The sequence below is a fragment of the Mycobacterium sp. NPDC049093 genome, from assembly GCF_040704635.1.
Classification (GTDB): Bacteria; Actinomycetota; Actinomycetes; order Mycobacteriales; family Mycobacteriaceae; genus Mycobacterium.
Window position 1 is genome coordinate 516,483 of the sequence record NZ_JBEZJS010000001.1, and the last position, 451,785, is coordinate 968,267.

Here is a 451,785-nt window from a genome sequence, read left to right on the forward strand (position 1 = left end):
AACGGGTCTGGTCGTGGAGGAGCCGGTGGGCAAGCATCGATGGCGTGGACATCGAGGACGTGCTTCGGCAGCAGTCGGGGGTGATCTCGCGTCGGCAGGCCCTGGATGCGGGGCTGCAGCAGCACGACATTCGACGGTTGCTCCGGCGCAATGAGTGGGCGCGGGTCCACGACGGCGTCTACGTCGATCACACCGGACCTTTGTCCTGGCTGCAACGAGCCTGGGCCGCAGTGCTTTACGCAGCTCCGGCGGCGTTGTGCCTGGAATCGGCGTTGACCGGCGAGGGTGCGGTGATCCATGTCGCAGTCTCCCGTGACCGGGGCGTGCTGGCCGAACCACCCGGAGTGCGCATCCACCATCTGACCCACCTGCAGGAGCGGGTGCTCTGGCATGTCGGTCCGCCACGGCTGCGTTTCGAAGAAGCGGCCCTTGACGTCGCATGTCAGGCCGTATCCGAGTTCGATGCGATTGCGGTGCTGGCCGACGCTTGCCAATCGCGGCGCACTACGGCGCGACGTCTGCTGCGAGCCCTCGACGCCCGTCGGCGGGTTCGCAGACGACGCTGGCTGCGGGCGGTGATCGTCGACATCGCCGAGGGCAGCTGCTCGGTCCTGGAGCACAGGTACCTCAACCGCGTGGAACGGGCGCACGGATTGCCCCGGGCCGCTCGTCAGAAGCGTTGGACGTCATCGGTGAAGGTGAGCTACCGCGATGCCGAGTACGACCGACGGCTCGTGGTCGAACTCGACGGCCTCCTGTTCCACAACACTGCATCGGCACGAAACAAGGATGTCGAGCGTGATCTCGACGCCGCGGTCGACGGCCGCTCAACCGTCCGACTGTCCTACCGTCAGGTTTTCGACCGACCGTGCCGGACCGCCGCGAAGATCGCCCAGGTGATGCGGCGACAGGGAATCGCAGTGAGTGGCCACGCCTGCGGTCCGGACTGCGAGTTCACCCGCGTCGAGCTGGCGGCCTGACTAGATAACGCTGAAGATTGTGGCTACCTGATGGCCGCAATCTTCAGCACTGACTCCACGAAAACGATCAGGGCTGGGTGCCCGAGGAACGCACGCCCAACAGCACGTCCTCCCAGGCCGGAACCGTCGCACGGGCCTTGCGGCTGCGCTTGGGCGCCGGGGGAGCCGGCGCGGGCATAGGTTCGGCCGGCCGGCTGAACTGCTCGGGTGCCGCCGCCGGGACGTCGTGGGTCTCGGCCTCGTGGTTGTCGAACAGATGCGGGACCGCAGCGACCGGGCGCAGCGGCCTGTCGAAATCGGGGTTGATCAGCTGGCGGGCCGCGTCGTCCGACGCCGAGACGGTGCCGCCGTGGGCCCCGGGGGAATAGCGGAAGTGCGCGACGTTGTCCGACCGACCGGCCTTCCAGGCCAGCTGCACGGTCCAGCGGCTGTCTTCATTACGCCAGGCGTCCCAGGCGATCGAATCGGGATCGAGGCCCCGCGCCACGATGGCCTGCGTCACGGTTTCGAGCAGTGTCAGCACGGCGGGTCCGTCGGCCAGTACCGGATGCGCTGCGGTGGCCAACTCGGCCGCCCGCGCGCGCTCCAGCAATACCGGATGGGCAAATCGCTCGACCCGTTCGATCGGCACTCCGGCTGCTGCGGCCAACTGCTCGACCGATGCGCCGGCGCGGATCTTTGCCTGAATCTCCTTGGGTCGCAGCACGTTCTGCACCTCTACATCGATCTCGGGCTGATTCGAGGTGACCTTGTCGCCGCGCATCGCGGCGCGCAACCGGTCGTCGACACGCAAGCTGAACGTCTCTTTGGAGTCGTCGTCTTCGCAGATGATGCGTCTGCCGTCTACGTTCAATCCAACGACTCTGAGTTCTCGCATACCGACCTGACCTCCTGCGCGAACCCTACTGCGTTATCAGCCCGTTACCGGGCTGACACGCTGGCGGAGGGCTACCGGGATCGAAGGATTGCTCAGAGCTGGCCGACGACCCAGTCGACGCAGGCGGTCAGGGCGCTCACGTCGTCGGGCTCCACGGCCGGGAACATGCCGATCCGCAGCTGGTTACGCCCGAGCTTGCGGTAGGGCTCGGTATCCACGATCCCGTTGGCGCGCAGCACCTTGGCGACTGCGGCGGCATCCACCGAATCGCTGAAGTCGATCGTGCCGACGACCTGCGAGCGCAGGGCCGGATCGGTGACGAACGGGGTGGCGAACGACGTGCCCTCGGCCCACGAGTACAGCCGCTGCGAGGAGTCTGCGGTGCGCTTGACGGCCCAGTCCAGCCCGCCGTTGCCGTTGAGCCAGTCGATCTGCTCGGCCAGCAGGATCAGCGTGGCGATAGCCGGGGTGTTGTACGTCTGGTTCTTGAGGCTGTTCTCGACCGCGATGGGCAGCGACAGGAAATCGGGCACCCAGCGGTCCGATGCGCCGATGGCCTCGATGCGGGCCAGTGCCGCGGGGCTGACGATGGCCAGCCACAGGCCGCCGTCGCCGGCGAAATTCTTCTGCGGCGCAAAGTAATACGCGTCGGTGTCGGCGATGTCGACGGGCAGGCCGCCGGCGGCCGAGGTGGCGTCGATCAGCACCAGCGCATCACCGGCCGGGCGCTGCACCGGCACCGAGACGCCGGTCGAGGTTTCGTTGTGGGCCCAGGCGACGGCGTCGACCGACGGGTCGGACTGCGGCTGCGGTGCGGTGCCCGGATCGGTCTTGACGATGATCGGGTCGCCGATGAACGGGTTCTTGGCCACGCACGAGGCGAACTTCGAGCTGAACTCCCCGTAGGTGAGGTGCAGCGATTTCTTGTCGATCAGACCGAACGCCGCGGCATCCCAGAATGCGGTCGAGCCGCCGTTGCCGAGGATCACCTCGTAGCCATCGGGAACCGAGAACAGCTCGCGCAGCCCGTCGCGGACGCGGCCGACGAGATTCTTGATCGGTGCCTGCCGGTGGGACGTGCCGAACAGATCCCCGGCAGCGGCCAGCGCGGTCAGTTGCTCCGGGCGGACCTTGGAGGGTCCACATCCGAAACGGCCATCGCGGGGCTTGATATCGGCGGGGATGATCAGTTCAGCCATGGGACCAGCCTAAAGTCGGCCGCTACCGCGTCAAAATTCGGGCACCGTCGGTGGTGAGCGCCACAGTGTGTTCGCTGTGCGCGGCGCGGGCTCCGGTGGCGCTGCGGAGTGTCCAGCCGTCGGGGTCGTGGACGTAGCCCGTGGTGCCGTCGGCGATCAGCATCGGCTCGATCGCGATCACCAGTCCGGGCTGCAATGTCATGCCTTGGCCGGGCCGTCCCGAGTTGGGGACGTGTGGCGCCTCGTGCATGGTGCGCCCGATCCCGTGGCCGCCGTGGTTGGCCAGCAGCCCGTAGCCGGCCTCGCGGGCCACCGAGGCGATGGCGTGTCCGACGTCACCGAGGGTGTTGCCGGGCCGTACCGCGGCGATCCCCGCGGCCAGGGCTGCGTCCGTCGCCTCGATCAGCGCGGTGTCGGCCGCTGCTGCGGTGCCCACGACGAAGCTGCGGGCGGAGTCTCCGCACCAGCCGTCGAGGATTGCTCCGAAGTCCACCGACACCAGGTCGCCGTCGGCCAGGACGGTGTCGTCGGGGATGCCGTGCACCACGGCGTCGTTGACGCTCACGCACAGCACCGCGGGGAAGGGTTTGGGCGCCCACCGCGGGTGGTAGTTCAGGAACGGCGAGGAGGCGTGATGCGCGGCGAGGATATCGGCGGCGATTCGGTCCAAATCGGCCGTGGTATGGCCCGGAGCGGCCTGACTGGCAATTGTTTGCAGTGTGTCGGCTACCACAGCTCCGGCCGCCGCCATCGCCTCGACCTGGTCTTCGGTCTTCAGATCGACCACGTGCGGTCACCTATCGGCAAACAATTCAAATCAGGCATGGACTTTTACTCGATACCTGCGGTACCGTTTGTACAACAGGTGGGTAGATGTAAACCTCAGACAAGTATAGAGAGGTCTGCAACATGGCTCGGACCAAGATGGTCAGGCGCTGGCGCAAGAACATGGACGTCAGCGACGACGTTCAGTACACCGACATGCTCGCGACGCTGTCCGAGGGCTCGGTGCGACGCAATTTCAACCCGTACAAGGACATCGACTGGGATTCTCCGGAATTTGCCGTCATCCCCAACGATCCGCGCTGGATCCTGCCCGGGACCGACCCGATGGGCGGTCACCCGTGGTACCAGGCGCAGCCGGTCGAGCGGCAGATCGAGATCGGCATGTGGCGCCAGGCCAACGTCGCCAAGGTCGGCCTGCACTTCGAGAACATCCTGATTCGCGGCCTGATGGAGTACTCGTTCTGGGTGCCCAACGGCTCGCCGGAATACCGGTACTGCCTGCACGAATCGGTTGAGGAGTGCAACCACACCCTGATGTTCCAGGAGATGGTCAACCGCATCGGCATGGACGTGCCGGGCATGCCGCGGCTGCTCAAGTGGCTGCAGCCGCTCATCCCGCTGGCTGCGGGCCCGCTGCCGATCCCGTTCTTCTTCGGCGTGCTCGCCGGCGAGGAGCCCATCGACCACACGCAGAAGAACGTGCTGCGCGAGGGCAAGGCACTGCACCCGATCATGGAACGGGTGATGGCGATCCACGTCGCCGAGGAGGCGCGGCACATCTCGTTCGCGCACCAGTACCTGCACAAGCGGGTGCCGAACCTGCGCCGTCGTCAGCGCTGGATCCTGTCGCTGTTCGTGCCGCTGACCATGCGCATCCTGTGCTCGGCGATCATCGTGCCGCCGCGCACGTTCTGGAAGGAATTCGACATCCCGCGCTCGGTGCGCAAGGAGTTGTTCTTCCGTTCGCCGGAGTCGCGCAAGATGCTGCGGGACATGTTCGGTGATGTCCGCATGCTGTGCCACGACACCGGTCTGATGAACCCGATCGCCAAGCTGATCTGGCGGATCTGCAAGATCGACGGGGCGCCGAGCCGCTACCGTAGCGAGCCACAGCGCGAGCACCTGGTCTCGGTCGCCTGAAGCTCGTCCGGAAAGCGCAAGGTCTGCAGAGGTTCTAGATGCCCCACGTGATCACCCAGTCGTGTTGTAGCGACGGGTCCTGTGTCTACGCGTGCCCGGTGAACTGCATCCATCCCTCACCGGATGAGCCGGGCTTCGCGACGGCCGAGATGCTCTACATCGACCCCGAGGCGTGTGTGGACTGCGGCGCGTGCGTGAGCGCCTGCCCGGTCGGCGCCATCGCGGCCGATACCAAGCTCACGGACAAGCAGCTGCCGTTCATCGAGTTGAACGCCGCCTTCTACCCGAAGCGGGAAGGCAAGCTGCCGCCGACGTCGAAGCTGGCGCCGGTGATCGCGGCACCGCATGTGGCGGCGCGGCCAGGCGGTCCGTTGACGGTGGCCATCGTGGGCTCCGGCCCGGCCGCCATGTACGCGGCCGATGAACTGCTGACGCAGCGTGGCGTGCGCGTCAATGTGTTCGAGAAGCTGCCGACGCCCTACGGGCTGGTGCGTGCCGGTGTGGCACCGGACCATCAGAGCACCAAGCGGGTGACGACGCTGTTCGACACCATCGGCAGGCAGCCCGGTTTCCGGTTCTACCTCAACGTCGAGGTCGGTAAGCACCTGTCGCACGCCGACCTGCTGGAGCACCATCACGCCGTGCTGTACGCGGTGGGTGCGCCCAACGACCGACGGCTCGACATCGACGGCATGAATCTGCCCGGCACGGGCACCGCCACCGAGATGGTGGCCTGGATCAACGGGCACCCGGAGTTCACCGATCTGCCGGTGGACCTGAGCCACGAGCGGGTGGTCATCGTCGGCAACGGGAACGTCGCATTCGACGTCGCCCGAGTGCTCACCACCGATCCGGATATGTTGGCCCGCACCGACATCTCCGATCACGCGTTGGCGGCCCTGCGCAACTCGAAGGTCTCCGAGGTGGTCATCGCGGCCCGCCGCGGCCCCGCCGAATCGGCCTTCACCCTGCCTGAGCTGATCGGCCTGACCGCGACCTGTGACGTGGTGCTCGACGAGGCCGATCACCAGCTGGTGGTCGCAGATCTGGCCCGCGAGACCGATCCGCTGACCCGCAACAAGCTGGAGATCCTGACCAAGCTGGGCAATGCGTCCGCACCGCTGACCCGGCCGCGGATCCGGTTGGCCTACCGTCTCACCCCGCAGCGTGTGCTCGGCGAGGACCGGGTGGCCGGCATCGAATTCGGTCTCACCGGAACCGATCAGGTGCGTGAGCTGGAGGCCGGCCTGGTGCTGACCTCGATCGGCTACCGCGGCAAGGCAATTGCCGATCTTCCGTTTGACGACGATGCCGCCGTAGTGCCCAACGACGCCGGACGCGTGCGCGGTGCGTCGGGCGCCTACGTGGCCGGCTGGATCAAGCGCGGGCCCACCGGCTTCATCGGCACCAACAAGTCATGCGCGGCGCAGACCGTGCACCAGCTGGTCGACGATTACAACGCCGGCGCGCTGACCGATCCGGTGCACAAGGCGGCCGCCCTGGACAAGCTGGTGCGTACCCGCCAGCCCGCCATGGTCGACGCCGCCGGGTGGCGGGCGATCGACGCCGCCGAGATCGCCCGCGGTGGCGAGGACCGTCCACGGGACAAGTTCACCTCGGTCGACGAGATGGTCGCGGTCGCCGCGACGGCACCGAAACCGACTGTGCGGCAGCGACTCACCGCGAGCCTGCAGGCACACTGAGTTGCCGGGGCCCGCTCGGGATTACTCGAAGCCGGGCCCGTGCAACGGCTCCCCGAAGCGCATCGAAAGCTCCACCAGCGGTTCGACGGTGCGTAGCGCCAACTCGACACGGTCGGACAGCGAGCCCGTCAACAGCACCCAGGAGTGCCCGGCCGCGGTCAGAGCGTCGGCGAACCAACCGGTCATCGCCGCCCGCATATCCAGGTCTCCCTCCCGCATGCCGTCGTCGTGCCACGGCACGTCTGTGTGGTCGGTGAGCAGATACACCGCACGGCGCGGCACCCGGGTCCAGGGCTGACCGCTGCGTGCGGCCGTCCCGAGATAGCGGCGTTCCCAGACCGCGGTGGCGAACGCGTCGGTGTCACACACCAGGATCGGTGAGCCGTCGCGAGCGGCGGCTTCCTCCCGGCGGTTCTGCTCGGCCCCGATGTAATCGAAATCGGTGTGATCCCACACCAATTCGTCGATGGCGCGGTCGGGTTGGCGTTCCCAGAGCCGGGCTGTGTGCTCGCGACCGTACTCCTCGACGTTGCGCGTCGTGGCCCACACTCCGCCGCGTGCCGCATAGTGCTGCTGCAGTTGCGCAGCGACCGTCGTCGTCCCCGTCGACTCGGCACCGAGCACGACGACCCGGGTCGTCAGCCCCGCGCGCGTGGCCGGGGCCAGTTCGAGCCACCGGCCGGCCAGGTCGCGGCGGACGGCCGAGGCGCTGACCGGGCTCCGGGTGATCCGCACACTCGCGGCGTCGAACCAGCGTGCCAGCTCGTCACCGTAGTCGTCGCCGCAGAACACCGCGTCGACTTCGGCCGGGCAGCCTGCCGCCCGCAACCCGGCCCGCATGGCAGCCACCTGCGCTGCCCACACGCGCTGGTCGGTGACGTCCAGCGGTGCATCGCAAGGGATTCCGGCGACGGTCACGTTCGTCTGCGCCGAGTGTGTCTCTCGGAGCCAGTCCACCCGATCGGTCAGCGGCACAGTCTCCGGTGCGGCCGCCATCACCAGCGCGCTCACCCGGCCGCACCGGTTCGCCGCGTCCGTGATGGCGGCGTGGTGTCCGCGATGGGGCGGATAGAACTTGCCGATGAACAGGCCGTGACCGAACTCGCTCATGGCACCCGCACCTTCCGCCAGGACTGCAGCCCCGACAGACACAGCACCAGGAACACCGCGTAGATCGCCGCGGTCAGGTTCAGGTCCCGGCTCACGTACAGCGGGATGTAGACGCAGTCGGCGGCAATCCAGAAGTACCAGGTCTGGACGTACTTCCCGTTCAGCAGCCACTGCGCGACCAGTGACAGGCTCGTGGTGAGCGCGTCGAGAAACGGCGCCGCGTCGTGGGCGGCGCGCAGGATGACCGTCAGCAGAGCCGTGCCGGCTACGACAACGCCAACGCACCAACCGATTTGGTCCGGTCGGGCCCGGGTGACCATCAGCGGGGTGCGACCGGCGTTGCCGTACCGCCACTGCCACCACCCGGCGAAACCCAGTGCGATATAGAGCACCTGAAGACCGGCGTCGGCCCACAGCCGGGCCGAGGTGAACAGCACCAGGAAAAACAGGCAGTTGGCGATACCCACCGGGAAGTTGGCGATGTGCCTGCGCACGGTCAGCGCCACGCACAGCCCGCCGGTGAGGAAGCCCAGCAGCTCGGCCCAGCTGACCGCGTCGCCGCCCAACACGAACAGCGTGGTGTTGAGCGGCTGCACGAGCTGCGCCAGCCAGTCCAGCATCGACTCTCCCCTCCGGTTGTTCCGCGTCGACCCTAACCGGGAGCGGTGAATTCGAACCTGCCTGCGGTCAGCACCGCGATCAGATCGGCGCACGCCCTGGGGTGGAACCGCGCGATGAACTCGTCCTCCTGGGCGGCCCACCGGTCCCAGTACGGCCGGTAGGTCTCGCCGTCGCGGTCCAGTGCCCGGCGCTTGCGCTCGGTGTCGTCGGCGTCGACCCAGATACCCAGATCGGCCAGCGCCCGGCCGGCCGGGGTGAGCGCCCCGATGCCTTCGACGATCAGCCGTTGCCCGGGTTCGACCTCGTGGTGCCCACTCGGAGCGGCGGTGGCCCAATCCCATTGCCGCCAGTGTCCGTTATGCCCGGCCGCCCGTGGCTCGAGCAGCGAATGCTGCACATGCTCTGCGGCCCACGCCAATCCGTCCCATCCCGGGTAGATGTCGTCAAGGCGGACCACGACGGAATCGGCCCAGCTCTCGTGCAGTTGTGCCGCCAGCGTCGACTTGCCCGACCCGGAACGGCCGTCGATCAGCACGGTCGTCGCGGCGGGGCCGAGCCGGCCCAGGATCTCATCGAGCGCCAATGAAGTTCCAGGCTCCGGAGGAAACCGAGACGCCGATGGCGACTGCGGCGATGGCGAATCCCGCCGCGATCAAGGCGAATTCGCGAACACCGAACGGCGACGGCCGGGCCCAGGTGCGCGTGGGGTAGGCGCCGAACCCGCGGGCTTCCATCGCGGTGGCAAGCTTCGACCCGCGCCGCACGGCAAACACCAGCAGGGCGAACGTCTGCCCCGCGATCCGGCGCACTCTCGCATGGTCGGCCACCCCGCGGGCCCGCCTGGCATAGCCGAGATACTGCCAGTCCTGTCCGAGCAGCCCGACCAGTCGCAGGCCGGCCAGGGCGCCGATCACGAACCGGGCCGGCAGTCGCAGCACCTGACCCAAACCGTCTGCTAATTCGGTCGATTCGACGTCGATGAACAGGATGACCGACGGCAGTGCGATGGCCAGGACCCGGAGGAAGGTGGCGGCGGCCAGGGCGATGGATCCGTCACTGATTGTGACGAGGAAGAAGTGCCAGTACACCGTTCCGCTGACCTGCCCGTAGAGCAGGATGGTGATCGCGGTGAGCGTGGCCGCGAGGGCGACCACCGCACCTCGGGTCAGCGCCGCCCGCAGTCGCACACCGACCACGACGAACAACACGATCTCCCCGGCCAGTGCGGTCAGCGCCGAGACCCAGTCGACCGACAGCACCAGGGCACCCGCGATGACCAGCGCGGTGAGCAGTCGTGCGACCGGGTTGATCGTGCGCGCGGTCATGGTGCGGTCTCCGCGGTGGGCTCCCAGTCGGGCAGCACGATCCGGGCGTCGGCGAGCACGTCGGCAAAATCGAGATCGTGGGTTGCGGCGACGACCGCCGTACCGCCATCGGCGATTTCGGCCAGCAACCGGGTCAACTCCTCCCACGTGCGGCGGTCCTGGCCGAAGGTCGGCTCGTCGAGGATGATCACCTTGGGCGCGGTCGCCAGCATCGTTGCCACCGAAAGGCGGCGCTTCTCGCCACCCGACAGCGTGTACGGGTTCACCGTGGCGAGGTGTGTCAGATGCAGGCGTTCGAGGAGTTCGTCGGTGCGGGCGGTGATCTCGGCGGTGGGGAGTTTGATGGCCTTGGGCCCCAACGAGAGTTCGTCGCGCACCGTGGCGGTGAGGAACTGATGCTCAGGATCCTGGAACACGCTGCCGATCCGGGTGAGCAGTTCTTTCGACCGCCATTTGACGGGCTTGCGGCGGGACGGGGAAGGGGCGAAATCGGGGTGTGCCTCGAGACGTCCGGTGGGCACGGGCAACAGGCCGCCGAGAGTGAGCGCCAGCGTCGACTTACCCGCCCCGTTCGGACCGGTGATCACCGTGGTCCGTCCGGCCTCGATCTCGAAGTTCAACCCGACGTGCATCGGCGGATCCCCCGGGTGGGCCAGTGCGAGATCCGTGGCATGCAGCAGTGATTCGCGGGCTGCGGACCGGTGGCGGGTGATCTCGGGCAGCGGGGTCTCCGGCACCCACACACCCGATCGGACCAGGTAGTCGTGATTGCGCCGGATGGTCGCATCCGGTGTTCCGTCGGCGATCACCTGACCGTCGGCGCCGAGCACGACGACGCGGTCGATGACGGGCATCCACACATCGGTGCGGTGCTCGATGACGATGAGTGTCGCGCCGGTCCGGGCGGCCGAGGCGGCAACCGCATCCCGCACTTCGAGGACACCGGCAGGGTCGAGGTTCGCCGTCGGTTCGTCGAGCAGGATGAGGCCGGGATCCATCGCGATCACCCCGGCCAGTGCGAGCCGCTGTTTCTGTCCGCCGGACAGTTCCGAGGTGGATTGGGACAGAGCCAGTTTCAGGCCGACGGCGTCGAGGGCCGTTCGGACCCGGGGCCAGATCTGTTCGCGCGGAACGCCGAGGTTCTCCATGCCGAAGGCGACGTCGTCACCGACCCGGGACAGGATCACCTGGGCGTCGGGATCCTGCAGCACCATCCCGATCCGGTGACGCTGTTCGCTCGGCGCGGCACCATCGACCCGCAGTGTTCCCGCCTGCCTGCCCTCTTCGGCACCGCCGAGTAATCCCGCAATGCCATGCAGCAGAGTCGATTTCCCGGCGCCGGACGGTCCCAGCAGCAACACCCGCTCGCCGGGCTCGATCCGCAGATCGAGATCCCGCACGGCCCAGGCGGCGCGTCCGGCATGGCACCAACCCCAGGTGTGCGCCGTGACGGTGGCACCGGCGCCGTGCGGTGAGCTCATCGAGCCTCGGGGCCGATCCGCCCCGAGGCGAACCGGCTCAGCGCGCCGGTCTTCGCCAGACCCCTGACCGCGAACCAGGACAGGAGCCCGGCGACGAGTGCGCCGGACACGATCGCCGAAACCGTGTAGATCGCGGCGAACGTGTTGGCCGAACCGGGATACCAGAGGATGAGGTCGTTGATCGCCAGGGCGAGCCCGGCGACGGCCCCGGCGATCAGCGCGACCGGCAATCCCCAGCGGCGGTAGAGGAACACCGCGAAAACCAGTTCCGCGCCGAGCCCCTGCACCAGTCCGGATTCGAGCGTGAGCACACCCCACTGGTTGCCGACCAACGCCGACACCGTGGCCGCGACGAGCTCGCCGTACAGGGCCGCGCCGGGCTTGCGGATCACCAGGGCGGTGAGCACACCGGCGAACAACCAGCCGCCGGCGAGCAATGCCTGTAGACCCGGAAGCGCCGCCGTCAATGGTGCGCCGATCGGGTTGGACGCGATGTTCCACACGACGAACACCAGCCCGGCCGCCGTTGCGAGGACGCTGGCGACGACGATGTCCACGACCCGCCAGCGCAGGGCGCGGGCAGCCGGCGTGGTGTCGGTGGGCTGGGTGTTCATCGATCTCCTTCGTGGCAGGAGATCAGTATGGACTGCGCGCGACGGCGGGGGAGTGGGCTACTGCCCGGACTGCATGGCCTGTGCGATCTCCTCGGGACTGACCTCGCGCACCGGCTGCCCGAGTGACCACTGGTGGCCGAACGGGTCGCGCACCATGCCGTAGCGGTCACCCCAGAACTGGTCCTCCAGCGGCATGATGACCTCTGCGCCGGCGTCGACCGCCTTGGCGAAACTGGCCTCGACATCGGTCACGGTGAGGTGGATGGTCACCGGGGTGCCGCCCAGCGCCTTGGGGGTCGTCGACTTGCCGTCGTTGTACTCGGGAAAGTCGTCGTTGAGCATGACCGTGGACCCGTTGATGCCGAGCGCGGCGTGGATCAGTCTGCGGCCGTCGGGGCCGGGCACCCGGCCCAGCTCCGTGGCACCGAATGCCTTGACGTAGAAGTCAATTGCCGCGGCGGCGTCGTCGACAACCAGATGCGGCAGGACTGCGGGTGTTACTTCGATCGCCATGATCTTCTCCTGGTGTGGGTGAGCGGTTTCAATGCAGACCCGCGCGGCAGGCGGATCTCATCGGCGGACAGGTCCCATGGAACCACTGCCCTCTGACACCCGCACGAACCGCGAAACTACGCTTTGTGACGGAAATGGCCCTGAACTCGTCAGAACCCGTAGTTTCGGCGCAAGAAGCGGGCACCGCTCACGACGTGGCGATCTTGTCCCATCCGGTGACCGACTGCACGCTGCGCGGTTCGGGGCCGACGTAGATGGCGGCCGGACGGACCAGCTTGCCCAGCCGTTTCTGTTCCATGATGTGCGCGCACCAGCCGGCGGTCCGGCCACAGGTGAACATCGCGGGCATCATCGAGGCGGGCACCTCGGCGAAGTCCAGGATCACCGCCGCCCAGAACTCGACATTGGTCTCGATGGCCCGGTCCGGGCGCCGTTCGCGAAGCTCCGCCAGCGCGGCCTGCTCCAGGGCTGCGGCCACCTCGTAACGGGGCGCCTCAAGGCGTTTCGCCGTGGCCCGCAGTACCCGGGCCCGTGGATCCTCGGCCCGGTACACGCGGTGCCCGAAGCCCATCAGCTTGTCGCCGCGGTCCAGGATGGATTTCACCACCGCGCGGGCGTCACCGGACTTCTCGACCTCTTCGATCATCGGCAGCACCCGGGCCGGGGCACCGCCGTGCAGCGGCCCGCTCATCGCGCCCACCGCGCCGGAGAGGGAGGCCGCGACATCGGCGCCTGTGGAGGCGATCACCCGGGCCGTGAACGTCGACGCGTTCATCCCGTGTTCGGCGGCGGTGACCCAGTAGGCGTCGATCGCCTCGACGTGCCTGGGATCCGGGTCGCCCTGCCAGCGCGTCATGAAACGTGCTGTGACCGTGTCACATTCGTCGATCCGGCGTTGCGGTACGGCGGGCTGGTAAATGCCGCGGGCGGACTGGGCGACGTAGGACAGCGCCATGACCGAGGCCCGGGCCAACTGGTCACGTGCGGTGGTGTCGTCGATGTCCAACAGCGGCGCGTAGCCCCAGATCGGTGCGAGCATCGCCAGTCCGGCCTGGACGTCGACGCGGACGTCGCCGCTGTGTATGGGCAGCGGGAACGGCTCGGCCGGGGGCAGGCCCGTGCCGAAACTGCCGTCGACCAGCAGTCCCCACACGTCGCCGAAGGTGACCCGGCGGTCCACGAGTTCCTCGATGTCCACGCCCCGGTAGCGCAGCGCGCCGCCGTCCTTGTCCGGCTCGGCGATCTCGGTGGTGAAGGCGACGACGCCTTCGAGGCCGGCAACGAAGTCTTCCGGTACAGCTGGCATGGCCAGATTGTTGCACCAAGTCCAGGCGTAGCGTTACCGCGGTGGCCATACCTTCCGGACCAGCGCCTGAACACGACCAACACGACCTGGCTGCCATGCGCGTGGATTACGTGGAGAAGGACGGCTGCGGCGACCTGGACGTCGATTGGCTGGGCGAGGACCCGGCAACCGGTTGGCTGACGCTGTTGCGGACCTGGCTGGCCGATGCGTTCCGCGCCGGGGTGGCCGAGGCCAATGCCATGGTCGTGGCCACCACCGACGGCGAGGGAAGACCCGTCACCCGAACCGTGTTGTGCAAGAGCATGGACGAGACAGGCATCACGTTCTACACCAACTATGACTCCGCCAAAGGGTCACAGCTGGCTGCGCATCCGTACGCGTCGGCGACCTTCCCCTGGTACCGGCTGGGGCGCCAGGTCCATGTGCGCGGACCGGTGACGAAGGTGAGCCGTGAGGCCACCCAGGAGTACTGGTCGAAGCGCCCCCGGGGTTCGCAGCTCGGTGCGTGGGCGTCGCAGCAGTCGAGCCCGATCGCGTCGCGCCCGGCGCTGCTCGACCAGCTCGCCGAGGTGACGGCGCGGTTCGCCGATCTCGAAACGGTTCCGGTGCCGCCGAACTGGGGCGGCTACCTGATCGCGCCGGAGAGCGTGGAGTTCTGGCAGGGCCGGGAGAACCGGGTACACAACCGAATTCGCGTGATCGGCAATCAAGCCGAACGCCTCCAGCCCTAGTGCGTAGGTTCTTCGCCGACACCACACCCCTGCGCACCCCGGACTTCCGGCGGCTGTGGGTGGCTGGTATCCCCACGGTGATCGGCGCCAACCTGACCATCTTCGCGGTGCCGGTGCAGCTGTACGTGCTCACCGAGAACTCCGCCTATGTCGGGTTGTCCGGCCTGTTCGCGCTCGTCCCACTGGTGGTCTTCGGCCTGTGGGGCGGTGCCTGGGCCGACGCGATGGACCGCAGGCTGCTGCTGATCATCGCCTCGATCGGCCTGGCCGTGTCGTCGGTGCTGTTGTGGCTGCAGGCCGCGCTGTCGCTGAACAACGTCTGGGTGGTGCTGTGTCTGCTGTCGGTGCAGCAGGCGTTCTTCGCGATCAACAGCCCGACCCGGTCGGCGGCGATCCCACGGATGCTGCCGGGCGAGCAGTTGCCCGCGGCGAACGCGCTGAACATGACGGTCTTCCAGTTCGGTGCGATCGTCGGACCGCTGCTGGCCGGGGTGATGTTGCACTGGGTGGATCTGTCGACGCTCTATCTCATCGACGCCATCTGCTGCCTGGTGCCGATCTGGGCCACGTTCCGGCTGGCGCCGATGCCGCCGGTCAGCACCGAGGACGGCGGTTCGCGATGGGGCCTGACGGCGGTGCTGGACGGTTTCCGCTACCTCGCCGGTAACCGGGTGGTGTTGATGTCGTTCGTCGTCGACCTGGTGGCGATGATCTTCGGGATGCCTCGCGCGCTCTTCCCCCAGATGGCACACGAGAGCTTCGGCGGTCCGGTGGAGGGCGGCACGGCCATGGCATTGCTGGCGGCAGCGATGTCGGTGGGTGCGGTGGCCGGTGGCGTCTTCTCGGGCTGGCTGCCGCGGATCCGCAGGCAGGGACTGGCCGTGGTCGTGGCCATCGTGGTGTGGGGCGTGGCGATGGCCGGGTTCGGTGTCGCGGGCGGGGCGGCAGGCGGCAGCGCCGGGCTGGTGTTGTGGATTGCGTTGGCGTTCTTGGCCGTTGGTGGTGCGGCCGATATGGTGTCGGCCGCGTTCCGGTCGACGATCCTGCAGCAGGCGGCCTCTGACGAACTGCGCGGCCGGCTACAGGGCGTCTTCACGGTCGTGGTCGCCGGCGGCCCGCGACTGGCGGACACATTGCACGGCGCGGCAGCGGCAGCGGTGGGCACCACGGTCGCCGCGGCGGGCGGCGGGGCGCTGGTGATCGTCGGTGTGCTGATCGCCGCGCTCGCGGTGCCGGCGTTCGTGCGCTATCGGGTGGGCGCGGACGGCGCACAGACGACCGTCCCGCAGGAACAGTCCGAGGCTGACAAAGTATGACCACCGGCGAATGGCACTCAACGCCACATAGTTGCCGAAATGGACCGAAAAGCAGGCCTTTGAGGGCTAACATCCGATCTCGTGGTTGACGGGATGCGCCAGGCCGAGACCGGATTGCGTGAACGCAAGAAGCAACGCACCCGAGCGATGCTGATCGAGGCCGCGATCGACCTGTGCGACCGCCACGGATTCGAGAGCACCACCGTCGAGCAGATCGCGGCGGTCGCAGATGTCTCGCCCCGCACCTTCAGCCGCTACTTCGCCACCAAGGATGCGGTGGTGCTGGCGTTCGTCGACGAGGTGATCGAGAGCGTGGCGGTCGAGTTGACGGCGCAACCGGACGACATCGGCCATCTCGAGGCGGTGTACCGCGCTCACGTGCAGGCCTTCCTCAAGACCAAGACCGCGCCGCCGACCCAGCTCACGGCCGATCGGCTGTTGGCCTCGGCGCGCATCGTCACCTCGTCGCCGGCGTTGATGCACACCGCGTCGCAGTTCCGGGCGGATGCGGTCAACGTCGCGCTGTCCCGGCGGATGGGCGTGCCCGGCGACGATCGCCGGCTCAAGCTGACGGCCGTGGTGTGGGGTTCGATCATCATGACGGCCATCGCTGAGCTGGGGTCCCGGGCCGATTGGGCTTCGGTGAGCGTGGACGACATCGTCGACAAGATCAAGGCGACGTACGCCGATTTCCTGGCGGTCGTCGAGGGTGCGGGATAGCTCGCGGGAGCTCCACATCCGGGAAATCTTGGCGCACAGCCGACCCCGCAGATGCGGTTAGGCTCAATCGGCCGCGTGAATGCGAAGTATCGGCAGTATTCGTCGGGTTCCGCGCAGTTCAGCGAACGCCGCTGCGCACGGAGGCGCCGGGCCCGATTACCATCGAATCTTCGGATCGTCGTCGGTTGGCGATCGCTGTTCGGCGGGGTCAACGAGCAATGGGTGGGGAAAAGCAGATGACAGACGGCTGGCACGGGGACGGCCCGGCTGATCCATTCGGCAACAACCCATTCGGCGGCCCACGACGGGCGATGGCTTCGGCCAACCATGGGGTCGCCGTGCAGCCTGCTTCGATAGCATCACGTGGTGCGGTTCGGGGGACTGGCTTCGTGTTCAGCGGTGGGCATCCCACGCTGCGCCGACCTGGCTCGACCGAGAACTGAAGACGGAAGGATTGGTGGCGTTTGAGCACCCCGAGTCCATTCGATTTCAGCGACTTCGGTCCCCCGGCCCGGACCGGACCCTCCGGCCCGCCTCCCGGCCCCGGCGGGCGTCCCGCACCAGGGCCGGGTGGGCCCTCGTCGGGTTTCGACCCGTGGGCCGGCGCACCTCAGTCCCAGCCTCAGCCTCAGCGAGCCTCGCACGAGGTCTTCGGGGGGCCGCCTGCCGGCCAGCCCATGGGGGCGCAGGACGCGTTCGGCCAGCCCATCACGGTCGGGCCGGGAGCGGCCGCGCTGCGGACCACCGGACCACCGTTGATCTGGTTTGCGGTGGCGCTCGCACTGGCCCTGGCCGGAGTGATCGTCGCGGTGATCGGCGCGGTCATGGGGCCGATGATCCTCACGGCGGTCGCGGGCTGGTTGTTGGCCGGACCGGTGGCCATCGGCGCGCTGGCGGTCTACACACGGGTCGACACCCGGCGCCGCACGGATGCCATCTACTCGGCGCCGAACTGGACCTCGACGCTGTACTGGGCGGTGCTGGCGGTGTGCCTGGTGGGTATCGCCGTAGGGGCCTGGCAGATCGCCCTGTGGGCGGGCAGGCTCTAGAGCGATGACGAGGGGATTGCACAGGGGATTTGTGCGCGTCGTCGCCACGATGGTGCTGGTCGTGTTGACCGGGCTGGCGACCGTGCTGGTCGGTTTGACCCTCCCGACCGCGTCGGCACAGGAATCGGCCGGCGGCGCCCAGCGCTTCGGTGCGTGTCTGGCCGCGCAGAAGACCGGTGACCTGTTGCTGTTGTTCGACGAGTCGAGCAGCTTGCAGCAAAGCGATCCACAGGGCGCGCGGGTGCAGGCCGCCCGCTACCTGCTGCAGACCCTGGGGCGCTATGTCGGACGGGTGGATGCGGACCTTGAGGTGGCGTCGGCCGGCTTCTCCGACACGTACACCCCGGAACACGACTGGACCCGCCTCACTGATGCCAACGCCGGTGAACTGGCGCAGCAACTGGGCAGCCTGGAGTCCAAGAACACCGGCATCGACACCGACTACTGGGTAGCTCTGGACGGGGCACGTCAGGCGTTGGCGGCCCGCGCGAAGAACACCGAGGGCGGTCAACGCTGCCAGGCGATCGCGTGGTTCTCCGATGGCAAGATCGACTTCACCGCACGCGAGGTGGCCAAGCCGTACGCCGACGGCGTCGATCTGAGCAGCCAGGACGGGGTCGATCAGGCCCGGCAGCGCGCGATCGACTCGATCTGCCGGTCCGGCGGCGTGGCCGATCAGGTGCGGTCGTCGGGGATCGTCATGCTCGGCATCGGCCTGGGTGCCACCACGGCGCCGGCGGACTTCGACGTGATGAGCGCGATCAGCACTGGGAAGGGTCTCGCGGGCAAGACCTGTGGGGACAAGACCGATCCGGTGCCGGGCGACTTCTATTCGGTCGCCGACATCGACGACATGCTGTTCGCATTCGACGCACTCAATCCGGACCCGGGTATCGAGAGCCAGGGCGCGGTGTGTCAGCTGCAGGTGTGCCCGGAGGCCAAGCACAACTTCGTGCTGGACCGCTCGATCAAGTCGGTGACCATCCTCGGCTCCGGCGACGTGCCCGGCGTGGTGCCCTATCTGGTGTCACCGTCGGGGCAGACCGTCGAGTTGCCACGCAAAGACGGCGCGACCGACATCGACGTCGCGGGCGTCAAGGTGACGTACGAGTGGCTGTCCGAGACCGGGCAGAACATCGTCATGCAGAACACCGGCGGCGGTGAGTGGATCGGCCAGTGGGGCATCGTCTACGTCGATACCGCCGGTAAGCACCCCGACGCGGTGTCGAAGGTCAGCATCCACATCTCCACCGACATCTTCCCTGCCCTGATCAGCAGTGACGGTAAGCAAGGGCCTGCAGTCACGTGGCACAGCGGCCAAACCCTGGACGGGGTGACCTTCGGCCTCGTCGACGGGCAGAACAAGCCTCTGACGCCCACCGACCTGGTTGGTTCGGCCACGCTGTCGGCACAGCTGGTGCCTGCCGGGGCCGCGCCCATCAACCTGCTCGCCAATGTCCCGAAGGAGGACATCGGCAAACCGGTGAAGGTCGATCTGAGCCAGGTCGAGCCCGGCCCGGCCACGTTGAAGATGTCATTGGTCGTCACCACCGCGCCGGCAGTGGACCTGACGGGTGTGCAGGTAGCGCCCGGTACCCAGTTGTCGCCGCAGAACGTCGACGTCAACCTGCAGATCCTGCCCAAGCTCGGCCTGCCGTCGCCGGGCGAGCGGATCGACTTCGGCAGCGTCCAGGCCGCAGAGGGAGCGACAGCGTCGCTGAACGTCACCGGCCCGGGTTGCGTATGGATCGCCGATTCCGACGCCGTCACGGTAGAAGCCGGCCCGGAGGGCATCGGTACACCGAAGGTGACTTCGGCGGCGAACTCGCCGGGCAACTGCCTGAAGCTGCAGGAGGGGCAGACCGGGAAGCTGGACGTCACCCTCCGCACCGAGCAGGACGGGCACGGCGGCCTCAACGGCACGGTCCCGCTGCACGTCGCCGCGCTGGAAAACCCCGATGACTCGCAGACGGTCCAGGTGCCGTTCACCGCATCGTTGATCAAGCCGTTGAGCACCGTCAACTTCGTGCTGGTGCTCATCGCCGCGCTCCTGCTCGGCCCGGGCATCCCGCTGGGGTTGCTGTACCTGTCGAAGTGGTGGGTGAGCAAGATCCCCGACATCCCGCTGTTGGCCGAACGGATCCGGGCCGAGGTGCGTTCGGACATCGCGCTGCGGGACGGCGAACCGTTCGCGATGGTCGACACCGATCTGGTCAACCCGGTACCCGGGCTGGCCGGCGGTACGCGTCGGCTCTCGGTGCTGGGAACGACGCTGACCGTGGTGTTGGGCCGCAGCCCGTTCGGCGCGGGCCACGTCAGCGTCGACGCCGGCCACCTGGTCACCACCGGTTCCGAATTGCCGGCCACCGATGCCACGGGCCTGCACGCGGTGCTGCCGCTGGCGGTGCACAACACCTGGGTGGTGTTGCACGATCCGCGTGGGCCGTCCACCGAGGCCGAAGTGTTGTTGCTGGTCAGCGGCAACACGGACATCGCGGCGCGGGAAAAGCTCTACGAAGAGGTGGCGCGCCGGCTGCCCGAGGTTCTCAACGGCCTTCGGTTGCGGGCCGTCCAGGCCGGGCTGGCGTCACCGCACGACGATGCCGGGCCGGGGGCGTCCCCGTTCGGTGATACCGCCGTGGGAGCGCCGGTCGGCTACGACCCGTTCGCCGATGGTGCACAACCGTCGGGACCGCCGCCGATGGGTCCCCCGCCGTCGGGGCCCGGTCCCGGTCGGCCCGGGCCGGCCCAACCACAGCGGTATGACAGCGATCCGTTCAATCCGTTTGGAGAAGGAGCCTGATGCGACGATTCCTGGTAGTGGGATGCGGCGGTTCGGGTGGCGCCACGTTGGCGTTCATGATGGACCAGCTTCGCTCCGAACTGCACGCCGCCGGCGTCGACAAGGTGCTGTCGGGTTGGCAGTTCGTGCACATCGACGTGCCCAGCGCCGCCGAATCGGGGCCCGAGGGTCTCGCCAACGTGCCCGCGCAGGGCGGCAGCTACATCGGTTGTGGCCCGCAGGGCAGCAGCTACGCGATCCTCGACGGCGCGCTGTCGCAGCGGCTGGCCGCCGACGGTGCGCTGGACGCCATCGCCACCTGGGCGCCGCGCAATCCGCAAGAGGTGACCAACCCGATCTCGGCAGGTGCGGGGCAGTACCGCGCCATCGGCCGGATGATCACGCTGAGCAAGGCCAGCGAGATCCATGCCCGGCTGCAGGCGGCCTGGGATGCCTTGTTCCGGGTCGAGACCATCTCGGAGATGTCGACGGTCAGCGTGCCCGGCATGGGCCGATTCGACCCCAACGAGCCGCCGCTGGTGCTCGTGGTGTCGTCGATGGCCGGCGGTGCGGGCGCCTCGATGGCGCTGGACATCTGCCGGCTGCTGACCCTGGTCACCGGCCTGGACCCGAAGCTGATGGGCGTCTTCATGGTGACCCCCGACATCTTCGAGTCGCTGCCGGAGAGCGCGCGGATCGGTGTCCGGGCCAACGCGCTGGCCATGCTGGGCGAGATCGTCGCCAGCCAGACCGGCGCGGCCCGCGAACACGACGTGCGCATCCTGCGCGCGTTGGGCCAGCATCACGGTGACGGCGAGCCGATCCCGTTCGCCCGCGTCTTCCCGGTGGGCCGCTACATCGGCGCCGACCGCACCCTGTTCGGCGACGGCTCCCAGTACGCCGTGTACCGCGGTCTGGCCCGCGGGCTGGCCGGCCTGATGATGAGCGGTAAGGCCAGCGACCAGTTCGTGTCCTACGACCTCGGCAACACCGCGTCGCCGACCGGCGACCGTGACGTGCTCGGCTGGGGTATCTCGTCGTGGGATGTGTTGCCGTGGGGCACCTATGGTTTCTCCAGCCTGAGCATGGGACGGGACCGCTACGCGGAGTACGCCGCGCAGCGCCTGGCCCGCAGCTGTGCCGACAAGCTGTCGTTCGGGCACCTGCAGGCCGGCAATCCGGCGTCCAGCAATGAACAGCTGGACACGTTGCTGAGCAGCCAGTGGCAGGCGCACTGCAACGAGCTGCGGATGCCGGCCGCGGCCGGCGACGAGCAGGCACGCGTCGGCATCCTGGGCAACTGGATCGCCAACGGCGCCTTCCCGCCCGAGGCGGTGTCCTCCACCGTCAACGGGCTGATCGAGCGGCAACTACGCGGCTACCTGCCCAACCCCCAGGGCATGTCCGCCGAGCAGTGGGTGCCGGTGTTCCGTCAGGCCGTGATGAACCGCCGCGCCGACCTGGCCCGGGCCTGCTCCGAGACCGCGTACGCGATGGTGTTCTCCTGGCATCGGGAGTTCGCCGACCAGGTCGAGCAGATGGTCGGTACCGCGGCCGCTTCGCTCGGCCTGCCCTATGCCCGCGAGCTGATCGACCGGCTACGCCTGCACCTCGACAGCGTCCTGGCGCCCGGCATCGCGCAACTCGGCGCCATGGGCCCGCCCGATATCGTCGCGATCCCTCCGCAGGTCGACGCCGCCCTGCGGTCCCTGCGAGGCGTGATGACCAACGCCGACCAGGTGCTGGGCATCGCACTGGACGGTTTCCGGTCGACGGTGCGCCGCCAGCTCTATGCCGACGCCGCGGCCCGGATGGCCGATGTGCTGCGGGTGATGGGCGCCGAATTGCTGGCGCCGCTGCGCGATGCGCTGGGCGAGGCGATGATCCTGCTGGAGAAGGCCCGGTCCGAGCCGCCGTCAGACGTCGGCCTGGCCCGCCTGTCCACCGACCAGTACGTGGCATGGCCGTCCGACGCCGACGAGCTGGTGCCCTCACGGTTCGCCGAAGCCAACAACGAGGTGCTGCTGATCAGCTCCTCGGCGTTCAAGCAGCGCTACGAAACCGACCTGCCCAAAGCGGTGGGCGGTTCGAACGCGATGATCCCGCTGCGCACCGCCGTCGACGACGCCACCACCCGGGTGATCCTCGGCCTGTGGCAGACCACCGGCGGCACGGCAGCGCCGGGCGGGCTCGTCGAGCGCACCGCGACGTGGGTGACCCGGGCGCTGGGCACCGATCCGGAGAACGGGCGGCCGCGAGTGCCTTCGATGGCGCAGTTCGACGTGCACACCCGGCCCGCCGAACTGCTGGCGCGGGCCCGGCTCTACGTGGGACGGCCCGGCGAGTCGTTCGAGGAGTTCTGCAAGGTCTCGTTGCGGGACTACGTGCAGGGCGCGGGCGCCTCGGAATCGGAGCTGGTCAACCGGCGTCGTGACATCGACACCAAGTTCGCCGAGGCCCTGTCGCTGGCCCGGCCGCTGGCCAGTGTCAACGATCAGGCGTTGCAGCGGGTGCACCCCGGCCAGCAGGTCGAGTACCGGTACAAGTTCTCCGAGATCCCGTTCGCGGGCCAGCCCGTGGCCGACACGTTGGCCGAGGTGCTGCGCGCCAACCCGCGCATCGACCAGGCCACCAAGGACAACTACGGCCGGTCGCTGTCCGACGAGGACAGCGTCACCCGCATCGACATCTTCGGGTCCTACCCGAACTACTCACCGCTGGTGTTCGATTCGGTGCTCAAGCCGGCCGCGCAGCAGTGGGCGCAGACCGCCGGTCCGGGCCGGGGGGCGTTCTGGCGGTACCGCCGTTCGCGGCCGTTGTCGGCGTCACTGCCGATGACCGACGCCGAACGGCGCACCATGACCGCGGGTTGGTTCCTCGGTCAGATGCTCGGACGGATCCAGATCCCGGCGTCGCCGTTCACCGATCCGGTGCGCATCTACGACGGGGACGACAACCAGTGGCTGGGCTTCCCGAATCCGCTGCTGACCCCTCCGTCGGCGTTCACCGCGTCCTACGACTGGCTGCCCGCGGTGCTGGAGTCGAGCCTGCTGGCCATCGCCACCTCCCATGAGCCGCCGGTGATGCGGTCGCTGCGGCCGTACACGGTGCTGCGTGCGCTCTATGACTCGCACAGCCAGGACCCGGCCAGCGGCATCGTCGAGCTGTCGGCGGCGGCACTGGTGCGGGAGTTCCTCAAGACCGGAACCTCCGGCCCGGGGATCACTTCCCGGGTCGGGCCGATCGCGGCCGCGCAGACCGCAGAGGAGAGGCAGGCGGCCGCCGAAACGTGGTTGGGCAACGTCCGTGACGTCGCGGCCCAGTACCTGCCGGCCGACACCCCCGGGGCCACCCCCGATGGTGCGTTCACGACCGTCGCCACCCGGTCCAAGGCCGCCAAGACGCCGATTTTCCGTGACGTGGCGCCCGATGTGTTCTGGGCGACCGAGGCGCTGATCAAGCTGTTGCAGCGCGAGGGTGCGGCGTTGGCTCAGGGTGAGACGGCCGGTGCGGGCGCGTTCTTCGATGACGGCGGCTCGGTCGTCATCCCCGATGGCGGGACGTTCTGACGATGGCGCTTCCCGGGACAACTCCGACCGCCGCGCCGCAGCGGGCGTTGACGGTGCTGCTGGCGCCCCGCCCACAGACCGAGGAGATCCTGTCCGTCCTGGTGGATTACTCCGCGGTCGGTCTGATCGGGTCGTTCGTGTGGGTCGACGCCGCCGAAGTCGGCGACAGCTCGACGCACGGAACGCTGGTTCGCGACGGACAGTGCGAGCCGGTGGTGCTGCAGCAGATGCTGACCGGTGAACGCTATGACCGGATCCGGATCGCGGTGCTCGTCCCGGTCGACGTCTCGCCGACCGATCGGGTCCCGCTGGCGGTCGAGCAGGCAGTGGAGCAAACCGTCCGCAGCAGTTCGATGGGTGCGCCGATCAACCTGCTGCGGCTGTTGTTCACCCGCGGTGACGCGGTCCCCACCACTCCCGATCTGGCGCTGGTGCTCGAGGGCTGGCACAACCTGTTGATCGCGCCGGAAGATTCGGCGGCGCCCGGTCTGGGTGCGGTGGCCTGGGGCCGGCTCACCGATCCGTTGGATGTGGCGCAGTTCGCCGCTCCGGTGGTGGCCGGCGTGACGGGGTTGTGGGCCGGGGTGGACCAGGGTCCCTTCGACACGTTGGAAATCCTGCCGGGGCAGACGGTACGCGCGGTGCGGGCGTTCTATCGGTGGCTCGATACCGACGGCGTGGAGGAAGGGCTTCGGGCGCACCTGTTCGACCCGACGGGCCGGCTGCCGCTGCCCCGCGGTGGGCAGGTGCCGGTGGTCTACGTCGAGGATGTCCCGACCGCCGCCCAGTCGATGGCGCGCGCGTTGTGGACGAAACACCGGGACGTGCTGCGCGGTCCGAGGATCGCGGCGACCGCAGGCCCGGAGCAGGCCATCTCGATCTGGGCCGCGATGAAGATGTTCCTCAAGTTCATGGGTGCGGCTGTCCGCAGCGCACCCGCGGCGTGGTGGTCGGCAGTGATGGGGACCGTCACCTCGGCGGTGGTCACCACGGTGCAGAGCACCGTCTTCGGCCGCACCGACTCGGCGTTCGCCGTGGTCGCCGACACCACCCAGTCCGACTGGCAGGACCTGGGCCGCAGCGCGGAAACCCTGAGTAACGCCCTGGGCGGGCAGCCGGAACATTTCGCCCAGCAGGACATGAGCGGGTTGTGGACCGACTTCGTCAACGGCGCACTGACTTTGGCCGACGGAGGCCGGCGCGCCGGCGGGCTGGAGCCCGTCCAGGTCGGCGCGGCCATCGGGGTGGTCTACAACGCCGCCGACGTGGTGCCGAGTGCGTCCGAGCGCTTCCAGGGCATTCCGACGTCGCTGGCGGCGGTGATCGGCGTCAGCTCGGTCGAGGGCGCCGATGTGCTCGGTGCGGCCAACCTGCGGGATCGGCTGCAGCGCGCGTACTCCGACCCGGCGGCCGGCGTAGAGGCCCGCAACACCGGGACCGAGCTCGATCGCTGGCAGGCGTCCGTCACGAAAAGCTATGCCTGGCAGGTCAGCTCGATCCTGGCCGATTTCATGCACCGGGGCCGCGCCGAGGTGGCGGATCTGGTGTCCCAGATTCAGACGCTGGCGAACCGCGGTGCGGTCGACGAGCGGCTGAAGGCACGGCAGCAGGCCATCAGCACCATCCTCAAGACGTTCACCTGGGCGCTGCTGGCCGTGCTGGTGATCCTGATCGGTGTGGCCGCCTTGGACTGGGTGCGGTGGAAGTTCGCCCTGTCCACCGGCGGAGCCCTGATCGGCCTGTACATCATCGTGTCGATGGCATTGTTCCTGCTCGGTCAGCGAGACCTGTTCGCCGAGATGAACATGCGCAAATCGCAGGCCGCCGAACTGGACGCGTTGCAGGCGAACTTACGTACCGCAGTGCAGGACGTGGGCCGGTTGTCGACGGCCTACGGCCAGCTGCTGGCCTGGTGCAGGACCCTGGGCACCGTGCTGCGGGCACCCTTCGGTGCGGCACCGCCGGCACGTCCGCCGGTCGGTCAACTCGTCGCAGGGCTGCCGCGGTCCACCCAGGTCGGGGTGGCGATGGCGTCGACGGAGCAGGCCGACAACGCCATTCACGGCATCCAGAGCCGGCTCTATGCCCTGGGTTGGCTGAGCAAACCGTGGGAGGACATGGTCGGCGAGGCGGCCGCGCGGTTGCGTGAGGAGCCGACGGCGTTGTTCAAGCAGCCCGGTGTGGGCTCGTCCTCGGGGCTCGACCAATGGTCTCAGGCGGTGATCGGCGGCCGGGTGAAACCCACCGGTGCCGACGCGCTGTGGGCCCGGGTGGAGCACATGTTCAACGAGGACAGCGGGACCGGGGTCAGCGACACGCTGACCCGAAACGTCCTGGTGCCCACCATCGGTCGGCAGGTGCCCGCCCAGCAGTTCAGCGCCGGAATCACCGATCACCGACCCGGCCATGCCGCCCCGTTCGACGCGTCGCTGTTCACCCATGCCGCCGTGACGGCGGGCCGTTCGGCGGTCGCCGTGGACAAGGTGACCGTCAACCGTCGGGGGCTGGGCTACCGGGCGGTCGTGGTGCAGGCCAGCGACGGTCTGCCGCCGTATGACTTCGCGTTGTTCGAGACTCCGGTGGCGGTCACGCCCGGGTTCGAGGACGAGCCGACAACGATGATCAGCCGGGCCGACCTTGGTGTGCCGCCCGGGGAGGACATGGTGTTCTAGCGATGAATGATCCACGTCCCGCCCCCGACAACGAGGACGATCCGCGGTTGGCGCCGCTGCTGGCCTGGCGTCAGCAGTTGCTCGACTCCGGGGTCGTGGCTGCCCGCAGCTTCAAGGAAGCCCACGTGCGCCTGGTGTTGCGGTCGGGTTGCACCGACGTCGAACGGATCCGGGCGATGCTGCCGGGCTCGGTGGCCGAGCATGCCGAGGACATGGCCCGGGTGCTGGCCGAGTTGGGCGACGCAGGACCTGGGCCCGACGCCCCCTCGGGGCGGCACCGCTCCGGCGAATCCGTCACCGAGTCCGTGACCGAAACCGTCGAGACGCCGGGCCCGCCGGTCTCTCCTGCGCCGGCTCTGCCGGCCGAAGCGGCGCCGCCGCCGCCTGCGCCGGCCGAAACACCGTTGAGCGCAGCCGATTTCGCGCCGTTCGCGTTCGGTGCCCAGCAGCCGCCGAGTCACAACATCGCGCTGCGGCGACGCCCGGACGGTGCCACGCTGGACCTGAGCTGGCCGCCGTACGAGTCGGCTGAACCGGTGGTGCTCTACCGCCTGGTCAGCGCCGAGGGTGACGCGCCGTACGCGCCGGACCGGGCTGACCTGGTGGCCGCCACCGCAAACTCGTACGCCGAGGACGCCCGGCCCGCCACATCTGCGGCCCGGCACTTCCAGGTGTGGGTGAACGTCGGGTCGTCGCGTGCCGACGCGCTCGCTGCCCAACCGGTGCTGTACGCCGCCGGGGTGCTGGTCAGCCCGCTCACCGCGTTCGACATCCGGGAGGATTCCGGACGGGTCATCGGACAGTGGGCGGTGCCGACCGGGGTGAGCGCGGTGTTCGTCTACCGCATCCCGGCCGAGGACGCCGGCCGCGACGGCCCTCAGTACCGGATCCTGGCCGACAGCGCCAACCTTTCCGGGTTCATCGACACCGACACCGTTCGCGGGCAGCGCTATCTGTACCGGGCCCGGTGCGCGGCCACCGTGGACGGCGTGCTGCGACTGTCCGAGGCGGTCGAGGCTGATGTCGCGGTGTCTGCGGTGTTGGAGCCGGTCACCGACCTGGCGGTGGTGGCCGGTGGTGACGGCTCGGTGTTCGACCTGACCTGGACGCCTCCGCCCGCCGGGCGCGTGGTGATCTACCGCAGCGAGAACGGGCCCAACGCCGGCGCCGATTCCGCCGAACTGGCCGAGGACGCCCTCGAACAGGTAGGACTCACGCCCGAGTTGCAGCTGACCCAGCCGGTGGTCACGCGGCACACACCGGACGGCAGGCCGGAGTCGGTGTTGGTCGCGGTGTCGTGGCCGGCCGATTGGAGCCGTGCCTACCTGACTCCGGTGACGCTGCTCGGCGGGCGCGCCCTGTTGGGCAAGACCTTGTCGTCGGTGCGAACCGGCACGATCACCGACATCGAACTGGCCGAGTACTGCAACAAGCAGGTGCTGACGTTCGACTGGCCGGACGGCGCCGCCGGCGTCGTGATGTACCTGGCCCCGAAGGGACACGATCCGCGTGACGGGCTCACCGGCAAGTCGTTCGAGATCTCGCTGCAGGAGTACGAGAAATACGGCGGCATGCAGTTGACCGGGCAACTCCCCGTGGGCGGCTGCTCGCTGCACCTGGCACCGGTGGCGTTCTCCGGCGGACGGCGCGTCACCGGCACGGTCACCAGCACCGAGTACGCCGGGCTACTACGGCTGCAGTACGCCGTGCAGGTTGCCCGTGACCCCAACGGTTTTCCGGTTTCCGCCACGATCGCGATGCGCTCCGAACACGACCTGCCGGGGTCTCCGGCTTTCGTGTTGGTCAACAATCCACAGCGAATTCCGCTCGGCGTGCATGACGGTCAGGCCGTCGATGTGGCGCCGCTCACCGAGCAGGGCCAGATCGGTGACCGGCCCTCGAAGGAGTTGCGCTGGGCGGCTCTCACCACGACCGGCACGGGCGAGCTGTGGGCCGCTGATGTGCGTGGCTTGCAAGGATGGATCAGGTTGTTCGTGAACACCCCCACACCCGCGCGGCTCCGGGTCATCGCTCTGCTCGACCCGCCGGTGGAGACCCTGCGACTCACCCCGCCGGCGCGATGACCACTCGCTACGGGCAGTTGGCCTACACGTCGTTCGACAAGGTCGGGTCTGCCGGCGGCTGGCAGGTCAAAGAGTCCACCGGAGGGTTGACTGCCGACGAGACACAGCAGTTGATCGCCGGTGTGCGCACGGTCTTCCATCCGGTGGAGCCGCTACCCGCCTACCCGACACCCGAACAGTTGGAGAGCGGCCCGCGCCGCCTGGCCTACTGCCCGCTCGACAGTGGTGCGGCTGGTTACTGGCATTCGATTCCGGCCGGGTCCGACAGCACCGGGCGGCCGGGCAACGTGTTCGCCCACGTGGTGCTGGACCGGCAGCCCGATGCCGCGCGCCGGCCGATCGAATGGTGGCGGTCGGCCGAATGGCTGCGGCCGTACGGGCCTGTGGCGGTTTCCCGCGCGGCCCTGCCGCCGCGCGCCCCGGAGCCGGGTGCGGTGGTGACGAAGGACAGCGTGATCGCGTTCGCGCTCGATCCCGCCACGTGGCGCCTGACCACCTTGTTCGGGCTGCTGGATGCTGTCGTCGCCGCGCTCGCCGGTGGTCCGTCGGTGGTGTTCGGGGCTGAATCACCCGAATCGGCCGCGCAGTGGATCGGGTTGGTCAGCTTCCTGATGTCGTCCGGGACCGCAGCGGACTTGGGTTTCTCGACCTTCGACCGCGCCGATCAGCTGGCCCTGGCGCTGCAGAGCGGCCAGCACCTGACGGCAGTGCCGATCGGGGACCTGGGCGCGGTTCCGCCGGGAGTCGTCGGTATCGGGGAGACGGAGCTGATCTCGCTCGGCGAACTGGGCGGGGAGCCCCACCGCACCGCGGCTGGGCAGGCCATCGAGGTCACCGCGTGGTCGGCCATGGCGCAGGTCGTGTTGCTGGATCCGGTGTCGGCGCGCGCCGTGCTCGACGACATCGACCGGTTCGCCGCGGAGGTGTCCGATGCCGGATTGCATCCGGCGTGGCCGATGGCGATGGCGGTGACGGCCAACGCGGAGTTCGCCGACGCGATCGACGAGGCGCACGAGGTCATCACCACGTACTCGCCGCCGGGGGTGCCGGCGGGATCTGCCGCAGCCCAGACCATTGCAGGTGTTCTGGGTGAGGTGGTGGGCACCACCACCGCCGAGGCCTGGCAGGCGGTGCAGAACCTGCCCCACGGCGCAGCCGCCGACTTCGCCGATGTCAGCTATCTGTGCCGGGCGCTCGGTGACGACGCCTGGCTGGCGCAGCGAGGTCTGATTCCGCTGGGGCCGAGGGGTTTTCACGGAAAGGCGACGCCGGTCGAGGTGCAGGCGGCGATCGGACCGGCGCTCCAGCGGGCCCGCGACACCGGACCCGAGCGGGTGCTGAAAGTGGTTGACCTGCTGCTGCGGGCCGGCGTGCGGGACGACCGGCTGGTGGCGGCGTTGCGTGGTGACGTGGTGGCGCAGCTCGATGATCCGTCACGCGCCGCCGAGCTGGCCCGACGCCTCGGCGCCGAGGGCAGGCTGACATTGGCCGCGGCGCTGCTCCGCACTTCAGGCGGCGACGTGGCGGCCGGGGCCATCGGCGACGGCCTGCTGGACTGGCTGGTCGACGGGGTCGACTTTCCCACCGCCGCAGAGCTTTCCCGGGCGCAGCCGTGGGATTCCGGCTGGACCCGGGCGGCGGTGCGCGGAGTACGCGCGGTGCGGCGTGGCCCGTCCGTCCCGGGCGATCGCGTGGCCGAGCTCTGGTGGCTGGGTGTATCCGGCTCGCCCCGGTTCGTCCAGGTGGCGGGCGACACCGTGTGGGACCCGGCCGATCTACTGGCCGTCGTGGGTGACGGCGCACTGCCCGGCGCCGCAGCGGTCCGCACACTGCTGGGTGCCCCCGATTCTTCCGAGCTGGATCGGTTGGCCGCCAAGGTGATCGACGGCAATGACGACAGTGCGGCCGTCGCGCATGCCGCGGTCCGGCACATCACGCCTCAGCAGTGGATGCAGCAGCGCTATGTGGATACCCATCAGCGGGCCTACCTCCCGTTCTGGGAGCAGGCACTGACCTCGGCCCGGCCGGGCGAGGTTCACCGTGATTTCCTGGCCGGTCTGCTGACCTTCGCGGTGTTGGGAACCATTGCCGGCCAGCCCTTCCCGGACAGCTGCCATACGCTGGCTGCCGATCCGGAACTCGCCGCCGACGCGGTACACCGGGTGCTCCCGCTGGTGGACGGATACGAGATCGCGCCACACGTGGTGCTGGCCGTCAGCCTGCTGCACACCGTGGCGGCCGAGGACACCGAGATTCCGGTCAGCGGCGTCGAGGCAGTGCTGGCGCAACTGGCCGAGCAGGTGGCAGCACCGCTGCAGAATGACGACCACGAGGTCGAAGGGGTGGCCGCGCTGATGGCGCAGATGTCCGGAGACATGTCCGACGGCGCGCTGCGCCGATACCGAAAAATGGTGAGCAGGCTGTTGACGCGCCGCGCTGATGTACAACCGTCGCTGGCAGCCCGACTGCGGGGGAGCCGCTGATGCCGATCTATGTAGTGGGTGCGCGCAACCAGCGTGTCCAGATTCCGAATCAGGCACTGACAGTGTCGATTACCGGCGCGGTCGGAGGTGCCGCACTGGAAGTGCAGGGTGGGCCTGACCAGCCGGTGGTGCGTTCGACAGCACACCAGGCGGTGCTGCCGAGCCTGACCGGACCGGTCACGATCGTGGTGCGCCCGGTCGGCGCGGACCGGTTCAATTCCGGCACGCTCATCCACCTGGCGATCGCTCACGACAACCCCGGTGATGTCGACCCGGTGCAGGTGATGTTCGATCCCGTCGACGTCGGCGGCGACACCGTCGTCACCTTCGCCGCACTCACCCCGAACGGCACCCAGATCGAGGTGGCCGTCAGCGCGGTAGCCGATACGCCCATGGGCCCGTTGGCATCCGCCGCCCGGACGTCTGCGCGCAAGGTGACCGGCCGTGGCCCGGGGAACTCCGGCGGCTCGGTGGTGCTGGCGCTCGACACGTCGGCGTCGATGCGGCGATGGTTCGCCGACGGCAGTACGTTCGCGGCGGCCGACATCGTGGTCGGGGTGGCCGATGCGCTCGGTGTGCGAGACGTATCGGCGGTGTTGGTCGGCGCCGAGGTCACCCCGGTACCGGCCGGCGACGCCGCCGCCCTGGTGGAGGCGCTGCGCCAGGCCGAACCCCGGTGGTCGGCGGGCGCCAGGTGGTCGCGGTTGCCGGCCGGTCCGGCGCGCACCGTCATCTGCTCCGACTTTCCCACTCTGGCTGTGCGGCAGCAGTTTCCGGTGCTGGCACTGTCCAACGACCGGCGCCTCGACGCGGATGGTGCGCGGTTGCCGTCGCCCCGTCCGGGCAACGAGGCCGGGGCTGAGCTGCTGGCACATCCGCCGGTGCTGGACCGGGTCACGGCGGCGTTGGTGCGGGCGCTGACGTGACGAAGTGCCCGCGCTGCTTCTCGGTGCTGAATCCCAATCATTTCCTGTGGACGTTGATTCCGCAGCCGGGCGCACCTCGCTACCGTGACGACGTGGCGACGGCCTTTCTCGGCGCGCCTGCCGAGTGCGGTCCGCTCTACACCTGGACCAATCCCGGCCACGGCGGTCCGCCACCGACCACGGCGCACGCCAGCCGTGCACTGCAGGGGCCGGCGGTCGAGATCTGCACGGTGTGCCACTACACGCTGCCCGAGGGATGGCGGCACGGGCATGCGATCTGCATCGCGATGGCAGGCGCCCGCGCCACCGGCAAGAGCCTCTATATCGCCGTTCTGGTCAAGCAACTGGAGCTGTTGTGCGAACGGCTCGGGGTGTCAATGGAACCCGTCACCCGAGCCACCGCGCAGGCCTACGAGGCGAATTACGAGACCCCGCTCTTCGTGCAGCGCGGGCTGATCCCTCCGACGCCGACGATGCACACCCAGGCATCGAGTCAGCGGGAGCCGCTGGTGTTCTCCATCGGCGGCTGGCACGGGATTCGGCGGTTCCTGGTGCTGCGCGATGTGGCCGGGGAGGACATGGAATCCGGCGACCTGCATACGCCGCCGTTCCGGTTCTTCGCCAACGCCGACGCCGTGTTCTTCATGTTCGATCCCCTGCGGGTCCAGACGATCCGTGACCAGTTGCGAGACCTGTTGCCGGCCCAGCAGTTCAGCGGCGGTGATCCCCGGTCGGTGCTGAACAACCTGTTGATGGCGGTGGGGCAGGGACAGCCGAAGCTCGCGGTGATCCTGTCGAAGTTCGATGCGCTGCGGACATTGCGGAATGTCGAGGGCTCCGAGTGGAGCATGATCATGTCCAACACCGGCGCGGCGTATCTTCGCGATACCTCCGACGCGCCGCGCTATGACGAACTCGGCGGGCAACTGCTGCATGAAGAGGTGCGCAGCCTGCTGACCCGGCTGCATGGCGGCGCGATCGTGGCCGCGGTGGAGAATCCATCGACCGGAATAGTGTTGCCGCACCGCTATTTCGTCGTGTCCGCGCTTGGGCAGCCGCCCAGCGGCAACAAGCTGCATTCCCGGGGGATCGCCCCGTTCCGGTGCGCCGACCCGATCCGGTGGGTCACCTCGAGCTTCGGGGTGTTGTAGGTGACCACTCAAGATCCGTTCGGGGGCAACCCGTTCGGACAATATCCGACGGGGCAGCCGCCATATGGTGGGCCGCCGACGGTTCCGGGTCCACCGCAACCGCCGGGGCCGCCGCCGAATGACGAGGTGAACTCGTTGGCGACGTTGTCGGTGGTGTTCGCGTTCTTGTTCGCGCCGGCGGGCGCGGTGTTGGGGCATCTGGGCCTGTCGCAGATCAAACGCACCGGGCAGCGGGGCCGCGACCGGGCACTGGTGGGGTTGGCGCTGTCCTACGCGGTCATCGTGCTGGTTGTGGTGGCGCTGGTCGTGTGGGCCGTCATCAGTGCCAAAAGTGTCGATTCGAAACCGGTTACGTCGCAGACGAGTTCACCGTCCGTGTCGCCCACGAGCACCAGTTCGCTGCCAGCGGAGCCCACCGTGACGGCCAAAGACCTACCCAGCCTGGTGCCCAACCTGGCTGAGATGCGGGACATTCTGAACGACGACACCGTGACCAACTCACAAACCCAGACCCGGGTCCAGGACCAGCCGCCTGAGATATTCACGTTCGACCCGGCCGAGTGCGCGGCCTCGTTCATGGGTCTGTTGCCCCAGGGGTATGCGGGTAGTGACTACCGCGAGGCATACGCGACCACCCATGTGGGCGCCGACAACGTCGTCACGGCCGAGGGCGTTGTCAGGTTCCCCGATGCAGCCGCAGCCGAGCAGGCGCTGGCGGGTTATCAGGATGTCTGGCGCCGGTGTACGGGGCGGGTGCTGAAAGTGACCTCGGGATCGACGGGTAGAGCAATGGAGTTCAATCTCGGTGCACCCGAGAACGATGGCGGTGTCACTTCGCTGGTCAGCGTCAGCCCGGGTACCCCGGAAGTGGTGATGAGCCGCGCGATTGCGGTCAAGGCGAACGTGTTGGTGGATGCCCAGGTCTGGGCGCAGCGGCACGGGCGTGAGCACGTCATCATCGCCAATCACATTCTCGACAAGATTCCGGGTTGATATGACACAAGGTGGTTTCGGGGGTCCACAGGATCCCTTCGGTGGTTCTCCGTTTGGCAGTATGCCTTTCGGGCAGTATCAATCGGGGCAGCAGCCGCCGTATGCGGGGCCGCCGATGGCTCCAGGGTCACCGCCTCCGCAGCCACCGCATGATGAGGCCAATACGTTGGCGACGTTGTCGGTGGTGTTCGCGTTCGTGTTCGCGCCTGCGGGCGCGGTGTTGGGGCATCTGGGTCTGTCCCAGATCAAGCGCACCGGGCAGCGGGGCCGGGATCGTGCCCTTGTGGGGTTGAGTCTGTCGTACGCGTTGATCGTGGTTGCCGTTGCGGCGCTGGTGATCTGGGCGGTGATCCCGAGTTCTTCGACTACCACGACCGCCGAGACAGGAACCAGGACCACGGCTCCCGTCACGACGACGACAACGACTACCACCCCAGCGCCACCGCCGCTCGTCACCGAGGCTCAGTTGGCGGGCTTGCTCCCGAGTCCGGCCGAGATGCAGGAGATCACGAAGAACCCGGAGTTGGTCGCCGAGGAGAAGAACATGGATGTCGGCCTGCCTGCCACCCATACGTACAGTCCGGTCGAATGCGCCAGTTCATTCAGCATGTTCACACCACTGCCGTTCGAGAACAGCGGTTACGTCAAGACCGCGGGAGTCGCACAGTTCGACGGCGTAGATATGGAGGCGTACGAAGGCGTGGCGATGTTCGCTGATGGCGCGGCGGCGCAACGCGCGCTCGCCCACTACGTCGAACTGTGGCGTGGGTGCGCCGGCAAGGCCTTGAAGTGGACGATCGAAGACGGCCGTTCCACGAACTTCGTGCTGGGTGGCCCGGAGGACAAGAAAGACGGAATCATCACCTTGCGGAGCAGCAATCAGGGCTCGGAAGTGTGGATGCTGCGTGCGATCGGCGTCAAGGCCAACGTTCTCGTGGATTTGCACATCATGGGGCTAGGACTGACCGACGAGGCGGTCACCGTGGTCAAACGAATCTTCGACAGAATTCCGGGTTGATATGACGCAGGGTGGTTTTGGGGGTCCGCAGGATCCGTTCGGCGGTTCGCCTTTTGGTGACACCCCGTTTGGGCAGTATCCGTCGGGTCAGCAGTTCTCGTCGGGCCAGCCGCCGTATCTGGCGCCGCCGGTCGTCCCGGCAGGTCCGCCGCCATCGCCGCCAAATGATGAGGCGAATACGTTGGCGACGCTGTCGGTGGTGTTCGCGTTCCTGTTCGCGCCGGTGGGTGCGGTGCTGGGCCATCTGGGTCTGTCGCAGATCAAGCGCACCGGGCAGCGGGGTCGGGATCGTGCTCTGGTGGGGCTGAGCCTGTCGTACACCTTGATCGTGGTTGCCGTTGCGGCGCTGGTGATCTGGGCGGTGATCCCGAGTTCTTCGAGCTCTACGGCGACGGAGGCGAAGTCAACTGCGCCGACGGCGACACCCAGTCCCGTGACCACGACAACGACCACGACAACGACGCCGGAGCCCCCGCCGCTGCCCCTGGTCACCGAAGCGCAGCTGCCCGGCTTGCTGCTCAATCTCGACGATTCCATCCGGCTCGTCGGTTTGAACGACGGATACAGCACGTTCGACTTGACCGCATTGAGAACTGCTGCCGAATCGATATCCGCACCACCGCAATGTTTCCCGGTCATAGCCTCCGGAAGTCCCGATATTTTCGCGAACAGCGGTTACACCGCGACACACGATCGATCTTTCGGCAGCGTGGATGTGAAGACGATGTTGATACGGGGCATCCTCGATGAACGAGCGACGCTGTACGCCGATGCGTCCGCGGCGAGTCGACAGGTCGACGCGATCGAGAAGGTGTGGCAGGGATGTCGCGGAACTGTCACGCACACAACGCCGGCCGGGCCGGTCGTCTACGACGTCGGTACGGTGACCCGTTCGGCGACCAACTCGTCGATCGTGCTGGTGAGCAGCGCGGTGATGGAAGGGCAGCTGGTAGGTCAGCACGCTGCGCGTGCTGTGGTGGCCAAGTCGAACGTCGTGATCGACGTGGTGTTCATGAGCCCGGACCCGGGCGGCCGCGCGGAAGCGGTCACCGCTGAGATCCTCTCGCGGGTACCGGGATAACCGGTCCTAGGCCGGGTCTGGCAAATCGGGCAGCCCCACGACGGCGGCCATGTGTGGGTTCGCCGGTTGGGGCTGTTACGAGCCGACACTGTGGCGGATGTGCAGATTGTTGCCGCATTTTGCGCAGCGATTTCACGACCGAAAGCTGCCCGTTCGCCACAGCGTGTAGCAGGGCCGCTGGTCCAGACGCAGCTACTTCAACCCTCGAGATAGTTACGCCGAGGATTACAGCCATCAGGTAGCTGGAAATCTACACTTAGAGACTGTCTAACTGATGTGAATGGTGTTGCGGCCCACGGGAAGGCTTGACTTGCCGCCGACAAGTCCTATTCGCGCGGAGTCGACACGGGTGCAGTGCCGCGCCGGTAAATAGCAGACACGACCTAGTCGATCCGGCGCAGTGTTCCCACGATCTGGTCGATGACGCCCGGATCGGCCGCGCCGTCAGCGCCCTGCTCCAGGTCGATGATGAAGTTCACGGTCCCGGACTGACCCGGCACGGTGGTGGACACCACCGAATAGAGCGCCGAGCTGCCGGCGCAGTTGTCTTGGATACCGGTCACGGTCGCGACGACCTGAGCTGCGGGCGCTCCGGAGACGGTGAGGTTGCGTGGTGCTCCGAGTGAGACCGACGGCACCGCACCCTTGTCCGAGGTGAAGATCTTGGTCGCCAGCTTTGCTTCCAGCGTTGCGGATTCGTTGACGTCCGTGAGATCCGAGATCACCGTGGTTCCGCTGATGGCACTGCTGCTTTTCGGGCACGCCCTGCTGGGCATGGTGGCCGCGCCTTTCAGGAGCCGCACCGGGCAGTAGCCGAACGGTCCATCGGGGCAAGGTTTTTCCCAGCCGACTGTGGTGCTGCATTCCTCGACCGTCCAGTCCGCGGGCACGTCGTAGGCGAGTCCCCGAGTGGTGGTCACCGTCGACCATCCGGCGGGGGTCTGGGGGCCGGGAGGCGCGGTGCGGCCGTCACAGCTTGCGGGTGCCGCTTTCGGCGGTGCGGCCGGTGCGGTCGAGGTGGGAGCCGCCGTGGTGCTCGGCGGGGCCTTGGTAACCGACGAGCTAGTGGTGGAATCGGCGGTGTTCTTGGTGTCGTTCTTGTCGCCGTAGTTCAGCTTCCACAGCAGACCACCGAGCAGGAGCGCGACAATGACCACTCCCGCGATCGTGCCGAGGATCCAACCGGTGTTGTTCCGATTGGGTGGCTGAAAGTCGCTGGGCGGTGCCTCTCCGTACCCCGACCACGTCGGCGGCTGCTGGCCGTAATTCGGCCACTGCGGGGTCTGTCCGAACGGCTGGTTGGAGCCAAATGGATTGCCCGACGGCTGGTTCCACTCCGGCGGTGGCTGTGGTGGGTATGTCATCGATGTCCTCCGCGCTCGTTCAGGTCTTTAGTTCCAGGTCAGCTTGGGTGGGCTTGTCGACAGGTCCGCGGTCCCGGATGTCGGAACCGTTACGGTGTTCGGCACCATGGCTCCGTTGATGTTCTGAAGGGTGATGGTCGCGGTGAGCGTGCCGATCAGCGAGGCCGTCATCGCACTGGTCAGCGGAATTATCTTGAACGTGTCGGCGCCTTCGATCGGGCCCCAGGTGGCTGTGCCGTCAACGTAGTTCGTCGCCGTGATCCGGACGGGACAGCCCGGCGGCCTGATCAGGTTGGAACTGGTGCACGGTGAGAACGAGTCCGGTATCGCGGCGCGGATCGCCTGCTCGCCGGCGTCGCTGAGCTTGAAACTCATCGACATGATTGACACTCCGGCGGCCAATTCCTGCAGCAGCATCGGTTTCGAGGTGACGCTGAGGTACGGGCTGCTGCTGCCGACGTCGACAAAGCCGGGAAACACGTAGCGGGGTTGGTCGACGGGTTGGCCGAACACCGTGAGGGTCTCGGCGTCCTTCTGCCCGATCTGGGTCTTGTCGATCTTGATGAAAGCGTTCGTGAGCTTCCAGCCGCCGTGTTTCTCCACCAGCAGCCTGGTCTCGGAGACCTCGTTGCCGAACTTTGCCGTGACATGCACCTGGGATACGACGCTGTTGTCGGTGGTGTCGAGGACGCGGATGTCGGTGATCGGCCACTTCGCGATCTGGCGACCGAGGATCTCGTCGGTCAGCAGGTCTGCGGATACCGGCTGGGACTTGCTGTACGACAGGGCGGTGGCCGCATCACCGCGGGCCAGTGCTTCCAGGTATGCCACCACCGCGGCTTGCGCGCTTTCGCCACCTGCGCCGCTGCCGCCCGAATCCGACCGGGTGATCACGACGGTCAGCGCCGCCAGTACCGCGAGCACCGTCACCACCGCAGCTACCACCAGTCCGATGACCATGCCTTTGCGGCGTTTGGGCGGGGGAGCCCCTGGCGGTGCACCGAAGACCGGTGGCGGTGTCGCCAGCGGGTAGTCGGGGAAATGGGGCGGCGGAGCGGACGAAAAACTGGGATTCGTCGTCGGCCAACCTGGCGTGGGCGACTGCCCGCCGACGCCGAACTGGCCCCCGGACCAATCGGCCACGGCCCCCTCCTTGCCTGTGTGCGGCACCACGTCGGTATCGCGCACGGGGTTGCCGTGAGCAGTATAAGTGGGCGGCCACGGGCGTCGGTGCGCCAATCTGGAACGGTCGCTGAGCTGGGATCTCAGGAAAATCGGGGCGGTCCGGGCCAGGCCCGTGACGAGGCGCGGGGCAGTTGGTGGTGACCCGTTGGTAACCCCCCGCGGGCAGCGCCGATCGATTGCGACTACCTTTTGTAGAGCAGTTAGTTGGTTCCCAACGACTTCCTAACGAGGATGAAGGGATTCCCGTGGCCGAAAACCCGTCGAGGGGGCAGGAGCTTGCCACCCTCAAGTACCCCGGTGGCGAGATTGACCTGGACATTGTCCATGCCACCGAGGGCAGTGACGGCATCGCGCTTGGTCCGTTGCTGTCCAAGACCGGCTACACCACGTTCGATGGTGGCTTCGTCAACACCGCTTCGACCAAATCTGCGATCACCTACATCGATGGTGATGCCGGAATCCTGCGCTACCGGGGTATCCCGATCGAGCAGTTGGCCGAGAACTCCACGTTCATCGAGGTCAGCTACCTGCTGATCTACGGTGAGTTGCCGACGGCCGAGCAGCTGGAGTCGTTCACCACCCAGATTCAGCGGCACACCCTGCTGCACGAGGATCTGAAGCGGTTCTTCGACGGTTTCCCGCGCAACGCGCATCCGATGCCGGTGCTGTCCAGTGCGGTGAACGCGCTGAGCGCCTACTACCAGGATTCGCTGGATCCGCTGGACAAGAAGCAGGTCGAGCTGTCGACGATCCGCTTGCTGGCGAAGTTGCCGACCATCGCCGCCTATGCCTACAAGAAGTCCGAGGGGCAGCCGTTCCTGTACCCGGACAACTCGTTGACCCTGGTGGAGAACTTCCTGCGGATGACGTTCGGCTTCCCGGCCGAGCCGTATGAGGTCGATCCCGAGATCGTGCGGGCGCTGGACATGCTGTTGATCCTGCACGCCGATCACGAGCAGAACTGTTCGACCTCGACGGTGCGCCTGGTGGGCTCGTCGCAGGCCAACCTGTTCACGTCGATCTCCGGTGGCATCAACGCGCTGTGGGGCCCGCTGCACGGTGGCGCCAACCAGGCCGTGCTGGAGATGCTGGAGAAGATCCGCACCGGCGACGACGATGTGCAGACCTTCGTCAAGAAGGTCAAGAACCGCGAAGACGGTGTGAAGCTGATGGGCTTCGGTCACCGGGTCTACAAGAACTACGATCCGCGGGCCCGCATCGTCAAGGAGCAGGCCGACAAGATCCTGGGCAAGCTCGGCGGCGACGATGAGCTGCTCGACATCGCCAAGCAGCTCGAAGAGATCGCGTTGACCGATGACTTCTTCATCGAGCGCAAGCTCTACCCGAACGTCGACTACTACACCGGCGTGATCTACCGGGCGATGGGTTTCCCGACCCGCATGTTCACGGTGCTGTTCGCGCTGGGCCGGCTGCCGGGCTGGATCGCGCACTGGCGTGAGATGCACTCGGAGCCCAACAAGATCGGCCGTCCGCGCCAGATCTACACCGGCTACACCGAGCGCAATTACCTGGACATCAACAAGCGCTGACATCAACTGGCGAAAGCCCGGGGGCGTTGCTCCCGGGCTTTTGCCATGTCGGATCAGCGCACCGCGAGCGCGACGCCGCCGGTGAGAGCCAGTAGTTGTGCGTAGGTCAGCGGCATCACCGAATCGGCGGTGCCTGCCGCGGTCCAGATGACCGGGTAGGACTCCAGTGTCTGGTCGACGACGGTGCGCAGCGGTTCGGGGTGCCCGACGGGCGCGACCCCGCCGATGACCTGTCCGGTTGCGTTGCGGACGAGCTTCGGGTCGGCCTTGTGGATGTCGTTGGCGCCGAGATGATTTGCGACGACGTCGGTGTCGACGCGGGCGGAACCACTGGCCATCACCAGCAGCGGCTCGCCGTCGCATTCGAAGACCAGGCTGTTGGCGATCGCCCCGACTTCGCATCCCAGCTGTTCGGCTGCAGCAGCGGCGGTCTTGGCGTCGGCGTCGAGGATTCTGATGGCCGGTTCGATTCCGGCGGCGGCCACAGCGTCGGCGACGCGGGAGTTCCGTTCGTTCATTTCTCGTACCGTACAACGCCGTTCATCATCGTCAGCGTGACGTTCGCCTGGTGGATCTCCGAGTGTGGGATCGGCGGCTGTGACGCGGTGGAGCGATTTCGATTTGCCTGACAGATAGTTGTAGTTTCACAATGGTTGTGTGAATACAACCGTCGCATCGCTCACCGCGCGGCGCAAGGCGATCATCCTCGTCTCGTGCTGCCTGAGCCTGCTGATCGTGTCGATGGACGCCACCATCGTCAACGTCGCGCTCCCGAGCATCCGCGACGATCTGGGCGCTTCGCCGTCGCAGCTGCAGTGGATCGTCGACGTCTACACGCTGGTGCTGGCCTCACTGCTGTTGCTGTCGGGCGCCACCGGAGACCGGTTCGGCCGCAGGCGGACATTCCAACTGGGCCTGACGATCTTCGCGGTGGCCTCGCTGTTGTGCAGCCTCGCGCCCAACATCGAAACCCTCATCGCGGCCCGCTTCCTGCAGGCCATCGGCGGTTCGATGCTCAACCCGGTGGCGATGTCGATCATCACCCAGGTGTTCACCGGCCGGGTCGAGCGCGCTCGGGCCATCGGCGTCTGGGGCGGGGTGGTCGGCATCTCGATGGCACTCGGCCCGATCGTGGGCGGTGCGCTGATCCAGTACGTCGACTGGCGCGCGGTCTTTTGGATCAACCTGCCGATCTGCGCGCTGGCCGTCCTGCTCACCGCGATCTTCGTGCCGGAGTCGAAGTCGGCGACTATGCGGGACCTCGACCCGGTCGGCCAGGCTCTCGGGGTGGCGTTCCTGTTCGGCGTCGTCTTCGTGCTCATCGAGGGGCCCGGGTTCGGCTGGACCGACCCACGCACGCTGGCCGTCGCGGCGATCGCGTTACTGGCGCTGGTGGCGTTCCTGCGCTACGAGTCGCGCCGCCGGGACCCGTTCATCGATCTGCGGTTCTTCCGCAGCGTGCCGTTCGCCTCGGCCACACTGATCGCGGTCTGTGCGTTCGCGGCCTACGGTGCGTTCCTGTTCATGATGTCGCTGTACCTGCAGACGGACCGGGGCTACTCCGCGATGCACACCGGCCTGATCTATCTGCCGGTCGCCATCGGCGCGCTGATCTTCTCGCCGCTGTCGGGTCGTCTGGTCGGCCGGTACGGCAGCCGGCCCTCGCTGCTGGTGGCCGGAGCCACGATCACCCTGGCGACCCTCCTGTTGACCCGGCTGACCGGTGACACCCCGGTATGGCAGCTGCTGGTCATGTTCGCGGTGTTCGGCATCGGCTTCTCGATGGTCAACGCGCCGATCACCACCACAGCGGTCAGCGGGATGCCGTTGGACCGTGCCGGTGCAGCCTCGGCGGTGGCCTCCACCAGCCGTCAGGTCGGTGTGAGTGTCGGTGTGGCGCTGTGTGGTTCGGTGGCCGGCGCGGCGCTGGCGGAAACGGGGGTGGATTTCGCTGCGGCTGCCCGCCCGCTGTGGTTCGTCTGTGCCGCACTCGGATTGGTGATCTTCGCCCTCGGCGTCGTCTCCACCACTCCGTGGGCGCTGCGGTCGGCGCAGAAGCTGGCGCCCCTGATCGGTCAGCACCACGCCCCGGAGGTGAGTCATGTCCGGTGATCGGCAGGCAGAGTTGGCCGACGAGGTGTGGCGGGGTCTGACCGCGTTGGTGTTCGATCACCGCGACCGCTGGAGGCGGGCGGTGATCGAACAGACCGGCCTGCCGTTCAGCCGCGTGCGGGTCCTGAAGCGGCTGGCGCGCCAACCGTTGACCGTCAAGCAGCTGGCCTACGCCGCCACCGTCGACGCCCCGGCTGCCACGGTCGCGGTCAACGATCTTGAGGAGCGCGGCCTCGTCGTGCGTGAGATCGACCCCGCCAACCGGCGATCCAAGCTGGTCTCGTTGACCGAGGCCGGGCGGGCGCTGCTGGCGCGCATCGACCGCGTCGAGGACCCGGCGCCGGACGCGCTGGCCGCGCTCGATGCCGACGACCTCGAAGCCGTGCGGGCAATTCTGCGCAAGATCAGCGGGTCGTAGCCGCGACTGGCGTGCGTCAGCCTTCGAGGACTGCCATCGCGGCGTTGTGCCCGCCGATCCCCGAGACTGCACCGCCGCGCACCGATCCCGAACCGCACAACAGAATCCGCTCGTGACCCGTGTCCACACCCCAGCGTTGCGCCGGCGTCTCCAACGGGGCCTCGTCCTCGGCGAAAGGCCAGCGCAGCGCTCCGTGGAAGATGTTGCCCGCGGTCATTCCCAGGGCCTGTTCCAGGTCGGCGGTCGTCTTGGCCTCGATGCACAGCCGGCCGGCTGCGTCCTCCATCAGGACGTCCTGGATCGGTTCGGCCAGAACCGAATTGAGCGAGTTGAGCACCGCCGAGGTCAGTCGATCCCGCGCCCGGTCGGGATCTTTCAGTGTCAGTGAGTGCGGGGTGTGCAGGCCGAAGACCGTCAGCGTGTGTGCACCGGAGGCCCGCAGGTCCTCGGACAGGATGCTGGGATCGGTCAGGGAATGGCAGTAGATCTCGCACGGCAGGGGGTCGGGAACGCGTCCGGTGGCGGCGGTTGCATAGGCCCCGGCCAGTTGGCTGAAGGTCTCGTTGATGTGGAACGTACCGCCGAATGCCTGCTCGGGCGTGACGTGTTCGTCACGGAGCCGGGGGAGCCGGCGCAGCATCAGGTTGACCTTCACCTGCGCGCCCGGGGCGGTTTCCGGTACCGGCTCGCCGAGCAGCTCGGCCAGCACTGTCGGAGTGACATTGGCCAGCACCCGCTCGGCGTGCACGCGTCGCGCTGATCCACCCTGCCGGTAGCACACCTCGCCATCCAGGGTGACCGCGTAAACGTCTGCACCGGTGATGATTTCGGCACCGTGTCCGGCCGCGGCGGCGGCCAGGGCCCCGGTGACCGCGCCCATCCCGCCGACCGGTACATCCCAGTCGCCGGTGCCGCCGCCGATCAGGTGGTAGAGGAAGCACACGTTCTGCATCAGCGACGGATCGTCGATGCCGGCGAAGGTGCCGATCAGGGCGTCGGTGGCCATTACTCCACGCACCAGATCATGCGATACCGCGGTGCTGATCGCCTCGCCGATGGGCTGTTCGATCAGCGATTCCCAGGCGGCGGCGGTTTCGGTGTCCGGTGCGCTGAGCACATCCCCGCGCATCTGCGACCGGGTGCGCAGCGGCTGCAGCAGCGTCGGCCAGATTCGCTCGGTCACCAGCCGGCAGCGACGGTAGAACTCGCCGAACCCGGCCGCGTCGTCGCCTGCACCGATCGCGTCGAACGTCGACTGCGGGCCGATCAGCAGGCCGGTATCACCGCCCGTGACCGGATCCGGTGTGTAGGAGGAATATCGGCGCCGTGACAGCCGGATCCGGGCGCCCAGGTCGGTGATGATCCGCTGCGGCAGCAGGCTGACCAGATACGAGTACCGCGACAGCCGCGCATCCACGCCGTCGAAGGCATGCGCCGAAACCGCCGCCCCGCCCACATGGTCGCTGCGTTCGAGTACCTGTACCCGGCGTCCGGCGCGAGCCAGGTAGGCAGCAGCCACCAAGCCGTTGTGCCCGCCGCCCACGATGACGGCGTCCAACGTGCCTTCTGTCACGTCATACCCGTCCGGTCAGCCCTTGTAACCTTCGACCTCGTCGGCCCCACGGGGGTGGGCCAGTCCGGGGTCCTGTCCGGTCTCGCGGAGCGCGCGGCGCTGCCGCAGCAGGTCCCAACACTGGTCGAGGGCGACTTCCAGCGATCTCAGTCGTTGTTGCTCTTCGGATTCGTCTATTTCCCGGCGCTGCAGTTTCGACCGGAGCTCCTGCTCTTCGGCAACGAGCCGGTGAACTTCGGCGAGGATGTCCTGATCTTTGGCCACACGACCAGTCTGCCCGACTACCGTTGATCGGGTGAGTACAAAACCTGAGATCGAGTTTCCGGACGGACCTGCCCCTACCGAATTGGTGATCAAGGATCTGGTGGTCGGCGACGGCGCCGAGGCAGTGCCCGGTGGCACTGTCGAGGTGCACTATGTGGGCGTCGAATACGACTCCGGTGAGGAGTTCGACAGCTCATGGAATCGTGGCGAATCCATTGAGTTTCCGTTGCGGGGCCTAATTCAGGGCTGGCAGGACGGAATTCCCGGGATGCGGGTGGGCGGTCGTCGCCAGCTAGTCATTCCGCCGGCCCAGGCCTACGGTCCGGCGGGATCAGGGCATCGGCTTTCGGGGAAGACGCTGATCTTCGTCATCGATCTGCTCGCCACTCGCTGACGTCGCGGTGGGTTCGGTCAGTATTAGCCGAACCTAACCATCAAATTCCATTTGCTGCTAACGTCAACCTGTTTCGTTGTTATCGATAACTGTTCGTCGACTTCAGGAGTGCCCAAATGTCGGGTTCGGACGAATCTCGGACAATCACAGGCTGGCAAACAGCCTCCAAGTTATATCGGCGACCACCCGGATTGGGTTGGTTGCTGGCGCTGGCGGCAGTTCCATTGTTGCTGGGGCTGATCGGATGGGGTGGGCTCGATCGCTCACACAAGAACTCCGATCTCAGTCTTCCCGATGTCAATCCCACGGCGACAATGACGGCCCCGGACGTCAATGCCCCGGACGTGAACGCGCCCAACGTCAATTTGCCCAACCTTTCGTTCGCACCGTTGTCGATCGCCCGTAACGGCAACGATTTCACCCTCACCGGTGATCTGCCCGATGCGAATGCCAAGGCCTCGCTGATGGACTGGCTGCGCGGAAAGTTCGGTGCGGACGTCAATCTGATCGACAACCTGAATCTGCGTCCGGGTGTGAGTACCCCCGATGTCGCGGCGCTGGGCAAGGTGTTCGACGCCGCCGCCGAGGGCATTCCGGATTTCAATTTCAGTGTCGACGGTGACACGTTGACGCTGACCGGTACCGCGCCGTCGGCGCAGGTGCGCGACGCGGTGGAGGCGGCCGCCAAGGCGGCATGGCCGAACATCAAGCTCGTCAACAACATTCAGGTCGCCGCAGCGCCGGCCGCCCCAGCACCTCCGGCGCCTGCAGCTCCGGGTGCACCGGGAACTCAGGGTGGTACGCCCGGACCCTGCGCGGTCCTGCAGGGCGATGTGAGTGCACTGCTGCGTACCCCGATCAACTTCAGCACCGACGGGTTCGTCGTGGCCTCGTCGTCGCAGCAGTTGTTGTCGCAGGTGGCCGACAAGCTCAAGTCGTGCGAAGGCGCGAAGGTGGCTGTCACCGGCTACACCGACAGCTCGGGCAATGACGCGATCAACATCCCGCTGAGCGGCAACCGCGCCAAAGCTGTTGCCGATTATCTGGTTTCGCAGGGTCTGGCGGCCGATCACGTGACGTCGTCCGGCGCGGGTTCGGCGAATCCGATCGCCAGTAATGACACCCCCGAAGGCAAGGCGCAGAACCGCCGTGTCGAGATCACGGTCAATTAGGGAGATTCGACATGGACTTCGTAATCCAGTGGTTGTGGTATCTGCTCGCATTCGTGGTGGGGTCGCTGGTGGCCTGGCTGATCTCAGTGGTGACCGTCAAGCCCACCAGTGAGGAAGAGGCGTTCGCCGAACTGCCCGGCTCGCGTGAGATTGGAGCACGACGATGAGCGATGTGAACTGGTGGTTGATGGCCCTGGCCTTCGTGCTCGGGCTGGTATTGACGCTGGCACTGACCCTGCGTCGGGTGAAGCGGGAGGTGCCGGTGTACGGCGCCCTGGGCCGGCGTCCCGAAGCCGGGGCCACCGGTGGCGGTACCGCTGCCAAGGCTGCGGCAACCGGTGGAACTGCCGCTGGTGCAACGGCTGTCGCCGATGACGCGACGACCAAGCTGCCCAAGGTCGGTTCGGGAGACGAGCCCACCACGAAGCTGCCCAGGGTCACCAGCGCCGGTGCCGCGGCGGCGGGTGCGGCGGCAGCCGGTGCGGCAGGTGCGGCCAAGTTCGCCTCCGGTGGCGGCGCTCACGAGGCCGATGAGGACGCGGCGGCCGGTGATGACGTCAAGGTCGTCGAGGCGACGCCGTACGGCGCGGGTTCGGTCCGGGTTTCGGGTGCAGGAACGCCCACGGGCTACCTGATCAAGGGCAACGAGGATTCGATGCTCTATCACTCGCCGGAGAGCCCGTCCTACTCGGTGACCATCGCCGAGATCTGGTTCGCCGACGTGGAATCTGCCGAGAAGGCCGGCTTCAACCGGTGGGACAGCGGTAAGTCCCAGCGCGAGAAGAAGTAACACGAACGCAGATCGCCCGCCTCCACGACCGGAGGCGGGCGATTCTGCGTCTGGGAACCCCTTCTAGTGCGGGCCGGGCAGGCGTAACAACAGTCGTGCCCCGCCCAGTGGGCTCGATTCCAGAGTGGCGGTGCCGCCGTGTAATTCGGCCTGTTGAGCCACCAGCGCCAGTCCGAGACCGGAACCCAACCGCGATGCCGTCGACCCTCGGGAGAAACGGTCGAACACCATTTCGCGTTCCTCCTCGGGCACCCCGACGCCGTCGTCGTCGACCGCGATCTCCACGCCCTCCCGTGAGCTCACCGCCGACAGCTGCACCCGGGTGGCGCCACCGTGCTTGACGGCGTTGGCGATCGCGTTGTCCACGGCCAGCCGCAGCCCGGTCGGCAGCCCGATGATGATGACGGTGGGCGACGGTGCCAGCGACACCTCGAGGTCGGGATAGACCCGCATGGCGTCGTGGGCGGCGCGGTCGAGCAGTTCGGTGATATCGACGGTGACGTGATCGTCGGTGGTGGTCAGCTCGCCCTGCGCGAGCCGCTCCAGGGCGCCGAGGGTGGCCTCGATCCGTGACTGGGTGCGGATGACGTCGCTGACCACTTCCTTGCGCTGGTCGTCGGCCAGGTCGAGGGTCGACAGGACCTCCAGGTTGGTGCGCATCGCGGTGAGCGGGGTGCGCAGCTCGTGGGCGGACACCGAGGCGAAGTCGCGGGCCGAGGTCAGCGCGGCCTTGGTGCGGTCTTGCTCCTTCCAGATGCGTTGCAGCATGCCGTTGACGGCGTCGGCGATCTCGACGGCCTCGCTGGCGCCGCGGACCTCGACGTCGGGGGCCTCGTCGCTCGCCTCGATCTCGCGGGTCTGTTCGGCCAGCCGTTTGAGCGGTCGGACCGCGAATGCGGCCAGCACCCAGCCCAGCACGGTGGCGGCGCCGACGGCGAACACACAGATGATGAGCACCCGGCGGTGCAGGTTGTTGGTGTCGGCGATGGTGGCGTCGTAGGTCGCGCCGACGGCCACCCACATGGGGCCGGGGGCGGGGATCTGCACGGTGCGGACCCGCCAGCGCACGCCGTCGATGTAGGTGTCGGCGTAGCCGTCGGGCAGCTCGGGCAGGACCACGTTCGAGTTCGACGAGACGTTTCCGGCCTGGCGCACGGTGATGACCGCGTCCTGATCGCTGGGGGAGCGGGGGATCTCGCCGAGGCCGCGGGGCAGGAACGGGATGGCGAAGCCGGCGGCCTCGTCGAGACGCCGGTCCAGCCGTTCCTTGCGGTCGTTGGTGATGCCGACCCAGACGATGGTTCCGACGATGACGACGACGATGGCCGCGCCGATGGCGGTGGCGAACGCGACCCGGGTCCGCAGCGAGGGGGTGCGGCGGAAGATCCGGGTCAGCGGTCTCATGTCGCTATTGCGTCCTGAGCACGAATCCGACGCCGCGGACGGTGTGCAGCAGCCGGGGCGCGCCCCCGGCTTCGAGTTTGCGGCGTAGGTAGCCGATGAACACGTCGACGACGTTGGTGTCGGCCGCGAAGTCGTAGCCCCAGACCAGTTCCAGCAACTGGGCCCGCGACAGCACCGCGGTCTTGTGCTCGGCCAGGACGGCCAGCAGGTCGAACTCGCGTTTGGTCAGGTCCACGTCCACACCGTTGACCCGGGCGCGCCGGCCCGGGATGTCGACCTCGAGCGGGCCGACCTGGATGGTCTCGGACGAGAAGGTGGCCGAGGCGCCGCGCCGGCGCAGCAGGGCCTTGACCCGGGCGACCAGTTCTTGCAGCACGAACGGTTTGACCAGGTAGTCGTCGGCGCCGGCTTCGAGGCCGGCGACGCGGTCGTCGACGCTGCTGCGGGCCGACAGGACACAGACGGGCACGTCGTTGTCCATCGCGCGCAGTGCGGTCACCACGCTCACGCCGTCGAGCACGGGCATGTTGATGTCGAGCACGATCGCGTCGGGTCGGGTCTCGGTGGCGCTGCGCAGCGCCTCGGCCCCGTCCACGGCCGTCGATACGGTGAACCCGGACAGCCGCAGCCCGCGTTCCAGCGAGGCGAGCACGTCGGGGTCGTCGTCTACGACGAGGACCCGGGGCGAAGCTGTGCCACCGGTAGCGCTATCCATGCCCGCCATCTTGCCCGATGAAGTACGACCGATCGCGCAGGCTCCCAGGGAAGTCCCCGGGATGTTTTTGACCTCAACAATTGTTCAGGTTTTACGGTGATGCCCATGAGTATGGAAACAGTGGCCAGACAGGCGCTGTATCGGCAGACGCATGCCCGCGACGGTGACCTGCGCGCACTGGCCGACCGGAGGTTGTTGTCCCGGATCTGGCGGTTCGCTGCGCGCCACCACCGCAGGCTGGGCTGGTTCGTCGCGATCAGCGTGGTCAGTGCGCTGCTGACGGTGACGACGCCGGTGTTGGCCGGCCGCGTGGTGGACGTGATCACGCAGGGCGGACCGGCGTCCACGGTCGTGCTGCTGGCCGGCACGATCGCGGCGATCGCCGTCGCCGAGGCCGCGGTGGCCCTGTTGACCAGGTGGTTGTCGTCGAACATCGGCGAGGGTCTGATCCTGGATCTGCGTACCGCGGTGTTCGACCATGTGCAGCGGATGCCGGTGGCGTTCTTCACCCGCACCCGCACCGGAGCCCTGGTGAGCCGGTTGGGCAACGACGTGATCGGGGCGCAGCGCGCGTTCTCCGACACGCTCTCGGGCATCGTCGCGAACCTGGTCACCCTGACGCTGACGCTGGTGGTGATGCTCAGCATCTCGTGGCAGATCACGCTGTTGTCGTTGGCCCTGCTGCCGTTGTTCGTGCTGCCCGCCCGTCGGATCGGCACCCGGATGGCCGGGCTGTCCCGTGAGGCGGCCACCCACAACGCCACGATGAACACCCAGATGACCGAGCGGTTCTCCGCCCCGGGCGCCACCCTGGTCAAGCTGTTCGGCAGCCCCGAACGTGAGTCCGACGAGTTCGCGGTGCGCGCCGACCGGGTGCGTGACATCGGGGTCCGCACGGCGATGCTGCAGTCGACGTTCATGAACTCGCTGACCCTGATGTCGGCGCTGGCGCTCGCCCTGGTCTACGGGCTGGGCGGGGTGCTGGCGATCGGCGGGCAGCTGCAGGCCGGTGCGGTCGTGTCGCTGGCGCTGCTGCTGACCCGGCTGTATGCGCCGCTGACCGCGCTGGCCAATGCGCGGGTCGAGATCGCCAGTGCGCTGGTGTCGTTCGAGCGGGTCTTCGAGGTGCTCGACCTGGTGCCGTTGATCGCCGAGAAACCCGATGCTGTTGGAGTGCCGGCCGGACCTGTTGATATCGAATTCCACGACGTCCGGTTCTCTTATCCGTCGGCCGACAAGGTGTCGCTGGCCTCCCTGGAGGAGGTGGCTGCCCTGGACGACCGTGGTGGGGACGAGGTGCTGCACGGCATCTCGTTCGCGGCGCAGCCCGGGCAGATGGTGGCGCTGGTCGGTTCGTCTGGCGCGGGCAAGTCGACCATCGCGTCACTGCTTGCCCGGCTCTACGACGTCGACTCCGGATCCATCACGCTGAACGGCACCGACGTGCGCGACGTAACGTTTGCGTCGCTCAAGGACACCGTGGGCATGGTGACCCAGGACGGGCACCTGTTCCACGAGTCGATCCGGTCGAACCTGCTGCTGGCCGCGCCGTCCGCCGGCGAGGACGAAATCTGGGAGGCGCTGAGCCGGGCCCGGCTCGACGACGTGGTCGCGGCGATGCCCGACGGCCTGGACACGGTTGTCGGTGAGCGCGGATACCGTCTGTCCGGAGGGCAGCGGCAGCGGTTGACCATCGCGCGGCTGCTGTTGGGACGATCCCGGGTGGTGGTGCTCGATGAGGCGACGGCGTCGCTGGACTCGGCCTCGGAGGCCGCCGTGCAGCAGGCACTGGCCGAGGCGCTGGATGGGCGGACGTCCATCGTCATCGCCCACCGGTTGTCCACGGTCCGGGCCGCCGATCTCATCCTGGTCATCGAGGACGGGCGCATCGTCGAACGCGGCACCCACCGCGATCTGCTGGCCCGCGCCGGCCGGTACGCCGAGCTGTACGACACGCAGTTCTCCGAGGAGGTTCCCGCGGCGTGAGGTTATTCGTTTGCCCGTGATGGGAAGATTGATTCAGTGAGCCAACCCGCGATCGCCCCATCTCCGAAGCGGATCCGGACCAGTTCAGATCTGTGGCGGCTGTTGCCTTACCTGCTGCCGTACCGGGCCCGCTGGATCGTGATGGTCGTGACCGCGATGGTCAGCCTGGCTGCCACCGTGGCGATTCCGCTGATGACCAAGGCCGTGATCGACGGTCCGGTCCGTCACCAGGATCAGCACGGGTTGTGGGTGCTCGGTTCGGCCGCTGTCGCGGTCGGCATCTCCGAGGCGGTGCTGTGGTTCATCCGACGCTGGATGGTCGCCCGCGCGACCATGGGCGTCGAGGCCGACATCCGCAAGGATCTCTACGCCCGGCTGCAGATCCTGCCGATGAGTTTCCACGGCCGCTGGCAGTCGGGGCAGCTGCTGTCGCGGGTGATGAACGACCTGTCCACGATCCGCCGGTTCCTGTCCTTCGGGCTGGTGTTCCTGATCCTCAACGCCCTGCAGATCGTGGTGGTCACGTCGATCCTGCTGGCCATGTACTGGCCGCTCGGTGTGGTGGTGTTGGTGTCCATCGTGCCGATCACGCTGACCGTGCTGCATTTCGAGCGGGAGTACACCCGGTTGTCGCGGCTGGCGCAGGACCAGACCGGCCACGTGGCGACCCATGTCGAGGAGGCCGCGCTCGGGCTGCGGGTGGTCAAGGCGTTCGGCCGTGAGGATTATGTGTTCGACCGGTTCGACGAGCAGGCCACGCAGTTGTACGACACCCAGTTCGCGAGGGTGACGGTGTCGGCGAAGTTCTGGACACTGCTGGAGGTCATCCCCAACCTCACCCTGATCGTGGTGCTGGGTTTCGGTGCGTACGCAGCGGGCCACGGCCACGTCACCATGGGCACCCTGGTCGCGTTCATCACGATGATGCTGTCGTTGGTGTGGCCCATCGCCTCGCTCGGCTTTCTGTTGTCGATGACGCAGGAGTCGTTCACCGCGGCCAACCGGATCGCCGAGATCTTCGATGCCCCGGTGGACATCGCCGACGGCCCGGTGTCGCAGCCGCCGCGGGGTGGCCGGCTGGAGCTGCGTGACGTCGGGTTCAGATTCCCTGACAGCGAAGACGAGTGGGCCTTACGCCATGTCGATGCCGTGGTCGAGCCGGGGCAGACATTGGCGCTCGTCGGCGCGACCGGCTCGGGCAAATCGGTACTGGCCGCGTTGTTCTCGCGGCTCTATGACGTGACCGAAGGTCAGATCCTGATCGACGGCCGCGATATCCGCGAGCTGAGCCTGCAGGCGCTGCGGCAGACGGTGGCCACGGCCTTCGAGGATCCGACGCTGTTCTCGATGTCGGTGGCCGAGAACTTACGGCTCGGCCGCGCAGATGCCACCGACGAGCAGATGGAGCAGGCCATCGAGATCGCGGCGGCGCAGTTCGTCTACGACCTGCCGTTCGGCCTGGACACCCGGATCGGCGAGCAGGGTATGAGCCTGTCGGGTGGTCAGCGCCAACGTCTTTCGCTGGCCCGCGCCATCCTGGCCGCACCCAAGATCCTGGTGCTCGACGACACATTGTCGGCCCTGGACGTGCACACCGAGGCCGTGGTCACCGAGGCGCTGGGCCGGGTCCTGCGCGGGGTGACGGGCATCATCGTCGCGCACCGCGCATCGACCGTGCTGCTGGCCGACAAGGTGGCGCTGCTGCAGGAGGGCACCATCACCCACATCGGCACCCACGCCCAATTGCTCGCGCAGGTACCGCAATACCGTTACCTGCTGGCTGCCGATGACCAGCTCGACGACGCATGTGAGCGCAGCTGCGACTGGGAGGACGAGGAGGAGTTGGGCCGGTTGCAGCGCGGGCACGATGAACGCACGGCCATCGACGAAGTGGGCGAGCCTCCACGTTTCGGTGCGGAGGTGCAGCGCCGATGACGACCACCGAGTGGCGCGGACAGGTCACCGATGACGATGATCAAGCCGGCAGCTCCGGCACGTCCAACCTCCCGATCGACGAAAGCGTGCCCCGGCGCCGTGAGGCCCGTGAGCTCCTCCTGTCACTGCTGCGGCCCTACCGTTGGACGGTCGCAGTGCTGGCCCTGGTGGTCATCGTGGAAAACGCTGCCCGGCTTTCGGTTCCGATCCTGGTGCAGCGCGGCATCGACCGCGGCATCCCGCCGATCCTTGAGGGCGGCCCGGCCCGCGAGCTGATGCTCATCGTCGGCACTCTGTGCGTGGTGGTGATCGTGCAGGCGGTCAGCCGGATGTTCTTCCTGCGGCGCTCCGGCCGGATCGGCCAGCGGGTGCTGCTGGAGTTGCGCCGCCGGGTGTTTCGTCATTTCGGCAGGCTCGATGTGGCGTTCCACGATCGCTACACCTCGGGCCGGGTGGTCAGCCGGTCCACCAACGACGTCGAGGCCATCCAGGACATGCTGGAAACGGGCTTCGACAGCCTGATCACCGCGGTGCTGACACTGTTCGGCACCGCGGTCCTGCTGGTGGCCCTCGATTGGCGCCTTGGCCTGATGTGCCTGGCGGCGTTCCCGATCCTGGTCGCCCTGGTGTGGTGGTTCCGCAACGAGTCGGGCAAGACCTATCGGCTGGTGCGTGAGAGCGCGGCGCTGGTGATCGTGCAGTTCGTCGAGACCATGACGGGTATCAAGGCCGTGCAGGCCTATCGGCGCGAGCCGCGCAACCAGGAGATCTTCGACGACGTCGCCGACGAGTACCGGGCCATCAACGAGAAGACCTTCAAGCTGCTGGCCGTCTTCATGCCCGGGGTCAAGCTCGTCGGCAACCTGACCACCGGTGTGGTGCTGCTCTACGGCGGCTACCGGGTGCTGCACGGTGAGATGACCATCGGCACGCTGACCGCGTTCCTCCTGTACCTGCGGATGTTCTTCGAGCCGATGCAGGAGATCTCGCAGTTCTTCAATACCTTCCAGTCGGCGTCCTCGGCGTTGGAGAAGCTGGCCGGGGTGCTGGCGCAGCAGCCGGCCATCGCGGATCCGGCGCGGCCTGTGGACCTGCCGGAGCCCAAGGGCGACATCGGTTTTCACGATGTGCAGTTCGAGTACGCGTCCGGCCGGCCGGTGTTGCCCGGGCTTGAGCTCGCGGTGCCTGCCGGGCAGACCGTGGCGCTGGTGGGGACCACCGGCGCGGGTAAGACCACCATCGCCAAGTTGATCGCCCGGTTCTACGACCCGACGGCCGGGTCGGTGACGCTCGACGGTGTAGACCTGCGTGAGCTGGCCCAGTCGGACCTGCGTCGCCATGTCGTGATGGTCACCCAGGAGAACTTCATGTTCTCCGGGACGGTCGCCGACAACATCCGGTTCGGGCGGCCCGAGGCCACCGACGCGCAGGTTCGGGAGGCGGCCGCGGCGGTCGGTGCGGACCGCTTCATCGACGCCCTGCCCGACGGGTATGACACCGATGTCGCCAAGCGTGGTGGCCGGCTCTCGGCCGGGCAGCGTCAGCTGGTGGCCTTCGCCCGGGCGTTTCTGGCCGACCCGGCGGTGCTGATCCTGGACGAGGCGACGTCCTCACTCGACATCCCGAGCGAGCGAATGGTGCAGCGCGCGTTGGAAACCGTACTGGCCGACCGCACCGCGCTGGTGATCGCGCACCGGCTCTCCACGGTGCAGATCGCCGATCGGGTCCTGGTACTCGAGCATGGTCGCATCATCGAGGACGGTGCACCGGCGGATCTGATCGGCCGGGCCGACGGGGCGTATGCGGCGCTGCACCGCGCCTGGGTGGATTCCCTGGCCTGAGCCGCCTGGCCTATCGCGTGGCGGTGACCCGCAGGACGGCGTCGTAGCTCTGTGCGCCTGCGCCGATGCGGACCGTGATGTCCCACCGTCCGGGCGTGGACAGGTCGATGACGCCGCGGTAATCGTCTCTACCTATGGGCGTGGCCTCGACGGCCGGCGCGCTCAGGCCGATCTGCGGCATGCGTGGTTCGAACCGCACTGAATCCGGGGTCGGGGTTTCGCCTGCGCTGCCGAGGATTTCGATGGTCAGCGGGCCGACCCCGACTTTCGGCGGATCGTCTTTCAAGCGCACCAGGTACGGGCCTGCGGTGGCTTCGGCGACGATGGGTGGCCGTGGTTGCGGCCACAACAGCCACAGCATGCCGGCGCCCACCGCGACGACGATCACAGCGATCCCCAGCCAGCGCAGGCGGTTCACGGGAGCGGCTACAGCTTCTCGATGTCGGGAAGCGCCCAGGTCTTGTCGAACAACGCGGGTTTCGGACCGTAGAACCGGAACAACACCTCGAACTGGCCGTCCGGGGTTGTAGGGATCCAGTTTGTTTCCCGGCCTTCTGGGGCGACCGGGCCGAAATACACGTCGACGGAACCGTCCGGGTTGACGCCGAGGTCGGGTCGGTGCGAGGAGCGGCTCCCGTACGGCAGGTCGCGGATCAGCGCGTGGGTAGCGCGGTCGTACACCGTCGCCGACCAGTAGAGCGAGACCGGCGGATCGGCGGGCACCCGCAGCCGGTAGGTGGCTGCGCCGTCGAAGGCCTCGCCATCGGCGTCGGCAATGGTCATCACGTAGAACTGGCCCTGGCCAAGGTGTTTGGCGCTGAAGTAGATGAACGAGTACAGCAGACCGCGATCGTCGACGGGATAGCTGGTCGGGTCGGCGAAACCGGTCTGCATGCCCTGCACCACCTCGGGTGAGGCGGGCACAGCCCAGTGGGTCCCCTCGAAGTACGCCGGGGTGAAGAACTTCGGATAGTTGGCGTCGAGCCAGTCGTGCGCTTCGGCGGCCGCGGCTTCAAGCACCGACTTCAACTCGGCGTTCGGTTCGAAGAGCTTGCCTTGCTCGATACCGATCGAGGCGAGGACCGAGATCATCACCCGGTCCCGCTGCAGCCACGGCTCCCGTTGCACGAACTGATCGAGCAGCTCGAAGAAGCGGACCCCGTAGGGAATCGTGCTGTCGTACAGCCCACCCGATGCGTCGAAGAAGGCGGTCGGTTCGGGCTGCGCCAGCGGGTAGCACTTGATGCGCTTGCCGTATTCGGCAGCCGCGGCGACGTCGGCGTCGGCGCTGGACGCGATGTTCGCGCGCAGCGCCCCGAACCCCGTGTAGGTCGCCGACTGCAGCACGATGTAGCCGTCGGGGATCTCGCCGTCGAATCCGGGCGGCAGGATCAGGTACTTGCCGCCCTGTCCCTTGTCGACCCCGGCGGGTCCGACGTCTTCGAGCGCCTCCTGCCAGCCGTTGTCCACCGATCCGGTGATCGAACCCCCCTCTGCGGGTGGGATTTCCAGTATCACCGGGCCGCCCTGCGTGTTGTAGAACGGGAAGAAGTACAGGGTGTCGGGGTTGGGCGTGAGCGTCTGGTTCTTCCAGTCCAGCAGTTTCGACCAGAACACCACCTGGTTGTCGCCCGCGCCGACTCCGACCGCCGCCTGACGCAACAGTTCGAAGTTGACGGCGGGCATACCCCAGATGACGGCTTGCACGGCACGGGCATGTACCAACGGGTCCATGCCCTGACGCTAGTACCTCAGCGCACCGTGTCGAAGAAGGTCTTCACATCCTCGACGAACAGCTCCGGCTGCTCGAACGCCGCGAAGTGTCCGCCGCGAGGCATCGTGGTGAAGTGCGTGACGTTGTATCCCGTCTCGCACCAGCTACGCGGAGCGCGCAGGATCTCCATGGGGAACGACGCGATCCCGGTCGGCAGGCTGACGTATTCGCCTCCGCCCCACGTGTTGTGGCTCTCCCAGTACAGCCGTGCCGACGACGCTGCCGACGCGGTCACCCAGTAGAGCATCACGTTGTCGAGCATCTCGTCTTTGGACACCACGCTCTCGGGGTTCCCGTTGCAGTCCATCCAGGACCAGAACTTCTCCACGATCCAGGCCAGCTGGCCAACCGGGGAATCGACCAGGCCGTATCCGAGCGTCTGCGGCCGGGTGGACTGCTGCTTCATGTAGCCCGAATCCCATTTGCGGTAATAGTCGATGCGGGCCAGCGCCTTCTGCAGGTCCTCGGTCATCTCGCCGATGCCCTCGGCGGGCGGCTGGGCGATCGGCATGTTGACGTGAATGCCCACGCACGAGCCGACGTTGCGGCCGATCTGCGTCGTCACCGCCGCACCCCAGTCACCGCCCTGGGCGCCGTAGCGGGCGTAACCCAACCGCGTCATCAGGGTGTCCCAGGCCTGCGCGGTCTTCTCGATGCCCCAGCCCGCCGTAGTCGGCTTGCCGGAGAAGCCGTAGCCGGGCAGCGATGGGCACACCACGTCGAATCCGGCCTCGGTCAGCGGCTCGATCACCTTGTGGAATTCCACGATGGATCCCGGCCAGCCGTGGGTGATCAGCAGCGGGAACGCGTCCTCGCGTCCAGATCGCTGGTGGATGAAATGGATGTCCAGTCCGTCGATCTCGGTGGTGAAGTGGTCGAACCGGTTCAGTGCGGCCTCGCGGGCGCGCCAGTCGTACTCGTTGGCCCAGTAGGCCGCCAGTTCCTTCGTGTACTCCAGCGGAATCCCCTGGGTCCAGTCTTCGACAGGCTCGGCCTCGGGCCAGCGGGTCCGGTTCAGTCTCTGTTTGAGGTCGTCGAGGTCGGCGTCGGGAATGGCGATGCGGAACGGCTTGATCAACGGGTCGCTCGGGGTCATGTAGGCCATCCTCTCAGCGCGAGGCGGCGCACTGTGCTGAGTTTTGCGCTGAAGATCGCGGCTACCTGGTGACCGCAATCTTCAGCGCAACTGTTTCGTCAGGGGATCTGCCGTAGGCGACGCGCCTTGGACACCGCCTCGTGGCGGTTACGCGCCCCGAGTTTGGCCGCCGCGCTGCGCAGATAACTCTTCACCGTTTCCGGCTTGAGGGAAAGCCGCTGGGCAGCTTCGGCATTGGTGCAGCCCAGCGCGACCTGGGCCAGCACGTCGATCTCGCGGACCGTCAGGGGAGCACTGGTAGGCGGGTCGCCGCGCAGTGCCACTGCCAGCCGGTCGGCGAGCTCGCGCAACGGCCCGGCCAGGTCAGGGGTGTCGGCGGCGAGCCGGCGCAGGTCGGCGTGCACCTCGCGGATCTGCTCGGTGTCGGCCGGCCGGTCGGCGAAGGTGGTCAGGGCCGCCTCGCGCATCCGCATCCGCCGGTCCACCTCGTCGCGCACCCGTAGTTCCTCGCTCAATCGCTGCGCCGAGGCCACCATCGCGGCGGCGGTGCGGCCGCCGATCGGGGCGCTGGTGCGGTGCGCGCCGTAGAGCACGGCCCGCGTCTGGCTGTCGACGACCACGGGCACCGCCAGGATCGAGCGGATGCCCTCGGACAACACCGGCTCGTCGTAGTCGTGGGTGATGCTCGAGGCGCGTCGGTAGTCGGGCACCGAGATGGGACGACGCGACACCACACTCGCCCCGCCCAGTCCGGCGCGGGGCAGCACCGCAAGCCCGCGCATCGCCCCGGTGCGGGTGCCGAAGAACTCGCTGAGCAGCAGGGTGTCCTCGTGTACCTGCCCGCCGAAGGCCAGCGGGAGACCGGTGTCGGCGGCCATTCGGCGCAGCTCGGCGCGCACCGCGTCGGCGTCACGAGGACGCAGCAGCGAGGAGCGCATTGCAGGTACCCACTTTCAGGGGTAGCGGTGGGGTGAGTGTGACGTAGAGCATAACTGTCATGAATGTCGCTGCGAGCAACACCAGTCGCTACCGCGATGCCCGTGACCAGCTGGTTGCCACCCTCGGGGACTACGGCCGGGCCGTCGAGGAATTCGCCTGGCCGCAGATCACCGGCACTTTCAACTGGGCGATCGACTGGTTCGACGTCATCGCCAGGGACAACGACCGCACGGCGCTGTGGATCGTCGAGGAAGACGGCTCCGAGCAGCAGGTCACGTTTGCCGAGATGGCGCAGCGGTCCGACAGGGTCGCGGGCTGGCTGCACGGGCTCGGGGTGGGCAAGGGTGACCGGGTCCTGTTGATGCTCGGCAATCAGGTCGAGTTGTGGGAGTCCATGCTGGCGATCGCCAAGCTGGGCGCGGTCATCATGCCGACCACCGGGGCGCTGGGCCCGGCGGATCTGGCCGACCGCATCTCCCGCGGCGGCGCCCGGTTCGTCATCGCCAATCCCGCCGACACCGCCAAGTTCGCCGAGGTACCCGGTGACTATGTGCGGATCGCGGTGGGTGCCCCGGTGCCCGGCTGGCACCGCTACGCCGACGCGTACGACGCGCCACCGCGCCGCTTCGACGCCTGCACCACGGTCGACGACCCGATGCTCATCTACTTCACCTCCGGCACCACGAGCAAGCCGAAGCTGGTCGAGCATTCCCAGGTCTCCTACCCGGTCGGGCATCTGACCACGATGGCCTGGATCGGGGTCAGGCCCGGCGATGTGCACCTGGCGATCAGCTCGCCGGGCTGGGCCAAGCACGCCTGGAGTTGTTTCTTCGCTCCGTGGATCGCCGAGGCGACGATCTTCGTCTACAACTACGCCCGCTTCGATGCGGCGGCGCTGCTGGACCAGTTGCGCCGGGCCGGGGTCAACACGTTCTGTGCCCCGCCGACGGTGTGGCGCATGTTGATCCAGGCTGATCTGGGCGAGCGTCCCGAGGGGCTGCGCGAGATCCTCGGCGCCGGTGAGCCGTTGAACCCGGACGTGATCACCCAGGTCGAGAAGGCCTGGGGGTTGACGATCCGCGACGGGTTCGGCCAGACCGAGACCACTCTGCAGGTCGGCAACACCCCGGGGCAGCCGGTGAAACCCGGCTCGATGGGCCGCCCGATGCCCGGCGTTCCGGTGGTGCTGGTGGACCCGATCACCGGGACGCCTGCCGAGGAGGGGGAGATCTGTCTGGACCTGGCACAGCATCCGCGCAACCTGATGACGGGTTATCTCGGTGACTCGCAACGCAATGAGGCCGTGATGGCCGGCGGCTACTACCACACCGGCGACGTCGCCGGCCGAGACGCTGACGGCTACATCACCTACATCGGCCGCACCGACGACGTGTTCAAGTCCAGCGACTACAAGGTGTCGCCATTCGAGCTGGAAAGCGTGCTGATCGAGCATCCGGCCGTGGTCGAGGCCGCGGTGGTGCCGCAACCGGACAACACCCGGTTGGCGGTGCCCAAGGCCTATGTCGCGCTGGCCGAGGGTTGGGAAGCCAACGCGCAGACCGCAAAAGATGTGATGGCTTATGCCCGGGATCACCTTGCGCCGTATCTCAAGGTGCGCCGGGTCGAGTTCCTCGACCTGCCCAAGACTGTTTCGGGCAAGATCCGCCGCGTCGAGTTGCGCAAGCGGGAAGATGCGGCTCACGAAGCGGGCCAATCGATTTCCACCGAATACCGATACGAGGATTTACTGGGATGAAATCTTACGACGCCGGCCCTACCGATGTGCCCGTGCTCGAAGAGACCATCGGGGCGAACTTCGAGCGCATGGTGGCGGCCGGGCCGGATGCCGACGCGCTGGTCGAGGTGTCCACCGGACGGCGCTGGACCTATGCGGAACTCGACGCCGAGGTCGACGCGGTGGCCCGGGGGCTGATGGCGCTGGGGGTGGCCAAAAGCGATCGCGTCGGGATCTGGGCGCCCAACTGCGCCGAGTGGGTGATGCTACAGCTCGCGACGGCAAAGATCGGGGCGATCCTGGTCAACATCAACCCGGCCTACCGCACCCACGAACTGGCCTACGTACTCAAGCAATCCGGCATTCGGACCCTGGTGTCGGCCACCGCGTTCAAGTCCTCGGACTATGTGACGATGGTGGCCGAGGTACAGGCCGACTGTCCGTCGCTCAAGGACATCATCTTTCTGGGCACTCTGGATTGGGACCAGCTGCATACCGAGCAGGTCGGCGAGGGGCAGCTGCGTGCCCGGATGGCCGAGCTGTCCAACACGGATCCAATCAACATCCAATACACCTCGGGGACAACGGGTTTCCCTAAGGGCGCGACGCTGAGCCATCGCAACATCCTCAACAACGGGTTCTTCGTCGGCGGGTTGATCAACTTCGGCGCCGGTGACCGGGTGTGCATCCCGGTGCCGTTCTATCACTGCTTCGGCATGGTGATGGGCAATCTCGGGGCGCTGACCCATGGTGCGGCGATCGTGATCCCGGCACCGGGATTCGATCCCGGGATCACGCTGGCCACAGTCGAATCCGAGCGGTGCACCGCGCTGTACGGGGTGCCGACGATGTTCATCGCGATGCTCGGCCATCCCGACTTCGCCGGCTTCGACCTGTCCTCGCTGCGCACCGGCATCATGGCCGGTTCGGTGTGCCCGGTCGAGGTGATGAAGCGGGTGGTGGCCGACATGCACATGGCCGAGGTGGCCATCTGTTACGGCATGACCGAGACCTCGCCGGTGTCGTGTCAGACCCTGGTCGACGACGATCTGGAGCGTCGCACCGCGACCATCGGGCGGGCCCATCCGCACCTCGAGGTCAAGATCGTGGACCCCGATTCCGGTGAGACCGTCGAGCGCGGGCAGTCCGGGGAGTTCTGCACCCGTGGGTATTCGGTGATGCTGGGTTACTGGAATGAGGAGGCCAAGACCGCCGAAGCCATTGATTCCGACGGGTGGATGCACACCGGGGATCTGGCGGTGATGCGTGCGGACGGCTACTGCACGGTGGTCGGCCGGATCAAGGACATGGTGATCCGCGGCGGGGAGAACGTGTACCCGCGGGAGATCGAGGAGTTCCTCTACACCCACCCCGACATCGACGATGCGCAGGTGATCGGGGTCCCGGACGCGAAGTACGGGGAAGAGATCTGCGCGTGGATCCGGATGAAGCCGGGCCGCGCGCCGTTGGATGCCGAGGCGGTGCGGGCATTCGCGTCGGGCAAGCTGGCGCACTACAAGATCCCGCGTTATGTGCATGTGGTGGAAGAGTTCCCGATGACGGTCACCGGCAAGATCCGCAAGGTCGACATGCGCGACGAGAGCGTCAAGCTGCTGGGGCTCGACCCCGGACAACCGGGATAACTCAGCCCCAGCGCTTGATCACCTCGGCCACCGGCTTCCCGGTCGCCAGTGCCGCCATGATCAGCACCCGCGCCTGGCTCGGCCGAAGATGGGGGACCATGACCGCGCCGGCCTTCACCATGTCGTCGCCGGGACCGTATTCGGCGATGACGTCCCCGGTCGGGACACGGCTGGAGATTCCGAAGGACACCCCGGCCGGCGCGTGGCGGCGTACGGCGTCGACCACGCCGTCGCCCGCGTTGCCGGATCCCAGTGCCTCCACGATGATTCCGCGCGCTCCCGTGGCCACCGCGGCATCGATGGGGCCGGGTCCGTCGCCGGGATAGGCCGCGACGACGTTGACGCGCGGTGCACTGACCGCAGGCACCTCACCGAGGAACGGCCGCTGCGCGGGGTGGTCCAGGGTGAAGGCGTTGTCGGCGACGGACCCGATCGGTGGGGTGCCGCCGAACGCGTGGAGATCCTGGGTGTTCACCTTGTGGGTCCCCAGGGCCTGGAAGACGTCCCCGGCGAACATGATCATCACGCCCTGATCGCGGGCGGCGGGACTGGAGGCGACAGTCAGCGCGTCCCGCAGGTTTGTCGGGCCGTCGGCGTCCGGGGCGTCGGAGCTGCGCTGCGCCCCGGTCAGCACTATCGGCGCCGGCCCGTTGTAGGTGACGTCCAGCCACATCGCGGTGTCTTCCATCGTGTCGGTGCCGTGGGTGATGACCACGCCGGACGCCCCGTCGGCCACCGCCTTCTTGGCCGCCGCCCCGATCACGTCCCAGTCAGCCGGGGTGAGCTGTGAACTGTCCTTCTTCATCACATCCATGACCTCGACGTTCAGGCCCGCCGCCAGGTCGGAGCCACTGACCGTCGGGCGGCGCACGCCGTTGGCATCGGTGCTCGTCGCGATGGTCCCGCCGGTGGTGATCACCACGACGCGCCCCGGTGCCGATTCGCCCTTGGCGCTGTCCGGGTTTGTCGTCGCTTCGGTCGAGTTGGTGTTCGTCGAACATGCCGTCAGCGCGATGGCGAGAAAAAGCGTGCCGATCGCCAGTCGCGACCGGGCGGGGCGGGCTGCGAAGTTCGTCATGAGGCAGACGCTACGGCGGCAGGCAGATACGCACCGGTGTTTTGGCAGCTCACCCGGGTTTCGGCAGCGGTGGACTGCAATTGCTGCGACGATGGTGGTCATGTCGGCTGCACAAGCCTGCAGTGTTCTCGGGCGGCGCACGTGTGCGCTGCTGGCCGTGAGTTCGGCAGGGCTGCATGTGGCGATGCTCGGCGCCACCTCCAATCCGGTGGCCGCTGCAGTGCTCGCGGCGATGATCGTCGGTTGCCTGTACTGCGCCGGTCATCTGTGGCGGCGTGGCACGTCCGGTGTCTGGTGCACGATCGCGTTGATGAGCCTGGCGATGATCGCCCTGCACACCCCGATGCCCATGCATCACCACGGTGTGGTGGCCCCCGTCCAGACGTCGACGATGATGACGACGGCGACGCTGCTGGCTCTGCTCGAGGTGATCATCGCCGCAGCGGTGCTGGCCTACACCACCAGGCACCGCTCGGTGATCAGCCCGTCGGCGGGATGAACTGGCTCAGGACCAGCCGGGCGCCTTGAGGGTCCTGAATCAGGGCGGTGTTCGTCCACTCATTGTCCTCGCTGGAAACCACGGCGGCGCCGAGCTTTTCGGCCAGTGTCGCGGATTCGTCGCGGTCGGCCACCGCGAATGCCACCTGCCAGTGTTCAGGCTGCTGTTCGTCCGCCAGCTGTCCGATCCAGCCGATCGCGTCGGAGAATCCGGGCGGGGTGCCGGTCGCGGCATGCCGTTCCCTGATACCGGGGTCGACTGTGGCGGCGAGGTGGTCGGCGTAACCCGGACGACGAATCATCGTCGCGAAGCCCGCGTTGTCGAATTCCCAGCCGAACAGCGGTCCGTAGAAGGTCGCGGCGGCCTGCGGATCGGTTGCCTGCAGGTCGCTGAAATTCCAGGCGCCGGGAACGTTGACCAGCTGGGCGCCGAGGCGCCGCCGTGGCTGCCACAGCTTGAAGTGTGCACCGTGCGGATCGGCGCAACCGGCTTGCCGCCCACCGGGCCCCGCGTCGATGGGACCACTTGTCACGGTCCCGCCTGCGGCCGTCACCGCCTCGGCCGACGTATCCGCATCGGTTACCGCGACGTAGGTGTTCCAGGTGATCTCGTCACCGGTGTGTGCAGACGCGATCGCCGCCACGTCGTGACCGTTCAGGGTGGCGATCAGGTAGGTCTCCTCGGCCTCCTCCGGCAGCACGTTCTCGAACGTCCAGCCGAACAGCCGGCCGTAAAAGTCCTGGGCGGCAGCCACATCCTGCTGGTCGGTGTCCACCCAGCAGGGGACACCGGGTGGATAGGTCCTTGGCTCGGTCATCTGTCCATGGTCGCATCTCATATGTTCAGAACCATTGACCGAACCTGCGGATGTAGATGGTCTTGACGGTCTGCGCGACGACGCAGTAGGACACCAGCGTCGCGGCGAGCCATCCGAAGTACGCCCACGGCAGCGGCTGCAATCCGACGGCCGCCCCCAGCGGCGAGAACGGGATGAGGATCCCGAGGACGCAGACCGTCCCGGTCGCCAGCAGCACCGGCAACGCTGCCGTGCTCTGGATGAACGGGATCTTCTGGGTTCGCAGCATGTGGACGACCAGCGTCTGCGACAGCAGGCTTTCGATGAACCAACCCGACTGGAACAGCGATTGCATCGCGGGTGAGTTGGCGGCGAAGACGTACCACATCACCGCGAACGTGGTGATGTCGAAGATCGAGGACGTCGGCCCCATCCAGATCATGAACCGGCCGATGTTCCTGGCGTCCCACTTGCGCGGCTTGAGCAGGAACTCCTTGTCCATGCGGTCCCACGGCAGTGCCAGCTGGGAGATGTCGTACAGCAGGTTCTGGATCAACAGGTGGATCGCCAGCATGGGCAGGAACGGGATGAAGGCGCTCGCCACCAGTACCGAGAACACGTTGCCGAAGTTCGAACTGGCGGTCATGTTCAGGTATTTGATGATGTTGCCGAAGGTCTCGCGGCCCTTGACCACGCCCTCTTCGAGCACCATCAGGCTCTTCTCGAGCAGGATGATGTCCGCCGATTCCTTGGCGATATCGGTGCCGGTGTCCACCGAGATGCCCACATCCGCATCGCGCAGGGCCGGTGCGTCGTTGATGCCGTCGCCAAGGAAACCGACCGTGTGCCCGTTGGCCTGCAGGGCTCGCAGCACCCGGGACTTCTGCAGCGGCGTCAGCTTCGCGAAAACGGTTGTCGCATCGACGATCCGTCGGAGCGCGTCGTCGTCGAGGGCGTCGATCTGGGGTCCGAGAATCGGCCGGCCGGGATCGAGTCCCACCTCTCGACAGATCTTGGCGCTGACGACTTCGTTGTCGCCGGTGAGGACCTTCACGGTCACGCCGTGTTCGGCCAGGGCCGTGATGGCCGGGGCGGCCGCGTCCTTCGGCGGATCGAGGAAGGTGAGAAAACCGTGGACGACGAGGTCCTTCTCGTCTTCGATGCGGTATCGGTGGGTGCGCTCGATGCGCGGGATCTCCCGGGTGGCCACCAGCAGCACCCGGAACCCATCGCGGTTGTAGTCGCGCGCTGTTTCGGCCAGCGCCTCGCGGTCGGCCTCTTCGAGCGGGCGACTGGCCGTGCCGTCCCACACCTGGGTGGACACCGTCAGCATCTCCTCGACGGCACCTTTGCAGACCAGCAGGTGATTGCGTTCGACGTCCTGGACGACGACGGACAGTCGGCGTCGTTCGAAGTCGAACGGAAGCTCGTCGACCTTGCGGTATGCCGAGGCGGCGAGTAGCGCTTCGGGTGTCCCGTCGGCGAAGTGCAGCACGGCGCGGTCCATCAGATTCTTGACGCCGCTCTGGTGAAAGCTGTTGAGCCAGGCCAGGGCCAGCACGTTGTCGTCGCGATCGCCCCGGATGTCCGCGTGATGCTCGAGGATGATCCGGTCCTGGGTGAGCGTGCCGGTTTTGTCGGTGCACAGCACGTCCATGGCGCCGAAGTTCTGGATGGCGTTGAGCCGCTTGACCACGACCTTGCGGCGTGACAACGCGACCGCGCCCTTGGCCAGATTGGACGACACGATCATCGGCAGCATCTCCGGGGTCAGCCCGACCGCGACGGCCAGCGCGAACAGGAACGCCTCGGGCCAGTCGCCCTTGGTGAAACCGTTGATGAACAACACGATCGGCACCATCACCGACATGAACCGGATCAGCAGCCAGCTGACGCTGTTGACGCCGCGGTCGAAGGCTGTCTCGGCGCGAGAGCCCACGACCGCCTTGGCCAGCGAACCGAAATAGGTGTGTACGCTGGTTGATACGACGACCGCGGTGGCCGTGCCGCTGACCACATTGGTGCCCATGAAGCAGATACTGGACAGGTCGAGTGGGTCGGCCTCGTCGTCGGCGCCGCAGGTGTCGTACTTCTCGACCGGCAGGGCCTCGCCCGTCAGCGCTGCCTGGCTGACGAACAGATCGCGAGAATCGATCAGGCGGAGGTCGGCCGGAATCATGTCGCCGGCTGACAGTTGGACGATGTCACCGGTGACGATCTGCGCCATCGGGATTTCGGTGAGTTCGGGTGTGGCATCTGGGCTGGCCCGGCGCCGGACTGTCGCGGTGGTCCGCACCATCGCCTTGAGTGTCTCCGCTGCCTTGCCCGAGCGGTACTCCTGCCAGAACCGCAGCAGCGCGCTGAGCGCGACCATGGTCACGATGATCAGCACGCCGGTGTAGTCCGGCGCCTGCCCGTCGCGCATCGGAAGGTAGATGTCGGTCACCGAGCTGATCGCGGCCAGCACCATGAGCACCGCGATGAACGGATTCTTGAAGGCCTCCAGAAACTGGAGTATCGCGGGAGGTGCCTTGTCGTGGGCGACCTCGTTGGGGCCCTCGCCGGCAAGGCGTTCGGCGGCATCCTCGGACGTCAAGCCGTCGAGGTGGCCTCTGACGTTCGCCAGCGTGACCTCCACATCGTTGTGCGCTTCAGCGGCTGCGCGCAGGGACAGTCGGCGGTCGTCGAGGTTGGCGGGTGTCAGGGCGGTCTGCTCGAAGGCGGTGTTCATCGGCTGCTCCGGTCGGTGGTGCGCGCGCACCACAAGTCACACCGAATCGCATGGAGGAGGATCGATTCGGTGGACTTGAGGTGGCGCGCGGAATGAAAGGTGTTCGGATCGAATTGATTTGGGCTACCCGCTCACCGAGCGGTGTGCGAGCCACCGCCCAGGGACGCGGTCAGGACCGCCACCGGGGTGCTGTTCATCCTCAGGTTGTGCCGCTCCTGCGGGGTCAGCGACGCACGCGTGTGGATCCACGCGAGGGGGCCCTTGACCGCGCTGTGGGCATGACGGAGAAAGGTGTTGCGCTGCATCGGATCATCTCCAGTTCAATCGGAGCTCTCCGCGTCGATACGCATGCGGCAGCCGGCCACCGCGGGTCTCTCGGGTGGCGGCCCTAGCCGGTCATCGACAACGGAAAGGTGTTTATGGACAGACGTTTTCGAATCGGACTGGGATACGGACTGTCACTCGACGTCATGTCGTCGTCACCTCCTCGCTGTCGGGCGCGCGGCGCGCCGCTGGTCTTGACGCAATCGTCAGATGCAAACACGCTGAAGAGGAAGTTTGGGCACACGGCCGAACGCGCCAACTGACGCGAGCACTTCCTCATCAGAGCTTTGGCACTACACGACGTGTCCCACCAGGGGTGGGAAGCCACTTCGGGTCATCCCTTAAGCCGGGAAGACCTGTCCTAATCCTGGGCGTCTCTCGAAGTCGTCGGATCAGTGGCCTGTGTTCGTGTAGGAGCCTCACCTAACGAAGCGCGGTTTTCATTAGAGACCTTACACGAGCCGATTGTCAACACGGTTCGCCGTCGGATTTGCGCTCCCAAATAGGTTGTGTCAGTTGGGCAGTGACACAACGCGTCGTTTTGGTGACGGCCGTCACGGGAAGTCTCCGAGCGGTTCCACAGCATTCACCCAAGAATCGGCAGGGCAACGGCCTTTGCGGTTGCCTGTGCGCACCCGCCGGATGTGTTGTGATGTGCCTATGCCTGAGCAAAGTCTCGAGCCTGACGCCGGCGAGGACGAGCAAAAGCCACCGGCCATCACTGCGCGCGGAATCATGATGCACGGACCGTGGGGCCCGGTGTACGGACCCATCGACCTCGACATCGATGAAGGCGGGGTCACGGTGCTGGTGGCCCCGTCGGGCACCGGGCGCACCGCACTGCTGATGACGCTGGCCGGGCGGATGAGAACAGCACGCGGGAAGCTGACCGTGTTCGGGCGTACCCGGGCACCCGACATCTTCCGCTGCGCGGCGCTGGCCGGGATCGACGAGCTCGACACCGTGTCGGAGTCGGTGACGGTGCGCGACCTCGTGACGGAGCAGCGTCGGTGGGACGCGCCCTGGTACACGCTGGTGGGCCGGGCCGACGAAGACGCGCTGACCGCCATGTGCGCGCCGGTGTTCGGTGAGCTGCCGCTGCCGTCGCTGACGTCGTACTTCGACGGCCTCACCGAGCTCGACCAGATCCTGCTGCGCATCGCGCTGGCCAACACCGCGACCCCGCCGCTGCTGGTGGTCGGCAACCTCGACCACCTCACCGACGACCGCAACCGCGACATCCTGCTGGGGCGGCTGTTCGCGCTGGGGGAGAAGCAGACCGTGATCACCGCGACGGTCAACGGAGTGCCCGGCCATCTGGTCTCGGCCGTGCGAGCGCAGGTGTCAGTACCCAACACGACGCTGGCCGAGCTGGCCGGTTCGCAGAAAGGTGGCGAGTAACTGTGCTAGCCGGAATGTCGTTGGGCACTGACCTCAAACGATTCTCGCGCGGCACGATGCCGCGGATCGCGCTCGTGACGGTCATCCTGCTGCCGCTGTTGTACGGCGCGATGTACCTGTGGGCGTTCTGGAATCCGTTCGGGGAGGTGAACAAGGTTCCGGTGGCGCTGGTGAACGAAGACCAGGGCGCCGTCGCTGAGGGGCAGCAGATCAAGGCCGGGGACGAGGTCTCCGATGCCCTGATCGATTCGGGTCAGCTTCAGCTGCACCGGGTTTCGGCACAGGAGGCTGCCGACGGTGTGGCCGACGGCAGGTACTACTTCTCGATCACGCTGCCGCAGGATTTCAGCACCAGCATCACTTCTCCGTCGGGTGGGTCGCCTCACCAGGCCAATGTGCGCTTCACGTTCAACGACGCGAACAACTACCTGGGCTCGATCATCGGCCAGAATGCCGCCCGTGAGGTGATCAACCAGATCAACGCGAAGATCGGCGAACGCACCCTCGGCACCGTGCTGACCGGACTGACGGATGCCGGAACAGGACTGATGAAGGCGGCCGACGGCGCGCAGCAGCTGGCCACCGGCAGCGCGGCGGCCAATGACGGCGCGCACCGGTTGTCCACCGGCGCCAACGCCTTGACAGCGGGCCTGGTCACCGCGCGCGACGGGTCAGCGCAGCTGGCCGCGGGCACCAGACAGCTGTCGACGGCGGTCGACACCGCGACCGATCCGCTGCTCACGGTGCTGGACCGGGTCAGCGGGCTCGGCCTGGACCCCAACGAGGTCGGCATGGCTGCGCAGCGGCTGTCGGGGGCGGTGCGCTCGACCACCGATCGGATCGCGGCGCTCAACATCGATCAGGCGCAGGCTGCGGCCATCGTCGATCAGGCGGTCGGCTTCTTGCGTAACAGCCCCGACCCCGCAGTGCGCGACACCGGGGAGTTCCTGGCCGGTGCGCAACGGCTGCTGCAGGCGCGAGGGCTCGACCCCACCACCGACGAGGGTCTGATCCGGTTGCGGGACAACGCCACCCAGTTGGAGAACGAGCTGGGCGACCCGAACAGCAAACTGCGAGTGTTCCTCACCAAGGCAGTCACCGGAGGTTTGCGCTCCGACGTCGTCAAATTGCGCGACGGTGCGCACCAACTCGACAGCGGCGCGCAGCGGCTCAACGGCGGTCTGGTGCAGCTGACCAACGGCGGGCGCCAACTGTCCAGTGGGGCGGGCGAACTGGCCGCCGGTACGGAGAAGCTGCAGGCCGGCAATCAGCAATTGGCGACCGCGCTCAAGGAAGGGTCGACCCAGGTGCCGTCGTGGACCCCGCAGCAGCGGACCGACGTCGCGCGGACCCTTGCCGCACCGGTGGCGCTGGACATCCAGACGCACAACCCGGCCGCCACGTTCGGCACCGGTTTCGCACCGTTCTTCCTGCCGCTGGCCCTGTTCATCGGCGCGCTCATCATCTGGATGTTGTTGAAGCCGTTGCAGTCCCGTCCGGTGGTCAACGGGCTGGGGGCGCTGCGTGTGGTGCTGGCCTCCTACTGGCCTGCCCTGCTGATCGTGTTCTGCCAGGTCGTCGTGATGTATGTGGTGGTGCATTTCGGGGTGGGCCTGCAGGCCAAGTACCCGCTGTCCACCGTGGCGTTCCTGCTGTTGGTGGCGGGCACGTTCCTGGCGCTGATCCAGGCGTTCAACGCCTTGTTCGGGGTGTCCGTGGGTCGGGTGGTGACGCTGGCCTTCCTGATGCTGCAACTGGTCTCGGCCGGCGGTATCTATCCGGTGGAGACCACCGCGAAACCGTTCCAGATACTGCACCCGGTCGACCCGATGACCTACGCCGTCAACGGACTGCGCCAGTTGATCGTGGGCGGGATCGATTCCCGGCTGTGGATCGCGATCGCGGTGCTGCTCGGTGTGCTGGTGGCGTCGCTGGCCGCCAGTTCGTGGGCCGCGCGAAGAGACCGGCAATACACCATGGACCGATTGCACCCGCCCATCGAAGTGTGAGCCTGGTGATTTCGGTGCGTTTGGTAACGCTGACCGTTACCAAACGCACCCAAATCACCCGAGCCCGATGCGCCGGTAACGGTCCAGCCGGGTCTGCAACCGCTGCTCACCGGGCACCGCACGCAACTGGGAAAGCTCGCTGCCGATCGCGGTCGACAGCCGCTGGGTGAACGCCCGTGGCTCGTCCGCGGCGTCGGGATGTTCGGGCACGATCACATCGACGATGCCGGCCCGCAGCAGATCAGTCGACCGAACCCCTTGCGCGGCAGCCAGTTCCGGGGCATGAGCGGTATCGCGGAAGACGATCGCGCTGGCCCCCTCGGGCGGCAGGGGCGCCAGCCAGCCGTTGGCCGCGGCCAGCACCCGGTCGGCGGGCACCATCGCCAGGGCGGGCCCGCCGCTGCCCTGGCCCATCAGTACCGACACCGTCGGGGTGTCCAGCGTGACCAATTCGGCCAGGCAGCGGGCGATCTCACCGGCCAGCCCGCCCTGCTCGGCTTCGATCGATAAGGCCGGGCCCGGGGTGTCGATCACCAGGACCAGCGGCAGCTGCAGTCCGGCAGCCAACGCCATGCCACGGCGGGCCTCACGCAGCGCGCCGGGCCCGACCAGCCCACCCTCACTGCGGCGCTGGCCGAGCACCACAGCGGGCTGCCCGCCGAAGCGGGCCAGGGCCAGCAGCATCGTCGCGGCCTCGCCGCGTTCGGTCCCGGAGAGCAGCACCCGGTCCGTGGCTCCGTGCCGCAACAGGTACCCCACTCCGGGGCGGTCGGGCCGCCGGGAGGCGAGCACCGATTCCCAGGCGGGTACGTCGGGCAGTGGTTCAGGGGCCGGTGCGGGAGGAAGGGGTGCTGGAGCATCCAAGACCACCCGCAGCGTGCGGTCCAGGGTGTCGCGCAGCAGGGCGAGCGGCACCACCCCGTCGATCACGCCGTGGGCGTGCAGGTTCTCGGCGGTCTGCACGCCGGAGGGAAACGGTTCGCCGTACAGGTGCTCATACACCCTGGGCCCGAGGAAGCCGATCAGCGCGCCGGGCTCGGCGGCGGTGACGTGCCCGAGTGAACCCCAGGAGGCGAACACCCCGCCGGTGGTGGGATGCCGCAGGTAGACGAGGTAGGGCAGGTGGGCCTGCTTGTGCAGTTCGACGGCCGCGGCGATCTTGACCATCTGCAGAAAGGCAACGGTGCCTTCCTGCATCCGCGTCCCGCCGGAGCTCGGGGAGGCCAGGATCGGCAGCCGCTCGGCTGTGGCTCTCGTCACCGCGGCGGTGATCCGCTCGGCGGCCGCCACCCCGATCGATCCGGCCAGGAAATCGAACTCGCAGGCCACCACGGCCACGCGGCGGCCGAAGATGGTGCCTTCGCCGGTCAGGACGGATTCGTCGAGCCCGGTCTTCGCCGACGCCTCGGCCAGTTCGCGCTGGTAGTCCTCGGAACGGGCCACCTCAAGGGGCGCCGTATCCCAGCTCTGGAACGAGCCCTCGTCGAGCACTGCATCACGAAGCGCGCGGGCGCCGATCCGACTCACGGCGTCAGCCTATATAGGCTGACCACATGATTGGTGTGACCAGAGACGGCAGTGTCCTGACCCTGGAACTGCAACGCGAGGAGCGGCGCAACGCGCTGAACTGCGAGCTTGTCGACAGTCTGCGGGAAGCGGTCGAGCATGCCGCTGAGCAGGACATCCGGGCCATCGTGCTGACGGGCGCGGGGCCGGTGTTCAGCTCGGGCGCGGACCTGACCGATGCCGCGGGCATGGCCGAGAAGCTGCCCGACAAGGCGCTGGCGCTGAACCTGGCGATCGACAAGGCACCGGTGCCGGTCATCGGCGCGATCAACGGCCCGGCGATCGGTGCGGGCGTCATCTTGTCGATGATCTGCGATCTGCGGGTCGTCGCCCCCGAGGCCTACTTCCAGTTCCCGGTCGCGAAGTACGGCCTGGCCTTGGACAACTGGAGCATCCGCCGGCTGACCTCGCTGGTGGGTTACGGCAGGGCACGCGGCATGCTGCTCGGCGCCGAGAGGCTCACCGCGGAGACCGCGCTGCAGACCGGTATGGCCAACCGCATCGGCACGCTGGCCGACGCCCAGAAGTGGGCCGCCGAGCTCGCCGGGTTCGCCCCGCTGGCGCTGCAGCACGCCAAGCGGGTGCTCAACGACGACGGCGCCTACGAGGAGTCGTGGCCCGCCCACAAGGAGCTGTTCGACAAGGCGTGGGGCAGCCAGGACGTCATCGAAGCCCAGGTGGCCCGGATCGAGAAGCGGCCGCCGAACTTCAACGGGGCCTGACATGCTGGGCGCTGCGCTGCGGTTGGGTGCCAGGTCGGCTTCACTGCTGGCCGGCGGGTGGTTGGTGCGTGCGCTGAACGGAACCTACGCCTCCGTGGGGGCCTTGCCCCGCGACATCCGCCCGGTGGCGCAGCGGTCCCTGCAGTACGCCGACGGTGTGTTCGTCAACATCGAGCCGGCCTCACCCGGTGTCACCATGAGCCGGGAAGAGTGGCGCATGCTGATCAGCGAGATGCTCAGCTCGCGTTCGTCCAGCCGGCCGCCGGGGCCGATCCCGCTCGCCGAAACGTCCGACGGGGAAGCCGCCGCCTGTGCGGTGTCCTGGTACGGGCACTCCACCGCTCTGGTCGAGATCGACGGGTACCGGGTGCTGACCGATCCGGTGTGGAGCCGTCGCTGTTCGCCATCGCGCGTGGTGGGCCCGCAGCGGCTACATGAGCCGCCGCTGCCGCTGGAGGCCCTGCCTGCCGTGGACGCCGTGGTGATCAGCCACGATCACTACGACCATCTCGATATCGAGACGATCCTGGGGTTGGTCCGGACCCAGCGGGCGCCGTTCGTGGTGCCGCTGGGCATCGGGGCGCATCTGCGCAAGTGGCGGATACCCGAAGAGCGGATCATCGAGCTGGACTGGAACGAGAGCCACCGGATCGGCGAGCTGACCCTGGTGTGCACGCCGGCCCGGCACTTCTCCGGGCGGCTGTTCCAGCGCAACACCACGCTGTGGGCGTCGTGGGCCTTCGTCGGGCCGCAACACCGGGCGTTCTTCGGCGGGGACACCGGCTACACCAAGAGCTTCGCCGAGATCGGTTCGGAATACGGACCTTTCGATCTGACCCTGCTTCCGGTCGGGGCGTATCACCCGAGTTGGCCCGATATCCACATGAATCCCGAGGAGGCGGTGCGTGCCCATCTGGACGTCACCGATTCCGGGTTGTTGGTGCCGGTCCACTGGGCGACGTTCCGGCTGGCGCCGCACCCGTGGGCCGAGCCGGTGCGCCGATTGCTGACCGCGGCCGACCCGGCCGGAGTGCAGATCGCGGTGCCGCGTCCGGGGCAGCGGGTGGACGCCGCGTCCGCGGCACTCGACCCATGGTGGGAGTTCTGACCGGTTTCCGATGGCAAACTGACGTCTTGAGCTCCACGACACCGACGGGACGAGGACTTTTCGCGGATGACGACGATCAATGTCATTGGTCTCACCGATGCCGAGGTGGCCCAGCGGGTAGCCGAGGGTAAGAGCAACGACGTCCCGACGCGTGCGGCGCGCAGCATCTCCGAGATCATCCGCGGCAACGTGTTCACTCGGATCAACGCGATCCTGGGTGTGCTGTTTCTGATCGTGCTGTCCACCGGTTCGTTGATCAACGGGGCGTTCGGCCTGCTGATCATCGCCAACAGCGCCATCGGCATCATCCAGGAGATCCGGGCCAAGCAGACCCTGGACAAGCTGGCCATCGTCGGACAGGCCAAGCCCACGGTGCGGAGGGAATCCGGTAGCCGCGCGGTGCTGCCCGCCGAGGTCGTGCTCGACGACATCATCGAACTCGGCCCGGGTGATCAGATCGTGGTGGACGGCGAGATCATCGAGGATTCCAACCTTGAGGTCGACGAGTCGCTGTTGACCGGCGAGGCCGATCCGATCGTCAAAGCCGTGGGTGACGCGGTGATGTCGGGCAGTTTCGTGGTCGCGGGCTCGGGCGCCTACCGGGCCACCAAGGTGGGGCACGAGGCGTACGCGGCCAAGCTCGCCGAGGAAGCCTCGAAGTTCACTCTGGTGAAATCCGAACTGCGCAACGGCATCAACAAGATCCTGCAGTTCATCACCTACCTGCTGGTGCCTGCCGGCCTGCTGACCATCTACACGCAGCTGTTCACCACCGACCCGCGGGTCCTGGAGTCGCTCAAGCGGACCTACCACGACATCGTCGCCAACGAGGGTGGTTGGCGAGAGTCGCTGGCAATCATCATGAGTCAGGTCTTCACCACCGATGCGGTGTGGCATGAACCGGTGCTGCGCATGGTGGGAGCGTTGGTTCCGATGGTGCCCGAAGGCCTGGTGCTGATGACGTCGATCGCGTTCGCGGTCGGGGTGGTGCGACTGGGTCGACGCCAGTGCCTGGTCAACGAGCTTCCTGCGATCGAGGGTCTGGCCCGCGTCGATGTGGTGTGCGCGGACAAGACCGGCACGTTGACCGAAAACGGTATGCGGGTCAGCGATCTGAAGCACTGTCACGGGGATCGCGAAAATACTGTCACCGAGGCGTTGGCGCAGTTGGCTGCCGACGACGCCCGGCCCAATCCGAGCATGCTGGCCATCGCCGAGGCTTTCGCGACGCCGCCGGGTTGGAAGGCCACTGCGACGGCCCCGTTCAAGTCCGCCACCAAATGGAGCGGTGCGTCCTACGGCGAGCATGGCAACTGGGTGATCGGTGCCCCGGATGTGCTGTTGGACTCCAACTCACCGGTGGCCGAGGAAGCCGAGCAGATCGGAGCCCAGGGGCTGCGGGTGCTGCTGGTCGGGTCGTCTGACCTGGCGGTCGACGCGCCGCAGGCCCCCGGCACGGTCACCCCGGTCGCATTGGTGGTGCTGGAGCAGCGGATCCGTCCCGATGCCGGTGACACCATCGAATACTTCGCCTCCCAGCATGTTTCGGTCAAGGTGATCTCCGGCGACAACGCGGTGTCGGTCGGTGCGGTGGCGGGCAAGCTCGGACTGCACGGCGAGACGATGGATGCCCGCCAGTTGCCGCACGACCCCGAGCAGTTGGCCGAAACCCTGGAGGAATACACGACGTTCGGCCGGGTGCGTCCGGATCAGAAACGCGCCATGGTGCACGCCCTGCAGTCACGCGGACACACGGTGGCAATGACTGGTGACGGCGTCAATGACGTGCTGGCCCTCAAAGATGCCGACATCGGCGTCGCGATGGGCTCGGGCAGTTCGGCGTCGCGGGCGGTGGCGCAGATCGTGTTGCTGGACAATAAGTTCGCCACGCTGCCCTATGTGGTCGGTGAGGGCCGGCGGGTGATCGGCAACATCGAACGCGTCTCGAATCTGTTCCTCACCAAGACCGTGTACTCGGTGTTGCTGGCGATCCTGGTTGCGCTGGCCGGATTGTCGTCCAAGTTGTTCGGCACCGACCCGCTGTTGTTCCCGTTCCAGCCGATCCACGTGACCATCGCGGCCTGGTTCACCATCGGTATCCCGGCGTTCGTTCTGTCGCTGGCGCCGAACACCGAGCGGGCCCACACCGGTTTCGTGCGTCGGGTGATGACGGCTGCACTGCCCTCGGGCCTGGTGGTCGGCACCGTCACCTTCATCTCCTACCTGGTGGCCTATCAGGGTCGGGATGCCAGCCTGACGGAGCAGACGCAGGCCTCGACGGCGGCGCTGATCACGTTGTTGGTGTCCTCACTGTGGGTGCTGTCGGTGGTGGCCCGCCCCTATGAGTGGTGGCGCGTGGCCCTGGTGACCTTTTCCGGGTTGGCGTATGTGCTGATCTTTTGTTTGCCGTTGGCTCAACGGCTGTTCATGCTGGATCCGTCGAACCTCAAGGTCACCGCGGTTGCGCTGGGCATCGGCCTGGTCGGGGCGTCGCTGGTCGAGGTGCTCTGGTGGGTTCAGGGGAGGGTGCTGGGGGAGAAGCGCCGGTTGTGGAGATAGACTGGCGCGGCGGACCCCGGTGGAATCTGCGCCAGCGTTTCCGCTGGTCACGAGAAGATAGGGTGGGCTGATGGGATTCCTGGACAAGGCCAAGAGCCTGTTGTCGCAGAACGCTGACAAGGTCGAGCAGGCCATCGACAAGGCCGGCGACATCGTCGACGAGAAGACGCAGGGCAAGTACAGCCAGCACGTCGACAAGGCGCAAGAAGCGGCGAAGAACGCCCTCAACAAGGAAGAACCGCAGCAGTAACTTATGGCCAAATTGTCTGTCTCCGTCGATGTTCCGTTGCCGCCGGAGAAGGCGTGGGAGTACGCCTCAGATCTGTCCCGTTACGACGAGTGGCTCAGCATCCACCGGGCCTGGCGCTCGAAGCTGCCCGAAACCCTGGAAAAGGGCACGGTCATCGACTCGATCGTCGAAGTCAAGGGCATGTTGAACCGCGTGAAGTGGACGCTGGTGAACTACAAGCCGCCGCAGTCCCTGACCCTCAACGGCGAGGGCCGCGGCGGGGTGAAGGTCAAGCTGATCGGAAAGATCACGCCGGCCGCCGTTGACGGCGACGACGGTGCGAAAGTTTCCTTTGACGTGCACCTCGGTGGGCCCGCCCTGTTCGGGCCGATCGGCATGGTGGTCGCCGCCGCGCTGAAGGGCGATATCCAGCAGTCGCTCAACAAGTTCAAGGCGCTGTACGCGTCGTAGTTTCTCGCGAACAGCCCCCGCGTGCGGGGGCTGTTCGGCATCAGGGGCGAAATCGCCGGCTGACCAGCTTGCTGAACTCGACCGTCGAACGCCGGACGGATTCGAACTCGAGAGACACCAGCAGCGTGTCGACCATCGCGAAGGGCAGCGTGGTCACCACCGCGCCGCGGCCATATTCGAGGTGCCAGGATCCGGGGTGGATGGTCAGGCCGCGGGCATGCCCACGTTCCAGGCAGGTGCGCTCGCCGGGGAGCAGCGTCGGCATCGGCTCGGTGTCGTCGGAATCGAGGTCGTAGGAGTCGATCTGCCCGGCGAGCAGGAACTTGTGGATGTCGACGTGCTTGTATCGGCCTGAAAAGCCCTGTGTCCCAGTGGGGGAACCGAAAAGCACCAGATACTCGCGGGGGCTGAAGTACAGGAACCTGACCTTTCCGAGGATTCCTCCGGCCTTGCTACCCACCCACCGGCCCGGACCCCCGTGGATCAGGTCGGGATACGCGTCGGCGAGTCGTTCGATTGCGTGTGCGAGGAGCGTGCCATCTGCCAATGGCAGGCCGACGACCTGCTTGGCCACGCTGTGCAGCACGTCCGGGTCGATCTTGTACGTCATCGGTCGAACTCCAGCGGAAGACTGGTCGGGCCGCTCAGACCGAGTAGTGGCTTCCAGGGAACCGATCCGGCCACCCGCGGGTTCGGAAGCCGTCGAGACAGGATCGTGAGTGCCTCGGACAGCTCGAGCCGCGCCAGGTTGGCGCCCAGGCAGTAATGCACGCCGCCACCGAAGGTCAGGATCGGCGGCGGGTCGTCGCGGGTGATATCGAAGCGGGTCGGGTCGTCGTAGACGGATTGATCACGGTTGGCCGCATAGGTGTTCACGAGGATGAAAGCCCCTGCGGGAAAACTGTAGTCGCCGATCTCGGCGTCGTCGGCGACGCTGCGCACGGTGCTGCACATCGATGGCGAATGCCGCATGGTTTCCTCGACGGCGCGCATGGCCAGCTCGGGCTGCTCCCGCAACAGCGCCCACTGGTCGGGGTGGTCGCAGAGCACCTGCATCGAGGCCGCCAGTTGGCTGCGGGTGGTGTCGGTTCCGGCGATCAGGATGGAGAACGCCAGCATCCTCAGTTCGGCGGCGTCCAGTCGGTCTCCGCCGTCTTCGATGCGGATCAGGTCGGACAGCAGATCGTCGGTCAGGTGCCGGCGCCGGTCGGCGATCATGTCGTCGATGTAATCGTCGAACTCGTCCCACGCCTTCAACACGACCGGCTCCTCCTGGGCGAGGTCGCAGTCGAAGCTGACGATCTTGAAGATGTCCTCGGCCCAGCGGGAGAACTGCTGCCAGTCCTCGCGCGGTGCGCCGAACAGGGCGCAGATGATCGGAATCGGATACGGCCGTGCGACGTCTGCCACGAACTCGCACCGGCCGGTGTCTTGAATACCGTCGAGCAGTTCGTTGACGACACTGTGGATCGCGTCGTGCATGCGCGCGGTGGCGCGCGGCGTGAAAGCCCGGGCCACCAGGCTGCGCAACCGGCGGTGTTCTTCACCCTCCATGTTCAGGATGCTGCGGGTCACCCTGTCCCACAACGGACCCGACGTGATGCCATGGGCGGACAGGTGAATGCCCTGGGGGATCCCGAACCGCGGATCGCGCAGTACGGCGCGCGCCATCTCGTAGGACAGCACTTCGGGCCCGATCGGGCCGAGCGCGATCGGCGCGACTTCCTGAGCCGCCCGGAACTGCGGATAGATCTGCTGCGGGGTGTCGGTGACGGAGTAGTCGAGGGTCGGCAGACCCGCTTCGAAAACACTCGGCTTACACATTGGTGGACAGGAATGTCAGGGGCAGCCCCAGGGCGGACACGTCGATCTCGTCGAGGTAGGAGCCTTCACCGGAGAACCCCTGACGGAACCGCGTTTCCGACCCGTACCGCTGTGTCACGTCCTCGGCCGCCGCGGCGTCCGGCACGCGGAGAACCACGGTGTAGACGCCGTCGCCGTGTTGGTCGAGGAAGTCGTTGACAGAGGCCGCGACTGACGCGGTCGAGCCGGGCAGTGGGCTGATCAGCTCGACGCCGCGGTCCCAGTCCAGGTGTACATGGACGCCGAGGTCGCTGAGTTCGGCGGCGTTGAAGGTGAATCCGAGGTCGGTGAACATCTGCACCATGTCGGCTGTCCGCTCCGCGGCGACCGCGAACACGACGTGGTGCAGTGCCGGCTGTGCGGTCATCGGCGGACGAGTCCGCGAGGCCGGATGAGCCCGAGGTCGAGGTGGTTGTGCCAGCCCGGCGGGGCATCGCAGACATCGGGGATCGCGTTGATGGCTCCCATGGCCGTCCAGTCGTAGCCGGGATGGGCCATGGTGCCGTCGGCCTGCCGGACACCTTTGAGGATCAGCTCGGTGGGCGGATCGCCCTCGATCACGATCTCGTACCGGGTCTCGCCCCAATCCCATGCCGGTTCGAGTTTGTCGGGGCCGGCGGTCACATAGATCGCGTGGAAGACGATCAGTGGCTGCCCGCCCACCCACGCGGTCCATTCGTGGCGCTGTGCGGCGACGGTGCCTTTCGGTATCGCGCCCTCGTCGTGGGGGATGTCCTCGGCGGCAGTCGCGACCTCGACCTCGGCGGCGGTCACCTCGTCGATGGTCACGCCGAGGCCGTCGGCGATCATGTGCATCGACTGGGCGAAGAACGGCAGGCCGAGACCCAGAATTGTTGGCTCGGTGAGGAATTTGTCCTTGTCCTTGCCGAACCCCATCCAGTCGATGTGGTCCGTCGGCGCGTCTTTCAGGACATCGACGACCTCGTACACATGGATGGTGTCGACCCTGCTCATCACCCGGGCCAGGGTGAGCGGCAGGATGTCCCCGGCATAACCGGGATGGATACCACCGCCGTGGAACGAGGTGCCGCCGTCGGCGCAGGCGGCCCGGATCTGCTCGGCGGGCTCGCGGAAATCCGGTGACGGATGGAAGAACCCGCTCGTGGTCACCACATTCTTGCCGGACCGTAGCAGCCGGCACACGGTGTCGACGTCCATGATGACCGGCGTGTAGAACACGCAGTCGGCGTCGAGCGCGACGATGGCGTCGACGTCGTCGGTGGCGGTCACACCGATCGGTGCGATACCCGCGATCACGCCGGCGTCCTTGCCCACCTTGTCTTGGCTGTGCACCAGGACACCGACGAGGTCGAACACCGGACTCTCGGCGAAGTGCCGCACGCCGGCCCGGCCGACGTCGCCCGTCATCCACTGGATGATCCGGTAGGTCTTGTCAGGCATGGAGTACACCTCGTGGCATCAGTAGGGGCAGGTCGTTATAGGTGGCGATGCCCGGGGGCGCGGCCACCACCGCGGGGATCGCGGTGATTGCGGGCATGGCGGTGATCGTCAGCCCGAGCATGATGAAGTCCTCGATGGTCTCGGCTACGAAGTCCGGAGGAGGTTCAAAGCTCAAGGTGCTCTTGATGGTCGGCCGGCCCTCCACGGTGACGGTGTAGCCGAACGCGGTCGACCAGGCCGGTTCCAGCGTCTGGCCTTTCGTCCAGACGCCGCGGATCTCGATCACGTCGCGCCCACCGGCCGTGCCCACCCACCGGACGTCGATGCCGGCGACGCAGCCGGCGGCGATGGTCCAGTCGCCGGGCAGAGCCAGGTCTTCGGTGGTCTGGGCGTAGGTGGCGTCGCACCGGATACCGTCGAGTTCGACGCCGAGAGCCCCCGCGACGAGCTGGACCGCTTCCCGGAAGATGCCCGATCCCTTCTCGGTGACCGCTTGCAGGTCGGGGTGGTCGATGGGATAGCCGAAGCCCATCGGGATCTCGGTGGCCGGCGAGTTGTAGATCGTGGTGTCGAACGACTCCAGGATGGAGATCCGGTCGACGCGATCGGAGATGCCTGCGGTGACGACGGCGAACAACTGGATGAAGCCCGGGTTGATGCCGCTGCCGAATATGGTTGAGCCGCCCCGTTTGCAGGCGTCGATGACGCGATCGCGGCCGTCGCCCAGGTTGTCTCCGTTGATGAACTCGGAGGTGGTGACGACGTTGATACCGGCGCCGAGGATGCGGACCAGTACGTCGACATCGGCGAACATGGGGTTGTAGACGACGCAGTCCGGCTGCAGGGCCAGGAGCGCGTCGACGTCGTCGGTGGCGGCCACGCCCAGTGGTTCGATGCCGCAGAGTTCGCCGACGTCCTTGCCCACCTTGTCGGGTGCCCAGGCGTAGCAGCCGACGAGCTCGAGATCGGTGTTCGCGACGATGGCGTGGACCGACTTGCGGCCGACGTTGCCCGTCGTCCACTGCACGACCCGATAGGTCATGTGTCCGACCGGCTGCCGGGCGTGAAAGTGACCGGGACCGAGCGGAATCCGCGGGTGACGGAGTTGCCATGAAATCGTGCGACTTCGTCTCCCGCGAGAGTGAAGTCGGGCATTCTGGACAGCACCCGCTCCAGGCCCACCTGGAATTCGAGTCGAGCCAGGTTGGACCCGAGGCAGCGGTGCACGCCGGCGCCGAAGCCGAGGTGCCGGTTCTCGCGGCGGTCGAGGATGCACCGGCCCGCGTCGGCGAACTCCTGTTCGTCGCGGTTGGCGGCGGCGTAGTTGACGATCACCGACTCGCCCGGCGAGAAGGTGCAGCCGTTCAGTTCCACCTGTTTGGCCACGGTGCGGGGAATGCCGTGGATCGACCCGGCGAACCGGATGAATTCCTCGACAGCACGGGTGAGGAGTTCGGGATCGCCGATCAGGCGGTCGCGCTCGGCCGGGTTGGTGGCGAGGTAGTGATAGGCGAAAGACATTGCACTGGCGGTGGTCTCGAGGCCGGCCTGGACCAAGAGCATGGCGTTGGACACGACGTCGCCGAACGATAGTTTCTCTCCGTCGATCTCCGCGGACAGCAGGACGTCGATCATGTCGTCACGGGGCGGCTGGTCCATTCGTGCGGTCACGGCGTCGTGCAGGTGCTGATACAGCCCGCCCCAGGCGCTCATCCGGTCCTGCTCGGTGGCGCCGTTGAGCGCCGTGTCGGTCAGTTCGACGCACAGCGGGACGTCTTCGATCGGCATGCCGAGCAGATACTTGAAGAACACGATTCCGGGCTGGCGCCAGGCGATCTGGGCCAGGTCACCGGATCCACCCTCGATGAGCTCGTCGATGAGCCGGTCGGTCTCGGTACCGATCTCGGGTCGCAGCGCCTTCATCCGCGCCGGGGAGAAGTACGGGTTCAGGACCTTGCGGAACTTCTGCTGCCGCGGCGGGTCGAGGGTGGTCACCAGATCCCCGGCGAGCTGCTCGGCGCCCTCGGGCGTCGGGTTGCTGGAGAAGTGCTCCCAGTCCTGCAGGATCTTGACGCACTCCGCGTAGCGCACCGCCACCCACGCACCCGCCGGCGTCGCGCTGAGAAATGGCTTGTCGGTGCGCGCGAACGGCGATTGCCGTCGCATCACCTCGTAGACGTCGTACAGGAAGTCGTTGTCGTTGAAATCCTGGTGGCGCAGATCCCAGTTCTGCGCGTGGCGTTCGAGTGACTCCGGCACGGGGGCTCCTACGGGCTCGGCTGTTGTTGCTGGGCTGACTCACGTGCTTCTCGTTCTTCGTGGATGCGCACCAGCTCACGGAATCCGATCCGGTGATATTTGGGTACCGGCTGGATGCCCCACTCGTCCTGCGCGGTGTCCTTGCCCTCGGCGCCCTCGGGTGGGCCGAATGCCGGGTACGGCACCTTGCATTCGAGGGTGTCGTCGGAATACCGAACCTTGAGTAGTTCACTGCAGATCTGGGTCAGGCTCAACGTGGGGTAGCCGTAGTACACCGCCATGAACGGCAGGGTGAAGGCACCCTCGACGACGAGGGCGACCAGGCACACGAGGACCGCGCGCTTGATCCACTTGTGCATGCGTGCGTAGTAGGGCGTGGTCCCGGGAGGGAGGTCCTCAGACTTCTGGTCTTCGGTGGTTTCAGGTGTGGTCGTCACAGTGTCTCTCCTAAGTGCTGCATGAATTACGTTCAGTCGGAGAAGATTTCGCGGTTCACCGTGTGCAGGTACGGGATCGCGAGGAACGGGGTGATGTAGAAGATGTCGTAGAGCCACCACCCGATGACCGGGAACACGACGCCGGCGTAACGAACGTCGGCATACATCGTCATGTTGAACACGTACAGACACCAGATGAGTACGCCCATCCAGCAGGTGATGATCATCCACTGGTGGCCCCAGCGCTTCATCTGCAGAAAGCCGATCGCTGCGGCACACCGCATCGCGAAGACGGTGAGGATCATGCCGAACACCATGGACTTCTCACCCGGCCCGGCGGCGCCGCCCATCCACAGTTCGTTGTAGTGCCAGAAGTATCCGGCGTCGAACATGGCGCCCCAGCCGACCATCAGCACCCGGTTGATCAGCGTGTGGTTGGCGACCAGGTCGAGGGCCCACCCGAGGCTGTTGAGCATGCCGTCGATCAGCACGAGATACCCGATGAGCGTGACGATCATCGGCCGGACCGAATATCCCGCGCGCAACGCCTGGCGCTGTAACCACACGCCGCGCATGAAGATGGGGAAGCCGATGAGCCCGGGTGCCCACATGCCCATCAGGGCCGCACCGACGATCATCCACTTGTCGGCCCGCCGCTGCGCCAGCCGGGACTGTTCGTGGTGCTCCTCAAGGTTGAGAGAGCCCTCTGCTGGGACCGATGCCGTGACTTTCACAGGTCCCACCAGCCTCGGGTGAACGACATGTACAGCTGGATTCCGAACATCGCCAGCAGGTATCCGTAGATGACGATCTGCAGGACGATGAGGGCTTTCTTGCGGTTACGTTCCTTCTGATCCACCATGGTGGCGATTCCTTCCTAGGCGCTTGAGGTGCCGGCGTCGGCTCCGGAGAGGCACGCGGACGCGACCTCCCGCAGCCCTTCGGTGATGGCGCCGTCGCTGGACAGCGGGGCGAGGACACAGGCCTCTGCGGCTTCGAGTTCCGTTGCACCGGCGGCAATCAGGTGTGCCGCCGTGACGAGAACCCGAGTGGAGGGCGGTTCGAAGTGGAACGCCTCGTCCGCAGTACGGATCGCGGTGGCGCACCGGACCAAGCGCTGTGCGGTGGCCAGACCGACGCCGGCCTCGGCGACGATCACCTCTGCCTCACGTTCGGGCGGCAGATACCGCATCGGCAGCGTGACGAAACGCTGCCGGAAGGATGGTTTGAGCTCTTTGAGTGAGCTGCGGTAGGCGGGGTTGTAGGAGCACACCAGCATGAAAGTTTCTGGCGCATGGACGACTTCACCCGCACGATCCAGGTAGAGCGTCCGCCTGTGGTCGGTGAGCGAGTGCAGGACGGCCAACGAATCGTGACGCGCCTCGACGACCTCGTCGAGGTAGCAGATCGCCCCGGCCTTGACAGCCCGCGTCAGGGGGCCGTCGGTCCAGACCACGTCGCCGCCGGTGACCATGAACCGTCCGACGAGGTCCGAACTGGTCAGATCGTCGTGGCAGCTGATGGTGACGACCGGACGGCTGAGCAGCAGTCCCATGTGCTCGACCAGGCGGGTCTTGCCGCATCCTGTCGGGCCGGTAAGCATCACCGGCAGGCGCTGGCGGCAGGCCTGCTCGAACAGCTGAACCTCGTTGGCGTTGGAGTAATACGTGTCGGTCATACGGATACCAGCTCCCGGTGGACGTGGGCGAGGACGCGGGGTAGTTCTTCGATGCGGCGGATGCGTTGGGACCGTTTGGGGCCGAACACTTCCGGCAGGGGGTCGACGCGCACGGGGCCGACGCCGATGTAGTACATGGAGACGCCGGCGTCGTTGGCTTCCTCCAGGGCGTGGGCGGCATCGGCCCAGGCGTAGCGGCCCTCGTAGCCCTCGTCCGAGATCAGGCCGTCACCGATGACGATGAGCAACCTGCGCTCCGAAGGCTGTGCGAGCAGGCGGCTGGTCATATGCCGCAGCGGCGCACCGAGTCTGGTGTAGCCCCCGGTCGACAGGCCCAGGCTGCCGGGCGGGACAAAACGACGGTCCGCGAAATCCTTGAGGCAGTTGACTTCCACGCGATGGCGGGTGTTCCCGGTGAACGTGAATATGCCGTGGCGTTCCCGGGCCGACGTCATCGCGCGGGACAGGGCGTCGGCGCAGGCGAGCTCCAGTTTGAAGATCCGGCCCCCGTGCACACCCAGCGACGAGCTGCCGTCGAGGAGCAGCGCGGATGTCACGTCACGGCTGGCGGGCAACAGTTCACGGAAGAGGCGCGGTTCGACCGCCTCACCGGTCGTCAGGTCGATGAAGTGGTTGACGTACTGGTCGACGTCGAGGTCGGAGCCGTCTTCCAGCCGGTTCTTCATGGCCCGGTGGGTGTTCTCCTCGAACCACTTCCGGACGTCGACGGCGACTGCACCGGGCTGCCGGTCGCAGCTGGAGCGGGTCTGCTCGAGAACCGCGACGTGGTCCGGCATGAAGCTCTTCGTCCACGCGTTCCATTCCGGGTAGGGGATTCCCGGCCGGTGGTCGGGGGTGATGTCGAGGTCGTTGTCCTGAGGCCGGCTGGGTGGGGGCAGGTTCGAGTTGCGTACTCCTCCGTCTCCGCCGGCGGGGACGGAGTGTGGTGCGGGTGAACGCTTCTGGTTGGTGGTCCACGGCAGTCGCCCGAAGGTACGGCGCAGCTTGTCGGACAGGCCCTGCGGCAGGGTGTATGCCCGCGGCAGGCTGCCGAGCAGTGGGTCGATGGAGAACTGCTGCGAGGTACGCGCAAGGGCAATGGCCCGGTTCAGCATCTCTTCGGCGTCCAAGTCCGCGCTGGCCGGTTCCAGGTGTGGCAGCGCTGCGCGCAGGTCGGCCGCCAGCCCGGGCCAGTTCTCGGCGACCCAGCCCAGCGCGACGCCGGCTTCGACGAGGGTGAGCGCGGCCAGTTCGCGGGTCGAGAGCTCGTTGAGGCGGTAGTCGAGGATGCGCTCTTTGGATGGTGAGCACTGCAGTGCCACACCGCATGTCAGCGTCCGCCGGGTCCAGTCACGACGGGGCGGATAGGGCACGTGCACGACGTCGAGCAGGGAACTCAGACCGAAGCCGCGATGTTGGCCGCTGACCAGGCGGGCCCCGGTACGGCGCTGGTCGCTCAACGCCACGGCGGTGACGGCGCAACTGCGCTCGGTCGCCATGGCGTGGGCTTCGCTGAGCTCGGGCATCTGCTGCGTCACGCTTCAGAAGGTCCCGATGTTGGAGAACATCCAGTACCAGAACCAGATGATCAAGCCGGTGCCGCCCCAGGCGGCCACGTAGCGGAGTATCTCCCAGATCCAGCCGGCCACGTCAGTTCTCCTCGCAGAAGGGATGATTCATCGGACCTCCAGTCCTCGTCGTGCGGTGATGACCAAGTTGGCCAGCATCGCGTCGCGGTGCTGACTGTTGGCGGTGGTGGTCAGGACGCCGTAGATCCCCAGGAGGAAGAATGCGGCGCTGTAGAAGGCGTCGACCTCGGGATGTACCTCGCCGTCACCGCGGGCGCGCTCGATCTCGCGGACGAGCAGAACGATCATCGGGTGGTCGCTCCATTCGTCCTTGGTGGGACGCGTCGGCGAGAAGTGCAGCGCAAGGAGCTCTTTGAACAGGAGCGGCCCGAAGCGCTGCTCCAGGCTGCCCACCAGGCGGACGAGCTCGGTCAGCGCCGTTGCGAGATCATGTGCATTCTCGAGAAAGCCGGCGAATTCGGCTGCCATGCGCGTCTCTTCGCGGCGCTCCAGTTCCAGCAGCACGTGTTCCTTGCTGGGGAAGTGGAAGAAAAAGGTTCCGTGGGCAACGCCCGCTGCACTGACGATCGCGCCGACATCCGCCCCGGCCATGCCCGACGACTGGAACTCGGCGACGGCCGCGCCGAGTATCCGTTCCCGCGTCTGTAATCGGCGCAGATCGCGCGCCGACTGCTTGATCTGTGGCGTCATGTTCCGCTCATTTCTAGCCCTATTACTGATTGCAGTCAATGAGTGAAGTCATTGAACTAATCGGAGAAGATCTCGCGGTTGACCGAATGCAGGTACGGGATCGCGAGGAATGGAGTGATGTAGAAGATGTCGTAGAGCCACCACCCGACCACCGGCAGCACGACGCCGGCGAAGCGGACATCGGCGAACATCGTCATGTTGAACACGTAGAGACACCAGATGACGATCCCCATCCAGCAGGTGATGATCATCCACTGGTGGCCCCAGCGCTTCATCTGGAGGAAACCGATGCCCGCGGCGATCCGCATGGTGAAGACGGTGAGGATCATGCCGACTTCCATGGCCTTCTCGCCGGGTCCGGCGGCCCCGCCGATCCATAGCTCGTTGTAGTGCCAGAAGTAGCCCGCATCGAACATTGCGCCCCAGCCGTTCAACAGGATTCGGGCAAGGATGGTGTGGTTGGCGGCGACGTCGAGCGCCCAGCCGACGGTGTTGATCGCGGCGTCGATGATCACCAGATAGCCGATCAGGGTGACCAGCATCGGCCGGACGGACAATCCGTCGCGCTGAGCTTTGCGAAGCAGCCAGACGCCTCGTAGGAAGAGGGGCAGGCCGAAGATTCCGAGGGCTGCGGAGCCGATCAGCAGGCTGCCGGAAATGAGCCACTTGTCGGCCTGGCGCTGCGCACGCTGGGAGGCCTCCAGGTGTTCGTCGAGCCCGCTGGCCGACGGGCGCGCCACGTCGTCCGCACTGCCGCCACGCTTCAGATTGAACGTTGGCAAGTTCATGCAGACTGACTATAGTCAATCAACCTGGGCAGTCAATCGGCTACTCCACCCGCGCCGAAATGGCATTCCAGCAGGGTTCCACTCGACATTTCCCTGCTGGAATGCCATTTCGGCAGCTGCCTCAACGGAGAGGAACGCCATGGCAATAGAGCAGTTCGGCCTGGAAGGTCAGGTCGCGATCGTCACCGGCGCCGGCAAGGGCGTCGGACAAGGCATCGCGCGAGTTCTGGCGGAGGCCGGCGCCACCGTAGTCGGCACGGCGAGAACGGAATCCGACATCGTCGGGACCATCGAAGGCATCGAGGCCGCCGGCGGTAAGGGTTTGGCGGTGGTCGCCGACGCGATGAGCCGACCTGACGGGGAGCGGGTGGTGGGCTCGGCCATGGAGCGGTTCGACCGCATCGACATCCTGATCAACAACGTCGGCGGATCCACCTACGCGCGGTTCCTCGATATCACCGACGAGGACTTCAGGCACACCTTCGATTGGTGTGTCACTTCGGCTTTCATCATGAGTCAACTTGTGGCACCGCACATGATCGCGGCCGGGCGGGGCTCGATCGTCAACATCTCCTCGGGGTCGGCCCGGTTCGGGATCCGTGCCTTGACCGCCTACTGCACGGCCAAGGGGGCTCTTGAGGCGCTCACCCGCGCGATGGCGCAGGAGTTGGCGCCCAAGATCCGGGTGAACGCCATCGCGCTGGGATCGTTCGCGACCGAAGGTTTACAAGGAAGCCTTGACTTGTTACCCGGGTCGTTGGAGAAGATGAAGGAGGCGACGCCGTTGCATCGCCTCGGCGATGTGGAGGACCTCGGGAGGTTGTGCGTGTATCTGTCCACGCGCGACTGCTACGCAACGAACGCGATCTTCCACGTCGACGGCGGTATCGACTCGAACAACTCGCCGTTGCCGATCCCCGACTACTGAGCAGGAACAGGTTTTGACGATGCGCAGAGTGGTCCAGTTCTCCACCGGCAATGTCGGCAGGCATTCGCTGGCGGCGATCATCGGCAGGCCGGATCTCAAGCTGGTCGGTGTTCATGCCTCCGGCCCGGACAAGATCGGCCGTGACGCTGCCGAATTGTGTGGAATAGGCGACCCGACGGGTGTCATCGCGACCGACGACATCGACGCGCTCATCGCCCTTGGCCCCGATTGCGTGGTCTATACGGCATTGGGTGAGACCCGGCCGATGGAGGCAATCGAGCAGATGTCGCGGTTCCTGGCGGCCGGGATCAACGTGGTCGGGACCTCGATGGTGTGGTTGGTGACCCCGCGCCAGGCCGACGACTGGTTACGGGTGCCGCTTGAGGAGGCATGTTCGGCGGGGAACTCGTCGCTGTATGTCAACGGCATCGACCCTGGGTATTCGGGGGACACCGCGGTGTACGCCGCGCTCAGCCTGGTCACCCGCGCCGAGTCGGTGACGGTCAAGGAGATCTTCGACTACGGCAACTACGACGATTACGAATACACCGGCACCGCCATGGGTTTCGGCACCACCCCGGACGACGATCTGCCGATGGCGTTCCAGCCGGGCGTGGTCACGTCGATGTTTGGTGGCCTGGTGCGCAATCTCGCCGACCGGCTGGGGGTGGAACTCGACGAGGTCGGTCAGCGTTTCGAGCCGTGGTACAGCCCCGAGCGCATCGAATGCACGATGATGACCGTCGAGCCAGGACAACTGGCCGGGGTGCGGTTCGCCGCCGAAGGTGTGCGTGGCGGCGTCCCCGTCATCACGATCGAGCACACCACGCGGCTCACCCCGGCGGCCGCGCCGGATTGGGAGTATCCGCCGGAAGGTCAGTCCGGGGTGCACAAGGTGATCGTGGAGGGCGAGCCGCGCATCGAGGTGAGCACTGAGCTGTCTCATCCGACGCTCGACGTGACCGACGCCGGATGTGTGTCCACCGCGGCGCGGGTGGTCAACGCGATCGACTGGGTGTGTGATGCTCCAGCGGGATTGATTGCCGCCGAGGACATCCCACCGACCGCACTGATCCGTGGCTTGATGTGGTGAATGGGTGATCAGTCTCGACGGCCCTCGGACGGTACTGGCCGAACATCTCACTAAGTGAAGGCCGTCGATCTCAGTCGCTTGATTCGTCCGGGTTTCAACTGATGCGCGGACCGTCATACTGACAAATGTGACGCCGAGAAAAGTGCGGGACACATCACCGAAGCGGGGATGGTTGACGCCGAAACAGCAGCGCGCCTGGGTCGCGTACATGCGGGTCCAGCTGCGGATGAACTACGAAATCAACCGCCAGCTGCAGGCCGACTCCGGATTGTCGCTGGCCGACTATGACGTGCTGGTGGCGCTCAGTGCCGACAACGCCGCGGGCATGCGGGTCAGCGATCTGGCGGCGCAGATCGGCTGGGAACGAAGCAGGCTGTCACATCAGCTGCGGCGCATGGAACAACGCGGCCTGACCGAGCGCCGCCCCAGCGCCGAAGACGGCCGCACCACCAACGTCGTGCTCACCGCGAGCGGCCGGCGGGCGATCGCCGAGGCGGCACCCGGGCATGTCGACCTGGTGCGCAGCCTGTTCTTCGACCCCCTGCCCGAGAACTTGCTCGGCCCGTTCACCGCCGCGCTGGAACACATACACGTCCACCTCAATCACAACTGCTCACTACCGCCTGCGCCGAGCTAATCTTTAGGTGATTAATCACCTAAAGATTCAGGAGCAGGACATTGAGTGAGGTCATCACCCGCCTGATGGAGGCCAATCTGCTGGCCGTGTTCGACGAGCGCGACCCGCAGCGCCGCGCCGCGGTGATCGCCGATACCTACTCGGCCGACGTGCAGTGGATCGACGACGAAGGCACCGCCACCGGTCATGATGAGTTGAACGCCAAGGCTGCTGAACTGCAGGAAAAGTTACCGGGTCTTCACTTCGTTAAAGCGGGCCCGGTGCGCCAGACTCGCGGCCTGGGTTTTCTGGCCTGGGAGGTCCGCACGCCGGACGACACGACGGTCGCCTCCGGCTTCGACGTCGCCGAGATATCCGATGAACGCATAGTTCGGATGTGGACGGTCCTAAGCTCGCCGGAATAGGTGACATATCACCTAGGTTGTAGTGGGCGAACCGCACGAACCACACGAACGGAGCTTGATCATGGGACAACTCGACGGCAAGACGGCACTGGTCACCGGTGGAACCTCGGGCATCGGTCTGGCGACGGCCAAGCGGCTCGCCGATGAAGGCGCGTATGTCTTCATCACCGGACGCGACCGCACCCGCCTCGACGAGGCTGCGGCGTCGATCGGCGCGCACGGCGTGCAGAGCGACATCAGCAAGCCGGAAGAACTCGACGCCCTCGCCGCTGAGATCGCCAAGCGCGGCCAGGGTCTCGACGTTGTCTTCGCCAACGCCGGCGGCGGCGATTTCGCCACTCTCGCCGAGGTGACGCCGCAGCACTACAGCGACAACTTCGACCGCAACGTGGCCGGCACGGTGTTCACCGTGCAGAAGACGCTCCCGCTGCTCAATGAAGGCGCCTCGGTGGTGCTGGCCGGATCCACCGCCGCCGCCAAGGGCATCCCGGCATTCGGGCTGTACGCCGCGTCGAAGGCCGCCATCCGCTCCCTGGGCCGCACCTGGGCCGCCGAACTGGCTGACCGCAAGATCCGCGTCAACACCATCGTTCCCGGCCCGGTCGAGACTCCCGGACTCACGGGCCTGGCACCCGCTGACCAGACGCAGGATCTGCTGGACGGTTGGGCGGCTCAGTTGCCGGTGAAGCGGGTGGGCCAGCCCGACGAAATCGCCGCGGCGGTGCTGTTCTTGGCCTCGGACCAGAGCAGCTTCATTACCGGGGCGGAGCTGGCTGTCGACGGTGGGCAGATTCAGGTCTGAGTTCAACGTGGGGGGACCGAAACGTCACCGTGTCAACCGATCCCGCAGTTCGCGTTTGAGCACCTTGCCGTAGCTGTTCTTCGGTAGTGCGTCGATGAACTCGTAGCGCTTGGGGCGTTTGAACCGGGCGATGCGTTCCAACAGATGAGCATCGAGATCGGCGGGGGACACCTCGCCGACGACGAACGCCACCACCACCTCGCCCCAGTCGGCATCGGGCGCACCGACTACGCCGGCCTCGACCACGCCGGGATGTTCGAGCAGCGCCTCTTCCACCTCGCGGGGATAGATGTTGCTGCCCCCGCTGATCACCACATCCTTGGACCGGTCACGCAGGGTGAGGTAGCCGCGCGCATCGAAGGAACCCATGTCGCCGGTGTGCAGCCAGCCGTCTTTGAGGGTGGCGGCGGTGGCGGTCGGGTTGTTCCAGTAGCCCGACATGACGACGTCGCCGCGGCAGACGATCTCGCCGATCTCCCCGACGGCGGCTTGCGTGCCGCCGTCGTTCAGCACGGCGACCTCGACGCCGGAGCGGGGATACCCGACCGAGCCCAGCGTCGCGTCGTCGGCGCCGACGTGATCGGCGCGGCGCAGCCCGGTGATCGTCATCGGTGCCTCGCCCTGCCCGTAGAGCTGCACGAAGATCGGGCCGTAGGCAGTCAGCGCCTTCTTCAAGCTGTCGACGTACATCGGGCCGCCGCCGTACACAACGGTTTTTAGGTTCGCCGGTCTGGACCGGCCGGTCTGGACCAGGCGTTGCACCATGGTCGGCGCCAGGAAGGCGCTGCTGTCCGGGTGGTGGCCGCACAGGTCCAGGAACTCGTCGGGCTCGAACGCCGAGGATTCCGGTATCACCTGGCGGGCGCCGCGCAGCACGTACGGCGGGATGTACAGGCCGGAACCGTGTGACATCGGAGCGCCGTGGATCAGGCTGCAGTTCTCGTCCGGATCATCGAAATCGGCCAGGTGCGCCAGTGTCATCGCCATCAGGTTGCGATGGGACAGCATGGCGCCCTTGGACTTTCCGGTGGTGCCGCTGGTGTAGAACAGCCAGGCCAGGGCGGCGGGATCGGTCGACGGCGGGGCCGCGGGCGCCGCATCGAACCGGGCCGAATAGGTCTGGTCACCGATGGTTTCGACGGGTACCCCGGCCGCCGATGCCAGGCCTTCGCCGATCTTGACCGACGCGAACACCTGCGCCGCACCGGAATCGTCGAGGATGTCGGCCATCTCACGAGGATGCAGCTTGTAGTTGATCGGCACGAACACGCATTCGGCCGCCCAGATGGCGAACATCAGCTCGACGATTTCGGGCCGGTTCTCGCTGGCGACGGCGATGCGGGTGCCGCGATCACCGAGGGCCTTCAATGAGGTGGCCAGTCGCAGTACCCGGTCGCGCAACTCCGCCCAGGTATGGACTTGACGTTCGCCCAGGAACACCGCGCCCCGGTCACAGAACCGGTCGGCGGCTTGATCGAGCACCGCGAAAACGTTCATGGAGCAATCCATTCAGAATGAAGCGCGAACTCCGAAAGGTATTTCGTCGAGCTCCAGCCACCGTCGACGACGATGGTCTGCCCGTTGATGAAGCTGCCGCCGTCGGAGCACAGGAACGCGACGGTGGACGCGATGTCCTCGACCCGGCCCAGTCGGGTGTGCGGTGTCATCTCGGTCTGCATCTTGCGGAAGCCGGGATCGTTGAGGCGTTGTTCGACCATGGGGGTGACGGTGACACCGGGGGCCACCGCGTTACAGCGGATGCCCCGGGCACCGTACTGGCAGGCGATGTGTGTGGTCAGCGCCGTCAGTCCGCCCTTGGCCGCCGAATACGCCCCGCCGCGCAGGCCGCCGACGACGGCGAACGTGGAGGTGATGTTGATGATGGCCGAACCAGGTTCCAGATGCGGGATGACGTCGCGGGCCAACCGGAATGGTGCGCGCAGCATGATGCCCAGGAAGTGGTCCAGGGTTTCGTCGTCGGTCTCGTGCAGGGGCTTGGGGCTGCCGACTCCGGCGTTGTTGATCAGAAAGTCGATGCGGCCCCAGCGGGACAGCGCGGCGTCGACGATTCGTCGTGGGGCGTCATCGGCGGTCAGGTCGACGGCCAGTGTCGCAATCCGATCCGGGGCGACCCGTTCGAGTTCGGCCAGCCGTTCCTCATCGCGTCCGGTGCCGAGCACGGTCATGCCCGCCGCCGCGAGCGTGGTGGCACAGCCGAATCCGATGCCGCTGCTGGCCCCGGTGACGATCGCAACCTGCATTAGTCGTGCCCCTTCAGCGTCGCTCGGATCTGATGCTTCAACACTTTGCCCGCGTCGTTCTTCGGCAGTTCATCCCAGATCTCGACGCGCTCGGGTGTTTTGAACCGCGCCAGCCCGTGTTCGGTCAGCACCCGACCCACGTCGGCCACGTCGGGGCGTTGCCCGTCGGCGGTCACCAGCACCGCGCAGGCGCGTTCGCCGGTGCGTTCATCGGGCAGGCCGACGACGGCTGCCTCGGTGATGCCGAGTTCACCAACCAGGATGTCTTCGACTTCCTTGGGGGAGATGTTCTCGCCGTTGCGGATGATGAGGTCTTTGGCCCGTCCGGTTATCTGCAGGTGGTTGCCGTCCACCCAACGGCCGAGGTCCCCCGTGCGGAAAAATCCGTTCTCGTCGAAGGATTCGATCTCATCCTCGGGGTGCAGGTAGCCCCTCAGCATCTGGGGACCGCGGGCCCTGATCTCGCCGGAGACGAGCCGGACCTCGGCGATCCCTGGGCGGCCGTCGGTCTCGGCGGCGTGCTCGACGCTTCCCGGGGCCAGTGAGCCGACGGTGGTGACCGGGACCTCGGTCGAACCGTACACGCGGCTGACGGCAGCCCGGTCGAAGTAGTGCGTGGCCCGCCGGATCAGTGACGGCGGTACCGAGGCGCCACCGCAGATGAACACCTTGAGATCGGGCAGCCGGGTGCCGGCCCGTTCGGCGGCTCCCAGCAGTTGTTCCAGAAACGGTGTGGCCCCGGCCATGTGGGTGCACTGATGTTCGGTCATCAGTGCCACACCGTCATCGGCATTCCAGCGGTGCATCAGTACGGCGGTGCTGCCCAGCAGCAGCGGGCATTCGAAGGCGTAGATGGAGCCGCCGATGTGCGCGATGGGGGAGGGCACCAGGAAGGTGTCCCCTGGGTCGATCATCCAGTGCTCGCGCAGCTGCATGATCAGCGCGTTGATCGAGTTGTGGCTGTGAAGTACGCCTTTGGGCCGACCTGTGGTTCCCGAGGTGTACATGATCATGCGGATGTCATCGGGGTCGAGCGCGGGAAGTTCGCGATCCGGCGCGGTTGCCAGCGCGTCGAATGCGCGGTGCGGCCCCGGATCACCGCGCAACACCACCACTTCCGGCGGGGTGTCCATCTGGCTGCACACCCGGGTCAGCATTGCCGCGTAGTCGTGTTTGCCGAACTGGGCGGGGATGAAGACCGCCCGGCTCTGCGCGTCGTCGAGGATGAAGCGCAGTTCGCGGTCCCGAAGTGACGGCAGGATCGGGTTCACCACCATGCCGGCCAGCGTGGCGCCCAGGTAGATGGTCGCGGCCTCGTGCCAATTGGGCAGCATGAACGACACCACGCTGCCGGTCGGCATCCACGCCGCCAGCTGCAGCGCCAGAGCCTGTGCCCGGCGGTGTAATTCGTGGGCGGTCAGCCTGGTTTCCCCATCGACCAGCAGCACCCGGTCGGGGTTGTCACGCGCCGCATCGGCCAGGGCGTCGGCCAGGGTGGTGGACACCCACAGCCCGCGGTCGTAGGCGTCGGCCGCGCGTTCCTCGTCCCATCGCACGGAAGTTCGCACCCGCCTCAGCCCTTGACCCGGCGCATGGTCATGGCGTGCCGGAAGCGGTCCGACGGGTGGGTGTTGACCGTGACCTGGGCGATCTCTCCGTCGGAGGTGGTGTACGTACGTTGCATCTGCAGGGCGGCGGTGCCGGCGGCGACCTTGAGGCCCGCGGCGAGTTCCGGCGAGGTGACGATCGCTGAGATCTCCTGGTGCACCTCGACGATGCTGACCCCGAACAGATCCTCGATCAGCGGGAAGATCGGCCCGGAGTGCCGTTGCAGCAGCCGGCCGACGGCGGCGAAGCTTCGGTTGATGTAGTACTCGGTCCGGCACACCGGTGCGGCATCGTCGTCGGCCTGCCGGTAGCCGCGCACCGCCAGCCACTGTTCGCCGAGCGGGAGGCCGGTGCGCTGGGCCAACTCGCCGTCGATCGTGACCATGGCATTGGACTCGATGGTGAACTGGGCGCCGGTGGCGAATGCGAGCAGGTCGTTGATCGAGACCACGTCCTGCGCATAGGTATTCGCCGCGGCGCGCGGTGCCACGGTGGTTCCGGCCCGGGGTCGTGAGGTGACCAGGTTGTCGTCACGTAGCCGCCGCAGGGCTTCGCGCACGGTGTAGCGGCTGACTTCGAAGCGCTCGCAGAGTTCATGTTCGGTGGGCAGTTGGGAGCCCACCGGGTACACCCCGTCGACGATCTCCTTGCGCAGGGTGCGTGCCACCTGCAGGTAACGGTGGTCGGCCGGCGTGACAGTCATGGTCGCGTCAGGCCCTGCGCAGCGCCAGCACGCTGCCGTCGCCGTCACCCGAGATGTAGAGCGTCCCATCGGGTCCCGCGGTGATCCCGGCGAACGGGCCCTGCGGACCGGAGAACGGGGGCATGCCCTTGAGTGGTTTGGGGGTCACCCCGGGTGGCGGGCCGACCGGCAGTCCCGCGGCGATGACGGTGCGGGCAGCGTTGTCCAGGTCGTACTCGACAACCTCTTTGCTGCCGGCGTCGACGATGTAGAGCGCGCCGTCCTGCACGAGAAGGCCGTGTGGCGTGTGTAATCCGTCGACCAGCGGCTGCGCCGTCCCACCGGTCACCCGGAGAATGGCACCGGCCACCGAAACCAACGGTGCCCCGTCCGGTCCGATCACCACACCGACCGGGGTGTCCAGCCCCGAAGCCAACACCGTCACGGAGCCGTCATGCACCGAGAGCAACCGGCCGGCGCCTTGTTCGACCACCAGCACGGACCCGTCGGGCGCCGACGCGACACCATAGGGTTGGTCGATGCCACTGGCGAGAACCTGGCTGACCTCGCCCTCGGCCCCCGCTGGGCGGAACCGTGCCACGGTGTCGGCCGCAGTGGTGACGATGAATTCGCCTGGGCCTGAGGAAATCACCCCACGCAGGAAGCCCGGGTAGCCCGGCGAGAACAGCATTGCGACCGTCTGCAGGGCGCCGTCGGGACCGACCCGGTAGAAGTAGGTGCCGTCGGCCACGTACAACGCGCCGTCGGCCCCGACGGTCAGATCCAGCGGCCAGTTCAACCCGCCCGGCAGCAGGGCATGAGTGCCGCCGCTGGACAAGATCTCGGTGATCTCACCGGTGAAGTTGGAGACGAACAACCGACCGTCGACAAAGGTGCAGTTGTCCAGGCCGGGATTCAATTGGGCCAGCAGCGTCTGTTCGCCGCTGCGGGGGTCGATGCGCAGCACCTGTCCACTGGCCACCTGGGTGGAGACGATGTGGCCGTCGGCATCGAACTTGACCGAGTCCGGTACCCCGAGCCCGCCGGCCACCACCTGGGGCTCGCCGCCGTTGGGGTCAATGCGCCAGATCTCGTTGGCGCCCATCACCGGGAAGTAGAGCAGCCCGTCGGGGCCGACCTCCATGGCGTTGGGGGAGGGCACGTCCTCCAGCAGGATCCGCGGGGCGCCGCCGGCGAGGTCGAACTCCATGAGCCGACCGCCTTCGCGGCACTCGCCCACGAACAGGCGCCCGTGATGGAAGGTGATGCCGTTGGCCGAGGGGACGTCGTCACGCAACACGCGCGTGGTGCCACCGGCCGTGCGCACGCTGACCCGGCCGTCCATCACCTCGGTGGCATAGAGGTTGCCGTCGGCGTCGAATGCCACGTCGTCGGGGGCGATGATGTCGCCGCCCTTGGCGCTCACGGTTTCCAGGCGCCCGGTACTCAGGTCGAGGGCGCTGATCTGGCTGCCGGTCACCTGGGCGACGTAGATGCGACCGTCCGGGCCCGTGCGCAGGCCGTTCGCGCCGAACAACCGGCTCGGGGCGGTGACCTGCTCCAACGCCCAGCTCCCGGCGGCTGTCGGGTTTGCGGCATATCTCGCATCAGATACCAATGGCGCGCTCATGACCTCGGACGTTAGCAACTCCTTGTAGTCCAGACAATAGTGGCCGTGGTGCTCAGATCCGCTCTTGACGGTGCATATGTGCTGGGGAATAGTGTTCTCCAATATGAAGATCACGATATGTTGTCCGGACAATTAAGCCGATAAGGGTTGCGAATGGACAGTTCCCTGAGCCTGGACGGCCGGGTCGTGGTGGTGTCGGGCGCCGGTGGTGGCGGCATCGGCACCACCGTCACGCGGATGGCGGCGGAGGCCGGGGCCACGGTCGTGGCGGTGAGCCGGTCACAGGACAACCTCGACACCCACGTGGCGCCGCTCGCGGACAAGGGTCTGAACGTGGTGACGGTGGCGGCTGACGCGTCGACGGACGAGGGCATCGCCACCGTGCTGAAGAAGGTGGGCCGGCTCCAATCTGACGGACAAGGGACGCTGTACGGGCTGGTCAATGTCGCCGGCGGCGCGGCCCCGTCCACCTGGATGCCGGCCACCCGGGTGTCACGGGCCGACTGGCGCGAATTGTTCACCGCGAATCTCGAAACCATGTTCTTCATGAGCCAGGCTGTGGCCGCCGAAATCCGGGCCCAGGGCAACCCGGGCTCGATCGTGTCGGTGTCCTCGATCAGCGGGATGAACACGGCGCCGTATCACGTCGCCTACGGCACAGCGAAGGCCGCGATCGTGGCGGCCACCCGAACCATGGCCGCAGAGCTTGCCGCCGAAGGCATCCGGGTCAACGCCGTCGCCCCCGGCGTGACCGAAACCGCCGCCTCGGCAACCTACGTCGACGCCGACCCCGAGCGTGACCAGCGGGCGATCGCGATGGGACGGCGCGGTACTCCCGAGGAACAGGCCGGGGCCATCCTGTTTCTGCTCTCCGATCTTTCGAGCTACATCACCGGCCAGACCATCCTGGTCGACGGCGGACTCAACCTGCGCTGGACCCATCTCGGCGGCGACAACACCTCGCTGTTCCTCAAAGACGAATCCTTCCGCGAAGCCATCAGGAGGATCTAATGGCCCACACCGAATCTGATCTCGACGCCGCGATGGAGGTCGACGCCGAACCGGACGACTCGACCGGAGTCATCGCCGAGGACCTGTCTGCGCCGACGACCATCCCGGTCGAGGCCTATATCTCGACGGACTACGCACGCGCGGAACGGGATCGACTGTGGCGCAAGGTGTGGCAGCAGGTCGGCCGCGTCGAGGAGATTCCCGAGGTCGGTAACTACCTGACGTACGACATCCTCGACGACTCGATCATCGTGGTACGGACCGGCGCAAATGAATTCGCCGCGCACCACAACGTCTGCATGCACCGCGGCCGCAAGCTGATCGACAACCCCGAGGGAGCCAAGAACGCCACCGGCCGGGCCCGGAAATCCTTCGTCTGCGGATTCCACGGCTGGACCTACGGTCTCGACGGAGCCTGCACCCACATCCGGGAACAGGACGACTGGCAGGGCAAGCTCACTGCGCGCAACACGCACCTGGCGCCCGTGCAGGTGGACACCTGGGGCGGGTGGCTGTTCATCAACATGGACCCGCACTGCGAGCCGTTGGTCGACTACCTGTACCCGGCAGCCAAGATCCTCGACCCGTTCGGGCTGGAGAACATGCGCTACAAGTGGCGCAAGTGGTTGTACTTCGACTGCAACTGGAAGGTCGCGATGGAGGCCTTCAACGAGACCTACCACGTGTTCACCACGCACCCGGAGTTCAACCAGTTCGGCGAGTTCAAGGGCTGGGCGAAGGCGCAGGGCAAGCACAGCAACATCGGGTACGACGCGCCGAAAGGTATGGACGAGACCAAGTCCAAGATCCGTCTGGGGACCGGTGATCCGCGCATCTCCACTGCCGAGATGCAGGTCTACACCATGGAAGAGACCAACGCGACGACGACGCAGACCCTGGTGAACGCCGCCAAGCGGCTGGTCGACGAACTGCCCGAGGGCACCCCCGCCGACGAGGTGCTGCAGCACTGGCTGGCCTCGGCCCGCCGCGATGACGAGGCGCGTGGCGTGGTCTGGCCGACCATCCCGCCGGACATCCTTGGGCAGAGCGGCACGGCGTGGCAGATCTTCCCGAACTTCCAAGTGGGCCAGGGCCTGACCAGCGCGCTGTGCTACAGCGCACGCCCTGATCCGAGCTATAACCCGGACAAGTGCATCTTCGAGGTCGCCGTCTTCGAGCTGTACCCCAAAGGTGAAGAGCCGCAGACCGAGTGGGCCTACACCCCGAAGGACTCACCGAACTGGCTGTCGGTGCTGCCGCAGGACTTCTCGAACATGGCGGCGGTGCAACAGGGGATGAAGTCGGCTGGTTTCCCGGGAACTCTGCCGAATCCCTACCGCGAACGCAGCACGGTCAACCTGCACTACCAACTTTCCAAGTACATGGGCACCGGAGAACCCCGAGACATCCAGTGATTTCGGTGCATCCAGTAACGCCCAGCGTTACCAGACGCACCCAAATCGCCGAGTAAGGAGACGCAATGAAAGTAAATTTGGGTACCGGGGCGCAGAACTCCCACGACTGGGAGCGCGTGCTCGCCGGTGACTTCAGCACCCCGCCGGCCACGCCGGACTACAAGTGCGTGCAAGCCGCGCTGGCCCTCGGTGATCTGGCCGAGCCGCTCGGCTTCGACGGGATCTGGTTCCCCGAGCACCACGGCACGCCATACGGCATGACGCCCAACCCGATCCAGGCCCTGACGTATTTCGCCGGACGCACCGAGCGGGTCAGCCTGGGCACCTTCGTGGCGGTGGTGCCGTGGTGGAACCCGATCCGGTTGGCCACCCAGATCGCCTACCTGGACATCGTGTCCAACGGTCGTTACACCACGATCGGCCTGGGCCGCGGGGTGTCGAAGGGTGAGTTCGCCGCGGTCGGTGTACCGCGTGAGGAGAGCCGCGACCGCTTCAACGAGACACTGGACATCCTCAAACTGGCGTTCTCAGGTGAGCGGTTCTCCTACGAGGGCAAGATCTTCAGCTTCCCGGAGATGTCGCTGCGGCCCGAGCCGATCAGCACCGACCTGTTCGACCGCATCTACAGCTCGTCCTCGACGGCCGAGTCGCTGGAGATCCTGTCCCGGCGTGGCATGGTTCCGTTGTTCGTCGGCAACAAGCCGATCACCGACGCGGGCGAAGAGGTGCGCAAGGTCAACACCTTCCGCGCCGAAGAAGGCCTGGGGCCCTGTCAGCCGAAGAACGTGATGTTCATGTACTGCGTGGGCTCCGAGGACGAAGTGGCCCAGACCGAGGAGTGGATCTGGACCGCCAACCGCGACGTCAACGTGCACTACGGCTTCGCCGATGCGTCGAACTTCAAGGGCGTCAAGGGCTATGAGGCCTACGCCGCCCGCGAGGCCAGCGCCACTGCTGTGCTCGCCTCGGAGGTCGGTAACCAGAAGAAGGGCGGCCCGCCCGGATACCACGCCTCCAACCTGCTGATCGGCACGCCCGAGACGGTGTTCGAGAAGCTCAAGGCCGCGCAGGAGGCCTGCTCGTTCTGCGAGGTCACCATCGTTCCGCAGTTCGGCACGATGCCGTACGAGAAGGCGATGGAGTCCACCAAGCTGTTCGCCGCCGAGGTGCTGCCCGCGGTGCACGATATGCCGGCCCCGCTGCACGCCGCCGCGCTGCCCGAGAAGGCCAACGCATGACGGAAACAACGTGTGGTCCCACCGACACTCCCGCCGATTTCGACATCGACGCGATCCGGGAGAAGTACGCGGCCGAGCGGGCCAAGCGGCTGCGGCCCGAAGGTGGTGACCAGTACCTGGAACTGGAAGGCGAGTTCGCCGAGTTCTACGAGGTAGACCCGTACACAACGGTGGCCGAACGGGATCCGGTCAGTGAGGACTCCGACGTCGTCATCCTCGGTGGCGGCTTCGCGGGCCTGCTGGCCGGGGCGTACCTGAAGAAGGCGGGCGTCGAGGGTATCCGCGTCATCGAGATGGCCGGCGACTTCGGCGGGGTCTGGTACTGGAACCGCTTCCCGGGAATCCAGTGCGACAACGACGCCTACTGCTACATCCCGCTGCTCGAAGAACTCGACTTCATGCCGAGCAAGAAGTTCGCCGACGGTGCCGAGATCTTCCAGCACTGCCGCAACATCGGCAAGCACTTCGGCCTGTACGACGGTGCCCTGTTCTCCACCCAGGTGCGCGACATGCGGTGGAACGACGCGACGCAGCGCTGGCAGATCAGCACCGACCGGGGAGACGACATCCGGGCCCGCTTCGTCGTGATGGCGCAGGGCTCCTACAACCGGCCGAAGCTCCCGGGCGTCCCCGGCATCAAGGACTTCACGGGACACGTATTCCATTCCGCACGCTGGGATTACGACTACACCGGCGGCGACGCTGACGGCGGCCTGCACAAGCTGGCCGACAAGCGCGTCGCCCTGGTCGGCACCGGTGCGACGGGCATCCAGTTGGTGCCGCACCTCGGCCGCGACGCCGAGCAGTTGTTCGTCTTCCAGCGGACCCCGTCGTCGGTCGATGCCCGCTCCAACCCGCCCACCGATCCGGCGTGGGCGGCGTCCCTGCAACCGGGCTGGCAGGAGGAGCGCAAGCGCAACTTCCACAACTGGTCGCCGTTCGTCGGTGTGGTGTTCGGCGAACCAGACCTGGTGTGCGACTTCTGGACCGAGCTCGGGCGCAACCTGACCGCCCGGATCGCGGCCAGCGAGAACCCCGCCGAAGTGACCATCGAGCAGATCATGGCCTTCCGGGAAGAGGAAGACTTCAAGATCATGGAGCGGCTGCGTCGTCTGGTCGCCGAGATCGTCGAGGATCCCGGTACTGCCGAGGCGCTCAAGCCGTACTACCGCTTCATGTGCAAGCGACCGACATCCAGTGAGCACTATCTGTCCACGTTCAACCGCCCCAACGTGACGCTCGTCGACGTCTCGGCATCCAAGGGTGTGGAACGGCTGACCGAGAAGGGCATCGTCGCCGACGGCGTCGAATACGAGGTCGACTGCGTCATTTTCGCGAGCGGCTTCGAGATCTCCACCGAGATCAGCCGCCGGTTCGCGATCGAGAGCATCGTGGGTCGCGACGGACTGTCGCTGTTCGACTACTGGCAGAACGACTACAAGACCCTGCACGGGATGACCAGCCGCGGATTCCCCAACCAGTTCTTCATGGGCTTCATCCAGGGCGGCGTGTCGGCCAACACCACGGCGATGTTTGAACAGCAAGCCAAGCACATCGCCTACATCATCGCCGAGGCGCAGAACCGGGGCGCCACCACGGTCGAGCCCAGCCAGGAGGGCCAGGACACGTGGGTCGCGACGGTCCGCGAACTGGCGATCGACAATTCGGCGTTCGAACTGTCGTGCACGCCCGGCTACTACAACAACGAGGGCCGCGGTGGAGCGGAACGCAACGGTGCCTTCCTGGGTGATTTCTACTCGCCAGGTTTCTATGCCTTCGATGAGCTGATCGCCGACTGGCGGGACAAGGGCGACCTCGAGGGATTAGAGCTCACCTCATGACCACGTCCACAGCTCTGCAGACCCGGGACATCAAGCCCCGCATCGGAACCGAGATCATTGCCGACAAGGCCACGCTGCTATCGGGTGAACATGCCGGGCGGATCCGGGAACTGCTCGAGCAGCGCGGGGTGCTGGTGTTCCCGCAGATCGGGTTCAGCGACGACGAGCAGATCGCGTTCACCGAGACTCTCGGCACGTTCGCTCCCGAGCACCAAGGCGAGAAGCTCTACAAAGTCTCCCTCGACACTGAGGTGAACAAGCAGGCCGACTACCTCAAGGGCTCGCTGTACTGGCACATCGACGGCACCATGAACGAGGTGCCGATCTTGGCCTCGCTGCTGCAGAGCGTGGCGCTCGGTAACCCGGAGGAAGGCGACACCGAGTTCTGCAACACCTATGCCGCCTACGACGACCTGTCCGACGAGGACAAGGCCGAGATCGAGGGCATGCGGGTGATGCATTCGGCGTGGAACACGCTGTTCTACTACGACCCGGAACCCACGGCAAAGACCCTGCGCCGCATGATGGCGATCGGTGACCGGGAACTGCCGTTGGTTTGGACCCATCAGTCCGGTCGCAAGTCACTGGTACTGGGTGCCACCGCACGACACATCGTCGACACCGACGGCCCGATCGACTTCCGCAAAAGCGCCGAACTGCTGGTGCGGCTGCGGGATTGGGCCACCCAACCCGACTTCACCTACCGGCACAAATGGACCGTCGGTGACCTGGTGATCTGGGACAACACCGGAACCATGCACCGGGCCACCCCTTATGACCCGACGTCAGGCCGGCTGCTGCAGCGGACCAAGCTCGAGGGCGAGGAGCCCTTCGCTTGAGCACTCTGAGATTCGACGATCGCGTCGCCGTCATCACCGGCGCCGGCCGGGGGCTGGGCCGCGAATACGCCCTGCTCCTGGCCTCGAAGGGCGCGAAGGTCGTCGTCAACGACCCCGGCGGCAGCCTCACCGGAGACGGTGCCGACACCGCACCGGCGCAGCAGGTGGCCGACGAAATCGTCTCGGCCGGTGGAGAAGCCATTGCCGTCACCGCTTCGGTGGCCACCGCTGAAGGCGGTCAGGCCATCATCGACGCGACCATCGAGCGCTTCGGCCGCATCGACATCCTGATCCACAACGCCGGCACGGTGCGCCGGGGCTCACTGAAGGAACTCACCTACGACGATTTCGAAGCCGTGCTCGACGTGCACCTGCGCGGTGCGTTCCACGTTGTGCGCCCGGCTTTTCCGCTCATGTGCCAGGCCGGGTACGGCCGCGTGGTGCTGACCTCGTCGATCGGCGGGCTGTATGGCAACCATCAGGTGGCCAACTACGCTGCGGCCAAGGCCGGGATCCTCGGGCTGTGCAACGTGGTGGCACTGGAAGGTGCCGCCGAAGGTGTGTTGTGCAATGCGATCGTTCCGGGCGCGGTGACCCGAATGGCCGAGGGCCTGGATACCTCGGCCTACCCGCCGATGGGCGCGGACCTCGTGGCCCCCGCAGTGGGCTGGCTGGCCCACGAAACGTGTTCGGTCACCGGCGAGTTCTTCGTGGCGATCGCCGGGCGGATGGCCCGGGCCGTCGTCGCCGAATCGCCGGGGGTGTACCAGCCGTCGTGGACCGTCGAGGAGGTCGGCGAGCAGATCGACCGCATCCGTGACATGGGTGAACCGGTGATCTTCCCGGTCGTTCCCGACGGGCACGCCGACCACATTCGCTACAGCTTCGGACGCGCAGCAGAGGGAGCCCGATCATGAGAACCGGTCCATTGCAAGGGGTTCGGGTCGTCGACCTCACCGCCATGGTGATGGGGCCGTACTGCACGCAGATCATGGCCGACATGGGTGCCGACGTGATCAAGGTCGAGACGCCGGCCGGCGACAACACCCGATACATCTCGGTGGGGCCGGCCCCCGGCATGAGCGGGGTGTTCGTCAACGTCAACCGTGGCAAGCGCAGTGTGGTGCTGGATCTGCGGTCGGAGCAGGGCAAGGTGGACCTGCGGGCGTTGATCGCCGACGCCGACGTGTTCATCCACTCGATGCGCGCCAAGGCCATCAGCAAGCTCGGCTTCGGCTACGACGACGTGGCCGCGATCAACCCGGGCATCGTCTACACCAACTGCTACGGGTACGGCCGCCGCGGCCCGGATGCCGACCGGCCTGCCTACGACGACACCATCCAGGCCGAATGCGGATTGCCTGCGGTGCAACAGCAATTGACCGGCGAGGCCTCCTACGTGGGCACCATCATGGCCGACAAGGTGGCCGGGTTGACCGCCTTGTATGCGACGACGATGGCGCTGTTCCACCGGGAGCGCACCGGCGAGGGCCAGGAGGTGGAGGTCAGCATGTTCGAGACCATGGCCTCCTTCATGCTGGTCGAACATGCCAACGGCGCCATGTTCGACCCTCCGCTGGGTCCTGCGGTGTACCCGCGGGCGGTCACCCCGAACCGCAGGCCGTATGAGACCAAGGACGGTCACATCGCGGCGCTGATCTACAACGACAAGCACTGGAATGCGTTCATAGAGCGGGTGCAACCGGCCTGGGACAGCCACGAGTACGCGACGCTGGAGCAGCGCGCCCGCCAGATCGACACGGTGTACGGGCTGCTGGCAGGCACTCTGAAGGAGCGCACCACCGCGGAGTGGCTGGACCTGTTCGCGGAGTTGGAGATTCCGGCGGCTCCCATGCTCACGCCGGATGAGCTCTTCGACAACGAGCATCTCAACGCGGTCGGACTGTTCGAAACCGTCGACACCCCGCACGGCCGGGTGCGCATGCCTGGTGTGCCCACGTGGTTCTCCCGTACCCCGGGACACATCGCCGGGTATGCACCGGAACTGGGCGCGGACACCGCCGAGGTGCTCGCTGAACTCGGTCCGCGATAGAAAGGCCAGGAGTGGATTTCGACTTTGGTGAGGCGACCGACGCGCTACGCGGTGAGCTGCGGGAGCTGATCGCCGACCAGGTGCCCGCCGACTTCCTCGGCGCGTTCACCGACGACCCTGCCGATCTGGCGGTGGCCCAGCAGTTCTGCCGGACGCTGGCGCAGCAGCATCTGCTGTGCATGTCGTGGCCGAAGGAGTTCGGCGGCGGCGACGCCTCGGTGTGGGAACAGACCGTGGTGCGCGAGGAGATGTGGGCGCACCACGAACCACGCGGGGCCCAGTACATGGGCGTCAACTGGGTCGGGCCGATCATCATGCGGCACGGCAGCGAAGAACAGCAGCGCAGACACCTGCCGCCGATCGCCAATGGTGAAGTGATCTGGTGCCAGGGCTTTTCCGAGCCAGAGGCCGGCTCCGATCTGGCCTCGCTGCGCACCTTCGCCCGCCGGGAGGACGACGGCTGGCGGGTCAACGGTCAGAAGATCTGGACCTCGTACGCCACCATGGCGCAGTGGATCTTCCTGCTGGCTCGCACCTCCAAGGGGGAGAAGAAGCAACAGGGCATGACGATCTTCCTGGTGCCGATGGATTCCCCGGGGATCACGGTGCGCCCGATTCGCACGATGATGGGCCCGCACCATCTGAACGAGGTGTTCTTCGATGATCTCAAGGTGACCGAGGCCGATGTGTTGGGCACCGTGGATCAGGGCTGGTCGATCGTGCAGGACGTGGTGTCCTTCGAGCGCGTCGGTATCGCCCGCTACGCGCGTTGTGAGCGGCTGCTGCAGGCCGCGCCTGAGGTGCTCGGCGACAAATGGGAACAGCTGCCCGCCGAGCTGCGGGGCCGGTGGACCCGGATGCTCACGCACTGCCGCCGGGCCCGGCTGATGGCCTACCGGGTGGTGTCGATGCAGGCGACCGGGCGGGTGAATCCCGGTGACTCCGCGGCATATCGGATCGCGGTCACCAGGCTGGATCAGGAGAGTGCCGAGGTGCTCATGGAGATAGCGGCCGCACTGCCGCGGGGTGAGGACAGCCGCATCGAATACTTCCGTGCCGAGGTCGAGGACCACTGGCGGTACTCGCAGGCATCCACGGTGTCCTCGGGCAGCATCGAGATGCAGCGCATCCTGCTGTCGCGCACCATGCTGGCCGGAAAGGCGTGACGGCGATGATTCTCGATCTCAGTGATGACGCCAAAGAATATGGCCGCCAGGCTCTCAAGGCATTCGAAGCCGCCGGCGGCGATCAGCTGCTGGCCCAGGCCGACGCCAAACCCGATACCCGCGCCGACCTGACCACCCCCGTGCTGGAAAGCCTCGGCGCTTTCGAGTTGGAGCCGCGCAGCGATGCGGACTCGTTGGAGGCCGCGGCTGCCTTGTGCCGCAGTGCGGGCTATTGGGCGCTGCCGTATCCGGTGGCCGAGCGGCTTTCGCGCCCGGCAAACCTCGACGTCGACGGCCTGGTCATCGTCGATCCCGACGCGCCCGAGGCGGCGTTGCAGGGCTTGGACAACCGTTGGGCCACTGTCACATTGGATGGTCGGCGCAGCACCGTGACCAAGACAGGTGCGTCAGGTCCGTCGTTCGCCACCGCACTGGAACTGTCGGCGCTGGACGACGCGGGCACCACAGATGTCGCCCTGGCCCTGGTGCTGCCGTCGTGGACGCTACTCGGCATGCTGGATCGGGCCATCGACCTGACCATCGCGCATGTCAGTCTGCGCAAGCAGTTCGGTCAGCCGCTTTCGGCCTTCCAAAGTGTGCAGTTCCAGCTGACCGACGCCGAAGTGGAGCGCAGCGGTGCCGACATGCTGGCCAAACACGCACTGTGGAGCCTGGGCATCCACCCCGCAGACGAGGCCATCAACGACGCACTGGCTCTGCGACTGGCCACGATCGAGGCGGCCGAGGTGGTGTTCCGGGTATGCCACCAACTGCACGGAGCCGTCGGCTTCTGCGACGAGACCGTACTGTCCTGGCTGTCGCGCTACAGTCAGCCGTTGCGCCGCTTGCCATTCGGGGTCTCCAAGACCCGCGATACCCTCACCGCCCGGCTCGGCCGGCGCGGACTCACCGGGTTGTTCTCGTCATGACCGACCTCGATGATTTCCGCGCCACAGTAAAGGACTGGTGCGCACTCCACGTCCCGAAGGACTGGCGCCCCAACCAGACCGGCGTCGGCGACGACGAATTCGTGTCCTTCCAGAAATCCTGGTTCGCCGAGCTGCACACCGCCGGATACGCTGTGCCGCACTGGCCTGCCGAATGGGGCGGCGGTATGTCCGTGCCTCAACAGATCGTGCTGTACCAGGAACTGGCCGCCCACGATGCGCCCCGCCTGGTGCTGGCGTTCGTCGGCATCCACCACGCCGCTTCCACACTGCTGGCCGCGGGCACCGACGCGCAGCGCAGGAGGCACCTGCCTGCCATTCTCGACGGCGAGATCTGGGTTCAGGGTTTCTCCGAGCCGGAAGCCGGATCCGATCTCGCGGCGTTACGCACCACGGCCAGAGCTGATGGCGACAACTTCATCGTCAACGGCCAGAAGCTTTGGGCCAGTGGCGCGATGCACGCCGACTGGTGCCTGCTGCTGGCCCGCACCGATCCGGACGCACCCAAGCGGCACGGCATCTCCTACTTCCTGATGGACATGACCACACCCGGCATCGATGTGCGGCCGATTCGAAATGCCGTGGGGGATTCGCATTTCTGCGAGATCTTCCTCAACGACGTGGCCGTGCCCGCGGCCAATCTGATCGGCCCGGTGAACAAGGGTTGGCAGGTGGCCCAGGCCACGCTCGGTGCCGAGCGCGGTATGACCATGCTCGAGCTGTCCGAACGGCTGGGCAATGCGGGCTTCAACTGGCTGCTCGAAGCTGCCCCTGTCGACGATCCGGTGGTGGCAGATCGGCTGGCGCAGTTCGAGATCGAGCTCTCCGGCTTGCGCGGGCTGTGCCGGGATCTGGTGGAGCGCACCGAAGCAGGGAAGGCCGGACCGGCCGACGCCTCGATCGTGAAGCTCTACTACAGCGAATTGTTGCAGCGGATGACGGGTTTCGGTGCGGAGATCGGCGGCCTGGCCGCCCACACCGTGCTGACCAAACCGGCTTCCAGCGGGTGGGAGTCGGGATCCTGGATGCTCGATTTCATCGGATCGTGGGAATGGACCATCCCCGGCGGCGCCAGCGAGATCCAGCGCACCATCATCGGTGAGCGCGGTCTGGGCCTGCCTCGAGAACCGAGTGCGGTGTGATGAGCGAATTTTCTGAGATCCATGACGAGCTGCGTTCGGTAGCAGCCGATCTGCTGGCCAAGGACACCATCGACTGGCCGCTGCTGGTCTCGGCGGGCTGGGTCGGGCTGGATACGCCGGAGGATGCCGGTGGTGCGGGCGCCACGTTCGCCGAGGTCGCGGTGATCTGCGAGGAGCTCGGTCGGGCCGCCGCGGCCACCGGTTACCTGGGCGGTGCCGTGCTGGCCATCGGTGCCCTGAATGCGTTGCACCCCAATGAATCGCGCGATGCACTGCTCAAGGCGGTGGTGTCCGGAAGTATCCGGGCCGCGATCGCGCTGCCCGGAGCAGGCGATTCGGCGCCCTTCGAATTGGCCACCACCCGGCTGGGCTGGCGCATCCACGGCAGTGCCGCGTTTGTGCCGGACGCTGCCGGAGCCCAGCGGCTGCTTCTGCCTGCCCGTGACGCCGATGGCGTTGCGGTGCTCGTCGACGTCGCCGCAGACTCACCCGGGCTGACGGTCACCGAGCAACCGGTGCTCGACGAGACCCACAGGCTTGTTACCGTGACGGCCGAGGGTGTCGAGGTCGACGAGGACGCGGTCTGGCATTTCGATGGTGATCCCGACGCCGGCTTGGACGCACTCACCGACCGGGCCGCGCTCGCGGTCGCCTGCGACAGTCTCGGTGTCGCGGAGGCCATGCTCGAAACCACGGTGTCCTACACCGGGGTTCGCCAACAGTTCGGTCGTCCGATCGGCTCGTTCCAGGCCGTCAAACACGCCTGCGCCGACATGCTGGTGCAGATCTCGGTGGCCCGACAACTCGTCGGGTCCGCCATCGCATCACCCGATCCCCGCGCGGTTTCCATGGCCAAGGCGTACACGACCGAGGCCGCTGTCGAGGTGGCCGGCAAGGCCATGCAGTTGCACGGCGGCATCGGCTACACCTGGGAGAGCGGGGTGCACGTCTACCTCAAGCGGGCAGCGCTCAACCGTTCGCTCTACGGCTCGCCCGCCGAGCACCGCGCCAAGGTCGCGCAGCGTTATCGGTGAGCTGCGTACAGTAGCTGCGTGCGGGTAGGCGCGGGGTTATCAGCGATTGTCGGCGTATTCTTCTGCGGTCTGGTCGCTTCCGGGTTTCTGCTGATCGACTACTACCGGCTGCGTCCGTTTCTGCTCCACCCGGTGATCTTCGGCGTCGCAGGTTGCGCGGCCCTGGCGATTGCCTGGGGGCTGGGAATTCGTCAGCCGGTGCTCAAATGGCTGGGCGTGGTGCTGATCGTTGTGATCGGAGTGGTGTGGGGCGGCATGGCGTGGTTTGCGATGTTGCTTGCCGGCGGCGCACGTGGGGAAGAGAGCCAACGGCTCCCGTCACCGAACGGTGACATGGAGTTGGTCGTGTTCAGCGGCGGCGGGATCACGATCGACCCGATCACGTCGGTGAAGGTGCACACCCACAACGGTCTGCTGTCGCGGGAGAATTATCTGGGTTGCGTCAACGGCGACCGTGACGGGCTCAAAGAAGTCGAGTGGACGGGTCCGAGGACGGTGCGGGTCGAGCTGTTGCGGGGTGGGCCGACCACCATCACGCTGGACGACCGAGGTCGGCCGGATCAGACGATCAGCTGTTGAACCGGCGATGAGTTTTCCGCGCGGCAGTGGTCAGACCTAGCGACTGTCCATTCCGTGAAGGAGAAATATCGTGGTTACCCGTCAGAGCGCCCCGCTGGGCGCCCCCAATTGGATCGACCTGGCCACGTCCGACCTTGAGCGTGCCCAGCAGTTCTACGGTGCGGTGTTCGGGTGGACGTTCGAAACCGGCGGCCCCGAGTACGGCGGCTATGTCACCGCGGCGGTCGACGGTCAGGTGGTCGCCGGGCTGATGCGCAACGATCCGCAGTGGAACGCACCCGATGCCTGGACCACCTATCTGCACACCGCCGATGCCGATGCCACGGTGGCGGCGACGATCGCTGCGGGCGGGAGCAATTGCGGTGGCGTGATGGACATTCCGGCCAAGGGTCGGATGGCGATGATGACCGATACCGCGAACGGGTTTTTCGGCATCTGGCAGCCTGCCGGGCACGACGGCTTCGCCCTGTTCAACGAGGCCGGCGCACCGGTGTATCACCAGCTGACCACCAGCGACTACGCCAAGGCGCTGGACTTCTACCGGACGGTGTTCGGCTGGACCACCCAGGTCGTGTCGGATACCGATGAGTTCCGTTACAGCACGGCATCATTCGATGGTGAGGAGTTGGTCGGTGTGATGGACGGTTCCGCGTTCATTCCCGAAGGCGCGCCGTCGGCGTGGACCACGTTCTTCGGATCCGACGACGTGGACAAGACGATCGAGCTGGTAATCGCCAACGGTGGTTCAGTGGTGCGCGCAGCCGAGGACACCCCATACGGGCGGCTGGCCGCGGTGGCCGATCCGACCGGGGCCGGCTTCAATCTGTCGTCGCTGCAGGGCTGAGCGCGAAGTCGGCGAAGTCGAAGCCCGGCACCACCACGCAACTGACCAGGGCGGGCTCGTCGTCGCGGGGCTTTGCGCGCTGCCAGTGGCCGGGCGGCACCAGCAGTTGCGGGTGCTGCCCGGCTTCGATGTCCGGACCCAGCAGGCGCGTGCCCGCCGCGTTCCGGTCCGCACCGATCTCGAGGATCAGCGGGCTGCCCCGATGGTGGAACCACAGCTCGGCGCTGCGGACGGTGTGCCAGGCCGACTGTTGGCCGGGCATCAGCAGGAACAGGATCGCAGTGCCGGCGCTGCGGGGCCCGGAGTAGCCCGGCGGCAGCGAGGACTGGCTCACCGTCAGTTCGCTGCGCCACGTTTCTCGGTACCACCCGCCCTCGGGGTGCGGGGCGAGGTCGAGCCGTCTGGCCCAATCGGGAAGTTCGGTCACAACCGATAGTCTCGTCGTCATGGTTCGTCTGCGTCCAGGGTGGCGCATTGCCCCTGGGTGGCTGATCGCCCTCTGTGCTGCGGTCCTGGTGGTGGTCGCCTGGTTGCCGTGGCTGACCACCAGCGCCAACGGCGGCGGCCGGGCCAATGCGATCGGCGGGGCAGTGGGAAGCATCGTGCCGCCCAGCAGTTTCGGCGCCGGGCAGCTGATCGTTCTGTTGGGCGCCGGATTGATCGTGGCGGGGGCTATGGCCGGGCGAGGCCTGTCGCAGCGGTGGGCTTCGGCTGTGGGGCTGCTGATTTCGGTGGCTCTGGTGGCGTTGACGGTGTGGTACTACACGCTCAACGTCAAAGGCCTGGTGGCCGCGGGTTACGGGCTGTACGTCGGCGGTGCGATGGCGGTGCTTGCGGGGTTGTGTTCGGTGTGGTCCTTCCTGTCGACGTTAGGTGACCAGTGATGGGTGAATTCGTCACGCCGGTGGAGTTGACCGGGCAACGGTGGGTGACGTTGGAACCGTTGACGACCGAGCATGTCCCTGAGATCGACGCCGCGGCTGCGGACGGTGAGTTGGGTTCGCTCTGGTACACGATGACGCCGAAGCCCGGCGGTGCCGCCGAGTGGGTGCAGCGCATGTTCGAGTTGCGCGCTGCCGATCACGGCGTGACCTTCGTGGTCCGCAACTTCGACGGCGAGTTGGTGGGGTCTTCCAGCTACCTGCATGTCGACGGACCGAACCGGCGGCTGGAGATCGGGCACACCTGGTACACCGCCGCGGCCCGGCGCACCGGCATCAACGCCGAGACCAAGCTGTTGATGCTCGGGCATGCATTCGATGAGTTGAATTGTGTGGCAGTGGAATTCCGCACCCACTTCTTCAACTTCGCCAGCCGTGCGGCCATCGAACGGCTCGGTGCCAAGCTCGACGGCGTGTTGCGAAGCCAACAGCTGCTGCCGGACGGATCCCGCCGCGACACCGTGGTGTATTCGATCCTGGACATCGAATGGCCCGCTGCGCGGTCCAACCTGAAGTTCAGGCTGGACCGCCGCGGCGGGGGCAATTAGTCCGCGTCGACAGTGGTTGTTTCGATCGACTTGCGGTCGGCACCGTGGGCCACTGCGATCTTGCGGGGCCTGGCACGTTCAGCCATCGGGATGGTGACGGTGAGGACACCGTTCTCGTACGTGGCGGAGATCGCCGACGTATCGATCCCGTCGCCGAGCGACAACTGGCGTCGGAATTTGCCGAAGAACCGCTCATTGGTGAGCCACTGCGCGGATTCTTCCGAACGAGCGGTTCGATGCGCCGAGATGGTGAGTGTGCCGTTGTCGACGTTGACGTCCACCGAGCCCGGATCGACACCGGGAAGGTCGGCTGTCAGGACGTAGTGGTCGCCGATCTTGCATAGGTCCATCGGCATGAACCGGGGTGTACGCGTTGACCCTGAGTCACCTGACAGCAAACTTCTGGTCAACACATCAAGGTCGCTGAACGGATCAAAACGAAGCACAGTAATTCACCTCCCGTACCGTCTCAGAGCCCGCCACCCTGGCGGGCAACCAATCACTGTGCAGCGCCGATATTAGCACTCGATCCAGGAGAGTGCCAGAACTTTTTGGCGCGCGATTCTTCCTAGTTGATGCATTTCAGAGACGTTTATCGGCTGCGAAGCGCTCGTGATGGTGTGTACCGAGGCGAAAGGGTTGATGGTTTCGCCGTGGACTCGTCCGGAGGTGTGGCCGAGTGTTCGGGAGGCGCGAGCCGACGCCGCCCCACTGTCTGCCGCCACCGACCCTTGGCCGGTTCGGCCGAACCGGTAGCAACCTTGCCATCGGGAAACCTCGGGCCGGTGTGGGTCGCTGTTTCGCTTACCGGGGCCGCCCTGATGGTGGTGCTGGCCATCACGATTCGACGACGGACACTGCTGCGCCGGTGAGCCGTTCACTGCACTGATCGCACGTCAGCATCGGAGAAAAGGGATGCCTGTGGCCGGTGTGGGTGAGGAGCACCGCCGGGCCCTCGACGGCCGGGAACGACCGCTGCGCCCACGCCAGGGCTGTGACGAGAACGGGTAGGAAAGCGGCACCCTTCGGGGTCAGCCGGTATTGGCGGTCCTCGTCGGTGGTGGCGAGAATCCCGTTGGCCCGGAACGTCTGCAGCCGGTCAGCGAGCGACGCCGGCGACGCGGACAGCGCCCGTTGAAATTCGGAGAACCTGGTGGTGCCGGTGAAGGCGGCGACCAGGATGGCAAACGCCCAGCGGTTACCCAGCACGCTCATGGTCTGGGGGAACTGGCCGGAAGGGGAATCGCGCCGATCGCCCTCGGAGCGACGCCGCGTCGTGGCCCCCGGCAGCGACCGATCCCAGCCGCCGCTGGGCCCCCATACGGCGGTCACGTCGCCGGCAGTGGTCGGTGCATCGCAGCTGCCGCACGTCAGGACCGGGGTGAAATCGGCGCCGCACCGCAGATGCCGCATGGCAGGCAGGGATTCGCGGTGCTCGGGCACCCAGTGGCGTTCCCACTCCCAGATGGACAGCAGCACCGGCCACAGCGCCCGGCCACGGGCGGTGATCAGGTATTCGTCGCGCGGAGGCCGCTCCTGATAGCGGTGGCGTTGCAGCAGCCCGTTTTCTGTCAGAGACCCGAGGCGGCGGGTCAGCACCGAGTTGGAGATCGGCAGCCGGGTCCGGAATTCCCCGTAACGCGTGGCGCCGAGCAGGGCCTGCTGCATCACCAGCAGCGTCCATTCGTCGCCGACCAGAGCCAACATCTGCCCGACCGCGTTGGTGCCGCCGGACGGAGCGTCAGTCACGCACCAGCCATCGGCGCAGCTCGTCGCCCGGCGCCCAGGTGGAGTGGGTGCCGCTGGAAACCCGTTCCGGCAGAGCGAGTTTGCACACCGGCCCGTCGGGAACCCGGGCGGCATCGAACACCAGGCAGTAGGAGGCGTCGCCGTTCATGTCCGTGGTGATGGTGACCAGATAGCCGTCGTCCTCACCGGTGCTGCCCACCCGCGGCGCCATGGCGGTCTCGCTGCCGTACACGCCGTCGTCGAACGCATAGCGCTGTTCGGAGCCGGTGTGCAGATCGTGACGGACCAGCCCGTCGAAGAGGAACCAGCCCGGTTTCCCGGTGGCGGCGTAGGCGTAGCGGTAGTCACGCCCCGCGTGACGGGGATTGATCATGCCGAATTCGGTGATGCTGTCCGACAATTGCTCTTCGCGGGTCTGGCCGGTGACCAGATTGAACCGCCAGCGGTGCAGGCGGGTCTGCATCTTGTCCAGCGCCAGGGCCGGCGTCGCGTCGCCCTGGAAGAACCCGTCGAGCACGATCTCGTCGCCGTCCTCGTAGGCGTTGGTGAAATGCAGGACGTAGGTGGTGTCGGCCTCGAACCACTTGACGTCGCCGGCGGCGCCGCGACGGGGCAGGATCGCGAACCGGGACGGCAGGTCGCGGTGCAGCTTGGGCAGGTGCACGTTGCTCTTGAGGAACTTGGCGTCCCAGAACAACGGAAAGTCGTTGAGAATCACGTAGTTTTCGGTGAACGCCATGTCGTGGGGCAGGCGGGGTCCGGGCAGCTCGACGTCCACGTAGTGCACCAGGCGGTTGTCGGCATCCACCACGCCGTAGTGCATGTACGGCGCCTGCTTGCCATAGTTGAAGAACAGCAGTTCGCCGGTGGCGTCGTCGGCTTTGGGATGCGCCGAGACGCCCCACTCGGCGGGAAACGCCCCGCCCCAATCCTCCTTGCCCAGGGCATCGCCGGTGTACGGGTCGATGCGGTACAGGTCGCCGCACTGGTAGAAGCTGGTGAGCGCGACGCCACGGTGCACCGTCACGTCCGTGCTGGAGGCGTCCTTCATCAGCGTGCGCGCACCCCAGCCGTGGTCGCGTTTGGCCAGTTCGATCGGTTCGGCGATTCCCGGCCACAGCGGCCCGCCCGCCTCGATCTCGGCCAACAGTCCGTCGGTGGGGATGAACCTGTTGCGGTAGAACGCTTTTCCGTCCCGGAAGCCGACGATGTGCAGCATGCCGTCACCGTCGAACGGGTGGTACGTCTGTAACGCCGGATGCAGTGGGTTCTCGGTGTTGCGCAGGTAGACACCGTCGAGATCGGTCGGGATCTCACCGTCGATGACCCGCAGGTCGTCGGAATCCCATTCGGTGGTCTGTGGCCGCCACGCCCCGGTGCGGTACGGATGGTCGTCGTCCTCGGGCAGCGTGGACAGATACTTGGCCACAACCTCGGTGTTCATTGCGGGGCTCCTCCTACGACGAAGCTGACGGTGGTGGCGGTACTGCCACCGAAGTTCAAGGTGCCGAACGTCTTTGCGCCCTCGACCTGGTACGGGCCGGCGGTAGCGCTGACCTGCTTGGCGGCGTCGAGCAGCATCCGCACCCCGGACGCGCCAACCGGGTGCCCGCCGCCGATCAGCCCACCGCTGGGGTTGATCGGCAACCGCCCACCGATCTCGATCTCAGCGTTCTCGATGGCCTTCCAGGATTCGCCGGGGCCGGTCAGTCCGATGTGGTCGATGGCCAAGTACTCGCTGGGGGTGAAGCAGTCGTGCACCTCGAAACCGTCGACGTCGTCGAGTGTCACCCCGGCGCGGCCGAACGCGTCCAGCACGGCATGACGCACATGCGGCAGCAGATACGGATCTGCCGCACTGCGGTCGAGTTTCTGTTGCAGACCCAGACCGACGGTGCGGTGGCCCCAGCCCTCGATTCGGGCGATGGGGCGGACGTTCGGGTGTGCGCGCAGGTAGGCGTCGCTGACGAGTACCAGCCCTGCTCCGCCGTCGGTCATCTGACTGCAGTCGAACCGGCGCAGTCGTCCCTCCACGAGCGGATTGGTGGCGTCGTCATCCCCGACGGGATCGGGCACCGTCCAGTCCCGGGTCTGGGCGTGGGAGTTGGCCTTGGCGTTGCGGAAGTTCAGCGCGGCGATGGCGCGCAGATGTTCGGCGTTGAGGCCGTAGCGGCGGTCGTAGGCGTCGGCCACGTCGGAGAACATCGATGGCCAGACGAACCGGGCGTCCCCGGCCTCGTGGCCCGTCCATGCGGCGGCGCCGAGGTGCGCGGCGGCGGCGTCGCCGGGCACTGTCTTCTCCAGTTCCACCCCGATGACCAGGGCGCTGTCGTAGGCGCCCGAGCGCAGATCGGCAATAGCCGCCAGCGTCGCGACGCTGCCCGACGCGCACGCGGCCTCGTGTCGGGACGCCGGGGTTTCCCACAGGTCGGGGTGCACGGTCGCCGGCATGGCGCCGAGGTGGGCTTGCCCGGCGAACAGGTCGCCGAAGGCGTTTGCGACGTGGACGACGCCGATGCCGGCGGCGTCGATCCTGGCGCTGTTCAGCGTGTGATCGACAACCTCGCGGGTGAGTCCGGCGAAGTCGACCTCCTCACGGCTGAGATTGCGGGCGAAATCGCTCTGGTACCCACCGAGAATCCAGACGTCCTCCATGGCGGCGACGCTACTACAACTAAGAGAGTGACTACAGGCATTCAACGAGAAAACGCCGTGGCGGGAATCCAGGATCAGATTCCCGCCACGGCGTTACCCGTGGTTAAGTCGGCTCAGTCGTCCCAGCCGCCGTGGCCGTGTCCGTGGCCGCGGCCGTGCCAGCCCCTGTCCCAGCCGTTCCAACGGCCCCAGCCGGGACCCTCGACGCAGGCCTGCACGTAGCCGTACGGACCGGTCGCGCAGATGTCGGGACCGGCAGACGCCGGAGCGGCTGACGCCACGGCCACGCCCACCGGAATTGCCAGCGTGCCCAGCCCGATCGCCGCGACTTTCTTCAGTTTCGAACGCATCTTTCTCGCCTCCGGGTTGTTAGCTGTGTACGAGCTCAAGACCCCCGTCTGCAGATAACATTAGTGCATCTCACGATATTCCTGGGAATCGCCTGGAATGCCACGGTGCAGCCAATTTGCTCTCATCGAAGCCTTCCCGGTCAGAGCGTTGAATTCATTTGCCAAGGAAAATAGGGTTCCGTGGCGTCTTCCCGGAGTGTTGCCAGCCAACGTGTGTGACTCGCGTGCCAGGTGGTGCGACGAGCCGTGGCGACGAATTTTGCCCGTGCCGGGAACTGACCAGTCGATGATCCTGTCCGAACGGATTGAACTAGGGCGCGATGCGCCGTGACCCGGCGCCAGGCGGGAGCCGCTGCCTTCCCGCCCGGCGCCGGCGCGCGACTCAGCAGCCGCAGCTGCAGGAGGCTTGCGCTTCCGTCTTCGCCTCGCCCCCGTCCGCATCGTCAGACCCGGGGCGCCAGTCGAACGGGAAGTGCTTGCTCGAGGCGCCGGTGTGCTCGTGCGACCAGTCGAAGCCCACGGCGTGGTCTTCCTTGACCACACCCCAGGTTGCGACCTGGCCCGGGCCGACCTCGGCGCCCGGGGCGTTGGTGGTGGTCACCCGTCGGTTCGGATCGGCCGTCGGGCCGGTCAGGGCCTCCACTTTCAAGTCGACCTTGCCGGGAATCTCGGCCCGCCAGTAGGCGAGGTCGTCGGCGGCCTCGAAGCTGATCGGGGCGTATTCGATGCCGCGCAACTCCTCGATCAGGCTGCCGAACTCGGCCGGCCAACCGCCTTCCTTGCCGGTGAAGATCCGTTCGAGCGCATCTCGCTGGGCGGCGTCACCCTTCTCGTCGATGTAGAACATCAACTTCATCGTCGCGTTCGGGTCGCCGATCCACATGTTGCCGGCGAACTCGCCGAGGGCAATCACGCTGAGACCCGCCAAATCGGTGTCACCGTAATGCCCTTCGCGGACGTGCCACACCAAGGTGAACAGGCAATCGCCGTGCGTGGGCTCCTGGGCGAAGCTGCACGGGCAAGGCAACTTGCAGCTGCACACGTCGAACCATTCTCCGCGCAAATGCCAATCGACCTGCGTCGATGCAGTGGTCATCGATCCCGCTCCCTTCGTTGAATACCCCCAGGGGGTATCTGACACGGCGAACGTAGCACCGCCGAGAAGTGGAGCGCAAGTACCCCCTAGGGGTATTCTTTCGGCATGTTCGCAAGGATGTGCATCGGTGCAATCGCGGTCGTGGCTTCGGTGTCGTTGGCATCGTGTGGCTCGCCGGCCGCGGCGCCGCCGGCCGCCTCCACGGGAGCCTCGGCGGGCGTTGTGCAGCATCGACTGGTCGGCCCTGATGAATTCGCCACTGCCATAGGTGAATCCGACCGGACGACGATCAACGTCCACGTGCCTTTCGAAGGCGACATCGCCGGTACGGACCTGTCGATTCCGTTCGATCGGATCGCCGAGCAGGCTGATCAGCTGCCTACCGATCGCGGGGCACCGATCGCGATCTACTGCCGAACCGGCCCGATGAGCGCGACGGCCGCCGAAGCGCTGAAATCGCTGGGCTATACCGATGTGGTCGAACTCGAGGGCGGAATGAAGGCCTGGCAGGCCAGCGGCCGGCCATTGGTGGGAAATTGAGCTTGCTTTGGCGGCCGCCCGGACATGGGCCTTGGCCTGCAACAACGTGAGTGCCCCCGGCAGGATTCGAACCTGCGACACCGGCTTTAGGAGAGCCGTGCTCTATCCCCTGAGCTACGGGGGCTCGGGACCTACCGAGATAGGTGTTCTACAACCCTAAGGGACGACTCATCGTAGTTGGCGAAGCGTCAATCGGTGGCATCGGGCGGGCTTTGCGCAGATCACTCTCGTCGAACTCGAATCCCGACGCCATGGTCGTTGTATTCGCAGTCCCGGGCCTCGATCGTGGTATCGGAAGGATCGCGGCGCGTGGTGTTCAGAACGCCAGCCCCAGTGCGAACAGGGCCAGCGGCGCAAACGGTACAGAACCGATGAATATCAGCACGACCGGGACGGCCCTGCGGCTTGCAACGGCTGCCGCCCATGCCCCGGCCGCGGCGACGATGCTACTAACAGCTGCGGTGCGGAGGCCGGCGATGTCGGTTCCCGGCGGTGCGAATCCGTTCTCGAATCTAGACGCCATATCAGTGTCAGTGAGAACCGTGAACGTAAGCAGGTAGGCGATGACCATCGCGGCAAGAGCGGCGACAGACAACATCACGCCGCGGTCGTGTTCCTGACTCATGGCTTACATCGTCGGCGACCCGGCGGGCGACCGGATCGGTAGAACTACCTGGGTGCTGGACGGTGGAACGCAGTACACGCCGCCGCCCGTGTCTGGGCTGCCCGTCCTGCAGCCTCGGCTCCCTCCGGATGCTTCGTTCTACAGCCGCCGGACGTCGAGCGCCGTCTCGATTGCGACGCCGTCTCGCGCTTCGACGAAGTACGCCCCGGCAGTGCGGTTTTCGGCGACGGCTTCGACCAACGTGGTGCCGCGGTACAGCAGGCCGGCTCCGTCGTCGGTGGCATACGCAGCGGGCAACACTTCGTCACCGACCGGTCGATGTAGCAGCGGATCGGCCATACTGGCCCGATGGGGGGATTGGATTTCAATCGGGTGCAGTTGTCGACCGGATCACGCGGTAGCGACCGGCGTCGCCGATGAGCCAGATACTGTTCGCCGCGGGCATAGCCGTGTTGGTCGCGATTCTGCTGACCCCGGTGCTGATCCGGATGTTCACCCGGCTGGGCTTCGGTCAGGAGATCCGCGACGACGCCCCACAGACCCACCAACGCAAGCGTGGCACCCCGACAATGGGCGGTCTGGCTATCCTCACCGCGATCTGGGCAAGTTATTTGAGTACCAACCTCATTGGGCTCGCATTCGGGGGAGGCGGCCCGTCGGCATCGGGTCTGCTGGTTCTCGGACTGGCCACCGCGCTGGGCGCGGTCGGCTTCACCGACGACTACATCAAGTTGCGGCGCGCACGCAATCTCGGTCTGAACAAGAGAGCCAAGTCTGCTGGGCAATTGGTCGCGGCAGTCCTTTTTGCGGTGCTCGCGCTGCAGTTCCGTAACGCTGACGGTCTCACACCGGCAAGCGCCGAACTGTCCTACGTCCGTGAGATCGCCTCGTTCGCGCTGCCGGCCGTGGTGTTCGTCCTGTTCTGCATCATCGTGGTCTCGGCGTGGTCCAATGCCGTCAACCTCACCGACGGGCTCGACGGGCTCGCCGCGGGGACCATGGCGATGGTGAGTGCCGCCTACGTGCTCATCACCTTCTGGCAGTTCCGAAACTCATGTGCCCTTGCCCAGGAGGCTGGTTGCTACCACGTCCGCGACCCTCTCGATCTGGCACTCGTCGCCGCTGCCACCGCCGGCGCCTGCATCGGATTCCTATGGTGGAACGCCGCACCCGCCAGGATCATCATGGGTGACACGGGTTCGCTCGCCTTGGGCGGCATCATTGCCGGCTTATCGGTGGTCAGCCGCACCGAGCTCCTGGCCGTCATCCTCGGTGCCCTGTTCGTGGCCGAGGTGACCTCCGTCGTCATCCAAGTCGTGGCGTTCCGCACGACCGGACGACGGGTCTTCCGATTGACCCCGCTTCACCACCACTTCGAGCTGATGGACTGGACGGAAAGCGCACTGACGATACGGTTCTGGCTGATTGGGGCAATCGCCAGCGGCCTCGGAGTCGCGCTCTTCTACGGCGAGTGGTTGACGGCGGTCGGGGCCTGAGCGCCGGGCCAATGGCAGTAGGAAGCCAAACTATGACTGACCAACACGACATGCACGAGGTCCTCACTGCCCTCCATGAGAAATACGCCACTCACTTCCGCCCAATCATCACCAAGACGAGCGACAATCGTTGGCGCGCCCAGTATCCCGGTGTTGACTGGCACGTAGTCGCTGACTCCGAAGCAGATGCAGGCGATGAGATCTTGAACGAGGCGCTACGGCGCGCCGATGCCGGCCTGCCGGATGCTCAACCACGACCTACTCTAGTTTTGAACTAGGTTGTCTGACCGGCCAACTCGCGGGCATATTCGACTTCGTCGTAGATGGCGAGGACGTCTTGAGGGTGTGATACCGGAATCGTCGTCGTGTAGCCGAACCCGTCGCCGTGAACCACGACTTGAACAAACCCAACTTGGCGCACCTGCTTCATCATGAACAAGATAAGTAGGCCCAGCAGGCAGACCAAGGTAAACAGGATCCCGAGAACAATCGCCGCGGTGGGGAAGTGCTCTTCGGTGGTGGACATGTCCGTGACCGTCCACGTGGTGCCACGTATCGGAAATTGCCCGGCCGGGGTCGATATCCAGTACTCCGACACAGAAATATCGCCGATCGTCGCCAGCCACTGGTCAGGACCACTGGGGTCTACAGAAGGCTCATCCTGCATGGGGGCGATTAAAGCACGTGGACGTGGCGGGTGATCGGCCCGCTTGCGGTGCCTACCCGGTCGCCCTGATCGACCGGTCGCCGTGGTTCAAGGCGGCGACTCCGAGACCGGCGAACAGCGCTGCGCCGCCTCCGGCGAGGATTGCGCCGGTCCCCGAGAGTGTGCCCGCACGAACACCTCGGGCGGTGGCGACGACATCGAGCAGGTCGGTGAGTAGGCCCATCTGCAACGCGCGCTTGCGCAGCTTGGGCGAAACATCGGTGATCGCCAGTGCCAGTGTGAGTTCACGGGAGCCGAAGAGTTGGGTCGTGAATGGTTGGTCGCGGCCGGCGTTGAGTCCGATGAGGCGGCCGGTCTTGTTCGGGGCCAACCAGGCTGCGACACCGGTGGCGAATCGCAGGGCGAAGAAGGTCCGGATGAGAGGGCTGCTCTGTGTCGACGTCATACCGCCACTCTCTCGAATATGCGGTCCTCGCACCAGATCGAAATGGCCACGTCAGCGAGCACTCACGGTCCGATGCGGATCGGGCCGGGGCTCCAGAGACCGCTTCGAACGGCGGTCCCGAGCTGCAGGTGAGCTTCGGGCGCATCGACGACGGGGGTGAAGCGGCGCAACGAACCCCAGTCGCGGCCCCAGTCCCGGGACAGGTACGTGGGCATGGCATGAGCCCGCAGCATCAGGTCGGTGATACCCAACGGGCCGCCGTTGTCGCCGGACTGCCAGGTGTCCGGCATTTCGATCTTGGCGGGGTAGTCCGGTGAGATTCGATAGTTGGGGATCTGCATGACGCCGTTCGCGTGCAACATGGGCTGCTGGCATGGAAATACCAGTCCCACAGCCCAATCCAGCAGCACCGGCTGCGTGGAGCCGAGGTACTCCTGCAGCGACCGGAGCTCAGGCACCCGCGGCGGGGTGACGGCGACCCAATCACCCGGATCCAGTGAGCGGTCGTCGGCGACAATCCGGACGTAGGAGGCGTCGGCGGGGATGGCGGCGCGTGGGAACCGCAGATTTCGCCAGGCCGGTTGCGGGCCGATGTCGTAGGGGACGAGCCGTCCGCCTGGTTCTGGTGTGCCTCCGGGGCCGAGTGTGCCGTATTCCAGGGCGACGGTTTGGGCAGCGGTGTGCCCGGAGAGGACGCTGTCGCCGGTGATGGTGCCGGCCGCGGTGATCACCACGAGCGGGTGGGCGTCGTCGGCGGCCGGAAGCCGATACCACTCAGAGGTCAGCGTGCTGACCTGTTGCGGGCCGGCGGTGAAGCTTCCGGCCACCGGAACACGGGAGGGATCAAGACCGTAGGGCAACACGACGCTGGAACCATTGACCCCGGGCTGGTCCAGTGCGGTGGGCGCATCCCAGTCGTAATCGGTTCCGGATTTCGCCTGGCTCTGCCAAACAGCCTCTGCCAGTGTGTGTTCGGGCAATCCGTTCGGGTTGAAACCGATCGGATCAGCGCCGCCCAATGGGCCCAGCGGGCCGTCGGGTCCGGGCAGCGGTGCCAAGAACCCGGCGTTGGCGTCGGGTTCGACGAGAACATCGTCGGCCAGTCCGCATCCGCCGGTCAGCTCCCGTAGGTTGGCCCAGCCGTTGGAGTAGCTCGGGTACTGCTTGACCGCACCGGCCAGCATCGACCCGGTGCACACCAGCACCATCAGCCCGGCCGCCACGGGCACCGGTGCTGCGGTCAGCGCCCGGGTCAGGCGCGCCGGAGGTCGTCGCGGTGGGACGAGGTGTAGCCAGCCGGCATAGCCCGCGGCCGCGAGTGACAGCCAGAGGAACACCGCGCTCGCGGTGACCGGGCCCCAGTGCGGACTGCTGTCGTTGAACGGCACCCCGTAGCTGGAGACGTACCAGAACCCGTTGGTGGAAGCGAAACACAGGGCCAGAATCAACAGCACGATCGACACGAACGCCGCCTGATTGCGTCGTGACCGCAGCACCGTCGGACCGAAGAGCACGGTGGCGACTGCGGCCATCGCCGCGCCGGCGGCGGCGAACAGCCCGAAATGGTGGATCCACTTGGTCGGGGCGAACGTCAGCAGGAAGACGGTGGCGAAGATGACCCCCATCAATCGCCACACCGGCCCGACGGCGATTCCGGGTATTCGCTTGCGGCGCAACAACAGCAGCATGGAGGCGAACAGGCACGCGATGGTGATCAGGATCCCGAAGCGGCGGGACAAGGCAGCGTCGGTGGTCGGCAGGAACAGGTAGAAGTAGCGCAGGTTCTCGGTGTACCAGGGCTGCGCGGGCCCGATCGCGGTGCGCACCGCGGTGGCTTCGCGTACCGCTGCCAGGGTTTGATCGGCGAAGATCACCGTGAGCACCACAAACCCGGCTGCGGCCAGGGGCGCCAGCACCGGCCAGATCCCCACCGATTTCGCGCGAGTGACGATGATCCGCACGATCGGGCGCCCACCGGCCAGCAGCACCGCCACCGCGATGATCCCGGTGGGCTGAATGCCGAGGGTGAACGCGGCCACCACGATCGCCAGCCCGACCGGTGCGGCGCGGCGTGTCGCAATGGCGCGCTCGACAAGGACATAGGTGATGAGCGCGCCGGTGGCGATCTGACCTTCGGGCCGCAACCCGTTGTTGAACGGCATCCACGCTGCGATGAACACCAGCGCCGCCGTCCACACCGCGGCGCGGTTTCGCACCACCGCCCGTCCGAGCCGGGGCAGAACTTCCCGGGAGAGCAGCAGCCAACACACCAGCGCGCAGACCAAGTCCGGCAGACGTAACCAGAGACTGGCATGACTGACGTGGGTCATCGCCGCGATCAGCTCGTAGTACCAGCCGAAGGGATCTTCGGGGCTCCCGTACCAACGGAAGTAGTTGGCCATGTAGCCGGAATGACTGGAGGTGTTGGCCATGCCGAATTGGTAACCGTCATCGGAGGATCCGGCACCGGCGACAAACCAGACCACCGATACCACGATGACGGTGGCGTCCACTGCGGTGAAGGTGCGCCAACGGGTCGGAATGAGACGCTGCGCACGCCGACCGTCGAGGCGGTCGAGTCGCCACAACGCCAACAGCGCGACAATCGTGCCGAGGATGCCGGCGACCATCGCAGCAGTTTTCAGCGGCGACGGGGTGCTGGTGTACCGGGTATCGATGGTCGCGGCGAAGGACAGTCCGGCCGGAACAGGACCGCTCAGGTCGGTGAACACCCCGACGATCTGGGGCCGCAGGTTCGGATCACCGAAACCGCCGCGCAGCGGCCCGCCGGTAGCCGGATCGTTCAGTCCTTCGACTGCGGCGAAGGTACCTGCCGTCGAGGAGGACAGCGTCAGCTGCTGACACTGTGGGTCGCTCATCCGGCTGCGCGGCACGCTGAGGACCACCACATTGCGGGCGATCACATCGACCCGTTGGGTGCCGGCCGTGACGAAGAGTCCGTTGAGCATCGCCTGCTTGCCGGCCGCCGGCGCCGTGCTCAACGCCACCCCGCCGGAGGCGGGCATCTCGCGAAACACGCTGCAGGGCACCGACGCTTCCAACGACTCCGGGGCCAGCGCGATCAGCGGCGCGGTCACATTGCCGAGGTGTCCGTTCTGTGGCCACTGCAGCGACGCGGTCGTCTGCACGACCGGCAATACCGGGATCAGCGCGCTGGCCACGAAGCCCACCAGCCCCGCGATGATGGCGACCCATCGGGTCACCGGCAACGGCCGACGGCTTGGTGCTGCCGTCGTTTCGGAGAGCCCGTTTCCGGGTGCCGAGGCGACGTCCTCGACCAGGCTCACCGAGCGTCCCCTGCCCTCGTGTTCGCACGCATCGCATCATCAGTATCTGAAGCAAGTGTTACAGTCAAGTGTGCCGCGACCTTTCGACCGCGACAAACGCGAAGCGCTATTGGCCACTGCGGGTGCCATTTTGGCGCGCACCGGGGTCGTCGACACTTCGCTGCGTGAGCTCGCCTCCCAGATGGAGACCAGCGCTCGGATGCTGGTGTACTACTTCGGCACCAAAGAGCAACTCATGCTCGAAGTGCTGAACCGTCAGCAGCGTGCGGCGATACCAGAGACCGAGGATCTGGATCTGCCGGAGTCGATTGCGGCGCACCGCGAATGGTGTTTCGAAGACTGGTATGAGTGCACGCGCGGTGAGCGTCGCGACAGCTTGCGGGTGGTGCTGCAGATCTTCGGTGCAGCGTGTGGCGTCGACAGCCCCTACCGCGAATACACCTGGGACACCTTGTCGCTGTTGACGCGCAACTCCAAGGCCCGTCTTCTCGCGCTCGGGATGCCCGCCCATGTCGCCGAGACCCGTTCGCGCATCGCGCTGGCAGCCTTCCAGGGCTTCATCATCGAGTACTTCACCGCGCCTGACCCGGCCTTCGTCGACGACACGTTCGGCAGGTTCGTCGACGAATTTCTGCTCGCCCCTTTCTAGGTCGTCAACAGCTTGTCGGTTACCCGCGCCCCGAACACATCGGCGGCGGGCACTTCGGACCCTTCGGTGACGAGGGCTCCGATCGCGGTTGCTCCGAACGTTGCTGAGGAGCCTGCCGCGGGGAAGGAGCCTCGCGGGCCGGCGGTTCCTGTCGAGCGGGTGCCTCCCGCGCAGGTCGTTGCCGGGCAGGCGCCTCTTGCCGAGGTGCCTGCTGAGCGGGTTCCTGCCAGACGGGGGCCTGGCGCTCGGGAGCCTGATACCTGGGGGCCGGAGCCTCCTTGGGCGCCTCGCGCTCGGGCGCGGGCGCGGGTTCCTGCCACACCGGTGCCTCGCGAACAGGAGCCTGGGTCTCGGGGGCCGGCGCCTCGGGCTCGGGAACCTGGACCTTAGGAGCCGGATCACGCTGCGCCGGTGGTTCTTCCGGCGTATTGCGTTGCTGCGGAGGCTCCTGCTTTCTCGGTGCCTCCGGAGGCGCGGCCGGTGCCTCCGATGCCGGCGCCTGCGGATCGGGAGCGGTCTGGCGCGGCCCCGGGATCTCACGCGGACGATCGAGTGCAGGGTCGGGTGGGCTCGCCGGTTCCGCTTGGTCACCCGGCGACGTGGCCTCGGCCGGATTCGGCCGGTCGGCCCGCGGCGGTGTTGCCGGTCGCTCCGGGGAAAGTTCCAGGTCCTTTTCCGGTGCCGGTGCGGTTTCCGGCTTTTCGCGCGGTTTGTCGATCGTCGGCGGCGTGTAGGCGGGCACCGGCGACAGCTTGGGCGCAGTGAATGTGGGTGACACCTTCGACGGCGGCGCCGCCGGTGCGGGTGCTGCCAAGGCCGGTGGTGCGGCTGATTCCGGTGGTTCAGACGACGGCCGGTGGCTTTCCTTGGGCGTATCGGGTCGCTGTCCGAGTCCCGACGGCAGCTGCCACCCGACGAAGGAATTGGTCCGCGGGGTGAGGTCCCTGGCGAAGTTACGTGCGGACTTGTCTGCGAGGTCCTTCATCAGGTGCCCGGAGGTACGGGTCGCCTTGTCGTTGGAGATGAACTGTGTCAGTGAGGCATTGAGGTTCACCACCGGCGACGAGACGCGGATGTTGACTGTTGTGTTGACCCTGACAGCCGGTGGGGCCCAATCGCGGTTCCGCGGATGGTGCCAGTCTCGGTTCCGGTTCCAGTTCTGGTAAAGGTGCGGGTTGAATCCGTGGGCCCGGTCCCACTGCGCACGGCGATACACCGGGTTGTAGATCCGGAACTTCCACCCGTAGTACTGCTGGTACGGATGGTGATGGTCGTACCATCGCTGGTCACGCGGGTCGCCTGGGCGGTCGCGGTGCTGGCCCCATTCGTTGCGGCCACCGCGGTCCCAGCCGTGGCGGTCGTAGCCCGCCCAGTTGTAGCCGGCCCAGTTGTAGCCCCAGCGGTCGTATCCCCACCGGTCATAACCCCAACGGTCATATCCCCACCGGTCGAAGCCGATGAAGTCGTACCCGTACTGGTTGTAGCCACTGAGGTCGTAGTTGTACCAACCGCCGGGGTTGTAGCCGTAGAGCTGACCCCAGGACTGGTCGTAGTAGCCCAGGTTCGTGAGGTTGGGCGTCGACGGCGGATCTATGGGCTGCGGCCAATCGGCCATCGGGGAATCGGGAACGCCTGCCGGTGCCGGGACGTAGTCGTCGGACGCGCCATATCCCCAGGTCGGCGCGTTCGCGCTGGTCAGTGCCACAACGTCCTGCTGCGGGTCGGTCGGGACGGTGGCCGGGGCGGCCACCGAGGGCTCCGGAGACGGGGCGGGCAATGGCGCGAGTCGCAGTACCGAATCGGGTGTGTACTGCAGAAGTTGTTGTGTCAGTTGAAGATAGAGGTTCTGCAGACTGGTTCGCTCAGGTGACGGCGACAGGTAGTCAAGGTCCTGCTTGGCTTGATTGAGCGCGGTGCGGGCGTCGGTCAGCTGATCGGCGGTCGGCTGCTGCCCGCTGCCGAGAATATCCTGTGCCTTCTTCAGGTCGTCTACGACAGCGGTCAGGGCGACGTCTTCGGCGTGTCCAGGAAACACCGTCCGCGTGACGCCCCACAGGGCACCGCCGGGTGAGGTTCCATACGCCGTGCCGAGCAGGCCAACCACGAGCACACCGACCATTGCGGCGGCAACGGTTGCCTTGCCACGGCGTGTGCTGGGTACGAATCTTCGCCGCCTCGGCAACGGCTCGGCGAGCTCCACGACATTCTCGCGGACCGGTCGGGGCCCGAGAATTGTCATGCCGTCCTCCTCAGCTACGGCCGGTGTGGCCGTGATCGCGCCGCTCCCGACCGCGCGGATTCAGATGTCCCGGTGCTCAGCAGTTCGGCCCGGTACCTAATGCCTACCACAACTGCTAAGCGCAACTAAATTTTATTTATTCCCACCGCAGGCGTCGGCACCACGCCGGAATTCTCATCAACGCATAGCTGTCGCACAGGGATTCACAGGAAGGCGGTATATCCGGCTATTGCTCGCCGGTCTCCACGACGTCCTTGATTCTTTCGAGAGTCTTGCGCATGTCGCGGATGTTGCGGCGCCGGCGGAGCTGCCCGCCGAACATCGAGAACACGGTGGTGAAGGCTCCCGGCGGCATCCGGAAGGATTCGGTGACATCGGTCTCGGTGCCGGCCGGCTCCAGCCGGTAGTGCCAGTTGTTCGCCGCTCGGTCGCCCACCAGAACCGCGAAGCCGAACTCCCGCCCGGGATCGCAGGCCGTCACCTTGCACGTCGTCCAGTAGGTGGGCCCGATCTCGTTCCGTTTGACGTGTCCGCGGAACCGGGCGCCGAGGGCGGGACCGGTGGCGCCGCCGAGCCATTCGGCTTCCATCACCTCCGGCGAGAACTTTCCGGTGTTGCGCACGTCGGCGATGAGATTCCAGATGCGGTCCGCCGGCGCGGACATGCGTACGGTTGCTGAGCCTTCCATGGGCATGGCGTCCGCCTCCTCGGGGCAATGGTGTCGACGTAACACCGGTCCGGACCAGGACTACGGGTTTTCCGGGGTTCGTGGCGCCCGGGCGGCGTGTGATCGTCGACGCATGAGCGTTCCTCGGGCCACGCTACGCATCGGTGCCTGCGCGGGTGTCGGCGACCTCGCGCATCTGGTCGACCAATCGTCCTGCGACCTGGGCGGCGAGCCACAGCGCCATCTGGTCGTCATCCGACAAGCCCGCCAACAATTCGGCGATGCGTTGCTTGCGCAGAACGGCCCGCTCTTCCCACAGGTGCCGGCCGCCGTCGCTCACCTTGACCAGGCAGGCCCGTCCGTCGTCGGGGTCGCTGCACCGCTCCACCAGGCCTTGCTGTTCCAGGCGCTGGACCAGTTGCGTCATACCCGACTGGCTCGCCCCCTCGGCCTCCGCGAGCGCGGTGACCCGCATCGGCCCCTCGCGGTTGAGTCGGACGAGGACGAGCGTCGCGCTCGCGCTCAAGCCCTTGCGATCGGCGAGATGCCGCCACATGAGGTCGGCGCTCGCCACGAGCATCGACGAGACGGCTTCCACGTTGCTGCCGAAGGGTGCGCTGCTCACCGCTCATTTATATCAGTTATAGGAAGTAAGTGGCGGAAAGCGGTGCGGCTGGCTGCTGGTGGCGCGGACGCTGGACCGCGGCGGTCATCGGCAGATTTGTGCAGAACAGCGCGTGGTACGGCGGGCATCTCTGTGTTGTCGCCAAGCTGCCAATCTGCTGTGAATGCGCGACGGTCGTTGGTGAACGGCTTGAGAAGTGCATCCTGTGTGCGATATATCTGTCGGTCATGATCGGGGAGCAGCCCGCGGGCGGTCGCAGAACACGAAACCGAACGCTCTTGCAGAACGGATGGCTTCCGGTCGTCACGGTCATCGCAGTGGGCGTAGGTGCGTTGGGCGTCTGGAAGGTGCACCAGATGTCGGAACCCGGACCTGTGCCCACCGTCCTCGCCGCGCAGGCGCCCGAGCAGTTCACCCCCAAGCAGCTCACCTACGAGGTGTTCGGCTCCGTCGGTGACGGCGGGATGCTGAGCTACGTCGACATCGACGGGCACCCGCACAAGGTCGACGTCACCGAGCTGCCTTGGACGCACACCGAGACGACGACCCTCACCGTGGTTTCCGGCAGCATCTCCGTGCAGGTCAAAGGTGGCGAGGTCGGGTGCCGAATGTCGGTCAACGGTGTTGTGCGCGACGAACAAACGTCCACCCATGCCGAAGCCGACGTCACCTGCCGGGTGAAGTCCGCGTGAGCACGCATCGGGCGCACCGGCCCCTTGTCGCGCAGACCGTGCGCGTCCTGGCCGTGCCGATCATCGTGTTCTGGGCACTGCTCGCCGTCACCACCAACACCTTCATCCCGCAGGTCGAGCACGTCGCCGAACAGTTGGCGGGCTCGATGATCCCGAGCTACGCGCCGTCGCAGGTCGCGATGCTGCGGATCGGGGAGAAGTTCCAGGAGTCCACCTCCACGAGCCTCACCATGTTGGTGTTCGAGGCCGACCGCCCGCTCGACGACGGCGATCACCGCTACTACGACGACCTGATGAACCGGCTCAAACAGGACCCGGAGCACGTGCAGTACGTGATGGACCTGTGGGGCAAACCGATCACCGCGGCCGGAGCCCAAAGTGTGGACGGCAAGGCGACTTTCGTGCTGTTGCGGTTGGCCGGAAACATCGGCCAGCTCCAGGCGAACGAGTCGGTGAACGCGGTTCGGGACGTCATCGCCGACGACACCCCACCGCCGGGGCTCAAGGTCTACGTGAGCGGCGCCGCGCCGCTGGCGTCGGACACGCTGACCATCGCGAACTCCAGCCTCAACAACATCACCATCCTCACGATCATCCTGATCGTGATCATGCTCCTGGTGGTCTACCGATCGTTGGCCAACGTGCTGGTGCCGCTCGTGAGCGTGCTGATCGAAATGCTTGTCGCCAAAGGCGTCATCGCGACGCTCGGGCACTTCGGTGTCATCCCGTTGTCGTCGTTCGCGGTGAACATCGTGGTGGCACTGACATTGGGCGCGGGAACCGACTACGGCATCTTCCTGATGGGGCGCTATCAGGAAGCCCGCCAGGACGGCGAGAGTCGCGAAGACGCGTTCTACACTGCCTATCGCAGCGTCGCCCCCATCATCATCGGCTCGGGGCTGACGATCGCCGGGGCGTGTTACTGCCTGAGCCTGGCCCGGCTGGACTACTTCCACACGATGGGGCCTGCGGTCGCCATCAGCATGCTGTTCACCATCGCCGCGGCACTGACGCTCGCGCCGGCTCTGCTCACTTTGGGCAGCCTCTTCGGCCTGTTCGACCCGAAGCGCATGACCAAGGGACATCTGTACCGGCGGATCGCGACGAGCGTCGTGCGCTGGCCCAAACCCGTCTTCGTCGCAAGCACCGCCGTCGTGATGATCGGTGCGGTTTTCGTGCCCACCTTCAAGGTCAGCTACGACGATCGTGCCTACCAACCTGCCGATGGCGCAGCCAATCTCGGCTTCGAGGCCTCCGATCGGCACTTCTCGCAGAGCAAGCTGTTCAGCGAGATGCTGATGGTCGAAAGCGATCACGACATGCGCAACTCGGCCGACTTCATCTCCTTGGACCGGGTCGCCAAGAGCCTGATCCGGCTTCCCGGTGTCGCCATGGTGCAGAGCATCACCCGACCATTGGGCCGGCCGCTGGAGCACGCCACGATTCCCTACCTGTTCACCACCCAGGGCAGTGGCAGCGGCCAGCAGCTGCCGTTCACCGAGCGGCAGAACGAGAACACCGACAAACAGGCCGAGATCCAGGCGCGTTCAGTCGAGGTGCTGCAGAAGGTGATCGGACTGACCCAGCAGATGGCCGACGAACTGCATTCCACGGTGCTCACGTTGGAGAACCTGAAACAGGTCACCGACGACATGAACGCCGGGATCTCCAACCTCGACGACTTCCTGCGGCCCTTGAAGAGCTACTTCTATTGGGAGCCGCACTGTTTCGACATCCCGGCGTGCTGGGCGATGCGCTCGCTGTTCGACTCGCTCGACGGGATCGACAGCCTCGACGCCCAGATCGCTGACGCCGTCACGTCCTTCGAGGCCATCGACCGGCTGTTGCCGCAGATGATCTCGCAGCTGGAGCGGATGATGGCCGACAGCCGGTCGCTTCTGGGTGTCATCACCAACAACTATGGTCCGGCGCATCTGCAGTCCACCCAGACCGATCAGACCTACTACGACCTGATCAACGTGGGCAATGACTTCGACACATCCCGCAGCGACGACTTCTTCTACATCCCCCGAGAGGCGTTCGACAACGAGGACGTCAAGACCGGGATGCAACTGATGATGTCGCCGGACGGCAAGGCCGCGCGGTTCATCGTCACCCACGAGGGAAATGCCATGGGGCCGGAAGGGATCGACCATGTCGAACAGTTCCCCGACGCGATCAAGGCGGCGCTCAAAGAGACCTCGCTGGCGGGCTCCAAGATCTACATCGGCGGGGCGGGGTCGAACAACAAGGACATCAAGGCCTATGCCGCGTCAGACCTGCTCATCGTGGCGATCGCGGCGTTCGTGCTGATCTTCCTGATCATGCTGTATCTGACCCGTAGCCTGGTCGCGGCCATGGTCATTCCCGGCACGGTGGCGTTCTCGTACGCAGGTGCGTTCGGACTGTCAATCCTGGTGTGGCAGCACCTGATCGGCCTGCACCTGCACTGGCTGGTGTTGCCGTTGACCTTCATCATCCTGGTCGCGGTCGGCTCGGACTACAACCTGCTGCTGATCTCCCGGGTCAAGGAGGAGTCGGGCGCGGGGCTGAACACCGGCCTGATCCGCGCCCTGGGCAGCACCGGCGGTGTGGTGACCTCGGCGGGCCTGGTGTTCGCGTTCACCATGCTGGCGATGCTGATCAGCGATCTGCGCACCATCGGTCAGGTGGGCTCGACGGTGTGTATCGGCCTCCTGCTGGACACGCTGATCGTGCGTTCGTTCGTGGTGCCGTGTCTGCTGCGTTTCCTGGGTCCGTGGTTCTGGTGGCCGACCTTCATCCGGCAGCGACCGCTACAGCAGAGGAAACCAGTGCCACAACGGCAGCGGGCGGAGGCCTGACATGACGACGTCGACTCTGTACGGCATCCTGTCGATCATTTCCTTTGCGCTGATCTGGGTGTTCGCCGTCGTGGCCTTCGTCTTCACCAGGCGGATGAGGGGCCACACCCACGTCACCTCGAAGCTCGCCATCGGCACCCTGTCGGCCACCTTGCGCAAGGTGCGTAAACGCGAGGCGCTCTCGGACGACGAACTGGCACTCGCGCGACAGGTCCTCGCCGACCGTGGCAGCATCCTGGCGCTCGCGGTGCCGGCCACGCTGTTCTGCATCGGATGCTTCTACGTCTTCGGCAGCCTCGAACAGCTACACGGACGTACCCCGTCGGAGCGAACATTTCTCGGCGTCTTCCCGATGCTCACCTCCACCAACATGGCGATGCAGATTCTCAGGAGCGCGCGCCTGAAGCGGCGGCTCCCGTGATCGAGCCGTCCGATGCGCTCAGGCCTCCCGCCCGAGCGCATCGAGCAGGCAGTTGACGGCCAGTTTGCCCAGCGCATCGGAGGCCAGCGGGCTGTCGCCGGTGAGCAGGCGGCGGTCCTGGTGCACAGTGCCGGCCATGTCGTCGTTGACGATGGTGAGTCCCTGCTTGGCCAGCAGGTCGGCGACGAGCCACTGCAGGCGCCCCGGAAGATAGCCGATCTCGATGTTGGGGCCCTCGTCGAGCGAGTCGGGGAACACGCACACCGAGTATCCGGCGAACGGTGACCGTGCATTGCCGAGGCCGGCGGCCAGCAGGGCCGCCGGGCCGTGGCACAGGGTGATGATGAACCGGCCGTGGTCCAGAGCCCAGTTCAGTGTCCGACCTACCGCCTCGCTGCCCGGCAGTCCGACGACGGCGCCGTGCCCGCCGGGAACGAAGACCGCGAGATAGTTGGAGGACGGGTGCAGATCCGCGGCGACTTCGGACAACGTGAGGGGCTGTTTGAGCTTGGGTCTGAGGGCCTCATAGGTCGATGCCACGGCCTCGTCATCGCGGGGCATCGCCCACAGTTCCAGCTTGGCCGGATACCCGGTGACGGTCGCGACGTCGACGTCGAATCCGGTCTCCATCAGGTGGTGCAGCGGCAGCAGCATCTCCACCGGATGATTGCCGGTGGAGAACATCTTCCCGTTCTGGCACAACACATATCGCTCTTCGGCGGCGATCATGAGTATCTTCCACCGGCCCTCGGCGTAGGCACCCGCATGTTCCACGCCGGCGAAATCGGTCTTGGCCGACGTGTATTGGCTCAGCGAGTAGGGCGACGGGAAGAACGCGTTGTCCTCGGCCTGGTCAGGGGTGGGCGCCCTGCTGAGGTCGTCGGTGGCTTGTGACATTTCGTTCACCACTTCCTTTTCCCGAACTCGTGCGGTGAGGTCAGTGATACCCGGCGCCCGCCCGCCTCATGCGTGTCAGCGCAATGGCAGCTCGGCGAAGATCGGCGTGGTCGGTGAGGTCGAGCCCGTGCCCGGCTCGACGGTGAAGGCCAAGGCCGATGCATCGCCAAGGTCTGGCAGCACCGCAGTGGTCGACGGCGCGACAGCAGCGGAGTCCATGGTGCCGGCCGAGGTTGCCGCACCCTCGCGCAACAGCCACATCTGATAGACCGTGCCCGATTGTGGAGGCGTGACACCGTTCATCACCAGCACGCCGGCGTTGCGCTCGCGGGAGAACACCACGGTGGCGGTGCCGCCGGTGGGGATGTCCCCGGAGACGGTCCGGACGTCGGGGGCGGCGAAGATCTGCTCGGCGGTGGTCGGCTGGGGGCCCGGGCGCAGCGCGATACCGATACCGACGCCGGCCAGGGCGATGACGACGGCCGCCGCGGCCGCCAGGGCTGTGTTGCGCCAGCGCGCCGCAGGTCGTCGACGCAGCTCACGCACCGAGACCCCCGCGAGCACCTGCTCGCGCACATGCGGCGGTGGTTCCAGGGCGGTGGACCCCGCCAGTCGGGCCATGGTTTCCCGCACCTCCCGCACCTCTGTCGTGAACTGGGCTGCGACCTCGGGAGGAGCAGCAGCCAGGCGCTGTTCGATGTCGGTGCGCTCGCTGTCGGACACCGCGTGCAGCGCATACGGGGTCGCCAACTCGAGCAGTTCGGAGTCAAAGGGCTCGGTCATGCGGCCCCCAGACAATTGCGCAGGCCGCGGAGGGCATCGCGCATCCGGGATTTGATGGTCGCGAGGTTGGCCGCCAGCCGCTGCGAGACCTGGCTATAGGTCAGGCCGTCGTAATAGGCGAGATGGATGCACTCACGTTGGGCATCGGTCAGCGCGGACAGGCATTCGGCGACCCGCCGCTGCTCGTCCTGGGTGATCACCGCGTCGGCGACATGATCGGCGGGCGGCTCCAGGTTGGTCGTGCCGTAGCGGGACTCACGCCGGCTGGCGGCTTGTTCGGCGCGCACCCGGTCCACCGCGCGCCGGTGTGCGAGCGTCATCAGCCACGCGATGGCGGAGCCGGCTGTCGGGTCGTAGCTGTCGGCGGAGCGCCACACCTGGAGGTAGACCTCCTGGGTGGTTTCCTCGCTGTACCCCGGGTCCCGCAGGACCCGCGTGACCAGGCCGAACACCCTCGATCGCGTATGGTCGTACAGCTCGGCGAAGGCGTCGACGTCGTGTCGGGCCACCCGCCGTAGCAGCGCGTCGAGTTCGGCGGTCACCCACAGCAGCCTAGCCACCGGGGGCTGCGCCGTCATGCTTATCCAGATCTAGGTGGAGACGGTACGAAAAACGAAGTGCGCGAGCGGTATTCGTCAAAGCCTGGCCGGCCTGCCATATGCTTCTCGGCCAGTCGCGCGCCGGTCGCGTACACCAGGAAGTACGTCATCAGCATGGGGGAGAGCACCGTCGTGAGCGACAACCACTCGCAGATGGTCGCCATCCACAGTCCCCACCACACGCAGCTGTCGCCGAAATAGTTCGGATGGCGGGTCCACGCCCACAATCCGCGGTCCATGATCACGCCTCGGTGGGCCGGATCGGATTTGAACCGGCGCAGCTGATGGTCGCCGACCGCCTCGAACGTCAGTCCGACGGCCCAGATCAAGACGCCCGCAATCAGGACCGGTCGTAGGGCGGCCGGGGTGGGCCCCAAGGTCGAGGACAGCTGCACCGGCAGCGAAACGAACCACGTTGCCGCCCCCTGGATCACGAACACCTTGCGCAGCACGTGACCGGCCGAATAGTCGCCACCCAGCAGCTCCTGATAGCGCGGGTCTTCCCCCTTGCCCGCCGACTTGAGCACCATGTGCCAGGACAGTCGGCCTGCCCAGAGCGTGATCAGCACCAACAGCAGGATGCGCCGGAAGAGGTCACCGGCGCCGAGCACGGCGCTGACGGCGGCGACCACGATGAACCCGATGCCCCAGGCCACGTCGACGACGTTGTACCGCCCGAGGTTCCGGCCGATCACGAACGTCGCCCCGTGTACGACGGCGAGGGCGGCGAGCGATACCGCGGTGACGATGAGCAGATTCACCGGTGTCCTCCTGTCGGGGCGAATGTCCACTGGTATACGTCGAGATAGCCCGAGGCGAAACCCGCTTCGGAGTACGCCAGGTACAGCTCCCACATGCGGGCGAAGACCTCGTCGAAACCGAGTGCCGTCACCGCGTCACGGTGTGCGACGAAACGTTCCCGCCACAGTCGCAGGGTCTCGGCGTAGTGCGGCCGCAGTGACATCATGTCGACGGTGCGCAGCCGGGTGTGCCGTTCGGTGAGGCCGATGATCGCTTCGGTCGACGGCAGCAGCCCGCCCGGGAAGATGTACTTCTGGATCCAGGTGTGCGTGCCGCGTGAGGCCAGCATGCGATCGTGCGGCATGGTGATCGCCTGGATCGCCACGCGCCCTCCGGGGGTGACGAGCCGGTCCAGTGCCCGAAAATAGGTGGGCCAGAACTGATATCCGACGGCCTCGATCATCTCGACCGATACCACCGCGTCGTAGCAGCCCTCGATGTCGCGGTAGTCGAGCAGTTCGATAGCGACCCGGTCCGACAGGCCCGCCGCCGCCACCCGCTGGCGGGCCAGCAGTTGTTGCTCGGCCGACAGGGTGACCGAGCGCACCTGGGCGCCGCGCTCGGCGGCACGGATGCAGAGTTCTCCCCAGCCGGTGCCGATCTCCAGTACTCGGCTGCCTGGTCCGACGCCCGCGGTGTCGAGCAGTCGATCGATCTTGCGGTGCTGGGCCTCGGCCAGGCCGGCGGTCGTCCCCGGCAGTTGCGCGAACAGTGCGCTGGAGTACGTCATCGTCTCGTCGAGAAACTCCGAGAACAACTCGTTCGACAGATCGTAGTGGGCTGCGATGTTGCGCCGGGACTGCGCAGGGTTGTTGTGGGCGGAGCGCGGAGGGCGGGGCAGCGTCACACTCCGGAACCGTTGCAGCGCAGCCGGAACCAGGTCACCCATGGACCTGCCGAACTCCGTGAGCAATCCGACCAGATCGGTCGAGTGCCACTCACCGGCCATGTACGACTCGCCGAACCCGATCAGGCCGTGACGGCCGATCCGGCGGGCCAGGGCCTCCGGATGCTCGATGACCATGGTGGGCAGGGTCGGATCGGCCGCGCCGATCACGGTCCCGTCGGGAAACACCAGCCGGACCGGCAATGTCGCGGCGGCGCGTCGCAGCAGTTGATCGGCCACCGCGCCGGAGACCGCGGCGACCGGCCCGCGCGGTGGATGTGCCACGTCCGGCCAGCGGGTCTGGTCGATGGCGGGGAACGCTCCGGTCCGCGTGTTCACAGCGACCTTCCTCGGTTCTGGGTAACGCTCTCGACGACCTCGTCGGTGGGGCGGGGAACCACCGGCACCCGGCGCAGCCACAACTTGATCCCTTCGACACGGATGGCGAGGGCTCCGGCCAGGGGTGCCACCGGTGCGGTCAGTTGCAGGCGCAGGATCTCCCACGTGGTCGTAGGCCTGCGGTCGCCCCGAAGCGTGGCGACAAAGGCCGGATGTCCTTTGCGGTGCAGCGAAATCGTCACATCGAGTCGCTCCGCGGGTTCGGGAGCCAGGATCCGGTAGTGGCCCTCGACGGCGTTGAACGGTGAGACGTACATGCGCTTGGACACGCGTGCGGGTTGCCCGGCCGGGAGCAGGTAGGCATGCCGCCCGCCGTAGGTGTTGTGGACTTCGGCGACCACGCAACGCAGTGCACCTGCAGCGTCGTGGCACCAGTACAGGCTCAGCGGGTTGAACACGTATCCGAGCACGCGCGCCTGGAGTAGCGCGGTCACCCTGCCGCCGTCGAGGTCCACGTCGCGTGACACGAGGAATGCGTCCACCCGTTGGCGCAGTGTGTCTTTCGGTTCACCAGCGAAATGGTCGTCGACCTCGAATCGGGCGAAGGGGCGCAGCCATCGTGGTAATCGCGGTATCCGGTCGAGATCGACGTACCAGCTGTATCCGCGGTAGCTGAAGCGATGGTGCACGGGAGCGCGCCGAGTGTGGGTGATCCTGGTGCGGTACAGCGCGGGAGTCAGCATGCCAGCGGCTCCGCAACCGTGCCGCCGGCCCACCGGGCGCCCAGTCGCTCCGCGGCCCGCAGTCCCGACGCGGCGCCGTCCTCATGGAAACCCCAGCCGTGGTACGCCCCGGCGAAGACGACGCGGTCGTCGTTGAGCTCAGGCAGGAGTTGTTGTGCGGCCACGGATTCGGTGGTGTAGGCCGGATGCTCATAGACCATCTCGGCGATGACCTTCGACGGGTCCACCCGATGAGTGCCGCCCAGGGTCACAAGATACCGCCGGGAGCCACCCAGCCTCATCAGTCTGGTGATGTCGTAGCTGACGGTGACGGCGTGGTCTTCGGGGTCGATCAGGTAGTTCCACGAAGCGCGGGCTCTCGGCAGGCGGGGCAGTATCGACTCGTCGGTGTGCAGTTGAGCCTGGTTGAGGCTGTAGGGGATGGAGCCGAGGATGCACCGTTCGTGCTCGCTGGGGCGGTCGAGCATCAGCAGCGCCTGGCTCGGATGAGTGGCGATGACCACGGCATCGAACCGCCGCGGCGGCTGCCCGTCGACGGTGACCAGTACGCCCTCGGCGCTTCGCCGTACGGATCGCACGCGCGCGCCGGTGATCGCCTCGGGCAGCCGGGCCACAACGGCATCGACGTAGTTGACCGACCCACCGACCACCGTGCGCCACGTCGGGGAACCGAACACCGACAACATCCCATGGTGCTGCAGGAAGACGAACAGGTACCGCGCCGGGTAGCGGAGTGCCTCACCGGGCGGGCATGACCACACCGCGGCGACCAACGGGGTCATGAAACGGTCCGTGAAGTACCGGGAGAACCCGTGCCGGTGCACGAACTCCTCGACGGTTACCTCGTCTCCGGTCGCCGTCTGGCGCAGCAATTGCGTTGCCAGCCGGTGAAATCGGGTGATCTCGCCCAGCATCAGCAGATAGCGCGGCCGGCCCACGTTCGACCAGTTGGGGAACAATCCGCCCAGGCCGCGCGCCCCGGCATACTCCAGCCCGGTGCCGTCGTCGCGTACGGACATCGACATGTCGGTGTCCTGCGTACGGATCCCGAGTTCGTCGAACAACCGGCACAGGGTGGGATACGTGCGGTCGTTGTGCACCAGGAAAGCCGTATCGAGCGCGACGGTGCGGCCGTCTTCGACGACGTGCTGGGTGTGGGCATGCCCGCCGAAGCGGGCATCGGCTTCCAGCAGGGTGACGCGGTCACGTGTAGACAGGACATACGCGGCCGTGAGGCCGGCGACGCCGCTGCCGATCACCGCGACGGCACGTCCGCGAGGATGAATGTTCTCCACTCCCGGCATTCGTTGCCGGTCCGGGCGTGGATGGGAGGAACTTCTACCGGAGTTCGGCGATCACCTTCCCGAACGCCTCGGCGTGGGCGATCTGCACGATGACGTAGGTGATCCCGTACTTCTCGCGCAGACCGCGAATGTGGTCGGCCATGGCGCTGACCGAACCGGACAGCACCCCGGGGTGGCGGAGAAGTTCTTCGTCGCTGAGCCCCGGCAGGAAATGACGGGGGACATTCAGGATGGGCATCTCGCTGCCGGGTGCGGGCATGGCGGTGATCGCGATGTTGAGCTCCAGCTGATCGAAGCGGTCACCGGCGGCGTTGCGCACAAAGGAGATTCGTTCGGCCAAGGGATCCCCACCGACCTGATCACCCCCGGTGAGGCCGATGATGTCGGCGGTCTCGGCGGCCACCGTCAACAACCGGTCGCCGTTGCCCGCGATGAGGATCGGTATATCGGATGCGTGTTCTTTCAGGTACTCGGTGGTGTGGCGCAGATGATCGATGCGCTCGCGTGCGGTGGGGAACGGCAGCTCGGCGGCCTCGAACTCCTCGCGCACGTATCCGGCGCCGAGGCCGAGTTCGAACCGGCCACCGGACAGATCCCGTAGCGCGGTGGCGTCGCGCGCCAGCAGCGCCGGCTTGTAGAACCCGGCATTGAGCACGAACGTTCCGACGCGCAGCGTGCTGGTCGCCGCCGCGATCGCGGTCAGGGCTGGGAACGGGGCGGCGGCGCCGAGATGGTCGGGCACGTTGAGTACGTCGAAGCCGAGGTCTTCGGCGCGCCGGGCCTCGTCGGCGATCTGCGACTGGGACTCGGCGACGCGCAGGCTGACGCCAAAGCGGAAATCGTTGGGCATCAGCCGATCTTAAGCACGGCAGCTGCACGTTTGGGAGAGTCTGTGGCGGGCAATTCTGAGCCGTGACAAGTCACCCGACGGTGGGCGTTGAGGAAGAGTTCCTGCTCATCGACTCCCAGAGCGGCGAACCGATCGCCCGGAACAAGCAGGTCGCCGCGAGTGCCGCCGAGCACGGGGTCGACCTGCAACTGGAGCTGACCAGCTGCCAGGTCGAGACCACCACGGATGTGATGGCCACCAGCAGTGCCCTGCGTTCTGAGCTGAGCAGGTTGCGCCGGACTGCCGCGGAGGCCGCTGCGGTCAACGGTGCGCAACTGCTGGCCGTCGCACTGCCGCCGACCGTGCCGCACAAGTTCCCGGTGACACCGACTGCGCGCTACCGAAGGATCGCCCACCGGTTCGGCATGATCGCTCACGAACAGGGCATCTGTGGCTGTCACGTCCATGTCGCGGTGCCGGACCGGGACGCCGCGATTCACGTCAGCAACTGGCTGCGACCGTGGCTGCATGTGCTGTTGGCGCTGACCGCCAACTCGGCGATCTATCGGAACACCGACAGCGGCTATGCCAGCTTCCGCAGCGTGCTGTGGTCGCGGTGGCCGAGTTCGGGACCTCCGCCGCATTTCGATTCGGTCGCGCAATATGACGCTGTGGTCGCCATGCTGGAGCGGGCCGGAGCTGCGTTGGATGACGGCATGATCTATTGGGACGTCCGGCCGTCGGCGAACTTCCCGACCGTGGAGGTGCGGGTGTCCGATGTGCCTGCGACGGTGGCCGAGACGGTGTTGCTCGCCACGTTGATCCGTGCCGGGGCGATGACGGCGTTGCGCCTCTACGACGAAGGCGAATCAGTTCCGTGCCTGGCGGACAGCCAGATCCGCGCAGCGCATTGGAAGGCCGCCCACGATGGCCTGGACGGTGACGGCATCGACCTGCTGGGAGATCAGTCGACGGTCCCGGTGCGGGATCTGCTCGGTCGATTCGTCGAAACCGTGCGGCCCGCCCTGGTGGCGCTGGACGACTACGAGATGGTGCGCGGCGAGTTCGCCCGCGTCGTGGCCGAAGGCAACGGAGCGATCCGGCAGCGTCGCGCCTGGCGCAGGCGCAATGAAATTGCTGATGTGATAGGCGAATTGGCTTCTGCCGTGACCAGCGACTAGCCCGCCCAGCGGCGCAGGAATTCCACCCAGGGGTCGGGGAGCTCGTGGTGCGCCGCGCCGGCCAGGATGCGTTCCAGATATCCCGGCCGCGGCGGTCCGGGTTCGACGCGATGATCGATGTAGACCCACGCCGGTTCCGCTCCGCCGCCAGTGTGCACGGTCAGCCGGTCCCGGCGGTAGCGCACCGGCACCCCTTCGGCGGCGTCAAGCGCGGCCAGGTCGTGGTCAGTGACCTGCCACAGGACACCGTGCACCTGTGCAGTGCCGAGCGGTTCGATGGTGGCCACGCCGCGCTGGTTGATCAGCCAGCTGTGGCCGTCCAGGCGGGCCGGGGTGGGATCGACCGCACCCGGACAGCGCCGGGCCATCTGTGTCACGCACAGATTCGAGCCGTAGGCGAAGTACGGGTGAAGCATTCAGCCCTTCACGGTCAGATAGATCAGCACCACGTTGAGCACACTAATCAATCCGGCAACACCCCAGCCCAGCGCCGTCGTCAGGCGGTGGTTGACGTCCTCGCCCATCAGAGTCGCGCGACTGGTCAACCGGACCAGCGGGATGAGGGCCATCGGTATGCCGAAGGAGAGCACGACCTGCGAGAGGACCAGGGCCCGGCTGGGGTCCACGCCGATGGCCAAGACCACCAGGGCGGGGATCAGGGTGACCAGCCGGCGCAGCAGTAGCGGGTAGGAGCGACGCAGCAATCCCTGCATGATCATCGCGCCCGCGTACGCACCGACGGAGGTGGACGCCAGGCCCGAGGCCAGCAGTCCGATCGCGAACAGCAGTGCCACCGTCGGGCCCAGGGTGTCGCGGACGGCGGCGTGGGCACCCTCGATGGAGTCGGTGTCGTCGCGTCCCTGCAGGTTGGTGGCCGCGACCAGCAGCATGGCCAGGTTCACCGCGCCGGCCAGCAGCATCGCCAGCCCGACGTCGTAGCGGGTTATCCGCAGCAGGCGTCGCCGCACAGCGCCCGGTTGGAGGTGGCCGTGCCGATCGCGGGCCAGGCCGGAGTGCAGGTAGACCGCGTGTGGCATCACCGTGGCACCGAGCATCGCGGTGGCCAGCAGCAGGCTTTCGGCGCCCTGGAAGCGGGGAACCAGACCGGCGGCGACCTCGGCCGCTGGGGGTGCCTCGACGAACAGGCTGGTGAGAAATCCGATGGCGATGATCATCAGCAGTCCGGTGATGACCCGCTCGAAGACCCGTTGGCCCCGTCGGTTCTGCACACTCAGCAATAGCAGCGACACCACCCCGGTGATGATTCCGCCGAGGAGCAGCGGCAGGTCGAACAACAGGTGCAGCGCGATCGCCCCGCCGACCACCTCAGCGAGATCGGTTGCCACAGCTACCAATTCGGCCTGTATCCAGTAGGCGATCCGGGACGGGGTGCGGCTGTTGTCGGCGACCACCTCGGGCAGGGAACGACCGGTGACCAGGCCCAACTTGGCCGAGAGGTACTGCACCAGCCCGGCCATCGCGTTGGCCACGACGATCACCCAGACCAGCAGGTAGCCGAACTGCGCACCCGCGCTGACATTGGCGGCGACGTTGCCCGGATCGACGTAGGCGATCGCGGCGACGAATGCCGGTCCGAGCAGCGACCAGCTCGGGATGGTGCGCGTCTTGGTGTCCTCTAGCAACGGCCTACCTTCTATCCGGGTATGCGAATAGAAAAGTTAGGGTACCCGAAACCTCCCGCGATAATCAGCGGCGGGGGCTGGACGACGCCGTTACCAGCCGATACCGATGCCGGCGAACCCGAATACCGGCCCGTACCAGGGGCCGTAGTTGTTCAGGGCGGGCGGCGAGGTCACGATCGCAGTGCTGCCGTTGGTCTGGCACAGCGTGGTGGTCGGTGTCGTGTTGGTGCATTTCGGTGCGGCCGAGCCCGCCGGGGCCGTGAGGATCGCCAAACATGGCACCGCCAGCAACGCCGCCAGACACCGCGAGATGTTGTTCACGACGAGCTCCGATCGATGGAGCAAGTCTACGTCCGAACGGCGCCGTCAGCGCTGGTCAGAGGACAAAAAAGTCGTCATCCCAGGGGAACATCCCGTATCCGGGCTGAGGCGGCGTCGAGTCGATCTGAACGTTGCCCTCGGACGCGCACTCAGTGGTCTGCCCACCCTCGACCGAACTGCCGCCGGTCACCTCGCACTGGGGCAGCAGGCGCGGCTCGCTGGGGGCGCTGGGCTCGGCCGAGGCAAGCGGGGCCAAGGCGATCGCCGCGGAAGCACCGCCAACCATGAGACAACCGGTCAGCGTGGTGAGGCGAATCTTCATGGCGACGGTCCTTCCAAGGTGGGTCTATCCGGCAGCGTACAGACCCTTACCCGTGATCAACGGCAGATCGAGGGTGGTTCGGATACCCGGCTTGGCGTCCACCACAGCCGGGATCGCGTTGACCACCCGGGCCGCAGTGGCAACCAGGCCCGCGTGGTTGTGATCGCCGTTCGGGCTGCTCAGGCACAGGTCCAGCGTGTAGGACGGCTCGCCGGTCACCACGACCCGGTACGAGCCGCCCTCCTGCGCGGGCTGGGGCCACTCGGGGCACAGGTCGTCACGCAGTCGTGTCACGTGCTCCAGCACCACGGCAGCCTTGCCGTCGCGCATTCCGCGCACCTCGAAACGCAATGCGGCGGTGGTCCCCGCGGGGATCCGCCCGGCCGCGATGTCGAAGTCCTCCGGCGCCGGAACCCGGGTGTGCTCCTCGGTGACCGCGTCGAGTTCGATGCCGAGACCCGCGGCCAGCTGCCGGACCACCGAACCCCAGGCCAGGGTCAGCACGCCCGGTTGCAGCAGCATCGGGGTCTCGTCGATCGGCTTGCCGAAGCCCATCACGTCGAACATCACGGCCGGGCTGTCGTACGTCGCGTAGTCGACGATCTCCATGCACCGGATCTGCTCGATCTGCTGACAGGTGCCGGCAAGGGCAAGGGGCAGAAGGTCATTGGCGAAACCAGGATCGATGCCGTTCACGAAAATGCTGGCCCCGCCTGCCTCGGCAGCCGTGGCGATGGGCTCGATCAACTCGGCCGGCAGCACCTCCCAGGGGTACTGGAGAAACACCGCGGAGCTGGCGACGACATTGACCCCGGCGGACAGGATGCGCCGGTAGTCCTCAAGGGCCTCGGGCAACCGGTTGTCGGCGAGCGCGGTGTAGACCACACATTCCGGCTTGTCGGCCAGGATCGCGTCGAGGTCGTCCGTGGCCAGGACGCCCGTCGAAACATCAAGGCCGGCAAGCTCTCCGGCGTCCTTACCGGCCTTGGCTGACGAGGACACCCACACCCCGGTGAGTTCATAGTCCGGGTTGGTGACGAGCTGGGCCAGGGCATGCTTGCCGACGTTTCCGGTGCCGATCGCCGCTACGCGAATGGTCATTTCTCTCCTCAGAGGTCGGGGATGGGGAGGTCGAGGTTGGGCATGTTCAGGCCGCCGTCGACCTCGAGGATCTTGCCGGTCAGATAGCCACCGGCGGGGGAGGACAGGTACACCGCCGCGGCGGCGATGTCGGCCGGATCGCCGAGCCGGCGGAGCGGGGTGGCCTGCTCCATCGGCCCGCGCAGCGCGTCGTTGGAGGCGACGATGTCGAGGGCCGAGGTGAGGATCGAACCGGGCGCGATGGCGTTGACGCGGATGCGGGGGCTCAGGTCCAGTGCGGACAGTCGGGTGTAGTGCGCCAGCGCGGCCTTCGCGGTGCCGTAGGCGGCGAACCCGCGGCCGGCCAGGCGCCCCACCGTGGAGGTGATGTTGATGATGCTGCCGCCGCCCGAGTGCTCGAGCATCAGCGGAACCGCCGCACAGGTCAGCGCGTGCGCGGTCGACACATTGAAGGTGAAGGCGTCGCGCAGGTCCTTGGTGGAGGTGTTCATCAGGGGTGCCGGCATGGTGCCGCCGACGTTGTTGACGACGATGTCTAGTTTCCCGAACGCGTCCACCGCGGCGGCCGCGAGCTCGGCGGTGGCCTCGGGGTGGGCCAGGTCGGCGACGACCACGTGGGCCCGCCGCCCGGTCGCGGCGATCTGGGCGGCAACCTCGTCGAGTTGGGTCTGCGTACGAGCCGCGATGACCACGTCCGCACCGGCTTCCGCGAATGCCAGGGCGGTGGCAGCGCCCAATCCACGGCCGGCTCCGGTGACGATCGCAACCTTGTCGTCGAGTCGGAATCTGTCCAGAATCACGTGCACTCCAATCGCTTGCTCGGCGTCACGCTAGCAGGGGGAGCGGGCGCATGGGAGCGGTTTCTGAAACACGTTCTAGTTGTCCCGTTTTGCACGCGTCGGTGTCACGCAGTGTGCGCAAAGCCCTCCGCGGTGGCCCGGGCGGGCGCACAATTGAGGGGTCAGCTCAAGGTGGGAGCCGCGATGACCCAGCAGCGATATGACTTCTTCGGCGACCTGTTCGCGCGGTACTTCAGCCCCGCGATCGATCGGTACCCATCCACGGCGGGCACCCTTGTCCACCGCCTGCTGGCGTGTACCGACGACGTGCAGGACCGGTTGGCTCAGGCGCGCCTCGCGGCCGCGGCGTGGGGTGAGGAGGAGATGGGCCACCCCGGCCACGTGCACCCGACGTCCGAACTGTTCGTCTTCACCCAGTGCGGCCTGATGTATGGCGCGCGGTTCGCCGACGCCCGTCACGGCCTGTACTACCTGGCCACTCCGCACCTGATGTTCGACGCGTTCGTCGACCAGATCGAGCACACGTCGCTGCGCCCGGGCACGGTGGTCGCCGTCGATCGTCGCTGCAGTCACGATCTCGAATCGGCCCACCCCATGGATGCCGCGTTGCGTCGCATCCTCGATGAACACGAGGCCTTGCGCGTCGACGTGACTGTGTGACGCCGCCCCCGGCGGGTGGATGTTAACGCCGTGTTTCGGTGATGTTCGGTGCGTATTAACCCGTATGTGTTCGGTATGAGTCTGTCGGACAAGGGATTTCGTCGATTTACGGTTTAGCCCACCTCACCGAAACCGAAGGGCGGGCTGAACCCAGTGAAACGGAACTTGAAGGGCTTGTGTGTTGCCGGTGCCGCGCTGTGTGGGCTGGGAACGGTGTTGGCCGCGCCGGCTGCTGCCGCGCCCACCGAGTCGACGGCGAGCCAAACCATCAGTGACCTCGAAAGTCAGGGCTACCGGGTGATCTTGAGCAAGGTCGGCACCAAAGCCATCGACGATTGCACGGTCAGCGCGGTGCGCCAGGGCCGCTCGGTTACCGGCCCGCAGGTGCCGGCCGGAGCGGCGAGCATCACGTCGTTCAACCCGGGACAGAATCTGCAGTACACGACGGTGTACGTGGATCTGGACTGCAGGCGCTGAGCTACTTCCTGGCGGTAGCCTTCTTGGCCGCTGCTTTCTTGGCCGGTGCCTTCTTCGCGGCAGCTTTCTTCGCGGGCGCCTTCTTGGCGGGCTCTTTCGCGGCGCCGCCTCTGGCCTTCACGCTGGCCTCGAGTTTGGCCAGCAGGTCGGACACATCCTCGGTCTCGTCGAGCTCGGTCGGCTGCTCTTCGACAGAAAACGCTTCTCCGCCTTCGAGTTTGGCCTGAACCAGCTCGTGCAGCTGTTCCTGGTAGTCGTCGCGGAACTGGTCCGGCTTGAAGTCGTCCGTCATCGACTCCACGACCTGACCGGCCATCTTCAGCTCGGCCGGCTTGATCTCGACTTCCTTGTCCAGCACGGGGAAGTCGGGATCGCGGATCTCGTCGGGCCACAGCAGGGTGTGGATCATCATCACGTTGCGCTTGCTGAAGTCCTTGACCCGCAACGCGGCCAGCCGTGTCTTGTTGCGCAACGAGAAGTGCACGATGGCCACGCGTTCGGTCTCGGCGAGGGTCTTGGCCAACAGCACGTAGGACTTGGAGGACTTGGAGTCGGGCTCCAGGAAATAGCTCTTGTCGTACATCAACGGGTCGAGTTGGTCGGCCGGGATGAACTCGACCACTTCGATCTCACGGCTGCGTTCTTCGGGCAGCGTGGCGATGTCCTCGTCGGTGATCACCACCATCTGCCCGTCGTCTGATTCGAATGCCTTGTTGATGTCCCGGAACTCGACGACCTCGCCACACACTTCGCAGACCCGCTTGTAGCGGATGCGCCCGTTGTCCTTGGCGTGGACCTGGTGGAACTTGATGTCGTGGTCCTCGGTCGCGCTGTAGACCTTGACCGGCACGTTCACCAGGCCGAAGGCGATCGAACCCTTCCAGATGGATCGCATTTGCCCAGTATGTCCTGATATGGCCGTCGTTGCGAAGAACCACCAGATCGGTGCGCCGCGTCAGGTGCCTTTCACCAGGCGGAGCACGGATTCGGGTGTGCTGACGTCCGCGCCCACCCACGGCGCCGGAACCGGCTCGCCGGCCACCGTGCGTAGCGGCACCACCCCGGCCCAACTGCCGAGGTCGGCGTGCACTTCGGGACGTGGCGGCGGCGCATCCCGGATCTTGACCGTCCAACCCTCCGGCTCGATGGGCAGCGCGATCGCGAGCGTCGCAGCGAGCTCCTTCTTCGTGCTGGACCGCACCTCACTGCTGCGGCCGGGAATCAGCGAATCACTCAGCAGATCCAGGGCGTACGCCGCATCGCCCGCGTCGATGGCGGTCAGGTTGCCCCGCACCACCGCCGACCGGTAGTTGGCCGTCGAGTCGAAGAGCGTGTCCGCCACGACCATCCCGTCGAGAAGCGTGACGCACAACGCGACGGGTGCTCCGGCCGCGACATGCCGCAGCGCACCCGCGCCCGTCGAACCGTGCAGGAGGATCCGGTCACCGTCGCGGGCGTAGAGCATGGGCACGGCCCACGGGAGTCCGTCCACCACCGTCGCGAGCGTGCCGACGGACGCCGCGTCGAGCACCGAGTCAAGGGCGGCCCGGTCGGTGCGGGCAAGGTGACTTTCTCTTCTGATCTGCTTCACAGGCCCGATTCTGCGGACATTCCGGCATGGCCAGAAGATCCAGAACCTGTGGATATCTACAGACCACTATTGTGGCTCGCATGGCGCGTCACGCTCCCGAGCTGCACTTGGCGTTGCAGCTTCCTGCCGACGACTCCCCGCTGCGACAGCGCATCGCGGCGGCCGTCATCGAGCAGATCAGGCTGGGCCGGCTCGGACCCGGCGACGCGCTGCCCTCGACCCGCAGTCTGGCTGCCGAACTCGGGGTGGCCCGCTCGTCGGTGGTCGACGCGTACGACGAGCTCGCCGCGGCCGGGTACGCCACCGCCCAGCTCGGATCGGGGACGCGGATCGCTGCCGGGGCAGATGTCGCAGCCCACGCCGGTGCGGCCTCCCATGTCACCTCGAGCGGCGTCATGCCCGCAGTGCGGAGTGCCCCGCGAGAGCGGCCACCGGTGTGGGATCTCATGCCCGGCCATCCTGACCCGGGCCTGATCTCGACCAGCGACTGGCGCCGCGCCTGGCGGACTGCCGCTGTTGCGCCGATACCCTCCGCGGCCGCGGGGCCGCACGGGCATGCCGAGCTGCGCCACGCCCTGGCCGGGCATCTGCGTCGCACCCGCGGAATAGTTGCCGACCCGAGCGAGCTGATCATCGTGCCCGGCGTGGTCTCGGCGTTGCGGACCGTCACCGCGGCAGCAGGGCTGGCCGGGTGCGACATCGCGTTCGAGGAGCCCGGTTACGACGAGGCAAGGCGGGTCTTCGAGATGTCGGGCGCCCGAACGCGTCCCGTGGCGGTCGACGCTGACGGTCTCGACCCGGCATCACTGCGCGGTTCCGATGCGGCGGTGTATTGCACTCCGGCACACCAGTATCCGCTCGGGGCGCGGCTACCGGTGACGCGCCGCGCCCGGCTGGTGCAGTGGGCCGCCCGGACCGGCAGCCTGCTCATCGAGGACGACTATGACGGGGAGTTCCGCTACGACGTATCCGCGTTGCCCGCATTGCGGGGCATCGACGGCGGGCGCGATCGCGTGGCCTACGTCGGGACGGCGTCGAAGGTTCTCACACCCGCACTGCGGGTGGCCTGGCTGCTGCCGCCGCCGAGGCTGCACGATGCCATCGCCGACGCGCTGGAAGCCAGCGGTGAATCCGTCTGTACCGTAACCACTCTGGCGTTGGCCCGGTTCATCGAGTCGGGTGCGCTGACTCGGCACCTCGCCAGGGCGGCGCGCACGTACTCGGCACGGCGGTCGGCGCTCGTCAATGCGCTCCGACGGCGCTGTGCCGGCATCCGCCTGGAGGGCGTCGAGGCGGGTCTGCACCTGGTGGTGCGGCTGCCCGACGGGGCCGACGACTGCGCGGTCGCCGCAACGCTGCATGACCGGGGTGTCACGGTACCGCCCCTGTCTGGGTTCTTTTCGGGCTTCTCCGACGTTCCCGCCGCCCGCGGCCTGGTGTGCGGATACTCGCGTCTGCCCGAGACGCAGGCCGACGTCGTGGCTGAGCTCATCACGGACGCGATCCGTCGGCCGTGAGCGCGCTCAGGACTGCGCTGCGGCGTCTCGCGCCGCTCGATCCGGCAGGTCGGCGCCGGGCCGGGCCACCGTCAACGCCGCCGACAGCGCCGCGGACCTCAGGACACCCTCGAGGGCCTCGGTGCCGATCCGAGACAGGTCGCGCCGGCGGTCCGCGCCGAGCAGCCCCAACGACCACACCGCGTCGAGCAGACCCGTCATGAAGGCGTCGCCGGCCCCGACGGTGTCGACCACCTGCACCGATCGCGCCGGGACCGACACCGAGCCGGCCCGGCACACGGCGAACGCGCCACGCTCGCCCGACGTCACCGTGACGATCGACGGGCCGACCTCGAGCCAGGCCCGCGCGATCTGCTCCGGGGAGTGCCGGGGGTCCAGCCAGCGCAGATCTTCCTCGGACGTCTTGACGATGTCGACGCGTTCGACGAGCCGGTCGATACGCCCCCGCGCGATGTCGTCGTCACGGATCACCCCCGGGCGGACATTCGGATCGAAAGTGAGCGTCGCCGACATCCGATACGCATCGAGCAGTGCGGCGGTGGCGCGGCACCCCGGTTCCAGCACGGTCGCGATCGAACCGGTGTGCACCAGCAGCGGGGTCGCCACCTCGGGTGTGCCGGCCAGCTGCCAGTCGATGTCGAATTGGTAGTGGGCCGATCCTGCGGCGGTCAGCGTGGCCATTGCCGTGGGTGTCCGGCCGGCGCCGGTGCTACCCGAAACAAGTTGTACTCCAGAGCTTTCCACATACTCGACGATGCGCTTGCCGTGGTCGTCGTGGGCGATGTGGGTGAGGAAGTCGACGCCGCGGCCGAGCCGGCCGAGGCCGACGGCAACGTTGAGTGGGCTGCCGCCGACGTATTCTCCGACGACGCTGCCATCCCGTTCGACGATGTCGATCAGTGCCTCGCCGATGACCAGAGCCCGGCTCATGGCTCCATGGTAGGTGGGTTCGGCTACAGCCGTCCGGCTATGAACCCCGCCGCCTGGTCCGGGTACGGCGGAAGCTCGTATGCGCTGTGTGCCGCGCGCAGACGCCCACCCTCGACACAGATCGGATCGCCCGGGCTGCACAGGTCGATGGCCCGACCCGCGAATTGGCCGGTACCGGACAGCGGAGTGCCGAACCGGTTGCCGGGATTGCCGAACACCGCGACCGCGGCGACGCGGTCGGCGCTCTCGGGCGGCAACGCGGGAGCCGAGCCGATCGTGCCGATCCGGTCACCGATCGGCGGTACGCCCGCCAACATCGAGACGGCCGCCGCGCCTTGCGAGAATCCACCGAGCACCACCTGGGTCCCGGGACATTGGTCGGCCAGCCAGGCGATGTGTCCGGCGGCGTCGTTCGCACCGACTGCGGTGGTCAGGAAGTTGAGCCCGGCCGGATAATTCACCCCGTACACGCCCAGGCTTCGCGGCGCGATCCTCGGCCCGAGTTGGTCGACGAGCGCCTGGCCCACCCGGCCGATCCCGGGCGCCTCACCGGTGCCGCGCGCGAAGACCACCTCGACATCCGAGCACGGGTCGGCTGATGCCGCGGGTACCGGGCTGGTCAGAACGGCCGTCGCAATCGACACAGCGATGGCCGACCGGAGGACTGCGGTGTTCAGCGACATCAGCCCATGTTCACATCTTGGCGGCACCTCAGCCTGGTTCATCGCCGAACTGCTTCGAGACGCTGTCGCACAGCTTCCACGTCCCGTCCTCTTTCTGGAAGTACAGCGCGCCCTTCAGGGGAGGATCGGATCGGGTGAACTCGGCCTGCGCGACGTCCCCACGAACAGTCACGTCGGTGATGTCGATCGGCTTCTTTCTTGACGGGTCAGGGGACTGGGGGCCCAATGGGTCCCAAGTGTCGAGCTGCAGGAGCTCCTCAGCCTCCTCCGCGCACATCATGTCCAGAACCTTGCGCTGATCGTCCGTATCGACCGCCTCGGCGAAACTGATTGCTCTGGAACGGATCTCCTGTTCCGTCGAATTCGGTCCGCCTGCGAGTGTGAAGTACGCCAGCACCCCTCCGGCGACGAGCAACGTGACCACCACGGTCAAGGCGATCCACCATCCGGTGCGGGACTTCTTCACCGGCGGTTGGGCGGCCTGCATGTACGGCGGTTGCGCGTAAGGCACATTGGGCGGTTGAGATGGCGGCCATTGTGGCTGCTGAAATGGCGGCCAGGGCGGCGGTTGTGACGGAGGCGTCGTCATTGCTCGTCCCAGCGACGCATCAGGAGCTCGTCGAGTTCCGCGCCGAATTCGCCGGGCGGATCAAAATTGCCTTCATAGGCGAGGGTCACCTTCCCGGGGAGGCGGCTGTTCACGCAGTAATACAGCTGCCCTGAATCCTTCGTGAACCACATGATCTGCGAGGGTTGGGACTCGATCTCGTCGAAACTCTCGCTCGGAAACCAGTCATATCCTTCCAAACTCTCCCAGGCATCTGGGCGCTTGATTCCATAAGACTCCCGATCCTGGGCGGTAAATCCCGGATGCACCTCGCGCAGGAACGTCTGTACGGCAGCGGGAAAGCAATCGAAGAATTCTGCCATGGGCTGCCCGAGGGTGGCCGGATCCCAGCCGAGCCACAGTGCTGGAAAGCCATCTCGGGCTTGACCTGCCACATAAATGAGGACGTTTTCGACCAAACCGCCCGATTGCCGGCGAAAGACCCTGACATCCGAGAGTTCGTCCCGAAATCGTCGGGCAAAACCGGGAAGCAGGTCGCTGAAATCCGAGCCCCACAAGGACAGGGCGTGGCGACATCTTTCCGATGAAGTGTCGGCGGATGCGATCGGTCGCCAGTTCTGCGGTATGTCTGCCAGTTCCGGTGCTTGTGCCCCGACCGGGGTCCAGGTGGCCTCCCCGCCGCCGATCTCGGCGAGGATATCGCCGACTTCATATTCTGCCACTGTGACCTCCTACGTGCCCTGGCTCACCAGGAGCGCATTTATCAGGTTCTGCATGTCGGTCATCTTTTGGGTTTGCAGCGTTATCTGTTGACCGACCCAGGCGGAATCGGCTTTCGGCAGGAGCCGGAGAGGACTGCCTGAACTCTTGCCCGAATTTGGGCCGCTACCCATCCATTGCAGGTTTGCCGGAGTGGTCGCAACGATCATCATGTTGCGGGCATTCAGGTCTTTGAAGCCGGGCATCTGGATGAGGGCGGCGAGTGGAACAATGTGATCAGCCGAAACCTTTGGTGTCTTGCCGTCTGCGTGGAACCCATATGTTTGGTCCGGGTAGGCCCGATTTGTATCTGTTCCTCCCGGACGAGGCGTCCCGTTGAGGGGCATGTCGCCGATCTCTTTTGCCGAGGGTGGGTTGTCTTTACGGATTTCCCTGTGCAACCCGGAAAGTTCTTTGGGCACCAGGTGGCGCGCCCGATCCATGTCTTTGACTCCGGGCAGGGGGCCTGGGCTCCATCCGGACTGCGCGACACCTTGTCGTTGGGTTTCGACGTCTCGTAACTTTGCCGGACTGGGTGCTGCGAATGCCGGACCGCCCGGATTTGCCTCGTTGATCAGGCGGACGGCCTCGACGCATCCGCGATCGCGTTGCTGAAGCACCGCCCGCTCGGCGTTCTGCGCCTCGGCTTCAGCGTTGTAGGCGTCAACGGCCGCGTGGTCGAGAGGATTGGGCTGGTAACTGTTGTGCTGACTTCTGCGCTGATCATGGCTGTCTTCGGCAGCGAGAAGCTCCGGACAAATGTCCATCTTCGTCGTGAGGGCATACGCCGCCGGTGCCGCGATCAAGGCGTTCGCGAAGACCAGGATGGTGAGGATCAGGGCTACAACGGAACTACGTCGATTCATCTCGGCCTTCCCCCAAGGTCGCGTCCGCGCCCGAACTTCACGTCCCGCGCGGCACGTCGATCGGGATCATTGTATGGCCGTCGATATCTAGCGGTGACCGGGAAACATGTGGCCTCGGATCGGCATTTGATTCTTGATGTCCGCGTATAGGTTGGGAAGATGGAGCGCTATGAGCGGGTTCGGCTGACGAACCCCGACAAGGTGCTCTATCCCGCCACCGGCACCACCAAAGCCGAGGTGTTCGACTATTACCTGAGCATCGCCGAGGTGATGCTTCCCCACATGGCCGGCCGCCCGGTGACCCGAAAGCGTTGGCCGAACGGGGTGGCAGCGTCGTCGTTCTTCGAAAAGCAGCTGGCGTCTTCGGCGCCGAGTTGGCTGGAGCGCGGCAGCATCGCGCACAAGTCCGGCACCACGACCTATCCGATCGTCAACACCCGCGAGGGGCTGGCCTGGATCGCCCAGCAGGCTGCGCTGGAAGTGCATGTGCCGCAATGGCGGTTCGCCGCCGACGGCAGTCAGGGCCCGGCCACCCGCATCGTGTTCGACCTCGATCCGGGTGAGGGCGTCACCATGCCGCAGCTGTGCGAGGTGGCCCAGGCGGTGCGCGAACTCATGGGGGATATCGGGCTGACGACGTATCCGCTCACCAGCGGCAGCAAGGGTCTGCACCTGTATGTGCCTCTGGCCGAGCCGATCAGCTCCCGTGGCGCCTCGGTCCTGGCCAAGCGGGTGGCCCAACAACTCGAGCAGTCGATGCCGACGCTGGTCACCGCCACCATGACCCGCAGTGTGCGGACGCAGAAGATATTTCTGGACTGGAGCCAGAACAACGGGGCCAAGACCACGATCGCTCCGTACTCGCTGCGCGGGCGTGAGCACCCGACCGTTGCCGCGCCCCGCACCTGGGACGAGATCGCCAACCCTGATCTGGGCCACCTGCGATTAGACGAAGTGCTGCAACGGGTTTCCGATGACGGTGACCTGCTGGCCGGGCTCGACGAGGACGCACCCCGGATCGACAAACTCACCACCTACCGCAGCATGCGCGATGCGGGTAAGACGCCCGAGCCGGTGCCTCGGGATCTCCCGGCGACCGGAAACAACGACCGGTTCGTGATCCAGGAACACCACGCCCGGCGGTTGCATTACGACCTGCGGTTGGAACGCGATGGCGTGCTGGTGAGTTGGGCCGTGCCCAAGAATCTGCCCGACACCACCGCGGTGAATCACCTAGCCGTGCATACCGAAGACCACCCGATCGAGTACCTCACCTTCCACGGCTCGATCCCCAAGGGGGAGTACGGCGCCGGGAACATGGTCATCTGGGACACCGGCACCTACGAGGCGGAGAAGTTCAGGGTCAGCGACGATCCCGAGTCCCGCAACGGTGAGGTCATCTTCACCCTCAGCGGCAACCGCATCGACGGCCGGTACGCGCTGATCCAGACCGAGGGCAAGAACTGGCTGGCGCACCGGATGAAGGACCAGAAGTCGGCGATGCCCGAACCGAAGGACTTCGCGCCGATGCTGGCCACCGAGGGTTCAGTGGCCAAACTCAAGGCCGGCCCGTGGGCCTTCGAGGGCAAATGGGACGGCTACCGGCTGCTGGTGGACGCCGATCACGGCCGCCTGCAACTGCGTTCCCGCCGCGGACGTGACGTCACCGGCGAATACCCGCAATTGGAAGCGCTGGCCGCCGATCTCGCCGACCACCACGTGGTGCTCGACGGCGAGGTGGTGGCTCTCGACGACTCCGGGGTGCCCAGCTTCGGCGAGATGCAGAACCGGGCCCGCTCCACCCGAGTGGAATTCTGGGCCTTCGACGTCCTGTGGCTCGACGGCCGGTCCCTGCTGCGCGCCAAGTACTCCGACCGGCGAAAGGTGTTGGAGGCGTTGGCCGCCGGCGGCGGCCTGATCGTGCCCGAGCCGCTGCCCGGCGACGGTCCCGAGGCCATGGAACATGCCCGTGAGCACCGGTTCGAAGGGGTCGTTGCCAAGAAGCGGGACTCGACCTATCAGCCGGGCCGGCGGTCGGCCTCCTGGATCAAGGACAAGATCTGGAACACCCAGGAGGTGGTGATCGGTGGCTGGCGCCAGGGGGAGGGCGGTCGCAGTAGTGGAATCGGGGCGCTGCTGCTCGGCGTCCCCGGCCCTGACGGGCTGCAGTTCGCCGGCCGCGTCGGCACCGGGTTCACCGAGAAGGAACTGGCCAAGCTGAAAGGCATGTTGGCCCCGCTGCACACCGAGGACTCGCCGTTCGACAAGCCGTTGCCGAAGCTCGACGCCAGAGGAGTCACGTTCGTGCGGGCCGAGCTGGTCGGCGAGGTGCGTTACAGCGAGCGCACCAGCGACCACCGACTGCGCCAGCCCAGTTGGCGCGGGCTGCGGCCCGACAAGACGCCGGACGAGGTGGTCTGGGAATGATGCGGGAACTCTCTTGGCGTCATCGAGCCAGCGATTCGAACGCATCCGCGGTCGTGCGATCGGCCGGAAAGAGCAACTCGATGGCCAATTCGGAAATCGTGACTTCGAACGGCATGTCGAAGGTGCCGAACATGCCGAAGAACGACCACTCGCCGCCGTCTGGTGCCCGGACTCTGACCGGACCAAGGTTCTGTGCGAAGTCGGATTCGCTTGCTGCACTGTGGTCTTCGTCCGGCAGGTAGGTCTCGAACTCCTTCAGGAGTTGCACGAGCTGTTGGTCGGCGGTGACGGCGAGCTGGCGCTGAATGCGATCACGAAAGTAGACCATGACGTCGCGGGCATTGATGATCTGCGGAACCAACTCCAGGGCGATGCGGAGGACGTTGACGGGCGGGTTCAGCAGGGCTGGGTCGATGGTCGCGATGAGTGGCTGTACGGCGGCATTGGCGGCGACCAGGTTCCAATTGCGGTCGAAGACGACTGCCGGATACGGCTCGTGACTTTTCAGAATCCGCTCCAACGCCTCGCGGATCGGGGCGAGTTCAGGTGCGCCGAACGGGTGCTCGGGAAATGCCGGAGCGTGTCCCGCGGCGAGCAGCAGCCGGTTGCGTTCGCGGAACGGTAATTCCAGCCGCTCTCCGAGCCGCAGCAGCATGTCTCGCCCGGGCTTGGAGCGGCCGGTCTCGACGAAGCTCAGATGACGCGCCGACACACCCGCGTCGAGTGCCAGCGACAGCTGGGTCAGTCGACGCCGTTGCCGCCACTCCCGCAGCAGCGGCCCGACCTGAGGAGTGGGGCTGGTGGTCGCCATTCGCACCGACTGTAGCCGGATCAGGTGCGCTGCTCCATTACCTCCAGGTAATCGACAGCACGACCTCTGACCTCGACGATCACTGGAATGACGATTGGGAGGACGAAATGACCAATTTGCTTCGACGGCTGGTCTGTGGCGCGGCCGGCGCCCTGATGGTCGTCGCATTGTTGCTGCCCTGGGCCGAGGTTCAGGACGCCGATCGCATCGCGTGGGGGTTGTGGAAGCTCACTTTTCCGCTCTGTGTGGCCTTGGCTGCGTGCGCGTTGACCACCGCGATCACCGGCGGACAGATCGGCCTGAACCGGCCGGATGTTTCGATCATCGGCGCGACTGACGGTCTTGGCGTAATCACCACAGTGACGCTGGCCTGGCTGCTGTTCGGCGTCTTCCCCGCTCACGCCGGCCGCCAGCCGGCCCTCGTCCTGGCGCTGGTGTCGGCAGCCGCGGCCGCCCTTGCCGCCGCTGACTACCGCCCGCTGCGGGGAGCGCCTCTGTTTCCGCGAATGGTCGAGGAGCGCGGCAGTGACCACCGCTCCAGCAGACCTTCTGAATCTCGTCGATGAGGCATGACTTTCGGTTGACGTTGTCACATGAATGGGTCATGCTGTTCGTATGACGATGTCACATGAACGGGCGACCGATGCGCGCCTGAAGCGTCTCTTGGATCGCGAAGAGATCAGCGACGTGCAACTCAGATACGCGACCGCGGTCGACTCGCGCGATTGGGAACTGTTCCGCACCTGCTTCGCGGACGAGGTCGAGGCGGACTACAGCTCTGTCTTCGGCACTCCGCCGGCCCGGCTCGGCGCCGACGAATTCGTTGCGATGATCGCACCGGTGATGAGCACGCTGACCGCAACCCAGCACATGATCACCAACCTTGCGGTCACGGTCGAGGGTGAGAACCACGCGACCGTCGCGGCGTATGTGCGCGCCATCCACCACAACGCAGCGGCCGACGGCGGCACCGAGCAGACCGTGTACGGGTACTACACGAACACATTCGTCCGCACGGTCGATGGTTGGCGGATCTCGAAGCTGAAGCTCACTTCACGCATTCAGACCGGCAATCCCGCGGTGTTCGGCGCGCTTCCGGTTGCGGGTTGATGCGGTGTCCATGACCCGTACCGAGACGGCAGCTGCCACTCGCCGGGCCCTGCTCGACGAGGCGGCAGCACTGCTGGATGTGGGAGGGCCACCCGCAGTGACCTTGCGTGAAGTCGGCGCACGGGCGGGGGTCAGCCGTGGCGCACCCTACGGTCACTTCGCCGACAAGGAGACCCTGCTGACCGCCGTTGCTGCCGAGGGGTGGGAGTTCGTCGGCGACGAGATGCAGGCGCTGCACCACGATTCCGGGCTTTCGCCCGCGGAAACGCTGCGCGCGGCGTTACTCGTCGTAGTGACCCTCAGCCGCCGGAGGCCGTATCTCTATCAGTTGATGTTCAGTCCCGGGCTGAGCGACCCCGACGTCATTGCGCGTGCGGCGCAACGCATGTGCGACCAGTTCCTCGTCATCGTCGCGGCTGCCGTCGGAGAAGAGGACGCGAATCGTCATGCAGCCGTTCTGCTGACCGCCGCCCACGGTGCCTCCGGCCTGGAGACCAGTGGCCTGCTCCACACCGACAAGTGGCACACCACGGCCGACGAACTGATCGACAGTCTGCTCGCAACGATCCCGGGTCTTGACCGCCGTCAGTGAACCAGATCGCCCGAACCGTCGAGCGCTTCCCGAAGTCCCCGGGTCGCGAGTTCGTCGGCCAACTCGTTGTCGGCGATCCCCGAGTGGCCCTTCACCCAGAACCACTCGACCTGGTGCTGGGCGCAGGCGGCCTGCAGCCGCTGCCAGAGGTCGACGTTCTTCACCGGCTGCTTGGCGGCGGTCAGCCAGCCATTGCGTTGCCAGCCGAGCACCCACTTGGTGATGCCGTTGCGGACATAGGTGCTGTCGGTGTGCAGATGCACCACCACGGGCCTCGTGAGTGCCTCGAGCGCCATGATGGGCGCCATCAGCTCCATCCGGTTGTTGCTGGTGGTTCCGGGTTCCCCGCCGTACATTTCGCGAACATGCTCGCGGTGGCGCAGCACGGCACCCCAGCCGCCGGGGCCCGGGTTCGGCCGGCACCCGCCGTCGGTGTGGACGACAACGACGTTGTCACTCATCTGTCCGGCGTCGGTCATGCGCTGAGGATAGGTAACCGCATCGAGCGACCGGCGCCCCGACACACGTCAAGCCCGCAGAGTCGTCGAGATCACCGCGGTGTGCACCGACATGCCGAGGTCGCGGTGCCGCAGCGTGGTGATCCGGCGCCCGGGCTGGACCGCGTCCTTGACCGGCCCGGTGCGGTCGCCGAAGAACGCCGCCGTCGCGTCGATGTCGGCCACCGTGTAGGTGATTCCCCACAGCGTCGAGGGGCCGTCACTCGCTGTCTCCGGCGAACCGACGACCTCGATGATGACCTCTCCGAAGCGGAAGAAGACCTGACGCATCCGTCGTCCGCCGAGTTCGGTGTCCCGTTCCCGCCGCGGTTTTTCGCCGATGGCGGCCATGGAGGCGATCGTCCGGCCCAGGTCGGCAGTCAGCAACACGATGTGATCGATCGCGGTGACACCGTTCGTGTGGCTGCCGGCCTGAGCGGTGGCGGTGATCGACCGTGCGGTCGGGATGCCGTCGACGTCTTCGAAGGTGCCGTCTGCCGGGAGGCCTCGCAACGACCACCCGACAATGCCGGTGCCGCGGTCCCGCCCGACCAGTCGGATGCGCACCCCGCCGACCCGGCAGACCGGGCCGGCGTCTCCGCCGGGATCAACACTGAATCCCGCCTGCGTCCAGGCGCCCGGCGAGTCAGCGACTTCGAGTTCGTCGACGGTGACGGTCATGGACGTCGAATCTATCCGGCGTCCGGTCACTTGCGCGGCGGGCGTAGGGCCTTCATCGCGAGGCGCATGACGGGCTCCGGTACATGGTCCTTGGCCGACAGTGCGGCGCCGGCCGCTCGGGTCCGCAGCGGTGTGCCGCGTCCGAACCACCGGTTCAACGGGCCGCCGGACGGCTCCAGGTCGACGTGCAGTGGGGGTTTGCCGTCGGCGGCCCCGAGAGCATGCGCGATGACGATGCGCTGGATCTCGCTGGTGCCCTCGAAGATCGTGTACAGCTTGGCATCCCGGTACCACTTCTCGACGGGATGATCCGTGACGTAGCCCCAGCCGCCCATGGTCTGGATGGCCTGCTCGGTGGTGCGGACTGCCACCTCGCTCGCGGCCAGCTTCGACATCGATCCCTCACCGCGGTCGAACCGCACCCCGGTCGCGGCCATCCAGGATGCCCGCCACGTGAGCAACCGGGCGGCATCGATCTGGGTGGCCAGGTCGGCGAGTGGAAACGCAATGCCCTGGTTGTCGATGATCGGGGCGCCGAAGGCGATCCGGCGATTCGCATACTCGGTGACGTATTCCAGTGCCGCCCTGGCGATTCCGAGGGCCTGTGCGGCCACCATCGGCCGGGTCTGTTCGAAGGTCCCGAGGGTGGCCGAGCCGGAATTCGGGGCGCCTGCGACGACTTCGCGGGCCCGGGCCAGCTTGTGCTCGAGTTTGTCCTGACCGCCGAGCAGGTGGTCGGCAGGAACCCGGACACTGTTGAACTTGAGCTCGGCGGTGTGTGAGGCCCGGCAGCCGAGCTTGTCGAGTTTGCGCACCGTTTCCAACCCCGGGGTGCCACCTTCGACGATGAACAACGCCTGCCCCTTGTGGCCGAGGTCTTTGTCGACGACTGCGTTGACCACGTGCACATTGGCGATACCGCCGTTGCCGATCCACATCTTGTGGCCGTTGATGATCCAGTCCGCGTCTGCTCCGGGTCCGCTACGGACGGCGTGGGTGCGCAGGTTGCGCACATCGCTGCCGCCCTCGGGCTCTGAGATCGCCAGGGCGGCAAGCTTCAGGTCCCCCGGGGCGCCGAAGCATTCGGGAGCCCACCGCAACATCTGTTCCGGCGAGGCGGCCTGACCGATCGCCGACAGCGCGAGTGCCGGCATGACGATGGCCAGGCCGATCCCGGCGCAGCCCCAGAACAGTTCCTCCATGAACATCGGCAGGGACAGGCCGGTGGGGTCACCGATCAGATCGCGATAAAACAGCGGACTGTAGAAGCCTTGCGTGGCGGCTTCCTCGAGTACCGGCCACGGAAACTCCTGGCGCTGGTCGTACTCGGCAGCGACCGGTCGGATGACCTGTTCGGCGAACTCGTGGGTGCGTCGAGCCAGGTCATGCTGCGCCGCGGTGGGGGTGATGTCGAATGCCACAGCGGGTGGAATACCCACTGTGGCAGCTGCCGAACTTTCGGTCCGTGAAATCCGAAGCCTGCCGGCCGGTGCCGGCGAAAGTCATGCGTGGAGCGTGGTCGGCCGTCAAATATTCTTTGAGGTATGGCTCTGTGGAAATCGCGCTCGGCTGTTGGCATTCAACTGAGCCTGGCGGCACTGCTGGTTTCGTCATCGATGATGGCTTCCGGATGCGCCTCGGCAGACCCCGGGCCGTCGCAAGGGCCGCATGCGGTCGATCCGGCCTCTGCCGAGGGCAGCGCCATGCTCGAAACCGCAACGGCCGCCGCCGCCAAGGAACTCGGAAAGCGCGTCAAGCTCGCGCCGGCCAAGTTCAATGCGGAACAGGGGTGGACCTACTTGAGCGCGACGATTCAAGAGCCCGACGGCAGCAAGATCGACTTGAGTGATACCCCTCTGGGCGAGGCAGCCGCCAACGGCGGTGCGTCGAACCGATATGACGGGCTGTTCCAGACTGACGGCTCGAAACCGACGTTGATCGAGACGAGTGTCGGCGCGACCAACCCGGTGTGGGAATTCTGGCATCAGACCCATCCGTCGGTTCCGGCCGGAATCTTCCGCTAACTGCCGATGACGAGCCCGACGCTCAAGGTCGATACGGCCGCTATCCGTGCTGTTGCCACCGAGGACTCAATCGGAAGGCTGGCCTGTTTCAGCTATCCGCCGTTGCGCCTCGGCCGGTGAAATCCGAAGCCTCCGGGCCAGCACGGCGGCCGGATCGAACCGCGGCGGGGCCGCGGTCTTGGTGGCCACCATCCGGCCGAGTAGCCGTTGCTGGGCAGTCGCCAGCCGCTTCTCACCGGCGTCGAGCCGGCTCAAAACCTCGTGGAGCTCCGCGCGGGTCAGTGCATGCACCGACAGGGCGTCGATCTCTTTGCAGGCGGCGTTCAGATGTTCGAGGGCATCGCCGACGATCGTCCGCTCGATGTCCCTCTCGGAAACCAGTATCGAACTCATGTTCGGTACCGTACGCCGACGCACCGACATTGATTGTGTTCAACCGGTTCGGGTGAGGATGGTCTTGCTCGTTCGCCGCTGGTGATGACCCGCGCACTGACTGACGACCTGCTGGTTTGTCTTCGACTTGATTTGTCTCACCAGCGACGTGCAAGCAAGCACCGCCGAGGATCCGGCGGGGCGGACATGACCTAATCAGGAGCCTGGCCGTTCCTCATCAATGTCTTGTCTGCCCGCCCCACCGGGTTGTCACCCGCCGCACGGTTCATCACCACGGAGAGGACACCATCCATCGTGACATCCCCACGCCGAGTCGTCATCGGCGCCGACACCCATCTGGACACCATCCACCTCGCCGCCATCACCGACACCGGCCAACTCCTCGGCGACGCCGAATTCCGCACCAACCCCACCGGTTACTGGGCCGCGATCTGCTGGGCCCGCAGCCTTGGTGACATCGTGAGCGTTGGAGTCGAGGGCACCAGCAGCTACGGCGCTGGGCTCACACAAGCATTGCAAGCCAACGATATTCACGTCGTTGAAGTCAACCGACCCGACCGAGCAGCCAGGCGCCGGCAAGGAAAATCCGACCCGCTCGACGCCCACAGTGCGGCCCGTGCGGTGCTGGCCGGCGAGGGCCTGGCCGTACCCAAAGACCCCCACACCAATGCACTCAAAGCCCTGCTGACCGCCCGCCGCGGCGCCGTGAAAGCCCGCACCGCAGCCATCCAACAGATCAAAGACCTGCTCGTCACCGCCCCCGCCGAGCTACGCGAGCGCTACCGCCGCTACACCACCACACTGACGCTGGTGACCGCCCTATCCGGATGCCGGCCCGCCACGCACAAAGACCCCGTGGCGGTCTCGGTACTGATCGCCTGCAAAGCACTGGCCCACCGCGTCACCTTCGTGCAAGGTCAGGCCGACGAACTCACTGCTGAGCTCGATACCCTCACTGCCACCATCAATCCCGCACTCCGGGCCGCCTACGGCGTCGGCCCCGACACCGCCGCTCAACTGATCATCACTGCCGGCACCAACCCCCAGCGGCTCCGCAGCGAAGCCTCCTTCGCGATGCTCGCCGGTGTCGCTCCCATCCCGGCCTCGTCGGGGAAAACCACCCGACATCGGCTCTCCCGCGGCGGTGACCGCGCCGCCAACAACGCCCTCTACCGCATCGCCCTGGTCCGCATGTCACACGACCAACGGACCCGCGACTACGTCACCCGCCAGACCGCTGCCGGCCGGTCCAAAAAAGAGGTCCTGCGGCTGCTCAAACGCGCCATCGCCCGCGAGATGTTCACACATCTCACCGCGCCCTGCCCGATCGACGACTACAGCGACCTACGGCCGACCCGTCAAGCCCAAAACATCACCCTGACCGCCGCCGCTACCCACTTCGGCCTCTGGCCCACCCAAATCTCCCGCCTCGAACGCGGCCTCAAACGCGACGACACCCTCGTCGCCAACTACCGCCAATGGCTCAACGCCCAGCTCAACAACGCCGCTTGACTCTTACCAGAGATAGGAGCATCAAGTCCGGCGGTCGCGCAGACCTGGCCCAAAACAATCGGCCGCACAACATTGTGCGGCCGATTGCGGGGTCCGGAATTCCACAGACCGGTTAATTCCGGTTTGGCGTCTCAAACAAATGTATGCCCGGTTTTATTCCCGGCTCAGCAGGCGACGTCGACGTATGCCGTCTTTGAAATGACGGTGGTATTGATGGAACTTCCGCCCCTTGAGTCGTTGGTGGCGATGGTCTGGCCCTGGCGCACGCCGAGCACGGTGCAGTTGGCCAGCGGTGCCGCGCCGGTGCGGTTGACGATGACGTGATATCCGCTGGTCTGAAGGCTTTTCACGGTCTGTTCGGCCGACTGTGCGGTCGGGGCGGCGGCGGCGACGCCCCCGAGGAATGCTCCCGCGGCCAGCGCACCCGCGGCTAATGTGGCGATGGTATATGACTTCATTTCCCAACCCTCCGTCGTAGGCCGCACCGGAAGTCCCACTACTACCGGTTGCTGCCTAATACGTTTAATTGGGAATCGGGTTCGAAAATTCCAGAATTCTCAGCTGGATATTCGGAATTTCTCAGGATCGGGGCGGGATGCCCGACCGGTTTCGGCTCAGCTCTCCTCGACGGTGACCCGGAGTCGCGGCTTGTGCCCGGCGTCCGAGTTGTCCATGCGATCCCACACCGCATCCACCAGGGGGGCGAGCAGCATCTCGCCCATCTGGCGCACCAGGACGGCCACGATCTGCGTCGACTCGCGACGTCTGGTTGATGCGCGCCCCGACTTCCGCAGTGCGTTGACCTCCCGTGCCGTCAGGTCCACGAGGACGTCGAGCAGATGCAGATTCTCGCCCGACGGGTCCAGTAGTGCGCGGCGCACGTAATTGACCACCGGTGGGTTGGCTTCCAGCATCTTGCGCACGGCCGCATCGCGGGCGGCGGTGAGATCGGCCGGCCCGCCGGTGTCGGGAACCTCGGACAGTGCCGTGGCGAAGTAATCCACCACCAACTGGTCGACGGCATCGCGCAACCCGGCTTTGGTCTTGTAGTGGTGCTGCACCAGGCCCAGGGTGGAGCCTGCTTCGGAAGCGATGGCGCGCAGTGAAATTCGGTCCTGTCCGTACTTCGAATACAGGTCCAGTGCGGTGTTGCGGATGCGGGCCTTCGCCGTCAGGTCTTCGTTGGTGACCCGCGGGTTGACCATGCCGTACTCCTCCGGTACATCTGACTTGTCTCCAATACATCTGTATCGTAGCCGGTGACTGCGACCAAGGTGAGGTAATGACGATGTCTGAACTCTTCCCGGACTACCGGGCCTCCTGGGAGACCGACCAGCACCGTGAGCTGCGTCGGCATGCCGCCGAGTTCTTCCGTAGGGAAGCCACGCCCAACCAGGAACGCTGGGCCCGAAACCACCAGGTCGACCGCGAATTCTGGAACAAGCTCGGCGACGCCGGGTTGCTGGGTCTGGACCTGCCGGAGGAATACGGCGGTGCCGGCGGGGACTTCGGATTCTCAGCGGTCGTCGCCGAGGAACTCGCTCTCGCCCATGATTCGGCATCGGGATGGGTGGTGCATTCCCCGATCGTCGCGCACTACATCGACACCTACGCCGATGCCGAGCAGAAGCAGCGCTGGATGCCGAAGATCATCAGCGGCGAGGCTGTGCTGGCGATCGCGATGACCGAGCCCGGCACCGGATCGGATTTGCAGGCAGTGCGGACGACAGCCGTGCGTGACGGCGACGACTACGTCATCAACGGATCGAAGACGTTCATTTCCAATGGAACTCACTGTGACCTGCTGGTGATCGTCGCCAAGACCGACCCGTCGCAGGGGGCGGCGGGCATCTCCCTGATCGTGGCGGAAACCGGTGACGACCTACCGGGCTTCGAACGTGGACGCGTGCTGGAGAAGGTGGGCCAGCACGGCCAGGACACCCGTGAGCTGTTCTTCGCCGACATGCGGGTGCCGGTGCGGAATCTTCTCGGCGAACAGGAAGGGCTGGGCTTCTATCAGCTGATGGAGCAACTGGCCCGCGAACGGCTGGCCATCGCGTCGGTGTGCTCCGGGATGGCCGAAGCCGCGGTGTTGGAGGCGATCCGCTACACCAAGGATCGTGAGGCCTTCGGTAAGCCGCTGATCGGTTTCCAGCACAACAGGTTCGCTCTCGCCGAACTCAAGGCCGAGGTTCTGTCGATCAAGACCACGGTCGACTATTGCGTGCAGTCCTATATCGACGGGCGCAACGACCCGGCGACCGCGTCGATGGCCAAGCTGATCGCCGCGGACAAGGGCGTGGCCGTGGTCGACCGTTGCGTGCAGTTCTTCGGTGGTTACGGCTACATGATGGAGTACCCGATCGGGCGGGCGTATGCGGCGGCGCGGGTCAACAAGATTTATGGCGGCACAAGCGAAATCATGAAGGAGATCATCAGCCGGTCGCTGTGACGGATCTCCGACTGCGAAGAACTGCTCAGGTGGGCCCGACCTGTGCCATCGTTGAAGGATGAGTAGTGACGGGTACAGCGTCGATGACGACGACCAGTTGACTCAGGAGGACACCCTGATCGACCGGGGTGTCGACGATCTGCTCGACGAGGGTTACTCGCCGCCGGACCGTTGGCGGGAACCGCGGGACCACGAGACCCTCGATGAGCTGCTCGCCGAGGAAGAACCTGATCCCGCGATGCAGCTCGACGACTCCGAGGTCCCCGACGAGCAGGCCGGTGACGACGAGGTCGGGGGTCGCCGGTGCGGCCGGCTGGTGGCCCCTGATGCCGGCTTCGGCGAGGACGACGAGGCAGAGTTGCTCGGGACGGATGTCGGCATCGACGGCGGCGCGGCCTCTGCCGAAGAAGCCGCGGTTCACATCATCGAGGAGTAGCGCTCCGACGCTGCAGCGCGACTGATGCGGTGAACACCAGCAGGCCACCGACGGCCAGCGCCGCGCCTGCGGCCGCGGGGGCGGTGTAACCGAAGCCGGCCGCGATCACCAGACCGCCCACCCAGGCGCCCGTGGCATTGCCGATGTTGAGCGCGGAATGGTTGAGCGCGGCGGCCAGTGTCTGCGCATCGTGGGCGACGTCCATCAGCCGGGTCTGCAGGGCGGGGCCGACGGCCGAGCCGGCCACCCCGACCCCGAACAACAGCGGCAACGCGGTCCACGGGCTGTGCGACCCCAGCGAGAACGCGGCCAGCAGTACCGCCAGTGAGCCCAGTGCCAGGTACAGGGCACGGACCACCGAGATGTCGGCCAGCCGGCCGCCGATCAGGTTCCCGACCACCATGCCGAGGCCGAACACCATGAGCGCCACGGGAACCAGCGACCGTGGCAGTCCGGTGACGTCGGTCATCGTGGTGCTGATGTAGGTGTAGACCGCGAACATGCCGCCGAAGCCGATCATGCCGACGAGCACCGCGAGCCACACCTGCGGTCGGCGTAGCGCTCCGAGTTCGGTCAGCGGACTGGTGACGTGCATGGCCCGGAGTTGCTCGGGCAGCCAAGCCCACTGAGCGGCCAGCGTGACCAGGCCGGCGCCGACCACCAGACCGAACGCGCTGCGCCAGCCAAGGGCCTGGCCGAGCCAGGAGGCCAAGGGCACACCAAGCACCGTCGCGACGGTCAGCCCGCACAGCACGTAGGCCACGGCCTTGGCCCGGTTCTGCGGACCCATCAGATGCGCCGCGGCCAGCGCGGCGATCCCGAAGAAGGCGCCGTGCGGCAGACCGGTGACGAACCGGGCGGTGACCAAGGTCGCGTACGTCGGCGCCAGCATGCTGGCCACGTTGCCGAGGGTGAAGACGGTCATCAGGGTGAGCAGCAGCGCCTTGCGCGGCCACCGCGCGGTGAGCGCGGCGATGACGGGCGCGCCGACGACCACGCCCAACGCGTAGGCGGAGATGACGTGGCCCGCGGTGGGCTCGGTGATGCCGAACCCCGTCGCGATATCGGGCAGCAGGCCCATCGCGACGAATTCGGTGGTGCCGATCCCGAAGCCGCCGAGGGCCAGGGCGAACACTGCGAGCATGCGCACCGTGGGGTCGGGAGCGACGATGGAGCGCGCGCGTTCGAGGGAGGTCGTCATTCGCAGGCTTTCCGAGTCTTCTGAGTTGTTCCGGGGTGGCCGGACTGAGCTCTCGGACAGCGTTGGCGAGAACGGCGGGTGCAACGCTAACGGCGCGGTGAGTGTTCCCTCAAACCGCGGGTTCGATGGCCCCCGTTTTCCACGCCTGGGTCGTCGGACGGCGCCGGACGCGACCCAGACGTAGATAACGGCGCGAAGAAAACGCCCTAGACCTTGGCGATGACGTTCTCGGCGAACTTCTCCAGGTGGCGGATCTTGCGGTCGAGCGGCTCGGGGTCGTCGCCGTTGATGTAGGGCAGGCGGAAGCCCACGATCACATCGGTGACGCCCTTGTCCTCGAGTCGTTTGATGCCGTCGGGCGTGTATGCGTCGGCCGAGATCACGTGGACCTCAAATGGTCCGGTCTGACCTTCCTCGGCACGGATCTCGTTGAGTCGTTTGAGGAGGACATCGAGGTCGTCGGTGCCGCCGCCGTGCATCCAGCCGTCGTTGCGGGCCGCACGGCGCAGGGCCGCCTCGGCGTGCCCGCCCACGAGGATGGACACCGGCTTCGACGGTGCCGGGGTCATCTTCGTCTTGGGGATGTCGTAGAACTCGCCGTGGTACTCGAAGTAGTCGCCGCTGGTCAGTCCGCGGATGATGTCGAGGCACTCGTCCATGCGCTTGCCGCGACGCGCGAACGGCACCCCCATCAGCTCGTAATCCTCGGGCCACGGGCTGGTGCCGACCCCGAGGCCCAGCCGGTTGTCGAACAGCGCGTTCAGGGAACCGACCTGCTTGGCCACCAGGGCCGGTGGGCGGATCGGCAGCTTGAGGACGAAGAAGTTGAACTTGAGCGTGGTGGTGACCGCGCACAGGGCCGAGGCCATCACGAAGGCTTCGATGAACGGCTTGCCGTCCAGGAACTCCCGGTTGCCGTCGGGGGTGTACGGGTATTTCGAATCGGATTCGAAGGGGTAGGCGACGCTGTCGGCAATGGTCATGGCGTGATAGCCGGCCGCCTCGGCCGCCTGCGCCAGCGGGATGTAGTAGGTGGGATCGGTCATGGCTTCGGCATAGGTGAACCGCATGCCGTACACACTAGAACGTGTTCTAGTTTTGTGGGGCCGATCGGCCAGGCATGATGACCGGGTGGCTGCCTGGCTGACCCGCAACGTCCGGGTGCTGTCGGCGGTGTCCTTTCTGCAGGACGCTGCAAGCGAGCTTCTCTATCCGCTGCTGCCGATCTATTTGACGGCCGTGCTGGGTGCCCCACCCGCGGTGGTCGGTGCGGTGGAGGGCGCCGCCGAAGGCGCGGCCGCGATGACCAAGCTGGCCGCGGGACCGCTCGGTGACCGCTATTCGAAGCGCCCCTTGATCGCCACCGGTTACGGGATGGCGGCCCTGGGCAAGGTCATGGTCGCAGCGGCGAGTGCGTGGTCCGGTGTACTCGCGGGCCGCGTGGTGGACCGGCTCGGCAAGGGGATCCGCGGTGCGCCACGGGATGCCCTGCTGGTCGTCGATGTCGACGACGCTGCCCGCGGCCGGGTGTTCGGGTTCCACCGGGCCATGGACACCATGGGCGCCGTCGTCGGTCCGCTACTGGGTTTGGCCGGCTATGAACTGCTCGACCATCAGATCGCGCCACTGCTGTGGGTCGCGGTGGTGCCCGCGGTGCTCAGCGTCGCGCTGGTGTTCCTGGTCTCCGAAAAGGGGAGAAGGAAACGTACCGAGCCGCGCCCGCCGCGTCAGCCGGTGTTCGCCCGCGTGCGCGACCTGCCCGGGCGGTACTGGCGGGTGACGGCCGTGCTGGTGGCGTTCGGCCTGGTGAATTTTCCCGACGCACTGCTGTTGTTGCGGCTCAACGAGATCGGTTTCTCTGTCGTCGAGGTGATCCTGGCCTATGTCACCTACAACGCGGTGTACGCGCTTGCCAGCTTCCCGGCCGGGCTGCTGGCCGACCGGATCGGCCGGCTACCGGTGTTCGGCATCGGTCTGGTGTTCTTCGCGATCGGCTATGCCGGGCTGGGACTGACCACCGATCCGCTGCTCGCCTGGCTGCTGATCGGGGCTTACGGCTTGTTCACCGGCTGCACCGACGGGGTCAGCAAGGCATGGGTTTCCTCCCTGGTCGGCGCTGACCTCCAGGGCAGCGCACAGGGAGTTTTCCAGGGGCTCAGCGGTTTTGCCGTGCTGGGCGCCGGGGTGTGGGCCGGGCTGCTCTGGACCGTGGTTCCAGGTCAGCCCGGCCAGCTGCCACTGCTGATCTCTGGGATCTGTGGTGCGGTGTTCGCCGTCGGGTTGCTCGGTAGCTCGGCGCTTACCCGGCGGCGCTGACTCCGGCCTCGTCGGAGCCGTCCAGCTCGAAGGGCGGTTCACCCACGCCGGAAATTGAGTGCGTGCCCTGCGAGGTGCGTTCGGTGATGCGGGCATCGACCGTTCGGGTGCCGATGGTGAGCCGCACCGGCCCGGGAGCGACGGTGCTCGGGGCGTCGAGAATCGTTCCCTGCCAGTGGTAGCGGCCGTCGATCGGATCCAGATGGCCGGCCAGGCGAACGTTCACCCGGCGATCGCCGTCACCGGTGTCCAGAATGGCCAGTCCGTCGAACACCTCTTCGGTGACGCCCTCTTCGGAACCGGTGTCCGGTCCGGCCGGTCCGGTGAGGCCACGCGGGGCCTTCGCCGGCAGGAAACCCGAGCGTCGCCACATCCGGCGCCCGATGCGCCCCATCAACCCGACCTCTTCGAGGAAGGCGGCCAGCGGGGCGAATCCGGAGATCTGCACCTCACGGCGGTGTGCGCTGGCCCGGGCCATCCGGCGGGCGGCGCGGGCGTTCAGGCCCACGCGTGCGTACTGGACCTTGTTGGTGAACAGGTAGCGGAAGAAGAACCCGCCGACCCCGTTGAGGTTGGCCACCCATACCCGCTGGTACCAGTGCATCGAGGGAGTGCGCCCACGCAGACCGTCACGCGCAAACTGGATGTGCCGGGCCTCCTCGGTGACGTGAATGCGCATGAGGCGCTGCACCATCGGTTGCAACTCGGGGTCATCCATCATCTGCCGCTGCAGCGAGTCGAAGATCTCCTCGCCGATCAGCGCCGCTACCCAGAGCACCGAGCCGCGGAAGAAGAACGGCAGCGAGTTGATGATCATCCGCTGGTACAGCCGTGGCCGCACCGGCTTCGCGCCGATCTTGTCGATGGCCTTGCCGAACATCACCATGTGCCGGGTCTCGTCGCCGAGTTCGGTGAGTTCGTAGTGTGTGGAATTCGAGGTGGGATCCTGGTGCATCATCTTGCGCAGCAGCGCCTGGTTGAGGATGTTCTCGAACCAGATGCCCGCAGAGAGCGTGTTGGCCAGCTCCTCGCGTGACAGCTCGATCTGCTCTGCGCGGGACATGCTGTCCCACAACGGGGTTCCGTACAGCGACACGATCCGCGGCGGCAGGAAGAACTTGTCCGGATCGATCGGCGCCTGCCAGTCGATGTCCACCACCGGCGCGTACGACTTGCGAACCGAACCCTTGAGCAGGCGTTCGGAGAACGCGTCCCGCCGCGCAGCGTTGGCCGAGCCTCCGCCGGGTCTGACCGAAGTTGTCACCGTTGACGTTCCCTTCGTTTGTGGTCCCCCTCTTCCCGACGGTAGGTACCGACAATGCGTGATGTCAATACCCCGGGTACCGGATACTTGGGGTACCCGGTTCCGGTTCGGTTAACCTTCGACGGTGCGTCGCATCCATGTCATCGGTATCGGGGCCGGTGATCCGGACTTCGTCACCGCACAGGCCATTTCCGCGCTCAACGACACCCAGGTGTTCTTCGCGATGGACAAGGGTCCGCGCCGGGGCGCGGCCGATGATCTGGTCGCGGTGCGCAAGCTGATCTGCGACCGTTTCATCACCAACCCCGGCTACCGCTTCGTCGAGCTGGTCGACCCGCCGCGCGCCGCGGCCGGCGACGCACCGGGCTACCGCCAGGTCGTGGCGGACTGGCATGCCGAGCGGGCCCGGATCTGGGCGGCGGCCATCGAATCCGAACTCGGGCCCGACGGCACCGGGGCCTTTCTGGCCTGGGGGGATCCGTCGCTGTACGACAGCACGTTGCGGATCCTGGACAAAGTGTCCGAGTACGTGGATTTCGAGTACGACGTCATCCCGGGCATCACCGCGATCCAGGTGCTGACCGCACGGCACCGCATTCCGCTCAACGAGGTCGGCGAACCGGTGCTGATCACCACCGGACGCCAGTTGCGCGAGCATGGCCTGACCGGCAGCGCCGTGGTGATGCTCGATGCCGACTGCTCGTTCAAGCAGTGCCCGCCGCAGACCCGCATCTGGTGGGGCGCGTATCTGGGCACACCCGATGAGTTGCTGTATGCGGGAGCCGTCGGGGAGATCGGCGACGAAATCGTTGCTGCGCGTGCCGAAGCGCGAACGCGCCACGGCTGGATCATGGACACGTACCTGCTGCGCTCGGCAGACTAGACCGCCATGAGCTCATTTCTCCTGCGCGCCGCGATAACCGGATTCGCGCTCTGGGTGGTCACTCTCGTCGTGCCGGGGATCTACTTCATCGGAGGCGACTCGACCCTTGCCAGGGTCGGCATCATCTTCGTCGTCGCGGTGATCTTCGGTCTGGTCAACGCGTTCGTCAAGCCGATCGTGCAGATCCTGTCGATCCCGCTCTACATCCTCACGCTCGGACTGATCCACATCGTGATCAATGCGCTGATGCTGTGGATCACCTCGTGGATCACCGACAACACCACGGGGTGGGGTCTGCACATCGACCAGTTCTGGTGGACCGCCATCTGGGCCGCGATCGTGCTGTCGCTGGTCAGCTGGCTACTGTCCTTCGTCAAGGCTCTCGCTTAAGGCTTCGCGTAAGGCTGTGGCCTGCTCGGTCAGCGCCGCCGCGGTGTCTGCCGCCGCCTCGGCGCCGGCCTCGGTCGCGCCGTCGTGCTCGGCGCCCCAGCATGCCGCCAGCGTGCGGTATGCCAGTTGTTCGGTGGCCACCACCGTCGGCCACATACGTTCGGCCCCAACGCGTTGCGTGGCCGATCCGCCGACGCTCCCGTCGTAGGCCGGCAGCAATTCCATGGCCCGCAACTGCAGATCGCGACGATCGGTGCGGGCGGCCGGGGAGGTGGCGTCGTCCGCGGCCAGGTGGGGCAGGGTGTTGGTGATCGCATCGAGCGTGGCGGCGATCGCGGTGCGCAGGCCGGTCGGGTGGCGCAGACGCTGGGTCGCCCAGTAGACGGCCAGGGCCACCGCGCAGCCGATCAGGGTGTCGCTGCCGCGGGTGAGCAGCAGTTCACCGAGGTTGTCGACGGGTTGGCCGCCGGAGGCGATGGTGAGTGCGGCGGGCGTGATGAATACGACGGCCAGCGTGTAGTTGCGCACCACATACATCTCGATGACGAACTGCAGCGCCCCGATCACCAGGGCCAGCCACACGCCCTGCGGGTGCAGCGCCAGGATCGCACCGGCCACGCCGAGCCCGAGCCAGGTGCCCAGCGTCCGTTCGACGCCGCGGGCCACGGTGCGCTGCCAGTCGAATCCCTGATGCAGCATCAGCACCGCGGCGGCCATCGCCCAGTACGCGTGGGTCATCGTCAGGGCCTGCGAGATCAGCACGGCGATCACGCCCGAGATCGCGACCGCGACGCCGACCCGCACCGTCAGTTGCAGTGACACCGAGCCCGGCGTCAGCGCCCGGCGCAGCAGTTGCACGATGCTGGGCCTGCCGAGTGGAACTCCTTCGGCGCCATGCTCATCGGTGATCGCGTCGCCGGGCACGGTGGCCAGGTGACGGGCCAGGGCCGCGCCGTCATACGCCAGCGGCTCACCGGCTTCGGCGGCCCGCATGGCGTCGGCGAACAGCACGTGCAGCCGGCGGTTGACGACCCGCAGCCGGTACAGCGTCTGGTCCGGTTTGGGTTGTACCGGCTGATACGTGACCAGGTTGACCCACGCGGTGTGCAGCAGGAGCGCCGCGCGGTGTCGCGTGTCGGCCCAGGGGGTCTCGATGTATGCCGCGACGGCGGCGGCTGCCGCGGCCACCGCCGCCTTCTCCGGACCGCGGGGCCGGACCAGCGCGCCGGACATGTGCACCAGCCAGGCGAACGCGCCGCCGGCGAGGACCAGCGCGGCGTGATGGCCCGGGCTGAGGTGCAGTGTCGCCGGCGTTCCGGTGCCGGCTGCGCAGGCCAGCACCACCATGTAAGCCCCGGGCGGCCCGACGCTCAGGGCATGGCAGACCAGGGTGGCCACCGCGGCGATCATCGTCACGGTCAGCACGCCCAGCCACGGCGCCGACGACGCCCAGTCGCCGAGGGCCACGGCGACGGCGAAGCACACTGCGACCACACCGAGGTACGCGCCGCGATTCAGGTACGGGCGGCCGCTGCCGTACAGCGAGGTGAATCCGCCGATGGTGGCGATCAATCCGGCCGTGGTGTCGCCGGCCAGCCAGCCCACCAGAACGGGTACGGCCATGCAGATTCCGGCGCGCAGCGCGAACGGCCAGCGGCGCGGCACGCTGTTGATCACGAAGATGTGCCGCAGCGGATTGGTCGCTCGGGGAGCAGGCCGATTGGACATGTCTACAGCATGCTCGGCGTTTCGCTGACACACTGGAGCCATGCCTGAACTGCCCGAAGTCGAGGCGCTGGCCGATCATCTCCGCCGGCATGCCACGGGCCGGGTGGTCACCCGGATCGACGTGGCCGCGTTGTCGGTGCTCAAGACGTTCGACCCGCCGACGACGGCGTTGCACGGCCAGACCGTGACCGGGGCGAACCGCTGGGGCAAGTACCTCGGACTCGAAGTCGGGCCCTGGCATCTGATCACCCATCTGTCCCGGGCGGGGTGGTTGCGCTGGTCGGACAAATTGGCGACGACGCCGCTCAAACCGGGCAAGGGGCCGATCGCGCTACGCGTGCATCTGGGAGATTCGGTGGGTTTCGACCTGACCGAGGCCGGGACCCAGAAGCGGTTGGCGGTGTGGATCGTCGGCGATCCTCTCGACGTGCCGCAGATCGCCTCGCTCGGGCCTGATGCGCTGTCACTGGATTCGGCTGGGTTGGCCGGTGTGCTGGCCGGGCAGAGCGGGCGGATCAAGACGGTGATCACCGATCAGAAGGTGATCGCCGGGATCGGCAACGCCTACAGCGACGAGATCCTGCACGTGGCCAAGCTGTCGCCGTTCGCCACCGCGGGCAAGCTGACCGACGCCCAACTCGGCGCGCTGCACGACGCGATGATCTCGGTCCTCACGGATGCGGTGACGCGGTCGGTGGGGCAGCAGGCCGCGACACTCAAGGGGGAGAAGCGCTCTGGCCTGCGCGTGCACGCCCGCACCGGACTGCCGTGCCCGGTGTGCGGGGACACCGTGCGGGAGGTGTCCTTCGCCGACAAGTCGTTCCAGTACTGCCCGACCTGTCAGACCGGAGGCAAGGTGCTGGCCGACCGGCGAATGTCCAGGCTGCTCAAGTAGCGGCCGCGTTTTTGACAGTTGTCTAACTCGGTTATCCTGCAGCGATGACCCGTCAGAAGATCCTCATCACCGGTGCCAGCTCCGGACTGGGCGCGGGCATGGCCCGGCAATTCGCGGCCAAGGGCCGGGACCTGGCGCTGTGTGCCCGTCGCACCGAGCGGCTCGATGAGCTCAAGGCCGAACTGGCCGACCGGCATCCCTACGTCAAGGTGGCGGTCGCTGCGCTGGACGTCAACGACCATGAAGCCGTGCCTCGGGTGTTCGGCGAGCTGTCCGAGGAACTCGGCGGCATCGACCGCGTGATCGTCAACGCGGGGATCGGCAAGGGCTGGCCGCTTGGCGAGGGCAAGCCGTGGGCCAACAAGGCCACCATCGAAACCAACCTGATCGCCGGTCTGGTGCAGATCGAGACGGCGCTGGAGATGTTCAAGAAGTCCGGCAGCGGTCACCTGGTGTTGATCTCGTCGGTCCTGGGCAACACCGGTGTGCCCGGCGGTAAGGCGGCCTACTGCGCGTCGAAGGCCGGCATGACCTCGCTGGGCGAGTCGCTGCGCGCCGAGTACGACAAGGGTCCGATCCGCGTGACCGTGATCGAGCCCGGTTACATCGAGTCGGAGATGACCGCCAAGTCGGCGACCACGATGCTCATGGTCGACAACGAGACCGGCGTGCGCGCGATGGTCGAGGCCATCGAGAAGGAGAAGGGCCGGGCCGTGGTGCCGCGTTGGCCGTGGGCGCCGTTGACCCAGGTGATGCGCTTGCTGCCACCGAAGTACACCAAGCGCTTCGCCTGAGCTGTTCGCCCGGCGTCAGGGCACGTGCACGCAGCCGACGCCGGGAACACAGCCGCCGCCACCGCCGGGGCCGCCGCCGCCGCTCGGGCCACCGGGAATCGAGCCGCTTCCCCCGCCGGGGCCGCCGCTACCGGTCGGGCCACCGGGAATCGAGCCGCCCCCGCCTTCTGGACCGCCACCGCCAGTCGGGCCGCCGGGAATCGAGCCGCCGCCACCTTCTGGGCCGCCACCACCGGTGGCCGGAGCCGGGGGCGTCGTCATTACCGTGGTGGCCGAGACGACAGCGGGTGTCGGCGACGAGACGGCGTCTTCACCGGGACTACACCCCACGAGCATCGGCGCCGCCGCGAGCGCCATTCCCATCCCCACTGTCAGCGACCACTTCCGGATGAATGGCCAGGTACCGCTGTTGCAGGTCGTCAAGGGCTGCCGGTTGGTTGACATCTTGGCACTCCAGTTCAGTCGGGCCCGTCGTTGTGCTGGAGCGAGAGTTCCCGCTGATGTCCGGATCGAATCACTCCCCGTGACCCCAGCCACACTGACTCGACGTGAGGTTTGAGCCCGAAACGAACGTGGGTAGCCCAGACTCATGTCCACAAAGTTGATTACCTCGATGTTGTTCGCAGGCGCCGCGGCGGGTGCTGTGGCCTTCGCCCCGGTTGCTTTCGCCGAGCCCGGACCGCCCCCGCCCGCCCCGCCGGCCCCGGGTTGCTACAACCCGGATGGCACTCCGTGTACTCCGTCGGCCGGCCCGCAGGGCGCGGGCGCCGAGGTTCCCGGTGGCCCCGGGGCGCAGGCCGGCTCTGACGGCCATGTCTCCGCAGGTGTGCCGGGCGGGCCTTGGGCCGAGGCCGGGCCCGGTGGCGGCGTCGCCTGTGTTCCGGGCGGACCGTGCCGAACCATTGACCTGCCCGGCTGATCACGACCGGACCTAGGCCGAGCGCCCTCGCTCGACGCGGTAACGCCGCACCAGCGCATCGGTCGACGAGTCCGACTGCTCGCCCGGTGATTCCGATTCGGTGATCACCGGCAGCAGTGCCTTGGCCTGGGTCTTACCCAGCTCGACGCCCCACTGGTCGAAGGAGTCGATCCCCCACACCACTCCTTCGGTGAACACCTGGTGTTCGTAGAGGGCGATGAGTTGGCCCACCACCGACGGCGTCAACCTGGTTGCCAGGATTGACGTCGTCGGTCGGTTTCCGGGCATCACCTTGTGCGGCACGACAACGGACGGAGTGCCTTCTGCCGCAATGGCTTCGGCTGACTTGCCGAACGCCAGCACCTGGGTCTGGGCGAAGAAGTTGCTCATCAGCAGGTCGTGCATGCTGCCGGTGCCATCGGCGGTGGGGAGGTCGTCGGTGGGCTGGGAAAAGCCGATGAAGTCGGCGGGTACCAGCCGGGTGCCCTGGTGCAGTAGCTGATAGAAGGCGTGCTGGCCGTTGGTTCCCGGCTCACCCCAGAAGATCTCACCGGTGTCGGTGGTGGCGGCCGTGCCGTCGGCACGCACCGATTTGCCGTTGGACTCCATGGTCAACTGCTGCAGGTACGCCGCGAACCGGGACAGATCGTTCGAGTACGGCAGGACCGCACGCGATTGTGCGCCAAAGAAATTCGAGTACCACAGCCCGATCAGGCCCAGGAGTGCCGGAGCATTGCCGGCCAGCGGTGCGGAGCGGAAGTGCTCGTCGACGAGGTGAAAGCCGGACAGGAATTCGGCGAACCGCTCGCGACCGATCGCTGCCATCACCGACAGCCCGATCGCCGAGTCGACCGAGTACCGGCCGCCCACCCAGTCCCAGAACCCGAACATGTTGTCGGTGTCGATGCCGAACTCCTGTACCAGCTTCGCGTTGGTGGACACCGCCACGAAATGCTTGGCCACCGCGTCCTCGCCGAGCGCATCGACCAACCACCGGCGGGCGGCGGTGGCATTGGTCAGCGTCTCGAGGGTGGAGAACGTCTTGGAGGCCACGATGAAAAGCGTTGTGGCCGGGTCCAGATCGGCCAGCGTCGCCACCAGGTCGGCAGGGTCGACGTTGGACACGAAGCGGGCACTGATGCCGGCGTCGGCGTAGTGGCGCAGCGCGTCGTACACCATCACCGGCCCCAGGTCGGAACCCCCGATGCCGATGTTGACCACTGTCTTGATGCGCTTTCCGGTGGCACCGGCCCACTCGCCGCTGCGCAGCCGGTCGGTGAACCCGCCCATGCGATCGAGGACGTCGTGCACATCGGCCACCACGTCCTGGCCGTCAACCGTCAACGCCGCATCGGCAGGCAACCGCAGTGCGGTGTGCAGCACCGCACGGTCCTCGGAGGTGTTGATGTGCTCCCCGGCGAACATCGCCGCGCGGCGGGCCTCCAGCCCGGCGGCGCGGGCCAGGTCGGCCAGCAATTCCAAAGTGCGGCGGGTGACGCGGTGCTTGCTGTAGTCGATGTAGAGATCGCCGACCGTCAACACCAGTTCGGTTCCGCGGGCCGGATCGTCGGCGAAAAGCTCCGTCAGATGGATATCGCGGATCTCGTCGTAGTGCTTCGACAATGCCTGCCATGCGGGGGTTGCGGTGATGTCAGCACTCATTCTGCTGACCTTAGTGCGGTGCTTGATTCGAAGGTGTACATGATGGATGTATGGCCATTGAAGACTTGATTTCATCCGTGCCCACGGGTCTGTGGATCGGTGGTGACGAACGCCAGGCCGCATCGACGTTCAATGTGCTCGACCCCAGCGACGATCAGGTGTTGGCCACGGTGGCCGACGCGACCGCCGCCGATGCCGTCGCCGCGCTGGACGCCGCATGTGCGGTGCAGGCCGAGTGGGCTGCCACGGCGCCGCGCAAGCGCGGCGAGATCCTGCGTTCGGTGTTCGAGAAGATCACCGAACGCGCCGACGACATCGCCGCGCTGATGACCCTGGAGATGGGCAAGGTGGTCGCCGAGAGCAAGGGCGAGGTCGCCTACGGCGCCGAGTTCTTCCGCTGGTTCTCCGAGGAGGCGGTGCGCATCGCCGGTCGCTTTACCCCGGCGCCTGCGGGCACCGGTCGGATCCTCGTCACCAAGCAGGCCGTCGGCCCGTGTTACGCGATCACACCGTGGAACTTCCCGTTGGCCATGGGCACTCGCAAGATGGGGCCCGCGTTCGCCGCGGGCTGCACCATGATCGTCAAACCCGCGCAGGAAACCCCGCTGACGATGCTGCTGCTGGCCAAGCTGATGGATGAGGCCGGCCTGCCCAAGGGCGTGCTCTCCGTGTTGCCGACCAGCGATCCGGGCGCGGTGACCACCGCGCTGATCGACGACGGGCGGCTGCGCAAGCTCACCTTCACCGGCTCGACCGGGGTGGGCAAGGCACTGGTGAAGCAGTCCGCCGACAAGCTGCTGCGGACGTCGATGGAGTTGGGCGGCAACGCCCCGTTCATCGTGTTCGACGATGCCGACGTCGACGCCGCGGTGGACGGCGCGATCCTGGCCAAGATGCGCAACGGCGGCGAGGCCTGTACCGCCGCCAACCGTTTCCACGTCGCGAACTCCGTGCGCGAGGAGTTCACCGACAAGCTCGTCAAGCGGATGAGTGAGTTCACCCTCGGCAAGGGCATCGACCCCGCGTCCACCTTGGGCCCACTGATCAACTCCAAGCAGGTCAACACCGTCACCGAACTCGTCTCCGACGCGGTGTCGAAAGGGGCGACGGTCGCTGTCGGCGGCGTCGCCCCCGGCGGCCCGGGCAACTTCTACCCGGCCACGGTGCTGGCCGATGTGCCCGCCGATGCCCGCATCCTCAAGGAGGAGATCTTCGGCCCCGTTGCCCCGATCACGGGCTTCGACACCGAGGACGAAGGTGTGGCCGCCGCGAACAACACCCAATACGGCTTGGCTGCTTACGTTTACACGCAGTCACTGGACCGTGCGCTGCGGGTGGCCGAGGGCATCGAATCCGGCATGGTCGGCATCAACCGCGGTGTCATCTCCGATGCGGCTGCCCCGTTCGGCGGCATCAAGGAATCCGGATTCGGCCGTGAGGGCGGCATCGAGGGCATCGAGGAATACCTCGACACGAAATATATTGCGCTAACCCGTTAGCGCCTCGTCGCGCCTTCCCGATTCGGCGCCCGATGCCCCCTAAACTCTGGGGCTCGGACGCCACGACGGGAGGGCATGACGTGACTGCGGCGCCGGTCCGTGCTGCCAGTCGGCGTCGGCGTGCCTCCATCCGGCGTGACATCCCGGCACTCGACGGCATCCGCGCGATCGCGGTGGCCTTGGTGCTGGCCGGTCACGGCGGGGTGCCGGGTGTGGCCGGAGGTTTCATCGGCGTCGACGTCTTCTTCGTGCTCAGCGGATTCCTGATCACCTCACTTCTGCTCGACGAGTTCCGCCGCACCGAGCGCATCGACCTCAAAGGCTTCTGGATCCGCCGGGCCAAGCGTCTGCTGCCGGCGATGGTGTTGATGACCTTGGCCGTCGTGATCGCCCGGCCGTTGTTCCCGTCCGAAGCGGTGTCCTCGCTCCGCGAGGACGCGGTCGGGGCGTTCTTCTGGATGGCCAACTGGGTGTTCGTCGCCGCGGACACCGACTACTTCAGCCAGGGCGCCACACCCTCGCCGTTGCAGCACACCTGGTCGCTGGCGGTCGAGGAGCAGTACTACCTGCTGTGGCCATTGCTCGTGCTGGCCGCTGCGTTGCTGGTGCGTCGTCGCTCGACGGGCGCTGTCCGTGCCGTGGTCTTCGTGCTGGCGGTGCTCGGCGTGGTCGGCTCGGCCGTCGCGGCGATTCTGTTGTCCGGCGAAGTCGGCGAGCTCAACCGCGTCTACTTCGGCACCGACACCCGGGCGCAGGCGCTGCTGATCGGTGCGGCTGCCGCGGCGCTGCTGGTGCGGGACTGGTCGGCGCTGACGGTGTCGGGCACGCTGATCCGGACCCGGTGGCGGCGCTGGGTCGCCTGGACGTTGCCGGTGATCGGGATCGCGGTGCTGACGCTGGCCGCGCACCTGGCCACCGGAAGTGCCGACGAGTTCCATCACGGGCTGCTGATCGTGGTGGCCGTGGGTGCGGTGCTCGTCGTCGCCCCCGTCGCGCTGGATCAGGACGGCTACGTCGCGCGGGCGCTGGCCTGGTTCCCGCTGGTCACCCTCGGCGTCATCTCCTATGGCGTCTACCTGTGGCACTGGCCGATCTTCCTGATCCTCAACGGTGAACGCACCGGGCTTTCCGGTTGGTCGCTGCTGGCGTTGCGGTGTGCGGTGACGATCGCGGTGTCATGGGTGTCGTGGTGGGCGATCGAGCAGCCGGTCCGGCACTGGCGCCCACAGCATGTCCCGATGCTGCGGCTGGCTGCGGCGACGGTGGCCACCGCCGCGGTGGTGACGATGACGGTCGTCCCGGTGAGCATCCCGACGCGTCCCGCGGGCCCGGATGTGATGGCCGCCGCGGCGTCCGAGCAGGACATCGGTGCGGAGCGGGCGGTTCCGGTGGGGCCGCCGCCCGCGCTGCCGCCCGGTACGCGGACCGTCGCGGTCTTCGGTGACTCGGTGGCCTGGACATTGATGCGGTATCTGCCCGCCACGCCGGGTTTCCATTTCAGCGACTACACGACCATCGGTTGCGGCATCGCCCGCGGCGGCCCGTACCGGTCGGCCGGGGAGACGCTGAACCAGAAGCCGGAATGCGATTCCTGGCCCGAGCGCTGGGCCCAGCGCATCGCCCACGACCGCCCCCAGACCGTGTTGTTGATGATCGGGCGCTGGGAGGTTGTCGACCGGACGTGGCACGGGCGATGGATGCACGTCGGCAACGATGCCTACGACGCGTATCTCAAGGGAGAGCTGCAGCGGGCGTTGGACATCCTCAGCTCGACCGGGGCCCGCGTCGTGGTGACCACGGCGCCCTACAACCGGCGCGGTGAACGGTCGGACGGCACGCTGTACCCCGAGGATCAGCCGGGCCGGGTGCAGGCCTGGAACACCATGCTGCGCAGTGTGGTCGGGCAACGGCCCAACGTGTCGGTGCTGGATTTCAACGCCAAGCTCAACCCGGACGGCAAGTACACCGCGAAGATCGACGGGGTGCGGATGCGCAGCGACGGTGTGCACCCGACCTCGGAGGCCGTGCAGTGGCTGACGCCGTGGCTGCTCGACTCGCTGAAGGCGCCTGCCAAACCGGTAGGGCGCTGAGCGGGCTAGTGGCCCAGGCGGCCACGCCCGAGTTGCAGCAGCAGGATGGCCAGGTCCTTGCCCTCGGGGCCGAGCACGCTGTAGCGCTCGATGACCTGCATCTCGCGGCTGTGCACCAGGCGGGTGCCGCCGGAGGCCATCCGGGCCTTGCCGATCAGCTTGGAAACTTCGGCGCGCCGCTGGACGGCGGCAAGGATGGTGGCGTCGAGCTCATCTATCTCCCGGCGCAGGTCATCGATCTCAGGCACAGGCTGATCGTCCCAGTCGGTCCGTGCCAGCGCAAAACTGTCCCCGCTCGGCGGTAAGTTTGAACGCAAGATGACCACTTCCCCCGTCGCCTCGCCAGTTGCTGCAGATGTTGATCAACTTCTTGACGGCTTGAACCCTCAGCAGCGCCAAGCTGTGCTGCACGAGGGGTCGCCGCTGTTGATCGTCGCCGGTGCCGGTTCGGGTAAGACGGCGGTGCTGACCAGGCGTATCGCTTATCTGCTGGCGGCCCGTGAGGTCGGGGTCGGGCAGATCCTGGCGATCACGTTCACCAACAAGGCCGCCGCCGAGATGCGCGAGCGCGTGGTCCAGCTGGTGGGCCCGAGAGCCCGGAACATGTGGGTTTCGACGTTCCACTCCACCTGCGTGCGGATCCTGCGCAATCAGGCGTCACTACTGCCGGGGCTGAACTCCAACTTCTCGATCTACGACTCGGACGATTCCCGCCGCCTGCTGATGATGATCGGCAAGGACATGGGGCTGGACACCAAGCGGTACTCGCCGCGACTGCTGGCCAACGGCATCTCGAACCTGAAGAACGAGCTGATCGGACCCGAGCAGGCCGCGGCCGAGGCGTCGGAGGCGGCCGAGGAGATGGCCGGCATCATCGCGCAGGTCTACGGCGAGTACCAGCGCCGGCTGCGCGCGGCCAATGCGCTGGACTTCGACGATCTGATCGGGGAGACGGTCGGGATCCTGCAGGCCTTCCCTCAGATCGCCCAGTACTACCGGCGCCGGTTCCGCCACGTCCTGGTCGACGAGTACCAGGACACCAACCACGCGCAGTACGTGTTGGTGCGCGAGTTGGTGGGGCACCACCTCGACGAGAAGGACGGAGTGGCCCCGTCGGAACTGTGCGTGGTGGGGGACGCCGATCAGTCCATCTACGCGTTCCGCGGCGCGACGATCCGCAACATCGAGGACTTCGAGCGCGACTACCCGGACGCGACCACGATCCTGTTGGAGCAGAACTACCGCTCCACCCAGACCATCCTGAACGCGGCCAACTCGGTGATCGCCCGCAACACGGGCCGCCGCGAGAAGCGGCTGTGGACCGAGGAGGGCGAGGGTGAGCTGATCGTCGGCTACGTGGCCGACAACGAGCACGACGAGGCCCGGTTCGTGGCCGAGGAGATCGACTCGCTGGCCGACAGCGAGGGCCTGAAATATTCGGACGTCGCGGTGTTCTACCGCACCAACAACTCCTCGCGCGCGCTGGAGGAGGTGTTCATCCGCGCCGGCATCCCGTACAAGGTCGTCGGCGGCGTGCGGTTCTACGAACGCCGCGAGATCCGCGACATCGTCGCCTACCTACGGGTGCTCGACAATCCGGGTGACGCGGTGAGCATGCGTCGCATCCTCAACACCCCCCGCCGGGGCATCGGGGACCGGGCCGAGGCGTGCGTCGCGGTCTACGCCGAGAACACCGGGTCCAACTTCAACGATGCGCTGCAGGCCGCCGCCGAGGGGCGGGTGCCGATGCTGAACTCCCGTTCGGAGAAGGCCATCGCGAGCTTCGTCGAGATGCTGGACCAGTTGCGCGCCAAGCTCGATGACGAGCTGGGGGATCTGGTGGAGGCCGTGCTGGAGCGCACCGGCTACCGCCGTGAGCTCGAGGCCTCCAGCGATCCGCAGGATCTGGCCCGGTTGGACAACCTCAACGAATTGGTCAGCGTCGCACACGAGTTCAGCACGGATCTCGCCAATGCCCGGGCACTGGCCGAGCAGGGTGAGGGTGAGCCGGTCGACGAGGACATCCCGGATACCGGGGTGCTGGCCCAGTTCCTGGAGCGGGTGTCGTTGGTGGCGGACGCCGACGAGATCCCCGAAGACGGTGCGGGTGTGGTGACGATGATGACGCTGCACACGGCCAAGGGGCTGGAATTCCCGGCGGTGTTCGTCACCGGCTGGGAGGACGGCATGTTCCCGCACATGCGGGCACTCGGCGATCCCAACGAGTTGTCCGAAGAGCGTCGGTTGGCCTACGTCGGCATCACCCGGGCCCGCAAGCGGCTGTACCTCTCACGGGCCAAGGTGCGTTCGTCGTGGGGGCAGCCCATGCTGAACCCGGAATCTCGTTTCCTGCGGGAGATTCCCGAGGACCTGATCAATTGGCGACGCATCGAACAGCCATCGTCGATGAGTGCGCCGGTCGGCAACGCCGGCCGCTACGGCACCCCGCGTCCGTCCCCGTCACGGCCTGCGCCGGCGCGCAACCGTCCGATCATCACGCTGGAGCCCGGCGATCGGGTCACCCACGACAAGTACGGGTTGGGCCGCGTCGAGGAAGTCACGGGTGTAGGCGATTTGGCGATGTCTCTGATCGACTTCGGCAGCGGGGGTCGGGTCAAGCTCATGCACAATCACGCTCCGGTGCAAAAGCTCTGACGCTTCCCAACCTATTGACTCTGCGCTGACGGCGTAGGTCTGTCGTACTTGTGCGCCGTGCTCGCAGAATCAACGAGGGTTGGGTGCCGAGGGCGCCGAGCCGACCAGCAGGGCCGCCGCCGCAGCAGTGAAAACCGATGCGCTGAACGGTGTCTCGAAGCCGGCGAAGACGAACATCGAGAGGCCGAAGACCAGCAGGATCGCTGCGCTGGCAAATGACACCCACCGCAGGGCAACGCCCAGCAGTAGTCCCACGGCGAGGACGATCTCGACGATCGTTGCGCCCCACGCGACGATGTCGACCAGCACCCCGGTGAGGTAAGGCGCCAGGACATGAACGTAGGCCGTGAAAGACTCGAAGTTCCCCCAGCCGACATTGGACGTGCCCGGTGGTCCCCACAGGCCGAATCGGTCGGCGACGGCGGACAGGAATCCGGCGGCCAGCGCCACGCGGGCGAACAGGGTCGCTCCTCGGAGCAATAGTTTGTTCTCGGACGGGGTCTTCTCGTCAGCAGACGCGTCGTCAGACATGGGTAACAGGATGGCTGTCGGGTGATTGTGCCGCAACATCGCGAGATCGACATCAGGGTCGTGAATCCTGACGGTTTACGACCCTGACGTAGATCTCGGCGCCACGTCGTGACCGGGGTGATGCCAGGGACCGTCGGCCAGCACCGCCGGGGCGCTGAGCCGTGGCTCGGCCAGAGGCGGAATCGCGGTCAACACCGGATTCTGGTCCAGCCGGGACCCGGGGGAGCGACCCCGGCCCCAGCCCACCATCTCGCGGTAGCCGCCGAGCAGGCCGGCTTCTGCGACGGCGGATTCCGTCGCGTGCGGGCTGTCGGCGCCGACGGGTACCGAGACCGGCGAGACATAGAGCGCATCGGTGGGGCAGTAGGCCTCGCACATGAAGCAGGTCTGGCAATCGGACTGGCGGGCGATGACGGGCACGCCGTCGGGGCCGCGATCGAAGACGTCGGTGGGGCATACCTTCACGCAGACGTCGCATTTGATGCATGCGGTGGTGCTGACGATCTCGATCACGCCACGGCCTCCGAGGAGATGAGCTGCGGGGCAACGGGATCGGGGGCGGTCCAGACGTCGTCGAGACCGCCGACCAGGATGCGGTGCTCGAAGCGGTGATCCGATTCGGGCAGATCTTCACGCCGGTGCAGGCCGCGGGTCTCGGGCCGGGCCAGGGATGCGGCGGTGATCCAGCGCGCCGCTGCCACCATGGCGACTGCTTGGCGCTGCTTGTAGGCCGCACGTGCCGGAAGCGGGGCGAGACCGTCGGCGATGTCACGCCAGAGGGTCTCCAGTGCTCCGGCCGATTGGCGAAGCCGCTCAGCTGATTTCAGATAGCTGCGCTGTGGCGGCAGAACGTGCGACTGGGCCGCTGCTACCACCTCGTCGACGGTCGGCGCACCGGAGCGTGACCGTCCCGTGGGCGCTATCGCTGCAGCCGGTTGGGCGCGTCGGGCGCGGCTGAACTCCGCGGCGCCCCGGCCGGCGAAGGTGCCCGACGCGATTGCCCAGGAGCCGTTGCGGCTGCCACCGCCCGACAGCGAGCCGGTGATGAGCTCACGGGTCGCGGCGTCCCCTGCCGCATACAGTCCGGGCACCGTCGTCGCGCAATCCGGCCCGACCAGTCGCAGGCCACCGGTGCCACGCACCGATCCCTCGTAGACCATCCGGACCGGGTATGCCGTCGTGAACGGGTCGATACCGGCCTTGTCCAGCGGCAGGAAGTAGTTCGGCTGCGCATCGCGCATGGTCTGGCGGATGTGTTCGGGGGCGCGGTCCAGGCGGGCGAACACCCGCTCCCCACGGGTCAGCGCCCGCTGTGCGTCCTGACGGCCACTCAGCCCACGTTGGGTGGTGAAGGGCCGGCCGTGTTCGTCATAGAAGCTGCCCCACTGCAGCATTCGGCCCTTGGTGTGCACGCCCCATTCGGGCGCCAGCGCGTAGGCGGTGCAGAACTCCATACCGGACAGGTGCGCGCCGCGTTCGGCCGCCATCAGCAGACCCTCGCCGGTATCGACGTTGGTGCCGAAGGTTCCGGACAGGAAGGCGGTTCCGCCGGTGGCCAGCACGACGGCACCCGCGGTGACCTGCCACGGCCGGCCGCTGTCCTGCCGGGCGATGCCGGTGGCACCGGTGACGACGCCGTCGCGGTCGGCGGTCAGGTCGAGTGCCGGGTGATGGTCGAGGATCAGCACGCCGCTGCGGTGGGCCTTGCGGCGCATCCGGCGCATGTACTCCGGGCCCTGCAGACTGCTGCGCATCTCGCGGCCGTCGGCGCCCACCGGGAACGGATAGCCCCACTCGGAGAGCTGCTCGAGCCGGTCCCATGAGGTGGCCAGTACCCGGAACATCCACTCCGAGTCCGTGATCCGGCCGGCGGCCAGCTCACGCTCGCGTACCGAATCCTCGCGCCGCGGGCCGGGACCGATGGCCCACAGGTTGTTGCCACCGGCGGCGGTGGCTCCACTGGTGCCGCAGTAGCCCTTGTCCACCAGGATGACCCGGGCACCGGATTCGGTGGCCGAGATGGCGGCCCAGGTGGCGGCGGGGCCGCCGCCGATCACCAGGACATCGGTGACCAGCGCATCGGGGTCAGCGGGAGCGGTCATGGCCTACTTCCTCTCGGACACCGAGTTCGGCTAACAGCACGCGGCGCAGTTCGTCGAAGCCGTCGTCGCTGCGGGTGCGGGGGAAGGGCAGTCCGACACGGCGGTCGAGCGATACCCGTCCGCCCGAGAGGACCACTACCCGGTCGGCCAGCAGGATCGCCTCGTCGACGTCATGGGTGACGTGCAGGACCGCCATGTGTCTGCGCGACCACAATTCGTGCAGCAGCCCGTACATCTTGAGCCGGGTCAGCGCATCGAGCGCGCCGAACGGCTCGTCGAGCAGCAACAGGTCGGGTTCGCGGACCAGCGCGCGGGCCAATGAAACCCGTTGCGCCTCACCGCCGGACAACGAGAGCGGCCACGCCCTGGTCTTCTCCGCCAGGCCCACCTCTTCGAGCGCGGACCGGCCGCGCGCCGTCCGGCTGGGGGCGTCGGGTCCGGCGTCGGGCAGTGCGAAGGTCACATTGGCCAGGGCTCGGCGCCACGGCAGCAGCCGCGGGTTCTGGAACACCACCGCCCGGGAGCGAGGCACCTTCACCGAGCCGGTGACCTGATCGTCGAGGCCCGCCAGCACCCGCAGCAGGGTGCTCTTCCCCGAACCGGACCGGCCCAGCATCGCGACGAATTCGCCGTCGTCGATCTGCAATTCGAGGTCGTCGAGCACCTGCTGATCACCGAATGCGCGCCGCAGGCCGTGCACCTCGACGACCGGTGAACTCATGCCGGGGCTCCCAGACCCTCGAAACCGTTGCGCCAGGACAGCAGGAGCCGTTCCAGTACCCGCACGAGCGTGTAGGACAGCAGACCCGCGACTGCATAGATGAGGATCACGAGCAGCGACACGTCGAACTGCAGGTTGGTCTGGGCCCGTGACATCAGGTAGCCGATGCCCTGTGTGGTGTTGATCATCTCGGCGAAGATCAGGCTGAGCCATGCGCTGGACAGCCCAAGCCGCAGGCCGACCAGGAAATTCGGCATCGCGCCGGGCAGGATCACCTGGGTGATCAGGGTGTGCCGTGGTGCCTCGAGGGTTTGGGCCATCTCGACGAGTTGCCGGTCCACACCGCGGATTCCGGAATAGGTGTTGATGTAGATCGCGATCGCCACCCCGGTGGTGATCAGCACGATCTTGGGCCCCTCACCGATGCCCATCCAGATGATCAGCAACGGGGTCAGCGCGAAGTTCGGCACCGCCTTGAGGATCTGCATGGTCCAGTCGAGCAGGTCCTCGCCGGTCCGGGTGAGCCCCGCCAGGATCGCGAGCGCGACCCCGATGAGAATGCCGAGCACCGTGCCGGTCAGCACCCGGACCGCCGACGCGCCGACATGGGTGGCGAGTTGGCCGTCGCCGAGCAGCCGCCACGCGGTGGCCGCCACCTCGGTCGGAGGTGGGAAGAGGTCGGTATTGAGCAGGCCCGTCGTGGAGCCGACGGTCCAGATCGCAAGGATCAGTGCCGGGCTCGCCAGCCGGCGCACCGGTCGAGGTAGGCGCGCCCACAGGCCTTTTCGTCGGCTATGGCCACCGACGACCTCGATGAGTTCCGGACGGGCGGCCGGGGCCTGGACGACGGTCGCTGCGGTCATGACTTGGCCCCGGCCCATTCCCGGACCGAATACTCGTGGTCGAACGATCCGTCGGCGTTCAGGAACTTGTAGGCGGCCTCGAGCTGGTCCACGCCGACCTGGGGGAACGGCTCGGTGTTGAACTCCTCAGCGCGGGTGGACTTCTGGACGAACTTCAGGTCGGTGTCGTCGGTCTGTGCGACCCAGGCCAGGTAGTCGTCGAAATTCTCGGTGATGTCGCGGTTGACGCTGGTGACCGCCTGCTGCCAGGCACCGATGAACTCGGGGTGGGCGTCGGTGAACGAGCGCAGGGCGATGTTGGTGCCGGTGCTACCGAAACCGTGCCGCGACAGGCTGTCGATGATCGGGAAGCCCTTGGATTCCAGCTCGGCCGCGCTGGCGCCGGTCACGACTGCGGCGTCGATCTTCCCGGAACTCAGGCCGGCGATGGACTCGGGCGTCGGCACGTCGCGCACGTGGATCTGGCCGGTCAGCCCTGCGGCATCGATGAGTTGCCGGGCGGCCCGGTCCCGGATCGTGCCCTGCGGAGCGGTGATGTCCTTGCCGACCAAGCCTTTGATCTCGGTGGGCCCGCCCTTGGCGCCCACCAGCCACGCGTCGCCGTTCACCGAATCCAGGGACAGCAGAACCACTTTCGGGTCGCGACTCCGGGCCCGCAGGCCCGGGTTGTCGCCGATGGCCGCCACGTCGATGGCTCCGGCGAACAGGGCGGAGGCGACGTCGCTACCGGATTGGAAGAACGAGTATTCGATCTTGCCGACCCCGACGGATTTGAGTTGTTCGGTGAGAATGCCCTGCTTGTCACCCCAGCCCAGCGAGCCCGCGGGGGTACCGGTCACCGAGGTGGCCGCGACCCGCAGCGTGTAGCCGTCGGCGTTGTCGTTGGTGCTGCAGGAGACGGCGGTGGCGAGGACGGTGAGCGCAAAAGCGGTGCGCAACAGGCAGTTGAACATGGGAGCGGGCCTCCGGGGGGTCAAGGCGTGAGCACACGCGAATCCGCCCCAGTAGACGCCCGGCCCGATTTCGGGTCGACGGTTTGGCTCAGCTTGACTGGAAGAACCGTTTGCCTTTTGGTGAGCGAATGTGAGTTCGCGTGTTCATCAGGCAGCCTCGCCTTGCGGTGAGGCGGTCCCCGTCTGATCCACCGGCCGGTGGTGCGGGGTTGACGCTTCATCGCCGGCTGCCTCACCCGCTGGCGCGGGTTCGGTCTCACGCGTGGCTCCACGTCCTGCCACCGGGCCACTCCCGGCAGGACCCTGTTCACCCACAACTGGTGTGGGTACGCCGAGTCGGGCGAGGTTGATCGCAGCACCCAGATCACGGTCGATCCGCATACCGCAGCCGTCACACTCGAAGATTCGATCGGCCAGGGTGAGGTTTGGCTTTCGCCTCCCACAGGCCGTGCACATCTTCGACGACGGAAAATATCGGTCGGCCTCCACCAGAGCGCTGCCGTACCAACGAGTCTTGTAACCGAGCATCCGCCGCACTTCGGCCAGTGCGGCATCAGCCAGCGCACGATTGAGGCCTCGCTTGCGCGCACCTCCCTTGGCGCGCATACCCGCGGCGTTCAAGGTTTCGACCACTATCACCTGATGCTGCTGGGCCAGTGCGGTGGTGGCCTTGTGCAGCACGTCGCGGCGCACCGCCGCGGCATGGGCATGCGTGCGGCCGATCCGGGCCTGGGTGCGCCGCCACCGCTTCGACGGTGTCCGCTTGGCCTTGACAGCCCGATCGTAGGGGCCGTGCTGACGCGCCGCGCGCCGCTGCAATGCCCGCAACCGAGATCGGGCCGCGCTCAGCGACTTCGGTGCTGCGATCCGGTCGACTTCAACACCGTCGGGCGTGGCGATGACCAGCAGACTGTCGGCCTTCACCCCGACGTCAACACCGACCACCGCATGGGCCGAGCGGCGTGCGTGCGCCGGCCGCGTCTTGGCCTGCACGATCACCGCCAGGGCGCAGTGCCAGCGCCCGGCAGAGTCTTGGCGCACGGTGGCCGACAAGACTCTGGCCGTACCGGCCTCGATGCGGCGGGCCAGCTTGCGGGTCGATTCGTGGGTGCGGACCGCGCCCAGCCGCGGCAGGGTGACGTGGCGGCGGTCGGCCTCGATCCGGATGGCCCCGGTGGTGAACCGCACCGACTTCGGGGCCCGAGCCGACGTGAACCGAGGGAACCCGACCACCGGGCCCTTACGCTCACCGGTACGGGACTTCGACCACGCATCGAGTCCGCGGGCCAACCCGTCCAGGCCGCTGTTGTAGGCCTCCTTGGAGTTCTCACCCCACCACGGCGCGCATGACACCTTGCGCTGATTCCAGGCCTTGCGCAGTGCCGGCAACGACCACCCCAACCCCGGAGTCAACTGCGCCTCGTCGATGCCGTAGCTGCGTTCAGCAGCGCGCTGATCCATCACCGCCTTCACCAGCGCCAGCATGTGATTGTGGGCGAACCGTGCCGCGCCCGCGTGAGAGGCCAACGCCCGCAGCTGCGTTGGGGTGGGATCCAAGGCGAACCGGTACGCCTGGGCCGTCCACCCCGGAGGGATCTCGAACCTAGCCATCCCCACCCACCTCGACAGGCTCAGTCTGCATGGTGGCGGTCACCGCCCGCACCGCCCGGTTCCGCGCGCCCCAGCGACCGTACAGGCACGCGCACATCGAGGTCAGCACCTCGATCATGTCGCGCACCAGATCGTCGACGGTCTCACCCTGGTCAATGACGATCACCTTGCGGCCGTGCGCGGACAACGCCGCTTCGAGATGCTCAACCCCGAAGCGTGCCAACCGGTCCCGGTGTCCCACAATCACCACTGAAGCAGCCGGGTCCGACAGAATCCGGCGCAACTTCGCCGCGCTTCCCATTCAACTCTGACCCGACCTCGGTCACCACTTCGCCAACCACATGCCCGTTCGAAGTGGCCCAAGCAGCCAGCCGTGCGACCTGCCGATCCAGATCCTGGCGCTGATCATGCGACGACACCCGCGCATACACGACGGTGCGGCCTGCCTCGCCACCGGCCGGAGCATCTACCCGGATCGTCCCAGACTCCAACCGGCGCGCAGGCACCGGCATCCGATCCTCACGAAACCACCGATACGCCGTCTGCGAATGCACACCATTCGCACACGCCCACCCTGCCAACTTCACATACCCACTAAAACGCACATTCGATCACGAATACTCACATTCAGCTGAGCAGTTCAGAACCCTGTGAGTGAGTGGGTGATTGACCGGTCTGCGAGCCGCACAGTACGGTGGAACAACTATTTGGTACCACATGGACGGGGAATCGGATCGGTGACGACGCAACAGGCTGTGGAGCTGTACTACGACCCGTTCGACAACGACATCGACGACGATCCGTACCCGATCTGGAAGCGGATGCGCAGCGAGGCGCCGCTCTACTACAACGAGAAGTACAACTTCTACGCACTGAGCCGCTGGGACGACGTGGCCCGTGAACTACCCAACTGGCAGGCCTACCGGTCCGGGCGGGGCACGACGGCCGACATCCTGTTCAGCGGCATTGAGGTCCCGCCGGGCATCCTGCTGTTCGAGGACCCCCCGCTGCACGATCTTCATCGTCGACTGCTGTCGAAAGTCTTCACGCCGCGCCGCATGCTGGCCGTCGAGGACCTGGTGCGCGGCTTCTGCGCGAAGGCGCTGGATCCCCTTCGCGGGCAGGACGGACTGGACTTCGTCGCCGACCTGGGGGCGTTCATGCCGATGCGGACCATCGGCTATCTGCTGGGTATTCCGGAGGAAGGTCAGGAGCAGATCCGCGCCAGCACCGACAAGAACATCGCACTCTCCGACGCGACCACCGATGTCAGTGCGACGGTGTTCGTGGAGTCCCTCGCGATGTTCTCGGAGTACATCGACTGGCGGGCCACCCATCCTTCCGACGACCTGATGACCGAGCTGCTCAACGCCGAGATCGACGAACCCGACGGCACCCGGCGCAAGCTGGAACGCACCGAGGTGCTGGCGTACACCGCGATGATCGCCGGCGCGGGCGGCGAAACCACGGCTCGGCTCATCGGTTTCATGGGGCAGCTGCTCGGTGAACATCCCGACCAACGGCGCGAGCTGGTGGCCGACCCGAGCCTCATCCCGGGTGCGGTGGAGGAGACGTTGCGCTTCGAACCGCCGTCACCGGTGCAGGCCCGGTACGTCGCCCAGGATGTCGAGCACTACGGACAGACCATCCCTGAGGGCTCGTACATGTTGCTGCTCAACGGATCGGCCAATCGTGACGAGTCGAAGTTCACCGATCCCGACCGCTTCGACATCCACCGCATCGGCGGTCACCTGAGCTTCGGTCAGGGCCTGCATTTCTGTCTGGGCTCGGCGCTGGCCCGGCTGGAGGCCCGGGTGGCGTTCGAAGAAGTGCTCAAGCGGTGGACAGACTGGGAAGTCGACTACCCCAACGCTTTCCGCGCCCACACGTCCAGTGTCCGCGGCTGGGCGCGGCTGCCGGTCAAGTTCTAGGGGGACTGGCGACCGTCGGTACGCTCCAGCGTCCGGTCGCGGGCAACACGGTGAACAGGATGGCGGCCAGCGGTAGGGCGGGCATCGCGTAGACGACGGGATGCAGTCGGGCCCCGGCGATGAACAGACTGCCGAAGATCAGCAGGCCGATGACCGCACCGACGACGACCAGGAGCCGGCCCATCCGGCGTCGCAGCAACAATGCGATGAGCCCGCCGATGGTTGCTGCAGCCGAGATCGCCGCCAGGAAACCGATGGCGACGCAGAACAATCGGTCGGTGCGCCACCAGCCTGCGATCAGGTCTGTAGCGATCACGCCGGTGGCCCAGCCGCTGAGGATGGCCAACGTCGCCGCCACGATGGCCGTACGTGGATTGGCACCCGCCGGGGTGCGCGGGACGATCACGGGCCGGGCGCGGGGCACGTAGCTCGTGGCGGCGTCGTCGTCCGCACGGCCGATCAGGCTGGTCTGGGGCTCCGCGCTACCCGCGGTGGGGATGGCGCCGGTGGGATGGCGCCGGATGATGTTCGTGTGGGGTTCGTCGGCCACGGGGACGGGCCGGGAAACCGGGCCCTGTGGCTGGCGCCGGATGATGCGGGTGCGGTCGTCGTCCTCGTCCGGGTGATCGGCTGGTATCTGACCGTCGTCGCTCACTCAGCCAACATAGCTGCCGAGGCTGAGGCCTCGCTTTGACAGCCACGGCACCGGATCGATGCGGCTGGTGCCGTTCTGCAGCACCTCGAAATGCAGGTGGGGGCCGGTGGAATAGCCCCGGTTTCCGACGGTCGCGATCTGATCGCCGGCCATCACCCGGTCGCCCACGCTGACGAGCCACGTGTTGATGTGACCGTAGAGCGTGACGGTGCCGTCGGCGTGGCGGAGTTTGACCCACGCGCCGTAGCCGGCGGTCGGGCCCGAAGCGATGACGACGCCGTCGGAGACCGCCACGATCGGGGTACCGATCGGGCTCGCGAGGTCGATGCCGGCGTGCAGCACGCCCCAGCGGTAGCCGAAGTTCGAGGTCCAGACGTAGCCCTTGGTGGGCATGACGAACAGCGGGCGCGAGAGCCGGGCCTCGCGCTCGGCGCGTTCCTGGGCGAAGGCGGCGGCCTTCGTGATCTCTTCGGCGTGCACCGAGGTGTCGGCGGTCGAGGAGACCGAGACGATCTGCATGCCGTCCACCGAGCCGGTGACGGAGGCGCCTTCGATGTGGCTGCCCTCGGAGGCCAGGATCGTGTCGTCGGCGTTGGTCTCGGTGGGGTTACCCAACGAGTAGGCGCCGGCGGCGGTGGCACCCGCGGCCATGGCGGCGATCATCAGGCGGCTCTTGACGGCGCCCGCGTGCTCCTTGCGGTGGGCACCGCGGCGGCCGGACAGGTTGATCACGTCGGTGGCGGCGACGCCGTCGCTCACGTCGGTGTGGCTGTCCCGGTACGCGTAACGGGAGCCGCGCTCAGTGCCGGCCTCGGGGCGGAAGCGGGAGGGGACGGCGAGGCGGACTGGCACCAGATCGTCGGTGTCGTTTAGATCGTCGAGCTCCGGGGCATATATGACGCTGGATTCGTGATCGTCCGATTCGCGATCATCCTGGCCGGAGGGGGCATCGAACGCTTCGAAAGCGCTGAACGGGATGACGTCGGTGATCTCCGCGGCGTCCAGTTCTTCAGGCGATACCCGGCGCCTGCGGCGGCGCGCGTCCGTCGGCACTCCTCGCGGAGCTGCGGACGAACGATGCTGCGGCAAGACTCGAGAATCCTTCTTCGTCGTGACCTGAACGTTATCTGGACCAGAGGCACGTTAACCAAATCCCAATGATGGTGGCAACTTATGGGTCTATTCCGCGTCGGAATGTGATCCGTATCACCTCCCATGGGCGGTGAGATCTACCACATGAGCCGGAGGCGATGCTAACCCATCACTCGGCGATGGATAAAGTGCCAGCGGGCCCGTCAGAGGTATGCGGACCGGGCAGCTTCGAAGCGCGCTAGAAGCCAAGCAGACAGACAACGCCTATCTAGGAAGCACATGGATCTCTTCGAATATCAGGCAAAAGAGCTGTTCGCCAAGCACAACGTCCCCACGACCCCGGGCCGCGTGACCGACTCGGCCGAGGACGCCAAGGCGATCGCCACCGAAATCGGCAAGCCCGTGATGATCAAGGCACAGGTGAAGGTCGGCGGCCGCGGCAAGGCCGGCGGCGTGAAGTACGCAGCTACCCCCGAGGACGCCCTCGAGCACGCGACCAACATCCTCGGTCTCGACATCAAGGGTCACGTCGTCAAAAAGTTGCTGGTGGCCGAGGCGAGCGACATCGCCGAGGAGTACTACATCTCCTTCCTGCTCGACCGCTCCAACCGCACCTACCTGGCCATGTGCTCGGTCGAGGGTGGCATGGAGATCGAGGAAGTCGCCGCGACCAAGCCCGAGCGGCTGGCCAAGGTTCCCGTCGACGCCGTCAAGGGTGTCGATCTGGCCTTCGCGCGCTCGATCGCCGAGCAGGGTCACCTGCCCGCCGAGGTGCTCGACGCCGCCGCCGTGACCATCCAGAAGCTGTGGGAGGTGTTCATCGGCGAGGACGCCACCCTGGTTGAGGTCAACCCGCTGGTGCGTACGCCCGACGACCAGATCCTGGCGCTGGACGGCAAGGTCACCCTCGACGCCAACGCCGACTTCCGTCAGCCCGGCCACGCCGAGTTCGAGGACAAGGACGCGACCGATCCTCTGGAGCTCAAGGCCAAGGAGAACGACCTCAACTACGTCAAGCTCGACGGCGAGGTGGGCATCATCGGTAACGGTGCCGGTCTGGTCATGTCGACGCTGGACGTCGTCGCCTACGCGGGCGAGAAGCACGGCGGCGTGAAGCCGGCCAACTTCCTCGACATCGGCGGCGGCGCCTCGGCTGAGGTCATGGCCAACGGCCTCGACGTCATCCTGAACGACAGCCAGGTCAAGAGCGTGTTCGTCAACGTGTTCGGTGGAATCACCGCCTGTGACGCGGTGGCCAACGGCATCGTCAAGGCGCTGCAGATCCTCGGTGACGAGGCCAACAAGCCGCTCGTCGTCCGCCTGGACGGCAACAACGTCGAAGAGGGCCGGCGCATCCTGGCCGAGGCCAACCATCCCCTGGTTGTCCAGGCCGAGACCATGGACGCCGGCGCCGACAAGGCCGCCGAGCTGGCGAACAAGTAATTAAGGATTCATGACCCATGTCTATCTTCCTGAACAAAAATTCCAAGGTCATCGTCCAGGGCATCACCGGCGGTGAGGGCACCAAGCACACCGCTCTGATGCTCAAGGCCGGCACCCAGGTCGTCGGCGGCGTGAACGCCCGCAAGGCCGGAACGACTGTGTCGCACAAGGACAAGGACGGCAACGACGTCGAGCTGCCGGTGTTCGCATCGGTGGCCGAGGCGATGAAGGAGACCGGCGCTGACGTGTCGATCGCCTTCGTGCCGCCGGCATTCTCCAAGGACGCCATCATCGAGGCCATCGACGCCGAGATCCCGCTGCTGGTCGTCATCACCGAGGGAATCCCGGTGCAGGACAGCGCTTACGCGTGGGCCTACAACGTCGACAAGGGTGAGAAGACCCGCATCATCGGCCCGAACTGCCCCGGCATCATCACCCCCGGCGAGTCGCTGGTCGGCATCACGCCGAACAACATCACCGGCAAGGGCCCGATCGGGCTGGTGTCGAAGTCCGGCACGCTGACCTACCAGATGATGTACGAGCTGCGCGATCTCGGCTTCTCCACCGCCATCGGCATCGGCGGCGACCCGGTCATCGGGACCACCCACATCGATGCCATCGAGGCGTTCGAGAAGGATCCCGAGACCAAGCTGATCGTGATGATCGGTGAGATCGGTGGCGACGCAGAAGAGAAGGCCGCGGCCTACATCAAGGCCAACGTGACCAAGCCGGTCGTCGGCTACGTCGCGGGCTTCACCGCTCCCGAGGGCAAGACGATGGGCCACGCCGGCGCCATCGTGTCCGACGGTGCGGGCACCGCCGCCGGCAAGCAGGAGGCCCTGGAGGCCGCGGGCGTGAAGGTCGGCAAGACGCCGTCCGAGACCGCCGCCAAGGCGCGCGAGCTGCTCGCAAACCTGTAAGTCGTTACGACGGAAAGGCCCCCGCTACGGCGGGGGCCTTTCTTTTGGCGCGAGCGTGCGCTCGGCGTCCCGGCTAGACGCGCCCGCCGAGGTGCTCGGCCAGGAACCGCTCGACGGCGTGATACATGTCGATTTGGTTGTCGGGGTTGAGGAATCCGTGGCCCTCGTCCTCCTTGACCATGTATTCGACCTCGACGCCACGCTTGCGCAGCGCTTCGACCAGGTTGTCGGACTCGGCCTGCACCACGCGAGAGTCGTTGGCGCCCTGGACGACCAGCAGCGGTGTGCGGATCTGATCGACCTTCGTGATGGGGGAGCGGGCCAGCATGTCGGCCTCCTGCTCGGGATCGTTGTGATTCCCGACGTAGAGGTGCCAGTTGTTGGCCAGGAACGGCCGGGCCACATTCGGCAGCGTGCGCATGAAGTTGGCCAGGCTGGAGATCCCGACGTAATCGACGGCTGCGGCGAAGACGTCCGGAGTGAACGTCACGCCGACCAGTGCGGCGTAACCGCCGTACGAGCCGCCGAAGATCGCCACCTTGTCGCGGTCGGCATAACCCTGCTTGACGGCCCAGTCGACCGCATCGATCAGATCGTCGTGCATCTTGCCGGCGAACTCGCCGATCGCGGCCTTGGTGAACGCCTTGCCGTAGCCGGTCGAGCCGCGAAAGTTGACCTGTAGCACCGCATATCCACGGTTGGCCAGCATCTGCACGTCCGGCTGGAAGCCCCAGCAATCCCGCGACCACGGGCCGCCGTGCACCAGCAGGACCAACGGCAGATCGGTCGGCTCGATCCCGACGGGCAGGGTCAGGTACGAGTGCAGCTCCAGCCCGTCGCGGGCCGTGATGGTCACCGGCGTCATCGGTGCTAGTGAATCTGAATTCAGATTCGGATACGGCCGGAACAGCAGCCGACTCTCGCCGGTGGCGTGGTCGTAGAGGTACGTCGCCCAGGGGTCGCGGTCATGGGTGAAATTGGCCACCCATCGCTGCCCGCTGTCATCGGAAGAGATGCCCCCGAGGTCGCCGTCGGACAGTTTGGTCAGATTCTCCAGTACCGCAGCGAAATTCGGGTCGAGAGCATGAATCACCTGACGTTCCCCGTAGTAGCGGGCGCCGATCAATTCGCCCGTACGCTCGCTCAGGATGAACGGAGACGGCAGCACCATCTGGTTGCCGAGGTCGAACGTCGGGTGGCTGTCCACTTCGGTCTCCGCGCCGGTGGCCACGTCGATGCGGGCCAGTCGGGTCCTGTCGGTGCCCTCATTTGATCCGAGCCAGATGCCGGTGCCGTCCGGGGAGATGGCGACAGGGAAGATACCCAGCGGATAGTCGGTGCCGTCGTAGACCTTGATGGGTCGCAATGAGGCTGTGGCCGAGTCCCATTGCGATATCTCGACGTCACCGTCGGCCGTCAACGTGTTGGTGAACAGATCACCGTTGGGGGCGCACAGCCACATGATGACATTGCCGGGGTTCTCCGCCAGAAGGGTGAGTTCTCCTGTCGCGATGTCGAGTTCGTACGCATCGACCAGTTCGGGATTGCGGTTGTTGGTCTGCACGATCGCTTTTCCTGGTCGGCCCTTGGTGAGGTCGAAGCTCGCCCTGGCTCCCGGAAACGGTGTCAGATCCACTGCGGTGGTGTCGGGGTTGTCCAGATCGATGCGGTAGATGTGGAAGTTCTCGTCACCACCGTTGTCCTGCATGTAGAGCAGCCATCGCGGATCGTCGGTCCATTGGTAGATGTAGACGCTGCGGGTTTCATCCGCGGTGACACAGCGTGGCGGAGTGTCACCGTCGAGGTCTTGGATCCATACGTTGAGGCGGTTCTTCCACGGTGCCAGATAGGCGATCTTGGTTCCGTCGGGCGAGATCCTGGCAGCTGTGCGCTCGGGTGGGCTGAAGAATTCCTCCACCGAGATGAGTTCAGGCAACGCCATGAGGTTCCTTAAGTTCGTAGGTGCAGACAAGCTCTTTCGGGATGGGTCAGGACGCGACAGGGCCGCCGAGGCGCCCGTTGGTGGCGTCGCGGATCGCCCGGTCGATCAGCGAGAGTGCCTGCTCCCCGGTGACCGTCTTCCCCTCGACGATCACCGCCACGCTGACGTCCTCATCGACGACGCGGAACGCCCCGGTGACGGCGGCGGCGCAGAGTCGCACGGTGAGATCGTCGGCGGGCAGGCCCAATCGGTCGGCGATCACCGGGATGAAGCCCTGCTCCATCCGGTCATGCACCATCAGGTAGGCGGTGCGCAGTGCCGGTTCCGATGGAGTCATGGTGGCGATCCGCATCGCACTGATCTCATCGGCCACGTCCTGGGGCGCCAGTGGATGTGTAACCCCGTCAGCGGCAAGATGTTCGGCCAACGACAGGTCATGCGGCCAGCGGTTCAGGATGGCGATGAACCGGTCTGCGGACTTGGCCAGCACCGGTTCGACGCAGCTCTCCTTCGCGCGGAAGTAGCGCCAGATCGTGCGCGTCGAAAGCCCTGCCGCCGCGGCGATGTCGTCACCGCTGGTGGCGGCGACGCCTTGCTCCCAGAACAACTTGCAGGCGTGCCGTGACACCTCGAGACGAGCCTGCTCCTGCTTTTCGCCCATCGCCTCACCTCCAGAACTTGTCACTTAGTGACAGCTCCAATGTGTCACTAAGTGACAGAGTCGTCAAGGTGTGCTGGTCAGAGGGGTTCTGTCTCGCGGTTTTCTACACCCGGGTCGTTCCGCTTCGGTTTGCGTCGCCGCTTTCTACACCCGGGTCGCGCTCCAGGACTCGGAACGACCCTGCCGTAGAAAACGGTGACGTGCCCAGGTCAGTACGCCCAGCTCCCACCGGGTGAGATCACGAAACCGTGGTGATAGGCGGTGTAGCAGGCGACGAAGTCGTCCCCGGCTGCGCACCCGGAATCGTTGACGACGAGCTTCTGGCCGGCGGGCAACTCTTTCGGTTCGCTGTCCTTGCCCCACTGGCCGCCGCCCGTGAAAGTGAATTCGAAATCGCCATCAGAGGTTTCGCTGACAGATTGCACGACAGTCTCCCAGGCCGGCGCCTTGCCCGGCAGCTCTTGGCCACCGGCACCGCGGGGGAATCCGGGCATGTGCGCAGCGCGGCAGTCGATCATTCCCAGCCCGTCGACACCGGTGGTCTGGCCGTACACATTGGCCAAGCAGGTCACGCCCGCCGCCGTGAACGAGACCTGGGTGTCGTCGTGCCAGTTGGTGCTGCTGTAGCCGGCAAGGTCGGCAACGTGGAAGGCGGCGAGATCTGGAAAGGTCCCGGCCGGGGGAGAGGGGTATGAGTGCGGTCCCGAAATCGGCCGTCCTTCAGTCGCTGTGGTGCAAGCGCTCAGGGCAGTCGTCGTCAGTACCGCCGCGGTGATCGCCGTTGCGACCCGCATCAGAACGTCCAACTACCCGAGGGTTGCAGCACGAAGCCGTGATTGTGGTCGGCGTCGATGCAGGCCACCAGGTTGTTCTTGCCGACGACGCAGGTGCTGTTGTCGCCGACGAGTTTCTTGCCGGTGGTGATCGGCTTGAATCTGGCTGAAGCGCAGGCACCTTTGGTCCGCGTGATGGAGTACGGAGTGTCGCTCGGGCTGTCGTCGGGCTTGCTCACCCTAGGACAACCGTCGCCACCCAGTGAGTCGGGAACCCCGTCGATGTTGCCGCCGCAGACCACCGTCTTACGCGGTCCGTTGTCAAGCACACAATGGATCTGCTCTGGACTGACGAATGCCGTACCGCCCAAGCTGTAATCCTTGGGATCTACCGCGGTGAATGAGTTCAGGTCGGGGAAACCCTCCGGGGGTGCGGGGAGTTCGGAAGTCGACGAGCAGGCCGCGAGCACGAAGACCGGGACCGCCAAACATTGGGCCAACCTCATCAGAACGCCCAGCTGCCGGACGCTTGTAGGACGAATCCGTGACTGTGCCAGTTGTCGATGCAGGCTACGAGGTTCTGATCCCCAACTGCGCAGGTTGTGCCGTACGCCTCGAAAGTCAGTTTCTCCCCGGGATTGAGCAAGTCGTCGGACGTGGGAACGCATGGCTTGTCAGACTTCTCGAACTGAAACGGCTCGGATGGATTCTCGCGGGTAACGGACGTGCACGTGCTTTTCTGGTCAGCTACCAGACCGGGTAGGTCTCCATAGCACCAGGTGCCGCCACCGAGGGCGCACGAGATCCCGGATTGGGTCCGGAAGAAGGCGTAACCGTTGGCCCATTTGTCCGGGCGGGTGAACGTCCGGCCGTCATGCACTTCTTTGAAGAGTGAGAGGTCTGGAAATCCGGGCGGCGCGGCGCTAGCCGTCGCTGGAAAGAACGTTGCGAGGCTCGTCGACAATGCCAGGAAGACGAGGCATCGCTTCGTAGACCTGCAGGCTTTGCTCATCGTGCTGCTCTCCATTTGTTAGTGCTGCACCGTGACAGTTGTCGAGTAGGTCTGGGGGTTATATGGCATTTTCGGCTGTTCGGGTGTTGGTCCCTTCCACCATTCAGGTCGCTCCCAAGTGCTGACTCGCAATTGGACCGTTTCCTTGCCTGTGACCGGGTCGTAAGTCGTGTCGATGACGGTTGGCCCATAGGGCGGTGCAGGCGGTGAGCCTGGCCAATTCGGATGAGGGCCTGGTGGAAATAAGTCGGTGCGCGGGGCGGTGAGCAACCCTGCCGGGGTAGCGGCTGTTACTGCACCGATTGGCTGTTGATTGCCATCTCGGACAACGTTGTCCGAGCCGACGAGCATGTATCCGCCACCTTTGAGTGCGACGAGTTGACTTTCTCGATCGCCAGGAAGTCCCTGTATTTCCCCCTGGGGCTTCAGAGTCTGCATCCACCCGTTCGGATTGGTGGGGTCGATCGGATCGGACATGTACAGCATTCTCGTTCGATCGCCGGGGTGAGGGCCGGTGTTTCCGACTACGACCATGCGGTTGGTCTTGGGGTCGTAGACGCCGCTGGCTTGGGAGATTCCTGAGAGGGCACCGATGCTCTTCGACGGATCGGACAGATCGACCACAGTCGTATTGGCAGTCGCATACTCGGGATTGGGATCTCCATTCGGCAGCGTGTAAGGGACCTCGCTGTAGAGCGCGTACTGCTTGCCGTCGGGGCCGACGATCGTGCCGGTCGGTAACGGCCGAACTTTGTCACGCCCTTCGGGGTTGTCCACTGACGGCTTGTTCGCGTCGATCTCCAACGGATTTCGTTGGCCGTTCAATGTGGGGTAGCCGGTCCGTCCGTCGCCGCTGATCTCGATGCCTGTGCCAGGCAGCGTGGAATTCAGGTCCGCCGCCTTGCTTTCGGGCCTCAGTGGACCTGGCAGTCCGGTGACCTGTGGGTTACCGGGCTTCCCGCTGTCCGGAGCTCCTCCCTTGCCGCCCTCAAGATCGAACTCGCGCAACTTCGCCGTCATGCCGTCGAGTTGGTCGGCGACTTGTTGATCGGTTGTTTCCAGCACTACGGCCTTGGCGCGAATGTCGGCTTGTGCGTGCGCTGCCTTCAGTCTCCGCATCAGGGCCAGGGCGGGGCTTATTATCCATGGCACGCGGTCGGTAACTGTCAAGTCCTCGCTCACCGAAAAGAACTGGGCCTCGGCGTCTTTGATCGCATTTACCGCGTCGTCTTTGGCCGCGTCGATCGATTCCGCTCCCGACTTGGCGATGCCCGCGGTCTCCCGCATGAGGTCGAGCGTTCCCCGGACCTTGGCCATGTTCTCGGACAACTTGTCATTCGCTCGGTCTGACGCCGGGCCGGTCCAGGGAACGCCGCCAACAGTGCTTTGTGCCTTGCTGTAGTGCTCTTGGATGATGGTGGCGGCGCGCTCCCATCCGAGCGCCGCGGATTTCAGGTGGCCCGTCGTCCAACCCTCGACGCGGGAACGTGTCAGCATCTGGACCCGCTGCTCCTACTTCGACGGGTTCATCGTGTGGATAACGGCACCAGCACTGGCCGAGTCGGTCGCATCGTAGTAGCGCGCTGCCTGGGCGATGTTGTCTGCGAACTGGAGAAGGTTAGCGGAGCACTCGCTCATGACGTGGTTGGTTGCAGCGGTTACCGCAACCGTGGCCCTTGCCGATGGCTGATCGGCTGGTGGTTGCCACTCGTGAGTGAGTGAATGGTCGAGTTCGTCGCTGAGCCCGGCCAGGTCTTGGGCAGCCCCGTTCAGCGCCGCGGTATCGAGCCTCAATGGCTGCGTCACCCATCCACCCTAATGCGACTCATGGGGGCAGATACGCACCGATTTCGCCCGCGAAACCCCGATCGGTTAGCCTCACGAATTAACACCTGTCAAGGAGATGGTCATGGTCGATCCGCGCACCCCCGTCATCGTCGGCGTCGGACAGTTCACCGAACGCATCGACCTCGACGGCTACCGCGGGATGTCCTCGGTCGAGCTGGCCACCGAGGCGGCCAAGGCGGCTGTGCACGACTGCGGCGCCGACAGTGCCGCCGTGGCGCAGGCCATCGACACCGTGGCGGGCACGCGGCAGTTCGAGATCTCCGGTCCGCAGTCGGCAACCCTGGGCGTGTCGAACAACTACCCGCGCTCGGTGGCGCGCAACGTCGGCGCCGAGCCTGCCCGCGCGATCCTCGAGGTCATCGGCGGCCAGAGTCCGCAACACCTGGTCACTGAGTTCGCCGGAGCCATCTCGGCGGGCGAGGCCGAGGTGGTGCTGCTGTTCGGCTCGGAGAACACCTCCACACTGCGGTATTTCTCCAAGCGTGACGACAAGCCGGACCACTCCGAGACGATCGACGGCCAGTTGGAGGACCGTGGCTTCGGTTACGACGGCATCTTCGACGAGTACACGATCAAGCACGGGCTGATCGGTGCCCCGGTGCAGTACGGCCTGCTGGAGAACGCCCGCCGCGCCCGGCTCGGGCTGTCGGTAGGCGACTACCGACAGGCGATGGCCGAGCTGTTCGCGCCGTTCTCCAAGGTGGCCGCCAAGAACCCGTATTCGTCTGCGCCGGTGGAGCGTTCGGTCGACGAGCTGGCCACCGTCACCGAGAGCAACCGGATGATCTGCGACCCGTATCCGCGCATGATGGTGGCGCGCGACCAGGTCAACCAGGGCGCGGCGGTGCTGCTGATGTCGGTCGAGTCTGCCCAGAAACTCGGTGTGCCCGAAGAGAAGTGGGTCTACCTGCGCGGCCATGCCGACATGAAGGAAATCAAGCTGCTGGAGCGTGCCGAACTCGGTTACAGCGAAGCTGCGGTGATCGCCGTCAACGAGGCGCTGCGGATCGCCGGTATCGGATTGGACGACGTCGCGGCCTTCGATCTCTACAGCTGCTTCCCGTTCCCGGTGTTCAACATCTGTGACGGCACCGGTCTGGCGGCCGACGACGAGCGTGGCCTTACCCTCACCGGTGGCCTGCCGTTCTTCGGTGGCCCGGGCAACAACTACTCGATGCACGGTATCGCCGAAGCTGTCAATGAAATGCGCGACAAGCCAGGGAAATTCGCGCTCGTCGGGGGCAACGGCGGTATCGCGAGCAAGTATTCGGTCGGCATCTACTCCACCGAGCCGGCCGACTGGGTGGCCGACGAGAGCGCCGCCCTGCAGGCCGAGTTCAACGCTCAGCAGCGCGTCGCCATCACCGAAAAGGCTGACGGCCCGGCGACCATCGAGACCTACACCGTCCGCTACGACTGGACGCCGCGCACCGGGATCATCATCGGGCGCCTCGATTCCGACGGCAGTCGCTTCCTGGCGACGACGACCGATGAGGCGCTGGTGCAGCTGCTCTCCGACGGGGAACCGCTGGGCGCGTCGATCATCGTGAAGTCCGGGGAGAAGCGGAACACGGCGACGCCGGCATAAGCCGACCTGCTCAGAAGAGCCTCGTCCAGCGAGGGCCCAGCACAAACCCGTGCCTGCCGATACGGCATGCCGTTATGTTGCTGTCGATGCCGCAGACAAGGTCATCGTTGGGTTGCCGCACGACGTGCTGGGCGGGCAGTAACGGAGGTGCAGTGGCCAGGGGAGGGCTCGGGCCGGTGAGCTTACGAATCGTGGCGGCAGACCGTCGTTCGGCAGCCACGGACCAGAGCCCCGGCCCTTTGTCCGGCCGCTGCCCCCAACATTCAATCCGCGCGTAGTCGGGATCGGGATAGTCATTCGACGAGCACGTCAGGCCGTTCGGTGTCCGGAAGCTGTATCCCGAATATCTCTGCCCGCCAGAGAAATACGTGTCATGGTCGGCGGGCGTGTATCCGCTGAAATCAGGAAAGCCCTTGCCATCGCTGGGGCCGGTACCGGGTGCGCAGGCGGAAAGAAGTGCGATGAGGCAGACGACGAGGCGTCCCGCGGTGCGCACCCGGGTCAGCGTAACCGCGAAATCGACGCCATGGTCGTTGTTGTTGAACTTTTACGACCATGGCGTCGATCTCGGCGCGCTCGGCGCTAGATACAAGACCCAGAACTAGACTAGCGTCGCCAACTTGCCCGCGAGCCGCTCGACGTACGCCGACACCTCGGCCTCGGACTTGTCCGGCAGCCCGAACAGCACCTCGGTGACGCCGAGTTCGCGCCAGTGCGCGAGCTTCTCGGGGTCCGGCTTGAAGTCCAGCGCCACGATCTGCGGTGCACCGTCCCGCCCGGCGGCGGCCCAGGTGTCCTGCAGCAGCTTGACAGGTTCGTCGATGTTGAAGTCGCGCGGCGTGGTGATCCAGCCGTCAGCCGACTTGGCGATCCACTTGAAGTTCTTCTCGGTGCCGGCCGCGCCGACCAGGACCGGGATGTGGGACTGCACGGGCTTGGGCCAGGCCCACGACGGCCCGAAGTTCACGAATTCGCCTTCGTAGGAGGCTTCTTCCTGTGTCCACAGTGCACGCATGGCCTCCAGGTACTCGCGCAGCATGGTGCGGCGCCGGCCCGGGGGAACGTTGTGGTCGGTGAGTTCGTCGGTGTTCCAACCGAATCCGACGCCCAGTGACACGCGCCCGCCGGACAGGTGGTCCAGGGTGGCGATGGATTTGGCCAGCGTGATCGGGTCGTGCTCGACGGGCAGCGCGACGGCTGTCGACAACCGCACCCGCGACGTCACTGCACAGGCGGTGCCCAGCGATACCCACGGATCGAGGGTCCGCATGTAACGGTCGTCGGGCAGGGACTCGTCACCGGTGGTCGGGTGAGCGGCCTCGCGCTTGATTGGGATGTGGGTGTGCTCGGGGACGTAGAACGTCGTGAAACCGTGATCGTCGGCGAGTTTGGCGGCCTTGGCCGGGGCGATGCCGCGGTCACTGGTGAAGAGAACAAGCCCATAGTCCATGACCAGAATTAGAACGTGTTTCAGTCTCGGTGGCAAGACGGACCGTCTCGTTAGTTGGCTTCGCGGCAGAAAACTTCATCGCGATCGATACCCGCGACGGAGTTCCTGCGGTTTGCTGGGATCACCGGCATGACGACTGAACGCATCGCCGACCACGTCAAGTTCGCCTACTGGGTGCCCAACGTCAGCGGCGGCCTGGTCACCAGCGATATCGAGCAGCGCACCGACTGGAATTACGAGTACAACAAGAAGCTCGCGCAGACCGCGGAGGCCAACGGCTTCGAGTATGCGCTGTCGCAGGTTCGCTATGAGGCCAGCTACGGCGCGGAGTACCAGCATGAGTCCACCAGCTTCAGTCTCGCCCTGCTGTTGGCCACGCAGAGGCTTAAGGTCATCGCCGCGGTTCATCCGGGCCTGTGGCAGCCGGCGGTATTGGCCAAGCTCGGCGCCACTGCCGACCATCTCAGCAACGGCCGCTTCGCCGTCAACGTCGTCTCGGGCTGGTTCAAGGACGAGTTCACCCACCTGGGCGAACCCTGGCTCGAACACGACGAGCGCTACCGGCGCAGCGCGGAATTTCTGCAGGTTCTCCGCAAGATCTGGACCGAGGACGACGTGGATTTTCGCGGCGACTTCTACCGGATCCACGATTTCACCCTCAAGCCCAAGCCGCTCAACACTCCCGAGCGTCCTAACCCCGAGCTGTTCCAGGGCGGCAACTCGACCGCAGCCCGCCGCAACGGCGGCTATTACGCCGACTGGTACTTCTCCAACGGCAAGGACTTCGACGGCCTCACCGAACAGCTCGTCGAGGTACGCGATCACGCCCGCAACGCCGACAGAGAGGTGAAGTTCGGTCTCAACGGGTTCATCATCGCCCGCGACACAGAGAAAGAGGCGAAGGAAGTTCTCCGCGAAATCGTGGCCAAGGCCAACAAGCCCGCAGTCGAAGGCTTCCGCAGTGCGGTGCAGCAGGCCGGCAACTCCACGGGCGACAAGAAGGGCATGTGGGCCGATTCCAGTTTCGAGGATCTGGTGCAGTACAACGACGGCTTCCGCACCCAGTTGATCGGCACACCTGAGCAGATCGCCGAACGCATCGCCGCCTACCGCAAACGTGGTGTGGACCTGATCCTCGGCGGATTCCTGCATTTCCAAGAGGAAATCGAGTACTTCGGGGCCAACGTGCTGCCGCTGGTCCGCGAAATCGAGGCAGCCGAAACGGATTCCGCCGACGCACCCGTCCTGGTATCAGCTTGAGACCGCGCTGACACCACGCACGCGCGCCCGGCGCCCAGCCGGGTGCGCTAGCGTGGAAGATCGAATCGCTCACGTGGTCGGTATTCATGCCTGCGTGAACACACGTCGCGAAGCTTGATAGCACAGGAGAGGTCATGACCTACCCGCCCGGTAATCCCGGATACCCGCCGCCGAACCCACAGTCGGGTTCGCAGTTCGACGCCACCCAGCAGTTCGCCAAGGCGGTCCCCGCACCGGCTCCGGCGGCCCCGGCAGCGGCTCCGGCCGCCGCGCAACCCGGCGAGAACAAGCTGCCCGAGATCCTGCTGGCAGTCGTGGCCGTCGCCGGCCTGCTCATCTACTTCGTGAGCTTCGCCCTCGACGCCTCGACGTCGCAGGGAATGGTCGTGCTCGTGGCGCTGCCACTGTTGGCAGGTCTGTTGGCCGGTGTCAGCCTGTTGCCCAAGCAGAACAAGTACACGGGAGTGGTCGCAGCCATCGCGACGATTCCGTTCTTGTTCGTGATCGGCGCCGTGGTGTCCAGCGGTGGATCGGCCGACTGGACGATCTGGGTTCTCCTGGTCCTCACCCTGATCCAGGCCGGTGCCGCCATCGCCGCGCTCCTGTTCGAAGCGGGCATCATCACGCCCCCGGCACCCAAGCCGCAGTTCGACCAGCAGCCGCAGTACGGCCAGTACGGCGGCCCGTCGCAGTACTACGGTCAGCAGCACCAGCCGCAGCACGGCGGCCAGCCCTACCAGCAGGCTCAGCCGCAGCAGCCCGGTTACCCCTCGCAGTACGGCGGCTACTCGAGCGGCCCGAACACCGGTGGCTACCCCGTGCAGTCCCCGCAGGGCCAGCAGGGTCAGCAGCCGAGTGGCCCGCCCACGCCTCCGACCGGCTACCCCACCTACGGCCAGCCGCAGCAGTCGGGCTCCTCGGCGCCCGGCGCCGGCCCGGCACAGCAGCCGCCTTCACAGCAATCTGGCCCTGCGCCGTCGTAAGCTGATCGGCGCGTGCGCTTCCCGCGCACGCGCCGATTATTGCGAGGAGCAGCCCACCAAGTGAGTAACCGGCCAGTCGGCACCCGCCAGGCACGTGAGTTGCTCCGGGTCGCGTTCGGGCCGTCCGTCGTCGCGCTGGTGGTCATCGCCGCGGTTGTCTTGTTGCAACTGCTGATCGCCAACAGCGATATGACGGGCGCGCTCGGTGCGATCGCCAGCATGTGGCTGGGCGTGCACCAGGTGCCGGTCTCGATCGGCGGGCGCGAGCTGGGTGTGATGCCGCTGCTGCCGGTGATGGCGATGATCTGGGGCACCGCGCGCACCACCGCCGCGGCCACCGCCCCGAATTCCTCCTGGTTCGTCACCCGCTGGGTCGTTGCCTCGGCGCTGGGCGGGCCCATTCTGATCGCGGCCCTTCTGCTGGCCGTCATCCATGACGCCGCCTCGGTCATCGGCGAACTACAGACCCCGAATGCCCTGCGTGCTTTCTGCAGCGTCCTGGTCGTGCACGCGATCGGCGCGCTGATCGGCGTCGGGTCGAAGGTGGGCCGACGCACACTCACCGCCCTGCCGCTGCCGGATTGGCTGCCCGACGCGATCCGGGCCGCCGTCGCAGGCGTTCTCGCCCTGTTCGGGCTTTCCGGTGCGGTGACTGCGGTGTCCCTGGTGGTGCATTGGGGCACGATGCACGATCTGTTCGCGATCACCGACAGCCTGTTCGGCCAGCTCAGCCTGACGCTGTTGTCGATCCTCTACATCCCCAACGTGATCGTGGGGGCCTCGGCCATCGCGGTCGGATCCAGCGCCCATGTCGGGTTGGCCGCCTTCAGTTCGTTCACCGTGTTCGGCGGCGACATTCCCGCGGTGCCGGTGCTGGCAGCGGTGCCCACGCCGCCGCTGGGCCCGATCTGGGTGGCGCTCCTGATCGTGGGGGCGGCCTCGGCCGTGGCAGTGGGGCAGCAGTGTGCACGACGACCGCTCCCGATCGGGGCGGCCACCGGGAAGTTGCTGGTGGCGTCGACGCTGGCCGCGGTGACGATGGCGCTGGCCGGTTTCGCCGGTGGCGGCCGGCTGGGCAATTTCGGATCGGTGGGCGTCGATCAGGCGACGTTCGGGCCTGCGGTGTTCCTGTGGTTCGTCGGGATCGGCGGGCTGACGGTGGCGATGTCCGGCGGCCTGACTCGCAAGCCGCGGCCGGTAGCCCCGAAGCCCGCGCCCGAGCCTGAGCCAGCGGCCCCGCAGCCCGAGCCCGAGGGTGAGGAAGAGCAGGAATCCGACGTCGTCGACGAGGATGAGGGCGACGTCGATTACGACGAGCCAGATCCGGAACCGGAGCTCGAACCCGACGAACCGCTGGTGTCCTGGTCGGCCGAGGAGACCCAGGCCGACGAGCCCACGCCCGAGTACGTCGATCGATATGTCGAGTACGACGACGTGCAGGAAATCGTCCAGGACACCAGCCCCCGGCGCTTTGAAGACCTCGATGACGATCCCGAGGATCACTTCATCGTTGACGACATCCCCCACGACCCAGCGACCGGCGATCAGCCGCGCCGTGCGGGCGACTAGGCTGCTGCGCGTGCAGCAACCGTTACAAGTGCCTCCGAGTGCACCGGCACGGCTGGTAGTGCTGGCTTCGGGGACAGGGTCGTTGCTCGCCTCGCTACTGGCCGCCGCCGTCGACGACTATCCGGCCCGGGTGGTCGCGGTCGGCACCGACCGCAAATGTGCGGCGGTGGACATCGCGGCCGCGGCGGGGGTGCCCTCGTACACCGTGCGGTTGGGCGATCATCCGGACCGCGCCGCCTGGGATGCCGCGCTCACCGAGGCCACTGCCAACCATCAGCCCGATCTGGTGGTCTCGGCCGGGTTCATGAAAATTCTGGGCGGCCAGTTCCTTTCCCGTTTCCCTGGCCGCGTCGTCAACACCCACCCGGCGTTGCTGCCCGCGTTCCCCGGGGCGCATGCGGTGCCCGAGGCGTTGGCGTACGGCGTGCGGGTGACCGGCTGCACCGTTCATCTCGTGGACTCCGGGATGGATACCGGGCCGATTCTGGCCCAGCAGGCCGTCGAGGTGCTCGATGATGACACCGAAGAGACTTTGCATGAGCGCATCAAGGTGGTCGAACGTCGACTGCTGGTGGATGTGCTGGCCGCGCTGGCAAATCGCGGCGTGACCTGGACTGGACGAAAGGCGACCATAGGGTGAGCGAGAAGAAACCGATCCGGCGAGCGCTGATCAGTGTCTATGACAAGACCGGCCTGGCCGATCTGGCCCGCGGCCTGCATGAGGCGGGCGTGGCCATCGTCTCGACTGGGTCGACCGCCAAAACCATTGCCGCCGCTGGTGTTCCGGTCACTCCGGTGGAAGAGGTGACGGGTTTCCCGGAGGTGCTCGACGGTCGCGTCAAGACCCTGCACCCGCGCGTGCACGCCGGCCTGCTGGCCGATACCCGCAAGCCCGAACATGTTGCGGCGCTGGCCGAACTCAAGGTCGAGGCGTTCGAACTCGTGGTGGTGAACCTCTACCCGTTCACCGAGACGGTCGAGTCCGGGGCATCCGTGGATGAGTGTGTCGAGCAAATCGACATCGGCGGGCCGTCGATGGTGCGTGCGGCCGCCAAGAACCATCCGAGTGTGGCCGTCGTGGTCGATCCGCTGGGTTATGACGGTGTGCTGGCCGCGGTCCGCGCCGGCGGCTTCACCCTGGACGAGCGGAAGAAGCTGGCGTCGTTGGCCTTCCGGCACACCGCCGAGTACGACGTCGCGGTCGCAAGCTGGATGGGTTCGACCCTGGCACCGGAGGAGCCGGCGCAGCCGCTGCCCGCCTGGTTCGCCGGCACCTGGCATCGCAGCGCGGTGCTGCGCTACGGCGAGAACCCGCACCAGCAGGCCGCGGTGTACCGCGACGACTCCGCGTGGCCGGGACTGGCCCAGGCCGAGCAGCTGCACGGCAAGGAGATGTCCTACAACAACTACACCGACGCCGACGCGGCGTGGCGGGCGGCGTTCGACCACGAAGAGATCTGCGTGGCGATCATCAAGCACGCCAACCCGTGTGGCATCGCGATCTCCTCGGAGTCGGTCGCCGACGCGCACCGCAAGGCCCACGAGTGCGATCCGCTGAGCGCGTTCGGCGGCGTCATCGCTTCCAACACCGAGGTCAGTGTCGAGATGGCCGAGACCGTCGCCGACATCTTCACCGAGGTCATCATCGCCCCGGCCTACGAGGCCGGAGCCGTGGAAATCCTGGCTCGCAAGAAGAACATCCGGATCCTGGTGGCCTCCGAGCCGCTGGTCGGTGGCATCGAGCTGCGCCAGATCAGTGGCGGGGTGCTGCTGCAGCAGCGGGACGCACTCGACGCCGAGGGCGACGATCCGGCCAACTGGACGCTCGCCACCGGTGAGCCGGCCGACCCGCAGACGCTGACCGATCTGGTGTTCGCCTGGCGGGCCTGCCGCGCGGTGAAGTCCAACGCGATCGTGATCGCCAAGGACGGCGCGACCGTGGGTGTGGGTATGGGACAGGTGAACCGCGTCGACGCCGCGGGGCTGGCCGTCCAGCGCGCGGGTGACCGGGTGCCTGGTTCGGTCGGTGCCTCCGATGCCTTCTTCCCGTTCCCCGACGGCTTGGAGACGCTGACGAATGCCGGCGTCAAAGCTGTCGTGCACCCCGGTGGTTCGGTGCGTGACGCCGAGGTGACCGCCGCCGCCGAGGCTGCGGGCATCACGCTGTACCTCACCGGTGCAAGGCACTTCGCGCACTAGGTAGTTGGGGCGTCGGCGCTCGTTCGCGCCGCCGCCCCTCGGACGCTGCCCCTTGCGCCGCTGCCCCTCGCGTCGCTACCCCTCGCACCGCCGCACCGCCGTTTTCGACACCCGGGCTGTTGATCGCCGTGGTCTAACGACCCCGGCGTAGAAAGCGGTGCATGGCCGCCACGAGGGTGTGCGCCGATTTCTACCTCTGGGCTGTGACGGTTCACGATCGCGACCCTGGTGTAGAGAACGGCGTCGCACCACGCCATCCACAGCGCACGGTTCATCCACAGAATCGACTGTGGCGTACGTGGGCGCCGTCAATCCGTCGGCCATGCTGCCGACCATCGGTGCCCATGAACGCGCCATTCATCGGACCCGAAGCACTCGCAGCCGGCGTCCTCACGCGGGGGCAGCTGCGATGGCGTTACACCTCGGCGCATCCGCGCGTGTATCTGCCGAAGAATTCGGTCGCAACGCTGGCAGACAACACCACGGCCGCCTGGCTGTGGACTGGCCGTCGCGGAATCATCGCCGGCCGCGTGGCGGCAGCGCTTCATGGGGCGCAATGGATCAACGAGGACACTCCGGTAGAGCTGATCGCCGAGCATGGGCGTCGCCGGCGCGGCGTCATCGTGCGCGAAGAACGTATCAGACCCGACGAGATCTGCATGATCGGCGAGTTCGGCGTCACCACACCGCTCCGCACGGCGCTTGATCTTGCGCGTTTTCTTCCTCGCGACGACGCGGTCGCCCACCTCGACGCGCTGGCCGTCGCCACGGGCGTCGAAGCGGCGCCGGTACTCGAACTGGCGGCTCGATATCGCAATCTACGTGGAATACGAAGTGCCCGAACGGCACTCGATCTGATGGATCCCGGTGGCCAATCTCCGAAGGAGACCTGGCTGCGGCTGCTCCTCATCGATGCTGGATTCCGACGGCCGCGCACTCAGATCCGGGTGACCGATGGTTTCGCCGAGGCGTTCATCGACATGGGTTATGACGACGTCAAAGTCGGCCTCGACTACTTGGGCAAGCACCACGCCACGGACCGACCACGCTATGTACACGACATCGGGCGCAACGAGCTCATCGAACGCGAAGGGTGGATCAACATCCACGTCGTGGCCGAACACAGCAAGGCGTTCATTCTGCACCGGGTGCGAGAGGCATTTGCGCGGCGCGGCGCTTCACCGCTTTCCACCTGAGGGTCGCTGCACCACGCGATCTACAGCCCCGGCGTAGAAAACGGCGCGATGGTGGGCCGTAGGCGAGACGCAGCCGGCGCAACGGCGGGCACGCGTAACCAAACCCCTACGCGCTCGCCTCATCCTCGACCTCGGCGGTCGCGTACGCGATGAACGACGTGATCTCCTCGACCGCGTGACGTGCGTCGGGGTTGATGTCGAAGCTCAGCTGGAACATGTGCATTGCCCTGTCCCACACCTGGACCCACGCCGGCACACCGGCGGCGTGCAGCTTGTCGGCCAGGGCGAAGGCGTCGTTGAGCAGCATCTCGTGAGTGCCGACCTGGAGCAGGAACGGCCCGAGCCCGTGCAGGTCGGCCTCGGGTGGCATCACCGGTGCGGGCCGGGTGCCGTTGACCGTGGCGAACACGTCGTAGATGAACTTCACGGTCATGAACGGAAACATCACGTCGCGATGCTCTTGCAGCGCACGGTATTTCAGGTCCATGTCGGATGAGGTCAGTGGTGAGAGCAGGACCTGCCCAGCGGGGACGGGTAGGCCCGCGTCGCGGGCCGCCAGGGCGGTGTCGGCGGCCATCAGTCCACCGGCCGAGTCACCGGCCAGGACAATCCGATTGGGTGCGAACCCGAGCGACAGGGCGAGTCGGTAGCCGTCGAGCCCGTCGGCCACGGCGTCCTCGATGTCGGCCTGCGGGGCCAGTCGGTAGCCGACGTTGAGCACGCGTGCCCCGGTGGCGGCGGAAAGCTTCGACACGAAGCGGCGGTGCGAGTTCAGGCCGAGGGTCACCAGCGCCGAGCCGTGCAGGTAGACGATCACCCGATCCGAGTCGCGGGCCTCGGGTGCGATCACCCATTCGGCCGGACAGTTGGGCAGCGCCACCGGTGTCACCTCGGTGCCGGGCAGCGGCTTGATGAACCGCAGGGGCCGGTCGATGACATCGAGGTGTGCGCGCTGCAGCAGTGCGGGGGCGACGCGGTTGATGCCCAGTCCGATCAGGGTCAGCAGACCCAGCAATGGGCGGACGAAGATCGCGGTGGTCCAGCCGAGTGCTCTGGACTGCAGGGATGCGGGGCCGAAGTGCACGGTGGCCGGCCGGCTACGCCAATCGAGCGAATTCACGGTACCCAGGGTACCGGGTACCTGAAACCGCTCGGATCAGGGCAGGGCGATGGTGGCCTGGGCTTCGATCGCCTTGTTGACATCGGTCAGCGCGCCCTTGTCGCGTTCCAACGCGTCGGCGTTGATCTGCAGCACATAAACGGCGCCGGGCGCCTGGATCACGATGGTGGTCTGGGTGATCGCGCGGCGCTGTTCAGCCTTCGCGTACGAGCCGGCCAGGTGGACCGAGGGGAATCCGCCGATCTCCCCACGGGTCACGTCGCCACTCGCTTTGTAGTCCGCCAGGTTCTGCAGTTCGTTGGGGGCGAACTCGAGCAGCTTGTTGGGATCGACGTCGCCGGTCAGCTTGGAGATCAACGAGATGACCGACGGCGGATCCGGCGGGTTGGTCGGGTCGTTGACCATCGCCGAGTAGGCCCAGGCCGGTGTGCGGGTGCCGGCGTCGACCCAACCGGGCGGAGTCGGCCAGTTGAACACCGGCGCGCCCGGATCGCCGCGGTGGACCGGCGTTTCGACGAGGCCGCTCTGCTTAATGTAGTCGGCAATGGTGAAGGCGTGTGCGGGCGCCTTGGGGGCGGTCGTGGTCTTCTCGCCGGAGGTATCTGTGGCGATCGCGGACGTGGTCTCGCCACCGCCGCCATTGCTGTCTTCGCCTCCCGAGGTGACCGCGAAGATGATGCCACCGACGAGCAGCACCACCCCGGCGATTGCGGCCGCCGCGAGGACGACATTGCGCCGGTTGGTCGACTTCTGGGGGATCGGGGTGTGCGGCAACGGCGGTGGCCCGAAGTTGGTCTGCGGCGGTCCCACCGGCCCCGCCGGTCCCGAGGGCCCGCCGTGGCCCTGCATGCCGACCGGCGTATTGCTGGCGACGGGTTTGCGTGAGGAGGTTTCGTTGCCTGCCCACGACGAGGTGAACACCGGCGGTTCCGACGGTGGTGCCTGCCGCGGGTTCGACGGCGAGACGGGCGCCGGCGGCGGGTTCACCGGCTTCGGGATGATCAGCGGCGTGGTGGGCGGCGCCGGCTCGTGGGACGGAGCCGGCGTACGTACCTCGGGGGTGGTCTCGGTGGCCGCCTCGGCCAGCGCGACGGCGAAGTCGTGGCAGGTGTCGTAGCGGTCCTTGGCGTCCTTCGACAGCGCCTTGGCCATCACCGAATCAAACACGGCCAGTTCGGGTTTCGTGTCAGCCAGCTTCGGCGGTGGGGAGTTCAGGTGGTGGCTGATCACCACGGCCGGGTTGCTGTGCGCGAACGGCGGAGTGCCCGTGAAGAGGCGGTAGGCCGTGGCGGCCAGCGAGTACTGGTCGGCCCGCCCGTCGAGCGGCTGTCCCATCAACTGTTCGGGCGCGGTGTAGGACATCGAGCCCACGGTGATGTTGGTCGAGGTGAGCCCGTTGACCTCGTCGGCACGCCGCGCGATGCCGAAGTCGGTCAGCATGATGCGGCGCTTGGAACCCTGCTTGCTGGTCAGCAGGATGTTGGCGGGTTTGACGTCACGGTGCAGCAGCTTGCGCTGGTGCGCGTAGTCCAGTGCGTCGCCGACGGCGGTGATGACCTCGATGACATCTTCGGCCGGCATGCCCTTGGGGTACTGATCGTGCAGAAGCTTGGCCGCGTCGTGCCCGTCGACGAAATCCATCGAGATCCACAACCGGCCCTCGAATTCGCCGCGGTCGTGCACGCCGACGATGTGCGGATGCCACAGCGTGGCCGCCATGTCGGCCTCGCGGATGAACCGCTGCCGGAATTCGTTGTCCGAGCTGACGCTGATGGGCAGCACTTTGAGAGCGTCCTCGCGGGGTAACCGCGGGTGGGACGCCAAATAGACCTCGCCCATGCCACCAGTGCCCACCAACCGCACGATGGTGAACCCTGCGAATTCCTGACCGCTAGCCAACGGCATGGAGCGCAGACTACCGGTAGCACCGCTCACGCAACGACTATGCCGGGGGAGTGGCTCCCACGCGCCGGATGCTAGTTCTGCCGGGTGGCGATGTGCGCGGACGGGTTCAGTCGTAGCGTGGAGTGGTGAGCCAACCCAAGGATCTGCCTCGCACCGTCGGTGAGCTGCGCGCCTCCGGCCATCGTGAGCGGGGCGTCAAAGCCGAAATTCGCGAGAACCTGCTGTCCGCACTCGCCGACCGCCGCGACGTGTGGCCGGGCATCCTGGGATTCGACGACACAGTGATCCCGCAGTTGGAGCGGGCGCTGATCGCCGGACACGACGTGGTGCTGCTCGGTGAGCGCGGCCAGGGCAAGACGCGGCTGCTGCGGGCCTTGACGGGGCTGCTCGACGAGTGGACGCCGGTGATCGCCGGGTCGGAGCTGGGTGAGCATCCGTACAGCCCGATCACGCCGGAGTCGATCCGCCGGGCCGCCGATTCCGGCGACGATCTGCCGATCGAGTGGCGGCACCGCAGTGAGCGTTACACCGAGAAGCTGGCCACCCCTGACACCAGCGTGGCCGATCTCGTCGGCGACATCGACCCGATCAAGGTGGCCGAGGGTCGCAGCCTGGGCGACCCGGAAACGATCGCCTACGGGCTGATCCCACGGGCGCACCGCGGCATCGTGGCCGTCAACGAGCTACCCGACCTGGCCGAGCGGATTCAGGTGTCGATGCTCAACGTGATGGAGGAGCGCGATATTCAGGTCCGCGGCTATACCTTGCGGTTGCCGCTCGACGTCCTCGTCGTCGCGAGCGCCAACCCGGAGGACTACACGAACCGCGGCCGGATCATCACCCCGCTCAAGGACCGGTTCGGTGCCGAGATCCGTACGCACTACCCGTTGGAGATCGACGACGAGGTCGGGGTGATCCGCCAGGAGGCTCAGTTGGCCGCCGAGGTCCCGGATTATCTGCTCGGCGTGCTGGCCCGGTTCGCCCGCAATCTGCGTGAGTCGAGCTCGATCGACCAGCGGTCCGGCGTGTCGGCCCGCTTCGCGATCGCGGCTGCCGAGACGGTGGCGGCCTCGGCGCGGCATCGCTCCGCGATCCTCGGTGAGGACGATCCGGTGGCCCGGGTGGTTGATCTGGCGACCGTGATCGACGTGCTGCGCGGCAAGTTGGAGTTCGAGACGGGCGAGGAGGGACGTGAGCAGGCGGTGCTGGAGCACCTGCTGCGACGTGCCACCGCCGACACCGCGCAGCGGCTGCTGGGCGGTATCGACGTCGCACCGTTGGTGGCCGCCGTCGAGGAGGGTTCGCCGGTGACCACCGGGGAGCGGGTGTCGGCCAAGGACGTCCTGGCCGCGCTGCCGGATCTGGCCGTGGTCGACGCGCTTGCCTCCCGGGTGGGCGCGGTGTCGGTCGGTCAGCGCGCCGCGGCCATCGAATTGGCTTTGGAGGCGCTGTATCTGGCCAAGCGTGTGGACAAGGTGACAGGGGAGGGCGAGACGGTCTATGGCTGATCCCGGTCGGGGGCACGGGCACACCTCGCGCTATTCGCGATACACCGGTGGCCCGGATCCACTGGCACCGCCGATCGATCTGCGCGACGCGCTCGAGCAGATCGGTCAGAGCGTCATGGAGGGGAGCTCGCCGCGCCGCGCGCTCTCGGAGTTGATGCGTCGCGGCACCGAGGGCATGCGCGGCACCGACCGCCTGGCGGCCGAGGCCAATCGGAAACGCCGGGAATTGTTGCAGCGGCACAACCTTGACGGCACGCTGCAGGAGATCAAGAAACTGCTCGACGAGGCCGTGCTCACCGAGCGCAAGGAGTTGGCCCGCGCGCTCGACGATGACGCGCGGTTCGGCGAGTTGCAGATGGAGGCACTCTCACCGTCACCGGCCAAGGCGGTGCAGGAACTCGCCGACTATGACTGGCGCAGCCCCGAGGCGCGGCAGAAGTACGAGGAGATCAAGGATCTGCTGGGCCGCGAGATGCTGGATCAGCGTTTCGCCGGCATGAAGGACGCGTTGGAGAACGCCACCGACGAGGACCGGCAGCGGGTCAACGACATGCTCGATGATCTCAACGACCTGCTGGACAAGCACGCCCGCGGTGAGGACACCCCGCAGGACTTCCAGAACTTCATGGACAAGCACGGCGAGTTCTTCCCTGAAGGTCCGCAGAACATCGATGAACTGTTGGATGCGCTGGCCAAGCGAGCCGCGGCCGCGCAGCGGTTCCGCAACAGCCTGTCGGCCGAGCAGCGTGCCGAGCTGGACGCTCTGGCGCAGCAGGCTTTCGGTTCGCCGTCGTTGATGAATGCGCTCAATCGGCTCGACTCGCACCTGCAGGCGGCCCGGCCGGGTGAGGACTGGAGCGGGTCGGAGCGGTTCTCCGGAGGTGATCCGCTGGGCATGGGTGAGGGCGCCCAGGCGCTGTCCGACATCGCCGAGTTGGAGCAGTTGGCCGACGCGCTGTCACAGAGCTACGCCGGGGCGTCGATGGACGACGTCGACCTTGAGGCGTTGGCCCGCCAGCTCGGCGATGACGCCGCGATCGACGCCCGAACCCTGTCCGAACTGGAGAAGGCCCTGGTCAACCAGGGCTTCATCGACCGTGGTTCCGACGGGCAGTGGCGGCTTTCGCCCAAGGCCATGCGCCAGCTCGGCCAGACCGCGTTGCGTGATGTGGCGCAACAGCTTTCGGGTCGGCACGGCGAGCGGGACACCCGCCGCGCCGGGGCGGCGGGGGAGTTGACCGGGGCCACCCGCCCCTGGCAGTTCGGCGACACCGAACCGTGGAACGTCACCCGCACGGTCACCAATGCGGTGCTGCGCCAGGCCGGTACCGGGATCGCCGAGCGGCCGATTCGGTTCGCGGTCGAGGACGTCGAGATCTCTGAGACCGAGACCCGCACCCAGGCGTGTGTCGCGCTGCTGGTGGACACCTCGTTCTCGATGGTGATGGAGAACCGCTGGCTACCGATGAAGCGCACGGCGCTGGCGCTCAACCATCTGGTGAGTACCCGGTTCCGCTCAGATGAGTTGCAGATCATCGCTTTCGGCCGGTACGCGCGCACGGTGACCGCCGGTGAACTGACCGGGCTGGAGGGCGTGTACGAGCAGGGCACCAACCTGCACCACGCGCTGGCCCTGGCGACGCGGCACCTGCGTCGTCACCCCAATGCGCAGCCGGTCGTGCTGGTGGTGACCGACGGCGAGCCGACTGCGCACCTGGAGGACTTCGGTGACGGGGAAGGTTCTTCCGTATTTTTTGATTACCCACCACACCCCCGCACCATCGCGCACACCGTGCGGGGTTTCGACGAGGTGGCCCGGCTTGGCGCACAGGTGACGATCTTCCGGCTGGGCTCCGATCCGGGCCTGGCCAGTTTCATCGACCAGGTGGCCCGCCGGGTGCAGGGCCGGGTGGTCGTGCCTGATCTCGACGGCCTGGGCGCCGCGGTGGTCGGGGACTACCTGCACTCACGTCGGCGCTGATTTGCGACACAGTCGGCGCGCAGTGGGCTCGCGTAGTCTCTGGGAGCGATGGGGGTCATAAGGCGCGGTGTGGGTGTGGTCGTGTTGGCGGCCGGACTGATTCTCAGCGGGTGTACACAGATGACCGACGGCACCGCGAAGGCCGGGTTCGCACCACCAGGAGGGGCATCGGGAGCATCCGGTTATAAGGCCCAAACCTGCGAGCAGTTGCACTCGGACGCCTGGATCGAGGTTCCCGGGACCGGGCCCGACGAGCCGCGGGTGCGTGTCGCGCAACCGCCGGGTTGGGTACCGGTGCCCGAGTTCGCCAAGGGCCCGGTCAAATTGGTGTTGCGTAATGAATCCCTCACCGACGGTGTGACGAATCCGGCCATCTCGGTGTCGATCGGAGATGCGACTGACGGGGACCGGTCACCCAAGGACCTGCTGAGTGACACCATCAAGGGCTTCCAATCCATCGGTGCGCAGAACATCACCCAGGTGCCGTCCGAGATCTGTGGTTTCCCGGCGCTGATGGTCAACTACACGACCCCGCCCGACGACAAGATCAGCAAGACCAGCTACGTGACGTCCGTGTCGGTGATGGTGCCGCTCGGAGCGAAGGTCTGGAACATCGTGGCGTTGGCGCAGAGCACGGCGCCCAACAATCCCACCTTCATGGCCGACGCGCAGGTGATGCTGGCGGGGTTGCGGATTGCGATGCCGCGCTGAGCCGGCATTTGTCGACGTTCGGTATGCGCGCGGATATCGAAACTCGATAACGCCCTTCTGTTCATTGCGTAGGCAATAAACGGCGCTCGGCCCTCGGGACGGCAATACAGCACTTCGGCAATGCAACCATTGCGTAATGCAACGATATTCTGCCTTTCTTGATCGGTTCTTTCAATTCATTGCACACGCAATCAAATGGCGAAGGTTGATGGGGTCGGCGTACCCGCCCCGCCGGGCTGGCCGACGCTGCCGGTGGCATCGGCATCGATGTGACCTGGTCATACCGCGCGGGCGGGGGCGTGCCGGGCGGACGTCCGTGCCTGGCTTCGGTGAAAATCGGCGATCGGGTAAAAGCAGTTTTGTGTCGCTACATTCGGTCGGCGCTCGGCGGAGTCCTTGCCGGCCGTAGTTAACGGATTTGCCGATGATTTTCCTGTAGTTATCGGTTGCAGGAGTGAATGCGGAGACTTAGCATTCTCAGGAGTTTCTAAGTTGCCGTCGGCGGATTTCCTAGTCGGCCGTATCGTCCTCTAGTTAAGGGGTCCACCGCATGGCTGTACGTCCGCTCGTCACCACTGGTGCCGCACTTCTCAGCGCAGCTGCAGTCGTCGCCGCGACGCCGGCCTTGTTCGTGCCCCGTGACCACATCACGGTCGCTGCGCCGACCGCAGCACTGGAACCGTCGAAGCTGACGCAGGACCAGATCAACCTGCTTGCACTGTCGCTGCAGGGTGCCTGGCAGTCGTTCACCCAGGGGTACGGCGGGATCTACATCCCCGGCCAGGTCCCCGAGATCGATCCGGTCACCGGCGAGATCGTCACCGACGCAGATGGCAATCCGGTGATGGTCGATGCGCCGGGCGACTGCACCGCGGACGGAGCCGTGTGCCAGAAGGGCTTCACCGGTCTGGCGTACTACCTCAGCGACAACATCCTGCCCCTGGGGCCGGTGGACAACATCTTCTTCGAGGGCGGCTTCACCGAGCTGGCGCACGTGGCCATCCGTACCGTGGCCATGGCCATCGACAACGTAGACCCGACCGGCCGGCTGGATCTGACCAAGCGTGTCGACGACTTCTTCGAAGGCGGCGCAACGCAACTCATCGGCAACCTGTTGCTCGACAACCTGCCGCAGGACGGCTATGCCTACGGCCTGACCAACTCGTTCTTCTTCGGATACGGCGACAACACCGGCATCTACGCGGCGTTCACCTATGTCGTGGATGCGATCGCCCAGGGCACCTCGACGCCCACACCGAATCTGATCAATCCGCTGGACTCCGGCCCTTCGTTGCTCTCGACCCAGGACGAGAGCGCCGGTGACACCACTCTGCTGGCCAAGAAGGAGACCGGCACGACCGTCACCAGTCTGCCGGGGCCGGCGTCGCTGCTGAACCTGTCGACGCAGTCGCCGTTCAAGAAGCTGTTCAAGTCGCCCTTCCAGGCCCCCGCCCAAGACGAGGCGAACCTCGTCGACACCCTCGACGTCACCGACCCAGGCGTGGTCAAGGACACCGAGAACCCGGTCGAGGGTGGCAGCGGGGCTGTTCCGTTGGGCAGTGGGATTCCGAAGCTGGACCTTCCGAAGTTCCAGCTCCCCAAGGCTCCGGAATTCAAGGCGCCGGAATTCAAGACGCCCGACCTGACGGTCCCAGAGGTCAAGTCACCCGACGCCACGGTGCCCGAATTCAAGGCGCCGGAACTCAAGCCCGACCTCCCGAAGGTCCACGTGAAGGACAAAGAGGTCGCCGGCGAAGAAGGAAACAACCCCGGCGTTGACACCCGGAACGGTAACAAGGCCACGCCGCCCATCCTGTTCGGCGACGGCAGGCCGAAGGGCGAGTCCAACGGCAGCAAGTTCCTGAAGAAACTGGGCGAGGCCGTCAAGAACGCCACCGACGCCGGCAAGGACAACGGAACCGACGGCGGCGAAAAGTAGTCGTGCGGCCAGAAGCCTTAGTGCGATCTCAGTTGGTTCTCAGGTCCGACGACTGCCGGTGAAGTTCGCTCGGGCCCGTGAGCTGGGCATATTGACTGCCGTGTAAGGCGGAGTGCGTCCGACGTTTGTCGGCGGCGTCCTCAACCCAGAAATGCCGGCGCAATCAATGGCAGCCGTTATTGCTTTTCGTGACGGGAGGCCGCCGGTTTTCGGCGGGGATTTTTGGCACACAGACGGCCGAGGTTCGTGGTGGCCGGGGATGAGCCGTGATGCCGGCTGTGCCCGCACCGGGTGAGGGTGCGTCGGTGCCGGCCTAATGCTCACTGACCTAGGGAGATGACGGGACGGCCGCCGGTTGACCTCGCCGGGCGTGAGAGTGTGCCGGACCGCTACCTCCGGTGTTCACGCCACGGATTCCGTATGCGGTTACCCGCACTTTTGTGCCCGGCGGGTGCATCGGCAACGGTATTCGAAATTAGCTGACCCTGAATCGATCGGGAATGTTGCGTTCGGCGCCGAAATATTTGTCGGCGCCGTCCCGCAAAAGCGGCGCTGCGACCGTGCGTCAGCAGCTCCTGCCTCGCGTCGGGAGACGTTGCGGGAGGTGGTGACGGGAATTACCCTTCTCAAGGACTTTTAAGGTACTACGCAGATGCCGGGACGGATTCTCAGGAATCCGTCCTGCGCTTGAGATAAGGGGCCACACCCACATGGCAGTCCGTCCGCTCGTCACCACTGGTGTGGCCCTGCTCAGCGCCGGTGCGCTGGTGGCCGGGACTCCTGCGCTGTTCGTTCCTCGTGACGAGATCACGGTTGCCGCCTCCACTGCGGAAGCCACGGTCCACCGGACCATGACGGCCGAGCAGATCAACCTGGTGGCGCTTTCGCTGGAAGCGGCCTTGGGATCCTTCGTCGATGGTTACGGCGGTTATTACTACCAGGGCTATGTTCCCGCCCCGACCCCCGGCTACATCCTCAACGAGGACGGGACTCTGCTCCTGGACCCGGATGAGGACACTCCGCCAGATACCGCACTGGTCGGGCCGGATGGAAAGCCTCTTTACAAAGATGCGGCGCACACGATCCCCGCAACCGTCGGCGACATGGGCGACGGCGTTCAGTTCTACAACGCCTTGGGCAACAAGGTCAACGAGAACTTCTATGACCCGGGCAACTGCTCCGCAACCGGCGCGGTCTGCCATGACGGTTTCACCGGTCTGGCCTACTACCTCAGCGACAACATTCTGCCGCTTGATGTTGTCGACAACATCTTCTTCGAGGCGGGCGCCACCGAGTTCGCCTATCTCGGTTCAGTGGTCGCCGCCTCGCTCGTCGATGCATTCGACCCGACGCAACGCCTCCAACTGTCGAAGCGTGTCGATGAGTTCTTCACTGGTGGGGCCACCATGGTCGTCGGCAGCATTCTGAACGACAACCTTCCGGATGGCACTTTCGTACAGAATCTGAGCAACTCGTTCTTCTTCGGGTACGGCGATGCCACGGGCATCACCGCCGCCGTCACGTACATCGTTGACACCGTGCGGGAGCTGATTGCTCCGCCCGAGGAGGAAGCCGCCGACAGCTTCAGCCTCCTGTCCACGCAGAAGGAGACCGCGGCGACAGCGGAAGCTGAATCGGGTTCCGTGACCTCCACGGCTCTGCCGAACCTCAGCAAGCTCCTGAGTCTGCCGACGAACGTCGAGTCGCCGTTCAAGAAGCTGGTGGAGAAGCTCGAGGCGCCCGATGAGTCCAAGCTCGTCAAGACTCTCGACCTCAAGACCGAGGACGCCGCGGTCGACGAGACTGCTGAGGGCAGCACCGAGGCGGCGACGCCCGTTGTCGAGGTCTCGAAGCCAGAGGCTCCGAAGTTCGAGCTGCCGAAGCTCGATCTTGGCCTGAACCTGACGCCCAAGACCACGGTCAAAGAGGCTGCGGAAGTCAAAGAGCCTGCGGCACAAGAGGAGTCCGAGGAAAAGGCGGGCTCTGAGGAGAAGGCCGGCGCTGCGGATTCGGCTGACACCGGTGCCGCCGGCAAGACTCCGAACAAGTTCGTTCCCAAATCGCGCACCACTGAGCGCAAGAAGTCGGCCGGCGAGAAGTTCGTCGAGAACGCCACGAAGAATCTCGAGAAGGCGTTCAAACCCACCACCAAGGCCGGTGCCGACAAGCAGGAGACTGCCAAGGGTGCGTCCGCCAAGGGTGCTTCCGACAGCGATTCCGGAGCCAAGGCCGGCAACACGCATGCCGATGCCAAGAGCGCAAAGGACAACAAGGACAGCAAGGGCCACAAGGACAAGTAACGCCTGAACTGACGCGCAACGGCCCCCTCCAAATCGGAGGGGGCCGTTGCGTTTTCACGTACTTGGATGGTGGCTGTGTACGACCTGTGAATTCTCGTGATCATGTGCGGAACAGCAAATGAACAACGGCGCCAGTACCTATCGCACCTGGTCGCGGTGCCTTAGGTTCGCTGGCGGGCCAGTGGCAATGTCAGCTGCGTGGCCCCAATTTAGCTGCGGCGCAACGCCACTCACGAGAGGTAACAGGCATGGCAAAACATCGGAAGATCTCCGAGCGGTCGGTACGGGGACGGACGTTGGTAGGTGGGATCCTCGCGGGCGGTGCGCTGGCGATGGCTGGTCCGGCCGGGATGGCGCTCGCCGTGCCCACCCACACCGGCAACCCGTCCGCCGACGCTGTCGGGCGTCCCGACCTGGGCAACCCAGCCCCGGGCGTCCGCGTCACGCAGGCCGTGGGCGACCAGGTCTTCAACCAGAAGACGCCTGTCAACAAGGCCCTCGATGACAGCGACCTCGGCAAGGTCTACCACCTGAACTACGGGACCACGAGCACGGGCGTCGTCGACCCCAAGACCGGCAAGGTCGATCCCGGCACCAACGGTGTCGTCAAGGGTGAGCTGAACGTCAACGCCGGGAAGTACTACTACGACGATCTCCAGACCCGCGGTCTCGCGCTGCCTGACGAGAAGGACCTGCCGGGCGTGCTGCCGAAGTTGGCCAGCGGAAACACCTCGACCGCCAAGTCAGCCTCCAAGACGTCATCGAACTGCACCGCGGCGGCCGGTAAGACCTCCGTCAGTGCGCAGGCAGCCAGCTGCTGACGCTTCTTCGGATAGCGCGACGGGCGGGCCTTCGGGCCCGCCCGTTTTGTCTTTCAATCAACCTGGTTACGGCGCTTCTTGCGCTTCACGCTCACGCTGCCCCACAGGGAGAACCCGCGGATGTGTACGCGCGGCGCCCCGGATGTGCCGGCCCCGTCGACGCCGTGATCGAAGTTCCCCATCACGCCCACACCATCGACATCCACATTCACCTCGGGTGGCACCAGGATGGTCTGCCCGCCGAAGATCGAATAGGTGCGGACGTCGACGTCGGGTGCGGTGAAGTCGGCGTAGCGCAGGTCGACCACTCCGCCGCCGAAGAGGGCGAACGTCGTCAGCTTCTTGGGAACGTTCCATCGGCCGCGGCGCTCGAACCCGCTCATGATCGCCAGCAGCAGCGTCGAGGGAGCGGGGCGACACTGGCTGGCCGAACAGTTCACCGCACCCGGAAGGTCGCGGCTGAGCCGGGCCAGATCGTCGTAGGTCTCCGCCGCGTAGGCCTTTGCTAGCCGGTCCTCGTATTCATTCATCGGCAGCCGGCCCGCGGCGGCAGCATCGGTGAGCAGCTGCGCCACCTGGATGCGGTCGGTGTCGGCAGCCCGCATCGACCTGTCCTGCGGCGCTGAAGTGCTCATCGCTGTCGAGCCTACGACTATCGCTGTCACATGCAAGACCAGTAGCCAAACTGTGTCGCCGAGGGCGCGGAAGTGACGGCTGTGCGACGCCGGTGATCTATCGGTCGCTACCCAGGTAGTCCTGGAACGAAACGCCGTTGACTGCATTTTCCGGTGTCAGATTGGCCCCGGACCTGTAACCGGCGACGATCCTCCCGGGCATGGTGAGTCTGGCCACCCGACGGAGGCTGTTGTGTGCTGACAGATACATCTGTCCCAATTCTGGGTGGCTGTGGACGCTGGGGCCGCCGATGTCGGACACCCGCCCCGCGGGCTCGGAATCGATCAGCGCGACCAATCGGGCGGCCACATCCCGGGTGTCGATCGGCTGGAATCGGACATCGCGCAACGTCCACAAAACGGGCGAAAATCGCTGCGCCGAGAACGTCTTTTCGATTAGCTCGTGGAACTGCGTCGCGCGCAGGATCGTGTGCCCGACACCGGACGTCTCGAGCGCCTGCTCGACCCGGAGCTTGGTTTTGTAATAAGGAAGCGGAATGTCCTCGATCCCGACGATCGAGATGTAGACGAGATGCCCGACGCCCTTGCGTCGTACGGCCTCGATCAGATTCCGGGCCGCCCGGACGTCCTTACTGCCGGTGGGTTGCGTAGCGCAATGGACGACGACGTCCACGCCGTCGAGTGCGGCATCCAACCCGCCGGGGGAGAGCAGGTCGGCCTGGTGCCAATGCACACCCGTGTAGCCGATCCGTTCCCGACGGCTCAGTGCGCGAACCTGATGACCGGCGTCGATGGCCTCGGGCACCACATGGTGACCCAGACTGCCGGTCGCCCCGGTGACGAGCACAGTGCGTGGCATGTGGGCCACGCTACCGACGCGTCACCGGGGCTGTCAGCGATTACGGCGGGCGGGTCTTACGCCGCGGCGTGCTTCGGGGCCTTCTTGGCCTGCTTCTTCGACTCCTTGACCTTCGCCTTGGCGTCGTCGGCCGTCTTGTCGAGCTTCTTCGCGGTGTCCCTGCCGGCCTTGTCCACCTTTTCGGCGGTGTCCTCGGCGGCTTGACGCACCTTGGCGACGGTTTCCTTCACCGACTTCTTGAGCGGATTGTTCGCGTCGGTGGCGTGGCGGGACTTGGCCTTGGTCTTGGCCGACTCGGAGAGTTTCGTGACGCTCTTGGAGACCGCGGTGTCCTTCGACGAATCCTGATCCAGACCAAGGTCGTTGAGTGCGTCCTTGAGGGGCGTCGGCTTGGTGCCGGTGTCCGTGTCGGTCGCTTCGACGCTGAGCGTCTTCAACTGCGCGCCCGCCGAGGGGAGCGCGTTGACGGACTGGGTGCCCGCCTTTTTGTTGGCCGTGGAGCCGTTGACCTTCAGCATGTTGTCGATGGCGGTTTCCATCTGAGCATTCATGTCATCGAGGGCATGGGTGACCGGGGCCAGGCCCTTCTCGACGGCATCGAACATGGGGTCGGCGCCCTTCTGCACGGCCTCCAATGCGTCAGAAAGGGCCTTCGCGACCGCCACCGATGCGGCATTCTTGACGATCGGCTCCAAGTTCGCGCCCGGCAGTTTCGCGACCCAGGCGTCCGGGTTCAGGGCGTTGGCCTGGATGCCGTCGATCAACGCGTCGAACACAATCTGGTTGGCCGCCAGCTGTTGCGTCGGAGTGAGCGGGGAGTGCCAGAAGTATGCCTGCTCACCGGCTTCGTTGAACGAGCGTTCCAGGGTGTTGGGGTCGACGTCCTGGTAACCCATGTTCACCAGCTTGCGCAGTGCGGGCTCGATGCTGTCGGTGAACGGAGTCGGGATGTCAACACCCGGAACGAGGTTGAGCAGATGCGGCGCCATCCGGAACGGCTCGAGAAGCGGGAGATTGCCCGAGTCATACGTGATGTAGGTGGCGTTGCCGGGGAAGGCGAGGAGCTTGATGCCAAGGCCGTCCAGCAGCTTGCCGAGGCCTGGAATCAGTGAAGTGCCCTGGCCGCCGGTCGGGTCGACCATCACCTTGATGCCATCACCGATGCCGGTGATCAGCTTCGGCAGCACATGGTTGCCGATGTTGTTGCCCTCGTCGGGCAGTAGGTACGTGAGGAACACCCCGGCGGCGGCGGAGTTGGCCCAGGCCAGCGGGCTCAGTGTGGTGGGCACATCCGACAGCGGGTTGTAGGCCCACGTGATGTCGAGGATGGAGGTGTTGAGGACCTTGGTCTTGTCGGCGTTGGTGTAACTGCCGGCGTCGGGCGTGGTGAGGTCCACTCCGAACAGATTGGTGAGAGGTGTTGCCAGCGCGAACAATCCGCCGCCGGGCCGGCTGACGTTGTTGACGAAGATCAGCCACTGGCCGGTGACACCGATTTTCCAGTCGTCGCTGTCCGACGTGACCGCGTTGATCATGTCCCGGTAGGCCAACGATGTGGTGAGCCCGCCCAGGCTCTCAGACAGAATGATGTCGCGCCGCTGATTCAGGATGGGTGCGTTGCCGACGAGCCAGTCGACGATCTTGTCGATGATGGATCCGTCGCGGACGCCGAGCAGTTGAGCCAGGGCGTCGGTGGTGTAGGTCAGCCCATTGACCGCATCGTAGACATCGCTGGGCATCGGGCCCTTGACGCCGGCCTCGATCGGCGACACGGCGTCGATGAAGTTCAGCAGCCCGATGACGGTGTCGGCCAGCGCTGTGTTCCCGGTCAGTCCGCCGGCGGCCTTGATTACGTTCTCCGGCGTGATTCCGAGGGCTTGCGCGGTCCAGAAGATCGGGCCGACGCCGTAGATCCCGACGATATCGGGGACCTGGCCTACGCCGGCCGTCAACTCGACATCCGTTTGCACACTGCGGTTGTGGGCCGCGAGCGCCTCCGGGGCGGACGATGCCACACCTGCGGTCAGCGCTGCCGTGGTCGCCACGACGGCGGCCGCGGTGGCGGCGGCTTTGGCCGTGTGCAGACGGAGAGGAGTGGGCTGTGACATCAAAGCGCGCCGCCTTCGATATGTGATCTGGCCTACAGGATCCGGTCACTGTAGCAACACATAATTCCGAAGTCATAAATTTGCGGAGATAGCGATCTTGGGTGTGCTTGGTCAAGCCCTCCCGTTACGGAGCCCGTGTCTATCGCAGGGCATGGCGTATATGACAGAGTGTTTCGTGCCGGCCACGAGTGGTGGCGCGGCGCTTGCGCGATCCGGCGTCGCTCGGACCGATCTGGTTGCGGGCGCCGCGTTTACATGGTCGATTACGACTCTGGGCCGGGTCATAGCTAGTTGTAAGGGGCGCCGCTCCCCATATCGGGGCCCACCCGTGTCAGTAGGTCTGTGTCTAGTTGAACGGCGTTGAGCGGCGCAATGTGAGTTTGCGGAGAGTGTGGCCGCCACCCGATCGGTCACCGTCCGAATCGAAAAGCGACTCGTCGCCCAAAGTTAGCCGCGCCCGTGAGGTGTGGCGAGCCGCCGTCTCAACGGAGTGGGCCGCTTTGGGTAATCTTGCTGCCAGCGGAGCGCCACAATTGCTGCGGCCGACCTATTCAGCATTGCTTTACCGTTGTCGGGTTAACTGACTACTGTTGAATCTCGACACGAGTGAAGCAAGTTTGCCTTTCGGTCGGACTGAAGTTTGGTCAACGAGGCAAGAAAGTACGTTGTGGTTTTTTTGGGGGGAATGGTGGCTGACTTGCGCGTGAGCAGAGAGGCGCTGACCGATACTGCAGAGTCGGTGGAAGATGCAGCGCAGTCGCTGCAGTCCGAGTTCGACCGGATCAGCGGGTTGGTCGACGAAGTAGTCGGCGCGAGCTGGACCGGTCAGGCCGCTGACGGCATCGGGGCGGACTGGGCGCGTTGGTGCGACGGGTTCGCTGACGTGATGGCAGGGCTGCGCCGTGAGGGCCAGGCATTGCGGATAGCGGCGGCGCGGTATTCATCTACCGATGCCACTGGCGCCACTGCGCTATCCCAAGCGATGAGACTTTGAGATGGCGTTTAGCGTTGATCTCCCGGCCCTAGTGGATCTGATGGGCCAGATGGAGCGGTTCGACCAGAAAGTTGCTTCTGTCTGCGAGAACACCAACGAATCCGTGACTGCGCTGCATGTTTCATGGGAAGGCGAAGCGGCTGGTCAGCATCTGCAGGCGCACGACTTGTGGGAGCAGGGCACCCAACAGATGACGGCGGCATTGCGTCAGCTGCGTTCCGATGTTGCTGCCGCGCACCGCAATTACGACCGTGCGTTCGAGGCCGGTCGTGCAATGTGGGATGGAATGTAGGGGCCAGGGTCTGCGATGGGCTATGGGGTAGATCCGCGCGCCTACGGCAAGTCTGGCGAGTCGATGGCTGCACTCGCTGTGGCGGTGCTCAACAACGATGGGCTCGACGAGGCGTTGTCAGGGCAAGCAGGTATGGCGGGTTCCGATGACGCTGCGGAGGCGTTCGCAGACGGATACGACAAGGCGGTGCCGCAGGCGCTGACTGCCATGCACAACATCGCCAATTCATGCGATAGCGCGGCCGGGTTGTTGTGGGCAACGGGAGACAACTACGCCCAGGCTGATGCCGATTCGACACCGGGCGGAGGTCATAAAGACTATCCGTTTATCGAGCCTGCCGGTGGTCAGCAGCCACTGCCCCCGTGTTACGCATCAGTCCTGGGCGGTTCCGGCGATGACGGTCCGGGCGGGATCGCCGGGCAGATCTGGCGGCTGGTCGAGAAGTACGTCGGACACATGTGGCCTAATGGCCATCAGGATCGGCTGCGTAGTGTCGCCGATGTGTGGGCCGCTGCGTCAACGCAGTTAGGGTCGCACGACAATGACGTCTCGGCCGTGGTCGGCCTGATAGGTCAGCAGGAGTCTCCTGAGGTTCCGGTTGCCACGGCGCGGATCAAAGCGATCGGGTCTGACCTTGACGCATTGGCCGGCGCGTGCGCGGATATCGGCCGGTCCTGCAACGAGTACGCCCAACACATCGATGATGCCCACTCGGAGTTGATCACTCAGCTTGAGGAGTTCGCCCTTGAAGCCGTGGCATGGGAGGTCGGTGGGCTCCTTCTGACCGAGGTCGGTGGGGAACTCTGGGCCAACGCCGCATTGGTTGGTCGGCTCGCCGAATTAGGCGGGCGACTGAAAACCGTCATCGAGGGGTTCATAGCGCTGGTTCGCACGGTGGGTGCCCGCCTGAGCGGGTTGCTGGCAAAGCTCGCGGAAATTCTAGCCCGCGTGGGCGCTAAGATTATCCCTGGAACATCGCGGGTCGGGCACCAAGAAATCGAAAACACACTGCGTAACTTCTTGAAAGACGTGGTTGACGATTACGATAATGGGAAACTTCCTCCATCGATTGGTCAGCAGAAACAGTTGAGCAAGAACTTCTCTCGATGGGAAAACAATGTCAAAGGTAATGTGATCGATAAGAGGATGAAGGAGGTCATCGAAGATGATCCTTTCTTGCGGGACCATTTGAGTGTGACGCCACGGTTTGAGAAAGGCCCGGATATTATCGTGAATAGTCCTGGGCCGGGTGCGCCAGCGTGGTATGACGTGACCACGTCCCGCATGGCGGATAAGCATTTGCAGGACTATGCCAACTGGGGTGTGGGAAAGATTTTAGAGTGGGATCGGATCTAGAACTGTGGCAGGACGAGCTGAACTTCGGGAGCGTTGGACACCGCAGCGGGCAGCCGATGCGAAAGAGGCGCTGGAAAATTGGAAGAAGCCGAAACGACTTGAGCAGGTTGCTTTCGGTCAACATGAAGGGCGCTGGGACCTTAGAGGTTTATCCATTCACACCAACGTGGGTGGAGTGAGTGCTCAACACGTGGCTGCGGGTGGTGTGACTCGGGACTACACCATGGTTACCCTGGAGAAACCGCCAGAGTTTCACAACGTAAAGTGGCAGTCGATCGATTTCAGCTACGCAGAGATCGATCACCTTCGCTTGTTCTTGTCGGAAGTGCGCGATTGTCTGTTCGTTGGCGGCGCATTTCGCGACTGGCGAAGCTGGGGTGTCCAATACGCTAACTGCGATTTTTCCCAAACAAACTTGCAAAATTCGAACATCGGCGGCGCCCAATATAAAGGGAGGGAAGTTGAATACCTCAACTGCCGTTGGCGAAAAGGGAATCTTAAGTCAACGAGTCTGTCCAATGGTCGATTTCGCGACTGCCGCTTCGAAGACATTCGGCTCGCGGATCAGTTAATTCAGAACGCATCGTTTATTAGATGCTCTTTTTCCGGTCGACTGCCCGATGTCACCTTTGATGGCCGTGACCTGGAGACAGAGAGACCCTGGGGCGTCCGGTCAGATTCGCTTGTCGACTGCGATTACAGCGAGTGTGATCTTGAAGACGCAGCGTTTCTAGGTATCGATATGCGGTCCATTCGCCTGCCACCAGGCCAAGGCCAACGTATTGCGCGATACCCACTCGTCGCCCGTAGTGCCTACGAGTGGGCCAATACCGCCAACCTCTCGTCAGACGAAACCCGTTGGCTGCACATGTACTGGCAAGGCCATGTCACACAGCTACCTGATGACGCCGAAGGGTGGATCAATCTCAAAGGGTTCAGCAAGGAGGCACAAGACCTTATCGAGGCATCTATGACAGCGGCCCCCTAAGGCCCAGGCGTGCCGCTAAATACCGTGACCTCGCCCGCACCCTGTTCGAGCCGACATAGGTCGGACGGGCTCGTCGGTTGGAAGCGGAAAAGCGCCGCCGGACGTTGAGGGGTGCGGGTCCAGGGCCGCGGCCGGCCCTGGACCCTTCTCTGCACACAGCTCAGGCGGGCGCCTTTTGTTGCGCCCCTGCGGGGATCAGGCCGAGCTGCTGCAGCATGCCGAGGGTGTCCCAGGTGACCCAATTCTCGGCGATCTTGCCGTCTTCGATCCGCGTCGTATCGGTCAGGTTGATCCGGGCGTGCTTGCCGGTGGCCGGCTGCCCCATGAGCTCACCGGTGTTATCGCCCTGCGCCTCGATCATCGTGCAGACGTAGTCGCCCTCGGCCACCTGCATCTTGATGTCGAATCTCATGTTGGAGAACGACTTCCGATACATCTCGATGAGGCTTCTCATGTGCTCGGGGCCGCGCTGATCCCCGAACGGATCCTGGGTGTCGTGGTAGGCGGCACCTGGAGCGACGAGGTCGTCCAGCTCGCTGAGGTCGCCGGAGGCGAATACCTCCCATACGCGTCGGGAAATCGCCTTGTTCTGATCATCGGCCATGATTCCGGCCTTTCAGGGGGTCACCGCACGGCAGATAACGTCCGCACAGAAAACGGTAGAACTGTGGCCGCAGATCCGACAGGCACGCCGCAGGGTGTGCTGCCACTGGCAATTACCGGCCGCCCCGTCTACACGGGCTGACCTGCGCCGTCCCCGATGCCGCCACTGCGGGATGGCATCGCTTCCGGTCGGTGCGGTTTTCGTCGACCGGGTCAGTTCTCGGCCTCGACAGTGAGCACGATCTTGCCGGTGGTGCGGCCATCGCCGATCACCTTCAGCGCCTGTGCCGCTTCGGATAACGGGTACTGCGCGCCGACATGTACCCGTAGCCGTCCGCCCGCCACGAGTTCGGCGATGGATTGCAGGCCGGCAGCGTCGGGTTCGACGAGGTAGTCGTAGGCGTGGACGTTCAACTCGCGCGCCCGGTCGAACAGGCCGGGAGTCCAGGCGGCTTGAGCGCTGACCAGAACTCCGCCCGGGCGGAGGCACTGCAAGGCGTCACGGCCGGCCGCGCCGCCGAACATCTGGATCACGACGTCCACGTCGTTGACGATTTCGTGGACTGCAGCCGTGGTGTAATCCACCACTTCGTCGGCGCCCAGACTGCGGATGAAGTCGTGTTTGGCGGTGCGGGCGGTGCCGATCACATACGCGCCGTGTGCCTTGGCGATCTGCATCGCGAGGTGACCCACGCCGCCCGCGGCGGCGGAGATCAGCACGCGCCGGCCAGGAGCCAGTCGGGCCACGTCGATGAGCATCTGCCAGGCGGTGAGCCCCGCCAGGGGCAGTGCCGCAGCTTCGGCGAAGCTCAGTCCGGTTGGCATGGGCGCGAAGTGGCGGGACGGCGCGGCGACGAACTCGGCGTAGCAGCCCGCCTGCCGGGGAAACCACGGCATGCCGAAGACGCGGTCACCGACGTGGAATCGGGTGACGCCGTAACCCACCTCTTCGACCACGCCGGCTACGTCCCAGCCGTGAATGAAGGGCAGGTCCAGTACCCGGTTGTAGGCCAAGCCCCCGCTTGTGTAGTAGTCCACCGGGTTGACTCCCGCAGCGTGGACCCGGACCTTCACCTCGGTGGGCGCCGGGCGAGGCTCCGGCACTTCAACGAGGCGCACGGAGTCGGGGCCGTCCCATTCGTGCTGGATGATGGCGCGCATGAATGTCTCCTCGGTTCAGCGACGGGGTGACGGAACGGCGGGCACCACCGCCCCGGTATCGAACACGACAGTGGTTTCGGCACTTCGGGTTCCGCGTAACCGGAACCGGTCGACGCCCGGCCAGCGCCGGAGCTCGCCGCCGATCGTCCCGCGGCCTTCCCACGCGAGCATGAGAAGGCCGTCGCGGTGGGCAAAGTCGACCACCGACAACGTCAGATCGGGGATCAGTTGCACGGCGGCGCCCAGTCGGTCGGCGTACGCGTCACGGCCACGGAGTGGTTCGGTGGCGCCCGGCCAGTGCAGGGCCACGTCGTCGGTGATCAGATCGTGAACCCCACTGGCGTCGCCGGGGGCCGCCCAGAACCGGGCCCAACCCGCGACGAACGTCTCGCTCTCTGACTCAGCGGCAGGAACGCCGGCTTGCCGGTGCAGGATCCGGGTATCGAAATAGCCGGTATCACTGGCCAGTTGGCCGTCGCGGAACGTGCAGACGAAGGTGACCGGAACATCGATGCGGCTACCCGCCGCGGTGGGTAGACCCAGAAGGTCATCGCCGACCGTCCCGGTCATCCTGCCCCACACCACCGCGGTGTCCTCGGCGAAAGCCGCGCCGTCGAACTGGCCCTGATAGTCAGGGATCGACCGGAACACTGCCTCGTAGAACGTCCTGAGCTGGTCGTGGCCCGAAACCGGCTGGGTGATACCGGAATCCCGGTAGCTGCCGTCGGGTGCGTACGCGGCGATGATCGCGTCCACATCATGTCGATTCTTGGCCTCGGCGTAGGTACGCAAGGAATCCCGCAGTACGTCGATCTGATCGGTGTTCATCGAATCGTCCTCTCACTGGTGGGTCTGCTGCTCAAGCCCGCACGGGCCTCGTCGTGCTGGCGGACGCTGTGGAACTTGCATACCTCGAGTACTAACATACGTGGAGTATGTACCTCAAGTATGGATCGTGTAGATTGGCGGTATGCCCGGACCGCGCACCCAGGCCGAACGCACACGCGCAACCGTCGACCAGATCCTGGTGGTGGCGCGCGAGCGGTTTGCCGCCGATGGTTACGACAACACGTTCGTCGATAACGTCGCCGAACGTGCCGGCATGACCAAAGGTGCGCTCTACCACCATTTCGAGGGCAAGCGCGGGCTCTTTGCCGCGGTGTTCGAGAATGAGCAGCGCGCGATCGGTGAAGCGGTCAACCACGCGGCCAGGGGTGCCAAAGGTAGCTGGCAGCGATTCCTCCGCGGCTGCCGCGGGTTCTTCGATGCGGTACTCGACCCCGGCGTTCAACGCATCACATTGATCGACGCGCCCGCGGTTCTCGGCTGGGAATCCATGCGGGACCTCGAAGATGAACACGTCACGTCGCTGCTGCGGCTGGGGCTGAGCCAGGTGATCGCCGACGGTCACCTGCCCAAGCAGCGTGTGGAACCCCTCGCGCATCTCCTGCACGGGGCGATGTGCGAGGCGGCGATGACCGTCGCCCGCTCCGCGGACCCCGCGCGAGAAAGCCGGGATTCGATTGCCGCACTTGAGAGATTGCTCAACGGCATCGCCGCACACGACAAGTGACCCGCAGACATGACTGAGAGTTCTGCTCCGCCGGCCTATCTGAGGCTGCTGGTCAAGGCTGTCACTCCACTGGTCAAAGCGGTGCTGCGGAGCCCGGCGCACGGCTGTCTGAGCGACACGATGATGATCCTCACCGTGACGGGTCGTCGGACCGGCCGAAGCTACGAGATCCCGGTCAGCTACGTCGCTGACGGCGCCGTCCTCACGTGCATCACGGGGATCGAAAACGCCTGGTGGAAGAACCTACGCGGTGGTGCCGATGTTGCGGTGTTGTTGCAGGGGAGCCGCTTTCGCGGATACGCCGAGGCGTCGACCGGCGCGGCCAACCTTGCGGTAATCGAGAGTTTCCTGGTGGCCAGGCCGCGCGATGCGCGATTTCACCGCGTGCGGCGGAGCGTGCACGGGGAGTTCGACGCCGATGACCTCGCGCGAGCGGCGCAAACGCGCGTGGTCATCCGCGTCCAACTCTGGCCGGAGTGCTGAATCTCAGCCGATCCAATTGGGCGGGCGCTTCTGCAGGAACGCCATCATGCCTTCGCGGGCCTCATCGGAGACGAACAGCTGCGCCGACTGCCGCGTCAGCACTTCGGCATCTTCGTCGAACCGACGCAGGATCGAGGCCGTCGTCAACGCCTTCGACACAGCCAGGCCCTGCGGGGAACCCTTCGCGATCTCGGCGGTCAGCGCGGCCACGGCGGACTCGACGTCGTCCGCGGCCTGCGTGATCAGCCCGATTTCGGCCGCCTCGGCCGCGCCGAACTTCTCGCCGGTGACGAAGTAGCGGCCCGCTGCCCGCGGTGACATCTTGGGCAACAGCGTCAGCGAGATGATCGACGGCGCAACGCCGATACGCGCCTCGGTCAACGCGAACGTGCTCTTCGGACCGGCCACGACGAGATCGCACGCACCGATCAGGCCCATCCCACCGGCCCGCACATGCCCGTCGATCGCGCCGATCACCGGAACCGGAAGCTCCAGGATGGCCCGCAGCGTCCGGGTCATCTCCCGGGCGCGGTCTACCGCGATATCACCGGGATCCTGACCGGCGGCCTCAGCGAGATCAGCTCCTGCACAGAAGGTTCCACCGGTGTGTTCGAGGACGACCACCCGGACGCCGGGTTCGTCGGCGGCGTCGGCCAGACCCTGGTGCAACTGCTCCACCAGGGCCGTCGACAACGCATTGCGGTTGTGCGGCGAATCGAGTGTCAGGCGCGCAACGGCGCCCTGGACCCGGTAGTGGACTAAAGACGTCATCGTCGGTACGGCCCCGTCAGTAGGACCGCGGCAGACCGAGCGACGTCTGGGCGACGAAGTTCAGGATCATCTCGCGGCTCACGGGTGCGATGCGGGCCAGCTTTGACGCCGTTACCGCGGCGGCGATGCCGTACTCCTTGGTCAGGCCGTTGCCGCCGAGGGACTGGACGGCCTGATCGACCGCTCGAACCGACGCCTCACCTGCTGCGTACTTGGCCATGTTGGCAGCCTCGGCCGCACCGAAGTCGTCGCCTGCGTCATACAGCGTCGCGGCCTTCTGCATCATCAGCTTGGCCAGCTCCACCTCGATGTGGTTCTGCGCCAACGGATGTGACAGACCCTGGTGCGAGCCGATCGGAACTTTCCAGACCTGGCGGGTCTTGACATAGTCGACCGCCTTGTTGATGGCGAACCGCCCCACGCCCACCGCGCTGGCCGCACCCATGATGCGTTCGGGATTCAACCCGGCGAACAGCTGCGCGATCGCGGCGTCTTCCGAACCCACCAGGGCATCGGCCGGCAGTCGGACGTCGTCGAGAAAGACCTGGAACTGGCTCTCCGGGCTGATGATCTCCATCTCGATCTTCGTCCAGCTCAGGCCCGGGGTATCGGTCGGAATGACGAACAGTGCGGGCTTGAGGTTTCCGGTCTTGTGGTCCTCGGTCCGGCCGACGACGAGGACCGCCTGCGCCTGATCGATGCCGGAGATGAACGTCTTCTGGCCCTTGAGGATCCAGTCGCTGCCATCGCGGCGCGCGGTGGTGGTGATCCGGTGGCTGTTGGAACCCGCGTCGGGCTCGGTGATCGCGAAGGCCATGGTGATCGACCCGTCGGCGATACCGGGGATCCAGCGCTTCTTCTGTTCCTCGGTGCCGAACTTGGAGATGATCGTGCCGTTGATCGCGGGGGAGACGACCATCATCAGCAGCGCCGACCCGGCCGCCGACATCTCCTCCATCACCATGGACAGCTCGTACATGCCGGCACCACCGCCGCCGTACTCCTCGGGCAGGTTCACCCCGATGAATCCGAGTTTGCCTGCCTCGTTCCACAATTCGGTGGTGTGCTCACCGGAGCGGGCCTTCTCCAGGTAGTAGTCCTGTCCGTAGTTGGCAGCCATCGCGGCCACCGCCTGGCGCAGGGCCTTCTGCTCTTCGGTTTCGATGAAGCTCATGACTGTTCTCCTTCAGGGTTTTGCACGCGGGCAAGTACAGCGCCGACCTCGACCTGCTGGCCCGCGGCGACATTGAGTTCGGCCAGCACCCCGTCCTCGGGGGCGGCGATGGTGTGCTCCATCTTCATGGCTTCCAGCCAGATCAGCGGCTGTCCGGCGGTGACGGTATCGCCGACGGCGGCGCCGACCCGGACCACCGAACCGGGCATCGGTGCGAGCAGTGAGCCGTGCGCGACCGCGTCGTCCGGATCGGGGAAGCGCGGCACCGCGGTGAGCTGGACCGGGCCGAGCGGAGAGTCGACGAACACCTGATCGCCGTACGTCGCCACATCGAATGCCCGGTCGACACCGTTGATCGACAGCACCACGCGATCCGGTGTCGCCGACAGGAGCGAAACGCCGTCGTCGTCGGGCAACTCGACCCCGGTGCGGGTGAACCGGTAGCGCACCGGAACGTCGTCACCCGCGCCGTCGCGGTACGTGCGCGACTGATAGCCCGACGCCAGGTTGCGCCAGCCGCTTGGTGCCGCACCGAAAACCTTGGCGCTGCTGCGGTTGTGCGCGGCGTCGGCAAGTGCGGCGGCGATCGCCGAAACTGTCACCACACCAGCGTCGGCCAGTGGGGCGGCCAGGGTATCGAGGCCGTGCGTGTCGAAGAACGCCGTGTCGGTGGCCCCGTCCAGGAAGGCCGGATGCCGCAGCACGTTCACCAGCAGATCGCGGTTGGTGCGCAGACCGTGAATCCGGGTGCGGGCCAACGCATCGGCCAGCACGGTGGCGGCCTGGCGGCGGGTCGGGGCGTACGAGATGACCTTGGCCAACATGGGGTCGTAGAAGATCGAAACCACCGAGCCGTCCTCGATGCCGGTGTCGACGCGGACCTGCCCGGGGACGTCGAACCGGTGCACGGTGCCGGCCTGCGGCTGCCAGCCCTTGGCCGGATCCTCGGCGTAGAGCCGGGCCTCGATGGAAGACCCGCGTGAGGCCGGGGGTTCGGCGTCGAGGCGGCCGCCGTCGGCGACCAGGATCTGCAGCTCGACGAGGTCCAGCCCGGTGGTGGCCTCGGTGACCGGATGTTCCACCTGCAGTCGGGTGTTCATCTCCAGGAAGAAGAAGTCGCCCTTCTCGTCCGCCATGAACTCGACGGTGCCGGCGCCGGCGTAGCCGATCGCCTCGGCGGCCAGGCGCGCCGCGTCGAACAGCTTCTCCCGCATTCCCGGGGTGCGCTCGACGAGGGGAGAGGGCGCCTCCTCGATGACCTTCTGGTGACGACGCTGGATCGAGCACTCGCGCTCGCCGACCGACCACACCGTGCCGTGCGAATCGGCCAGCACCTGCACCTCGACGTGGTGTCCGGCGGCCAGGTAGCGCTCACAGAACACCGTCGGGTCACCGAACGCCGACTGTGCCTCACGCTGGGCCGCGGCCACTTCGCTTGGCAGATCCGAGAGTTCACGCACCACCCGCATGCCTCGGCCACCACCGCCGGCAGAGGCCTTCACCAGCACGGGCAGCTGATCGGCCGTCACGGTCGACGGGTCGAGTTCGGTCAGCACGGGGACGCCGGCCGCGGACATCATCTTCTTGGCCTCGATCTTGGAGCCCATGGCCTGCACGGCGTTCACCGGCGGACCGATCCACGTCAGCCCGGCGTCGATCACCGCGGCGGCGAAATCGGGGTTCTCGGAGAGGAACCCGTAACCGGGGTGAACGGCGTCGGCGCCGGAAGCCTTGGCTGCAGCGATGATCTGAGCGGAATCGAGGTAGCCGTTGTTGCCCTCCAGGCGTACCCGGGCGTCGGCCTCGGCGACATGGGGTGAGCCGGCGTCAGGATCGGTGTACACCGCGACGGTCCCGATGCCCAGGCGGCGACAGGTCTCGAAGACCCGGCGGGCAATCTCGCCGCGGTTCGCGACGAGCACTGTCTTCATTTTGATCTCTTTTCGCCGGCACTACGGTTTGTGATGGATTTCGGCCGGAATTCGTCAGAATGCGTAGTCTCGGCGCACAAGGTGGTCATGACAGGCCTCACATCCTGAAGACGCCGAAGTTCGACGTCCCCTCGATCGGGGCATTGGCGATGGCGGACAGGCACATTCCCAGCACCGTGCGGGTGTCGCGAGGATCGATCACCCCGTCGTCGTAGAGCCGGCCGGACAGGAACATCGGCAGCGACTCCGCCTCGATCTGGGCCTCGACCGCTGCCCGCAGCGCCGCGTCGGCGGCCTCGTCGACCGCCTGCCCGCGGGCCTCGGCGGCGGCGCGGCTGACGATCGAGAGCACGCCGGCAAGCTGCGTGCCGCCCATCACCGCGGACTTGGACGACGGCCAGGCGAACAGGAACCGCGGGTCATATGCGCGCCCGCACATGCCGTAGTGGCCCGCGCCGTAGGAGGCGCCGAGCAGCAGCGAGATGTGCGGCACCGTCGAATTGGACACCGCATTGATCATCATCGAGCCGTGCTTGATCATGCCGCCCTCTTCGTACTGCTTACCCACCATGTAGCCGGTGGTGTTGTGCAGGAACAGAAGTGGGGTGTCGGACCGGTTGGCCAGCTGGATGAACTGGGTGGCCTTCTGCGACTCCTCGCTGAACAGCACGCCACGGGCGTTGGCCAGGATGCCGATCGGGTAGCCGTGCAGCGTGGCCCACCCCGTCACCAGGGACGACCCGTACAACGGCTTGAACTCGTCGAAGTCCGAGCCGTCGACGATGCGGGCGATCACATCGCGCGGGTCGAACGGGATGCGCAGGTCGGCGGGAACGATGCCGATGAGCTCCTCCGGGTCGAACAGCGGCTCGACGACCGGTGCGGGAACCGGTCCCTTCTTGCGCCAGTTCAACCGAGCCACGATCCGGCGGCCGATCCGGATGGCGTCGAGCTCGTCGTTGGCCAGGTAGTCACCCAGACCCGAAGTGCGGGAGTGCATCTCGGCCCCACCCAGCGACTCGTCGTCGGACTCTTCCCCGGTGGCCATCTTGACCAGCGGCGGACCGGCCAGGAACACCTTGGAGCGTTCCTTGATCATTACCACGTGGTCGGACATGCCAGGGATGTACGCACCGCCGGCCGTCGAGTTGCCGAATACCAGCGAGATCGTGGGGATCCCCGCCGCCGACAGGCGGGTGAGGTCGCGGAACATCTGCCCGCCCGGGATGAAGATCTCCTTCTGCGTCGGCAGGTCGGCGCCGCCGGACTCGACGAGGGAGATCACCGGAAGCCGGTTCTCCATCGCGATCTGGTTGGCGCGCAAGATCTTCTTGAGGGTCCAGGGGTTGCTGGTGCCGCCCTTGACCGTCGGATCGTTGGCGACGATCAGGCACTCGACACCCTCGACGGCGCCGATGCCGCAGACGACGCTGGCGCCCACGGTGAAATCACTGCCCCACGCGGCCAACGGGCTGAGCTCCAGAAACGGTGCATCCGGATCGAGCAGCAGCTCGACGCGCTCACGGGCGGTGAGCTTGCCGCGGCCGTGATGGCGGTCGACGTACTTGGGCCCGCCACCGGCCAGGGCCTTGGCGTGCTCGGTGTCGAGCTCGGCCAGCTTGGTGGCCATCACCTCTGCGGCTTCGGTGAACCCGGGGGAGCGGGGGTCGATGGTGGACTTCAGTGTGGTCACGACTGGAACCCCAATGTCTTTGCGGCCAACGAGGTCAGGATCTCGGTGGTACCACCGCCGATGCCCAGGATGCGCATGTCACGGTACTGACGTTCGACCTCGGATTCGGCCATATAGCCCATCCCGCCGAACAACTGCACGGCTTGATTCGCCACCCACTCGCCGGTCTCGACCGCGGTGTTCTTGGCGAAGCACACCTCGGTGATCAGATTGTCTTCACCGGCGAGCTGGCGCTCGACCACATGGCGCGTGTAGATCCGGGCCACATCGATCCGGCGGGCCATCTCGGACAGCGTGTTCTGCACCGACTGCCGGGCGATCAGTGGCTTGCCGAATGTCTCGCGGTCGCGGCACCACTGCACGGTCAGGTCCAGGCAGCGCTGCGCACTGGCATAGGCCTGCACGGCCAGGCCCACCCGCTCGGAGACGAACGCCGCGGCGATCTGCAGGAAGCCGGAGTTCTCCGCGCCGATCAGGTTGGCCACCGGCACCCGCACGTCGCTGTAGGACAGCTCGGCGGTATCGCTTGAACGCCAACCCATCTTGTCCAGCTTGCGGGTGACCTCAAAGCCCGGGGTGTTCTTGTCCACCACGATCAGTGAGACGCCTGCCGCGCCCGGTCCGCCGGTGCGCGACGCCGTGACGACGTAATCCGCGCGGACACCCGAGGTGATGTAGGTCTTGGCGCCGTTGAGGATGTAGTCATCGCCGTCTCGAACTGCGCGGGTGGTGAGGTGCCCGACGTCGGAGCCGCCGCCGGGTTCGGTGATGGCCAACGACCCGATGAGATCCCCGCGCAGCGTGGGCTTCACATAGGTCTCGATCAGCCGCTCGTCACCCGAGGCGATCATGTGGGGCACCGCGATACCGCAGGTGAACAGCGAGGCGAACACGCCGCCGGGCGAGCCGGCGTAATGCATTTCCTCGCAGATGATCAACGCGTCGGCCCCGTCGCCGCCGCCACCGCCGACGGACTCGGGGAAATTGGCTCCGAGCAGTCCGGCCTCGCCGGCCTTGCGGTGCAGCTCGCGCGGGAGTTCGCCGGTGCGTTCCCATTCGGCGGCGTGGGGCAGCACCTCACGCTCGGCGAAACTACGCACCGTCTTGCGCAGCGATTCGCGTTCGGGGGTATTCCAGATGCCGGTCACAGCAACCTTTCCGGGATATCGAGATGACGGCTGCGCAACCATTCGCCCAGCCCTTTGGCCTGTGGATCGAACCGGGCCTGATATGCGACGCCCTGGCCGAGGATGCCTTCGATCACAAAGTTCACGGCCCGCAGATTGGGCAGCAGATGCCGGCTGACCGGAAGATCGGCTGTCTCGGGCAGCAGTTCACGAAGCCGCTCGACCGTCAGGGCGTGGGCCAGCCAGCGCCACTGCTCGTCGGTCCGCACCCAGACCCCGACGTTGGCCGACCCGCCCTTGTCGCCGCTGCGCGCGCCTGCGATCGTGCCGAGTGCGGCGCGCCGGGTGGGGCCTGCGGGGAGTTCCTCGGGCAGGGCTGGGTCGGAAACCGGTGCCAGCGCAAGTGTTTCGGCGGCCGGAGCGATGCCGATCCGGGTGCCGTCGGGATGCACGGCGATGTGCGGAACCTCGGTGGCGTCGACATAGCCGGGTACGAACACGCCGTATATCTGACCGTCGCCGGGCGGCGCCGTGGTGGTGAAGCCCGGGTAGCTCGCCAGCGCGAGTTCCACTCCTGCCGCCGAGAATTGGCGGCCGACGAGGTTGGGGTCGGGGTCACGGACCACACAGTGCAGCAGGGCGCTGGCGGCTTCCTCGGTATCGGCGTCGGGATGGTCGGTGCGGGCCAGGTTCCACTCCAGCTCGGCCGGCCGGACCTTGATCCCGGCCTCCAACTGGCTGCGGATCAGCTGCGCCTTGGCCTCGATGTCCAGGCCGGTCAACACGAAGGTGGCCGCGTTGCGGAAGCCGCCGATGCTGTTGCACGACACCTTGAGCGTCGGGGGCGGCGCCTCGCCGGTCACGTTGGAAATTCGAACGCGGTCTTCGCCGTCCTGACTCAACTGCACCGAGTCCACCCGCAGCGTCACATCCGGATTGGCGTAGCGGGCGCCGGTGATCTCGTAGAGCAGCTGCGCGGTGACCGTGCCGACGCTGACCTGCCCGCCGGTGCCGGCGTGTTTGGTGATCACCGAAGAGCCGTCGGCGGAGATCTCGGCGATGGGGAACCCGGGCCGGGCCAGATCTGGGATTTCGGAGAAGAACGAGTAGTTGCCACCGGTGGCCTGGGTGCCGCACTCGATCACGTGACCGGCGGCCACCGCCCCGGCGAGTGCGTCGTAATCGGTGGTTTTCCAACCGAAGTGCGCGGCCGCGGGCCCGACGATCACCGACGCGTCCGTCACCCGGCCGGTGACCACGACGTCGGCGCCGGAATTCAGGCAGTCGACGATGCCCCACGCGCCCAGGTAGGCATTGGCGGCGAGGGGAGTGCCGAGGCCGAGTTCGGAAGCGCGACCCACGAGGTCGTCGCCCTCGACGTGGGCGACGTTGACGTCGAGACCCAGCCGCTCGGCCAGGGCCCGGATGGCGACGGCCAGTCCCGCGGGGTTCAGCCCGCCGGCGTTGGCCACGATCTTCACGCCCTTCTCCAGTGCCAGCCCCAGTGACTGCTCGAGCTGGGTCAGGAAGGTCTTGGCGTAGCCGCGCTCGGGATTCTTGGCCCGGTCACGGGCCAGGATCAGCATGGTGAGCTCGGCGAGATAATCACCGGTCAGATAGTCCAGCTCCCCGCCGGCGAGCATGTCGTGCATGGCAGACAGCCGGTCGCCGTAGAACCCCGAACAGTTGCCGATCCGTACTACTGGTGGCACACGTACTCCCGTCAACGCTGAAAGGGACCAACCAACCGGTAGGTTAGCGGGTACCGCCGGTACCACGTCAAGGGGTGTCCGGCCCGGGGTCCACCCACCAGATTGCATCCAGGGACGGAATCAAGCGGCGATTTGTCCCTGAACGCAGTCTGGATGCCAGCCGCGGCTGCGCAGCGCCTGCTCGACCCGCGCGAGGACGTCGACGATGTTGTCCTCGGCGATCACGCGGATGACGATCCAGCCCATGGCCTCCAGCTTCCGTAGGGTCTTCTGGTCCTGCACATAACGCCTGCGGTCCGACTGGTGGAAGATGCCGTCGTCGGCGGTGACCTGGAGTGTCCACGCCAAAGCGTCGATGCGGGCGACGGCGTCATCGCGTGGGAGGTGACGGCCCAGGTCGAACGCCGTCCGCACCGGTGTGGTCACCGGCAGTCCGACCACTCGTTTGATCTCGTCGTCGGCGAGCGTCTCGTTGCGCACGATCAATCCGCTGGGTGGGCGGCCGTTGCGCCAGATGAGTTCGATCGGGATGTCGGCATCGACGTAGGAAGCCCCGTGCAGCGCGGATGCGGCGAACCCGGCGATCACCTTCGGCCAACGCTTCGCTGCCGATGAACACCCTTGCCACCGCCGTCATTGCGGCATGCTCGCACCCCACACCGACATGCCATCGAGATTGAGGTGAGGGACAGAACCGGCCCGTTGTTGTCCCTGACATCAATCTCGGCGGAAGGGACGCGGAGCGCTCGGTGTAACGGCCGCGGAGCGCTCGGCGCAGGGCCGTGGAGCTGCGTTTTGGAGGAGCGCCAGGTCAACCGTTACTCTGTACCTAATCGTCGCCGCCGGTGAGCTCATTTCGATTCGCGCGGCAACAACCCAGAGCAAGGAGATGCACGTCATGGCTGTGCCCAAGCGCAGAATGTCGCGCGCGAACACCCGTAGCCGGCGCGCGCAGTGGAAGGCCGAGGCCACCGGTCTCGTCGGCGTCAGCGTCGCCGGTCAGCAGCACAAGGTGCCGCGCCGTCTGCTCAAGGCCGCCCGTCTCGGTCTGGTCGACCTCGACAAGCGCTAGACCCGCAAGCACTTACTCAAAAAGCGCTATCGCTTGCGATAGCGCTTTTTGTCGTGCTCAGGGTTGTTCGGGGCTCACAAAAACCCTCGGCGAATTCGCGGCGCGCCTCTCAGCCCACTCTCAGATAGCGGGTTGAAACTGTGGCTGTGCGCATACTTGTCGTGGACGACGATCGCGCTGTGCGCGAATCCCTGCGCCGGTCGCTTTCTTTCAACGGATATTCGGTCGAGCTCGCCCAAGATGGGGTCGAAGCGCTCGAGGCGATTTCCAATGACCGGCCCGACGCTGTGGTTTTGGACGTGATGATGCCGCGGCTGGACGGCCTGGAGGTGTGCCGGCAGCTCCGTAGCACCGGCGACGACCTGCCGATCCTGGTGCTGACGGCCCGCGACTCGGTCTCTGAGCGGGTCGCCGGGTTGGACGCCGGCGCGGATGACTACCTGCCCAAGCCGTTTGCGCTCGAGGAGCTGCTGGCGCGGATGCGGGCGTTGCTGCGCCGGACCGTCAGCGACGACGGCGCCGATTCGCAGAAGATGTCGTTCTCGGACCTGACCCTGGACCCGGTGACCCGCGAGGTGACCCGCGGCCAGCGTCAGATCAGCCTCACCCGCACCGAGTTCTCGCTGCTGGAAATGCTCATCGCCAACCCCCGCCGGGTGCTCACCCGCAGCCGCATCCTCGAAGAGGTCTGGGGCTTCGACTTCCCGACCTCCGGCAATGCGCTTGAGGTCTACATCGGCTACCTGCGGCGCAAGACCGAGGCCGAAGGCGAGATTCGACTGATCCACACCGTGCGCGGCGTCGGCTATGTGCTGCGCGAAACACCCCCCTGATTTTGATGGCGCTGAACGACAACGACGGTCGCACTACCCCGATGTACATTGGGCGGCCCGCAGCCGTCCTACGAAACACCAGCTCACTGTCATTGCGCTGGCGCGTGATGATGCTGGCGATGTCGATGGTGGCCATGGTGGTCGTGCTGATGGCCGTCGCCGTCTACGCCGTGGTGTCCCGCGCGCTCTACGACGATCTCGACAACCAGCTGCACAGCCGCGCCCGGCTGCTCATCGAGAGCGGATCGCTGGCGGCCGACCCCGGCAAGGCAATCGAGGGCACCGCGTACTCCGATGTCAACGCGATGCTGGTGATCCCGGGCCGGTCCATCTACACGGCCAACCAGCAGGGCCAGATGCTGCCGCTGGGCAAGGCCGAGAAGGATGTCATCTCGGGCGAGCTGCTGATGTCCCTGCGCACCGCCAACCACCAGCGGGTGCTCGCGGTGCACCTGGCCAACGGCAGTTCCCTGCTGATCTCGAAGAGCCTGGCGCCCACTGTCCAAGTGCTGAGACGTCTGGGCACGGTGCTGCTCATCGTCGGAGGTGTCGGCGTGGCAGTGGCGGCCATGGCCGGTGGAGCGGTGGCGCGAGCCGGGCTCAGACCGGTGGGCAGACTCACCGAAGCCGCGGAGCGGGTGGCCCGCACCGACGACCTGCGGCCCATCCCGGTGGTCGGCAGCGACGAGCTCGCTCGGCTCACCGAGGCGTTCAACATGATGTTGCGGGCGCTGGCCGAATCGAGGGAACGGCAGTCCCGGCTGGTCTCCGACGCCGGGCATGAGCTGAGAACGCCGCTGACCTCGCTGCGCACCAATGTCGAACTGTTGATGGCCTCGCAGGCGCCTGGGGCGCCGCCCCTGCCCAGAGACGAGATGGACGGGCTACAGCAGGACGTGATCGCCCAGATCGAGGAGCTCTCCACCCTGGTCGGCGACCTCGTCGACCTCACCCGCGACGATGCGGGCGGCATCACCCCGGAACCGGTCGACATGTCCGAGGTCGTCGACCGCAGCCTGGAGCGGGTCCGGCGGCGTCGCAATGACATCGACTTCGACGTCGATGTCATCGGCTGGCAGGTGTTCGGCGATGCACCCGGACTCGGCCGCGCCGTGCTCAACCTGCTCGACAACGCCGCCAAGTGGAGTCCGGCCGGTGGGCGCGTCGGTGTCCGGTTGCGCCAGATCGATCCGACACACGCCGAGCTGGTGGTCTCCGATCACGGGCCCGGTATCCCTCCGCAGGAACGCGCGCTGGTGTTCGAGCGGTTCTACCGATCCGATGCGGCCAGGGCGATGCCGGGATCCGGCCTCGGATTGGCTATCGTCCAGCAGGTGGTGCTCAAGCACGGCGGCGCCCTGCACATCGACGAGACCGTGCCGGGTGGCACCCCACCGGGGGCTTCGTTTCACATGGTGCTGCCAGGGCAGCCGATCTCGAATGCCGATGCGACACACGTGCACCCGGTCGGTGGTGGGCACACCGTCGGCGCGGAGAAAAAGTGAGACAGTTGAGGCGGTCGGGGGACCAGTCATGGATGGACCAGAAATCTCTAAGTGGATTCTCAGCCCATCTGGGCAACCTGAGTGGCTACGACTTCGTTTGACGAAGTGACGGACACGAGGGTTGGACATACGGGTCGGACCGGATCGGCGTGACTGGCCGGCGGACCTTTTACAAGAGAAGAGCACGCAGCACAAATGACGAACCACCCGAGGTACCCCCAGCAGCCGGAGCAGCATCCCGGCGGCGCCCCCGGATACGCCGGTGCGCGTCCTGATCCTTACCAGTCACAGCCCTACGACTGGCGCTACGCGCGTCAGCAGCCGTCGCAGCAGCAGCAGCAACAACTGCCGCCCCCGCAGCAGTCGCACCAGACGCAGCAACACCAGACGCCGCAGCATCAGCCGCAGCCCCAGGCCTATCGCGCGCCTTATGACCCGTACCGGATTCCGGCCGGTCCGCAGCCCGTCCCGGCGAAGAAGCGGTCCATGACCGGCGTGCTGACCGGCGCGCTCGCCGTGGCCGTGGTGTCGGCAGGCATCGGTGGCGGTGTCGCAACCTTCGTGCACGACGACCACCCGCGCCTGGGCACGCAGGGCCTCGGCGCCGCACCGACCGTCCCCGCCGCGGCCCTGCCGCCGGGCTCGGTGGAGCAGGTGGCGGCCAAGGTCGTGCCGAGTGTGGTCAAGCTCGAGACCGACCTGGGTCGCGCGTCCGAGGAGGGCTCCGGCATCATCCTCACCGCCGACGGCCTCATCCTGACCAACAACCACGTCGTGCAGGCCGCGAAGCCGGGCGGGCCCGGACCCGCGCCGGTACCGGGCGGGGCGCCGGCGCCGGCCGGCGCCCAGACCAAGGTGACGTTCTCCGACGGGACCACAAAGTCGTTCACCGTCGTGGGTACCGACCCGAGCAGTGACATCGCGGTGGTACGCGCACAGGACGTCTCGGGCCTGACCCCCATCACGCTCGGCTCTTCGGCCAACCTGCGGGTGGGTCAGGATGTGGTGGCGGTCGGTTCGCCGCTCGGTCTCGAAGGCACGGTCACCACCGGCATCGTCAGCGCGCTGAACCGCCCGGTCGCCGCCGGCGGCGACGCCCGCAACCAGAACACCGTGCTCGACGCCATCCAGACCGACGCTGCGATCAACCCGGGTAACTCCGGTGGCGCCCTGGTCAACATGAACGGCGAACTGGTCGGGATCAACTCGGCGATCGCCACCATGGGTGGGGATTCGCCGCAGGCGCAGAGCGGGTCGATCGGCCTTGGCTTCGCGATCCCGGTGGACCAGGCCAAGCGGATCGCCGACGAGCTGATCCAGAACGGGACGGCCTCGCACGCGTCGCTGGGTGTGCAGGTCAGCAATGACACCACCAGCGACGGCGCCAAGATCGTCGAGGTCACCAACGGTGGAGCCGCGGCGGCAGCGGGTCTGCCCAGCGGGGTGGTGGTCACGAAGGTCGACGAACGGGTGATCGGCAGCGCTGACGCGCTCGTCGCCGCGGTGCGGTCCAAGGCCCCCGGCGACAAGGTCACGCTGACCTTCCTCGACCCGGGCGGCAAGCCGCAGACAATCGAGGTCACCCTCGGCAGGGCCGAGCAGTGAGCACGCTGACCGGGCCCGGCGGAATGGCCACACTGCGTCTGGCTACACCGTTGTCTGCTGCCGGATATACGGTTGCAGGCATGGAACAGCCAGGGGAGTTGGTGGGCCGGGCGCTCGTCGTCGTCGTCGATGATCGCACCGCACACGGCGAGGAAGACCACAGCGGTCCGTTGGTCACAGAGTTGTTGGGTGAGGCCGGTTTCGTCGTCGACGGGGTCGTGGTCGTGGCCGCGGACGAAGTCGAGATCCGCAACGCGCTGAACACCGCGGTGATCGGCGGCGTCGATCTGGTGGTGTCGGTCGGTGGTACGGGGGTGACACCGCGCGACGTGACGCCGGAAGCCACCCTCGACATCCTCGACCGCGAGCTGCTGGGCATCGCCGAGGCGTTGCGCGCATCGGGCCTCTCCGCAGGCATCGTTGACGCAGGCCTGTCGCGCGGGCTGTGCGGAGTCTCGGGCAGCACGCTGGTGGTGAACATCGCCGGGTCCCGTGCAGCGGTGCGCGACGGCATGGCCACCCTCGGGCCACTGGCTGCGCAGGTGATCGGCCAGTTATCAAGTTTGGAGATCTGAACGCAAGCGAAACGGCGGCCATCGGCCGCCGTTTCCGTTTGTTGGCGAATGTCGCACTCAGCGTTCATGCTGGTTAAGAGCAGGTTAACGAGCGTTGCACAGCGCCCGACTTGGAATGTGATCTTAGTCACAAAGGGGAATCGTGATGCCGGAAGCGAACAAAATGTCCCGTCACGCAGTTAACAAGATCTTCGGCGAGGCCCTCCCGGACATCGCCCCCGACGAACGCGACACCGCTTCGCCGGACGACGATGCCGACCGCGACCGGTGGCTGCAGAACAACATTCCGCCCCATCATCGATGAAAAGGTGAGCGGCTTGTAAGGGCAGGAAAACCCTGCCGAGCGATGTGGTCTGGACCTCACCTCGTTACCAAGGCGAACGGCGTCACAGCATTGCCATGCGGGCCAACTTGCAGCACCACGACCTTGTGCGCCATCTCCCAGTCGGCTTTCAGCAAATTTTGATCGATTGAACGTATGCAGCCCCACGGATATGTGCTTGCGTTGCCGCCCGGATGCACTGCCGTTATGTTCCTCGTGTCAACGATGAGCATTAAGTAAGAGCAACGTGTGGAGTTCCTAATCCGCATCACATGTTGGTCTTGCGCGGCGGTACGGTCTGCGGGGGCCGGGACGCCAACCACAAAACGGTGGGCCTCCGGGAGCACCGGCGATATAGCTAGGGAGAACATGAAGGCATTCAGTCGGGTGCTGGTCGCGTTAGTTGCAGCTATCGCGGCGTTGTTTACGAGCACGGGCGTTTCTCATGCGGGGCTGGATAATGAACTGAGCCTGGTTGATGGTCAGGATCGGACCCTGACCGTTCAGCAGTGGGACACCTTCCTCAATGGTGTGTTCCCGCTGGACCGCAACCGGCTGACCCGCGAGTGGTTCCATTCCGGCCGCGCCAAGTACACCGTCGCCGGCCCGGGTGCCGATGACTTCGAGGGCACCTTGGAGCTGGGCTACCAGATCGGCTTCCCCTGGTCGCTGGGTGTCGGGATCAACTTCTCGTACACGACCCCCAACATCCTGATCGACGATGGTGACATCACCGGCCCGCCCTTCGGCCTGGAGTCCGTCATCACCCCGAACCTGTTCCCGGGTGTGTCGATCAGCGCGGACCTGGGCAACGGCCCCGGCATCCAGGAAGTCGCCACCTTCTCGGTGGACGTCAAGGGTCCCGCCGGTGGTGTGGCGGTGTCCAACGCACACGGCACCGTGACCGGCGCGGCCGGTGGTGTGCTGCTGCGTCCGTTCGCCCGCCTCATCGCCTCGACCGGTGACAGCGTCACCACCTACGGCGAGCCCTGGAACATGAACTGAGCACATGAACGTCCAGTTCTAGGCCTCAACAAAGCAGCCCCTGGGAAATCCAGGGGCTGCTTTTGTGTTCGGGTGTCTACTTGTCGCGGTCGGCGCTCGTGTGCTTGGCGGTGTCGGGGCTCGGGCCGGTGCCGGGGCCGGTGACGTGCTTGCCGGTGTCGACGCTGCCGTTTTCGGCCAGCAGGTCGCGGATCTCGGTCAGGATGCTCAATTCGGTGTCCTGGGCCTGTTCCACCTCGCCGCGCTCGCGCAGCTTCTTGTACGGCAGGACGATCACGAAGTAGATCACCGCGGCGACGATCAGGAAGTTGATGAATGCCGACAGCACCGCGTTGAAGTCGACGAACTGTTCGGGGGTGCCGCCCAACGAGATCTTGAGGAAGCCGTATTGACGATCGCCGCCGGCGCCGATCCGGTCGACCAGCGGCTGAACGACCTTCTCGGTGAACGAGGTGACCAAGCCGGTGAAGGCGGCGCCGATGACCACAGCAACCGCAAGATCGATGACATTGCCGCGGGAGAGAAACTCTTTGAAGCCCTTCAACATGCGGGGACCCTTCCTGCAGTGTGGGTTGTTAAATGGGACAAGCAAACAGTAACGGAGTTGGCCGAACGGCTGGGTGATTGTGGGACAACAACTTCGACACGTGTGAACTGCCTTGTCTGGCAAGGGAAACCGAGTTCAGTGGATGGTCAGTGTCAGCGCCTGCACCAGGCTGGTGGCCGCCACTTCATTGGCCGGGCGGGCCGGTAGCGCTACCAGTGCCACCCGGTCGCTACCCACGCCCGCTCCGCGGGCCTTCTCCGAAACGAGCACCACTACGGCTCCTGCGGCCACCACGACCGGCCGGGCGGGGCCCTTGTCATCGGGATCGGCAGTCACCGTCAGCACATCGACGATGTCGCCGGGGCGGATCAGATCCAGCAACGCGGTGTCGTTGAGTTTCACCGGCACGATGCGGGCATCCGGGCCCGCTGCCGTTTCGGCCAACCGCGATCCGAGCAGCCGGACATCGGTGATCACCTCGCCGCGACGGGCCGGGGCAGTTAGTGTCGCGCCGATCATCGGTGTCACGTCACTCTGGGCGCCGTCGGGCACCGTGGCCGTGCTGTGCCGCTCCAGGCGTACGTCGGCGGCGGTCAACGCGACACCTGGGGACAAGTCGTGTGCTGCCACCGCGACCTCGGCGTAGTCGCCGTGCGGATCGGAGCGAAACGCGGCAATGGCCGCCAGAATCACCAGACCGGCTGCCGCGGCGCGGCGCGCGGCCACGGTTCGGGTCCAATCAGGCCGGGCAGCAGTCAGCCGACGCCAGGGTGGCGGGTTGAGGGATTCGGCCATGGCGCCACGGTAAGCGCGCGGCGGCCGGGTGGGAACGGCGTCTTCGCCGCCCTGTGGATAACTCGGAGGCTAGCTGGAGGCGGCCGCGGCGGGGGCGGCGCTGGAGCTGCTCGACGAACTGTCCGAAGAACTGCTCGACGAAGAGGAGGACGACGAGTCCGAGGACGAGCTCTCCGAGCTCTTGGCCGGTGCGCCGTTGGACGAGCTCTTGCCCGACTCGCGGTTGTCGGTGCGGTAGAAGCCGCTGCCCTTGAACACCACGCCGACCGAACCGAAGAGCTTGCGCAGCTTGCCGGAGCACTTGGGGCAGGTGGTCAACGCATCGTCGCTGAAGGCCTGCACCGCGTCGAACCGATTGCCGCACTCAGTGCACGCGTAGGAATAGGTAGGCACGAAAACCCTCCGAGTTGGTCAAACTTGTTAGCACTCTACCGGCTCAAGTGCTAGAACCGCTACGTGGGCCATGTCATTCCCGCGGGCCGCAGGCGCCGGCGCACCGGAAGATTAGCGGTCCTGCTCGTGGTGGCGGTAATCCTGGTGGTGCTGGCCGCGCTCGTGGTGGCCCGCATGCAGGCGGCGACGCCGGTCGACGGCTCCGCCGCGCACCCGGCACCGCCCCCGACGGCAGGCTTGCCGCCGGCGCAGCGGACGCCCGGCTATGACCGGGCCCGCACGCTGTTGGCGGGGCTGCCGGTCAAGGGCTGGGACCGCGACACCGACTACGCCCGGTTCCGCTTCGGTGAGGCCTGGAGCGACGACGTCAACGTCGAGTTCGGCCACAACGGCTGCAACACCCGCGACGACATCCTTCGCCGCGATCTGGCTCAACTGGCAGTCCGGCCTGGCACCTGCTACGCGGCCACCGGTGTCCTGCACGATCCCTACACCGGCGTCGAGATCGCGTTCACCCGCGGCCCCGATACCTCCGGCACGGTGCAGATCGACCATCTCGTATCCCTGTCGGACGCTTGGTACAAAGGCGCGCGCTCTTGGGACCCGCAGCGGCGCAAGGACTTCGCAAACGATCCGCGCAACCTGATCGCGGTCGGCGCGCAACCCAACTTCGACAAGGCCTTCCGTGACGCGGCCGGCTGGCTCCCGCCCAACGTGGCGTTTCGTTGTGAGTTCGTGGCGCGCCAGGTCGAGGTGAAAGCCGCCTATCAGCTGTGGGTCTCGGCGAAAGAGAAGCGCGCCATGGCGGCGGTGCTCGACAACTGCTAGGCGCGGCGGTAGCTCGGCGCGATCATCACCGGAACCGGCGAGCGGCGCAGGATCTTGCCCGCCGCCGAGCCGAGGAACACCTGGGCCGTCGGGGCGGCCGCACCCGAACCCAGCACCAGCATGTCTCCGGTGTCCCACCCGATGCTCTGCACCGCGGCATTCCAATCGTGACCCGCACCCACCACCACGTCGACGTCGGGAACGGCCATCCGGTCACGAATGGCCTTGAGCTGTTTGGTGATCTCGGCGATGGTCCGGCGGGACCACTGCTGCACCACTAACTCCTCGGCCGAGGTCTCGATGGTGCCGGCGAACGCCGCGGTGTTGCGGACCGTGAACGAGACGATGCGTAGCTTGGCCTGCCATGACGCCGCGAGCTCGGCGGTGGCCGGGATGAGGCCGTTGACGTCGGCCTCCCCGCCGTAGGCCGCGGTGAGCCGGGTGATGCGTCCGTCATTCTGGGCGTACCCGCGCGGCGCGAACGCGACCGGCACCCGGGCGGTGTGCACCAGACGTTCGGTGACGCTGCCCAGCGCGACCCGGCCGAGCATGCCCGACGAGGAGGAGCCGACGCACACCATGGTCGCCCGGTGGGCATCGGCAAGTTCGATCAAACCCGTTGGGATCGAGGTGGATTCGTGTACCACCGGCGTGACGTCGAGATCGATGGGCAGGACGGCAACCGCGCGTTGCAACGCCTGGGTGGCCTGCCCGCGAACGTAAGCCAGATACTCGCCCTCGACCATGTCGTCGCGTGCCGCCCATGACCGTTCCACCACTGCCGCGGCGATCACCTGCTCGCCGGTGGTGCGGGCGATCTGAATCGCCAGGTTCAGCGGTGCACTGCTGTGCCGGCTCGCGCTGAAGGCGGCGAGGATGGTCACGACGCGTGCTCCTGGGTACGGGCTCGCGACACCACATGGGTCACCGGGATCTGGTAGTCGGCGCGGGCGCGGTCGACGACCTCGAACCGGTGCCACACCGAATCCTCCGGCGGCAGAGTCGAAATCACGATCTGGTCGGGCCGGAACGCCTCGACGGCGTGAGCCAGTGCCCGTAGCGGACGATAGTCACCCAACTCGCCGTCGGCCTGTAACTGTTCGGAGCGCAGCGTGCTCAGCATCTGATCGAGGCGACGCTGGGCCGCGCGGGTAGTGGCTTCGGTGATGTCGAGCGGGCCGTGGGTGGCGGCCACCCCGGTGTCGATCGGACTGGCCGGCACCACCACCTGATAAAGGGCATCGCGGTCCGCGCCGATGCGGCGCAACTCGTCGAGCAGTTCGTTGGATTCGACGGTCTCGTTGGCCAGCACCAACACTCGATGCGGAGGGGCGGCCCCGGCCGCCGGGGCCACACCGGCCACCTCGGGCCGGTGCCCGATGAACCAACGGTTGGCCAGGAACAGCAGGATCACCACCACCCACGACGCCACGCTCAGTGTCAGGGCCTTCCGGTTGTCCCCGCCCTGCACGTACATCTGGATCAGGATGGCGAAGATGGCCGCGGCAGTGAGTATCGACAGCACCGGGAACAGCCACATCTTCACCTTGAGCTGGTCCGACGAGGTGCGGTAGCGCAGCACGATCTGCGAGATGCAGATGAGCAGGTAGACGAACAGGATCACCGCGCCACTGGAATTCAGCAGGAACGCGAAGATGGTGTCCGGCCAGAACGCCGCGGCGATCACGCACAGGAAGCCGATCACCGACGAGGTCAGGATCGCCGGGGCCGGGACGCCGCGCCGGGTCACCGCGACCAACTGCGGCGGTGCCTCGCGCCGGGCGGCCAGCACGAACAGCATGCGCGACGCGGTGTACATCCCGGAGTTCAGACAGCTCAGCACCGCGGTGAGGACCACCGCATTCATGATGTGGTCGGCGTAGGGGATACCCATCTCGGTGAACACCGAGACGAACGGCGACGCGACGTTGCCCGCGGCGTCCTTCTTGAAGTGGTCCCACGGCAGGATCGTCGTGATCAGGAATGACGAGCCGACGAAGAAGATCGCGATACGCATGATGACCGAGTTGGCGGCCTTGGCCACGGCCCGCTCCGGGTTCGCGGACTCGGCGGCGGCGATGGTGGCGATCTCCGCACCGACCATCGAGAAGATCACCGTCACCACGCCGACGGTGACAGCCATTGCGCCCATGGGGAAGAACCCGCCGTGCGAGGTCAGGTTCGAGAAGTCCATGTCCTTGTTCGGCCACAGCCCGAAGACGAAGAGCGCGCCCAAACCGATGAACGCCAGGATCGCCGCCACCTTGATGCCGGCGAACCAGTACTCGAACTCGCCGAAGGACGACACCGAGAACAGATTGGTGGCTGTCATCGCGATCAACAGGAGCAGTGCGGTCAGCCAGATGGGGACATCCACCCAGAATTGGATGATCTTGGCGCCCGCGATCGCTTCGAAGCCGACGACGATCACCCAGAAGTACCAGTAGAGCCAGCCGACCGAGAACCCCGCCCAGTTGCCCAGCGAGTTGCGCGCGTAATCGGCGAACGATCCGGTCGACGGATTGGCCACCGCCATCTCGGCCAGCATCCGCATCACCATGATGACCAGGACCCCGGCCAGCGCATAGGTGATGAACGAGCCGGGTCCGGTAGCACCGATCACCACCCCGGAGCCGACGAACAGGCCGGCGCCGATCACGCCGCCGATGGCGATCATCGTCAACTGTCGCTGACTGAGTGCCTTCTTCAATGCGGGTGTTTCACCCATTTGCGTACCGACTCCTCCGTGGTATGTGACTCAGGTCACAAGCGGCCAGAAGGAAACGCTATGCCCGGTGACCGGTCGATGGAGCCGAAATTGGGCCGAAACTGTAGGAAACTCGGGCGGCCTGTTCAGACAGTTGTCGAATCGGGCCGGTACAGCCCGGCAAGCCGGGCCAGCCGCAGGCTCAGCATCAGTTCGAAACGGGTCTCGCCGTCGCTGAGGTCGCTTCCGACGGCCTCGGTCAGCTTCTCCAACCGGTAATACAGCGTGGACCGGTGCAGATACATGGCCTCGGAAGTGCGCCGCACGTCGCCGCCGTTGGCCAGGTAGGTCTCGAGCGTGCGGAGGAGGTCGTCGCGCCCCTGCTCGATCAGGCCGAGGATGCCGGGGTGCACCAGCTCGCCGAGCCGGTCCCGGTCGTAGGCCTGGCCCAGCAACGCCAGCGTGCGCCACGAACCGAGTGCGGACCAGTCGGCGACCTGGGTACTGCTCGCGCCGATACCCGCCAGCGTCAGCGCCAGGCCGGCGTGTCGAAACCCAACGGCTGCTTGCGTTATCGGCAGGGCGACGCCGGAGGCGCCGATGGCCGGGTGTGTCCCGTAGCTGGCCCGGACGGCACCGGCCACGGTTACGGCGGCTGCGGCGGACCCGGCGCGCGACACCGCGATGATCGTGGTCGGCGATCCGGCGAGGGTGTACCACCGGTGCGTTCGGTCGGTGGCCGTCAACCGCAGGCGCAGCGCCATAGTCCGATCGGCCGGATTGCCCGCGCCGTCGAGGTCGGGCTCGAACCGGAAAATCTGGACCACGTCGTCCGGCTCGACCATCGCCCTGGCGTGCAGCTCACGGACGACCGCCTGGGCGTGCGCAGGTTCCTCGGCGGCGAGCAACCGCATCAAAAGGCCCTGCTGCGCAGACTCTTCGGCGCGCAGTGCCGCGTTGCGGCGGTCGAGGATGGCCAGCAGGTCGGCGCCGGCTCGCTCGGCCAGCCGCTGGCCGTCCTCGGACAATGAGCCCTCAGGGGCGATGATCCACAGGTAGCCGAATCGCTCGGACGCCGAGCGCACCGGCACGCAGAACCGCGGCATCAAGTTGTATTGCGGAAATGCCGGGATCCACATCGCCGAGTCGGCCGAACCGATTCCGAATTCGAACAGCGCCGCTTTGACCTCGGCGCGGGTCTCGCGTTGCAGCACACTGTGGACCCGCACGTCGTCGAGTTCGCCGAGTTGACGGCTGTGAGTGATCGGGGTCAGTTCCTCGTCGTCCAGGAGCACTGCCCGATCCAGGGTCTGGGCCAGGACGTCGACGATCAGCTGCATGCGGACACTGAAGTCGGCGCTCACCGGATCGGACACCCTGAAGATTCTGGACCGCTCAGCTGTGCAACGTCACCATTCCGCCCGACGGCGTCAGCGCGTGCGTCATCCGCACGTCGTGCGGGTCGGCGGGCAACGCGTCGACCAATTCGTCGTCCCGCACCACCGCGACCAGTCGCGCATGTGGTGAGGCGTAGATCAGGCTGCGGTCGTAGAAGCCGGCGCCCCGGCCCAGCCGGTTGCCGTGGCGGTCGACGGCCAGCGCGGGCACCAGCACCACCGCGGCGTCGGCGATCGATCCGGCGGGCAACCACGGCGGCGCGGGCTCGCGCAGGCCGAACTCGGCAGCCACCAACGCGCCGGGCACGTACTCACCCCACTGCATCGGCATTCCCCGGCCGTCCCCATCGTTGCGGGCAACCGGAAGCAGTACGCGCACACCGAGTTCCGACAGGGTGTCCAGCATGGCCGCAGACCCCGGTTCGGAGCCGACCGGAACGTAGGCGCACACCGTTTGCCCGGGACGGACCAGAGCGGGCAGCCAGTGGCAAATTGCCTGCGCCTCGCGGTCGCGGCAGTCGTCTGCCACGGCCCGTCTTGCACGGAGAACGCCGGCTCGCAACTCGGTCTTGGTCGGCGGGGTCACGCCCTCCACCATTTCAGATCGGACGTTAGTGTGTGAACGATGAGCACCTCTCCCAAGGCGCCTGAAGTGCCGATTCCCTACACGGCCGTGGTCCCCGCGGCCGGTCTGGGCACGCGCTTCCTGCCCGCGACCAAGACGGTCCCGAAGGAATTGCTGCCTGTGGTCGACACCCCCGGCATCGAGCTGGTCGCGGCCGAGGCGGCCGAGGCCGGCGCCGAGCGGCTGATCATCATCACCTCCGAGGGCAAAGACGGTGTCGTCGCGCACTTCGTCGAGGACCTGGTGCTTGAGGGCACGCTGGAGGCCCGCGGCAAGAAGACCATGCTGGAAAAGGTGCGGCGTGCTCCCGCGCTGATCAAGGTCGAGTCGGTGGTGCAGGCGGAGCCGCTGGGGCTCGGTCATGCCATCGGTTGCGTCGAGAGTGCGTTGACGCCCGACGAGGACGCGATCGCGGTGCTGCTGCCCGACGATCTGGTGTTGCCGACGGGCGTGTTGGAGACCATGTCGAAGGTGCGGGCCAAACGCGGCGGCACGGTGCTGTGCGCCATCGAGGTCCCCGAAGACAAGATCAGCGCCTACGGCGTCTTCGACGTCGAGACGGTGCCCGATGCGGCCAACCCGAACGTGCTGCGCGTCAAGGGCATGGTGGAAAAGCCGAAGTCCGAAGACGCGCCGTCGCCGTACGCCGCGGCCGGCCGTTACCTTCTGGACCGGGCGATCTTCGATGCGCTATGTCGGGTTTCGCGTGGTGTGGGCGGGGAGATCCAGCTGACCGACGCCATCGCGCTGCTGATCGAAGAGGGCCATCCGGTGCACGTGGTCGTGCACCGCGGAGCCCGACACGACCTGGGAAATCCCGGCGGCTACCTGAAGGCTGCGGTTGACTTTGCGTTGGAACGTGACGACTACGGCCCCGAATTGCGGAGCTGGTTGGTCGAACGGTTGGGTCTGGCCGGACAGGAGGGCTAGCAACGCGTCGGGCCCTACGCCGCGCGTTGTCCGGCAGTCGGGGCCCGTAGATAGGAAGGCGTGTTGTGCGTTCGGTCGAGGAACAGCAGGCTCGGGTAGCGGCTGCCGCGGTGGCGCCCCGGCCGGTGCGAGTGGCCATCGCCGAGTCACAAGGTCTGATGTGTGCCGAAGAGGTCGTGACCGAACGGCCCATGCCGGGATTCGATCAGGCCGCGATCGACGGCTATGCGGTCCGCAGCGTGGACGTGTTGTCGGTGGGCGACGGTGCCGGTGAGATCAGCCTGCCGGTGATGGGCTCGATCGAGGCGGGGGCGCGGACCCCGAGCCGTTTGCAGCCCCGCCAGGCTGCCCGCGTGCAGACCGGTGCACCGATGCCGACGCTTGCCGACGCGGTGCTCCCGTTGCGGTGGACCGACGGTGGCGAGAGCCGGGTCAAGATCCTGCGCAGCGTGCGTTCGGGCGCCTACGTCCGACGCACCGGAGACGACGTGCAACCCGGTGATGTCGCGGTGCGCGCCGGCACCATCATCGGTCCGGCCCAGGTGGGTCTGTTGGCCGCGGTCGGACGGGACCGGGTGCTGGTGCACCCGCGGCCCAGGCTGTCGGTGATGTGCGTGGGCGGCGAGCTCGTCGATGTTTCCCGCTCGCCCGGAACCGGGCAGGTGTACGACGTGAACTCCTATGCCCTGGCAGCGGCGGGCCGGGATGCGGGCGCGGAGGTCAACCGTGTCGGCATCATCAGCACCGACCCGCGGGAACTCCGGGAAACCGTTGAGGGCCAAGTCAATCGCAACGAGATCGTGGTGATCGCCGGAGCGGTGGGTGGGGCCGCTGCCGAATCGGTGCGCGCCGTGCTCACCGAACTCGGCGAGATGGAGGTGTCCCGGATCGCGATGCACCCCGGTTCGGTGCAGGGCTTCGGGCAGCTCGGCCGGGACCGCGTTCCGGTCTTCCTGCTGCCCGCCAACCCGGTCAGCGCGCTGGTGGTGTTCGAGGTGATGGTCCGCCCGCTGATCCGGCTGTCGTTGGGCAAGCGTCAGCCCATGCGGCGCGTGGTGCAGGCCCGCACGCTGGCACCGATCAGCTCGGTGGCCGGGCGCACGGGATACCTACGCGGGCAGTTGATGCGGGACCAGGACACCGGCGAGTACCTGGTGCAGGCATTGGGCGGGGCGCCCGGGGCGTCGACGCATCTGCTGGCCACACTCGCCGAGGCGAACTGTCTCGTGGTGATTCCGAGCGAGGTCGACGAGGTCCGCACCGGCGAAACCGTGGATGTGGCATTCCTGGCCCAGCGCGGCTGATAAGACTTCATTCGATGAATGACGGTGTGACGAATCGACTGTGCGGATGAGCCTGCTGCGGTCCAGTGCCTTTCACCCGGGTTGGCCCGGTCCGATCGGTCCGCTGCGGGTGCAGGCGGGTGTGGTGCGGCTACGTCCGGTGCGGCTGCGCGACGCCGCGGTGTGGAGCCGGATCCGGCTGGCCGACCAGGCCCACCTGGAGCCCTGGGAGCCGGTGAGCGGCGTGGATTGGCATGTTCGCCACGGCGTTTCGTCGTGGCCGGCAATCTGCTCGGGTTTGCGCAGTGAGGCCCGGCGCGGGCGGATGCTGCCGTATGTGATCGAGCTCGACGGGGAGTTCGCCGGCCAGCTCACGATCGGCAATGTCACCCACGGCGCGCTGCGATCAGCCTGGATCGGTTACTGGGTGGCCAGTGACAAGACCGGCGGCGGGGTCGCGACCGGAGCGCTGGCGCTGGGGCTCGACCACTGCTTCACCGGGGTGCAGTTGCACCGGGTTGAGGCCACGGTTCGGCCGGAGAACGCCGCGAGCCGGGCCGTGCTGGCGCGCGTGGGGTTCCGCGAGGAGGGCCTGTTGCGTCGCTATCTGGAGGTCGACGGTGCCTGGCGGGACCATCTTCTGGTGGCGGTCACGTTGGAGGAGCTGAAACATTCGGCGTCTCAAGCCCTGGTGTCGGCCGGGCGGGCCAGTTGGTGCTGAGTGGCCGGTAGGTCCGGGTTGCGGCGCGCTGTGTCGAAACTGCACCCAGGGTCGTGATTTCGCCGGATTCACAGCCCCGGAAGCCATCTCAGCGAAATGGGGATCGCCAGCTGTTACCAATGTGACACGTGTGACTAGTGGTGCTTGTATCGAATGAATTACAGGTGTGTAATTGTGTCGGCGCGCCACCCATGGATGCGCTGGTCACAGACCTAGCCTGAAGGGGAAAGGAGCAGGCGTCATGCCAAGCATCCCCCAGTCACTGCTGTGGATTTCCCTTGTCGTTCTCTGGCTTTTCGTTTTGGTCCCGATGTTGATCAGCAAGCGCGACTCGGTGCGTCGCACCAGTGACGTCGCCCTGGCGACACGAGTTCTCAACAGTGGCCGCAACGCACAACGCTTACGACGCGGCCCGGCCGCCGGGCATCACAGCGATCCGCACTGGAAACACACGGCCGACCACCTCGATGAGAACCTCGATGACGACTTCGAGGAAGACGAAGAGCCGGCCGAAGTGCGCGTGCACGCCACCGTGCAGCGCACCGTGGTGGTGGCCGCCGTGAGCGTCGAGACCCCCGAACCCGATTATCTGGATGTCGACGTCGTCGACGAGGATTCCGGCGCACTGCCGGTCGGTGCGATGGCCGAGGCTGCCGAACCCGCGGAAGCCGCCGAGCCCGAACTCGAGTTGGAATTCGAGACGCAGCCTGAAGCGGAAGCCGAGCCGGAGCCCGTAGCCGAAGCGGAGCCCGAGCCCGTCGCGGTCGAGGAGCCTGTCGAGGAGTTCGACGCTTTCGAATCCGAGGCCCAAACCGAGCGCATCGCAGTGGATCTCGATGAGGGTGAGGCTCCCCAGGATCGCGAGGACGTCCAGGAGGACGAGGATTCGGCGGATCTCGCCGACGAGTACGAGTACGTCGACGATACGTCGGGCCTGGAACCCGAGGCCGAGGACGAACCGGTCGACGAGGAATCGGCCGAGACGCCCGCCGCATCGCTGAGTGCGCCCCGGCAGCGCCGGTTCGAGTCCAAGACCGCCGCGGAGGTCAGTGCGCGCAAGTTCCGGTTCCGCAAGCGCGTGCTCGCGGTGCTGGCCGCCACGATGCTGTTCTCGGCGGGTGCTGCCTTCCTGGTGACGCCGTCGGCCTGGTGGGTGTGTGGCGGTGCCGGCACGGTGACCGTGCTGTACCTGGCCTATCTGCGCCGTCAGACCCGTATCGAGGAGCAGCTGCGGCGTCGTCGTGCGCAACGGATGGCGCGGTCCCGGCTGGGCGTGGAGAGCACCGACGACCACAAGCTCGACGTGGTGCCGGCGCGGCTGCGTAGGCCCGGCGCGGTGGTGCTCGACATCGACGACGAGGATCCGATCTTCGAGCACCTGGCCTACGCGTCGTATGGGGCGATGTCGCGCGAATACGATCTACCGCGGGCTTCCGGGCAGTAGGCCGGCCGGTTTCCGGTTCCGGGCCGACGGCTGGTAGCCTTTCGTTCCGGTATCAGGGGCTATAGCGCAGTTGGTAGCGCGTCTCGTTCGCATCGAGAAGGTCAGGGGTTCGATTCCCCTTAGCTCCACCCATTCATGCAGGTAGAACGCTCGACCTAAACCTTCCGGCACCAAATAGGGCACCGGGCGGTTTAGACTGGCTTCATGGCGGCCATTTCAGAGCGCACCAGGTCAGACGACATAACCGTCTGGGACGTGTCCTACAGGTTCGGCGGCAGGGGTTCGAAAAAGGGCTCCGTCACCTTCACCGATAAGAAGACCGCCAGCGCGTTCAAAGCTGCCGTTGACGCACACGGGGCAGCCCGCGCCCTGGAGATGCACGGACTCAAAACCTCGCCCCGATCCACGAAAGCCGCGCTCACCGTCGAAGCGTGGGTGCAACACCACATCGACCACCTGACCGGGGTAGAGCAATACACGATCGACAAGTACCGCGAATACCTCCGCAACGACATCGGTCCGCACCTCGGCACCATCCCGCTGGCAGCATTGACGACAGAGGACGTAGCCAAGTGGGTGAAGTGGATGGACACCCACGGCGGCCGAGACGGCAAGGGCCATGCACCCAAGACGCTGCGCAACAAACACGGCTTCCTCTCAGCCGCCCTGAACTCTGCGGTCGGGAAACACATCGACACCAACCCCGCCGCCGGCCGCAGGCTGCCCCGCGGCGATGCTGACGACAACCACGACATGCGGATGCTGACCCGCGATGAGTTCCGCGCCCTGCACGACGCCACCGCGGACAGGTGGAAGCAGCTGGTTGAGTTCCTGGTGGCCTCTGGGGTGCGGTGGGGGGAGGCTGCCGCCCTGCAACCCGAGCACATCGACACGAAGGCGGGGACGGTGCTGATCCGGCAGGCGTGGAAGTACTCCCCATCCAAGGGGTATCACCTGGGTCCGCCGAAGACGAAGCGTTCCCGCCGCACGGTGGATGTGTCGACTCGGCTGCTGGAGAAGCTCGACCTGTCGGGGGAGTACGTCTTCACCACCCCAGCCGGTGGCCCGGTCCGGTATCAGGGGTTCTGGCGGGACGTGTGGAACCCCGCCGTCGCGGCAGCGAAACTGAATCCCCGCCCCACCCCGCACGACCTACGCCACACCTACGCCTCGTGGCAGTTGACCGGGGGAACACCGATGATCGTGGTGTCGCGGCAGATGGGCCACGAGTCCTACAAAGTCACCGCCGACATCTACGCGGACGTCGATCGGGCCAGCGCAAAAGCGGCCTCCGACTTCATGGACAAGATGCTGGGCTAGCTGCCGGAGCTGTATTCCGGGCAGTGGTATGCGGTGGTGGCGCGTAGGAACTGTCGCGCCTGACTCTGTGTCCAGCCTTGCTGGCCCGCGAGCTGGTCGGCTGCCGCCACGATCGACGTACCCGGGTTCTGCTTGAACGCGAGGCAGGCCGATGCGGCGATCGCATGGGCGTCGGCGTCGGAGACAGGCACAGTCCTGATAGCTTCACCGAACGCGTCGCGGGTCGGCGTGATCGGGATTGGCGATGTGCGAGTCGGCGCGCTGATGCTGCTGTCGTCATCACGATGGCCAGACGAGGTGACGACACCGATGGTGCAGCCAGCTCCGCAGCCGGCGAGGAACGCACCCGCCGCGATGGCAACCACGATGCCCTTACCGATGCCACGCGGGGCAGGTGTTGTCATGCGCAAGATCCTAAGTTGAGTTGGGCTGACGGCGGCGACAAAACATGCGGGCGACTTTGCCACTGGTCAGTGGCGGGGTTCGCCGAGCTTGCGTCGGGCAATACCTGTCACCGGCGCGACCGGTGCGCCATCGCACAAAGGTTCTAATCTGGCAATAGGATCAAAAGGCGCGGTCGTCGGACGCTCCAACGCCCAACGACCGCTGACCCACTCGCTTGACGCAACAAGGAGGGGCTTCGGTGAAGCCTATATGTGTGACAGCTCAGATCCTGACCCAGGCGCGGTGGCGTGCGCTGGTCGACGGTAAGTATGTGGTCAACATGGCCACCGGATGCTGGCAGTGGACCGGCAGAACTGACCGCTGGGGCTACGGCGTAGTCCGGATCAACATGGGTGGCCGACGCCGCGAGACGGGCGCACACAAGGCGTCATGGATTGCGCATCGCGGACCCATTCCTGGCCTTCTGACCGTTGACCACCTGTGCCAAAACACGCTTTGCGTCAACCCGTTCCATATGGAGCCTGTCACCAACCAAGAGAACATCCGGCGGCGCTATCAGCGATCGGCCTAGCCGACCGCTAACTCGGGCGGGTTCGCCGTTGGCAGACGTGTGCCAAATCCGGGTTGAGGAGTGATTAAGAAGCGACCCGTTCTAGTTAACTCTCAGGTGAACGGCACCTAGATTCTGTGGTGGGCGGGGGGCTCAAATTCTGATCACGAAATCTTAAGGTGCCCAATGCGTTTGAAATCTAAGCTCGCGTCAATATTCGCCTACGCTGCCCACCCTCTGTGATTCCATGGCGACTGAGGGGGACACTCTGCAACTCCTGCGCGAGGAGCTACTCACCCGACTCGAGGAACGACCCATGGAACAGTGGTCAGCCTCCCTGATTCGCGCGGTCATCGTCACCATGGACCTTATTCCGGAAGGCGTCCTGGTGCCGCCGGAGCCTGGCCGCCGCATCCTCAGATTGATCAGATGACCTGTCCTCCTCGTCTTTGTTCTCTTTGCCCGATGCTCCCGACGTCGCGGCTTGATGAGTAGGTGGGGTTGGTTTATCGGCATGATGCTGGTCTTCCTCTGGCGCGAAAACTCGAACCAGGCGCACGACCGCGTCACGCTGTTCAGCCGTGAGGTTGCGGGCCGACGGCGGCAGCATGACCGCCAGATCGGACTGGGCTATCCCCGACTCGATGGGCAATCCAAGACTCTTGGCCATCGCCAAGACGACCACTGCCACATCGACCTCTAGAGCTTCGGCCATCGCCTTGATGGTCGCCGGCTCGCTGAACTCCTTGATGCGTGCACCTGTGCCGAGCTGTTGCCAGCGTTGGCGGGATATGACGTACCCAGCCATCCGCTCGTAATCGCCGTAGGAGCGATTGCGGAGGGTCTTCTGCTCGGTGATGAGCTGCTGAAGATTGGGCACAGACTGATCGTTCGTCGCCGTGTGTTCGTCTGGCAATCCCCGCGCCTTCCATGCCGCCTACCCGTATGGCAAACCCTCGCATCGGTTAGGTGCCTACGTACTTGTCGGGCCAATCATCCACTAAACCCACTGGCTGCGGAATTACATCCGTGTAGTCCACTTGCGTCCCGCCTACTAGTAGGCGCATACTCGACAAGTCGCGCTTGACAAGTAGGCGCCTAGCACTGGATGATCGGAGGTAAGCCAGAGATGGCGAGCACGGTTACACGATTCAAGAGACGACCGAAGGGGACGTGGATGCGACTGCGCAGCGCGGAATTACTTCGGGCGTTCGTCGGTCCTGAACCCGACAAGCGCATGTCAGGTCGGAAGCTCGCCCGCGCGGCGGGGAAGCATCCGAGCTTCATCAATCACCTCACCTCTGGCCGCGAGACCAGTTGCACACCGCAGACCGCGGACCGCATCGCGGATGCTCTCGGCGTTCCGACTGATGTGCTTTTTGAGGAACGACTGACAAGTGCTGAGCGCCCAAGCGGCAAGTCGGAGAAGTCGACAGCCGCATAAAGAAAGCCCCCACCCGGCAAGGGGTGAGGGCCGTCCGACAGAGAGGAACAGTCTCCATGTCAGATCTACAGATTACCAACGGTGACCAGTCGCCGTTTGACGCCATCAGGCGCGTCAGGCCGGACGGATCCGAATACTGGACCGCTCGGGATCTCTGCAAGACCGTCGAATACGAGACCTGGCGCAACTTTGCCGCAGCGATCAAGCGTGCAATGACTGCAGCTAGCAACTCTGGCGAGAACGTCGCCGCGAACTTTGTGCAGGTCACCCAACTTGTCGACGCCGGCAACTTGGGGGAACGCAAACGCGAGGACTACGAACTCTCCCGGTTTGCCGCCTACCTCGTGGTCATGAACGGCGACCCAAGCAAGCCTGAGATCGCCTCAGCTCAGGCGTATTTCGCCATCAAGACGCGCCAGGCCGAGATCGCCCCGAAGCAGCACGCCGAACTTCTTACCCGGGCAGACCTTGCCCGCATGGTCCTAGAGATCGAGGAGGAGAAGGCGACGATGGCCGCGGCGCTCGAATCTGCAGCGCCGATGATCGCGTATCACGATCGCTACATCTCCAATGATGACGCGGTGCTGGTCGAGGTCTGGGGCGCCCAGTTCGGACTGACTCGGCCTGAAGCCTTCGCGCTCCTCGTTGACCACAAGCTGATCTACCGCCGATTGATCATGCGCCGCTACTCCGAGAAGAAGCACAAGATCGTTGAGGACTACGAGCACCGCGCATACGCCAGGTACATCGATTGGTTCGACCTCCGGCCGCAGCACAATGTGGCGCGTCACCACAACGGTCAGGTCCGTCAAACCCTGTACGTGCGCCAGGAGTTCGCTCTGCAGATCGCCGAGGTGGTTGGGCTCAAGCGGGTGGACGCCTGATGCGCGCCGACGATGCTCTCAAGTACGCCGCGGCGATCTTGAAGGAACGTACGTCTTGGGCGCTCGATGAGATCGGCGGGTCGAGCTGCGATCAACACGGCCACGAAATGCAGACCGACGCGATCTATGACATCACCGTGGACATCGCCAAGCTGGCCGCCCAGTTCGGGGACTCTAACCGGTACTCCGATGGTCGGATGGTGGAGTCCAGCAGGTGGATTGAGAAGGACGCGCTGAGCACTGGCCATGTGTGGCACCCGGACCCAAACGTGGAAGAGGTGCAGTCCTGGCGCGGTAACCTGCCGCATGACCCAGGTACTCCATGCCCTGGCGTCTATGAGGTAACGACCTACCCGGCAACTCAGGAAATTCATGTTCGGGTTGTGAGGTCGGCGTGACTGTTCGTTCCGCGCCGACGCCGCGTATTCAGCATTTTCCGTCACCGAAACGCCCTGTGTGGGTGTCGAAACCGAAGGGGTCCAGGTGATCAAAGTTTATCCGGTGGCTGATGTTGCCCGGGAAATCTTGGAACCGTTGGGCTGGACCGATGGGGAACGCTGGCTGAAGCGCCGCATCAAGGCCGGTCTGATTCCTGGGAAACGGTTGTCTCGCAACAAGGTTGTGATGACGGACAAGCATATTGAGGAGTGGTTGAACGGGGACAACGCGCCGAGTGAGGTGGCGGTGGTTGAGCCGGTGTCGTTGGCTGACGGCTTGTCGTCGCGGAGGCGGATCGCGTGACTACTTGGTTTCGGTGGCCGTGTGAGTTGTGTGGCAATGATTTTCGTGCGCCGGGGATTGCGCGGGTGTGTGGGTCGTGTGCGGCGGTGGGTGCTGCTGTGTTGGGTCGTCCGATGCCTGTCGGTGAGATGGGCGGCGAGTGATGGCTGATCCCAACGGTTTGCGTGTCACGTCGCGGGCCGATCACCTGGCGGAGGTTCTGCGTCAAATACTCGCGTTGACCGAGGGCCGCGAGACAGTTCGATCCGCCGAGATCCTTGCGATTACGGAGGTGTCGTGGTGAGTGATATGCCCAATCCCTGTCGTGAGCCTGATCCGGACCGTGATCCTGCTGACCGGAAGCCTTGGGAGAGTGACTATCCCAAGATGGTGGCCTGTCTTAGATGCGCTGATCCGCTAGACGGCCTTGAGGTTATGACGGCCGTAGTTATGGGCGGAGTGGTGAGTCCGCTTTGCGATATCTGCTACGGCCTGGAGATGACCGAGGAGTTGGCCCAGTGAGTGATGTGCAGACGGTGCTGGATCGGATCGATGCCTTGGTGTCGCGGTATTACCACCATGCGGATGAGGAAACCCGGGCGGTGATCACGAATCTGACGGGGATTCACCGGCTGATGGCGGATCTGATTGTGGCGCAGGCTGTGGAGCGGGATCACTGGGCGACTGAAGCCAGGAACGCGGTCGAGGCGCGGGACGAAGCTGACGAGGAGTGCGCTGTGGCTGAGGAACAAGCGTCTGATGCGTTGGCGGACAACCATGTGTTGGCCCTTGAGATCGCGGAGATGGGTCGGGAATTGTCCCGCCTCCGTGCGATCGAGCAGGAATACGAGGCGCACCGGTGCGAGGGGGCGTCATGAGCGAGTTCCCCACGATGGCAGAGGTTCTAGCGCCACATGCGGACTACGTGGTCTCACATCCCGAGTGGGGTAAGCCGTGATCCGTTGCGCCACTTGCACACATCCGCGTGCCGATCACTACGAGGGCGGGGCGTGTGGGCATCGGATCGCCCCGTCGATGCGGCCCTGCACATGCCGAAAGTTTGAGGAGAAGCAATGAGCCCGCGAAACATCTGCTACGACACCGAGTTCCTGGAAGACGGCTCGACTATCGAGCTGATCAGCATCGGCATCACCAGCGATGACCGGCGCGAGTACTACGCAGTGAATGCAGACGTGGACTTCAAGCGGGTCCGCGAGAACGACTGGCTCTGGGCCAACGTAGTGCCACACCTGCCAACGACAAAGAAGGTCTGGGACAACCCACAAGCTGGCCGCTTGGCTACGGACCTGGATCGGAAAAGCGCTCTAGTCAAGCCGAAATGGGTCATCGCCAACGAGGTCCGCGACTTCATCACCGCGCCGATAGCGGAGGGTGATTCACCTCGGCTGTGGGCGTACTACGGGGCGTACGACCACGTCGCCCTGGCCCAACTGTTCGGGCCGATGGTCGGGCTGCCTGAGGGCATTCCGATGTGGACTCACGAGCTGATGCAGCTGCTGGAGTCTGTCCCGGCTGACTTCAGAAAGCCGATACAGACCTCGGAGCATGACGCGTTGGCGGATGCCCGCTGGAACATGCGTCTACTGCAGAAACTTCTGGAGGCGACCGCATGAGCATCCTGACTGCTGTCGGTCGTGCGATCGGTGATGGCTTGACTCTTGCTGCCGAGATCCTGTGTCCGCGTGACCATACAGCGGAGGACAGGTTGCGGTCGTGGGAGGCGGCGGCGGTTGCGGTTGAGGATGAGATTTGCGACGAAGCCGAAGCCGATGAGGACTACCTGTTCACCACGACGTGGGCCGAATACAACGCCACGAAGTCTGACGAGTTTGAGTCCGTATCGCCTTGCCGCCGAAGCTTTCCGTGTGGACCGCCTGCATTGTGTGGGTGCTCCCAGGACTACGAGGCTCGCCGGTCTGATTCTTCTGCCGCCGTCAGCGCAGCGGCAGACCCGTCACCCACTGTCCCCAACGCTCACAGCGTGGTGGGTGGCGAAGGCTCCGGGGGTGCATCCGACATTCTGCAGTCGGCACCCCCGGAGCGCCCCGGCCATGACGACAGCTTCCTGATCGAGTGCACGTCACCGACGTGCAACTGCCACGGGGACCCGAACTACGCGCCCCGCGAGTCTGACCCCGGGGCGGTGTCCACACCTGCCCCGGGGGAAGCGAAGCAGTGCCAGTACGCGGATGCCGGTGGCTGCATCGACATCTACGCATGCACTGAATGCCCACCCATTGATCGGTCGGTGAGTGAGGACGACCTGGCCGCGCATCTGTACGCCGACTACATGGCCAGGCCGGTGGGTGAGTACTCGACGGTCTCCGACCTGACCGCCCTGTTCGCTCGGTCACTGCTCGCCGATTTCAACATCACCAAAAAGTAGGCCTCGCCGGATGCACCCCGGCGAGGCCAAGCATCACAACCCAAGAAAGGAAAGAAATGCCAAAACCCAGTATCACACACGCCGAGGAGTGGATGCGCGAATCCTACCTCGGTGGCCTGCCCGCCGAGCGGCGTTTACAGGCGCGCCTGAACGCCAATGTGACACCCGCTATGCCCACCACAGGCCTCGTCGTCGGGCGTCATTCCGCCGGCGTGCAGATCGATTCGGGCGACTACCAGGGCAGGCACCGTGCCGCGGAGGTAGCAGCAGCATGAGCATCACTCTGCAGACAAACGAACTGGTCCGCATCCTGAAAGAGGCGGCGCTCTTCGCCAACAGCAGCCCAGACATCCCCGTGATCAACGCAGTGCATGTCGAAGCACGCGGCGGGGAGCTGGTCGCAGTTGCGACCGACCGATTCGTGTTGGGCGCATCCAAGACTGAACTCGACGAACCGGGCCAGTTCCTCGCGGTGTTGTCGCTGCGGCAGGTCAAGACGATCACCCAACTGGCCGGGGCGGGCAAACAGTGCTTCTCGACGGTCGTGATCGACTCCGACGACAAGCAGGTGAGAGTCGCGTTCAGCAGCGGCGAAACCCTCACCCTGCCCGCTGAAGTGGAACGCGGCGCGCACACCAAATGGTTGAAGTTGTTGGAGTCGGTGCCGGATTGCGAGCCGTCGAAGGCGATGGACGTCAACCCGCAACTGGTGGCGAAGTTCGCCCGGCTGCAGGGCGCGCGGGCATCGCGGATGCGAATGCACTTCTTCGGGCACGCGAAGCCGATCAGGGTGTCGGTCGGTGACAGCTTCGTCGGTCTGGTCATGCCGGTGCGGATGCCAGACGAGGTGTCGATGGATTGGACGACACCGGAATGGCTTCGGGAGCCGCAGAAGCCCACCAGTGCCGCGAGGAAGCCGCGCGCGAAGAAGTCCACCAGCCGTTCGGCCGCAAAGGTGCCAGCATGAACGCCCCTCGACCGCGCCCCGTTTGGTGCCCGCACGACACCCGCAAGCTCGCTGAGGACGCGCAGCGGGTGGAACCGAAACCACGCCTCCGCGAATGGCTCTGGTGCCCGATCATCATTGCCGCCGCGATCCTGTCCGGGCTCATCACCGCACCAGACGCCAAAGCCGACGGCTACCTCTCACCCGGAGAAGCCGACTACGTCAACAACTACGGCTACATCATCTGCGACACCATCGCCACCCGCCCCACCGCAGCCGGAGTGTTGGGCGTCGTCAAAGGCGTCATGACCACCGGCGGATTCACCGCAGATAACGCCGTCGACGTGGTTAACGCCTCGGTTCAAGGCCAGTGTGATGAATGGTGGCCACTCCTGCAACGCATCGGCCGGCAAGCACGCGGGGAGATGACCGTATGAGCTACTGGCAAAGCTCGGCCGCCTGCGCCAACAAACCCGAACTGTTCTTCGTCGGTAACGGCAAACCCGTAGACGAAGCGAAAGCTATCTGCGCCCAATGCCCCGTCACCAGCGAGTGCCGCCGATGGGCGATCGACAACGGTGAACTGCACGGCGTGTGGGCCGGGATGACAGTCCCCGAGATCACCGAAGCCCGACGCGACCCCGTCACTGGACAACTGCGGCGCCGATGCGAGTGCGGCGAATGGGCAGCCGGAAAGTCACCCCACTGCGAACCGTGCCGCAAGTTGCACCGCGCCGCAGTAGTAGCCCGGTACGACAAGAAGCGCCGTGAAGATCAGCGGGTGACCGCATGACCATCCTAGGCGCAACACTCAAAATGGTTACCGGACAGGAGGACTGGGCTGACAGAGCGGCATGCACAGATTCCGACCCTGAAGCCTGGTTCCCCGAAAAAGGGCAGAACTGCGACTTCGCGAAACGCATCTGTAGGGGCTGCGAAGTCAGGGACGAATGCCTGGAATACGCACTCACGCACCGCGAAAGGCACGGGGTGTTCGGCGGCTACACGGAGAAGGAACGTCGGGCAATGCGGAGGCCGGCGTGATGGCCTACGAGTACGACCCCGAGGAGTGGCTGGCCCTCACTGGTCAGGGGGTGTCGGATGCCGAGGCTACCCAGGAGTGAACGCCGCACCTACACACCCCGCCTGGACTTTGAACGCCCCGCGGTGGAACGCCGCCGGGAAACGGTCACGGAGCTGCTGCATGACATCCCTGAGAACCTGTGGGATCAGCCAGCTTGTGACGGTCAAACACCCCGGCAGGTAGCCCAGCACATCGCTGAGGGTGAGGGCTGCCAGGGCTGCCGGTGCTGGCTCGACGAGATCCGCGCGTCCCAACCCTGCGCTCTGTGTGGTCACTACAAGTCCAGTCACGGCTACGGGCTGTCCCTGTACCCGTGCGGGGCATTCGAGGGCGACGACAAATGCGATTGCCCTGGCTACGAACCATCTGAGGAGGACGACGAATGACCCTCGCTTTCAAACCCGCCACCAGGGAAGCCTCCTACGCGCGGATCGCCCTGTCCGGGCCTTCGGGCGCCGGGAAGACGTACACGGCTCTGGCGTTGGCCACAGCCCTCGCGGACAAGGTCGCGGTGATCGACACCGAACGCGGTAGCGCATCAAAGTATGTGGGGCTGAACGGCTGGCAGTTCGACACCGTCCAACCCGATACCTTCTCGCCGCTGTCACTCGTCGATCTGCTCGGCCTGGCCGCCGGCAACGAGTACGGCTGCGTGATCATCGATTCCCTGTCGCACTACTGGATGGGTGTCGACGGGATGCTCGAACAAGCGGATCGAAGGGCTAAGGGCGGCAACAGCTTCTCTGGGTGGAAAGAGGTCCGCCCTGAGGAACGCCGCATGATCGACGCCCTGGTTGCCTACCCGGGGCACGTGATCGCCACGATGCGGTCCAAGACCGAGTTCGTGATCGAGGAGAACGAACGCGGGAAGAAGGTCCCCCGCAAGGTCGGACTCAAACCGGAGCAGCGCGACGGCGTGGAATACGAGTTTGACGTGGTCGGAGACATGGACCATGACAACACTCTGACCGTCGTCAAGTCCCGCATCCACACCCTGGCCAAGGCTGTGATTCCCATGCCCGGTGAAGAACTCGCCGTGCAGATCCGGGATTGGTTGTCGGACGGGGCGAAGGTCCCCACGGTTGCCGAGTACCGCAAGCAGGCGTTGGCGGCGACGACGCGGGAAGAGCTCAAGGTGTTGTTCGATGAGGCTGCCGGTCACCGGCTGGCTGTGGCGCCGACGGTGGATCGTGATGGGAACTCCACGGTGTTGGGGGATCTGATCGCCAACCTGGCCCGCGAGATGAAGCGGTCTGAAGCGCAGGCCGACGCATGAGGCGGGATACCGGGTTCAGCCCGGAAGTACAGGACATCATCGATACCCGTTCCGGCGGCCGATGCGAAGTATGCGGCGAGAAGCTGGCAGCCGAGCGGCATCACCGCCGTGCCCGAGGTGCTGGTGGGACACGGCGGGATTCAACCAATACTGCGGCGAACGCGCTGCATGTGTGCCGGGACTGCCACCGCCTGATCGAGTCTCACCGGTCACTGGCTATGCGGCTGGGCTGGTTGGTGTCTCAGTACATGGAGCCCATACAGGTGCCGGTGATCTATCGAGGCGTCTCGGTACGGCTGGATGAGCACGGTGGCGTGCATGAGCGGTGGGCCGTCGCGTGATCACCGTGAGTTGCGTTGAGTGTGCGCGCAAGATCGGCCGCCCCGTCCGATCCGAATACCCCGACCGCGACGGCGCTGCAGCGTTCATCCGGCGGCGCCACGCCCTTGTAGGGCACAGAGCAGACATCCAGGAGGAGCAATGAGCACTCTCGACGCGATCGAACGTGGGGCTGTGTTGGGCATTGTGTCGGCCGCCGATGAGGTGCTGGCCACCAAGCAACTCGCGGAACGGCAGACCCAGGCGCTCAACGCGGTTCGGGAACTGCACACCGAGTCGACCTACTGGAAGAACTGCAACGAATGCCATGACACCTGGCCGTGCCCAACCATCCGCGCGCTCGACGAGGCCGGCGCCTAATGCTCACCGATGACCAGGCCTGCCTGCTCTGGGCCCATTCCGGAGCATGGATGTTGGCCGCCACCATCGTCGACCCGGACTACGGCATCAGCAGCCTCAAGGCCCGAGCTGGTGGCAAGGCGTGGCCCGACGGTTCGCATCCGGAGTTGCAGTACAACCACACCCACACCGAGGCCAACGGGATCATCGGCTACACCGTCGACCGGGAAACGTGGGAGAACAACCCGCCTGTGGTGTCGGTGTCGTTCACCGTGATCCGCCGCTGGGTGGCCCAGGTGCCTGAGCCGGTCAAGACGGAGCTGCGGTTGCAGTTCGGTGCAATGGCCGACGAGCGGAACCGAGCCGAGAAGTGGTGCCGCTGCCCCTACGCGACCGAGGCCCCGAATCCGCATTCGGAGCCGTGCAAGCGGTACCACCCGACCGAGACTGAGGAACGGCAACGGCGTGACGTTATGGCGGGCCTCGATGAGCGGCAGGCCGAATGGGTGCGTCGCGCGCTGGGTCTGACCGGTAGCCAGTCGACCGAGATCGAAGGCCAGCTCGAACTGTTCGAGGTGGTGGCGTGAGCCCTGAGTTTGTGCGTTGGTGCCAGACCCAGCGCGCCCTGTACGGATCAATGTGGAGGAGCGGTAGGCGATGAGCGACAACACCGGAATTGAGTGGTGCGACGCCACGTGGAATCCCGTCACCGGCTGCACCGAGGTGTCGCCCGGCTGTGATCACTGCTACGCCAAGACATTTGCCGAACGGTGGCGCGGCACACCTGGGCACTACTTCGAGCACGGGTTCGACGTGCAGCTCCGACCGGAGAAGCTGGACCAGCCGCTCCGGTGGCGTAAGCCGCGCCGCATCTTCGTGAACAGCATGTCCGACCTGTTCCACGACGCTGTGCCCGACGAGTACATCGCCCGCGTCTGGGCAGTCATGGCGCTGGCGCCGCAGCACACATTCCAAGTGCTCACCAAACGGCACGCTCGAATGCGGAGTCTGCTCACATCGGATCGGTTCTGGCGCCTGGCGGACATCAGTCAGTCAAGTGCCGTTGCGCGCCGAGACCCGCAGGGAAATCCCACGCTGACGAACGTGTGGCTGGGCGTCTCCACCGAGAATCAGCAGTGGGCCGATATCCGCATCCCCGCGCTTCTCGACACCCCGGCCGCCGTCCGATTCATCAGCGCCGAACCACTTCTCGGGCCGATCGACCTGCGTCAGTCATTCGCGAAGTGGACACCGTCCATTGACCACCCAGCGTGGATGACTGCCGATAAGACGAAGGTGCCCGGCGGCGTCGAAGAAACGATGCGAGTGCGCGACGTACTGCACTGGGTGATCGTCGGCGGTGAATCCGGGCCCGGCGCCCGGCCGATGCATCCCGACTGGGCGCGGTCGCTGCGGGACCAGTGCGACCAGGCTGGCGTGCCGTTCCTGTTCAAGCAGTGGGGTGAGTGGGCCGTCGATTTCCCCAGTGGCACGCACCTTTTGCAGACGACCGGCCAACTGATCACACGCGCGTCCGGAACGGTGACCAACCCATACGGACACGGATCAGGGGTCCAGGATCTCGTCGACCGAGGACATCCCGGTTGGGTCCGCGTTCGCCGCGTTGGCAAGAAACAGGCGGGCCGCGTGCTCGACGGCCGTACCTGGGACCAATACCCCGAATCCTCGACGGTGTCAGCATGATGCGCCGACTCCTCAAACCTGTTGCCGTCCCGCTCGGCTGGGTCATCTGCGGCGCCATCAACGCGGCCATCTACAGCGCAGGCTGGCTGTGCATGCGATGGGACGACCTCACCGACGCAATCGAGTCGCGCCGTGCATCCCGGGCGTTGTGGCGTGAAGCCGACCAGTACCTGAAGGACGGTGCCAAATGAGCGCCTGCGAAGTCCTTGCCCGACACAAACTAACCGGCGTCACGAAGTTCAGCCACCGCGGCGGAAGCAGCTACGTCGAATGGCCCAAGTGCGGCTGCGGATGGTCTGACCACCCACGCCGGCACCCGCAGCACCTGTTGGACGTCCTGGCTGAGGCGGGCTACACGGTCACGCAGGCAGCCATATACGCCCCGAGTGGTCTTGACGAGTTCCACCCGGACACCACTAGGTGGACAGAGTGAGAAACTGCTCAATTTCCGGATGCGACGGACTCACGCGCGGTAAGGGAATGTGCCCGGCGCACCGAAGAAGAGCGCGCCTAGGTCAGGACATGTCTCGCCCCATCAAGCGCAGGCGCAAACCGAATGTCGCCTGCAAAGTCGATGGGTGCGAGACACCGTATGACACCAAGGGCTATTGCTTCGTGCACTTCCGCCGCTGGACGAAACACGGCGATCCGCTGATTGGTGGGATGCCAGAGGTCATCGGCTATTCGCACGCCCATCGTCGGGTTCGTGAGTGCCGAGGTAGATCCGCCGACCAAGCGTGTGAGCACTGCGGAAAGGCCGCCGACGAATGGGCATACAACCACAACGATCCAGACGAAAGGCTAGAGGAGCGTGAGGGCCTCACCTTCCTAGTGGAATACAGCGAGAACCCCGACTTCTACATCCCGCTCTGCACCTCATGTCACCGGGCTTTCGATTTCGAGTGGCGACGGGAGCGCGGTCAGTACCGCAAGCCGTGGGCATACGTGGTGTGCCCGACCTGCCTTCAGCCGAAGGGGCGGGCTTGCCGCACAAGAACTACCGGCGTTTTGTGCGATACCCATCGATCAAGGCTAAAGCTGGCCGCCACACGTGGGAGAAGGGTGGAGAGCGCCTAATGCCGTGGTTCTACGTCGATGACGGATTCTCCGATTCCAAACCCGTGATGGACATGCCGGCCCGCCACCGTCTCGCCGCGTGCGGACTCTGGGTGCTCGCCGGCTCATGGTCCGCGAAGGAAGAAACGGACGGCCTGGTGCCGGATTCCAAGCTGAAACAGCTCGGCGCCCGGGACTCGTTGATCGAAACTTTGACCGGATTCGGGCCAATGTCGGCTCCACTTTGGGATCAAGTCGAGGGCGGAGTTCAGTTCAAATCGTGGTCGAAGTGGCAACGAACACGAGCCGAATTGATCGAAAAACGTCGCGAGGCCGCCGAACGGCAGAGGCAAAGTCGGTCCCGAAAAGTCAAGGGCAGAAACGCTGTATCCAGCAATGATGACGAACTGTCACAGTGTGACTCACATGTGACAGACATCGAGTCGGATGCGCCTGTCACAGGGGCTGTCACGCGTGACCCTCACGCGCACGCGCGCAGACCCGACCCGACCCGACCCGACCCTTCTTCTTTGGTTGATTTGAGTGGGGGGGTTACGCAAGTAGCCGCAACCGGCCCCCGCCCCCAATGCCATGAGCACACGGAGAACTACGACGGCCCGTGCCGCAAGTGCAAGCGAAGGCGTCAGTGGGACGAGGCCAACAAGGGTGTCGTGGCGGCTGCGGAGGTGGATCGCAAGCGTGCGTTGAAGGCGCTGCGGGAGAACTGCCCTCGCTGCCACGGGACGAACACCTACGAGGACGAGACCGGCGTCCACACCTGCAATCCGCATGTCGAGGCGGTGCGTCATGCCTGAGTACGCAACCGGTCCAGGTCGCCACGGTCGCGGTCCTGTGATCGCTGCCTACGCGGAAACCGGGGCGATCGACGTGCATTGCCCGAACTGCCATGCGAAACCGGGGGATTGGTGTGTGCATGCGGATGGCACTCCACGCAAGATCCCCTGCCCACGCCGAATCCCACACACGGAGGTGACTGAATGAGCATCACAGACCGGACCAGCTTCAACGGAGACGCGTCAGAACCGACCTCGGGTACACACGGCCACCCCAAACCTGCACAGGGGCGCTCAGGCACCATTTCGTATCAGCGTCTACTGGCCATCGGGAACCTGATCCTGTTCAACGACGAACTCGACTCAGGAACACTCCCGGAGCCTCGCTGCAGTCGATGCGGTAGCGGCGTACCGACTTGCGCAGAGGTTGGCATTCCTCACGCCGAGGCTTGCAGAGGCTTCCGGGGCGACATGCCGCTGTGCTGGATGTGTGAGCGCGAGTTCCTCGCCGAAGTGCGGAATGACCAATGCGACTGCGACCCAACCGGCTACCACCACTGGAATTGCCGCACCACACCGATCTGGGCGCAGACAATCCGCGACCTGGACACCAACCCATGGACGGTGGTCAGCGCATGAGCCCGCGTTATTGCCGCAACTGCCTCCGACACGCCCGCACCGACACCATCCCAGCCACACAGATCGGCACCTACCCCATACCCGCATTCACCGTGTGCGGCTACTGCGGGTGGGCCACTGAAATCGAGGAGACCGCATGACCGACCGCATCGAAACCGTCATCGCCACGCAGTTCGCAGCCGACGAAGGCGACCCGAGCAACGTCGCAGAACGGCACCGGAACATGGCCAGAGGTGTCCTCGCAGCTCTCAAGTCGGCCCGGATAGCCGTCGTGGAACTGAAAGGCGAAGACGACGCCGAGGTTGACGCGCAAGAGTGGGCTACCAGTAGCGCGTTGTGCGCCCGTTACTTCGATGATTCACCCGGCCTGATCTACGTCTGGGATAAGGCGCACGCTTGGGACCACGGCGCCGACCCGATTACACCAACGCAGGCGCACGAGCTCGCCGTAGCACTGCTCTCTGCCGCTGCGGAGGCATCCCAATGACCACCATGACCGCCACTGCACACCGCACACCCATCGCCCAGCTCCAACAACGCGCCATCGCAGAACTCGCCAACAACCCCACCATCGTCACCTACCGGATGGTCGACGGAACCCCACACCTGCTGAACCTGTACGCCGAAATCCACCGCCGCATCAACTACGTGCTCGCCATGATCTGCGACTTGATCGGCGTACCTGACATCACCATCGACTGGTCGGAGGCATCCCAATGAGCGCCGACAACCCCTGGTACTTCGTGGACAAATACCCCAACGAATGCTGCGCCGAGACCAGCCGCAAAGGCGAATCGCAGCCCTGCGACAAACCCGCATACGCCGTAGCCATCGACACCGAGGATCACAGCTTCTGGCCCGTCTGCATCCACCACGCGCGAGGTGTGGCGTTGGTCAACCTCGCCGAGATCCTGGAGCACCGCCGTGAAGCTCGCTGACATTCACCACGCCCAAGCCGCGAGGAGCAACACATGAGCCTTCCAAAGCGCATCTACGACAAGATCGAGTTCCGCCACTCCACCGACCCCAACCGCACCGCGTGCTGGATGTGGACCGGCTACGCCCAGAACGGCTACCCGTCGGTGAGCCACAAAGGGCAAAACACCCCCACCAAAGTCGCCGTCTACGAGCTGCTGCGCCGACCAATCCCGGACGGGCACAGGCTACGACACACCTGCCCTCACAAGGCGTGCGTCAACCCGAACCACCTTGAACTCAAGCCCACGAATGGAAGCGGGGACCAGCAGTGAGCTTGCCGGATCACAAGGTCGACTGGGATCTCGTCCGCGAGGTCCGCCAAATGCAGGGCCGAATGCAGGAACTGGAGAAGCAAGTCAAAGAGCTGCAGAGGCTCGTGAGCGCGCAAGGGGACCAGCAGTGAGCCAACCCATCGAAACCGACGGCAACCTCCCCGCCGCCCGCAACAAACTCTCCAACGCCATCAGCGCGCTGATCGACCCGAAGCCACACACCGTCCGACGGGAATACGACGACGGCACCAGCGTCAACGTGGAATGGATCGACAGCCTCTACGACCAACTCTCTGATGCGGTCCCGGGCGGTCAGGGCAACGCATCCCGTGTCCCGCAATCGTCCCCACCGATGTGCATCGACGCCGTGGATCTGATGCGCAAGATCGAGTCTGCCACAGCGGAATGGGAACCACGCCCCAACATCGACGCCATCACGGATGCAGAACAAGCCATGCCCGTCATCCGCCTCCAGGCCGTGGAGCGCCGCACCTGGCGCCCACAAGACACCACACTCGTCGAGAACATCGCTGCGGAGATCGAATCCTGGGCCACGGAAATCCGATCCCTGTTGGATCCGGTGAAACGATGGACACTCCCCAACCCGTGCCCCGCCTGCGACACCGCCATCGTCTACAGGCGCAACTCAGCCAACGAAACCGTCCGCCAACCCGCCCTACAAATCGGGCCCGCCGGCTGCGTCTGCCAAAACTGCCACCACACATGGGCACCCGAATACTTCCAACACCTCGCCCAGGTCCTCGGCTACGAACTACCCAGCGGCGTCCTCGAATGACACACTGATGGAGCAATGAGCATGCAATGGACCCGAGTCAATCGCGAATTGGCGATCACCGACCGCCAACGGAGCGGCTACGCGTACCGCGTCCGCGAACTGGAGCACGGCGCGATCCTTTTCGCAGAAGGCCGCATCAGCGACGGCAAACCACCAACCCGCCGCGAAGAATGCGCCGACGTTACCGAAGCAATGCGTCTGGCCGAGAAATGGGAATCCGGCGTGGTTGATCCCTAGCCCGCGCAAACAACTGATATCGTGTCAGTCGGCACCAGTAGTGTGCCTTCAGCGCCCCGTGACTTAGCTCCGGGGCGTTTCGCATTTCCCGGGGAGGTGCCAATGTCGACCTTCGCGCAACCAAGAACCCTCACGCAACGCATCACCGACGCCAAACACACCCTCGACCAAACACGCAAAGACGGACACCAGCCCTACATCGAAGCCGCCGAACGCGTACTCAACGGTTTGATCGACCGGCTGATCGAAACCCGCAAGCGATAACCCCCACCTGCAAGTAAAGGCCCCGGCGGCTGCGCTAACAGCCCCGGGGTGTGGCCGACTGTTTAGGAGTCGACATGAGTGATGCTATCTGGCTGCCGCATCCGCTGTACACCGCGTACGAAGTCAGCAACGACGGGCGGATTCGCAGCATAGATCGCCTGGTCAAGGTCCACGGGTCGGAATACCACGCGGGCTCGGTCTGGTACGAGCCCCGCAAAGGCCGAGAGCTCAAGCAGCACCTAGCGAAGAACGGCTACATGACCTCAGTCGTCTCCGTCGCATCGAAACGCATCAACGTTCGAGTACATCGGATGGTTTGCGAGACGTTCCACGGCTTGCCCACGGAGGTCAGGCCGGACGTCCGGCATCTCAATGGTGTCAAGACGGACAATCGTGCCGAGAACCTCTGCTGGGGAACGAAGTCCGAGAACATGGTCGACAAGCAGCGACACGGAACGGACCGGCAGAAGAGTAAAACCCACTGCCCGCGAGGTCATGCACTTGCCGGCGACAACGTGTACAGACGTCAAGACCGGCCGAGTCACCGCGAGTGCTTTCGATGCAAGCGAGGCCGAGATGCTGCACGATCAAGTCGCAGGGAGAACCAGTGAAACGCACACTCGCCCACGCAATGCGACGAGCAGCACGGATGCTCATCCGGAAGTCCAACAAGCTGGATCCGCCGCACATCGGCCACGTGCACGTCGCCATCGGACGCTCGGTCGGCAATCAGTTCGCCGCCAACATCGCAGTGGCCGCAGCAGAGAAACGCCTAGCCAAGGCTCGCCGCGACCAAGCACGAGCGCTCGGATGACCAACCAGCCCGTCGTCGACCTCATCCGCGACAACCTGCCCCACCTCGTCCACCCCGGCGGCGACAAAGGCCCGATCCCACTCGCACTACCCATGTTCCGCAACTCAGCCATCCCCGCCGACCAAGCCAAACAAATGGCAACAGAAGCCGGCCTACCCAGCCTCGACGTCACCACACTGACCGCCGAAGCGATCGTGGCGCTACTAGAAGCCAACGACAAGACGGTCATCGACAACGCCGAGCTCAACCAACTCCGCGAAGCAGCAGCCGCCAACGAGACGCACCGCAACCGCCAAGTCACCTTCGGATGCACCTGCGGCACAGACCACGACCTCGTCACCGCCACCATCCGCGACTACGGCACCGACCGACCCAAACTCAACGGCCCACAATTCATACGGGCCTTCTCACAACTAAATCCCGAATGTTCAGCCCAACATCGGAGGAATGCATGAAGGTTGCCAAGCTCATCGATGCCTACACCGTCGCCATCACAGGCGGTGAGGAAGCGGGCATCGACGTCGGGGATGTCCTCGCAGTTGCGCGCGAGATCCTCGACCCTGAGACCGGCGAATCACTCGGCTGGCACGACCGGGTGCGCCTCGAAGTAACCGAGGCGCACCCGCGCTTCTGTGTTGCGCAGACATTCGACGTATTCGACAGGTTCGCGCCTCGGGCGGTTGTCTCAGTGGATATCGGAGACGATGTGCGTCTCGTGAGCTCACCCGGGCAAGAGCTGGTGGACCACAGCCGCGCGGTGATGGGACTCTGATGCCCAGCCTGCACATCGTCGTCAACGGCGAAACCTGGATGAACGGCGACCTCGGCGAATGGCAACAAAAACAACCAGAACAATTCGTCCAAGCCCTCAAGAACCCCCGCGCCGCACAACCCGGCATGATGCAACTTCTCACCGCCATGGGTGAATGCGTAGCCGGTAGCGCCGGCGAGTTCACGCTGAAGCGAACGAAGACCGGCCCTGATTCGTACAGCCTGGATCTGACCACTAATGCCGAGGCCCGGCCGTAAGGCCAACACCACAGACCGTGGCCTCGGCTGGAAACACCAACAACACGCCGAAGGGCTCCGACGCCGACACGTCGACGGCACCACCTGCTGGTGGTGCAGCCTGCCCATGTTCAAAGCCCCACTGCTCGCACGCAACTGGGACGGCAAGCAGCTCGCCGCAGACCACAGCCAAGCCCGAGCACTCGGCGGACAACGCGCAGACCGACTACTCCACGGTGACTGCAACAGCCAACGCCAAGACGGCCGGCACGACGCAAACCGCCCCGCAGCCATAGGCGTCCACCCATCCGAATGGACAGCGGCACTCGCCAAGGCTGGCATCACTGCCACAACCCTCACTGCGACCGACGAACTCGCAATGGACTGGTGATGCTCCACCTCGTCACCGGTCCACCAGCATCCGGCAAGTCCACCTGGGTCAAGCAGCACGCCAAGCCAGGTGACATCACCATCGACTACGACGCCATCGCCTCAGTGCTCACACCACCAGGCCACGACCCACACGACCCACCACAACACATCAAGGCAGTCACCAAGGCAGCACGAACAGCAGCCATCGACACAGCCCTGACCATGAGCCACGAGCACGACGTCTACGTCATCCACTCCATGCCCAGCCCAACACTCATCGCCCACTACCAAGCCCACGGCGCCAAGGTCCACACCATCGACCCCGGCCGCGACGTGGTCCTTGCCCGATGCAAAGCCGAACGACCATGGCGAATGGCACAAGCAGCCAAACTCTGGTACGACCAGCAAGCCGCCAGCAAACAACCCGAACGGGCCAGCAAACACGAGCAGGTGGTGATGGGATGGTGAACGTTAGCTGCACGCCATCACTGCAGGTCAGGGCCCTGCGGCACGATCATCGGCAACGCTCTGACCTGCGGAAACGCGGCCAGCGACCCCACCCCCCAAAAATATCCAGGTGGGGCCCGCTCCCTGACCCCCGGGGCACCGGTCAGTTTTTTTTCGATCCGGCCAAAACGAATCAGACCGCCGGCGGTGGCTGGTGACGGCGAAGGCGCCAGCAAACCCCGACGAGGACCCAGCAAACCCTGAGGCAACGACCGCGGGACAGCGGTTGATGACCGAGTTAGCCCGTGAGTCGGATCCGTATCCGTTGACGCTGATGATCATCGAGGCGTGTCGGATGGCCGATCGGTTGGAGCAGTTCGACGCACTTCTGTCGGGCAAGCAGGACGCGTGGATGCGGCTGCGGGTTCGCGACGAGGTGGTTGAGGTCCAGGTGGACAAGGTGCTTCAGGAGGCGAGACAGTGCGCGACGGTGTTTCGTCACTACCTAGCCGACATTCATCGGCAGCGTGCGGGGATTTCGACCGGGCCTGACGATGACAGCGACCCTCTCGACAAGTTCTAAGCGGCCGGCTTCGAAGCGTCCGCCGACACGGAAGTCGGATCGTGTGCAGTGGCCCGAGTGGGTGGGGTCCTGGCCGCGGCTGAAGGGCCGGCAGACACCAGAGTTTGAGTCGAAGCATCGGGGTGATGAGTCGGCGCAGGCGGATCGGTGCGGCAAGTTCGGGTTCGCGGTGGGGTTGCGGCCGATGCCGTGGCAGTGGCGTTCGATTCAGGCGATCACGTCGGTGCAGCCGCCGACGGATGAGGAGCTGGAGGACGCGGCCCGCGAGGGTCGGGCCCCGGTGAGCTTGTGGACGCACCGCGATGTGTGTATCGAATGCACTCGGCAGCAGGGCAAGACGCTGCTGATCGTGCTGTTGATTTTGTTTCACATGTTCGTGCTGCGGTCGGGTCGGATCATCTACACGGCGCAGCGGTGGTCGACGGCGTACGACGTGTTCAAGCGTGTGTGTGCGGTGATCGACCGGGTGCCGTGGCTGAAGTCGAGGCTGGCGGAGAAGCCGTCGAAGGCGGGTAACCGCGGTTCGATCAAGCTGAAGCATCCGCGTACCGGTGAGATCGTGTGTGAGGCCGAGTTCGGGCCTCGGTCGCAGGATTTCGGTCGTGGTTACACCGAGATCGATCTGCTGATCATCGATGAGGCGTACGACATCGATCCGGGTGAAGAGGCGAACCTGACGGGTGCGCAGTCGGCGGCGAAGAACCCGCAGACGATCTACATTTCGACAGCGCCCGTGGCTTCGGTGCATCCGAAGTGCCATACGTTGGCTGGCCTGCATCGGTTGGGACACAAGCTGGCCCCGGATCTGTACTACGCGATGTATGCGGCGCCCCGGGACGCCGATCGGACTGAGTCGAGTACGTGGGAGTTGGCGCAGCCGTCGTACGGGGTGGCCACGAATGAGCGTGAGATTCGTTCGAAGCAGCAGAAGGCCAAGACGGTTGAGCAGCGGGCGATTTTCGACGCTGACTACCTGGGGTGGGGCGATTACCCGCCCGATGAGGACGAGATCGGTTCGCCGATCCCCGAGGCGGTGTGGACCGACATGGCCAATCCTGGTGCGCGACTGACTGGCTCCCGGACCATCGCGGTACGGCAGTCGCGGGACAAGCGCATGTGGTCGATCGTGGCGGCGCAAACCATCGCTGATGGGACACGCATCCACGTTGAGGTGGGTCCGCTGCGGCGCGGGCATCACACCGAGGTCGCTGAGTATCTGATCACCAAGGTGACCGAGTGGAATCCGGTGGCGTTGGTGCTGGACCGCAAGAACGGCGCGATTGTGCTTGAGCCGCTGCTGATCGCCGCGGGGATCGAGCCGGTAGTGATGAACACCGCCGATATGGCCCTGTCGTTCAACGGGTTCTATTCGGACGCCCTCGCGGGGCTGTTGTCGCACAGTGATCAGCAGATCCTGAACGACGCGGTGGTGAGCGCGTCGTTGCGGGAGTTGCCTGGTGGTGACTCGCTGTGGGCCGAGGATGACGCCGGGGTGGCCATCCCGTTGGTGGGGGCGTCGATGGCGCACTGGGCAGTCCGAAAGTTTGGCGCGAAGGCCAAGGGGCCGACCGCGCGGCCGCGCACCGGCGCCGCGCGCAGCGAGAAACGCTCGCAGGATTCCGAATTCGACGCAATGACAGCCGCGTTCTAGCGAAAGGAGCGACGTTGGCACCGAAGACCGCCGCTCCGCGCACGGAGAAGGGCTATGTAGTCGCTCAGCCGGGGATGATGGGCTGGGCAGGGCCGCTCGATCAGTTCGAGCTGGTTCCGGAGCTGATGTGGCCGAACTCGGTGGCGACGTACACCAAGATGTGCCGGGAGGATGCCCGGATCGCGTCGGTTTTGCGCGCGGTGGGGTTGCCGATTCGCCGTACTGCGTGGCGGATTCGTCAGAACGGTGCGAGCGACGAGGCGACGGCGTTCGTTGCGAAGAATCTGGGTCTGCCGATCGAAGGCGCCGACTCTGATGCGCCGGCGGACCGCACCAAGGACCGGTTTTCGTGGGATAAGCACCTGCAGCAGGCGCTGACGGCGCTGCGCTATGGGCATTCAGTGTTTGAGCAGGTCTATCGCATCGAGGGCAGCGGCCGGAACGCGCGGGCGATGATCCGCAAGCTGGCCCCGCGGCCCCAGTCGTCGATCTCGTACTGGAATGTCGACCGCGACGGCGGCCTGGTGTCGGTGCAGCAGTGGCCGGCAGGGACTTTCAGCGCCCCGGGCATGTTGGTGATGGCGCCGACCTCGATGGGTGAGGCGATCAACGTAGATCGACTAGTTGTGTACGTGCACGAGCCGGACCCGGGCGTGTGGACCGGTAACAGTCTGCTGCGCCCGGCGTACAAGCACTGGAAGCTCAAGGACGAGCTGATGCGCATCGAGGCCGCCGCGGCGCGCCGGCATGGCATCGGTGTCCCAGTGATCACGGCCAACGAATCCGAGTCCGAAGATCAGGACCGCATCGATGAGCTGCAAGGCATCGCGTCGGCGTACCGCGGTGGCGAATCGGCCGGCCTGGCACTGACCGCGGGGGAGACATTCCTCATCGCCTCGCCGAGCGGGACGCCGATGGATCCGCGGCGGGCGATCGAATACCACGACCACCAGATGGCGCTGGTTGCGTTGGCGCACTTCCTGAATCTCGATGGGAAGGGCGGCAGCTACGCGCTCGCCAGCGTGCAGGCCGACACGTTCGTGCAGTCCGTGCAGACGGTGGCCGACGACATCCGCGATGTCGCCCAGGCGCACATCGTTGAAGACCTCATCGACCTCAATTTCAGCGTCGATGAAGCCGCGCCAATGCTGGTGTTCGACGAGATCGGCTCGCGGCAGGACGCCACCGCCGCGGCGCTGCAGATGCTCGTGAGTTCCGGTCTGCTGACCCCGGATCCGCGGCTGGAGGCGTTCATCCGGGCGGCCTCGGGCCTGCCTGGGCCCGACCCGGACGCCCCCGAACCTGAGCCTGAGCCCGACGAGACCGAAACCGGACCGGATGAGGCCCCCGCAGGGACGGTGGCCGTCGCCTCGCATACGCGGCGCCGGCCGAATTCGCCCAAGGCCAATGGCCAGAAGGGAGACCCGACGCTGTGGTGATGTCACCGAAGCCGTCCGATCGGCATCAGTGGTACAGCATTCGCAACGCGGCCAAGGCTGACGAAGGCCCCGCAGAACTGCTGATTTACGACGAAATTGACTCGTGGTTCGGCGTTTCCGCCGACCAGTTCGCGCGCGACCTCAAAGCGATCGACCGCGACGAGATCACCGTGCGCATAAACAGCCCCGGCGGCGCCGTGTTCGACGGCATCGCGATCCTCAACGCGCTGCGCGACCACAAGGCCAAGGTCACCGTCGTCGTGGACAGCCTCGCGGCCTCGATCGCCTCGGTGATCGCTATGGCCGGTGACGAGGTGGTGATGAATCGCAACAGCCAGATGATGCTGCACAACGCCTGGGCGGTCTGCGTAGGAGATTCGCGTGACATGCAGAAGGCCTCCGAGCGGCTCACCCGGCACAACGCGAACATCGCGGCGATCTACGCCGACCGCGCAGGCGGAACGGTCGACGACTGGCTGGCGGTCATGGCTGAAGAGACATGGCTGATGGCAGACGAGGCGGTCGCTGCCGGCCTCGCGGACCGTGTCGTCGAGCTGCCCGAGAAGGAAGCCAACTCGGCGGCCGCCCGGGCGTCGGTGTTCGACCTGTCGAAGTTCAAGTACTCCGGTCGCGAGTCGGCGCCAGCGCCGCGGATGCCGGTAGCCCGCACCAAGACCCCTCAGCCTGCCGAGGCCGAGGTTCACAGAGGAAAGGAGCCCATTGTGGCAACCCTGAATGAGGGCCTCGTGCAGAAGCTCGGCCTGGCGGCCGACGCTGACGACGAGACCATCCTGGCGGCGCTGGACGAGGCGCTGACCGAACGCGCCGACGGCACCGACGGTGAGGAAGCTGCACCGGTCGAGCCGACACTGGAGCAGGCCACCGCGCTTGTCACCCAGGCCGGCCTGGCAGTCGTCGACCGCGCCCAGTACGACGCCACCGTGGCCGCCGCGCAGGCGGGCGCCGAGGCTCGTGCCCAGCAGGTCCGCGAGGCCGATGAGCGTCTGGTTGATCAGGCCATCGCCGACGGCCGGATCGCCCCTGCCCGCCGCGATCACCACCTGCAGGCCCTCGCCGCAGACCGCGAAGGTCACACCGCGGTGCTGGCCGCGATCCCCGCCGGTGTCGTGCCACTGGCCCCCGTGGGCCACGGCGTGACGTCGGAGATCACCAACGAGGCCGACGCCCTCTACGCGTCGCTGTTCGGAAAGGACGCCTGACATGGCCGAGTTCGTTCCCATCTTCAAGCCGGGCCAGTCGTGGACCTCCACCACTTCGGCTGACGTCACTGCCGGGCAGGCTCTCGTGGTCACCGGGCAGGACACCGTCGCGGCCTCCTCGGCCGCAAATCCGTCGTTCGTCGGCATCGCCGCGTTCGACGCCAAGAGCGGAGAGAAGGTCACCGTGCTGTCCGGCGGTGGTGTGTACGAGCTGACGTCGACCGGCACCGTCAACGACGGTGACGCACTCACCACCGCGGCCAGCGGTGCAGTCACGGCGCTCGGCGCCGGGACCACCTACAGCCAGGTCATTGGTGTCGCACTCGCCGACGCCGCCTCCAACAAGGTCAAGGCGTTGCTGTTCCGCTGAGCGGGCGGCCGTAAAGGAAAGAGAGACAACAGATGTCCTACACCTACCCGCCCGTCGCGCCGACACTGTCGGGGGACGTGGTCACCATCAACCGGTTCCTGGCCAACCCCACTCTGGTGGCGCGTCGGCTGCGGACCATCGCAGAGCAGCGGTTCATCTCTGATGTGCTGCTGCAGGGCCGATTCCAGGTCTCCGGCGGCGCGGTGCTGTACGAGACCGGAGAATCGATCTACACCGACCGGCCGCCGAGCTCGGTGGCTCCGGGGTCGGAGTACCCCCAGACCCCGGTGTCGGGCGGTACCGCTTCGATCGCCAAGACGGTGAAGTGGGGCGAGGATGTGCCCATCACCGACGAGTCGATCAAGCGCCAGTTGATGAACCCCGTCGACCGGGCGTTTCTGAAGCTGGTCAACACCATGGTGAAGACTGTGGACTCGGTGTCGATGTCGGCGATCAGCTCGGCGGTCACCCAGTCCACTGCCGCAGCATCCACGTGGGCGACTGGTACGCCGGCCATTCTGCGTGATGTGCTGCGCGCCAAGGCCAACATCGCCGCGCTGAACGAGGGATTTGACCCGGACACCCTCGTCGTCGATGACCTGACCTACGCCAACATCATGTCCGATGAGAAGTTCTCGGCGTTGCTGCCGCGTGAGTCGGGCCAGTCGCCCGTCTACTCAGGCACATTCCCGGTGGTCGCAGGTCTGCGTGTCCTGCCGAGCCCGAACGTCCCCGGCGGCGGTACCACCAGTGCCATCGCCCTGGTGGTCGATTCCAAGCAGCTCGGCGGCATGGCCGACGAGAACATCGGCGGCCCCGGCTACGTGTCGGCCGGCGGTGTTGGCATCGAGGCCAAGGTGATCCGCGAGGATAAGACGGATAGCTGGCTCAGCCGGTGCCGTCGAGTCACCGTGCCGATCGTGCTGGAGCCCAAGGCCGCGTGGAAGATCACGGGCGTCGCGGCGGCGTCCTGATGAGCTATACCGTCATCGCTCCGCTGGTGCTGGCCGTCGATCAGGACGGCCAGACCCACCACGTGTACAAGGGCGGCGTCATCGACTGGCTGTCGGACGAGCAGGCTGCGCACTTCCTCGCGGAGGGGCTGGCGGTCGACAGCAACAAGGGGTCCGACGACGACTCCGATGACGACGGCAAGCCGGCTAAGGTCGCGACCAAGGCTGTCCTGGTCAACTGGCTCATGGAGCACGGCACCTACGACCGTGACGAGCTGGAAGATCAGACCAAGGATGAGCTCTGGGCGCTGATCGAGGCCACGGACTAGGCCAGTGGCCGATTTCCTGGACGCAGTGACGTTCGCCAACTGGGCCAAGAACCCCGCGTGGGCTACTGACCCGTTGGCGGCGTCGCTGCTGACCGTCGTCTCCGACTGGATCCGGGACCGCATTCCCGCCATCGCTGACGACGACCAGGCGGCGAAGGTCGTCACGTTCGAGGTGACCCGGGACGCCATGCTGTACGGCGAGTTCGGGCCTGTCACTTCGTTCACGAAGATCGTCGGGCATCGTCAGCAGACGGCGGCGATCGACCGGGCCGCGGTGGAGAAGTTCATCACCGATCGGCATAAGCGGATGCTCGGATTGCCGATCAAGGCGGCGCCGCGCGGGCACTTCCCGAAGTGTGACTACTGATGCGTCTCGGCGGTCAACGGGTCGGGATTGTTCGGGATGTCCCGGTGCTCGACGGCGCTGGACAGCCGGTGCTCGACGAGTTCAGGGTGCCGCAGACCAGCGAACTGACGGTGTGGGTGGACAACTGCCTGTTCGAAACCCAGTCGACGGCTGAGGATTCCACCGCGATCACGACCACGACGCGCGAGCAGGCGTGGTGTTTCATGCCGGTAGCTGGTGGCCAGGTCCCCGCGGTCGATGACGCGAACGCGCCCGCACCTATCTCGGTCGATGACTTCACCTCGGTGACGCGCCTGACCGAGAGAGGCCGGGCCTTCCAGATGATCGGCCCCGCCGTCCTCGAGATTGACCTCGATGGGCGTGAGGATCACGTGTTCTGCCTGTGCGAGAGGCGGCTCGGCTGATGGCCAAGAAGAAGAACGCGCTCGTGGAGCTCGGTGTGCCGCAGGCCGCGATCGATGAGGAGTTGCGTAAGTCGGCCGCGGTGAAGGCCGAGAAGAAGCGTGTGGCCCAGCAGATGGCTGACTATGCGAAGTCGATCTCTCCGGTCGACCACGGCGACTACGCCAAGGACTGGAAGGTCGACCAAGGCAAGGGGTTCGACGCGGAGACTCGGGTGGTCAACGAGAACTTTAAGGCCCACTGGATCGAAGACGGCACTGGCGGCAAAACGCCGACACCCGAGTATGCCGTGGGTGCGCGCACTGCCATCGCATTCGGTGGTACCGCCGAAGATGTGATCAACAGGCCAGAATGACCGCCCCTCTGTACCCGCTGACGGTCCCGAACGCGCAGGCGTTCATGCTGGCCCACCTCGCGCCGCTCGGGCCATGCGGACTGATCCGCAAAGAGATCGAGCCGGCACCGATCTTCCGTCAGGTGAACCGCATCGACGGTGCCGACGACCTGAATGAGCAGTGTGATCGGGCGATCCTGTCAGTGCACACCTTCGCCAAGGATCCGAGCGAAGCGATCCGACAGGGCGACATCACCCACCGCCGCATCCTGCTGCTCGACTCCGAACTGTTCGACGTGCCCATGGCCGGCGGGATCGTCAATGCCGACTGGCTCGACGTGCAGCAATACCCCGCGCTGCGGGACTACAAGGCCGACAACGTGTTCCGCGTGAAAGCGGTGTACGAGCTCAGCCTTTCCTACGTCATCGCCTGAGTGGCGGTGCGCGGCCGCGGCCGCATCTAGCCCATCTCCAAACTGCCGGATTGCTTTCCGGTTCATCACCGATCCGAAAGGAGCGTCAGATGACGCAACCCGCAACCGGCACGACCCCCTCGGCCGGTGGTTACCTCGATGTCGACAACCGGTTCCAGGGAGGTCACCGCACTGGCTTGATCGCGGTGTTCTTCCGCGACTTCCGTGGCCCCGACACCGACATCTCCCCGCACGACTCGAACGGTGACGTGAAGTTCTCGCCGCTCGCCCTCGACGGGAAGCTGCGCGACGACCTGCGCGCGTTCAAGCGCGTCAACGGCACCTGGGTGCCCAACGCCGACACCAACGAGGGCTGGATTCAGGCCGGCGCGTTCGGCGACGGCAACGGCCCTTCGCAGAAGCCGAACATCACCACCGACAAGCAGCGCATCGAGCAGTCCGCGTGGCCGTTCGAGCAGGAGGTCACCGAGCAGGAGGAGCCGTTCACCTTCCAGGCTCTGCAGAACCTGTGGCCTGGAATCATGCGGCTGCGCAACAACCTTCCCCTGTCGGACTCCAACGGCAACCTGCTGGTGGAAACCCCCGGCCAGGCCAACTTCGGCGTCAGCCAGAAGCTGGAACCGGGCGGCCCCGCCCGCCAGTTCCTGCTGTACGGCATCCGCAAGCGCGAAGGCCGCTACGTCTACGAGGTGGACGGCTACGACTGCGCGCGGCTGTCGAACATCGGTGAGCGGAAGTTCGGCAAGAAGGGCACCGCGGCGGAGCTGACGTTCGACCCGGAGCCGTCGGGCTACTTCATGGCCATGGTGGATGGGGAGTACATCCCGATCATCAAGCACACCTGGGTCGGTGGCGACGCCTGGGCCCAGTTGGGCGTCCCGGTTCCCGCGGCCTACGACGTTGGCGTTGGTGCAGCTTCCGCTGGCACGTTCACCCTGACGTTCCGCGGCAACACCACCGCCGGCATCGCCTACAACGCCACATCCTCGGCGGTGAAGACGGCGCTGGTGGCCCTGGACGACGGGTTCACCGCGGCGGATTGGACCGTCACCGGCTCGGCTCCGTCGTGGGAGGTGACCACCCCGGGCGGTGCACTGACTGGCTCCGGATCCGGCCTGACCGGCGGCACCTTCACGGTCGCGCCGGCCTAACAGACCTCGCGGGGTGGGAGATGGGCTACTCCCGCCCCGCGAGCTCCACCCACCTAGCCCGAAAGCCCATAGCCCGAAAGGAAATAGCCCATGTCGGACACCGACGAAAACACACCCGAATCCAAGCACCCCGTTAAGCCGAGGCAGGCCCGAGATCAGGCCACCGAATACCTCGGCTTCATGGGCAGCGAGATCTACGACCTCGGCGACGGCGAGACGTGGGAATTGCCCAATCCGCAGTTCATGCCCCCGGACATGGAGGAGCGGTACAACGAGCACCTGCTGTTCATGGCCGAGGAGCTCGACACCGAGGATCGCAAGGACCCCATCACCGGTGAGACGCGGCCCGTGCAGCTCTATCCGCTGCGCAAGGACGGCAAGCTGATCAACGACAAAGAGCTGCTGTGCATCGCGCTGATGGGGGAGCCGACGTACAAGAAGTTCCTCGCCGCTGGCGGTGTGCCCGGGCAGATCAGCACTGCGTGGCAGATGATGAACCGACAGTTCCAGGAGCGACTGAGACAAGACTCGAAAAGTCGTTGAGGCAACGGCACTTTGGTGCCGTTACCCCGACGAAATCGCGAACGGTCTGCTCGCCCACTATCACGGCGTAGACATCAGGCAGTGGCACCGTGGTGACCGCGACGAATATGGCTGCCTCAAGCTTTCAAGTCGACTGCTACTCAGCCTGATTCGCGGCTTCCCTGAAGAGTCGGAATTCAAGACCAATGCCGGCGCCCCGTTCGGGCGTGACGGCGACTGGTCGATCCTCAAGAAGATGACCGCCGCGCACCACAACGAGTTCGCGGCATATCGGGCGTCCAAGTATGCGGGCACCGAACACGAATACGAGTACACGGTGTTCCTGTCGCCCGGTGAGGCGCGGGAGCGCGCCGAAGAGGCTCAGGCCGAAGAGGACTTCTACGACGACGAGATCGAGAAGTTGGCGGCCGAATTCGGCGACACATAGATTGGAGGTGAGCGGTGGCGGTTGCGATCCCGGTCGGTGCTGAGCTCGATGAGCGGACCGCCACTGCTGTAGCTCAACGCGCTGTTCGCGTGTTCTCTGACGCCGGCAACAACGCTGGCCGGAAGTTCTCCGAGGCAATGGCTGTCGGCATGAACACCGGCAATGCTGAGTTGAAGAAGTCTGCGGACAAGGTCACCGACGCGTACGACAAGATGAGCGATGCGGCCGGCCGGACCCGTGAGGCTGAGGAGAAGCTGAACCAGGCGCGCAACGGCGGCAACCACACGCAGATCGTTTCCCGTGCAGAAGCGCTGGAGCGTGCTCGTCGCGCCGAGGCCCGCGCATTGCGAGACGCCTCCGACGCATACCGCGACTACGAGAAAGCCGCGAACAGCAGCGGCCAATCCTTCATGGACAGCCTGAAGGACTCCATCCAGGGGGCCGGTACGACTGGGCGTGACGCTGCGGGCGACTTCGTCAGCGGGTTCGCCGGGGCGTCGACGCTCACAAGGCTGGGGGCCGCCGGCGGGCCGATTGGGCTCGCCCTGGCCGGAGTTTCAGTTCTCGGCGTGGGCGCAGGAAAGTTGCTCGCGAGCGGTATCGCTGATGGATTGGCGACGATCCAATTGCAGGACCAGTTCCAGGCATCGATGGGTCTCGACGAGGCATCGATGTCGCGGTTCGCGAATGCTGCGGGGCAGGCGTATGCGAACAACTTCGGCGAGTCCCTCGCGGACAACCTGGCCACCGCACGGTCTGCGCTGCAGTCGGGGCTGATCCAGTCGGATTCGTCGGACGTTGACGTGCAGAGTGTGATTCAGCAGGTGCAGGGTGTCTCGTCTGTTACGGGGGCTTCGGCGCAGGAGTTGTCTCGCTCTGTCACCACTCTGATGCGGACGGGATTCGCCGGGTCGGTATCTGAGGCATTGGATGTCATCACTGCGGGCTTCCAAAAGGGCATGGATGTGTCCAACGACTGGCTGGACACGCTCAACGAGTACTCCACTCAGTTCCGCAAGCTCGGCTTGGATGCCGGCGAGTTCATGACGCTGCTACATCAGGGGCTTGAGGGCGGCGCCCGCGACACCGACAAGGTGGCGGATTCGCTGAAGGAGTTCAGCATTCGCGCGGTCGATGGCTCGAAGTCGACCAAGGAGGGTTTCGAGGCGCTCGGCTTCAACGCTGATGAGATGGGCCGGCGGTTTGCCGCGGGTGGTGAGTCGGCGAAGGTCGCGTTCGGCGCGGTTCTGGAGGCGTTGCGTTCCACCGGTGACGCTCAGCAGCAGGCCCTGATCTGGCAGCGACTGTTCGGCACCCAGTGGGAAGACATGGGTGACGCGATCAGTCGGCTGAGCCTGGACCCGGCGAAGAACGAATTCCGGGACCTGCAGGGCACTTCGGAGACTGCGACGAAGACGGCGACCGACAATTTCAAGTCGGAGTGGGAGGCGGCTACGCGCGCGGTCAGCCAGGCATTCTCGAACCTGAAGACCGATATCGCTGACTGGTTTACCAGCATTCCCGGGTTGCGGGAACTGTTGCGTGCGGTGCCGATGATTCTCGGCGGCGGTGAGGATTTCAAGGGCCCGCCGATCCCGACTGCCCCGAAGGTGTACGGGCCGCAGATTCCGCTACCCGTGACGGGCCCGCCGATGGGCGGCGGGTTGGGCGACTTGCTCAATCCAGGGGCGGGACCCTCTGGAAGTGGCTTGCCTCCTGCCCTCAATGGGCCGCAGCTCGTCCCGCCGGGGTCCGGCGACTACTACAAGAAGCTCTACCCGCAGCAGCCAGTCAATGCGGGCCCGCCGGCGCCGGTTCCCGGTGCTCCGACGCCAATCCCTGGCGCCGACGACGGGTCGGGCAAGAAGGCGAAGCCGTCGTTCGATCCGTCCCAGTACTCGGTGGATGCGATCCCTGTTCCGGGCGCGATCAATATTCCGTCCGCAGCGGCGGCGCCGGGCGTCCCTGTGTTGGGGACCGGAGGAAATCCGTACGGAAAGCCGGGGTACGGCGCATATCAGGTGGATCCGCAGCGCGTGTACGACGCTGAGACGTCGTTGATGTCAGCGCGGAACAGTGTGGAGCAGGCCCGCATCCGTGTGCTGGAACTGGAAGCTGACAACACCTCCACCGCGCAGGACCTTTTGGCTGCGAAGAACTCGGTGACGATGGCGGAGCGTGGCTACACGTCGGCGCAGATGAAGTTGGCTGAGGCGCAGCAGGGTACGTGGAAGAAGATGGAGGGTGCCGCTAAGTCGTTCGGTCAGGGCATGGATCAGATCGGCGTCGCGCTCGACAACGATCTCGGCATCTCCAAGGGTCTGCCTGGGCTGGCCGAGAATCTGGTGAAGTTCGTCGGCAGTCTCGCCGCGGCGCCGTTGGAGGCGCAGTTGGCGGCAGTCAGCAAGTACAACCCGATCCAGGGTGGACACGGCCTGATGGGGATCCTTGGCGCCCAGGGCGTGTTCGGGTCGCAGTACACCCAATCCCAGTACGCCCAGCAGAGCTCGGCGATGGGCCCCGCGATGCTGCAGCCCAGCTACGGCGGCGGCCAACCGTACGGACTCCCCGGCGGCACGGACACCGGCGGCTACGGCAGCAGCGGCGCTGTGTTCCCGCCGTGGGTGCACGCGCTAGAGCAGGCGTTCGGCGTCAAGGCCTCCACCTACTCGGGGCATCAGGAATCCGACCGCCACGAAGCCGGATACGCGCCGAACCCCAGCGGGCAGAACCGCGGGATTGACTGGTCAGGTCCGGTCGATGCGATGCAGCGGTTCGCCGACTACCTCTCGCAGATCCCGGGCGCGCTGGAACAGGTGATCTGGCAGAACCCGAACACTGGCCGCGCCACAGAGATTGCGGGCGGCCGGCCACAGCCGGGGTACTTCAGTGCCGATCTCGGTGGCCATCAGAACCACGTGCACACAAGGCAATCCGCGGCGATCCCAACTCCGGGGATGCCTGGTCCGATGCCGGGCGCCGACTGGACGGCGATGGCACAGAAGGAGTCGTCAGGAAACTGGCAGGCCAACACTGGCAACGGCTACTACGGCGGGCTGCAGTTCTTGCCGTCGACATGGGATGCCTACGGCGGGCAGCAGTATGCGCCGCGCGCTGATCTGGCGACGCCTCAGCAGCAAGTAGCGGTGGCGGAGAACACTCTCGCCGGCCAAGGCCCGGGCGCGTGGCCCAACACCTTCACCCCCGCGTTCGGCGGTGGTGGCGGGCCGATGGCTAGCGGTATGCCGCAGGCCGCGCCGATCGGCGGCAACACCGGGATCGCCTTCCCCGCCATGCCCGGTGGCGGCGGCGTCGGCATCGATGGCGGTGGACTCCTGGGCACGGCGATGGCCGCCGGCGGCACCGCGCTGGACCTCATGGCCCCCGGCGCCGGTCAGGCCGCACAGATCGGCATGAAGCTGCTCAACCGGACGATCCAGTACGGCAGCCAGGCCGCGGGTATCGGCGTCTCGGGACTGATGGAGACGTTCCTCCCGTCCGGCTCCCCGCTGGGCAACCTTGGCAACTCGTGGTTCGGGAAGCTCGCCGCCGGGTTTGCGTCCGCGCGGCCAGCTCTGCCGAATACCGCTGGGCAGCAGGCCCCGCCGAATCCGAACGCGCACGGCCAGGGCGGTGGGCAGCCGGGTCCGACAATCGGCACGCAGATCGATAAGCTGGAGTACACCAACAATGAGGCAACTCAAGGAAGCGGTGTCAACGATCTGACTCGCAATCTGGAAGCCCAGAACGCTCCGACGGGTGTGCGATGACCAGCTATCCATCGGGCCCGATCACCCCGCACGGCGCGTACTACCACCTCAACGGCCGACACCCGCTGGTGACGTTGTGGGCGTTCGACGGGTCCGCCAAGTTCTCGTTGATGGGCGGCCAGTCCCGGCCCGACAAGTTCGCGGCACCCGAGTGCGTGCTGATCAAGAAGGGCGGCATCAAGAACCTCATTGGGCCGTGGGACAACATCGACCAGAAGGGTGCCTCTGAGGACGGGGTGACGTTCGTCGATGCGTTGCAGAGCCCGACTGAGCCCGAACTCAAGGTCATTGTGTTCGGCCGCGATCCGCAGCATTGCCGCAAGGTGGCACGTCAGTTGATGGCGTCTATCGATAAGAAGCGCACGAGTGAGTTGTCGTTCATCGACAAGGACACGGGGCGCTGGTGGGCGGACGTGCGGCAGCTGAAGCCGCCGGTGGAGTCGTACGCGCTGGGCGAGTCCTGCACCATGGAGCTCACCCTGATTCTGCGGGCCGACAACGGGTTCTGGCGGACATTCCCGGACACAGATTCGTTCGCGTTCTCCTACGAGGACATGACGGACACATTCACCGTCGACAACCGTGCTACCGAGGATCTGGGGGACATTCCGCAGCACTACACCGGCACTGGCGGCGGGTTCTGCACGAGCTACAACGGGCAGATGTTCTGGTGGGACGACCCGGAGGACACCACCACAACGCAGCCGCGCAAGGTGATCAACGGGCCCTGGCCAGGCTTCGAAACTGCCACGAACAACCAGGTAATCAACCAGGTGCACGCGGGGTTTCAGGAATGGTCACTGCCCGAGTCTGGGCGAAACATCCTCGGCGGCCGGATGAACCACAACCCTGATGGCACGTGGGCTGGTGACGGGGTGTTCGTCGAATACGGCGCCTCCTATCTGCGCTTGTTCTACACCGTCGATTTCGTTGAAACCACGCTGCGGCAGACTTTTCTGGACAACCTGGCCATGGCGGTGCCGCCGATGCCGTCGGAGAAGTTCAGCCTGGTCTGTGGCTATGAGGGTGACGAGCGCATGTTCAAGGTGATGCGTAACGGCGGCGAAATCATGTCGGTTAAGGAGACTGGTACGGGATCGCCGCTCAGCGCGGACCATCGCGGCGTCGGCAACGGCATGTTCGCTGCGGCGGCGTTGATCACGCAGGCCACCCCGTCGCCGATCCGCAAGCTGTCCGCCGGCGACAATGCCACCGTCTCGCAGACGGGATTCCTGGAGCGCCGCAACATCGGTGATCAGCCGATGTCTGACAAGTACACCTGCTTCGGGCCCGGCACCTTCAAGTTCGCCGCGTCCCCGGGCAGCTCGGAGATGATCGAGTTCGGGCCGCTGCTGCCCAACCAGGTGGTGCACATCGACACGTCGCGGCAGAACCCGAAGATTAAGGATCTCACCAGTCGCCCGGCGGTGGGCCCGATCGTCGACTCCATCAAGGAAGCGTTCAAGGACTACGAGTCGTGGGCAGCTGCCAACAACCTGCCGAAGCTGCTGCAGCAGATCGCATCTGTGTTCGGTGTCGTTCCGCCGCAGGGCAACCTGTACTCGCTGCTGAAGGGGCGGTGGAATAAGGACTCGGCTATCCCGCCGAAATCCCCTGGCACACCTGACTCTCTGGTTGATCGGTACTTCGTGAAGGTTGCCATCGACAACGGCAATGCCGACTCCAAGATCGTGGTGTCGGGTACTCCGCGACGGAGATACCCGGGCTGATGTCGGCTCTGATGGGCGGTGGATCGCAATGACCACCGCGGATTTGTCGCGCCTGAATGACAAGCTGCTGCACGGCGACACCGCGCAGATTGCTGCGGCTGCCGAGCAGTTGGCGCGCATCCAGGACGAGTCGGCTATCGACTGGGTGTTCTGGATCAGCGACCAGTACTGGACCCGCATCGACGAGTTCGGCGCCGACCTCATGGAAGCGTCCGGAACCGATCCGCGCAACGACAAAGCGGCGGCGAGTTTCAAGGTCAAGGGCTCCTCGGACCTGATCCCGGCGCTGAAGCGGTGCCGCGAAACCCTCGTCGGGATCGAGGTGGAAACCGCCGGCGTGCGGTTGCCGTACTACGTCGACACCCATGACTACGAGTACGCCAAGGGCGCCTGGACCGGCACCGCGAATTGCATTGGCATCTGGGATGTCTTGAACTACCTGACGATTTGGCCGTCGTGGTTCCTGCCCATCCAGATTCAGCCGTTCTCGCACGCGGTGTTCGTCGGACCCATCGTCTCGGTGATCGAGAACATGATCGCCGAATGCGCGTTGCGGGTGCAGGCCGGCATTAACGAGTTCCTGAACAATGCGCTGTCGCTGAATCCTGATATGCGGGCGTGGTTCGGGTCGATCCTGCAGGCGATCGAACGTGATGGGCTCAACCCGCAGGCGTTGTTGGAGATGCTCAAGACGCCCATGTATGTGGTGCGCACCAACCCGTTGTTGGATGGTTCGCCGTTGGTGGCCAAGACGGTTCGTATGGAGTCGTGCGGGACAGTCATCAAGGATTTGACCAAGGCGTATGGCGTGGACGTCGGCGTGACGTTGTGGCGTCCGGGCGATCCGCAACCGGATGCATGGGCGAATCTGACGAAACCCACCTATGTGGTGACAGTGAAGGACCGCTCTCAGATTGAGGGCCCGACACATTCGATCCTGGATTCGATCTTCCGAACCACCGTCGATCTGGGTGGTTCGTTGGGCGGCATTTTCGAGCCGATCATCAAAGAGGTTGGCTCGATGCCCGGGGTGTACACGGCGCCGTCGTTGGGTGTGGATTGGGTGCCACCGTATGCGGTAATCGTGGCGCCGGAGCCGGGCGAGGACTCGCCTCTTGTGTCGTGCAAGATCACCGACCACACACCCAAAGCGTGGCAAATACTGATCGGCGGAAAGAGTCCCAAATGGTTGGTCTGCGCCCCCCGGGCAACCGGGGGGCGCAGACCTAACCAGGTCACTTCAACGACTTAATCAACGCCACGCTCTCGTGGCTGATCGACTCACTCTCAATCGTCCTGGGGTTCACCGGGATTCCGTCGAATCTGCTCGACGGGTTCATGAATGATGCGTTCTTTGCGTTCCAGCTGATTCAGCACTACACGCGGCGCTCTCAGATGGGCCCGATGCACCCGAACATTGAGGTGTTCATCCCGACGAATGCGCCGCCGTACAACGTGGAGGCGCTGTTCACGTTCCTGACCGCCTTGTTTGATACCAGGGGGTACACGTCGGCACAGGCAACGCTGAAGAACTTCCCGTACGGCCCGTATGCGTTGGGGCGCGACATCTTCCGCGGCGGACTCGTCTCGATCATCTACCCGATCCCCGATGGCATGGGTGGTTTCAAGTGGGAGATGTTCACCGACTACGTGGAGAACACACCGTGGCGGTACACCCCGAAGGAACGGGAGTTCTTGGTGCAGATCGGTGACGGAAAGGCCGAAGAAGCCCCAATTGCAAAGCATCAGCGATTCATCAGCGGGTTGATGGAAAGCTTCAACGTCCTCTCACTGGCCCCGAGATCGTAGGAGATCATTGTGACTGAGCCGTATCCCACCAAGATCATCGACGGTGTGCCGCACTGGGGTGTGATGTGCTGGGTGCCAGTGGAGTCGGACCCGGAGCGCGGGTCCTACATCTACTTCGCCAAGCCACTGGAGGGGATTTCTGGGCTTGCTGGTCTGGTGAAGGGGGAGCCGGGCAAGCACACCATCATCGACACCGAGATTGTCCGCACGCCATTGGAGTATGACGATCCGACACCGGACTCGATGGAGTTCGTCGAGGTGGTTCCTGGCAGTGACACGGTGTCGCAGGTCGTGCAGCTACACGCGACGCAACGCAAGGGACCTCCGGGGAACGATGGCAATGCGACGTGGGACCCCACAGACCTCACACCGTCGCCTGTGGCGGGCACGATTCCGGCGGTGAACTCTGCCGGCGATGGGTTCGACCTGGTGCAGCAGAAGGCCGGTCGGTCGCACTGGGCGGCCAGCCTGAACAATGCACCGTCGGGCACGGGCGGGACGTTCCAACTCGGAACGATCGCTGTCGCGCCGGGAACGTATCAGGCTGCGTGGCGGCCGCATATCAACGCTGGCGGCACTGTCACTGGGTCGAGCTCGGATATCAAGGTGGATATCGTTGCTCGGCTTGGCGCTGCGGATGGCCCGGTTGTTGGCCGCGGTCATGGTGTGGCTGGGGTGCAGACTCAGCGCACCATCGTGGTGTCGGGCCCGCCGGCGGGCACCTCGGCGTCGAACGGGGATTACTTCGTGGCGGCCGGCGCCGGCGCGACGATCTTCCTGATGGCCGAGAAGGTCAGCGGCGCGGCGACGTATCTCACGACGGAACTGTGGTTCAGCATTGACGTGGAGTTCGTGTGACCGTAGATCCGGTACCGGAGTGGTTGCGGCAGACGCCGAACCTTCCGTCGATCCACGATCTGCCGAATGTTCCGTGGGGTGGCTATAACCCGCAGAATGCGCAGCTGCCGTCGCTGCCGGACCTTGCCCAGTTCATCGGGAAGTTCATTGAGAAGTTCCTGGGCGAGGTCGTGTTGGCGTTGGCGGGGCTTCTCATTCCTGGGTTGCCGTCGTTCGACCAGTTGAAGGACTGGGCGGATAATCTGCCGAATCAGATTGCGGCGTTCATTGAGTCGTTGAATATCTTCGCGATCCCTGCGGAGGTGCAGTCGTCGATCAATGCTGCGTTGGGCGATCTGCAGGACGCTTTGCACGGTAGCTATTCGGGTTCTGGCCCGATTTTTTTGGCTGTGCAGGCGTTGGCTGAGGCGTGGTTGACTGCGACGTCTCCGTTGAATGCGGCGAATGTGTTTGGTCGGTTTGGGTTGGGGCAGTTTGGCGGTGGTGTGCCGTTGAATGCGTTGACTCCGGCGGTGTCGAATGAGTTGGAGCCGTTTCGGGCGACGTCTGAGTTGCCGGCGACGGGTGATGGTGATCGGGATGGTTGGTCGTTTAATGCCGCGGAGGATGCGGCGCAGGTGGTGTGTGATGGTTCTCCGAAAGCGTTGTACCTCAAGAGCGGTGTGATCAAGGTCGAGTCTGGTCAGCCGTTGGATACCAGTGTGTCGGTGAAGTATTCGGGTGTCACTTCGGGTGCGGGGCAGACGATCCGGTTGGTGTTGGATACGTTCACGACGGATGATGGTTCGGGTTCTGCGACACCGGTGACGGTGGGGGCGATCTCGAACCCGTCGGGCACGATCACGACACCGGTCAGTCTGGGTGATTCGTCGTGGGACATCCCGACCGGTGTGAAGTCGGTGCGCCCCGTGCTGGAGTGCGACGAACTGATCACCGCTGGCACGGTGTTCTGGAAGAACACGCCGGAGCTGTTCAAGGAGCTCGCGGGTCCGTTGGCGGATGGTCTGGTGCCTGCGTTGGATAATGCGGGGCAGGCGATTCGGGATGCGATCGCGAACGCGTTGGGGCACAGCGGTACGGGGCATACGTCGGCGAACATTCTGGCCTATTTGCAGAACATCCCGCAGACCGTCGTGTCGGGGTTGGGTGACCTGAACACGTTGACGAATCAGATCCGTGACATTTTCGCGGGGATCGTTGTCACGCCGATCAATTCGACTGTGCAGGCGATTAAGGATTGGTTCAACGGTGTTGTCGGTAAGACCCAGAATCTCACCTCGGGCGGCAACCTGCCACCGTCCAACGTGGGCAGCCCCACCGGTGGCACGAACATCGGGCAGGACATCCTGGACACCCTCAACGGGATCTGGGCTGGTCTGCGCGGTGCGGGTTCTGCATCGGGGAAGACCGCTGCGGACGTGGCTACTGCGACGGCGGCCACTGCTGATCTGGTGACGCAGGTGTCGAGCGTGGCAGCCCGCCTGGACACTGCGGTGACGCAGGTGATCAAGGGCGGTGGCGGCGGCACGAGCGACCAGTTCGAGCGCGAGGACACCGACCTCGGAGACGATTGGGATGTCACAGTCACCGGTGCTGGCGGGCTGATCACTGACGGTAACTCGGTGCGCTGGAGCCCTTCTGGCGGTTCGGCAGCGTCCGAGGTCGCGCGGAACATCACCGTTCAGACAGCAACGAACTGGCAGAACATTGGTTTCGTTCTCACGGAGCCGCTGAACACCACCTCTGGGTGGATGATCATCGGACGAATGAACGCGGCCCGGACCACCTACACGTACATGTTCGTGAAGAAGGACTACCGCGAGATCGGCTATGTCGTCTCGGGCACGCCCACGGTCCTGACGTCGACGACGGATCCGTACGACCCGCCTCCGGGGACGAAGATCCTTGGCTATTTCGGCCATGAGTGGTTCGACGAGAACACGTTCATCCTGGCTGCGCCGTCTGTCGGTGAGGGTTTGTCGGTTCAGTCGTCCTCGCCCACCAAGGGTGACGCGTATCGGTACATGGGTTTCGGGACGAAAGTCGGAGTTGTCTCTGGCGCCCAGGTCCCTCCGGGCGCGTTGGAGTTGTGGACCGGTGGTGATTCGAAGTCTCCGCCGACGGTCGGTGTGTATCTGGCGGCCGAGCGGAGCGTTCTGTCCGGTTACGCCACGTTGTCGACCGGCTCCCTTCCATCAGGTTTCCTCACGATCACCCGGCAGTCCGACTGGATCTCGTTCAACACGTCCACGAACACCTTCACTGTCGAACTGCCTGGCGCGTATCACATCTGGGCAACGCTGTCGATGGATGTAGCTCTGACGACGGGTAATGCGGTGGACCTGCGGACGTTCCCCGTCGGCGGTAGCTCTGATCTGATGCTCTATGCGCCCCGCCTTGTCCCCGGCGGTGGTATCGAGCAGCAGTTGTCCGGCTTGCTGTATCTGGAGGCGGGTGCCCAGATCGAGGTGCTGTGTGAGTTGACGGGATCCGCGACGAAGAAAGCCATCGGCGCGCTGCGGGTGGCGAAGTTGTCGCCGCCGTACTTCGCTTAGTCGATGTGCGCCCAGGTGCGGCGTTTGCAGATCGACGAGATGGCGCATTCGGATACCCCGTACCTGGCGGCGATGACCCGCAACGGTTGACCCTCGTAGAGGCGTTCGTGGCGGATCTGCCGCACATCATCGGGCGTGAGCTTGCGGGCAGGGTTCGGTTTGACCACGGGCTTGTCGAGGGGGATTCCGCGCAGATCGCGGAAGTAGTGGAACTCGCAGAACCCCTTGGCGCGGTGCTCTCCACCGCAGCCTTGCACCGAACAACCCCCCATGAGTGTCGATGATGCCACCAGCTATTGGCGACCGTTAACGGAACGTACGAAATGGAGGTGGAGCATTGTCCTGGTCCACCACCCCACCCGCACCCATCGATAAGCCCGGGTGGACCACCGACCCCACCATTCACATCCCCGCAGGCAGTCAGCAGTGGGGCGTGTACATCACCCCACGTGTTCGGGCAGCGTTGCAGTCTGTGCGGGCGGCCCTGGTCGGTGAAGTACGCCAGCACGGCAGCGTAGCGGCGCAACTGCAACGAGCACTGTTCACCGGTACCGGCGCACAATCCCAGTCGGGCGACGTTGCTGCACTGCTCAAGGCGGCGTCGTTCACCGGCACCAACATCACGCTTGGGCAGTTCGGCGCCGACCTTGCCCCCGCCGCCGCGACCTTCATGGGCGGTCAGCAGATGGCCGGGACAATGGGCGCGACACTGCAACCCGCCCGCGCGACCGTCAACGCGCAGCAGATCATCACCGGCACGATTGCCGCGCAACTGCCCCACGCGTTGTCTACGCTCGCCGGATCGCAAGGCATCCCCGGCACCCTCGCGGCACAACTCAAGATCCTCAGTGCGGCGGCGGCTGGCTCGCAAACAATCAGCGGCACCATCGCCGCCACACTCCGCAAAACGGTCCTCACCGCCAGCGGACAGCAGATCCAAACGGGCACCCTCGCCGCTCAACTCTTGGACGCGGTCGCCGCCATGACCGGCACAGTGCAACTCAACCCCGTCACGCAGGAATACCAAGCCAACGGCACCTTCGACGTCGCAGCCGCCCGCGCAGCCGGATACACACACCTCGTCCTCGTCGGCGTCGGCGGCGCAGAAGCAGGCAACAACGGCAGCACCTTCATAACCGGCCAAGGCGGCAAAGCAGGCTCATGGAACAACGCGATCATCGTCCTGGCGTCCTACCCGTCGCTGACCTCCATCACCGTCACGCGCGGCAACGGCGGCGCGTCCAACGGAGCAGACGGCACCGCAACCACGTTCGTCGGTAACGGGGGAATGCCGACGCTCACCTGTGCGGGCGGCTCCGGGAACACCGGCATCCTCGCTGGCGGAAACGCTGGAAACGTCACCGTCGATGGCGACACCTACACCGGCGGTAACGGCAGCGCATCGATCGGCGGCGCGGGCACCGCACCCGGTGGCGGTGGCGGTGGCGGCAACGTCTTCGGCGGCACAGGCGGTGCAGGAGCTGTCGGCCGCGGATGGATCAAAGCCAAGCAAGTCATCTAGGAGGAACAGTGAACCCCGAGCTCGAAGCCATCAAGGACGCACTGGACAAGACCACTGGCGACGGCCGCGACATGGACCATGTCCGCGCCCTGGCCGACGCCTACGTGGCCGCACACCCAGACCAGTTCACCAGCCTCCAGACGATGGAACGCGACCAATGCATCGCCGCCATCGACGTGTTCCGCGCCGCAGGCATGGAAGAAGACCAATGGCGCGTAGAGGCATGGATCCAACACAGGTGGGACCCAATGCAAATCGGCGGACCCGTAACCGCGAAGGTCCGCATCCCGGGACAGGAGAACTAGCATGGCATTCTTCGTTACGAACGCTGTCGCACAGGCGATGCTGACCGCGCTTGGTACTGCAGCCGACGCCGGCACCGCAGCCGTCATCGAAATCTACAGCGGCAGCATCCCCGCCGACGCCGACGCCTCGATCGGTGCCGCAACACTGTTGGCCTCGCTGACATGCTCGGCCAGCATCTCCAGCGGCATCACCGACGCCACCGGCAAGGCCCGAATGACATTGGCGGCCATCACCTCCGACTCATCCGCCGACGCGACGGGCACCGCCTCGTTCTTCCGCATCAAAACCCAAACCGGCGGCACCGTCATCGCACAAGGCACCGTCGGCACAACCTCGGCTGACCTGATCCTCAACACCGTCGCCATATCGGCGGGCTCGACCGTGGCGATCTCCTCGGCCTACATCGACCTCCCCGAAGGCTGACCGTGATCCGCCCACTCGCCGCGGGTGTCGGTATCGGCCTGAGCATCTTCGCCGCCGCGCTCACAGCGTTCTACTACGGCATCTGGCCCATCAGCGTGATCGTCGACCGCGACACCATCCACCACCTGTAACCACTCGTCTTCCAAGCCCCGGCACCCATTCGGTGACCGGGGCTTCGTCGTGAAAGGACCAGCCGTGCTCGACGCCATCCTGAAGAAACTCGCCGCCTACCTCGTCGCCGAGTTGCTCTCACACTCCGACGAACTCGTCGACAAGCTCGTGACGAAACTGCTGCCGCACATCCCCACCCCCGCGCAGATCGTCGACCAGCTCACCGATGCCATCCCCGGCACCTGGGACGACCAACTCATCGACCCGTTGGTGGCACGACTGACCGCGAACCTGCCCGCGCAGATCGTCGCCCAAATCAAAAACCTGCTACCCGGATTCCTCCGCTGATGGACCGCACCACCCTGCGGCAGGCCATGTCACCAACCTCAGTTTCAGAGGAAGTCCTGTTCGACTACCTGCCGCACTTCATCGAGGCTATGCGTGCCGCCGAAATCACCACCGCGCGCCGTGCGGCGGCCTGGTGCTCCCAGATCGGCCACGAATCCGCCGGACTGCGGTACATGGCCGAGATCGAAACGTCGAACCCGTCATGGTCGGCTGACCGAACCCGGTACCGCGGCCGCGGCCCGATCCAACTCACCTGGTCATCGAACTACCGCAAGTTCGGGCAGTGGTGCAAGGCAAAGGGATACATCACCGACTCTGAACTGTTCGTCAACCAGCCCGAGCTCGTCGAACAGCCGAAGTGGGGATTCCTCGCCGCGTCCTGGTACTGGCTCAACGGCGGCCCGAAACCCGGGCAGATCAACAGCTTCGCCGACGCCGGCGACATTCTCGCCGTCTCCCGCTGCGTCAACGGCTGGGTCGACGGACAGATGCCGAACGGCTGGGACGACCGCCAAACCCGATGGAACCGATGCCTCGCCATCGGAGACGCACTACTCACCGAAGGAGACCCAGTGCCCGACAACCGCCCCGACTTCAACGAGTTCTGGATCCAGACCAAGAACAGTTCGGACCGCGGTGGCACCGCGGTCGATGCGTTCTTCATCCACACCCAGGAAGGCGGCGGCGGCAACTCGGCAGCCGAAGACCTCGCCAACTACTGCCGCAGCACCGAAGGCACCGCCAACCCCGTCAGCTACCACTACTACATCTCCCAGGCGTCCGACGGCGGCGTGACCGTCGTCGATGGCGTTGACACCGACCGATACTCGTACTCGGTTCTGTCCGCCAACCGCCGCAGCATCAACCTGTGCTTCGCCGGATCCCGCGCGTCCTGGACACGGGACCAGTGGCTCAAGCAGGGCAATGCGATCGACGTCGCCGCCTACCTGGCAGTGCAGGACGCGAAGAAGTACGGGTTCGATCCGAAAGTCATCGCCCCGCCCTACACCGGGCGCATCCCAGGCATCTCCGATCACCGCTACGTCACACAGGTACTCAAGGACGGCACCCACACCGACGTTGGCGACCAGTTTCCGTGGGACGTGTTCGCCGACGCCGTCGCCAAGTACGCAGGCGAGAAACCAAGCACCCCGACGACGCCCACACCGTCGGCTCCCGACTACGTCAAAGAGACATGGGATCAACTTCGGATCCTCTGGCCGCAGCTCGGCGGCCGGACGCTGGTCGACTGGGCCGGTGCGGTCGGCGCCAAGCTCGGCATCGACGGCTGCTACGACACCAAGGCCCCGAAGTGAGGATCGGCGGCCAGTACGTCGGCCTCGGCCTGGGGGATTCGTCCGACGAGGTCCGCACCATCAAGGCGTACATGCGGAAGAAGTTCGCTTCCTACGCGGGGGATCTCGCAGACACTGAGCTGTACGACGAGCAGATGACCGCGGCTGTCGCGGAAATGCAACGCCGCTACAACGCTTCCGGACTGTTGAAGACCGGGCTGTACATCTCCGGTGTCATCAACGCTGAAACCAAGTACGTCATGGGCTACCTGAAACGCCCCGTCGTGGACACCCGGCCGCTGCTGATCACGGTGTGCGGCACTGGTGTCCCGTGGTGGGTCGGGCCCGACGCGGACACCGCACGCGCAGTGGAGGCTGACTACTTCTGGCAGCCCATCGGATACCCGGCCGCACCGTTCCCGATGGGCAAGTCCATCACCGCGGCGATCGACGAGGCGCATGTGCAGTTCAACCGCACTGATCCCGGGTTCGAGCACCGCAAACGCATCGAAACCTACGGCCTCGCCCTCGCCGGATACTCCCAAGGCGCCGTGGTCATCTCGGAATTGTGGGAGAACCACATCAAACCCGCAGGCGGCACACTCCACTGGGCCAAACCACACCTGGTCAAGGCGGTCACGTGGGGCAACCCGAACCGCGAAGCCGGCAAGGTCTACCCCGACTTCGGCGGATCACCGATGGCCTCCTACAGCTCACAAGGCGTCTCGTCGAACGGCATGCGCGACACCCCCGACTGGTGGCGCAACTACGCCCACACCGGCGACCTCTACGCCTGCGCAGAACCCGGTGACTCGCAGCAGGATAAGAACGCAATCTGGCAGATCGTGCGCGACCTCAACGTGTTCACCGGCCCCGACTCCCTACTGGCCCAGGTCATCGAACTCGCCGAAATGCCCTTGCCCCGCACCATCGCCGCATTCAAGGCACTGATCGACGCGGGCATGTTCTTCATCAAGCAGACCGGGCCGCACGTCAACTACGGCATCCAGCCGGCCATCGACTACCTCCGCGCTTAGCGGTGTGCACCCGCTCGACTGCGTGAGCTGGTCATATCCAACAAACCTGCAGGTCAAACACAAGCACCCGCTCGACTGAAAGGCGTCACCATGAAGATCACCCTGCCCACCCCCGCCGCCCGACAGTGGCTCTACGGAATCGTCACCGCCGCCCTGCCGATCCTCGTCGTCCTCAAAGTCATCGCCCCCGAAGACGTGCCCCTCTGGCTAGCCCTCGCCGCCGCCCTACTCGGCACAGTCGGTGGCGGAACCGCGTTCGTCGCGATCCGCTCCCAACGCAAAGAGGGAACCCTGGACCGGTGACCCTGGCGGAAGTCCTCAGCACAGCGGCCGAAGTCGGATACAACCCCGACGACGGAATCGACCTCGCCGGCCTGTTCATCATCTGGGGCTTACCCACACTGGGCACAGTCATCGTCGGCTGGCTCACCGTCCGCGGCCAGATCAAGGGTGCCGCCCGAGCACGCAAGATCGACACCAAAACCGCCGAGATCCACGAGCAGACCGTCAACGACCACCGCGGCAAGTCGAACCTGCGCGACGACCTCGACGAGATCCGCGACATGGTCAAGGACATCAGTGACCGGCAGCTAGATCAGTCCCGCGACATTCGCGGCATCCGCACCGATGTGGGGGAGCTGCGCGGCGCTGACCGGGACGCACACCAGGAACACACCGATCTGGTGCGCCGGCTCAACGCGTTCATCCGGCGTGAACATCCCGGCGCGGACCCACTGTGAGCGCGGACCACCAACTCATCTGTCATTGCGCCGTGTACATCGGTGTCACGTGCGCCCTGTGCGCGTCGTTGCTCACTTACGTGCTCTGCCGCGTCCTCATGTAGCGATACGATCTACCGTGACTGGCAAGTCATCGCCCCATCCCGACCTCTCAACGGGATGGGGCGATTCTTTGCGTTCGGGGCGTGCCCCATGATCGGGCACGCCCAAAGTCGCAGCCGGATTTACCCAGGTCGGAACAGGTCGATATAGGGCACGAAACCCCAGGATGGACCTAAAACCCCAGGTCAGAATGGGGTTCGATTCCCCTTAGCTCCACTCTCAAATGGCAGGTCAGGCAACTGATCTGCCATTTCTGGTTTGTGGACGCAGTTCCTTCGACCCCTTCGCCTGGTCGCTCGGTGCTGAGGTCAAAGTCTTTCTCGAACACCCCCGCGTACGTGTCCCAGCGGCACTTCAAGACCAATCCAGCCTGATCGACAGCGTCCCGGCCTACTAAACGGACATGCTGTAGAAGATCGTATGATCTAAGTGTCTGTTGGCTTGCCTGAGCTGGGTGAATAATCCCGATCGTTGACGTTCAGATGGTATTGGTCATACGGTTGTGGAGAATATGTCGGTTGGGGTCCGATGTGGGCCTTGCGGGAAGGCAGGGAATGCCGATGAACGTCAACAGCGTGGCTCCCAACGTCTTCGAAGCGGGGCTCCCAACCCTCAGCTACGGACTCGACGCCACTCCGCACGACATCCTCGACGATGTCCGACGGGCACAGGCACGTGCGCCTATCGCGATCGGGCCCCTCGGCCCGGAAATCCTGTCCTACGAACTGGCTCGCGACATACTGCGTGACAACAGATTCCGCCTCCCGCCCGGCATCACTCTGGCGGCCCAGGGCATCACATCCGGTCCGTTGTTCGACAAGATGATGGGCAGCCTCCTGGGCTTGGACGGTGCACCCCATGTGCGGCTACGCAAGCTGGTTTCCAAAGCCTTCACTCCTCGCGCGACGTCAGGCCTCCAAGACACGATCCACGAAGTGGTGAATGAGCTGATCGATCGAGTGGTGGACGCCGGGCAGTGCGACGTCGTGACCGATATCGCGCGTCCCTACCCCACGCCGATCATGTGCGCGCTGCTCGGTGCGCCTCGCGCAGATTGGCAGTTGTTCGCGGACTGGACTGAGGAGGTTTTCAAAGCCCTCAACTTTCAGCCGGACGCCAACTTCGACGAGTCCGCGATCATGCGTGCATGGGGCGAACTCGACGACTACGTCGACGGCATGGTTGCCGTCCGCCGGGACAATCTGACCGATGATCTGCTGTCCGAGCTCATTCGCGCTGAAAGCGACGGCGACCGGCTGAATCTCGACGAGCTCCGCATGCTGGTGGCCGGCTTCTTGATGGCGGGAACAGACACGACGCGAAACCAGCTGGCGGCATCGGTTCAGGTGCTCTGCGAGCACCCGGACCAATGGGCGAAGCTGCGCGACCATCCGGAACTTGCGATGCAGGCGGTCGAGGAGAGCATGCGCCACTCGCCAGCGGCTTGTATCGTGCCGCGCGCGGCCGTCGAAGATGTCGAGTTCGGTGGCTATCTGTTCCCGGCGGGCACCTTCGTGCTCGCGAACACCTTTGCGGCCAATCGAGATCCGGCCATCTATGACGATGCTGACCGCTTCGACATCGCGCGCAACGGTGTTCCCGCGATTCTGACGTTCGGCGGTGGCGCGCACTACTGCCTGGGAGCGAACCTCGCGCGTCGGGAACTGGCGGAAGCACTCACCGTTCTCACCCGTCGACTTCCCGCCACCCATCGTGTCGGGCCGGCACCGTGGAAGTCCCTGTTGGGAATGACCGGTCCCACAACTCTTCCGATCGAATTCACGAGTGACCGGCTGGTGGCCGCGGATGCGTAGTCGTGGCTGGGCGGGTTCGACGCCCTCATCGGACGAGGAAGCCATTTCACGCATCCTGACTGCGGTAGATGAGGAGATTGCGGAGCGTGGAGCCGGGATACGCCTTGCCGACGTGGCCCGCAGACTCGGTGTCACCCGCCAGACGGTGTACCGCTATTTTCCCACTGCCGACGCGTTGCTCATCGCCAGCGCAATGCGTGCCGTCAACGGATTCATCGACCAAGTCGCGGATCAGGTCAGCGGCGTCAACGACCCGGTCACTGCAGTGGTCGAAAGCGTTTCATTTGGAATCGAGACCCTCTCCGGTGATCCGCAGCTGGAGAATCTGCTGAGTCGACGAGACGACGGCGCGGCAGTGACCTCGCTGACCTCCGATACGGCAATCGCGTTCTGCTTGTCCGTTTTCCATCGCTTCGATGTCGATTGGACGCTGCACGGATTCGACGACGACGCTCTCCGCGAACTTGCCGAGATGACTCTGCGCACAGTGCAATCCATGCTGACAGATCCCGGTCAGGTGCCACGCGGGGGAGTTGCATTGCGCCGCTTCGTTGCTCGCTGGCTGGGCCCGGCAATCCTCTATCCACGATGGATGTCGCTGCCGATCTACGCACACGAGCGTTAGTGCCGCACCCGCGCCCGCAGGTCGATCGGCAGATCGTCGGCCGGCATCGGCCCGGTGCCCCAGGTCAGCTGGGGTCGGTAGTCGTCAGGCACGCTCCACTCGAAGCGACGCAGCATCTGATGCATGGTGGTCTTGACGGTCATGTCGGCGAACTGCTGGCCGATGCACTTGTGCGCCCCACCGCCGAAAGGCGCGAACACGTAGCGGCTCACTGCGGATCGGGATGCGGGGTTGTTCACGAACCGCTCCGGATTGAAGGTGTCCGGATCGGGCCACCAGTCGGAAAGCCGCATGGAGGCATAGACATTGATGGCCACCTGCGTTTTGCGTGGGACGAAGTGTCCGAGGATCTCGGTGTCGCGAACCGTTTGGCGGAATAGTGCGCCGGCCGGCGCGTACATCCGGAGGATCTCCTTGAAGGCGGCGTCGAGCAGGGGATAGGCGTCGAGGTCGAGAACGGTCGGGGTGTCGTTCGGGTTACCGAGGGCCTCTTCGCGAAGCGCGTCCTGCCACTGCCGGTTTCGGCCCAGTTCGTAGGCCAACATGGACAGCGCGATGGCGGTGGTGTCGTGTGCGGCCATCAGCAGGAAGATCATATGGTTCACGATGTCGGCCTGGGTGAACCGGGCGCCGTCCTCGTCCTCGCTGCGGCACAACATCGAGAACAGGTCGGTGCCGTCGCCGCGCTGGCGGTCGGGAACCTGCGCGGCGAAGTAGCGCTCGAGCCGCTCCCTGGCGCGTAGCCCCCTGGCCCACACACCGCCGGGCACGTCCGCCCGCACCAGTGCCTGCCCGCCGCGGACCGTGTCGTGGAAATCGGCCGACAACTGGTCGGATTCGGGACCGAGGTGCGTGCCGACGAACACCTCCGCGGCCTGTTCGAGCAGAAGGTGCTTGATGGACGGGTAGAACGGAAAGTTCTGTGTCGAGGGCCAATTGCGAAGCGTGCGATCGATACTGGGCCGCATCAGTTCCAGGTAGCCGTCCAACGCACTGCGGGTGAAGGCCTGCTGCATGATGCGGCGGTGGTCGCGGTGCTCGTCGAAGTCGAGCAACATGATTCCGCGGTGGAAGAACGGTCCGATGACCGGCGCCCAGCCGCGGGTGCTGGAGAACACCTTGTCTCGGTTGACCCATGCGGTTTCCAAGGCGTCAGGGCCCATGAGGCCGACGACGCGAAATCCGACACCGCCGGCCCACGACACCGGCCCATAGCGCTCGTACCGGTCGCGCGCGAAGGACAGTGGGTCAGCCAGCGTGCTCAACACATGGCCGAGGAACGGGAAGCCGTAGTTGCCCATCACCGGCTTGAGGTTCGACCCGGGCGGTGGCGTGGCCAGTGGGCGGTCACCGCTCGGAAATCGTGAGGTGACGGCCGCGCCGAAGGCTTGGACGCGGTGCTTGTTCACCGGGGAGGTGAGGCAGGTGGCCAAGGTCGTCATCGGTTGATCCGATTCAGATAGTCGCGACGACGGCCTTCGTCGAAATGGCCGGGCGGCTCGTTTCGGGTGGCGAGTCGTTTGAGCAGTTGCATCACCGGTTCGGGCGTGGCTTCTTCCAGTAGTCCGAACGGCGACAACCATTTCGGGACGGTGACCTCGCGTCCCGGGCTTCGTGCGCTGTCGGCGATGACGGTTCCGATCTGCTCGGGCCGGCGGGTGGGTAGAAGATCGAGCGTGACCCCTGCGGTCAGGTCGGTGTGGACTGCGGTAGGCATGACCGTAGTGATGGTGACGTCGGTGTGGGCGATTTCGGCGCGGACGGCCCGCGACAATGCCGCTACCGCGTACTTCGTCGCGCAGTACACCGACATTCCGGGAGTCGTCACCTTGGCCGCCATCGACGCGACGTTCACGATGTGGCCGTGATTGCGGTCGAGCATGCCGGGAAGGAATTCGTGCATGCCGTTGACGACGCCGGTCAGATTGACGGCGATCTCTCGGTGGTATGCCAGGAGTTTCTGTTCCACGAAGGGGCCCATGTGCTGAATGCCGGCATTGTTCACCAACATCGCCACCGGTCCGTCAGCGGATGCCGTGCGGTGAAACGCCGCCACACTTTTCTCGTCGGTGACGTCGAGATGTGCGGCGTTGGCACCGATCTCGTGCGCAGTGCGGCCGGCCTCGTCGGCGTCGACGTCACCTATCCACACCGTTGAACCCCGCTGAACGAGAGCTTCCGCGGTGGCGCGGCCGATGCCGCGGGCACCTCCGGTGACGCACGCGACGGCTCCGGCGAGGTCGATCATCGACCTGCACTTTCGTCGGTGAACTCGCGCAGCGCGAAGTACGCGATGAGGCGAATTTCGCCGCTGGACATTTTCAGCAGGGCTCGCCCGAGGTAGAGGCCGGGTAGCAGCTCCACGACTTCGTCGCGGGTCCGCTTGATCGGGAACGTGCGAATGCTCGGGTTGCGAAACTCAGCCGGGCTGTAGTCCAGCGCACGCACTTTGAGGTACGGCGGGATGGCTGCGGTGTCGATGCCGTGGGTGAATTCGAATCCCACCATCTCGGCTCCGGCCCGGCGGAGTCCGCGATACAGGGGTGCGATGACCCGCATGGCGTACTTGGCCAACGGGGAAAGGCGGTTGAAACCCGTGTCGGTGTCGAAGGTCTTTCCGCGCCAGGTCGGGTCGATCTTCAATAGCGGATTGGCCAGATAGGCCTCGGGGATGCCGAACAGGCTGCCGACGCTCAGCCCTTCCAACGCTCCGTGGGGTCCTTCGGGTGTCTGCCCGCGTTCGAAAAGTGCGGCGAGCTGGTCGCGGCGCCCTGACCTGCCGAGGGTCTGCAGGTAGTCCCAGCCCTGGTGGCGCGCCAGCACGGGTGAGGTCAGTGACAACTCTCGTAGGTCGTCCAAGACCGACACCTTGGTCAGGTCCGTTGTGCGGTCGGCGCCGTGCGCCTGGGTTTCTGCGGTGGCCATGGGCGCCTCTCTCGACTATCTGGTACGGAATCGTGCCTAATATCTGGTACGGAACCGTGCCAGAATGTCGGAGTGGTGTCAACGACCAATCGCGCATACGGCGGTCAATCGGCCGATGATCGGCGCCGGCAACGGCGCGGGCGCCTGCTGGATGCAGCGATGGACCTGATGGCGCAAAACGAGTGGCGGGGCGTGACGGTCGAGAAGATTTGTGCCGCAGCCGGTCTCAACAAGCGGTACTTCTACGAGAGCTTCACCGATATCGACGGCTTGTCGGCTGCGGTCGTCGACGACATCGCCGACGAGGTGCGCAGCGCCACCGTGGCAGCAGCGGACGCGGCCGCGGAACAGCCACTGGAGGTCCAGGCCCTGGCGAGCGTGACTGCCGCAGTGCGGGCACTCGTGGACGACCCGCGTCGCGCCCGTGTCCTACTCGGGGGTGTCGCGGCGTCTCCCGAGCTCGATGCGCACCGCACGACGGTCATGCACCGGCTCACCGATGTGCTCATCGACCACGGCCGCACCGTGCACGGCGTCGAGTTGGAGAAGGACCCATTGGCCAAGGTGGCACCGGCGTTCATCGTCGGCGGTACCGCCGACGCCATCCTTGAATTCGTCAACGGGGGCGTCGATCTGTCCCTCGATGACTTCATCGCCCAGCTCGCGACGCTCTGGCTGATCACCGGGAACGGAGCGGCGCAGGTGGCACGTGGCCGGATTTCTCCGGCGTAGTGCCCCGGCGGAGTCACTTCACGTGCTTGTCGAACCATTCGATCGGAACCTCGGGGTGCACGCCGAAGTAGTTATAGCCGTCGAATCGGCGGTCGGTTCCGGTGATCCAGTGCAGGGCCTTCTCCTCGACGGGGATGGCGTCGAAGATGTCCTGCACATCCTGTGGTCGTGTCATGGTGTCATCGTGAACCTGGGCCACCAGCGTCGGCACCGTCACGGCCTTCACGTGCTCCAGAGGTGACTGCTCGGCCAGATGGAACCCGGTGCGCTGGTGGACGGCCCTGTCGAACTTCGCGTAACCGTCCTCCATGCCGATGCCCTTGACGAACTCCTCCACGATGTAGTTACCGGATACAGGCTGCAGCATGACCATGGCCTGGATTTCGGAGAACTCTTCCGGGTGCTTCGACCACGCGACGGCGGTGGAATCCGCACCGAGGCACACCGACAGCAGCATCTTCTTCATGCCCTTCGTATCGGGCCTGGCTGCGGCGTAGCGCAACGATCCGATGACGTCGCGGTACTCGGTCAGGCCGATACCGGCGATGCCGCCGTTTCCCTGCCCGCTCATCCCGTGGTTGCGGATGTCGTAGGCCAGGACGTTGTAGCCCGCGTCGTGCAGGGCCTTGTACTCCGGCAGGAAGCTCACCTCGAAACCGCCCAGGCCGCCGAACTCGGGCAGGTGACCCGGGTAGCCGTACCGATTTCCGGGCAGGAAGTGGTTGTGGATGATCAGCCGGTCCGAATCCGCGGGGATGAACCAGCCCTCAAGCGGCACACCGTCCATCGACGGGAACACCACATCCTCGTACTGCAGGCCCACCTCGTCGGGGCGACGTAACACGGGTGCGCGACGGCCGGCCGTCGTACCGGTGGTCCACAACTCGACGAATCCGTCGAATGCTTCCTGTGCGGCGTTGTTGTCGGGCATCTCGGGACCTCGTTTCCGTTGGACGAATCTGTCTGTATCCCGACGCTATGGGCTTGTTGAAGCACTAGGGGAGACGCTGCCTATAGGGGGTATTGGCAACCCCTCCCTACGTCCACCGACTTTCCCTACTGTTGGGGTGTGGACATCGCAAAGGACAGCCGTTCCTGATGACCCGGCGCGCCAAGATCGCCCCCGAGCAGGTCGGGCTGGCCCCTGGTGTGCGACGCCGGGTCGCCGGCCTGCGGCGTGAGGAGACCGCGCAACTCGCCGGGGTGAGTACCGAGTACTACACCCAGATTGAGCGCGGCAATGTCGCCGGCGTATCCGATGAAGTGCTGCAGGCGATCAGCAGGGCTTTGCGCCTCTCCGATGACGAGACGGTTCACTTCTTCGACCTCGTCCGCGCCGCCGCGGGCACGCGCACACCGACGCGGAACAAGCGCGCTGCGGTCAAGAAGCTGCCCGAGGGCGTTCAGGCTCTGATGGACGGTATGGCACGCTCCCCGGCCATCGTGATGGACGGAAATCTCGACATCCTGGCCGCGAACCCGCTGGGACAACTGCTGTATTCACCCCTGTATGACAGGGCGGTCGGGCGACCCAACTTCGCCCGGTTCATTTTCCTCGATTCGTCTGCTGCACAGGTGTTCCCGGAATGGGAGCGCAGCGCGGACGAAGCGGTTGCCTTGTTGCAGGCCGAGGCTGCCCGGGATCCCCACTCGGCGGCCATCACGCAGATAGTCGGAGAACTCGCCACCCAGAGTATCGAGTTCCGCACCCGCTGGGCGGCCCACAACGTGACCGCCCACCGGCATGGCGTCAAGAAGTTCGGACATCCCGAGTTCGGTGATCTCACGCTCACCTACAACGTTTTCGACGTTGCGGCGGCGCCGGGGCTGTCGCTCGTCGGCTACACCGCGGAACCGAATTCGCCGTCCGCGCAAGCGCTGAGCATCATGGCGAGTTGGAGCGCGCCTAGCCCGACGCGAAAGTGACATCGGTGAGTTTTTCCGACACCGTCCATAGCCGGGACGCGGCATCGTTGTCGCGCAGCGGTTTCCAGAGCTTCTGTTCACCGGGAGGGCCGCCGACGTGGCCCGGCCATTGGGGTCCGTAGAACGCGCTGTCTTTGGCGTCTGGCGAAGCGGCGGCCATCAGTGCGGGGAGTTGCGCGCTGTCCACGGTCCCCACGATGAGACCTCGGGCGGAGAGCCTGCGGATCAGTCGCACCCCCAAGGTGTCCTTGGCGCGCCCGACTTCCGGGCGCGCCGCCAGCAGGTTGGTCGGCGCGACACCGGGATGAGCGATATTGCTGGTAATGCCCCAGCCCGCGGCAATGCTGCGACGGCTGAGCTCAAGTCCGAACAGCCCGACCCCGATCTTGGACTGTCGGTAGGCCGCCATGCCGTCGTAGGAATGATCCCAATTCAGGTCATTCCAGTTGATGGCGCCGCTGCGGGCGGCGACGCTGGTCTGGGACGTCACCCGGGCGCGCCCGGCTCTGAGTAGTGGCAAGAGGTGGGCGGTGAGGGCGAAGTGGCCCAGATGGTTCGTGCCGAACTGCAATTCGAATCCGTCGGCGGTGGACTGCCGGTCAGGCGGGGTCATCACGCCGGCGTTGTTGACGAGCACGTGGATCGGAGCGCCCTCCGCGCACAGTTTGCGACCGAGTGCGCCCACCGAGGCCAAGGAGGACAGGTCGAGGTCCTCCAGCGACAGTTTCGCCTGCGGATACTGAGTGCGGATCGTGGCGACGGCGGCCTCGCCCTTGCGGGTATTCCGGACCGGCATGATCACCTCGGCGCCCGCAGCGGCGAGTCGTGCTGCGATGCCGAGGCCGATGCCGTCGCTCGCACCGGTCACCACGGCTCGCTTTCCGGACAGGTCGTCGATCGTGATGTCGTAATCGATTGGCATGTGCTCGAGAGTGCCCACCGGACTCCGTCGTATCCACGGTCTGACGATCCGTGGTTGGGCGATCGGGTTCGGGGAGAAAATGGCAGCCATGATCGATCGAGCGGCACTGGCGGAGTTCCTCGTCCGCCGGCGTGGGGCGTTGCAGCCGGACGACGTCGGACTCCCGCGTGGACAACGCCGCCGTACGCAGGGGTTGCGCCGGGAGGAAGTTGCCGGGCTGTGTCACATGTCGACGGACTACTACTCGCGCCTGGAACAGGAACGCGGCCCACAGCCCTCGGAGCAGATGATCGCCTCGATAGCGCAAGGACTGCACCTGTCCCTAGACGAGCGCGACCACCTCTTCCGCCTCGCCGGACATCAACCGCCGGTCCGTGGGTCGAGCAGCGATCACATCAGCCCGGGGATGCTGCGGATCTTCGACCGGCTCACCGACACGCCCGCCGAGATCGTCACCGAACTGGGGGAGACGCTGCGGCAGACGCCGCTCGGTATCGCTCTGGTCGGCGACCTGTGCCGATATGCCGGCCCGGCGCGCAGCATCGGGTACCGGTGGTTCACCGATCCGTCCGCGCGCGACATCTACCCGCGCGAAGACCATGAGTTCTACTCGCGGATGTATGTCTCCGGGCTCAGAGGAGTGCTTGCGCTGCGGGGGCCGGGGTCCGCGGCGGCTCGATTCGCCGAGTTGCTGACCGCGCAGAGCGAGGAGTTCCGGGTTCTCTGGGATCAGCACGAGGTGGGTATCAGACCGCGAGAAGTCAAGCGCTATCGGCATCCTGACGTCGGGAGCCTTGAGCTCAACTGCCAGATCCTGCTGGACCCCGATCAGTCCCACACACTCCTGGTCTACACCGCTGCGCCGGGCAGCGAGAGTTACGAGAAGCTACAGGTGCTCTCGGTGATCGGCGCGCCGTCTGTGTGATTCGTCCACACAGTCGAGTACTCGACCCGCCCTGGTTAGGATGGGCTCGTGGAGGATCAGCCTGCGGGTTCCAGTCGCGTGGAGCGCCGTCGTGACCGGCGCAAGGCCGAGATCGTCAAGACCGCCACCCGGATCCTCACCGAATCCGGCTACCAGGGCATGAGCCTGGAAGATGTCGCCGAGCAGACCGACATCGCCAAGGCCACGCTCTACCACTACTTTTCGTCCAAGGACGCGCTGGTGGCCGCAGCACTGGAGACCCTGACCCAGGAAGTGCTGCAGCGGTTGGCTGCGCGCGAAGAGGCCCTCGGGGAAGTCGGTGCCCGCGAGCACCTGGCGGCTGTGATCGATGAACAGATCCGCATCCTCACCGAGACCGCGCCCGAGGTGGCCGCGGTGTTCTCCTGGCCGCGAGGCTGGCCGGAGGTCTTCGAGGAGCCGATGAAAGACATGCGGCGCCGCCACGACGCGGTGTTCCGCCGGGTGGTGGAACGCGGCGTGTCCGACGGTGAATTCACTTGTCCCGACGTCAATGTCGCTCTGCAGTGCCTGCACGGCGTCCTGAATCAATCCTCGGTGTGGATCGGACCGGGCCTGCACGACGACGACCGCGGTGAACTGCGTGCCGCGATCGTCGACCGTGCTCTGTGCCTGTTCTACTAGCCGCGAGCGGCCGCGGCGGCCACCTCGATCAGCATGTGCTCGTTGGCGTTGATGCGCTCGGTCTCCACCCCGTAGTGCGGTGGGTAGAGCAGCGCCCAGTCCACGACGTCGGCGTACCGGCGCAGCTGCTCGACGATGTCCTCCGGGGTGCCGAACACCGCACGGTCCTCGACCATCGCCTGCCCGGCGGCCACTACGCCGGCAACATCGTTGCGGGCCACTGCTTCCCGTGCGGATTGCCGTTCGGTGGTGTGCCGTCCACCGGGGAACAACGCGTCGTAACCCTTGGGTGTGGCGTAGAAGCCCACCTGCGCCGCGGCATCGCGACGGGCCGCGTCGCGGTCGAAATCGGCCGAGGCCACGATCTGGGTGGTGACACGCACGTCGGACACGGGCCGGCCGGCCTTGGCGGCACCGGAGGCCAACAGGGGAACTGAAACGTCGCGCAGATTGTCGGCCGAGGCGATGGTGTGGCCGACGAATCCGTCCGCGCACTGCCCGACCGCCTTGACCATGTGCTCACCCACCCCAGCCGCCATGATCGGCACCTCGGTGGGAAGGCCGGTCCGGTCATAGTGGGCCATTGCCACGGTGTCGAACCGTCCGTCGAAACGGAACGGGCCGCTGCGATGCGCGATCAACTGCCGGATCAGCTCGATGCGCTCCCGGACCTGCGGTGCGGGGTGTTGCAGTGCCGCGCCGTACCAGTCCTGGTTCATCCGGCGGGTGCTGCTGCCGACTCCGAGCACGAACCGGCCACCGGCGATGGCCTGGATGTCGGCGGCCGCCGAAGCCAGCGCCAGCGGTGCACGGGCGAAAAGCGGTGTGACGCTGGTGCCGACGATCGTGTTGTCCGTGACCGCGGCGAATGACGCGGCACGCGTGAGGCTGCTGCGGTTGTAGTAGTCGATGCTCCACAGCGAGTGCACGCCGGCGCGGTCGGCTGCCTTGGCCACCTTCAGTGCGTCGGAAGGATTCTCGTCCATCACGACCAGGCCGATCTTCATGTCAGTTTTCCTGGGTCGGCTGCGCCGACGGGAACTGTGGCGCGCGCTTCTCGCGCAGGGCGGTGTAGCCCTCCACCACGTCAGGACCGAGGAAAGTCAACATCTCGTAGGCCGCGGACTGGTCGAAGATCGGGCCGGCATGGCGCAGCCAGTTGTTGAGTGCCCGCTTGGTCAGCCGGATCGCCTGCTGGGCTCCAGTGGCCAGACTGTCGGCGATGCGCAGTGCCTCATCGAGAACTTCCTCGCGTGGAAGGGCTTTGGCGACCATCCCGATGCGCTCGGCCTCGACACCGCCGATCATCTCGCCGGTCATCAGGTAATACTTGGCCTTCGCGGTCCCGGCCAGGAGCGGCCAGATGATGGCGGCATGGTCGCCCGCGGCCACACCGAGTTTGACGTGTCCGTCGCCGATTCGGGCGTCCTCGGCGATGATCGCGACGTCGGCGAGCAGGGCCGCCACCGCGCCGGCCCCGACCGCGACACCGTTGATTGCGGACACGATCGGCTTGTCGCAGTTGATCATGTTGTAGACGAGATCGCTCATCTCGGACAGCATGTGTGACACCCGGTCGTAGTCACCGGCCATCCGCTCGACCATGGCCAGATCGCCGCCTGCGCTGAAGGCCTTACCTGCGCCGGTGATCACCGCGACCCGGGTCTGTGGGTCGGCGGCCACGTCCTTCCAGATGTTGGCCAGCTCGGTGTGCATGCCCTCGTCGGCCGCGTTGTACTTCTCCGGCCGGTTCAGCGTGATCAGCAGGACGCCGTTGTCCCGGCGGGTCAAGCTCAGCTGTTGGTAATCAGAGAAATCCATGGGGGCGGTCCCTTCTGTCTGCACGCACGCAGCGTGCACGGTATTCAACCGAAGCTACGGTTTTTCGACCATCTAAGTCAATTCTCGACCGAATGGTTGATTTTCTGCGGCGGTACGCCGATAGTGGCCATAGCGTCCACATCACCGCAGATCGGGAGGTCAGATAGTGCGATTCGACAACAAAGTCGCCGTTGTCACGGGTGCCGCCTCGGGGATCGGCCGGGCGATCGCGTTGGAGCTGGCAGCGGGCGGCGCCACCGTCGCCGCCGTCGACCGCAACGAAGCGGGCCTGGCGCAGACCGTGCAGGCCTGTGCCGGCGCTACCGCCCACGTGGCCGATCTGGCGGATCCAGCGGCGGTGAGCACACTGCGCGACGAGGTGCTGGCGGCGCACGGGCTGCCGGGTGTCATCGTCAATGCCGCGGGCTTCGACCGCGTCGAGCCGTTCATGTCCAACGACGATGCGCTCTGGCAGTCGTTGGTCGCGGTGAACTTCCTCGGACCGGTCCGGCTCACCCACGCGTTCCTCGAATCGATCCTCGCCGAGGGAGAAACGGCAAAGATCGTCAACATTGCCAGCGATGCAGGGCGGGTGGGCAGTCTGGGGGAGACCGTCTACGCCGGCACCAAGGGTGGCGTCATCGCATTCACCAAGTCGCTGGCGCGTGAGATGGCGCGCCACCAGATCAACGTCAACTGTGTTTGCCCTGGACCGACCGACACCCCGCTGTTCGATTCGCTTCCCGATAAGGTCCGGGACGGGCTGATCAAGGCCATCCCGTTCCGTCGGGTCGCCAAACCCGAGGAGGTCGCCAAGGCGGTCGCCTTCTTCGCTTCTGACGATGCCAGCTTCATCACTGGCCAAGTCCTTAGTGTCAGTGGAGGCTTGACGATGGCCGGTTGATGACTAACCGGTGACCGGCACACACCGAACCCGCTCTTGGTCGACGCCAGTTCGCAATGGCATACTTGCTCAGCCCCTGGGCTCAACCCAGCCGATTCGGTTAGCCTCGGGGAGCAGATTGGCCAGTTGGGGGATTGCTATGGCAAACGATCTGAGAGTGGACCCGGGGGCGCTGAGGGCGGGGGCCACTAGCAGCGAGATGATCGCTGCCGAATTGAGGCTGAGCCCTGCCCGCCCGGATGCCGGGGGCTACCCCAGCAGCACCGGCGTCGTCGCGATGGATGGTGCGGTGAGCACAGCGCGGACCTCCCAGTCGAGTCGCGTGAGCGCGCAGGCGGGGGACCTGTCTGCGGCCGCGCAGCGATACGACGCGGTCGATGAGCAACACGCCGGAGGTCTGGCGGAGTTGATGTGAATGATCCGTCCGGCACCGGTCGTACTGGTGGAGACCTGACTCGTTCTCAGCTGGAGGCTTGGGACACAACGTATCTGGCGGAAGCTGCGGCCCGCTGGCGGCAATCGGCCGCCGAGTCGGAAGCCCTGTTCGAGTGGCACCGGCAGAACGTGCACGCGCCCGGTGGTGCCGAGTGGTCCGGTGACGCCAGTGAAGCCGCGGGGGAGCGGGTCAGCGCGGACACTGTCGTGGTCCGCAGGCAGGGCGACATTCAGCGGGAGGCCTCCGAGATCGCCGAGAACGGCTGCCGGGACATCCGCCTGGCAGTGGGGCAGGTGCTCGACGCCATCACTGCCGCCGAGGACGACGGTTTCCAGGTATCGGAGGATCTGAAGGTGCGCGACACCCGGCGCATCGATGTGGCCACCATGGCGACGCGCTACACCGCATCGCGAGAGCACGCCGAGGACATCCGGTGGTACTGCGAGCGGCTCATGCAGGCCGAGATCTACCTGGGGCAGCGGCTCGAGGGCAAGGCCCTCGAGCTCGCCGCCGTCCGGTTCTCGGTGTGACCGAAGGCTCGCCCGCTACAGCTGCGCCCAGATCGACTTGGTCTTGAGGTAGCCGTCGATGCCCTCGTAGCCGAACTCCTTGCCGACTCCGGACTGCTTGTAACCGCCGAACGGCACGTTGTGGTCAAACGTCAGCTGGCAGTTCAGCCCCACCATGCCGGCCTGCAGGCGCTTACCCAAGCTGTGTGCACGGGCGAGGTTGGTGGTCCACACGGTGGCAGCCAGGCCGTAGTCGGTGTCGTTGGCCATCGCGATGGCTTCGTCGTCATCGTCGAACGGAAGGATCGTGACGACCGGCCCGAAGATCTCTTCCTTGTACAGGCGGCTGGTGGCCGGGTCGACGTTGGTCAGCACCGTGGGTTTGACGAAGTAACCCTTGCGGTCGAGTCGGTAACCGCCGGAAACGATCTCGACGCCGTCACGCTTGCCCTGGTCGATGTAGCCCAGCACCCGGTCGAGTTGCTTCTGGCTGACCAGTGGGCTGATCATGGCGCCCTCATCCTTGGGGCCGCCCAGGACGAGGTTCTCGCCGATCATCGAGATGCCTTGAACAACACGCTCATACACACTGCGCTGCACGAAGATTCGTGACCCGCACACGCAGCCCTGCCCGGAATGGACGAAGATTCCCATCGAGGCCATCATGATCGCCATGTCGAGGTCGGCGTCCTCGTAGATCAGCACCGGTGACTTTCCGCCCAGCTCCAGCGTGACCTTCTTCAAGTTGTCCGCCGAGTCCCGCATGATCTGCTTGCCGACCTCGGTGGAGCCGGTGAAGGCGACCTTCTCGACATCGGGGTGCGCGGTGATCGCGGCACCCGCCGTGGCGCCGTAGCCGATCACGAAGTTGGCCACCCCGTCGGGCACGCCGGCCTCGCCGATCAGCCGCTCCAGCAAGACCGCGGACAACGGGGTCTCCTCGGCCGGCTTGACGACACTGGAGCAGCCGGCGGCGAGAGCCGGGGCGATCTTGGCGCAGGCGTTGAACAGCGGGCCGTTCCATGGATAGATCAGGCCCACCACGCCGTACGGCTCCTTGGTGGTGTACGCGTGCAGGTTTGAGTAATTGCTGTTGACGCCACCCTCCATCTGCACCTGGTAGCTGCTGCCGTTGAGCTTGGTGCACCAGCCCGCGTAGTAGCGGAAGAACTCGGCGCAGGTGGAGACGATCATTTCGGCCTGCATCGGCGGCATGCCCGCGTCCAGCGATTCCAGCTCGGTGAATTCCTTGGCGTGCTCGTCGATCAGATCGCCCAGCTGCCACAGCACCTTGGCGCGCTGGCGGGCCGGAATGTCGGTCCAAACCCCGGACTGGTAGGCCGATTTCGCAGCGGCGACGGCCTCGTTGACCGCTTCCGGCCCGCAGTCCCGGAACTCGGTGATCTGCTCCTCGGTCGCCGGATCGATGACCGGAATCGTCTCGCCGGTACCTGGCCGGTCGCGGAGGCTGTCCAGAACTGTCTGCAACGCCATGTGGTTCCCCTTCGTCTCTACTGTCCGTGAATGCTGAGCACTTGCTTAGCATTCGGGGGAGTGGTGGTCAAGACCCGTACCTGCGGATCCAATGGCGCGATTGCGTGGTATTTGCGGTTGTTGGACGCTGAGGGTGTCGATACGCTGACGCGATGCCAGAGATCCGGGTCCGTGAGGCCGCCGAACTGCTCGGGGTCAGCGACGACACCGTTCGACGCTGGATCGACGACGGATCCCTGCCATCCCACCTCGACGGCTCCGGCCGCAAGGTGATCGACGGGGCGGCTCTGGCGGCGTTCGCGAGGGCCAACGCCGCTGCGGCGCCAAAGGATCCGCTCGGCATCGGCAGCTCGGCGCGCAACCGCTTCACCGGGCTGGTCACCAACGTCATCGCCGACGAGGTGATGGCTCAGGTCGAGATGCAGTGCGGACCGTTCACCGTGGTGTCGCTGATGAGCAGCCAGTCGGTGCGTGAACTCGAGTTGGCCCCCGGCAGCGTCGCTGTCGCCGTGGTCAAGGCCACGACCGTGATCGTGGAAACCCCGAAAGGAAAGTCATGACCCGAGGCCGGATGTTCGCGTTGGCATTGAGCGGGGTGGCAGTGACGGCCCTGATCGGCGGCTGCAGTTCGGCCACGGAATCGGCCCCGGCTTCCCCCTCCGGAGCCGGGGGCGGTTCGATCACCGTGTTCGCCGCGGCGTCGCTGAAATCCGCGTTCACCGAAATCGGCGAGCAGTTCAAAACCGACAACCCGGGGAGCTCCGTGGAGTTCTCGTTCGCCGGATCCTCGGACCTGGTCACCCAGCTCACCCAGGGTGCCGGCGCCGACGTGTTCGCCTCGGCCGACACCCGGAACATGGACAAGGCGGTGAGCGCGGACCTCGCCGAGGGAGGCCCGGTCACCTTTGCGACCAATACCCTCACCATTGCCGTCGCCCCGGGAAACCCCAAGGGCATCAAGACTTTCGCGGACCTGGCCAAGCCAGGAACCAGCGTCGTGGTGTGCGCGCCGCCCGTGCCGTGCGGCGGTGCCACCGAAAAGGTCGAGAAGGCCACCGGCGTCACGCTGTCCCCGGTGAGCGAGGAGACCTCGGTCACCGACGTGCTCGGCAAGGTGACCAGCGGACAGGCCGACGCCGGCCTGGTCTACGTCACCGACGCCGCCGGAGCCGGAGACAAGGTGAGCAGCGTCGCATTCCCCGAGGCCGCCCAGGCGGTCAACACCTATCCGATCGCCGTGCTCAAGCGGTCTGGGCACGCTGACCTGGCACACCGCTTCGTCGACCTGGTCACGGGTGAGGCCGGCCAAAAGGCGCTCGCCAAGGCTGGATTCGCCAAGCCCTGACCGGGCCCGCGGCGGCGTCGTAGCCTTGGGGGCGTGGCCGATCTGACCGAGATCAGTGCCGACGACCTGGCGGCACTGGAATTTTTCGCCGGGTGCCGGCCGTCCGTACTGGCGCCGTTGGCAGTCCTGCTGCGGCCGCTGTCGGTCGCGCCGGGCCAGGTGCTGATCCGGCAGGGTGATCCGGCTCTGACGTTCATGCTGATCGCGTCCGGGCGCACCCGGGTGGTCCATGACGGGCCCGACGGGCAGGCCGTCGTCGCGGATCTGGAGCCCGGTCTGATCCTCGGTGAGATCGCGCTACTGCGCGATGCGTCGCGCACCGCCACGGTAACGGCGCTCGATCCGGTCACGGGCTGGGTGGGGGATCGCGACGCGTTCGAAGTGATCCTGCACCTGCCCGGCATGTTCGACCGGATGGTGCGCATCGCGCGCCAACGGTTGGCCGCGTTCATCACACCGATCCCGGTCCAGGTGCGCACCGGCGACTGGTTCTATCTGCGGCCCGTGCTGCCCGGCGATGTCGAGCGCACCATGAACGGTCCGGTGGAGTTCTCCAGTGAGACCCTCTACCGGCGTTTTCAGTCCGTGCGCAAGCCGACCAAGGCGCTGCTGGAGTACCTCTTCGAGGTCGACTACGCCGACCATTTCGTCTGGGTGATGACCGAGGGTGCGTTGGGGCCCGTCGTCGCCGACGCCCGCGTGGTCCGCGAAGGACACGATGCGACGACAGCCGAGGTGGCATTCACCGTCGGCGATGACTATCAGGGCCGCGGTATCGGCACGTTTCTGATGGATGCCCTGGTGGTGTCCGCGGATTACCTTGGGATCAAACGCTTTACCGCCCGGGTGTTGAGTGACAACTACGCGATGCGACGCATCCTGGACCGGCTCGGTGCGGTATGGGAGCGTGAGGATCTCGGGGTGGTGCTCACCGACGTGGCGGTGCCCGCGGTCGACACGATCAGCCTGGAACCTGAACTGGCGGCGAAGATCCGGGATGCGACCCGGCAGGTGATCCGGGCGGTGAGCCAGTGAGACCACCTCTCAATAAAGACACCCGCGTGTGCATCTCGCTGGCGGCCCGGCCCAGCAACATCGGCACCCGGTTCCACAACTATCTCTACGACGAACTCGGACTCGACTACCTCTACAAGGCTTTCACCACAACCGATATCGCCGCGGCGATCGGTGGCGTGCGGGCCCTGGGCATTCGAGGTTGTTCGGTGTCGATGCCGTTCAAGAAGGACGTCATCGACCTTGTCGACGAGGTCGAACCGTCGGCGCGGGCCATCGATGCGGTCAACACGATCGTCAACGACCTGTCGGTGCCCGGGGGCCGTCTCGTCGCCTCCAACACCGACTACCTGGCGGTGCAGGAACTCGTCGAGCGGTTGAACCCGGATGACGCGGTGCTGATCCGGGGCAGTGGCGGAATGGCCAAGGCGGTTGGTGCGGCCTTGCGGGACAAAGGCTTTCGCAACGGGACGGTGGTCGCCCGCAATCCCGAAACCGGGCGCGCACTGGCTGACACGCTGGGCTACGGCTACGCGCCCGAGGTCGGCACCCTGACGGCACCCATCCTGGTCAACGTCACCCCGATCGGGATGGCAGACGGACCCGACGAACACCGCAGTGCGTTCGAACCGGCCACCATCGCGGCGGCCGGCGCAGTCGTCGACGTCGTGGCGATGCCGGCCGAGACGCCGTTGATCACCGCAGCCCGGGCGGCCGGCGTACCGGTCATCACCGGCGCCGAGGTGATCGCGCTACAGGCCGCCGAACAATTCGAGCGGTACACGGGAGTGCGGCCGACGCGTGAGCAGGTGGCCGCGGCGTCGGCCTTCTCCCGGCAGGTGGCTACGGCGTGATGACCGTCTGCTCGTCGATCGCCGAGGTGGCATCCATCAGCGGACCCATCTGATCCTCGGTGCCATCGGCGTTGAACTGCAGGACGAACAGCCCGTCGGATCCCGGAATCACCACGGTCTTCTGGGCGATCAGGCGGGTGGCGCCGTCCTTCACGTAGGTGGCACCGATCTGGTACGAATCGAATCCGCTCAGTTGGCCGGCCGACCCGTCGCCCTGGTTCTCGTAACCCGGCAGGTTCCTGATCTCGTTCGGTGCGTACTCCAAGATCTTGGCCGGGTCGACGTCGCCGGTCAGCTTGGACATCAGCGCGATGATGGACGGCGGATCCGCTTCGAACGCAGGATCGGTGGATACGATTGCGGCCCAGGCCCATTCGGGAGCCGACGAGGTCGCATCCGTCCAGCCGTCGGGAATCGGAAGCTCCAGCGTGGGTGTGCCCGGATCGCCCTGGTGCACCGGGGTTTCGGTGATGTTGTTGTCGCGGATGTAGTCCACGATCGTGTACTGGTGCCCGGTCGGGCTGCCCTTGTCGTTGGTCTTGGTCGGGGCGGCGCTGGATTCACTGGTTCCGGCGGCCCCGGGAGCCTCGGTGGCGGTGCCGGATATTGTCTTGCTGGCGCAGCCGGCGAGTGCGACCCCGAGTGCGACGGCAGCGATGGCGATTCCACCGGCCCGCATTGAGGTGGTCATCGTTCTCCAATCGGTTGGACGCCCCGGCGAGGCGCAACTGATCTGCACGATAAACGCTTTCCTGGGCATGAGCTGGCAGAAGCCCCGGTCCTGGGGCGCGATCTTTTGCACAGTGAAATGTTCGACGGCCTGACCGCCAGGCCGCCCTCAGCAATTTGCGGACAGATAGACCGTCCGCGGCAGAATCTGCGCCGGCCGGACCGACGAGACGGTGCACCGATCGAGGGCAGCCGTACCCGCCCGGTAGATGATGACGTCGAAACCCTGTCGTTCCAGTTCGTCGGCGGTGTCCTGCGCGGACCCCACCCCCGACGGCGAGGCGGGGGCCGCGGCGGGGAAACCCAGGGCAAGGGCCGACAGCGCGCCGCCGGCCAGCACAGCTCCAGTCAGTCCGTACACCTGTTCTGCCCCTCATGATCGTGGATGTCCTACAGGTGGCAACCGTTCGGGCGACGGTTAAATTCCGCTGTATCGCAACACTTGTCGTGTTGTCAGGCCCGAAAAACGAGTTGACAAAGGGGGCTGCGACCGTTCTCGACAGCAAACCCGGGGCTGTGGTATCAAAACGCCGTGCGCCTTTTCGCCGTCCCGACGGTTCTCCTGGTGTGCACCCTGGCCTGCGGGGTGGCATGCGGGCCGCGGCCGGCGCCGCAACCGACGTCGACATCGTCGTCGCCTCAGACCACCGGCGCTGCCGCCACGGTGAACCCGGCCCGCATCGACCGGGTGCGCCAGGACCTGCCGTCCGGCTACGAAGTGGTGGCCATCGACCCACGGGCGACCCCGGTGTCGCTGTGGGGATTCGGGCCGGACTGGACCGCCGACCCGGCGCGGTGCGCAGCGGCAGCCGCCCCTGACACCGAACCCGGCCGGGGTTGGTCGGCCTCGGGGCCCGGGGGCATCGTGTACGCGGCCGTTTCGAGAGAAAAAGCGGGGGATCCCGGAGCGGACGCGCCCGATCCGGACACCGAAGGGCCGTGCGAGCAGTGGAGCGTGTCGGGCGGACATTCCACCGGAACGGTGACGCCCATTGCGGCTCCGGTGATCGAGGGCGCGGTGACTGCGGGGATGTCCACGGCCGTCACCACCGTCGTCGAGGGCGGTACCGAAACCAGATCTCACGCCGAGACTTTCACTGCGGATCTGCATTCCGAAGGTGCTGACTACCACGTGTTCATCACCGTCGTCACGGATCCCGGATCACCCAATCCTGCGCTCGATACCGCGTTCACCTCCGATCTCCTGGTGAAATCGGTTTCGGCGTTACGTGGCTGAGCCGGTCGCCCCGGCGATGTGGGCGAGCCCAGGTATGTTGTCCAGCGATGGAGAACCGCAACGTCTTACTCGCCGCCGCGGGCGTCCTTTCCTGCGCCACCGGATTGGTCGCCTGCGGTCAATCGGACCAGTCGACGTCCGCCAACGCGGACATCGCCAACATCGCCAAGGTGCGCTCCAGCTTCGGGCCGGAGTTCAAGGTCACCGACGTCGCCCCGGCCGGAATCGACCCCAAGAAGCTCGCGCCGCACAAAATGCCGCCCGGGGTCAAGATCGAACCTGCCGATTGCGCGAAGTTCGCCGAGGGACAGTCCCTGCCGGACGAGCTGAAGGGCAACGTGGCGGCCACCACGGCCGAAGGCGCGGGTAACCGGTTCATCGTGATGGCGCTGGAGACCTCGGAGCCGGTCCCGCTGAACGATCCCGGCGATGCGTGCAAGCAGGTGAAGTTCCTGGGCCCCGGGATCCGCGGGCAGGTCGACGTGGTCGAGGCCCCGAAGATCGACGGGGCCCGCACGACGGGGACGCACCGCATCGTCCAGACCGCGATGGGCGGCCAGGCGCGCACCGGTGAGTTGTACAACTACGTCGCCAGCTTCGACACGTTCATGGTCATCGTCACGGCCAACCCCCTGGTGGTCCCGGACAAGCCGGTGGCACCGGTGGACGACAAGCGGGCCCGCGAGCTGCTCAGCGCCGCGGTGGCCAGTGTGAGAGGTTAGTACGGGGTCGACCTGACCCTCAACGCACGTCCTGCGGGCGGAACTGGATGCTGATGCGTGGCCCGACGAGGCTGGTGGTCTTCGGTATCGAATGCTCCCACGTGCGTTGACACGATCCGCCCATCACCAGCAGGTCGCCGTGGCGGTGCTGTAAGCGCAGAGCATGCCCGCCGCCGCGTGGGCGCAATGCGAAAACCCTTGTCGCGCCGAGCCCGACGATGGCCACCATGGTGTCCTCGGTGCGGCTGCGGCCGATGGTGTCGCCGTGCCAGGCGACGCTGTCGTTGCCGTCGCGGTACAGGCACAGGCCCGCGGTGGTGAACGGCTCGCCGAGCTCGCCGCCGAAGGTGTCGTTGAGCCTGCGGCGGATCTGTTTGAGCCGGGGATGCGGCACCGGTTCGTCGATGAGGTGGTGGAAGCTGACCAGACGCGGAACTGCCACCACGCGGTCGTACATCTCGCGTTCCTCGGACCGCCAGGGGATCCCGTCCATCAACTCCTCGAACAGTGAATCGGCGTCGGGCAACCAGCCCGAGCGCAGTTCCACCCAGGCGTCGTTGCCGAGTCGACGCCGTTCAGCGTGCTCAAACAGTGAGCCTTGCAACGCCAGCTCCATGCGCGCGAGTGTATCGCACAGACGTTCGATTGCGTTAGAGCCGGGAGGCGCCGGGGCCCTGCTCGGCGAGGACGTCTCCCGGGTTGGTCAGCAGGCAGGTCTTGAGGCTCAGGCAGCCGCAGCCGATGCAGCCGGTCAGGTTGTCGCGCAACCGTTGTAGATGCACGATGCGGTCATCGAGGTCCTGGCGCCAACCAGCCGAGAGCTTGGCCCAGTCCTTGCTGGTCGGCACCCGGTCGGCGGGTAGGCCGGCCAGCGCCTCGCGGATGCGGGCCAGTGGAATGCCGAGGCGTTGGGACATCCGGATGAACGCCACGCGCCGCAGCGTCTCGCGTGCGTAGCGGCGCTGGTTCCCTGAGGTGCGGCGGCTGGCGATCAGGCCCTCGCGCTCATAGAAGTGCAGTGCCGACACCGCCACGCCGCTGCGCTGCGACATCTCGCCAGGAGTTAACTCGTGCGTCTCCATACACCTCAACCATAGTTGAGTTAACGTCATGGGGTGGAAACTGCGGCGTTCGGTTCCAACTCCGAGGTCGGCACACTACGCGCCGTGATCCTGCACCGACCGGGGCCGGAGTTGCAGCGGCTCACCCCGCGCAACAACGATGCACTGCTGTTCGACGGCCTGCCGTGGGTGGCCAAGGCGCAGCGCGAACATGACGCCTTCGCCGGAGTGCTGCGGTCCCGCGGAGTCGAGGTGTTGCTCCTGGCGGATCTGCTGACCGAAGCGCTCGACAGCGGCGCCGCCCGCATGCACGGCATCTCCGCTGCGGTCGACGCGCGACGACTGGGTGTGCCACTGGCCCAGGAACTTTCGGCCTATCTACGAGGCCTGCCGCCGGCCGATCTGGCGCACATCCTGATGGCCGGAATGACCTTCAACGAGGTGCCCTTCCACGGTGCCGAACTTTCGCTGGTGCGCCTTATGCACCACGGCGGAGATTTCGTGATCGAGCCGCTGCCCAATCTCCTGTTCACCCGGGATTCGTCGTTCTGGATCGGCCCGCGGGTGGCCATCACCTCGCTCGCACTGCCGGCGCGGGTGCGCGAGACCTCGCTGACCGATCTGATCTACGCCCACCATCCGAGGTTCCTCGGCGTCCGGCGGGCCTACGAGTCGCGCTCGGCGCCCGTCGAAGGTGGCGACGTGCTGTTGCTCGGGCCCGGAGTGGTGGCGGTCGGCGTGGGGGAGCGGACCACGCCTGCCGGCGCCGAGGCGTTGGCGCGCAGCCTGTTCGACGACGACCTCGCCCACACCGTGCTCGCGGTGCCGATCCGGCAGGAGCGCGCCCAGATGCACTTGGACACCGTGTGCACCATGGTCGATGTCGACGCGGTGGTGATGTACCCCAATATCGTGGACTCGTTGTCGGCGTTCACCATTCACCGCACCGAGGCCGGGATCCGGATCGACGACGAAGTGCCGTTCGTGCAGGCTGCTGCCGCTGCGATGAGAATCGAGCAGCTGCGGGTGATCGACACGGGACTCGACCCCGTGACCGCCGAACGCGAGCAGTGGGATGACGGCAACAACACCCTGGCTCTGGCCCCGGGTGTGGTGGTGGCCTACGAACGCAATGCCGAAACCAATGCCCGGCTGGCGGATTCGGGTATCGAGGTGCTGCCGATCGAGGCTTCGGAGCTGGGCACGGGCCGCGGCGGACCGCGCTGTATGTCGTGCCCGGCGGCGCGGGACCTGCTCTAGCTCTTCCGCCGTGCGCGTGGTCGTCGTTTTCGGCGCTGCGGTTTTCTACACCACGGTCGTGGCCCGGCCGGTGTTGTTCGTCGTTTTCGACGTGGGGGTCGTTCGGCGGCGGTTTTGCAGCCCTGTGGTAGAAATCGGCGAAGGGCCCGTCCCGGCGCAGGCCCCCAGCAGGGGCCCGTCAACGCCCAACTACCGCCACGAAGGCAGCCAGATCTCCAGATTCCAGGTCGACTGCGAAATCGGGATGCCCGTCAGGACCGGGTACAACCACGCGAAGTTCGCGATCACCAACGCCACGTAGAAGCACACCACCAACAGGCCCAGCGTTCGGCGTTCGGGGTTCTGATTGGGTTTGTACAGAATGTCGCCGAGGATCAGCGCGATCGCCAGCACCAGGAACGGCGCCATCACCGTCGCGTAGAAGAAGTACATCTGCCGGTCGATGTCGAAGAACCAGGGCAGGAAACCCGCCGAGTAGCCGACCAGGACCACGCCGTAGCGCCAGTCCCGTCGCACCACGGCCCGCCACAGGGCCCAGCCGAGCACCGGCACCGCGATGAACCACATCGCCGGAGTGCCCACCAGCATCACGGCTTTGACGCAGGACTGGGTGCCGCACCCGGCGACATCGTGGTTGTCGATCGCATAGAGCACCGGCCGCAACGACATCGGCCAGGTCCATGGCTTGGATTCCCATGGGTGGTGGTTGCCGTCGGCGTTGGTCAGTCCGGCGTGGAAGTGGTAGGCGGCGTAGGTGTAATGCCACAGTGAGCGCAGCGCGTCGGGCAGCGGGATGATGCTGTTCTCGCCGATGGACTGCCCCGCTTCGTACCGGTTGATGCCGGTCTCGGAGGCGAACCACGGCCCGTACGACGCCAGGTACACCGCGAACGGGATCAGACCGAACACATAAGCGGCCGGCCCCAGATCACGGCGCAGCATGCCGCGCCAGGGTGCCGGCACGTGGTACTGCTTGCGCGCGATCGCGTCGAGCACCAGCGTCATCACGCCGAAGAACGCCACGAAGTACAGCCCGGACCACTTCGTCGCGCACGCCAGTCCGAGCAGCACGCCCGCACCGAACCGCCACCACCGCACGCCCAGCCGCGGACCCCAGGGCGTCTCGGCGATCCGGCCTTCGACGAAGGCGGTGTGCATGCGCCGGCGGACGTCGTCGCGGTCCACCATCAGGCAGGCGAACGCCGCGACCACGAACGTCACCAGGAACACGTCCAGCAGCGCCGTGCGGGCCGAGACGAAGCTGACCCCGTCGGCAATCAGCAGGAGTCCGGCGATACCGCCGACGAGGGTGGAGCGGCTGATCCGGCGCCCGATCCGCACCACCAGCATCACGATCAGCACACCGCACAGCGCGCCGGAGAACCGCCAGCCGAGCCCGTTGTAACCGAACAGCGCCTCGCCGATCGAGATCAACTGCTTGCCCACGGGCGGGTGCACCACGAGCCCGTAGCCGGGGTTGTCCTCGACGCCGTGGTTGTAGAGCATCTGCCAGGCCTGTGGCGCGTAGTGCTTCTCGTCGAACACCGGGGTGCCCGCATCGGTCGGCGAGCCCAGGTTCAGGAACCGGCTTATCGCGGCCAGCCCGGTGATGACCGCCGTCATCAACCAGCCCTGCAGCCGGTCCGTCGGGCCGAAATCGGCAGGCGGGATCACCGGCGCGGGGCTGATCAGGGGGACCGAGCGACCAGCCGTCGGCGTATCGGTGGCGGTGGCGGTCACGCAAGCGATCGTAGGCTGTCTGGCGTGACACCCGGCAAACTACTGATCGGCGCCACGCCGCTGGGTCGGCCCTCCGATGCCTCTGCGCGTCTCATCCAGGCGTTGACGACGGCTGACATCGTGGCGGCGGAAGATACCCGGCGCGCGCGTGCGCTGGCCCAGTCGCTGGGCGTGCAACCGTCCGGCCGGATCTTGAGCTTCTTCGACCAGAACGAGGCCAGCCGTGTGCCGGGCCTGGTCTCCGAGATCGCGGCGGGCGCGACGGTGCTGGTGATCAGCGACGCCGGTATGCCGCTGATCAACGACCCCGGCTACCGCCTCGTGGCGGCCTGTGCCGAGGCCGGGCTGCCGGTCTCCTGCCTGCCGGGCCCTTCTGCGGTGACGACGGCGCTGGCGGTGTCCGGACTGGCCTCGGACCGGTTCTGTTTCGAGGGTTTCGCGCCGCGCAAACACGCGGCCCGGCTGGCCTGGTTACAGACCCTGGCTGCCGAATCGCGCACCAGCGTGTTCTTCGAATCCCCGCGCCGGCTGGCCGAGACCCTGCGCGACGCCGTCGAGGTGCTGGGGTCGGAGCGCCGTGCCGTGGTGTGCCGGGAGCTCACCAAGACGCACGAGGAGGTCCGTCGCGGCAGCCTGGCCGAGCTCGCGGAGTGGGCCGCCGACGGCGTGCTGGGGGAGATCACCGTGGTGCTGGCCGGGGGCACCCCGTCGGTGGAACTGTCCGACCTGGTGGCCGAGGTGGAGGAACTGGTGGCCGACGGCATCCGGGTCAAGGACGCCTGCGCCCAGGTGATCGCCGCGAACCCGGGGGCCCCTTCACGGCGCGAGCTCTACGACGCTGTGCTGCGCGCCCGCGACTGAACGATCGAGGCTGCCTTGTGCAGGCACTCTTCCCATTCCGCGTCGACGTCGGAATCGGCGGTGATGCCGCCGCCCACGCCGAGCACCGCCGAGCCGTCGGCACCGAACTCCACGGTCCGGATCGCGACGTTCAGCTCGCATCCTGCCACTGGTGACGCCAATCCGACTGTGCCGCAATAGACTCCGCGACGCGTCGGCTCCCACTGCTGCAGCAGCTGGCGGGCCCGTCGCTTCGGGGTGCCGGTCACCGAGGCCGGGGGGAAGGTGGCGTCCAGCAGTGCGCTCATCGGCACCTGCGTGGGGACCTCGGCGGTGACGGTCGAGACCAGGTGCCAGACGCCGGGTGCGGGATGTACCGCGAGCAGTTCGGGCACCGTCACGCTGCCGGTGGTCGCCACCCGCCCCAGGTCGTTGCGGACCAGGTCGACGATCATCACGTTCTCGGCGACATCCTTGACCGAGGCCAGCAGGGCGGCGGGGTCGGCCGAGGACGGCAGCGTGCCCTTGATCGGGCTGGAGGTCACCGCGGTGCCCGCCCGGCGCAGGAACAACTCCGGTGACAGCGACGCCACCGCACCCCAGTCCCCGGCCACATGCGCGGCCCGTGCGGGCGCGGTCCGGGCCACCGCCTCGGTGAAGAAATCGATCGGCTCGCCGACGATACGGCCGGTGAACCTCGTGCATACGCAGGCTTGATACACCTCGCCCGCTGCGATGGCGTCCAGGCAGGCCAGCACCCCGCGGCGGTGATCATCGCGGTCGGGGGCCACCCAGCTCAGGGTGTAGACCCCCGGCTGGGCTGGTTCCAGCGCTCGCAGCCATGCGGGAAGTGCTGCGCCGCTGAGGCTTTCGAACCACCAGATGCCCTCGGAATCCTGGCGTAGCACGCAGTCCGACCAACCGCCGGCGGCCACCGGGATCCGCGGTGGTGTGCCGTCGGCGCCCGGATCCGGGTAGGCGAGGTAGCCGAACCACCCGCCCCCGACCGCGCCCGACGGCCCCGAAGCGTCCTGTGGCACGGCGAAGGTGGCGTCGGGCGCAACCGATGTCACCGACACCGAGGGTGCGATCACCGCGCGTGAGGAGAACCAGTCACCGATCAGCGCGGCGGGTGGCGCCACACCGGCGTGGGCGGCGGCTGCGGCGACCCCGCGCAGCACCGCCGGGGCATCGCCCAGCGCGCCGAGCCGCTCGATCCGCATGGAGCTAGCTTGCTGCCTGGCGCGAGCAGACGCAAAACTGCCCATTTCCGCGTGAAACAGCGCGAGTTTGATGGGCTCCACCCGCTTGCCGGGGGCACTGCTGGGCGGAGAAACTCAGCGGCTGATCACCCGCGGAATGTCGACGCCGGTCAGCTTGTCCGGATTGCGCATCGCGTAGAAGTGGGTGATCTTGCCGTCGGCGACCTCGACCGTGACCACGCCCTCGAAGCTGTCTTCGAGGTACAGCTTGTACGCGGGGGCGTTGTTGTAGGTCGTCGGCTCGAAGCGGCCCCCCTGCTCGATGAACCGCATGAGGCCGATCACCAGCTTGGCCACCGGCTGGGCCCCGATCACCGGCCTGCGTGCGGCGCTGCGCTTGCCGTCGCTGTCGGCCGTCCACACCACGTCCGGCGCGAGCAACTCCAGCAGCACGTTCATGTCGCCGGTCGTGGCGGCGGCGAAGAACCGTTCGGTGATCTCTGTCGACACCTGCGGGTCGACCGGTTCGAACCGCTTGCGCCGCGATTGCACATGGTTGCGGGCCCGGTGCGCCATCTGACGCACCGATGCACTGGATTTGCCGATCGCCGAAGCGATTTCGTCGTGACTGAATCCGAACACCTCGCGCAGCACGAACACTGCGCGCTCGTCGGGGGTCAACGTCTCGAGCACCACCAGCATGGCCATCGAAACCGATTCGGCCAGCACCACATCGGCTGATGCGTCGCCTGCCACCCCGGCCGTCAACAGCAGCGGTTCGGGCAGCCACGGGCCCACGTACTCCTCGCGTCGCCGCGACTGGGCACGAAGGGCATTGAGCGCCTGGCGGGTGACGAGCTGGGCCAGGAACGCCTTGGTGTCGCGCACCGTGTCCAGATCCACCTCGGCCCAGCGCAGGTAACTCTCCTGCAGGACGTCATCGGATTCCGTTGCCGTCCCGAGGATCTCGTAGGCGATGGTGAACAACAACGGCCGCAGCAGAGTAAATCGTTCGGCGTGTTCGTTCGAGTACGAGGTCGAGTTACCTGCGCCAGACGTGTTCATCAGACCAGTGTCCCCTGCTCTGCCTCGGCCAGTTGGCGCGCTCGGTTGTCGCCCTTGAACCAGAAGTACGACCCCGGCTTCACGCCCTCCTTGCGTAGGAACGTCAGCGTCGCCCGGCAGACCTGCTCCTTGAAGAAGGCGCCGGTCCGTCCGCCGATGAAGACGCGACGCGGGCTGTCGTCCGAGTGGCACAGCTGCACCGTGCCGGCATTTCTGCCGACGCTCACGCACTGTCCGGCGAAGGCCTGGTTGATCACCTTGGGCTCGGCACCCGCGATGCGGGCCAGCACGGTGTTGGCCGCCTGGACCCCCAGCGGGCCTGCCGACTGGCAGCTCATCCGCAGCGGAACCCCCGACGGTGAGGCGGCGTCGCCGGCTGCCACGATGCGCGCGTCGTCGACACTGGTCAGGGTCTCGTCGGTGAGCAACCGGCCCAGCACGTCGGTACGCAGCCTGCTCGCGGCGGCCAGGCCGGGAACCCCGAACCCGGTGGTCCACACCGTCACCGCGCTGGGCAGGCGGTTACCGTCGGCCAGGACGATGGCGTCGGCTTCGATCGCAGTCACCAGGACCTCGGGCCCGTCGATGATCGCCACGCCCAGCTTGGTGAGCGCCTTGACGATCGAGCGACGGGCGCCTGCGCCCACCGAGGCGCCGACCACGTCGGTGACGAGCGTGACTTTGCGGCCCGCCTCGGCCAGCTCGCTGGCCGCCTCGATGCCGGTCAGCCCGCCGCCGACCACGACCACCGGTGCCGACATCGGCACGTCCTGCAGCCGGGCGCGCAAGCGCTGTGCCTGTTCCAATTCTGAAACCGGATAGGCGAATTGAGCAGCGCCGGGCACGGAGGCGGGCACCCCGCCGGTGCTGCCGACGGCGTAGACCAGGTAGTCGTAGTCGATCACGTCGCCGGACGTCAGCTGCACTTGGCGGATGTCGGCGTCGATGTACTCGGCACCGTCGACCAGCAGCCGCACCCCGGCGCCCAACAGCGTGTCGTAGGCAGCGGTGGCGTCGTGGTTTCCGGCGACCAACTGGTGCAGCCGGATCCGTTCGACGAACTCGGGCCGCGGATTGACCAGCGTGACAGTCACTCCCGGAGTGCCCTGTAGTCGGTTGGCTGCCAGCACACCGGCATACCCTCCGCCGATCACGACCACTCGGGTGTTCTGCGCAGTTGTTTCGGTCATGGGAGCGTCTCCTGTTCTCAAAGGCTTGTGCCCTCAAGACACCGCGGGACGCTGATTTGTGACAGGACTCCGGGTGATGTGACCTACATCACCCGGAGGTGTCGTCAGACCAGACCCAACGCCAGCATCGCGTCGGCCACCCGGATGAAGCCGGCGATGTTGGCGCCGGCCACATAGTTGCCCGGCTGGCCGTACTCGTCCGCGGTGGTGAGGCAGCGATCGTGGATGCGGCGCATGATGTCGGCCAACCGCTCCTCGGTGTCGTTGAAGGTCCACGAGTCCCGCGAGGCGTTCTGCTGCATCTCCAGCGCACTGGTGGCCACACCACCGGCGTTGGCGGCCTTGCCCGGGGCGAAGCGCACCCCGGCCTCTTCGAAGTACTTCACCGCGTCAGGCGTGCACGGCATGTTGGCGCCCTCGGCCACGATCGAGCAGCCGTTCTTGATCAGCATGGTCGCGTCGTCGCCGGAGACCTCGTTCTGGGTGGCGCAGGGCAATGCGATGTCGCACGGCACCTCCCACACGCTGCGGTCCGTCACGACGTGTGCGGCGCCGCCACGGGCCTCCGCGTAGTCCTCGATGCGGCCGCGGCGCAGTTCCTTGACCTCTTTGAGCAGGTCGAGGTCGATGCCCTTGTCGTCGCGCACGTATCCGCTGGAGTCCGAGCAGGCCACCACAGTCCCGCCCAGCGAGTGCACCTTCTCGATGGCGTAGATCGCCACGTTGCCCGAACCGGACACCACGACCTGCTTGCCGTCGAAGGACTGCCCGCTCGACCGCAGGATCTCGTCGACGAAGAAGACCGTGCCGTAACCGGTGGCCTCGGTTCGTACCTGCGATCCGCCCCAGGTCAGGCCCTTGCCGGTGAGCACGCCGGATTCGTAGCGGTTGGTGATCCGCTTGTACTGGCCGAACAGGTAACCGATTTCGCGCATGCCGACGCCGATGTCGCCGGCCGGGACGTCGGTGTACTCACCGATGTGGCGGTACAGCTCGGTCATGAAGGACTGGCAGAAGCGCATCACCTCGGCGTCGGAGCGGCCCTTGGGGTCGAAGTCCGACCCGCCCTTGCCGCCGCCGATCGGCAGGCCGGTCAGCGAGTTCTTGAAGATCTGCTCGAAGCCCAGGAACTTCACGATGCCGAGATAGACCGACGGGTGGAACCGCAGGCCGCCCTTGAAGGGGCCGAGAGCCGAGTTGAATTCGACTCGGAAGCCGCGGTTGATCTGCGCGGTGCCGGAGTCGTCGAGCCAGGGCACCCGGAAGATGATCTGCCGCTCGGGCTCGCACAGCCGGCGGATGATGGCGCCGTCGGCGTAGTCGGGATGCTTGGCCACCACCGGTCCGAGGCTGGTCAGGACCTCGTAGACGGCCTGGTGGAACTCCTGCTCACCGGCGTTGCGCTGCGATACTTCCTCGTAGATCGCCTGCAGTTTCTCGTGTAGTACAGCCATCTCAGTCCATCTGGTAGCGGGGGAAAACCCCGGTGGGCGCGGGCAATTCGGTACCTGGCTTGAGCCGGGTCCCGATGGAGTCGAAGTCGCGTGCGTCGGTCGGCTGGCCCAGCAGGTCGAGCAGTTTGGCCATGGAGTCCGGCATCACCGGCTGCGTCAGCAGCGCCGCGATTCGCACCACCTCGAGCGTTGTGTAGAGCACCGTACCGAATCGCTGTTGGTCGGCTGGATCGTCGGACTTGCGCAGAACCCACGGCTCCTGGGCCGAGAAATAGCGGTTCGCTGCGCCGAGGACCGACCAGATCGATTCAAGTGCGAGGTGCATCGCGGGCACATCGTAATGCGTGCGCACCTGTTCGAGTAGCGCATCCGCGACGCTCAGCAGCGCGGCGTCGTCGTCGTTGAAGGATCCCGGATCGGGAACCACGCCGTCGAGGTTCTTGGCCACCATCGACAGGGACCGTTGGGCCAGGTTGCCCAGTTCGTTGGCCAGGTCGGCGTTGATCCGGCCGATGATGGCTTCCTCGCTGTAGCTCCCGTCCTGGCCGAAGGACACCTCGCGAAGGAAGAAGAAGCGCACCTGATCGAGGCCGAATGTGTCGACGAGCGCGATCGGGTCAACCACGTTGCCGACCGACTTGCTCATCTTCTCGCCCTTGACGTTGATGAAGCCGTGCGCGAAGACGCGTTCGGGCAGCGCGATCCCGGCCGACATCAGGAACGCCGGCCAGTACACGCTGTGGAACCGGATGATGTCCTTGCCGATCATGTGCAGCTTGGCCGGCCAGTACTTCTGAAAAGCCTCGGAGGCCACGTCCGGGAAGCCGACGCCGGTGAGGTAGTTGGTCAGCGCGTCCACCCACACGTACATCACGTGATCGGGGTGGTCGGGGACCGGCACACCCCAGTCGAACGTCGTCCGCGAGATCGACAGATCCTTCAGCCCGCCCGAGACGAAGCTGACGATCTCGTTGCGGCGCACGTCGGGCCCGATGAACTCGGGGTGGGCCTCGTAGTGGGCCAGTAGACGCTCGGCGTAGTCCGACAACCGGAAGAAGTAGGTCTGCTCCTCGGTCCAGGTGACGGGGGTGCCGGTCTCGATCGCGGTGCGGGTGCCGTCGGGACCCGCGGTCGTCTCGTCCTCGGCGAAGAATCGTTCGTCGCGGATCGAGTACCAACCGGAGTAGGTGCCCAGGTAGATGTCTCCGGCCTCGTTCATGCGGCGCCAGATCTCCTTGGACGCCTCGTAGTGGTCGGCGTCGGAGGTGCGGATGAACCGGTCGAAGGAGATGTTGAGCTTCTCCTGCAACCGCTGGAACACGTCGGAGTTGCGGTTGGCCAGCTCGGCGGCCGAGATGCCTTCGGCTGCGGCGGTATCGGCCATCTTCTGGCCGTGCACGTCGGTGCCGGTCAGGTAGCGCACATCGAAGCCGTCGAGTCGCTTGAACCGGGCGATCGCATCGGTGGCGACGTACTCGTAGGCGTGCCCGATGTGCGGCGCGCCGTTCGGGTAGGCGATGGCCGTAGTTATGTAGAAAGGCTCACTCATTTGGACCCCACCTTATTGTGTTGCGGTGGGATCCAAACGCTCAGCCAGGGAGAAGCCGCCGGCTCCGGAGCCGTTGGCTCCGCTGGTCGACGCACATACCCACCTCGACGCGTGCGGCGCGCAGACCGCGCAGGACGTCCGGGCGATCATGGATCGCGCGGCCGCGGTCGGAGTGGGCCAGGCGGTCACCATCGCCGACGATCTGGACTCGGCACGCTGGGTGACCACGGCCGTCGAAGCTGATGAGCGGGTTTTCGGGGCGGTGGCGCTGCACCCCACCCGGGCCAATGCGCTCGACGACGCGGCCAGGGCCGAGGTGGAGCGGCTGGCCGCTCATCCGCGGGTGGTCGCGGTCGGGGAGACCGGGATGGACCTGTACTGGCCGGGCCGGCTGGACGGCTGCGCGACGCCTGCCGAGCAGCGCGAGGGTTTCGCCTGGCACATCGACCTGGCCAAGCGCACCGGCAAGCCGTTGATGATCCACAACCGGGACGCCGACGCCGAGGTGCTCGATGTACTGCGCGCAGAAGGGGCGCCCGAGACAGTGATCTTCCACTGTTTTTCGTCGGGACCGGAGATGGCTCACACCTGCGTCGAGGCCGGCTGGGTATTGAGCCTTTCGGGCACGGTCAGCTTCCGTAATGCCGCTGAGCTGCGGGAAGCTGCTCGGTTGATCCCGCCGGGCCAGCTGTTGGTGGAGACCGACGCGCCGTTTCTGACCCCGCATCCGTTCCGCGGAGCACCGAACGAGCCGTACTGCCTGCCATACACTGTGCGGGCACTCGCAGAGTTGCTGGACCGACCTGCCGAAGAGGTCGCGTCCGAGACCGCAGCCACTGCGGCGCGGGTGTACGGACTTAACGGGAGTTGCCGGTTGTAGGCCTTTTCGTTACCGTCTTGTGATCAAACCTCAACCGCCGGCGGTGATCTATGCCGTCCGAACCGGAGAGAAACGCGAGAACCGTGGACGCGCTCAACAAAATTCATGAATCCCGATCTCCGCTGCTGCGAGGCGTGGTGGGGGCCCTGCTGGTCACGTTGACCGCCGCCGGGGGCTACGCCGTCGGATCGCACAAGACCGTGACGCTGAGCGTCGACGGCGCGCCGATGACCGTGACGACGATGAAGTCGCGGGTGATCGATGTGGTCGAGGAGAACGGTTTCTCGGTTGGCGATCGCGATGATCTCTACCCCTCGGCCGACGAGTCCGTGCACCAGGCCGACACCATCGTTCTGCGCCGCAGTCGACCGCTGGAGTTGTCGTTGGACGGCAATGACAGCAAGCAGGTGTGGACCACCGCCTCGACCGTCGATGAGGCCCTGGCGCAGCTGAAGATGACCGATAAGGCGCCGGCCGCTGCGTCCCGCGGCAGCAGGGTGCCGCTGGGCGGCATGGCGCTGCCCGTGGTGAGCGCCAAAACCGTCCGGATCGATGACGGCGGCAACGTGCAGACAGTGCACCTGGCCGCCCCGAACGTGGCGGGCCTGCTGGCCGCGGCGGGGACCCCGCTGGAGCAGAACGACACCGTCGTTCCGGCCGCATCGACCCCGGTCACCGAGGGTATGCAGGTCCAGGTGACGCGCATGCGTATCGAGAAGGTCACCGAGCGGGTGGCGTTGGAGCCGGGCCATCAGCGCATCGAAGACACCTCCATGAACATGAGCCGCCAGGTCGTCGAGGAGCCCGGCGCCCCGGGCACCCAGGACGTGACCTACGCGGTGGCCAAGGTGAACGGCGTGGAGACCGGCAGACTGCCAGTAGCCAATGTCGTGATCAACCCGGCCCGCGACGGCGTGCTGCGCGTCGGAGCAAAGCCTGGCACCGAAGTCCCGCCGGTCTCCAACGGTGCTGCCTGGGACGCACTTTCGCAGTGCGAAGCGGGAGGTAACTGGGCCATTAACACTGGTAACGGTTTTTTTGGTGGCGTCCAATTCGACCAGAACACCTGGGAGCGACAGGGTGGTCTGAGGTATGCTCCGAGGGCCGATCTGGCGACAAGAGAAGAGCAGATTGCGATTGCTACGGTGACGCAGGCCCGGCAGGGTTGGGGAGCTTGGCCAGTGTGTAGTGGGAGGATTGGGGCGCGCTGACTATTCGACTGCTCGGGCGGACCGAGATACGACGCTTGGCGAAAGAAATCGACTTTCGACCACGCAAGGCCTTTGGCCAGAACTTCGTTCATGATGCCAACACCGTTCGGCGCATCGTGTCGGCCTCCGGGATTCACCGGAACGACCATGTGCTCGAAGTCGGACCCGGTCTCGGGTCACTGACTCTGCCCCTGTTGGACCGTGGTGCCAGGGTGACCGCAGTGGAGATCGACCCGGTGCTGGCCAAGCAATTGCCGGCCACCATCGCCGATCATTCACACAGCGAGATCAACCGGCTCACGGTGATCAACCAGGACATCCTGACGCTGATGCCGTCTGATCTGACCGAGCAGCCGACGGCGCTCGTGGCAAATCTGCCGTACAACGTCGCGGTGCCCGCACTGCTGCACCTGTTGGCCGAGTTCCCGTCGATCCGGACGGTGATGGTCATGGTGCAGGCCGAGGTGGCCGAGCGCCTGGCGGCCGAGCCCGGCGGCAAGGACTACGGCGTGCCCAGTGCGAAGGCGCGTTTCTACGGAAACGTGCGCAGGCACGGGATGGTCTCGCCGACGGTGTTCTGGCCGATCCCGCGGGTGTACTCCGGGCTGGTCCGCATCGACCGGTACGAGACATCGCCGTGGCCGACCGACGCCGAGTTCCGCGATGAGGTGTTCCAGCTCATCGACATCGGATTCGCGCAGCGACGCAAGACCTCTCGCAACGCGTTCGCGGACTGGGCGGGTTCGGGCAACGAGTCGGCCGAGCGGCTGCTCGCCGCCAGCATCGACCCGTCGCGCCGTGGCGAGACGCTCGGTATCGCCGACTTCGTCCGACTCCTGCAGCGGGCCAAGGAAGCCGAGGGTGAGGCCGCAGCTGAGATCGAGGCGGCCGCCGAGGTTGAGGCGGCACGGCAAGGCTGAGCAACGCCGAATGTGAAGAAGATCGCGAGATTGTCCGACAATCTCGCGATCTTTTTCACATCGGGGACGTGAGCGCCTCGGCGATCAGGCTGACGAACTCCGAACAGGAGCCGTGCCTGCGCTCGGGGTCCTTCGCGAGTGCCCTGGCGATGATCGGGTCCGCCGACGGTGGAATCCAGTTGCACCGCTGCGATATTCGTGGCGGTCGGCTGTACATCTGGTGATCGATCAGGGCTATCGCGGTATCCGCGGAGAACGGCGGTGCTCCGGTCAGCAGCTCAACCGTCGTGCACGCCAGCGCGTACTGGTCCGTCGCCGCCGACGGTGTCCGGCCGCTGAGAAGCTCGGGTGCCGAATAGGGCAGTGACGCTTGGATATCCGGGTGCGGTCGGGCCGCTTGGCGGGTGATGCGGCGGGCCGGGTCGAGGCTCATCCGGCCGTGCCGGTCCTGGGCCAACTTGGCGGCCACGTCCGCGGCCATCGAGTGAGCCACCCCGAAGTCGATCAGTACTGCTCTCGAAAATGGTTGATCGACAAGGATATTGGCGGGTTTGACGTCACAGTGAACGATTCCGTTCCGGTGGGCGTGATCGAGCGCCCCGGCGATCTGGGCCAACGCGGTGAGCCGCTCTGGCATCGCGGGCAGGTTGTTCACCGTGCCGCCGTCGAGGAGCTCCATCGCCAGCCAGCCCGGACCCGCCGCGTACACGGTGACGATGTTCGGATGGGGGAGTTGACGGGCGAAGTCGAACTCGCGTTGCAGCCGGGCCAGCTGGGCCGGCCTGCGGTGCCGATCATCGAGAATCTTGAGCGCGACGGTGGCCCCGTCGGGGTCGCGTGCCTGATAGACGACGGCTGAGCCGCCGTTCCCCACGACATTCATCGCGGCGTATCCCGCTATTTCCACCTCGGGTGAGGGCACCGTCTCAGCCTAAGTTCACCGACAACCGTGGGTGGGCGGCGATAGTGTCGTGGCCGTGTCAGCATCCGACGGCAGTACCGCGTCCGAGTGGGTCCCCACCGGATCGGTGACCGTGCGCGTCCCCGGCAAGGTGAATCTCCACCTGGCGGTGGGGGATGTGCGCGACGACGGCTACCACGACCTCACCACGGTGTTCCATGCCGTGTCGCTGCTGGACGAGGTGACGGTGCGCAATGCCGACATGCTGTCGCTGACGGTGGCCGGCGAGGGGGTGGAGTCGGTGCCCACCGACGAGCGCAACCTGGCCTGGCGCGCGGCGGAGTTGCTGGCCCAGCACGTGGGCCGGTCCCCGGATGTGGCAATCAGCATCGACAAGTCGATCCCGGTGGCCGGTGGCATGGCCGGCGGCAGCGCCGACGCGGCCGCGGTGCTGGTGGCGATGAACACGCTGTGGGAGCTCGGGGTGCCCAGGCGCGATCTGCACGCCCTGGCGGCCCGGTTGGGCAGTGATGTCCCGTTCGCGCTGCACGGCGGCACTGCGCTGGGCACCGGCCGTGGTGAGGAGCTGGCCACGGTGCTGGCCCGCAGCACCTTCCACTGGGTGCTGGCATTCGCGCACAAAGGCCTGTCCACCCCGAAGGTGTTCGGGGAGCTGGATCGGCTGCGCGCAGATACCTCGACGGGCGGCCCGCCGCGGGCCGAGGAGCCCGAGCCTGTCCTGGCTGCGCTGGCCTCCGGTGATCCGGCCGAACTGGCCGCGCTGTTGGGCAACGACCTGCAGCCGGCCGCCCTGAGCCTGTATCCGGAGCTGCGCCGGACGCTGCGTGCTGGGGTGGAGGCCGGTGCCCTGGCCGGCATCGTGTCCGGCTCGGGCCCGACGTGTGCGTTCCTGTGCCCATCGTCGACGTCGGCGGTGGACGTGGGGGCTGAACTCGCCGGGGCCGGGGTATGCCGGACGGTACGGGTGGCCAGCGGTCCCGTCAGTGGTGCCCGTGTCGTTCCGGAGCCGTCGACGTCGGCCTGACGGACGGGTCTGGCAGGCAGGCCGCTCTGCCGTCGTCCGCTGTTTTCGACGCCAGGGCTGCGAACTTTGCGTCGGAACAGCCCTTGAGTGGAAACGGCGCAGCCCCAGCTGACCGCCGGCCTGAGGATGTGACGCAGACCTCAATAATCGCGAGGGTTTGGCAGTTACTTAAGGGTCTCTTAAGATGAGCGGCGGTGAATGCTAGCGATCTTGCATCGGATGCGACTTGTGCTCCCGCCGTCCATGACGGTGGGGGGTCGCCCAGACGTATACCCGGTACTGGGGCATCACCTTTTCGAGACATAACTGCTCCCCAATCGTGTGCGCGCGCCTACCCAAAAGCGGTGCACAGCGGGCGGAGCATGGATAACCGGGCAACTGCACCTGGCGCACTGTCGTCGGTGTGGGGGCCGCGGAACCCAAGGAGGTCGTCGTGAGCAGATTCACCGAGAAGATGTTCCGCAACGCTCGTGAGAGCAAGCGCGGCATGGTGACCGGTGAGCCGCATGAGCCGGTTCGCCACACCTGGGGTGAGGTTCACGAGCGGGCCCGGCGGATCGCAGGCGGTCTGGCCGCCGCGGGTATCGGACACGGCGACGCCGTCGGCGTGCTGGCCGGCTTCCCCGTCGAGATCGCGCCGACCGCGCAGGGCGTGTGGATGCGCGGCGCGAGCCTGACCATGCTTCACCAGCCGACCCCGCGCACCGACCTGGCGGTGTGGGCCGAAGACACCATGAACGTGATCGGCATGATCGAGGCCGACGCCGTCATCGTCTCCGAGCCGTTCCTGGTGGCCATCCCGGTGCTCGAGGAAAAAGGCATCAAGGTCGTCAAGATCGCCGACCTGCTGGCCGCCGACCCGATCGACCCGGTGGAGACCGGCGAGGACGATCTGGCGCTGATGCAGCTGACGTCGGGCTCGACCGGATCGCCCAAGGCCGTCCAGATCACGCACCGCAACATCCACTCCAACGCCGAGGCGATGTTCATCGGCGCGGAGTACGACGTCGACAAGGACGTCATGGTGAGCTGGCTGCCCTGCTTCCACGACATGGGCATGGTCGGCTTCCTGACTATCCCGATGTACTTCGGCGCCGAGCTCGTCAAGGTCACGCCGATGGACTTCCTGCGCGACACGCTGCTGTGGGCCAAGCTCATCACCAAGTACAAGGGCACCATGACCGCGGCGCCCAACTTCGCCTACGCGCTGTTCGCCAAGCGGTTGCGCCGTCAGGCCAAGCCGGGTGAGTACGACCTGTCCACCCTGCGGTTCGCGCTCTCGGGTGCCGAGCCGGTGGAGCCGGCCGACGTCGAGGACCTGCTCGATGCGGGCAAGCCGTTCGGGCTGCCCTCGTCGGCGATCCTGCCGGCCTACGGCATGGCCGAGACCTGCCTGGCCGTGTCGTTCTCCCCGTGCAACGCGGGCCTGGTGGTCGACGAGGTCGACGCCGACCTGCTGGCCGCGCTGCGCCGCGCCGTTCCCGCCACCAAGGGCAACACGCGCCGGCTGGCCTCCCTCGGCCCGCTGCTGAAGGACCTTGAGGCCCGTGTCGTCGACGAGCACGGTGATGTGATGCCCGCCCGCGGCGTCGGCGTCATCGAGCTGCGCGGCGAGTCGTTGACCCCCGGCTACATCACCATGGGCGGCTTCCTGCCGGCCCAGGATGAGCACGGCTGGTACGACACCGGCGACCTCGGCTACATCACCGAAGAGGGCAACGTCATCGTGTGCGGCCGCGTCAAGGACGTGATCATCATGGCCGGGCGCAACATCTACCCGACGGACATCGAACGTGCGGCCGGCCGGGTGGAAGGTGTGCGCCCGGGCTGCGCCGTGGCGGTGCGCCTGGATGCCGGGCACTCGCGCGAGACCTTCGCCGTCGCCGTGGAGTCCAACGCCTGGCAGGATCCGGCCGAGGTGCGCCGGATCGAGCATCAGGTGGCGCACGAGGTGGTGTCCGAGGTCGACATGCGTCCGCGCAACGTCGTGGTGCTCGGTCCCGGCAGCATCCCGAAGACCCCGTCGGGCAAGCTGCGTCGCGCCAACTCGGTCTCTCTCGTCACCGGCTAGCTGCAGCACTTCGTACACAAACCGCCCCGTTTCGATGAAACGGGGCGGTTTGTGTTCTGCCGCAACATGACGCGTCCTAACGGCATTCGTCGTGGAGCGACACGCAATCATTTGTTGGACGGCAGGTGAACTGTGTATGACCTGTGTATTCTGACGCCGAAACTAATTTGACGAGAGGACCGGCATGGTCAAATCCCGATGGGTTTCGGCGATCCTCGGCGCGGGCGTTGTCGCCGCCGGGATTACCGCGGGCACCGCGTGGGCAGGTGGTCCCGGAGGTTACGTCGAAGATCCCGAAGACATCTTTGCGGCAGTGGGTACCGGCGAATTCGTCGACACCTTGGCTGGTTTCACCGCCACCGGTGATACCGCCGAGGAGGCGTCGGCGGCAGTGATCGCGGCCTGCACGAATGCCGGCGGTGTGGAATGCACGGCCGACGAGGTGACCAACGACAACCTGTGCATCGTGTCCGTCGCCAGCCCCAGCAATCACGCGGTAGCGGGCGGAGCCGGCGCGACGGTGGAGGCTGCCCGCCAGGACGCGTTCAACCGGGCGGCTGCGAACAACACCCCGCTCGATGCGGATTCCGGCGTCGTTGTATCGGCTTGCCCCTGATGAGCGGTTCAGCGCATGGCCATTCTGGTGTCGCGGTGGTAGCCCGGAAGGGGAAGGACATGATGACAGGTCGCGGTAAGTTGGCCTTTGTGATGGCGGGTTTGGCTGCAGCATCGGTGATTTCGGCGCCGATCGCTGCGGCTCGGCCGACCTGTCAGGACACGGCCACCAAGACCATCTGCACGACCAACGGCAGCACATCGATCAAGGCGAGGCCCGGAACAACCGCGCCGCCGGCCAACATCCCGGTGTTCCCGTGGCTCGGAATGCCGGGGGGACGCCGCTAGGCGACCTCGTAGTACCAGCACCCGCGAGCGGGCGTGCCCCTGGTGGCACGCCCGCTCGTGGGGTTTACGGAGTCGTCGCGTGCGCTGTGCGCTCAGCCGTATCGGCGAGCCGGTTCTGCCGAATTACGTAGCCGCGCAACATCAACAGCATCGCAACCGGTGCGGCCATCATCGACATCACTTCGAGCATGTCCGACATCAGCTGGCCTGCTTGGTGTTTGCGTCGTGGTCGGCGTCCATCCGGTTGTAGACCTGCCACCAGATCAGCTCGTGATCGACCGCGGTGAGCTCACCGCGGTCGCGGCGTTCATCGGCTTGCAGAAGTGTCGCGGCGAGCACGACCAACCGCTCCCGGGCATTCTGAGGTCCCGGGTCGTCGTAGCCGGCCATCGTCGTCGCGCACAGGGTCCGCACCCGGTGGAAGGCGCTGCCGGACAGGCCGAGTGTGATGGCGCCGGTGGCGAAGAAGACCGCGGTGGATACACCGAATGCAGGCCAGGGTGACATCTGTCCGCCCAGCCAGAGCTGGCACAGCAACCACACGAGCATTCCCCACAGTGGCCAGCCGCGGGCCAGTCGGACCAACCGGCGCTCGGCGGTGCTCAGGCCCGGCGGATAGACCACCAGCCGGTAGTAGGTGATGCCGAAACGGCCCGGCCGGACCTGCACGCAACCCCATACCCGGGGGCCGTCGAGCAGCGGGGTCAGTAGCCGAATGCCGTCCATATCTCCGGTGTACCCGCTGCGAACGGGCTCGGACCGAGCCTGAACGGTTTCTTTACGGCGGGGCGGAGGATCCTTGCACTCTGAGTATAGGTATCTATACTCAGCCTCATGAAGCCGAAGCTTTCACCCCGCCTGGCCGATCACCCGACTGTTCGTGCGGTGCGCGCCCGCGCCGACGCGCCGGCCCCTGACGTGATCGACGCGGACTGGCTGCGGCAGCTGTGTCTGGACTCCGGGGCCGACGACGTTGCCTTCGCCACGGTGGATGATCCTGCTCTGGCCTCCGAGCGCGAACATGTCGAGGCCGCACTGCCGGGGGTGCGCAGCTACATTTCGCTGGTCGTGAAGATGAACCGCGACAACGTGCGCTCGTCCACCCGCAGCGTGGCCAATCAGGAGTTCCACCGCAGCGGCGAGATCATCAACGAAGCCGCTCACCGGATCACCCGGGCACTGGAAGACGTCGGCCATCGCGCGGTGAACCCGTCGGCCACGTTCCCGATGGAGATGGACAGGTACCCGGGGCGGATCTGGGTGGTGGCCCACAAACCCGTCGCGGTCGCCTCGGGCCTGGGGGTGATGGGGATCCACCGCAACGTGATCCACCCCAGGTTCGGGAACTTCATCCTGCTGGCCACCATTCTGGTGGGCTCGCCGGTCAGCAGTTACGGTGAGCCGCTGGACTATTCGCCGTGCCTGGAGTGCAAGCTGTGTGTGGCGGCCTGCCCGGTCGGCGCCATCGGGAAGGACGGCGAGTTCGACTTCGTCGCCTGTTCGGTGCACAACTACCGCGAGTTCATGGGTGGGTTCACCGACTGGGTGCAAACCATCGCCGACAGTGCCGACGCAGCCGACTTCCGCTCCCGGGTCAGCGATTCGGAGAACGCCTCGATGTGGCAGAGCCTGTCCTTCAAGGCCAACTACAAGGCGGCCTACTGTCTGGCGGTGTGTCCGGCGGGGGAGGACGTGATCGAGCCCTACCTCGACGATCGCAAGGAGTTCATGGACCGCGTGCTCAAACCTCTGCAGGAGAAACGTGAAACGCTGTACGTACTGCCGAACTCGGCGGCCAAGGCCCACGCCGAGAAACGTTTTCCGCACAAGACCGTGAAGGTGGTCGACAGTGGAATCCGCGCGCTCGACGGCCGTTGAAATCCGTCTGAGCGCAACACCTGACGTTGCCGGTCCGCGCCGCTAGCCTTTCGCGACGATGGCGAAGCAGGGTGAATTCCGGCTCTGGGCGTTCGGCGACGCCCACGTGGGCACCGACAACCAGTTCGACCGGGAAAGCCTGGCCGACGCCATCCGGCAGTCGGAGTTCGGTGGCGCCGAGGGCGGTCCGCCGTTCGACTGGGACATCGCGGTAGACGTCGGGGACATGTCCGGCGCGCATCACAGCCTGCCCGACGACGCCGAGGGCCGGGAGGTCCGGCGGCAGCTCTCGGTGATGCGCAAGCACCGGCGCGAGGACGTGTATTCGGTGTGCGGGAATCACGACCGCAGCGGGCTTGCCGAACCCGACGCCTGGTGGTGGCAGAAATGGATCGATCCGCTGGGTGCACACACCGCACATTCCGGCGTCGACGCCGCGGCCCGGCCCTATCCCGTCAGCGGGACGTGGGAGCGCTACTCGTTCCGGGTGGGCAACCTGCTGTTCCTGATGCTCAGCGACCGCAACGAACCGTCGCAGACGGTCGGGCGGGGCACGCTCGGGGGTAATCCCGGCGGAGTGGTGTCCGCCGAGACGTTCGAGTGGTGGGCGAACATGGTTGAGCAGAACCGTAATTCGATCATCGTCACGGTCCACCACTACGTCCTCAAGGACACCACGGTGGCATCGGGAGAGTGGGAGGGGGTGCGCCGGGATTCGGACGGGAAGCTCCATGAGCACTACCATCGGCCGTTCCTGCAGGGGACGCCGCAGGGCGCGTCCTACCTGTACTGGGTCGGCGGCAAGCCGGATTCCGGGGCCTTCGAGCGGTATCTCACCGAACACCCGGGGGCGGTGGCGCTGTGGCTGGCCGGGCACACCCACACCAACCCCGATGACTCGCATGGCGGTAAAACCCACATCGAGCAGGCCTGGGGTGGAACCTATTTCATGAATGTGGCGTCACTGAGCCGCCATCACATGCCAATCACGACCCTGCCGATCAGCCGGTTGCTGACATTTCGCCCGGGCAGCCGCGAGGTACGGGTGCAGTGCTACCTGCACACCGACCAGCACGCGGCGCAGGGCTGGTACGCGCCGGCGGAGCGCACGCTCGCCCTGGAAAGGCCGTTCACCTGGTAGCGGATCACCACGCGTGAACGGTGTTCTGGGCCGGCTCCAGGCCCTGGGCGATCAACAGCTCGGTGGCATCGGCGGCCTGCTCGCAGATTGTCGGCAGCTCGGTGCGTTCGGCGGCAGTGAAGGCCTCCAACACGTACGCCGCCGGGTCCTTGCGGCCCGGCGGTCGGCCCACTCCGATGCGGACCCGCTGAAAGTCCTTGCTGCCCAATGCTGACGCCACCGACCGCAGCCCATTGTGGCCGCCCTCGCCGCCGCCGACCTTGAGCCGGATCCGGCCGAAGTCGATGTCGAGCTCGTCGTGGATGACCACGATGCGGCCCGGTGGCACCGAATAGAACTTGGCCAACGGCCCGACCTGACGGCCGGACTCGTTCATGTAGCACCGAGGTTTGGCCAGTACCACTGGGGCTCCTGCGAGCCGGCCGGTGATCACCTCGGCGCCGGACTTCTTGTGCACCTTGAAGGCCGAGCCGATGCGGGCGGCCAGTACATCGGCCACCATGAACCCGACATTGTGTCGGGTCTTGGCGTAGGCGGGCCCGGGGTTACCCAGGCCCACCACCAGCAGCGGCTCGGCCATCGAAAGGGGTACTTACTCGGCGGCTTCGGCAGCCTCGGCGGCCGGCTCCTCGGCCGGAGCCTCGCCAGCAGCCTCGCCGGCGCCCTCGGACTCGAGGTCCTCGGCGCTCGGGGCCTCGACGATGTTGACCACGAGCAACTCGGGATCCGACACCAGCGAAACGCCGGAGGGCAGCTCGACCTGGCTGGCCAGGATCTGGGTGCCGGCCTCGACGCCCTCGATCGACACGGTCAGGTGCTCGGGGATCGACAGGGCCTCGGCCTCGATCTCGATGGTGTTGGCGTCCTGGGTCACCAGGGCGCCCGGGGCGGCGTCGCCCTCGACGGTGACGGTGACCTCGACGATGACCTTCTCGCCGCGGCGCACCACGAGCAGGTCGGCGTGCTGGATGTTGCGACGGATCGGGTGGATGTCCAGCGCCTTGGTCAGGGCCAGCTGTTCCTTGCCCTCGATGTCGAGGGTGAGCACGGCGTTGGTTCCCGAGTGGCGCAGCACGGCGGCGAACTCGCGGGCGTTGATCTCCAGGTGCTGGGGATCGGTGCCGTGGCCGTACAGGACAGTGGGCACGTTGCCGTCGCGGCGGGCCTGGCGCGAGGCGCCCTTGCCGGTGCGGGTGCGCACGGTCGCGGTCAGCTTGTTGGGGACGTTCTTGGCGGCGGCCTTGGCCATGATGTTGCTCCTCTAATTGCGGTACTGCGGTCAGATCGTCAGCACGGCAAGGGTCGCAACACTTGAAGAAGTTCCCGCCGATAACGGTGGCCCAAAAGGTCCACCCTCGCCGTGACGCCAGGTCAGGGTAGCAAAGACGAGGCCGCCAGCAAAAATCGGAGCTGGGCCTTACAGCGGATATGCGGTGTCGGTGAGCTGCTCGGACAGGTCCCACAGCCCCTTCTGGGGGTCCACCCGCCGGGCCAGCGGGCTGCGCCCCACCGGCTGGCTGGGGCCGAACTGGCCGAACCGCGGCCCGATGAAGCTGTCGCCGGGAACGTCCTGGGTCACCGCGTAGAGCGTCTGGCGGGCACCGAACGACGGCTCGCTGGCGAATACCCGGTTGGCGACCGCCATCATGCGGGCGCCGAGCTTGTTGCCGCTCTGGCCCTGCAGGTTGGTGGCCGAATAGCCGGGGTGCGCGGCCACTGCGCGCACCTGGGAGCCCGACGCGGTGAGGCGTCGCTGCAACTCCGAGGTGAACATCAGGTTGGCCAGCTTGGACTGCCCGTAGGCCAGCCAGGCCGAATACGGCCGGGACTTCCAGTTGAGGTCCCGCAGATTGACCTGCCCGAACAGGTGCATCAGCGACGACACCGTGACCACCCGGTCGCTGATCTTGGGCAGCAGCAGATTGGTCAGCGCGAAATGCCCGAGGTGATTGGTGCCGATCTGGCTCTCGAATCCGTCGACGGTCCGGCTCAGCGGGACCGCCATGATGCCGGCATTGTTGACCAGCACGTCGACGCTCTCGACGGTGTCGGCGAACTCGCGGACCGAGGCCAGGTTCTGCAGGTCGAGTTTGCGTACCTCCACCTGCCCGCCGGTCATCGTCTCGGCGGCCGCGGTGCCCTTTTCCAGATTGCGGACGGCAACGGTCACCTTGGCGCCGACGCGGGCGAGCTCACGGGCGGTGACGAGCCCCAGTCCGCTGTTGGCGCCGGTGACGATCACCCTGCGGCCGGAGAACGAGGGCAGGTCGGCGCTGGTCCATCCACTCATGCCGACCACCCTACGGGCGGCCCGATCACTTCTTCGCGATGTTGAAGCCCGTGATGATCGATTCGATGTCCGGCCCCTGTGCCGCGGCCTCGTCGGCGTAGGTCGTGACGGTCAGTTGGACGAGATAGCGCTGTGGTGGTTGCAGCCCGTCGTCGGCGATCACGACGCGGTTGTAGCTCTGCATGCGCTTGCCGTTGAGGTCGTAGCTGCCCTCGATCATCGCCGACGGGAAGCCTTTCCAGTCCGCGTTGGATGCGTTGAGCTGCTTGAAGTTCTCCGATAACTGGGCATCGGCGTAGCCGTGGTCTTTCAGTGCCTTGGGCACATCGAAATCACCGTGCAGGGTGAAGGCCAGCATCATCGCGGTGGGGTAGGTGTTGCCCTTGGCGATCATCCGGGTTCCCGGGGCCAGGTTCGGATTGTTGTAGGGATGCCATCCCGGAGGGCTCGGCATGGTCACCGTCAGATGTGGGATCTTCTCGGGTGCGATGGGCTCGCCGACCACACCGGAATCTTCCAGGTACTGCCACAGTGGCACCGGCTGGTTGTCGGCAGGGGCAGCCGGCGTCGTCGAGCTCGTCGTCCAGATCGACTTGTAGTCAGGCGTTTCGGCGCCGCAACCGGTGACCAGCACCGCCAGCGCGCCGGCCGTGGCGAGCAGCCGCTTCACAGAATCTCGCGCACCGAATCGATCGGCCGGGCCAGCCGGGTGCCGTTGTCGGTGACGACGAACGGCCGCTCGATCAGGATCGGGTTCTCGGCCATCGCATCGAGCAGCTCGTCGTCGGACGCATTGGCCAAACCCAGTTCGGTGTACAGAGATTCACGCTTGCGCACCGCGGTGCGGACGTCGATGCCCGCAGCCTTGATCAGCGCGGCGATCTCGTCACGCGTCGGCGGCGTCTTCAGATACTGCACCACCTCGGGCTCGATCCCGTTCTCGCGCAACAGATCCAGCGTCTTGCGAGAGGTGGAGCACTTCGGGTTGTGGTAAATGCGCGCCATCTAGGCGGACCCGTCGAACAGTCCGGTCACCGAACCGTTCTCGAACACCGCGCGGATCGTCGACGCCAGCAGGGGCGCGATGGACAGCACGGTCAGCTGCGGGAACTTCTTGTCGTCGGTGATCGGCAGTGTGTTGGTGACGATCACCTCGCGGGCGCCGCAATCGGCCAGGCGCTGGGCGGCCGGGTCGGACAGCACACCGTGGGTGGCGGCGATCACCACGTCCTTGGCGCCGTCCTCACGCAGCAGCTTGACCGCGCCGGCGATGGTGCCGCCGGTGTCGATCATGTCGTCGGTCAGGATGCAGGTCTTGCCCTCGACCTCGCCGACGACACGGTTGGCCTTGACCTGGTTGGGCACCAGCGGGTCGCGGGTCTTGTGGATGAAGGCCAGCGGGACGCCGCCGAGCGCGTCGGCCCATTTTTCCGCCACGCGGACACGGCCGGAGTCGGGCGACACCACGACCACGTCGGAATCGGAGTACTTCTCACCGATGTAGCCGCACAGCAGTGACTGCGCCCGCATGTGGTCCACGGGGCCGTCGAAAAAGCCCTGGATCTGGTCGGTGTGCAGGTCGACCGAGACGATGCGGTCGGCGCCTGCGGTCTTGAGCAGGTCGGCGACCAGGCGGGCCGAGATGGGCTCGCGGCCGCGGTGCTTCTTGTCCTGACGCGCATAGGGGTAGAACGGCAGGATCGCGGTGATCCGCTTGGCGCTACCCCGCTTGAGCGCGTCGATCATGATGAGCTGTTCCATGAGCCACTGGTTGAGCGGCGCCGGATGGCTCTGCAGGACGAAGGCGTCGCAGCCACGTACGGACTCGTCGAACCGGACGAAGATCTCGCCGTTGGCAAAGTCCCGGGCGGTCTGCGCGGTCACCTCGATGTCGAGTTCCTTGGCGACCTGCTCCGCCAGCTCGGGGTGCGCACGCCCCGAGAACAGCATCAGGTTTTTTCGATTGTCGGTCCAGTCCGTGGCCACTATGGCTGCCTTCGCGGTTGGGGATCGATACGGAGCAATCGTACGTAGCGTTTCTGGTAGTTCGTAGCCGGGTTACCAGATTGCCAACACGAAACCTCGGACCGAGACCATCAGCGCCGCGATCTGCAGCCACATGCTGACCGCAATGCGCGGCACAACGGGTTATCCCCAGGCCGTCGATCCGGTACTGGTGACTGGTGCCTCGGGCGTACGACCATGGCAGCGTGGATATCGACCACGTGCTTGGGCAGCAGGCGGGGGTCATCTCGCGCCGACAAGCGCTCGCTGCGGGATTAGAGCAGCACGATATCCGTCGGTTGCTGAGACGCAACGAATGGGCGCGGGTCTACGACGGCGTGTACGTCGACCACACGGGACCGTTGAGCTGGTTGCAACGGGCCTGGGCGGCAGTGCTTTATGCGGCGCCGGCCGCGCTGTGCCTCGAATCGGTCTTGTCGGACGAAGGCTCCGTGATCCATGTCGGCGTCGCCCGCAAACGGAGCTCGTTGGCAGAGCCGCCCGGCGTCCGCATCTACCATGTCGCACACCTCGAGGAGCGGGTGTTGTGGCATGTCGGGCCGCCACGGATGCGTTACGAGGAAGCTGTGCTCGACGTTGCCTGCCGTGCGACGTCCGAATTGGACGCCATTGCGGTCCTGGCCAACGCCTGTCAGTCGCGGCGCACCACCGCGCGGCGTCTGCTTGATGCCCTCGATGCTCGTCGACGAGTGCGCCGTCGCCGCTGGATGCGGGCAATACTGGTGGATATTGCCGAGGGCACGTGCTCGGTCCTGGAACACGGATATCTCACTCGTGTTGAGCGGGCGCACGGGCTACCCCGGGCCGATAGACAGAAGCGTTCTGCCTCGTCGACAGGTGTTTGTTATCGCGATACCGAGTACGGGCAACGGCTTGTGGTCGAACTCGACGGTCGCGTGTTCCACGACTCGTTGTCGGCACGGAACAAGGATTTCGAACGTGATCTGGATGCTGCGGTGGAGGGGTTGTCGACCGTCCGGTTGTCATACCGGCAAGTATTCGACCGACCGTGTCGGACTGCCGCAAAGGTTGCCCAAGTGATGCGGCGGCACGGGATCGAGGTGAGCGGGCATGCCTGTGGGCCGGGCTGCGAGTTCGATCTGCTCGACCTCGCGGCCTGACTGGGCTTGAAACCTTGAAATGTTGTCAGCTCCGCGATCTACAGCCACATGCTGGCCGCAAGTCGCGGCACTACGTGTCAGTCGGTCTCGTCGCGCGCCTCGCGGGCCTTGCGGGCCGCTTCGGCAGCGGCCGAGCCCGGGCGCTTGCGTTCGACCCAGCCTTCGATGGTGCGCTGGGCGTTGTCCGAGACCGCCAACGCGCCGGGTGGGACGTCGTCGCGGAGCACGGTGCCGGCACCGGTGTAGGCGCCGTCGCCGACGGAGACCGGGGCGATGAACATCGTGTCGGAGCCGGTGCGCACATGGGAGCCGATGGTGGTCCGGTGCTTGTTCTCGCCGTCGTAGTTGACGAACACGCTGGAGGCCCCGATGTTGCTGTGGTCGCCGATGTCGGCATCGCCGACGTAGGTGAGGTGCGGCACCTTGGTGCCGGTGCCGATCGTCGAGTTCTTCGTCTCGACGAAGGCGCCGAGCTTCGATTCGGCTCCCAGGATCGTGCCCGGGCGCAGATAGGCGAACGGGCCGACGGTCGCACCCGCGCCGATCACGGCGAGCTGGGCGTGCGTGCGCACCACCGATGCGCCGTCGCCCACCTCGACGTCGGTCAGGGTGGAGTCCGGGCCGATCTCGCAGCCGGCGCCGATCTCGGTGGTCCCCAGGAGCTGGGTGCCAGGGCGGACGACGGTGTCGCGGCCGATGCTCACGTCGACGTCGATCCAGGTGGTGGCGGGGTCGACGATCGTCACGCCGGCGCGCTGGTGACCGGCCACGATGCGGCGGTTGAGTTCGGCGCCCAGATCGGAGAGCTGCACGCGGTCGTTGACGCCGGCGACGAGCGCGCTGTCGTCGACGTGCATGGCCCGCACGGTCCGGCCGTCCTGGCGCACGATCGCGATGACGTCGGTCAGGTACAGCTCCTGCTGGGCGTTGTTCGAGCTCAACCGGCTCAGCGCCGAGCGCAGGTCGGCGATGTCGAAGGCGTACACCCCGGCGTTGATCTCTCGGATGGCCCGTTGGGACTCGGTGGCGTCGGCCTGCTCGACGATGCCGATGACCTCGTTGTCCTGGGTGCGCAGGATGCGACCGTAGCCGGTGGGGTCGGGCACGGTGGTGGTGACCACGGTGGCGGCGGCCGTCGCGGCGCTGTGGGTTTCGATGAGGCCGGCCAGGGTGTCGGCGTCGAGCAGTGGGACGTCACCGGAGGTCACCACGACCGTGCCGGCGAACTCGTCGGGCAGCGAGCTCAAGCCGCAGGCCACGGCGTGGCCGGTGCCCAGCTGCTGGTCCTGGATGGCGACGTCGATGGTGCGGCCCAGCTTGTCGGCCAGTTCGCCGACCGCGGGGGCGATGCGCTCCCGGTCGTGGCCGAGAACGACCACCAGATGCTGGGCGGCGGCGTTGGCCACGGTGTGGACCGCGTGGCTCAGCATGCTGCGGCCGGCCAGGGTGTGCAGCACCTTGGGGGTGTCCGAGCGCATTCGGGTCCCGGCACCTGCTGCCAGTACGACGACTGCGGCTTCGGTGGTCGACACATCATCCCCTTACTCCGCGAGCGTGCGCGTCTGCTCGAGAAACGCCGTCGCAAGCGCGCATTTCGTGCACGCTCGCCATTACCAATTGCTCCGTCGCCAGGACTCGAACCTGAACTATCTGAACCAAAATCAGAGGTGCTGCCGATTACACCACGACGGAATGTCCGGAAGAGACTCTAGTCGAACGGTCTAGCCTGATATTCGTGGCAGCACCCGAGAAGGAAGGGCGGCCCCCACGGGCCCGCATGACCGGCAACGAGCGACGGCAACAGCTGATCGAAATCGCCAAGTCGCTCTTTGCCGAACGGGGCTATGAGGGGACGTCGATCGAGGAGATCGCCCAGCGCGCCAATGTCTCCAAACCCGTCGTCTACGAGCACTTCGGCGGCAAGGAAGGCCTGTATGCCGTCGTCGTCGACCGGGAGATGTCGGCCTTGCTGGACGGGATCACCTCGTCGCTGACCAACAACCGGTCCCGGACGCGGGTCGAGCGCGTGGCGCTGGCGTTGCTGACCTATGTCGAGGAACGCACCGACGGCTTTCGCATCCTGATCCGGGACTCGCCGGCCGCGATCACCTCGGGTACGTACTCGACGCTGCTCAACGATGCCGTCAACCAGGTGTCCTCGATTCTGGCCGGGGACTTCTCCCGCCGCGGGCTCGACCCGGACCTGGCACCGCTGTACGCCCAGGCGCTGGTCGGTTCGGTGTCGATGACCGCGCAGTGGTGGCTCGACGTCCGCGAGCCGAAGAAAGAAGTGGTGGCCGCGCATGTGGTCAACCTGATGTGGAACGGGCTGACGCATCTGGAGTCCGACCCGATCCTGCACGAGGAGTGAGTCCGCGGCGCTCCGCCACAAACTGCAACCCGAGGGTTGCAACAACGGTTCCTTATGTGCAACCCTTGGGTTGCAGCAATTCCGTCAGAGAGGAACCCCGACATGACCACGGACTTCGACCGCATCGAGCGCGAGATCGCCATCGACGCACCGGCGCAACGCGTCTGGGACCTGGTGAGCGAACCCGGTTGGTACATCAACGAAGAGCGGATCACCGAACACACCATCGAGCGTGCCGGCGACGTCGCGATCGTCACCGACCCCACGCACGGGAAGTTCGCGTTGCGAATCGTCACACTCGATGAGCCGCGTTACGCGGCCTTCCGGTGGCACATCGACGCCGACGACCTCGACAGCTCATCCACTCTCGTCGAATTCTGGATCACCCCGGCGCCATCCGGCGTGGTGCTGCGTGTCGTCGAGAGTGGGTTCGCCTCGCTCGACGAGCCCGAGGCCGACCGCCGCTCCCGGTTCGACGATCACAGTGGCGGCTGGTCCCTTGAGCTCGGACTAGCCCAGAAGTACCTGGTGGGGGCCGCCGCCGATGCATGAGAATGCCTCGCCGGTCGAGGTTTTCGCTGCGCTTGCCGACGACAGTCGGTGGCAGGTTCTGGTTGCCCTCGGCCGCCGGCCCGCCTCGGCGTCAGCACTGGCGGACGAGCTGCCGATCAGCCGCCAGGCCATCGCCAAACACCTGAAGGTGCTCACCGATGTCGGCCTGGTGGTGGCCACCAGGGCCGGGAGGGAGATCAGGTACGAGACGGTGGGGGCTCGGCTCAGCGAGGTGGCACGACGGCTCGACGGCATCGCCGCCGGCTGGGAACGCCGGCTGGCCAGGATCAAGGATGCTGTCGAACGGGACGGCTGACGATCCTCAGCCCAGGTCCCGCGATAGCAGGTCGGCTGTCGTCTCCCGGCGCACCAGCAGCCGCGCGACGCCGTCGCGCACTGCGACGACGGGCGGGCGGCCCACCATGTTGTAGGTCGAGGCCATGCTGTGTTGGTAGGCGCCGGTGCAGGCCACTGCCAGCAGATCACCGGCATGGATGTCCGCGGGCAGTTCCACGTCGCGCACGATCTCGTCACCGGACTCGCAATGGCGGCCCACCACCGTGGCCACCATCGTCGGTCCCATCGGGTGACGATTAGCCAGGGCCACGGTGTATTTCGCTCCATACAGGGCGACCCGCGGGTTGTCGCTCATGCCGCCGTCCACCGCGACGAACGTGCGCCCGCCCGGCTGGGACTTCACCCCGTGCACCCGGTACAGCGTCACTCCGGCCCGGGCGCTGAGGGCCCGGCCGGGCTCGACGACCAGACGTGGCCGCGGAAACCGTTCGGCCGCACACGCCGCGGTCAGCTCGTCGTCGACGACGGCGGCGAACGCGCCGATGTCGAGGGCCGCGTCCCCGCGGACGTACGGAACCCCGTGGCCGCCACCGATGTTGAGCTCGGTCAGCACCAGGCCGTGCTCGTTGCGGATGTCGGCCATGGCGCCGATCAACCGGTGCACGGCCTGGCCGTAGGGGGCGGGGTCGGTGATCTGCGAGCCGATATGGCAGTGCAGGCCAACCAGATCGAGGTTGGGGGTGGCCAGAATGCGGGCCGCGGCGCGGGCAGCCCGGCGGTCGGCCAGCGCGAAGCCGAACTTCTGATCGGTCACGCCGGTGGTGACCGCCCGATGCCCGTGGATGTCGATGTCGGGGGTGACCCGGATCAGTACCGGCTGGGGCCGGCGCACCAACCCGGCCAGGTAGGTGATCTCCATCGGGGAGTCGATCACGATCCGGCCGACCCCGACGTCGAGGGCGTCGCGCAGATCGTCACACGACTTCGCGTTGCCGTGCACCACGATTCGCGCCGGGTCGACCCCGCCGGCCAGGGCTGTCGCGAGTTCGGCCGCAGAGCAGATATCCACGCCCAGGCCCTCCTCGGCGGCCCAGCGGGCGACGGCCGTGGTCAATAGCGACTTGCCGGCGTAGACCACCTCGGTTTGCCCGAGGGCGGTCCGGTAGCGCCGGGCACGGGTCCGGAAATCGCTTTCGTCCAGCACATAGGCCGGGGTACGGAACTCGTCTGCGATGTCGGCCAGCGCCACCCGGCCCACGGTGATCCGACCCAACTCGTCGACACCCGTCGTCAGTGGCCAGATGGTCGGGTCGAGCCGCGGTCGGGTGGTGTCGCGAAGTGAAGGCAGGATGTCCAGCAGGGTCATGACTCCACCGTGGGCCGCGGCGGTGGAGCTGTCAGCAAGCTTGACGTTTCCTTGACGTCCCCGAACCCGATCCTGACGTGTTCAGGCCCTGCCGAACGACTTCGTCTCCGTCGCCGTGGCGATGAACCCGTTGCCTTTGACGGGATCGGCCATCCGGCAGGCGAGCAGGATGTCGTCGGTGTGCACGCAGGTGGCGTTGCCCGCGTCGAAGCGTTGGCCGGCCGGGAGCATCGGGGCTTCGTCCTCGGTGAGGCCGTCGACCGGGCTGAGTGGTTCTTCGGTATGGGTGAAACTCATCGGTATCGCGCCGTTGGTGGTGCCGTAGCTGAACAGGTGCGCCAGGTTGGCATCGTTGGGCGCTCCGACGAAGGGGCCACGGCAGTCCAGTGCGTACATCGCGCGGTGCTGGGTGGTCATGCAGACGAAGCCGTCGGGGGTGCGAAATCCCTGGACCGGAAATCCCTGGCCTTCGCGCAGGACGTACTGCGTCGGATCGACGGCGGGGTAGGCGGCGAAGTCGGGGACTCCGTCCGGTCCGAGGTGCGTGGGTACTGCCTCGTGTGTGGAATCCGACGTGTGCCGGCCGGTCAGCCAGATGATCGCGAGCGCCACCGTCAGCACGACCGCGAGCGCCGCCGCCCACCGCTTCATCGGTCCATGATCTCCCGGGACAGAGCGAGGCGGAGCCGAATCTCCGGCCCCGTAGAATGGCGTCATCATGACCGCACCGGGGCACAACCATGTCCAGACCCCGATCGCGGGTCTCGTCGAGCTGGCATTAACCGATCCGTCTCTGCAGGACGTCCTTCGCCGCGCCGCCGACCGGCCTGCCGATCTCGCACTCGTCGGGCCGGCCAGTGCCCGCGTGCTGGTGGCCGCCGGGCTGGCCCAGCAGGGCCCGTTGCTGGTGGTGGCTGCCACCGGTCGCGAGGCCGACGATCTGACCGCCGAGTTGCGGGGCGTGGTCGGCGATGCCGTCGCACTGTTCCCGTCGTGGGAGACGCTGCCGCATGAGCGGTTGTCCCCGGGAGTCGAGACCGTCGCTGCCCGGTTGTTGCTGTTGCGCCGGCTGGCCCATCCCGAGGACGAGACGCTGGGCCCGCCGCTACGGGTGGTGGTCACCACCACGCGTTCGCTGCTGCAGCCGATGGCCCCGGATGTGGTGGATACCGAACCGGTCACGCTCACCGTCGGAGCGGAGGCCGAGTTCGAGGCCGTCGTCGCGCGTCTGGTCGACCTGGCCTACACCCGCGTCGACATGGTCGGCAAACGCGGCGAGTTCGCCGTGCGCGGTGGCATCCTCGACATCTTCGCGCCCACCGCCGAGCATCCGGTCCGCGTCGAGTTCTGGGGTGACGAGATCTCCGAGATGCGGATGTTCTCGATCGCCGACCAGCGTTCGATCCCCGAGATCCCGGTGCACAACATCGTTGCCGTGCCGTGCCGCGAACTGCTGATGACCCCCGACGTGCGCGAGCGCGCCGCCGTGCTCGCCGCCGAACACCCCACCCACGAGAACAGCGTGCCGGGCAGCGTGCCCGACATGCTGGCCAAGCTCGCCGAAGGCATTCCGGTCGACGGGATGGAGGCGCTGCTGCCGTTGCTGCATCCGGTGCAGCCGACGACGCTGACGTACCACCTGCCCGAGGGCGCTCCGGTCTTGTTGTGCGACCCCGAGAAGGTGCGGACCCGGGCCGCGGACCTGATCAAGACGGGCCAGGAATTCCTGGAGGCGTCGTGGTCGACGGCTGCCGTCGGCGGGGATGCCCCCATCGACCTCGAGGCGCTGGGGGCATCCGGGTTCGTCCCGTTCGAGCAGGCCCGCGAGGATTCCGTGGCCGGCGGTCATCCGTGGTGGACGCTGAGCCAGCTGCCCGACGGTAAGGCCACCGAACTCGACTTGCGGCCGTCTCCGTCGGCCCGCAGTCAGCAGAGTCTCGAAGAGATCTTCGCGATGCTGCGCGCCCATGTGGCCACCGGTGGGTACGCCGCGGTGGTCACCCCGGGCACCGGTACGGCACACCGCGTGGTGGAGCAGCTCGGCGATTCCGACACGCCCGCAGGCATGTTGGAGCCGGGGGCGGCACCCAAGGCCGGTGTGGTCGGGGTGCTCAAGGGACCGTTGCACGACGGCCTGGTCCTGCCCGGAGCCAACCTCGTCATCATCACCGAGACCGATCTGACCGGTAACCGGGTGACGGCCTCAGGAGGCAAAAAGCTTGCGGCCAAACGCCGTAACGTCGTGGATCCGCTGGCGCTGACCGCCGGGGATCTGGTGGTGCACGATCAGCACGGCATCGGCAAGTTCGTCGAGATGACCGAGCGGGTGGTCGGCGGAGCGCGTCGTGAGTATCTGGTGCTGGAGTACGCGTCAGCCAAACGCGGCGGCGGATCGGACCGGCTGTACGTGCCGATGGATTCGCTGGATCAGCTCTCGCGCTACGTCGGCGGCGAGGCGCCGTCGTTGTCGAAGCTCGGCGGAAGCGATTGGGCCAATACGAAAACCAAGGCCCGCAAGGCCGTTCGGGAGATCGCCAGTGAGCTCGTCGCGCTGTACGCCAAGCGGCAGTCCGCACCCGGGTATGCGTTCGGTCCCGACACTCCATGGCAGAACGAGATGGAGGATGCGTTCGGCTTCACCGAGACCATGGACCAGATGACCGCGATCACCGAGGTCAAATCCGATATGGAGAAACCGGTTCCGATGGACCGGGTGATCTGTGGCGACGTGGGTTACGGCAAGACCGAGATCGCGGTGCGGGCGGCATTCAAGGCAGTGCAGGACGGTAAGCAGGTCGCGGTGCTGGTGCCCACGACACTGTTGGCCGATCAGCATCTGCAGACCTTCACCAACCGGATGGCGGGTTTTCCGGTGACGGTCAAGGGATTGTCGCGGTTCACCGATCCGGCGGAGTCGCGGGCCACCATGGAGGGGATGAAGGACGGTGCGGTCGACGTCGTGATCGGCACGCACCGGCTGCTGCAGACCGGGGTGACCTGGAAAGACTTGGGCCTCATCATTGTTGACGAGGAACAGCGCTTCGGTGTCGAGCACAAAGAGCACATCAAGTCGATGCGTACGCACGTCGACGTGCTCACGATGAGCGCCACCCCGATCCCACGCACCCTCGAGATGAGCCTGGCCGGCATCCGGGAGATGTCGACGATCCTGACTCCGCCCGAAGAGCGCTACCCGGTGCTGACCTATGTCGGCCCGCACGACGACAAGCAGGTGGCCGCGGCGTTGCGTCGTGAGCTGCTGCGGGACGGGCAGGCGTTCTACATCCACAACCGGGTGCGCACCATCGACCAGGCCGCGGCGCGGATTCGTCAGATGGTGCCCGAAGCCAGGGTCGTCGTCGCGCACGGCCAGATGAACGAGGAGACCCTGGAGAAGACCGTCGAGGGCTTCTGGAACCGCGAGTACGACATCCTGGTCTGCACGACGATCGTCGAGACCGGCCTGGACATCTCGAACGCCAACACGCTGATCGTCGAGCGGGCCGACACCTTCGGGTTGTCACAGCTTCATCAGCTGCGAGGCCGGGTAGGCCGCAGCCGCGAGCGCGGGTACGCCTACATGCTCTATCCGCCCAATTCGCCGCTGACCGAGACGGCCTATGACCGGTTGGCCACGATCGCGCAGAACAACGAGCTGGGTGCGGGCATGGCGGTGGCCATGAAAGACCTGGAGATCCGCGGCGCGGGCAACGTGCTCGGCGCCGAGCAGTCCGGCCACGTGGCCGGGGTGGGTTTCGATCTGTACGTGCGACTGGTGGGCGAGGCTGTCGAGGCCTACCGAGCAGCTGCCGACGGGAAAACCGTTGCCACAGCTGAGGAGCCAAAGGAAGTGCGGGTCGATCTGCCGGTCGACGCGCACCTGCCACCCGAGTACATCGGCAGTGACCGGCTGCGACTGGAGGGCTACCGGCGGCTCGCCGCGGCGACGGACGAGGACGCGGTCAAGGCCGTTGTCGACGAACTCGTCGACCGGTACGGCCCGTTGCCCGAGCCCGCGAAGCGCCTGGTGGCGGTGGCCCGGTTGCGGCTGCTGTGCCGCGAGTACGGCATCACCGAGATCGGCGCCGTGTCGGCGTCGACGATCAAGCTGTCGCCGCTGGTCCTTCCCGATTCCGCGCAGTTGCGGCTCAAGCGGATGTACCCGGGTGCGCACTACCGGGCCACCACCTCGGTGGTTCAGGTGCCGATCCCGCGTGAGACCGACGGCATCGGCTCCCCGCGGATCCGTGACCTCGACATTGTCCGGATGGTGGCCGGTCTGGTGTTGGTGCTCCACGGACAGACCGAGGGCAGCATCGACATCACCGCGGATCTGTAATTTTTTCTCGCGTCTAATTGCCTGGTCGCGACGCCTTTCTGGCGTGTGCGCCGCGCCGTATCCGCGAAGTGCTGTTAACGCACCGAAACCGGGATCCGACATATATGCGGGGGGTCAAGGTATTGCGTAGTCGCCTGCAGAAAGAGGCGGCGAGATCGTCGGCCATAGGGCGGTCATGCAATTTCCCAAACCGAACATCACGCGATTGACGTCTATTGGCGACAGGTCGCGGTGAGGCAAGGCGAAGGAGTGACCATGAACTTCAAGAAGTTCGCAGTAACCACAACGATGGCCGGTGCACTGGGATTGGGCGCGTTGGGCCTGGGTACAGGCTTGGCGCAGGCTGTTCCGAACGTGCCCACGCCGCCTCCGGTTCCCGGTCCGGCGGTACCCAATGTGGGCACGCCGAACGTGAACGTGCCGGGTGTCAACGTTCCTGATGTGAATGTTCCGAGCGTGAATGCTCCGGATGTGAATGTTCCGAGCGTGAACGTTCCTGATGTGAATGTTCCGAGCGTGAATGTTCCCGATGTGAACGTTCCGACAGTCAGGTTTCCCGAGGTAGATAACTTCTTCAGGCAGCCTGACGGAAACATCGCACCGGGTCAGTTGACGAATTCGCCGACTATCAACGGCGTTGAGAATCCGTTCTTCGGCATCGCGCCCGGTCAGCTCAAGACGCTGCCCACGGTGAACGGAGTTGCCAACCCGTTCTACAACGAGACCCCGGGCCACTGGGTGATCCCGGAGGGCCAGTTCCCGCCGGAGTCGTAAACCACGGCCTGTGACATGATGGCCGCCTTGCCTTCGGGCAGGGCGGCCATCCCGTGTGGCTGCCACCCGGTACCGGCGAATCGCCGCGTTGGCCGTGCTCACGACGTACGTCGAAGTCGGGCACAGTGTTGGTATAACCGAGATCAGCAAATCTCGTCGAAATGGAAGGGGTGGAGCCCGATGACCGTCGTATTGGTCGACCCGCGCCGCCCTTCACTGATCCCGGTCGACGCGATCGATCTGCTGATCGGCGATGTGCAATACACCGAGGAAATGCCCGTCAAGGTGCCGTGGTCGCTGCCGGCGGCGCGACCGGCATATGACGGCGAAGATGCGCCCGTCCTGCTGTCCTCGGACCCGGAGCATCCGGCGGTCAAGGCCCGTTTGGCGGCCGGGGACCGGTTGATCGCCGCCCCGCGCGCGCAGGCCGGGGAGCGGCTCGTGGACGCCGTGGCGATGATGGACAAGCTGCGTACCGACGGGCCGTGGGAGAGCGAGCAGACCCACGATTCGTTGCGTCGCTATCTCCTGGAGGAGACCTACGAACTCTTCGACGCGGTGCGCGGCGGCAACGCCGACGAACTGCGCGAGGAACTCGGCGATGTGCTGCTGCAGGTGTTGTTCCACGCCCGCATCGCCGAGGATGCGCCCGTTCATCCGTTCAACATCGACGATGTCGCCGATTCGCTTGTGCGCAAGCTCGGCAACCGCGTTCCGGCAGTCCTTGCCGGAGAATCGATTTCCCTGGATGAGCAGCTGGCCCAGTGGGAGCAGCGCAAGGCGCAGGAGCAGAAGGTGAAAGCCCGCGGGTCATCGATGGATGACGTGCCCACGGGTCAGCCGGCCCTTGCACTGGCGCAGAAAGTGCTGGCCCGGGTGGCTCAGGCGGGGCTGCCCGCCGACCTGGTGCCGGTTGCGTTGACTTCGGTGGTGGTCTCGGCGGATGCCGATGCCGAGAATGATTTGCGCAGTGCGGTTTTGGAGTTCATGGACACCGTGCGAGTGGTGGAGTCCGACGTGGCGGCCGGTCGCCGTGGCGAGGACGTTCCCGAGGAACTCGACGTGACACCGCTGGGTTCGATCACCGAGGACGAGTGGCGAACCTACTGGCGGGACGCGGTTGTCGAGCCTGAGCCCGATGCGGACGACGAGCTCGAGGACGACGCCGAGGACGCCGCTCCAGTCGAGGACGTCGCGGACGCCGAGGAAGCTGACGCCGACGCGGACGATTCGGACTCTGAGGGCGACGCGGCCGAAGAGGCCGACGACGCGGCTGAAGAGGGCGATCGCCCCTAGCGACTGACGCCGCCCGCGTTTGTAACGTCAGGGCGATTTCGGGCCGGTTTCTCCGCCACCACGTCACAAACGCGGGTCACCGCGGACCGTTCTGGGCAGTTTCAACGGAGGTTCGGCCACTGCGAAGTATGGCCCGTCCCTCCTGACGGCGTGCCAGCAGCTTGCCACCTCATGGCCCCGTTACCGTGGGGCCATGACGATGCTGCGGGCCGCCGCCACCGTCCTCGCGCTCGTGCTGGGCATGGCGGTTGCACCGCAGGCCAATGCGGACTGCGCGGCCACGGGATGCGATCTGCGCTCGCGCATCGCGGCGGCAGATTCCTACCTGGCGTCGCGGCCGGGCACCGTCGGCTATGTCCTACGTGATCGCTCCACCGGCACGCGGTACGCCAACCCCAATGCGAACCAGATGATCTGGACCGCGTCCACCATCAAGCTGGCCATGGTGGTCGACCTGCTGACCCGGGAACGTGCCGGAGCATTGCGGATGTCGGGTAACGACCGGCAGTTGATGGTGAACATGCTGCGTAACTCCGACAACGACGCGGCCGACGCGCTGTGGACCCGGTACGGCGGGACGGATCACAAGGCGTTCAATGCCGGCTTCCCGCGCTACGGCATGACCGACCTGCGACCGCAACCGGGCTTCGGTGACATGTTCCCGTACTGGGGTTTTCAGAAATCGACCACCAATGATCTCGACCGGTTGATGAACTACACGCTGACCCAACTGAATCCGTCCGATGCGGCTGCGGTGGTGGCCGAGATGCAACGGGTCGGCGGGGAGCAGCAGTGGGGCGTCTGGGGCGCGGGGCCGTCGATGAACCCGGGCAACAAGAACGGCTGGTCGCAGGAACAGGGCGGCTGGGTCATCAACTCGGTGGGCTTCGCCGGACCCAATCAGCGCTATACGTTGGCGATCATGAACGGACTCAACGGGCAGGGCGGCTACGACGACGGCGTCGCAACCACCACTCGGCTCAGCCAGATCCTGCTCGGAGGGTGACTGCGCCGGGCCGTCTCGCTATTCGGCCAGCGCCTGGTCGAACAGCGAGGTCAGGTCTTCATAGCTGTGGGGCTGGATGCGCTCGCCGTTGAGAAAGAACGTCGGTGTTCCCTGCACACCCAGGGCGCGGCCGTCGGCCACATCGAGTTGGACGCGGGCGGCGGTGGCCGGGTCGCTGTAGGCCTTGTCGAATGCGGCCATGTCGAGGCCGAGTTCTACTGCGAAGCCCCGGAATACCTCGTCCGCCGGATCCTGCTTCTCACCCCACTGGCCTTGGGCGTCGTACATCTTCTTGTACATCGCTTCGAGCTTGTCCTGCTGGGCGGCGGCCTCGACGGCGCGTGCCGCTCGTTCGGCGTTGTAGTGAGCGCTGAGTGGGAAGTACCGGATGACGAAGTTCACCCGGTCGCCGTACTCGGCCCGCAGTTGCTCGATGGAGGGATACACCGCGCGACAACCTTCGCACTCGAAGTCGAGGAACTCCACGAATGTCACGTCGCTGTCGGGAACGGAGTTCAGCCGATGACTGTTCTCGCGTACCACCTGGCCGGAATCGACGGAGGCCACCGGTGGCGGGCCGCCACGATCACGAGTCGACTGATACACGAAGACACCGATGGCCAGCACCGCGATTGCCAATGCGGTGAGCAGTATTCGAGTGTTGCGCGTCATCGGGTCAGTGCCTCACTCGAACAGCGTCGAACCCCAGTAGCCCGAGCTGTCACCGTCACGCAGCCCGGGCGGGCAGGCGAAGATGGCCGTCCCGGTGTGGGTGATGTACTCGTTGAGCAGATCCTTGCGGGCCAACTCGCGCTGCATCGGAATGAACTGCTTCTCGGGGCTGCGCACGAACGCGATGAAGAACAGGCCCGCGTCCAGGTGGCCGAAACCGTCCGAGCCGTCGGTGAAGTTGTAACCGCGACGCAGGATCTCGATGCCGCCGAGGTGGTCGGCCGAGGCCAGCCGGACATGAGCGTCCTTGTCGATCTTCGGATCGCCCTTGCCGTCGGTGATCTCGAAATTGAGTTCGTCGAATTCCTGCTGCAACCCGTTGGGGGCGCCGCTGCCCTTCTGCCGACCGATCACCCGCTCCTGCTCCAGAAGCGTGGTGCGATCCCAGTTCTCGATGCGCATCCGGATCCGTCGGGTGATCAGGTAGCTGCCACCGGTGAGCCAGGCCGGCCCATCACCCTCGGCCACCCAGACGTTCTTGTCGAGCAGATCGGTCTGATCTGACTTGAGGTTGTTCGTTCCGTCCTTGAACCCGAACAGGTTTCGCGGAGTGGCCTGATCGCGGGTGGTCGAGGAGGTACGGCCGAACCCCAGCTGCGAGTACCGCACCGCGACCGTGCCGAACCCGACGCGGGCCAGGTTGCGGATCGCGTGCACCGCGACCTGCGGATCGTTGGCGCATGCCTGCACGCAGATGTCGCCGCCACTGCGGGCCGGGTCCATGGTCTCGTTGGGGAACTTCGGCAGATCCTTGAGCTCGGCGGGCTGCTTGTCGGCGATGCCGAAGCGGTCCTTGCCGTCCTTGCGGAAGAACGATGGCCCGAACCCGATCGTCAGGGTCAGCTGTGAGGCCGGAAGGCCCAGCGCCTCACCGGTGTCCGACGGCGGCGCATACGGATTGCCGTCCACGGCACCGCCGTCCTCGGTCTCCTCGCCGCGCGTCATCCGCTCGGCCATCTTCGTCCACTGCTTGAGCAGTGCGACGACGTCCTCGCGGTTGTCGGTGGTGACATCGAAGGAGCAGAAGTGCATCCGGTCCTGCGCCTCGGTGATGATGCCTGCCTGCTGGTCACCTCGAAACGGGACCGGACCCTGCAGGACACCGTGCGGGACGTCGGCCGCCGAAGCGCGGCCGGCCAGCGCACCCGCGCCGGCCGCACCGACTACCGCGGCGGTGACCCCGGCGGCACCGAACAGCTTGCGCCGGGAGAATCCGGTGGACTGCTCGGCATCCGGGGTGGATTCCGGAGAATCACTGCTTGGCGATGACACCCTGTACCTGGCTCACTTCTTTGCTCAGCGCGTCGATGGCGCGCGACAGTTCCTGGCGTTGCGGCTCGGTCACCTTGTCGTAGGAGACGAAGCCGTCGCCGTCACGATACTTCTCCAGCAACTTCTCGACGTCGGCGAACCGGGCGTCCACCCGCTTGCCCAGCTCGGCGTCGCGCTCGTCGAGGATCGGTCGCACCGAGGCCACCGCGGTCTGCGAGCCTTCGACGTTGGCCCGGAAGTCCCACAGGTCGGTGTGGCTGAAGATGTCCTCTTCGCCGCTGATCTTGCTCATCGCGATCTCGTCGAGCAGACCCTGTGCGCCACCGGCGATCTGGGTGGAGTCGATGGTCCAGTCCGGTGCCTTGACGCCGGCCTGGAGTTCCTTGACGTCGGCGATCAGCTGGTCGCCGAGTGCGTTGGCGTCCGGCTGGAGGCCGGTGACCCACAGTTGCTTCTCCAGCGCGTGGAAACCGGTCCACTTCTGCCCGGGCTCGAGGTCGGCTTCGCGCAGGTCGACTCGGGGGTCGAGGTCGTTGGGGAAGGACTCGGCGACCGGCTCGATGCGCTCCCAGTAGACGCGGGTGGTCGGGTAGAGCGACTTGGCCTTGGCGACGTCCTTGGCCTTGACCGCGGCGACGAATTCCTCGGTGGCCGGCACCAGGGCGTCGACCTGGCTGTTCACGTAGCGCTTGTAGCTGTCGGCGGCGTCCTTGAACTTGCCCTCGGTGTCGACCTGCACGGCCTCACCGGTCACCACGAAATTGCCGCGGATGCCTTCACCGACCATGCCGGGGCGGCACGAGGTCTGGTACGTGCCGGGCTGGGTGAGCTGAACGATGAGCTGGCGCTTGAGCCCGGGAGAGATGTTCTCCACCTCGCCCATGACCCGCTCGCCCTCGCCGTAGACGTAGAACTCGGTGACCTTGTCGCCGCTGTTGGTGACGACGAACGTGCTCGGTCCCGTCGTCGCGGTGGTCCCGGACAGCTTGCACTCGCTGTCGGAGGCGTCGACGGTGATCTGCGCGGACTTGGCCCCGTCACCGCTCGCGCTGCCGCCGTCGGCTTCCTTGGCCTGGCACGCGCTCATCGAAATGCCGGCCAGCACCGCGGCGGTGGCCGCGAATCCGGTCTTGGCGACAGGGGTCATCTTCACTTGGTCGACCTTTCGGGTGCGGTGGAGGTCTCCGGCTCGACGGTCGACTCGGAGGAAGACTCGGAAGTGGTTGCGCCGCCGGATGCGGCGGTTTTGGCGCGCACCGGCTTCAGGAACAGCGCCAGCACCACCACGATGTAGACCACCCACGCACCGAACTGCAGCACGGTCGGCGTGGGGTCGATGTTGAAGACACCCTGGATGATCTCGCCGTACCAGGCCGACCAGTCGAACGCACCGCTCATGTCGAAGGCATTGGCACTGAGCCCGGGGATCCAGCCGACGGTCTGCAGCGCCTTGATGCCGTAGGCCAGGATTCCGGCGGCCACCACGATCAGGAAGATGCCGGTGTAGGAGAAGAACTTGGCGAGGTTGATCCGGACGGCCCCGGCGTACATGCCGTAGGCGATCGCCGCGGCGATCAGCACGCCGATGATCAGGCCGGTCAGCGGCCAGAGCGTCTCGGCCTCGGCGTAGCCGACCATGAACAGCGCGGTCTCGACACCTTCACGCCCCACGGCCAGGAAGGCCAGCAGCGCCACGGCGAGGCCGCCGGTCTCCAGCGCCTGCGACATCTCGCCGCGCAGCTCGCCCGACAGCGAGGCCGACGCCTTCTTCATCCACAGCACCATGGTGGTGACGATGACGACGGCGATCAGTGAGGCGATGCCGGCGATGGCTTCGGCGCCCAGTCCGCTGATGGTGTTCTCACCGAACTGGATGACGAGGAAGACGGTGACGGTCATGGCGATCGCGGCGCCGACTCCCAGCCACACCCATTTGAGCGCGTCGCGGCGTTCGGATTTGACCAGAAATGCGACCAGGATCGAGACGACGATGGCGGCTTCGAGGCCTTCCCGCAAACCGATCAGGCCACTGCCGAATACCTGCGATGTGACGTTGGAGGCGGCCAGCGTGCTGGTCGGAACGTCCGAGATGACAGTCATCAAAGCGTCCTCGTTCGACCGGGGTGAAAGCACCGTGAAAAATGTAGCCTTGCCTTGCCATAGCAAGGCGTGGCTCACCTTATCAGGGGGGTCTGTGGGACCGGCTGACTTCACCTGCCGTTCTTCCGGCACGCCCCCGTCGCTCGACGCGTCCACGGTCGCGCATGCGACGATGGCCAATCAGACCGAGCGGGGTTGAGGGAGTCCGGTGTCGCCAGTGCGTTGGCTGCGGGCTGTCGCCGTTATTGCTGCGACAGCGCTGCTGTTGGCATCCAGCTGTTCGTGGCATCTGGGGACCCCAATTCCTGAAGGTGTGCCGCCGCCGGCCGGGGACGCGGTGCCTGCGATCGACACCTATGCCAAAGGTCGACCGGCTGATCAGCTCCACGAATGGGCGGCGGATCGAGCGCCCGCGATGGGCATGCCCGTCAACGCACTGGAGGCTTACGCCTACGCCGCGCGCGTCGCCCAGGTGGAGAACCCCAACTGCAAGGTGGCCTGGACCACCCTGGCGGGCATCGGCATGGTCGAGAGCCACCACGGCACGTACCGCGGCGCGATGATCGCCCGCAACGGCGACGTCACCCCACCGATCCGCGGCGTCCAGCTGGACGGGACCGCCGGCAACCTGCGCATTCCCGACACCGACAAGGGCAAGCTCGACGGGGATCCGCTGATGGACCGGGCGATGGGGCCGATGCAGTTCATCCCGGAGACCTGGGGTCATTTCGGGGTGGATGGCAATAACGACGGGGTGGTGAGCCCGGACAACTTCGACGACGCCGCGCTCTCGGCCGCCGGCCTGCTGTGCTGGTACGGCAAGGACCTGTCCACGCCGCGGGGCTGGATGAAGGCACTCAAGGCCTACAACAACTCCGACCAGTACGCCCGGATGGTCCGTGACTGGGCGACCGCGTACGCCGGTGGCCACGGTTTGTGACGCACGCGGGCGACCGGTGTGACACGCCCAAACACTCCGTCGCGCCCGCCACGATCTAGTCTCATCCCTACACGCCGGACTCAATAAGGAGAAGCCAGTGCCCATCATCGAGCAGGTTGGAGCCCGCGAGATCCTCGACTCCCGTGGCAACCCGACGGTCGAGGTCGAGGTGGCCCTGACCGACGGCACGTTCGCTCGGGCGGCAGTGCCGTCGGGCGCGTCGACCGGCGAGCACGAAGCGGTGGAGCTGCGCGACGGCGGCTCCCGCTACGGCGGCAAGGGCGTCGAGAAGGCCGTCGAGGCCGTTCTCGACGAGATCGCCCCGGCGATCATCGGCCTGGCCGCTGACGATCAGCGTCTCGTCGACCAGGCTCTGCTGGACCTGGACGGCACTCCGGACAAGTCGCGTCTCGGCGCCAACGCGATCCTCGGCGTCTCGCTGGCGGTGGCCAAGGCCGCGGCCGACAGTGCCGCGCTGCCGCTGTTCCGCTACCTCGGTGGCCCGAACGCCCACATCCTTCCGGTGCCGATGATGAACATCCTCAACGGCGGCGCGCACGCCGATACCGGGGTGGACGTCCAGGAGTTCATGGTCGCCCCGATCGGCGCTCCCTCCTTCAAGGAGTCGCTGCGCTGGGGTACCGAGGTCTACCACTCGCTCAAGTCCGTGCTCAAGAAGCAGGGCCTGTCCACCGGTCTCGGCGATGAGGGCGGCTTCGCCCCCGACGTCGCGGGCACCAAGGCCGCGCTGGACCTGATCGCCACGGCCATCGAGGCCACCGGCTTCAAGCTCGGCAGCGATGTGGCGCTGGCGCTGGACGTCGCGGCCACCGAGTTCTACACGGAGGGTTCGGGTTACGCCTTCGAGAAGGAAACCCGCACCGCCGAGCAGATGGCGGAGTTCTACGCTGGCCTGCTCGACTCCTACCCGCTGGTCTCGATCGAGGATCCGCTGTCCGAGGACGACTGGGACGGTTGGGTGGCGCTGACGTCGGCCATCGGTGACCGGATCCAGCTGGTCGGCGACGACCTTTTCGTCACCAACCCGGAACGTCTCGAGGACGGCATCGAACGCGGCGCCGCCAACGCGCTGCTGGTGAAGGTCAACCAGATCGGCACGCTCACCGAAACGCTGGATGCCGTTGCGCTGGCGCACAACAGCGGTTACCGCACCATGATGAGCCACCGCTCCGGCGAGACCGAGGACACCACCATCGCCGACCTCGCGGTCGCGGTGGGCAGCGGTCAGATCAAGACCGGTGCCCCGGCCCGCAGCGAGCGGGTGGCCAAGTACAACCAGTTGCTGCGCATCGAGGAGGCGCTGGGCGACGCTGCGCGTTTCGCGGGCGATCTCGCGTTCCCTCGGTTCGAGGCCAAGTAACGCAGGCGTCTGCGCACCCACACGTCGATGCCTGAAGCGAAGCGGCCAGACCCGAAGCGACGGTCCCCAGCCTCCCGACCCGGCAAGCCCGGTAAGGCTGGGGAGTCGAATCGGCCGCGCGCTTCACAGCCCCGGCGCCGGGCGGGCGAGTCCCGTCCGGCCCAGGCGGAACCGGTTGCCGACGAGACGGTCACCAAAGCCATTGCGGTGCAAGCTCAGCAGCAGGCCGAGCTGCAGTCCGAACAGCGGTTCGGGTCGACGGCGCGGCGGGCGGCGATCCTCGCCGCGGTGGTGTGTGTGTTGACGCTGACCATCGCCGGGCCGGTGCGCACCTATTTCGCCCAGCGCACCGAGATGAAACAACTCAAGGCCAGCGAGGAGCAGTTGCGCGCCAAGATCGCCGACTTGGAACAGCAGAAGGTCAAACTGGCCGACCCGGTGTACATCGCGGCCCAGGCCAGGGAGCGGCTCGGTTTCGTCATGCCCGGCGACACTCCGTATCAGGTGCAACTGCCGCCCGGGGCCATGGTGTCTGAGCCGGGAGAGCCTGTGCTGCCGGGATCTGCGGTGCCGGTGGGGCAGCCCTGGTACACCTCGCTGTGGCACACGATTGCCGATGAGCCCCATGGGGTTTCCCCGACCATCGGCGGACCACCGCCTGCACCGGGTGGGCCGCCTGCGCCGCCTGTTCCGCCGCCTGCCGAGCCCAGAGGTCCCAATGGTTGATCCCGCCGACATCGAGGCTGTGACACGGCAATTGGGCCGTGAGCCACGTGGCGTTCTTGAGGTCGCCTACCGCTGTCCCAACGGTGAGCCCGGTGTGGTCAAGACCGCGCCGAAACTGCCCGATGGCACGCCGTTCCCGACGTTGTATTACCTGACGCATCCGGCGCTGACTGCGGCCGCGAGTCGGCTGGAGTCCTCCGGGCTGATGCGGGAGATGACCGAACGCCTGCAAGACGATGAGGCCCTGGCCGCCGCGTATCGTCGGGCACACGAGTCGTATCTGGCCGAGCGGGACGAGATCGAATCGCTGGGCACCACGTTCACGGGCGGAGGTATGCCCGACCGCGTGAAGTGTCTGCATGTGGTGATGGCCCACTCGTTGGCAAAAGGCCCTGGTGTCAACCCCTTTGGTGACGAAGCGCTCGCAGTGCTGGCGGTCGAGCCGGCGATGGCAGGGATCTTGGATCGAGAGGTGTGGGTTTGAGTCGGGTCGGCGCAATTGACTGTGGCACGAACTCGATTCGTCTGCTGATCGCCGATCTGGTGGACGGCAAGCTTCGCGACGTGCACCGCGAGATGCGGGTCGTACGGCTGGGGCAAGGCGTCGACGCCACCGGCCAGTTCGCTCAGGAAGCCTTGGCGCGCACCGAATCCGCGCTGGCCGACTATGCGGCGTTGATGGCCGAGCACTCGGTGACCGCGGTGCGCATGGTCGCCACGTCGGCCGCGCGGGACGCCGGCAACCGGGACGAGTTCTTCGCGATGACCGCACGTCTGCTGGGCAAGGTGGTCCCGGGATCGGTGGCCGAGGTGATTACCGGTACCGAAGAGGCCGAGCTGTCGTTCCGCGGTGCAGTCGGTGAACTCGACCCTGCTGCAGGGCCTTTCGTCGTGGTCGATCTGGGTGGCGGCTCGACCGAACTGGTGCTCGGCGAGACCGCCGTGCAGGCAAGCTTCTCCGCCGACATCGGATGTGTCCGGCTCACCGAACGGTGCCTGCACTCCGACCCGCCCACCGCGGACCAGGTGGAGCAGGCACGGGCGGTGGCTCGTGACGGCCTGGCCGAGGCGCTGGCCGTGGTGCCGGTCGACGGTGCGCGCACATGGGTCGGTGTGGCCGGGACGATGACCACGCTCTCGGCGCTGGCGCAGCGGATGACTGAATACGATCCCGAGGCAATTCACCTGTCCCGCATCGGATTCGACGAGCTGCTCGGGGTATGCGAGCAGCTGATCGGGATGACCAAGGCCGAACGCCTCGCACTCGGGCCGATGCACGCCGGCCGCGCCGACGTGATCGGTGGCGGTGCGATCATCGTCGAGGAGTTGGCGGCTGTTCTCGGGAGCCGGGCCGGTATCGGTGAACTGGTGGTCAGCGAGCACGACATTCTCGACGGCATCGCGCTGTCGATCGCCTGACCTTTCGGCGGTTCTCCGCTTCGGCGCGCCTCTGCACGCTTCGAAAGCAACTCTCCGCGCGCCGATTTCTGCACCTGGGTCGTGATCCCACGCTCGGCGCAGCCCTGGTGTAGAAAGCGGCGGCGCGGCGCGGGATGTGACGCACGCGCGGCGGCGGGTGATCGGCAGGGCCCGCGGCAGCGGCTCACCGTTTTCTACCGTGGGGTCGCTGGACCACGCGATCGGCAGCCCTGGTGTAGAAAGCGGCGGGGCGGCGGCGCGGCGCGGCGCGGCACCCGGGCAGCGCAGCACCCCTCACATAAAACAACGGCCGAACGCGGTTGCCCGCGTCCGGCCGTCGCCTTGACTACTTAGATCAGGACGCAGTCCCGTGGTTGCTCGCCGGAGCGACCGCGGGGGCCGGGGCGGGCGTGATGACCGGCTGGGTGCCGGCCGGAACCAGCGCGGGCTCGGTGGCGGGAGCGGCCGGAGCACCCGGTGCCGGAGCAGCCGGAGCCGGAGCGCCCGGAGCGGCGGCGGGCGCACCCTCGGCGGGCACACCTTCGGCCGGCGAGAGCGCGGTGGCGGCGTTACCCGCACCGGTGGCGGCCGGTGCACCCTCGGCGACCGGGGTGCCGTGAGCGACCGGGGTCGACTCGGTGCCCGGGGCCGGAGCGGCCGGAACCGCTTCGGTGCCCGCCGGGGTTGCGGCCGGAGCGCCCGGAGCAGCCGGGGCTGCAGCCGGTGCCCCCGGAGCGCCCGGGGTGGCGGCCGGCGAGAGCGCGGTGGCGGCGTTGCCTGCACCGGTGCCGGCCGGTGCAGCCGGAACGGCGGCGGGCGCGGGAGCCGGGGAGACGGCGGCCGGAGCAGCATTCGGAGCACCGGCAGCCGGAGCTGCGGCGGGTGCCGGGGAGGCGGCGGCCGGAGCAGCGGCAGGAGCCGGACGCTTCGGGGCGCCGGCGGCCGGGGCCGCGGCGGGAGCAGCGGTCTTGTCCCACGCCAGCACGTCATGGCCGCCGGCGTTGTAGACGACGGACGTCGGCTGGTCGCCGGTGACGTCGAAGTAGATCTTGCCGCTGGTCTTCTGGCCCTGCGCGAGGGTGGCCGGGTTGACGCCCTGGGTGCTGGGCACCTGGAACAGCGCGCGGTAGTTCTGGCCGTCGGCGGCGCGGACGTTGAAGTTGGAGACGATCGGCGTCACCGAGCCCTGGAGGGCCTCGTTGGTCGCGGTGACCTCCCACAGGGTGCCGCGCGGCGTGTAGTTGATGGTGTCAGTGCTGGGCTTCAGGTCGCTGACCGTCCAGCTCTGGGTGCCGCCGTCCAGCTTGCCCTGGCCGCCGAGCGCAGCGGTGGTGACAGCACTGTCCTCGGCGTCGGCGAGCGCCATCGGGGCGCTGGCGACGATCGCCGCGGCGGCAATAGCCGCTCCGGCAAAGGCCGTACTGATGTTCGTCTTCTTCAAGGCGTTCACTCCTGACTGGTCCAAAGAAAGGTGGCAGGCCCCCCGGCAGTGGGACACCCACTTCATGCGAAGTTATCAGCTTAAGAGGACGGTTAGGAACAGTAGTTCACAGTTTCTGCCATCGGTGCCTGGCAGAAAGCGTCGTCGACCTGGCCCCGAATGCCGCTGGCCGGGCCCGAATGCGACGAGGACCAGCCAGTTTGCTTCCTCATCGAATCTCGATGAGCGGTAATGCCTGCCCTACCGACAGAGACAGCCGTTGACGCCCCAGTGCAGGCCAGGCTTGCACGGCGCAGAACGGCGCGCACTGGTGTTGGGCAGTGTCGGACCGGGTGCCGACGTGGACACAGCACTGGGTCAGCCGCTCTTCGATCATCGTGGACATGTCCATGAACGGCTTGACGGTCAGGCGCACCACGCGCTCGCCCAGCAGTTTGCGGATCTTGCGGTGTCGGCCGGGCAGTGCCGAGGACGCCAACGTCAGCAGTGTCCCCATACCCAGGTCGCAGCCCTCGCAGATGGCGCGCCAGACGTCACCGATCTGAGGGTGCGACAGCGACGACTGCTCCGAGAGCAGCCCGAGGAGTGACTCTTGAACGGCCATGCGCAGTTCGCGCGGGAGTTCGGCGTCGGCGATCCGATTGGACACCAGGCCCAGCTTGTCCTTGAGGCTCTCGGTGCCGATCAGCGATACCAGCGAGCGCCACTGGTCGTTGTCGTCGCGGACCAAATAGCCGACCGAGCAGCAGTGCGGGTGCGAGCAGGGCAGCGCGGTCAGGTCGCGCCAGGTGACGGCGCCGCCGGTCTGTGGTCCCAGCCGCTTGAGCACCCCGGTGTGGGTCAGCCGGTTCATGGGGTCGATCGCCCCCGAACGTCCGGAGCCGAACTGCGGCTGAATGGTGAGCCCACCGACGTACGGGGTGTCCAGGGCCAGCCGGACCATGTCGCCGATCTCGTCGTCGTTGACGCCCAGAGCAGTCGTCATCACCAGGGTGGTGAAGATCTCCCGCTCGGAGAGCCGCTGTAGGGCTTGGCTTTTGGTTCGCCGGAGGTCGCCGCCGCGGTGGTGACGGTGGGCCTGCTCGGACAATCCGTCGTACTGCAGGTACACCTCGACGCGTTCGCGGTGCGCGGTGAGCAGATCCAGCAACGCGTCGTCGTTGGCGATGCGTACCCCGTTGCTGTTGATGAGGATTCGGGTGATCGGCCGGGCCACCAGCTGGTCGAGCAGCTCGGCCAGGTTCGGGTGCAGGGTGGGTTCGCCGCCGCTGAGCATCAGGACGTCGATGCGGCCGTTCTCCCGGGCCAGCCGCTGGTCGACGTTGGCGAGCACGTCGGCGGTGGGCACCACATGCCGCAGATCGGGCGAACTGTCGGTGAAACAGGTGGGGCAGCGCAGGTTGCAGGTCTCGGCGATGTCCTGCAGCAGGATGCAGGTGTGCTGGGTCTGCATCTCGGGCAGGCCACGCAGGTAGGCCGACGGGATCGGGTCGAAGTTCCCGGCGACGTCGGGGATGTGAGCCTTGGTCGGGGCGGTCCACTCCTCGAGGTAGGACAGGATCGCGGGATCCTCGTCGTACAGGGTGCGTACCAACCCGTGTGTGCGGCAGCCACGTTCGAGCCAGATGTGCCCGTCGCGTTCGACCAGGATGCCGGCCAGACGCACGACGTCGGCCAGAGGGCGCTCGGGTGCCTCGCTGTGGCAGTGCGGGCAGAACGCGGTGACGTAGCGGTGCAGGCGGTCGCCGCGCAAACCCATTCCGGCGCTCACCGGGCGTACAGCTCCGGGTTGACGCCGGTGCAGAAGCCCGCAGTGAACAGCGACATCAGGGCCCAGCCCACCATCAGTCCGATGCCGAGGCCCCGTGCCGTCGGATTCTTGGACAGCAACATCAGGAACCCGCCGCCGAAGGCGACGGCGGCCAAGAACACTGCGGCCCCGCCGAAGACCAGGTTGGCGCTGCCGCCACGGCTGTCGAATGTGGCGGCGCCCAGGAAGGCGACCAACCCGATCACCAGGTTGAGAGCGGCATAGATGAACGGCCCGAGGATCACCATGAGGACGGAGATGCGCTGTGGGGGTTTCGGCGGTGGGCCGTACGAATAGGGAGTCGGGTACGGATATCCGGGATAGCCCGGAGGCGGAGGTGGCGGGGGACCGGGCTCACCGTGATAGGCCGGTGGGATCCCTTGTGGTTCAAAGCTTTGGGGGCCGAATGCAGGCGGTCCGGCCGGCGGTGGAGCAAAGCCATGGGGAGGTGTGTCATCGGGAGGATCGGGCGGTGTCGTCATGCGGGCACCTCCTCGGTACGGGCTGGGTTGCGATAGTACCCGCGGCGGTAGCCGTACCACAGGCGAAATCCCAGGATCAGCAGTGATGGCAGCAGGAACCATTGCGGGCGGGTCAGATCCAGCCACACGGTCTCGTTGGCCCGGACGAACTCGACGAGGAACCGGAACACCGCGTAGGCCGCGACGTACAGCACGAACAGCTCACCGGGCTTGCCGATCCGGGGACGCAGCCACAGCAACACGGCGAATGCGGTGAGCTGGAAGGCGATCTCGTACAGAAACGACGGATGCATCGCCAGGCCGGCCAGACATCCGGGACATTCGGGGGTGTCGGCCGGGGCGTGGATCCCCCATGGCAGCGTGGTGGGCCTTCCGGGGGCTTCGGTGAGGTGGCAGCCGATGCGGCCGATCGCCATGCCGAGCGCGACGGCGGGCGCGAACAGGTCGCCGGTCTTTCCGCGGTAGCCGCCGAGCCGCTTGGCGAGCAGCACGCCGAGGTAGGCCCCGAGCAGCCCGCCGAGGATGCTGCGGGAGCCGAACTGCCAGGCCTGCGCCAGGGTCGGATTGGCGCTGAAGTCCAGGTGATGTATCCACCCGGTCAACCTCATCCCGATCGCGCCACCGATCAGCGCGCCGGCGGCGGCGACCACGGACTGCTCGTTGACCGCGCCGCGCCGACGGGCCTCGGTGACGAACACGAGCAGGGCGGCGAACACCCCGAGGGCGACGAACAGGTTGTGCACCCCGATGGTGACGGGCCCCAGGTGCCACTGCGCAGTCACCTGCCGAACCTAACGCGCGACCGCTTCACCCGGCCAGCGACAGTCCGGCGGCGACGGCGAATCCCAGCACGGCCGCCAGTCCGGCGTCTTCGCCGGCTTTCTCGGTGGCCTCCGGGATCATCGAGCCCACCAGCATGACCAGCAGTGCACCGGCGGCGAATCCGTTGATCCCGCCCTGCAATTGGGCGCCGGCGACATCCTGCAGCTGGTAGCCGCCCACGGTGGCCAGCGCGCACAGTGCGGCGATCGCGGCCCATCCACCCACGATCCGGCGGGCCGGCTCTCCGGCGGATCGCATGTCGCTGGCCGACCCGATGGATTCGGGCAGGTTCGACACGAAGATGGAGACCACCAGTGCCAGGCTGACGCCGGCCCCGGTGGCGATACCGATGCCGAGTGCGGCCTGTTCGGGAATGCCGTCGAGCAGGGCGCCGAGCAGGAGGGGCAACCCGGCGGTCTGGGTTCCTTTGCGGCCCAGACGATCTACGGCTTTGTCAGCGAGATAGAACACTACGGCTCCGAGGGCCAGGCCGAGCGCCACCGCCCAGCCGCCGCTGGCTCGGAAGCCTTCCTCGGCGAGCTCGAAGGAGATGCTGGAGATGAGTGCCCCGGCGCCGAAACCGAGAACGAGGCCGACGAGACGTCGATTCCAGTCGCGGACGACACCGGCGACCGCGCCGATGAGCAAGGAGGATGCGGCGACCAGGCCCCAGGTCAACGCGGTGAGCACAGCCGCAGCATAAGACAGCGGCGGCTCAGAACCGGGGAAGCGGGGGTGGTGAGAATGTGGCGAAGCGCGAAATCGCACGACCGATCAGTGCGATCGATGAGGTTATGGCCCGATGATCAGGCGGCGTAGGGGCTACGGGTGGTGACCTGTCGCCGGTTGCCCGGACGACAGGCCACCGACGGCGTCAGCGCCGTGCGTTGCAGTTCGGGGGGTTTCCGCAGTGGTGGCCACCGTCGCAGGCATTACAGCGACAGGTGCAGGATCCCTTGGTTGCCATGCGCATCGTCGTTCAACTCCTCACTGTTCGGGTACCGTCGGTATGACCGGCAGCAAACTCCCGAGTATGGGTGGACATCAACATATAACGACTTCACAATAGTTCGCCCCACGGTGAAAATAAAGGATTCCCTAAACGGCGCGCGATTTTTGCGCGAGGGTTATTTCGACTGCGGACACGCCGGTGAACAGTGCGTGAAACTCTTTGGCTGCGGCGGATTTAGGGACTCAGGCGGAGGTGTCGCGGGCGCCGAGTCGGAGGTGCTCGATGTGGTAGATGGCCTCGTCGAGCAGGAGGGCGACGTGGTTGTCGTAGAGCCGGTACACGATATTGCGACCGGACCTGTCGCCGGTGACGAGGCCCAGCGCCCGCAATAACCGGAGTTGATTGGAAACCGCGGGCTGCTCCATGCCGACTGCAGCGGACAGTTCGGTGACCGAACACGGCGATTCCCGGAGTCGGGTCAGGATCAGCAATCGGTTGGGGGAGGCCAGGGCCTGCAGCGTCTCGGCGACTTTGGTCGCGGAGGCGGCGTCGAGGGACGCTGCCGGCGTCGCGTGCCCCTCAACTCCGTGGCCCATGGCACTCATTCAAGCATGCGGGACAAACACGGTTGATACATTTCAATCTTTACATGTATAAATGTGTGTGCCGTAATGGCTCAGCACGAACGAGAGGTGCAACTGATGACCGCTCTGTCGACTGACCGGTCGCCGCTGTCTCGCGCCGACGCCGGGCCTGCCGGTTCGCGCGGGGTCGGCGCATGGATCTGGTCGCTGGATTCGGTGCGCTGGGCGGTCGCAGCCCTCGTGCTGATGCTGTGCGGCGTGTTCGCGCAGTTGGCCGATGCTCCGCAACCGCTGTGGTGGACCCTGTATCTGGCGTGTTATCTCGCCGGCGGTTGGCAGTCGACGGTGTCCGGCGTGCAGGCGCTGCGCACCCGCACCCTCGATGTCGACCTGCTGATGATCCTCGCGGCGATCGGTGCGGCAGCCATCGGGCAGGTGTTCGACGGCGCGCTGTTGATCGTCATCTTCGCGACGTCGGGCGCGCTGGAGGACGTGGCCACCGCGCGCACCGAACGTTCGGTGCGGGGGCTGCTCGATCTGGCTCCGGCCGACGCGACCGTGCTCGCGCAGGACGGCACCCGCCGCGTCGTCGCCGCAGGCTCTCTTCGCCCCGGTGACCAGATCCTCATCCGGCCTGGGGAACGAATCTCGGCCGACGGCACCGTGTTCGGTGGGTCCTCGGACGTCGACCAGTCCTCGATCACCGGTGAACCGTTGCCGGCCATCAAACAGGTGGGCGACGACGTCTTCGCCGGAACGCTCAACACCACTGGGGCCCTGCAGGTCACCGTCACCCGCGACCCCTCGAGCACGGTGATGGCGCGCATTGTCGCGGCGGTCGCCGAGGCTTCGGCAACCAAGGCCACCACGCAGCTGTTCATCGAGAAGATCGAACAACGTTATTCGGTGCTGGTGGTGGCTTCCACCCTGGCGCTGTTCGCGGTGCCGTTGGTGTTGGGTGCCGATCTGCGCTCAACCCTGTTGCGCGCCATGACTTTCATGATCGTGGCCTCGCCGTGTGCTGTGGTGCTCGCGACCATGCCGCCGCTGTTGTGCTCGATCGCCAACGCCAGCCGACATGGCGTGCTGGTGAAGTCCGCGGTCGCCATGGAGCGACTGGCCGACACCGACGTCGTCGTGCTCGACAAGACCGGGACCTTGACCACAGGAGCTCCCCGCGTCGTGCAGATTGTGGGGCTGTCCGGTGGCGACAGCGGCGACATCCTCGCAACCGCTGCTGCCGCAGAGCAATTCAGCGAACATCCGATCGGGCGCGCCGTCGTCGCCGAGGCGGTGGCGCGAGGCATCTCGATTCCCGACGCCACCGGATTCACCGCTCGTGCGGGCCGTGGTGTCCGGGCGATCGTCGATGGGCGCACAGTCGAGGTCCTGAGTCCGGCGACGTATCGAGGCCCGGCGATCCCGGACGTGGCCGAGATGGAGGCCACCGGGTCGACTGCTGTCGTCGTCACCGTCGACGGTCGGGCGATCGGGGTGGTGGGTCTGCAGGATCGGGTGCGCCCGGGTGCCGCCGATGCGGTCCGGAAGCTGCACGCGCTCACCGGATGTCAGCCGGTTCTTCTCACCGGTGACAACCAGGCGGCGGCGGTGCGGCTGGCCCAGCGGCTGGGCATCGAGGATGTGCGGGGTGGTCTGCTGCCCGACGACAAGGCCGCCGCGGTTCGGGAACTGGGATCCGGTGGACGGCGCGTGCTGATGGTGGGCGACGGGATCAACGACGCACCGGCCATGGCATCCGCGCATTCCTCGATGGCGATGGGGCGTAGCGGTGCCGACCTCACGGTCGACACGGCTGACGTCGTCACCATCGGCGATGACCTCTCGACGATCGGCGCGGTGGTCGCGTTGTCCCGGCGGGCCCGGCGCCTGGTGATCGCCAACCTGGTGATCGCCGCCACCGTCATCACGGTCCTGGTGACCTGGGACCTGTTCGGACACTTGCCGTTACCACTCGGGGTGGCCGGTCACGAGGGATCGACCATGCTCGTCGCCCTCAACGGACTGCGACTGTTGAGCAGCCGTGCGTGGCCCCGCTCGTAGCGCTGAAACCTCAGCCCCGCAGCACATCCTTGAGCGCGTCGAGCACGGCGGGGTCCTCGATGGTGGAGGGCACCGGCTCGTCGAGCCCGTCGGCGATACCGCGCATGGTCTTGCGCAGGATCTTGCCCGAGCGGGTCTTCGGCAGCGCCGACACCACGTCGACCTTCTTGAAAACCGCCACGGCGCCGATGTTGTCCCGCACCCGGTCGACCAGCTCCTGAGTGATCCCCTCGGTCGAAGCACCGGTCTTGAGGACCACGAACCCGCGCGGCACTTGACCCTTGAGCTCGTCGGCGACACCGATCACCGCGCATTCGGCCACCGACGGATGGTCGGTGAGCACGGCCTCGATCGATCCGGTGGACAGGCGGTGCCCGGCCACGTTGATCACGTCGTCGGTGCGGCCCATGACGAACAGGTAGCCGTCGGAGTCGATGTAGCCGCCGTCGCCGGTGAGGTAGTACCCGGTGAACGCCGACAGATACGACGCGACATAGCGGTGGTCGTCGCCCCACAGCGTCGGCAATGTGCCGGGCGGCAGCGGCAGTTTGACGCAGATCGCGCCTTCCTCGCCGGCCTCGCACTGGCTGCCGTCCGAACGCAGGATCTGCACGTCGTAGCCGGGCATCGGTACCGTGGCTGAACCGGCCTTGATCGGCAGGGGCTCGACGCCCATCGGGTCGGCGGCGATGGCCCATCCGGTCTCGGTCTGCCACCAGTGATCGACCACCGGGATGCCGAGTTTGTCCGCGGCCCAGTGGTAGGTGTCGGGGTCGAGGCGCTCGCCGGCCTGGAACAGGTACTTGAGCCCGGACAGGTCGTAATCGGCCAGTCGGGTGGCGTCGGGGTCTTCCTTCTTGATCGCGCGGATCGCGGTCGGGGCGGTGAAGAGCGCCTTGACGCCGTACTCGGCGGCGACCCGCCAGAAGGCGCCGGCATCGGGGGTGCCGATCGGTTTGCCTTCGTAGAGAACGGTTGTCGCGCCGAGGAGTAACGGGGCGTACACGATGTAGGAGTGCCCGACAACCCAGCCGACGTCGGAGGCCGCCCAGAAGACGTCGCCGGGTGCCACGTCGTAGATGTGGCGCATGCTCCACAGCAGGGCCACCGCATGGCCGCCGTTGTCACGGACGATGCCCTTGGGTTTTCCTGTGGTGCCCGACGTGTAGAGCACGTACAGCGGATCGGTGGCGGCGACGGCCACCGGATCGACCGGTGCGGCGTCGGCCACCAGCTGCTGCCAGTCGTGATCGCGCCCGTCGACCAATTCGCAGGGACTCTGCTCGCGCTGCAGGATGACGCAGGCCCTGGGTTTGTGCTCGGCGATGTCGAGTGCCGCATCCAGCATCGGCTTGTACTCGATGATGCGGGTCGGCTCGATGCCGCAGGATGCGCTCACCACGACGACGGGGCGGGCGTCGTCGATGCGGGTGGCCAGCTCGTGGGCGGCGAACCCGCCGAACACCACCGAGTGCACCGCGCCGATGCGGGCGCAGGCCAGCATCGCGATGACGGCCTCGGGGACCATCGGCATGTAGACCACCACGAGGTCACCCTTGTTCACCCCGAGCTCACGCAGGGCCCCTGCGAACCGGGCGGTGGCGTCGCGCAGTTCGCGGTAGGTGTAGGTGGCCTTGGTGCCGGTGACGGGGGAGTCGTAGATCAGTGCGGCTTGATCGCCGCGCTCGGCGACGTGGCGGTCCAGGGCGTTGGCGCAGGTGTTGAGCTCGGCGTCGGGGAACCAGCGGTAGAACGGCGGGTTGGTGTCGTCGAGTACCCGCTGCGGCTCGGAAGTCCAGGTCACCGCCTTGGCGGCGTCGGCCCAGAACGTGGCCGGGTCGTTGAGGCTGGCTTCGAAGAGAGCACGGTAAAGGGCACCATCACCTGACATACCGGCACCGTAGCGTGTCGGGCCAGCCGAAATCGGTGATTGTCGCTGGTCGGTGGCCTGTCCGCGATGGGTGGTCAGTTACGCGCGGTCATCGGTCGGTGGAGGTCGGAAATGTCACTCCTGGAAGCGGTAGCCCATCCCCGCCTCGGTCAGCAGATGCACCGGATGCGACGGATCGTCCTCAAGCTTGCGGCGCAGCTGCGCCAGGTACACCCGCAGATAGTGGGTCTCCTTGGCATAGGCCGGGCCCCACACCTCACGCAGCAGTTCTTCGCGGCCCACCAACTTGCCGCGGTTGCGCACGAGCATCTCCAACATGCCCCATTCGGTGGGGGTGAGGTGAACCTCGTGGTTGTTCTTCGTCACCTTCTTGGCGGCGAGATCGACGGTGAACGACGAGGTTTCGATGACGGGCTCATCGGTCTCGGATGCGGCTGCTCCGCGGCGCACGGCCGCCCGCAGCCGGGCCAGGAACTCGTCCATGCCGAAGGGTTTGGTGACGTAGTCGTCGGCTCCGGCGTCAAGCGCCTCGACCTTGTCGGACGAGTCGGTACGGGCCGAGAGCACGATCACCGGTGCCGAGAGCCAACCGCGCAGGCCGGCCAGCACCTCGATGCCCGACATGTCGGGCAGGCCGAGGTCGAGCACGATCACGTCGGGCCGGTGATCGGCCGCGGCGCGCAGTCCCTGTCCGCCGTCGGTGGCGGTGTCGACCTCATAGCCGCGCACCGACAGGTTGATCCGCAGCGCACGCAGGATTTGAGGTTCGTCGTCGATCACCAGGACTCGGGTCTTGGGGGCGGTGGTGGATGTCATGCAGATTCGTCCTTTGGCGGTGCGGCAAGGTCGATTTCGACGGTCAGACCTCCGCCGGGGGTGTCGGTCGCCGAGATGGTGCCGCCCATGGCTTCGACGAAACCGCGCGCGACGGACAGGCCCAGCCCGACGCCGATGGTGGTGTTGTGGTCGCCGAGTCGTTGGAACGGCGCGAAGAGTTGTTCCTCGGCGCCGCGCGGCATTCCGGGGCCTTCGTCGATCACCGCGATCAGTACCCGGTCGGCCACCTGCCCGGCGCTGACCCGGATGGGGCCGTCGGGTGCATACCTCAGGGCATTGTCGATCAGGTTGGCCAGTACCCGCTCCAGCAGCCCGGCGTCGGCCATCGCGACGGCATCGCCGACCTCGACCTTCACCCGGTCCAGACCTTCGCGGGTGAATCCGGTGGCGCCCTTGCTGATTCCGAGCAGCGCGCGTTGCACGTTCTCCTCCAGATACACCCGGCGCAGCTCGGGGCGGACCACGCCGGCCGACAGGCGGGAGGAGTCCAGCAGGTTGCCCACCAGCGCGGTGAGCGCGTCGACGGATTCCTCGATGGTGGCCAGCAGTTCAGCGGTGTCCTCGGCGGAGAAGTCAATGTCCTCGCTGCGCAGGCTCGACGCCGCCGCCTTGGCCGCGGCGAGCGGGGTGCGCAGGTCGTGGCTGACCGCCGAGAGCAGCGACCGGCGCAGTTCGTCGGCCTGCGCGATCGCCGCGGCCTTGCCTGCCTCCTCGGTGAGCTCGCGTTGCTTGACCAGTCCGGCAGCCTGTTTGGCGACTGCACTCAGCACGCGGCGGTCACGGGCGGCGAGTTTGCGTCCGGCCATCAACAGCCAGAACTCGTCGTCGCCGACTTCGATCGCGGTGTCGGCGGTGTCCACCTCGGCACAGGGCTTCGTGCCGACGCACGCGACGATCTCAGCGGTTCCGTTCTGTTCGCGCAGCAGGCTCACCGCGCGTTGGGAGTACGTCTCGCGCAGGCGTTCCAGCAGGGTGGTGAGGTCGGCGCCGCGCAGCACCGACCCGGCGAACAGGGTCAGCAGTTCGGCCTCCTGCGAGGCCTTCCTGGCTTCGCGGGCCCGGCTCGCCGCCCCGTCTACCAGAGCCGCCACCGCTACGGCGACCAGCAGCAGCACGACGACGGTGACCGCGCTGTCGGGTTCGGAGATCGTGAACGTGTGCCGCGGCGCCACCAGGAAGTAGTTCAACAGCAGCCCGGACAGCAGGGCCGACAGCCCCGCGGGCGCGACACCACCCAGAAGCGCCACGACCAGCACACCGATGAAGAACAGCGCGCTCTCGCCGCTGACCCCGAGGATCGGATCCAGTACCCCGACGATCAGCAGGCAGATCGCGGACGGAACCACCAGGGCCGCAAGCCAGGACGCGACGTGGCGTTGCCGGGGTGTGGCGGTTGCCCAGCTGAACCCGCGACGGGCCTGGTCGTGGGTCACCATGTGGACATCGATCTTGCCCGACTGCTGCACCACAGCGGGCCCGATGCCCTCCTCGAAAATCCGGGCCCATCGGGACCGTCGCGAGGTGCCGAGCACCAACTGGGTGGCGTTGCGTTCGCGGGCGAAATCGAGCAGTGCCGCGGGTACGTCGTCGCCGACGACGGTGTGCACGGTGGCGCCCAGGCTGGCGGCCAGCTCCCGTACCTTCCCCATCTGCGGCGCCGAGACTCCCGAAAGCCCGTCTCCGCGAACGACGTGGACCACCATCAGCTCGGCGCTGGACTTCGAGGCGATGCGTGAGGCCCTGCGCACCAAGGTTTCCGACTCGGCACCGCCGGTGACGGCGACGACGACGCGTTCGCGGGCTTCCCACGTGTCGGTGATCTTGTTGTCGGCGCGGTATTTGGCCAGCGCGGCGTCGACCTGGTCGGCCAGCCACAGCAGGGCCAATTCCCTTAGTGCGGTGAGATTTCCGCGCCGGAAGTAGTTGGACAGGGCGGCGTCGACACGTTCGGGCGCGTACACGTTGCCGTGGGACAGCCTGCGCCGCAGTGCCTCCGGGGTGATGTCGACCAGCTCGATCTGGTCGGCCGCCCGGACGATCTCGTCGGGAACCTTCTCCTGCTGCTCGATTCCGGTGATCTGGGTGACCACGTCGTTGAGGCTTTCCAGGTGCTGCACGTTGACCGTCGAGATCACGGTGATGCCGGCGGCCAGCAGTTCCTCGACGTCCTGCCAACGTTTGGGGTTCTTGCTGCCCGGGGTGTTGGTGTGGGCGAGCTCGTCGACCAGCACTACCTGCGGGTTGCGGGCCAGCACCGCGGCCACGTCGAGTTCGGGGAAGGTGCCTCCCCGATACTCGACGTAGCGCGGCGGGATGATCTCGATGCCGTCGATCAGATCGGCGGTTTTCTTGCGCCCGTGGGTCTCGACCACCGCGGCGACGACGTCGGTGCCGCGTTCGAGGCGGCGGTGCGCCTCGCCGAGCATCGCGTAAGTCTTCCCCACGCCGGGCGCCGCGCCCAGATATATGCGCAGCTCACCGCGTTTGGTGGGGCTGGACGCCGACGTACTCACAAGACCATCATCCTCGTGCCTACAGTGCGTCGAGGGCGATGTTGAGTTCGAGCACGTTGACCCGCGGTTCGCCGAAGAAGCCCAGGGTGCGTCCGTCGGTGTGCTGGGCCACCATGGCGCGTACCAGTTCGGGGTTGAGGCCGCGGGCTTTCGCCACCCGGTTGGCCTGCAGATCGGCGTAGGCCACCGAGATGTTCGGGTCCAGGCCGCTGCCGCTGGCGGTGACGGCATCGGCCGGTACCGCGGGGTCGGCGGGCGCGCTGCCGCGGATCGGCACGATCAGGCCGAGGCTGTAGTCCTCGCCAGCCTTGGCGCATTCGACCCGCACACCCTCGTAGGTGTTGAGGAACGGGACTTTCGTCGCGTCGCAGGGCTCGTTGACGCTGACCACCTTCGTCGGGTGGGTGACGTTTCCGCGGGCATCGCGTGGTCCGATCACCGACAGCACTGCTCCCACACCGCCTCCGGTGCAGAACGGGCGGGAGCCGTCGACGCCGTCGAGCTTGCCGATGGCGACGCTGCGCGTGCACACCTGGGTGAGCAGGCTGGGCGTGTCGGGTTGGTCGACAATGCTTTCCGGGCCGAGGTTGCTCGCACTGGTGGCCATCGGGTCGTACCCGTCACCGGCCATCGACGGCCGGCTCTGGAAGTACCGAGGCAGCGGGTTGCCGTCGGTATCGGTGAAGGACTGACCGATCAGGCTGCTGCCCACCGGTTTTCCGTTCGCCTCGATCAGCGATCCGTCGGCTTTGTCGCGCAGGCCGGGGATCTGAGCCACCAGCCAGATGAAGACCGGGTAGCCGATCCCCAGGATCACGGTGAGTACCAGCAGCGCGCGCAGGGCCGCGGCGTGTTGACGAACCAGGTTGGAGATTTTCATGTCACATTCCCTGGAAGAGTTGGACGACGAGGTCGATCAGCTTGATGCCGATGAACGGCGCGATGATGCCGCCGAGGCCGTACACGTACAGGTTGCGGCTCAACAGCTTGGACGCGCTGCTCGGGGTGTAGCGGACGCCCTTGAGCGCCAACGGGATCAGCGCCACGATGATGATCGCGTTGAAGATCACCGCAGACAGGATCGCCGACTGCGGGCTGTGCAGCCGCATGATGTTGAGCAGATCCAGGCCGGGGAACAGGGCCACGAACAACGCCGGGATGATCGCGAAGTACTTCGCGATGTCGTTGGCGATCGAGAACGTGGTCAGTGCCCCACGGGTGATCAGCAGCTGCTTGCCGATCTCGACGATCTCGATGAGCTTGGTCGGGTCGGAGTCGAGATCCACCATGTTGCCGGCCTCTTTGGCCGCCGAGGTCCCGCTGTTCATTGCGACGCCGACGTCGGCCTGGGCCAGGGCGGGGGCGTCGTTGGTGCCGTCGCCGGTCATCGCGACGAGCTTGCCGCCGGCCTGCTCCTTCTTGATCAGCGCCATCTTGTCCTCGGGCGTGGCCTCGGCCAGGAAGTCGTCGACACCGGCCTCGTCGGCAATGGCCTTGGCCGTCAACGGATTGTCGCCGGTGATCATCACGGTGCGGATGCCCATGCGGCGCATCTCGTCGAAGCGTTCCCGCATGCCCTGCTTCACGACGTCCTTGAGGTGGATGACGCCCAGCACTTGGGCTTTTCCGTCGACCACGTGACCGACGGCCAGCGGGGTGCCACCGGCGGCGGAGATCCCGTCGACGATGTCGCCGAGCTGGGTCGGGACCTTGCCGCCTTCGGAGCGGATCCATTCGGCGACCGCACCGGTGGCGCCCTTGCGCAGGCGATGGTCACCGGACAGGTCGACACCGGACATCCGGGTGTTGGCACTGAATTCGACCCAGTGCGCCTTGTCGAGCTCACCGGGGGTGCGGCCGCGTAACCCGAACTCCTGCTTGGCGAACACCACGATCGAACGGCCCTCGGGGGTTTCGTCGGCCAGGCTGGACAGCTGTGCCGCGTCGGCGAGTTGCTCGGGTGTGACGCCGGACAGTGGCACGAACGCGGCGGCTTGGCGGTTGCCGAGGGTGATGGTGCCGGTCTTGTCGAGCAGCAGGGTGTTGACGTCACCGGCGGCTTCGACGGCGCGGCCGGACATGGCCAGCACGTTGCGCTGCACGAGCCGGTCCATGCCGGCGATGCCAATTGCCGACAGCAGGGCGCCGATCGTGGTGGGAATCAGGCACACCAGCAGCGACACCATGACGATGCCGGAGATGCCGCTCCCGTTGAGCGCCAGGGTGTCTGCGACGCCCGGGTTGTTGGCCTTGGAGAAGATGGCCAGCGGCTGCAGGGTGGCGACGGCGAAGACGAAGATGATCGTCAGCGACGCCAGCAGGATGTTGAGCGCAATCTCGTTCGGGGTCTTCTGCCGGTTGGCGCCCTCGACGAGGTTGATCATCCGGTCGATGAAGCTCTCGCCGGGCTTCTGGGTGATCTGGACGACGATGCGGTCGGACAGCACCGTGGTGCCGCCGGTGACGGCGCTCCGGTCGCCGCCGGACTCTCGGATGACGGGTGCCGATTCACCGGTGATCGCCGATTCATCCACCGAGGCAATGCCTTCCACGACATCGCCGTCGCCGGGAATCACCTGCCCGGCTTCGACCACCACGACGTCACCCTGCTGCAGCAGCGGAGCGGCCACTTCTTCTTCAACGCCTGAGGCGGTCAGGCGCCGCGCCATCGTGGAGGTCTTGGTCTTGCGCAGCGATTCGGCCTGGGCCTTGCCGCGTCCCTCGGCGACGGCCTCGGCCAAATTGGCGAAGATCACCGTGAGCCACAGCCAGACCACGATCAACCCGGCGAACCAGGACGGGTTGAGGACCGTGCACAGTGTTGCTGCTACGGCGCCGATCTCGACGATGAACATCACCGGGTTGCGCCACAGCGTGCGCGGATCGAGCTTGCGCAGCGCGTCGGGCGTCGATCTCCACAGCATCTTCGGGTCGAGCAGGCCGCCCTGGATTCGCGAGCCCTTTGTCACGCTGGAGTGGCTGCCGCCGTCGGCCGCCACTCTGGCGTGGCGGTCGGCGACAGGGGAGGAGTGAACTCTTGACATTTCAGTGAATTCCTTCAGCAAGGGGCCCGAGCGCAAGCATGGGCAAGAAGGTGAGGGCGACCAGAATCAGGGTGACGCCGGCGACCATGCCGACGAACTGGGGTCGATGGGTGGGCAGGGTGCCGACGGATTCGGGGGTCTTGCCCTGGCGGGCCAGCGATCCGGCCAGCGCCAGTACGAAGATGATCGGCAGGAAGCGGCCGAACACCATCGCCAGGCCGAGCGCGGTGTTGTACCACTCGGTGTTGACGCTGATGCCCGCGAACGCGGAACCGTTGTTGTTGGCGGCCGACGTGAACGCGTAGAGCACTTCCGACAGGCCGTGCGGTCCGGTGTTCAGCATGCCGGCGCGTTGGCCCGGCATGGCCATGGCCACCGCCGTGCCGGTCAATACGAGCAACGGGGTGATCAGGAAATACGTTGCGGCAAGCTTGATCTCCCGCGGGGTGATCTTCTTGCCCAGGTATTCCGGGGTGCGGCCGACCATCAGGCCAGCGACGAACACCGTGAGTATCGCGAGAACCAACATGCCGTACAGACCGGAGCCGACGCCGCCGGGAGCCACCTCACCGAGCTGCATGTTGAACATCGTGATCATGCCGCCGAGGCTGGTGTACGAGTCGTGGAACGAGTCCACCGCGCCGGTCGACGTCAGCGTCGTCGCATCCGCGAACACCGCGGAGTTGGCGATACCGAATCGCTGCTCGACACCTTCCATCGCTGTACCGGCAGCGGTGGGAACAGTGCCGTGGCCCTGCAGCTGGAACAGCATCATCAGGCTGACGCTGAGCGTCGCGATCACCGCCATCGCTGAGGCGATCGCCAGACCTTGTTTGGGGCTGCCGACCATGCGGCCGAACGTGCGCGGCAAGGAGAACGGGATCATCAGGATCAGGAAGATCTCCACCCAGTTGGTCCACGTGGTGGGGTTCTCGAACGGGTGCGCCGAGTTGGCGTTGAAGAAGCCGCCGCCGTTGGTGCCGAGCAGTTTGATGACTTCCTGGCTGGCGACCGGGCCACCCGGGATGGTCTGGGTGCCGCCCACGAGGGTGTTGACGACCTCGGTGTGCAGCGCGAAGTTCTGAATGGCCCCGCCGCCGACCAGGATCAGCGCACCGACGATCGAAATCGGCAGCAGGATACGGAGATTGCCGCGCACCAGGTCGACCCAGAAATTGCCGAGCTCGCCGGTATTACGCCGGGCCAGACCCCGGACGAAGGCCATCGCGACGGCCATGCCGACCGCGGCGGACACGAAGTTCTGCACCGCCAGGCCGGCCATCTGCACCAGGTGGCCCTGGGTTGATTCACCCGAATAGGCCTGCCAGTTCGTGTTGGTGACGAAGCTGACGGCAGTGTTCCAGGCCAGCGCCGGCGTCATCGGGGTGCCCGGATCGTTGAGGTGCAGCGGCAGCTTGCCCTGGACGAGTTGCAAGACGAACAGGAACAGGATGCTGATCGCGGAGAACGCCAGCACGCTGCGGGCATAGGCGCCCCAGGTCTGCTCGGCCTTCGGATCGGCGCCGATCAGGCGGTAGATGACGCGCTCCACGCGCGAATGCTTGTCCGACGCGTACACGCGGTACATGTAGTCGCCGAGCGGCAGGTGGACCACCGCCACCGCGGCGATGAGGACGACGAGGAAGACGATCCCCGCGGTTGTAGTAGTCACTAGAACCTTTCCGGAAACAACAGCGCCGCGAAGAGAAACAGCGCGATCAGAATGGCCAGGCCCAGGCCGACGACGTTTTCGTAGCTCACAGTCCCTCGACCAACTTCTGCACCAGGCCCAGCAGCGCAAAGATCGCCACGGTCAGCACCAAATAGAGCAGGACAGACATGTCGTCTCCGTTCGAAGACACGTTTACGGGCCTCCGGATTTCGGTGGCCTTTCCCAGGATCTGTCCAGGCAGATGCCGTGAACGGGGCCTTGACGCTTTCTTTACGGCCGCGGCGCCGTCCTTAACGGACTTCGTTCACGAAGACCCGGGCTGGCGTCAATGCGGCGTCAAAGTTCCCGCCGTGCCTGTCAAGGGCCCGCAAAGATGCTGGTGCACTCGTAGTTGGCGGCGGAGTCTCGAGCTGTACGCCCGTGGCAACCGGCCGGGGCGCCTTGCAGAAGAGGTTTCAGTGACGCTGCCGATCGGACTTCGATCATTGGGTGTGGTCGAGCTATCCCTACCAGCAACGGCTTTGGCGGACTCCCGTGTTGCCAAGCGGGCGCGTGATCACGGACTCGCCGTCGAGGTCCGCACCGGTGCAGACCTGATCACCGCGATCGGTGTGGGAATCCACCCGATGTTTCTCATCGTCTACGCCGACCAGATGACGGCCGATGAATTGGTGTTCTGCACAGCCAATCTGGGAGTGGGCCGGATCGTCGTGACGACGACCGACCAGGTCGACCTGCTCGTGTCGGCCACCGTGGCACACCGCAGGCAACGGGTGCTGGTGGGGCTGACGCGGGTGGCCGATGACAAGGTGGTCGACGCGGTGGTGGCGGGCCGGCGTCTGGATCTCGTCGGGCTCGCATGTGAAATCGGCTCCGGCGAGGACGCTTTCGTCAGTTATCCGGCCGCGATGGGTGACATGCTGGCGGAGATGGCCCAGATCCGGCGGGCGCACAGCATCGTGCTGACCCGGGTCGCGATCTCCGGGGACGGATTCGCCGTCGACGAGAGCCCGGGAGGGCTGTCGGAGCTGGCCGAGCTGATCGACCAGACGCTCGACGATGCGTGTGCGACGTTGCGTTTTCCACGACCGGTCGCCATGGTGACGGCCCAGCCTGCGGGAACGAGACGGCAACCCTGTACAGCGGACCTGCATCGGACATAAATTGAGCCGTGGGCCCAAAACGGCCCCAGGGCCGGCACCACGTCCAGTCAGCGCCGCAAGCGTCGCTGAAGGTCCTCGTTGTGGGTGCCGGGGTCGGTGGGATCTCCATCGCCCGTGGACTGCTGCGCGACGGACATGACGTCACGGTGTTCGAGCAGCGCCCCGAGGTGCGGGCCGGCGGCGGGGCCGTCACGATCTGGTCGAACGGCGAAGCGGTGCTGCGGCAGCTCGGCGTCGATATGGACGGGGCCGGCCAGGAGCTGGCCACCGTTCGGGTGGTGACTTCGACGGGACGCCCGATGACCACCCTCGACGTGGCCGCGATCGTGAGTCGGATGGGTGCGCCGGTGCGGATGGTCCCGCGTCGGATTCTGCTCGAGCGGCTGCTGGAAGGTTTTCCGGCGGAACGGATCCGGTGCAACGCGCAGGTGGTCGGCGTCGCGAACGGCAGCCACGGTGTTCGGCTCGATTTCGCCGACGGCAGTTGCGCGGAAGGCGATCTGGTGATCGGCGCGGACGGCCTGCACTCCAAGATCCGCGAGATCGTCGGCGCACCGCACGCGGAGCCGACCGGCTGGTGCAGCTGGCAAGGGCTGGCCGCGCTTCCGGACGGGGCCGATCGGCACGTCGCGTTCGTCATCGTCGGTGAGCACGGGAACCTCGGCCTCTGGCCGGCCGGAGACACCGAGGTGCAGTGGTGGTTCGACCTGCCATGGACGCCGGACTTCGTCCGGCCGGACCGCCCGATCGAGGTGATCCGCGCCAATTTCACCGGATGGTCCGAACTGGTCGACCAGGTACTTGCGACGTTGACCGACGACGATCTGGCACGTTCGCCCTATCCGCATTTCCGCCATCCGATTCCCGGGCCGGGCGATGGTGCGTTGACGTTGTTGGGCGATGCGGCCCACACGATGCCACCGACACTCGCGCAGGGGACCAACCAGGCACTGCTCGACACGATGGTGCTGTGCAAGGCGGTGTCGGACTTCCAGCACGGCGCCCACCGGGATCTCTCCAGTGCCCTGCGCTGGTACGAGAACACCCGCCGCCGTCGGGTCGCCGCGGTGTCACGGGTGGCCTCGCTGCAGGTGTCGCACGGTGAGGCCGTGCTGCGGCCCGCGGCGATGGTGCCGAACCGGATGATGACCTGGGTGTTGGCGACGTTCCTGCGGATGGTGAGTCACCGGCGGATGGCGGCGGGAATCGACCGGGACTTGGCCGCGGCGACGATCACCGGCAGGGATGAACATGCCCACTGAGGCGGTGCGGGTCCGCGGCGCGATCGATGCGCCGTCGAGGCGGCTGTGGCTGGTCAAATGGTGCATCCTGGCCGTGCCGCACTATCCGATCCTGATCGGCCTCTACCTGGTGTACCCGCTCGTGGTGCTGGCCGCGGGTATCGCGATCCTGTTCACCGGCCGGTATCCGCGGCCCCTGTTCGACTTCAACGTCGGCGTGCTGCGGTGGTCGTGGCGGGTGATGAACTACCGCTTCCCGATGAACACCACCGACCGATATCCGCCGTTCACCCTCAAAGCCGATTCCGACTATCCCGGCGATCTCGAGGTCGCCTATCCCGAGCAGCTCTCCCGAGGGGCCGTGCTGGTCAAGTGGTGGTTGTTGGCGCTGCCGCAGATCATCATGTGCTGGGCGATGGAGGCGCCGCTGCAAGTGCTGTGCGTCATCTCCGCGGTGCGGCTGTTGGCTCGGGGTGCAGTGTCGGAGGACATGTTCGATCTTCTGATGGGCATGGTCCGCTGGCGTTACCGTGTGGCTGTGTACGTGTCGTTGATGAGCGACGAATATCCACCCTTCCGATTGGATCTGGGCAGTAAGTATTGAAGCACCGTAATCCGTTGTTCCCCTACGTGTATCGGCTCGGTATGCCGATATTCGACAGGCTGTTCTACCGCCGCTACCGGCGGTCGGCGATGAGTCATGCGACGGGCCGGTTGTTGATGGTCGGGGTCGGGCCGGGGACCGATCTGCTGTTCCTTCCGGGGGCGGTGACGTCGGTCGCCGCGGTGGAGCCGGAGCCGGCGATGCGGCGGATGGCGCGTGCCCTGGCCCGGCGGCACGGCGTCGAGGTCGATGTCGTCGACGGGGCAGGGGAGTCGATTCCGTTTCCGGACAACAGTTTCGACTCGGTCCATGTCGGGCTGGTGTTGTGCTCGGTCGACGACGTTGCGGCCACGCTCGGTGAGATCCGGCGCGTGCTGGAGCCCGATGGCCGGTTGGTGGTTCTGGAGCATGTCCGCGGCGAGGGCCTGATGGGGCGGTTCCAGGACCTGATCGCCAGGCCGTGGGCGTGGCTGTCATCGGGGTGTGAACCCAACCGCCGCACCGTCGACGCCATCGCCGCGGCCGGGTTCGACACCAGTGGGCTGCGCAGTACCCAGCGGACGCTGGTGCCGCCGCCGTGCACACCACATCTGCAGGGGGTCGCGACTATTCGACGCTGACGGCCTCGATGATGTTGAGCCGCGCGGCCCGTCGCGCCGGTGGCAGCGAGCCCAGCAGGCTGATCGCCAGTGCACCGAGGGTGAACACCAGCGCCATCGGGCTCGGCCGGAACGTGACGTTGAAGTTCATGATGTCGCCGCTGACGAGGCTGAACAGCCACTGATCGACGAGCCCGACGAGCAGTCCCAGGATGCCGCCCACGATGCCGATGGCGGCTGCCTCGGCCAGCACCATGGCCAACGTGTAGCGACGGCTGGATCCCATCGCCCGCAGCACCCCGATCTCGCGGCGCCGTTCGAGCACCGACAGGGTCAGGGTGTTCAGCAGCGCGACCGCGGCGACGAACACCACGATGATCCACACCGCGTTGGCGATCAGCATGCTCTGGTGCAGCGGCGCTTCGAGACCGGCCAGGGCGGTGCGGCCGTCGTAGGCGTGATTCGGCGCGGCGACGACGTGACTCACGTTGGCCAGCAGACGGTCGGGATCGGTTCCCTTGACGGCAGTGACCTGCAACGTCGTCGACCCCGGTCGGTCGAACCAGGTACGCATCTGGTCGAGCCCCATCCCGACCGTGCCGATCACCGTCGAGAAGTAAGGGACCAGCGCCAGCACCTTCGCCTGCTGGGGGCCGTGCGGCGTCTGCAGTTGCAGGTCGTCGCCGACTCGGACATCGAGGGTCTTGCCCAGATTCTGGGAGAGCACCACGCCGCGACCGGCGAGCACGTCGTTGCGGGTCTGGTCGTCGAGGGCACGGAAGAGGGCATCGTGGCTGCCGGGGGCGAAACCGTCGAGCATGACGCGGGTGCCGCCGACGACGGCGAAGCCCAGGGCGCCCTCGGTGACATTAGCGACCCCGGGCACCTCGGTGACGTTCTGGGTAAGACCTTGCGGCAGAAGGCCGGTGGCGTACTCGTCGGGCGGGTTGGCACTCACCCAGACGTCGACGTCGGCGACCGGGGCGAAGACATCGCGGGCCGAGCGGATCATGTCGTTGTTCGTGCCGGTGATCACGACGGTCGTCACGACGGCGATCAGCACGGTCATCACCGTGGCCCACACGCGTCGCGGCGCGCGTTCGACGGTCGCCGCGCCCAGTGCTCCGGCCGATCCGAACAGGCGCGCCACCGCGGCCGTGGCTCTGACGATGGGGCCGGCGAGTGCGAATCCGAGCGCGATCTGTGCGGTGAACAGGGCCGCGATCGCCACGAACGCCACCGAACCCGGCTGGTAGAACACGATCAGGACCGACGCCGCCAGCACCGCTATCGCCGCGAGGCCGGTGACGATGCGCAGCCAGCGCGGCACGTTGTCCGCCGCCGATACGCCGACCGGGGCCAGCGCCTCGATCGGCGAGACCTTGTACACCTGCCGAGCCGCCATCGCCGACGCCGCCACACTTGTGAGTGCCGTGGCGGCGATGGCCACTGGAATCGCGTAGTTGGGCAGCCAGTACTCGATGCGCGCTTCGAGGCCCTGGGTCATGGTCGGTGGCAGCCGGCCGATCGCCATGCGGCCCAACACAATTCCGAACAGTGAGCCGATGGTGCCGCCGATCAGCCCGAGGATCGTGGCCTCGGCCAGCATGTCACGGACGATGGTGGTGCGCCGGCCGCCGATGGCTCGCAGCATCGAGATGACCGGGCGGCGTTGGGCGATCGCCATCGTCATCGTGGTGTAGATCAGGAACGCGCCGACCACCAGCGCGACCGCCGCGCCCATCAACGCCATGTAGTTCATCAGCTTGACGCCGTCACCGGCGCGGGCCGCCCGCGAACTCGGGGCGGCGACCAGGGCCCGGCCGTTCACCGCCGCGGTGACCTGATCTCTCACTGTGTTGAGGTCGGCGCCCGGTGTGGTGGTGATCAGGATCGAGTCGAGCTGGCCCAGCCTGCCGGTGACCTTCTGCGCCAACGGGAGTGGGGCCAGCACATAATGGCCGCCGTTGAGGTCGGCGAGCTGCTTGCCCTCAAGGACTTCGGAGACAGTCACCGAGCCCGACCCGAGCTGGAACGTCTCGCCTTTCGCGTGACCGACGGCGGGCCCGACGCGCACACCCTCTTGTGCCGTCGGGGTTTGAACATCCACTCCAACGGCATCTTTCAGGGCGCCTTCCAGTGCACGACTGCGGTCGTCGGCACCGAACAGCAGTACCGGTTCGGTCGCGGTGGGCGCGGACATCCGGAGCATCGGGGCGGCGGTCGCGACGCCGGGAACCTTGGCGACGTCAGCTGCTACCGATTCGGGAAACCCCGCGTCGGTGACACCCGAAACCTCGAGGGCGGCGATACCGGCGACGCCGTCCGCCAGCCGGTTGACCGATCCGGTGATCGACCCGAAGATGCCGAGGATCGCCACGAGATACATTGCCGAGACGGCCATTACGGCGATGGAGGCGAGGGTGCGCCGCCGGTGCACGATGAGTTCGCGCAGGCTGAAAACTCGGAGCCGACTTGCCGCGGCTGCGAGTCTGGTGATGAGCGCTCGCGCGAAGAACATCAGACCGAGCCCGGCACCACCGACATCTCGTCGGAGCCGAGCCGTCCGTCCTGCAACGTGATCACCCGGTCGGTGGCGGCCGCGGCCTCGGCGTTGTGGGTCACCATCACCACCAGCCGGCCCAGGCCCTCCTCGTGGGCGACCTCGCCGAGCAGGGTCAGGATCGCCGCGCCCGTCGTCGAGTCCAGATTGCCCGTCGGTTCGTCGGCGAGGATCAGCGGTGGGTCCATCATCATGGCCCGGGCCACCGCGACGCGTTGCATCTGGCCGCCGGACAGCTCGGATGGGCGGTGCTCGGTCCGGTTGCCCAGGCCGACGCGGTCCAGCAGCTCCACAGCCTGGGGTTTCACCTTGCCGAGCCGGACCCCGTCGAGCAGCTTCGGGACGGCCACGTTCTCCCAGGCCGACAGGGTGGGCAGCAGGTTGAAGAACTGGAAGACGAAGCCCACCCGGTGGTGGCGGAACGCCGACTGCTGCTCGTCGCCCAGGCGTCCGATCTCCTCACCGTCGAAGGTGATCGAGCCCGAGTCGGGGGAGTCCAGCGCGCCCAGGAGGTGCAGCAGCGTGCTCTTACCTGCGCCGGAGGGGCCGATGATCGAGACGAACTGCCCGCCGTTGAGCTGGAGGCTGATCTCGTCGAGGGCGCGGACCACCTGGCCGCCGACCGTGTACTCGCGCACGACGTCGCGCAGTTCGATGGCCAGTTCGGGCATCGCAGCCTCCCGGGAGTCGGGATATCCGCAGCCTACGCCCGGCGCCCGCGTCCAACGTTGGCTTATGTGCGAGTTCCTGGCCGAACTTCGCACACAAGCCAACACTCAACGCGCGCTCAGTGTGGCGACGAACCGGGCCTTCTGGTCGCTGGCCCGGATGATGCGGGGGTTGGTCAGCAGGTAGCGCTGGCCGCGGTGTCTCACGCTGGCCGTTCCGGCGGCGCGGACATTGCGCACCCAGTCGGAGCGCTCGCCGTAGTTCAGCACGACCGAGACGGACTTGTGGTCGACGAACGCCATGACCGGGGTCCGGTATGACTTGCCCGACTTGCGGCCGGTGTGCTCGATGACGGCCATGTAGGGCAGCCACGGCGCCCACAGCCGTTGCAGTGGATTGGTGACGTACTTGTTGAAGTGAGCGATCACCCGCATCGCCCGAGGTCCCAGTGTTGCCGCGATCCGTTCGGCAACTACGGCAATCGAATTCGCGATACTGCTCGGCATATGCGGCCCCCGTCGCTGTCCCACCCCTGGGACACATTCAACCAAACCTGCGCCACCCCTCCTGCGTGGGTTTGGTTCCGGCGCCCAGCCGGCATCCCCGGGGAATATGCGCATGTCCGGCCGGGTTGCAGCACCGCATGGCTGAAATCATGCGCCGCTGGGAGATGGATGGAATCGGCCGAGACGCACTCCGGTTGCGTGAGGTGGCCATCCCGCAACCGGGCCCCGGCGACGTCCTGATCAAGGTGGCCGCGGTGGCGTTGAACCATCGCGACAAGATGGTGATCGAAACGGGGCGCGGCCTGCCGCTGGAATTCCCCTTTACACCAGGATCCGATCTCGCCGGGACCGTCGTCGCGGCCGGCGATTCGGTGACCCGATTCGCCGTGGACGATCAGGTGATCTCGGTGTTCACCCCGGACTGGATCGACGGTGCCCGGGCGGGTGACGCGCGGACGCCCTCGTACTGGACGCTCGGCGGTTTCCACCCCGGAGTGCTCGCCGAATATGTGGCGCTGCCGCAAGATTGGGTGGTTCGGGCTCCTCGGACCCTGTCGGCGGCCGAGGCCAGCACGCTGCCGGTTGCCGGCCTCACGGCGTGGTTTGCGCTGGTCGAACGGGGGCACGTTCGAGCCGGTGACGTCGTGCTGGTCGAAGGCACCGGTGGCGTCGCGTTGTTCGGAGTCCAGATCGCGAAGATGCACGGCGCCGAGGTCATTGTGTCGGGCAGTGCGGACAAACTGGACCGAGTCGCACAACTGGGCGCAGACCACGTCGTGGATCGGCGCAGCGCGGACTGGGCCGAGACCATCCTCGCCATCACAGGCGACCGCGGTGTGGACCACGTGCTGGAGCTCGTCGGGGGCGCGCATCTCGGCAAGGCCGCCCAGGTCGTCGCAGTCGGCGGCCACATCCATCTCATCGGGGCGCTCGACGGGTTCGAGGTCTCGACACCGGTCATGCCAATACTGATGAAAGACATCACAATTCACGGTATCGGCACTGGGCATCGGCGCGCACTCGGCGACCTGGTCAGCGCCATCGACGCCACCGGGACGAAACCCGTAGTCGGTGCACGCCACCCGTTCGACGATCTCCCAGCGGCGCTCGACCATCTCGATCGCGGCCCGTTCGGCAAGGTGGTCGTCGAGGTGGGTTGATCGATACCTCGGGTGCTACTCGGGGCGGTCTGATGAGGACGTATCGACCTGAAATATGCTCTCCTGCGACGCCCCCATAGCCCAATTGGCAGAGGCAGCGGACTTAAAATCCGCCAAGTGTCGGTTCGAGTCCGACTGGGGGCACCATAAAACCCTGGTAGGGGCGGGGTTTCTGTAGTTAGGTGGGCTACGTGCCCACGAAAGTACCGGCGAAATGATTAAGGCGGCGAGCGGAAAGCTCAAGGCCGACACCGTGGCCGAGTATGCCCGTGAGCTGCGGACGTATGTGCTGCCGACGCTGGGCGGGTTAGCTGTCGCCAGCATCACCGTGGCGCGTGTGGAGGCGCTTCTGGCGGCCTTGGGTGCGGCAGACCTCCCCGCAGGGCGACCGGAAGCCGCTCACGGCGGGCACCGTAAAGCACATCTGGGACGTGAACCGGCGCGTGTTCAAGTACGCCCTACAGCACAAAGCGATCACGGTGAACCCATGCGAGGCAGTGGACTTCTCGGCGAGCCGTTCGACGGGCGACACGGATAGTTTCGAGCACAACCCACTGTCGGCGGGGGAGGTCGCAGCGCTCGTTGCGGCGGTAGCCGGTGACCCGCCCGAGACCCACACAGCCGCAACATTGCCCGCGTACCCGGTGTACGCGCTGATGGTGGAGTTCATGGCCTACACGGGCGTTCGCACAGACGAGAACACCGGCCTAGAAGTGGGTGATCTGGTGTTCGCACCCGGTGCCGGCCCGCTGCCCCGATGCACGGTGCAGGTTCGCCGAACCAAGAAACGCAAAGGCGGCGAGTGGGTTTCGGGCACCCACAAGAGCGTGCGGTCCCGCCGTGGCTCGCGGCGAAACTTGCTGATTACCTGGCTAATACGCACCCGCACGGCGACGGCCCAGCTGCGCCGCTATGGCCGAGCCGGAAGAACGGCGGCGGGTACCGCGCGAAGGGTACGCGGTACGCCGTGCCGCTGAATTGGAGCCAGCCGATTGCTCGAGGGGGGTTCTACGACACCATCTTTAAGCCCGTCCTGGAGGCTGTCGGGTTGCCCGCGAGCCGACCCGCTACCGCTACAACGCCCGCTGTGCGCGGGGTACGGCTACACGACCTCCGGCACACTTACGCGGTAATGCACCTGAGCGAGGGAACGCACTTCATGCGCGTCAGCCAGCTCCTGGGCCACTCGACCTACACGCTCAGGCTGAACACGTACGGCGACTGAATCCCAGCGGAGCAGTACGCCGACGACCTACCCGAACCACCAGCCCCGGCGAAGCCCGCGAAGCTGCCGGATAACGTGATCAATTTGTTTGCGCGGCAAGCGAAGTAGACTGATTTGGTTCTTGAAGCGAATCCATGGCCGTCGTCCAATCGCGAACCAGTGTCATGATTTCGTCCATGGAGTCAAAGCCCCGTTCGATTGCTGAGAACGGGACCCGCAGGTCCCTGCTCATTCGTCCGATGGCTGAGAGCTGCTTCCTGTATTGGGCGTAGTTGCCGAACTTTTCGGCAAGTGAGGCAGGGATTTCCTTAACCCGGCCGATATTCTCCATGTCAACTGCCTCACGCATAATTGGATCGCGTAGCATTTCGACCATTTCAAACATGGTGTCGTTCAACTCGCTAGCGTCGCCCGCTGCTTGCCTGACGTATTGCTCGAATCGGTCTGCGTAGGGCTGCATCTCCTTTGCGATTCGTTTGTAGTAGAACATTTTCTGACTAGTACTCGCGTTCGGATGAATCGGATTGGCTTGTAAGACTTCGGGGCCCAAAGCTCGTATCGCTTCGAACCCCGTGGTGAGATGAGCTACAAATGCGTCGGCTTGCGCCAAAGCTTCTGCGGCCAGATCAATAAGGCCGGGGCCGCCTCGGCTATCAGTAGCGCCATCCTCGCCCGAAGGCGCAGCCGATCCACCCCCGCCGTTTGTCGGCCTTGGAGTGTCCCCAACGCGGGTTACTGGAGTGCCGCCATCGCCGTCGGAACCCGGCGTGCCAGGGTTGGAATCTGGAACTGTCACCTCGGGCTTGGTTGCGACCGACTTCGCCGCTTTGGCGAGACGCGCACCCATCTCGTCGATCAGCGCTCGGTACGGCGCTGAACTCTCTTCCAGCTTCCTTGTTTCCGTCCAGTCAATCCACTGCCGCTCCTTTGCGGCGTCAAATATCCGCCGCTCGTCGTCCGTTTCCGGGTCGACTGGTACCCACAGGATCGGCAGGATTAGCTCACTGAGGTCAGAATTCTTGGCTTTCTCTGAAAACTCGTCGAACTCCTCCCGACACATCGTGCTCTTCACGTAGCTCGGGGAGATGACTGGGATGAAGAATGTAGTACCCGAGATGGTCGTGCTGATCTTGGATCGCCACTCCTCGCCCCACTCCAACTTGTGGTCGCCGGTTCGGTCGAAGAAACTGGCTAAGGCCTCGCCGCGATGCATCTTGAACGCGTGATCAAGCTTCGCCTTGAGGCGCCTGATCTGACCCTCGCTGCCTTCGTCGTCCGCGTGTGCATAACTCCAAAATGCTGTTGCCGTCTGCAAGCCCCCGAATGACATGGCTGCAATTCTGCCAGCTGGACGGCTAGCAGGCCTAGCTAACACGAAAATGCCGGCGAAATACCGGCGTCCGAGGGCCTACTCCAGCCCTACCGCAGCCGAACTGTAGGCGTACCTGCAATGCCGAAAAGTGGTGCGGTGCAGGCAGTATGGGTGTCCGGGCAAAGGTGTTCCCGCTGGTCGTCGGAAGCGGCTCGTACCTACTCAAAATCCGCCAAGTGTCGGTTCGAGTCCGACTGGGGGCACTGACGTCGTTGCGGCTAGAAGAGCCGGTGAACCGACCTCAATTTGCACCTAGACTCCGAGAATGCGCGTTCCCCGTCGAGTCGGAGAGTTCAACAAGCGAGTCACCAATCCGGCAGCGCGCGCGATCACACCGTGGCTACCGAACCTCGGGACGCTCGAGCATGTCGGGCGGAAGTCGGGTAAGCGATATCGAACGCCCCTGTTGGTGTTCAAGACCCACGATGGCTACGCCATCCTCGTCGGCTACGGCCCTCAGACGGACTGGTTGAAGAACGTGTTGGCCGGGGGACGGGCAGCGCTGCACAAGCGGGGACGGGCTTTCGACCTGACCAACCCACGGGTGGTGAGCAAGGCCGAGGCCGCGCCACTCGTCACACGCAGTTCCCGGCTGCTCTACAACGCTTTTCCCTATAACGAGGCGTCTCTGCTGCTGACGATCGCGCGCTGACCTCTTCACCGCACCAACACCAACGGCCACCCGAAACTCGGGTGGCCGTTGGGCTTGCAGGCAGGCTCAGCCCTTGTCGAGCAACCGCTCGATGTTGTTGACCCCGGCCGGGGTGATGCCGGATTTCTCATCGCTGGCGAGGACGATGAAGCCCGGGCCCTGGTGGTTCTTGGTGATCAGCACGGTCTCGTTGCCCATCCCGAAGCTGGGGTCCTGCTTCTTGATCGGCGCGACGATCTGGCTGTTCAGTGCCGCGACGAAGTTCTGGTCGATGTTGTCGGTGTTCCAGGTGCGGTAGCCGTGGGGGCTCTTTTCGATCGGGCCCGCCTGGGTGTGGCCGCGCACCCCGATCACCGAGGTCTTCCAGGCCTTCTCATCCCTGGTGACCTTGTGGTTCTTGACGGCCTGGTCGATGTCGGCGCGGGCGGTGGGGTCGAGCAGGGTCACGTGGATGTGCAGCTGATCCTGGCCGCGGTTGTCGGCGGAGTTGATGCCCAGCGCCCAGTCCGGGGCCTGGCCCTGGTTGCCCGGTGGCAGAATGCTGACCTGCTCGAAGGCGTCTTTGAAGTAGTGGGGAGCATCGCTGCCCAGTAGGTTGTCGCACTCGATGCCGGTCTCGCGGGCCGTCGGGATCACCAGCAGGTCGGTCAGCTGGGCGGGGTGGTGTCCTTGCCGGACGGCGTAGCCGCGGGACTTGTCCCCGCCGGGGAACACCACGTCGATGGCGCCGTCCTTGTGTGCTGGCGTGGCGTACCTGACGTCCTTCCAGAGATCGACGTTGTCGTGCACGTTCCCGCACGGACCGAAGTCCGGGACCTTTGCGCCGGCGGTCGGCGCGACGGCGAGGCCCATCACCGGTACGGCCGCCGCTGCGGCGATGAGTGCGGCGCGGCGCACGAAGCCGATGCGGTTGGTGGTGTTGTTGGTGGTGGTCATGTGGTGTTCCCCTCGGTGGGTGTTGGTGTGTTGAAAACACCATCCCGTGTGGGAGCGGCCGGGTCTGTCCGCTGGTCAGGCCATGAATCGCCCGAATCGCGGGTCCACCGATCGGGGGAACGCCCCTACGATCGGTCGGTATGACCAGTAAGCCTGCTTTGATCCTGGCCTTGGCGGCGTTCGCCGCAGCTGTCCCTGCCGTCCTGCCGGCGACGGCCACCGCAGCACCGTGCTCCGACGTTGAGGTGGTGTTCGCCCGCGGCACCAACGAGCCCCCGGGCCTGGGCAGTGTCGGTGGGCCCTTCGTCGATGACCTGCGGGCGCGGGTGGCCCCGCGCACCGTCGACGCAACCGCGGTCGACTACCCGGCGACCAATGACTTCAACGTCAGTACCCCGGCCGGCACTGACGCGGCGCGGTCTCTCATCGAGTCCGTCGCGGCCAGCTGTCCGAATACGAAGATGGTGCTCGGCGGCTACTCGCAGGGCGCGGCAGTGATCGAAAAGGCCACCAACGAGGCGTCTCCTCAGGTCGCTGACCATGTCGCGGCCACCGCGCTGTTCGGTACACCGCAAACCAGCTTCTCGGGACTTCTGGCCGCTGGCCAGACGCTGCCGATGCTGGCACCGCAGTACACGGCCAACTCCATCGCCCAGTGCAACGAGGGCGACCCGATCTGTTGGGAAGGCGGCTGGGACATGGGGGCCCACGTGTCCTATGTGCAGTCCGGAAAGGTCGCGCAGGCAGCCGATTTCGCTGCCGGCAAGCTGTAACTCGGAGCCGCGAAAATCAGTTGAGTCTTCGGACATTCTGGGCGCTCACGGTGGAGCCGTCCCACCGCAGATCGGCAGCCATCTTGATGGTGGGACAGCACTCGCCATCGTTGGGTCCGTTGGCCAGCCAGTTCACGTGCGCGACACCATCACTGATCGACAGGTCGGTCACAACCTCGCGGCTGTGCGTGAGGTCGCCCAGGTTCACCCCACCCAACAGCGTCGGCCCGGCTGTGTAGAGCTGCACCGTCTCGGGCCAGGGCACCCCACCGGCGCTGCAGTCGGTCACCATCGCGGCATCGGTGTTGGTGCCGCCCGTAAGGTTGCCGAACGCGACCTTGTAGCTCCGGTCCGGCTCGTCGTTTCGCTGAGCGATCCTCACCGAGCCGGGATGTGAATCTTGCGGCGGCAGTTGCCCGTTCACCAGGTTGCCCGGGTCGTGCTGACACAGCGCCGGCACCGGTGCGGACAGCAGGTCCTGCAGCGTGACCGAGTTACCGGCAGCCGGGGCCGCGGGAGACGGATCGGCGCATCCTGTCGCCGATGCGAACAAGCCGACCACACCCGTCAGCCTGATCATCACGTTGCCGATTTTCATGTCCGCCCCCTCACAGCGTCTTCCACGTCAGCGCACGCCGCACCTTGGCACCCGGGCGGGTGCCGGCTCCTCCCGGCGCAGCTCGGCCGGGTCGGTGCCTCTGCGGAGCCGCTCATAGGTCGACAGCAGCTGTTCCAACGATCCGACGGTGAAGCCGAGATGGTCGATGCCGTAGACCTTCCGGCGCAGCCGGGCCAGTGGGAACAGGTAGCGCAGGAATCGCGGGACCTTGACCAGAGCGAGGCGATGGCTTTCCTCGTCCCACGTCAAGAAGGCGATCTTCGAATCCTCGTGAACGACGCGGGCTCCGAATACCGTCCCATACCAAGCGATTACCTCGTCGCTGCGCGCGGTCTTGACCACCCAGTGCGCCAGGTACTCCGGTGCCAGCCGGTTCCCGTCCCTGGCGTCGCTGCCCTGCATGCCTTGCACGCTCATCCGTCAAGTGTCGTGCGGGGCAGCAAGGCTGCGTAGCGTAGTCGGCTACCTAATTCTGTCGTCCCGCGTTTGGGTCGCTCCCGCGCTACAGCCGGTTCATACTGCACAGATGCGTGCCCGGGCCGGTATCGCGGCGCCGACGGCCGCGATCGCACTCTTGGCCGGGTGTGCGCCTGGAGCAGGGCTGTCCGACGTGAAGATCGTGATCGACGGCGACGTCCACACCCTGGCCGCGCAGGTCACCTGCACCAGATTCCCTGACGGCAACCTGCTGATCTACGCCTCGCCGTCGGCGACGAATCACCGACAAAGCGTCCGGGTGATGCTGGCGACGACACACCGCCTGGTCGTCACGGCGGCGGGATTCCATATCCCCGAGGGCAGTGGATTCACCAAGGACTCTCAAGAGATGACGGCCATCAAGGTCGACGACGTCTACACGATCAGTGGCCGGATGCCTGCCGGGGAAGGGCCGGGGTGGCGCCAGGTCAAGATCGAGATAGCCTGCCCGGGGTACCAACAGCCGAAAGGTCGACCCGACACCGTGCCCGCGATCGGAAGCCCCTGACCAGACATGGTCGGCAATCATCTGCATCGCGTGGCCTCACAGGCGATACTGCGTCTATAGCGAACGATCAGGGGAGATTGGAAGTGGATTCGCGCGTCGGTACGACGTTCGGCAAGTACTCGATCACGCGCCTGCTGGGTAGAGGCGGGATGGGGGAGGTGTACGAGGCCTTCGATGCGGACAAGAACCGGACCGTGGCCTTGAAGATCCTTGCCGATCAGTACTCCAACGACGCCATCTTCCGTACCCGCTTCCAGCGGGAATCGCATGCGGCGGCGGTCTTGCAGGAACCGCACGTCATCCCGATCCATGACTGGGGCGAGATCGACGGCAGCCTCTACATCGACATGCGGTTGGTGCAGGGTGCGACGCTGTCGGACCTGATCTCCGATGGTCCGCTGGAACCGGCGCGGGTGGTGGCCATCATCAGCCAGATCGCCGCGGCCTTGGACGCGGCGCACGCGGCGGGGTTGATCCACCGCGACATCAAGCCGCAGAACATCATCGTCACGCCGGCCGATTTCGCCTACCTCGTCGACTTCGGCATCGCCGAGAGCCAGGGCGACAGTCGGCTGACCACCGAGGGATCGCGTATCGGCACCATGAATTACATGGCGCCCGAACGGTTCACGGGCCAGACGGTGACGCCGGCGGTCGACTCCTACTCGCTGGCCTGTGTGTTGTACGAGGCGTTGACCGGTCACCCCCCGTTCGCCGGCGACAACCTGGAAAATCTGCTCGCAGCACACATTTCCGCACCGCCTCCGCGTGCGAGCGTCACGAATCCCACGGTGCCCTCGACTCTCGACGATGTGGTGGCCCGGGGTATGGCCAAGGACCCCGACGACCGGTACGGATCCGCGGGCGCGTTGGGCCGGGCGGCCCAACGCGCGCTGCAGGCCGGCTCGGCGCCGACGACCCTGCCGCATCAGGCGTCGACGCTTGCCGCCCCCACGGTCGGTCCACCGCCGGTCCAACGTGCGGAGCCCGCCCATTCCGAGCCGCGCCGTCGGGGCTGGGTGCTGCCAACCGTCATCGCCGTGGCGGCCGCGCTGATTCTCGGCGGCCTCGGCGTCGTGATCGGCATGCTTGCCACCGACGCCGGCCAGCCTGCGGACACCCCACCTTCCGCGTCTGGCAAGGATGCGGGGCAGGACGGAGGTCCGCTGCCGCCGCTGGTCACCGGTCCCGATCAGAGCAGCCTGCACCAGACGTGCGACGACGGTTTCGCAGCCACCACGGCCAGCGGGTTCGGCAGCCGCGCTGGACGCGGAACACCGGAAACCTCATGCCTTTTCACCAACAGCGTGCTGACGTCGTACTGGGCCGAATACGGCAACGCGAGCCCGCTGCCGCGCGCGGTGTCGGCCCCGGGCGCCGTGGACTGCGGCCGGGTACCCGGGGCACTGTGCGACGGCTCCAATTTCCTGATGCACTGCCAGCAGTCCCCGGGCGACAACTGGATCACCTGCACGGGCGGCAAGAACGCCCGCGTCTATCTCTGGTGAGCCGGGCAGTCACCGGCGGGCAGCGCCCCCAGCCGTTGTTGCAGCCAGTTGGCCATCGTGGTGAGCGCGGCGGTGCCGTCCTCGAATTTCCCGGAGAACGGCAGGGCGGCGAGCGCCACGGCCACCGTCCCGGACGGGGTGGTCAGCACCCCGATCTGACGCACCAGGTAGCCGCCGGTGGGTGTGGGGCCCCAGCCGCCCTTGAACCGGCTGCCGCCGATGGTGCCGAGGCCCCATCGTTGATCGGCCTCGACCCGGCCCATCAGGTCGAACACCGGAGCATTTGCCTTGTCGCACACTGCCACCGAGATGAACCGTGCCTGATCCTCCAGTGGCCAGTCGGTCTGCCCTGACGCGCTGAACTCGGGCCGTACTCGTTGTGATTGGACGATCGTCGGGTCACCGGTCTGCCGCAGGACCGCTTCGACTTTATTGGCAGCTTCGGCGGGGGTGCCCAGGCTCTCCCAGATCGTTTCGGCTGCCGCATTGTCGGATTGGGTGATGGCGGCCGTCATCGCTTCTGTGATCTGTGGCGGCACCTGTGCGCGCAGCGCGGCGATGATCAACGGCACCTTGATGGTCGACCAGGCGGGACCGCTCTGCCACTGCCCCAATGACATTGGTTCCTGCCCCGGCCCGACACCGCTGAGCGCGATCCCCGCCGTGGCGTGCAGGTCACCTTCCAATTGGGCGAACTCCGCCGCCAGCGGCGCGATGGGGGAGGAGTCCCGCGGGTGCGGCCGCCCGCCGAGCTGGGTCCCGACGATGACTCCCGCGGCGAGCGCGATCGCCGCGAAGACCGCGATCAGTGCCCACAACCGGCCGCTGCGCATCGATGTCACGGTGCAGCGCTTTGAAGTTCGAAGGTGAACTTGCGTCCGCCGATGCGGATGGGGTCGCCATCGCCGACGGTGGCGCTGGGGTGGATGCGTTCCTGCCGCACCTGCACACCATTGGCCGACTGCAGGTCGGTGATGACGAAACTGCTTCCGGTGTCGATGATCACGGCATGGTGGCGGCTGATCTCGGCGTCGTCGAGCACGATGTCGTTGTCGGGCAACCGGCCGATCCGGGTGACGTTCGGCTTCAACGGGTATCGGTGTCCGGCGGCATCACGCAGCGCGGCAGATGTCGCACCTCGGCTGGTGGCGGTGCGTCCGGCACTGACGGTACGTGCCGCGGTGGCCATGGCGACCTGCCGGATGTCGAGGCGCTCCTGACGCAGGATCCGCGCATGCAGAGCGCTGAGCGTGGGCCCGGGGTCGATGCCGAGTTCCTCGGCCAGTACCGATTTGACGCGCCGGTAGGCTTCCAGCGCATCGGACTGTCGCTCCGCTTGGTAGTAGGCGGTGATCAGTTGAGCCCATAAGGGTTCGCGGTACGGATGCCTGGCGACGAGGTCTTCGAGGTCGGCGATGACGGTTGCGGCGCGCCCGCAGGCGATCTCGGCCTCGGCGCGGCTGGTGTGTACCAGCACGTGGTCCTCGGTCAGGGCCGCGGCAAAGGTGTCGGCGAATCGGAATCCGCGGAGATCCTCGAGGACGTCGCCGCGCCATTGCGCCAGAGCCGCGGCCAGGTGTGTGCCGGCTGACTCGAACCGTCCGGCCGCGGCGGCGTTGATCCCCGCGGACTTCTCGGCGATGAACCGGTCCAGATCGCAACTGCCGGCGGCCACGTTGAGCCGATAACCGGGAGCCGCTTTGACGAGCGCCGCGGGCGCCTCCGGCTCACCAACCCCGAGCAGACGGCGCAAATTGGACACGTGGGTGTGGATTGTGGCGCGGGCCGCGGGTACCGGTTCCCCGTCCCAGACGGCGTCGATCAGCGATTCGGTGCTGACCGCCCGATTGCGATTGATGAGCAGGAATGCCAACACCGCACGCTGTTTGGGCGTACCCAGCGCGACAGTCGCGTGGTCCACGGTGACCTGCAGCGGGCCCAACAGGCCGAACCCGACACGAGGTTCACCCATCGCTTGCCTTCCCGGTGTTCGGCGCGGTCCGCATCCCATTGTGACGCCAGGCGGCGCTACCGCAAGGATCCGTTGAGAATCCTGCAAGGTGTCGGCGTCATCGTTTCGGCATGACCACGATTTCGCACCTCCCCGCCCGGTACGACGACGCTGCCGGGCTGGATTCGCTGCTCGACGACTTGGCCGGCGTCGCGGTCAGGGGCGAGGTCCCGGGGCCGGACCTGCTGACCAGGGTCGCCGATGTGCGGCCGGCGTTGGCCGCGATGGCGGCCGTCCCCAACGATGGTGAGCCCTACTCCCGGACGATCCTGCGCGTCGATGACGCGGTCGAGATCATGCTGGCCCGGTGGCGACCTGGACGACGCTGCGCACCCCACGACCATGGCGGGGCAGGCGGTTTCGTCATCGTCCTGCAGGGCCGGTTCGAGGAGCGGCGGTTCGACTGGGACGGTCCACGGCTGTCCGTCGTCAGCAGTACCGAGCACCACACCGGCGACGTCACGAGCATCACCCGCGACGTGATCCACGATATGGCCGGCTTGGATGGGGGATTGACCCTGCATTTCTACAGTCCGCCCGCGACCAGCATGCGGGTGTTCGATCTGGATCGTTCCGAGATGTTGGAGTTGGTCGGCAACTATGGAGCCTGGATTCCGCGAGAGCCGCACCCACGCGTCCCGTTCGCCCGGATATCCCCCGAAACACCGGCTGCACCGGTGATCTGGGTGGCCCACACCACGCACTACCGGGGTGGATCAGCAGAGTTCGCGGTGGCCGCGGCGACCATGGCGCGTGAGCTGACCGCCGCCCATCCCGATGCCGAGATCATCGTGTCCGGCCTGCATCACAAGGCCGACTTCACCGCGCAGCTCACCCGACTGACCGAGGCAGGCCGCGTCATCGACCAGTTGCACCTCATCAGCCATTCCGGAATGTACGGCCCGATGTTCGGATCGACCGACTGGCCCGAGCAGTTCTCACCGCACGAATGGCGGTCGATGACAATCCCGTTCACCGCCACGGGCCGCGCCTACTTTCATGCCTGCCGCACCGCACGCTGGTTCGCGCCGTTCTTCGCCAACGTGTTCGGTGTACCCGCGTTCGGAAACCGCAACTACACCACGGTGTCGACGCGCAAGGACCGGTTCTCCTGGGCGGGCCGTCGCCCGTCGTCGCGCTCCGACCTCTATCTGATCGACGCGCCGGGACGGAAGTCGCATGGGCCATTGGGAGCCGCTCGCAAGTACCTCGGAGCCGCAGCACAGCCACCGGTGCTCAGCATGCCCGAACCCGCCGGTGCTGTCGGCTCGTACGATCCGGTGGCCGAGCTCTATGACCGCGCCTACGCCGATATCAGGGTGCGCGGCACCGAGTGGCGGTGGATATCCGAACGCGCCGCCCTTGCCCGGGCCGAACTCGGCCGGGGACTGCGGATACTTGAAATCGGCTGCGGCACTGGTGCGTTGTTGCGTGCCTTGGACGACGACGGCGTACTCGACTTCGGCATCGGCGTGGACATCTCCTCGGGCATGCTCGCCCAGGCGCGCACCCGCGGTAGGCAGCGCTCCCGGCTGCGGTTCACAGCTGTCGACGGTCCGCAGCTCGACCTCCCCGACGATCACGTCGACGTGGTGATCTGCTTTCTGTCGTTCCGGTACCTGGATTGGGATCCGGTGATGGCCGAGATCCGCCGGGTACTGGCGCCCGGCGGACGGCTCTGGGTGGTCGACATGGTGGAGCACCCGATGCGGGTTCGCGAACTCCCGGTGCTGGCCCGGTCGGCGCTCGAGCACGTGCGCACCCGTCGGGCCCGACCGCAGTTCGCCGCCGATCTGACCGCCTTGACCAGCCATCCCGCATGGCGGGAGATGCTGCGGCACAATCCGATCCGCGCTGAGCACGAGTACCGCTGGTACTTCGCCAGTCGGTTCCCCGGCACACAGCTGCGGCTGCTGACCGCGACGCCGTCACAACGGGTGATGGCCTTCGACTCCGGACCCCTCGACAAGGGGCTCACGGCCCCGCTCACCTACCCATGACGCCGCCTGCGTGCCTCGGCATCGTCGACTGGGGCATCGGAGGCATCGGGCTGGTGCGCGAACTGGACCGGCAAGTGCCCGGATTGCCGGTGCTGTACTGGTCGGACGCCGGAGTCACGCCCTACGGCCGGATGCGCAGCGCGGACCTGACGGCCCGGCTCCACGCCGTGGTCTCCGAGCTCGCCGGCCGCGGGGCCACCGAAGTGGTGCTTGCCTGTAATGCGGCGAGCACGGTGGCTCCGCGCCTGAGCCGGGCGCCGGTTCCGGTGGAGGGCATCATCGGTCACGGCCTGGCGTCGGTGCCCGACCACGTCCGAGGACCCGTCGGCGTGGTCGGCGGGCGACGCACCATCGCCAGCGGCTGCTATCGGCGCGGGCTGGCCCGGCCCGGCCGCGAGGTGCTGTCCCGGGTGGCGCAACCGCTGTCGGCCCACATCGAGGCGGGCAGCACCGGCTCACCGGGGTTCGTCGCCGACCTGCGCCGGATCGTGGGCCCGCTGCAGCGGGCCCACGCGGTGGTCTTGGCGTGCACCCACTATCCTGCCGTGAGCGACTGGTTCGCCGACGCCTTGCCCGACGCCACGCTGATCGACCCGGCCCAGCGACTGGCCGCCGCGATCGCCGCGCGCCATCCCTCCGCACAGGCTGGCCCAATGGCCGCAAGGGCGTATCTGACCAGCGGCGATGCCGCAGCCATGCGGCGAGGTGCGGCGCTGGCCTGGGGAGTGGAACTCGTCGCCGAACCGGCCGCAACCGCCGACGAACTCAGCACGAGATTCCATTGAGAATTCCGCAAGACGGTCCCCGCATGCTCAATGCCATGAGCACACAACCGCGTCACCTCATCCCGTTCGTCACCGCGGCGGCGGCCCTCATCGCCCTCCCTGCCACCGCGAACGCCTGCCCTGCGCCACCCAAGTTCGTCACCCCGTCGGGCAACATCTGGTGCCTGGTCCCGAACGGCTTCGATGGCAGCAACGGCGTCGTCTGCGAGATCCGGGACCACACCTACAACCCGCCGGCCAAACCGGCGGACTGCCACCTGGACTGGGGCGACCGCGTCAGCCTGAAACCGGGTAGCGCGCCCGAGGTGCACTGCCACGGCGACACCATCTTCGACAACGGAATGCCGACGCTGGCGTACGGTCAGACGCGCTCGGCCGGACCGATGAAGTGCGAGTCGCAACCCGCAGGCGTCACCTGCACCGACACCGGCAGTGGACATTATTTCCGGATGTCGCGAGATTCGCTCGAACTCGGTTAGGACTCTCGCGAAGGTCGTTTGCGCCCGGATCCACCGAACACCCCGTCGGGGAGATCCCGGGCCCGCAGCTGTGAACTGCGCGCCAACTCCGTTGTGGCCCGCACCCGCGAGGCGACCGACCGCGACGAGCGTGCGTCGAGCACCAGGTGTTCGGGTACTTCGAATATCGAGATCGACAGATCGCTCGGGGCGAAGGTGGCGAGTGCCTCGAGGGGGACGCGAATCGCAGTCTCCCAGCTGGATTCACGCACGACCCGGTGCCCGCGGAAGTCATCGGCCGAATCCGCCGGGTCGGGAATGCCGATGCTGAGCCCGGGGTCGATCAACGGCTGCAGCGCGATCACCTGATCGCCGACGCGCACCTCGAGAAACGTCGAGCCGCGCACCTCAGCCTCATTCGGAGCAGGGGCCTCGACAACGGCACTGTCCAGCACGGTGATTCGGCCGCGGCGGACCTGCAGACGAAGGCGGACACTGCGGGTCTGATCGCCCGCTTCGGGTTCCGGTGCCACCTGCGGACCCCATTTCCTCTTCGCGGTGGTGCCACGGCCGTACAGCGCCTGCGACGCTGTCACCGAGGGCTTGCTACGGCCAGTCTGCTCCCTGCGCAGCGCCGACAGCGTTCCGCCGTCTTTGGCCTGACCGCGGGCGAACCCGTCGATGGTGGTGCCCAACGGCCGTCGCCGGCGCAGGTTCTTCGAAGGCCGTTCAGTCGAATCAGTCATCTTGGTCTCCATCACCAGTTTCTGCCGTACCGGTAGTTGTGCACCCATTTGTTGTAGATGCAGTTCAGCCTCAGCGGCTGGACGCCGCGGAATGTGCCCAGCCAGTCACGGTTGTGCACCAGCACACGGTCTGGACCGCGCAGGATGATCGGGCCGGGCAGTATCCGGCGTCCTTCGCCCACCGGTGGACGGAACCGCTCATAGGTGGGTACCCGGTTGAAGACGTTCGATGCGCCCAGGTGCCACTCGCCGATCCAGTCCTCCCGGAAGTCTGCCGACAGGTTGGCGCCGCTGGAGATCATCCGCCCGGCGTAGGTGTGCGACCAGTCGACCATGTTCCAGGCGAACAGCCCGACCTTCCCGCTGCCGGTGAGGTCGGCGGCCAGGAACTGGTCACCCTGACGCATCCCGCCCCAGCCGGGGACGTCGCCGTCGAACATTCGGCTCCGGGTGAAATCGCTTCCCGTGGAACGGAACATCGCCAGGTACGGGTTCGCCCAGTCAGAACCGTTGAAGAGGTACAGGTCGTCCTTCCCATCACCGTTGAAGTCTCCGACGATGAATCGGTCGTGCTCGGCGAATCCACCCCAGCCTGGAATGTCGTCCTCCCACAACCGGATGCAGCTGAACGCTCCACGCCTCATCCGGAACAGGCCCAGGTACCTGCTGCTCCAGTCCTTCGCGTTCCAGATGAGCAGGTCGTCGTGGTTGGTGCCCCCGAAATCGCCGACGAAGATCTGGTCGTGGCGGGCCAGCCCGCCCCACCCGGGGATGTCGCCGTCGTAGCGGCGGCTCTGGGTGAATCCGGTGCCGGTCGACATCAACGTCGCCACATAGGGCGTCGACCAGTCGTCGAAGTTGTAGATCAGGAGGTCGACCTTTCCGTCGCCGTTGAAGTCACCGGCGATCAGCCGATCGTTGCGCGCGAACCCACCCCACCCGGGGATGTCCCCGTCGTAGCGGGCCAGCACGCGCATCGTGCCGTCGGTGTTCACCTTGATCAACGCCAGATACGGGAAAACCCAGTCGGTGGAGTTGAACACAACCAGTTCGTCGCGGCCGTCACCGTCGAAGTCCGCCGCGAGGTAGGTATCGCCGGGGCGGATGGCCCAGATGCCGGGGACCGCTGCGGCGGTGGTCTTCTTGTGTTCCCACCGGTTGCCGTCGGCTCGGTACACGGTCAACGCGCGATTCTCGGGGACGATGAATTCCGAACCGACAGCGGAGGTGAACCGCCCCGGGACCGCCTTGCGGAAGTCGTGGTCGGCGGCGAAGCGATAGTTCTTCTTGAGTTCGGTGTAGCAGACCGGGCAGAAATCCGGGACGTTGCTGTTCATGCGGCAGTCGATCACCGGACGGTAGATCCCGGTCTCGAACGTGTGGCCGCCCTCGAACAAACCGGCGTCGGAGGCGTCATCCCACCCGGCGGGCTTGGTGCCGACGGTCCAACCGGCGGCCGCTCCCACACCGGTGGGTACCGGCGTCGAGGGATTGACGAAGTTGTTCCATTTGAGTTTGGAACGCTTGGTTTCGAGCGTGACGTTCACCCTGCCCGGATCGGAATCGGTGAAGGCCCCCTTACCATTGGCGCTGTACTCGTCAGCCAGATTGCCGAAGCCGTGCCCGAATTCGTGGGCGATGGTTGACCAACCCTCGTTCAGCGTGACTTTGAGGGTGGTGCCGGTGCGCAATCCGCCCGGCTTCTTCGAGTTGACGATGATCAGGGTGAAATCCGCCCCCGGGGCCCACTTGTTGATCGCGTTGCTGATTCGGGTACTGGTACCGGTCCCGTCCTCGAACCAGTTGTGCCACCACGCGCCGTTGGCGATGATGTTCAGCGCGGTGTCGAAGATGCTGTCCGTGGAGGTGTCATCGGAGATGTCGGTCGGCGTCCCTGCGTCGTTCCACGTGCGTTCGCTCGCACCTGAGTGCTTCGATTCGAGGTTGACGCGCCGGATGTTCCACGCGGCGGCGTCTTCGTTGTAGTAGCTGGCCGCCCCGAAAACCTGCTTCATCACGACGTCACGCACGTAGTTGTTGTAGATCGTCTGGTCGGCGCCCGCCGCGAAGCCGTCGCCGAGAATCGCCAGCGTCTTCTTGAAACTGAACAACCCTGTCCCTACGTCCTGCAGGACGGTCACGCTGTCAGCCATCTCGGCCCCCACTCATCCGGTGAAGTTCCAACGATGCGCCGTGGTGGGCGGAAGGGAACGCGTAGTGCGCTACTCGACTATTGCCCAGTTCAACTGCGGCGCCGAATCGCATCCGGAAACCGGGGGCCTCCCGCTAGCGTGACAGAGGTCGGCGTCGATGTAACGGGGGGAAGAATGACGCGAGTAGTGGCGTGGGTTGGTGCCGGGGTGTTCACGGCGGGATTTTCGGCGGCTGTGCTCGCCGGGGCGGGTGCCGCTCACGCCGACGACGACGGCGGGTCGAAGCAGGACAGAAAGCCATCGGCGAGCCAGACCAATTCCGCCAAACAGACTCACCAGCGGACCGTGCGCGCGGCGAAACAGCGGCCGACGGCCGACACCAGACAACGCGCGGCCCACACCGACGAGTCGGGCCAGTCTTCGCGCCAGTCCGCTGATTCCGTCCGGACCAAGGCGCGCACCCTACTTCGGGACTCGGCCCGCGACGCTCGGAAGGCGGTGCACGACCTAGGTGCCGCCACCCGCGACGCCGCTGAGGACGTGAGCCGCGAAGTCACCGGGAAGGTGCCGGGCACCGCAGAGGTCCGAGCCCGGCTGCCGATCAAGATTCGACCGGCACTCGCCGCCGCGCCGGAGCGTGCGAGCACGCCGGAATGGCGGCTGAGGCAGCCAACGCAACTGCGCGCCAAGCAGATCGCTACGGCACTGCGCGCCTCCGAGGAATCAGCGACTCCAGCGCGACCGGACCCCATCGAGGCGATCCACGATGTGATCCGCAGCCTCGGCGCCCTGACGCTCAATCCCGAACCGCAGAACTATCCCAAGCCGCTGTCGGTGATCACCGGAGTCGTGTTCGATACCGTCGCCGCCCTGGAACGAATCGTCGGTGGCGACCCGGTGGTCCCGCCGGGTCTGCGTGACTCGGTCGAGGTCAGCACCTCCACCCTGGTCATCTCCGAAGGCCACGAAGTCGAATCCAACTGGTATTTCCCCACATCCGCCAACGGTGAGCCACCGACCCGGTTGATCTACCTGCAGCACGGCTTCCTGGCCAATGGGCCGCTCTACAGCTACACGGCTTCCTATCTGGCGCAGTCGACCAACAGCATCGTCGTCACCACCACGTTCACGTCGAATCCGTTCGAGGCCGACGGCATGTGGCTCGGTGGCGACAACCTGCATGAGGCGGTCGCCCAGCTGTTCCTCGATCCTGAGCGCACCGCCCTCAACGCCAGCATGGACACGGCCGAGCTGAAGGCCGGCCGCACCGAGAATCTCGATGTGCCGATGCAGTTCGTCCTCGTCGGGCACTCGCTGGGCGGCGGGTTCGCCCCCGGGGTAGCCGGGTACTACGCCGAGGGTTTGACCCGACGGCGCGATCAGGGGCTGGATGCGCCCAACGACCTTGCCGGCGTGGTGATCTACGACGCGGTGCCGATGGGCTCGATCATTCCCGACGCCATGGAGCGGCTCGACGAGCTGGAGACGAACGGGACGGCCGACCCCGGCGACGACGATCCCAACGACTACATCCCGATCTACGAGATCGGTGCGCCGCTGAATTTCCTGAACGTGTTCAGCGACGTCAACGACCAGCTCACGGAAGCCAGACCGGGACAGTTCACCGGCGTCGTGCTCGAAGGCGGCGTGCACATGGACCCCATGCAGGGCGGCAACCCGTTGATCCAAGCCGCCGCGTACCTCATTGCCGGGTTCCCGCAGCCGCAGAACCCGCTGGCCGTGCGTGAGCTGTCCGCCGGGTGGATCAACGACATGTTCGACGAGAAGATCGACCCCACCACCGGGACGTGCCACACCGACTGTGCCGGGCAGTACGGCGACGGCGACGACTCGTTCACCATCTCCACCGACAAGGGCGACGCCGTGGCGGTGCTGATCGGCACGCAAAAGGCCACTGATCTCACGTCATTGCGCGCCATCAGCGCCACTGACTTCATCTCCGCGATCCCCGCCGGCGTACTCAACGGCATACAGACGACTTGTGATCTGTTCACCGGGGACAAATGCTCGGTGTAGCCGGCGCTACTCACCGCAGATTGTGTGCATCGATGTGCGGTCGCGGGCGGCGACATCGGCTGGGTTCAGCCAACCCTGGCCTTCGAAGTAGAAGGTATCGGAGGGATGTTGCGCGGACTCGCTGATCGGGACGGCTAGTTGGGTGGACTTGCTCCACACGAGTTGGTTGCTTCGGTTGGTTGCCCTGTCGGTTTCTACAAGTCGGAACAGCACCGACTTGGCTGTGCGCCAGTCGAAGTCCGATGGCAGCGGATGCGTCACGGTGAATTCCGGATCGTTGCCACCCAAGCTGAGGTATTCGACGTCCTCGCTGGAATGCTCGGTTTTCCGCAGTATCGCCTCGGCCTGTCCCGGTTGGAAAGTGAGAATCACCCCGGAGTCGAACGGACATGGGGAGCCTGTCCAGAATCGGAGAGTGCCGTCAGTGACGCGGACTCCGACGGCCGCCTTGATGCCCTCACCCCTGCCGGGATCAGCTGTGCAGACTGTCAGGAACTCCTTGCCGTCTCTCGCGGCGACCTCGGTCGGGTTGAGCCATCCGAGGTCGGGAAAGTAATAGGTGTCCTCGGGGTGTTCGGCTGAATGCTCGGTGATCTCAGTGGCGATTGGTGTGAACTGCAACCCGCCGATCCCCCGGGCATAGGGAGGACCGGCAACTTCAAAATCGATGAATTCCGCTCTGCGCCAATCGAACCCCGGTGGCAAGGAGTCTTTCACGTTGAAGCCGGGATACGGCCCATCAAGGGTGAGGTGGTCGAACTCGACTCCAGGTGTCAGCCCGTCGTCGTCCATATAGCTGGGCGTATTGAGCCGCAATTGTTTGTCGCCGGTGCCCTGAGAGTTGAATCTGACGACGACCTGGGTAGTACCTTCACATTTCGATCCGGTCCAGAGGTGTAGTTGTCCATCGGTGACGCGCACCCCGAATTTCGCTGATGGCAGCGATGTTTCGAACGGACTTTTGCCGTGGTAGCTCTCGCATCCGGATAACGCCATGGTGACAGCAATGATTGTCACGATCGAGCACAGGAAGCGCAACACTGGCGGCCTCGGATGCGGGTATCGAACATGGCCGGTTGCACTTGGTGTGGCGCTGGTAGACAGGTCGTTCACGGGTTCCTGCCACAGATCGTCTGCATCGAGATGCCGTCGCGGGCAGCGACGTCGGCTGGGTTCAGCCAGCCTTGTCCTTCGAAGTAATAGGTGTCAGGAGGATGTTGCGCGGACTCGGCGATCGGAATGGCGAGTTGGGTGGACTTGCTCCACACGAGGTTGCGGTCGTGGACGCGCAGTTTCTCGGTGTCGAACAGTCGCAGGAGCACTGATTGGGCTGTGCGCCAGTCGAAATCGTGGGGAAGTGGACGGGTGACGGTGAATTCGGGATCCGGCCGGTCGAGGGAGATGCGCTCGATGTCGGTGCGCGGAGAGCCCTTTTTCTGCAGGATGGTTTCGGCTTGTCCCGGTTGGAAGGTGATGACTACCCCGTCGTCGACGGGGCAGGGCGCGCCTGTCCAGAATCGGAGAGCGCCGTCGGTGACGCGCACTCCGACGACCGACTCTTCGGACTCCCGCTTCGCGGGGTCAGGGGTACAGACTGTCAGAAACTCCTTGCCGTCCTTCGCTGCGACTTGGGCAGGGTTGAGCCAGCCGATCCTGGGGAAGTAGTAGGTGTCTTGGGGGTGCTCTGCCGAGTGTTCGCTGATCTCAGCGGCGATCGGAGCGAAATCCACCGTGCCGAGCCCCCGGGCGACTGGCGGGCCATCGACCTGGAAAGAGAATCTCTGTGCTGTGCGCCAGTCGAATCCCGATGGCAGGGAGTCTTTGACGCTGAAGCCGGGGTAGGGGCCGCCAAGGGTGAAGTACTCGAAGTTGACACCGGGCACGAGCCCGGCCGCCTCCGCAACACTGGGCGTGTACAACACCAACTCGGGCGCATCGCTTTCCGCAGCGGTGAACCTGACGACGACCCGAGTGGTCCCTGCGCACGGCGTTCCGGTCCAGACGCGCAGCTTCCCGTCCGTGACGCGCAATCCCAAATTTGACGACGGGAGCGACGTCGCGAACGGATCCCCATGGAAGGCCCAGCATGCGCTGAGTGGCAGAGCGAGAGCCATTATCGTCAGGACACAGAACAGGCGGCGCATTAGTGGTACCCGCCGTCGCTGCCGCCGGCGTTGGTCTCGAAAGGGTTGGGGTCGGCGTCGGTTGGCGTGAAGTACTCCTGGAGGAATTTGGCGAAACCTTTGTCGGCCCACTGCTGAGAGTGCCGCTTGACCGCGGCATCGACCTTCGCCTTGTAGTCGACGAGCTTGGGGCCGTGTTTGTTCAGTGTCTCCTGCAAAGTCGCCAACGTCTCGCGGTAGGCCTGTTGATACCCGATGAGCTCGCCGTACTGTTTGCCGGCGGCGTCCGACGCCGTACCGATCCAGTCCTCGCGAAGTGTGTTCATCTGCTCGCGGCCTTGGATGATCTGGGCATTGACGCGTTGCGCTGAAGTCTCGGCATCGCTGGCCGCTGTGCTCAGGACGTCGGGCTTTGAATCGCGAATCCTCGAAACCGTATACGCCACGCCGCCCCCAATCTGCCGACTCCATTCTCACCCGGGTCACCGAAGCTCAGCTGCACCAAATCTCGAGGAACTCAACGCGGACACGGCCGCGAGGGCGGCGCCGGACGTAGTGTTCAACCATGACCGAAGCCCTGCCCAAGACTGCTCTGGAACTCCGGTCGCTGGTGACCGAGGGCGGCACACTCGAGTTGTCGCTGCACGAGGTTGCAGTGCCCACTCCGGCGCAGGACGAAGTGGTGGTCCGGGTCGAGGCCTCGCCGATCAACCCGTCGGATCTGGGTCTGCTGATTCCCAGCGCAGCCGACATGTCGGCGGCCACGGTCGCTGGCACCTCGGACCGTCCTGTCGTCACCGTGCCGCTGCGCGACGGGGCGCTGGCCGGGATGGCGGCACGCGTCGGCATCTCGCTTCCGGTGGGTAACGAAGGCGCGGGCACGGTGGTGGCGGCGGGGGAGTCGGCGCAGGCGCAAGCGCTCCTCGGCAAGACAGTCGGGATCGCAGGTGGCGCGATGTACGCGCAGTACCGGGTGGTCAAGGCCGAGGCGTGCCTGGTGCTGCCCGAGGGGGCTAGCGCCAAAGAGGGCGCGTCGTCCTTCGTCAACCCGCTGACGGCGCTGGGCATGCTGGAAACCATGCGCCGCGAAGGACATTCGGCTCTGGTGCACACCGCCGCCGCATCGAACCTCGGCCAGATGCTCGTCAAGGCGTGCCTGGCCGACGGGGTACCGCTGGTCAACGTCGTCCGCAAGGCCGAGCAGGAAGAGATCCTGCGCGGCCTCGGCGCGGTCCATGTCTGCAACTCGTCGTCGCCGTCGTTCGAGACGGAACTTTTCGAGGCGCTCAAGGCGACGTCGGCGACGCTGGCGTTCGACGCCACCGGCGGTGGCACGTTGGCGAGCCAGATCCTCAACGGCATGGAGCGGGCCGCCAACGCGACTGCCGCGCAGTACTCCCGCTACGGGTCGAGCGCCCACAAGCAGGTGTACATCTACGGCAGCCTCGACACCGGCCCCACCGTGCTGACCCGAAACTTCGGAATGGCCTGGGGCGTCGGGGGTTGGCTGCTCACCCCGTTCCTCGCCGGCGCCGGCCCCGAGACCATCGCCCGGCTGCGCGCCCGCGTCGCCGCGGAACTCACCACGACGTTCGCGAGCGCGTACACCCAAGAGGTCTCACTGGCCGGCATGCTCAAACCCGAGGCGTTCAACAGCTACCTGCAGAAGGCCACCGGCGAGAAATATTTGGTGACCCCTCAAGCTTGAGTGCCCAACTGCTCGTCGAGCCAGTCGAACATGACCTGATTCGCGCGCGATGCGGCACCCATATGGCAGTGCTCACCCGCACCGTCGGCCTCGTAGAGCGTCACCAGGGTGGTCTTCGCGTTGACCATCGCCTCGGCCGCCCGCACCGGCTCACCCTTGAAAAACTGGTCGTTCTCGGCGTCGAGCACCAGCACCGGTGAGGTGATGCGGTCGGCCACGTCAGCGATCGTGTAGGCCTTGAAAGCCCGGGCCAGCTCGGCGGGTGAGTCGATTCCCAACGCCCACAGCCCGTTTCGCACCGCCCAGCGGGTCTGGGTATTGACGGCCATCAGCAGTCCGATTACCGCCTCGGCGGCCTCGTCATTGCCCTCATCGACCCACTTGGACAGGAACGGCGGCATCATATTGGTCAAGGCCGAGTGGAAGTCGTAGACACCGTCGTTGAGGATGACGGCGGCGAGCCTGTTCTCGAAGGCTGCTGCGCGGGCCACCAGATAGCCGCCGAGGCTGTAGCCGAAGACACTGATCGCTTCTGGCGCGATCTCGGGGCGGCTGAGGGTGAAGTCGACCACCGGAGTCAGCACGGCCTCCCAGTCGGACCGGAACGTCAGGCCCTGCTCACGCAACGTGGCGCCCTGGCCGGGTCCGTCGAATGCCAGCACGTTGTACCCGCGCACCAGGGCTCCGGCCGCGAGCGCGACGTAGGACTCTTCGAGGGTGGAGTCGTACCCACCGTTGAAGATAACCGTGGGGCGGGGCACTCCGGAGTCGTCGACCAGATACAGGTACCCGGGCAGCATGGTGTCCTGGTAGGGGATGGCGATGCGTTCGAAACCGAAGTCGAACAACGACATTGATTCTAGGAATGTCTCGCGTGAGCGGTTGAACAGTTCCTCGGCCTCAGGGTCATGGGCGGGGTTCTCGCGCAGGTAGAACTCGGCGGTGCGGTAGTAGTTCGACGCTCGCAGCAGCGCCTCACGTGCGCTGACCGTGTGACCGGCGGCCAACGATTGGCGGCCGAGGGCCTCGACCCGCTGCGCGGTTGCCTTCCATTCGCGATGCCAGGCGGCCTCGTCACCCTCGGGGATGGCTCGGGCAGTTACCAGGATCTCGCCCAGATCGGCGCCGCCGGCATTGGCGTATCCGGCTGCACGGAGCGTTTCGAACGAGAACGACTCGTCGGCGAACAGGAATTTCATGGCTCCTCCTTAACGAAACGGAACTGCATCGTCTCGATTAGAGTAGATCGCGATTAAACGGAACGCAACCGTTCCGTCTCGTAGAATCGACCCGTGGCCACAGCAGCGCGCCGGACCTCCGGCGGTCCCGTTCTTCTCGACGACGTGACCGCCGCGATCGAGTCGGCGTTCTTCGAGGAGCTGGCCGCCGTCGGCTACGGCAGGCTGTCCGTCGACGCGGTGGCCAAGCGGGCCGGCGTCGGTAAGGCCGCCATCTACCGGCGCTGGAAGTCGAAGCAGGACCTGGCCGCCGACCTGGTCACCAAGGTGGCGGTCGCGGCGATCGATGTTCCTGATACGGGGACGCTGCGGGGCGACATCAGGGCCTATCTGGAGAACGGCCGGGCGGCCCTCACACATCGCCTGGCCCGCACCATCATCCCGGACCTGCTCGCCGAGGTGGCGCGTGATCCTGACTACGGCGCCACGATGGCCCCGCGGATCCGAGAACCCCGCCGCCTCAAGGCCGCTCAGCTGTTCGAGAGGGCCCGTGTGCGCGGCGAGATCGCCGATGACGCCGACATCGATGTCGCGCTCGACATGATCGGGGGAGCGCTGTACTGGCGTCAATCGGTCATGCAGGTCGACGCCGACGACAACTACCTGGACCGGCTGACCGAAGCCATCATGACTCTGGTCGGCACCGACTCACGGTCCGCGCAGCGCTGAACAGCATTCTCACCGGTCGGTGATGTCGGCATACTCCGGATGCTTGTCGATGTACTCGGCCACCATCCAGCACGTGGGCACGATGCGCAGCCCCGCGGCGCGCGTCGAACGTAAGGCTTCGGCGATGAGGATCGTCGCCAGCCCGCGGCCACGGAACTGTGGGTCGACCTCGGTATGAGGAAAGATTCGCTGCCCGTCACGGTCGTGGAAATCGGCGAGCCCGACCGTCCTGCCGTCGACGTCGATGGTGAAGCGGTCAGCGTGTTCGGCCACGCTTGTCGCAGCACCGGTGCGGTCGAGTTGGGTCCCCGAGCTCATCTGCCCTCCGTTCGCCGTTACCCCACGATAGCCGCGGCCTGCGATGTCCAAGGATCCCGGCGTTTGCTGATGAGGCGCCCACAGCGGTGTTACGTTCAAAAAATGGATCAAAAGCTGATCAAACGCACAGGTGCGCTGGCTGCAGCTTTCGCCATCACGGGGGCGGCTGCCATCGCATGCTCAGAGGAATCAAAAGACCAGACCAAGGACGCCTTGTCCAGCGCGACGAGTGCCGCGTCGTCGGCCGTCGATGCCGGTACGAGCAAGGCCAAGGAGGGCGCCAGCTCCGCTTCGAGCGCGGTCTCGTCGGCTGTCGAAGGCGCACCCAGCACGGTGAATGCGCCGGGTGTCGGCGAGGTGGTACTCGACGCTCCCATCGCCGAGGAGTACTCCGATGCCGGCGGCGAAGCCAAGCTGGGGCTACCGACAGCGCTACCGGAGAAGGTGGGCGACGGCACCGTGCAGGCATTCGCCAACGGCACCATCTTCTCGTCGCCGTCGACCGGCGCGCACGTGGTGCAGGGCGAGATCCTGCGGGTCTACACCGCAAACGGTGGCCCGGCGGGGCAGTTGGGCTTCCCGACCGGCGACGAAGACGAGACCGGCGGCGGACCGGATGGGGCCAACGGCGGTTGGATCACTGAATTTCAGCACGGCACCATCAGCTGGCTGAACAAAGGTGACGGCACGTTCGCGGAGACCATCACGCCGAAGTAGCGGTTGCGCTACGGCGGTTACCAGACGCGGACGTAGTCCACGAGCATGTCAGCCGGGTAGGTGCCGCCGCTGGGGTCTTCGCCGCCCGAACCTGCGACCGCGAGGTTCAAGACGACGAACATCGTGTAGCCGGGCTGGCTGAACGGCCAGTCGGGCAGCTGGCTCGCCGACACCTCGAAGTAGGGCTTCGCGCCTTCGGTGTAGTCCTGCCAGAACCGGGCGCCGTTCGCGTCCCACTGGGTGCGCCACGTGTGCCAGCCGGTGTCGACAGCGATGTTGTGGGTCTCCCACTCGCCGCCGTTGGACTTGGCGTGCACGGTGGTGGCCGACGGCCATTTGCCGTTGCCGTACCACTCGACGATGTCGAGTTCACCCTCGCCCAGGGTGCCCAGCCAGAAGGCCGGCCAGGCGCCCGCGGTCAGGCAGTTGAACTTGATCCGGGCTTCCCACGTGTGCCCGGCGCCGCCCTCCCACACGCTCGCCAGCTTGGCGCCGTAGTAGGTATCGCCTTCCTTCGTGGCGCGGATGACGAGATTCCCTTTGCCGTCGAGGAAGGCGTTCTTGCGGTCATCGCGGTATTGCCCGATACGGCCGGGGACCTCCCAGTAGGTGGGGTCCTTGATGGTCTCGCGGGCCTTCGCGATGGTCCATTTCGACGTATTCGGCGACGAGCCGGCAGCCCCGTCGAATTCGTCCGCGAACACGTAGTTCACTGTCGCCTGTGGCGCCGACGGCGCGGGAACAGGCGGTGTCAGGGGCTTGGTCGGGAGGGCCTGGGCTTGCGGGGCGGGTATTGCCGCTGCCATCACGCCCAGACCTGACAACATCATCATTTTTCGGCGATCCAAGTTGGCCATGGTGGACCACCCTAGCCGTGCTGCGTGCGCGAGTGCGGAATCAAGGGTTTTGCCGGCGGGAAGTTCAGTTCAGCGGACTTCTTGCGAACCCTGTTGAACATGTACCCGGGTGACTGACCACCGCGGTCACTGAACACATACTCCGGACAGGGCTGCCCACAGGCTGGCTCCAACTTCCGAACACAGACACCGCTCGACCAGGCGCCGAGTCCAGAGACGATCATTCAAGATTCAGGGATCACTACGCGTTCCGGTTGGATGTTTGCCCCCGCGGGCCCACTCAAAGGCTAAATGTCGGTAGCTGGGGTTAGCGTGCCGGTATGAAGCAGGTGGTGCAGGTTCGACTGGAGGTTGATGCTGCCCAGTTGGATGTGTTGGCCCGCACCCTGATCGCATGTAACGAGACAGCGAATCTGGTGTCGACGATCGCGCATCGAGAAAAAACCTTTCGGCGCCGGGATTTGCGGGCAATTACGTACGCCGCGGCACGCGCGCATGCTGGGCTGGGTGCCCAGGTAGCACAGGCATGTATCCGGAAGGTCGCCGATTCGTATGTCTCGTTGCGCGCGAATCTCCGTAACGGTCGGTACGGGCAACCGGGCAGCAGACGCCGACGGAAGGTGGAAGCGAATCCGATCCGGTTCGGGGCGTTGTCGGCCCAGCCGTTCGATGATCGTTGCCTGTCCTGGGCTCATGACTCCGACAGCGCTACCGGTGGTGTGGTGTCGATCTGGACCGTCGAGGGCCGGTTGAAGAACCTGCGATTTGTCGGCGAACCGGCCCACATCGCCCTGCTGCGTGCGTATCGCAGGGGCGAAACCGATCTGGTGATCCGCCGCCGCCGACGCGGTGGCGGCAGGTTGGTGGCGTATCTGATCGCGACTGTCGATGTGCCGGAACCGGCGGTGCGCGCCGGTGGGCATCTAGGCACCGCCGAGGGCTGGATCGGGGTGGATATGGGGATTGAGAACATTGCAGTTACTAGTGACCGGCCCCTGGCACATGAGTTGATGGGCGCATATGGTGCTGAGGCTCCGGACGGTGCGGCCGGCCGCGGCAGTGTGAAAGACCGCCGCACCCGTAACCGCGAACTGCGCCACCAACTGCAGAAGACGAACACCAAGTCGGCGAAACGGCTTCTGCGCAAACGCGCCCGCAAGGAGGCGCGTTTCGCTGCGGATGTGAATCACCAGATTTCGAAGAGGATCGTGGCCGAGGCTGAACGCACCGGACGCGGGATCGCGGTTGAAGAATTGACCGGCATCCGCGAACGGGTACGGCTTCGCAAGCCCCAACGCGCCACACATGCCAGCTGGGCCTTCGCCCAACTCGGGCTGTTCCTCACCTACAAAGCAGCCCGCGCCGGCGTGCCGATAGTCCGAGTGGACCCGGCCCATACCAGCCAGCGCTGCACGGCCTGCGGCCATATCGATAGACGAAACCGGACCAGCCAGGCCCAGTTTCTCTGCCGGACCTGCGGATACATCGCAGAACACGCAGATATCCTCGGAGCCGACAACATCGCGCGCCGAGCCCCGACCACCTGGGCCCAGTCAACGGCCCCCGGCGCGGCGTGAAGCGTGACAGCCAGTCACGAATAACGACTGCAAGCCTGGCCAATCATGGCCAGGCAGTTGACAAGGTTTCCATAGGAAACGCTTCATCCCTGCTCAGTCAGCCCGGGCACAGTGGGTTGCATGACACTGATCGATTCTTTGCGCCGGGCCACATGGGGGCGCAGTGCGCTGGCCGCCGGGCTGGTACTCGCCGGAGCGTTCGTCGCGCTCCTGCTCAGTGTCGCCACCAGCGGGGAATGGGCCACGGTGCTGGCCTCACTGGCCGGCTTCGCGACGGCCATCACGGTGATCGCGGCCGTGGCGACGAGTTGGGAACACGTCGTCGTCAACGCCCGCAGCGCCGGGTTGGTCGAATCCGAGGTCGAATCCCGCTGACCCGCGGCTGGTTTGCCAGCTAAGGCGATCCCTGCTCAACCGCGCCGACTCGAGTCGCCGCAGTGCCAATTCTGCTGTGCCGGAGGCACCTTCGTGTGAGATGCTCTCCGCGTCAATTTTGGGCACCGGGTCGGGGCGACTTCAGGGGAGTGCGATCGTGAGACTTGTCATGGGCTTTATTCCGGCGATGGTTCTTGCCGGAACGGCTGTCGGTTTCGCGAGCCCGGCTTTCGCCGAGGAACTCAACGGCACCTACCGCTACGACCACGATGGCCCGTCGACGTGGAGCACCTGGACCGTGACGTCGTGTGGCCAGGGTTGCGCCGACGTGGCGGCCACCGGCGGTGCGACCTGGGCACCGTATGGCGGGCGGGCCCACCTGGACGGTGGACGGTGGACGATGGTGAGCCCGTGGACCGACGCGGGGACCTGTGAGGGCACCCCGCTGACTGCCTCACGCACACTCTCGTGGGACGACGCGACACTGGCCGGCACCGGCTACGCCACCTGGGAAGCGAGCGATTGTGGCCCGGCCGAGCGCAGCGAGCGGTTCTCGTTCACATTGACCAAGCAGTCCTAGAACGGACTCCCGTCGCGTCGACCGTGAATGACCACCTCGCTCTGCGATAGTCGTGGATTGTGGGTAGTCAGAACATGCACTACTGGCGGCGGTCGTTCTGGGCCCTGGTGGGCGTGGCCATCCTCGGATTCGGGTCGGCCGTGTTGCGTGTCGCTCAGGTCGGCGTGGATCCCTACACCGCGGCCAACATCGGCATCAGCAACACGATCGGTCTCGACCTCGGTACCTACCAGCTGATCAGCAACGCCGTGCTGCTGATCCCGGTCCTCTTCTTCGGCCGCATGTACATCGGGATCGGCTCGATCATCAACATGGTCATGACCGGCTACTTCATCCAGTGGTTCTCGGCGCTGCTTGGCCCACTGGTTCCCGCCGATCCCGGACGCGTGCTGCAGACCGCGATGTTCCTCGTCGGCATCACGTTGTTCGCGGCCGGTGCGTCGATGTACATGACCGCCGCGCTGGGCAACGCGCCCTACGACGCCATCGCCCCGATCATCGTCGACCACACCCGCCTTCCGTACCGGGCGGTGCGCGTGGCCCAGGACCTCGCGTTCGTCGGATTGGCGTTGGCGTTCCACGGACAGGTCGGCGTCGGGACAGTCATGACCGCGTTCTTCGCCGGCCCGCTGATCGACTTCTTCACCGAGAAGGTCAACAAGCCGCTGATGAAGAAGGACCTGGCGGCGCTCGAGGCGTTCCAGCAGCGGGTCAAGACCACCCGCTGGCATTTCTGATCGTGTAGCCAGTCGACGCTCTGACCTAGGATGCCCAGGTGGGAGCAGGATCCTGGCCGGCGCACGTTCCGGTGGCGACCGTGGGACGGCCTGCCACGGCACGCGCCGGTGTTCCGCGCCCGGAAATCAACCGCTTACTGCAGAACCGCACCGGTCTGGTGTCGGTCGCCGCCCCAGCGGGATACGGCAAGACCACCGCGATGGAGCAGTGGGACGACGCCGATGAGCGTCCCTTCGCATGGGTGCGGCTCGACAACCTCGACAACGACCCCGCGCACCTGCTGCTGCACCTGGCGACGGCACTGAACGAGGTAGAACCCGTCGACCCGGCAGTGCTGCACTACCTGCAGGGCGCGGGCCGCGCCGAAAACCAGCTGGTGCCGGCGTTCATCCAGGCACTCGAAAACGCGGGGCCTGTGGTTCTGGTGCTCGACGACGTTCACGAGTTGTCGGCGCCCGCAGCCGTCGACGCCCTGCGCGCCGTGGTGGACCTGGCCCCGAAATCGACGACTCTGGCGCTGATCGGCCGGCAGATCCCGGCACTGGACCTGGCCCGGCGTCGGCTACAGGGCTATCTCTTCGAGATCGGAATCCCGGAACTGAAGCTGTCCGGCACCGAAGGTGCGGCCGCGTTTGCCGCCGTCGGCGGTGATGCTGACAAGACCACGATCGCGCGGGTACTAGACAAATGCGAAGGCTGGGCAGCCGGCGTGGTCATGGCCGCGTTGGCGCTGCGCGACGGCGCCCCTGCCGAGGCGGTGACCGGCCGGCACCGGCTGGTGGCCGACTACCTGGTGGAGGAGGTGCTCAGTGCGCTGGACCCCGAAACCGCCACATTCCTGACGGAATCGGCGACGCTGGACCGCTTCTCCGCTGACGAACTCGACGCGCTGCTGGGCCGGACCGATTCGGCTGCGATGCTCGACGCGATCACTCGATCCGGCAACCTGTTTCTGATTTCCCTGGATGCTCAAGGCGTCTGGTACCGCTATCACCAATTGTTCGGTGACCTGTTGCGTGCGCGCCTCCGTGACCGGGATCCAGACCGGTTCCGGGAATTGGCAGCTCGCGCGGCTGACCGGCTCGCGCAAGCCGGTGACGTCGACGGGGCGCTGCTGCAGGCCCTGGCCGCCGGCGACCGGGCCCATGCCGCCGCGCTCGTGGGAATCGACGCCGTGCGACTGGGTTTCGACGGCCGGGCTGGGGTCCTGGCCCGGCGGCTCAGTCTGATCGACGAGCAGACCTTCACCGAATACCCCGACGCCGCGATCGCGCGGGCCTGGCTGGGGGTGATGACCGGTGACGCAGAGTTGATCCAGCGGTCGCTGGTGACTGCGAGCGCGGCTGACACCGGTAAACCGCTCTCCGATGGCACTCCATCGGTCGAGGTGGCTGCGGCGCTGATCGGTTCTCTGATCGGTATCGGCGGCATAGGGGAGGTGATCCGTTATTCCGAAACCGTCTGTGATGCAGGTGATCACCTGGTCAACCCCTGGTGGGGTGCGGCCACCACGATGAAAGGTACGGCCCTGGCCATGCTCGGGGAATCTGAGCAGGCCCGCAGCACCCTGGAATCTGCGTTGCCGGTGATCGAAGACCTCCCTGGATTCCAGGCCGCCGCGCTGGCGCATCTCGCCGCGTTGGATCTCGGCGACGGTGATCTGTCGGCCGCCGTCGCACACACCAACGCCGCTCGCTCGATCGTCGACTCCCGCGACCTGTCCGACATGGTCCCGATGGTGGTGGTCTACGCGGTCGACGCGTTGGTCCGGGCCCGGCGCGGGGACGTGGCCGGAGTGCGCTCGGCGGTGCGAGCGACCGAGCGGCTCCTCGAGCGGCTGGGTGATCTGTCCGCCCGCACCGCCCTGATGGCTCATGTGCTGGTCGCGGGCGCCGCCGTCGATATCGACGACACCGAACTTTGCGAGCGTCACCTGGCCGAGGCGCAACGCACACATCGGCGCGAACCTGAGGCCGTCGGCATCGGTCAATGGCTCGGCCGTCTCCGGGCTGTGTCGTCTGCACGCGCCGCCCGTGGGACTCGGCCGTCGCTGACGACAGCCGAGCTCAGGCTGCTCCCACATCTGGCCACGCATCTGTCTCTGCAGCGCATCGCTGATGAGCTCGTCATCGGCCGGGAAACCGTGAAGAGCCAGGCCAAGTCGATCTACCGCAAGCTGGGCGTCTCTTCGCGCGCTGCCGCGGTGGCCGAGGCCGACCGACTCGGTTTGCTCAGCGAGACCGCGCGAGCCGCCGCGAGAACGGCAACAGCAGCAGAAACTCCGCGATCAACACCACGGTGATCATCACGACCACCTTCGGATCGTCGAAGTTCTGCCCGGCGACCACGAACGCCGCGGCTGCGTTGCGCTGAGCGGTTCCCAGCGCCAGCACTTCCCGTGTCCCGGGACCGCCCATGAGCCAACCGATCCCGGCGCAGATTACGGTATAGATGACCGCCGCCAAGATGCCGAACGTGCCGAAAACCGATAGCACGCTGTTGAAATGGGCGGCGATCGTGAACGTGATCACCAGAATCATGCTGACGGTGGAGATCTTCGCGATCACAGGCTGGAGCCGGCCGGCCACCCCGGGACCGCGGGCCCGCAGCAGCAGGCCCGCAGCCAGCGGGATGAGCATCAGGACCACGAGAGACAACGCGATCTGTGCGGGATTGACGGCGGTGCCGGAGACGAAGATCGGGAGAATCAACGGCACGTAGCCCACGGTCACCACCATCAACAGCACCATCAGACCCACCGCGAAGGCCATGTCGGCCTTTGCGAACTCGGCGAGCTTGATCAGAAACGGTGCGCCGGCCGCGAGCCCGCACAACAACAGCCCGATCCCGAGCGGGTCGTCCAGATCGAACACCCGCCACAGCCCGAACGCGGCCAGCGGCGCCAGCACGAAGTTGGCCGCGAGAGCAAGCGCAACGACACGAATGTTCTTGAGCGGGGCCAGGATCTGGCCGACGGTCAAGCCGAGACCGACGGCCAGAGTGCTGGAGACGACGAAGAAGACGACGGCGATATTCGACCCCTGCAAGAGGAGATCGTTCATGCCGGACTTCATCAGGCCATCGTGACCAGGTTGCGCCAGAAGGACTTCAGGCTGTCACTGGCGCCGAACAGCGTCGTGAAGTGGGTGGAGTCGACCAGCACGATGTCACCGGCGCGGTCGCCCGACGGCGGCATGTGGACGATCGCGTTGAACTCGGTGTTCCCCGCCAAGGTGAACGGATGCGGCCGGGTCATGTCGATCGGCTGCCGGCCCAGCACTCGCAGGTCAGGCCCTTCGGGCGCGGTCAGCTCGTAGTGCGGCAGGTGCGGATGCAAGGCCAGTGTGCTGACGTCGCGCAGCAGCCCCGCGGAATCCAGATCGCGGAACGTGGTCAGCGGCACAATCTGTCGGGTGCCCTCGACCGTGGCCGGGCGCAGGCCCCAGGTGTTGTGCACCGGGATGTTCAATCCGGTCAGCAGCGACCGCGCGAATCCGCTGAACCGCTGGACGCGCGGAGTCAGCGGGTCACCGTGGTGCAGATACTCCATCTGCTGCTGTTCCTTGTCGTCGATGAACCCGACGTCATGGTGCGGCGCCAGCATCAGGCAGGTGCCCTCACGCTTCAACCACTGCTGGATCGCGGCGATCTCTTCTTCGGTGGCGGCCTCGTCGCCGAGCAGGTGGTCCAGGCCGAAGATCATCAGGGTGTCGGTGTCGTCGAGGATGCGTTCATCGATCGGCAACCGGTACCCGGCCTGATCGACCCGCTGGAACACCGCCACCGGATGGCCGGTCGCTTCACCGGCCACCTCCTGAAAATTCAGGGACGACCGGTGGAACAGTTCCAGCGTCCCGTCGATGCCCTGCAGGAACTCCTTGGGGCTGTACTCGGGCGTCTCGTAGGCCGGCCAGGTGGCCAGGCGCACCTCGGTGACCGTGGAGAACCGGTTGTACAGTTCCGCGGGGTCGCGCTGGACCTCCCACGGGTAGCTCCACGACCAGTAGATGCTGACGCGTCGTTTGCCGTTGTGCGGCCGGGCGACGTGGGCCTGGTTGTAGGTCCGGGCGTATGAACGGGGAGTGGTCATGCTGTCTCCTTTGTTTCGAGGTCTGTGAGGTAACGCAGCGCGCTCAGGCCGGGCAGGAAGAAGTACGCCCCGCCGCGCAGCGTGGTGAATGCAGGTAACCCCTTGTGTACCTTGCGGATCGGCCGCTTAGGAATCTTGAAGTCCAACGTGCCGTCCTGGGTGCCGCAGATGGGATCGTGTTCGTTGCCGAGGTCTTTGAATGCCGAGTCGTTGATCCAGACGTTCTGGGCGAACTCGAACTGGCGCACCAGGCTGGCACAGATCAGGAACATCCCGACCCCGCGTTCGACTCCGTCGTCGGCCCCCCCGTCGGGTAGCGCCGGCCCATAGGTGCCGCTGCGCCGGATCATCCTGCGCCGATTCGGGTTCGGCTCGGTATCGCGTGGGTTCAGCCTGCGGGCGTGGGCGCCGATCGGGCAGGCATAGCCGTGCGGATCCATCGTTCCGTAATCGAAATCGTTGTTGCGCATCGGATCCGCACCGAGCTCCGGATCGTCGTGCTCAGGTGCGAGCACCAGCGGCGCACCGCTGCGCCACCGGCCCATGAACTTGGCAGCCAGTAGCTCCTCGCCCTCGGTCCCGTCGGCGTTCTGCTTCAGGTAGTCGCGGAAGACCCCGACATGTTCCTCCAATCGGCGGTACGCCAGGTAGCTGCCATTGCGTGAAAGCACCTCGGGGGTGGGCTGGTTCGCCACCAACCCTTCCTCATCCGGATAACCGAGGATGAACTCACCGGGTGCCAGGTACCCACCTGCACCGGGTATCAACTCCTCGCCCGAACCCTTCATCTGCGGCTGGGACACCGGATCGCGGTACCCGAAGTGGTCGTGGTCGTACTCGAACGGTGCCGTGGCGGCCAGATCCAGATGCGACAGTGACCGCACCCCGGGGCAGCGGGCCAGCAGGGCGTCGTGTTCGCCCACGCACCGCACGCGTTCGGCCTCGTCCCGGGCGAACAGGATGACGATGGCATGCAGATCGTCGCCGGCGAGCCCGCCCAGCCAGTGTTCGGGTGCGGCCGCACCGGTGTCCCCGAGTATGTCGGCCCGCGAGGCCATGCCTTCGCGGAACTCGTCCGGGAACGATGCCAGTGAATCCTCGTCCAGACCCAACGCGCGCAACCCATTCCAGGTGAAGGCCAGGTTGACCCAACGCTTGAAGACGTTGACCGTCTCACGGACATCGGTGGCCGACTGCACGAGCGGCACCATCTCGGTCAGCCAGGCTCGCCCGGCCTCGGGGCTGTCGAAGGACAGGAACTCATACCGGCCAGTCAGGTGGGGCGTGCCGGTCAGCATGATGTGCTGGATGTCGTCGAATTCGAGGTCCGTCAGTGCATCCATGGTCACTGCATCTGATCCAACATGTCCGCGAACGCGGCCTTGAGCCGCAACGCCTTCTTGACCTCTTCGGAGGTGACGTAGGGGTACTCGCCGTACTCCAGGAAGCTCGGCACCTGATGGTTGCGGACGAACATGATGAAGGCTTCCGGGTTGGTCTTCCAGTCCTCCGGGAAGCCCTCGAGGTTGACGAAGGCCGTGGTGATGCCGGTCGAGCTGAACAGTTTGACGGCGTCCTCGGTGTACTTGTCGAAGTCGGTGTCGAAGATGCCCTGGTACTGGAAGTGCAGACCGGAGCCGACGTCGAACAGGTTCCAACGCAGGTAGTGGAGCTTCAGCGGGGCAAGCACATCGGGCTGCGCGGCGACCGCCGCTTCGAGTTGCTTGCCGTAGGCGCGGATCGCGTCCTCGCGGCCTTCCTTCACCTTGGCGATGATGTTGAATCCGTAGCAGGCGGGAGTCCGGGGAAAGACCGGTCCGTAGCGCCCCCGGGTCAGTTCGAAGTAGCCCTCCTTGGGGATGGCTAGTGCTGCTGGTTGGGTCCAATCGTTGTTTCCGTTGTTCGCCATGGCACCGAGATTATGGTCGCGCGGACCTCTCGTCGTCCCCCGATTCGGGGGAAAACCGCCTGTCAGGGCGCAATGTTGCTGATGCGTGCGTCACATGGACTCAGCGGACAAATGAGGTAGCCCGGGAATCACGTTCCCGTGCCTGCCTTGGTGCATATGAGTGCGGGGCGACGCGTCAGGCGAGTCGCTCAACTTCGACGAAGATGATCGGATCGCGCTCGCCGCGGTTCTCGACGGTGTGCTCGGAGCCCGCGGGACGTGAATAGCTCTGCCCGGCTACAAGTTCCGCGACGATCTCCGTGCCGTCGGCAGTGACAACGTGCATGGTGTCGGTGACCATGGGAACTACCACGTACTCGTGATCGTGCCGGTGCATCGGTATCGCGCCGCCCGGGTCGATCGTCCACTTGGTGACCCGGAACCAGTCATTCTCGAGCTGGATGTCACCGTGGGATCCGGTTGTCATGATGGCCGTCAGAAGTCGGGCGTGCTCACGTCTTCGAGCCCCTGCTCGGGGCCTGTCGGAGCGACCGGCGCAGTTGGGGTCGTCTGGATCTCTGCCGAACCGCATTCCGTGCCGCTGACCCCGGGCGGACAAAGGCTGTTGCGGTTCGGTGAGTTCGGCACCAGATAGGGGACACAGTTCTGGGTGTAGGTGTCGTTGTCCTCGCCGTTCGGGCAGGCCGCCAGCGCGGTCGACGGGGCGGGCAGGGCGGCGACCGCAGTCGCCGCCACCATCGCGAGCGCGGAACAGGCGGAGATGATCAGGTGTCGCATAGGGATCAAGGCTGTCATGCCGTTCGCTTTCAGTCGATGACCGCAGTGGCTTTGTGCACGGTGATCGGCGCGGCCAACTGCTGCTCATCGCAGATCCGTTGCAGCTTCTCCAGTGTCTCGGCCAGATCCGGTCCGGTCCGCCGACCTGGGGTGAAAGTCGCGGGCAGGTGTTGCATGCCCTGGATCACGCCGATGGTCTCGTAGTGGACGGCGCCGGCCGGATCGCACCGGTAGTCCGGCATCCGGTCGAGCACGCCGGTCAGCATCGACTTGAACACCGTCCGGGCCACGTTCGAGCCGATGCAGCGGTGCACGCCCAAACCGAAACTGAAGTGGCGGTTACCCGTTCGGCCCATCCTGAGCTCGTTTGGATTCTCGAAAACACGCGGGTCGCGGTTGGCCATCGCCCACGAAAGCCACAGCCGCTCACCTTCCTTGAGCGGTACCCCATCCAACTCGATGTCCTCGGAGATCGTGCGGCCGTCCCCGGGCGCCGGGGTGAAGAAGCGCAGAAACTCCTCGGTGGCCGAATCGAGCAGCGCAGCGCGGTCCCGGCTCAACTGCTCACGCTGATCCGGGTGCTGGGAGAGCCATTCGAGCGAGTGCGCCGTCAGCGCCGTCGTGGTGTCGAAACCGCCGCCGATCAGGAGCATGAGCATGCCCAGGATCTCCGAATCGGGTGCCGGTTCGCCGTCTATCCGCATCTGCACCATGGCATCGATCAATCCCGGGCGCGGATCTTCGCGGATCACGGCGACGTGGCCCATCATGTGCACTGCCGAGGCCAAGGACAGGTCGAAGACGCGTTTCGCGTCGGGAGAGTCGGCGCGCGTGTACACCGACGCGTGCGCGGGCTCGCAGTAGATCTCCCATTCGGCGAGCGGAACACCGAGCAGGCCCAGCGTCAACACCGCCGGGACGATGTTCGCCAGATCGTCGACGAAATCGATACTGCCGTCTTCGATCTTCTCGTCCAGGCAGGCCCTGACGAGCTCGTCGACCACCGGCTTCCACCGCGCGACCGCGGCCGGTGACAGGTATCCGTTGAGCGGTGTCCGATAGGCGCGGTGTTCGGGATCATCCATCTCCAACATGCCGCCGCGGAACTGCGTGCTCACCTCGGCGCGCGGAATGTTGATGCCCCGGTAGCCTTTTCGATCTCCGATGACGTCGTTGTCGTTCGAGATGTGTGGGCAACGGGCCAGTTCGAAAACCTCGCTGCTGCCGGCGGCCACCCAATGCCCGCCGTACGTGTCGGTCCAGGCGAGCGGACAGGAGCCCAGCATCTCCGCGGTGATCGGCTCGAACTGGTCGCGATACTGCGGGGTGTGCCGGTCGAAGTGGTAGCTGTGCTCGGTATGTCGAGCTTCCGCCGTCGCGCCCTCGGTCATCTGCGCCTCCAACGTCGTTGTCGGTCTGCAGGTCTGAGGATAGGAACTATGCGCGCCGGTGGGGCCGGTTCTGGTGGATCACGGGGTGAGATTCAGAATTGCCTTGCCGTACTCCAGGTCCGCGGGGACCGAGACGTGGTCGTGAAAGACGCGCCAGACGCCGTCGACGCACCGCAGACATGCCGTCCATCGCACCCACATGTCGATGTCGCGGCCACTGGCCAGGGTGCCGCGGACGTGGTTGAGGCTGTGCACGAACGCGATGTCGCCTTCAGTGGTGACGGTCAGCTCGTGTACGTCGTAGCCGATCGGCCCGGTGTACGCGGTGAAGACCTCCTGCCAGGCCCTTCGCTTGTTGTCGTCACCTGCGTACCGCAGCGGTGCCCCGAGGTCGAAGGACACGACATCGGGTGCGTAGAGGGCCGTGAGCGTGTCCAGATCGCGCGCACGGATCGCATCCACACCCTCGGCGATGCGTTGACGAATGGCCGCTTCAGTCACGAATGTCACGGTAGGCCACCAGCGTGACCGGACACGGGAAAATCAATCGGTGGAATCGAGTCCCAGTTCCCCGAGCAGGACGCCAACGCGTCGTGCGATGTCGTCCCGGATCGGACGGACCGCTTCGACTCCGAGACCGGCCGGATCGGCCAACTCCCAGTTCTCGTAGCGCTTGCCGGGGAAGTACGGGCAGGTGTCCCCGCACCCCATCGTGATCACGACATCGCTCGCCTCGACGATGTCGTCGGTCCATCGCTGTGGCTGTTCGTGTGCGATGTCGATACCGACTTCGGCCATGGCGGCGATCGCGGCGGGATTCACCTTGTCAGCGGGCTCCGAACCGCCTGAAAACACGGATGCTCGGTCTCCGGCGAGGTGAGCGAAGAAGCCCATCGCCATCTGGGACCGGCCGGCGTTGTGCGTGCACAGGAACAGCACGCTGGGGCGGTCGCGCGCCGTCATCGAGTGTTCCTCGCGGGTCGGTCGTCTCCTACGGCGTCGAACCGGCGCCGCAATCCCAGTGACACGTAGACCAGCGCGACGAGCACGGGCACTTCGATGAGCGGGCCGACCACGCCTGCCAGGGCTTGGCCCGAGGTTGCGCCATACGTCGCGATCGCCACCGCGATCGCCAGTTCGAAGTTGTTGCCTGCGGCCGTGAACGCCAGGGTGGTGGTGCGCTCATAGCCCAGCCCCAGCGCTGCGCCCAGTGCATAGCCGCCGCCCCACATGATCGCGAAGTACGCCAGCAGCGGCAGCGCGATTCGCGCGACGTCCCAGGGACGAGTGGCGATCTGGTCACCCTGAAGTGCGAACAGCACCACGATGGTGAACAGCAGTCCGTATAGGGCCCACGGTCCGATACGTGGCAGGAACGTCGACTCGTACCAGTCCCTGCCCTTCGCGGATTCACCGATGCGACGTGACAGGTACCCGGCCAGCAGCGGGATACCCAGGAAGATGATCACCGACTTCGCGATCTGCCATGGCGATGTGTCGATACTCGTCTGTTCCAACCCGAGCCAGCCCGGCAGCACTGACAGGTAGAACCAGCCGAGTACGGCGAACATGAGCACTTGGAAGATCGAATTCAGGGCGACCAGCACCGCCGCCGCTTCCCGGTCGCCGCAGGCCAGGTCGTTCCAGATGATGACCATGGCGATGCAGCGAGCCAGCCCGACGATGATGAGGCCGGTTCGGTACTCGGGCAGATCGGGCAGAAACAGCCAGGCCAGCGCGAACATCAGGGCAGGGCCAACCACCCAGTTGAGGATCAGCGAGCTGATCAACAGCTTGCGATCTCCGGTAACTCGATCGAGCCGGTCGTAGCGCACCTTCGCCAGGACCGGATACATCATGATGAGCAGGCCTAGCGCGATGGGCAACGAGATGCCGTCGACCTGAACGTGATTCAGTGCGGTGTTGACTCCGGGAACGAGCCTTCCGAGCAGTAGGCCCACGGCCATCGCGAACGCGATCCACACCGGGAGCAGCCGGTCCAGCGTGGAAAGCCGCGCGGGGGCAACCTGGCTCACGACGCGCAGCAGGTGCCGCCGGATTCGGTGGCATCGAGTGCGGGTGAGTCGGTGCCGAAGGTCTCGGAGTCAGCGAGAACCGTGTAGACCTCCCACTTTTCGCCGGCGGGACCGGTCACCCAAACCTTGTCCTGGGTGGCGAAGCAACAGGTGGTGCCGATCTCCTCCTCGGTGAACATGCCCTCGTCCGTGAGGCGGGCGATCTCCGCGTGCACCTGGTCGCTGGACTCGACCTCGACACCGAGGTGGTTGAGTGTCCCGCCGTGCCCGGGGTTCTCGATGAGCACCAGTTTCAGCGGGGGAGCGGCGATGGCGAAGTTGGCATAGCCGGGCTTGACCTTCGCCGGCGCCGTGTTGAAGAGCTTCGAGTAAAACGTGATGGCCTCGTCGAGATCGTCGACGTTCAAGGCAAGTTGTGCGCGGGACATTACAGGCTCCCAACCTCTGCGACTTATGTCGAACTTTCGGACAGCATCGATGATGCCACCTCTTCGACGTATGTCAATATCCTCTGGCAGAATGGGGTGCATGCCCAAGGCGTTACCTGTGGTCGACACAACCGAACCGGTCTGCTGCACACCAGTGGCGGCAGGCCCGATCGATGACGACGGTGCGTTGGAGATTGCCTTGCGGCTGAAAGCGCTGGCCGACCCGGTGCGGGTCAAGCTGGTGTCGCTGCTGTTCAGCGCCGAGGCGGGAGAAGTCTGCGGATGTGATCTCGCGGCTGCGGTCGGCCTGGCCGAATCCACCGTCAGCCACCATCTGTCCCAATTGCGGCGCGCGGGGATGGTCGAGTCCGAACGGCGCGGTATGAACGTCTACCACCGCCCGCGCCGGGACTCGCTCGTGGCGCTGTGTTCCGTGCTCGACCCCAACTGCTGCCGTTAAGGCCCGTCCGGCCGTCAGGCCGCGGTCCGGCTCTGTGTCAGACGCACTCGACGCAGAGCTGCTGCTCGCCCTTCTGCAGCGCCAACCGGTTGCGGTGCTGCACCAGGAAGCAGCTGGAACAGGTGAACTCGTCAGCCTGCTTCGGGATGACCCGCACGCTCAGCTCCTCGCCGGAGATGTCGGCGTCGGGCAGGTCGAACGAATCGACCACCTCGTCCTCGTCGATGACTGCCGTGTCGGCCGCGGTGCGCCGCGTGGCCAGCTGCTCCAGCGACTCCTCGGCAGGCTCGTCGGTCTCCTTGACGCGCGGGGCGTCGTAATCGGTAGCCATGAATGATCCTCCTAAGTTCAAGACCAATGTTTCTCGCCAACGCCGCAGCGGGACTCCTTGTTCCCCGGGCGAACAGCCTGTAAACGTCGGATGCACGTTAGCGGTTCAATCCGCCGGGGTCTGCATCGGTGGACGTGATGCTGAGTACAGTCGTCGGCGTGCATGACGATGTCAGAGGTTCGGACGCCGAGATCTTCGATGACGCTGAGCTTGATGAGTACCTCGATGACGACGATGCCGGGCTGGAGGATCTGG

457 protein-coding genes, 4 tRNA genes, 6 pseudogenes and 1 riboswitch (1 of these 468 cut by a window edge) are annotated in these 451,785 nt (G+C 66.2%); of the genes and pseudogenes, 249 read left to right on the plus strand and 218 right to left on the minus strand.

Going from position 1 to position 451,785, the window contains the following annotated elements; genetic code table 11:
- The first annotated feature begins 44 nt into the window (after nt 1–44).
- On the plus strand, nt 45–980 hold the full coding sequence (locus AB0876_RS02440) for a type IV toxin-antitoxin system AbiEi family antitoxin domain-containing protein (RefSeq protein ID WP_526041105.1): 936 nt from the start codon (nt 45–47) through the stop codon (nt 978–980).
- Nucleotides 981–1,047: 67 nt separating this feature from the next.
- On the opposite strand, the gene sepH is transcribed toward AB0876_RS02440, so the two are convergent.
- From sepH to map, 3 genes are all read right to left on the minus strand, one after another.
- Entirely contained in the window at nt 1,048–1,857 is an 810-nt protein-coding gene (sepH, locus tag AB0876_RS02445) for a septation protein SepH (RefSeq protein ID WP_491837417.1), read from the minus strand.
- Between the two features lie 92 nt (nt 1,858–1,949).
- Nucleotides 1,950–3,056: a phosphoserine transaminase gene (gene serC / locus AB0876_RS02450; protein WP_055117520.1), complete on the minus strand. Its 1,107-nt coding sequence runs from the start codon at nt 3,054–3,056 to the stop codon at nt 1,950–1,952.
- A 22-nt stretch (nt 3,057–3,078) separates the two neighbouring features.
- Nucleotides 3,079–3,843 (minus strand): type I methionyl aminopeptidase, encoded by a 765-nt coding sequence (gene map, locus AB0876_RS02455; RefSeq protein ID WP_491837419.1) that lies wholly within the window; start codon nt 3,841–3,843, stop codon nt 3,079–3,081.
- Nucleotides 3,844–3,965: 122 nt separating this feature from the next.
- Between map and AB0876_RS02460 the strand changes: the two genes are divergently transcribed.
- Both AB0876_RS02460 and AB0876_RS02465 read left to right on the plus strand, forming a co-directional pair.
- Nucleotides 3,966–4,982 (plus strand): diiron oxygenase, encoded by a 1,017-nt coding sequence (locus tag AB0876_RS02460; RefSeq protein ID WP_526041106.1) that lies wholly within the window; start codon nt 3,966–3,968, stop codon nt 4,980–4,982.
- A gap of 38 nt (nt 4,983–5,020) precedes the next feature.
- Complete coding sequence (locus AB0876_RS02465; protein WP_491837421.1) at nt 5,021–6,685, plus strand: 4Fe-4S binding protein; 1,665 nt, start codon at nt 5,021–5,023, stop codon at nt 6,683–6,685.
- Between the two features lie 21 nt (nt 6,686–6,706).
- Here AB0876_RS02465 and AB0876_RS02470 read toward each other — a convergent pair whose 3' ends face one another.
- The 8 genes from AB0876_RS02470 to AB0876_RS02505 form a co-directional block, all read right to left on the minus strand.
- Nucleotides 6,707–7,795, minus strand: coding sequence for an AAA family ATPase (locus AB0876_RS02470; protein ID WP_526041107.1), 1,089 nt, complete (start codon nt 7,793–7,795; stop codon nt 6,707–6,709).
- Nucleotides 7,792–8,415, minus strand: coding sequence for a nicotinamide riboside transporter PnuC (gene pnuC, locus AB0876_RS02475; RefSeq protein WP_526041108.1), 624 nt, complete (start codon nt 8,413–8,415; stop codon nt 7,792–7,794). Before pnuC ends, AB0876_RS02470 begins: the two co-directional genes overlap by 4 nt.
- Before the next feature lie 32 nt (nt 8,416–8,447).
- Complete coding sequence (locus tag AB0876_RS02480) at nt 8,448–8,999, minus strand: AAA family ATPase (protein ID WP_491837424.1); 552 nt, start codon at nt 8,997–8,999, stop codon at nt 8,448–8,450.
- The gene (locus AB0876_RS02485; RefSeq protein WP_526041109.1) at nt 8,986–9,741 is read right to left on the minus strand and encodes an energy-coupling factor transporter transmembrane component T family protein; all 756 of its coding nucleotides are present in this window, start codon (nt 9,739–9,741) and stop codon (nt 8,986–8,988) included. Before AB0876_RS02485 ends, AB0876_RS02480 begins: the two co-directional genes overlap by 14 nt.
- Nucleotides 9,738–11,222 (minus strand): ABC transporter ATP-binding protein, encoded by a 1,485-nt coding sequence (locus AB0876_RS02490; protein WP_526041110.1) that lies wholly within the window; start codon nt 11,220–11,222, stop codon nt 9,738–9,740. The genes AB0876_RS02485 and AB0876_RS02490 overlap by 4 nt, the downstream gene beginning before the upstream one ends.
- A complete protein-coding gene (locus AB0876_RS02495) occupies nt 11,219–11,836 on the minus strand; it encodes an ECF transporter S component (protein WP_064883622.1) in 618 nt (205 codons plus the stop codon). Before AB0876_RS02495 ends, AB0876_RS02490 begins: the two co-directional genes overlap by 4 nt.
- Nucleotides 11,837–11,893: 57 nt before the next feature.
- Complete coding sequence (locus AB0876_RS02500; RefSeq protein WP_526041111.1) at nt 11,894–12,349, minus strand: VOC family protein; 456 nt, start codon at nt 12,347–12,349, stop codon at nt 11,894–11,896.
- Nucleotides 12,350–12,536: 187 nt separating this feature from the next.
- Nucleotides 12,537–13,655: a citrate synthase 2 gene (locus AB0876_RS02505; protein ID WP_491837428.1), complete on the minus strand. Its 1,119-nt coding sequence runs from the start codon at nt 13,653–13,655 to the stop codon at nt 12,537–12,539.
- 41 nt (nt 13,656–13,696) lie between these two features.
- On the opposite strand from AB0876_RS02505, the gene pdxH reads away from it, so the two are divergent.
- The 14 genes from pdxH to AB0876_RS02575 all read left to right on the plus strand — a co-directional run bounded on the left by pdxH (nt 13,697) and on the right by AB0876_RS02575 (nt 36,230).
- A complete protein-coding gene (gene pdxH / locus AB0876_RS02510) occupies nt 13,697–14,386 on the plus strand; it encodes a pyridoxamine 5'-phosphate oxidase (protein ID WP_491837429.1) in 690 nt (229 codons plus the stop codon).
- On the plus strand, nt 14,386–15,702 hold the full coding sequence (locus tag AB0876_RS02515) for an MFS transporter (RefSeq protein WP_491837430.1): 1,317 nt from the start codon (nt 14,386–14,388) through the stop codon (nt 15,700–15,702). The genes pdxH and AB0876_RS02515 overlap by 1 nt, the downstream gene beginning before the upstream one ends.
- 81 nt (nt 15,703–15,783) lie before the next feature.
- Nucleotides 15,784–16,422 (plus strand): TetR/AcrR family transcriptional regulator, encoded by a 639-nt coding sequence (locus AB0876_RS02520; protein WP_526041112.1) that lies wholly within the window; start codon nt 15,784–15,786, stop codon nt 16,420–16,422.
- A gap of 464 nt (nt 16,423–16,886) precedes the next feature.
- Nucleotides 16,887–17,471, plus strand: a complete 585-nt coding sequence (locus tag AB0876_RS02525) for a hypothetical protein (RefSeq protein ID WP_526041113.1) — start codon at nt 16,887–16,889, stop codon at nt 17,469–17,471.
- 4 nt (nt 17,472–17,475) lie between these two features.
- On the plus strand, nt 17,476–20,274 hold the full coding sequence (locus AB0876_RS02530; RefSeq protein WP_526041114.1) for a vWA domain-containing protein: 2,799 nt from the start codon (nt 17,476–17,478) through the stop codon (nt 20,272–20,274).
- Nucleotides 20,274–23,822: a tubulin-like doman-containing protein gene (locus tag AB0876_RS02535; protein ID WP_491837434.1), complete on the plus strand. Its 3,549-nt coding sequence runs from the start codon at nt 20,274–20,276 to the stop codon at nt 23,820–23,822. The genes AB0876_RS02530 and AB0876_RS02535 overlap by 1 nt, the downstream gene beginning before the upstream one ends.
- Nucleotides 23,823–23,824: 2 nt before the next feature.
- Nucleotides 23,825–26,494: a hypothetical protein gene (locus AB0876_RS02540; protein WP_491837435.1), complete on the plus strand. Its 2,670-nt coding sequence runs from the start codon at nt 23,825–23,827 to the stop codon at nt 26,492–26,494.
- Nucleotides 26,495–26,496: 2 nt separating this feature from the next.
- Complete coding sequence (locus AB0876_RS02545; RefSeq protein WP_526041115.1) at nt 26,497–28,578, plus strand: SaeA-related protein; 2,082 nt, start codon at nt 26,497–26,499, stop codon at nt 28,576–28,578.
- Nucleotides 28,575–31,061: a GAP1-N2 domain-containing protein gene (locus tag AB0876_RS02550; RefSeq protein ID WP_526041116.1), complete on the plus strand. Its 2,487-nt coding sequence runs from the start codon at nt 28,575–28,577 to the stop codon at nt 31,059–31,061. Before AB0876_RS02545 ends, AB0876_RS02550 begins: the two co-directional genes overlap by 4 nt.
- Nucleotides 31,061–31,987: a hypothetical protein gene (locus AB0876_RS02555; protein WP_491837438.1), complete on the plus strand. Its 927-nt coding sequence runs from the start codon at nt 31,061–31,063 to the stop codon at nt 31,985–31,987. Before AB0876_RS02550 ends, AB0876_RS02555 begins: the two co-directional genes overlap by 1 nt.
- Nucleotides 31,984–33,138 (plus strand): TRAFAC clade GTPase domain-containing protein, encoded by a 1,155-nt coding sequence (locus AB0876_RS02560; RefSeq protein WP_526041117.1) that lies wholly within the window; start codon nt 31,984–31,986, stop codon nt 33,136–33,138. Before AB0876_RS02555 ends, AB0876_RS02560 begins: the two co-directional genes overlap by 4 nt.
- A complete protein-coding gene (locus AB0876_RS02565; RefSeq protein ID WP_526041118.1) occupies nt 33,139–34,131 on the plus strand; it encodes a sensor domain-containing protein in 993 nt (330 codons plus the stop codon). It begins immediately after the preceding gene.
- Nucleotides 34,132–34,246: 115 nt separating this feature from the next.
- Entirely contained in the window at nt 34,247–35,149 is a 903-nt protein-coding gene (locus AB0876_RS02570; RefSeq protein WP_491837441.1) for a sensor domain-containing protein, read from the plus strand.
- A gap of 181 nt (nt 35,150–35,330) precedes the next feature.
- Complete coding sequence (locus tag AB0876_RS02575) at nt 35,331–36,230, plus strand: sensor domain-containing protein (RefSeq protein ID WP_526041119.1); 900 nt, start codon at nt 35,331–35,333, stop codon at nt 36,228–36,230.
- 383 nt (nt 36,231–36,613) lie between these two features.
- On the opposite strand, the gene AB0876_RS02580 is transcribed toward AB0876_RS02575, so the two are convergent.
- Together AB0876_RS02580 and AB0876_RS02585 are read right to left on the minus strand one after the other, a co-directional pair.
- Entirely contained in the window at nt 36,614–37,594 is a 981-nt protein-coding gene (locus tag AB0876_RS02580; protein WP_491837443.1) for a DUF8017 domain-containing protein, read from the minus strand.
- 27 nt (nt 37,595–37,621) lie between these two features.
- Nucleotides 37,622–38,737, minus strand: a complete 1,116-nt coding sequence (locus tag AB0876_RS02585) for a hypothetical protein (protein ID WP_491837444.1) — start codon at nt 38,735–38,737, stop codon at nt 37,622–37,624.
- 287 nt (nt 38,738–39,024) lie between these two features.
- Here AB0876_RS02585 and AB0876_RS02590 point away from each other — a divergent pair, with 287 nt between their 5' ends.
- A complete protein-coding gene (locus AB0876_RS02590) occupies nt 39,025–40,329 on the plus strand; it encodes a citrate synthase (protein ID WP_491837445.1) in 1,305 nt (434 codons plus the stop codon).
- 53 nt (nt 40,330–40,382) lie between these two features.
- Here AB0876_RS02590 and AB0876_RS02595 read toward each other — a convergent pair whose 3' ends face one another.
- Nucleotides 40,383–40,847, minus strand: a complete 465-nt coding sequence (locus AB0876_RS02595) for a YbaK/EbsC family protein (protein WP_491837446.1) — start codon at nt 40,845–40,847, stop codon at nt 40,383–40,385.
- Nucleotides 40,848–40,986: 139 nt separating this feature from the next.
- Here AB0876_RS02595 and AB0876_RS02600 point away from each other — a divergent pair, with 139 nt between their 5' ends.
- Together AB0876_RS02600 and AB0876_RS02605 are read left to right on the plus strand one after the other, a co-directional pair.
- Entirely contained in the window at nt 40,987–42,441 is a 1,455-nt protein-coding gene (locus AB0876_RS02600; RefSeq protein WP_526041120.1) for an MFS transporter, read from the plus strand.
- Nucleotides 42,431–42,859, plus strand: coding sequence for a MarR family winged helix-turn-helix transcriptional regulator (locus AB0876_RS02605; RefSeq protein ID WP_491837448.1), 429 nt, complete (start codon nt 42,431–42,433; stop codon nt 42,857–42,859). The genes AB0876_RS02600 and AB0876_RS02605 overlap by 11 nt, the downstream gene beginning before the upstream one ends.
- Before the next feature lie 16 nt (nt 42,860–42,875).
- Here the strand turns inward: AB0876_RS02605 and AB0876_RS02610 are convergent, their stop codons facing one another.
- Both AB0876_RS02610 and AB0876_RS02615 read right to left on the minus strand, forming a co-directional pair.
- Nucleotides 42,876–44,432 carry a phytoene desaturase family protein gene (locus AB0876_RS02610; protein ID WP_526041121.1) on the minus strand — a complete coding sequence of 519 codons (1,557 nt, stop codon included), beginning with the start codon at nt 44,430–44,432 and terminating at the stop codon, nt 42,876–42,878.
- A gap of 15 nt (nt 44,433–44,447) precedes the next feature.
- The gene (locus AB0876_RS02615; RefSeq protein WP_064936130.1) at nt 44,448–44,696 is read right to left on the minus strand and encodes a DUF2630 family protein; all 249 of its coding nucleotides are present in this window, start codon (nt 44,694–44,696) and stop codon (nt 44,448–44,450) included.
- 31 nt (nt 44,697–44,727) lie between these two features.
- Here AB0876_RS02615 and AB0876_RS02620 point away from each other — a divergent pair, with 31 nt between their 5' ends.
- The 4 genes from AB0876_RS02620 (at nt 44,728) to arfC (ending at nt 47,052) form a co-directional block, all read left to right on the plus strand.
- Complete coding sequence (locus AB0876_RS02620; protein WP_055117450.1) at nt 44,728–45,090, plus strand: FKBP-type peptidyl-prolyl cis-trans isomerase; 363 nt, start codon at nt 44,728–44,730, stop codon at nt 45,088–45,090.
- A 116-nt stretch (nt 45,091–45,206) separates the two neighbouring features.
- Nucleotides 45,207–46,262, plus strand: coding sequence for a channel-forming protein ArfA/OmpATb (gene arfA / locus AB0876_RS02625; RefSeq protein ID WP_491837450.1), 1,056 nt, complete (start codon nt 45,207–45,209; stop codon nt 46,260–46,262).
- An 11-nt stretch (nt 46,263–46,273) separates the two neighbouring features.
- Nucleotides 46,274–46,429, plus strand: coding sequence for a channel accessory protein ArfB (gene arfB / locus AB0876_RS02630; RefSeq protein WP_029110268.1), 156 nt, complete (start codon nt 46,274–46,276; stop codon nt 46,427–46,429).
- Complete coding sequence (arfC, locus tag AB0876_RS02635) at nt 46,426–47,052, plus strand: channel accessory protein ArfC, sunset domain variant (RefSeq protein ID WP_491837451.1); 627 nt, start codon at nt 46,426–46,428, stop codon at nt 47,050–47,052. Before arfB ends, arfC begins: the two co-directional genes overlap by 4 nt.
- 63 nt (nt 47,053–47,115) lie before the next feature.
- Here the strand turns inward: arfC and AB0876_RS02640 are convergent, their stop codons facing one another.
- Both AB0876_RS02640 and prrA read right to left on the minus strand, forming a co-directional pair.
- The gene (locus AB0876_RS02640) at nt 47,116–48,456 is read right to left on the minus strand and encodes a sensor histidine kinase (RefSeq protein WP_064958987.1); all 1,341 of its coding nucleotides are present in this window, start codon (nt 48,454–48,456) and stop codon (nt 47,116–47,118) included.
- 4 nt (nt 48,457–48,460) lie between these two features.
- Nucleotides 48,461–49,180 carry a two-component system response regulator PrrA gene (gene prrA / locus AB0876_RS02645; protein ID WP_082449097.1) on the minus strand — a complete coding sequence of 240 codons (720 nt, stop codon included), beginning with the start codon at nt 49,178–49,180 and terminating at the stop codon, nt 48,461–48,463.
- A gap of 96 nt (nt 49,181–49,276) precedes the next feature.
- Between prrA and AB0876_RS02650 the strand changes: the two genes are divergently transcribed.
- The 3 genes from AB0876_RS02650 to AB0876_RS02660 are packed head-to-tail and all read left to right on the plus strand — an operon-like array spanning nt 49,277 to nt 54,933.
- Entirely contained in the window at nt 49,277–51,157 is a 1,881-nt protein-coding gene (locus tag AB0876_RS02650) for an ABC transporter ATP-binding protein (RefSeq protein WP_526041122.1), read from the plus strand.
- A 36-nt stretch (nt 51,158–51,193) separates the two neighbouring features.
- On the plus strand, nt 51,194–53,092 hold the full coding sequence (locus tag AB0876_RS02655) for an ABC transporter ATP-binding protein (protein WP_526041123.1): 1,899 nt from the start codon (nt 51,194–51,196) through the stop codon (nt 53,090–53,092).
- The gene (locus AB0876_RS02660; RefSeq protein ID WP_526041124.1) at nt 53,089–54,933 is read left to right on the plus strand and encodes an ABC transporter ATP-binding protein; all 1,845 of its coding nucleotides are present in this window, start codon (nt 53,089–53,091) and stop codon (nt 54,931–54,933) included. Before AB0876_RS02655 ends, AB0876_RS02660 begins: the two co-directional genes overlap by 4 nt.
- Before the next feature lie 10 nt (nt 54,934–54,943).
- On the opposite strand, the gene AB0876_RS02665 is transcribed toward AB0876_RS02660, so the two are convergent.
- The 4 genes from AB0876_RS02665 to AB0876_RS02680 form a co-directional block, all read right to left on the minus strand.
- Nucleotides 54,944–55,351, minus strand: a complete 408-nt coding sequence (locus tag AB0876_RS02665; RefSeq protein ID WP_491837455.1) for a FixH family protein — start codon at nt 55,349–55,351, stop codon at nt 54,944–54,946.
- A gap of 8 nt (nt 55,352–55,359) precedes the next feature.
- Entirely contained in the window at nt 55,360–56,667 is a 1,308-nt protein-coding gene (locus AB0876_RS02670) for a DUF1254 domain-containing protein (protein WP_526041125.1), read from the minus strand.
- 17 nt (nt 56,668–56,684) lie between these two features.
- Nucleotides 56,685–57,803, minus strand: coding sequence for an epoxide hydrolase family protein (locus AB0876_RS02675; protein WP_491837457.1), 1,119 nt, complete (start codon nt 57,801–57,803; stop codon nt 56,685–56,687).
- A 98-nt stretch (nt 57,804–57,901) separates the two neighbouring features.
- The gene (locus AB0876_RS02680; protein ID WP_526041126.1) at nt 57,902–58,741 is read right to left on the minus strand and encodes a helix-turn-helix transcriptional regulator; all 840 of its coding nucleotides are present in this window, start codon (nt 58,739–58,741) and stop codon (nt 57,902–57,904) included.
- 59 nt (nt 58,742–58,800) lie between these two features.
- Here AB0876_RS02680 and AB0876_RS02685 point away from each other — a divergent pair, with 59 nt between their 5' ends.
- Nucleotides 58,801–60,498: an AMP-binding protein gene (locus tag AB0876_RS02685; protein WP_526041127.1), complete on the plus strand. Its 1,698-nt coding sequence runs from the start codon at nt 58,801–58,803 to the stop codon at nt 60,496–60,498.
- Entirely contained in the window at nt 60,495–62,120 is a 1,626-nt protein-coding gene (locus AB0876_RS02690; protein ID WP_526041128.1) for an AMP-binding protein, read from the plus strand. Before AB0876_RS02685 ends, AB0876_RS02690 begins: the two co-directional genes overlap by 4 nt.
- A 1-nt stretch (nt 62,121) precedes the next feature.
- On the opposite strand, the gene AB0876_RS02695 is transcribed toward AB0876_RS02690, so the two are convergent.
- Nucleotides 62,122–63,198: an asparaginase gene (locus AB0876_RS02695; RefSeq protein ID WP_526041129.1), complete on the minus strand. Its 1,077-nt coding sequence runs from the start codon at nt 63,196–63,198 to the stop codon at nt 62,122–62,124.
- 100 nt (nt 63,199–63,298) lie between these two features.
- On the opposite strand from AB0876_RS02695, the gene AB0876_RS02700 reads away from it, so the two are divergent.
- Nucleotides 63,299–63,697 (plus strand): hypothetical protein, encoded by a 399-nt coding sequence (locus tag AB0876_RS02700; RefSeq protein WP_491837461.1) that lies wholly within the window; start codon nt 63,299–63,301, stop codon nt 63,695–63,697.
- On the opposite strand, the gene AB0876_RS02705 is transcribed toward AB0876_RS02700, so the two are convergent.
- From AB0876_RS02705 to AB0876_RS02715, 3 genes are all read right to left on the minus strand, one after another.
- Nucleotides 63,678–64,514: a VOC family protein gene (locus tag AB0876_RS02705; protein ID WP_526041130.1), complete on the minus strand. Its 837-nt coding sequence runs from the start codon at nt 64,512–64,514 to the stop codon at nt 63,678–63,680. The genes AB0876_RS02700 and AB0876_RS02705 overlap by 20 nt on opposite strands.
- A gap of 25 nt (nt 64,515–64,539) precedes the next feature.
- A complete protein-coding gene (gene mgtA / locus AB0876_RS02710; RefSeq protein ID WP_526041131.1) occupies nt 64,540–67,224 on the minus strand; it encodes a magnesium-translocating P-type ATPase in 2,685 nt (894 codons plus the stop codon).
- 131 nt (nt 67,225–67,355) lie between these two features.
- On the minus strand, nt 67,356–67,529 hold the full coding sequence (locus AB0876_RS02715; RefSeq protein WP_491837464.1) for a hypothetical protein: 174 nt from the start codon (nt 67,527–67,529) through the stop codon (nt 67,356–67,358).
- Between the two features lie 284 nt (nt 67,530–67,813).
- Nucleotides 67,814–67,986: riboswitch (M-box (ykoK) riboswitch) on the minus strand.
- Between the two features lie 222 nt (nt 67,987–68,208).
- Between AB0876_RS02715 and AB0876_RS02720 the strand changes: the two genes are divergently transcribed.
- Nucleotides 68,209–68,949 (plus strand): P-loop NTPase family protein, encoded by a 741-nt coding sequence (locus tag AB0876_RS02720; protein ID WP_491837465.1) that lies wholly within the window; start codon nt 68,209–68,211, stop codon nt 68,947–68,949.
- Between the two features lie 14 nt (nt 68,950–68,963).
- Complete coding sequence (locus AB0876_RS02725; protein ID WP_526041132.1) at nt 68,964–70,958, plus strand: YhgE/Pip family protein; 1,995 nt, start codon at nt 68,964–68,966, stop codon at nt 70,956–70,958.
- Between the two features lie 54 nt (nt 70,959–71,012).
- On the opposite strand, the gene AB0876_RS02730 is transcribed toward AB0876_RS02725, so the two are convergent.
- Nucleotides 71,013–72,485 (minus strand): carboxyl transferase domain-containing protein, encoded by a 1,473-nt coding sequence (locus AB0876_RS02730; protein ID WP_526041133.1) that lies wholly within the window; start codon nt 72,483–72,485, stop codon nt 71,013–71,015.
- A gap of 26 nt (nt 72,486–72,511) precedes the next feature.
- Between AB0876_RS02730 and AB0876_RS02735 the strand changes: the two genes are divergently transcribed.
- From AB0876_RS02735 to AB0876_RS02755, 5 genes are all read left to right on the plus strand, one after another.
- Complete coding sequence (locus AB0876_RS02735; RefSeq protein ID WP_526041134.1) at nt 72,512–73,246, plus strand: enoyl-CoA hydratase; 735 nt, start codon at nt 72,512–72,514, stop codon at nt 73,244–73,246.
- 1 nt (nt 73,247) lies between these two features.
- Nucleotides 73,248–74,354: an MBL fold metallo-hydrolase gene (locus AB0876_RS02740; protein ID WP_526041135.1), complete on the plus strand. Its 1,107-nt coding sequence runs from the start codon at nt 73,248–73,250 to the stop codon at nt 74,352–74,354.
- A 66-nt stretch (nt 74,355–74,420) separates the two neighbouring features.
- A complete protein-coding gene (locus AB0876_RS02745) occupies nt 74,421–76,913 on the plus strand; it encodes a cation-translocating P-type ATPase (protein ID WP_526041136.1) in 2,493 nt (830 codons plus the stop codon).
- A gap of 70 nt (nt 76,914–76,983) precedes the next feature.
- The gene (locus AB0876_RS02750) at nt 76,984–77,163 is read left to right on the plus strand and encodes an Rv0909 family putative TA system antitoxin (protein WP_526041137.1); all 180 of its coding nucleotides are present in this window, start codon (nt 76,984–76,986) and stop codon (nt 77,161–77,163) included.
- Nucleotides 77,164–77,166: 3 nt separating this feature from the next.
- On the plus strand, nt 77,167–77,613 hold the full coding sequence (locus AB0876_RS02755) for a type II toxin-antitoxin system Rv0910 family toxin (protein WP_526041138.1): 447 nt from the start codon (nt 77,167–77,169) through the stop codon (nt 77,611–77,613).
- Between the two features lie 40 nt (nt 77,614–77,653).
- On the opposite strand, the gene AB0876_RS02760 is transcribed toward AB0876_RS02755, so the two are convergent.
- From AB0876_RS02760 to AB0876_RS02820, 13 genes are all read right to left on the minus strand, one after another.
- The gene (locus AB0876_RS02760) at nt 77,654–78,223 is read right to left on the minus strand and encodes an isomerase (RefSeq protein ID WP_526041139.1); all 570 of its coding nucleotides are present in this window, start codon (nt 78,221–78,223) and stop codon (nt 77,654–77,656) included.
- Nucleotides 78,220–79,437, minus strand: coding sequence for a cytochrome P450 (locus tag AB0876_RS02765; protein WP_526041140.1), 1,218 nt, complete (start codon nt 79,435–79,437; stop codon nt 78,220–78,222). The genes AB0876_RS02760 and AB0876_RS02765 overlap by 4 nt, the downstream gene beginning before the upstream one ends.
- Nucleotides 79,430–79,843 carry a hypothetical protein gene (locus AB0876_RS02770; protein ID WP_526041141.1) on the minus strand — a complete coding sequence of 138 codons (414 nt, stop codon included), beginning with the start codon at nt 79,841–79,843 and terminating at the stop codon, nt 79,430–79,432. The genes AB0876_RS02765 and AB0876_RS02770 overlap by 8 nt, the downstream gene beginning before the upstream one ends.
- Entirely contained in the window at nt 79,840–80,898 is a 1,059-nt protein-coding gene (locus AB0876_RS02775) for an NAD(P)H-dependent amine dehydrogenase family protein (RefSeq protein ID WP_526041142.1), read from the minus strand. The genes AB0876_RS02770 and AB0876_RS02775 overlap by 4 nt, the downstream gene beginning before the upstream one ends.
- Complete coding sequence (locus tag AB0876_RS02780; RefSeq protein WP_526041143.1) at nt 80,891–81,940, minus strand: NAD(P)H-dependent amine dehydrogenase family protein; 1,050 nt, start codon at nt 81,938–81,940, stop codon at nt 80,891–80,893. The genes AB0876_RS02775 and AB0876_RS02780 overlap by 8 nt, the downstream gene beginning before the upstream one ends.
- Nucleotides 81,937–83,157, minus strand: a complete 1,221-nt coding sequence (locus AB0876_RS02785) for a cytochrome P450 (RefSeq protein WP_526041144.1) — start codon at nt 83,155–83,157, stop codon at nt 81,937–81,939. The genes AB0876_RS02780 and AB0876_RS02785 overlap by 4 nt, the downstream gene beginning before the upstream one ends.
- Before the next feature lie 8 nt (nt 83,158–83,165).
- Entirely contained in the window at nt 83,166–83,594 is a 429-nt protein-coding gene (locus tag AB0876_RS02790) for a hypothetical protein (protein ID WP_491837475.1), read from the minus strand.
- 32 nt (nt 83,595–83,626) lie between these two features.
- Nucleotides 83,627–84,328 (minus strand): hypothetical protein, encoded by a 702-nt coding sequence (locus AB0876_RS02795; protein ID WP_064914346.1) that lies wholly within the window; start codon nt 84,326–84,328, stop codon nt 83,627–83,629.
- Nucleotides 84,325–84,456: a hypothetical protein gene (locus AB0876_RS02800; RefSeq protein WP_255740330.1), complete on the minus strand. Its 132-nt coding sequence runs from the start codon at nt 84,454–84,456 to the stop codon at nt 84,325–84,327. Before AB0876_RS02800 ends, AB0876_RS02795 begins: the two co-directional genes overlap by 4 nt.
- 15 nt (nt 84,457–84,471) lie before the next feature.
- On the minus strand, nt 84,472–85,272 hold the full coding sequence (locus tag AB0876_RS02805) for an AAA family ATPase (protein ID WP_526041145.1): 801 nt from the start codon (nt 85,270–85,272) through the stop codon (nt 84,472–84,474).
- Nucleotides 85,269–86,798, minus strand: coding sequence for a nitric oxide reductase activation protein NorD (locus tag AB0876_RS02810; protein ID WP_526041464.1), 1,530 nt, complete (start codon nt 86,796–86,798; stop codon nt 85,269–85,271). The genes AB0876_RS02805 and AB0876_RS02810 overlap by 4 nt, the downstream gene beginning before the upstream one ends.
- 150 nt (nt 86,799–86,948) lie before the next feature.
- Complete coding sequence (locus AB0876_RS02815) at nt 86,949–87,551, minus strand: TetR/AcrR family transcriptional regulator (protein WP_491837477.1); 603 nt, start codon at nt 87,549–87,551, stop codon at nt 86,949–86,951.
- Between the two features lie 56 nt (nt 87,552–87,607).
- Nucleotides 87,608–88,339, minus strand: coding sequence for a hypothetical protein (locus AB0876_RS02820; RefSeq protein WP_064887317.1), 732 nt, complete (start codon nt 88,337–88,339; stop codon nt 87,608–87,610).
- A 139-nt stretch (nt 88,340–88,478) separates the two neighbouring features.
- On the opposite strand from AB0876_RS02820, the gene AB0876_RS02825 reads away from it, so the two are divergent.
- The 5 genes from AB0876_RS02825 (at nt 88,479) to AB0876_RS02845 (ending at nt 92,203) form a co-directional block, all read left to right on the plus strand.
- Nucleotides 88,479–89,267, plus strand: a complete 789-nt coding sequence (locus AB0876_RS02825; protein ID WP_526041146.1) for an SDR family NAD(P)-dependent oxidoreductase — start codon at nt 88,479–88,481, stop codon at nt 89,265–89,267.
- 19 nt (nt 89,268–89,286) lie between these two features.
- Nucleotides 89,287–90,360 (plus strand): NAD(P)H-dependent amine dehydrogenase family protein, encoded by a 1,074-nt coding sequence (locus tag AB0876_RS02830; RefSeq protein ID WP_491837479.1) that lies wholly within the window; start codon nt 89,287–89,289, stop codon nt 90,358–90,360.
- Between the two features lie 127 nt (nt 90,361–90,487).
- A complete protein-coding gene (locus tag AB0876_RS02835) occupies nt 90,488–90,997 on the plus strand; it encodes a MarR family winged helix-turn-helix transcriptional regulator (protein WP_491837480.1) in 510 nt (169 codons plus the stop codon).
- 41 nt (nt 90,998–91,038) lie between these two features.
- Nucleotides 91,039–91,401, plus strand: coding sequence for a nuclear transport factor 2 family protein (locus AB0876_RS02840; RefSeq protein WP_491837481.1), 363 nt, complete (start codon nt 91,039–91,041; stop codon nt 91,399–91,401).
- Nucleotides 91,402–91,462: 61 nt separating this feature from the next.
- Nucleotides 91,463–92,203, plus strand: coding sequence for an SDR family NAD(P)-dependent oxidoreductase (locus tag AB0876_RS02845; RefSeq protein WP_491837482.1), 741 nt, complete (start codon nt 91,463–91,465; stop codon nt 92,201–92,203).
- Between the two features lie 24 nt (nt 92,204–92,227).
- Here the strand turns inward: AB0876_RS02845 and AB0876_RS02850 are convergent, their stop codons facing one another.
- Genes AB0876_RS02850 through AB0876_RS02870 form a run of 5 tightly spaced genes read right to left on the minus strand, consistent with a single transcriptional unit; the run spans nt 92,228 to nt 98,384 of the window.
- A complete protein-coding gene (locus AB0876_RS02850; protein WP_491837483.1) occupies nt 92,228–93,700 on the minus strand; it encodes an AMP-binding protein in 1,473 nt (490 codons plus the stop codon).
- The gene (locus tag AB0876_RS02855; protein ID WP_491837484.1) at nt 93,697–94,464 is read right to left on the minus strand and encodes an SDR family NAD(P)-dependent oxidoreductase; all 768 of its coding nucleotides are present in this window, start codon (nt 94,462–94,464) and stop codon (nt 93,697–93,699) included. The genes AB0876_RS02850 and AB0876_RS02855 overlap by 4 nt, the downstream gene beginning before the upstream one ends.
- A complete protein-coding gene (locus AB0876_RS02860; RefSeq protein ID WP_491837563.1) occupies nt 94,464–96,020 on the minus strand; it encodes an AMP-binding protein in 1,557 nt (518 codons plus the stop codon). The genes AB0876_RS02855 and AB0876_RS02860 overlap by 1 nt, the downstream gene beginning before the upstream one ends.
- 17 nt (nt 96,021–96,037) lie before the next feature.
- Nucleotides 96,038–96,775, minus strand: coding sequence for a GntR family transcriptional regulator (locus AB0876_RS02865; protein ID WP_491837485.1), 738 nt, complete (start codon nt 96,773–96,775; stop codon nt 96,038–96,040).
- Between the two features lie 7 nt (nt 96,776–96,782).
- Nucleotides 96,783–98,384 (minus strand): SMP-30/gluconolactonase/LRE family protein, encoded by a 1,602-nt coding sequence (locus tag AB0876_RS02870; protein WP_526041147.1) that lies wholly within the window; start codon nt 98,382–98,384, stop codon nt 96,783–96,785.
- Between the two features lie 153 nt (nt 98,385–98,537).
- Between AB0876_RS02870 and AB0876_RS02875 the strand changes: the two genes are divergently transcribed.
- The 13 genes from AB0876_RS02875 (at nt 98,538) to AB0876_RS02935 (ending at nt 112,493) form a co-directional block, all read left to right on the plus strand.
- Nucleotides 98,538–99,395 carry an SDR family NAD(P)-dependent oxidoreductase gene (locus AB0876_RS02875; RefSeq protein ID WP_491837487.1) on the plus strand — a complete coding sequence of 286 codons (858 nt, stop codon included), beginning with the start codon at nt 98,538–98,540 and terminating at the stop codon, nt 99,393–99,395.
- The gene (locus AB0876_RS02880; RefSeq protein WP_526041148.1) at nt 99,395–100,810 is read left to right on the plus strand and encodes an aromatic ring-hydroxylating oxygenase subunit alpha; all 1,416 of its coding nucleotides are present in this window, start codon (nt 99,395–99,397) and stop codon (nt 100,808–100,810) included. Before AB0876_RS02875 ends, AB0876_RS02880 begins: the two co-directional genes overlap by 1 nt.
- 65 nt (nt 100,811–100,875) lie before the next feature.
- Nucleotides 100,876–102,048 (plus strand): LLM class flavin-dependent oxidoreductase, encoded by a 1,173-nt coding sequence (locus AB0876_RS02885; RefSeq protein WP_055117395.1) that lies wholly within the window; start codon nt 100,876–100,878, stop codon nt 102,046–102,048.
- The gene (locus tag AB0876_RS02890) at nt 102,045–103,889 is read left to right on the plus strand and encodes a flavin-containing monooxygenase (RefSeq protein ID WP_491837489.1); all 1,845 of its coding nucleotides are present in this window, start codon (nt 102,045–102,047) and stop codon (nt 103,887–103,889) included. The genes AB0876_RS02885 and AB0876_RS02890 overlap by 4 nt, the downstream gene beginning before the upstream one ends.
- Nucleotides 103,886–104,728 carry a TauD/TfdA dioxygenase family protein gene (locus AB0876_RS02895; RefSeq protein ID WP_491837490.1) on the plus strand — a complete coding sequence of 281 codons (843 nt, stop codon included), beginning with the start codon at nt 103,886–103,888 and terminating at the stop codon, nt 104,726–104,728. Before AB0876_RS02890 ends, AB0876_RS02895 begins: the two co-directional genes overlap by 4 nt.
- A complete protein-coding gene (locus AB0876_RS02900) occupies nt 104,725–105,645 on the plus strand; it encodes an SDR family NAD(P)-dependent oxidoreductase (RefSeq protein WP_526041149.1) in 921 nt (306 codons plus the stop codon). The genes AB0876_RS02895 and AB0876_RS02900 overlap by 4 nt, the downstream gene beginning before the upstream one ends.
- Nucleotides 105,642–106,781: a CaiB/BaiF CoA transferase family protein gene (locus tag AB0876_RS02905; protein ID WP_526041150.1), complete on the plus strand. Its 1,140-nt coding sequence runs from the start codon at nt 105,642–105,644 to the stop codon at nt 106,779–106,781. The genes AB0876_RS02900 and AB0876_RS02905 overlap by 4 nt, the downstream gene beginning before the upstream one ends.
- Nucleotides 106,782–106,792: 11 nt before the next feature.
- Nucleotides 106,793–107,947, plus strand: coding sequence for an acyl-CoA dehydrogenase family protein (locus AB0876_RS02910; RefSeq protein ID WP_526041151.1), 1,155 nt, complete (start codon nt 106,793–106,795; stop codon nt 107,945–107,947).
- A 5-nt stretch (nt 107,948–107,952) separates the two neighbouring features.
- On the plus strand, nt 107,953–108,876 hold the full coding sequence (locus tag AB0876_RS02915) for an acyl-CoA dehydrogenase family protein (protein WP_491837564.1): 924 nt from the start codon (nt 107,953–107,955) through the stop codon (nt 108,874–108,876).
- Nucleotides 108,873–110,036, plus strand: a complete 1,164-nt coding sequence (locus tag AB0876_RS02920) for an acyl-CoA dehydrogenase family protein (RefSeq protein ID WP_526041152.1) — start codon at nt 108,873–108,875, stop codon at nt 110,034–110,036. The genes AB0876_RS02915 and AB0876_RS02920 overlap by 4 nt, the downstream gene beginning before the upstream one ends.
- Entirely contained in the window at nt 110,036–111,070 is a 1,035-nt protein-coding gene (locus tag AB0876_RS02925) for an acyl-CoA dehydrogenase family protein (RefSeq protein ID WP_526041153.1), read from the plus strand. The genes AB0876_RS02920 and AB0876_RS02925 overlap by 1 nt, the downstream gene beginning before the upstream one ends.
- A gap of 18 nt (nt 111,071–111,088) precedes the next feature.
- Nucleotides 111,089–111,649: a hypothetical protein gene (locus AB0876_RS02930; RefSeq protein WP_526041154.1), complete on the plus strand. Its 561-nt coding sequence runs from the start codon at nt 111,089–111,091 to the stop codon at nt 111,647–111,649.
- 70 nt (nt 111,650–111,719) lie between these two features.
- Entirely contained in the window at nt 111,720–112,493 is a 774-nt protein-coding gene (locus tag AB0876_RS02935) for a VOC family protein (RefSeq protein WP_526041155.1), read from the plus strand.
- On the opposite strand, the gene AB0876_RS02940 is transcribed toward AB0876_RS02935, so the two are convergent.
- Nucleotides 112,468–112,920 (minus strand): cupin domain-containing protein, encoded by a 453-nt coding sequence (locus tag AB0876_RS02940; RefSeq protein WP_491837498.1) that lies wholly within the window; start codon nt 112,918–112,920, stop codon nt 112,468–112,470. The genes AB0876_RS02935 and AB0876_RS02940 overlap by 26 nt on opposite strands.
- 19 nt (nt 112,921–112,939) lie before the next feature.
- Between AB0876_RS02940 and AB0876_RS02945 the strand changes: the two genes are divergently transcribed.
- The gene (locus tag AB0876_RS02945) at nt 112,940–113,377 is read left to right on the plus strand and encodes a hypothetical protein (protein ID WP_526041156.1); all 438 of its coding nucleotides are present in this window, start codon (nt 112,940–112,942) and stop codon (nt 113,375–113,377) included.
- A complete protein-coding gene (locus tag AB0876_RS02950; RefSeq protein ID WP_491837500.1) occupies nt 113,377–113,982 on the plus strand; it encodes a GNAT family N-acetyltransferase in 606 nt (201 codons plus the stop codon). The genes AB0876_RS02945 and AB0876_RS02950 overlap by 1 nt, the downstream gene beginning before the upstream one ends.
- Here the strand turns inward: AB0876_RS02950 and AB0876_RS02955 are convergent.
- The 6 genes from AB0876_RS02955 to AB0876_RS02980 form a co-directional block, all read right to left on the minus strand.
- On the minus strand, nt 113,979–114,428 hold the full coding sequence (locus tag AB0876_RS02955; RefSeq protein ID WP_064881352.1) for an Hsp20/alpha crystallin family protein: 450 nt from the start codon (nt 114,426–114,428) through the stop codon (nt 113,979–113,981). The two genes, AB0876_RS02950 and AB0876_RS02955, sit on opposite strands and share 4 nt — an antisense overlap.
- A 391-nt stretch (nt 114,429–114,819) precedes the next feature.
- On the minus strand, nt 114,820–115,689 hold the full coding sequence (locus tag AB0876_RS02960) for a winged helix-turn-helix transcriptional regulator (RefSeq protein WP_491837565.1): 870 nt from the start codon (nt 115,687–115,689) through the stop codon (nt 114,820–114,822).
- A 34-nt stretch (nt 115,690–115,723) separates the two neighbouring features.
- On the minus strand, nt 115,724–117,175 hold the full coding sequence (locus AB0876_RS02965; RefSeq protein WP_526041157.1) for a carotenoid oxygenase family protein: 1,452 nt from the start codon (nt 117,173–117,175) through the stop codon (nt 115,724–115,726).
- Nucleotides 117,172–118,386: an acetyl-CoA acetyltransferase gene (locus tag AB0876_RS02970; protein WP_526041158.1), complete on the minus strand. Its 1,215-nt coding sequence runs from the start codon at nt 118,384–118,386 to the stop codon at nt 117,172–117,174. The genes AB0876_RS02965 and AB0876_RS02970 overlap by 4 nt, the downstream gene beginning before the upstream one ends.
- A 113-nt stretch (nt 118,387–118,499) precedes the next feature.
- The gene (locus AB0876_RS02975; RefSeq protein ID WP_491837503.1) at nt 118,500–118,736 is read right to left on the minus strand and encodes a hypothetical protein; all 237 of its coding nucleotides are present in this window, start codon (nt 118,734–118,736) and stop codon (nt 118,500–118,502) included.
- 382 nt (nt 118,737–119,118) lie between these two features.
- Entirely contained in the window at nt 119,119–119,832 is a 714-nt protein-coding gene (locus AB0876_RS02980; protein WP_526041159.1) for a DUF1326 domain-containing protein, read from the minus strand.
- Between the two features lie 105 nt (nt 119,833–119,937).
- On the opposite strand from AB0876_RS02980, the gene AB0876_RS02985 reads away from it, so the two are divergent.
- Entirely contained in the window at nt 119,938–120,372 is a 435-nt protein-coding gene (locus tag AB0876_RS02985) for a rhodanese-like domain-containing protein (protein WP_526041160.1), read from the plus strand.
- Between the two features lie 51 nt (nt 120,373–120,423).
- Here AB0876_RS02985 and AB0876_RS02990 read toward each other — a convergent pair.
- The 3 genes from AB0876_RS02990 to AB0876_RS03000 form a co-directional block, all read right to left on the minus strand.
- Nucleotides 120,424–120,496, minus strand: a tRNA-Arg gene (locus tag AB0876_RS02990).
- A 192-nt stretch (nt 120,497–120,688) separates the two neighbouring features.
- On the minus strand, nt 120,689–120,997 hold the full coding sequence (locus AB0876_RS02995) for a hypothetical protein (RefSeq protein ID WP_526041161.1): 309 nt from the start codon (nt 120,995–120,997) through the stop codon (nt 120,689–120,691).
- A gap of 138 nt (nt 120,998–121,135) precedes the next feature.
- The gene (locus AB0876_RS03000) at nt 121,136–121,336 is read right to left on the minus strand and encodes a hypothetical protein (protein WP_526041162.1); all 201 of its coding nucleotides are present in this window, start codon (nt 121,334–121,336) and stop codon (nt 121,136–121,138) included.
- Between the two features lie 77 nt (nt 121,337–121,413).
- Here AB0876_RS03000 and mraY point away from each other — a divergent pair, with 77 nt between their 5' ends.
- Nucleotides 121,414–122,493: a phospho-N-acetylmuramoyl-pentapeptide-transferase gene (gene mraY, locus AB0876_RS03005; RefSeq protein WP_526041163.1), complete on the plus strand. Its 1,080-nt coding sequence runs from the start codon at nt 121,414–121,416 to the stop codon at nt 122,491–122,493.
- Between the two features lie 274 nt (nt 122,494–122,767).
- On the opposite strand, the gene AB0876_RS03010 is transcribed toward mraY, so the two are convergent.
- The 3 genes from AB0876_RS03010 to AB0876_RS03020 form a co-directional block, all read right to left on the minus strand.
- Nucleotides 122,768–123,160: a hypothetical protein gene (locus AB0876_RS03010; RefSeq protein ID WP_491837510.1), complete on the minus strand. Its 393-nt coding sequence runs from the start codon at nt 123,158–123,160 to the stop codon at nt 122,768–122,770.
- A gap of 52 nt (nt 123,161–123,212) precedes the next feature.
- The gene (locus tag AB0876_RS03015) at nt 123,213–123,605 is read right to left on the minus strand and encodes a hypothetical protein (RefSeq protein ID WP_491837511.1); all 393 of its coding nucleotides are present in this window, start codon (nt 123,603–123,605) and stop codon (nt 123,213–123,215) included.
- A 62-nt stretch (nt 123,606–123,667) separates the two neighbouring features.
- Nucleotides 123,668–126,913 carry an arabinosyltransferase domain-containing protein gene (locus AB0876_RS03020; RefSeq protein ID WP_526041164.1) on the minus strand — a complete coding sequence of 1,082 codons (3,246 nt, stop codon included), beginning with the start codon at nt 126,911–126,913 and terminating at the stop codon, nt 123,668–123,670.
- A gap of 70 nt (nt 126,914–126,983) precedes the next feature.
- Between AB0876_RS03020 and AB0876_RS03025 the strand changes: the two genes are divergently transcribed.
- Nucleotides 126,984–127,562, plus strand: coding sequence for a TetR/AcrR family transcriptional regulator (locus tag AB0876_RS03025; RefSeq protein ID WP_526041165.1), 579 nt, complete (start codon nt 126,984–126,986; stop codon nt 127,560–127,562).
- Between the two features lie 19 nt (nt 127,563–127,581).
- On the opposite strand, the gene AB0876_RS03030 is transcribed toward AB0876_RS03025, so the two are convergent.
- The 3 genes from AB0876_RS03030 to AB0876_RS03040 form a co-directional block, all read right to left on the minus strand.
- Nucleotides 127,582–129,801, minus strand: coding sequence for a hypothetical protein (locus AB0876_RS03030; RefSeq protein ID WP_526041166.1), 2,220 nt, complete (start codon nt 129,799–129,801; stop codon nt 127,582–127,584).
- 226 nt (nt 129,802–130,027) lie between these two features.
- Entirely contained in the window at nt 130,028–130,489 is a 462-nt protein-coding gene (locus AB0876_RS03035) for an SRPBCC family protein (RefSeq protein WP_491837566.1), read from the minus strand.
- Between the two features lie 133 nt (nt 130,490–130,622).
- The gene (locus tag AB0876_RS03040) at nt 130,623–131,093 is read right to left on the minus strand and encodes a MarR family transcriptional regulator (RefSeq protein ID WP_491837515.1); all 471 of its coding nucleotides are present in this window, start codon (nt 131,091–131,093) and stop codon (nt 130,623–130,625) included.
- A 227-nt stretch (nt 131,094–131,320) separates the two neighbouring features.
- On the opposite strand from AB0876_RS03040, the gene AB0876_RS03045 reads away from it, so the two are divergent.
- From AB0876_RS03045 to AB0876_RS03055, 3 genes are read left to right on the plus strand one after another with little or no spacing between them, the layout of a single operon-like run.
- Nucleotides 131,321–131,785, plus strand: coding sequence for an MmpS family transport accessory protein (locus AB0876_RS03045; RefSeq protein WP_526041167.1), 465 nt, complete (start codon nt 131,321–131,323; stop codon nt 131,783–131,785).
- Complete coding sequence (locus AB0876_RS03050) at nt 131,764–134,628, plus strand: MMPL/RND family transporter (protein WP_491837567.1); 2,865 nt, start codon at nt 131,764–131,766, stop codon at nt 134,626–134,628. Before AB0876_RS03045 ends, AB0876_RS03050 begins: the two co-directional genes overlap by 22 nt.
- Before the next feature lies 1 nt (nt 134,629).
- The gene (locus AB0876_RS03055) at nt 134,630–135,049 is read left to right on the plus strand and encodes a hypothetical protein (RefSeq protein WP_491837517.1); all 420 of its coding nucleotides are present in this window, start codon (nt 134,630–134,632) and stop codon (nt 135,047–135,049) included.
- 18 nt (nt 135,050–135,067) lie between these two features.
- On the opposite strand, the gene hchA is transcribed toward AB0876_RS03055, so the two are convergent.
- From hchA to AB0876_RS03095, 8 genes are all read right to left on the minus strand, one after another.
- Nucleotides 135,068–135,946: a glyoxalase III HchA gene (gene hchA, locus AB0876_RS03060; protein ID WP_526041168.1), complete on the minus strand. Its 879-nt coding sequence runs from the start codon at nt 135,944–135,946 to the stop codon at nt 135,068–135,070.
- 75 nt (nt 135,947–136,021) lie between these two features.
- Entirely contained in the window at nt 136,022–136,729 is a 708-nt protein-coding gene (locus tag AB0876_RS03065) for an anti-sigma factor (RefSeq protein ID WP_526041169.1), read from the minus strand.
- The gene (locus tag AB0876_RS03070; RefSeq protein WP_526041170.1) at nt 136,726–137,307 is read right to left on the minus strand and encodes an RNA polymerase sigma factor; all 582 of its coding nucleotides are present in this window, start codon (nt 137,305–137,307) and stop codon (nt 136,726–136,728) included. Before AB0876_RS03070 ends, AB0876_RS03065 begins: the two co-directional genes overlap by 4 nt.
- A gap of 2 nt (nt 137,308–137,309) precedes the next feature.
- Nucleotides 137,310–138,077: a DUF1295 domain-containing protein gene (locus tag AB0876_RS03075; protein WP_491837568.1), complete on the minus strand. Its 768-nt coding sequence runs from the start codon at nt 138,075–138,077 to the stop codon at nt 137,310–137,312.
- Nucleotides 138,078–138,085: 8 nt separating this feature from the next.
- Entirely contained in the window at nt 138,086–139,354 is a 1,269-nt protein-coding gene (locus AB0876_RS03080; protein WP_526041171.1) for an SAM-dependent methyltransferase, read from the minus strand.
- A complete protein-coding gene (locus AB0876_RS03085; RefSeq protein WP_526041172.1) occupies nt 139,351–140,097 on the minus strand; it encodes a DUF1365 domain-containing protein in 747 nt (248 codons plus the stop codon). The genes AB0876_RS03080 and AB0876_RS03085 overlap by 4 nt, the downstream gene beginning before the upstream one ends.
- Nucleotides 140,091–141,401, minus strand: a complete 1,311-nt coding sequence (locus AB0876_RS03090) for an NAD(P)/FAD-dependent oxidoreductase (RefSeq protein WP_491837523.1) — start codon at nt 141,399–141,401, stop codon at nt 140,091–140,093. The genes AB0876_RS03085 and AB0876_RS03090 overlap by 7 nt, the downstream gene beginning before the upstream one ends.
- A 34-nt stretch (nt 141,402–141,435) precedes the next feature.
- Complete coding sequence (locus tag AB0876_RS03095) at nt 141,436–142,251, minus strand: LLM class F420-dependent oxidoreductase (protein WP_526041173.1); 816 nt, start codon at nt 142,249–142,251, stop codon at nt 141,436–141,438.
- Between the two features lie 62 nt (nt 142,252–142,313).
- Here AB0876_RS03095 and AB0876_RS03100 point away from each other — a divergent pair, with 62 nt between their 5' ends.
- Nucleotides 142,314–143,411 carry a carboxylate-amine ligase gene (locus AB0876_RS03100; RefSeq protein ID WP_526041174.1) on the plus strand — a complete coding sequence of 366 codons (1,098 nt, stop codon included), beginning with the start codon at nt 142,314–142,316 and terminating at the stop codon, nt 143,409–143,411.
- A 5-nt stretch (nt 143,412–143,416) separates the two neighbouring features.
- Here the strand turns inward: AB0876_RS03100 and AB0876_RS03105 are convergent.
- The 6 genes and pseudogenes from AB0876_RS03105 to AB0876_RS03130 all read right to left on the minus strand — a co-directional run.
- Nucleotides 143,417–143,827, minus strand: a pseudogene (locus AB0876_RS03105) (gamma-glutamylcyclotransferase family protein); the annotation flags it as partial.
- Entirely contained in the window at nt 143,828–145,054 is a 1,227-nt protein-coding gene (locus AB0876_RS03110; RefSeq protein WP_491837526.1) for an Nramp family divalent metal transporter, read from the minus strand.
- 90 nt (nt 145,055–145,144) lie between these two features.
- Nucleotides 145,145–145,375: a hypothetical protein gene (locus AB0876_RS03115; RefSeq protein ID WP_526041175.1), complete on the minus strand. Its 231-nt coding sequence runs from the start codon at nt 145,373–145,375 to the stop codon at nt 145,145–145,147.
- A 55-nt stretch (nt 145,376–145,430) separates the two neighbouring features.
- Nucleotides 145,431–145,697 carry a hypothetical protein gene (locus AB0876_RS03120; protein WP_003881781.1) on the minus strand — a complete coding sequence of 89 codons (267 nt, stop codon included), beginning with the start codon at nt 145,695–145,697 and terminating at the stop codon, nt 145,431–145,433.
- Between the two features lie 24 nt (nt 145,698–145,721).
- Complete coding sequence (locus tag AB0876_RS03125; protein WP_491837528.1) at nt 145,722–146,798, minus strand: NAD(P)H-dependent amine dehydrogenase family protein; 1,077 nt, start codon at nt 146,796–146,798, stop codon at nt 145,722–145,724.
- An 8-nt stretch (nt 146,799–146,806) separates the two neighbouring features.
- On the minus strand, nt 146,807–147,598 hold the full coding sequence (locus tag AB0876_RS03130) for an SDR family oxidoreductase (RefSeq protein WP_064931841.1): 792 nt from the start codon (nt 147,596–147,598) through the stop codon (nt 146,807–146,809).
- A gap of 183 nt (nt 147,599–147,781) precedes the next feature.
- On the opposite strand from AB0876_RS03130, the gene AB0876_RS03135 reads away from it, so the two are divergent.
- Nucleotides 147,782–148,258 (plus strand): glucose-6-phosphate dehydrogenase, encoded by a 477-nt coding sequence (locus AB0876_RS03135; RefSeq protein ID WP_491837529.1) that lies wholly within the window; start codon nt 147,782–147,784, stop codon nt 148,256–148,258.
- 153 nt (nt 148,259–148,411) lie between these two features.
- Entirely contained in the window at nt 148,412–148,735 is a 324-nt protein-coding gene (locus AB0876_RS03140; RefSeq protein ID WP_491837530.1) for a hypothetical protein, read from the plus strand.
- A gap of 1 nt (nt 148,736) precedes the next feature.
- On the opposite strand, the gene ku is transcribed toward AB0876_RS03140, so the two are convergent.
- Nucleotides 148,737–149,630, minus strand: coding sequence for a non-homologous end joining protein Ku (gene ku / locus AB0876_RS03145; RefSeq protein ID WP_491837531.1), 894 nt, complete (start codon nt 149,628–149,630; stop codon nt 148,737–148,739).
- A gap of 60 nt (nt 149,631–149,690) precedes the next feature.
- Entirely contained in the window at nt 149,691–150,326 is a 636-nt protein-coding gene (locus AB0876_RS03150; protein ID WP_491837532.1) for a pyridoxamine 5'-phosphate oxidase family protein, read from the minus strand.
- Nucleotides 150,327–150,406: 80 nt separating this feature from the next.
- On the opposite strand from AB0876_RS03150, the gene pdxR reads away from it, so the two are divergent.
- A complete protein-coding gene (gene pdxR, locus AB0876_RS03155) occupies nt 150,407–151,843 on the plus strand; it encodes a MocR-like pyridoxine biosynthesis transcription factor PdxR (RefSeq protein WP_491837533.1) in 1,437 nt (478 codons plus the stop codon).
- 6 nt (nt 151,844–151,849) lie between these two features.
- Here the strand turns inward: pdxR and AB0876_RS03160 are convergent, their stop codons facing one another.
- The 5 genes from AB0876_RS03160 to AB0876_RS03180 all read right to left on the minus strand — a co-directional run bounded on the left by AB0876_RS03160 (nt 151,850) and on the right by AB0876_RS03180 (nt 155,649).
- Complete coding sequence (locus tag AB0876_RS03160) at nt 151,850–152,773, minus strand: carbohydrate kinase family protein (RefSeq protein WP_491837534.1); 924 nt, start codon at nt 152,771–152,773, stop codon at nt 151,850–151,852.
- 23 nt (nt 152,774–152,796) lie between these two features.
- Complete coding sequence (locus AB0876_RS03165) at nt 152,797–153,456, minus strand: cutinase family protein (protein ID WP_491837535.1); 660 nt, start codon at nt 153,454–153,456, stop codon at nt 152,797–152,799.
- A gap of 28 nt (nt 153,457–153,484) precedes the next feature.
- The gene (locus AB0876_RS03170; protein ID WP_491837536.1) at nt 153,485–153,967 is read right to left on the minus strand and encodes an Rv0361 family membrane protein; all 483 of its coding nucleotides are present in this window, start codon (nt 153,965–153,967) and stop codon (nt 153,485–153,487) included.
- A 74-nt stretch (nt 153,968–154,041) separates the two neighbouring features.
- Nucleotides 154,042–154,746 (minus strand): hypothetical protein, encoded by a 705-nt coding sequence (locus tag AB0876_RS03175; protein ID WP_491837537.1) that lies wholly within the window; start codon nt 154,744–154,746, stop codon nt 154,042–154,044.
- A 9-nt stretch (nt 154,747–154,755) separates the two neighbouring features.
- A complete protein-coding gene (locus AB0876_RS03180; protein ID WP_491837538.1) occupies nt 154,756–155,649 on the minus strand; it encodes a hypothetical protein in 894 nt (297 codons plus the stop codon).
- 159 nt (nt 155,650–155,808) lie between these two features.
- Between AB0876_RS03180 and AB0876_RS03185 the strand changes: the two genes are divergently transcribed.
- Nucleotides 155,809–158,076: an ATP-dependent DNA ligase gene (locus AB0876_RS03185; protein WP_526041176.1), complete on the plus strand. Its 2,268-nt coding sequence runs from the start codon at nt 155,809–155,811 to the stop codon at nt 158,074–158,076.
- Between the two features lie 19 nt (nt 158,077–158,095).
- Here the strand turns inward: AB0876_RS03185 and AB0876_RS03190 are convergent, their stop codons facing one another.
- Complete coding sequence (locus tag AB0876_RS03190) at nt 158,096–158,887, minus strand: helix-turn-helix domain-containing protein (RefSeq protein WP_491837540.1); 792 nt, start codon at nt 158,885–158,887, stop codon at nt 158,096–158,098.
- Between the two features lie 107 nt (nt 158,888–158,994).
- Between AB0876_RS03190 and AB0876_RS03195 the strand changes: the two genes are divergently transcribed.
- The 3 genes from AB0876_RS03195 to AB0876_RS03205 are packed head-to-tail and all read left to right on the plus strand — an operon-like array spanning nt 158,995 to nt 160,589.
- Nucleotides 158,995–159,453, plus strand: a complete 459-nt coding sequence (locus AB0876_RS03195) for a hypothetical protein (protein WP_526041177.1) — start codon at nt 158,995–158,997, stop codon at nt 159,451–159,453.
- 49 nt (nt 159,454–159,502) lie between these two features.
- The gene (locus tag AB0876_RS03200) at nt 159,503–159,997 is read left to right on the plus strand and encodes a nuclear transport factor 2 family protein (RefSeq protein WP_491837542.1); all 495 of its coding nucleotides are present in this window, start codon (nt 159,503–159,505) and stop codon (nt 159,995–159,997) included.
- A gap of 10 nt (nt 159,998–160,007) precedes the next feature.
- Nucleotides 160,008–160,589: a TetR/AcrR family transcriptional regulator gene (locus AB0876_RS03205; RefSeq protein WP_526041178.1), complete on the plus strand. Its 582-nt coding sequence runs from the start codon at nt 160,008–160,010 to the stop codon at nt 160,587–160,589.
- On the opposite strand, the gene rnhA is transcribed toward AB0876_RS03205, so the two are convergent.
- The 3 genes from rnhA to AB0876_RS03220 form a co-directional block, all read right to left on the minus strand.
- The gene (gene rnhA, locus AB0876_RS03210) at nt 160,583–161,050 is read right to left on the minus strand and encodes a ribonuclease HI (protein WP_055120690.1); all 468 of its coding nucleotides are present in this window, start codon (nt 161,048–161,050) and stop codon (nt 160,583–160,585) included. The two genes, AB0876_RS03205 and rnhA, sit on opposite strands and share 7 nt — an antisense overlap.
- A 66-nt stretch (nt 161,051–161,116) precedes the next feature.
- The gene (locus tag AB0876_RS03215) at nt 161,117–161,767 is read right to left on the minus strand and encodes a VOC family protein (RefSeq protein ID WP_491837544.1); all 651 of its coding nucleotides are present in this window, start codon (nt 161,765–161,767) and stop codon (nt 161,117–161,119) included.
- Between the two features lie 26 nt (nt 161,768–161,793).
- Nucleotides 161,794–163,188, minus strand: a complete 1,395-nt coding sequence (locus AB0876_RS03220) for an acyl-CoA dehydrogenase family protein (protein WP_491837569.1) — start codon at nt 163,186–163,188, stop codon at nt 161,794–161,796.
- 123 nt (nt 163,189–163,311) lie between these two features.
- On the opposite strand from AB0876_RS03220, the gene AB0876_RS03225 reads away from it, so the two are divergent.
- Nucleotides 163,312–163,791, plus strand: coding sequence for a hypothetical protein (locus AB0876_RS03225; protein WP_526041179.1), 480 nt, complete (start codon nt 163,312–163,314; stop codon nt 163,789–163,791).
- 66 nt (nt 163,792–163,857) lie between these two features.
- Here the strand turns inward: AB0876_RS03225 and AB0876_RS03230 are convergent, their stop codons facing one another.
- Nucleotides 163,858–164,184 (minus strand): hypothetical protein, encoded by a 327-nt coding sequence (locus AB0876_RS03230; protein WP_491837546.1) that lies wholly within the window; start codon nt 164,182–164,184, stop codon nt 163,858–163,860.
- A 294-nt stretch (nt 164,185–164,478) separates the two neighbouring features.
- Between AB0876_RS03230 and AB0876_RS03235 the strand changes: the two genes are divergently transcribed.
- A complete protein-coding gene (locus tag AB0876_RS03235) occupies nt 164,479–165,696 on the plus strand; it encodes an IS110 family RNA-guided transposase (RefSeq protein WP_526041180.1) in 1,218 nt (405 codons plus the stop codon).
- A gap of 164 nt (nt 165,697–165,860) precedes the next feature.
- Here the strand turns inward: AB0876_RS03235 and AB0876_RS03240 are convergent, their stop codons facing one another.
- A complete protein-coding gene (locus tag AB0876_RS03240; protein ID WP_064887370.1) occupies nt 165,861–166,154 on the minus strand; it encodes a hypothetical protein in 294 nt (97 codons plus the stop codon).
- Between the two features lie 156 nt (nt 166,155–166,310).
- The gene (locus AB0876_RS03245) at nt 166,311–166,901 is read right to left on the minus strand and encodes a TetR/AcrR family transcriptional regulator (RefSeq protein WP_491839924.1); all 591 of its coding nucleotides are present in this window, start codon (nt 166,899–166,901) and stop codon (nt 166,311–166,313) included.
- An 83-nt stretch (nt 166,902–166,984) separates the two neighbouring features.
- Between AB0876_RS03245 and AB0876_RS03250 the strand changes: the two genes are divergently transcribed.
- Together AB0876_RS03250 and AB0876_RS03255 are read left to right on the plus strand one after the other, a co-directional pair.
- Nucleotides 166,985–168,148, plus strand: coding sequence for an acyl-CoA dehydrogenase family protein (locus AB0876_RS03250; protein WP_491839923.1), 1,164 nt, complete (start codon nt 166,985–166,987; stop codon nt 168,146–168,148).
- A gap of 58 nt (nt 168,149–168,206) precedes the next feature.
- Entirely contained in the window at nt 168,207–168,584 is a 378-nt protein-coding gene (locus tag AB0876_RS03255; RefSeq protein ID WP_491839922.1) for a DUF5709 domain-containing protein, read from the plus strand.
- Here AB0876_RS03255 and AB0876_RS03260 read toward each other — a convergent pair.
- Nucleotides 168,571–169,785, minus strand: a complete 1,215-nt coding sequence (locus AB0876_RS03260; RefSeq protein ID WP_526041181.1) for an MFS transporter — start codon at nt 169,783–169,785, stop codon at nt 168,571–168,573. The genes AB0876_RS03255 and AB0876_RS03260 overlap by 14 nt on opposite strands.
- Nucleotides 169,786–169,991: 206 nt before the next feature.
- A complete protein-coding gene (locus AB0876_RS03265) occupies nt 169,992–170,855 on the minus strand; it encodes an LLM class flavin-dependent oxidoreductase (protein WP_491839920.1) in 864 nt (287 codons plus the stop codon).
- A gap of 61 nt (nt 170,856–170,916) precedes the next feature.
- On the opposite strand from AB0876_RS03265, the gene AB0876_RS03270 reads away from it, so the two are divergent.
- On the plus strand, nt 170,917–172,101 hold the full coding sequence (locus AB0876_RS03270; protein WP_491839919.1) for an MFS transporter: 1,185 nt from the start codon (nt 170,917–170,919) through the stop codon (nt 172,099–172,101).
- On the opposite strand, the gene AB0876_RS03275 is transcribed toward AB0876_RS03270, so the two are convergent.
- Nucleotides 172,085–173,365 (minus strand): diiron oxygenase, encoded by a 1,281-nt coding sequence (locus tag AB0876_RS03275; protein ID WP_526041182.1) that lies wholly within the window; start codon nt 173,363–173,365, stop codon nt 172,085–172,087. The genes AB0876_RS03270 and AB0876_RS03275 overlap by 17 nt on opposite strands.
- A gap of 124 nt (nt 173,366–173,489) precedes the next feature.
- Here AB0876_RS03275 and cobF point away from each other — a divergent pair, with 124 nt between their 5' ends.
- Together cobF and AB0876_RS03285 are read left to right on the plus strand one after the other, a co-directional pair.
- Nucleotides 173,490–174,248 carry a precorrin-6A synthase (deacetylating) gene (gene cobF / locus AB0876_RS03280; protein WP_526041183.1) on the plus strand — a complete coding sequence of 253 codons (759 nt, stop codon included), beginning with the start codon at nt 173,490–173,492 and terminating at the stop codon, nt 174,246–174,248.
- 6 nt (nt 174,249–174,254) lie between these two features.
- The gene (locus AB0876_RS03285) at nt 174,255–174,638 is read left to right on the plus strand and encodes a phage holin family protein (RefSeq protein WP_491839916.1); all 384 of its coding nucleotides are present in this window, start codon (nt 174,255–174,257) and stop codon (nt 174,636–174,638) included.
- On the opposite strand, the gene AB0876_RS03290 is transcribed toward AB0876_RS03285, so the two are convergent.
- Nucleotides 174,609–176,366, minus strand: coding sequence for an FUSC family protein (locus AB0876_RS03290; protein WP_526041184.1), 1,758 nt, complete (start codon nt 176,364–176,366; stop codon nt 174,609–174,611). The two genes, AB0876_RS03285 and AB0876_RS03290, sit on opposite strands and share 30 nt — an antisense overlap.
- A 40-nt stretch (nt 176,367–176,406) precedes the next feature.
- Between AB0876_RS03290 and AB0876_RS03295 the strand changes: the two are divergent.
- The 3 genes and pseudogenes from AB0876_RS03295 to AB0876_RS03305 all read left to right on the plus strand — a co-directional run.
- Nucleotides 176,407–176,649, plus strand: a pseudogene (locus AB0876_RS03295) (DNA-formamidopyrimidine glycosylase family protein); the annotation flags it as partial.
- Nucleotides 176,650–176,793: 144 nt separating this feature from the next.
- Nucleotides 176,794–177,261, plus strand: a complete 468-nt coding sequence (locus tag AB0876_RS03300; protein ID WP_526041465.1) for a zinc finger domain-containing protein — start codon at nt 176,794–176,796, stop codon at nt 177,259–177,261.
- Nucleotides 177,262–177,305: 44 nt separating this feature from the next.
- Nucleotides 177,306–178,055, plus strand: a complete 750-nt coding sequence (locus AB0876_RS03305) for an SDR family oxidoreductase (RefSeq protein ID WP_044520156.1) — start codon at nt 177,306–177,308, stop codon at nt 178,053–178,055.
- A gap of 15 nt (nt 178,056–178,070) precedes the next feature.
- On the opposite strand, the gene AB0876_RS03310 is transcribed toward AB0876_RS03305, so the two are convergent.
- Nucleotides 178,071–178,430: a hypothetical protein gene (locus tag AB0876_RS03310; protein ID WP_526041466.1), complete on the minus strand. Its 360-nt coding sequence runs from the start codon at nt 178,428–178,430 to the stop codon at nt 178,071–178,073.
- A 214-nt stretch (nt 178,431–178,644) separates the two neighbouring features.
- On the opposite strand from AB0876_RS03310, the gene AB0876_RS03315 reads away from it, so the two are divergent.
- Complete coding sequence (locus AB0876_RS03315; protein ID WP_090427219.1) at nt 178,645–178,974, plus strand: hypothetical protein; 330 nt, start codon at nt 178,645–178,647, stop codon at nt 178,972–178,974.
- 12 nt (nt 178,975–178,986) lie between these two features.
- On the opposite strand, the gene pgi is transcribed toward AB0876_RS03315, so the two are convergent.
- A complete protein-coding gene (pgi, locus tag AB0876_RS03320; RefSeq protein ID WP_526041185.1) occupies nt 178,987–180,636 on the minus strand; it encodes a glucose-6-phosphate isomerase in 1,650 nt (549 codons plus the stop codon).
- A 50-nt stretch (nt 180,637–180,686) separates the two neighbouring features.
- Between pgi and AB0876_RS03325 the strand changes: the two genes are divergently transcribed.
- Nucleotides 180,687–182,135 (plus strand): NAD-dependent succinate-semialdehyde dehydrogenase, encoded by a 1,449-nt coding sequence (locus AB0876_RS03325; RefSeq protein WP_526041186.1) that lies wholly within the window; start codon nt 180,687–180,689, stop codon nt 182,133–182,135.
- A 32-nt stretch (nt 182,136–182,167) separates the two neighbouring features.
- The gene (locus AB0876_RS03330; protein WP_526041187.1) at nt 182,168–184,225 is read left to right on the plus strand and encodes an SGNH/GDSL hydrolase family protein; all 2,058 of its coding nucleotides are present in this window, start codon (nt 182,168–182,170) and stop codon (nt 184,223–184,225) included.
- Nucleotides 184,226–184,230: 5 nt separating this feature from the next.
- Here the strand turns inward: AB0876_RS03330 and AB0876_RS03335 are convergent, their stop codons facing one another.
- Nucleotides 184,231–184,542 (minus strand): chorismate mutase, encoded by a 312-nt coding sequence (locus tag AB0876_RS03335; protein WP_491839910.1) that lies wholly within the window; start codon nt 184,540–184,542, stop codon nt 184,231–184,233.
- 1 nt (nt 184,543) lies between these two features.
- On the opposite strand from AB0876_RS03335, the gene pcrA reads away from it, so the two are divergent.
- Nucleotides 184,544–186,880: a DNA helicase PcrA gene (pcrA, locus tag AB0876_RS03340; RefSeq protein WP_491839909.1), complete on the plus strand. Its 2,337-nt coding sequence runs from the start codon at nt 184,544–184,546 to the stop codon at nt 186,878–186,880.
- 69 nt (nt 186,881–186,949) lie between these two features.
- On the opposite strand, the gene AB0876_RS03345 is transcribed toward pcrA, so the two are convergent.
- The 8 genes and pseudogenes from AB0876_RS03345 to AB0876_RS03380 all read right to left on the minus strand — a co-directional run bounded on the left by AB0876_RS03345 (nt 186,950) and on the right by AB0876_RS03380 (nt 194,248).
- Complete coding sequence (locus tag AB0876_RS03345; RefSeq protein WP_526041188.1) at nt 186,950–187,411, minus strand: hypothetical protein; 462 nt, start codon at nt 187,409–187,411, stop codon at nt 186,950–186,952.
- 75 nt (nt 187,412–187,486) lie between these two features.
- Nucleotides 187,487–187,924, minus strand: coding sequence for a 4Fe-4S dicluster domain-containing protein (locus AB0876_RS03350; protein ID WP_491839906.1), 438 nt, complete (start codon nt 187,922–187,924; stop codon nt 187,487–187,489).
- Complete coding sequence (locus AB0876_RS03355) at nt 187,921–189,513, minus strand: FAD-binding protein (RefSeq protein ID WP_526041189.1); 1,593 nt, start codon at nt 189,511–189,513, stop codon at nt 187,921–187,923. The genes AB0876_RS03350 and AB0876_RS03355 overlap by 4 nt, the downstream gene beginning before the upstream one ends.
- Nucleotides 189,497–190,234: an ABC transporter ATP-binding protein gene (locus AB0876_RS03360; protein WP_526041190.1), complete on the minus strand. Its 738-nt coding sequence runs from the start codon at nt 190,232–190,234 to the stop codon at nt 189,497–189,499. The genes AB0876_RS03355 and AB0876_RS03360 overlap by 17 nt, the downstream gene beginning before the upstream one ends.
- The gene (locus AB0876_RS03365) at nt 190,231–191,115 is read right to left on the minus strand and encodes an ABC transporter permease (RefSeq protein WP_526041191.1); all 885 of its coding nucleotides are present in this window, start codon (nt 191,113–191,115) and stop codon (nt 190,231–190,233) included. The genes AB0876_RS03360 and AB0876_RS03365 overlap by 4 nt, the downstream gene beginning before the upstream one ends.
- Nucleotides 191,094–192,050 carry an ABC transporter substrate-binding protein gene (locus AB0876_RS03370; protein WP_526041192.1) on the minus strand — a complete coding sequence of 319 codons (957 nt, stop codon included), beginning with the start codon at nt 192,048–192,050 and terminating at the stop codon, nt 191,094–191,096. Before AB0876_RS03370 ends, AB0876_RS03365 begins: the two co-directional genes overlap by 22 nt.
- 147 nt (nt 192,051–192,197) lie before the next feature.
- Nucleotides 192,198–193,661 carry an IS607 family element RNA-guided endonuclease TnpB gene (gene tnpB, locus AB0876_RS03375; protein WP_491839901.1) on the minus strand — a complete coding sequence of 488 codons (1,464 nt, stop codon included), beginning with the start codon at nt 193,659–193,661 and terminating at the stop codon, nt 192,198–192,200.
- A pseudogene (locus AB0876_RS03380) lies at nt 193,654–194,248 on the minus strand (IS607 family transposase). Before AB0876_RS03380 ends, tnpB begins: the two are co-directional and overlap by 8 nt.
- A gap of 150 nt (nt 194,249–194,398) precedes the next feature.
- Between AB0876_RS03380 and AB0876_RS03385 the strand changes: the two are divergent.
- A complete protein-coding gene (locus tag AB0876_RS03385; protein WP_526041193.1) occupies nt 194,399–195,592 on the plus strand; it encodes a cytochrome P450 in 1,194 nt (397 codons plus the stop codon).
- On the opposite strand, the gene AB0876_RS03390 is transcribed toward AB0876_RS03385, so the two are convergent.
- Nucleotides 195,582–196,247 (minus strand): hypothetical protein, encoded by a 666-nt coding sequence (locus tag AB0876_RS03390; RefSeq protein ID WP_526041194.1) that lies wholly within the window; start codon nt 196,245–196,247, stop codon nt 195,582–195,584. The genes AB0876_RS03385 and AB0876_RS03390 overlap by 11 nt on opposite strands.
- On the minus strand, nt 196,248–197,336 hold the full coding sequence (locus AB0876_RS03395) for a M23 family metallopeptidase (RefSeq protein ID WP_526041195.1): 1,089 nt from the start codon (nt 197,334–197,336) through the stop codon (nt 196,248–196,250).
- Between the two features lie 282 nt (nt 197,337–197,618).
- On the opposite strand from AB0876_RS03395, the gene sucC reads away from it, so the two are divergent.
- The gene (gene sucC / locus AB0876_RS03400) at nt 197,619–198,782 is read left to right on the plus strand and encodes an ADP-forming succinate--CoA ligase subunit beta (protein WP_491839897.1); all 1,164 of its coding nucleotides are present in this window, start codon (nt 197,619–197,621) and stop codon (nt 198,780–198,782) included.
- Nucleotides 198,783–198,799: 17 nt separating this feature from the next.
- Nucleotides 198,800–199,702: a succinate--CoA ligase subunit alpha gene (gene sucD / locus AB0876_RS03405; protein ID WP_448441918.1), complete on the plus strand. Its 903-nt coding sequence runs from the start codon at nt 198,800–198,802 to the stop codon at nt 199,700–199,702.
- A gap of 73 nt (nt 199,703–199,775) precedes the next feature.
- On the opposite strand, the gene AB0876_RS03410 is transcribed toward sucD, so the two are convergent.
- From AB0876_RS03410 to AB0876_RS03435, 6 genes are all read right to left on the minus strand, one after another.
- On the minus strand, nt 199,776–201,644 hold the full coding sequence (locus tag AB0876_RS03410) for a S9 family peptidase (RefSeq protein WP_526041196.1): 1,869 nt from the start codon (nt 201,642–201,644) through the stop codon (nt 199,776–199,778).
- A gap of 46 nt (nt 201,645–201,690) precedes the next feature.
- On the minus strand, nt 201,691–202,305 hold the full coding sequence (locus AB0876_RS03415; RefSeq protein ID WP_526041197.1) for a TetR/AcrR family transcriptional regulator: 615 nt from the start codon (nt 202,303–202,305) through the stop codon (nt 201,691–201,693).
- Between the two features lie 209 nt (nt 202,306–202,514).
- A complete protein-coding gene (locus AB0876_RS03420) occupies nt 202,515–203,099 on the minus strand; it encodes a hypothetical protein (protein WP_526041198.1) in 585 nt (194 codons plus the stop codon).
- A complete protein-coding gene (locus AB0876_RS03425) occupies nt 203,099–203,584 on the minus strand; it encodes a hypothetical protein (RefSeq protein ID WP_526041199.1) in 486 nt (161 codons plus the stop codon). Before AB0876_RS03425 ends, AB0876_RS03420 begins: the two co-directional genes overlap by 1 nt.
- Before the next feature lie 524 nt (nt 203,585–204,108).
- Nucleotides 204,109–205,587: a hypothetical protein gene (locus tag AB0876_RS03430; protein ID WP_526041200.1), complete on the minus strand. Its 1,479-nt coding sequence runs from the start codon at nt 205,585–205,587 to the stop codon at nt 204,109–204,111.
- A 15-nt stretch (nt 205,588–205,602) separates the two neighbouring features.
- Nucleotides 205,603–205,896: a hypothetical protein gene (locus AB0876_RS03435; RefSeq protein ID WP_526041201.1), complete on the minus strand. Its 294-nt coding sequence runs from the start codon at nt 205,894–205,896 to the stop codon at nt 205,603–205,605.
- A 103-nt stretch (nt 205,897–205,999) separates the two neighbouring features.
- On the opposite strand from AB0876_RS03435, the gene AB0876_RS03440 reads away from it, so the two are divergent.
- On the plus strand, nt 206,000–207,526 hold the full coding sequence (locus AB0876_RS03440; protein ID WP_526041202.1) for an acetyl-CoA acetyltransferase: 1,527 nt from the start codon (nt 206,000–206,002) through the stop codon (nt 207,524–207,526).
- A 10-nt stretch (nt 207,527–207,536) separates the two neighbouring features.
- Here AB0876_RS03440 and AB0876_RS03445 read toward each other — a convergent pair whose 3' ends face one another.
- The gene (locus AB0876_RS03445; RefSeq protein WP_526041203.1) at nt 207,537–208,022 is read right to left on the minus strand and encodes a hypothetical protein; all 486 of its coding nucleotides are present in this window, start codon (nt 208,020–208,022) and stop codon (nt 207,537–207,539) included.
- A gap of 105 nt (nt 208,023–208,127) precedes the next feature.
- Nucleotides 208,128–208,976, minus strand: coding sequence for an LLM class F420-dependent oxidoreductase (locus AB0876_RS03450; protein WP_491839889.1), 849 nt, complete (start codon nt 208,974–208,976; stop codon nt 208,128–208,130).
- Between the two features lie 129 nt (nt 208,977–209,105).
- Here AB0876_RS03450 and sfnG point away from each other — a divergent pair, with 129 nt between their 5' ends.
- The 6 genes from sfnG to AB0876_RS03480 all read left to right on the plus strand — a co-directional run bounded on the left by sfnG (nt 209,106) and on the right by AB0876_RS03480 (nt 216,183).
- Nucleotides 209,106–210,236, plus strand: a complete 1,131-nt coding sequence (gene sfnG / locus AB0876_RS03455; RefSeq protein ID WP_526041204.1) for a dimethylsulfone monooxygenase SfnG — start codon at nt 209,106–209,108, stop codon at nt 210,234–210,236.
- 134 nt (nt 210,237–210,370) lie between these two features.
- Nucleotides 210,371–211,219 (plus strand): DUF5336 domain-containing protein, encoded by an 849-nt coding sequence (locus tag AB0876_RS03460; protein WP_491839887.1) that lies wholly within the window; start codon nt 210,371–210,373, stop codon nt 211,217–211,219.
- A 60-nt stretch (nt 211,220–211,279) separates the two neighbouring features.
- Entirely contained in the window at nt 211,280–212,788 is a 1,509-nt protein-coding gene (locus tag AB0876_RS03465; protein WP_526041205.1) for a cell division protein PerM, read from the plus strand.
- A 10-nt stretch (nt 212,789–212,798) separates the two neighbouring features.
- Nucleotides 212,799–213,428 carry a phosphoribosylglycinamide formyltransferase gene (gene purN, locus AB0876_RS03470; protein ID WP_526041206.1) on the plus strand — a complete coding sequence of 210 codons (630 nt, stop codon included), beginning with the start codon at nt 212,799–212,801 and terminating at the stop codon, nt 213,426–213,428.
- Nucleotides 213,425–214,987 (plus strand): bifunctional phosphoribosylaminoimidazolecarboxamide formyltransferase/IMP cyclohydrolase, encoded by a 1,563-nt coding sequence (purH, locus tag AB0876_RS03475; protein ID WP_526041207.1) that lies wholly within the window; start codon nt 213,425–213,427, stop codon nt 214,985–214,987. Before purN ends, purH begins: the two co-directional genes overlap by 4 nt.
- A gap of 344 nt (nt 214,988–215,331) precedes the next feature.
- Nucleotides 215,332–216,183 (plus strand): hypothetical protein, encoded by an 852-nt coding sequence (locus tag AB0876_RS03480; RefSeq protein WP_526041208.1) that lies wholly within the window; start codon nt 215,332–215,334, stop codon nt 216,181–216,183.
- A gap of 106 nt (nt 216,184–216,289) precedes the next feature.
- Here AB0876_RS03480 and AB0876_RS03485 read toward each other — a convergent pair whose 3' ends face one another.
- The 3 genes and pseudogenes from AB0876_RS03485 to AB0876_RS03495 form a co-directional block, all read right to left on the minus strand.
- Complete coding sequence (locus AB0876_RS03485) at nt 216,290–217,303, minus strand: alpha/beta hydrolase (protein ID WP_526041209.1); 1,014 nt, start codon at nt 217,301–217,303, stop codon at nt 216,290–216,292.
- A 36-nt stretch (nt 217,304–217,339) separates the two neighbouring features.
- Entirely contained in the window at nt 217,340–218,152 is an 813-nt protein-coding gene (locus tag AB0876_RS03490) for an LpqN/LpqT family lipoprotein (RefSeq protein WP_491839937.1), read from the minus strand.
- A 144-nt stretch (nt 218,153–218,296) separates the two neighbouring features.
- Nucleotides 218,297–219,208, minus strand: a pseudogene (locus AB0876_RS03495) (serine/threonine-protein kinase); the annotation flags it as partial.
- Between the two features lie 125 nt (nt 219,209–219,333).
- Between AB0876_RS03495 and AB0876_RS03500 the strand changes: the two are divergent.
- The 6 genes from AB0876_RS03500 to AB0876_RS03525 all read left to right on the plus strand — a co-directional run bounded on the left by AB0876_RS03500 (nt 219,334) and on the right by AB0876_RS03525 (nt 228,468).
- Entirely contained in the window at nt 219,334–220,716 is a 1,383-nt protein-coding gene (locus AB0876_RS03500; RefSeq protein ID WP_491839881.1) for a sigma 54-interacting transcriptional regulator, read from the plus strand.
- Complete coding sequence (locus AB0876_RS03505; RefSeq protein WP_491839880.1) at nt 220,709–222,697, plus strand: vWA domain-containing protein; 1,989 nt, start codon at nt 220,709–220,711, stop codon at nt 222,695–222,697. Before AB0876_RS03500 ends, AB0876_RS03505 begins: the two co-directional genes overlap by 8 nt.
- A 120-nt stretch (nt 222,698–222,817) precedes the next feature.
- A complete protein-coding gene (locus AB0876_RS03510) occupies nt 222,818–223,408 on the plus strand; it encodes a hypothetical protein (protein WP_491839879.1) in 591 nt (196 codons plus the stop codon).
- Nucleotides 223,409–223,958: 550 nt separating this feature from the next.
- Nucleotides 223,959–225,347 carry a hypothetical protein gene (locus AB0876_RS03515; RefSeq protein WP_526041210.1) on the plus strand — a complete coding sequence of 463 codons (1,389 nt, stop codon included), beginning with the start codon at nt 223,959–223,961 and terminating at the stop codon, nt 225,345–225,347.
- A 710-nt stretch (nt 225,348–226,057) separates the two neighbouring features.
- Complete coding sequence (locus tag AB0876_RS03520; protein ID WP_526041211.1) at nt 226,058–227,647, plus strand: hypothetical protein; 1,590 nt, start codon at nt 226,058–226,060, stop codon at nt 227,645–227,647.
- Between the two features lie 248 nt (nt 227,648–227,895).
- Entirely contained in the window at nt 227,896–228,468 is a 573-nt protein-coding gene (locus tag AB0876_RS03525; protein WP_526041212.1) for a hypothetical protein, read from the plus strand.
- Nucleotides 228,469–228,521: 53 nt separating this feature from the next.
- On the opposite strand, the gene AB0876_RS03530 is transcribed toward AB0876_RS03525, so the two are convergent.
- The 3 genes from AB0876_RS03530 to AB0876_RS03540 form a co-directional block, all read right to left on the minus strand.
- On the minus strand, nt 228,522–229,103 hold the full coding sequence (locus AB0876_RS03530; protein ID WP_491839875.1) for a DUF1707 SHOCT-like domain-containing protein: 582 nt from the start codon (nt 229,101–229,103) through the stop codon (nt 228,522–228,524).
- Nucleotides 229,104–229,200: 97 nt separating this feature from the next.
- Entirely contained in the window at nt 229,201–229,962 is a 762-nt protein-coding gene (locus tag AB0876_RS03535; RefSeq protein WP_526041213.1) for an SDR family oxidoreductase, read from the minus strand.
- Nucleotides 229,963–230,018: 56 nt separating this feature from the next.
- Nucleotides 230,019–232,070, minus strand: coding sequence for a PE-PPE domain-containing protein (locus AB0876_RS03540; protein ID WP_526041214.1), 2,052 nt, complete (start codon nt 232,068–232,070; stop codon nt 230,019–230,021).
- 703 nt (nt 232,071–232,773) lie between these two features.
- Here AB0876_RS03540 and AB0876_RS03545 point away from each other — a divergent pair.
- The 4 genes from AB0876_RS03545 to AB0876_RS03560 are packed head-to-tail and all read left to right on the plus strand — an operon-like array spanning nt 232,774 to nt 235,700.
- A complete protein-coding gene (locus tag AB0876_RS03545; protein ID WP_526041467.1) occupies nt 232,774–233,064 on the plus strand; it encodes a WXG100 family type VII secretion target in 291 nt (96 codons plus the stop codon).
- Nucleotide 233,065: 1 nt separating this feature from the next.
- Nucleotides 233,066–233,356 (plus strand): WXG100 family type VII secretion target, encoded by a 291-nt coding sequence (locus AB0876_RS03550; RefSeq protein WP_526041215.1) that lies wholly within the window; start codon nt 233,066–233,068, stop codon nt 233,354–233,356.
- A gap of 15 nt (nt 233,357–233,371) precedes the next feature.
- Entirely contained in the window at nt 233,372–234,712 is a 1,341-nt protein-coding gene (locus AB0876_RS03555) for a WXG100-like domain-containing protein (protein ID WP_526041216.1), read from the plus strand.
- Nucleotides 234,713–234,716: 4 nt separating this feature from the next.
- A complete protein-coding gene (locus tag AB0876_RS03560) occupies nt 234,717–235,700 on the plus strand; it encodes a hypothetical protein (RefSeq protein ID WP_526041217.1) in 984 nt (327 codons plus the stop codon).
- 160 nt (nt 235,701–235,860) lie between these two features.
- On the opposite strand, the gene AB0876_RS03565 is transcribed toward AB0876_RS03560, so the two are convergent.
- The 3 genes from AB0876_RS03565 to AB0876_RS03575 all read right to left on the minus strand — a co-directional run bounded on the left by AB0876_RS03565 (nt 235,861) and on the right by AB0876_RS03575 (nt 238,292).
- Nucleotides 235,861–236,304, minus strand: a complete 444-nt coding sequence (locus tag AB0876_RS03565; RefSeq protein ID WP_491839872.1) for an ester cyclase — start codon at nt 236,302–236,304, stop codon at nt 235,861–235,863.
- Between the two features lie 212 nt (nt 236,305–236,516).
- The gene (locus AB0876_RS03570) at nt 236,517–237,464 is read right to left on the minus strand and encodes an NADP-dependent oxidoreductase (RefSeq protein WP_526041218.1); all 948 of its coding nucleotides are present in this window, start codon (nt 237,462–237,464) and stop codon (nt 236,517–236,519) included.
- 15 nt (nt 237,465–237,479) lie between these two features.
- Nucleotides 237,480–238,292: a nuclear transport factor 2 family protein gene (locus tag AB0876_RS03575; RefSeq protein WP_526041219.1), complete on the minus strand. Its 813-nt coding sequence runs from the start codon at nt 238,290–238,292 to the stop codon at nt 237,480–237,482.
- Between the two features lie 142 nt (nt 238,293–238,434).
- Between AB0876_RS03575 and AB0876_RS03580 the strand changes: the two genes are divergently transcribed.
- Nucleotides 238,435–239,037 carry a TetR/AcrR family transcriptional regulator gene (locus tag AB0876_RS03580; protein WP_526041220.1) on the plus strand — a complete coding sequence of 201 codons (603 nt, stop codon included), beginning with the start codon at nt 238,435–238,437 and terminating at the stop codon, nt 239,035–239,037.
- A gap of 9 nt (nt 239,038–239,046) precedes the next feature.
- Complete coding sequence (locus AB0876_RS03585; protein WP_526041221.1) at nt 239,047–239,520, plus strand: nitroreductase/quinone reductase family protein; 474 nt, start codon at nt 239,047–239,049, stop codon at nt 239,518–239,520.
- 3 nt (nt 239,521–239,523) lie between these two features.
- Here the strand turns inward: AB0876_RS03585 and AB0876_RS03590 are convergent, their stop codons facing one another.
- From AB0876_RS03590 to AB0876_RS03620, 7 genes and pseudogenes are all read right to left on the minus strand, one after another.
- On the minus strand, nt 239,524–240,291 hold the full coding sequence (locus AB0876_RS03590) for an enoyl-CoA hydratase family protein (protein WP_526041222.1): 768 nt from the start codon (nt 240,289–240,291) through the stop codon (nt 239,524–239,526).
- Nucleotides 240,292–240,307: 16 nt separating this feature from the next.
- On the minus strand, nt 240,308–241,465 hold the full coding sequence (locus AB0876_RS03595) for an acyl-CoA dehydrogenase family protein (protein WP_491839866.1): 1,158 nt from the start codon (nt 241,463–241,465) through the stop codon (nt 240,308–240,310).
- Nucleotides 241,462–243,396 (minus strand): acetyl/propionyl/methylcrotonyl-CoA carboxylase subunit alpha, encoded by a 1,935-nt coding sequence (locus AB0876_RS03600; RefSeq protein ID WP_526041223.1) that lies wholly within the window; start codon nt 243,394–243,396, stop codon nt 241,462–241,464. Before AB0876_RS03600 ends, AB0876_RS03595 begins: the two co-directional genes overlap by 4 nt.
- Before the next feature lie 97 nt (nt 243,397–243,493).
- Nucleotides 243,494–245,026, minus strand: a complete 1,533-nt coding sequence (locus tag AB0876_RS03605) for an acyl-CoA carboxylase subunit beta (RefSeq protein WP_526041468.1) — start codon at nt 245,024–245,026, stop codon at nt 243,494–243,496.
- A gap of 59 nt (nt 245,027–245,085) precedes the next feature.
- The gene (locus AB0876_RS03610) at nt 245,086–246,228 is read right to left on the minus strand and encodes an acyl-CoA dehydrogenase family protein (protein WP_491839936.1); all 1,143 of its coding nucleotides are present in this window, start codon (nt 246,226–246,228) and stop codon (nt 245,086–245,088) included.
- Nucleotides 246,229–246,233: 5 nt separating this feature from the next.
- On the minus strand, nt 246,234–247,928 hold the full coding sequence (locus tag AB0876_RS03615) for an acyclic terpene utilization AtuA family protein (RefSeq protein ID WP_491839863.1): 1,695 nt from the start codon (nt 247,926–247,928) through the stop codon (nt 246,234–246,236).
- Between the two features lie 120 nt (nt 247,929–248,048).
- Nucleotides 248,049–248,534 (minus strand): annotated as a pseudogene (locus AB0876_RS03620) (type IV toxin-antitoxin system AbiEi family antitoxin); the annotation flags it as partial.
- Between the two features lie 292 nt (nt 248,535–248,826).
- Here AB0876_RS03620 and rpmF point away from each other — a divergent pair.
- From rpmF to mspA, 7 genes are all read left to right on the plus strand, one after another.
- Nucleotides 248,827–249,000 (plus strand): 50S ribosomal protein L32, encoded by a 174-nt coding sequence (gene rpmF, locus AB0876_RS03625; protein WP_044521728.1) that lies wholly within the window; start codon nt 248,827–248,829, stop codon nt 248,998–249,000.
- Nucleotides 249,001–249,146: 146 nt separating this feature from the next.
- On the plus strand, nt 249,147–249,833 hold the full coding sequence (locus tag AB0876_RS03630; RefSeq protein WP_055117058.1) for a response regulator transcription factor: 687 nt from the start codon (nt 249,147–249,149) through the stop codon (nt 249,831–249,833).
- 41 nt (nt 249,834–249,874) lie between these two features.
- Complete coding sequence (locus tag AB0876_RS03635; protein ID WP_491839935.1) at nt 249,875–251,338, plus strand: HAMP domain-containing sensor histidine kinase; 1,464 nt, start codon at nt 249,875–249,877, stop codon at nt 251,336–251,338.
- A 195-nt stretch (nt 251,339–251,533) separates the two neighbouring features.
- Complete coding sequence (locus AB0876_RS03640) at nt 251,534–252,943, plus strand: S1C family serine protease (RefSeq protein ID WP_526041224.1); 1,410 nt, start codon at nt 251,534–251,536, stop codon at nt 252,941–252,943.
- Between the two features lie 23 nt (nt 252,944–252,966).
- The gene (locus tag AB0876_RS03645) at nt 252,967–253,518 is read left to right on the plus strand and encodes a MogA/MoaB family molybdenum cofactor biosynthesis protein (protein WP_370693121.1); all 552 of its coding nucleotides are present in this window, start codon (nt 252,967–252,969) and stop codon (nt 253,516–253,518) included.
- Nucleotides 253,519–253,663: 145 nt separating this feature from the next.
- Nucleotides 253,664–253,822, plus strand: coding sequence for a hypothetical protein (locus tag AB0876_RS03650; RefSeq protein WP_088304888.1), 159 nt, complete (start codon nt 253,664–253,666; stop codon nt 253,820–253,822).
- 387 nt (nt 253,823–254,209) lie between these two features.
- Nucleotides 254,210–254,845 carry a porin MspA gene (gene mspA / locus AB0876_RS03655; RefSeq protein WP_055117054.1) on the plus strand — a complete coding sequence of 212 codons (636 nt, stop codon included), beginning with the start codon at nt 254,210–254,212 and terminating at the stop codon, nt 254,843–254,845.
- A gap of 76 nt (nt 254,846–254,921) precedes the next feature.
- Here the strand turns inward: mspA and mscL are convergent, their stop codons facing one another.
- The 3 genes from mscL to AB0876_RS03670 form a co-directional block, all read right to left on the minus strand.
- On the minus strand, nt 254,922–255,392 hold the full coding sequence (mscL, locus tag AB0876_RS03660; protein WP_491839861.1) for a large-conductance mechanosensitive channel protein MscL: 471 nt from the start codon (nt 255,390–255,392) through the stop codon (nt 254,922–254,924).
- 135 nt (nt 255,393–255,527) lie between these two features.
- Complete coding sequence (locus AB0876_RS03665) at nt 255,528–256,187, minus strand: SAF domain-containing protein (protein ID WP_491839860.1); 660 nt, start codon at nt 256,185–256,187, stop codon at nt 255,528–255,530.
- Nucleotides 256,188–256,256: 69 nt separating this feature from the next.
- Entirely contained in the window at nt 256,257–256,580 is a 324-nt protein-coding gene (locus tag AB0876_RS03670; RefSeq protein ID WP_491839859.1) for an FmdB family zinc ribbon protein, read from the minus strand.
- A 126-nt stretch (nt 256,581–256,706) separates the two neighbouring features.
- Here AB0876_RS03670 and AB0876_RS03675 point away from each other — a divergent pair, with 126 nt between their 5' ends.
- On the plus strand, nt 256,707–257,408 hold the full coding sequence (locus AB0876_RS03675; RefSeq protein ID WP_526041225.1) for a GmrSD restriction endonuclease domain-containing protein: 702 nt from the start codon (nt 256,707–256,709) through the stop codon (nt 257,406–257,408).
- Here AB0876_RS03675 and AB0876_RS03680 read toward each other — a convergent pair.
- The 4 genes from AB0876_RS03680 to AB0876_RS03695 form a co-directional block, all read right to left on the minus strand.
- Nucleotides 257,405–258,292: a universal stress protein gene (locus tag AB0876_RS03680; RefSeq protein WP_491839857.1), complete on the minus strand. Its 888-nt coding sequence runs from the start codon at nt 258,290–258,292 to the stop codon at nt 257,405–257,407. The two genes, AB0876_RS03675 and AB0876_RS03680, sit on opposite strands and share 4 nt — an antisense overlap.
- The gene (locus AB0876_RS03685) at nt 258,289–260,136 is read right to left on the minus strand and encodes an amino acid permease (protein WP_526041226.1); all 1,848 of its coding nucleotides are present in this window, start codon (nt 260,134–260,136) and stop codon (nt 258,289–258,291) included. Before AB0876_RS03685 ends, AB0876_RS03680 begins: the two co-directional genes overlap by 4 nt.
- A 125-nt stretch (nt 260,137–260,261) precedes the next feature.
- The gene (locus tag AB0876_RS03690) at nt 260,262–261,491 is read right to left on the minus strand and encodes a PucR family transcriptional regulator (protein WP_526041227.1); all 1,230 of its coding nucleotides are present in this window, start codon (nt 261,489–261,491) and stop codon (nt 260,262–260,264) included.
- Between the two features lie 19 nt (nt 261,492–261,510).
- Nucleotides 261,511–262,110, minus strand: coding sequence for a 5-formyltetrahydrofolate cyclo-ligase (locus AB0876_RS03695; protein ID WP_526041228.1), 600 nt, complete (start codon nt 262,108–262,110; stop codon nt 261,511–261,513).
- A gap of 27 nt (nt 262,111–262,137) precedes the next feature.
- On the opposite strand from AB0876_RS03695, the gene AB0876_RS03700 reads away from it, so the two are divergent.
- The 6 genes from AB0876_RS03700 (at nt 262,138) to AB0876_RS03725 (ending at nt 267,835) form a co-directional block, all read left to right on the plus strand.
- Nucleotides 262,138–263,067, plus strand: a complete 930-nt coding sequence (locus tag AB0876_RS03700; protein WP_526041229.1) for a UTP--glucose-1-phosphate uridylyltransferase — start codon at nt 262,138–262,140, stop codon at nt 263,065–263,067.
- 65 nt (nt 263,068–263,132) lie between these two features.
- Nucleotides 263,133–264,371, plus strand: a complete 1,239-nt coding sequence (gene glp / locus AB0876_RS03705; protein WP_491839851.1) for a molybdotransferase-like divisome protein Glp — start codon at nt 263,133–263,135, stop codon at nt 264,369–264,371.
- 46 nt (nt 264,372–264,417) lie between these two features.
- Nucleotides 264,418–265,071: a GNAT family N-acetyltransferase gene (locus tag AB0876_RS03710; RefSeq protein WP_055117033.1), complete on the plus strand. Its 654-nt coding sequence runs from the start codon at nt 264,418–264,420 to the stop codon at nt 265,069–265,071.
- A gap of 241 nt (nt 265,072–265,312) precedes the next feature.
- Nucleotides 265,313–266,515 carry a divisome protein SepX/GlpR gene (sepX, locus tag AB0876_RS03715; RefSeq protein ID WP_526041230.1) on the plus strand — a complete coding sequence of 401 codons (1,203 nt, stop codon included), beginning with the start codon at nt 265,313–265,315 and terminating at the stop codon, nt 266,513–266,515.
- A 55-nt stretch (nt 266,516–266,570) separates the two neighbouring features.
- A tRNA-Ala gene (locus AB0876_RS03720) sits at nt 266,571–266,643 on the plus strand.
- Nucleotides 266,644–266,719: 76 nt separating this feature from the next.
- Nucleotides 266,720–267,835 (plus strand): site-specific integrase, encoded by a 1,116-nt coding sequence (locus AB0876_RS03725; protein ID WP_526041231.1) that lies wholly within the window; start codon nt 266,720–266,722, stop codon nt 267,833–267,835.
- Here AB0876_RS03725 and AB0876_RS03730 read toward each other — a convergent pair.
- On the minus strand, nt 267,832–268,239 hold the full coding sequence (locus AB0876_RS03730) for a DUF732 domain-containing protein (protein ID WP_526041232.1): 408 nt from the start codon (nt 268,237–268,239) through the stop codon (nt 267,832–267,834). The two genes, AB0876_RS03725 and AB0876_RS03730, sit on opposite strands and share 4 nt — an antisense overlap.
- Nucleotides 268,240–268,493: 254 nt before the next feature.
- Between AB0876_RS03730 and AB0876_RS03735 the strand changes: the two genes are divergently transcribed.
- The gene (locus AB0876_RS03735; RefSeq protein ID WP_526041233.1) at nt 268,494–268,811 is read left to right on the plus strand and encodes an HNH endonuclease; all 318 of its coding nucleotides are present in this window, start codon (nt 268,494–268,496) and stop codon (nt 268,809–268,811) included.
- A gap of 307 nt (nt 268,812–269,118) precedes the next feature.
- Here the strand turns inward: AB0876_RS03735 and AB0876_RS03740 are convergent, their stop codons facing one another.
- The gene (locus tag AB0876_RS03740; protein WP_526041234.1) at nt 269,119–269,670 is read right to left on the minus strand and encodes a hypothetical protein; all 552 of its coding nucleotides are present in this window, start codon (nt 269,668–269,670) and stop codon (nt 269,119–269,121) included.
- A 297-nt stretch (nt 269,671–269,967) separates the two neighbouring features.
- Here AB0876_RS03740 and AB0876_RS03745 point away from each other — a divergent pair, with 297 nt between their 5' ends.
- The 12 genes from AB0876_RS03745 to AB0876_RS03800 all read left to right on the plus strand — a co-directional run bounded on the left by AB0876_RS03745 (nt 269,968) and on the right by AB0876_RS03800 (nt 276,235).
- Nucleotides 269,968–270,234, plus strand: a complete 267-nt coding sequence (locus AB0876_RS03745; RefSeq protein WP_526041235.1) for a helix-turn-helix domain-containing protein — start codon at nt 269,968–269,970, stop codon at nt 270,232–270,234.
- A gap of 56 nt (nt 270,235–270,290) precedes the next feature.
- Entirely contained in the window at nt 270,291–271,118 is an 828-nt protein-coding gene (locus tag AB0876_RS03750; protein WP_418021512.1) for a phage antirepressor KilAC domain-containing protein, read from the plus strand.
- Entirely contained in the window at nt 271,118–271,516 is a 399-nt protein-coding gene (locus AB0876_RS03755; protein WP_526041236.1) for a hypothetical protein, read from the plus strand. Before AB0876_RS03750 ends, AB0876_RS03755 begins: the two co-directional genes overlap by 1 nt.
- Nucleotides 271,517–271,601: 85 nt before the next feature.
- Nucleotides 271,602–271,859, plus strand: coding sequence for a hypothetical protein (locus AB0876_RS03760; RefSeq protein ID WP_526041237.1), 258 nt, complete (start codon nt 271,602–271,604; stop codon nt 271,857–271,859).
- 497 nt (nt 271,860–272,356) lie between these two features.
- Complete coding sequence (locus tag AB0876_RS03765) at nt 272,357–272,716, plus strand: hypothetical protein (protein WP_526041238.1); 360 nt, start codon at nt 272,357–272,359, stop codon at nt 272,714–272,716.
- A gap of 195 nt (nt 272,717–272,911) precedes the next feature.
- Complete coding sequence (locus AB0876_RS03770; RefSeq protein ID WP_526041239.1) at nt 272,912–273,472, plus strand: 3'-5' exoribonuclease domain-containing protein; 561 nt, start codon at nt 272,912–272,914, stop codon at nt 273,470–273,472.
- Nucleotides 273,469–274,245 carry a hypothetical protein gene (locus AB0876_RS03775; RefSeq protein ID WP_526041240.1) on the plus strand — a complete coding sequence of 259 codons (777 nt, stop codon included), beginning with the start codon at nt 273,469–273,471 and terminating at the stop codon, nt 274,243–274,245. The genes AB0876_RS03770 and AB0876_RS03775 overlap by 4 nt, the downstream gene beginning before the upstream one ends.
- Nucleotides 274,246–274,301: 56 nt before the next feature.
- On the plus strand, nt 274,302–274,520 hold the full coding sequence (locus tag AB0876_RS03780) for a hypothetical protein (protein WP_418021518.1): 219 nt from the start codon (nt 274,302–274,304) through the stop codon (nt 274,518–274,520).
- Nucleotides 274,517–275,212, plus strand: a complete 696-nt coding sequence (locus AB0876_RS03785) for a hypothetical protein (RefSeq protein ID WP_526041241.1) — start codon at nt 274,517–274,519, stop codon at nt 275,210–275,212. Before AB0876_RS03780 ends, AB0876_RS03785 begins: the two co-directional genes overlap by 4 nt.
- Nucleotides 275,209–275,628 carry a hypothetical protein gene (locus AB0876_RS03790; RefSeq protein ID WP_526041242.1) on the plus strand — a complete coding sequence of 140 codons (420 nt, stop codon included), beginning with the start codon at nt 275,209–275,211 and terminating at the stop codon, nt 275,626–275,628. Before AB0876_RS03785 ends, AB0876_RS03790 begins: the two co-directional genes overlap by 4 nt.
- Nucleotides 275,625–275,984 carry a WhiB family transcriptional regulator gene (locus AB0876_RS03795; RefSeq protein ID WP_526041243.1) on the plus strand — a complete coding sequence of 120 codons (360 nt, stop codon included), beginning with the start codon at nt 275,625–275,627 and terminating at the stop codon, nt 275,982–275,984. The genes AB0876_RS03790 and AB0876_RS03795 overlap by 4 nt, the downstream gene beginning before the upstream one ends.
- Nucleotides 275,985–276,007: 23 nt before the next feature.
- Nucleotides 276,008–276,235 carry a WhiB family transcriptional regulator gene (locus AB0876_RS03800; RefSeq protein ID WP_448449160.1) on the plus strand — a complete coding sequence of 76 codons (228 nt, stop codon included), beginning with the start codon at nt 276,008–276,010 and terminating at the stop codon, nt 276,233–276,235.
- Nucleotides 276,236–276,301: 66 nt separating this feature from the next.
- Here AB0876_RS03800 and AB0876_RS03805 read toward each other — a convergent pair whose 3' ends face one another.
- Nucleotides 276,302–276,550: a hypothetical protein gene (locus AB0876_RS03805; RefSeq protein ID WP_526041244.1), complete on the minus strand. Its 249-nt coding sequence runs from the start codon at nt 276,548–276,550 to the stop codon at nt 276,302–276,304.
- Between the two features lie 107 nt (nt 276,551–276,657).
- On the opposite strand from AB0876_RS03805, the gene AB0876_RS03810 reads away from it, so the two are divergent.
- The 41 genes from AB0876_RS03810 (at nt 276,658) to AB0876_RS04010 (ending at nt 308,535) form a co-directional block, all read left to right on the plus strand.
- The gene (locus AB0876_RS03810; protein ID WP_526041245.1) at nt 276,658–277,551 is read left to right on the plus strand and encodes an AAA family ATPase; all 894 of its coding nucleotides are present in this window, start codon (nt 276,658–276,660) and stop codon (nt 277,549–277,551) included.
- 480 nt (nt 277,552–278,031) lie between these two features.
- Nucleotides 278,032–278,250 carry a hypothetical protein gene (locus AB0876_RS03815; RefSeq protein ID WP_526041246.1) on the plus strand — a complete coding sequence of 73 codons (219 nt, stop codon included), beginning with the start codon at nt 278,032–278,034 and terminating at the stop codon, nt 278,248–278,250.
- A complete protein-coding gene (locus AB0876_RS03820) occupies nt 278,250–278,816 on the plus strand; it encodes a hypothetical protein (protein ID WP_526041247.1) in 567 nt (188 codons plus the stop codon). Before AB0876_RS03815 ends, AB0876_RS03820 begins: the two co-directional genes overlap by 1 nt.
- A gap of 70 nt (nt 278,817–278,886) precedes the next feature.
- Complete coding sequence (locus AB0876_RS03825; protein WP_526041248.1) at nt 278,887–279,933, plus strand: DUF5131 family protein; 1,047 nt, start codon at nt 278,887–278,889, stop codon at nt 279,931–279,933.
- Nucleotides 279,930–280,124: a hypothetical protein gene (locus AB0876_RS03830; protein ID WP_526041249.1), complete on the plus strand. Its 195-nt coding sequence runs from the start codon at nt 279,930–279,932 to the stop codon at nt 280,122–280,124. Before AB0876_RS03825 ends, AB0876_RS03830 begins: the two co-directional genes overlap by 4 nt.
- A gap of 792 nt (nt 280,125–280,916) precedes the next feature.
- Nucleotides 280,917–281,804 (plus strand): hypothetical protein, encoded by an 888-nt coding sequence (locus AB0876_RS03835; protein WP_526041250.1) that lies wholly within the window; start codon nt 280,917–280,919, stop codon nt 281,802–281,804.
- Nucleotides 281,805–282,418: 614 nt separating this feature from the next.
- The gene (locus tag AB0876_RS03840; protein ID WP_526041251.1) at nt 282,419–282,562 is read left to right on the plus strand and encodes a hypothetical protein; all 144 of its coding nucleotides are present in this window, start codon (nt 282,419–282,421) and stop codon (nt 282,560–282,562) included.
- Entirely contained in the window at nt 282,559–282,909 is a 351-nt protein-coding gene (locus tag AB0876_RS03845; protein WP_526041252.1) for a hypothetical protein, read from the plus strand. Before AB0876_RS03840 ends, AB0876_RS03845 begins: the two co-directional genes overlap by 4 nt.
- A complete protein-coding gene (locus tag AB0876_RS03850; protein ID WP_526041253.1) occupies nt 282,906–283,142 on the plus strand; it encodes a hypothetical protein in 237 nt (78 codons plus the stop codon). Before AB0876_RS03845 ends, AB0876_RS03850 begins: the two co-directional genes overlap by 4 nt.
- Nucleotides 283,139–283,360 carry a hypothetical protein gene (locus AB0876_RS03855; RefSeq protein ID WP_418020035.1) on the plus strand — a complete coding sequence of 74 codons (222 nt, stop codon included), beginning with the start codon at nt 283,139–283,141 and terminating at the stop codon, nt 283,358–283,360. The genes AB0876_RS03850 and AB0876_RS03855 overlap by 4 nt, the downstream gene beginning before the upstream one ends.
- Nucleotides 283,361–283,393: 33 nt before the next feature.
- Nucleotides 283,394–283,672, plus strand: a complete 279-nt coding sequence (locus AB0876_RS03860; RefSeq protein ID WP_526041254.1) for a hypothetical protein — start codon at nt 283,394–283,396, stop codon at nt 283,670–283,672.
- A 127-nt stretch (nt 283,673–283,799) separates the two neighbouring features.
- The gene (locus AB0876_RS03865; RefSeq protein ID WP_526041255.1) at nt 283,800–284,468 is read left to right on the plus strand and encodes a DUF7341 domain-containing protein; all 669 of its coding nucleotides are present in this window, start codon (nt 283,800–283,802) and stop codon (nt 284,466–284,468) included.
- A 15-nt stretch (nt 284,469–284,483) separates the two neighbouring features.
- The gene (locus AB0876_RS03870) at nt 284,484–284,705 is read left to right on the plus strand and encodes a hypothetical protein (RefSeq protein WP_526041256.1); all 222 of its coding nucleotides are present in this window, start codon (nt 284,484–284,486) and stop codon (nt 284,703–284,705) included.
- A gap of 102 nt (nt 284,706–284,807) precedes the next feature.
- Nucleotides 284,808–284,969 (plus strand): hypothetical protein, encoded by a 162-nt coding sequence (locus tag AB0876_RS03875; RefSeq protein ID WP_526041257.1) that lies wholly within the window; start codon nt 284,808–284,810, stop codon nt 284,967–284,969.
- 74 nt (nt 284,970–285,043) lie between these two features.
- Complete coding sequence (locus AB0876_RS03880; protein ID WP_526041258.1) at nt 285,044–285,580, plus strand: NUMOD4 domain-containing protein; 537 nt, start codon at nt 285,044–285,046, stop codon at nt 285,578–285,580.
- Nucleotides 285,577–285,783 (plus strand): hypothetical protein, encoded by a 207-nt coding sequence (locus tag AB0876_RS03885; protein WP_526041259.1) that lies wholly within the window; start codon nt 285,577–285,579, stop codon nt 285,781–285,783. Before AB0876_RS03880 ends, AB0876_RS03885 begins: the two co-directional genes overlap by 4 nt.
- Nucleotides 285,780–286,238: a hypothetical protein gene (locus AB0876_RS03890; protein WP_526041260.1), complete on the plus strand. Its 459-nt coding sequence runs from the start codon at nt 285,780–285,782 to the stop codon at nt 286,236–286,238. The genes AB0876_RS03885 and AB0876_RS03890 overlap by 4 nt, the downstream gene beginning before the upstream one ends.
- Nucleotides 286,235–286,555 (plus strand): hypothetical protein, encoded by a 321-nt coding sequence (locus AB0876_RS03895; protein ID WP_526041261.1) that lies wholly within the window; start codon nt 286,235–286,237, stop codon nt 286,553–286,555. Before AB0876_RS03890 ends, AB0876_RS03895 begins: the two co-directional genes overlap by 4 nt.
- A complete protein-coding gene (locus tag AB0876_RS03900) occupies nt 286,555–286,812 on the plus strand; it encodes a hypothetical protein (protein WP_526041262.1) in 258 nt (85 codons plus the stop codon). The genes AB0876_RS03895 and AB0876_RS03900 overlap by 1 nt, the downstream gene beginning before the upstream one ends.
- Complete coding sequence (locus tag AB0876_RS03905; protein WP_526041263.1) at nt 286,793–287,182, plus strand: hypothetical protein; 390 nt, start codon at nt 286,793–286,795, stop codon at nt 287,180–287,182. The genes AB0876_RS03900 and AB0876_RS03905 overlap by 20 nt, the downstream gene beginning before the upstream one ends.
- Complete coding sequence (locus AB0876_RS03910) at nt 287,179–287,631, plus strand: AAA family ATPase (protein WP_526041264.1); 453 nt, start codon at nt 287,179–287,181, stop codon at nt 287,629–287,631. Before AB0876_RS03905 ends, AB0876_RS03910 begins: the two co-directional genes overlap by 4 nt.
- A 268-nt stretch (nt 287,632–287,899) precedes the next feature.
- Entirely contained in the window at nt 287,900–288,193 is a 294-nt protein-coding gene (locus AB0876_RS03915) for a hypothetical protein (RefSeq protein ID WP_520452434.1), read from the plus strand.
- A 184-nt stretch (nt 288,194–288,377) separates the two neighbouring features.
- On the plus strand, nt 288,378–289,844 hold the full coding sequence (locus AB0876_RS03920; protein WP_526041265.1) for a terminase: 1,467 nt from the start codon (nt 288,378–288,380) through the stop codon (nt 289,842–289,844).
- A gap of 74 nt (nt 289,845–289,918) precedes the next feature.
- Nucleotides 289,919–291,283: a phage portal protein family protein gene (locus AB0876_RS03925; protein ID WP_526041469.1), complete on the plus strand. Its 1,365-nt coding sequence runs from the start codon at nt 289,919–289,921 to the stop codon at nt 291,281–291,283.
- Nucleotides 291,283–292,503 carry a head maturation protease, ClpP-related gene (locus tag AB0876_RS03930; protein WP_526041266.1) on the plus strand — a complete coding sequence of 407 codons (1,221 nt, stop codon included), beginning with the start codon at nt 291,283–291,285 and terminating at the stop codon, nt 292,501–292,503. Before AB0876_RS03925 ends, AB0876_RS03930 begins: the two co-directional genes overlap by 1 nt.
- Before the next feature lies 1 nt (nt 292,504).
- Entirely contained in the window at nt 292,505–292,873 is a 369-nt protein-coding gene (locus tag AB0876_RS03935) for a capsid cement protein (RefSeq protein WP_526041267.1), read from the plus strand.
- A 32-nt stretch (nt 292,874–292,905) separates the two neighbouring features.
- Complete coding sequence (locus AB0876_RS03940; protein ID WP_526041268.1) at nt 292,906–293,847, plus strand: phage major capsid protein; 942 nt, start codon at nt 292,906–292,908, stop codon at nt 293,845–293,847.
- Complete coding sequence (locus tag AB0876_RS03945; RefSeq protein ID WP_526041269.1) at nt 293,847–294,155, plus strand: hypothetical protein; 309 nt, start codon at nt 293,847–293,849, stop codon at nt 294,153–294,155. The genes AB0876_RS03940 and AB0876_RS03945 overlap by 1 nt, the downstream gene beginning before the upstream one ends.
- A gap of 4 nt (nt 294,156–294,159) precedes the next feature.
- The gene (locus tag AB0876_RS03950) at nt 294,160–294,522 is read left to right on the plus strand and encodes a hypothetical protein (protein ID WP_526041270.1); all 363 of its coding nucleotides are present in this window, start codon (nt 294,160–294,162) and stop codon (nt 294,520–294,522) included.
- A 68-nt stretch (nt 294,523–294,590) separates the two neighbouring features.
- On the plus strand, nt 294,591–294,926 hold the full coding sequence (locus AB0876_RS03955) for a hypothetical protein (protein WP_526041271.1): 336 nt from the start codon (nt 294,591–294,593) through the stop codon (nt 294,924–294,926).
- A complete protein-coding gene (locus tag AB0876_RS03960; protein WP_526041272.1) occupies nt 294,926–295,279 on the plus strand; it encodes an HK97 gp10 family phage protein in 354 nt (117 codons plus the stop codon). Before AB0876_RS03955 ends, AB0876_RS03960 begins: the two co-directional genes overlap by 1 nt.
- Nucleotides 295,276–295,692: a hypothetical protein gene (locus AB0876_RS03965; RefSeq protein WP_526041273.1), complete on the plus strand. Its 417-nt coding sequence runs from the start codon at nt 295,276–295,278 to the stop codon at nt 295,690–295,692. The genes AB0876_RS03960 and AB0876_RS03965 overlap by 4 nt, the downstream gene beginning before the upstream one ends.
- Nucleotides 295,693–295,781: 89 nt before the next feature.
- Nucleotides 295,782–296,843, plus strand: coding sequence for a hypothetical protein (locus AB0876_RS03970; protein WP_526041274.1), 1,062 nt, complete (start codon nt 295,782–295,784; stop codon nt 296,841–296,843).
- Nucleotides 296,844–296,933: 90 nt separating this feature from the next.
- Nucleotides 296,934–297,386, plus strand: a complete 453-nt coding sequence (locus tag AB0876_RS03975) for a hypothetical protein (RefSeq protein ID WP_526041275.1) — start codon at nt 296,934–296,936, stop codon at nt 297,384–297,386.
- A gap of 235 nt (nt 297,387–297,621) precedes the next feature.
- Nucleotides 297,622–297,813 (plus strand): hypothetical protein, encoded by a 192-nt coding sequence (locus tag AB0876_RS03980; RefSeq protein WP_526041276.1) that lies wholly within the window; start codon nt 297,622–297,624, stop codon nt 297,811–297,813.
- Between the two features lie 14 nt (nt 297,814–297,827).
- The gene (locus AB0876_RS03985; RefSeq protein ID WP_526041277.1) at nt 297,828–301,583 is read left to right on the plus strand and encodes a transglycosylase family protein; all 3,756 of its coding nucleotides are present in this window, start codon (nt 297,828–297,830) and stop codon (nt 301,581–301,583) included.
- Nucleotides 301,580–303,313: a DUF7257 domain-containing protein gene (locus AB0876_RS03990; RefSeq protein WP_526041278.1), complete on the plus strand. Its 1,734-nt coding sequence runs from the start codon at nt 301,580–301,582 to the stop codon at nt 303,311–303,313. The genes AB0876_RS03985 and AB0876_RS03990 overlap by 4 nt, the downstream gene beginning before the upstream one ends.
- 28 nt (nt 303,314–303,341) lie before the next feature.
- Nucleotides 303,342–304,565 (plus strand): hypothetical protein, encoded by a 1,224-nt coding sequence (locus AB0876_RS03995; protein WP_526041279.1) that lies wholly within the window; start codon nt 303,342–303,344, stop codon nt 304,563–304,565.
- Nucleotides 304,566–304,717: 152 nt separating this feature from the next.
- Nucleotides 304,718–305,122, plus strand: a complete 405-nt coding sequence (locus tag AB0876_RS04000) for a hypothetical protein (RefSeq protein ID WP_526041280.1) — start codon at nt 304,718–304,720, stop codon at nt 305,120–305,122.
- A 9-nt stretch (nt 305,123–305,131) separates the two neighbouring features.
- Nucleotides 305,132–305,980 carry a hypothetical protein gene (locus tag AB0876_RS04005; RefSeq protein WP_526041281.1) on the plus strand — a complete coding sequence of 283 codons (849 nt, stop codon included), beginning with the start codon at nt 305,132–305,134 and terminating at the stop codon, nt 305,978–305,980.
- Nucleotides 305,977–308,535, plus strand: a complete 2,559-nt coding sequence (locus AB0876_RS04010; protein WP_526041282.1) for a DUF7257 domain-containing protein — start codon at nt 305,977–305,979, stop codon at nt 308,533–308,535. Before AB0876_RS04005 ends, AB0876_RS04010 begins: the two co-directional genes overlap by 4 nt.
- Here the strand turns inward: AB0876_RS04010 and AB0876_RS04015 are convergent.
- Entirely contained in the window at nt 308,532–308,807 is a 276-nt protein-coding gene (locus AB0876_RS04015; protein WP_526041283.1) for a hypothetical protein, read from the minus strand. The two genes, AB0876_RS04010 and AB0876_RS04015, sit on opposite strands and share 4 nt — an antisense overlap.
- Before the next feature lie 65 nt (nt 308,808–308,872).
- Between AB0876_RS04015 and AB0876_RS04020 the strand changes: the two genes are divergently transcribed.
- The 11 genes from AB0876_RS04020 to AB0876_RS04070 all read left to right on the plus strand — a co-directional run bounded on the left by AB0876_RS04020 (nt 308,873) and on the right by AB0876_RS04070 (nt 316,858).
- On the plus strand, nt 308,873–310,057 hold the full coding sequence (locus tag AB0876_RS04020; RefSeq protein ID WP_526041284.1) for a glycine-rich domain-containing protein: 1,185 nt from the start codon (nt 308,873–308,875) through the stop codon (nt 310,055–310,057).
- Between the two features lie 8 nt (nt 310,058–310,065).
- On the plus strand, nt 310,066–310,362 hold the full coding sequence (locus AB0876_RS04025; protein WP_526041285.1) for a hypothetical protein: 297 nt from the start codon (nt 310,066–310,068) through the stop codon (nt 310,360–310,362).
- A gap of 1 nt (nt 310,363) precedes the next feature.
- Complete coding sequence (locus AB0876_RS04030) at nt 310,364–310,786, plus strand: hypothetical protein (protein ID WP_526041286.1); 423 nt, start codon at nt 310,364–310,366, stop codon at nt 310,784–310,786.
- A 2-nt stretch (nt 310,787–310,788) separates the two neighbouring features.
- On the plus strand, nt 310,789–310,917 hold the full coding sequence (locus AB0876_RS04035; protein ID WP_526041287.1) for a hypothetical protein: 129 nt from the start codon (nt 310,789–310,791) through the stop codon (nt 310,915–310,917).
- A gap of 49 nt (nt 310,918–310,966) precedes the next feature.
- Nucleotides 310,967–311,245 carry a hypothetical protein gene (locus AB0876_RS04040; RefSeq protein WP_526041288.1) on the plus strand — a complete coding sequence of 93 codons (279 nt, stop codon included), beginning with the start codon at nt 310,967–310,969 and terminating at the stop codon, nt 311,243–311,245.
- Entirely contained in the window at nt 311,245–312,561 is a 1,317-nt protein-coding gene (locus AB0876_RS04045; protein ID WP_526041289.1) for a glycoside hydrolase family 19 protein, read from the plus strand. The genes AB0876_RS04040 and AB0876_RS04045 overlap by 1 nt, the downstream gene beginning before the upstream one ends.
- Nucleotides 312,558–313,577: a hypothetical protein gene (locus tag AB0876_RS04050; protein WP_526041290.1), complete on the plus strand. Its 1,020-nt coding sequence runs from the start codon at nt 312,558–312,560 to the stop codon at nt 313,575–313,577. The genes AB0876_RS04045 and AB0876_RS04050 overlap by 4 nt, the downstream gene beginning before the upstream one ends.
- A gap of 90 nt (nt 313,578–313,667) precedes the next feature.
- Entirely contained in the window at nt 313,668–313,880 is a 213-nt protein-coding gene (locus tag AB0876_RS04055; protein ID WP_526041291.1) for a hypothetical protein, read from the plus strand.
- Nucleotides 313,877–314,317, plus strand: coding sequence for a DUF2746 domain-containing protein (locus AB0876_RS04060; RefSeq protein ID WP_526041292.1), 441 nt, complete (start codon nt 313,877–313,879; stop codon nt 314,315–314,317). Before AB0876_RS04055 ends, AB0876_RS04060 begins: the two co-directional genes overlap by 4 nt.
- 662 nt (nt 314,318–314,979) lie before the next feature.
- Nucleotides 314,980–316,233 (plus strand): cytochrome P450, encoded by a 1,254-nt coding sequence (locus AB0876_RS04065; protein WP_526041293.1) that lies wholly within the window; start codon nt 314,980–314,982, stop codon nt 316,231–316,233.
- The gene (locus AB0876_RS04070) at nt 316,226–316,858 is read left to right on the plus strand and encodes a TetR/AcrR family transcriptional regulator (RefSeq protein WP_526041470.1); all 633 of its coding nucleotides are present in this window, start codon (nt 316,226–316,228) and stop codon (nt 316,856–316,858) included. The genes AB0876_RS04065 and AB0876_RS04070 overlap by 8 nt, the downstream gene beginning before the upstream one ends.
- Here the strand turns inward: AB0876_RS04070 and AB0876_RS04075 are convergent.
- Genes AB0876_RS04075 through AB0876_RS04085 form a run of 3 tightly spaced genes read right to left on the minus strand, consistent with a single transcriptional unit; the run spans nt 316,855 to nt 319,783 of the window.
- On the minus strand, nt 316,855–318,300 hold the full coding sequence (locus AB0876_RS04075) for a cytochrome P450 (RefSeq protein ID WP_526041294.1): 1,446 nt from the start codon (nt 318,298–318,300) through the stop codon (nt 316,855–316,857). The genes AB0876_RS04070 and AB0876_RS04075 overlap by 4 nt on opposite strands.
- Nucleotides 318,297–319,106, minus strand: a complete 810-nt coding sequence (locus tag AB0876_RS04080; protein WP_526041295.1) for an SDR family NAD(P)-dependent oxidoreductase — start codon at nt 319,104–319,106, stop codon at nt 318,297–318,299. The genes AB0876_RS04075 and AB0876_RS04080 overlap by 4 nt, the downstream gene beginning before the upstream one ends.
- Nucleotides 319,103–319,783 (minus strand): hypothetical protein, encoded by a 681-nt coding sequence (locus AB0876_RS04085; protein ID WP_526041296.1) that lies wholly within the window; start codon nt 319,781–319,783, stop codon nt 319,103–319,105. Before AB0876_RS04085 ends, AB0876_RS04080 begins: the two co-directional genes overlap by 4 nt.
- A gap of 72 nt (nt 319,784–319,855) precedes the next feature.
- Here AB0876_RS04085 and AB0876_RS04090 point away from each other — a divergent pair, with 72 nt between their 5' ends.
- Nucleotides 319,856–320,515 carry a TetR/AcrR family transcriptional regulator gene (locus AB0876_RS04090; protein ID WP_526041297.1) on the plus strand — a complete coding sequence of 220 codons (660 nt, stop codon included), beginning with the start codon at nt 319,856–319,858 and terminating at the stop codon, nt 320,513–320,515.
- Nucleotides 320,516–320,528: 13 nt separating this feature from the next.
- Here the strand turns inward: AB0876_RS04090 and AB0876_RS04095 are convergent, their stop codons facing one another.
- On the minus strand, nt 320,529–321,446 hold the full coding sequence (locus AB0876_RS04095; protein WP_526041298.1) for an alpha/beta hydrolase family protein: 918 nt from the start codon (nt 321,444–321,446) through the stop codon (nt 320,529–320,531).
- Nucleotides 321,447–321,613: 167 nt separating this feature from the next.
- Here AB0876_RS04095 and AB0876_RS04100 point away from each other — a divergent pair, with 167 nt between their 5' ends.
- Nucleotides 321,614–322,441, plus strand: coding sequence for a helix-turn-helix domain-containing protein (locus AB0876_RS04100; RefSeq protein ID WP_526041299.1), 828 nt, complete (start codon nt 321,614–321,616; stop codon nt 322,439–322,441).
- Here AB0876_RS04100 and AB0876_RS04105 read toward each other — a convergent pair.
- A complete protein-coding gene (locus tag AB0876_RS04105) occupies nt 322,422–323,363 on the minus strand; it encodes an SDR family oxidoreductase (protein WP_526041300.1) in 942 nt (313 codons plus the stop codon). The genes AB0876_RS04100 and AB0876_RS04105 overlap by 20 nt on opposite strands.
- A gap of 88 nt (nt 323,364–323,451) precedes the next feature.
- Here AB0876_RS04105 and AB0876_RS04110 point away from each other — a divergent pair, with 88 nt between their 5' ends.
- Both AB0876_RS04110 and AB0876_RS04115 read left to right on the plus strand, forming a co-directional pair.
- On the plus strand, nt 323,452–324,288 hold the full coding sequence (locus AB0876_RS04110) for a helix-turn-helix domain-containing protein (RefSeq protein ID WP_526041301.1): 837 nt from the start codon (nt 323,452–323,454) through the stop codon (nt 324,286–324,288).
- Between the two features lie 48 nt (nt 324,289–324,336).
- Complete coding sequence (locus AB0876_RS04115) at nt 324,337–324,951, plus strand: TetR/AcrR family transcriptional regulator (protein ID WP_491839840.1); 615 nt, start codon at nt 324,337–324,339, stop codon at nt 324,949–324,951.
- On the opposite strand, the gene AB0876_RS04120 is transcribed toward AB0876_RS04115, so the two are convergent.
- Together AB0876_RS04120 and AB0876_RS04125 are read right to left on the minus strand one after the other, a co-directional pair.
- Nucleotides 324,948–325,958 carry an LLM class flavin-dependent oxidoreductase gene (locus AB0876_RS04120; protein ID WP_491839839.1) on the minus strand — a complete coding sequence of 337 codons (1,011 nt, stop codon included), beginning with the start codon at nt 325,956–325,958 and terminating at the stop codon, nt 324,948–324,950. The two genes, AB0876_RS04115 and AB0876_RS04120, sit on opposite strands and share 4 nt — an antisense overlap.
- A gap of 1 nt (nt 325,959) precedes the next feature.
- Entirely contained in the window at nt 325,960–326,772 is an 813-nt protein-coding gene (locus tag AB0876_RS04125; RefSeq protein ID WP_526041302.1) for an enoyl-CoA hydratase/isomerase family protein, read from the minus strand.
- Between the two features lie 166 nt (nt 326,773–326,938).
- Between AB0876_RS04125 and AB0876_RS04130 the strand changes: the two genes are divergently transcribed.
- From AB0876_RS04130 to AB0876_RS04140, 3 genes are all read left to right on the plus strand, one after another.
- Entirely contained in the window at nt 326,939–327,676 is a 738-nt protein-coding gene (locus AB0876_RS04130; RefSeq protein WP_526041303.1) for an SDR family NAD(P)-dependent oxidoreductase, read from the plus strand.
- A 199-nt stretch (nt 327,677–327,875) separates the two neighbouring features.
- Nucleotides 327,876–328,091, plus strand: a complete 216-nt coding sequence (locus tag AB0876_RS04135; protein ID WP_491839836.1) for a hypothetical protein — start codon at nt 327,876–327,878, stop codon at nt 328,089–328,091.
- On the plus strand, nt 328,088–328,642 hold the full coding sequence (locus tag AB0876_RS04140; protein WP_491839835.1) for a hypothetical protein: 555 nt from the start codon (nt 328,088–328,090) through the stop codon (nt 328,640–328,642). Before AB0876_RS04135 ends, AB0876_RS04140 begins: the two co-directional genes overlap by 4 nt.
- Before the next feature lie 15 nt (nt 328,643–328,657).
- Here AB0876_RS04140 and AB0876_RS04145 read toward each other — a convergent pair whose 3' ends face one another.
- Nucleotides 328,658–330,115 carry an aldehyde dehydrogenase family protein gene (locus tag AB0876_RS04145; RefSeq protein ID WP_526041304.1) on the minus strand — a complete coding sequence of 486 codons (1,458 nt, stop codon included), beginning with the start codon at nt 330,113–330,115 and terminating at the stop codon, nt 328,658–328,660.
- Nucleotides 330,116–330,267: 152 nt separating this feature from the next.
- On the opposite strand from AB0876_RS04145, the gene AB0876_RS04150 reads away from it, so the two are divergent.
- Genes AB0876_RS04150 through AB0876_RS04165 form a run of 4 tightly spaced genes read left to right on the plus strand, consistent with a single transcriptional unit; the run spans nt 330,268 to nt 333,328 of the window.
- Nucleotides 330,268–330,675 carry a TOBE domain-containing protein gene (locus AB0876_RS04150; protein ID WP_064881244.1) on the plus strand — a complete coding sequence of 136 codons (408 nt, stop codon included), beginning with the start codon at nt 330,268–330,270 and terminating at the stop codon, nt 330,673–330,675.
- Complete coding sequence (gene modA, locus AB0876_RS04155) at nt 330,672–331,460, plus strand: molybdate ABC transporter substrate-binding protein (protein ID WP_526041305.1); 789 nt, start codon at nt 330,672–330,674, stop codon at nt 331,458–331,460. The genes AB0876_RS04150 and modA overlap by 4 nt, the downstream gene beginning before the upstream one ends.
- 33 nt (nt 331,461–331,493) lie before the next feature.
- Nucleotides 331,494–332,495 carry an acetyltransferase Pat gene (gene pat, locus AB0876_RS04160; RefSeq protein ID WP_491839832.1) on the plus strand — a complete coding sequence of 334 codons (1,002 nt, stop codon included), beginning with the start codon at nt 331,494–331,496 and terminating at the stop codon, nt 332,493–332,495.
- Nucleotides 332,492–333,328: a shikimate 5-dehydrogenase gene (locus AB0876_RS04165; RefSeq protein ID WP_491839831.1), complete on the plus strand. Its 837-nt coding sequence runs from the start codon at nt 332,492–332,494 to the stop codon at nt 333,326–333,328. Before pat ends, AB0876_RS04165 begins: the two co-directional genes overlap by 4 nt.
- On the opposite strand, the gene lpqN is transcribed toward AB0876_RS04165, so the two are convergent.
- Nucleotides 333,318–334,019, minus strand: a complete 702-nt coding sequence (gene lpqN / locus AB0876_RS04170) for an envelope biogenesis lipoprotein LpqN (protein WP_526041306.1) — start codon at nt 334,017–334,019, stop codon at nt 333,318–333,320. The genes AB0876_RS04165 and lpqN overlap by 11 nt on opposite strands.
- 147 nt (nt 334,020–334,166) lie before the next feature.
- Entirely contained in the window at nt 334,167–334,418 is a 252-nt protein-coding gene (locus tag AB0876_RS04175; protein WP_491839829.1) for a hypothetical protein, read from the minus strand.
- A gap of 171 nt (nt 334,419–334,589) precedes the next feature.
- Here AB0876_RS04175 and AB0876_RS04180 point away from each other — a divergent pair, with 171 nt between their 5' ends.
- On the plus strand, nt 334,590–335,294 hold the full coding sequence (locus tag AB0876_RS04180; RefSeq protein ID WP_526041307.1) for a DUF5642 family protein: 705 nt from the start codon (nt 334,590–334,592) through the stop codon (nt 335,292–335,294).
- Between the two features lie 47 nt (nt 335,295–335,341).
- The gene (locus tag AB0876_RS04185; protein WP_526041308.1) at nt 335,342–336,016 is read left to right on the plus strand and encodes a DUF5642 family protein; all 675 of its coding nucleotides are present in this window, start codon (nt 335,342–335,344) and stop codon (nt 336,014–336,016) included.
- A gap of 19 nt (nt 336,017–336,035) precedes the next feature.
- Here the strand turns inward: AB0876_RS04185 and AB0876_RS04190 are convergent, their stop codons facing one another.
- A complete protein-coding gene (locus AB0876_RS04190) occupies nt 336,036–336,632 on the minus strand; it encodes an alpha-ketoglutarate-dependent dioxygenase AlkB (RefSeq protein ID WP_064887076.1) in 597 nt (198 codons plus the stop codon).
- Nucleotides 336,633–336,666: 34 nt separating this feature from the next.
- A complete protein-coding gene (soxR, locus tag AB0876_RS04195; protein WP_055116999.1) occupies nt 336,667–337,098 on the minus strand; it encodes a redox-sensitive transcriptional activator SoxR in 432 nt (143 codons plus the stop codon).
- A gap of 33 nt (nt 337,099–337,131) precedes the next feature.
- On the opposite strand from soxR, the gene arcA reads away from it, so the two are divergent.
- Entirely contained in the window at nt 337,132–338,337 is a 1,206-nt protein-coding gene (arcA, locus tag AB0876_RS04200) for an arginine deiminase (RefSeq protein WP_491839826.1), read from the plus strand.
- A 189-nt stretch (nt 338,338–338,526) separates the two neighbouring features.
- On the opposite strand, the gene AB0876_RS04205 is transcribed toward arcA, so the two are convergent.
- Nucleotides 338,527–340,077 (minus strand): dolichyl-phosphate-mannose--protein mannosyltransferase, encoded by a 1,551-nt coding sequence (locus tag AB0876_RS04205; RefSeq protein ID WP_491839825.1) that lies wholly within the window; start codon nt 340,075–340,077, stop codon nt 338,527–338,529.
- 24 nt (nt 340,078–340,101) lie between these two features.
- Between AB0876_RS04205 and rsmI the strand changes: the two genes are divergently transcribed.
- Nucleotides 340,102–340,938 carry a 16S rRNA (cytidine(1402)-2'-O)-methyltransferase gene (gene rsmI, locus AB0876_RS04210; RefSeq protein ID WP_491839824.1) on the plus strand — a complete coding sequence of 279 codons (837 nt, stop codon included), beginning with the start codon at nt 340,102–340,104 and terminating at the stop codon, nt 340,936–340,938.
- Here the strand turns inward: rsmI and AB0876_RS04215 are convergent.
- The 5 genes from AB0876_RS04215 to metG all read right to left on the minus strand — a co-directional run bounded on the left by AB0876_RS04215 (nt 340,908) and on the right by metG (nt 347,377).
- Nucleotides 340,908–342,140, minus strand: coding sequence for an aminodeoxychorismate synthase component I (locus AB0876_RS04215; protein ID WP_526041309.1), 1,233 nt, complete (start codon nt 342,138–342,140; stop codon nt 340,908–340,910). The genes rsmI and AB0876_RS04215 overlap by 31 nt on opposite strands.
- A gap of 114 nt (nt 342,141–342,254) precedes the next feature.
- Nucleotides 342,255–343,184 carry an RNA polymerase sigma factor SigJ gene (sigJ, locus tag AB0876_RS04220; RefSeq protein ID WP_491839822.1) on the minus strand — a complete coding sequence of 310 codons (930 nt, stop codon included), beginning with the start codon at nt 343,182–343,184 and terminating at the stop codon, nt 342,255–342,257.
- Nucleotides 343,184–344,374, minus strand: coding sequence for an NAD(P)/FAD-dependent oxidoreductase (locus AB0876_RS04225; protein ID WP_526041310.1), 1,191 nt, complete (start codon nt 344,372–344,374; stop codon nt 343,184–343,186). Before AB0876_RS04225 ends, sigJ begins: the two co-directional genes overlap by 1 nt.
- A 104-nt stretch (nt 344,375–344,478) precedes the next feature.
- A complete protein-coding gene (gdhA, locus tag AB0876_RS04230; RefSeq protein ID WP_055116983.1) occupies nt 344,479–345,828 on the minus strand; it encodes an NADP-specific glutamate dehydrogenase in 1,350 nt (449 codons plus the stop codon).
- A 1-nt stretch (nt 345,829) separates the two neighbouring features.
- Nucleotides 345,830–347,377: a methionine--tRNA ligase gene (gene metG / locus AB0876_RS04235; RefSeq protein WP_491839820.1), complete on the minus strand. Its 1,548-nt coding sequence runs from the start codon at nt 347,375–347,377 to the stop codon at nt 345,830–345,832.
- A 25-nt stretch (nt 347,378–347,402) separates the two neighbouring features.
- Between metG and AB0876_RS04240 the strand changes: the two genes are divergently transcribed.
- The 3 genes from AB0876_RS04240 to rsmA all read left to right on the plus strand — a co-directional run bounded on the left by AB0876_RS04240 (nt 347,403) and on the right by rsmA (nt 350,388).
- A complete protein-coding gene (locus AB0876_RS04240) occupies nt 347,403–348,257 on the plus strand; it encodes a TatD family hydrolase (protein WP_491839819.1) in 855 nt (284 codons plus the stop codon).
- 83 nt (nt 348,258–348,340) lie between these two features.
- Entirely contained in the window at nt 348,341–349,468 is a 1,128-nt protein-coding gene (locus AB0876_RS04245; protein WP_491839933.1) for a resuscitation-promoting factor, read from the plus strand.
- Nucleotides 349,465–350,388 carry a 16S rRNA (adenine(1518)-N(6)/adenine(1519)-N(6))-dimethyltransferase RsmA gene (rsmA, locus tag AB0876_RS04250; RefSeq protein WP_491839932.1) on the plus strand — a complete coding sequence of 308 codons (924 nt, stop codon included), beginning with the start codon at nt 349,465–349,467 and terminating at the stop codon, nt 350,386–350,388. Before AB0876_RS04245 ends, rsmA begins: the two co-directional genes overlap by 4 nt.
- 55 nt (nt 350,389–350,443) lie before the next feature.
- Here the strand turns inward: rsmA and AB0876_RS04255 are convergent, their stop codons facing one another.
- The gene (locus tag AB0876_RS04255) at nt 350,444–351,271 is read right to left on the minus strand and encodes a serine/threonine-protein kinase (protein ID WP_491839931.1); all 828 of its coding nucleotides are present in this window, start codon (nt 351,269–351,271) and stop codon (nt 350,444–350,446) included.
- Nucleotides 351,272–351,365: 94 nt separating this feature from the next.
- Here AB0876_RS04255 and AB0876_RS04260 point away from each other — a divergent pair, with 94 nt between their 5' ends.
- From AB0876_RS04260 to AB0876_RS04275, 4 genes are all read left to right on the plus strand, one after another.
- Nucleotides 351,366–352,334, plus strand: a complete 969-nt coding sequence (locus AB0876_RS04260; protein ID WP_491839818.1) for a 4-(cytidine 5'-diphospho)-2-C-methyl-D-erythritol kinase — start codon at nt 351,366–351,368, stop codon at nt 352,332–352,334.
- A 433-nt stretch (nt 352,335–352,767) separates the two neighbouring features.
- On the plus strand, nt 352,768–354,405 hold the full coding sequence (locus tag AB0876_RS04265) for a fatty acyl-AMP ligase (RefSeq protein ID WP_064887120.1): 1,638 nt from the start codon (nt 352,768–352,770) through the stop codon (nt 354,403–354,405).
- Between the two features lie 184 nt (nt 354,406–354,589).
- Complete coding sequence (locus tag AB0876_RS04270; protein ID WP_055116973.1) at nt 354,590–355,021, plus strand: DUF4189 domain-containing protein; 432 nt, start codon at nt 354,590–354,592, stop codon at nt 355,019–355,021.
- 59 nt (nt 355,022–355,080) lie between these two features.
- Entirely contained in the window at nt 355,081–355,308 is a 228-nt protein-coding gene (locus AB0876_RS04275) for a hypothetical protein (protein WP_491839816.1), read from the plus strand.
- A gap of 64 nt (nt 355,309–355,372) precedes the next feature.
- Here the strand turns inward: AB0876_RS04275 and AB0876_RS04280 are convergent, their stop codons facing one another.
- Both AB0876_RS04280 and AB0876_RS04285 read right to left on the minus strand, forming a co-directional pair.
- A complete protein-coding gene (locus AB0876_RS04280; protein ID WP_491839815.1) occupies nt 355,373–355,507 on the minus strand; it encodes a hypothetical protein in 135 nt (44 codons plus the stop codon).
- A complete protein-coding gene (locus AB0876_RS04285) occupies nt 355,507–356,034 on the minus strand; it encodes a DUF6611 family protein (RefSeq protein ID WP_491839814.1) in 528 nt (175 codons plus the stop codon). Before AB0876_RS04285 ends, AB0876_RS04280 begins: the two co-directional genes overlap by 1 nt.
- A 108-nt stretch (nt 356,035–356,142) precedes the next feature.
- Here AB0876_RS04285 and AB0876_RS04290 point away from each other — a divergent pair, with 108 nt between their 5' ends.
- On the plus strand, nt 356,143–357,186 hold the full coding sequence (locus AB0876_RS04290) for a 4Fe-4S binding protein (RefSeq protein ID WP_491839813.1): 1,044 nt from the start codon (nt 356,143–356,145) through the stop codon (nt 357,184–357,186).
- A 58-nt stretch (nt 357,187–357,244) separates the two neighbouring features.
- Complete coding sequence (locus AB0876_RS04295) at nt 357,245–358,327, plus strand: hypothetical protein (RefSeq protein ID WP_526041311.1); 1,083 nt, start codon at nt 357,245–357,247, stop codon at nt 358,325–358,327.
- A 4-nt stretch (nt 358,328–358,331) separates the two neighbouring features.
- Here AB0876_RS04295 and pth read toward each other — a convergent pair whose 3' ends face one another.
- The 6 genes from pth to AB0876_RS04325 all read right to left on the minus strand — a co-directional run bounded on the left by pth (nt 358,332) and on the right by AB0876_RS04325 (nt 362,603).
- Nucleotides 358,332–358,907, minus strand: a complete 576-nt coding sequence (pth, locus tag AB0876_RS04300) for an aminoacyl-tRNA hydrolase (protein ID WP_055116966.1) — start codon at nt 358,905–358,907, stop codon at nt 358,332–358,334.
- 12 nt (nt 358,908–358,919) lie between these two features.
- On the minus strand, nt 358,920–359,576 hold the full coding sequence (locus tag AB0876_RS04305) for a 50S ribosomal protein L25/general stress protein Ctc (RefSeq protein ID WP_491839811.1): 657 nt from the start codon (nt 359,574–359,576) through the stop codon (nt 358,920–358,922).
- A gap of 168 nt (nt 359,577–359,744) precedes the next feature.
- On the minus strand, nt 359,745–360,617 hold the full coding sequence (locus AB0876_RS04310) for an SDR family oxidoreductase (RefSeq protein WP_526041312.1): 873 nt from the start codon (nt 360,615–360,617) through the stop codon (nt 359,745–359,747).
- A 25-nt stretch (nt 360,618–360,642) separates the two neighbouring features.
- On the minus strand, nt 360,643–361,287 hold the full coding sequence (locus AB0876_RS04315) for an LpqN/LpqT family lipoprotein (protein WP_526041313.1): 645 nt from the start codon (nt 361,285–361,287) through the stop codon (nt 360,643–360,645).
- Nucleotides 361,284–361,622, minus strand: a complete 339-nt coding sequence (arsC, locus tag AB0876_RS04320; protein ID WP_491839808.1) for an arsenate reductase (glutaredoxin) — start codon at nt 361,620–361,622, stop codon at nt 361,284–361,286. The genes AB0876_RS04315 and arsC overlap by 4 nt, the downstream gene beginning before the upstream one ends.
- Nucleotides 361,623–362,603, minus strand: a complete 981-nt coding sequence (locus AB0876_RS04325) for a ribose-phosphate diphosphokinase (RefSeq protein ID WP_491839807.1) — start codon at nt 362,601–362,603, stop codon at nt 361,623–361,625.
- Between the two features lie 224 nt (nt 362,604–362,827).
- Between AB0876_RS04325 and AB0876_RS04330 the strand changes: the two genes are divergently transcribed.
- On the plus strand, nt 362,828–363,763 hold the full coding sequence (locus AB0876_RS04330; protein ID WP_491839806.1) for a type IV toxin-antitoxin system AbiEi family antitoxin domain-containing protein: 936 nt from the start codon (nt 362,828–362,830) through the stop codon (nt 363,761–363,763).
- A 77-nt stretch (nt 363,764–363,840) separates the two neighbouring features.
- Here the strand turns inward: AB0876_RS04330 and glmU are convergent, their stop codons facing one another.
- Nucleotides 363,841–365,295: a bifunctional UDP-N-acetylglucosamine diphosphorylase/glucosamine-1-phosphate N-acetyltransferase GlmU gene (gene glmU / locus AB0876_RS04335; RefSeq protein ID WP_491839805.1), complete on the minus strand. Its 1,455-nt coding sequence runs from the start codon at nt 365,293–365,295 to the stop codon at nt 363,841–363,843.
- 88 nt (nt 365,296–365,383) lie between these two features.
- Nucleotides 365,384–365,455, minus strand: a tRNA-Gln gene (locus AB0876_RS04340).
- Nucleotides 365,456–365,540: 85 nt separating this feature from the next.
- Between AB0876_RS04340 and AB0876_RS04345 the strand changes: the two genes are divergently transcribed.
- The 3 genes from AB0876_RS04345 to AB0876_RS04355 all read left to right on the plus strand — a co-directional run bounded on the left by AB0876_RS04345 (nt 365,541) and on the right by AB0876_RS04355 (nt 367,002).
- Nucleotides 365,541–366,134 (plus strand): TetR/AcrR family transcriptional regulator, encoded by a 594-nt coding sequence (locus AB0876_RS04345; protein ID WP_491839930.1) that lies wholly within the window; start codon nt 365,541–365,543, stop codon nt 366,132–366,134.
- A gap of 102 nt (nt 366,135–366,236) precedes the next feature.
- Nucleotides 366,237–366,686 carry an SRPBCC domain-containing protein gene (locus tag AB0876_RS04350; RefSeq protein ID WP_526041314.1) on the plus strand — a complete coding sequence of 150 codons (450 nt, stop codon included), beginning with the start codon at nt 366,237–366,239 and terminating at the stop codon, nt 366,684–366,686.
- On the plus strand, nt 366,679–367,002 hold the full coding sequence (locus tag AB0876_RS04355) for an ArsR/SmtB family transcription factor (RefSeq protein WP_526041315.1): 324 nt from the start codon (nt 366,679–366,681) through the stop codon (nt 367,000–367,002). Before AB0876_RS04350 ends, AB0876_RS04355 begins: the two co-directional genes overlap by 8 nt.
- 6 nt (nt 367,003–367,008) lie before the next feature.
- Here AB0876_RS04355 and lysA read toward each other — a convergent pair whose 3' ends face one another.
- Together lysA and AB0876_RS04365 are read right to left on the minus strand one after the other, a co-directional pair.
- On the minus strand, nt 367,009–368,349 hold the full coding sequence (gene lysA / locus AB0876_RS04360; protein ID WP_526041316.1) for a diaminopimelate decarboxylase: 1,341 nt from the start codon (nt 368,347–368,349) through the stop codon (nt 367,009–367,011).
- Between the two features lie 81 nt (nt 368,350–368,430).
- Complete coding sequence (locus AB0876_RS04365) at nt 368,431–369,000, minus strand: hypothetical protein (protein WP_491839801.1); 570 nt, start codon at nt 368,998–369,000, stop codon at nt 368,431–368,433.
- Nucleotides 369,001–369,067: 67 nt separating this feature from the next.
- On the opposite strand from AB0876_RS04365, the gene mfd reads away from it, so the two are divergent.
- From mfd to AB0876_RS04385, 4 genes are all read left to right on the plus strand, one after another.
- Nucleotides 369,068–372,688 carry a transcription-repair coupling factor gene (mfd, locus tag AB0876_RS04370; protein WP_526041317.1) on the plus strand — a complete coding sequence of 1,207 codons (3,621 nt, stop codon included), beginning with the start codon at nt 369,068–369,070 and terminating at the stop codon, nt 372,686–372,688.
- Nucleotides 372,689–372,943: 255 nt separating this feature from the next.
- Nucleotides 372,944–373,462 carry a hypothetical protein gene (locus AB0876_RS04375; protein WP_526041318.1) on the plus strand — a complete coding sequence of 173 codons (519 nt, stop codon included), beginning with the start codon at nt 372,944–372,946 and terminating at the stop codon, nt 373,460–373,462.
- 180 nt (nt 373,463–373,642) lie between these two features.
- Nucleotides 373,643–374,758, plus strand: coding sequence for a nucleoside triphosphate pyrophosphohydrolase (locus AB0876_RS04380; RefSeq protein WP_491839798.1), 1,116 nt, complete (start codon nt 373,643–373,645; stop codon nt 374,756–374,758).
- A 193-nt stretch (nt 374,759–374,951) separates the two neighbouring features.
- A complete protein-coding gene (locus AB0876_RS04385) occupies nt 374,952–375,764 on the plus strand; it encodes a serine hydrolase (protein ID WP_491839797.1) in 813 nt (270 codons plus the stop codon).
- 18 nt (nt 375,765–375,782) lie between these two features.
- Here the strand turns inward: AB0876_RS04385 and AB0876_RS04390 are convergent, their stop codons facing one another.
- Genes AB0876_RS04390 through efeU form a run of 4 tightly spaced genes read right to left on the minus strand, consistent with a single transcriptional unit; the run spans nt 375,783 to nt 379,868 of the window.
- Nucleotides 375,783–376,436, minus strand: coding sequence for a DsbA family protein (locus AB0876_RS04390; protein WP_491839796.1), 654 nt, complete (start codon nt 376,434–376,436; stop codon nt 375,783–375,785).
- 12 nt (nt 376,437–376,448) lie between these two features.
- Nucleotides 376,449–377,768 (minus strand): iron uptake transporter deferrochelatase/peroxidase subunit, encoded by a 1,320-nt coding sequence (gene efeB, locus AB0876_RS04395; protein WP_526041319.1) that lies wholly within the window; start codon nt 377,766–377,768, stop codon nt 376,449–376,451.
- Nucleotides 377,749–378,921: an iron uptake system protein EfeO gene (gene efeO, locus AB0876_RS04400; RefSeq protein WP_491839794.1), complete on the minus strand. Its 1,173-nt coding sequence runs from the start codon at nt 378,919–378,921 to the stop codon at nt 377,749–377,751. Before efeO ends, efeB begins: the two co-directional genes overlap by 20 nt.
- Nucleotides 378,918–379,868 carry an iron uptake transporter permease EfeU gene (gene efeU, locus AB0876_RS04405; RefSeq protein ID WP_526041320.1) on the minus strand — a complete coding sequence of 317 codons (951 nt, stop codon included), beginning with the start codon at nt 379,866–379,868 and terminating at the stop codon, nt 378,918–378,920. The genes efeO and efeU overlap by 4 nt, the downstream gene beginning before the upstream one ends.
- Nucleotides 379,869–380,076: 208 nt before the next feature.
- Between efeU and AB0876_RS04410 the strand changes: the two genes are divergently transcribed.
- The 5 genes from AB0876_RS04410 to AB0876_RS04430 all read left to right on the plus strand — a co-directional run bounded on the left by AB0876_RS04410 (nt 380,077) and on the right by AB0876_RS04430 (nt 384,334).
- Entirely contained in the window at nt 380,077–380,808 is a 732-nt protein-coding gene (locus AB0876_RS04410) for a lytic transglycosylase domain-containing protein (protein WP_055116935.1), read from the plus strand.
- A gap of 97 nt (nt 380,809–380,905) precedes the next feature.
- Nucleotides 380,906–382,189 carry a phosphopyruvate hydratase gene (eno, locus tag AB0876_RS04415; RefSeq protein WP_055116932.1) on the plus strand — a complete coding sequence of 428 codons (1,284 nt, stop codon included), beginning with the start codon at nt 380,906–380,908 and terminating at the stop codon, nt 382,187–382,189.
- Nucleotides 382,190–382,216: 27 nt separating this feature from the next.
- Nucleotides 382,217–382,915 carry an FtsB family cell division protein gene (locus tag AB0876_RS04420; RefSeq protein ID WP_526041321.1) on the plus strand — a complete coding sequence of 233 codons (699 nt, stop codon included), beginning with the start codon at nt 382,217–382,219 and terminating at the stop codon, nt 382,913–382,915.
- Nucleotides 382,908–383,399: a DUF501 domain-containing protein gene (locus AB0876_RS04425; protein ID WP_526041322.1), complete on the plus strand. Its 492-nt coding sequence runs from the start codon at nt 382,908–382,910 to the stop codon at nt 383,397–383,399. The genes AB0876_RS04420 and AB0876_RS04425 overlap by 8 nt, the downstream gene beginning before the upstream one ends.
- Nucleotides 383,396–384,334 (plus strand): Ppx/GppA phosphatase family protein, encoded by a 939-nt coding sequence (locus tag AB0876_RS04430; RefSeq protein WP_526041323.1) that lies wholly within the window; start codon nt 383,396–383,398, stop codon nt 384,332–384,334. The genes AB0876_RS04425 and AB0876_RS04430 overlap by 4 nt, the downstream gene beginning before the upstream one ends.
- 355 nt (nt 384,335–384,689) lie before the next feature.
- Here AB0876_RS04430 and AB0876_RS04435 read toward each other — a convergent pair whose 3' ends face one another.
- From AB0876_RS04435 to AB0876_RS04460, 6 genes are all read right to left on the minus strand, one after another.
- Entirely contained in the window at nt 384,690–385,784 is a 1,095-nt protein-coding gene (locus tag AB0876_RS04435; RefSeq protein ID WP_491839790.1) for an MPT63 family protein, read from the minus strand.
- Between the two features lie 199 nt (nt 385,785–385,983).
- Nucleotides 385,984–387,534 (minus strand): radical SAM protein, encoded by a 1,551-nt coding sequence (locus tag AB0876_RS04440; RefSeq protein WP_526041471.1) that lies wholly within the window; start codon nt 387,532–387,534, stop codon nt 385,984–385,986.
- A gap of 8 nt (nt 387,535–387,542) precedes the next feature.
- Nucleotides 387,543–388,067 carry a hypothetical protein gene (locus tag AB0876_RS04445; RefSeq protein WP_526041324.1) on the minus strand — a complete coding sequence of 175 codons (525 nt, stop codon included), beginning with the start codon at nt 388,065–388,067 and terminating at the stop codon, nt 387,543–387,545.
- A complete protein-coding gene (locus tag AB0876_RS04450) occupies nt 388,064–388,849 on the minus strand; it encodes a prolipoprotein diacylglyceryl transferase (protein WP_526041325.1) in 786 nt (261 codons plus the stop codon). Before AB0876_RS04450 ends, AB0876_RS04445 begins: the two co-directional genes overlap by 4 nt.
- A 25-nt stretch (nt 388,850–388,874) precedes the next feature.
- Nucleotides 388,875–389,579 (minus strand): ZIP family metal transporter, encoded by a 705-nt coding sequence (locus AB0876_RS04455; protein WP_526041326.1) that lies wholly within the window; start codon nt 389,577–389,579, stop codon nt 388,875–388,877.
- Nucleotides 389,580–390,083: 504 nt separating this feature from the next.
- Nucleotides 390,084–390,437: an ArsR/SmtB family transcription factor gene (locus AB0876_RS04460; protein WP_055120635.1), complete on the minus strand. Its 354-nt coding sequence runs from the start codon at nt 390,435–390,437 to the stop codon at nt 390,084–390,086.
- A gap of 105 nt (nt 390,438–390,542) precedes the next feature.
- On the opposite strand from AB0876_RS04460, the gene AB0876_RS04465 reads away from it, so the two are divergent.
- Entirely contained in the window at nt 390,543–392,486 is a 1,944-nt protein-coding gene (locus AB0876_RS04465) for a heavy metal translocating P-type ATPase (protein ID WP_526041327.1), read from the plus strand.
- A 10-nt stretch (nt 392,487–392,496) separates the two neighbouring features.
- On the opposite strand, the gene AB0876_RS04470 is transcribed toward AB0876_RS04465, so the two are convergent.
- The 8 genes from AB0876_RS04470 to AB0876_RS04505 form a co-directional block, all read right to left on the minus strand.
- A complete protein-coding gene (locus AB0876_RS04470) occupies nt 392,497–394,377 on the minus strand; it encodes a propionyl-CoA synthetase (RefSeq protein WP_526041328.1) in 1,881 nt (626 codons plus the stop codon).
- A gap of 114 nt (nt 394,378–394,491) precedes the next feature.
- Nucleotides 394,492–395,193 carry a response regulator gene (locus AB0876_RS04475; RefSeq protein WP_454791718.1) on the minus strand — a complete coding sequence of 234 codons (702 nt, stop codon included), beginning with the start codon at nt 395,191–395,193 and terminating at the stop codon, nt 394,492–394,494.
- Nucleotides 395,190–397,727, minus strand: coding sequence for a DUF4118 domain-containing protein (locus tag AB0876_RS04480; RefSeq protein WP_491839784.1), 2,538 nt, complete (start codon nt 397,725–397,727; stop codon nt 395,190–395,192). Before AB0876_RS04480 ends, AB0876_RS04475 begins: the two co-directional genes overlap by 4 nt.
- A 19-nt stretch (nt 397,728–397,746) precedes the next feature.
- Nucleotides 397,747–398,607, minus strand: a complete 861-nt coding sequence (locus AB0876_RS04485) for a potassium-transporting ATPase subunit C (protein ID WP_526041329.1) — start codon at nt 398,605–398,607, stop codon at nt 397,747–397,749.
- A gap of 1 nt (nt 398,608) precedes the next feature.
- On the minus strand, nt 398,609–400,771 hold the full coding sequence (kdpB, locus tag AB0876_RS04490) for a potassium-transporting ATPase subunit KdpB (protein WP_526041330.1): 2,163 nt from the start codon (nt 400,769–400,771) through the stop codon (nt 398,609–398,611).
- A gap of 1 nt (nt 400,772) precedes the next feature.
- Entirely contained in the window at nt 400,773–402,443 is a 1,671-nt protein-coding gene (gene kdpA, locus AB0876_RS04495; RefSeq protein WP_526041331.1) for a potassium-transporting ATPase subunit KdpA, read from the minus strand.
- On the minus strand, nt 402,443–402,532 hold the full coding sequence (locus AB0876_RS04500; protein ID WP_019347277.1) for a potassium-transporting ATPase subunit F: 90 nt from the start codon (nt 402,530–402,532) through the stop codon (nt 402,443–402,445). The genes kdpA and AB0876_RS04500 overlap by 1 nt, the downstream gene beginning before the upstream one ends.
- Nucleotides 402,529–402,633: a potassium-transporting ATPase gene (locus tag AB0876_RS04505; protein WP_208859885.1), complete on the minus strand. Its 105-nt coding sequence runs from the start codon at nt 402,631–402,633 to the stop codon at nt 402,529–402,531. The genes AB0876_RS04500 and AB0876_RS04505 overlap by 4 nt, the downstream gene beginning before the upstream one ends.
- Before the next feature lie 268 nt (nt 402,634–402,901).
- On the opposite strand from AB0876_RS04505, the gene AB0876_RS04510 reads away from it, so the two are divergent.
- The 4 genes from AB0876_RS04510 to AB0876_RS04525 all read left to right on the plus strand — a co-directional run bounded on the left by AB0876_RS04510 (nt 402,902) and on the right by AB0876_RS04525 (nt 406,071).
- The gene (locus tag AB0876_RS04510; RefSeq protein ID WP_526041332.1) at nt 402,902–403,606 is read left to right on the plus strand and encodes a type III PLP-dependent enzyme domain-containing protein; all 705 of its coding nucleotides are present in this window, start codon (nt 402,902–402,904) and stop codon (nt 403,604–403,606) included.
- Between the two features lie 65 nt (nt 403,607–403,671).
- Nucleotides 403,672–404,868, plus strand: a complete 1,197-nt coding sequence (locus tag AB0876_RS04515; protein WP_526041472.1) for an FAD-dependent oxidoreductase — start codon at nt 403,672–403,674, stop codon at nt 404,866–404,868.
- Complete coding sequence (locus tag AB0876_RS04520; protein ID WP_526041333.1) at nt 404,852–405,451, plus strand: DUF4389 domain-containing protein; 600 nt, start codon at nt 404,852–404,854, stop codon at nt 405,449–405,451. The genes AB0876_RS04515 and AB0876_RS04520 overlap by 17 nt, the downstream gene beginning before the upstream one ends.
- Nucleotides 405,448–406,071, plus strand: coding sequence for a class I SAM-dependent methyltransferase (locus AB0876_RS04525; protein ID WP_491839779.1), 624 nt, complete (start codon nt 405,448–405,450; stop codon nt 406,069–406,071). The genes AB0876_RS04520 and AB0876_RS04525 overlap by 4 nt, the downstream gene beginning before the upstream one ends.
- Here the strand turns inward: AB0876_RS04525 and AB0876_RS04530 are convergent.
- The 3 genes from AB0876_RS04530 to AB0876_RS04540 all read right to left on the minus strand — a co-directional run bounded on the left by AB0876_RS04530 (nt 406,058) and on the right by AB0876_RS04540 (nt 409,716).
- On the minus strand, nt 406,058–408,571 hold the full coding sequence (locus AB0876_RS04530) for an FtsX-like permease family protein (protein WP_526041334.1): 2,514 nt from the start codon (nt 408,569–408,571) through the stop codon (nt 406,058–406,060). The genes AB0876_RS04525 and AB0876_RS04530 overlap by 14 nt on opposite strands.
- Entirely contained in the window at nt 408,571–409,284 is a 714-nt protein-coding gene (locus AB0876_RS04535; protein WP_526041335.1) for an ABC transporter ATP-binding protein, read from the minus strand. Before AB0876_RS04535 ends, AB0876_RS04530 begins: the two co-directional genes overlap by 1 nt.
- A gap of 105 nt (nt 409,285–409,389) precedes the next feature.
- Nucleotides 409,390–409,716, minus strand: coding sequence for a nitroreductase family deazaflavin-dependent oxidoreductase (locus tag AB0876_RS04540; RefSeq protein WP_526041473.1), 327 nt, complete (start codon nt 409,714–409,716; stop codon nt 409,390–409,392).
- Nucleotides 409,717–409,925: 209 nt separating this feature from the next.
- Between AB0876_RS04540 and AB0876_RS04545 the strand changes: the two genes are divergently transcribed.
- The 3 genes from AB0876_RS04545 to AB0876_RS04555 all read left to right on the plus strand — a co-directional run bounded on the left by AB0876_RS04545 (nt 409,926) and on the right by AB0876_RS04555 (nt 411,925).
- Entirely contained in the window at nt 409,926–410,948 is a 1,023-nt protein-coding gene (locus AB0876_RS04545) for a zinc-dependent alcohol dehydrogenase family protein (RefSeq protein WP_526041336.1), read from the plus strand.
- A gap of 70 nt (nt 410,949–411,018) precedes the next feature.
- Nucleotides 411,019–411,095 (plus strand) — tRNA-Leu (locus AB0876_RS04550).
- Nucleotides 411,096–411,310: 215 nt separating this feature from the next.
- Nucleotides 411,311–411,925, plus strand: a complete 615-nt coding sequence (locus AB0876_RS04555; RefSeq protein WP_526041337.1) for a hypothetical protein — start codon at nt 411,311–411,313, stop codon at nt 411,923–411,925.
- A 327-nt stretch (nt 411,926–412,252) separates the two neighbouring features.
- On the opposite strand, the gene AB0876_RS04560 is transcribed toward AB0876_RS04555, so the two are convergent.
- Nucleotides 412,253–413,503, minus strand: coding sequence for a TIR domain-containing protein (locus tag AB0876_RS04560; RefSeq protein ID WP_526041338.1), 1,251 nt, complete (start codon nt 413,501–413,503; stop codon nt 412,253–412,255).
- Between the two features lie 307 nt (nt 413,504–413,810).
- Here AB0876_RS04560 and AB0876_RS04565 point away from each other — a divergent pair, with 307 nt between their 5' ends.
- Nucleotides 413,811–414,197, plus strand: a complete 387-nt coding sequence (locus tag AB0876_RS04565) for a nitroreductase family deazaflavin-dependent oxidoreductase (protein ID WP_526041339.1) — start codon at nt 413,811–413,813, stop codon at nt 414,195–414,197.
- A 66-nt stretch (nt 414,198–414,263) separates the two neighbouring features.
- Here the strand turns inward: AB0876_RS04565 and AB0876_RS04570 are convergent, their stop codons facing one another.
- Entirely contained in the window at nt 414,264–415,133 is an 870-nt protein-coding gene (locus tag AB0876_RS04570; protein ID WP_526041340.1) for a CDP-diacylglycerol diphosphatase, read from the minus strand.
- Between the two features lie 140 nt (nt 415,134–415,273).
- Here AB0876_RS04570 and AB0876_RS04575 point away from each other — a divergent pair, with 140 nt between their 5' ends.
- The gene (locus AB0876_RS04575) at nt 415,274–415,906 is read left to right on the plus strand and encodes a cutinase family protein (RefSeq protein ID WP_526041341.1); all 633 of its coding nucleotides are present in this window, start codon (nt 415,274–415,276) and stop codon (nt 415,904–415,906) included.
- Nucleotides 415,907–415,922: 16 nt separating this feature from the next.
- On the opposite strand, the gene AB0876_RS04580 is transcribed toward AB0876_RS04575, so the two are convergent.
- Both AB0876_RS04580 and AB0876_RS04585 read right to left on the minus strand, forming a co-directional pair.
- Entirely contained in the window at nt 415,923–416,504 is a 582-nt protein-coding gene (locus AB0876_RS04580) for a hypothetical protein (protein WP_526041342.1), read from the minus strand.
- Nucleotides 416,505–416,531: 27 nt separating this feature from the next.
- A complete protein-coding gene (locus tag AB0876_RS04585; protein ID WP_526041343.1) occupies nt 416,532–416,942 on the minus strand; it encodes a VOC family protein in 411 nt (136 codons plus the stop codon).
- Between the two features lie 109 nt (nt 416,943–417,051).
- Between AB0876_RS04585 and AB0876_RS04590 the strand changes: the two genes are divergently transcribed.
- Nucleotides 417,052–417,510: a lipoprotein LpqH gene (locus tag AB0876_RS04590; protein ID WP_055116879.1), complete on the plus strand. Its 459-nt coding sequence runs from the start codon at nt 417,052–417,054 to the stop codon at nt 417,508–417,510.
- Nucleotides 417,511–417,593: 83 nt separating this feature from the next.
- Nucleotides 417,594–419,018, plus strand: coding sequence for a serine/threonine-protein kinase (locus tag AB0876_RS04595; RefSeq protein WP_526041344.1), 1,425 nt, complete (start codon nt 417,594–417,596; stop codon nt 419,016–419,018).
- On the opposite strand, the gene AB0876_RS04600 is transcribed toward AB0876_RS04595, so the two are convergent.
- Together AB0876_RS04600 and AB0876_RS04605 are read right to left on the minus strand one after the other, a co-directional pair.
- Nucleotides 419,006–419,851 (minus strand): serine hydrolase, encoded by an 846-nt coding sequence (locus tag AB0876_RS04600; RefSeq protein WP_526041345.1) that lies wholly within the window; start codon nt 419,849–419,851, stop codon nt 419,006–419,008. The two genes, AB0876_RS04595 and AB0876_RS04600, sit on opposite strands and share 13 nt — an antisense overlap.
- A 5-nt stretch (nt 419,852–419,856) precedes the next feature.
- Entirely contained in the window at nt 419,857–420,990 is a 1,134-nt protein-coding gene (locus AB0876_RS04605) for an AfsR/SARP family transcriptional regulator (RefSeq protein ID WP_491839764.1), read from the minus strand.
- 110 nt (nt 420,991–421,100) lie between these two features.
- Between AB0876_RS04605 and AB0876_RS04610 the strand changes: the two genes are divergently transcribed.
- The 3 genes from AB0876_RS04610 to AB0876_RS04620 are packed head-to-tail and all read left to right on the plus strand — an operon-like array spanning nt 421,101 to nt 424,293.
- A complete protein-coding gene (locus AB0876_RS04610) occupies nt 421,101–423,029 on the plus strand; it encodes a methyltransferase domain-containing protein (RefSeq protein ID WP_491839763.1) in 1,929 nt (642 codons plus the stop codon).
- Nucleotides 423,026–423,814 (plus strand): glutamate racemase, encoded by a 789-nt coding sequence (locus tag AB0876_RS04615; protein WP_491839762.1) that lies wholly within the window; start codon nt 423,026–423,028, stop codon nt 423,812–423,814. The genes AB0876_RS04610 and AB0876_RS04615 overlap by 4 nt, the downstream gene beginning before the upstream one ends.
- Before the next feature lie 35 nt (nt 423,815–423,849).
- A complete protein-coding gene (locus tag AB0876_RS04620; RefSeq protein WP_491839761.1) occupies nt 423,850–424,293 on the plus strand; it encodes a DUF6636 domain-containing protein in 444 nt (147 codons plus the stop codon).
- On the opposite strand, the gene AB0876_RS04625 is transcribed toward AB0876_RS04620, so the two are convergent.
- A complete protein-coding gene (locus AB0876_RS04625; RefSeq protein WP_491839760.1) occupies nt 424,290–425,018 on the minus strand; it encodes a hypothetical protein in 729 nt (242 codons plus the stop codon). The two genes, AB0876_RS04620 and AB0876_RS04625, sit on opposite strands and share 4 nt — an antisense overlap.
- 11 nt (nt 425,019–425,029) lie before the next feature.
- A complete protein-coding gene (locus AB0876_RS04630; RefSeq protein WP_526041346.1) occupies nt 425,030–427,171 on the minus strand; it encodes a M64 family metallopeptidase in 2,142 nt (713 codons plus the stop codon).
- Nucleotides 427,172–427,345: 174 nt separating this feature from the next.
- On the opposite strand from AB0876_RS04630, the gene AB0876_RS04635 reads away from it, so the two are divergent.
- The gene (locus AB0876_RS04635) at nt 427,346–429,208 is read left to right on the plus strand and encodes a hypothetical protein (RefSeq protein WP_526041347.1); all 1,863 of its coding nucleotides are present in this window, start codon (nt 427,346–427,348) and stop codon (nt 429,206–429,208) included.
- A gap of 6 nt (nt 429,209–429,214) precedes the next feature.
- Here the strand turns inward: AB0876_RS04635 and AB0876_RS04640 are convergent, their stop codons facing one another.
- From AB0876_RS04640 to AB0876_RS04650, 3 genes are all read right to left on the minus strand, one after another.
- A complete protein-coding gene (locus AB0876_RS04640) occupies nt 429,215–430,321 on the minus strand; it encodes a hypothetical protein (RefSeq protein ID WP_526041348.1) in 1,107 nt (368 codons plus the stop codon).
- Nucleotides 430,318–431,238, minus strand: a complete 921-nt coding sequence (locus tag AB0876_RS04645; protein ID WP_526041349.1) for a hypothetical protein — start codon at nt 431,236–431,238, stop codon at nt 430,318–430,320. Before AB0876_RS04645 ends, AB0876_RS04640 begins: the two co-directional genes overlap by 4 nt.
- Before the next feature lie 113 nt (nt 431,239–431,351).
- Nucleotides 431,352–431,777, minus strand: coding sequence for a WXG100 family type VII secretion target (locus AB0876_RS04650; protein WP_526041350.1), 426 nt, complete (start codon nt 431,775–431,777; stop codon nt 431,352–431,354).
- A gap of 119 nt (nt 431,778–431,896) precedes the next feature.
- Between AB0876_RS04650 and AB0876_RS04655 the strand changes: the two genes are divergently transcribed.
- Nucleotides 431,897–433,039 carry a zinc-binding dehydrogenase gene (locus AB0876_RS04655; protein WP_526041351.1) on the plus strand — a complete coding sequence of 381 codons (1,143 nt, stop codon included), beginning with the start codon at nt 431,897–431,899 and terminating at the stop codon, nt 433,037–433,039.
- Here AB0876_RS04655 and AB0876_RS04660 read toward each other — a convergent pair.
- Complete coding sequence (locus AB0876_RS04660) at nt 433,030–434,238, minus strand: alpha/beta hydrolase family protein (protein ID WP_526041352.1); 1,209 nt, start codon at nt 434,236–434,238, stop codon at nt 433,030–433,032. The two genes, AB0876_RS04655 and AB0876_RS04660, sit on opposite strands and share 10 nt — an antisense overlap.
- Before the next feature lie 93 nt (nt 434,239–434,331).
- Between AB0876_RS04660 and AB0876_RS04665 the strand changes: the two genes are divergently transcribed.
- On the plus strand, nt 434,332–434,946 hold the full coding sequence (locus AB0876_RS04665) for a TetR/AcrR family transcriptional regulator (RefSeq protein ID WP_491839752.1): 615 nt from the start codon (nt 434,332–434,334) through the stop codon (nt 434,944–434,946).
- Between the two features lie 9 nt (nt 434,947–434,955).
- On the opposite strand, the gene AB0876_RS04670 is transcribed toward AB0876_RS04665, so the two are convergent.
- On the minus strand, nt 434,956–435,264 hold the full coding sequence (locus AB0876_RS04670) for a GNAT family N-acetyltransferase (protein WP_499047278.1): 309 nt from the start codon (nt 435,262–435,264) through the stop codon (nt 434,956–434,958).
- 102 nt (nt 435,265–435,366) lie between these two features.
- Here AB0876_RS04670 and AB0876_RS04675 point away from each other — a divergent pair, with 102 nt between their 5' ends.
- A complete protein-coding gene (locus tag AB0876_RS04675; RefSeq protein ID WP_526041353.1) occupies nt 435,367–435,981 on the plus strand; it encodes an LGFP repeat-containing protein in 615 nt (204 codons plus the stop codon).
- Nucleotides 435,982–435,998: 17 nt separating this feature from the next.
- On the opposite strand, the gene AB0876_RS04680 is transcribed toward AB0876_RS04675, so the two are convergent.
- Complete coding sequence (locus AB0876_RS04680) at nt 435,999–436,838, minus strand: glycoside hydrolase family 16 protein (protein WP_064879518.1); 840 nt, start codon at nt 436,836–436,838, stop codon at nt 435,999–436,001.
- Nucleotides 436,839–437,158: 320 nt separating this feature from the next.
- On the opposite strand from AB0876_RS04680, the gene AB0876_RS04685 reads away from it, so the two are divergent.
- The 5 genes from AB0876_RS04685 (at nt 437,159) to AB0876_RS04705 (ending at nt 442,410) form a co-directional block, all read left to right on the plus strand.
- Entirely contained in the window at nt 437,159–438,415 is a 1,257-nt protein-coding gene (locus AB0876_RS04685; RefSeq protein WP_526041354.1) for a transposase, read from the plus strand.
- 120 nt (nt 438,416–438,535) lie between these two features.
- Nucleotides 438,536–438,790: a hypothetical protein gene (locus AB0876_RS04690; RefSeq protein ID WP_526041355.1), complete on the plus strand. Its 255-nt coding sequence runs from the start codon at nt 438,536–438,538 to the stop codon at nt 438,788–438,790.
- Nucleotides 438,791–438,947: 157 nt separating this feature from the next.
- Nucleotides 438,948–439,370 (plus strand): hypothetical protein, encoded by a 423-nt coding sequence (locus tag AB0876_RS04695; RefSeq protein WP_491839747.1) that lies wholly within the window; start codon nt 438,948–438,950, stop codon nt 439,368–439,370.
- A gap of 59 nt (nt 439,371–439,429) precedes the next feature.
- Entirely contained in the window at nt 439,430–440,107 is a 678-nt protein-coding gene (locus AB0876_RS04700; protein ID WP_491839746.1) for a YczE/YyaS/YitT family protein, read from the plus strand.
- A 38-nt stretch (nt 440,108–440,145) separates the two neighbouring features.
- Nucleotides 440,146–442,410 (plus strand): winged helix-turn-helix domain-containing protein, encoded by a 2,265-nt coding sequence (locus tag AB0876_RS04705; RefSeq protein ID WP_526041356.1) that lies wholly within the window; start codon nt 440,146–440,148, stop codon nt 442,408–442,410.
- Here the strand turns inward: AB0876_RS04705 and AB0876_RS04710 are convergent.
- From AB0876_RS04710 to AB0876_RS04755, 10 genes and pseudogenes are all read right to left on the minus strand, one after another.
- Nucleotides 442,340–443,170 carry a bile acid:sodium symporter family protein gene (locus AB0876_RS04710; RefSeq protein ID WP_526041357.1) on the minus strand — a complete coding sequence of 277 codons (831 nt, stop codon included), beginning with the start codon at nt 443,168–443,170 and terminating at the stop codon, nt 442,340–442,342. The genes AB0876_RS04705 and AB0876_RS04710 overlap by 71 nt on opposite strands.
- Before the next feature lie 11 nt (nt 443,171–443,181).
- Entirely contained in the window at nt 443,182–444,198 is a 1,017-nt protein-coding gene (locus AB0876_RS04715; protein WP_526041358.1) for a hypothetical protein, read from the minus strand.
- On the minus strand, nt 444,195–445,541 hold the full coding sequence (locus AB0876_RS04720) for a Dyp-type peroxidase (protein ID WP_526041359.1): 1,347 nt from the start codon (nt 445,539–445,541) through the stop codon (nt 444,195–444,197). The genes AB0876_RS04715 and AB0876_RS04720 overlap by 4 nt, the downstream gene beginning before the upstream one ends.
- A 2-nt stretch (nt 445,542–445,543) precedes the next feature.
- Nucleotides 445,544–446,107: a hypothetical protein gene (locus tag AB0876_RS04725; RefSeq protein ID WP_526041360.1), complete on the minus strand. Its 564-nt coding sequence runs from the start codon at nt 446,105–446,107 to the stop codon at nt 445,544–445,546.
- A 175-nt stretch (nt 446,108–446,282) separates the two neighbouring features.
- Nucleotides 446,283–446,573: a cupin domain-containing protein gene (locus AB0876_RS04730; protein WP_491839740.1), complete on the minus strand. Its 291-nt coding sequence runs from the start codon at nt 446,571–446,573 to the stop codon at nt 446,283–446,285.
- Nucleotides 446,574–446,581: 8 nt separating this feature from the next.
- A complete protein-coding gene (locus AB0876_RS04735; RefSeq protein WP_491839739.1) occupies nt 446,582–446,884 on the minus strand; it encodes a hypothetical protein in 303 nt (100 codons plus the stop codon).
- A 29-nt stretch (nt 446,885–446,913) separates the two neighbouring features.
- Nucleotides 446,914–448,275, minus strand: coding sequence for a cytochrome P450 (locus AB0876_RS04740; RefSeq protein ID WP_526041361.1), 1,362 nt, complete (start codon nt 448,273–448,275; stop codon nt 446,914–446,916).
- A 78-nt stretch (nt 448,276–448,353) separates the two neighbouring features.
- The gene (locus tag AB0876_RS04745) at nt 448,354–448,776 is read right to left on the minus strand and encodes a YybH family protein (protein WP_491839737.1); all 423 of its coding nucleotides are present in this window, start codon (nt 448,774–448,776) and stop codon (nt 448,354–448,356) included.
- A 42-nt stretch (nt 448,777–448,818) separates the two neighbouring features.
- A pseudogene (arsB, locus tag AB0876_RS04750) lies at nt 448,819–450,323 on the minus strand (ACR3 family arsenite efflux transporter).
- Entirely contained in the window at nt 450,308–450,739 is a 432-nt protein-coding gene (locus AB0876_RS04755; protein ID WP_491839735.1) for an ArsI/CadI family heavy metal resistance metalloenzyme, read from the minus strand. The pseudogene arsB and the gene AB0876_RS04755 overlap by 16 nt, the downstream one beginning before the upstream one ends.
- A gap of 100 nt (nt 450,740–450,839) precedes the next feature.
- Here AB0876_RS04755 and AB0876_RS04760 point away from each other — a divergent pair, with 100 nt between their 5' ends.
- Nucleotides 450,840–451,199 carry an Rv2640c family ArsR-like transcriptional regulator gene (locus AB0876_RS04760; protein WP_526041362.1) on the plus strand — a complete coding sequence of 120 codons (360 nt, stop codon included), beginning with the start codon at nt 450,840–450,842 and terminating at the stop codon, nt 451,197–451,199.
- A 37-nt stretch (nt 451,200–451,236) separates the two neighbouring features.
- Here AB0876_RS04760 and AB0876_RS04765 read toward each other — a convergent pair whose 3' ends face one another.
- Nucleotides 451,237–451,530: a DUF4193 domain-containing protein gene (locus tag AB0876_RS04765; RefSeq protein WP_064931836.1), complete on the minus strand. Its 294-nt coding sequence runs from the start codon at nt 451,528–451,530 to the stop codon at nt 451,237–451,239.
- Nucleotides 451,531–451,688: 158 nt separating this feature from the next.
- Here AB0876_RS04765 and AB0876_RS04770 point away from each other — a divergent pair, with 158 nt between their 5' ends.
- On the plus strand, nt 451,689–451,785 hold the start of the coding sequence (locus AB0876_RS04770) for a hypothetical protein (protein ID WP_236734649.1). Its footprint extends 218 nt past the window's final position; the window shows 97 of its 315 coding nt (coding positions 1–97); it begins with the start codon at nt 451,689–451,691; its stop codon lies beyond the right edge, outside the window.

What these genes read in the sequence shown, in the direction of transcription:
- sepH (WP_491837417.1), bottom strand. Translation starts at nt 1,857, where the DNA reads ATGCGAGAACTCAGAGTCGTTGGATTGAACGTAGACGGCAGACGCATC.
- serC (WP_055117520.1), bottom strand. Translation starts at nt 3,056, where the DNA reads ATGGCTGAACTGATCATCCCCGCCGATATCAAGCCCCGCGATGGCCGT.
- AB0876_RS02460 (WP_526041106.1), top strand. Translation starts at nt 3,966, where the DNA reads ATGGCTCGGACCAAGATGGTCAGGCGCTGGCGCAAGAACATGGACGTC.
- AB0876_RS02465 (WP_491837421.1), top strand. Translation starts at nt 5,021, where the DNA reads ATGCCCCACGTGATCACCCAGTCGTGTTGTAGCGACGGGTCCTGTGTC.
- AB0876_RS02470 (WP_526041107.1), bottom strand. Translation starts at nt 7,795, where the DNA reads ATGAGCGAGTTCGGTCACGGCCTGTTCATCGGCAAGTTCTATCCGCCC.
- pnuC (WP_526041108.1), bottom strand. Translation starts at nt 8,415, where the DNA reads ATGCTGGACTGGCTGGCGCAGCTCGTGCAGCCGCTCAACACCACGCTG.
- AB0876_RS02485 (WP_526041109.1), bottom strand. Translation starts at nt 9,741, where the DNA reads ATGACCGCGCGCACGATCAACCCGGTCGCACGACTGCTCACCGCGCTG.
- AB0876_RS02490 (WP_526041110.1), bottom strand. Translation starts at nt 11,222, where the DNA reads ATGAGCTCACCGCACGGCGCCGGTGCCACCGTCACGGCGCACACCTGG.
- AB0876_RS02495 (WP_064883622.1), bottom strand. Translation starts at nt 11,836, where the DNA reads ATGAACACCCAGCCCACCGACACCACGCCGGCTGCCCGCGCCCTGCGC.
- AB0876_RS02500 (WP_526041111.1), bottom strand. Translation starts at nt 12,349, where the DNA reads ATGGCGATCGAAGTAACACCCGCAGTCCTGCCGCATCTGGTTGTCGAC.
- AB0876_RS02505 (WP_491837428.1), bottom strand. Translation starts at nt 13,655, where the DNA reads ATGCCAGCTGTACCGGAAGACTTCGTTGCCGGCCTCGAAGGCGTCGTC.
- AB0876_RS02530 (WP_526041114.1), top strand. Translation starts at nt 17,476, where the DNA reads ATGACGAGGGGATTGCACAGGGGATTTGTGCGCGTCGTCGCCACGATG.
- AB0876_RS02535 (WP_491837434.1), top strand. Translation starts at nt 20,274, where the DNA reads ATGCGACGATTCCTGGTAGTGGGATGCGGCGGTTCGGGTGGCGCCACG.
- AB0876_RS02540 (WP_491837435.1), top strand. Translation starts at nt 23,825, where the DNA reads ATGGCGCTTCCCGGGACAACTCCGACCGCCGCGCCGCAGCGGGCGTTG.
- AB0876_RS02545 (WP_526041115.1), top strand. Translation starts at nt 26,497, where the DNA reads ATGAATGATCCACGTCCCGCCCCCGACAACGAGGACGATCCGCGGTTG.
- AB0876_RS02550 (WP_526041116.1), top strand. Translation starts at nt 28,575, where the DNA reads ATGACCACTCGCTACGGGCAGTTGGCCTACACGTCGTTCGACAAGGTC.
- AB0876_RS02555 (WP_491837438.1), top strand. Translation starts at nt 31,061, where the DNA reads ATGCCGATCTATGTAGTGGGTGCGCGCAACCAGCGTGTCCAGATTCCG.
- AB0876_RS02570 (WP_491837441.1), top strand. Translation starts at nt 34,247, where the DNA reads ATGGCTCCAGGGTCACCGCCTCCGCAGCCACCGCATGATGAGGCCAAT.
- AB0876_RS02580 (WP_491837443.1), bottom strand. Translation starts at nt 37,594, where the DNA reads ATGACATACCCACCACAGCCACCGCCGGAGTGGAACCAGCCGTCGGGC.
- AB0876_RS02595 (WP_491837446.1), bottom strand. Translation starts at nt 40,847, where the DNA reads ATGAACGAACGGAACTCCCGCGTCGCCGACGCTGTGGCCGCCGCCGGA.
- AB0876_RS02605 (WP_491837448.1), top strand. Translation starts at nt 42,431, where the DNA reads ATGTCCGGTGATCGGCAGGCAGAGTTGGCCGACGAGGTGTGGCGGGGT.
- arfA (WP_491837450.1), top strand. Translation starts at nt 45,207, where the DNA reads ATGTCGGGTTCGGACGAATCTCGGACAATCACAGGCTGGCAAACAGCC.
- arfB (WP_029110268.1), top strand. Translation starts at nt 46,274, where the DNA reads ATGGACTTCGTAATCCAGTGGTTGTGGTATCTGCTCGCATTCGTGGTG.
- arfC (WP_491837451.1), top strand. Translation starts at nt 46,426, where the DNA reads ATGAGCGATGTGAACTGGTGGTTGATGGCCCTGGCCTTCGTGCTCGGG.
- AB0876_RS02640 (WP_064958987.1), bottom strand. Translation starts at nt 48,456, where the DNA reads ATGAGACCGCTGACCCGGATCTTCCGCCGCACCCCCTCGCTGCGGACC.
- prrA (WP_082449097.1), bottom strand. Translation starts at nt 49,180, where the DNA reads ATGGCGGGCATGGATAGCGCTACCGGTGGCACAGCTTCGCCCCGGGTC.
- AB0876_RS02650 (WP_526041122.1), top strand. Translation starts at nt 49,277, where the DNA reads ATGAGTATGGAAACAGTGGCCAGACAGGCGCTGTATCGGCAGACGCAT.
- AB0876_RS02660 (WP_526041124.1), top strand. Translation starts at nt 53,089, where the DNA reads ATGACGACCACCGAGTGGCGCGGACAGGTCACCGATGACGATGATCAA.
- AB0876_RS02670 (WP_526041125.1), bottom strand. Translation starts at nt 56,667, where the DNA reads ATGGACCCGTTGGTACATGCCCGTGCCGTGCAAGCCGTCATCTGGGGT.
- AB0876_RS02675 (WP_491837457.1), bottom strand. Translation starts at nt 57,803, where the DNA reads ATGACCCCGAGCGACCCGTTGATCAAGCCGTTCCGCATCGCCATTCCC.
- AB0876_RS02680 (WP_526041126.1), bottom strand. Translation starts at nt 58,741, where the DNA reads ATGCGCTCCTCGCTGCTGCGTCCTCGTGACGCCGACGCGGTGCGCGCC.
- AB0876_RS02685 (WP_526041127.1), top strand. Translation starts at nt 58,801, where the DNA reads ATGAATGTCGCTGCGAGCAACACCAGTCGCTACCGCGATGCCCGTGAC.
- AB0876_RS02690 (WP_526041128.1), top strand. Translation starts at nt 60,495, where the DNA reads ATGAAATCTTACGACGCCGGCCCTACCGATGTGCCCGTGCTCGAAGAG.
- AB0876_RS02695 (WP_526041129.1), bottom strand. Translation starts at nt 63,198, where the DNA reads ATGACGAACTTCGCAGCCCGCCCCGCCCGGTCGCGACTGGCGATCGGC.
- AB0876_RS02700 (WP_491837461.1), top strand. Translation starts at nt 63,299, where the DNA reads ATGTCGGCTGCACAAGCCTGCAGTGTTCTCGGGCGGCGCACGTGTGCG.
- AB0876_RS02705 (WP_526041130.1), bottom strand. Translation starts at nt 64,514, where the DNA reads ATGACCGAGCCAAGGACCTATCCACCCGGTGTCCCCTGCTGGGTGGAC.
- mgtA (WP_526041131.1), bottom strand. Translation starts at nt 67,224, where the DNA reads ATGAACACCGCCTTCGAGCAGACCGCCCTGACACCCGCCAACCTCGAC.
- AB0876_RS02715 (WP_491837464.1), bottom strand. Translation starts at nt 67,529, where the DNA reads ATGCAGCGCAACACCTTTCTCCGTCATGCCCACAGCGCGGTCAAGGGC.
- AB0876_RS02720 (WP_491837465.1), top strand. Translation starts at nt 68,209, where the DNA reads ATGCCTGAGCAAAGTCTCGAGCCTGACGCCGGCGAGGACGAGCAAAAG.
- AB0876_RS02725 (WP_526041132.1), top strand. Translation starts at nt 68,964, where the DNA reads ATGTCGTTGGGCACTGACCTCAAACGATTCTCGCGCGGCACGATGCCG.
- AB0876_RS02735 (WP_526041134.1), top strand. Translation starts at nt 72,512, where the DNA reads ATGATTGGTGTGACCAGAGACGGCAGTGTCCTGACCCTGGAACTGCAA.
- AB0876_RS02740 (WP_526041135.1), top strand. Translation starts at nt 73,248, where the DNA reads ATGCTGGGCGCTGCGCTGCGGTTGGGTGCCAGGTCGGCTTCACTGCTG.
- AB0876_RS02745 (WP_526041136.1), top strand. Translation starts at nt 74,421, where the DNA reads ATGACGACGATCAATGTCATTGGTCTCACCGATGCCGAGGTGGCCCAG.
- AB0876_RS02750 (WP_526041137.1), top strand. Translation starts at nt 76,984, where the DNA reads ATGGGATTCCTGGACAAGGCCAAGAGCCTGTTGTCGCAGAACGCTGAC.
- AB0876_RS02755 (WP_526041138.1), top strand. Translation starts at nt 77,167, where the DNA reads ATGGCCAAATTGTCTGTCTCCGTCGATGTTCCGTTGCCGCCGGAGAAG.
- AB0876_RS02760 (WP_526041139.1), bottom strand. Translation starts at nt 78,223, where the DNA reads ATGACGTACAAGATCGACCCGGACGTGCTGCACAGCGTGGCCAAGCAG.
- AB0876_RS02765 (WP_526041140.1), bottom strand. Translation starts at nt 79,437, where the DNA reads ATGTGTAAGCCGAGTGTTTTCGAAGCGGGTCTGCCGACCCTCGACTAC.
- AB0876_RS02770 (WP_526041141.1), bottom strand. Translation starts at nt 79,843, where the DNA reads ATGACCGCACAGCCGGCACTGCACCACGTCGTGTTCGCGGTCGCCGCG.
- AB0876_RS02775 (WP_526041142.1), bottom strand. Translation starts at nt 80,898, where the DNA reads ATGCCTGACAAGACCTACCGGATCATCCAGTGGATGACGGGCGACGTC.
- AB0876_RS02780 (WP_526041143.1), bottom strand. Translation starts at nt 81,940, where the DNA reads ATGACCTATCGGGTCGTGCAGTGGACGACGGGCAACGTCGGCCGCAAG.
- AB0876_RS02800 (WP_255740330.1), bottom strand. Translation starts at nt 84,456, where the DNA reads ATGGTGGATCAGAAGGAACGTAACCGCAAGAAAGCCCTCATCGTCCTG.
- AB0876_RS02805 (WP_526041145.1), bottom strand. Translation starts at nt 85,272, where the DNA reads ATGACCGACACGTATTACTCCAACGCCAACGAGGTTCAGCTGTTCGAG.
- AB0876_RS02810 (WP_526041464.1), bottom strand. Translation starts at nt 86,798, where the DNA reads ATGCCCGAGCTCAGCGAAGCCCACGCCATGGCGACCGAGCGCAGTTGC.
- AB0876_RS02815 (WP_491837477.1), bottom strand. Translation starts at nt 87,551, where the DNA reads ATGACGCCACAGATCAAGCAGTCGGCGCGCGATCTGCGCCGATTACAG.
- AB0876_RS02820 (WP_064887317.1), bottom strand. Translation starts at nt 88,339, where the DNA reads ATGAACTTGCCAACGTTCAATCTGAAGCGTGGCGGCAGTGCGGACGAC.
- AB0876_RS02825 (WP_526041146.1), top strand. Translation starts at nt 88,479, where the DNA reads ATGGCAATAGAGCAGTTCGGCCTGGAAGGTCAGGTCGCGATCGTCACC.
- AB0876_RS02830 (WP_491837479.1), top strand. Translation starts at nt 89,287, where the DNA reads ATGCGCAGAGTGGTCCAGTTCTCCACCGGCAATGTCGGCAGGCATTCG.
- AB0876_RS02845 (WP_491837482.1), top strand. Translation starts at nt 91,463, where the DNA reads ATGGGACAACTCGACGGCAAGACGGCACTGGTCACCGGTGGAACCTCG.
- AB0876_RS02850 (WP_491837483.1), bottom strand. Translation starts at nt 93,700, where the DNA reads ATGAACGTTTTCGCGGTGCTCGATCAAGCCGCCGACCGGTTCTGTGAC.
- AB0876_RS02855 (WP_491837484.1), bottom strand. Translation starts at nt 94,464, where the DNA reads ATGCAGGTTGCGATCGTCACCGGGGCCAGCAGCGGCATCGGATTCGGC.
- AB0876_RS02865 (WP_491837485.1), bottom strand. Translation starts at nt 96,775, where the DNA reads ATGACTGTCACGCCGGCCGACCACCGTTACCTGCAGGTGGCACGCACC.
- AB0876_RS02870 (WP_526041147.1), bottom strand. Translation starts at nt 98,384, where the DNA reads ATGAGCGCGCCATTGGTATCTGATGCGAGATATGCCGCAAACCCGACA.
- AB0876_RS02875 (WP_491837487.1), top strand. Translation starts at nt 98,538, where the DNA reads ATGGACAGTTCCCTGAGCCTGGACGGCCGGGTCGTGGTGGTGTCGGGC.
- AB0876_RS02880 (WP_526041148.1), top strand. Translation starts at nt 99,395, where the DNA reads ATGGCCCACACCGAATCTGATCTCGACGCCGCGATGGAGGTCGACGCC.
- AB0876_RS02885 (WP_055117395.1), top strand. Translation starts at nt 100,876, where the DNA reads ATGAAAGTAAATTTGGGTACCGGGGCGCAGAACTCCCACGACTGGGAG.
- AB0876_RS02890 (WP_491837489.1), top strand. Translation starts at nt 102,045, where the DNA reads ATGACGGAAACAACGTGTGGTCCCACCGACACTCCCGCCGATTTCGAC.
- AB0876_RS02895 (WP_491837490.1), top strand. Translation starts at nt 103,886, where the DNA reads ATGACCACGTCCACAGCTCTGCAGACCCGGGACATCAAGCCCCGCATC.
- AB0876_RS02905 (WP_526041150.1), top strand. Translation starts at nt 105,642, where the DNA reads ATGAGAACCGGTCCATTGCAAGGGGTTCGGGTCGTCGACCTCACCGCC.
- AB0876_RS02915 (WP_491837564.1), top strand. Translation starts at nt 107,953, where the DNA reads ATGATTCTCGATCTCAGTGATGACGCCAAAGAATATGGCCGCCAGGCT.
- AB0876_RS02920 (WP_526041152.1), top strand. Translation starts at nt 108,873, where the DNA reads ATGACCGACCTCGATGATTTCCGCGCCACAGTAAAGGACTGGTGCGCA.
- AB0876_RS02925 (WP_526041153.1), top strand. Translation starts at nt 110,036, where the DNA reads ATGAGCGAATTTTCTGAGATCCATGACGAGCTGCGTTCGGTAGCAGCC.
- AB0876_RS02945 (WP_526041156.1), top strand. Translation starts at nt 112,940, where the DNA reads ATGGTTCGTCTGCGTCCAGGGTGGCGCATTGCCCCTGGGTGGCTGATC.
- AB0876_RS02950 (WP_491837500.1), top strand. Translation starts at nt 113,377, where the DNA reads ATGGGTGAATTCGTCACGCCGGTGGAGTTGACCGGGCAACGGTGGGTG.
- AB0876_RS02960 (WP_491837565.1), bottom strand. Translation starts at nt 115,689, where the DNA reads ATGTTGGCTCTGGTCGGCGACGAATGGACGCTGCTGGTGATGCAGCAG.
- AB0876_RS02965 (WP_526041157.1), bottom strand. Translation starts at nt 117,175, where the DNA reads ATGAACACCGAGGTTGTGGCCAAGTATCTGTCCACGCTGCCCGAGGAC.
- AB0876_RS02970 (WP_526041158.1), bottom strand. Translation starts at nt 118,386, where the DNA reads ATGGAGGACGTCTGGATTCTCGGTGGGTACCAGAGCGATTTCGCCCGC.
- AB0876_RS02975 (WP_491837503.1), bottom strand. Translation starts at nt 118,736, where the DNA reads ATGCGTTCGAAACTGAAGAAAGTCGCGGCGATCGGGCTGGGCACGCTG.
- AB0876_RS02980 (WP_526041159.1), bottom strand. Translation starts at nt 119,832, where the DNA reads ATGACCACTGCATCGACGCAGGTCGATTGGCATTTGCGCGGAGAATGG.
- AB0876_RS02985 (WP_526041160.1), top strand. Translation starts at nt 119,938, where the DNA reads ATGTTCGCAAGGATGTGCATCGGTGCAATCGCGGTCGTGGCTTCGGTG.
- AB0876_RS02995 (WP_526041161.1), bottom strand. Translation starts at nt 120,997, where the DNA reads ATGAGTCAGGAACACGACCGCGGCGTGATGTTGTCTGTCGCCGCTCTT.
- AB0876_RS03000 (WP_526041162.1), bottom strand. Translation starts at nt 121,336, where the DNA reads ATGGCCGATCCGCTGCTACATCGACCGGTCGGTGACGAAGTGTTGCCC.
- mraY (WP_526041163.1), top strand. Translation starts at nt 121,414, where the DNA reads ATGAGCCAGATACTGTTCGCCGCGGGCATAGCCGTGTTGGTCGCGATT.
- AB0876_RS03010 (WP_491837510.1), bottom strand. Translation starts at nt 123,160, where the DNA reads ATGCAGGATGAGCCTTCTGTAGACCCCAGTGGTCCTGACCAGTGGCTG.
- AB0876_RS03015 (WP_491837511.1), bottom strand. Translation starts at nt 123,605, where the DNA reads ATGACGTCGACACAGAGCAGCCCTCTCATCCGGACCTTCTTCGCCCTG.
- AB0876_RS03030 (WP_526041166.1), bottom strand. Translation starts at nt 129,801, where the DNA reads ATGACAATTCTCGGGCCCCGACCGGTCCGCGAGAATGTCGTGGAGCTC.
- AB0876_RS03035 (WP_491837566.1), bottom strand. Translation starts at nt 130,489, where the DNA reads ATGGAAGGCTCAGCAACCGTACGCATGTCCGCGCCGGCGGACCGCATC.
- AB0876_RS03045 (WP_526041167.1), top strand. Translation starts at nt 131,321, where the DNA reads ATGATCGGGGAGCAGCCCGCGGGCGGTCGCAGAACACGAAACCGAACG.
- AB0876_RS03055 (WP_491837517.1), top strand. Translation starts at nt 134,630, where the DNA reads ATGACGACGTCGACTCTGTACGGCATCCTGTCGATCATTTCCTTTGCG.
- hchA (WP_526041168.1), bottom strand. Translation starts at nt 135,946, where the DNA reads ATGTCACAAGCCACCGACGACCTCAGCAGGGCGCCCACCCCTGACCAG.
- AB0876_RS03065 (WP_526041169.1), bottom strand. Translation starts at nt 136,729, where the DNA reads ATGACCGAGCCCTTTGACTCCGAACTGCTCGAGTTGGCGACCCCGTAT.
- AB0876_RS03070 (WP_526041170.1), bottom strand. Translation starts at nt 137,307, where the DNA reads ATGACGGCGCAGCCCCCGGTGGCTAGGCTGCTGTGGGTGACCGCCGAA.
- AB0876_RS03085 (WP_526041172.1), bottom strand. Translation starts at nt 140,097, where the DNA reads ATGCTGACTCCCGCGCTGTACCGCACCAGGATCACCCACACTCGGCGC.
- AB0876_RS03090 (WP_491837523.1), bottom strand. Translation starts at nt 141,401, where the DNA reads ATGCCGGGAGTGGAGAACATTCATCCTCGCGGACGTGCCGTCGCGGTG.
- AB0876_RS03095 (WP_526041173.1), bottom strand. Translation starts at nt 142,251, where the DNA reads ATGCCCAACGATTTCCGCTTTGGCGTCAGCCTGCGCGTCGCCGAGTCC.
- AB0876_RS03120 (WP_003881781.1), bottom strand. Translation starts at nt 145,697, where the DNA reads ATGAAGATTCGCCTCACCACGCTGACCGGTTGTCTCATGGTTGGCGGT.
- AB0876_RS03125 (WP_491837528.1), bottom strand. Translation starts at nt 146,798, where the DNA reads ATGACCATTCGCGTAGCGGCGATCGGCACCGGAAACGTCGGCAAGCAT.
- AB0876_RS03135 (WP_491837529.1), top strand. Translation starts at nt 147,782, where the DNA reads ATGACCCAGCAGCGATATGACTTCTTCGGCGACCTGTTCGCGCGGTAC.
- ku (WP_491837531.1), bottom strand. Translation starts at nt 149,630, where the DNA reads ATGCGATCCATCTGGAAGGGTTCGATCGCCTTCGGCCTGGTGAACGTG.
- pdxR (WP_491837533.1), top strand. Translation starts at nt 150,407, where the DNA reads ATGGCGCGTCACGCTCCCGAGCTGCACTTGGCGTTGCAGCTTCCTGCC.
- AB0876_RS03160 (WP_491837534.1), bottom strand. Translation starts at nt 152,773, where the DNA reads ATGAGCCGGGCTCTGGTCATCGGCGAGGCACTGATCGACATCGTCGAA.
- AB0876_RS03165 (WP_491837535.1), bottom strand. Translation starts at nt 153,456, where the DNA reads ATGTCGCTGAACACCGCAGTCCTCCGGTCGGCCATCGCTGTGTCGATT.
- AB0876_RS03180 (WP_491837538.1), bottom strand. Translation starts at nt 155,649, where the DNA reads ATGAATCGACGTAGTTCCGTTGTAGCCCTGATCCTCACCATCCTGGTC.
- AB0876_RS03185 (WP_526041176.1), top strand. Translation starts at nt 155,809, where the DNA reads ATGGAGCGCTATGAGCGGGTTCGGCTGACGAACCCCGACAAGGTGCTC.
- AB0876_RS03190 (WP_491837540.1), bottom strand. Translation starts at nt 158,887, where the DNA reads ATGGCGACCACCAGCCCCACTCCTCAGGTCGGGCCGCTGCTGCGGGAG.
- AB0876_RS03195 (WP_526041177.1), top strand. Translation starts at nt 158,995, where the DNA reads ATGACCAATTTGCTTCGACGGCTGGTCTGTGGCGCGGCCGGCGCCCTG.
- AB0876_RS03200 (WP_491837542.1), top strand. Translation starts at nt 159,503, where the DNA reads ATGACGATGTCACATGAACGGGCGACCGATGCGCGCCTGAAGCGTCTC.
- AB0876_RS03205 (WP_526041178.1), top strand. Translation starts at nt 160,008, where the DNA reads ATGACCCGTACCGAGACGGCAGCTGCCACTCGCCGGGCCCTGCTCGAC.
- rnhA (WP_055120690.1), bottom strand. Translation starts at nt 161,050, where the DNA reads ATGAGTGACAACGTCGTTGTCGTCCACACCGACGGCGGGTGCCGGCCG.
- AB0876_RS03215 (WP_491837544.1), bottom strand. Translation starts at nt 161,767, where the DNA reads ATGACCGTCACCGTCGACGAACTCGAAGTCGCTGACTCGCCGGGCGCC.
- AB0876_RS03225 (WP_526041179.1), top strand. Translation starts at nt 163,312, where the DNA reads ATGGCTCTGTGGAAATCGCGCTCGGCTGTTGGCATTCAACTGAGCCTG.
- AB0876_RS03230 (WP_491837546.1), bottom strand. Translation starts at nt 164,184, where the DNA reads ATGAGTTCGATACTGGTTTCCGAGAGGGACATCGAGCGGACGATCGTC.
- AB0876_RS03240 (WP_064887370.1), bottom strand. Translation starts at nt 166,154, where the DNA reads ATGAAGTCATATACCATCGCCACATTAGCCGCGGGTGCGCTGGCCGCG.
- AB0876_RS03245 (WP_491839924.1), bottom strand. Translation starts at nt 166,901, where the DNA reads ATGGTCAACCCGCGGGTCACCAACGAAGACCTGACGGCGAAGGCCCGC.
- AB0876_RS03250 (WP_491839923.1), top strand. Translation starts at nt 166,985, where the DNA reads ATGTCTGAACTCTTCCCGGACTACCGGGCCTCCTGGGAGACCGACCAG.
- AB0876_RS03255 (WP_491839922.1), top strand. Translation starts at nt 168,207, where the DNA reads ATGAGTAGTGACGGGTACAGCGTCGATGACGACGACCAGTTGACTCAG.
- AB0876_RS03260 (WP_526041181.1), bottom strand. Translation starts at nt 169,785, where the DNA reads ATGACGACCTCCCTCGAACGCGCGCGCTCCATCGTCGCTCCCGACCCC.
- AB0876_RS03265 (WP_491839920.1), bottom strand. Translation starts at nt 170,855, where the DNA reads ATGCGGTTCACCTATGCCGAAGCCATGACCGATCCCACCTACTACATC.
- AB0876_RS03285 (WP_491839916.1), top strand. Translation starts at nt 174,255, where the DNA reads ATGAGCTCATTTCTCCTGCGCGCCGCGATAACCGGATTCGCGCTCTGG.
- AB0876_RS03290 (WP_526041184.1), bottom strand. Translation starts at nt 176,366, where the DNA reads ATGTCCAATCGGCCTGCTCCCCGAGCGACCAATCCGCTGCGGCACATC.
- AB0876_RS03305 (WP_044520156.1), top strand. Translation starts at nt 177,306, where the DNA reads ATGACCCGTCAGAAGATCCTCATCACCGGTGCCAGCTCCGGACTGGGC.
- AB0876_RS03315 (WP_090427219.1), top strand. Translation starts at nt 178,645, where the DNA reads ATGTCCACAAAGTTGATTACCTCGATGTTGTTCGCAGGCGCCGCGGCG.
- pgi (WP_526041185.1), bottom strand. Translation starts at nt 180,636, where the DNA reads ATGAGTGCTGACATCACCGCAACCCCCGCATGGCAGGCATTGTCGAAG.
- AB0876_RS03325 (WP_526041186.1), top strand. Translation starts at nt 180,687, where the DNA reads ATGGCCATTGAAGACTTGATTTCATCCGTGCCCACGGGTCTGTGGATC.
- AB0876_RS03330 (WP_526041187.1), top strand. Translation starts at nt 182,168, where the DNA reads ATGCCCCCTAAACTCTGGGGCTCGGACGCCACGACGGGAGGGCATGAC.
- pcrA (WP_491839909.1), top strand. Translation starts at nt 184,544, where the DNA reads ATGACCACTTCCCCCGTCGCCTCGCCAGTTGCTGCAGATGTTGATCAA.
- AB0876_RS03345 (WP_526041188.1), bottom strand. Translation starts at nt 187,411, where the DNA reads ATGTCTGACGACGCGTCTGCTGACGAGAAGACCCCGTCCGAGAACAAA.
- AB0876_RS03355 (WP_526041189.1), bottom strand. Translation starts at nt 189,513, where the DNA reads ATGACCGCTCCCGCTGACCCCGATGCGCTGGTCACCGATGTCCTGGTG.
- AB0876_RS03360 (WP_526041190.1), bottom strand. Translation starts at nt 190,234, where the DNA reads ATGAGTTCACCGGTCGTCGAGGTGCACGGCCTGCGGCGCGCATTCGGT.
- AB0876_RS03365 (WP_526041191.1), bottom strand. Translation starts at nt 191,115, where the DNA reads ATGGGCCGGGGCCAAGTCATGACCGCAGCGACCGTCGTCCAGGCCCCG.
- AB0876_RS03370 (WP_526041192.1), bottom strand. Translation starts at nt 192,050, where the DNA reads ATGTTCAACTGCCTGTTGCGCACCGCTTTTGCGCTCACCGTCCTCGCC.
- tnpB (WP_491839901.1), bottom strand. Translation starts at nt 193,661, where the DNA reads ATGGCTAGGTTCGAGATCCCTCCGGGGTGGACGGCCCAGGCGTACCGG.
- sucC (WP_491839897.1), top strand. Translation starts at nt 197,619, where the DNA reads ATGGATCTCTTCGAATATCAGGCAAAAGAGCTGTTCGCCAAGCACAAC.
- sucD (WP_448441918.1), top strand. Translation starts at nt 198,800, where the DNA reads ATGTCTATCTTCCTGAACAAAAATTCCAAGGTCATCGTCCAGGGCATC.
- AB0876_RS03410 (WP_526041196.1), bottom strand. Translation starts at nt 201,644, where the DNA reads ATGGCGTTGCCTGAACTCATCTCGGTGGAGGAATTCTTCAGCCCACCC.
- AB0876_RS03415 (WP_526041197.1), bottom strand. Translation starts at nt 202,305, where the DNA reads ATGGGCGAAAAGCAGGAGCAGGCTCGTCTCGAGGTGTCACGGCACGCC.
- AB0876_RS03420 (WP_526041198.1), bottom strand. Translation starts at nt 203,099, where the DNA reads ATGCGGGTCGCAACGGCGATCACCGCGGCGGTACTGACGACGACTGCC.
- AB0876_RS03425 (WP_526041199.1), bottom strand. Translation starts at nt 203,584, where the DNA reads ATGAGGTTGGCCCAATGTTTGGCGGTCCCGGTCTTCGTGCTCGCGGCC.
- AB0876_RS03430 (WP_526041200.1), bottom strand. Translation starts at nt 205,587, where the DNA reads ATGCTGACACGTTCCCGCGTCGAGGGTTGGACGACGGGCCACCTGAAA.
- AB0876_RS03440 (WP_526041202.1), top strand. Translation starts at nt 206,000, where the DNA reads ATGGTCGATCCGCGCACCCCCGTCATCGTCGGCGTCGGACAGTTCACC.
- AB0876_RS03450 (WP_491839889.1), bottom strand. Translation starts at nt 208,976, where the DNA reads ATGGACTATGGGCTTGTTCTCTTCACCAGTGACCGCGGCATCGCCCCG.
- sfnG (WP_526041204.1), top strand. Translation starts at nt 209,106, where the DNA reads ATGACGACTGAACGCATCGCCGACCACGTCAAGTTCGCCTACTGGGTG.
- AB0876_RS03460 (WP_491839887.1), top strand. Translation starts at nt 210,371, where the DNA reads ATGACCTACCCGCCCGGTAATCCCGGATACCCGCCGCCGAACCCACAG.
- AB0876_RS03480 (WP_526041208.1), top strand. Translation starts at nt 215,332, where the DNA reads ATGAACGCGCCATTCATCGGACCCGAAGCACTCGCAGCCGGCGTCCTC.
- AB0876_RS03490 (WP_491839937.1), bottom strand. Translation starts at nt 218,152, where the DNA reads ATGCAGGGCCACGGCGGGCCCTCGGGACCGGCGGGGCCGGTGGGACCG.
- AB0876_RS03505 (WP_491839880.1), top strand. Translation starts at nt 220,709, where the DNA reads ATGGCTGATCCCGGTCGGGGGCACGGGCACACCTCGCGCTATTCGCGA.
- AB0876_RS03510 (WP_491839879.1), top strand. Translation starts at nt 222,818, where the DNA reads ATGACCGACGGCACCGCGAAGGCCGGGTTCGCACCACCAGGAGGGGCA.
- AB0876_RS03515 (WP_526041210.1), top strand. Translation starts at nt 223,959, where the DNA reads ATGGCTGTACGTCCGCTCGTCACCACTGGTGCCGCACTTCTCAGCGCA.
- AB0876_RS03520 (WP_526041211.1), top strand. Translation starts at nt 226,058, where the DNA reads ATGGCAGTCCGTCCGCTCGTCACCACTGGTGTGGCCCTGCTCAGCGCC.
- AB0876_RS03525 (WP_526041212.1), top strand. Translation starts at nt 227,896, where the DNA reads ATGGCAAAACATCGGAAGATCTCCGAGCGGTCGGTACGGGGACGGACG.
- AB0876_RS03530 (WP_491839875.1), bottom strand. Translation starts at nt 229,103, where the DNA reads ATGAGCACTTCAGCGCCGCAGGACAGGTCGATGCGGGCTGCCGACACC.
- AB0876_RS03535 (WP_526041213.1), bottom strand. Translation starts at nt 229,962, where the DNA reads ATGCCACGCACTGTGCTCGTCACCGGGGCGACCGGCAGTCTGGGTCAC.
- AB0876_RS03540 (WP_526041214.1), bottom strand. Translation starts at nt 232,070, where the DNA reads ATGTCACAGCCCACTCCTCTCCGTCTGCACACGGCCAAAGCCGCCGCC.
- AB0876_RS03550 (WP_526041215.1), top strand. Translation starts at nt 233,066, where the DNA reads ATGGCGTTTAGCGTTGATCTCCCGGCCCTAGTGGATCTGATGGGCCAG.
- AB0876_RS03555 (WP_526041216.1), top strand. Translation starts at nt 233,372, where the DNA reads ATGGGCTATGGGGTAGATCCGCGCGCCTACGGCAAGTCTGGCGAGTCG.
- AB0876_RS03565 (WP_491839872.1), bottom strand. Translation starts at nt 236,304, where the DNA reads ATGGCCGATGATCAGAACAAGGCGATTTCCCGACGCGTATGGGAGGTA.
- AB0876_RS03570 (WP_526041218.1), bottom strand. Translation starts at nt 237,464, where the DNA reads ATGCGCGCCATCATCCAGCACGAATGGGACGGCCCCGACTCCGTGCGC.
- AB0876_RS03575 (WP_526041219.1), bottom strand. Translation starts at nt 238,292, where the DNA reads ATGAACACCGATCAGATCGACGTACTGCGGGATTCCTTGCGTACCTAC.
- AB0876_RS03580 (WP_526041220.1), top strand. Translation starts at nt 238,435, where the DNA reads ATGCCCGGACCGCGCACCCAGGCCGAACGCACACGCGCAACCGTCGAC.
- AB0876_RS03585 (WP_526041221.1), top strand. Translation starts at nt 239,047, where the DNA reads ATGACTGAGAGTTCTGCTCCGCCGGCCTATCTGAGGCTGCTGGTCAAG.
- AB0876_RS03590 (WP_526041222.1), bottom strand. Translation starts at nt 240,291, where the DNA reads ATGACGTCTTTAGTCCACTACCGGGTCCAGGGCGCCGTTGCGCGCCTG.
- AB0876_RS03595 (WP_491839866.1), bottom strand. Translation starts at nt 241,465, where the DNA reads ATGAGCTTCATCGAAACCGAAGAGCAGAAGGCCCTGCGCCAGGCGGTG.
- AB0876_RS03600 (WP_526041223.1), bottom strand. Translation starts at nt 243,396, where the DNA reads ATGAAGACAGTGCTCGTCGCGAACCGCGGCGAGATTGCCCGCCGGGTC.
- AB0876_RS03605 (WP_526041468.1), bottom strand. Translation starts at nt 245,026, where the DNA reads ATGGCCACCAAGCTGGCCGAGCTCGACACCGAGCACGCCAAGGCCCTG.
- rpmF (WP_044521728.1), top strand. Translation starts at nt 248,827, where the DNA reads ATGGCTGTGCCCAAGCGCAGAATGTCGCGCGCGAACACCCGTAGCCGG.
- AB0876_RS03635 (WP_491839935.1), top strand. Translation starts at nt 249,875, where the DNA reads ATGTACATTGGGCGGCCCGCAGCCGTCCTACGAAACACCAGCTCACTG.
- AB0876_RS03640 (WP_526041224.1), top strand. Translation starts at nt 251,534, where the DNA reads ATGACGAACCACCCGAGGTACCCCCAGCAGCCGGAGCAGCATCCCGGC.
- AB0876_RS03645 (WP_370693121.1), top strand. Translation starts at nt 252,967, where the DNA reads ATGGCCACACTGCGTCTGGCTACACCGTTGTCTGCTGCCGGATATACG.
- AB0876_RS03650 (WP_088304888.1), top strand. Translation starts at nt 253,664, where the DNA reads ATGCCGGAAGCGAACAAAATGTCCCGTCACGCAGTTAACAAGATCTTC.
- mspA (WP_055117054.1), top strand. Translation starts at nt 254,210, where the DNA reads ATGAAGGCATTCAGTCGGGTGCTGGTCGCGTTAGTTGCAGCTATCGCG.
- mscL (WP_491839861.1), bottom strand. Translation starts at nt 255,392, where the DNA reads ATGTTGAAGGGCTTCAAAGAGTTTCTCTCCCGCGGCAATGTCATCGAT.
- AB0876_RS03665 (WP_491839860.1), bottom strand. Translation starts at nt 256,187, where the DNA reads ATGGCCGAATCCCTCAACCCGCCACCCTGGCGTCGGCTGACTGCTGCC.
- AB0876_RS03685 (WP_526041226.1), bottom strand. Translation starts at nt 260,136, where the DNA reads ATGGGTGAAACACCCGCATTGAAGAAGGCACTCAGTCAGCGACAGTTG.
- AB0876_RS03695 (WP_526041228.1), bottom strand. Translation starts at nt 262,110, where the DNA reads ATGGTGGAGGGCGTGACCCCGCCGACCAAGACCGAGTTGCGAGCCGGC.
- AB0876_RS03700 (WP_526041229.1), top strand. Translation starts at nt 262,138, where the DNA reads ATGAGCACCTCTCCCAAGGCGCCTGAAGTGCCGATTCCCTACACGGCC.
- AB0876_RS03710 (WP_055117033.1), top strand. Translation starts at nt 264,418, where the DNA reads ATGAGCCTGCTGCGGTCCAGTGCCTTTCACCCGGGTTGGCCCGGTCCG.
- sepX (WP_526041230.1), top strand. Translation starts at nt 265,313, where the DNA reads ATGCCAAGCATCCCCCAGTCACTGCTGTGGATTTCCCTTGTCGTTCTC.
- AB0876_RS03725 (WP_526041231.1), top strand. Translation starts at nt 266,720, where the DNA reads ATGGCGGCCATTTCAGAGCGCACCAGGTCAGACGACATAACCGTCTGG.
- AB0876_RS03730 (WP_526041232.1), bottom strand. Translation starts at nt 268,239, where the DNA reads ATGACAACACCTGCCCCGCGTGGCATCGGTAAGGGCATCGTGGTTGCC.
- AB0876_RS03745 (WP_526041235.1), top strand. Translation starts at nt 269,968, where the DNA reads ATGCGACTGCGCAGCGCGGAATTACTTCGGGCGTTCGTCGGTCCTGAA.
- AB0876_RS03750 (WP_418021512.1), top strand. Translation starts at nt 270,291, where the DNA reads ATGTCAGATCTACAGATTACCAACGGTGACCAGTCGCCGTTTGACGCC.
- AB0876_RS03755 (WP_526041236.1), top strand. Translation starts at nt 271,118, where the DNA reads ATGCGCGCCGACGATGCTCTCAAGTACGCCGCGGCGATCTTGAAGGAA.
- AB0876_RS03770 (WP_526041239.1), top strand. Translation starts at nt 272,912, where the DNA reads ATGAGCCCGCGAAACATCTGCTACGACACCGAGTTCCTGGAAGACGGC.
- AB0876_RS03775 (WP_526041240.1), top strand. Translation starts at nt 273,469, where the DNA reads ATGAGCATCCTGACTGCTGTCGGTCGTGCGATCGGTGATGGCTTGACT.
- AB0876_RS03780 (WP_418021518.1), top strand. Translation starts at nt 274,302, where the DNA reads ATGCCAAAACCCAGTATCACACACGCCGAGGAGTGGATGCGCGAATCC.
- AB0876_RS03785 (WP_526041241.1), top strand. Translation starts at nt 274,517, where the DNA reads ATGAGCATCACTCTGCAGACAAACGAACTGGTCCGCATCCTGAAAGAG.
- AB0876_RS03790 (WP_526041242.1), top strand. Translation starts at nt 275,209, where the DNA reads ATGAACGCCCCTCGACCGCGCCCCGTTTGGTGCCCGCACGACACCCGC.
- AB0876_RS03795 (WP_526041243.1), top strand. Translation starts at nt 275,625, where the DNA reads ATGAGCTACTGGCAAAGCTCGGCCGCCTGCGCCAACAAACCCGAACTG.
- AB0876_RS03800 (WP_448449160.1), top strand. Translation starts at nt 276,008, where the DNA reads ATGGTTACCGGACAGGAGGACTGGGCTGACAGAGCGGCATGCACAGAT.
- AB0876_RS03810 (WP_526041245.1), top strand. Translation starts at nt 276,658, where the DNA reads ATGACCCTCGCTTTCAAACCCGCCACCAGGGAAGCCTCCTACGCGCGG.
- AB0876_RS03815 (WP_526041246.1), top strand. Translation starts at nt 278,032, where the DNA reads ATGAGCACTCTCGACGCGATCGAACGTGGGGCTGTGTTGGGCATTGTG.
- AB0876_RS03820 (WP_526041247.1), top strand. Translation starts at nt 278,250, where the DNA reads ATGCTCACCGATGACCAGGCCTGCCTGCTCTGGGCCCATTCCGGAGCA.
- AB0876_RS03825 (WP_526041248.1), top strand. Translation starts at nt 278,887, where the DNA reads ATGAGCGACAACACCGGAATTGAGTGGTGCGACGCCACGTGGAATCCC.
- AB0876_RS03830 (WP_526041249.1), top strand. Translation starts at nt 279,930, where the DNA reads ATGATGCGCCGACTCCTCAAACCTGTTGCCGTCCCGCTCGGCTGGGTC.
- AB0876_RS03840 (WP_526041251.1), top strand. Translation starts at nt 282,419, where the DNA reads ATGAGCCCGCGTTATTGCCGCAACTGCCTCCGACACGCCCGCACCGAC.
- AB0876_RS03845 (WP_526041252.1), top strand. Translation starts at nt 282,559, where the DNA reads ATGACCGACCGCATCGAAACCGTCATCGCCACGCAGTTCGCAGCCGAC.
- AB0876_RS03850 (WP_526041253.1), top strand. Translation starts at nt 282,906, where the DNA reads ATGACCACCATGACCGCCACTGCACACCGCACACCCATCGCCCAGCTC.
- AB0876_RS03855 (WP_418020035.1), top strand. Translation starts at nt 283,139, where the DNA reads ATGAGCGCCGACAACCCCTGGTACTTCGTGGACAAATACCCCAACGAA.
- AB0876_RS03860 (WP_526041254.1), top strand. Translation starts at nt 283,394, where the DNA reads ATGAGCCTTCCAAAGCGCATCTACGACAAGATCGAGTTCCGCCACTCC.
- AB0876_RS03870 (WP_526041256.1), top strand. Translation starts at nt 284,484, where the DNA reads ATGAGCATGCAATGGACCCGAGTCAATCGCGAATTGGCGATCACCGAC.
- AB0876_RS03875 (WP_526041257.1), top strand. Translation starts at nt 284,808, where the DNA reads ATGTCGACCTTCGCGCAACCAAGAACCCTCACGCAACGCATCACCGAC.
- AB0876_RS03880 (WP_526041258.1), top strand. Translation starts at nt 285,044, where the DNA reads ATGAGTGATGCTATCTGGCTGCCGCATCCGCTGTACACCGCGTACGAA.
- AB0876_RS03890 (WP_526041260.1), top strand. Translation starts at nt 285,780, where the DNA reads ATGACCAACCAGCCCGTCGTCGACCTCATCCGCGACAACCTGCCCCAC.
- AB0876_RS03895 (WP_526041261.1), top strand. Translation starts at nt 286,235, where the DNA reads ATGAAGGTTGCCAAGCTCATCGATGCCTACACCGTCGCCATCACAGGC.
- AB0876_RS03900 (WP_526041262.1), top strand. Translation starts at nt 286,555, where the DNA reads ATGCCCAGCCTGCACATCGTCGTCAACGGCGAAACCTGGATGAACGGC.
- AB0876_RS03905 (WP_526041263.1), top strand. Translation starts at nt 286,793, where the DNA reads ATGCCGAGGCCCGGCCGTAAGGCCAACACCACAGACCGTGGCCTCGGC.
- AB0876_RS03915 (WP_520452434.1), top strand. Translation starts at nt 287,900, where the DNA reads ATGACCGAGTTAGCCCGTGAGTCGGATCCGTATCCGTTGACGCTGATG.
- AB0876_RS03920 (WP_526041265.1), top strand. Translation starts at nt 288,378, where the DNA reads ATGCCGTGGCAGTGGCGTTCGATTCAGGCGATCACGTCGGTGCAGCCG.
- AB0876_RS03925 (WP_526041469.1), top strand. Translation starts at nt 289,919, where the DNA reads ATGATGGGCTGGGCAGGGCCGCTCGATCAGTTCGAGCTGGTTCCGGAG.
- AB0876_RS03930 (WP_526041266.1), top strand. Translation starts at nt 291,283, where the DNA reads ATGTCACCGAAGCCGTCCGATCGGCATCAGTGGTACAGCATTCGCAAC.
- AB0876_RS03935 (WP_526041267.1), top strand. Translation starts at nt 292,505, where the DNA reads ATGGCCGAGTTCGTTCCCATCTTCAAGCCGGGCCAGTCGTGGACCTCC.
- AB0876_RS03940 (WP_526041268.1), top strand. Translation starts at nt 292,906, where the DNA reads ATGTCCTACACCTACCCGCCCGTCGCGCCGACACTGTCGGGGGACGTG.
- AB0876_RS03945 (WP_526041269.1), top strand. Translation starts at nt 293,847, where the DNA reads ATGAGCTATACCGTCATCGCTCCGCTGGTGCTGGCCGTCGATCAGGAC.
- AB0876_RS03960 (WP_526041272.1), top strand. Translation starts at nt 294,926, where the DNA reads ATGGCCAAGAAGAAGAACGCGCTCGTGGAGCTCGGTGTGCCGCAGGCC.
- AB0876_RS03965 (WP_526041273.1), top strand. Translation starts at nt 295,276, where the DNA reads ATGACCGCCCCTCTGTACCCGCTGACGGTCCCGAACGCGCAGGCGTTC.
- AB0876_RS03970 (WP_526041274.1), top strand. Translation starts at nt 295,782, where the DNA reads ATGACGCAACCCGCAACCGGCACGACCCCCTCGGCCGGTGGTTACCTC.
- AB0876_RS03975 (WP_526041275.1), top strand. Translation starts at nt 296,934, where the DNA reads ATGTCGGACACCGACGAAAACACACCCGAATCCAAGCACCCCGTTAAG.
- AB0876_RS03980 (WP_526041276.1), top strand. Translation starts at nt 297,622, where the DNA reads ATGACCGCCGCGCACCACAACGAGTTCGCGGCATATCGGGCGTCCAAG.
- AB0876_RS03990 (WP_526041278.1), top strand. Translation starts at nt 301,580, where the DNA reads ATGACCAGCTATCCATCGGGCCCGATCACCCCGCACGGCGCGTACTAC.
- AB0876_RS03995 (WP_526041279.1), top strand. Translation starts at nt 303,342, where the DNA reads ATGACCACCGCGGATTTGTCGCGCCTGAATGACAAGCTGCTGCACGGC.
- AB0876_RS04000 (WP_526041280.1), top strand. Translation starts at nt 304,718, where the DNA reads ATGCACCCGAACATTGAGGTGTTCATCCCGACGAATGCGCCGCCGTAC.
- AB0876_RS04015 (WP_526041283.1), bottom strand. Translation starts at nt 308,807, where the DNA reads ATGGGGGGTTGTTCGGTGCAAGGCTGCGGTGGAGAGCACCGCGCCAAG.
- AB0876_RS04030 (WP_526041286.1), top strand. Translation starts at nt 310,364, where the DNA reads ATGGCATTCTTCGTTACGAACGCTGTCGCACAGGCGATGCTGACCGCG.
- AB0876_RS04045 (WP_526041289.1), top strand. Translation starts at nt 311,245, where the DNA reads ATGGACCGCACCACCCTGCGGCAGGCCATGTCACCAACCTCAGTTTCA.
- AB0876_RS04055 (WP_526041291.1), top strand. Translation starts at nt 313,668, where the DNA reads ATGAAGATCACCCTGCCCACCCCCGCCGCCCGACAGTGGCTCTACGGA.
- AB0876_RS04065 (WP_526041293.1), top strand. Translation starts at nt 314,980, where the DNA reads ATGAACGTCAACAGCGTGGCTCCCAACGTCTTCGAAGCGGGGCTCCCA.
- AB0876_RS04070 (WP_526041470.1), top strand. Translation starts at nt 316,226, where the DNA reads ATGCGTAGTCGTGGCTGGGCGGGTTCGACGCCCTCATCGGACGAGGAA.
- AB0876_RS04075 (WP_526041294.1), bottom strand. Translation starts at nt 318,300, where the DNA reads ATGACGACCTTGGCCACCTGCCTCACCTCCCCGGTGAACAAGCACCGC.
- AB0876_RS04080 (WP_526041295.1), bottom strand. Translation starts at nt 319,106, where the DNA reads ATGATCGACCTCGCCGGAGCCGTCGCGTGCGTCACCGGAGGTGCCCGC.
- AB0876_RS04085 (WP_526041296.1), bottom strand. Translation starts at nt 319,783, where the DNA reads ATGGCCACCGCAGAAACCCAGGCGCACGGCGCCGACCGCACAACGGAC.
- AB0876_RS04095 (WP_526041298.1), bottom strand. Translation starts at nt 321,446, where the DNA reads ATGCCCGACAACAACGCCGCACAGGAAGCATTCGACGGATTCGTCGAG.
- AB0876_RS04100 (WP_526041299.1), top strand. Translation starts at nt 321,614, where the DNA reads ATGACCCGGCGCGCCAAGATCGCCCCCGAGCAGGTCGGGCTGGCCCCT.
- AB0876_RS04105 (WP_526041300.1), bottom strand. Translation starts at nt 323,363, where the DNA reads ATGCCAATCGATTACGACATCACGATCGACGACCTGTCCGGAAAGCGA.
- AB0876_RS04110 (WP_526041301.1), top strand. Translation starts at nt 323,452, where the DNA reads ATGATCGATCGAGCGGCACTGGCGGAGTTCCTCGTCCGCCGGCGTGGG.
- AB0876_RS04120 (WP_491839839.1), bottom strand. Translation starts at nt 325,958, where the DNA reads ATGAAGATCGGCCTGGTCGTGATGGACGAGAATCCTTCCGACGCACTG.
- AB0876_RS04125 (WP_526041302.1), bottom strand. Translation starts at nt 326,772, where the DNA reads ATGGATTTCTCTGATTACCAACAGCTGAGCTTGACCCGCCGGGACAAC.
- AB0876_RS04135 (WP_491839836.1), top strand. Translation starts at nt 327,876, where the DNA reads ATGATCGCTGCCGAATTGAGGCTGAGCCCTGCCCGCCCGGATGCCGGG.
- AB0876_RS04145 (WP_526041304.1), bottom strand. Translation starts at nt 330,115, where the DNA reads ATGGCGTTGCAGACAGTTCTGGACAGCCTCCGCGACCGGCCAGGTACC.
- AB0876_RS04150 (WP_064881244.1), top strand. Translation starts at nt 330,268, where the DNA reads ATGCCAGAGATCCGGGTCCGTGAGGCCGCCGAACTGCTCGGGGTCAGC.
- modA (WP_526041305.1), top strand. Translation starts at nt 330,672, where the DNA reads ATGACCCGAGGCCGGATGTTCGCGTTGGCATTGAGCGGGGTGGCAGTG.
- lpqN (WP_526041306.1), bottom strand. Translation starts at nt 334,019, where the DNA reads ATGACCACCTCAATGCGGGCCGGTGGAATCGCCATCGCTGCCGTCGCA.
- AB0876_RS04185 (WP_526041308.1), top strand. Translation starts at nt 335,342, where the DNA reads ATGGAGAACCGCAACGTCTTACTCGCCGCCGCGGGCGTCCTTTCCTGC.
- AB0876_RS04190 (WP_064887076.1), bottom strand. Translation starts at nt 336,632, where the DNA reads ATGGAGCTGGCGTTGCAAGGCTCACTGTTTGAGCACGCTGAACGGCGT.
- soxR (WP_055116999.1), bottom strand. Translation starts at nt 337,098, where the DNA reads ATGGAGACGCACGAGTTAACTCCTGGCGAGATGTCGCAGCGCAGCGGC.
- AB0876_RS04215 (WP_526041309.1), bottom strand. Translation starts at nt 342,140, where the DNA reads ATGCGGATCGAGCGGCTCGGCGCGCTGGGCGATGCCCCGGCGGTGCTG.
- sigJ (WP_491839822.1), bottom strand. Translation starts at nt 343,184, where the DNA reads ATGAACACGTCTGGCGCAGGTAACTCGACCTCGTACTCGAACGAACAC.
- AB0876_RS04225 (WP_526041310.1), bottom strand. Translation starts at nt 344,374, where the DNA reads ATGACCGAAACAACTGCGCAGAACACCCGAGTGGTCGTGATCGGCGGA.
- gdhA (WP_055116983.1), bottom strand. Translation starts at nt 345,828, where the DNA reads ATGGCTGTACTACACGAGAAACTGCAGGCGATCTACGAGGAAGTATCG.
- metG (WP_491839820.1), bottom strand. Translation starts at nt 347,377, where the DNA reads ATGAGTGAGCCTTTCTACATAACTACGGCCATCGCCTACCCGAACGGC.
- AB0876_RS04255 (WP_491839931.1), bottom strand. Translation starts at nt 351,271, where the DNA reads ATGAATGTCGTGGGGAACGGCGGCTCAGCCGTCGTCTATCAGGCACGC.
- AB0876_RS04270 (WP_055116973.1), top strand. Translation starts at nt 354,590, where the DNA reads ATGGTCAAATCCCGATGGGTTTCGGCGATCCTCGGCGCGGGCGTTGTC.
- AB0876_RS04275 (WP_491839816.1), top strand. Translation starts at nt 355,081, where the DNA reads ATGATGACAGGTCGCGGTAAGTTGGCCTTTGTGATGGCGGGTTTGGCT.
- AB0876_RS04280 (WP_491839815.1), bottom strand. Translation starts at nt 355,507, where the DNA reads ATGTCGGACATGCTCGAAGTGATGTCGATGATGGCCGCACCGGTTGCG.
- AB0876_RS04285 (WP_491839814.1), bottom strand. Translation starts at nt 356,034, where the DNA reads ATGGACGGCATTCGGCTACTGACCCCGCTGCTCGACGGCCCCCGGGTA.
- AB0876_RS04290 (WP_491839813.1), top strand. Translation starts at nt 356,143, where the DNA reads ATGAAGCCGAAGCTTTCACCCCGCCTGGCCGATCACCCGACTGTTCGT.
- AB0876_RS04295 (WP_526041311.1), top strand. Translation starts at nt 357,245, where the DNA reads ATGGCGAAGCAGGGTGAATTCCGGCTCTGGGCGTTCGGCGACGCCCAC.
- pth (WP_055116966.1), bottom strand. Translation starts at nt 358,907, where the DNA reads ATGGCCGAGCCGCTGCTGGTGGTGGGCCTGGGTAACCCCGGGCCCGCC.
- AB0876_RS04305 (WP_491839811.1), bottom strand. Translation starts at nt 359,576, where the DNA reads ATGGCCAAGGCCGCCGCCAAGAACGTCCCCAACAAGCTGACCGCGACC.
- AB0876_RS04310 (WP_526041312.1), bottom strand. Translation starts at nt 360,617, where the DNA reads ATGAGTGGATGGACCAGCGCCGACCTGCCCTCGTTCTCCGGCCGCAGG.
- arsC (WP_491839808.1), bottom strand. Translation starts at nt 361,622, where the DNA reads ATGGCGCGCATTTACCACAACCCGAAGTGCTCCACCTCTCGCAAGACG.
- AB0876_RS04345 (WP_491839930.1), top strand. Translation starts at nt 365,541, where the DNA reads ATGACCGGCAACGAGCGACGGCAACAGCTGATCGAAATCGCCAAGTCG.
- AB0876_RS04350 (WP_526041314.1), top strand. Translation starts at nt 366,237, where the DNA reads ATGACCACGGACTTCGACCGCATCGAGCGCGAGATCGCCATCGACGCA.
- AB0876_RS04355 (WP_526041315.1), top strand. Translation starts at nt 366,679, where the DNA reads ATGCATGAGAATGCCTCGCCGGTCGAGGTTTTCGCTGCGCTTGCCGAC.
- lysA (WP_526041316.1), bottom strand. Translation starts at nt 368,349, where the DNA reads ATGACCCTGCTGGACATCCTGCCTTCACTTCGCGACACCACCCGACCG.
- AB0876_RS04365 (WP_491839801.1), bottom strand. Translation starts at nt 369,000, where the DNA reads ATGAAGCGGTGGGCGGCGGCGCTCGCGGTCGTGCTGACGGTGGCGCTC.
- mfd (WP_526041317.1), top strand. Translation starts at nt 369,068, where the DNA reads ATGACCGCACCGGGGCACAACCATGTCCAGACCCCGATCGCGGGTCTC.
- AB0876_RS04375 (WP_526041318.1), top strand. Translation starts at nt 372,944, where the DNA reads ATGAACTTCAAGAAGTTCGCAGTAACCACAACGATGGCCGGTGCACTG.
- AB0876_RS04380 (WP_491839798.1), top strand. Translation starts at nt 373,643, where the DNA reads ATGACCGTCGTATTGGTCGACCCGCGCCGCCCTTCACTGATCCCGGTC.
- AB0876_RS04385 (WP_491839797.1), top strand. Translation starts at nt 374,952, where the DNA reads ATGACGATGCTGCGGGCCGCCGCCACCGTCCTCGCGCTCGTGCTGGGC.
- AB0876_RS04390 (WP_491839796.1), bottom strand. Translation starts at nt 376,436, where the DNA reads ATGACGCGCAACACTCGAATACTGCTCACCGCATTGGCAATCGCGGTG.
- efeU (WP_526041320.1), bottom strand. Translation starts at nt 379,868, where the DNA reads ATGACTGTCATCTCGGACGTTCCGACCAGCACGCTGGCCGCCTCCAAC.
- AB0876_RS04420 (WP_526041321.1), top strand. Translation starts at nt 382,217, where the DNA reads ATGCCTGAAGCGAAGCGGCCAGACCCGAAGCGACGGTCCCCAGCCTCC.
- AB0876_RS04425 (WP_526041322.1), top strand. Translation starts at nt 382,908, where the DNA reads ATGGTTGATCCCGCCGACATCGAGGCTGTGACACGGCAATTGGGCCGT.
- AB0876_RS04440 (WP_526041471.1), bottom strand. Translation starts at nt 387,534, where the DNA reads ATGGGTTTGCGCGGCGACCGCCTGCACCGCTACGTCACCGCGTTCTGC.
- AB0876_RS04445 (WP_526041324.1), bottom strand. Translation starts at nt 388,067, where the DNA reads ATGACGACACCGCCCGATCCTCCCGATGACACACCTCCCCATGGCTTT.
- AB0876_RS04460 (WP_055120635.1), bottom strand. Translation starts at nt 390,437, where the DNA reads ATGGGCCACGGAGTTGAGGGGCACGCGACGCCGGCAGCGTCCCTCGAC.
- AB0876_RS04465 (WP_526041327.1), top strand. Translation starts at nt 390,543, where the DNA reads ATGACCGCTCTGTCGACTGACCGGTCGCCGCTGTCTCGCGCCGACGCC.
- AB0876_RS04470 (WP_526041328.1), bottom strand. Translation starts at nt 394,377, where the DNA reads ATGTCAGGTGATGGTGCCCTTTACCGTGCTCTCTTCGAAGCCAGCCTC.
- AB0876_RS04475 (WP_454791718.1), bottom strand. Translation starts at nt 395,193, where the DNA reads ATGACATCCACCACCGCCCCCAAGACCCGAGTCCTGGTGATCGACGAC.
- AB0876_RS04485 (WP_526041329.1), bottom strand. Translation starts at nt 398,607, where the DNA reads ATGAAAATCTCCAACCTGGTTCGTCAACACGCCGCGGCCCTGCGCGCG.
- kdpB (WP_526041330.1), bottom strand. Translation starts at nt 400,771, where the DNA reads ATGTCAAGAGTTCACTCCTCCCCTGTCGCCGACCGCCACGCCAGAGTG.
- AB0876_RS04520 (WP_526041333.1), top strand. Translation starts at nt 404,852, where the DNA reads ATGAACATGCCCACTGAGGCGGTGCGGGTCCGCGGCGCGATCGATGCG.
- AB0876_RS04530 (WP_526041334.1), bottom strand. Translation starts at nt 408,571, where the DNA reads ATGTTCTTCGCGCGAGCGCTCATCACCAGACTCGCAGCCGCGGCAAGT.
- AB0876_RS04535 (WP_526041335.1), bottom strand. Translation starts at nt 409,284, where the DNA reads ATGCCCGAACTGGCCATCGAACTGCGCGACGTCGTGCGCGAGTACACG.
- AB0876_RS04540 (WP_526041473.1), bottom strand. Translation starts at nt 409,716, where the DNA reads ATGCGGGTGATCGCTCACTTCAACAAGTACGTCACCAATCCACTGCAA.
- AB0876_RS04545 (WP_526041336.1), top strand. Translation starts at nt 409,926, where the DNA reads ATGGCTGAAATCATGCGCCGCTGGGAGATGGATGGAATCGGCCGAGAC.
- AB0876_RS04560 (WP_526041338.1), bottom strand. Translation starts at nt 413,503, where the DNA reads ATGTCATTCGGGGGCTTGCAGACGGCAACAGCATTTTGGAGTTATGCA.
- AB0876_RS04565 (WP_526041339.1), top strand. Translation starts at nt 413,811, where the DNA reads ATGCGCGTTCCCCGTCGAGTCGGAGAGTTCAACAAGCGAGTCACCAAT.
- AB0876_RS04570 (WP_526041340.1), bottom strand. Translation starts at nt 415,133, where the DNA reads ATGACCACCACCAACAACACCACCAACCGCATCGGCTTCGTGCGCCGC.
- AB0876_RS04575 (WP_526041341.1), top strand. Translation starts at nt 415,274, where the DNA reads ATGACCAGTAAGCCTGCTTTGATCCTGGCCTTGGCGGCGTTCGCCGCA.
- AB0876_RS04580 (WP_526041342.1), bottom strand. Translation starts at nt 416,504, where the DNA reads ATGAAAATCGGCAACGTGATGATCAGGCTGACGGGTGTGGTCGGCTTG.
- AB0876_RS04585 (WP_526041343.1), bottom strand. Translation starts at nt 416,942, where the DNA reads ATGAGCGTGCAAGGCATGCAGGGCAGCGACGCCAGGGACGGGAACCGG.
- AB0876_RS04590 (WP_055116879.1), top strand. Translation starts at nt 417,052, where the DNA reads ATGCGTGCCCGGGCCGGTATCGCGGCGCCGACGGCCGCGATCGCACTC.
- AB0876_RS04600 (WP_526041345.1), bottom strand. Translation starts at nt 419,851, where the DNA reads ATGCGCAGCGGCCGGTTGTGGGCACTGATCGCGGTCTTCGCGGCGATC.
- AB0876_RS04605 (WP_491839764.1), bottom strand. Translation starts at nt 420,990, where the DNA reads ATGGGTGAACCTCGTGTCGGGTTCGGCCTGTTGGGCCCGCTGCAGGTC.
- AB0876_RS04610 (WP_491839763.1), top strand. Translation starts at nt 421,101, where the DNA reads ATGACCACGATTTCGCACCTCCCCGCCCGGTACGACGACGCTGCCGGG.
- AB0876_RS04615 (WP_491839762.1), top strand. Translation starts at nt 423,026, where the DNA reads ATGACGCCGCCTGCGTGCCTCGGCATCGTCGACTGGGGCATCGGAGGC.
- AB0876_RS04620 (WP_491839761.1), top strand. Translation starts at nt 423,850, where the DNA reads ATGAGCACACAACCGCGTCACCTCATCCCGTTCGTCACCGCGGCGGCG.
- AB0876_RS04625 (WP_491839760.1), bottom strand. Translation starts at nt 425,018, where the DNA reads ATGACTGATTCGACTGAACGGCCTTCGAAGAACCTGCGCCGGCGACGG.
- AB0876_RS04630 (WP_526041346.1), bottom strand. Translation starts at nt 427,171, where the DNA reads ATGGCTGACAGCGTGACCGTCCTGCAGGACGTAGGGACAGGGTTGTTC.
- AB0876_RS04635 (WP_526041347.1), top strand. Translation starts at nt 427,346, where the DNA reads ATGACGCGAGTAGTGGCGTGGGTTGGTGCCGGGGTGTTCACGGCGGGA.
- AB0876_RS04655 (WP_526041351.1), top strand. Translation starts at nt 431,897, where the DNA reads ATGACCGAAGCCCTGCCCAAGACTGCTCTGGAACTCCGGTCGCTGGTG.
- AB0876_RS04660 (WP_526041352.1), bottom strand. Translation starts at nt 434,238, where the DNA reads ATGAAATTCCTGTTCGCCGACGAGTCGTTCTCGTTCGAAACGCTCCGT.
- AB0876_RS04670 (WP_499047278.1), bottom strand. Translation starts at nt 435,264, where the DNA reads ATGAGCTCGGGGACCCAACTCGACCGCACCGGTGCTGCGACAAGCGTG.
- AB0876_RS04675 (WP_526041353.1), top strand. Translation starts at nt 435,367, where the DNA reads ATGGATCAAAAGCTGATCAAACGCACAGGTGCGCTGGCTGCAGCTTTC.
- AB0876_RS04680 (WP_064879518.1), bottom strand. Translation starts at nt 436,838, where the DNA reads ATGGCCAACTTGGATCGCCGAAAAATGATGATGTTGTCAGGTCTGGGC.
- AB0876_RS04685 (WP_526041354.1), top strand. Translation starts at nt 437,159, where the DNA reads ATGAAGCAGGTGGTGCAGGTTCGACTGGAGGTTGATGCTGCCCAGTTG.
- AB0876_RS04690 (WP_526041355.1), top strand. Translation starts at nt 438,536, where the DNA reads ATGACACTGATCGATTCTTTGCGCCGGGCCACATGGGGGCGCAGTGCG.
- AB0876_RS04710 (WP_526041357.1), bottom strand. Translation starts at nt 443,170, where the DNA reads ATGAACGATCTCCTCTTGCAGGGGTCGAATATCGCCGTCGTCTTCTTC.
- AB0876_RS04715 (WP_526041358.1), bottom strand. Translation starts at nt 444,198, where the DNA reads ATGACCACTCCCCGTTCATACGCCCGGACCTACAACCAGGCCCACGTC.
- AB0876_RS04720 (WP_526041359.1), bottom strand. Translation starts at nt 445,541, where the DNA reads ATGGATGCACTGACGGACCTCGAATTCGACGACATCCAGCACATCATG.
- AB0876_RS04725 (WP_526041360.1), bottom strand. Translation starts at nt 446,107, where the DNA reads ATGGCGAACAACGGAAACAACGATTGGACCCAACCAGCAGCACTAGCC.
- AB0876_RS04730 (WP_491839740.1), bottom strand. Translation starts at nt 446,573, where the DNA reads ATGACAACCGGATCCCACGGTGACATCCAGCTCGAGAATGACTGGTTC.
- AB0876_RS04735 (WP_491839739.1), bottom strand. Translation starts at nt 446,884, where the DNA reads ATGCGACACCTGATCATCTCCGCCTGTTCCGCGCTCGCGATGGTGGCG.
- AB0876_RS04740 (WP_526041361.1), bottom strand. Translation starts at nt 448,275, where the DNA reads ATGACCGAGGGCGCGACGGCGGAAGCTCGACATACCGAGCACAGCTAC.
- AB0876_RS04755 (WP_491839735.1), bottom strand. Translation starts at nt 450,739, where the DNA reads ATGTCCCGCGCACAACTTGCCTTGAACGTCGACGATCTCGACGAGGCC.
- AB0876_RS04760 (WP_526041362.1), top strand. Translation starts at nt 450,840, where the DNA reads ATGCCCAAGGCGTTACCTGTGGTCGACACAACCGAACCGGTCTGCTGC.
- AB0876_RS04765 (WP_064931836.1), bottom strand. Translation starts at nt 451,530, where the DNA reads ATGGCTACCGATTACGACGCCCCGCGCGTCAAGGAGACCGACGAGCCT.